Source organism: Kribbella antiqua (assembly GCF_004345665.1).
Lineage (GTDB): Bacteria > Actinomycetota > Actinomycetes > Propionibacteriales > Kribbellaceae > Kribbella > Kribbella antiqua.
Genome location: NZ_SLWR01000003.1, coordinates 227480 through 594475, shown reverse-complemented (window position 1 = coordinate 594475; position 366996 = coordinate 227480). Strand labels below are relative to the sequence as shown.

General features: G+C 67.8%; 376 protein-coding genes, 4 tRNA genes and 5 pseudogenes (1 of these 385 running past the window's edge). 130 read left to right on the top strand and 255 right to left on the bottom strand.

The features are described 5' to 3' along the window. Positions 1–347: 347 nt before the first annotated feature. The 12 genes and pseudogenes from EV646_RS12365 to EV646_RS12310 form a co-directional block, all read right to left on the bottom strand. The gene (locus tag EV646_RS12365) at positions 348–1637 is read right to left on the bottom strand and encodes a hypothetical protein (RefSeq protein ID WP_241995810.1); all 1290 of its coding nucleotides are present in this window, start codon (positions 1635–1637) and stop codon (positions 348–350) included. 35 nt (positions 1638–1672) lie between these two features. Beyond that, on the bottom strand, positions 1673–2644 hold the full coding sequence (locus EV646_RS12360; RefSeq protein WP_132147759.1) for an alpha-ketoacid dehydrogenase subunit beta: 972 nt from the start codon (positions 2642–2644) through the stop codon (positions 1673–1675). Next, a complete protein-coding gene (locus EV646_RS12355) occupies positions 2641–3591 on the bottom strand; it encodes a thiamine pyrophosphate-dependent dehydrogenase E1 component subunit alpha (RefSeq protein ID WP_132147757.1) in 951 nt (316 codons plus the stop codon). The genes EV646_RS12360 and EV646_RS12355 overlap by 4 nt, the downstream gene beginning before the upstream one ends. A gap of 2 nt (positions 3592–3593) precedes the next feature. After that, a pseudogene (locus tag EV646_RS12350) lies at positions 3594–4261 on the bottom strand (DUF3050 domain-containing protein). Between the two features lie 146 nt (positions 4262–4407). After that, positions 4408–5340 (bottom strand): phytanoyl-CoA dioxygenase family protein, encoded by a 933-nt coding sequence (locus EV646_RS12345; protein WP_132147755.1) that lies wholly within the window; start codon positions 5338–5340, stop codon positions 4408–4410. Continuing rightward, positions 5337–6404 carry a 4-hydroxyphenylpyruvate dioxygenase gene (gene hppD / locus EV646_RS12340; RefSeq protein ID WP_132147754.1) on the bottom strand — a complete coding sequence of 356 codons (1068 nt, stop codon included), beginning with the start codon at positions 6402–6404 and terminating at the stop codon, positions 5337–5339. Before hppD ends, EV646_RS12345 begins: the two co-directional genes overlap by 4 nt. After that, a complete protein-coding gene (locus EV646_RS12335) occupies positions 6404–7696 on the bottom strand; it encodes a beta-ketoacyl-[acyl-carrier-protein] synthase family protein (protein WP_132147752.1) in 1293 nt (430 codons plus the stop codon). The genes hppD and EV646_RS12335 overlap by 1 nt, the downstream gene beginning before the upstream one ends. After that, positions 7693–9282, bottom strand: coding sequence for a class I adenylate-forming enzyme family protein (locus EV646_RS12330; RefSeq protein WP_132147750.1), 1590 nt, complete (start codon positions 9280–9282; stop codon positions 7693–7695). Before EV646_RS12330 ends, EV646_RS12335 begins: the two co-directional genes overlap by 4 nt. Continuing rightward, the gene (locus EV646_RS12325) at positions 9279–9746 is read right to left on the bottom strand and encodes a hypothetical protein (RefSeq protein ID WP_132147748.1); all 468 of its coding nucleotides are present in this window, start codon (positions 9744–9746) and stop codon (positions 9279–9281) included. Before EV646_RS12325 ends, EV646_RS12330 begins: the two co-directional genes overlap by 4 nt. Continuing rightward, positions 9743–10747: a beta-ketoacyl synthase N-terminal-like domain-containing protein gene (locus tag EV646_RS12320; protein ID WP_132147746.1), complete on the bottom strand. Its 1005-nt coding sequence runs from the start codon at positions 10745–10747 to the stop codon at positions 9743–9745. Before EV646_RS12320 ends, EV646_RS12325 begins: the two co-directional genes overlap by 4 nt. Next, positions 10740–10970: a phosphopantetheine-binding protein gene (locus EV646_RS12315; protein ID WP_199236935.1), complete on the bottom strand. Its 231-nt coding sequence runs from the start codon at positions 10968–10970 to the stop codon at positions 10740–10742. The genes EV646_RS12320 and EV646_RS12315 overlap by 8 nt, the downstream gene beginning before the upstream one ends. Further along, positions 10970–11224, bottom strand: a complete 255-nt coding sequence (locus tag EV646_RS12310) for an acyl carrier protein (RefSeq protein WP_132147744.1) — start codon at positions 11222–11224, stop codon at positions 10970–10972. Before EV646_RS12310 ends, EV646_RS12315 begins: the two co-directional genes overlap by 1 nt. Positions 11225–11241: 17 nt before the next feature. Here EV646_RS12310 and EV646_RS12305 point away from each other — a divergent pair, with 17 nt between their 5' ends. Beyond that, positions 11242–11874, top strand: a complete 633-nt coding sequence (locus EV646_RS12305) for a 4'-phosphopantetheinyl transferase family protein (RefSeq protein WP_158290949.1) — start codon at positions 11242–11244, stop codon at positions 11872–11874. On the opposite strand, the gene EV646_RS12300 is transcribed toward EV646_RS12305, so the two are convergent. From EV646_RS12300 to EV646_RS12270, 7 genes are all read right to left on the bottom strand, one after another. Beyond that, positions 11805–13220, bottom strand: a complete 1416-nt coding sequence (locus EV646_RS12300) for a class I adenylate-forming enzyme family protein (protein ID WP_241995844.1) — start codon at positions 13218–13220, stop codon at positions 11805–11807. The genes EV646_RS12305 and EV646_RS12300 overlap by 70 nt on opposite strands. 315 nt (positions 13221–13535) lie before the next feature. Beyond that, complete coding sequence (gene murQ, locus EV646_RS12295; RefSeq protein ID WP_132147738.1) at positions 13536–14429, bottom strand: N-acetylmuramic acid 6-phosphate etherase; 894 nt, start codon at positions 14427–14429, stop codon at positions 13536–13538. Between the two features lie 60 nt (positions 14430–14489). Further along, positions 14490–15377, bottom strand: coding sequence for a MurR/RpiR family transcriptional regulator (locus tag EV646_RS12290; RefSeq protein WP_132147736.1), 888 nt, complete (start codon positions 15375–15377; stop codon positions 14490–14492). Between the two features lie 35 nt (positions 15378–15412). Then, positions 15413–17137: a serine hydrolase domain-containing protein gene (locus tag EV646_RS12285; protein WP_241995808.1), complete on the bottom strand. Its 1725-nt coding sequence runs from the start codon at positions 17135–17137 to the stop codon at positions 15413–15415. Then, on the bottom strand, positions 17134–18417 hold the full coding sequence (locus EV646_RS12280) for an exo-beta-N-acetylmuramidase NamZ family protein (RefSeq protein WP_132147733.1): 1284 nt from the start codon (positions 18415–18417) through the stop codon (positions 17134–17136). Before EV646_RS12280 ends, EV646_RS12285 begins: the two co-directional genes overlap by 4 nt. 1 nt (position 18418) lies before the next feature. Beyond that, the gene (locus tag EV646_RS12275; protein WP_132147730.1) at positions 18419–20221 is read right to left on the bottom strand and encodes a glycoside hydrolase family 3 protein; all 1803 of its coding nucleotides are present in this window, start codon (positions 20219–20221) and stop codon (positions 18419–18421) included. 114 nt (positions 20222–20335) lie between these two features. Beyond that, positions 20336–21349 (bottom strand): LacI family DNA-binding transcriptional regulator, encoded by a 1014-nt coding sequence (locus tag EV646_RS12270; protein WP_132147727.1) that lies wholly within the window; start codon positions 21347–21349, stop codon positions 20336–20338. A gap of 189 nt (positions 21350–21538) precedes the next feature. On the opposite strand from EV646_RS12270, the gene EV646_RS12265 reads away from it, so the two are divergent. Genes EV646_RS12265 through EV646_RS12245 form a run of 5 tightly spaced genes read left to right on the top strand, consistent with a single transcriptional unit; the run spans position 21539 to position 26448 of the window. After that, entirely contained in the window at positions 21539–22768 is a 1230-nt protein-coding gene (locus EV646_RS12265; protein WP_132147724.1) for an ABC transporter substrate-binding protein, read from the top strand. 5 nt (positions 22769–22773) lie between these two features. Beyond that, complete coding sequence (locus EV646_RS12260; RefSeq protein WP_132147721.1) at positions 22774–23724, top strand: carbohydrate ABC transporter permease; 951 nt, start codon at positions 22774–22776, stop codon at positions 23722–23724. 14 nt (positions 23725–23738) lie between these two features. Next, on the top strand, positions 23739–24554 hold the full coding sequence (locus EV646_RS12255; RefSeq protein ID WP_132147718.1) for a carbohydrate ABC transporter permease: 816 nt from the start codon (positions 23739–23741) through the stop codon (positions 24552–24554). Between the two features lie 18 nt (positions 24555–24572). Further along, a complete protein-coding gene (locus tag EV646_RS12250; RefSeq protein ID WP_132147715.1) occupies positions 24573–25364 on the top strand; it encodes a ThuA domain-containing protein in 792 nt (263 codons plus the stop codon). Next, a complete protein-coding gene (locus EV646_RS12245; RefSeq protein ID WP_132147712.1) occupies positions 25357–26448 on the top strand; it encodes a Gfo/Idh/MocA family protein in 1092 nt (363 codons plus the stop codon). Before EV646_RS12250 ends, EV646_RS12245 begins: the two co-directional genes overlap by 8 nt. 96 nt (positions 26449–26544) lie before the next feature. On the opposite strand, the gene glmM is transcribed toward EV646_RS12245, so the two are convergent. From glmM to rplM, 3 genes are read right to left on the bottom strand one after another with little or no spacing between them, the layout of a single operon-like run. Continuing rightward, the gene (gene glmM / locus EV646_RS12240; protein WP_132147709.1) at positions 26545–27891 is read right to left on the bottom strand and encodes a phosphoglucosamine mutase; all 1347 of its coding nucleotides are present in this window, start codon (positions 27889–27891) and stop codon (positions 26545–26547) included. Positions 27892–27898: 7 nt separating this feature from the next. Beyond that, positions 27899–28420 (bottom strand): 30S ribosomal protein S9, encoded by a 522-nt coding sequence (gene rpsI, locus EV646_RS12235; protein WP_132147706.1) that lies wholly within the window; start codon positions 28418–28420, stop codon positions 27899–27901. 35 nt (positions 28421–28455) lie between these two features. Beyond that, on the bottom strand, positions 28456–28899 hold the full coding sequence (gene rplM, locus EV646_RS12230; protein WP_132147703.1) for a 50S ribosomal protein L13: 444 nt from the start codon (positions 28897–28899) through the stop codon (positions 28456–28458). Positions 28900–29186: 287 nt separating this feature from the next. Between rplM and EV646_RS12225 the strand changes: the two genes are divergently transcribed. Beyond that, positions 29187–30473, top strand: a complete 1287-nt coding sequence (locus tag EV646_RS12225; protein ID WP_241995797.1) for a citrate synthase — start codon at positions 29187–29189, stop codon at positions 30471–30473. Between the two features lie 115 nt (positions 30474–30588). On the opposite strand, the gene EV646_RS12220 is transcribed toward EV646_RS12225, so the two are convergent. Continuing rightward, positions 30589–31044, bottom strand: coding sequence for a nuclear transport factor 2 family protein (locus EV646_RS12220; RefSeq protein ID WP_132147697.1), 456 nt, complete (start codon positions 31042–31044; stop codon positions 30589–30591). Between the two features lie 121 nt (positions 31045–31165). Between EV646_RS12220 and EV646_RS12215 the strand changes: the two genes are divergently transcribed. After that, positions 31166–31714 carry a TetR/AcrR family transcriptional regulator gene (locus EV646_RS12215; protein ID WP_241995793.1) on the top strand — a complete coding sequence of 183 codons (549 nt, stop codon included), beginning with the start codon at positions 31166–31168 and terminating at the stop codon, positions 31712–31714. 38 nt (positions 31715–31752) lie between these two features. Continuing rightward, positions 31753–32622 carry a glycoside hydrolase family 18 protein gene (locus EV646_RS12210; RefSeq protein ID WP_241995791.1) on the top strand — a complete coding sequence of 290 codons (870 nt, stop codon included), beginning with the start codon at positions 31753–31755 and terminating at the stop codon, positions 32620–32622. Here the strand turns inward: EV646_RS12210 and EV646_RS12205 are convergent. After that, positions 32619–34106: a hypothetical protein gene (locus EV646_RS12205; RefSeq protein ID WP_132147691.1), complete on the bottom strand. Its 1488-nt coding sequence runs from the start codon at positions 34104–34106 to the stop codon at positions 32619–32621. The genes EV646_RS12210 and EV646_RS12205 overlap by 4 nt on opposite strands. A gap of 40 nt (positions 34107–34146) precedes the next feature. Further along, positions 34147–35829, bottom strand: a complete 1683-nt coding sequence (locus tag EV646_RS12200) for an ABC-F family ATP-binding cassette domain-containing protein (protein ID WP_132147688.1) — start codon at positions 35827–35829, stop codon at positions 34147–34149. A gap of 73 nt (positions 35830–35902) precedes the next feature. Here EV646_RS12200 and EV646_RS12195 point away from each other — a divergent pair, with 73 nt between their 5' ends. Further along, positions 35903–36316: a hypothetical protein gene (locus EV646_RS12195; RefSeq protein ID WP_132147685.1), complete on the top strand. Its 414-nt coding sequence runs from the start codon at positions 35903–35905 to the stop codon at positions 36314–36316. Between the two features lie 40 nt (positions 36317–36356). On the opposite strand, the gene EV646_RS12190 is transcribed toward EV646_RS12195, so the two are convergent. Together EV646_RS12190 and EV646_RS12185 are read right to left on the bottom strand one after the other, a co-directional pair. Further along, on the bottom strand, positions 36357–37112 hold the full coding sequence (locus EV646_RS12190) for a hypothetical protein (protein WP_132147682.1): 756 nt from the start codon (positions 37110–37112) through the stop codon (positions 36357–36359). Beyond that, positions 37105–37626: a SigE family RNA polymerase sigma factor gene (locus tag EV646_RS12185; protein ID WP_241995789.1), complete on the bottom strand. Its 522-nt coding sequence runs from the start codon at positions 37624–37626 to the stop codon at positions 37105–37107. The genes EV646_RS12190 and EV646_RS12185 overlap by 8 nt, the downstream gene beginning before the upstream one ends. A gap of 98 nt (positions 37627–37724) precedes the next feature. Between EV646_RS12185 and EV646_RS12180 the strand changes: the two genes are divergently transcribed. Further along, positions 37725–39575 (top strand): hypothetical protein, encoded by a 1851-nt coding sequence (locus EV646_RS12180; protein WP_132147677.1) that lies wholly within the window; start codon positions 37725–37727, stop codon positions 39573–39575. Between the two features lie 3 nt (positions 39576–39578). On the opposite strand, the gene EV646_RS12175 is transcribed toward EV646_RS12180, so the two are convergent. The 10 genes from EV646_RS12175 to EV646_RS12130 all read right to left on the bottom strand — a co-directional run bounded on the left by EV646_RS12175 (position 39579) and on the right by EV646_RS12130 (position 45278). After that, entirely contained in the window at positions 39579–40175 is a 597-nt protein-coding gene (locus EV646_RS12175; protein WP_422386707.1) for a class I SAM-dependent methyltransferase, read from the bottom strand. Further along, positions 40168–40980, bottom strand: a complete 813-nt coding sequence (gene truA, locus EV646_RS12170; protein ID WP_132147671.1) for a tRNA pseudouridine(38-40) synthase TruA — start codon at positions 40978–40980, stop codon at positions 40168–40170. Before truA ends, EV646_RS12175 begins: the two co-directional genes overlap by 8 nt. Positions 40981–41045: 65 nt before the next feature. Then, positions 41046–41612, bottom strand: coding sequence for a 50S ribosomal protein L17 (gene rplQ, locus EV646_RS12165; protein ID WP_132147668.1), 567 nt, complete (start codon positions 41610–41612; stop codon positions 41046–41048). A 44-nt stretch (positions 41613–41656) separates the two neighbouring features. Continuing rightward, positions 41657–42682: a DNA-directed RNA polymerase subunit alpha gene (locus tag EV646_RS12160; RefSeq protein ID WP_132147665.1), complete on the bottom strand. Its 1026-nt coding sequence runs from the start codon at positions 42680–42682 to the stop codon at positions 41657–41659. A gap of 106 nt (positions 42683–42788) precedes the next feature. Next, a complete protein-coding gene (gene rpsD, locus EV646_RS12155) occupies positions 42789–43397 on the bottom strand; it encodes a 30S ribosomal protein S4 (protein WP_132147662.1) in 609 nt (202 codons plus the stop codon). 22 nt (positions 43398–43419) lie between these two features. Then, on the bottom strand, positions 43420–43827 hold the full coding sequence (gene rpsK, locus EV646_RS12150; RefSeq protein ID WP_012923659.1) for a 30S ribosomal protein S11: 408 nt from the start codon (positions 43825–43827) through the stop codon (positions 43420–43422). Between the two features lie 38 nt (positions 43828–43865). Then, positions 43866–44237, bottom strand: coding sequence for a 30S ribosomal protein S13 (rpsM, locus tag EV646_RS12145; protein ID WP_132147659.1), 372 nt, complete (start codon positions 44235–44237; stop codon positions 43866–43868). 180 nt (positions 44238–44417) lie between these two features. Further along, entirely contained in the window at positions 44418–44531 is a 114-nt protein-coding gene (rpmJ, locus tag EV646_RS12140; protein ID WP_008361054.1) for a 50S ribosomal protein L36, read from the bottom strand. A gap of 35 nt (positions 44532–44566) precedes the next feature. Further along, positions 44567–44788, bottom strand: coding sequence for a translation initiation factor IF-1 (infA, locus tag EV646_RS12135; protein WP_012923661.1), 222 nt, complete (start codon positions 44786–44788; stop codon positions 44567–44569). 160 nt (positions 44789–44948) lie between these two features. Further along, positions 44949–45278 carry a winged helix-turn-helix transcriptional regulator gene (locus EV646_RS12130; RefSeq protein ID WP_132147656.1) on the bottom strand — a complete coding sequence of 110 codons (330 nt, stop codon included), beginning with the start codon at positions 45276–45278 and terminating at the stop codon, positions 44949–44951. Positions 45279–45354: 76 nt separating this feature from the next. Between EV646_RS12130 and EV646_RS12125 the strand changes: the two genes are divergently transcribed. Next, the gene (locus EV646_RS12125; protein WP_132147653.1) at positions 45355–46215 is read left to right on the top strand and encodes an NAD(P)-dependent oxidoreductase; all 861 of its coding nucleotides are present in this window, start codon (positions 45355–45357) and stop codon (positions 46213–46215) included. On the opposite strand, the gene EV646_RS12120 is transcribed toward EV646_RS12125, so the two are convergent. The 45 genes and pseudogenes from EV646_RS12120 to EV646_RS11900 form a co-directional block, all read right to left on the bottom strand. Then, positions 46199–47011, bottom strand: a complete 813-nt coding sequence (locus EV646_RS12120) for a type III secretion system chaperone family protein (RefSeq protein ID WP_241995780.1) — start codon at positions 47009–47011, stop codon at positions 46199–46201. The two genes, EV646_RS12125 and EV646_RS12120, sit on opposite strands and share 17 nt — an antisense overlap. Then, on the bottom strand, positions 47008–47454 hold the full coding sequence (locus EV646_RS12115) for a DUF1707 SHOCT-like domain-containing protein (RefSeq protein ID WP_132147650.1): 447 nt from the start codon (positions 47452–47454) through the stop codon (positions 47008–47010). The genes EV646_RS12120 and EV646_RS12115 overlap by 4 nt, the downstream gene beginning before the upstream one ends. Positions 47455–47506: 52 nt before the next feature. Next, entirely contained in the window at positions 47507–48328 is an 822-nt protein-coding gene (gene map / locus EV646_RS12110; RefSeq protein WP_422386706.1) for a type I methionyl aminopeptidase, read from the bottom strand. 6 nt (positions 48329–48334) lie between these two features. Beyond that, entirely contained in the window at positions 48335–48907 is a 573-nt protein-coding gene (locus EV646_RS12105; protein WP_132147644.1) for an adenylate kinase, read from the bottom strand. Further along, on the bottom strand, positions 48907–50208 hold the full coding sequence (gene secY / locus EV646_RS12100; RefSeq protein WP_132147641.1) for a preprotein translocase subunit SecY: 1302 nt from the start codon (positions 50206–50208) through the stop codon (positions 48907–48909). Before secY ends, EV646_RS12105 begins: the two co-directional genes overlap by 1 nt. A gap of 135 nt (positions 50209–50343) precedes the next feature. Continuing rightward, complete coding sequence (gene rplO / locus EV646_RS12095) at positions 50344–50784, bottom strand: 50S ribosomal protein L15 (RefSeq protein ID WP_132147638.1); 441 nt, start codon at positions 50782–50784, stop codon at positions 50344–50346. A 1-nt stretch (position 50785) separates the two neighbouring features. Further along, positions 50786–50968 carry a 50S ribosomal protein L30 gene (rpmD, locus tag EV646_RS12090; protein WP_132147635.1) on the bottom strand — a complete coding sequence of 61 codons (183 nt, stop codon included), beginning with the start codon at positions 50966–50968 and terminating at the stop codon, positions 50786–50788. Further along, positions 50968–51567: a 30S ribosomal protein S5 gene (gene rpsE / locus EV646_RS12085; RefSeq protein WP_132147632.1), complete on the bottom strand. Its 600-nt coding sequence runs from the start codon at positions 51565–51567 to the stop codon at positions 50968–50970. Before rpsE ends, rpmD begins: the two co-directional genes overlap by 1 nt. Before the next feature lie 33 nt (positions 51568–51600). Next, positions 51601–51984: a 50S ribosomal protein L18 gene (gene rplR, locus EV646_RS12080; protein ID WP_132147629.1), complete on the bottom strand. Its 384-nt coding sequence runs from the start codon at positions 51982–51984 to the stop codon at positions 51601–51603. 2 nt (positions 51985–51986) lie between these two features. Further along, the gene (rplF, locus tag EV646_RS12075) at positions 51987–52529 is read right to left on the bottom strand and encodes a 50S ribosomal protein L6 (protein ID WP_132147626.1); all 543 of its coding nucleotides are present in this window, start codon (positions 52527–52529) and stop codon (positions 51987–51989) included. Between the two features lie 27 nt (positions 52530–52556). After that, entirely contained in the window at positions 52557–52964 is a 408-nt protein-coding gene (gene rpsH, locus EV646_RS12070; RefSeq protein ID WP_132147623.1) for a 30S ribosomal protein S8, read from the bottom strand. A 91-nt stretch (positions 52965–53055) separates the two neighbouring features. Then, on the bottom strand, positions 53056–53241 hold the full coding sequence (locus tag EV646_RS12065; RefSeq protein ID WP_012923674.1) for a type Z 30S ribosomal protein S14: 186 nt from the start codon (positions 53239–53241) through the stop codon (positions 53056–53058). A gap of 1 nt (position 53242) precedes the next feature. Beyond that, on the bottom strand, positions 53243–53815 hold the full coding sequence (gene rplE / locus EV646_RS12060; protein WP_132147620.1) for a 50S ribosomal protein L5: 573 nt from the start codon (positions 53813–53815) through the stop codon (positions 53243–53245). Beyond that, complete coding sequence (gene rplX / locus EV646_RS12055; RefSeq protein ID WP_132147617.1) at positions 53815–54201, bottom strand: 50S ribosomal protein L24; 387 nt, start codon at positions 54199–54201, stop codon at positions 53815–53817. The genes rplE and rplX overlap by 1 nt, the downstream gene beginning before the upstream one ends. Position 54202: 1 nt before the next feature. Beyond that, entirely contained in the window at positions 54203–54571 is a 369-nt protein-coding gene (gene rplN, locus EV646_RS12050; RefSeq protein ID WP_012923677.1) for a 50S ribosomal protein L14, read from the bottom strand. Positions 54572–54677: 106 nt separating this feature from the next. Next, a complete protein-coding gene (gene rpsQ, locus EV646_RS12045) occupies positions 54678–54950 on the bottom strand; it encodes a 30S ribosomal protein S17 (protein ID WP_479684488.1) in 273 nt (90 codons plus the stop codon). A 23-nt stretch (positions 54951–54973) separates the two neighbouring features. Continuing rightward, positions 54974–55276 (bottom strand): 50S ribosomal protein L29, encoded by a 303-nt coding sequence (gene rpmC / locus EV646_RS12040; RefSeq protein ID WP_132147611.1) that lies wholly within the window; start codon positions 55274–55276, stop codon positions 54974–54976. Then, entirely contained in the window at positions 55276–55695 is a 420-nt protein-coding gene (rplP, locus tag EV646_RS12035) for a 50S ribosomal protein L16 (protein WP_132147608.1), read from the bottom strand. The genes rpmC and rplP overlap by 1 nt, the downstream gene beginning before the upstream one ends. Before the next feature lie 3 nt (positions 55696–55698). Beyond that, entirely contained in the window at positions 55699–56553 is an 855-nt protein-coding gene (gene rpsC, locus EV646_RS12030; RefSeq protein WP_132147605.1) for a 30S ribosomal protein S3, read from the bottom strand. A 101-nt stretch (positions 56554–56654) separates the two neighbouring features. After that, a pseudogene (rplV, locus tag EV646_RS12025) lies at positions 56655–57131 on the bottom strand (50S ribosomal protein L22); the annotation flags it as partial. Positions 57132–57181: 50 nt separating this feature from the next. Further along, positions 57182–57463 carry a 30S ribosomal protein S19 gene (gene rpsS / locus EV646_RS12020; protein WP_131361012.1) on the bottom strand — a complete coding sequence of 94 codons (282 nt, stop codon included), beginning with the start codon at positions 57461–57463 and terminating at the stop codon, positions 57182–57184. Positions 57464–57479: 16 nt separating this feature from the next. Further along, complete coding sequence (gene rplB, locus EV646_RS12015) at positions 57480–58313, bottom strand: 50S ribosomal protein L2 (RefSeq protein WP_132147599.1); 834 nt, start codon at positions 58311–58313, stop codon at positions 57480–57482. After that, entirely contained in the window at positions 58313–58618 is a 306-nt protein-coding gene (rplW, locus tag EV646_RS12010) for a 50S ribosomal protein L23 (protein WP_132147597.1), read from the bottom strand. Before rplW ends, rplB begins: the two co-directional genes overlap by 1 nt. Further along, positions 58615–59307, bottom strand: coding sequence for a 50S ribosomal protein L4 (gene rplD / locus EV646_RS12005; protein WP_132147594.1), 693 nt, complete (start codon positions 59305–59307; stop codon positions 58615–58617). Before rplD ends, rplW begins: the two co-directional genes overlap by 4 nt. After that, complete coding sequence (rplC, locus tag EV646_RS12000; RefSeq protein ID WP_132147591.1) at positions 59304–59960, bottom strand: 50S ribosomal protein L3; 657 nt, start codon at positions 59958–59960, stop codon at positions 59304–59306. Before rplC ends, rplD begins: the two co-directional genes overlap by 4 nt. A 16-nt stretch (positions 59961–59976) precedes the next feature. Further along, on the bottom strand, positions 59977–60285 hold the full coding sequence (gene rpsJ, locus EV646_RS11995; protein WP_012923688.1) for a 30S ribosomal protein S10: 309 nt from the start codon (positions 60283–60285) through the stop codon (positions 59977–59979). Between the two features lie 351 nt (positions 60286–60636). Further along, positions 60637–61830 carry an elongation factor Tu gene (tuf, locus tag EV646_RS11990; protein ID WP_132147588.1) on the bottom strand — a complete coding sequence of 398 codons (1194 nt, stop codon included), beginning with the start codon at positions 61828–61830 and terminating at the stop codon, positions 60637–60639. 72 nt (positions 61831–61902) lie between these two features. Then, complete coding sequence (fusA, locus tag EV646_RS11985) at positions 61903–63963, bottom strand: elongation factor G (RefSeq protein ID WP_241995840.1); 2061 nt, start codon at positions 63961–63963, stop codon at positions 61903–61905. A gap of 122 nt (positions 63964–64085) precedes the next feature. Continuing rightward, on the bottom strand, positions 64086–64556 hold the full coding sequence (gene rpsG, locus EV646_RS11980; protein ID WP_132147581.1) for a 30S ribosomal protein S7: 471 nt from the start codon (positions 64554–64556) through the stop codon (positions 64086–64088). Then, complete coding sequence (rpsL, locus tag EV646_RS11975) at positions 64556–64930, bottom strand: 30S ribosomal protein S12 (protein ID WP_012923692.1); 375 nt, start codon at positions 64928–64930, stop codon at positions 64556–64558. Before rpsL ends, rpsG begins: the two co-directional genes overlap by 1 nt. A gap of 280 nt (positions 64931–65210) precedes the next feature. Then, positions 65211–65972, bottom strand: coding sequence for a maleylpyruvate isomerase N-terminal domain-containing protein (locus EV646_RS11970; protein ID WP_132147578.1), 762 nt, complete (start codon positions 65970–65972; stop codon positions 65211–65213). After that, positions 65965–67284 carry a nuclear transport factor 2 family protein gene (locus EV646_RS11965; protein ID WP_132147575.1) on the bottom strand — a complete coding sequence of 440 codons (1320 nt, stop codon included), beginning with the start codon at positions 67282–67284 and terminating at the stop codon, positions 65965–65967. The genes EV646_RS11970 and EV646_RS11965 overlap by 8 nt, the downstream gene beginning before the upstream one ends. A 208-nt stretch (positions 67285–67492) precedes the next feature. Continuing rightward, the gene (locus tag EV646_RS11960) at positions 67493–71353 is read right to left on the bottom strand and encodes a DNA-directed RNA polymerase subunit beta' (RefSeq protein WP_132147572.1); all 3861 of its coding nucleotides are present in this window, start codon (positions 71351–71353) and stop codon (positions 67493–67495) included. A 70-nt stretch (positions 71354–71423) separates the two neighbouring features. Beyond that, positions 71424–74906, bottom strand: coding sequence for a DNA-directed RNA polymerase subunit beta (gene rpoB, locus EV646_RS11955; protein ID WP_132147569.1), 3483 nt, complete (start codon positions 74904–74906; stop codon positions 71424–71426). Positions 74907–75171: 265 nt separating this feature from the next. Beyond that, positions 75172–75648 carry a hypothetical protein gene (locus tag EV646_RS11950; RefSeq protein WP_241995772.1) on the bottom strand — a complete coding sequence of 159 codons (477 nt, stop codon included), beginning with the start codon at positions 75646–75648 and terminating at the stop codon, positions 75172–75174. A gap of 233 nt (positions 75649–75881) precedes the next feature. Beyond that, complete coding sequence (locus EV646_RS11945; protein ID WP_132147563.1) at positions 75882–76373, bottom strand: hypothetical protein; 492 nt, start codon at positions 76371–76373, stop codon at positions 75882–75884. Next, entirely contained in the window at positions 76370–77662 is a 1293-nt protein-coding gene (locus EV646_RS11940; RefSeq protein WP_132147560.1) for an MCE family protein, read from the bottom strand. Before EV646_RS11940 ends, EV646_RS11945 begins: the two co-directional genes overlap by 4 nt. Continuing rightward, positions 77659–78876, bottom strand: a complete 1218-nt coding sequence (locus tag EV646_RS11935; protein WP_132147557.1) for an MCE family protein — start codon at positions 78874–78876, stop codon at positions 77659–77661. The genes EV646_RS11940 and EV646_RS11935 overlap by 4 nt, the downstream gene beginning before the upstream one ends. Then, complete coding sequence (locus EV646_RS11930) at positions 78873–80063, bottom strand: MCE family protein (protein WP_199236934.1); 1191 nt, start codon at positions 80061–80063, stop codon at positions 78873–78875. Before EV646_RS11930 ends, EV646_RS11935 begins: the two co-directional genes overlap by 4 nt. Then, entirely contained in the window at positions 80063–81073 is a 1011-nt protein-coding gene (locus EV646_RS11925) for an MCE family protein (protein WP_132147554.1), read from the bottom strand. Before EV646_RS11925 ends, EV646_RS11930 begins: the two co-directional genes overlap by 1 nt. Then, complete coding sequence (locus tag EV646_RS11920) at positions 81070–82101, bottom strand: MCE family protein (RefSeq protein WP_132147551.1); 1032 nt, start codon at positions 82099–82101, stop codon at positions 81070–81072. The genes EV646_RS11925 and EV646_RS11920 overlap by 4 nt, the downstream gene beginning before the upstream one ends. Then, positions 82098–83426 (bottom strand): MCE family protein, encoded by a 1329-nt coding sequence (locus tag EV646_RS11915; RefSeq protein ID WP_241995770.1) that lies wholly within the window; start codon positions 83424–83426, stop codon positions 82098–82100. Before EV646_RS11915 ends, EV646_RS11920 begins: the two co-directional genes overlap by 4 nt. A 4-nt stretch (positions 83427–83430) precedes the next feature. Further along, complete coding sequence (locus EV646_RS11910; protein WP_132147548.1) at positions 83431–84261, bottom strand: MlaE family ABC transporter permease; 831 nt, start codon at positions 84259–84261, stop codon at positions 83431–83433. A 5-nt stretch (positions 84262–84266) separates the two neighbouring features. Then, entirely contained in the window at positions 84267–85040 is a 774-nt protein-coding gene (locus tag EV646_RS11905) for an MlaE family ABC transporter permease (RefSeq protein WP_132147545.1), read from the bottom strand. After that, positions 85037–85984, bottom strand: a complete 948-nt coding sequence (locus EV646_RS11900; RefSeq protein ID WP_132147542.1) for an ABC transporter ATP-binding protein — start codon at positions 85982–85984, stop codon at positions 85037–85039. The genes EV646_RS11905 and EV646_RS11900 overlap by 4 nt, the downstream gene beginning before the upstream one ends. 378 nt (positions 85985–86362) lie before the next feature. On the opposite strand from EV646_RS11900, the gene EV646_RS11895 reads away from it, so the two are divergent. Further along, complete coding sequence (locus EV646_RS11895) at positions 86363–87826, top strand: PhoX family protein (protein ID WP_132147539.1); 1464 nt, start codon at positions 86363–86365, stop codon at positions 87824–87826. A gap of 117 nt (positions 87827–87943) precedes the next feature. On the opposite strand, the gene rplL is transcribed toward EV646_RS11895, so the two are convergent. The 4 genes from rplL to EV646_RS11875 form a co-directional block, all read right to left on the bottom strand. Continuing rightward, a complete protein-coding gene (gene rplL, locus EV646_RS11890) occupies positions 87944–88330 on the bottom strand; it encodes a 50S ribosomal protein L7/L12 (protein WP_132147536.1) in 387 nt (128 codons plus the stop codon). 67 nt (positions 88331–88397) lie between these two features. Beyond that, positions 88398–88985 carry a 50S ribosomal protein L10 gene (gene rplJ, locus EV646_RS11885; protein ID WP_132147533.1) on the bottom strand — a complete coding sequence of 196 codons (588 nt, stop codon included), beginning with the start codon at positions 88983–88985 and terminating at the stop codon, positions 88398–88400. Positions 88986–89211: 226 nt separating this feature from the next. After that, complete coding sequence (locus tag EV646_RS11880) at positions 89212–90405, bottom strand: MFS transporter (RefSeq protein ID WP_132147530.1); 1194 nt, start codon at positions 90403–90405, stop codon at positions 89212–89214. Next, positions 90405–91223: an IclR family transcriptional regulator gene (locus EV646_RS11875; protein ID WP_132147527.1), complete on the bottom strand. Its 819-nt coding sequence runs from the start codon at positions 91221–91223 to the stop codon at positions 90405–90407. The genes EV646_RS11880 and EV646_RS11875 overlap by 1 nt, the downstream gene beginning before the upstream one ends. A 28-nt stretch (positions 91224–91251) precedes the next feature. Here EV646_RS11875 and EV646_RS11870 point away from each other — a divergent pair, with 28 nt between their 5' ends. Further along, positions 91252–91878: an SMI1/KNR4 family protein gene (locus tag EV646_RS11870; protein WP_132147524.1), complete on the top strand. Its 627-nt coding sequence runs from the start codon at positions 91252–91254 to the stop codon at positions 91876–91878. Between the two features lie 213 nt (positions 91879–92091). Here the strand turns inward: EV646_RS11870 and EV646_RS11865 are convergent, their stop codons facing one another. Genes EV646_RS11865 through EV646_RS11855 form a run of 3 tightly spaced genes read right to left on the bottom strand, consistent with a single transcriptional unit; the run spans position 92092 to position 94231 of the window. Then, on the bottom strand, positions 92092–92496 hold the full coding sequence (locus tag EV646_RS11865; protein WP_132147521.1) for a RidA family protein: 405 nt from the start codon (positions 92494–92496) through the stop codon (positions 92092–92094). Between the two features lie 14 nt (positions 92497–92510). Then, a complete protein-coding gene (locus EV646_RS11860) occupies positions 92511–93245 on the bottom strand; it encodes an IclR family transcriptional regulator (RefSeq protein ID WP_132147518.1) in 735 nt (244 codons plus the stop codon). Next, a complete protein-coding gene (locus tag EV646_RS11855; RefSeq protein ID WP_132147515.1) occupies positions 93242–94231 on the bottom strand; it encodes a sugar kinase in 990 nt (329 codons plus the stop codon). The genes EV646_RS11860 and EV646_RS11855 overlap by 4 nt, the downstream gene beginning before the upstream one ends. Positions 94232–94392: 161 nt before the next feature. Here EV646_RS11855 and EV646_RS11850 point away from each other — a divergent pair, with 161 nt between their 5' ends. The 11 genes from EV646_RS11850 to EV646_RS11800 all read left to right on the top strand — a co-directional run bounded on the left by EV646_RS11850 (position 94393) and on the right by EV646_RS11800 (position 106415). Beyond that, positions 94393–95697, top strand: a complete 1305-nt coding sequence (locus EV646_RS11850; RefSeq protein WP_132147512.1) for a type III PLP-dependent enzyme domain-containing protein — start codon at positions 94393–94395, stop codon at positions 95695–95697. A gap of 1 nt (position 95698) precedes the next feature. Further along, positions 95699–97294: an N-acyl-D-amino-acid deacylase family protein gene (locus EV646_RS11845; RefSeq protein ID WP_132147509.1), complete on the top strand. Its 1596-nt coding sequence runs from the start codon at positions 95699–95701 to the stop codon at positions 97292–97294. Next, positions 97291–97929: a bifunctional 4-hydroxy-2-oxoglutarate aldolase/2-dehydro-3-deoxy-phosphogluconate aldolase gene (locus EV646_RS11840; RefSeq protein ID WP_132147506.1), complete on the top strand. Its 639-nt coding sequence runs from the start codon at positions 97291–97293 to the stop codon at positions 97927–97929. The genes EV646_RS11845 and EV646_RS11840 overlap by 4 nt, the downstream gene beginning before the upstream one ends. A gap of 136 nt (positions 97930–98065) precedes the next feature. Beyond that, a complete protein-coding gene (locus tag EV646_RS11835) occupies positions 98066–99379 on the top strand; it encodes an extracellular solute-binding protein (RefSeq protein WP_132147503.1) in 1314 nt (437 codons plus the stop codon). Next, positions 99376–100260, top strand: coding sequence for a carbohydrate ABC transporter permease (locus tag EV646_RS11830; RefSeq protein WP_132147500.1), 885 nt, complete (start codon positions 99376–99378; stop codon positions 100258–100260). The genes EV646_RS11835 and EV646_RS11830 overlap by 4 nt, the downstream gene beginning before the upstream one ends. Continuing rightward, on the top strand, positions 100257–101099 hold the full coding sequence (locus tag EV646_RS11825) for a carbohydrate ABC transporter permease (RefSeq protein WP_132147497.1): 843 nt from the start codon (positions 100257–100259) through the stop codon (positions 101097–101099). The genes EV646_RS11830 and EV646_RS11825 overlap by 4 nt, the downstream gene beginning before the upstream one ends. Further along, positions 101096–102226 carry an ABC transporter ATP-binding protein gene (locus EV646_RS11820; protein ID WP_132147494.1) on the top strand — a complete coding sequence of 377 codons (1131 nt, stop codon included), beginning with the start codon at positions 101096–101098 and terminating at the stop codon, positions 102224–102226. The genes EV646_RS11825 and EV646_RS11820 overlap by 4 nt, the downstream gene beginning before the upstream one ends. 17 nt (positions 102227–102243) lie before the next feature. Further along, the gene (locus EV646_RS11815; protein WP_158290948.1) at positions 102244–103029 is read left to right on the top strand and encodes a FadR/GntR family transcriptional regulator; all 786 of its coding nucleotides are present in this window, start codon (positions 102244–102246) and stop codon (positions 103027–103029) included. A 70-nt stretch (positions 103030–103099) separates the two neighbouring features. Beyond that, complete coding sequence (locus EV646_RS11810; RefSeq protein ID WP_132147488.1) at positions 103100–104284, top strand: mandelate racemase/muconate lactonizing enzyme family protein; 1185 nt, start codon at positions 103100–103102, stop codon at positions 104282–104284. Positions 104285–104367: 83 nt separating this feature from the next. After that, positions 104368–105288: a zinc-dependent alcohol dehydrogenase gene (locus EV646_RS11805; protein WP_158290947.1), complete on the top strand. Its 921-nt coding sequence runs from the start codon at positions 104368–104370 to the stop codon at positions 105286–105288. Positions 105289–105302: 14 nt separating this feature from the next. Continuing rightward, positions 105303–106415, top strand: a complete 1113-nt coding sequence (locus tag EV646_RS11800) for a cellulase-like family protein (RefSeq protein ID WP_132147481.1) — start codon at positions 105303–105305, stop codon at positions 106413–106415. A 34-nt stretch (positions 106416–106449) separates the two neighbouring features. Here the strand turns inward: EV646_RS11800 and EV646_RS11795 are convergent, their stop codons facing one another. The 4 genes from EV646_RS11795 to EV646_RS11780 form a co-directional block, all read right to left on the bottom strand. Beyond that, a complete protein-coding gene (locus EV646_RS11795) occupies positions 106450–107145 on the bottom strand; it encodes a DinB family protein (RefSeq protein WP_199236933.1) in 696 nt (231 codons plus the stop codon). Positions 107146–107216: 71 nt separating this feature from the next. Beyond that, the gene (locus EV646_RS11790; RefSeq protein ID WP_132147478.1) at positions 107217–107927 is read right to left on the bottom strand and encodes a DUF4097 family beta strand repeat-containing protein; all 711 of its coding nucleotides are present in this window, start codon (positions 107925–107927) and stop codon (positions 107217–107219) included. After that, positions 107927–108571 carry a response regulator transcription factor gene (locus EV646_RS11785; RefSeq protein ID WP_132147475.1) on the bottom strand — a complete coding sequence of 215 codons (645 nt, stop codon included), beginning with the start codon at positions 108569–108571 and terminating at the stop codon, positions 107927–107929. Before EV646_RS11785 ends, EV646_RS11790 begins: the two co-directional genes overlap by 1 nt. Before the next feature lie 115 nt (positions 108572–108686). Beyond that, on the bottom strand, positions 108687–109982 hold the full coding sequence (locus EV646_RS11780; RefSeq protein ID WP_132147471.1) for a sensor histidine kinase: 1296 nt from the start codon (positions 109980–109982) through the stop codon (positions 108687–108689). A gap of 165 nt (positions 109983–110147) precedes the next feature. Between EV646_RS11780 and EV646_RS11775 the strand changes: the two genes are divergently transcribed. Continuing rightward, on the top strand, positions 110148–110708 hold the full coding sequence (locus tag EV646_RS11775; RefSeq protein ID WP_132147468.1) for a hypothetical protein: 561 nt from the start codon (positions 110148–110150) through the stop codon (positions 110706–110708). Here the strand turns inward: EV646_RS11775 and srmL are convergent. After that, complete coding sequence (gene srmL, locus EV646_RS11770; protein WP_132147465.1) at positions 110698–111816, bottom strand: PheS-related mystery ligase SrmL; 1119 nt, start codon at positions 111814–111816, stop codon at positions 110698–110700. The genes EV646_RS11775 and srmL overlap by 11 nt on opposite strands. Positions 111817–112045: 229 nt before the next feature. Between srmL and EV646_RS40025 the strand changes: the two genes are divergently transcribed. The 3 genes and pseudogenes from EV646_RS40025 (at position 112046) to EV646_RS40015 (ending at position 113901) form a co-directional block, all read left to right on the top strand. After that, positions 112046–112783: a VOC family protein gene (locus EV646_RS40025; protein ID WP_132147462.1), complete on the top strand. Its 738-nt coding sequence runs from the start codon at positions 112046–112048 to the stop codon at positions 112781–112783. Between the two features lie 66 nt (positions 112784–112849). Continuing rightward, positions 112850–113365: pseudogene (locus EV646_RS40020) on the top strand (alpha-hydroxy-acid oxidizing protein); the annotation flags it as partial. Between the two features lie 128 nt (positions 113366–113493). Further along, positions 113494–113901 (top strand): alpha-hydroxy acid oxidase, encoded by a 408-nt coding sequence (locus EV646_RS40015; RefSeq protein WP_338419250.1) that lies wholly within the window; start codon positions 113494–113496, stop codon positions 113899–113901. Positions 113902–114001: 100 nt separating this feature from the next. Here EV646_RS40015 and rplA read toward each other — a convergent pair whose 3' ends face one another. From rplA to EV646_RS11735, 5 genes are all read right to left on the bottom strand, one after another. Next, positions 114002–114724 carry a 50S ribosomal protein L1 gene (gene rplA, locus EV646_RS11755; RefSeq protein WP_132147459.1) on the bottom strand — a complete coding sequence of 241 codons (723 nt, stop codon included), beginning with the start codon at positions 114722–114724 and terminating at the stop codon, positions 114002–114004. A gap of 125 nt (positions 114725–114849) precedes the next feature. Beyond that, on the bottom strand, positions 114850–115281 hold the full coding sequence (gene rplK, locus EV646_RS11750; protein WP_132147456.1) for a 50S ribosomal protein L11: 432 nt from the start codon (positions 115279–115281) through the stop codon (positions 114850–114852). A 12-nt stretch (positions 115282–115293) separates the two neighbouring features. Beyond that, on the bottom strand, positions 115294–116196 hold the full coding sequence (gene nusG / locus EV646_RS40010) for a transcription termination/antitermination protein NusG (protein WP_422386709.1): 903 nt from the start codon (positions 116194–116196) through the stop codon (positions 115294–115296). Between the two features lie 394 nt (positions 116197–116590). Beyond that, entirely contained in the window at positions 116591–116833 is a 243-nt protein-coding gene (gene secE / locus EV646_RS11740) for a preprotein translocase subunit SecE (protein WP_132147450.1), read from the bottom strand. 55 nt (positions 116834–116888) lie between these two features. Continuing rightward, positions 116889–116961 (bottom strand) — tRNA-Trp (locus tag EV646_RS11735). Between the two features lie 404 nt (positions 116962–117365). On the opposite strand from EV646_RS11735, the gene EV646_RS11730 reads away from it, so the two are divergent. From EV646_RS11730 to EV646_RS11715, 4 genes are all read left to right on the top strand, one after another. After that, entirely contained in the window at positions 117366–118559 is a 1194-nt protein-coding gene (locus tag EV646_RS11730; RefSeq protein WP_132147447.1) for a pyridoxal phosphate-dependent aminotransferase, read from the top strand. Positions 118560–118633: 74 nt separating this feature from the next. Further along, positions 118634–119668 carry an adenosine deaminase gene (locus tag EV646_RS11725; protein ID WP_132147444.1) on the top strand — a complete coding sequence of 345 codons (1035 nt, stop codon included), beginning with the start codon at positions 118634–118636 and terminating at the stop codon, positions 119666–119668. Continuing rightward, entirely contained in the window at positions 119665–120240 is a 576-nt protein-coding gene (locus tag EV646_RS11720; RefSeq protein WP_158290946.1) for a histidine phosphatase family protein, read from the top strand. Before EV646_RS11725 ends, EV646_RS11720 begins: the two co-directional genes overlap by 4 nt. Positions 120241–120303: 63 nt before the next feature. Next, positions 120304–121671, top strand: a complete 1368-nt coding sequence (locus EV646_RS11715) for a TrpB-like pyridoxal phosphate-dependent enzyme (protein WP_132147438.1) — start codon at positions 120304–120306, stop codon at positions 121669–121671. On the opposite strand, the gene EV646_RS11710 is transcribed toward EV646_RS11715, so the two are convergent. Further along, on the bottom strand, positions 121668–122171 hold the full coding sequence (locus tag EV646_RS11710; protein WP_132147435.1) for a hypothetical protein: 504 nt from the start codon (positions 122169–122171) through the stop codon (positions 121668–121670). The two genes, EV646_RS11715 and EV646_RS11710, sit on opposite strands and share 4 nt — an antisense overlap. Before the next feature lie 270 nt (positions 122172–122441). Here EV646_RS11710 and EV646_RS11705 point away from each other — a divergent pair, with 270 nt between their 5' ends. Both EV646_RS11705 and EV646_RS11700 read left to right on the top strand, forming a co-directional pair. Next, positions 122442–123758 (top strand): DUF4864 domain-containing protein, encoded by a 1317-nt coding sequence (locus EV646_RS11705; protein WP_241995766.1) that lies wholly within the window; start codon positions 122442–122444, stop codon positions 123756–123758. 10 nt (positions 123759–123768) lie between these two features. Then, positions 123769–124383, top strand: coding sequence for a 2'-5' RNA ligase family protein (locus EV646_RS11700; RefSeq protein WP_132147432.1), 615 nt, complete (start codon positions 123769–123771; stop codon positions 124381–124383). A 299-nt stretch (positions 124384–124682) separates the two neighbouring features. Here EV646_RS11700 and EV646_RS11695 read toward each other — a convergent pair whose 3' ends face one another. From EV646_RS11695 to EV646_RS11680, 4 genes are all read right to left on the bottom strand, one after another. After that, a complete protein-coding gene (locus EV646_RS11695; protein ID WP_132147429.1) occupies positions 124683–125555 on the bottom strand; it encodes a type IV toxin-antitoxin system AbiEi family antitoxin domain-containing protein in 873 nt (290 codons plus the stop codon). A 156-nt stretch (positions 125556–125711) separates the two neighbouring features. Beyond that, positions 125712–126737, bottom strand: coding sequence for a UDP-N-acetylmuramate dehydrogenase (locus tag EV646_RS11690; protein ID WP_241995764.1), 1026 nt, complete (start codon positions 126735–126737; stop codon positions 125712–125714). After that, positions 126734–127141 (bottom strand): MaoC family dehydratase, encoded by a 408-nt coding sequence (locus EV646_RS11685; RefSeq protein WP_132147426.1) that lies wholly within the window; start codon positions 127139–127141, stop codon positions 126734–126736. The genes EV646_RS11690 and EV646_RS11685 overlap by 4 nt, the downstream gene beginning before the upstream one ends. Beyond that, complete coding sequence (locus EV646_RS11680; RefSeq protein WP_132147423.1) at positions 127138–127560, bottom strand: FAS1-like dehydratase domain-containing protein; 423 nt, start codon at positions 127558–127560, stop codon at positions 127138–127140. Before EV646_RS11680 ends, EV646_RS11685 begins: the two co-directional genes overlap by 4 nt. Before the next feature lie 80 nt (positions 127561–127640). Between EV646_RS11680 and EV646_RS11675 the strand changes: the two genes are divergently transcribed. Continuing rightward, positions 127641–128387: a (2Fe-2S)-binding protein gene (locus tag EV646_RS11675; RefSeq protein WP_241995762.1), complete on the top strand. Its 747-nt coding sequence runs from the start codon at positions 127641–127643 to the stop codon at positions 128385–128387. 174 nt (positions 128388–128561) lie between these two features. Here the strand turns inward: EV646_RS11675 and rpmG are convergent, their stop codons facing one another. The 11 genes from rpmG to ssuE form a co-directional block, all read right to left on the bottom strand. Continuing rightward, entirely contained in the window at positions 128562–128729 is a 168-nt protein-coding gene (rpmG, locus tag EV646_RS11670; protein ID WP_132147420.1) for a 50S ribosomal protein L33, read from the bottom strand. 67 nt (positions 128730–128796) lie between these two features. Then, a tRNA-Met gene (locus tag EV646_RS11665) sits at positions 128797–128870 on the bottom strand. Positions 128871–128920: 50 nt separating this feature from the next. Continuing rightward, positions 128921–128993: transfer RNA gene (locus tag EV646_RS11660), tRNA-Thr, on the bottom strand. Positions 128994–129116: 123 nt separating this feature from the next. After that, complete coding sequence (locus EV646_RS11655; protein ID WP_132147417.1) at positions 129117–130058, bottom strand: NAD-dependent epimerase/dehydratase family protein; 942 nt, start codon at positions 130056–130058, stop codon at positions 129117–129119. Positions 130059–130106: 48 nt separating this feature from the next. Further along, a complete protein-coding gene (locus tag EV646_RS11650) occupies positions 130107–130304 on the bottom strand; it encodes a hypothetical protein (RefSeq protein ID WP_132147414.1) in 198 nt (65 codons plus the stop codon). Continuing rightward, complete coding sequence (locus EV646_RS11645; RefSeq protein ID WP_132147411.1) at positions 130301–131074, bottom strand: DUF1684 domain-containing protein; 774 nt, start codon at positions 131072–131074, stop codon at positions 130301–130303. The genes EV646_RS11650 and EV646_RS11645 overlap by 4 nt, the downstream gene beginning before the upstream one ends. Further along, complete coding sequence (locus tag EV646_RS11640; protein ID WP_132147408.1) at positions 131071–132174, bottom strand: LLM class flavin-dependent oxidoreductase; 1104 nt, start codon at positions 132172–132174, stop codon at positions 131071–131073. Before EV646_RS11640 ends, EV646_RS11645 begins: the two co-directional genes overlap by 4 nt. Continuing rightward, a complete protein-coding gene (locus EV646_RS11635) occupies positions 132164–134062 on the bottom strand; it encodes an FAD/NAD(P)-binding protein (RefSeq protein WP_132147405.1) in 1899 nt (632 codons plus the stop codon). Before EV646_RS11635 ends, EV646_RS11640 begins: the two co-directional genes overlap by 11 nt. Next, complete coding sequence (locus EV646_RS11630; protein WP_132147402.1) at positions 134059–135372, bottom strand: NtaA/DmoA family FMN-dependent monooxygenase; 1314 nt, start codon at positions 135370–135372, stop codon at positions 134059–134061. Before EV646_RS11630 ends, EV646_RS11635 begins: the two co-directional genes overlap by 4 nt. Further along, positions 135369–136517 carry an LLM class flavin-dependent oxidoreductase gene (locus EV646_RS11625; RefSeq protein ID WP_158290945.1) on the bottom strand — a complete coding sequence of 383 codons (1149 nt, stop codon included), beginning with the start codon at positions 136515–136517 and terminating at the stop codon, positions 135369–135371. The genes EV646_RS11630 and EV646_RS11625 overlap by 4 nt, the downstream gene beginning before the upstream one ends. Before the next feature lie 76 nt (positions 136518–136593). Continuing rightward, positions 136594–137649: an NADPH-dependent FMN reductase gene (ssuE, locus tag EV646_RS40600; protein WP_132147396.1), complete on the bottom strand. Its 1056-nt coding sequence runs from the start codon at positions 137647–137649 to the stop codon at positions 136594–136596. Here ssuE and EV646_RS11615 point away from each other — a divergent pair. Next, positions 137630–137872 (top strand): hypothetical protein, encoded by a 243-nt coding sequence (locus tag EV646_RS11615; RefSeq protein ID WP_132147393.1) that lies wholly within the window; start codon positions 137630–137632, stop codon positions 137870–137872. The genes ssuE and EV646_RS11615 overlap by 20 nt on opposite strands. Before the next feature lie 15 nt (positions 137873–137887). Here the strand turns inward: EV646_RS11615 and EV646_RS40935 are convergent, their stop codons facing one another. Beyond that, positions 137888–137968, bottom strand: a complete 81-nt coding sequence (locus EV646_RS40935) for a putative leader peptide (protein WP_422386708.1) — start codon at positions 137966–137968, stop codon at positions 137888–137890. Positions 137969–138378: 410 nt separating this feature from the next. Here EV646_RS40935 and EV646_RS11610 point away from each other — a divergent pair, with 410 nt between their 5' ends. Next, on the top strand, positions 138379–139218 hold the full coding sequence (locus EV646_RS11610; protein WP_132147390.1) for a M23 family metallopeptidase: 840 nt from the start codon (positions 138379–138381) through the stop codon (positions 139216–139218). Between the two features lie 47 nt (positions 139219–139265). Then, positions 139266–139658, top strand: coding sequence for a PPOX class F420-dependent oxidoreductase (locus EV646_RS11605; RefSeq protein ID WP_132147387.1), 393 nt, complete (start codon positions 139266–139268; stop codon positions 139656–139658). A 4-nt stretch (positions 139659–139662) separates the two neighbouring features. Here the strand turns inward: EV646_RS11605 and EV646_RS11600 are convergent, their stop codons facing one another. Together EV646_RS11600 and EV646_RS11595 are read right to left on the bottom strand one after the other, a co-directional pair. Then, a complete protein-coding gene (locus tag EV646_RS11600; protein WP_132147384.1) occupies positions 139663–140493 on the bottom strand; it encodes an alpha/beta fold hydrolase in 831 nt (276 codons plus the stop codon). Then, on the bottom strand, positions 140493–140984 hold the full coding sequence (locus tag EV646_RS11595; protein WP_132147381.1) for a GNAT family N-acetyltransferase: 492 nt from the start codon (positions 140982–140984) through the stop codon (positions 140493–140495). The genes EV646_RS11600 and EV646_RS11595 overlap by 1 nt, the downstream gene beginning before the upstream one ends. Before the next feature lie 75 nt (positions 140985–141059). Here EV646_RS11595 and EV646_RS11590 point away from each other — a divergent pair, with 75 nt between their 5' ends. Next, a complete protein-coding gene (locus tag EV646_RS11590) occupies positions 141060–141902 on the top strand; it encodes a WD40 repeat domain-containing protein (RefSeq protein WP_132147378.1) in 843 nt (280 codons plus the stop codon). 1 nt (position 141903) lies between these two features. Here EV646_RS11590 and EV646_RS11585 read toward each other — a convergent pair whose 3' ends face one another. Continuing rightward, positions 141904–142425, bottom strand: a complete 522-nt coding sequence (locus EV646_RS11585; RefSeq protein WP_132147375.1) for a GNAT family N-acetyltransferase — start codon at positions 142423–142425, stop codon at positions 141904–141906. 39 nt (positions 142426–142464) lie between these two features. On the opposite strand from EV646_RS11585, the gene EV646_RS11580 reads away from it, so the two are divergent. Then, positions 142465–143034, top strand: a complete 570-nt coding sequence (locus tag EV646_RS11580) for a helix-turn-helix domain-containing protein (protein ID WP_132147372.1) — start codon at positions 142465–142467, stop codon at positions 143032–143034. On the opposite strand, the gene EV646_RS11575 is transcribed toward EV646_RS11580, so the two are convergent. Both EV646_RS11575 and EV646_RS11570 read right to left on the bottom strand, forming a co-directional pair. Next, complete coding sequence (locus tag EV646_RS11575) at positions 143001–144545, bottom strand: FAD-dependent monooxygenase (RefSeq protein ID WP_132147369.1); 1545 nt, start codon at positions 144543–144545, stop codon at positions 143001–143003. The genes EV646_RS11580 and EV646_RS11575 overlap by 34 nt on opposite strands. A 69-nt stretch (positions 144546–144614) precedes the next feature. After that, the gene (locus EV646_RS11570) at positions 144615–145223 is read right to left on the bottom strand and encodes a TetR/AcrR family transcriptional regulator (RefSeq protein WP_132147366.1); all 609 of its coding nucleotides are present in this window, start codon (positions 145221–145223) and stop codon (positions 144615–144617) included. A gap of 131 nt (positions 145224–145354) precedes the next feature. Between EV646_RS11570 and EV646_RS11565 the strand changes: the two genes are divergently transcribed. Beyond that, on the top strand, positions 145355–146554 hold the full coding sequence (locus tag EV646_RS11565; RefSeq protein WP_132147363.1) for a TerC family protein: 1200 nt from the start codon (positions 145355–145357) through the stop codon (positions 146552–146554). A gap of 142 nt (positions 146555–146696) precedes the next feature. Here EV646_RS11565 and EV646_RS11560 read toward each other — a convergent pair whose 3' ends face one another. Next, a complete protein-coding gene (locus EV646_RS11560) occupies positions 146697–147857 on the bottom strand; it encodes a helix-turn-helix domain-containing protein (RefSeq protein WP_132147360.1) in 1161 nt (386 codons plus the stop codon). A 46-nt stretch (positions 147858–147903) separates the two neighbouring features. Between EV646_RS11560 and EV646_RS11555 the strand changes: the two genes are divergently transcribed. After that, positions 147904–148131, top strand: a complete 228-nt coding sequence (locus EV646_RS11555) for a hypothetical protein (RefSeq protein ID WP_132147357.1) — start codon at positions 147904–147906, stop codon at positions 148129–148131. 137 nt (positions 148132–148268) lie between these two features. Here EV646_RS11555 and EV646_RS11550 read toward each other — a convergent pair whose 3' ends face one another. The 5 genes from EV646_RS11550 to EV646_RS11530 all read right to left on the bottom strand — a co-directional run bounded on the left by EV646_RS11550 (position 148269) and on the right by EV646_RS11530 (position 153485). Continuing rightward, positions 148269–149183, bottom strand: coding sequence for a patatin-like phospholipase family protein (locus EV646_RS11550; protein ID WP_199236932.1), 915 nt, complete (start codon positions 149181–149183; stop codon positions 148269–148271). A gap of 96 nt (positions 149184–149279) precedes the next feature. Further along, on the bottom strand, positions 149280–150146 hold the full coding sequence (locus EV646_RS11545) for a phosphotransferase family protein (protein WP_199236931.1): 867 nt from the start codon (positions 150144–150146) through the stop codon (positions 149280–149282). Positions 150147–150326: 180 nt separating this feature from the next. After that, on the bottom strand, positions 150327–151157 hold the full coding sequence (locus EV646_RS11540; protein ID WP_132147351.1) for a carbohydrate ABC transporter permease: 831 nt from the start codon (positions 151155–151157) through the stop codon (positions 150327–150329). Positions 151158–151159: 2 nt separating this feature from the next. Next, positions 151160–152098, bottom strand: a complete 939-nt coding sequence (locus tag EV646_RS11535; RefSeq protein ID WP_132147349.1) for a carbohydrate ABC transporter permease — start codon at positions 152096–152098, stop codon at positions 151160–151162. Between the two features lie 76 nt (positions 152099–152174). Beyond that, the gene (locus EV646_RS11530) at positions 152175–153485 is read right to left on the bottom strand and encodes an extracellular solute-binding protein (RefSeq protein ID WP_132147346.1); all 1311 of its coding nucleotides are present in this window, start codon (positions 153483–153485) and stop codon (positions 152175–152177) included. Between the two features lie 49 nt (positions 153486–153534). Between EV646_RS11530 and EV646_RS40595 the strand changes: the two genes are divergently transcribed. Continuing rightward, complete coding sequence (locus tag EV646_RS40595; RefSeq protein ID WP_277875102.1) at positions 153535–153663, top strand: hypothetical protein; 129 nt, start codon at positions 153535–153537, stop codon at positions 153661–153663. A 26-nt stretch (positions 153664–153689) separates the two neighbouring features. On the opposite strand, the gene EV646_RS11525 is transcribed toward EV646_RS40595, so the two are convergent. Further along, positions 153690–155558: a glycoside hydrolase family 127 protein gene (locus tag EV646_RS11525; RefSeq protein ID WP_132147343.1), complete on the bottom strand. Its 1869-nt coding sequence runs from the start codon at positions 155556–155558 to the stop codon at positions 153690–153692. 177 nt (positions 155559–155735) lie between these two features. On the opposite strand from EV646_RS11525, the gene EV646_RS11520 reads away from it, so the two are divergent. Both EV646_RS11520 and EV646_RS11515 read left to right on the top strand, forming a co-directional pair. Continuing rightward, complete coding sequence (locus tag EV646_RS11520) at positions 155736–156734, top strand: LacI family DNA-binding transcriptional regulator (protein ID WP_132147340.1); 999 nt, start codon at positions 155736–155738, stop codon at positions 156732–156734. A 7-nt stretch (positions 156735–156741) separates the two neighbouring features. Then, a complete protein-coding gene (locus tag EV646_RS11515; protein WP_132147337.1) occupies positions 156742–157551 on the top strand; it encodes a TrmH family RNA methyltransferase in 810 nt (269 codons plus the stop codon). On the opposite strand, the gene EV646_RS11510 is transcribed toward EV646_RS11515, so the two are convergent. From EV646_RS11510 to EV646_RS11500, 3 genes are all read right to left on the bottom strand, one after another. Then, entirely contained in the window at positions 157533–158663 is a 1131-nt protein-coding gene (locus EV646_RS11510; protein ID WP_132147334.1) for a class I SAM-dependent methyltransferase, read from the bottom strand. The two genes, EV646_RS11515 and EV646_RS11510, sit on opposite strands and share 19 nt — an antisense overlap. Positions 158664–158743: 80 nt before the next feature. Continuing rightward, a complete protein-coding gene (locus EV646_RS11505; RefSeq protein ID WP_132147331.1) occupies positions 158744–161797 on the bottom strand; it encodes an ATP-binding protein in 3054 nt (1017 codons plus the stop codon). A 78-nt stretch (positions 161798–161875) separates the two neighbouring features. Beyond that, positions 161876–162670 carry a class I SAM-dependent methyltransferase gene (locus EV646_RS11500; RefSeq protein WP_132147328.1) on the bottom strand — a complete coding sequence of 265 codons (795 nt, stop codon included), beginning with the start codon at positions 162668–162670 and terminating at the stop codon, positions 161876–161878. A 162-nt stretch (positions 162671–162832) separates the two neighbouring features. Here EV646_RS11500 and EV646_RS11495 point away from each other — a divergent pair, with 162 nt between their 5' ends. Together EV646_RS11495 and EV646_RS11490 are read left to right on the top strand one after the other, a co-directional pair. Continuing rightward, a complete protein-coding gene (locus EV646_RS11495) occupies positions 162833–163129 on the top strand; it encodes a putative quinol monooxygenase (RefSeq protein WP_158290944.1) in 297 nt (98 codons plus the stop codon). Beyond that, entirely contained in the window at positions 163126–163890 is a 765-nt protein-coding gene (locus EV646_RS11490; RefSeq protein WP_132147322.1) for an isocitrate lyase/PEP mutase family protein, read from the top strand. Before EV646_RS11495 ends, EV646_RS11490 begins: the two co-directional genes overlap by 4 nt. Positions 163891–163911: 21 nt before the next feature. On the opposite strand, the gene EV646_RS11485 is transcribed toward EV646_RS11490, so the two are convergent. Further along, complete coding sequence (locus EV646_RS11485) at positions 163912–165177, bottom strand: AlkA N-terminal domain-containing protein (protein WP_132147319.1); 1266 nt, start codon at positions 165175–165177, stop codon at positions 163912–163914. 143 nt (positions 165178–165320) lie between these two features. Between EV646_RS11485 and EV646_RS11480 the strand changes: the two genes are divergently transcribed. After that, entirely contained in the window at positions 165321–165872 is a 552-nt protein-coding gene (locus EV646_RS11480) for a P-loop nucleotide/nucleoside kinase family protein (protein WP_241995759.1), read from the top strand. 81 nt (positions 165873–165953) lie between these two features. Here the strand turns inward: EV646_RS11480 and EV646_RS11475 are convergent, their stop codons facing one another. Beyond that, on the bottom strand, positions 165954–166838 hold the full coding sequence (locus EV646_RS11475) for an LLM class flavin-dependent oxidoreductase (protein ID WP_132147316.1): 885 nt from the start codon (positions 166836–166838) through the stop codon (positions 165954–165956). 94 nt (positions 166839–166932) lie between these two features. Here EV646_RS11475 and EV646_RS11470 point away from each other — a divergent pair, with 94 nt between their 5' ends. Beyond that, positions 166933–167358, top strand: a complete 426-nt coding sequence (locus tag EV646_RS11470) for a MarR family winged helix-turn-helix transcriptional regulator (RefSeq protein ID WP_132147314.1) — start codon at positions 166933–166935, stop codon at positions 167356–167358. A 3-nt stretch (positions 167359–167361) separates the two neighbouring features. Here the strand turns inward: EV646_RS11470 and EV646_RS11465 are convergent, their stop codons facing one another. From EV646_RS11465 to EV646_RS11455, 3 genes are all read right to left on the bottom strand, one after another. Beyond that, on the bottom strand, positions 167362–168948 hold the full coding sequence (locus EV646_RS11465; RefSeq protein ID WP_132147311.1) for a purple acid phosphatase family protein: 1587 nt from the start codon (positions 168946–168948) through the stop codon (positions 167362–167364). Between the two features lie 57 nt (positions 168949–169005). Next, positions 169006–170106, bottom strand: coding sequence for a hypothetical protein (locus EV646_RS11460; RefSeq protein ID WP_132147308.1), 1101 nt, complete (start codon positions 170104–170106; stop codon positions 169006–169008). 175 nt (positions 170107–170281) lie between these two features. After that, on the bottom strand, positions 170282–170947 hold the full coding sequence (locus EV646_RS11455; protein ID WP_132147306.1) for a hypothetical protein: 666 nt from the start codon (positions 170945–170947) through the stop codon (positions 170282–170284). A 168-nt stretch (positions 170948–171115) separates the two neighbouring features. Here EV646_RS11455 and EV646_RS11450 point away from each other — a divergent pair, with 168 nt between their 5' ends. Beyond that, the gene (locus EV646_RS11450; protein ID WP_132147303.1) at positions 171116–172273 is read left to right on the top strand and encodes a sensor histidine kinase; all 1158 of its coding nucleotides are present in this window, start codon (positions 171116–171118) and stop codon (positions 172271–172273) included. Next, a complete protein-coding gene (locus EV646_RS11445; protein WP_132147300.1) occupies positions 172270–172941 on the top strand; it encodes a response regulator in 672 nt (223 codons plus the stop codon). The genes EV646_RS11450 and EV646_RS11445 overlap by 4 nt, the downstream gene beginning before the upstream one ends. A gap of 75 nt (positions 172942–173016) precedes the next feature. Here the strand turns inward: EV646_RS11445 and EV646_RS11440 are convergent, their stop codons facing one another. Continuing rightward, entirely contained in the window at positions 173017–173502 is a 486-nt protein-coding gene (locus EV646_RS11440; RefSeq protein ID WP_132147297.1) for a carboxymuconolactone decarboxylase family protein, read from the bottom strand. A gap of 147 nt (positions 173503–173649) precedes the next feature. Here EV646_RS11440 and EV646_RS11435 point away from each other — a divergent pair, with 147 nt between their 5' ends. Then, positions 173650–174531 (top strand): RNA polymerase sigma-70 factor, encoded by an 882-nt coding sequence (locus EV646_RS11435; RefSeq protein WP_132147294.1) that lies wholly within the window; start codon positions 173650–173652, stop codon positions 174529–174531. On the opposite strand, the gene EV646_RS11430 is transcribed toward EV646_RS11435, so the two are convergent. Further along, a complete protein-coding gene (locus EV646_RS11430; protein ID WP_132147291.1) occupies positions 174521–175012 on the bottom strand; it encodes a hypothetical protein in 492 nt (163 codons plus the stop codon). The genes EV646_RS11435 and EV646_RS11430 overlap by 11 nt on opposite strands. Positions 175013–175105: 93 nt before the next feature. Between EV646_RS11430 and EV646_RS11425 the strand changes: the two genes are divergently transcribed. The 3 genes from EV646_RS11425 to EV646_RS11415 are packed head-to-tail and all read left to right on the top strand — an operon-like array spanning position 175106 to position 179256. Continuing rightward, positions 175106–175669 carry a GyrI-like domain-containing protein gene (locus EV646_RS11425; RefSeq protein ID WP_132147288.1) on the top strand — a complete coding sequence of 188 codons (564 nt, stop codon included), beginning with the start codon at positions 175106–175108 and terminating at the stop codon, positions 175667–175669. Between the two features lie 55 nt (positions 175670–175724). Beyond that, entirely contained in the window at positions 175725–176252 is a 528-nt protein-coding gene (locus tag EV646_RS11420; protein ID WP_132147285.1) for a hypothetical protein, read from the top strand. A gap of 55 nt (positions 176253–176307) precedes the next feature. Further along, positions 176308–179256 (top strand): hypothetical protein, encoded by a 2949-nt coding sequence (locus EV646_RS11415; protein WP_132147282.1) that lies wholly within the window; start codon positions 176308–176310, stop codon positions 179254–179256. A 94-nt stretch (positions 179257–179350) separates the two neighbouring features. Here the strand turns inward: EV646_RS11415 and EV646_RS11410 are convergent, their stop codons facing one another. Continuing rightward, entirely contained in the window at positions 179351–180055 is a 705-nt protein-coding gene (locus EV646_RS11410) for an SDR family NAD(P)-dependent oxidoreductase (RefSeq protein WP_199236930.1), read from the bottom strand. Between the two features lie 82 nt (positions 180056–180137). Here EV646_RS11410 and EV646_RS11405 point away from each other — a divergent pair, with 82 nt between their 5' ends. Beyond that, complete coding sequence (locus EV646_RS11405; protein WP_132147276.1) at positions 180138–180491, top strand: winged helix-turn-helix transcriptional regulator; 354 nt, start codon at positions 180138–180140, stop codon at positions 180489–180491. A gap of 64 nt (positions 180492–180555) precedes the next feature. Here EV646_RS11405 and EV646_RS11400 read toward each other — a convergent pair. After that, positions 180556–180641, bottom strand: a tRNA-Tyr gene (locus EV646_RS11400). An 82-nt stretch (positions 180642–180723) separates the two neighbouring features. Here EV646_RS11400 and EV646_RS11395 point away from each other — a divergent pair. Next, a complete protein-coding gene (locus EV646_RS11395) occupies positions 180724–181215 on the top strand; it encodes a YajQ family cyclic di-GMP-binding protein (protein WP_132147273.1) in 492 nt (163 codons plus the stop codon). On the opposite strand, the gene EV646_RS11390 is transcribed toward EV646_RS11395, so the two are convergent. Beyond that, the gene (locus EV646_RS11390; protein ID WP_132147270.1) at positions 181202–181660 is read right to left on the bottom strand and encodes a DUF6882 domain-containing protein; all 459 of its coding nucleotides are present in this window, start codon (positions 181658–181660) and stop codon (positions 181202–181204) included. The genes EV646_RS11395 and EV646_RS11390 overlap by 14 nt on opposite strands. A gap of 71 nt (positions 181661–181731) precedes the next feature. Between EV646_RS11390 and EV646_RS11385 the strand changes: the two genes are divergently transcribed. After that, a complete protein-coding gene (locus tag EV646_RS11385; protein WP_158290943.1) occupies positions 181732–182667 on the top strand; it encodes a phosphotransferase enzyme family protein in 936 nt (311 codons plus the stop codon). 23 nt (positions 182668–182690) lie between these two features. Here the strand turns inward: EV646_RS11385 and EV646_RS11380 are convergent, their stop codons facing one another. Next, positions 182691–183002, bottom strand: a complete 312-nt coding sequence (locus tag EV646_RS11380) for a hypothetical protein (RefSeq protein ID WP_132147264.1) — start codon at positions 183000–183002, stop codon at positions 182691–182693. Positions 183003–183142: 140 nt separating this feature from the next. On the opposite strand from EV646_RS11380, the gene EV646_RS39995 reads away from it, so the two are divergent. Then, entirely contained in the window at positions 183143–183889 is a 747-nt protein-coding gene (locus tag EV646_RS39995; RefSeq protein ID WP_241995758.1) for a helix-turn-helix transcriptional regulator, read from the top strand. On the opposite strand, the gene EV646_RS11370 is transcribed toward EV646_RS39995, so the two are convergent. Both EV646_RS11370 and EV646_RS11365 read right to left on the bottom strand, forming a co-directional pair. After that, the gene (locus EV646_RS11370) at positions 183886–184620 is read right to left on the bottom strand and encodes a hypothetical protein (protein WP_132147261.1); all 735 of its coding nucleotides are present in this window, start codon (positions 184618–184620) and stop codon (positions 183886–183888) included. The genes EV646_RS39995 and EV646_RS11370 overlap by 4 nt on opposite strands. A gap of 10 nt (positions 184621–184630) precedes the next feature. Then, a complete protein-coding gene (locus EV646_RS11365; protein WP_132147258.1) occupies positions 184631–185410 on the bottom strand; it encodes a helix-turn-helix domain-containing protein in 780 nt (259 codons plus the stop codon). A 143-nt stretch (positions 185411–185553) separates the two neighbouring features. Between EV646_RS11365 and EV646_RS11360 the strand changes: the two genes are divergently transcribed. Next, entirely contained in the window at positions 185554–186372 is an 819-nt protein-coding gene (locus EV646_RS11360; protein ID WP_241995756.1) for a phytanoyl-CoA dioxygenase family protein, read from the top strand. Beyond that, entirely contained in the window at positions 186369–186674 is a 306-nt protein-coding gene (locus tag EV646_RS11355) for a hypothetical protein (RefSeq protein ID WP_132147253.1), read from the top strand. The genes EV646_RS11360 and EV646_RS11355 overlap by 4 nt, the downstream gene beginning before the upstream one ends. Positions 186675–186718: 44 nt before the next feature. On the opposite strand, the gene EV646_RS11350 is transcribed toward EV646_RS11355, so the two are convergent. Beyond that, entirely contained in the window at positions 186719–187732 is a 1014-nt protein-coding gene (locus EV646_RS11350; RefSeq protein WP_132147250.1) for a lactonase family protein, read from the bottom strand. A gap of 67 nt (positions 187733–187799) precedes the next feature. Then, the gene (locus EV646_RS11345) at positions 187800–188741 is read right to left on the bottom strand and encodes an acyl-CoA desaturase (RefSeq protein WP_132147247.1); all 942 of its coding nucleotides are present in this window, start codon (positions 188739–188741) and stop codon (positions 187800–187802) included. 131 nt (positions 188742–188872) lie between these two features. On the opposite strand from EV646_RS11345, the gene EV646_RS11340 reads away from it, so the two are divergent. After that, a complete protein-coding gene (locus EV646_RS11340; protein ID WP_158290942.1) occupies positions 188873–189796 on the top strand; it encodes an arylamine N-acetyltransferase family protein in 924 nt (307 codons plus the stop codon). On the opposite strand, the gene EV646_RS11335 is transcribed toward EV646_RS11340, so the two are convergent. The 14 genes and pseudogenes from EV646_RS11335 to EV646_RS11270 all read right to left on the bottom strand — a co-directional run bounded on the left by EV646_RS11335 (position 189713) and on the right by EV646_RS11270 (position 201581). Further along, the gene (locus tag EV646_RS11335; RefSeq protein ID WP_132147241.1) at positions 189713–190105 is read right to left on the bottom strand and encodes a hypothetical protein; all 393 of its coding nucleotides are present in this window, start codon (positions 190103–190105) and stop codon (positions 189713–189715) included. The two genes, EV646_RS11340 and EV646_RS11335, sit on opposite strands and share 84 nt — an antisense overlap. Before the next feature lie 54 nt (positions 190106–190159). Beyond that, a complete protein-coding gene (locus EV646_RS11330; RefSeq protein ID WP_132147239.1) occupies positions 190160–191611 on the bottom strand; it encodes an NADH-quinone oxidoreductase subunit N in 1452 nt (483 codons plus the stop codon). Beyond that, positions 191608–193113, bottom strand: coding sequence for a complex I subunit 4 family protein (locus EV646_RS11325; RefSeq protein ID WP_132147236.1), 1506 nt, complete (start codon positions 193111–193113; stop codon positions 191608–191610). Before EV646_RS11325 ends, EV646_RS11330 begins: the two co-directional genes overlap by 4 nt. Continuing rightward, positions 193110–194873: an NADH-quinone oxidoreductase subunit 5 family protein gene (locus EV646_RS11320; protein ID WP_132147233.1), complete on the bottom strand. Its 1764-nt coding sequence runs from the start codon at positions 194871–194873 to the stop codon at positions 193110–193112. Before EV646_RS11320 ends, EV646_RS11325 begins: the two co-directional genes overlap by 4 nt. Next, a complete protein-coding gene (gene nuoK / locus EV646_RS11315) occupies positions 194870–195211 on the bottom strand; it encodes an NADH-quinone oxidoreductase subunit NuoK (protein ID WP_132147230.1) in 342 nt (113 codons plus the stop codon). The genes EV646_RS11320 and nuoK (EV646_RS11315) overlap by 4 nt, the downstream gene beginning before the upstream one ends. A 1-nt stretch (position 195212) precedes the next feature. Beyond that, positions 195213–195743 carry an NADH-quinone oxidoreductase subunit J family protein gene (locus EV646_RS11310; protein ID WP_132147227.1) on the bottom strand — a complete coding sequence of 177 codons (531 nt, stop codon included), beginning with the start codon at positions 195741–195743 and terminating at the stop codon, positions 195213–195215. Between the two features lie 137 nt (positions 195744–195880). Next, positions 195881–196108, bottom strand: a pseudogene (locus EV646_RS39990) (4Fe-4S binding protein); the annotation flags it as partial. A 200-nt stretch (positions 196109–196308) separates the two neighbouring features. Further along, a complete protein-coding gene (locus EV646_RS11300) occupies positions 196309–196695 on the bottom strand; it encodes a PIN domain-containing protein (RefSeq protein ID WP_132147221.1) in 387 nt (128 codons plus the stop codon). 3 nt (positions 196696–196698) lie between these two features. Next, entirely contained in the window at positions 196699–196992 is a 294-nt protein-coding gene (locus EV646_RS11295; protein WP_132147218.1) for a hypothetical protein, read from the bottom strand. 32 nt (positions 196993–197024) lie between these two features. Then, on the bottom strand, positions 197025–197777 hold the full coding sequence (locus EV646_RS11290) for a methylenetetrahydrofolate reductase (RefSeq protein WP_132147215.1): 753 nt from the start codon (positions 197775–197777) through the stop codon (positions 197025–197027). A 255-nt stretch (positions 197778–198032) separates the two neighbouring features. Next, positions 198033–199265, bottom strand: coding sequence for an RNA polymerase sigma factor (locus tag EV646_RS11285; protein WP_132147212.1), 1233 nt, complete (start codon positions 199263–199265; stop codon positions 198033–198035). Beyond that, on the bottom strand, positions 199262–199606 hold the full coding sequence (locus EV646_RS11280; RefSeq protein WP_132147209.1) for a YciI family protein: 345 nt from the start codon (positions 199604–199606) through the stop codon (positions 199262–199264). The genes EV646_RS11285 and EV646_RS11280 overlap by 4 nt, the downstream gene beginning before the upstream one ends. Positions 199607–199707: 101 nt before the next feature. Then, positions 199708–200928 (bottom strand): sensor histidine kinase, encoded by a 1221-nt coding sequence (locus EV646_RS11275; RefSeq protein WP_132147206.1) that lies wholly within the window; start codon positions 200926–200928, stop codon positions 199708–199710. After that, entirely contained in the window at positions 200925–201581 is a 657-nt protein-coding gene (locus tag EV646_RS11270; protein WP_132147203.1) for a response regulator, read from the bottom strand. The genes EV646_RS11275 and EV646_RS11270 overlap by 4 nt, the downstream gene beginning before the upstream one ends. A gap of 113 nt (positions 201582–201694) precedes the next feature. On the opposite strand from EV646_RS11270, the gene EV646_RS11265 reads away from it, so the two are divergent. Genes EV646_RS11265 through EV646_RS11250 form a run of 4 tightly spaced genes read left to right on the top strand, consistent with a single transcriptional unit; the run spans position 201695 to position 205153 of the window. Beyond that, positions 201695–202207 carry a DUF3558 domain-containing protein gene (locus tag EV646_RS11265; RefSeq protein WP_132147200.1) on the top strand — a complete coding sequence of 171 codons (513 nt, stop codon included), beginning with the start codon at positions 201695–201697 and terminating at the stop codon, positions 202205–202207. Continuing rightward, on the top strand, positions 202207–203259 hold the full coding sequence (locus EV646_RS11260; RefSeq protein WP_132147197.1) for a peptidoglycan-binding protein: 1053 nt from the start codon (positions 202207–202209) through the stop codon (positions 203257–203259). The genes EV646_RS11265 and EV646_RS11260 overlap by 1 nt, the downstream gene beginning before the upstream one ends. After that, positions 203256–203921, top strand: coding sequence for an ABC transporter ATP-binding protein (locus tag EV646_RS11255; RefSeq protein ID WP_132147194.1), 666 nt, complete (start codon positions 203256–203258; stop codon positions 203919–203921). Before EV646_RS11260 ends, EV646_RS11255 begins: the two co-directional genes overlap by 4 nt. Further along, positions 203918–205153 (top strand): ABC transporter permease, encoded by a 1236-nt coding sequence (locus EV646_RS11250; RefSeq protein ID WP_132147191.1) that lies wholly within the window; start codon positions 203918–203920, stop codon positions 205151–205153. Before EV646_RS11255 ends, EV646_RS11250 begins: the two co-directional genes overlap by 4 nt. A 168-nt stretch (positions 205154–205321) precedes the next feature. On the opposite strand, the gene EV646_RS11245 is transcribed toward EV646_RS11250, so the two are convergent. Continuing rightward, positions 205322–206269 carry a complex I subunit 1/NuoH family protein gene (locus EV646_RS11245; RefSeq protein WP_241995755.1) on the bottom strand — a complete coding sequence of 316 codons (948 nt, stop codon included), beginning with the start codon at positions 206267–206269 and terminating at the stop codon, positions 205322–205324. A 62-nt stretch (positions 206270–206331) separates the two neighbouring features. On the opposite strand from EV646_RS11245, the gene EV646_RS11240 reads away from it, so the two are divergent. Further along, the gene (locus EV646_RS11240) at positions 206332–207165 is read left to right on the top strand and encodes an SDR family oxidoreductase (RefSeq protein WP_132147186.1); all 834 of its coding nucleotides are present in this window, start codon (positions 206332–206334) and stop codon (positions 207163–207165) included. Here the strand turns inward: EV646_RS11240 and EV646_RS11235 are convergent. Genes EV646_RS11235 through EV646_RS11225 form a run of 3 tightly spaced genes read right to left on the bottom strand, consistent with a single transcriptional unit; the run spans position 207156 to position 209355 of the window. Further along, entirely contained in the window at positions 207156–207953 is a 798-nt protein-coding gene (locus EV646_RS11235; RefSeq protein ID WP_132147183.1) for an NADH-quinone oxidoreductase subunit C, read from the bottom strand. The genes EV646_RS11240 and EV646_RS11235 overlap by 10 nt on opposite strands. Next, positions 207950–208504 (bottom strand): NADH-quinone oxidoreductase subunit B, encoded by a 555-nt coding sequence (locus EV646_RS11230; protein ID WP_132147180.1) that lies wholly within the window; start codon positions 208502–208504, stop codon positions 207950–207952. The genes EV646_RS11235 and EV646_RS11230 overlap by 4 nt, the downstream gene beginning before the upstream one ends. 5 nt (positions 208505–208509) lie before the next feature. Further along, entirely contained in the window at positions 208510–209355 is an 846-nt protein-coding gene (locus tag EV646_RS11225; protein WP_132147177.1) for an alpha/beta fold hydrolase, read from the bottom strand. A gap of 85 nt (positions 209356–209440) precedes the next feature. On the opposite strand from EV646_RS11225, the gene EV646_RS11220 reads away from it, so the two are divergent. The 7 genes from EV646_RS11220 (at position 209441) to EV646_RS40585 (ending at position 216072) form a co-directional block, all read left to right on the top strand. Then, the gene (locus EV646_RS11220) at positions 209441–210898 is read left to right on the top strand and encodes a purine-cytosine permease family protein (protein ID WP_132147174.1); all 1458 of its coding nucleotides are present in this window, start codon (positions 209441–209443) and stop codon (positions 210896–210898) included. Then, positions 210898–211437 (top strand): cysteine hydrolase family protein, encoded by a 540-nt coding sequence (locus tag EV646_RS11215; RefSeq protein WP_132147171.1) that lies wholly within the window; start codon positions 210898–210900, stop codon positions 211435–211437. Before EV646_RS11220 ends, EV646_RS11215 begins: the two co-directional genes overlap by 1 nt. Before the next feature lie 7 nt (positions 211438–211444). Continuing rightward, positions 211445–212158, top strand: a complete 714-nt coding sequence (locus EV646_RS11210; protein WP_132147168.1) for a GntR family transcriptional regulator — start codon at positions 211445–211447, stop codon at positions 212156–212158. A 67-nt stretch (positions 212159–212225) separates the two neighbouring features. Next, positions 212226–212444 carry a hypothetical protein gene (locus EV646_RS11205; RefSeq protein ID WP_132147165.1) on the top strand — a complete coding sequence of 73 codons (219 nt, stop codon included), beginning with the start codon at positions 212226–212228 and terminating at the stop codon, positions 212442–212444. 287 nt (positions 212445–212731) lie between these two features. After that, entirely contained in the window at positions 212732–212866 is a 135-nt protein-coding gene (locus EV646_RS40590) for a hypothetical protein (RefSeq protein ID WP_277875100.1), read from the top strand. Positions 212867–212881: 15 nt separating this feature from the next. Continuing rightward, positions 212882–213043 (top strand): hypothetical protein, encoded by a 162-nt coding sequence (locus EV646_RS38835; protein ID WP_158290941.1) that lies wholly within the window; start codon positions 212882–212884, stop codon positions 213041–213043. A 113-nt stretch (positions 213044–213156) separates the two neighbouring features. Beyond that, complete coding sequence (locus tag EV646_RS40585) at positions 213157–216072, top strand: helix-turn-helix transcriptional regulator (RefSeq protein WP_132147162.1); 2916 nt, start codon at positions 213157–213159, stop codon at positions 216070–216072. A gap of 137 nt (positions 216073–216209) precedes the next feature. On the opposite strand, the gene EV646_RS11195 is transcribed toward EV646_RS40585, so the two are convergent. Further along, entirely contained in the window at positions 216210–216413 is a 204-nt protein-coding gene (locus EV646_RS11195) for a hypothetical protein (RefSeq protein WP_132147159.1), read from the bottom strand. Positions 216414–216594: 181 nt separating this feature from the next. After that, the gene (locus EV646_RS11190; protein WP_132147156.1) at positions 216595–217944 is read right to left on the bottom strand and encodes a serine hydrolase domain-containing protein; all 1350 of its coding nucleotides are present in this window, start codon (positions 217942–217944) and stop codon (positions 216595–216597) included. A gap of 74 nt (positions 217945–218018) precedes the next feature. On the opposite strand from EV646_RS11190, the gene EV646_RS11185 reads away from it, so the two are divergent. Beyond that, positions 218019–218915 carry an ornithine cyclodeaminase family protein gene (locus tag EV646_RS11185; protein ID WP_132147154.1) on the top strand — a complete coding sequence of 299 codons (897 nt, stop codon included), beginning with the start codon at positions 218019–218021 and terminating at the stop codon, positions 218913–218915. A 107-nt stretch (positions 218916–219022) separates the two neighbouring features. Here EV646_RS11185 and EV646_RS11180 read toward each other — a convergent pair whose 3' ends face one another. Both EV646_RS11180 and EV646_RS11175 read right to left on the bottom strand, forming a co-directional pair. After that, positions 219023–219379, bottom strand: coding sequence for an NADH-quinone oxidoreductase subunit A (locus EV646_RS11180; RefSeq protein ID WP_199236929.1), 357 nt, complete (start codon positions 219377–219379; stop codon positions 219023–219025). A 10-nt stretch (positions 219380–219389) separates the two neighbouring features. Continuing rightward, positions 219390–220193 (bottom strand): hypothetical protein, encoded by an 804-nt coding sequence (locus EV646_RS11175; protein ID WP_132147148.1) that lies wholly within the window; start codon positions 220191–220193, stop codon positions 219390–219392. Between the two features lie 273 nt (positions 220194–220466). Between EV646_RS11175 and EV646_RS11170 the strand changes: the two genes are divergently transcribed. Both EV646_RS11170 and EV646_RS11165 read left to right on the top strand, forming a co-directional pair. Further along, positions 220467–222440 carry a 2-oxoacid:acceptor oxidoreductase subunit alpha gene (locus tag EV646_RS11170; RefSeq protein WP_241995753.1) on the top strand — a complete coding sequence of 658 codons (1974 nt, stop codon included), beginning with the start codon at positions 220467–220469 and terminating at the stop codon, positions 222438–222440. Then, positions 222437–223516, top strand: a complete 1080-nt coding sequence (locus EV646_RS11165) for a 2-oxoacid:ferredoxin oxidoreductase subunit beta (protein ID WP_132147144.1) — start codon at positions 222437–222439, stop codon at positions 223514–223516. The genes EV646_RS11170 and EV646_RS11165 overlap by 4 nt, the downstream gene beginning before the upstream one ends. On the opposite strand, the gene EV646_RS11160 is transcribed toward EV646_RS11165, so the two are convergent. Together EV646_RS11160 and EV646_RS11155 are read right to left on the bottom strand one after the other, a co-directional pair. Continuing rightward, positions 223509–224156, bottom strand: coding sequence for an HAD family hydrolase (locus EV646_RS11160; protein WP_132147141.1), 648 nt, complete (start codon positions 224154–224156; stop codon positions 223509–223511). The two genes, EV646_RS11165 and EV646_RS11160, sit on opposite strands and share 8 nt — an antisense overlap. Next, on the bottom strand, positions 224153–225304 hold the full coding sequence (locus tag EV646_RS11155) for an alpha-hydroxy-acid oxidizing protein (RefSeq protein WP_132147138.1): 1152 nt from the start codon (positions 225302–225304) through the stop codon (positions 224153–224155). Before EV646_RS11155 ends, EV646_RS11160 begins: the two co-directional genes overlap by 4 nt. Positions 225305–225440: 136 nt before the next feature. Between EV646_RS11155 and EV646_RS11150 the strand changes: the two genes are divergently transcribed. From EV646_RS11150 to EV646_RS11140, 3 genes are all read left to right on the top strand, one after another. Continuing rightward, complete coding sequence (locus tag EV646_RS11150; protein WP_241995751.1) at positions 225441–226649, top strand: MFS transporter; 1209 nt, start codon at positions 225441–225443, stop codon at positions 226647–226649. Between the two features lie 8 nt (positions 226650–226657). Further along, complete coding sequence (locus EV646_RS11145; protein ID WP_132147132.1) at positions 226658–227905, top strand: DUF445 domain-containing protein; 1248 nt, start codon at positions 226658–226660, stop codon at positions 227903–227905. 144 nt (positions 227906–228049) lie between these two features. Further along, on the top strand, positions 228050–230839 hold the full coding sequence (locus tag EV646_RS11140) for a PQQ-dependent sugar dehydrogenase (RefSeq protein WP_132147129.1): 2790 nt from the start codon (positions 228050–228052) through the stop codon (positions 230837–230839). 228 nt (positions 230840–231067) lie between these two features. Here the strand turns inward: EV646_RS11140 and EV646_RS11135 are convergent, their stop codons facing one another. The 3 genes from EV646_RS11135 to EV646_RS11125 form a co-directional block, all read right to left on the bottom strand. Then, entirely contained in the window at positions 231068–232024 is a 957-nt protein-coding gene (locus EV646_RS11135; RefSeq protein ID WP_132147126.1) for a GlxA family transcriptional regulator, read from the bottom strand. Positions 232025–232033: 9 nt separating this feature from the next. Further along, the gene (locus tag EV646_RS11130; protein WP_132147123.1) at positions 232034–232774 is read right to left on the bottom strand and encodes a D-Ala-D-Ala carboxypeptidase family metallohydrolase; all 741 of its coding nucleotides are present in this window, start codon (positions 232772–232774) and stop codon (positions 232034–232036) included. Positions 232775–232890: 116 nt separating this feature from the next. Beyond that, positions 232891–233643 carry a sugar phosphate isomerase/epimerase family protein gene (locus EV646_RS11125; protein ID WP_132147120.1) on the bottom strand — a complete coding sequence of 251 codons (753 nt, stop codon included), beginning with the start codon at positions 233641–233643 and terminating at the stop codon, positions 232891–232893. Positions 233644–233786: 143 nt separating this feature from the next. On the opposite strand from EV646_RS11125, the gene rarD reads away from it, so the two are divergent. The 6 genes from rarD (at position 233787) to EV646_RS40580 (ending at position 240679) form a co-directional block, all read left to right on the top strand. Next, on the top strand, positions 233787–234704 hold the full coding sequence (gene rarD, locus EV646_RS11120) for an EamA family transporter RarD (protein WP_199236928.1): 918 nt from the start codon (positions 233787–233789) through the stop codon (positions 234702–234704). Between the two features lie 97 nt (positions 234705–234801). Beyond that, entirely contained in the window at positions 234802–236862 is a 2061-nt protein-coding gene (locus EV646_RS11115; protein WP_132147114.1) for a PhoX family protein, read from the top strand. Positions 236863–236943: 81 nt separating this feature from the next. Beyond that, a complete protein-coding gene (locus EV646_RS11110) occupies positions 236944–237426 on the top strand; it encodes an RrF2 family transcriptional regulator (protein WP_199236927.1) in 483 nt (160 codons plus the stop codon). A gap of 39 nt (positions 237427–237465) precedes the next feature. Next, positions 237466–238146, top strand: a complete 681-nt coding sequence (locus tag EV646_RS11105) for an MFS transporter (protein ID WP_132147111.1) — start codon at positions 237466–237468, stop codon at positions 238144–238146. A gap of 27 nt (positions 238147–238173) precedes the next feature. After that, a complete protein-coding gene (locus EV646_RS11100; RefSeq protein WP_132147108.1) occupies positions 238174–238629 on the top strand; it encodes a cupin domain-containing protein in 456 nt (151 codons plus the stop codon). Between the two features lie 118 nt (positions 238630–238747). Continuing rightward, a complete protein-coding gene (locus EV646_RS40580; protein WP_199236926.1) occupies positions 238748–240679 on the top strand; it encodes an HNH endonuclease signature motif containing protein in 1932 nt (643 codons plus the stop codon). A 242-nt stretch (positions 240680–240921) separates the two neighbouring features. Here the strand turns inward: EV646_RS40580 and EV646_RS11090 are convergent, their stop codons facing one another. From EV646_RS11090 to EV646_RS10995, 20 genes are all read right to left on the bottom strand, one after another. After that, the gene (locus EV646_RS11090; RefSeq protein ID WP_132147105.1) at positions 240922–243045 is read right to left on the bottom strand and encodes a bifunctional serine/threonine protein kinase/MFS transporter; all 2124 of its coding nucleotides are present in this window, start codon (positions 243043–243045) and stop codon (positions 240922–240924) included. Positions 243046–243140: 95 nt separating this feature from the next. After that, positions 243141–243767, bottom strand: a complete 627-nt coding sequence (locus tag EV646_RS11085; RefSeq protein WP_206752039.1) for an NPCBM/NEW2 domain-containing protein — start codon at positions 243765–243767, stop codon at positions 243141–243143. Positions 243768–243899: 132 nt separating this feature from the next. After that, entirely contained in the window at positions 243900–244421 is a 522-nt protein-coding gene (locus EV646_RS11080; protein WP_132147099.1) for a hypothetical protein, read from the bottom strand. A 110-nt stretch (positions 244422–244531) separates the two neighbouring features. Further along, positions 244532–245554 (bottom strand): polyprenyl synthetase family protein, encoded by a 1023-nt coding sequence (locus tag EV646_RS11075; protein WP_199236925.1) that lies wholly within the window; start codon positions 245552–245554, stop codon positions 244532–244534. Further along, positions 245551–247140, bottom strand: a complete 1590-nt coding sequence (nuoN, locus tag EV646_RS11070; protein ID WP_132147097.1) for an NADH-quinone oxidoreductase subunit NuoN — start codon at positions 247138–247140, stop codon at positions 245551–245553. The genes EV646_RS11075 and nuoN overlap by 4 nt, the downstream gene beginning before the upstream one ends. Then, positions 247137–248660 carry an NADH-quinone oxidoreductase subunit M gene (locus tag EV646_RS11065; protein ID WP_132147094.1) on the bottom strand — a complete coding sequence of 508 codons (1524 nt, stop codon included), beginning with the start codon at positions 248658–248660 and terminating at the stop codon, positions 247137–247139. The genes nuoN and EV646_RS11065 overlap by 4 nt, the downstream gene beginning before the upstream one ends. Beyond that, positions 248657–250528, bottom strand: a complete 1872-nt coding sequence (gene nuoL, locus EV646_RS11060; protein ID WP_132147091.1) for an NADH-quinone oxidoreductase subunit L — start codon at positions 250526–250528, stop codon at positions 248657–248659. Before nuoL ends, EV646_RS11065 begins: the two co-directional genes overlap by 4 nt. A 10-nt stretch (positions 250529–250538) precedes the next feature. Further along, positions 250539–250838: an NADH-quinone oxidoreductase subunit NuoK gene (nuoK, locus tag EV646_RS11055; RefSeq protein WP_130384807.1), complete on the bottom strand. Its 300-nt coding sequence runs from the start codon at positions 250836–250838 to the stop codon at positions 250539–250541. Next, positions 250835–251680 (bottom strand): NADH-quinone oxidoreductase subunit J, encoded by an 846-nt coding sequence (locus EV646_RS11050; RefSeq protein ID WP_132147088.1) that lies wholly within the window; start codon positions 251678–251680, stop codon positions 250835–250837. Before EV646_RS11050 ends, nuoK (EV646_RS11055) begins: the two co-directional genes overlap by 4 nt. After that, on the bottom strand, positions 251677–252228 hold the full coding sequence (gene nuoI, locus EV646_RS11045; protein ID WP_241995749.1) for an NADH-quinone oxidoreductase subunit NuoI: 552 nt from the start codon (positions 252226–252228) through the stop codon (positions 251677–251679). Before nuoI ends, EV646_RS11050 begins: the two co-directional genes overlap by 4 nt. Continuing rightward, positions 252221–253549, bottom strand: a complete 1329-nt coding sequence (gene nuoH, locus EV646_RS11040; RefSeq protein ID WP_132147082.1) for an NADH-quinone oxidoreductase subunit NuoH — start codon at positions 253547–253549, stop codon at positions 252221–252223. Before nuoH ends, nuoI begins: the two co-directional genes overlap by 8 nt. Beyond that, positions 253546–255975, bottom strand: coding sequence for an NADH-quinone oxidoreductase subunit G (locus EV646_RS11035; protein ID WP_132147079.1), 2430 nt, complete (start codon positions 255973–255975; stop codon positions 253546–253548). The genes nuoH and EV646_RS11035 overlap by 4 nt, the downstream gene beginning before the upstream one ends. Beyond that, the gene (gene nuoF / locus EV646_RS11030) at positions 255972–257273 is read right to left on the bottom strand and encodes an NADH-quinone oxidoreductase subunit NuoF (RefSeq protein WP_132147077.1); all 1302 of its coding nucleotides are present in this window, start codon (positions 257271–257273) and stop codon (positions 255972–255974) included. Before nuoF ends, EV646_RS11035 begins: the two co-directional genes overlap by 4 nt. Positions 257274–257275: 2 nt before the next feature. Beyond that, entirely contained in the window at positions 257276–258082 is an 807-nt protein-coding gene (gene nuoE / locus EV646_RS11025) for an NADH-quinone oxidoreductase subunit NuoE (protein WP_132147075.1), read from the bottom strand. Then, positions 258083–259420, bottom strand: a complete 1338-nt coding sequence (locus tag EV646_RS11020) for an NADH-quinone oxidoreductase subunit D (protein ID WP_132147072.1) — start codon at positions 259418–259420, stop codon at positions 258083–258085. It lies immediately after the preceding gene. Next, complete coding sequence (locus tag EV646_RS11015) at positions 259420–260127, bottom strand: NADH-quinone oxidoreductase subunit C (RefSeq protein WP_199236924.1); 708 nt, start codon at positions 260125–260127, stop codon at positions 259420–259422. The genes EV646_RS11020 and EV646_RS11015 overlap by 1 nt, the downstream gene beginning before the upstream one ends. Further along, a complete protein-coding gene (locus EV646_RS11010) occupies positions 260124–260678 on the bottom strand; it encodes a NuoB/complex I 20 kDa subunit family protein (protein ID WP_132147069.1) in 555 nt (184 codons plus the stop codon). The genes EV646_RS11015 and EV646_RS11010 overlap by 4 nt, the downstream gene beginning before the upstream one ends. A 3-nt stretch (positions 260679–260681) precedes the next feature. Continuing rightward, positions 260682–261041 carry an NADH-quinone oxidoreductase subunit A gene (locus tag EV646_RS11005; RefSeq protein WP_132147066.1) on the bottom strand — a complete coding sequence of 120 codons (360 nt, stop codon included), beginning with the start codon at positions 261039–261041 and terminating at the stop codon, positions 260682–260684. 126 nt (positions 261042–261167) lie between these two features. Next, complete coding sequence (locus tag EV646_RS11000; RefSeq protein WP_132147063.1) at positions 261168–262481, bottom strand: geranylgeranyl reductase family protein; 1314 nt, start codon at positions 262479–262481, stop codon at positions 261168–261170. Between the two features lie 188 nt (positions 262482–262669). Continuing rightward, the gene (locus EV646_RS10995; protein WP_132147060.1) at positions 262670–263368 is read right to left on the bottom strand and encodes a demethylmenaquinone methyltransferase; all 699 of its coding nucleotides are present in this window, start codon (positions 263366–263368) and stop codon (positions 262670–262672) included. 130 nt (positions 263369–263498) lie between these two features. Between EV646_RS10995 and EV646_RS10990 the strand changes: the two genes are divergently transcribed. Further along, positions 263499–264761: an isochorismate synthase gene (locus EV646_RS10990; protein ID WP_132147057.1), complete on the top strand. Its 1263-nt coding sequence runs from the start codon at positions 263499–263501 to the stop codon at positions 264759–264761. A gap of 3 nt (positions 264762–264764) precedes the next feature. Further along, positions 264765–265385 (top strand): MBL fold metallo-hydrolase, encoded by a 621-nt coding sequence (locus tag EV646_RS10985; protein WP_132147054.1) that lies wholly within the window; start codon positions 264765–264767, stop codon positions 265383–265385. A gap of 18 nt (positions 265386–265403) precedes the next feature. Here EV646_RS10985 and EV646_RS10980 read toward each other — a convergent pair whose 3' ends face one another. Then, complete coding sequence (locus EV646_RS10980; RefSeq protein ID WP_132147051.1) at positions 265404–266234, bottom strand: GNAT family N-acetyltransferase; 831 nt, start codon at positions 266232–266234, stop codon at positions 265404–265406. 113 nt (positions 266235–266347) lie between these two features. Between EV646_RS10980 and EV646_RS10975 the strand changes: the two genes are divergently transcribed. The 6 genes from EV646_RS10975 (at position 266348) to mptB (ending at position 272777) form a co-directional block, all read left to right on the top strand. After that, positions 266348–267925 carry a PASTA domain-containing protein gene (locus tag EV646_RS10975; protein WP_132147048.1) on the top strand — a complete coding sequence of 526 codons (1578 nt, stop codon included), beginning with the start codon at positions 266348–266350 and terminating at the stop codon, positions 267923–267925. 2 nt (positions 267926–267927) lie between these two features. After that, positions 267928–268557 carry a hypothetical protein gene (locus EV646_RS10970; RefSeq protein WP_132147045.1) on the top strand — a complete coding sequence of 210 codons (630 nt, stop codon included), beginning with the start codon at positions 267928–267930 and terminating at the stop codon, positions 268555–268557. 40 nt (positions 268558–268597) lie between these two features. Then, complete coding sequence (locus EV646_RS10965) at positions 268598–269221, top strand: helix-turn-helix transcriptional regulator (protein WP_132147042.1); 624 nt, start codon at positions 268598–268600, stop codon at positions 269219–269221. A 328-nt stretch (positions 269222–269549) separates the two neighbouring features. Continuing rightward, complete coding sequence (locus EV646_RS10960; protein ID WP_199236923.1) at positions 269550–270533, top strand: ATP-binding cassette domain-containing protein; 984 nt, start codon at positions 269550–269552, stop codon at positions 270531–270533. Further along, positions 270530–271294, top strand: a complete 765-nt coding sequence (locus EV646_RS10955) for an ABC transporter permease (protein WP_132147039.1) — start codon at positions 270530–270532, stop codon at positions 271292–271294. Before EV646_RS10960 ends, EV646_RS10955 begins: the two co-directional genes overlap by 4 nt. Positions 271295–271343: 49 nt before the next feature. Continuing rightward, complete coding sequence (gene mptB, locus EV646_RS10950; protein ID WP_132147036.1) at positions 271344–272777, top strand: polyprenol phosphomannose-dependent alpha 1,6 mannosyltransferase MptB; 1434 nt, start codon at positions 271344–271346, stop codon at positions 272775–272777. On the opposite strand, the gene menD is transcribed toward mptB, so the two are convergent. From menD to menE, 3 genes are read right to left on the bottom strand one after another with little or no spacing between them, the layout of a single operon-like run. Continuing rightward, positions 272764–274404, bottom strand: a complete 1641-nt coding sequence (gene menD, locus EV646_RS10945) for a 2-succinyl-5-enolpyruvyl-6-hydroxy-3-cyclohexene-1-carboxylic-acid synthase (RefSeq protein ID WP_132147034.1) — start codon at positions 274402–274404, stop codon at positions 272764–272766. The genes mptB and menD overlap by 14 nt on opposite strands. Further along, positions 274401–275336, bottom strand: coding sequence for an o-succinylbenzoate synthase (locus EV646_RS10940; protein WP_132147031.1), 936 nt, complete (start codon positions 275334–275336; stop codon positions 274401–274403). The genes menD and EV646_RS10940 overlap by 4 nt, the downstream gene beginning before the upstream one ends. After that, positions 275333–276424 carry an o-succinylbenzoate--CoA ligase gene (menE, locus tag EV646_RS10935; RefSeq protein ID WP_132147028.1) on the bottom strand — a complete coding sequence of 364 codons (1092 nt, stop codon included), beginning with the start codon at positions 276422–276424 and terminating at the stop codon, positions 275333–275335. The genes EV646_RS10940 and menE overlap by 4 nt, the downstream gene beginning before the upstream one ends. Positions 276425–276487: 63 nt before the next feature. On the opposite strand from menE, the gene EV646_RS10930 reads away from it, so the two are divergent. Continuing rightward, the gene (locus tag EV646_RS10930) at positions 276488–277360 is read left to right on the top strand and encodes a 1,4-dihydroxy-2-naphthoate polyprenyltransferase (protein WP_132147025.1); all 873 of its coding nucleotides are present in this window, start codon (positions 276488–276490) and stop codon (positions 277358–277360) included. A gap of 112 nt (positions 277361–277472) precedes the next feature. On the opposite strand, the gene EV646_RS10925 is transcribed toward EV646_RS10930, so the two are convergent. After that, positions 277473–278705 (bottom strand): serine hydrolase domain-containing protein, encoded by a 1233-nt coding sequence (locus EV646_RS10925; protein ID WP_199236922.1) that lies wholly within the window; start codon positions 278703–278705, stop codon positions 277473–277475. A gap of 311 nt (positions 278706–279016) precedes the next feature. Beyond that, positions 279017–280138: an L-cysteine desulfhydrase Cds1 gene (gene cds1, locus EV646_RS10920; protein WP_132147019.1), complete on the bottom strand. Its 1122-nt coding sequence runs from the start codon at positions 280136–280138 to the stop codon at positions 279017–279019. Between the two features lie 82 nt (positions 280139–280220). Between cds1 and EV646_RS10915 the strand changes: the two genes are divergently transcribed. Beyond that, positions 280221–280802, top strand: coding sequence for a hypothetical protein (locus EV646_RS10915; RefSeq protein ID WP_132147017.1), 582 nt, complete (start codon positions 280221–280223; stop codon positions 280800–280802). 97 nt (positions 280803–280899) lie between these two features. Here the strand turns inward: EV646_RS10915 and EV646_RS10910 are convergent, their stop codons facing one another. Further along, positions 280900–281688, bottom strand: a complete 789-nt coding sequence (locus EV646_RS10910; RefSeq protein WP_199236921.1) for an SLATT domain-containing protein — start codon at positions 281686–281688, stop codon at positions 280900–280902. Between the two features lie 139 nt (positions 281689–281827). Between EV646_RS10910 and EV646_RS10905 the strand changes: the two genes are divergently transcribed. Next, entirely contained in the window at positions 281828–282847 is a 1020-nt protein-coding gene (locus tag EV646_RS10905; protein ID WP_132147014.1) for a M48 family metallopeptidase, read from the top strand. 38 nt (positions 282848–282885) lie between these two features. Further along, positions 282886–283365, top strand: coding sequence for a GNAT family N-acetyltransferase (locus EV646_RS10900; RefSeq protein WP_132147011.1), 480 nt, complete (start codon positions 282886–282888; stop codon positions 283363–283365). Between the two features lie 59 nt (positions 283366–283424). Here EV646_RS10900 and EV646_RS10895 read toward each other — a convergent pair whose 3' ends face one another. From EV646_RS10895 to hemL, 9 genes are all read right to left on the bottom strand, one after another. Further along, entirely contained in the window at positions 283425–284999 is a 1575-nt protein-coding gene (locus EV646_RS10895) for an MFS transporter (protein ID WP_132147008.1), read from the bottom strand. A 53-nt stretch (positions 285000–285052) separates the two neighbouring features. After that, complete coding sequence (locus EV646_RS10890) at positions 285053–285649, bottom strand: TetR-like C-terminal domain-containing protein (protein ID WP_132147005.1); 597 nt, start codon at positions 285647–285649, stop codon at positions 285053–285055. A 392-nt stretch (positions 285650–286041) separates the two neighbouring features. Next, the gene (locus EV646_RS10885) at positions 286042–286293 is read right to left on the bottom strand and encodes a DUF4229 domain-containing protein (RefSeq protein WP_132147002.1); all 252 of its coding nucleotides are present in this window, start codon (positions 286291–286293) and stop codon (positions 286042–286044) included. Position 286294: 1 nt separating this feature from the next. Then, on the bottom strand, positions 286295–287440 hold the full coding sequence (gene ccsB, locus EV646_RS10880) for a c-type cytochrome biogenesis protein CcsB (RefSeq protein ID WP_132146999.1): 1146 nt from the start codon (positions 287438–287440) through the stop codon (positions 286295–286297). After that, positions 287437–289008, bottom strand: coding sequence for a cytochrome c biogenesis protein ResB (resB, locus tag EV646_RS10875; RefSeq protein ID WP_132146996.1), 1572 nt, complete (start codon positions 289006–289008; stop codon positions 287437–287439). The genes ccsB and resB overlap by 4 nt, the downstream gene beginning before the upstream one ends. 1 nt (position 289009) lies before the next feature. Further along, the gene (locus tag EV646_RS10870; protein ID WP_132146993.1) at positions 289010–289753 is read right to left on the bottom strand and encodes a cytochrome c biogenesis CcdA family protein; all 744 of its coding nucleotides are present in this window, start codon (positions 289751–289753) and stop codon (positions 289010–289012) included. Further along, the gene (locus EV646_RS10865) at positions 289753–290319 is read right to left on the bottom strand and encodes a TlpA family protein disulfide reductase (RefSeq protein ID WP_132146990.1); all 567 of its coding nucleotides are present in this window, start codon (positions 290317–290319) and stop codon (positions 289753–289755) included. The genes EV646_RS10870 and EV646_RS10865 overlap by 1 nt, the downstream gene beginning before the upstream one ends. Then, the gene (locus EV646_RS10860) at positions 290319–290984 is read right to left on the bottom strand and encodes a histidine phosphatase family protein (RefSeq protein ID WP_199236920.1); all 666 of its coding nucleotides are present in this window, start codon (positions 290982–290984) and stop codon (positions 290319–290321) included. Before EV646_RS10860 ends, EV646_RS10865 begins: the two co-directional genes overlap by 1 nt. Positions 290985–291001: 17 nt before the next feature. Next, on the bottom strand, positions 291002–292324 hold the full coding sequence (gene hemL / locus EV646_RS10855; protein ID WP_132146987.1) for a glutamate-1-semialdehyde 2,1-aminomutase: 1323 nt from the start codon (positions 292322–292324) through the stop codon (positions 291002–291004). Positions 292325–292577: 253 nt separating this feature from the next. Between hemL and EV646_RS10850 the strand changes: the two genes are divergently transcribed. Beyond that, on the top strand, positions 292578–293939 hold the full coding sequence (locus EV646_RS10850; protein ID WP_132146984.1) for a lytic transglycosylase domain-containing protein: 1362 nt from the start codon (positions 292578–292580) through the stop codon (positions 293937–293939). A gap of 129 nt (positions 293940–294068) precedes the next feature. On the opposite strand, the gene EV646_RS10845 is transcribed toward EV646_RS10850, so the two are convergent. Together EV646_RS10845 and EV646_RS10840 are read right to left on the bottom strand one after the other, a co-directional pair. Next, positions 294069–297767: a S8 family peptidase gene (locus EV646_RS10845; protein ID WP_132146981.1), complete on the bottom strand. Its 3699-nt coding sequence runs from the start codon at positions 297765–297767 to the stop codon at positions 294069–294071. A gap of 234 nt (positions 297768–298001) precedes the next feature. Then, a complete protein-coding gene (locus EV646_RS10840) occupies positions 298002–298964 on the bottom strand; it encodes a TIGR03560 family F420-dependent LLM class oxidoreductase (RefSeq protein WP_132146978.1) in 963 nt (320 codons plus the stop codon). A 125-nt stretch (positions 298965–299089) separates the two neighbouring features. Between EV646_RS10840 and EV646_RS10835 the strand changes: the two genes are divergently transcribed. Continuing rightward, positions 299090–299779: a hypothetical protein gene (locus EV646_RS10835; RefSeq protein WP_132146975.1), complete on the top strand. Its 690-nt coding sequence runs from the start codon at positions 299090–299092 to the stop codon at positions 299777–299779. Between the two features lie 7 nt (positions 299780–299786). Here EV646_RS10835 and EV646_RS10830 read toward each other — a convergent pair whose 3' ends face one another. Continuing rightward, entirely contained in the window at positions 299787–300713 is a 927-nt protein-coding gene (locus tag EV646_RS10830; RefSeq protein WP_132146971.1) for a GlxA family transcriptional regulator, read from the bottom strand. 7 nt (positions 300714–300720) lie between these two features. Continuing rightward, the gene (locus EV646_RS10825; protein WP_132146968.1) at positions 300721–301320 is read right to left on the bottom strand and encodes an isochorismatase family protein; all 600 of its coding nucleotides are present in this window, start codon (positions 301318–301320) and stop codon (positions 300721–300723) included. A 237-nt stretch (positions 301321–301557) separates the two neighbouring features. Between EV646_RS10825 and EV646_RS10820 the strand changes: the two genes are divergently transcribed. From EV646_RS10820 to EV646_RS10810, 3 genes are read left to right on the top strand one after another with little or no spacing between them, the layout of a single operon-like run. Next, complete coding sequence (locus EV646_RS10820) at positions 301558–302778, top strand: aldose epimerase family protein (protein ID WP_132146965.1); 1221 nt, start codon at positions 301558–301560, stop codon at positions 302776–302778. 5 nt (positions 302779–302783) lie between these two features. After that, on the top strand, positions 302784–303608 hold the full coding sequence (locus EV646_RS10815) for an aminoglycoside adenylyltransferase domain-containing protein (protein ID WP_132146962.1): 825 nt from the start codon (positions 302784–302786) through the stop codon (positions 303606–303608). A 49-nt stretch (positions 303609–303657) separates the two neighbouring features. Then, positions 303658–304383: a class I SAM-dependent methyltransferase gene (locus EV646_RS10810; RefSeq protein ID WP_132146959.1), complete on the top strand. Its 726-nt coding sequence runs from the start codon at positions 303658–303660 to the stop codon at positions 304381–304383. Between the two features lie 20 nt (positions 304384–304403). On the opposite strand, the gene EV646_RS10805 is transcribed toward EV646_RS10810, so the two are convergent. The 5 genes from EV646_RS10805 to EV646_RS10785 are packed head-to-tail and all read right to left on the bottom strand — an operon-like array spanning position 304404 to position 307746. Further along, positions 304404–304802: a VOC family protein gene (locus tag EV646_RS10805; RefSeq protein WP_132146956.1), complete on the bottom strand. Its 399-nt coding sequence runs from the start codon at positions 304800–304802 to the stop codon at positions 304404–304406. Between the two features lie 10 nt (positions 304803–304812). Continuing rightward, positions 304813–305256: a MaoC family dehydratase gene (locus EV646_RS10800; RefSeq protein ID WP_132146953.1), complete on the bottom strand. Its 444-nt coding sequence runs from the start codon at positions 305254–305256 to the stop codon at positions 304813–304815. Continuing rightward, entirely contained in the window at positions 305253–305996 is a 744-nt protein-coding gene (locus EV646_RS10795; RefSeq protein WP_132146950.1) for a PIG-L deacetylase family protein, read from the bottom strand. The genes EV646_RS10800 and EV646_RS10795 overlap by 4 nt, the downstream gene beginning before the upstream one ends. After that, a complete protein-coding gene (locus EV646_RS10790; RefSeq protein ID WP_132146947.1) occupies positions 305993–306550 on the bottom strand; it encodes an OsmC family protein in 558 nt (185 codons plus the stop codon). The genes EV646_RS10795 and EV646_RS10790 overlap by 4 nt, the downstream gene beginning before the upstream one ends. A 23-nt stretch (positions 306551–306573) precedes the next feature. Continuing rightward, complete coding sequence (locus EV646_RS10785; RefSeq protein WP_132146944.1) at positions 306574–307746, bottom strand: FAD-dependent oxidoreductase; 1173 nt, start codon at positions 307744–307746, stop codon at positions 306574–306576. Positions 307747–307853: 107 nt separating this feature from the next. Here EV646_RS10785 and EV646_RS10780 point away from each other — a divergent pair, with 107 nt between their 5' ends. Then, the gene (locus EV646_RS10780) at positions 307854–310424 is read left to right on the top strand and encodes an ATP-binding protein (RefSeq protein WP_132146941.1); all 2571 of its coding nucleotides are present in this window, start codon (positions 307854–307856) and stop codon (positions 310422–310424) included. 22 nt (positions 310425–310446) lie between these two features. Further along, positions 310447–311868 carry a serine hydrolase domain-containing protein gene (locus EV646_RS10775; RefSeq protein WP_199236919.1) on the top strand — a complete coding sequence of 474 codons (1422 nt, stop codon included), beginning with the start codon at positions 310447–310449 and terminating at the stop codon, positions 311866–311868. Positions 311869–311886: 18 nt separating this feature from the next. Here the strand turns inward: EV646_RS10775 and EV646_RS10770 are convergent, their stop codons facing one another. Beyond that, complete coding sequence (locus tag EV646_RS10770; protein ID WP_132146938.1) at positions 311887–312741, bottom strand: SDR family NAD(P)-dependent oxidoreductase; 855 nt, start codon at positions 312739–312741, stop codon at positions 311887–311889. Positions 312742–312817: 76 nt separating this feature from the next. Here EV646_RS10770 and EV646_RS10765 point away from each other — a divergent pair, with 76 nt between their 5' ends. Continuing rightward, a complete protein-coding gene (locus EV646_RS10765) occupies positions 312818–313384 on the top strand; it encodes a TetR/AcrR family transcriptional regulator (protein ID WP_132146935.1) in 567 nt (188 codons plus the stop codon). Here the strand turns inward: EV646_RS10765 and EV646_RS10760 are convergent. The 4 genes from EV646_RS10760 to EV646_RS10745 all read right to left on the bottom strand — a co-directional run bounded on the left by EV646_RS10760 (position 313363) and on the right by EV646_RS10745 (position 317488). Further along, positions 313363–314130, bottom strand: coding sequence for a hypothetical protein (locus EV646_RS10760; RefSeq protein WP_132146932.1), 768 nt, complete (start codon positions 314128–314130; stop codon positions 313363–313365). The genes EV646_RS10765 and EV646_RS10760 overlap by 22 nt on opposite strands. Further along, entirely contained in the window at positions 314127–314930 is an 804-nt protein-coding gene (locus EV646_RS10755; protein WP_132146929.1) for a CPBP family glutamic-type intramembrane protease, read from the bottom strand. The genes EV646_RS10760 and EV646_RS10755 overlap by 4 nt, the downstream gene beginning before the upstream one ends. 186 nt (positions 314931–315116) lie before the next feature. Then, a complete protein-coding gene (locus EV646_RS10750; RefSeq protein WP_132146926.1) occupies positions 315117–315761 on the bottom strand; it encodes a response regulator transcription factor in 645 nt (214 codons plus the stop codon). Continuing rightward, complete coding sequence (locus tag EV646_RS10745) at positions 315752–317488, bottom strand: sensor histidine kinase (protein ID WP_132146923.1); 1737 nt, start codon at positions 317486–317488, stop codon at positions 315752–315754. Before EV646_RS10745 ends, EV646_RS10750 begins: the two co-directional genes overlap by 10 nt. A 134-nt stretch (positions 317489–317622) precedes the next feature. Between EV646_RS10745 and EV646_RS10740 the strand changes: the two genes are divergently transcribed. Then, complete coding sequence (locus EV646_RS10740) at positions 317623–318843, top strand: cytochrome P450 (protein ID WP_132146920.1); 1221 nt, start codon at positions 317623–317625, stop codon at positions 318841–318843. 21 nt (positions 318844–318864) lie between these two features. Here EV646_RS10740 and EV646_RS10735 read toward each other — a convergent pair whose 3' ends face one another. Beyond that, complete coding sequence (locus EV646_RS10735) at positions 318865–320244, bottom strand: hypothetical protein (RefSeq protein ID WP_132146918.1); 1380 nt, start codon at positions 320242–320244, stop codon at positions 318865–318867. A 210-nt stretch (positions 320245–320454) separates the two neighbouring features. Between EV646_RS10735 and EV646_RS10730 the strand changes: the two genes are divergently transcribed. Further along, positions 320455–321363, top strand: coding sequence for a phosphotransferase enzyme family protein (locus EV646_RS10730; RefSeq protein WP_132146915.1), 909 nt, complete (start codon positions 320455–320457; stop codon positions 321361–321363). Positions 321364–321367: 4 nt separating this feature from the next. Here the strand turns inward: EV646_RS10730 and EV646_RS10725 are convergent, their stop codons facing one another. Beyond that, on the bottom strand, positions 321368–322129 hold the full coding sequence (locus EV646_RS10725; protein WP_132146912.1) for a polyphosphate polymerase domain-containing protein: 762 nt from the start codon (positions 322127–322129) through the stop codon (positions 321368–321370). A gap of 191 nt (positions 322130–322320) precedes the next feature. Between EV646_RS10725 and EV646_RS10720 the strand changes: the two are divergent. Together EV646_RS10720 and EV646_RS10715 are read left to right on the top strand one after the other, a co-directional pair. Next, positions 322321–322641 (top strand): annotated as a pseudogene (locus tag EV646_RS10720) (response regulator transcription factor); the annotation flags it as partial. A gap of 2 nt (positions 322642–322643) precedes the next feature. Continuing rightward, the gene (locus EV646_RS10715) at positions 322644–324083 is read left to right on the top strand and encodes a sensor histidine kinase (RefSeq protein ID WP_132146906.1); all 1440 of its coding nucleotides are present in this window, start codon (positions 322644–322646) and stop codon (positions 324081–324083) included. A 71-nt stretch (positions 324084–324154) separates the two neighbouring features. Here the strand turns inward: EV646_RS10715 and EV646_RS10710 are convergent, their stop codons facing one another. The 5 genes from EV646_RS10710 to EV646_RS10690 are packed head-to-tail and all read right to left on the bottom strand — an operon-like array spanning position 324155 to position 329335. Next, the gene (locus tag EV646_RS10710; RefSeq protein ID WP_132146903.1) at positions 324155–325069 is read right to left on the bottom strand and encodes a DUF6807 domain-containing protein; all 915 of its coding nucleotides are present in this window, start codon (positions 325067–325069) and stop codon (positions 324155–324157) included. After that, complete coding sequence (locus tag EV646_RS10705; RefSeq protein ID WP_132146900.1) at positions 325047–326189, bottom strand: Gfo/Idh/MocA family protein; 1143 nt, start codon at positions 326187–326189, stop codon at positions 325047–325049. Before EV646_RS10705 ends, EV646_RS10710 begins: the two co-directional genes overlap by 23 nt. Positions 326190–326196: 7 nt before the next feature. After that, on the bottom strand, positions 326197–327516 hold the full coding sequence (locus EV646_RS10700; RefSeq protein ID WP_241995747.1) for an ABC transporter substrate-binding protein: 1320 nt from the start codon (positions 327514–327516) through the stop codon (positions 326197–326199). A gap of 21 nt (positions 327517–327537) precedes the next feature. Then, positions 327538–328422: a carbohydrate ABC transporter permease gene (locus EV646_RS10695; RefSeq protein ID WP_132146897.1), complete on the bottom strand. Its 885-nt coding sequence runs from the start codon at positions 328420–328422 to the stop codon at positions 327538–327540. Continuing rightward, positions 328412–329335 (bottom strand): carbohydrate ABC transporter permease, encoded by a 924-nt coding sequence (locus tag EV646_RS10690; RefSeq protein ID WP_132146894.1) that lies wholly within the window; start codon positions 329333–329335, stop codon positions 328412–328414. Before EV646_RS10690 ends, EV646_RS10695 begins: the two co-directional genes overlap by 11 nt. 227 nt (positions 329336–329562) lie before the next feature. Between EV646_RS10690 and EV646_RS10685 the strand changes: the two genes are divergently transcribed. The 3 genes from EV646_RS10685 (at position 329563) to EV646_RS10675 (ending at position 332816) form a co-directional block, all read left to right on the top strand. Then, positions 329563–331323: a hypothetical protein gene (locus EV646_RS10685; RefSeq protein ID WP_132146891.1), complete on the top strand. Its 1761-nt coding sequence runs from the start codon at positions 329563–329565 to the stop codon at positions 331321–331323. Positions 331324–331387: 64 nt separating this feature from the next. After that, positions 331388–332227 (top strand): alpha/beta hydrolase, encoded by an 840-nt coding sequence (locus tag EV646_RS10680; protein ID WP_132146888.1) that lies wholly within the window; start codon positions 331388–331390, stop codon positions 332225–332227. Positions 332228–332291: 64 nt separating this feature from the next. Next, on the top strand, positions 332292–332816 hold the full coding sequence (locus tag EV646_RS10675) for a dihydrofolate reductase family protein (protein WP_132146885.1): 525 nt from the start codon (positions 332292–332294) through the stop codon (positions 332814–332816). 2 nt (positions 332817–332818) lie between these two features. On the opposite strand, the gene EV646_RS10670 is transcribed toward EV646_RS10675, so the two are convergent. From EV646_RS10670 to EV646_RS10665, 3 genes are all read right to left on the bottom strand, one after another. After that, positions 332819–333667: a hypothetical protein gene (locus EV646_RS10670; protein WP_132146882.1), complete on the bottom strand. Its 849-nt coding sequence runs from the start codon at positions 333665–333667 to the stop codon at positions 332819–332821. Further along, positions 333660–333833, bottom strand: coding sequence for a hypothetical protein (locus tag EV646_RS38830; protein WP_158290940.1), 174 nt, complete (start codon positions 333831–333833; stop codon positions 333660–333662). Before EV646_RS38830 ends, EV646_RS10670 begins: the two co-directional genes overlap by 8 nt. Positions 333834–333909: 76 nt before the next feature. Beyond that, complete coding sequence (locus EV646_RS10665; RefSeq protein ID WP_132146879.1) at positions 333910–334698, bottom strand: hypothetical protein; 789 nt, start codon at positions 334696–334698, stop codon at positions 333910–333912. On the opposite strand from EV646_RS10665, the gene EV646_RS40930 reads away from it, so the two are divergent. From EV646_RS40930 to EV646_RS10645, 4 genes are all read left to right on the top strand, one after another. Beyond that, a complete protein-coding gene (locus EV646_RS40930) occupies positions 334657–334992 on the top strand; it encodes a helix-turn-helix transcriptional regulator (RefSeq protein WP_132147799.1) in 336 nt (111 codons plus the stop codon). The two genes, EV646_RS10665 and EV646_RS40930, sit on opposite strands and share 42 nt — an antisense overlap. 80 nt (positions 334993–335072) lie before the next feature. Next, on the top strand, positions 335073–336065 hold the full coding sequence (locus tag EV646_RS10655) for an NADPH:quinone oxidoreductase family protein (protein ID WP_132146876.1): 993 nt from the start codon (positions 335073–335075) through the stop codon (positions 336063–336065). Positions 336066–336105: 40 nt separating this feature from the next. Further along, positions 336106–336447, top strand: coding sequence for an EthD family reductase (locus EV646_RS10650; RefSeq protein WP_199236918.1), 342 nt, complete (start codon positions 336106–336108; stop codon positions 336445–336447). Positions 336448–336499: 52 nt separating this feature from the next. After that, a complete protein-coding gene (locus EV646_RS10645) occupies positions 336500–337513 on the top strand; it encodes an RNA polymerase subunit sigma-70 (RefSeq protein WP_132146873.1) in 1014 nt (337 codons plus the stop codon). Here EV646_RS10645 and EV646_RS10640 read toward each other — a convergent pair. The 8 genes from EV646_RS10640 to EV646_RS10605 form a co-directional block, all read right to left on the bottom strand. Then, positions 337485–338066: a dihydrofolate reductase family protein gene (locus tag EV646_RS10640; RefSeq protein ID WP_132146870.1), complete on the bottom strand. Its 582-nt coding sequence runs from the start codon at positions 338064–338066 to the stop codon at positions 337485–337487. The genes EV646_RS10645 and EV646_RS10640 overlap by 29 nt on opposite strands. Positions 338067–338840: 774 nt before the next feature. Then, positions 338841–339827 carry a porphobilinogen synthase gene (hemB, locus tag EV646_RS10635; RefSeq protein ID WP_132146867.1) on the bottom strand — a complete coding sequence of 329 codons (987 nt, stop codon included), beginning with the start codon at positions 339825–339827 and terminating at the stop codon, positions 338841–338843. Between the two features lie 5 nt (positions 339828–339832). Next, positions 339833–341572: a bifunctional uroporphyrinogen-III C-methyltransferase/uroporphyrinogen-III synthase gene (locus tag EV646_RS10630; protein WP_241995746.1), complete on the bottom strand. Its 1740-nt coding sequence runs from the start codon at positions 341570–341572 to the stop codon at positions 339833–339835. Then, positions 341569–342450: a hydroxymethylbilane synthase gene (hemC, locus tag EV646_RS10625; RefSeq protein WP_132146864.1), complete on the bottom strand. Its 882-nt coding sequence runs from the start codon at positions 342448–342450 to the stop codon at positions 341569–341571. Before hemC ends, EV646_RS10630 begins: the two co-directional genes overlap by 4 nt. Then, on the bottom strand, positions 342447–343766 hold the full coding sequence (locus EV646_RS10620; protein WP_132146861.1) for a glutamyl-tRNA reductase: 1320 nt from the start codon (positions 343764–343766) through the stop codon (positions 342447–342449). Before EV646_RS10620 ends, hemC begins: the two co-directional genes overlap by 4 nt. After that, complete coding sequence (locus tag EV646_RS10615) at positions 343763–344518, bottom strand: redox-sensing transcriptional repressor Rex (protein WP_132146858.1); 756 nt, start codon at positions 344516–344518, stop codon at positions 343763–343765. Before EV646_RS10615 ends, EV646_RS10620 begins: the two co-directional genes overlap by 4 nt. A gap of 113 nt (positions 344519–344631) precedes the next feature. Continuing rightward, complete coding sequence (locus tag EV646_RS10610; protein ID WP_132146855.1) at positions 344632–344928, bottom strand: glutaredoxin family protein; 297 nt, start codon at positions 344926–344928, stop codon at positions 344632–344634. Next, positions 344925–346373 carry a class I adenylate-forming enzyme family protein gene (locus EV646_RS10605; protein WP_132146852.1) on the bottom strand — a complete coding sequence of 483 codons (1449 nt, stop codon included), beginning with the start codon at positions 346371–346373 and terminating at the stop codon, positions 344925–344927. The genes EV646_RS10610 and EV646_RS10605 overlap by 4 nt, the downstream gene beginning before the upstream one ends. A 123-nt stretch (positions 346374–346496) precedes the next feature. On the opposite strand from EV646_RS10605, the gene EV646_RS10600 reads away from it, so the two are divergent. The 3 genes from EV646_RS10600 (at position 346497) to EV646_RS10590 (ending at position 349262) form a co-directional block, all read left to right on the top strand. Continuing rightward, positions 346497–347378 carry an HAD family hydrolase gene (locus EV646_RS10600; RefSeq protein ID WP_132146849.1) on the top strand — a complete coding sequence of 294 codons (882 nt, stop codon included), beginning with the start codon at positions 346497–346499 and terminating at the stop codon, positions 347376–347378. A gap of 13 nt (positions 347379–347391) precedes the next feature. Then, positions 347392–347964, top strand: coding sequence for a sigma-70 family RNA polymerase sigma factor (locus EV646_RS10595; RefSeq protein ID WP_241995744.1), 573 nt, complete (start codon positions 347392–347394; stop codon positions 347962–347964). A gap of 188 nt (positions 347965–348152) precedes the next feature. Then, a complete protein-coding gene (locus EV646_RS10590; protein WP_241995742.1) occupies positions 348153–349262 on the top strand; it encodes a DUF5667 domain-containing protein in 1110 nt (369 codons plus the stop codon). Positions 349263–349468: 206 nt separating this feature from the next. Here EV646_RS10590 and EV646_RS10585 read toward each other — a convergent pair whose 3' ends face one another. The 3 genes from EV646_RS10585 to EV646_RS10575 form a co-directional block, all read right to left on the bottom strand. Then, complete coding sequence (locus EV646_RS10585) at positions 349469–350557, bottom strand: lysophospholipid acyltransferase family protein (RefSeq protein WP_132146843.1); 1089 nt, start codon at positions 350555–350557, stop codon at positions 349469–349471. Continuing rightward, positions 350550–351557, bottom strand: coding sequence for an NAD-dependent epimerase/dehydratase family protein (locus EV646_RS10580; RefSeq protein WP_479684487.1), 1008 nt, complete (start codon positions 351555–351557; stop codon positions 350550–350552). Before EV646_RS10580 ends, EV646_RS10585 begins: the two co-directional genes overlap by 8 nt. 67 nt (positions 351558–351624) lie before the next feature. Beyond that, positions 351625–351726 carry a 30S ribosomal protein bS22 gene (locus tag EV646_RS10575; protein ID WP_008356322.1) on the bottom strand — a complete coding sequence of 34 codons (102 nt, stop codon included), beginning with the start codon at positions 351724–351726 and terminating at the stop codon, positions 351625–351627. A gap of 111 nt (positions 351727–351837) precedes the next feature. Here EV646_RS10575 and EV646_RS10570 point away from each other — a divergent pair, with 111 nt between their 5' ends. Beyond that, complete coding sequence (locus EV646_RS10570) at positions 351838–352497, top strand: class I SAM-dependent methyltransferase (protein ID WP_132146839.1); 660 nt, start codon at positions 351838–351840, stop codon at positions 352495–352497. Here the strand turns inward: EV646_RS10570 and EV646_RS10565 are convergent. Next, positions 352494–352682: a hypothetical protein gene (locus EV646_RS10565; protein WP_132146836.1), complete on the bottom strand. Its 189-nt coding sequence runs from the start codon at positions 352680–352682 to the stop codon at positions 352494–352496. The two genes, EV646_RS10570 and EV646_RS10565, sit on opposite strands and share 4 nt — an antisense overlap. A 130-nt stretch (positions 352683–352812) precedes the next feature. Between EV646_RS10565 and EV646_RS10560 the strand changes: the two genes are divergently transcribed. Beyond that, positions 352813–353034 (top strand): hypothetical protein, encoded by a 222-nt coding sequence (locus EV646_RS10560; protein ID WP_132146833.1) that lies wholly within the window; start codon positions 352813–352815, stop codon positions 353032–353034. On the opposite strand, the gene EV646_RS10555 is transcribed toward EV646_RS10560, so the two are convergent. Beyond that, positions 353025–354869 carry an AfsR/SARP family transcriptional regulator gene (locus EV646_RS10555; RefSeq protein WP_132146830.1) on the bottom strand — a complete coding sequence of 615 codons (1845 nt, stop codon included), beginning with the start codon at positions 354867–354869 and terminating at the stop codon, positions 353025–353027. The genes EV646_RS10560 and EV646_RS10555 overlap by 10 nt on opposite strands. A 54-nt stretch (positions 354870–354923) precedes the next feature. Here EV646_RS10555 and EV646_RS10550 point away from each other — a divergent pair, with 54 nt between their 5' ends. Further along, positions 354924–355781: an alpha/beta fold hydrolase gene (locus EV646_RS10550; RefSeq protein ID WP_132146827.1), complete on the top strand. Its 858-nt coding sequence runs from the start codon at positions 354924–354926 to the stop codon at positions 355779–355781. Here the strand turns inward: EV646_RS10550 and EV646_RS10545 are convergent. Then, the gene (locus tag EV646_RS10545) at positions 355764–357020 is read right to left on the bottom strand and encodes an amidohydrolase family protein (RefSeq protein ID WP_132146824.1); all 1257 of its coding nucleotides are present in this window, start codon (positions 357018–357020) and stop codon (positions 355764–355766) included. The two genes, EV646_RS10550 and EV646_RS10545, sit on opposite strands and share 18 nt — an antisense overlap. Positions 357021–357081: 61 nt before the next feature. On the opposite strand from EV646_RS10545, the gene EV646_RS10540 reads away from it, so the two are divergent. Next, positions 357082–357612, top strand: coding sequence for a MarR family winged helix-turn-helix transcriptional regulator (locus tag EV646_RS10540; protein WP_241995740.1), 531 nt, complete (start codon positions 357082–357084; stop codon positions 357610–357612). A gap of 54 nt (positions 357613–357666) precedes the next feature. Here the strand turns inward: EV646_RS10540 and EV646_RS10535 are convergent, their stop codons facing one another. The 3 genes from EV646_RS10535 to EV646_RS10525 all read right to left on the bottom strand — a co-directional run bounded on the left by EV646_RS10535 (position 357667) and on the right by EV646_RS10525 (position 359692). Further along, positions 357667–357882, bottom strand: coding sequence for a helix-turn-helix domain-containing protein (locus tag EV646_RS10535; RefSeq protein ID WP_012923942.1), 216 nt, complete (start codon positions 357880–357882; stop codon positions 357667–357669). Positions 357883–358108: 226 nt separating this feature from the next. Further along, positions 358109–359284, bottom strand: a complete 1176-nt coding sequence (locus EV646_RS10530; RefSeq protein ID WP_132146821.1) for an acetoin utilization protein AcuC — start codon at positions 359282–359284, stop codon at positions 358109–358111. Positions 359285–359383: 99 nt separating this feature from the next. Next, on the bottom strand, positions 359384–359692 hold the full coding sequence (locus EV646_RS10525; protein ID WP_132146818.1) for a hypothetical protein: 309 nt from the start codon (positions 359690–359692) through the stop codon (positions 359384–359386). Positions 359693–359776: 84 nt separating this feature from the next. Between EV646_RS10525 and EV646_RS10520 the strand changes: the two genes are divergently transcribed. Then, positions 359777–360349 (top strand): TetR/AcrR family transcriptional regulator, encoded by a 573-nt coding sequence (locus EV646_RS10520; RefSeq protein ID WP_132146815.1) that lies wholly within the window; start codon positions 359777–359779, stop codon positions 360347–360349. Here the strand turns inward: EV646_RS10520 and EV646_RS10515 are convergent. Then, on the bottom strand, positions 360294–360737 hold the full coding sequence (locus EV646_RS10515; RefSeq protein ID WP_132146812.1) for a GNAT family N-acetyltransferase: 444 nt from the start codon (positions 360735–360737) through the stop codon (positions 360294–360296). The two genes, EV646_RS10520 and EV646_RS10515, sit on opposite strands and share 56 nt — an antisense overlap. Before the next feature lie 274 nt (positions 360738–361011). On the opposite strand from EV646_RS10515, the gene trpS reads away from it, so the two are divergent. Beyond that, positions 361012–361980 carry a tryptophan--tRNA ligase gene (gene trpS, locus EV646_RS10510; RefSeq protein WP_132146809.1) on the top strand — a complete coding sequence of 323 codons (969 nt, stop codon included), beginning with the start codon at positions 361012–361014 and terminating at the stop codon, positions 361978–361980. Then, positions 361977–362723 carry an endonuclease/exonuclease/phosphatase family protein gene (locus tag EV646_RS10505; RefSeq protein WP_132146806.1) on the top strand — a complete coding sequence of 249 codons (747 nt, stop codon included), beginning with the start codon at positions 361977–361979 and terminating at the stop codon, positions 362721–362723. Before trpS ends, EV646_RS10505 begins: the two co-directional genes overlap by 4 nt. Here EV646_RS10505 and EV646_RS10500 read toward each other — a convergent pair. Together EV646_RS10500 and EV646_RS10495 are read right to left on the bottom strand one after the other, a co-directional pair. After that, positions 362709–363611: a TIGR03560 family F420-dependent LLM class oxidoreductase gene (locus tag EV646_RS10500; RefSeq protein WP_132146803.1), complete on the bottom strand. Its 903-nt coding sequence runs from the start codon at positions 363609–363611 to the stop codon at positions 362709–362711. The genes EV646_RS10505 and EV646_RS10500 overlap by 15 nt on opposite strands. Before the next feature lie 4 nt (positions 363612–363615). Beyond that, a complete protein-coding gene (locus EV646_RS10495) occupies positions 363616–363972 on the bottom strand; it encodes a winged helix-turn-helix transcriptional regulator (RefSeq protein WP_132146800.1) in 357 nt (118 codons plus the stop codon). A 50-nt stretch (positions 363973–364022) separates the two neighbouring features. Between EV646_RS10495 and EV646_RS10490 the strand changes: the two genes are divergently transcribed. Further along, a complete protein-coding gene (locus EV646_RS10490) occupies positions 364023–364454 on the top strand; it encodes a TIGR03618 family F420-dependent PPOX class oxidoreductase (protein ID WP_132146797.1) in 432 nt (143 codons plus the stop codon). Here the strand turns inward: EV646_RS10490 and EV646_RS10485 are convergent. Further along, positions 364451–365158, bottom strand: a complete 708-nt coding sequence (locus tag EV646_RS10485; RefSeq protein WP_241995737.1) for a hypothetical protein — start codon at positions 365156–365158, stop codon at positions 364451–364453. The two genes, EV646_RS10490 and EV646_RS10485, sit on opposite strands and share 4 nt — an antisense overlap. 115 nt (positions 365159–365273) lie before the next feature. Between EV646_RS10485 and EV646_RS10480 the strand changes: the two genes are divergently transcribed. Next, on the top strand, positions 365274–366470 hold the full coding sequence (locus EV646_RS10480; protein WP_132146794.1) for an RNA-guided endonuclease InsQ/TnpB family protein: 1197 nt from the start codon (positions 365274–365276) through the stop codon (positions 366468–366470). 87 nt (positions 366471–366557) lie between these two features. Here EV646_RS10480 and proC read toward each other — a convergent pair whose 3' ends face one another. Further along, a protein-coding gene (gene proC, locus EV646_RS10475) for a pyrroline-5-carboxylate reductase (RefSeq protein WP_132146791.1) crosses the window boundary here: on the bottom strand, positions 366558–366996 show its 3' portion. Its footprint extends 365 nt past the window's final position; the window shows 439 of its 804 coding nt (coding positions 366–804); its start codon lies off the right edge, out of view — the gene reads right to left on this strand; the stop codon is at positions 366558–366560.

Below are 366996 nucleotides of genomic sequence, written 5' to 3'. Positions count from 1 at the left end.
GACACCGACGCGGCGCGGCGGAACCCCGGACACCGACGCGGCACGGCGGAACCCCGGACACCGACGCGGCACGGCGGAACCCCGGACACCGACGCAGCACGGCGGAACCCCGGACACCGACGCAGCACGGCGGAACCCCGGACACCGACGCAGCACGGCGGAACCCCGGACACCGACGCGGCACGGCGGAACCCCGGACACCGACGCAGCGCGGCGGAACCCCGGATACCGGTGCGCCGCCGTGTAGCGCGACGCGGCTGGTGAATGTGCGGCGCAGTCAGCGGGCGTCGCATGGCGCGGGTGTCCGATGCTGCGGGTGTCTCACGCGGACTGGGATGGCCGGTGGGTCAGGGACTGAGCAGGAGGCCGCTGGTGAGGGCGCCTTGGCCTACGTTGACTACTGGGCCGGCGCCGGGGACGGCGAAGCGGAGGTAGGCGCCGGATGGTGTGCCGCCGAAGAGGTACGGCGCGATGCAGAACGGCACGTCGGCCTCGCAAACGTCACCCGTGGCCATCTCGACGAACTGCATGGTGAGGCGGTCGACGGGGATGTAGGCCTGCAGGATGTGACCACCCTCGGCGATCGCGGCGTCGAGCGCGGCGAGCCAGGCTTCGGACGATACCTCGGGTCCGACGACGACGCCCACGCCGCCGTACGCTCCGGAGGGCTTCAGCACCAGCCGTTGCTGGTCGGCGATCGCGCGGTCGCGGAGGTCGGGCGACAGCACCTCGGTTCGTGGGACGTGTCGTCGTACGACGGCCGCGTCTTCAGCAGAAAGCGAATCCAGGTCGTCCCAGAGCCAGGCGAAGATCGCCTTGCTGGCCAGGAGCCAGCTGGCGGTGGGGGTGAACATGCGGACCGCGCCGGACCGCACGGCGGTCGCCAAGGCGTCGAGACCGGCGCTCGGTTTGGTGCCTTGCGGGACGAACATCCGCAGTACGGCATCGATCGGGCCGTCGTCAACGCAGAGTCGGCCGGCGTCGTCGAGGGTCAGCCACTCGACCGGAAAGACCCGCATGTCCAGGCCGAGCTGGCGGCCGCGATCGCTGAACGGCTCAAGCAGTTTGATCATCGCCAATCCGTCTTGTGAACCCGGGTAGGTTCCGCCGGTGGTGAAGATCATCGCGAGCCGGTCCTCGCCGGTCAGGTGCAAAGCCGCCCGTACTGCCTCGTAGCGCGCGTCGACCGCGGACGGCAGCGTCTGCAAGCCGATCGGTGACAGCACCGGGTCACCGTCGTACGCCGACAGAAAACGTTGCCCCACTCCGTCGGAGTCGTGGGCGCCACCCAAGGCGCTGTCGATGTTCGCCTCGACCACGTACGGCGTGCCGTCCGCCAGCAGGATGTCCGCCCGCACACCGCCGAGCAGCTCATCGCTCAGCGGCAGATCCTCGTCGAGCAGATCGATGTACCCGGTCGGCATCTCCAGCGCACGCCGCAACCCGCCCGCAGTCGTTGCCCGGCGCAAACATGCGGCCAGGATCAACCGGGCGACAGTCGCCGAGATGTCCGTCATCGAGCGATAAGCAGACGCCGTCATGATCGGTGGCCGCAGCGGCCGCCACTCCTTGTTGTGCGTGGCGACTCCGTCGTACACCTGCCGCCACGACTCCACTCCGCGCGCGAGTAACGCCATACGGACGGTCTCGGGAAAGGAAGGCCACAGATCCGTCATCGTTCCTCCAGTACGGCGTGAATCGCGGTGACCAACTGGTCTCGACCGGGCTGGACCGCGCGGTCCAGAGCCAGAGCGAAGGGCAGAACTGCTCCGTCCGGCCTGGTGACGCGGCGGGGTGGTGCGTCGAGGTCGAAGCGTTCGGCGGCGACCGCGAGAACCTCGGCCGCGAACCCGCTGGTCCGATTGGAATCGTCGATCACCACCAGCCGGCGGGTCTTCGCCACGGACTCCGCCAGACCGTCGACGTCCAGCGGATATACGGTCCGCGGATCGAAGACTTCGATCGAGATGCCAAGGCTCGACAGCTCGTCTGCGGCCGCGAGCGCATCATGGACCAGGTGGCCGAGGGCAACGACTGTCACGTCGGTCCCGGCCCTGGCGATCCGGCCGACGCCGAGAGGTACGGGCGCGAGAGTCGAGAAGTCGACATCGTCGCGGACACCGAGCGCCCCCGATGGCGCGAAGACGACGACCGGATCGTCATCCCGGATCGCTGACACGAGCAGGCCGTAGGCATCGGACGGTGTTGCCGGTACGACAGTCTTCACGCCGACATGAGCGAAGAGCGAGTAAGGGTGGTCTGAATGTTGTCCTGCCCAACCAGTGCGTGAGCCTGAGCCCGGGACGACGTACGTCACTGGGACCTTGCACTGGCCGCCGGTCATTAAGGAGAACTTGTGCGCCTGGTTGACGATTTGCTCGAAGACCAGGAACAGCAGCGACGGGATCTGGAACTCGATCACCGGTCGCAGGCCGGCCAGCGCGGCACCGGTGGCGAAGTTGGTGAACGCTTGCTCGGACAGCGGAGTGTCCAGGACCCGGTCCGAGCCGAAGCGTTCGTACAATCCGGCCGTGACGTTGGACGCCGCGGCCCGGATGTCCTCGCCGAGCAGGAACACCGATGGATCGACGGCCAGTTCGTCGCCGAGGGCGCGGTTGAGTGCCTTGAGATAGGACAGCTTCATCGCATCACCTCCGGGGACGCGTAAAGGTAGGCGAGCGCGGCGGCCGGGTCGGGATGGGCGCTGCCCAGCGCGATCCCGGCCGCCGCGTCGAGCAGGGCCTCGACTTCCGCATCCACGTCCGCCCGATCCACAGCGGTCAGCCGTGCGCCCTGGATCTCCACTGGGTCCCGCGACCGCCCAGCGGAGACTTCTTCGGTCGTGCGGTAGGTGAGCCTGGCCCGGTGTTCGAAGGTGTGGTGCGCGTCGAAGCGGTACGTCGTACATTCGAGGAACGTCGGGCCCTTGCCGGACCTTGCTCTGCCGACCGCGGATTTCGTTGCTGCCAGCACCTTTTCTGGGTCCTGGCCGTCGATGGTGAACCCCGGGATGCCGAAGGCCTGCGCCCGGGCGGTGACGCTGCCGGCAACGGCTGACTCCACTGGCATGGTGGTCGCGTAACCGTTGTTCTCGCAGACGAAGATCACCGGGACCTGCCAGAGCGCGGCGAGGTTGAATGCCTCCAGCAACATGCCTTCGTTCATCGCGCCGTCGCCGAAGAAGGTGGCCGCGACCGTGTCCCGGCCTTGCCGGCGAGCGGCCCAGGCGGCGCCGGTGGCGATCGAGCCCGCGGCGCCGACGATTGCGTTGGCGCCGAGGATGCCGAGGCTGAAGTCGGCCGCGTGCATGGAGCCGCCGCGGCCCTTGTTCAGGCCGGACTCCCGGCCCATCAGCTCAGCGAAGAGGCGGGCCGGATTCACGCCGCGGGCCAGCACATGGCCGTGGCCGCGGTGGGTGCTGGTGATGACGTCCGATGGGCCGAGCGCCGCGCAGACGCCGGCAGCAATCGCTTCCTGCCCGATGTAGGGGTGGATGCCGCCGTCGATCTCACCGGACCGGACGAAATCGATCGCGCGCTCCTCGAAGCGGCGGATCAGCCGCACGGTCCGGTAGAGATCTTGGCTCGTCATGGTCAGCCCAAGACCGCTGGCTGAAGCAGTACCGCGGCCAGGATCGCGTCCCAGAGCCGGGCGCGGGCGGCGAGGGCGTTGTTGATGGTGTCCGCGCAGGCCTCCCACTTGGCCGGGTCGTCACCGCAGAGATCGGTCACCATCTGCATCGCCATCGGCGTGTGCTGTTCGCCGTCCACCTCGATGTGCCGCTCGAGGTAGTCGACGAAGGTGTTGAGCTTGTTGGACCGCTCGTTCACCGCGACCACCTGGGTGAACATGTCCGGGATCAGGTCCTCCCGGCCGAACGCGAACGCGGCCGCCTGGCAGTGGATCGGCGCGTTCTCGATGATGTCCCAGGTCGTCCCGGCGAAGTCGATCGACGCCTGCGGCGCGCCGGCCGCGTGCAAGGACTCGACGACCGGCCGGCCATCGCGCAGCAGGTCGATCAAACCTGAGATGGCGCTGGTGTCCGCGCCGGCCTCCGTCATGCCGCTGACATAGAGCTCGAAGTGGCTGATGAACCCGTCACCCAGCTCGTCGCTCTCCTCGACCATCACGATGTCGTTGATCAGCCGGGGCTGCTGGTGTGCGCGGTCGGGATCCAGGGCACGGTGACGCAGGTGAGCTCGCGCTGGAGTGACTTCAGCAAGGACATGAAGTCCCACACCGCGAACACGTGGTGCTCCATGAAGGTGACGAGGGCCTCGTGCGTGTCCAGGTTGGCGTAGAGCGGGTGCTGCACGACCTTCTCGCGCGCCTCCGTGACCGCCTTCTCCAGCTGTTCAATGCCCGGGTGGGTCTGACCCCAGTCGTAACGTGACATGTGCTGTTCTCCTAGCGGTCGGCCCAGAGCGTTGGGCAGAAGTCGGGGTCGGCGTAGTCGGGCCGGCCGTCGGGCGTCCGCCGTACCAGGACGTCGTGGTTGTACGACGCCAGAGTCCCGTCGGACAGCGGGAACTTGCGGTACTGGTTGTCGCCGTCCTGCAGGTGCAGCGAGATCGCGCGGCGCGGGCCGTCGCTGAGGTTCGCGCCGCTGCCGTGGTAGGTGCGGCAGTGGTGGAAATTCATGTGGCCGCGCGGGATGGTGATCGGGATCTTGACCACCTCGGCGTCGTTGTAGGCAGCGTTTTCTACGAGCATCTGGTCCAGCTGCGAGCGATCGCGTTCGGCGAAGTGGCGGACGACCGTGTCGTCGGAGCCGATCTCCTGCCAGCGGTGACTGCCGTCGACCATGGTGATCGTTCCCATCTCCGGCGGGCAGTCGTGGAACGGGATGAACGCGGTCAGCATCCGGTCCGACGACGAGGACGACCAGTAGTGCTTGTCGAAGTGCCAGGGCACGATGTTCGACGGTTCACCGTGGATCGGCGGCTTGTAGATCAAGGTGGACTGGAAGATCCGGATCTCGTCAGTCTGCGCGAGCCGGGCCGCGACCGCGCCGATCAGCGGCTTGCGCAGGATCTTCGCCAGACCGTCATGCTCGTAGTGAACGTAGTCATTGTGCCGCTGGACGTCGCCCTTGGACGGATCCCAGTAGGCGAGCTTCGGTGGTGCCGTCGGCAACGTCCGGTCGCGTTCGCCGGCGTAGTAGCGCTCGCTGGCGTTGACGAGCTCCTCGGTCTCCTCGTCGGTGAGGAGTTTCTTCGACAGATACCAGCCGTGCTGGTTGTAGAAGGCAACATCCTCGTCGGTCGGGAGGAGTTCGATCTCTTCGGCTGACAGTTTGAAGGTCCTGTACTTTTTGATGCTCTCGCTGCGCTCGATCATGAGGCTCCTGCCAACTCGCGTTCCTTGGCTTCGTAGAGGGCCTTGATGTTGCCGCTGCCGAACGTCATCGCGCCCCGCCGTTCGATGATCTCCAGGAACAGCGTGCGGCGGACGTGCATCGACTCGGTGAAGATCTGCAGCAGCTGTCCCCAGTGGTCGCGGTCGACCAGGATGCCCAGCTCCTGCAGGTCCTCGATCGGGGTGTCGATCTCACCGACCCGGTCGGGCAGCGCCGTGTAGTACGTCGACGGCGTACCGAGGAAGTTGACGCCGCGGCCGGCCAGGGTGCCGACCGCCTCGACGATGTCGCTGGTGCGCAGGGCGATGTGCTGGACGCCGGCGCCCGCGTGCCAGCTGAGAAAGTCGTTGATCTGGCCCGGTCGCCGGTTCGGGTCCGGCTCGATCAGGGTGAAGGTGACGTGCTTGGACGGGCTCTGGACGACCTTCGAATCCATCCCCTGGCCGGCGACTTCGATGTACTCCTCGAAGATCCGCGGGAAGCCGAACACGTCCTCGTAGAACTTCGCGGTCGGCTCGAGGTCGCCGGACGGCACGCAGATCGCCAGGTGGTCGATTTCGCTGAACAGTTTCTCGTCCGGGCCCTTGGCCGGCTCAGCGATGTGGATCCGGCCGGGAAGGAACTCGTGCCGCGGTCCGTGCCGCTCGACCAGCCGATGGACAACGTCACCAAAGCCGGCCACCTCCGCGATCACCACGGTGGTGTCGCCACCCTCGTAGCGGGCCGGCGCCTGGAGTCCTTCGGCGCCTCGGGCAACCAATTCGCCGTACGCCGCCGTCGCGTCGTCGACCTCGAGTCCGACGATCGCGACGCCGTCACCGTGGCGCTGCACATACGCCGCAGCCGGGTGATCCGCGGCCAGGCCGGACGTCAGCACGATCTGTACGGCGTCCTCGCGCAACAGCAGCGATCGCTGATCCGGCAGGCCCGTCTCTGGTCCACCTTGACCGTGGATCTGCAGGCCGAATGCGTGTCCCAGATAGAACGCGGCCTGCCGAGCGTCGCCCACGTACAACTCCACGTGGTCGATCCCGTAGATCTCCATCACTCATTCACCTCACTGTTGATCTGTCGACGCTCCGGCGTACTGGCGGTGCCGAGGAGCAGGCTCACGTTCTGGCCGCCGAACCCGAACGAGTTCGACAGGGCGTAGTCCAGGCGCACCTCGCGCGGTTCCTTGCGGACGTGGTCCAGCGGGCAGGCCGGATCCGGATCGTCGAGGTGGTACGTCGGTGGCACCAGGCCGATGTTGACGGCGAGCGCGGTTGCCGCGGCTTCCACCACGCCTGAGGTGCCGAGCATGTGACCGGTCAGGGCTTTCGTTGAACTTACTGCGGGTGAGTTGTCGCCGAAGGCGAGACCGATGGCGACCGATTCGGCGACGTCGCCGAGCTTGGTGCTGGTGCCGTGGGCGTTCACGTAGCCAACGTTTGCTGGGTCGATTGCTTTGAAGGCCTTTCGCATGCACTCGGTGGCGCCGGTCCCGTCGGGTCGCGGTGCGGTCGGGTGGTGCGCGTCGGCGTTGACGCCGTACCCGGCGATGTCGGCGTACCCACGAGCCTGTCGCTTGGCGGCGTGGTCAACGCTTTCTAGGACGAGCAGTGCGGCACCTTCGCTGAGGACGAACCCGTTACGCCGCAGGTCGAACGGGCGACTCGCCTCGATCGGGTCGTCCCAGCCGCGTGCGAGCGCCCGGGCGTTGGCGAACGTTTCCGCAAACGTCGGGAACAGCGGCGCCTCGCTAGCACCGGCCAGTACGACGTCCACCTCGCCGGAGCGGATCAGGCGGACCGCGTCGGCGATCGCCTGCGCTCCCGAGGCGCACGCCGTACCGACTGAGGAGGTGTAGCCGCGCAGGCCGAAGCGGATCGCGACGCGGGCGGCGGGCATGTTCGGGAGGATGCCGGTGAGCAGGTACGGGCTGACCGCAGCGCGTCCTCGTTCGGCTCGGGCGAGGACTTGCTGTTCGAGGGTTGCCATGCCGCCGACGCCGCCGATGATGGCGCCGATGCGGTCGGGGTCGACGTTGTCGCCGATGATCAGGCCGGCGTCGGCGAGCGCTGCCTCGGCAGCGAGTTGGGCGAGGATGACGGTGCGGTCCATCACCTTGCCGTCGGGGCCGGAAGCGATCGTGCCGGGATCGATCGGCGGGAGGATGCCGGCGAGCTCGATGGAGTTTGCGATCGGATGGTCCGCGGGAGGTTTGACGATGCCCGATCGCCCCTGCAGCAAGGCATCCCAGACGGAATGGACGCTGAGGCCGACGGGGGTGAGCAACCCCATCCCGGTGATCGTCACCCCACCGGCCGAGCCAGTTGCGCGGGCGTCCGCGATCATGCGCGCGCACCCGTCAGGCGTGCTTCCCGGAGCGCGACTTTGCGGACCTTGCCGGTCACCGTGACGGGCACGTCGTCCTCGCCGACCACGCTGACCCTGCGGATGATCGCCGCCACCTCGTCGCCGACGGCCGCCTTCACAGCGGCGGTCCGGTCGGCCTCCGGTGCGTCCGCGGCCAGTTCCAGCAGGACGTCGGCGACGTATTCACCGTTCTCCTGAACGATGATCACCGTGCAGTCGACGACTTCGGGGAGAGCAGCGAGGATGCGTTCCTCGGACATCGAGGTGAAGAGTTGCGGGCCTTCGAAGCCGGCGACGGCGTCGGGGACGCGGTCGAGGTGGAAGTAGTGGCCGGTGACGTCGCGGTAGACCAGGTCGCCGGTGAGGAACCAGCCGTTGAGCCGGAAGCGGTACGTGTTCACCGAGTCGTTCCAGTAGCCGGGTGATACTGATGGCGACCGGAAGCCGAGGAGGCCGACCTTGCCGGATGGGAGTTCCTCGCCGGTGGAGCTGAGGACGGCGGCTTCGGCGAACTGGTACGGCTTGCCGATGCAGCGGCCGTAGTGGTCGCTTTCCATGGTGTGCGTGATGTGGAAGCCGTTGTGCCCCATCTCGCTGGAGCCGAGGCCGTCGACGAAATGCGATCCGCGGACCGTCGTACGCCCGTCCCGGGTGACGATCTCACGGGTGCCGACGGCAACGAGTTTGCGGATGTGCGGTTCGTGCGCACAGTCGCCGGTGTTGAACCACATCCGCACCGAGTCCAGATCGTGCTTGGCCAGGTCCTCGCGAGCCAGACCCGACCAGGTGACGGCGAATCCGTAGACGGCACGTGGCTTCCAGCGTTCGATCTGCCGCAGCACCGTCGGGGCGTCCTGGCTGGAGAGCAGCAGCATCTCGGCGCGGTTGCCGAGAACCTGGTTGACCATCAGGATCGTTGCGGTGTGCGGAATCGGGAGGGCGTTGAGGATCCTGTCAGTGCCCTGCGCCTGAGGCATGGTGAGCAGGTGTTTGAGTGCGGCGTACAGCGTGGTGTGGGTGTGCATAACGGCCTTGGGTACGCCGGTTGTGCCGCTGGTGTGCGTGATCGCGATCGGGTCGTCGCGGTGGTGGCGATAGTGCTCGGGCGCCTTGGCCGGATCGGTGCCGAGGTCTTTCGGTTCTGCCAGGACATCTGTGTGCAGCAGCGGCTTGTGCGCGGCATCCGCCAGTACGGCGGTCACGCGCAGGCGGCGGATGTACTCCTCCGCGATGGGTGGCGCCATCTTGCCGTTGAGCAGGGCGGGGATCGCACCGAGTCTTGTCAGGGCGAGGAAGCTGAGAACGATGTCCTTTGCCTCGGTGGCCCAGATGGCGACGACGTCGCGGCGACCGATGCCGCGCTCGTGCAACCACGCCGTACGGGCTTGGACGCGGTCGTCGAGTTCGCCGAGGGTCAGCGGGTGTTCGGCCGGATAGTGGTCGACCGCGGTGTCGAAGGTCAGGCCGGGACCGTCCGGATCGGCGCCATGGGCAAGCACCGTGGCGAGTACGTTGCCGGCTCCGATGTTCGGATCCGCGGCCAGTCGGGCTCTCAGGCTTTTCATGTCAGGTCTCCCCCACTTACCAACAGGGCGGCGGCTTGTACGCCGGTGATTTGCACGATCAGGACTTGGTCGGCGTCGCCGTCGCCGATCAGCAACGCGGCTTCGTCGAGGCCGCCGTCAGTCACAGCGACGACCGGGCCGCGGAGGTTCCACTTCGCGGCGATCAGGCCGGCGACGCTGTTCGGCACGGATTGGAAGAAGAACAACGGTCCTATCCGTTTGCCGTCGGCAACAGCTTGGCGAACGTGTGCTGCGCTGACGTGATCACCGCTGCTCTCGATCACGATCCCTGTCGCCTCGCTCGGCTGGTGATGCTGAAGGCAACGATCCGCGACGACCGCGGCCAGCGGATTGAACGTCGACAAGACAAACCCAGGCAGTGCCGGCACGACGTCGTCACCCGGCTCCGGCCAGTGAGCCTCGGCGAGCACGACAAGCTCGGGGGTTTCGACAAGCTGACTCATCCCGCACGCACCACCAGAGCCGTGTTCGCCCCGCCGAACGCCGAGTTCAATGTCATCCCGTACGGCGAACCCGCCGGCTGCGGCGCATCAAGAATCAGATCGAGCGCGCAGTCAGGATCAGGTGCCAGAAGCCCCGCATTGACAGGCAGTTTGCCGTCCCTCAGCGCCTGGACGGTCACCACGAGCTCGACGAGCCCCGAGGCTTCCAACGCATGCCCATGCACAGCCTTGGTCGAACTCACCGGCGGACTATTAGCGAACACTGCGTTGAGCGCCGCCGCCTCCGCCGCGTCGCTGTAGTTGGTGCCGGTGGCGTTGGCGTTGATGTAGGCGATGGCGTCGGGTGGGAGGTTGGCTTTCCTGAGAGCGGCTTGGATTGCGGTGGCCAGGCCGCGGCCGTCGGGGGCGGGTTGGCAGGGGTGGTGGGCGTCGCCGGCGCGGGCCCAGCCTGCTAGTTCGGCCAGGCCTTCGCCTGCTTGCAGGACTACCGCGGCTACACCGTCACCGAGGAGGGTGCCCCGGCGGTTGAGACTGAAGGGGCGGACGAAGCCGTCGTCGGACAGCGCGCGGCCGGCGTCGAAGAGGGCGTACTGGTGGGGCTCGACGAGGTAGCCGGCTGCGACGACGATGCGGTCGGCGCGACCGGTGCGGATCAGCGTTGCGGCGTCGGCGACCGCCGTACTGGCTGAGACGCAGGCGCTGGTGTAGACGCGGCGCTGGCCGAAGTCGCGGGAAGGGGCGGTGTGGAGGGCGAGCAAGAGAGGGGTCGTACTGCGGTCTACGCCTGCTTGACCGCAAGCGTTTGCTATCGCGAGATCCAGCTCCTCCTCGAGCGTGCCGACGTCAACTGCGGTTGCGGCGTGGTGGACACGGCGGTTGCCGGTGTCGAAGCGCTCGACCTCGGTGAAGGCCGCTGTACTCGCCAACTGCGCTTCGGGACCGCGGCCGAGTGCGGTCAGGATCGAGAGGCCGGTAATGGAAACCGGTCGGGGTTCAGACATGGCTGGTCAGCACCTCGGCCAGTACGGCGACGGCGTCGTCGACGGTGGCGATGCGTTCGAGCTGGTCGTCGGGGAGCTCGACGCCGTACCGCTGCTCGACCTGATGGACCAGCCAGGCCAGCTCCATCGAGTCGATCCGCTCGGCGCCGGGTGGGCGCTCGCCGAGACCGGCCAGCCAGTCGATGATCTCTGCCCGCCCGGGCGGGGGTGGCATCAGGGTCATCAGACCTGCTGTGCGACTCGGCCGGCTACCTCGGTGGTGAACTCGCCGACCGTCATCAGCGCGAGCTGCTCGGACTCGTCGTCGGAGAACCGGACGCCGAACCGGTCCTCGACCCGGACGGACAGGTCCGCGAGCGCGAGCGACTCCAGGTCGACGCCGGCCGGGCCGAGGGTGGTGTCGTCGTCGACGCCCTCGGTGTCGTAGTTCATGTCCTGCAGTTGCGCGATGACGAATGCGCGTACCTCGTCCTTCATCGGGTTACCTTCTTTCGGTGGACGGTCGGGTAAATCTGTGGGTGGCGCCGGCCGGCGAAGACCAGCGCGCGACAGCTCAAAACCTGTTGCTGGACCTCGCCGGCTTGCTGGTCAACCAGCCAGAGCTCCGGTACGAGCCGAGCGGCCGCCCGTACGTCGATGGGCTGGCGGTGAGCATCAGCCACAGCCGCGAGCTGGTCGCGGTGGCCGCTGCGCTCTCCGGGCCAGTGGGTGTCGACGTCGAGGACGTCTACCCGCGTGAGGTGAGCGCTCTGGCTCAGCGGTGGTTCGGCGCCGAGGAGCTTGCCTGGATGGCGGCGCAGCCCGACGAGCTGACGGCGTTCCTGCACCTGTGGGCGGCGAAAGAGGCGGTCGGCAAGGCACTCGGCTTCGGTCTGAGGAAAGGCGGGTTGCGGCGTCGCATGCCGCTGCCTGTTCCTCCGGGACAGGAGCAGAGTCTGGCTGCTGGACTTGTGCCCGCCGAGCCCACGCTTGCTGTCGTGCATGTGCCTGTCAGCGAGGGAGTCGTGCTTGCGGTTGCTCTGCCGGTTGGAGCCTCCGATGTGCTCCTGGTCGAGTTTCACGGCGCTGCCTTGCGGAGGACGGTCAAGTCGCGGACCAGTTTCCCGGTGGTTGTGCGGGGCAACTGATCGAGGATGTGCAGGGTCCGGGGACGCTTGTAGGCGGCCAGGCGCTGGGCCAGGTCGGCTTCCAGGTGGTCGCGGTCGCGGCGTTCCCGCAGTTGCACGTACGCGGTGATCGAGCCGTCGAAGACGACAACCGCGGCTTCGACCCCGCGGAGCGTGCCCAAGGTGTACTCGACCTCGGTCAGATCGACCTTCAACCCGCCCACCGACACCTGGGAGTCCAGGCGGCCTCTGATGGTGACGAGTCCGGTCGTCGGGTCGACCGCGCCGGCGTCGCGGGTGTGCAGCCAGCCATCGGACCAGCGAGCCGGATCAGAGAGCCCCAAGTACGGCGATTCCGGCCGCCGAACGTGGAGTTCGCCGTCGACCTCACGGACCTCGATGCCCGGGGCCGGCCGGATCGCGGGCCGGTGAACGCCTGCCAGGTCGGTGCCGATGACCCCGACCTCGGTCATGCCGTACATGTTCGCGAGCGGTACGCCGTACTTGATCTCGAACGACTGCGACACAGATGCCGGCACGAGCTCGCCGCCGGTCGTCATCCGCTTGAACTGCGGCAGGTTCGGCGGGCGCTGGACGGACGCGAGCAGCCCGATGTGGAACGGGACGCCGAGCACGGTCGCCGGGGTCCGCCCGGACGCGATTGCCTGGACAATCGCGTCACCGGTGAGGCGCGCCGGAGGGACCAGCTCGACGCCGGCGTGCAGGCCGTAGAGCAGCCCGCCCACCAGACCGAGCACGTGCACCATCGAAGGCAGCAGGATCAACCGCTCACCTCGCAGCGGTACGCCGTCGATCCGCGTGTACCGCAGCACTTCCTCGACCAGGTCCTCCGCGGTCCGGCCGATCACCTTCGACGGCCCGGTCGACCCCGAGCTCAGCTGTACGACGGCATGCGTCGTACCGGCGGGATGACCGGAGTAGCTCGCCACCGCGGTGTCGACCTCGAAGAAGGTACGCAGGCCGGCCGGGATCGGCCGCTCGGGCTCCACCACGACCTGCGGGACCAGTCGTTCGATCGCGCGCCGGACCTCGTATTCGGTCAGCCGGTGGTCCAGCAGGATCGCCTGACCGCCGCTGCGCCACACCGCCAGTAAATGTGTCACGAACGCCATTGATGGCGGTAGCCTCAATGCCGCGGCCCCACCGGGCCGCAAACCAGCTTCTGCCAGTTCGGATTGCCGATCGCGAACCAGCCGGCGCAGTTTCGCCCGGTCAATCGGAACCGAGGTCCCGTCCGCGGGCTGCGTCAATCGAAAGCAGATATCGTTGGCCGGACCGGCCAGCAGCACCTCGTCGACCCACTGGGCACCCTGGCTGATTCCAGGCACCACGACAGCACCGTCCATGGTCATCCGAACTCCAAAAACCGTTACAGACAAAGGATTCGAAGACCAGAACCCCCACCAAGGCCTGGCGATGACGCGACGATACGACACGATCACGCAACTGCGCTATGCACTGGAAGTAGTACTTCAATTACCGCCGGCGACGGCATTCTTCGTCGATTGAATACAAACCATGGAAACCGCTGTCAGTGGTTAGGAATTCAAACCCTCACAATACCCGGCGAAGGTTTGCCCGCAGTCCGCACAAAAGAAAACCCCCGGCATTCGGAATGCCGAGGCGGAAAAGAAGAGGTCAGGCCGTTGCATCCAAGGCCGTCAGGCCGGTGCACCCAAGGTTGTCAGGGCGGTCGCGACCCGGCCCTGCGCGGCCTCGAGGGCGGCTCGGGCCTCGGCGATCGGTGAACCGGTCAGCAGGTGAACCAGGGCCGGCTTCAGTTCGCCCTCGGCGGCGGCCAGGGCGGCTTCGCAGGAGTCGGCGTCGGCGCCGGTCGCCTCGGCCAGGATGCGGAGCATGCGGCCGCGCAGCTTCTTGTTGGTGGCGACCAGGTCGACCATCAGGTTGGACCAGGTGCGGCCGAGCTTGATCATCAGCGTCGTCGAGAACGCGTTGAGGATCATCTTCTGCGCCGTCCCGGCCTTCAGCCGGGTCGACCCGGCGATGACTTCGGGCCCGGTGTCCGCGGCGATCACGATGTCGGCGAGCGGGGCCAGCGGCGCGGCCGGGTTCGACGTCACCAGCACGGTGGTCGCGCCCGCCTTCCGAGCCGCCTTCAGCGCTCCGGCGACGTACGGCGTACTCCCGGAAGCGGCCAGGCCGATAACGATGTCCTGAGCGGTGACAGCGACGGCGTCGGCCGCGCCGCCGTCCTCGGAATCCTCGACGTTCTCGACCGCGCGGAGCAGCGCATCCATCCCGCCGGCGTGATGGGCGACCACCAGCCCCTCAGGCGCATGGAAGGTGGGCAGCAGCTCAGCCGCATCCAGTACGGCGAGGCGACCCGACGTACCGGCGCCGAAGTAGTGCACCCGGCCGCCGCCGCGGACCGCCTCGACGGCGGCATCCACGGCGCGGGCCAGCTCAGGGATCACCACGCCGACAGCACCGGCCACCCGAGCGTCCTCCGAGTTGACCATCTGGAGGATCTCGGCGGTGCCCACCGCATCAATGGCGAGCGTCCTGGGGTTGCGCTGCTCAGTCGGCGTGGTCACAGCTCCGATGTTAGTTTCCTACTGAAGGTTTTTCAATTCTGTTGATCCTTGACGGAAGGCTCATTCCGATCCCTTCAGCCGGTGCCCACGGACCGCGCTCGCAGTCTCCTCGAGCGCCTTGCGCGCATCCGGCAGCACCTGCTGAGCGACACCGATGAACAGGCAATCGATCACTGTCAGCTGCGCGATCCGGCTCGCCATGGCGCCGGACCGGTACGTCGTCTCGCGGGCCGCCGTGGTCAGCACCAGATCCGCCGTCCGGGCCAGGGGTGAACGGGGGAAGTTGGTCACCGCGACCGTGGTGGCGCCGTGCTTGGCGGCCTCCTCGAGCGCCTCGACGACCTCGACCGTCGTACCGGTGTGGGAGATGCCGATGGCAACATCACCCTCGCCGAGCAGGGCCGCACTGGTCAGCGCGATGTGCACGTCCGACCACGCGAAGGCGACCCGGCGGATCCGGTGCAACTTCTGCTGCAGGTCGAACGCCACGAAGGCGCTCGCGGCGAAGCCGTAGATGTCGACCCGTGACGCCTTGACGACCGTGTCGACAACCTTGGCCAGGGTGTCCACGTCCACCTGCTGGGCGGTCTCGCGGACCGCCCGCTCGTCGGCGAACGCCACCTTGCTGACCACATCGGCCAGGGAGTCACCCGGCTCGATGTCACCGCCGACCTCGGGCCGTACGCTCTCCCGCGCCGACTGGGCCGCCAGCTGCAGGCGGAGCTGCGGATAGCCGGGGACGCCGATCTGCTTGCAGAACCGGATGACTGTGGTCTCCGAGGTGGACGCCACATCGGCCAGTTCTGAGATCGTCATCGCCGCCACTCCGCCCGGGTCCGCGAGGACCGCGTTCGCCACCCGCTGCTCGGCCGGCGCCAGCGCGGGCATCACCGCGCGGACCCGGACCAGCAGCGGCCCCGTGGGTTCTGGAGAGGAAACTGAGTTCATGACAGCACGGTACGGCGACTATGCACGAAGTGGGGTCACCGACGCGAAAGTCTCCAACCTGTGGCCGTAAATGATTCCGGCGATCGTTCACCGTCGAGAAGAAGACCATCCTCACTCGTGATCTTCACACCGTCGACATACACCCCACGGCCCTGGTACAGCGGGTCGGACGTGTAGCGCCACCTGATCGTCTGGTCACCGGCGGCGAGATCGGCGAAGACCTGGTGCCAGTGCCGGTCGCCGGAACCGCTGATGGTCCCGTCGGTGTCGATCACGGATCCCCGGTCTAGAACGGTAAACGGCACCTTCGTCCAGGTCGTCCCGTCGGTCGACGACTCCAGATACAGCAAGTCGCTGTCCTCGGTGTCGACGAACAGGTCGAAGGTCAACTTAGCGCCCGTCGCGGGCGCCGCGACTCTTGTTGCGAGGGTGGTGGTTGTGCCATCCGTCGTACCGGAGAACCAGGCGTCCTTGCCGTGCCGCGGGCCGACGCCGAGGGCGAGCGCAAGGCCTTGGACGACGGCACGCCGGGCCGGGTTGTTGCTGCCCCAGTTGCGATTCGGGTGGACCCGGTTGGTGAGCAGGATCGCGAACGAGCGGGAGTCGAAATCGATCACTATCGACGTTCCGGTATAGCCCGTGTGACCCGCCGTCCGCGGACCCGACAGGCCGCTCATGTACCAGCGCTGGTTGAGCTCGAAGCCGAGGCCGTGGTCGTTGCCGGGGAAGGCCTGGTTGAAGTTCGTGATCATCGCGGTGACCGACGATTCCTTCAGGATCCGGGCGCCGCGGTAGCTGCCGCCGTTCAGGAACGTCTGGGCCAGGGTTGCCATGTCGTCGGCGGTGCTGAACACGCCGGCGTGACCGGCGACGCCATCCAGCGACCAGGCGTTCTCGTCGTGCACCGAGCCCCAGACCATGCCGCGCGGTGGCGAGGTCTGGTACTCCGTCGCGGCGATCCGTGGCTTCTTCTTGGCCTCCGGGTTGTAGCCGGTGTCCTTCATCTGCAGCGGTTTGGTGATGCCGTCGGCAACCAACTTGTCGAGCGTCTTGCCGGTCACCCGGTGCGCGACCTCGCCGAGGGAGATCAGATTCAGGTCGCTGTAGAGGTACTTCGTCCCGACCGGGCTGGTCGGGGTCGCGGTCAGCGCCATGTGGAGCCGGGACGCCGGGTCCGGCTGGGCGCTCCACAACGGCAGCCACGCGGGCAGACCGGTCGTGTGGGTCAACGCTTGCCGGATGGTGATCGATTGCTTCCCGTTCTCGGCGAACTCCGGGACGTACGTCGCGATCGGCGTGTCCAGCCCGACCTTGCCCTTTTCGGCCAGCTGCATCACCACGATCGAGGTGAACAGCTTGGAAACCGATGCCATGTCGAAGATGGTGTCGGTGCGCATTGGGATCTGCTGATCGGCCGGCAGCTCGGTTCCGTTGCCGTCGGCATACTTCAGCGCCATCCCGGTCGCCGTCTTCGTCACCACCTTGCCGTCATGGGCGAGCAGGGTGACCGCGCCGGCGTACAGCGGCTTCGCCGTACCGTTCGGGCGGGTCCATGCGTCAACCTGGGCCAGCGCGGCGTCGATCGGTGCGGGATCGAGACCGGCCTTCTCGGGGGTCGAGTCGCGTAACAGGGTCGTCTTCGGCGCGTACCCGTCGTACGGACGGTCGAACCGGCCGGATCTGTTGCCGTCGGCAACTGCAGGGGTCGTCATGGCGAGCATCACAGTGGAGACTATCGCGATTCCCAGGACTCGTTTCACCGATGAGCTCCCTTGTACAGCAGGTACTTCGCCCGCCGTGCGGTCCAGGCGTCGGTCTCCGGCTGCCAGGCCGCGACGATCTCCTCGGCCGTCGCACCGGCGGTGAGCATGGTGCGGAACCGGTCCGAACCGGTGAGCAGGTCGATCCACCGGCCGGGCGGATTCTCGGCCCGCCAGGCGAACTCCGGGTAGAGCTTGCGCGCTTCGACGATCATGTGTGTCGCCGCAGTGATCGCTTCCACCGCATGCGGGTCGGTGATCTGCACTTGGACGCCGCCGCAGAGAATGTTTGCGTTCTTGCTGATGAACGGCGTGAAGTACGCCTCGCGGAAGTCCACTCCCGGCAGGTTCTTCGCCTGCAACGCCTGCGCCCACCGATAGTCGACGTACGGCGCCCCGATCAGCTCGAACGGCCGCGTCGTGCCGCGGCCCTCGGACATGTTTGTCGCCTCGAACAGGCACATGCCCGGGTAGAGCAGCGCGGTGTCCGGCGTCGGCATGTTCGGGCTCGGCATCACCCAGGTCAGGCCGGTGTCGTCGTACAGCTGATCCCGCTTCCAGTTCTTCACCTGGATGACCTGCAGCTCCTTGAGCCGCGCGCCGTTCGCGTCGAGCGGGAGGTACTCGGCGTTGAACAGCCGGGCCAGCTCGCCGACCGTCATACCGTGCTGCTGGATGATCTCCTCCTTGCCCACGCCGGAGGTGTAACCGGGCTTGAGCATCGGACCCCGCGCGTACCCACCGACTGGATTGGGACGGTCGAGTACGACGAAGCGCGCGCCGGTGCGCACGGCCGCGATCATCGCCTCGTACATCGTCCAGATGTAGGTGTAGAACCGCGCACCGACGTCCTGGATGTCGAAGACAACGGTTTCTACGCCGGACTTGGTGTAGAGGTCGGCGAGTTTGGTCGCGGTCGCGCCATAGGCGTCGTACACCATGATCCCGGTGCGCGGGTCGATGTGGTCCTGCTCGGAACCGCCGGCCTGCGCCGTACCGCGGAAGCCGTGTTCGGGGCCGAAGACCGCGACGACGTTGACCTTCCCGGACGCGTGCATGGCGTCGACGATGTGGGTCAGGTCGGGCAGGATGCCGGTCGGGTTGCTGATCACGCCGACCTTCTGCCCGGACAGTGCCCGCCAGTCGTCGGCGGCCAGCACCTCTGCGCCAGTCATCGTTTTCCGTTGCGTCGTCGCTTGGGCGGCCTGGGCTGCTTGCAGGTCGATCAGCGGGGCTGCGGCGAGCGCGCCTGCGCCGGCAATGAGAGAACGTCGCTTCATATCAACTCAATCCGTGGCCGAAGGGGTAAAGGGGCTTCGCCGGGTTGCCGGCGACCGGGATGTCGACGGGCAGCTTGCCGGTCGGCGTGATCTCGCCGTACAGGACCTTGGCCAGCGACTCCATCGAGACCGCCGCGTAGCCGTAGGTGGCGAGGTACGTCGGCGCCTCGTCGAAGTACGCGATGTCATACGGGTCCCGGACCGCCACCACGATCACAGTCTTGCCGGTCGCGAGCAGGCCTTTCACCAGCTTCTGCTGCTTCGCCGCCTTGTCGGTGACGGTGGTGTCCCAGGCCTTCATCGTCGTGACCACCGTGACATCGTTCTGCTGCGCCTTCGCTATGGCGTCCGCGATGGCGGCGTCGGACGGTGCCGCACCGGTCTGGGCGACCGTCGTCGTGGCTCCGCGCTTCGCCAGGCTGTTGGCGAGGGATTGTGTTGTACTCACGCCCCAGCCGGTGACGAGGATCTTCCGGGGCTCGGCGCTCAGCGGCACGGTGCTGGTGTTGTTCTTCACCAGCGTGACGCTCTTGTCGACGATCTGCTGCGCGCTCGCGAGGCTGGCCGGCGTACCGACCGTGGTGGCGATCTTCGAGACGTCGACGAGCGGGTTGAACAGCACGCCGTTCTTCAGCTTCAGCAGCAGGATCCGCATCAGGCTCTCGTCGATCCGCCGCTCACTGATCCGGCCCGAGCGTACGGCGTCCAGGACCGCGTTGAACTGCAGATCCGGAGCCGGCGGCAGCAGCAGCTGGTCGGCGCCGGCCTCGATCGCGCGGACGGCCACCTCGGCATCGCCGTACTGCAGCCGCACCGCGGCCATCTCCAGCGCGTCGGTGATGATCAGGCCCTTGAAGCCGAGCTGGTTGCGCAGTACGCCGGTCAGGATCGGCTTGCTCAGCGTCGCCGGAACCCCGGTCGGGTCGAGCGACGGAACCACGATGTGCGCGGTCATGATCGAGTCGATGCCGGCCTTGATCGCGGCCTTGAACGGCGGCGCGTCGATCGTGTTCCACTCCGTGAGGGTGTGGTTGATCGTCGGCAGCGCGGTGTGGCTGTCGTCGCGGGTGTCGCCGTGGCCGGGGAAGTGCTTCGCGGTCGCCATGATGCCGGCGTCGCGCTGGTAGCCCTGGACCTGGGCGACCGTCATGTCGGCGACGAGCTGCGGGTTGGACGAGAACGACCGTACGCCGATGACCGGGTTGAGCGCGTTCACGTTGACGTCGGCGACCGGGGCGTAGTCCTGCCGGATGCCCATCGCCTTCAGCTCGCGGCCGGTGATGCCGGCGGCGGTCCGGGCGTCGGCCGTGTCGCGGGTCGCGCCGTGCGCCATGTTGCCGCCGAACTGCGTGGCGGGCGGGCCGATCCGGACCACGACGCCCTGCTCCTGGTCGGTCGCGATGGTCAGCGGTACGTGCAGGCCGGTGTTGACGGCGGCGGTTTGCAACTGGTTCGAGTACGTCGCCAGCTGGGTCGGGCTCTCCACGTTGCCGCGGGCATTGAAGTAGATCCACCCGCCCGGCTTGTACTTCGCGATCACCTCAGCCGGCGTGGCAACGCCGTACAGGCTGGTGTTGCGTGTGTCGGGCTTGTTCGCGTCCGGCCCGTAGGCGAACAGGACGAACATCTGCCCGACCTTCTCCTCCAGCGACATCCCACGGATCGACTGCGCGATCCGCGCGGTATCGGAGGCCTCGTCCGGCAGCTCGGGCGGCGGCGCGCTCTGAGCCGTGGACACCCCCACCCCGGCGAGCACTGTTGCGGTAGCGATCCCGACAAGACTCAATCGGCGCAAGGCGGACATGGCAGACCCCCTACAGGTAATTGAATTACAGGCGCTCCCCCGCGACGCGAAAGTTACCCACGACACCCGAAGGAATCAAGGGGAAGCCACTAACTGACGGTCTGTAGTCGGCGTTCAACTGGGGGGTGGGGCTGTGGTGGCGCCGGGGTGGAGTTTGGCGGGGACCAGTTGGGGTGGGAGGGGGTCGGCGCCTTCGAGTTGGCGGATGAGGGCTTCGGTGCCTAGCTGGCCGAGTTCGGGGCCGGGGGTGCGCATGATGGTGAGTTCGGGGTTGGTGAGGGCGGCCATTTCGGGGGCCATCAGCAACGGCAGGACCGAGATGTCCTCGGGGATTCGGCGGCCGAGGCGGTTCAGGCCGGAGACGGCGCCGAGGGCGGCGAACTCGTTGACTATCAGTACGGCGGTCGTCTCCGGGTGGTCGCGGACGAGCCGGGCCATGGCCTCCTGGCCGGCCAGCGTCGAGCCGGAGGACTCCATGACGACCGTTTCGATGCCGTACTGCGGAGCGATCCGGCGGTAAGCGGCTTCGGAGCGGACATAGGGGCCGTAGGTGCTGAACAGGGGATCGTTGAGGTTGCCCGAGATCAGCGCCAACCGCCGATGCCCAAGGCCGTACACGTACTCGACCGCGTCCTCGACCGTCTGGTCGAAGTCGATGTCGACATGCGACAGCCCCTCCAGTGCGCTAGTACGCCCGATCATCGCGAACGGCGTACCTGTCTCCCGAAGGACACTCACACGTGGATCGTCCAGCTGGACCTCCATCAGTACGACGCCATCGACCAGGCCCTGGCCTACCAGCTCAGTCAGCTCGCTGCCGTCGTTGCCGACCGGCCAAAGCACCAGGTGATAGTCCTGCTTGCGGGCCGCGTCGGCGGCGCTGGTGAAGAACTCCGCGGCCGAGAAGCCGAACTTGTGGTCCAGCGCCGGATACGCCATCGCGATGATGTGCGTACGGCGGCTGGCCAGCGCCCGGGCCACCACGTTCCGGCGGAAACCGAGCTCCGCCATCGCCTGCTCGATCTTCGCCCGGGTCGCCGCGGTCACCGGCTTGGTGTCGTTCAGCACGAAGGAGACGGTCGCGATCGACACGCCCGCGCGCTGCGCAACGTCCCGCATGGTCACCATCTGATCGGAACCTCCTTCGAGCTCTTGACAGCAGTGTGACGTAGGGAACATAGTCCTTGGACACCTCAGTTAAGCGGTTTACCGCCCAGCACACAAGAGAACAACCCCTCTCCGGTGGCCGTGGTTAAGCGTTTCGATCAGCGCATCCCCCTGTGCCACTCACCATTCCCACCGAAGGAGCGCAATGTCATGATCAGCAAGCGGATCGCCGCTGGGCTGGCGGGTGCGACGGCCCTGTCGCTCGTGCTGGCCGCCTGTGGCGACAACGGCGGCGGCTCGTCGTCCTCGTCCGGCACCACCGTCTCCAGCCTCTCCGTCCTGGACTACTACAACAACGACCCGGACAAGTCGCTGGTGCAGAAGGGGCTCGACTCCTGCGCGAGCCAACTGGGCATCACCATCAAACGGGAGACGGTGCCTGGTGACACCTTGATCCAGAAGGTGCTGCAGCAGGCGTCGTCGAAGACCCTGCCCGACGTGCTGATGCTGGACAACCCCGACGTACAGCAGATCGCCGCGACCGGCGCGTTGGCGCCCCTGAACGACATGGGTCTGAATGGGGACGGAGTCATCAAGGGCATGGTCGACGCGACGTCGTACGACGGCAAGCTCTACGGACTGGCGCCGGTGACGAACACGATCGCGCTGTTCTACAACAAGGACATGCTGGCCGAAGCCGGCGTGCAGCCGCCGAAGACCTGGGACGAGCTCAAGGCCGCGGCCAAGAAGCTCACCAAGCCTGGCCGCTACGGCATGGCATTCAACGCCAACGCGACGTACGAAGGCTCCTGGCAGTTCCTGCCGGCGATGTGGACCAACGGCGGTGACGAGACCGATCTGACCAGCCCGCAGGTAGCCGAAGCGCTGCAGCTGTGGGTCGACCTGGTGAAGTCGGGTTCGGCCTCCAAGAGCGTCATCAACTGGACCCAGGGCGACGTGAACGACCAGTTCATCGCGGGCAAGGCGGCGATGATGGTGAACGGCCCGTGGCAGATCCCGTCGCTGAACAAGAACCCGAAGGTCAAGTGGGACGTCGTCCAATTCCCGGTGAACAAGGTCGGCCAGACGCCGGTCGCCCCGCTCGGCGGTGAGGCCTGGACGGTCCCGCTGAACAAGGACCAGGCCAAGCAGCAGAAGGCCGCCGACTTCGTGAAGTGCCTGAACTCGGACGAGAACGAACTGGCCTGGGCGAAGGCCCGGTTCACCCTGCCGACCAAGACCGCGCTGCTCGACCAGTACGTCACGGAGGTCCCGTCGATGAAGGCCTTCGGTGAGCAGGTCGTGAACGCCCGGGCCCGGACCGGCAAGCTGGGCGACAAATGGCCGGAGGCCGCCAAGGTGATCTACCAGGCGATCCAGCTCGCGCTGACCGGTAAGGCCTCGGCCCAGGATGCCTTCAAGCAGGCTTCCGGCGGCTGATCGCGATGGCCCACGCAACGCTCACACCCACTTCGGAGGTGAAGGCGCCGGGACCTGCGCGTAGGTCCCGGCGCCACCGGGGTGAGAGCCTGACCAAGGTCCTGTTCGTGCTGCCGGCCGCGCTGGCGATGCTCGCGCTCTTCGGCTACCCAGTGGTGAAGAACCTGCTGATGAGCCTGCAGGACTACGGCCTGCGGACCTTCTTCACCGGGCAGGCGCCATGGGTCGGGTTGCAGAACTACACCGCGGTCGTGAAGGACAAGCTGTTCTCGGACGCGATGGTGAACACGGCGTTGTTCACCATCGGGTCGATCGTCTTCCAGTTCGCCATCGGACTGGGGCTGGCGTTGTTCTTCCACCGGCGCTTCCCGCTCAGCGGCGTACTGCGGTCACTGCTCCTGCTGCCGTGGCTGCTGCCGCTGATCGTGTCCAGCGCGACCTGGCGCTCGATCCTCGAGCAGGACAGCGGCATCCTGAACCGCACGCTGATGGGCTTGCACTTGGTCGACGATCCGGTGCCGTGGCTGAACTCGCCGTCGGTCGCGCTGATCGCGGTGATCGGGGTGAACATCTGGATCGGCATCCCGTTCAACGTCACGCTGCTGTACTCCGGCCTGGCCGAGATCCCGGACGAGTTGTACGAGGCCGGGCAGCTGGACGGCGCCACCGGCTGGCGCTCGTTCTGGTACATCACCTGGCCGAACCTGCGGGCGGTGGCGAGCGTGCTGCTGATGCTCGGCGTCGTCTACACGATCAAGGTGCTGGACATCATCCTCGGCTTGACCGGCGGCGGTCCGGCCAACGCGACGCAGACCCTGGCGACCCAGTCGTACGAGAAGTCCTTCATCGACTTCAAGTTCGGCCAGGGCGCCGCGCTGAGCAACATCCTGATCGCGATCTCGTTCCTGTTCGCGATCTTCTACCTGCGCAGCACCCGGCGCGCCATCGACGAATAGGAGGAGGTACGACGATGACCGATTCAACGATCCGTCGCGCGGTCTACACCGTGATCGGCGTACTGATCCTGGCCGTGATGCTGTTCCCGGTCTACTGGATGGTGAACGCGTCGCTGCAGCCGTCCGGCAACACCTTGACCGCCGGCTTCCTGCCGCTGCACCCGACCTTCGCCGGATACAAGCGGGCGCTCAGCGAGCAGGGCGACAACCTGGTCACCAGCATGATCATCGCGGCCGGCACTGTGGTGCTCAGCCTGGCGATCGCCACCCCGTGCGCCTATGCGCTCTCGCAGTTCCGGTCCCGCTGGGTGTCCGTCGGGCTGCTGGCGATCCTGATCTCGCAGATGATTCCGGGCATCGTGATCGCGAACGCGCTCTACACGGCGTACGAGCGGATCGGGCTGCTGAACTCGATTCCCGGGCTGATCGTGGCGAACTGCAGCAGCGGTATCCCGTTCGCGATCCTGATCCTGCGCTCGTTCATGCTCTCGCTGCCGCCGTCGCTGGTGGAGGCCGCGCGGGTGGACGGCGCCGGGCTGTTCCGCGCGTTCGTCGCGATTGTGCTGCCGATCAGCAAGAACTCCCTGATCACCGCGGGACTGTTCAGTTTCCTGTTCTCCTGGAGCGACTTCCTGTTCGCGCTCACGCTGACCACCAAGGGCGGCGTGCGGCCGGTGACGCTCGGGATCTACCAGTACCTCGGCACCCAGGTGCAGAACTGGAACGCGGTGATGGCGACCGCGGTGCTCTCGGCGATCCCGGCCATCGTGCTGCTGGTCGCCGCGCAGAAGTACATCGCCGCCGGTGCCATCGGCGGAGCCGTCAAATAACCCTTAAGGACAACAGATATGACCATTCGAGTACTCGTGTGGGGCGAGAACCGGCACGAGCAGGTCGAGCCGCATGTCGCCGAGATCTACCCCGACGGCATGCACTCGACCATCGCCGCCGGCATCAGCGAGAACCTGGGCGACAAGGCCTCGGTCAGTACGACGACCCTCGACGAACCGGAGCACGGCCTGACCGAGGAGGTGCTGGCCGAGACCGACGTACTGGTGTGGTGGGGTCACGCGGCACACGGTGAGGTCGAAGACAAGGTGGTCGACCGGGTGTACCAGCACGTTCTGTCGGGCATGGGCCTCGTCGTACTGCACTCCGGCCACTGGTCGAAGATCTTCGGCAAGCTGATGGGCACCAGCTGCACGCTGCGCTGGCGCAGTGAGCGGGACCGCGAGCTGGTGTGGACGGTCAACCCGACGCACCCGATCGCCCAGGGCGTGCCGCACCCGATCGTGATCGAGCAGCAGGAGATGTACGGCGAGTTCTTCGACATCCCGGTGCCGGACGAACTGATCTTCGTGTCGTCGTTCAGCGGCGGCGAGGTGTTCCGGTCCGGCTGCACGTTCCGGCGCGGGCACGGCAAGATCTTCTACTTCTCGCCGGGCGACCAGGACTACCCGGTCTACCACCACAAGGACGTCCGCAAGGTGATCGCGAACGGGGTCGACTGGGTCAACAGTGACCGGCCGGAGCGTGCGCTGCCGACGCTGCTGCGGTACGAGACCGGCGACTTCTTCAACGGTCACGGCTACACCGGCCCGATCGAGGCTGAGTCCGATCAGGAACGTGCTGATGCCTGAACCTTTGCGGCTGCTTCAGGTCGGCGCGGGCGGCATGGGCCGGGCCTGGCTTCGGACCATCTCGGCCAATCCTGACGTCATTCTGGCCGGCCTGGTGGATCTCGATGTCGAGGCCGCCCGCGCGGCTGCCGACGAGCACGGGTACGGCGACGTGCCGGTCGCTGCGTCGATCGACGAGTTGGGGGTCGACGCGGACGCGGTCATCGACGTCACCGTGCCGGTCGCGCATCCCAAGGTGAGCGTGGATGCCTTGCTGCGTGGGCTTCCTGTGCTCTGCGAGAAGCCGCTGGCCGAGACGGTCCGGGAGTGCCTGGCGATGGTGGCGGCGTCGGAGGTGAGCGGGAAGCTGCTGATGGTTTCGCAGTCCCGCCGCTACTTCCGCGCCGGTACGGCGTTCGGGCGGCAGATCGCCGAGCTCGGCACGATCGGGTCGTTGTCGTGCGAGTTCTTCAAGGCTCCGCACTTCAGCGGTTTCCGGGAGCGGATGGCCGAACCGTTGCTGGTCGACATGGCGATCCACCAGTTCGACCTGGCCCGCAAGCTGATCGGCTCCGAACCGGTGTCGGTGTACTGCGAGTCCTACAACCCGGACTGGAGCTGGTTCGACGGCAACGCCGCGGCAACCGCTCTGTTCAAGTTCGCGGACGGCACCCGCTTCTCCTTCACCGGCAGCTGGTGCGCGCCCGGCCTGGAAACCTCGTGGAACGGCCACTGGCGGGCCAGCACCTCCGGTGGTACGGCGACCTGGGACGGCGACGGCCTGCCGATCGCCGAACGCACTTCAGGCGAAGCGCTGCCGCCGGACGTGGTCGAGGACCCCGAGGAGATCGCCGGCTCCCTGGTCGAGTTCGTCGCCGCGGTCCGGTCGGCGACGATCCCGCAGTCCGAGGTCCATTCCAACGTCATCAGCCTCGCCATGGTCGAAGCCGCCGTACGCTCCGCGTCCCTTGGTACGCCGGTCAAGATCGCCGACGTCATCTCAGACGGCTACACCGAGGCCCTCTCCACCGTCCAGGATCCAACCCTCCACACAACCCTCAAGTCCTGGCCCAACGTGTTGAAGGTCGTCGGCCTGGAGTCCTGAGCTTCCGGGGGATCCGGACCCCGGAACCAGTACGCGCGGAGAAGCCCCGTGGTTGCGGCTTCTCCGCGCGTACTCATGTCTCGCGGTCTGCGAGGTTCAGAGCTTGAGGGAGTCCGCGACTACGGCTGCCAGGGAGTGGGCGACTTCGTGGGCGGTGTCGGAGGATTCGGCCTCGACCATGACGCGGACCAGAGGCTCCGTGCCGGAGGGCCGCAGGAGGACTCGGCCGGTGTCGCCGAGGCGCGCGGTGGCTTCGGCTACGGCGGCCTGTACGGCGGGATCGGTGCCGGCGCGGGACTTGTCGACGTCCTTGACGTTGACCAGGACCTGCGGCAGCCGGGTCATCGCGCCGGCCAGGTCGCTCAGGGTCTTGCCGGTCTGGGCGACCCGGGCGAGCAGCATGACTGCGGTCAGCGTGCCGTCACCGGTGGTGGCGTGGTCGGACAGGATCACGTGCCCGGACTGCTCACCGCCGAGCTTGTGACCGCCCGCTTTCATTGCCTCGAGCACGTACCGGTCGCCGACCTTCGTCTGCTCGACCGCGATCCGCTCCCGGACCATCGCCTGAACGAAGCCCAGGTTGCTCATCACGGTGGCGACGACGGTGTCGTTGGACAGCTTGCCGCTGTCGCGCATCGCCAGCGCCAGAATCGCGAGGATCTGGTCGCCGTCGACGAGCTCACCGTTGGCGTCGACCGCCAGGCAGCGGTCCGCGTCGCCGTCGAGCGCGATGCCCAGGTCGGCACGGTGGCCGATCACCTCGCGCTGCAGGCCCTCCAGATGGGTGGATCCGCAGTTGAGGTTGATGTTGAGCCCGTCCGGCGCGGCGGCGTACGTGATGACCTCGGCACCCAGGCGGCGCAGCGCCTCGGGAGCGGTCTGGAAGGCGGCACCGTTGGCGCAGTCGATCACGACCTTGAGCCCGTCGAACCTGTTCGGCGCGGACCGGACCAGGTGCGAGACGTATGTCTCGAAGCCCTTGCCGTCGTCGGACACGCGGCCGACGTCCGAGCCGGTCGGACGCTGCCATTCCTCGCCCATCCGGGCTTCGATGGCGTCCTCGATCACGTCGTCGAGCTTGATGCCGCCGCGGGCCAGGAACTTGATGCCGTTGTCCGGCATCGGGTTGTGGCTGGCGGACAGCATCACGCCGAGGTCGGAGCCGGTCGAGCCGGTCAGGTAGGCGACCGCAGGGGTCGGCAGGACACCGAGCCGTACGACGTCGACTCCGGCACTGGCCAGACCGGCCACCACGGCCGCTTCCAGGAACTCACCACTGGCGCGCGGATCCCGGCCCACAACGGCGCGTGGCCGGTGCCCTTCGAAGGCACCGGCCTCGCCGAGTACGTGAGCCGCCGCGACCGAGAGGTCGAGCGCCAGCTCCGCGGTCAGGTCCACGTTCGCCAGGCCACGGACTCCGTCCGTGCCGAACAAACGACCCATCAGGTGATCAGCGCTTGCTGTACTGCGGCGCCTTGCGGGCCTTCTTCAGACCGGCCTTCTTGCGCTCCTTGATCCGCGCGTCGCGGCTGAGCAGGCCAGCCTTCTTCAGACCGTCGCGGTTCGCCTCCCGGTCCGCCTCGTTGAGGCAGCGGGCCACACCCAGCTGCAGCGCACCGGCCTGGCCGGTGATGCCGCCGCCGTTGATCCGGGCGATCACGTCGTACGAGCCCTCCAGGCCCGCGACGACGAACGGCTCGTTCACGTGCTGCTGGTGGACCTTGTTCGGGAAGTAGACGTCAAGGTCCTTGCCGTTGATCTTCCACTGGCCACTGCCCGGGACGATCCGGACGCGGGCGACAGCCTCCTTGCGGCGGCCGGTGGCGCCGGCCGGGTTGATCACCGCGACCCGGCCCGTCTCGGCGCGCTGCTCCGGAGTCGGGTTCGTCTCGGAGGTGTAGGCGACCGGGCCCTCGCTGTCGATGGGGACCTCGGCGTCGAAGTCGTCGGTCTCGGTGGTGATGTCGCTCACGCTGGAAATCCTCGTTTACCTGGCTCGTCGATCGCTTACTGGGCGATCTGGGTGATCTCGAACGGCTTCGGCTGCTGGGCGGTGTGCGGGTGCTCCGGACCGGCGTACACCTTCAGCTTGGTGAGCAGCTTCCGGCTCAGGCGGTTCTTCGGCAGCATGCCCCAGACAGCCTTCTCGACGGCCTTGCGAGGGTCCTTCTCGAGGATCTCGCCGATCGGCGTGGCCGTCAGACCACCCGGGTGACCCGAGTGGCGGTACGCCAACTTGTCCGTCCGCTTGGTCCCGGACAGGGCGACCTTGGAGGCGTTGATGACGACGACGAAGTCGCCGCCGTCCACGTGCGGCGCGAACGTCGGCTTGTGCTTGCCGCGCAGCAGGGTGGCGATCTGGACGGCGAGCCGACCGAGCGTGACGTCGGTGGCGTCGATCACGTGCCACTCGCGGGTGACGTCAGCAGGCTTCGGGCTGTACGTGCGCACGGTCGTTGACCTTCGTTTCTGAGTTGACAAACTGGAGGTTGACAAAACTGGTACGTCGGCGAGCGGTCCGCCGACGGGGCTGGGACCTGGAACGCACAACAGCAGCCCAGAATACCGGCGTGGTCGGCCCCGGGTCAAAGCGAGCGAATCGCCGCCACGCACCCCGGCTTGGATGCGGCCCGGGACCGCACTAGTTTAGCGGTGAAGATTGCAGTCCGACCCGCGTCCCGCCGGCTGACCTAACCCTCACTCACCAGGCGATGACGCCAGCTTCCGAAGAGGGCATTGTGACCGAACAGTCGCTCACCGTCCGGGACAACCGGACCGGCAAGGACTTCGACCTTGCCATCACCGATGGCACCATCCGTGCCGCAGATCTCAAGAAGATCAGTGCAACCGACGGCGACGGTGGCCTGGCCACCTACGACCCCGGCTTCGTCAACACCGCCAGCTGCCGCTCCTCCGTCACCTTCATCGACGGCGACAAGGGCATCCTGGAGTACCGCGGCTACCCGATCGAGCAGCTCGCCGAGCAGTCGAACTACCTCGAGGTGGCCTACCTGCTGGTGAACGGCAAGCTGCCGAACAAGGCGGAGTACGAGGCCTGGGCGCACGACGTGACGTATCACACGTTCGTGCACGAGAACCTGAAGACCTTCATGCAGGGCTTCCGGTACGACGCGCACCCGATGGGCATGCTGGCGGCCTCGGTCGGCGCGCTGTCCACCTTCTACCCCGAGTCGCGCAACATCTTCGACGAGGAGTCCCGGGCGCTGCAGATCCGGCGGCTGATCGCGAAGATGCCGACGCTGGGCGCGTTCGCCTTCCGGCACGCCCAGGGCAAGCCGTACGTCTACCCGGACAACGAGCTCAGCTACACGGCGAACTTCCTGTCCATGCTGTTCAAGATGAGCGAGCCGAAGTACGCCGCCGACGACCGGCTGGTGCGGGCGCTCGAGATCCTGTTCATCCTGCACGCCGACCACGAGCAGAACGCCTCCACCAACGCGGTCCGGGCGATCGGCTCCACCCAGGTCGACCCGTACACGGCGGTGGCCGGCGGCGTCGGCGCACTCTTCGGCCCGCTGCACGGCGGCGCCAACGAGGCGGTCCTGAAGATGCTCCGCCGGGTCGGTTCGGTGGAGAACATCCCGTCGTTCATCGAGGGCGTGAAGAACGGCGAAGAGCGGCTGATGGGCTTCGGCCACCGGGTCTACAAGAACTACGACCCGCGGGCCAAGATCATCAAGCAGGCCGCCGACGACGTGTTCGAGGTGACCGGGATCAACCCGCTGCTGAAGATCGCCGTCGAACTGGAGAAGATCGCGCTGGAGGACGAGTACTTCGTCTCCCGCAAGCTCTACCCGAACGTCGACTTCTACTCCGGCCTGATCTACGAGGCACTGCAGTTCCCGCCGGAGATGTTCACCGTGCTGTTCGCCATCCCGCGCACCTCGGGCTGGCTGGCGCAGTGGCTGGAGATGCTCGGCGACGGCGACCAGAAGATCGCCCGGCCGAAGCAGATCTACACCGGCGAACGCGGCGTCCCGTACGTCCCCATGGGCGACCGCTGACCAACCTCCAGGAACGGCCCCTCGTCACCGAGGGGCCGTTTTTGCTGCCGTTGATTGGAGATGGCCCCGGGCGGGCTTGGTGCCTCGGTCCGGGGCCATCCGGCGCCGCTGCCGACTACGACGCGACCGGGGCGCTCGCCGGTTCCGTCAGCATGGTGACGAACTGGTCGACCATGCCGCGGGCGCGGATCATCGCTACGTGGTCGATGTAGTCGCGGGACTCCACGATCAGGCCGTCGCGGACCCGGAGGACGAAGACGCAGGGGGCGGTGAACGGCGCGCCGGTCGCGATCACAGTGCCCGCGTAGTCGAACTCGGCGACGATCACCTCCGGGTCGGCGGTCTGGTGGATCCGGATGTTCTCTGGCTGGAACTGGATCGTTCCGGCGACCCGCGGCGCGTTCAAGCCGAAGTGTTCGCGTAGCGCGTCCCGGGTCAGCAGCGGGTGATCGCCGTACGGGTTCATCGGGTGGCGTACGTCGGTCTGCTCGGCGTACAGCTCGGGCAACGCCTCGAAGTCGCGGTCGGCGACGCCGTGGACCAGCTTCAGGAAGACCTGCTCGGGAGTCATGGAGATACCCTTTCAAGATAAACGGAGTAGCGACTCCGAATATACGGAGTACCGACTTCGTTTACAACCCCCGGCCGGGCAGCGGCGTCTCCTAGGCTGAGAGGTGACGGAAGGGAGCAGGGTGCGAGCAGACGCGCGGGACAACCGGGCCCGGATCATGACCGCGGCGGACGAGGTGTTCGGGCGGTCGCCGGGCGCCTCCACCGACGACGTGGCGAAACTGGCCGGCGTCGGCATCGCGACCGTGTTCCGGCACTTCCCGACCAAGACCGACCTGCTCGAGGCAGTGCTGACGCAGCGGCTGGAGAAGCTGCGCGACCGGGCGATCGAGCTCGCGGACAGCGACGACGCGGGTGAGGCATTCTTCGGCTTCTTCACGCAGGTGGTGTCGGAGTCGGCTTCGAAGCTGGCGATCGCCGAGGCGTTGACCGCCGCCGGCTCGGCCGCGGGAGCCGACGCTCGCAACGCCGGGAGTGGGCTGCGGGAGTCGTTCGACGCTCTCCTCAGCCGCGCCCAGCGGACTGGCGCCGTACGGTCGGATGCCGGGTTTCCTGAGGTCTATGCGTTGCTGATCGGTGCGTCCCGCGGTGCGACCGCCACTGGGCTCGAGCCCGAGGTGCGGGACCGGATGCTCGGGCTGATCTACGACGGTCTGCGGCCCAAGGCGTGAGGCGGCGCTGGAGAACGTGGTCGCGCCGACGTCGAGTGGTGAGCGTGCTCGCGCTCGTCTTCATCCTGCTGGTGCCGGCACCACTCGGTGCCTACGCGGTCTACCTGCGAGTCCAGTACGCCGGTGAGCCGTCAGCCGAGGCCAGGACGCGGAACAACGACGCACTGTGGCTCGGCCATGCCTGGGTGGACGGACGCAAGACCGAGGCCGACGTAACAGCTCTGGCCGAGCAGCTGCAGGGCACTGGGATCCGGGACCTCTATGTGCACGCCGGTCCACTAGAGCACGACGGCACTCTGCCGTTGGCATCGGTGTCCCCGAAAGCTCGCTGGTTCACGACCGCCATGCGCGCCGCGGCTCCCGCCGTACAGGGCATCCACTTCGACTTCGAGCCGGTGCAGTCTGGTTCGAAGGGCTTCCTCGCCGTACTGGATCAGACGCATGAGCTCACCACCGCCCGTGGTGTACCGCTGTCCGTAGCGGCAGCGCAGATCGACCCGATCTTCCACGTCAACGTGCTCCCGCTGCTCCTGACCGGCGAGGGCAAGTGGTGGTCGCACGGCTACTTCGCCGAAGTCGCCCGCCGGGTCGAGCAGATCGCCGTGATGTCGTACGACACCGCCATGCCACTCCAGTCCCTGTACGGCGGCTATGTCGCGCAGCAAACGCAACTGGCGTTGGAAGCCACGCCTGCATCAACGGACCTCCTCATGGGCCTGCCGGCGTACTGGGAGAGCAACCCGTCCCACTGGGGCCATGCGGAGACGGTCGCCGCCGCAGTCCGCGGTGCACGCCTCGGGCTGGGCGCCTCCACTCGCAAGAACTTCGGCCTGGCCCTGTACATCGACTTCACCGCTACCCCCGAGAACTGGGCCGCTTACCGCGATGGTTGGTGCGTAGCGCCCTAAAGCAGTACGAGGAAGGCCACTGCACATGCCACGTAGTAGACAGCCTCGATCACCAACTGGGGTGTGAGTCGAGGGCCGGCAGCCGGTGCGTCGGTCTGCGCCCGCAACGCTTCGAAGACGGCGGCAACCTCGCCGGCCTGCCCTTTCGCCACGCCGCCGACGACCTGCGATCCCCCATCGGTCCTGAGCGTCACCCGGTCACCGTTGACCTCGATCGACTCAACGGCTTGCCAGCCCACGACTCGCTCCAGCGGACTGCGCCGAATCCGCAGCTCGGTAGCAGAGGCGACAACGGCGTAGAAGAGCTCCTCGGTCGTGAACCGAATGAGCAGCGCGCCCGCCACCACTGCGACGATCACAGGGAACCAGTCGCCCCAGCTGGTGAAGAGACCGACAGCAGCAGGCCCGGCCAGCAGAGCAGCGACCAGCACCGGGCGACACCACGCCTGGGCCGGTTCGATCGGCACGGACCACGGCAGCGTCGGAATCTCCCGCACGGGGTCGATGAGGCCCGCAGGGCGGCCAGCCATCTCGTGGACCTCGAGATCCAGCCTGTCGCCGGTCTCCACGCTCCACGGCGTACGACGTGGTGTGCGCAGCCCGGACACCGGACGGAGTGGCGTGTCGCCGATCAGGATCGTCGGCCAACTGCCCTCTGCGAGGTCGCCGACCAGCACTGCCTCACCGCGGTACTGCCGCAGCGTCCGGACCGAGTCGAGGCGCATCGAGGCCGTTAGGTCGTCCTCGGCTTCGTTCAGCAGGTCGATCGCGCTGGACAGCCGTTCGTCCGCCTCCCGGTCGTCCAACGCGACGCGAAGGAAGCCGAGCAGCACATCACCTTCGGTCGAGCGGATGGCGAAGCTGCCCGACGCATCCGGGTCGATCCGGACCGGCAGCCCTGCCTCCGTCCGAGATCGCCGTACGCGCGTCCTGCGGAGCTGGAGGTCGCGCAGTACGAACAGGATCGTCAGCAGCCACGCACCGCCGGCCACGGTGTACCACCCGGCAGCCAGTGCCGCTGCTCCGGCCAGCGCCAGCACACCCGCGATGACGAGCCGTGAGGTGACACCGACCCGCGCGGCGGCCGGGATCGCCACCTGTTGGGTGGGCAGGTTCACCGTCAGGGCTGACTGCCGGTGGCGGGTGTAGGTCAGCCAGGCCAGGAACAGCGCACACGCGCCGGCGTAGAGGCTCCAGGCAACCAGCGCCCCGACGGCGTCGCCGTAGTTCAGCTCGAACGCCAGGAACACCAGACCGGCGAAGGCGGCGAGCCTGGGCTGCCACCAGCACAGCACCAGCGACGCATAGCAAGCGACCATCGCGAGGGAACCGAGAACGCCGCACCGGTCGCCCGGTGTACACCGGCTGCCGTCCGACGACACCGTGACCACAACCGCGACGATCCAGCCGAGCGGCATCAGCCAGCGATAGAGCCAGCTGGGTACGACGGTGTTGGCCCAGCGGGTGGCCACGGCGTCTGTCATCACGAGTTCCCCCTCGCTTCAGGTGGGAGAACTCTAGGGCTTAGCGAGCGCGTTCTACACGACCTTCGTCCCACACCGGCTCGGCGGATTCGTAGACGGAGCCGTCGGCGCCGAAAACGAGGTAGCGGTCGAAGCCGCGAGCGAACCAGCGGTCGTGCGTCACCGCGAGCACCGTGCCGTCGAAGGAGTCCAGGCCCTCCTCCAGCGCCTCGGCCGACTCGACGTCGAGGTTGTCGGTGGGCTCGTCCAGCAGGAGCAAGGTCGCACCGGACAGCTCCAGCAAGAGGATCTGGAACCGCGCCTGCTGACCACCCGACAGGCTGTCGAAGGTCTGCTCGGCGGCGTGCGCCAGCTCGTACCGGTCCAGCTTGCGGGACGCCAGCTCCCGGCCCATGCCCTCCCGATGATCGTCACCCCGGTGCAAAATCTCCAGCAGGGTGCGACCGACCAGCTCCGGGTGCTCGTGCGTCTGCGCGAACCATCCCGGCCGTACGCGCGCACCGAGCTTGGCGTTGCCGGTGTGCGCGACCGGCGAGATCGGTACGTCCCCAACCGGCTGGTGCTCGACGTCGGGGTCGGAGCCGCCGTTGGCGAGCAGACGCAGGAAGTGCGACTTGCCGGAGCCGTTGGAGCCCAGTACGGCGACACGTTCGCCGTACCAGACCTCGAGGTCGAAGGGCTTCATCAGACCGGTCAGCTCGAGCCCGGTGCTCACCACTGCGCGTTTGCCGGTGCGACCGCCGGTGAGCCGCATGCTGACCTTCTGCTCGCGCGGGATCGCCTGCGGCGGCCCGGCCTCCTCGAACTTGCGCAGCCGGGTCTGCGCGGCCCGGTAGCGCGACGCCATGTCGGAGTTGTACGCCGCTTTCTGCTTGTACATCAGCATCTGCGCCCGCAGCTTGGCGTGCTCCTCGTCCCAGCGCTTGCGCAGCTCCTCGAACCGCTCGAACCGATGCTGCCTGGCCTCGTGGTACGTCTTGAAGCCGCCGCCGTGCGTCCACGCCGTATTGCCCGCCGCACCCAGCTCAACGGTGACGATGCGAGTGGCAGTGTTGGCGAGCAGCTCACGGTCGTGGCTGATGTAGAGCACGGTCTTCTGGGTGGCGTTGAGCTGCTCCTCCAGCCACCGCTTGCCCGGTACGTCGAGGTAGTTGTCCGGCTCGTCCAGCATCAGAACCTCGTCCGGGCCACGCAGCAGCGCTTCCAGGACCAGACGCTTCTGCTCGCCGCCGGACAGCGTCTTCACCTCACGCCAGCGGCAGCGGTCGAACGGCACGCCGAGCGCGGCCGTCGTACACACGTCCCAGAGGACCTCTGCGTCGTACCCGCCGACCTCGCCCCACTCGGCCACCGCGTGGGCGTACTTGAGCTGGGTCTTCTCGTCCTCGGACTCCATCATCGCCAGCTCGGCCTTGTCCAGCTTGGCCGCGGCGGTCTGGATCGCCTCCGGCGCGACGCCGAGCAGCAGGTCCCGGACGTTCGACGAGTCCCGGACCGAGCCGACGAACTGCCGCATCACGCCGAGCCCGCCGGATCGCGAGATGCTGCCGCTGTGCGGCTTCAGGTCACCCGCGATGATCCTGGTCAGCGTCGTCTTCCCGGACCCGTTCGCGCCGACCAGCGCCACCTTGGCGCCATCCCCGACCCGGAACGTGATGTCGTCCAGCAACACCCGCCCGTCCGGCAACTCGAACCCGACCCCGGCAACATCCACGTGACCCATGCGCCCCAGTCTGACCGCCCGGACCACCGGCTCGCGACCCGTTATCGACCCCAAGCGACGGCAGGATGACTCCGTGACCGGCGTGATCGTGAGGCTGGGACCGGAGATCACGCCGGGCAGCCGGGAGTACGCGTGGGTCGCGACCATCATCGACGCCAGGGAGCGCCGTACCGGCGAACTGTCGGGCTGGAACGGGCGACTGTACGAGCAACCGGACAGCAGGGCGATCCGCGACGTGAACCCGATCATCGTGGCCCAGGTCCGGGCCAGGCTGACCGAGCCGCTTCGGCACGAGCTGGCCCTGCTGTACGGCTACGAGGGACCTCGTCGGGCCGAACTCGGCAAAGTCCTGACGGACGACGAGCTCGCCGGAATCGGTCGCGAGAACGGCGATCGGGCGGGTCAGGGGCAGCGGCGGGTGGCGGCGCCGCAGCGAGTACGCCGGCAGTTGCAGGTCCGGCTGGGGCGGTGTCGGGCCAGGTGCTGAGGTTTCGCAGGCCGGAGCGGGGTTCGGTTGTGGAGTGAGGTCACCAGTCCTTGAGGGCGTTCAGGTAGGTGCCTTCGGTCGGGCGGACGCTGCCGACCATGAAGAGCTTCAGCGGTGCGGAGTAGAGGCCGAAGGTGCCGGAGCCGGTGAAGAAGCCGGCCGAGTCGCAGCCGTCGTACTGGACCCAGACCTCGCGGATGCCGGCCGCGGTGTCGAACCGCAGCACGATCGCCTCGGACGGCTGGGCCGCCTGGGGGGGGCACTTGAACACCGGCAACTCGGGGTTGCGCTCCGGCAGCACCTTGATCGCGTCGACGACCTGCTGCGCGACGGTGGCGTTGAAACGCTGCTGGCCAAGCAGCATGGTGGCGCCATTCGTGAGGCGATAGCGGCAGGCCTGCATCCCTTGCACCGGCGTCTGGACGTCCAGACCGGTGCCCGCCGGCAGTACGACGCCACCCTTGAGGATCGGGTGATCCGGTGGGCAGGCCACAACCAGCCCCTGTGTGGGCAGGATGTTGGGCTGGTGTGCTCCCTCTTTGCTGTCGCTGGAGCCCGCGCTCGAGCTCGTGGTGGACGGTGTCGGGCCAACAGCGTTCCACACCCCGCCGATGCCTACTACGACCAGCACGGCCGCAGCGGCCATGACCATCGTCTGCCGCCGCTTGCGGACCCGTCGGCGCGCTTCACTGGCCAGTCCGTTCGCTCGCAGCCCGATTGCGGCGTCCGCCTTGCCCTGGAAGGCAGAGGTGATCTTGGCGCCGAGCTCCTGCTCAGGCTCGTCGTGCTCAGGCATCCTCCGCTCCTTCCTTGCTCAGCGTGGTCTTCAGTGTTGCCAGGGCTCGGTGTACATGCGACCGGGCCGTCGCTTCCGCGCAGTGCAGCAGTGCACCGATTTCGGCGTACGAGAGCTCCTCGTAGAAGCGCAGTACAACGGCTGCCCGTTGTTTGTCGGGCAGTGTCGCGCACAGCGCCCAGACGGCGTCCGACTCGGCTCTGTCCGCGGCACCGTCCGGCGACGGCAGAGCGGTCCTGACCGGGTCGGCAGCCGGCGCCTCCCGTCGGCGGAAGCGACGCCACCAGGAGATGTGTGCATTCACCACCATCCGCTTCACGTACGCCTCGGGATCGTCGGCACGGCTCACCCGGCTCCAGCGGGCACAGGCTGTCGTCAGGGCGTCCTGAACCGCGTCCTCGGCCAAGGTGACGTCACCCGTGAGGACGTACGCGAAGCGCAGCAGCGCGTCCGCCTTCTCGGTCACCCAGAGCTCGAAGTCGATCTCGCCCGCGCGTGCCTCTGCTGCCGCCAAGGCTGCCTCCATACCCTCAGGACGGCCCCGCCGCCGGATCCGTTGCAGCCAGTTCACGCATCGCTGGTTGACACGGTGGACAAATACCATCACATCCCATGGACCGCGGAGTGCCACTGGACCGGCAAGAGAACCCCTGGCGAGTCATCGACAACCTCCACTACGCCCTGCGCGACCTGACGCCGTTCCCCAGCCAGTGGAACGAGCAGGTGAACGTGGAGCAGCATCCTGATGGGGTGACCTTCGAAGGGGCGGTGCACGACGACCGCTCGATGACGCTGAGCGGCGGCACGTACGCCTACCTCAGGGTGGCCTTCCAGGAGATGTACGTTCAGCGCGCCGCCACCGACCCTCGCCCTGATCGCGACGTGGTCAGGCGGGTCCGGAGCGCCGTGGGAGTCTTCGTCGACAACTACGTGGCGCTCTCTCAAGAGCCTGCGCCGGACGACGACGCCGCGACCAGCGCCTTGGATACCGGACTGCGGGCGAACACCACCGCGTTCTACGTCCCGAGGGTGATGGCCGACCTGCAGCTGGACCGGGGCTTTCCGGACATCCTGGACCTACCGGCCGAAGACGAGCACCCGCGGCTGCAGGGAGCCGTCGAAACCCTGTGCGAACAGGTCGGCGAAGCCGCCAGGATCGCGCCCGACGACCTGCGCGACCGGCTCCAGGCGACACCCCCGGCCGAGCGCTGGAACGAGCTGTCCGAGGTGCTCATCCAGCAACGACTCGGTGCGCGGCTCGATCGGGGCTACGGGTTCGCCGGCCGGGTCCTCCCCGAGGACGCCGCCCGCATCAAGGCTCTGCTGGTCAAGGATCTGAAGACCGGGTTCGAGGCCGTTGCCGCGAGCACCGAAGACTCCCGGAGCAACGGCCAGACGATCGCCGCGGAGGCAGTTGAGCGGGCGACCGAGCACCTCGACACCTTCGCCAACTCCGGCCCGAAGCCGGTCGAGCCGCCGCCGCACCGCAAGGAACCCGCGTACGCCGAGGTCTCGGCGATCGTGGAGCGGGTGCACCGCGATCTCGCCATCGGCCGCACCGGCGACCACCTGGCCTGGGTACTGACGCCCGGCCACGAGATCAACGGCTGGAACGGCTACCTGGAGGCGACGAACCGGGGTATCCGTGACCTCGGCGAGGCTCGGCCGGACGGCAGCCTGGCGTTCGACGTCCAGCGCGTGCTCGCGCCACTCGAGAAGGCGCACACGGCGCCGCGACCGCTCGATCCGGAACTCCGGGCCGACGTGCGCCAAGCCTTCGTCGTCGTCGCCCGCGAGGCTGCCCGCCTCTGCTCACCCAGCGATCCCGGCTCGCAGCACGATCCCGCAGCGCAGGCGATGGAGGATGCGCTCGTCAGGCGCTACGCCGAGGGGCAGGCCGACAGGCTGATGACCGACCTCGGGTACGGCACATCGGAAGCCCAACGCACCGTCGGGACCCCGGCGGACCGCACGGTGGCCGTACTCACGCAGTCGATCGGCCAAATCAGCCGGATGAGCGAGCAACAGGTCGTCTCTCAGCTGCTGACCACCGGACAAAGCGATCGGTTCGCCAAGGCGGTCGCGCTCGGCCTCGGCAAGGACACCCCGCGCGACGCGGCGGGGCAGCAGGACGTCCATGCTTTCCTGGTGCCCAAGGTTCAGGCTGCCTTCGCGCAGGTCGCCAGGCCGGAGAGCAGATTCGGCTTCCGCACCGGCAATCGCGGTGAGCGAGCCGAGAAGCTGTGTACCGACGCGGTCGCCGAGATCGCCCAGGCCAAGGACTACTACGCCTCGCTGCCCAAGGGCGGAGGCGGTGCGGATCTTCAGGACAAGTCCCAAGCGGCGGCGATGACCGGGCAGCCGGGGCCAGGATCGCATGCCGCGGCCGGTGCCGCCGCGGGCCCACCACTCCCGCCGGCCGCGATCGTGAGAGCCCCCGGCAATGAGCGCGACGGCCGCTGACATTCACCGGGTGACGTGTAGGACCCGGAATCCCTTGGCGCTCGCCTTCCGCGTGCAGGGGTAGCCCTGCTCGGTCAGCCAGCGTTGGAGGGAGTCGCCGCCCAGGTTCTTGCCGACGACGAACCAGGCCACGCCGCCGTCGGCGAGCCGGGCCAGCCAGTGCAGCAGCATCTTGTGCAGCTCTGGCTTGCCGATGTGGATCGCCGGGTTCGACCAGATCTCGTCGAACCGCACGTCATCCGGTACGCCGTCCGGGAGGACAGGGTGCACGCGATCAGCCACTCCGGCCTTGGCTGCGTTCTCCGCGGTCAACTCCAGCGCCCGCGTGTTCACGTCGACCGCCCACACCTGCGCCTCAGCGGCCTCGACAGCCAGTGCACACGCGATCGGCCCGTAGCCGGTCCCCAGGTCGAGGAACGTCCCGCCGCCGGTTGGCGGATCCACCTCCCGCAGTAATACCGCCGTACCGATGTCCAACCGGTCTCTGGAGAACACTCCGGTCGCAGTGGTGAAGGTGTACTCGCGTCCCCAGATCCGAGCCTCGACAGTACGGCGTACGTCCGCCGAACCCGGCTCCGCCGAGAAATAGTGATCAGCCACGCTGGTGTACCTCTCCCCTGACCTGCCTGGCCTGCAGGGCCCTGGCTGCCAGCTCATCGTCCGCCGGGTAACGCACTTCCTCCAGAGTCAGCCCGTGCGCTGGCAGAACCGACACCGCCGAGTCCCGCACCTTCCCAGCCAGTACGGCGGCCGGCCAGTCGACCTCACGCCGTCCGTCTCCCACCGGGATCATGGAACCCACCAGTGCCCGGACCATCGAGTGGCAGAAGGCATCAGCGATCACTGTGCCTTCCAGCAAGCCAGGAGCCGTCCGCCGCCACGAGTACTCCAGCAGCGCCCGCACTGTGCTGGCGCCCTCCCGCTTCTTGCAGAAGGCCGCGAAGTCGTGCTCGCCGAGCAGACCGGTCGCGGCCGCGTTCATCCGGTCCATGTCGAGCGGGCGGCCTACTCGCAGTACGTGCTGACGCAGCAGCGGGTCCCAGCCGGCCGGGTCGTCACAGAGCCTGTACACATAGCGACGAGCCAATGCGGAGAAGCGGGCGTCAAAGCCCTCTGGAGCCGCTCTCACGGCCGTGACAGCCACATCCTCAGGCAGGACGCCGTTCAGGCTCCTCAGAAGCCTCAGCGGCTCTACAGCGCCCTCGACGTCCACATGGGTGACCTGCCCACGCGCATGTACGCCGGTGTCCGTCCGGCCGGCACAGGTCACGGTCGGAGCTTCCGGCAGGCGCAGTACGACGCGGAGCATCTCCTCCAGCACGCCCTGCACGGTCCGGAGACCCTCCTGACGGGCCCAGCCGTGGAAGGCCGTTCCGTCGTACCTGAGGTCTATCCGCCAACGCACACGGCAATCTAACGCAACAGCGCCCCCTCACCGCGTGGTGAGGGGGCGCTGTGTGGCGACGGAGGTTACTTGTCCTCGGTCTTGGTGTCCTCGACGACGTCCTGGACCTTCTCGTCCTGCACGTCGGCGACAACGTCCTGGACCTTCTCGTCCTGCACGTCCTCGACCTTGGGCTCGTCCTCGACCTTGTCGCCGACCTTGTCCTCGGTCTTCGCCGCGGTCTTCTTGGCCGGGGCCTTCTTCGCGGTGGCCTTCTTCGCCTTCGGCGAGTCAGCCAGCGCCTCGACCAGCTCGATTTTCACCAGCGGCGCGTTGTCACCCTTGCGCGGGCCGAGCTTGGTGATCCGGGTGTAGCCGCCCGGACGGTCGGCGTACCGCTCGCCGATCTCGGTGAAGAGCACGTGCACGACGCTCTTGTCCTTGATCCGCTTCATCACCTGACGGCGCGAAGCCAGGTCACCGCGCTTGGCCTTGGTGATCAGCTGCTCCGCCAGCGGCTGCAGGCGCTTGGCCTTGGCCGCGGTGGTGGTGATGGCGCCGTGCTCGAACAGCGACGTCGCGAGGTTGCTGAGGATCAGCTTCTCGTGCGCCGGGCTGCCGCCCAGCCGGGCACCCTTGGTGGGGGTAGGCATCTCTTACTCCAGAAAGGATTTCAGGCCAACTGGCCCGGGTGGGTTCAGTACTGCTCGGTCTCGGCGAAGCTCTCGTCCTCGTCGTCGGCCTCGGTGCCGTAGGCCTCGGCGGCCGCACGGAGGTCGAAGCCAGGGGGCGAGTCCTTCAGCGACAGGCCCATCTCGGCCAGCTTCAGCTTGACCTCGTCGATCGACTTGGAGCCGAAGTTGCGGATGTCCAGCAGGTCCTGCTCGCTGCGCGAGATCAGCTCACCCACGGTGTGGATGCCCTCACGCTTGAGGCAGTTGTACGACCGGACGGTCAGCTGCAGGTCCTCGACCGGCAGCGCCAGGTCGGCGGCCATCTGCTCGTCCACCGGCGACGGGCCGATGTCGATGCCCTCGGCCTCGACGTTCAGCTCGCGGGCCAGGCCGAACAGCTCGACCAGGGTCTTACCGGCCGACGCGACCGCGTCCCGCGGCAGCATCGACGGCTTGGTCTCGACGTCGACCACGAGGCGGTCGAAGTCGGTGCGCTGCTCGACACGGGTCGCCTCGACCTTGTAGGTCACCTTGAGCACCGGCGAGTAGATCGAGTCGACCGGCATCCGGCCGATCTCGGCGTCGGCGGACTTGTTCTGGATCGCTGACACGTAGCCCCGGCCCCGCTCGACGACCAGCTCCATCTCGAGCCGGCCCTTCTCGTTCAGGGTCGCGATCTTCAGGTCCGGGTTGTGCACCTCGACACCGGCCGGGGGCGCGATGTCGGCGGCGGTGACGTCACCGGGGCCCTGCTTGCGCAGGTACATGGTGACCGGCTCGTCGTGCTCGGAGGAGACGACCAGGTCCTTCAGGTTCAGGATCAGCTGGGTGGCGTCTTCCTTGACCCCGGCCACGGTGGAGAACTCGTGCAGGACGCCGTCGACCTTGATGCTGGTCACGGCGGCACCCGGGATGGAGGACAGCAGGGTCCGGCGGATCGAGTTGCCGAGGGTGTAACCGAAGCCCGGCTCGAGCGGCTCGATCACGAACCGCGAGCGGTGCTCGTCGACGACCTCTTCGGTCAGGGTGGGGCGCTGGGCAATAAGCACTTCGTAACTTCCTTAGGGTTCCGCGACGACCACTATTTGAGGCCGCGAAGGGTGAAGCACCGACCAGGTCCGGCCGGCGGCCCGGAGGCCACCGACCGGTTCCGGATCAGTTCTTCGAGTAGAGCTCGACGATCAGGTGCTCGGCGACCTGGGTGTCGATCTGCTGCCGGGTCGGCAGCTGGTGGACGAGGATGCGCAGCCGCTCGGGCAGCACCTCGAGCCAGGCCGGGACGACGCGCTCGGCGTGCGTCTCCCGGGCGATGATGAACGGAGTCGTCTCGACCGACTTCGCCTTGACATCGATGATGTCGTGGGCGGCCACCCGGTACGACGGGATGTTCACCTTGATGCCGTTCACGGTGAAGTGACCGTGTACGACGAGCTGACGGGCCTGCCGCCGGGTCCGGGCCAGGCCGGCGCGGTAAACCACGTTGTCCAGCCGGGACTCCAGGATGATCAGCAGGTTGTCACCGGTCTTGCCGGAGCGCCGCGAGGCCTCCTCGTAGTACCGGCGGAACTGCTTCTCCAGAACGCCGTACGAGAAGCGGGCCTTCTGCTTCTCGCGCAGCTGGAGCAGGTACTCGCTCTCCTTCGGACGGCCGCGGCCGTGCATACCCGGCGGGTACGGACGGCGCTCGAACGCCTTGTCGCCACCGACGAGGTCGACCCCGAGACGGCGCGACTTCTTGGTCATGGGTCCGGTGTAACGGGCCATTGTTAGTGCTCCTCTCGGAAGATCAGACCCGGCGCCGCTTGGGCGGGCGGCAGCCGTTGTGGGCGGTCGGGGTGACGTCCTGGATGGTGCCGACCTCGAGGCCGACGGCACCCAGCGAACGGATCGCGGTCTCACGGCCGGAGCCGGGACCCTTCACGAACACGTCGATCTTGCGCATGCCGTGCTCCATCGCCCGGCGCCCGGCGGCCTCGGCGGCCATCTGCGCGGCGAACGGAGTGGACTTGCGCGAGCCCTTGAAGCCGACGGTGCCCGCGGAAGCCCACGAGATGACCGCGCCGGTCGGGTCGGTGATCGTCACGATCGTGTTGTTGAACGTGCTCTTGATGTGCGCGTGGCCGGCGGCCACGTTCTTCTTCTCCTTGCGGCGCACCTTCTTGGCGCCGGCCGCGGTGCGGCTCTTGGGAGGCATAGGTCAGTTACTCCTGGGGTCGACGGTCATCCGGGTCGTCACTTCTTCTTCTTGCCGGCGATCGCCTTACGACGACCCTTGCGGCTGCGGGCGTTGGTCCGCGTGCGCTGACCCCGCACCGGCAGGCCGCTGCGGTGGCGACGGCCCTGGTACGACCCGATCTCGATCTTGCGGCGGATGTCCGCGGTCACCTCGCGACGGAGGTCACCTTCGATCTTGTAGTTGCCTTCGATCCAGTCCCGGAGCTTCACCAGCTCCTCGTCGCCCAGCTCGTGGACGCGCTTGTCACCGGAGATCCCGGTGGCTTCGAGCGTCTGCAGGGCGCGAGTACGACCTACTCCGAAGATGTAGGTGAGAGCGACCTCGATGCGCTTGTCGCGCGGCAGGTCGACCCCTACGAGGCGTGCCATGTGGCGGTGTTCCTTTCGTCAGCAGAGGTGTGGTGGCGCGCCGCGTCCCTGCCCGCCTCGGTGAGATTGCCTTCACCGGCAGGGCCCCGGCCTCTGTTCCGGGGGCGATGTACAGCATTGGATGCTGTACCAGCGTGCGCGCTGTGGTGCGAAAGTGCGGGTGCTGCTCGAGTGGGGCGGTCAGCCCTGCCGCTGCTTGTGCCGCGGGTTCTCGCAGATCACCATGACCCGGCCGTGACGGCGGATCACCTTGCACTTGTCGCAGATCTTCTTGACGCTCGGATTGACCTTCATCGAGCTTCTTTCTTCGACAGGTGTTGGTGGTGGTCTTACTTGTACCGGTAGACGATGCGACCCCGGGTGAGGTCGTACGGCGACAGCTCCACGACGACCCGGTCCTCGGGGAGGATCCGGATGTAGTGCTGCCTCATCTTGCCGCTGATGTGCGCGAGCACCTTGTGCCCATTGGACAGCTCAACACGGAACATCGCGTTCGGCAGGGCCTCGACGATGGTGCCCTCGAGTTCGATGACTCCCTCTTTTTTGGGCATGTCCTCGCACTTCTGTAGACGACGAACTGTTTGATGGTCCTGTCCTTTGGTGCCCTCCTGACCGAGGGTCAGGCAGCCGCGGGCACGACGAGACAGAGGCTACAAAGAGCCAAGGAAAGAGTGTACGCCACTCCCCCAGGCGAAACCCAATCGAGACCGCTCAGCCGGCCCGCGACGCCTCCAGTACGGCGATATGCTCCGCTCCCCAGGCATCCAGCGGCGCCAACGCGACGTTGAGTGACTGCCCGAGCTCGGTCAGTGAGTATTCCACCTTCGGTGGCACCTGGTGGAAGACCTCGCGATGCACGATGTCGCGCGACTCCAGCTCGCGCAACTGCTGGATCAGCATCTTCTCCGTCACCCCGGCGATCTCTCGGCGCAACTCCCCGAACCGCATCGGGCCGTGGTGCAGCGCCCACAGGATCCGCGGCTTCCACTTCCCACCGATGACATCGGCGGCGGCGTCCAGTCCGCAGCTGTACGGAAGCATTACTTACCTTTCGGTCAGTACCTGACAAATTAGTGGGTACTTGTCCATCCTAAAGCGCGCAGCCAGGGTTGACGGCATGAAGACTCCTGTCACCGTCCTCGGCCTCGGCGCGATGGGCAGCGCCCTCGCCCGGGCCTTCCAGGCCGCCGGCCACCCGACCACCGTCTGGAACCGGACCCCTGGACGCGCCCCCGAACTCGAAGGCGTCACCCGCGCCGCCACGGCCCTGGAGGCCGTGAACGCCAGCCCGCTCGTAGTCGTCTGCCTGCTCGTCGACGCGACCGTCCGCAGTACGTTGAACGGCCTCGACCTGACCGGCCGCGCCGTCGTCAACCTGACCAACGGCACCCCGGCGCAGGCCCGGGACACCGCCGCGTGGGCAACCGCAGCCGGGGCGGAGTACCTGGACGGCGGCATCATGGCCGTTCCCGCGATGATCGGTGGCCCCGCCGCCTTCATCTTCTACAGCGGCTCCCCGGTCGCCTTCGAACGGCACCAGGCCGACCTCGCCGCGATGGCCCGGCCCGCGTACGTCGGCAGCGACCCAGGCCTGGCCGCGTTGCACGACATTGCCTTGCTGAGCGCCATGTACGGGATGTTCGGCGGCGCCCAACACGCACTGGCTCTGACCGGGAGCGAGAAGATCTCCCCGATACGGTTCACGGAGGACTTCCTGCTGCCCTGGCTGACAGCGATGCTCAGCAGCCTGCCGCGGATCGCCAAGGACCTCGAGGAAGGTCCCGAGCCGGGGGCGGCGGGCTCGAACCTGGCCATGCAGGCGGCCGCCTACGACAACCTGCTCGACACCTCGGTCGGCCAGGGCGTCGATCCCGCCCTGCTGACGCCAATGGGTGACTTGCTGCGGAAGGCGGTTGCAGCCGGCCACGGCGATGAGGACCTGGCGGCCGTCGTCGGGCTGCTCAGGACTGGTTCGTAGCCGCCCACTGCTCGCCCTCTCGCCAGATCTGCTCGGGCATGAGGTCGAGGAGGTCGCAGGCGGCATCCAGTTGGGCCAGGGCGGTGGTGGCGTCGCGGTAGGCGGGCAGGATCGCGACGAAGCGCCGCCCTTCGCAGCTGAAGCCGAAGGGCGGGACCTGACTCAGGGCCTCCACGGCGCGTGGATGCAGTACTGCCTCGGCGTGGTCCTCGCGGCCATTGAAGAGGCAGTACCGCCCGGGCAGGCCATCGATGGTCAGCTTGAGCGGTAGCAGGCTGGCCGCCGCGACCGGTGCGAGGGAGGCGGGCAGCACCTGCAGTGGCGGCAGTGGCCGGTCCACGTGCAGGTCCAGGAAGTCGAAGCCGAGGTCACGCCGCCGTACCTTGTGCCGGAACTTGCCGGTCCAGAACTCCCTGCCCCGGTGCCGGCCGCTGGTCACGTCGTACACCTCGGCGTTCGGGTCCTGGGCGAACGGCGGAAACGGCCAGCGCTCCAGCAGTTCCGGCTCGGACGCGCTGATCCGCCAGTCCAGCTGCCCGACCACTTCCGCCCAGGACTTCCGCCGCCGTACGTCGGCCAGCTTCATGGCAATGGTGAACGCCACCAGCACCAGGAACCAGCCCACCACGAACCAGCCGACCCAGCGTGGTTCCAGCAACAGCCCGGCGATGACGAGAGGAACTGCGACCGCGAACCAGATCACGTAGACCAGGGCGGACCCCTGCCGCAGCTGCCACGCCAGATCCGGCCGCAGACGCGGCGCGGCCACGCGGCGGCTGACCGAGGCCGCCGTCACCGCCGCTTTCCGAGACTGCCCAGGACGATCAGCGTCCACGGAATCAGCAACCAGACCGGCCAGAAGTGCGGCCAGTTACCGCCATGGGCGATACCGATGACAGCCCAGATCACCACGTTGATCACGACCACGCCGGTGAAGCCGCCAGCCGCTTGCCAAGGCCGCTCCGGGTCCTTGTTGCGATGCCGCTCCGGGAAGTCACCCGGTGCCGGGGACGGCTTGCTGTCCCGCACCACAGCCGGAGTCTGGTACGTCTGGGCCGGTGGCAGGTCGTGCACCAGCGGCTCGAGTTCGCCGTACGTCTGGACGGAGTAGAGCCGGTCGAGGCGGGAGGTGAACTCGGGTTGGTCCAGCCGCCCGTCCGCGAACGCGTCCCGCAGCCGGCCGGCGATCTTGTCGCGGTCGGCTTCGGTGAAACGCTGATACGGCTGGTACTGAGGCATAGCTCAAGTGTGCCTCAGCACAAGGGCCGTGGCGTCCCCCAACGGGTGGACGCTAGTCGCTCAGAGCTCCGCACTTGACGCCGAGCTTGGACAATTCGGCCTCGCCGCCGTCGAGGGCGGTCAGCACCCACGGACCCTCCGGGGTCAGCGTGAAGCTGTGCTCGGTGTGCGCGGCGGCCAGGCCGTCGTTGGTGACGACCGTCCAGTCGTCCTCGAGCGTGTGGTTGTCCTGCTTGCCGAGCGTGAGCATCGGTTCGACCGCGAGTGCCAGTCCCTCGACCAGCTTCGGTCCGCGGCCCGGTCGGCCGAAGTTCGGCACGTTCGGCGGCTGGTGCATCGCCGACCCGATCCCGTGCCCGACGAAGTCCTCCACGATCCCGTACGACGAATTCGCGCGTACGTGCCGCTCGATCGCGGCCGAGATGTCGCTCAGCCGGCCACCCAGCCTGGCCGCGGCGAACCCGTGCCACATCGACTCTGCGCAGATCCGGGCCAGGTCGAGCAGCTCCGGATCCACCTCGCCGACGGCCACCGTGATCGCGGCGTCGCCGTGCCAGCCGTCGACGATCGCACCACAGTCGATGGAGATCAGATCGCCGTCCTCGAGCACCCGGCTACCGGGGATGCCGTGCACGATCTCGTCGTTCACCGACGCGCAGATCGAACCGGTGAAGCCGTGGTAGCCCTTGAACGACGGGATGGCGCCGGAGGAGCGGATGTTGTCCTCGGCGATCGCGTCCAGCTCGCCGGTGCTGATACCGGCCCGGACCTCACCGCGGAGCAGTTCCAGCGTGCGGCCGACGACCAGGCCGGCCGCACGCATGGAGAGGATCTGCTCGCGGGTCTTGATCTCGATCCCGCGGTCTCGGAACATCACGAGCTACTCAGTGACGGTTTTGAGGGCGGCGAGCACCCGCTCGCTGACCTCGTCGATCTCGCCGACGCCGTCCACCTCGACCAGCAGGCCGCGCTGCGCGTAGACCCGCAGCAGCGGCTTGGTTTCGGCGGTGTAGACGTCCTGCCGGTGCCGGACGACCTCTTCGGAGTCGTCCGACCGGCCCTCGACGTGCGCCCGCTTGAGCATCCGCGCCACCAGTACGTCGGTGTCGGCGATCAGCGCCACCACCGCGTCCAGCTTGTGGCCGTGCTCGGCCAGGATGTCGTCCAGCGTGCCCACCTGGGCCAGCGTCCGCGGATAGCCGTCGAGCAGGAACCCGTCGCCGGCGTCCGCCTCGGACAGCCGGTCCCGGACCATCGCGTTGGTGACCTCGTCCGGGACATAGTCGCCGGCGTCCATGTACCGCTTGGCCTCCAGGCCCAGCGGCGTCTCGTCCTTCACGTTCGCACGGAAGATGTCGCCGGTGGACACGGCCGGGATATTCAGGCGTTCCGCAAGCACCTTTGCCTGCGTGCCCTTGCCCGCCCCGGGCGGACCCATCAGCAACATTCTCATCAGCGCAAGAACCCTTCGTAGTTACGCTGCTGCAACTGGCTCTCGATCTGCTTCACAGTGTCCAGTCCGACACCGACCATGATCAGGATCGACGTACCACCGAACGGGAAGTTCTGGTTCGCGTTCAGCAGCACCAAGGCGACCAGCGGGATCATCGAGATCAACGCGAGGTAGATCGCACCCGGCAGCGTGATGCGGGACAGGACGTACGCCAGATACTCCTCCGTCGGCCGGCCGGCCCGGATGCCCGGGATGAACCCGCCGTACTTCTTCATGTTGTCCGCGACTTCCTTCGGGTTGAAGGTAATCGAGACGTAGAAGTACGTGAAGAAGATGATCAGAGCGACGTACGTCACCATGTAGATCGGGTGGTCGCCCTTGACCAGGTTTCCTTGAATCCAGTTCGCCCAGCCCTCGCCCTGCTTGAACTGGCTGACCAGCACCGGCAGGTAGAGCAGGCTGGAGGCGAAGATGACCGGGATGACGCCGGCCTGGTTGACCTTCAGCGGGATGTACGTCGACGTACCGCCGAACATCTTCCGGCCGACCATCCGCTTGGCGTACTGCACCGGGATCCGGCGTTGCGCCTGTTCGATGAAGATGACCGCGGCCATGATCACCAGGCCGATCGCGACCACCACCACGAAGGTGGCGATGCCCTTCTCCTTGCGGATGTTCCACAGCTGCGAGGGGAAGGTGGCGACGATCTGGGTGAAGATCAGGATCGACATGCCGTTGCCGACACCCCGGTCGGTGATCAGCTCGCCCAGCCACATGATGACGCCGGTACCGGCGGTCATGGTCAGCACCATGACGACGACCGTGAACCAGTCGTCGCGGTGCAGCAGCGGCTCCTGGCAGCCCTGGAACAGCCGGCCCGGGGTGCGGGCCAGGGCCACGAACGCGGTGGCCTGCAGGATCGCCAGGCCGACGGTCAGGAACCGGGTGTACTGGGTGATCTTGGCCTGTCCCGCCTGGCCCTCCTTCTTCAGCGACTCCAGCCGCGGGATCACCACGGTGAGCAGCTGCAGGATGATGCTGGCGGTGATGTACGGCATGATGCCGAGCGCGAAGATCGCGAGCTGCAGCAGCGCACCGCCGGAGAACAGGTTGATCAGGTTGTAGAGGTTCGCGTTCGCGCCGCCCTGGGCCGCCTTCAGACAGGTGTCCAGCGACTTGACGTTGACGCCCGGCGCGGGGACGACAGAACCGATCCGGAAGATCACGACGATAAAGAGCACGAACAAGATCTTCCGGCGCAGGTCCGGAGTCTTGAACGCGTTGGCAAAGGCGCCTAACACCCTGTCCTCCCACAAGTTTCCTCTGCCCGGTCAGGGCAGGGGCCTAGCAAAGCAGCCGGGCAAGAGACGAACCAGGGCTCGTCCGAACTCCAGCGCACGATATCAAGCGCCGGCTCGCACGAGCCCTGGACCTCGTCACACCTCGGTGGTGGTCCCCCCGGCCGCCTGGATCTTCTCCTGGGCGGACTTGGAGAACTTGTGCACCGAAACCTGCAGCGCCACGGTCAGCTCGCCGTCACCCAGCACCTTGACCGGCTGACCACTGCGAACCGCGCCCTTGGCGACCAGGTCGGCCACGCCGACCTCACCGCCCTCGGGAAACAGTTGTCCGAGCTTGTCCAGGTTAACGACCTGGAACTCCACCCGGTTCCTGCTCTTGAAGCCCTTCAGCTTCGGCAGCCGCATGTGCAGCGGCATCTGCCCACCCTCGAACCACTCGGGGATGTTGTTGCGCGCCTTGCTGCCCTTGGTACCGCGGCCGGCCGTCTTGCCCTTGCTGCCCTCACCACGACCCACGCGGGTCTTGGCGGTCTTGGCACCGGGCGCCGGACGCAGGTGGTGAACCTTCAGCGCCATGTCAGTCGACCTCCTCGACGGTGATGAGGTGGCGAACCGCACGGACCATGCCGCGGACCTCGGGCTTGTCCTCGTGGACGGCGGTGTCGCCGATCCGCTTGACGCCCAGAGTGCGCAGCGTGTCCCGCTGGTTCTGCTTGCCACCGATACCGGAACGGACCTGAGTCACCTTCAGGCGTGCCATCAGGAGGCCACCTCCGCCCGCGCCTTCAGCAGCGCCGCCGGGGCGACGTGCTCGACCGGCAGGCCACGACGCGCGGCCACGGCCTCCGGGGTCTCCAGGCTGCGCAGCGCCTCCACCGTGGCGTGCACCACGTTGATGGCGTTCGCCGATCCCAGCGACTTGCTCAGGACGTCGTGGATCCCGGCGCACTCCAGTACGGCGCGCGCCGAACCACCCGCGATGACACCGGTACCGGGAGCGGCCGGGCGCAGCAGCACCACGCCGGCGGCCTTCTCACCCTGGACCGGGTGCGGGATGGTGCCCTGGATCCTCGGCACCTTGAAGAATGCCTTCTTGGCCTCCTCGACACCCTTGGCGATCGCCGCGGGCACCTCCTTGGCCTTGCCGTAACCCACACCGACGGTGCCTTCACCGTCGCCGACGACCACGAGGGCGGTGAAGCTGAAGCGACGACCACCCTTCACGACCTTGGCGACACGGTTGATGGCTACCACGCGCTCGATGTAGGCGGTCTTGTCAGCTGCCTGACCGCGACCACCGTCGCGACCACGGCGCTCACCACCGGCGCCGCCTCCGCGACGCTGCTGGCCTCCGCTCATTTCGAACTACCTTCTTCCTTGTATGTCGCCATGTCAGAACCCGAGGCCGCCCTCGCGGGCGGCGTCGGCCAGGGCCGCGATGCGGCCGTGGTACTTGTTCCCGGCCCGGTCGAAGACGACCGAGTCGATGCCGGCGGCCTTGGCCCGGTCGGCGATCAGGCCGCCGACGGTCTTGGCCTTGTCGGTCTTGTTCGCCTCCGCGCCACGCAGGTCGGCCTCCATGGTGGAGGCGGACGCCAGCGTCTTGCCGGCCACGTCGTCGATGACCTGCACGAACAGGTGCTTGGACGACTTGGTGACCACCAGCCGCGGCCGGTCGGCCGTGCCGTTGATCTTCTTCCGGACCCGGATCTGGCGACGCAGCCGGGAGGCCGTCTTCTTGGCGGAGTGCTTGTGCGGACGCAGTCCGATCGCCATGGTTACTTACCAGCCTTTCCGACCTTGCGGCGCACCTGCTCGCCGGCGTACCGCACACCCTTGCCCTTGTACGGCTCGGGCTTGCGCAGCTTGCGGATGTTGGCGGCAACCTCGCCGACGGACTGCTTGTCGATTCCCTGCACCGAGAACCGGGTCGGCGCCTCCACCGCGAACGTGATGCCTTCCGGCGCGTCCACCGTGATGGTGTGGCTGTACCCGAGCGAGAACTCCAGCTGGGTCGGTCCCTTGGCCAGGACGCGGTACCCGACGCCGACGATCTCGAGCTTCTTCTCGTAGCCGTCCGTCACGCCGGTCACCAGGTTGGCGATCAGGGTGCGGGACAGGCCGTGCAGTTCCTTGCTCTTGCGCTGGTCGTCGGGGCGGGTGACGGCGATGGTGCCGTCCTCCTCCCGGTTGACCGCGATGGGCTCAGCCACGACGTGCGAGAGCTGACCCTTGGGACCCTTCACGGTGACCGTCTGGCCGTCGATCGTGACGTCGACGCCGGACGGGACCGAGATCGGGAGCTTACCGATGCGAGACATGAGAGTGGTCCTCCTTCCGGTTCTTCGTCACCAGACGTAGGCGAGGACTTCCCCGCCGACGCCCTTGTTCTTGGCCTGGCGGTCCGTCAGCAGCCCCTGGGACGTCGAGATGATCGCGACGCCCAGGCCACCGAGAACCTTGGGCAGGTTGGTCGACTTCGCGTAGACCCGCAGGCCCGGCTTGCTGATCCGGCGGACGCCCGCAATGGAGCGCTCCCGGCTCGGGCCGAACTTGAGGTCGACGACCAGGGTCTTGCCGACGGCCCCCTCCTTGGGGTCCTCCACCTTGTAGGAGGAGATGTAGCCCTCCTGCTGGAGGATGTCGGCGATGCCCTGCTTGATCTTGCTGTACGGCATCGAGGTCGACTCGTGGTACGCCTGGTTGGCGTTGCGCAGACGCGTCAGCATGTCTGCGATCGGGTCGGTCATCGTCATGGCCTGGGGCCTCTTTCCCGCCGTGGTTTCGCCGGCCGGCGACCTACGGTGACTAGATGGTGAATGGAGAAAAGATCGGGGGTGGAGACGGTCACCAGCTGGACTTGGTCACACCGGGCAGCTCGCCCCGGTGCGCCATCTCCCGCAGGCAGATCCGGCACAGGCCGAACTTGCGGAAGACCGCCTTCGGCCGGCCGCAGCGCTGGCAGCGGGTGTAACCGCGCACCGCGAACTTCGGCTTCCGGGCCTGCTTGACCTTGAGTGCTGTCTTCGCCACGTCAGTTCTCCTTGAACGGGAAACCGAGCTGCCGCAGCAGGGCCCGGCCCTCGTCGTCGTTCTTCGCGGTGGTCACCACGGTGATGTCCATACCCCGGACCCGGTCGATCCGGTCCTGGTTGATCTCGTGGAACATCACCTGCTCGGTCAGGCCGAAGGTGTAGTTCCCGGTGCCGTCGAACTGCTTCGGCGACAGACCGCGGAAGTCACGGATCCGCGGCAGCGCGAGCGCCAGCAGCCGGTCCAGGAACTCCCACATCCGGTCGCCGCGGAGCGTCACGTGCGCGCCGATCGGCATTCCCTCACGCAGCTTGAACTGCGCGATCGACTTACGGGCCTTGGTGACCTGCGGCTTCTGGCCGGTGATCGCGGCCAGGTCCTTCACCGCGCCGTCGATCAGCTTGGAGTCGCGAGCCGCCTCGCCGACACCCATGTTCACCACGATCTTGGTGAGGCCGGGCACCTGCATGACGTTCTCGAACTGGAACTGCTCCTGCAGCTTGCCGACGATCTCCTCGCGGTACTTCGTCTTCAGCCGCGGCTGGACCTTGGTCTCGCTCACTGCGGTGGTCATCAGATCTCCTCGCCGGTACGCCGCGCGATCCGGACGCTCCGGAAACCGGTGTACGTCGAGCCGTCGGGGCGCCGCTTCTGCACCTCGACGCGGTTGTAGCCGACGCGGGTGGTCACCTTCTGCTTCTTGCCGTCCTTCTCGACCTCGACCAGAAGCATCACGTTCGAGACGTGGATCGGGGCTTCCTGGGTGACGATGCCACCCGTCGTGCCGCCGCGCTGGGCCTGCTGCACCTTGGTGTGCTTCTTGACCCGGTTCACGCCCTCGACGATGACCTTCTCGGCGTCGGGCAGGACCTGGATGATCTTGCCCTCGAGGCCCTTGGACTTACCGGCGATCACGCGGACCTGATCGCCCTTCTTCACGTGCAGCTTCTTCTGCGCCATCTCAGAGCACCTCCGGGGCGAGCGAGATGATCTTCATGAAGCGCTTCTCCCGCAGCTCCCGGCCGACCGGCCCGAAGATACGGGTGCCACGCGGCTCGCCGTCGGCCTTCAGGATGACGGCGGCGTTCTCGTCGAACCGGATGTAGGAGCCGTCCGGACGCCGGCGCTCCTTCACGGTCCGTACGACGACCGCCTTGACGACGTCACCCTTCTTCACACCACCGCCGGGGATCGCGTCCTTGACGGTGGCGACGATCGTGTCTCCGACACCGGCGTAGCGCCGACCGGAGCCACCGAGCACGCGGATGCAAAGGATCTCCTTGGCACCCGTGTTGTCGGCGACCTTCAGTCGCGACTCCTGCTGGATCATCTGTTGATCTCCTGGTTGTCTCGCTGGTTCTCACTCACGTGAGCCTTGCGGAACGAATAAATTTCGATTGGTTGCCGGTCCTGCGCTGGACGCACCTGGCCGGGAACTACTTGGCCTTCTCGAGGATCTCCACGACGCGCCAGCGCTTGGTCGCCGACAGCGGCCGGGTCTCCATCAGGAGGACGCGGTCGCCGATACCGGCGGCGTTCTGCTCGTCGTGCGCCTTGAGCTTGCTGGTGCGCCGGATGACCTTGCCGTACAGCGCGTGCTTGACCCGGTCCTCGACCTGCACCACGACGGTCTTGTCCATCTTGTCGCTCAGCACCAGGCCCTCACGGGTCTTCCGGCGGCCTCGCGCCTCGGTGGTGGTCGTGCTCACGGTCTCGTCCTTCGCGTTCTCGGTCATGCCTTGCTCCCGGCCTTCTCGGTCTCGTCCGCGGTCTCGGCCTCGTCAGCCGGTACGGCGTCCTCGGCGGCGGCCGGCGCCGCGTCGACCTCATCGGTGATGCCGAGCGCCCGCTCGGTCAGCACCGTGTAGATGCGGGCGATGTCCTTGCGGACGGCGCGCAGCCGGCCGTGGGACTCCAGCTGACCCGTGGCAGCCTGGAACCGGAGGTTGAACAGCTCCTCCTTGGCTTCGCCGAGCTTGCTCAGCAGCTCGTCCCGGCCCAGGTTCCGCAGCTCGGCGGCGGTCAGGGTAGCCATCAGTTCTCACCTGCCTCTCGGGTGATGAAGCGGCACTTCATCGGCAACTTGTGAATCGCGCGGCGCATGGCCTCGCGAGCGATCTCCTCCGGCACACCGGACAGCTCGAACATGACCCGGCCGGCCTTGACGTTGGCGATCCACCACTCCGGCGAACCCTTACCGGAACCCATCCGGGTCTCGGCCGGCTTCTTGGTCAGCGGGCGGTCGGGGTAGATGTTGATCCACACCTTGCCGCCACGCTTGATGTGCCGGGTCATCGCGATACGCGCGGACTCGATCTGCCGGTTGGTGACGTAGTGGCTCTCCAGCGCCTGGATGCCGAAGTCACCGAAGGCCAGCGTGGTACCGCCCTTGGCAGCGCCGGAGCGCTTCGGGTGGTGCTGCTTGCGGTGCTTGACCTTGCGGGGGATGAGCATCGGTCAGCTCTCCGTTCCGGTCGTCTCGGCGGGCTTGTCGGCAGCCGGCGCGGTTGCCTCGGCGGCCGGAGCCGCGGAGCGCGCCTCGTTGCGGCCGCCGCGGTCTCCACCACGGCCGCCGCGGTCACCGCGGTCACGGTCGCCACCACGGCCACCGCGGTCGTCGCGGCGAGCCGGACGGCGCTGCTGGGTCGCGGCCCGAGCGGCGGCCTGAGCCTCGCGCTCGGCCCGGGAGCCGGCCACGTCACCCTTGTAGATCCAGACCTTCACGCCGATCCGGCCGAAGGTCGTACGGGCCTCGTAGAAGCCGTAGTCGATGTCCGCGCGGAGCGTGTGCAGCGGCACCCGGCCCTCGCGGTAGAACTCCGACCGCGACATCTCGGCGCCACCGAGCCGGCCGGAGCACTGGATCCGGATGCCCAGGGCGCCGCCACGCATGGTGGTCTGCATCGCCTTGCGCATCGCGCGGCGGAACGCCACGCGACCGGACAGCTGCTCGGCCACGCCCTGCGCGACGAGCTGGGCGTCGACCTCGGAGTTCTTCACCTCGAGGATGTTCAGCTGCACCTGCTTGCCGGTGAGCTCCTCCAGGCTGCCCCGGATCCGGTCCGCCTCGGCGCCGCGGCGGCCGATGACGATGCCCGGACGGGCGGTGTGGATGTCGACGCGGACGCGGTCACGGGTGCGCTCGATCTCCACGCGGGAGATGCCGGCGCGCTCCATGCCCTTGCTCAGCAGGCGGCGGATCTTGACGTCCTCGCCCACGTAGTCCTTGTACAGCTTGTCGGCGTACCAGCGGCTCTTGTGGTCGGTGCTGATGCCGAGACGGAACCCGTGCGGGTTTACCTTCTGGCCCACAGTCAGGACTCCTTCTTCTCAGCGGTTGCCTTCTTGGCGGCCGGCTTCTTCGCGGTCGCCTTCTTGGCCGGCTTGTCGGCGGTCTCGGCCTGGTCGGCCGCGGCCTTCTTGGCCGGGGCCTTCTTGGCCGCGTCCGCCTTCTTGGCGGACTTCTTCGCCGGAGCCTTCGCGACCGGCTCCTCCTCGACCCGCGGGGTGACCACGACGGTGATGTGGCTGGTCCGCTTGTCGATCCGGGTGGCCCGGCCCTGGGCACGCGGGCGGTGACGCTTCAGCGTCGGTCCCTCGTCCACCAGGACCTTGGTCACGACCAGGTCGGCCCGGCTCAGGTGCTCGGTGCCCTCGGCGTTCGCCGCGGCGCTGTCGACGACCTTGTACACGGTCGCGGCAGCGGCCTGCGGGGCGAACTTCAGAGTGGCGAGTGCGTCGTCGACGCCCAGACCGCGCACCAGGTCGCCCACGCGGCGCGCCTTCATCGGCGTCACGCGGACGAAGCGCGCGACCGCGAAGGCCCCGGGCTCGTCGCCCAGCAGGCTCTCGCGACGGGCACTGACGGCCCTACGCTCTTGAACGCTCATGATGTTCGAATCTCTCCGTAGGTTGCTATCGCTTCGTCACTGACACGAGGTCAGCGACGCCGTGACTTTCGGTCGTCCTTCTCGTGACCCTTGAACGTCCGAGTCGGGGCGAACTCGCCGAGCTTGTGCCCGACCATCGCGTCCGTCACGAACACCGGCACGTGCTTGCGGCCGTCGTGCACCGCCAGCGTGTGGCCGATCATGTCCGGCACGATCATCGATCGGCGGGACCAGGTCTTGATGACGTTCTTGGTGCCCTTCTCGTTCTGCACCTCCACCTTCTTCATCAGGTGGTGGTCGACGAACGGGCCCTTCTTCAGGCTGCGTGGCATCTGGCCGGCTCCCTAATCAACGCTTCTTGCCGGCCTTGCGGCGCCGGACGATCAAACGGTCGCTTTCCTTGCGGGTGCGGGTCCGCCCCTCGGGCTTGCCCCACGGGGACACCGGGTGGCGACCACCCGAGGTCTTACCCTCACCACCACCGTGCGGGTGGTCGACCGGGTTCATCGCGACACCACGGACGGTCGGGCGCTTGCCCTTCCAGCGCATCCGGCCCGCCTTGCCCCAGTTGATGTTCGACTGCTCGCCGTTGCCGACCTCACCGAGGGTGGCGCGGCAGCGCACGTCGACCATCCGGACCTCGCCGGACGGCATCCGCAGGGTGGCCATCCGGCCTTCCTTCGCGACCAGCTGGATGCTGGCACCGGCCGAGCGGCCCATCTTGGCGCCGCCGCCCGGGCGCAGCTCGACGGCGTGCACCGTGGAGCCGACCGGGATGTTGCGCAGCGGCAGGTTGTTGCCGATCTTGATGTCGGCGGCCGGGCCGTTCTCGACGATCGTGCCCTGCTTCAGGTTCGACGGGGCGAGGATGTAGCGCTTCTCGCCGTCGACGTAGTGCAGCAGCGCGATCCGCGCGGTGCGGTTCGGGTCGTACTCGATGTGCGCGACCTTGGCCGGCACACCGTCCTTGTCGTACCGCTTGAAGTCGATCAGCCGGTACGCCCGCTTGTGACCGCCGCCCTGGTGCCGGGTGGTGATCTTGCCGGAGTTGTTCCGGCCGCCCTTCTTGGGCAGCGGCCGCAGCAGCGACTTCTCGGGGGTCGAACGGGTGAGCTCGACGAAGTCGGCCACGCTCGAGCCACGGCGGCCCGGCGTCGTCGGCTTGTATTTGCGGATACCCATTACGACTGGCCTCCGAAGATGTCGATGCGGTCGTCACCCTTGAGGGTCACGATCGCCCGCTTGGTGTCCGGGCGCTTGCCCCAGCCGGACCGGGTCCGGCGGCGCTTGCCCTTGCGGTTGATGGTGTTCACGTCGCTGACCTTGACCTTGAAGACCTTCTCGACCGCGAGCTTGATCTCGGTCTTGTTGGCGTTCGGGTCCACCTCGAACGTGTACTTCTGCTCGTCCAGCAGGCCGTAGCTCTTCTCGCTCACGACCGGCCGGAGCAGCACGTCCCGGGGGTCCTTGTTGACTCCGTGGCTCATGCTTCTACCTCCTCGGCCTCAGTCGACGTGGCGACGGCCTTGATGGACTTGCCCTTCGGGGCGCCGGCAACGAACGCGTCCAGCGCGGGCTTGGTGAAGACCACCGAGTCGCTGACGAGTACGTCGTAGGCGTTCAGCTGGTCGGCGGCGATCAGGTGCACGTGCTGCACGTTCCGCAGGCTCAGCCAGGTGAGCTCGTCGGCGCGCTCGACGACGACCAGCACCTTGCCCGGCTCGGCGGCCTCGGCCAGCACGTTCAGCGCGGCCTTGGTGGAGGGCTTGTCGCCGTCCACGAACTTCTCGACCACGCTGACCCGGCCGTCGCGGGCCCGGTCCGAGAGCGCACCGCGGAGCGCGGCGGCGATCATCTTCTTCGGGGTCCGCTGGCTGTAGTCGCGCGGCACCGGGCCGTGGACGACGCCACCACCGGTGAACTGCGGCGCGCGGGTCGAACCCTGACGGGCGCGACCGGTGCCCTTCTGCCGGTACGGCTTGGCGCCACCGCCGGAGACCTCGCCCCGGGTCTTCGCCTTGTGCGTACCCTGGCGGGCCGCGGCCAGCTGGGCCACCACGACCTGGTGGATCAGCGGGATGTTGACCTGGACGTCGAACAGCTCGGCCGGAAGCTCGGCGGAGCCCTTCTTGCTGACCTTGTCGCCCAACACGGCGACGACGTCGACGGTGCTCACTTGGCAGCTCCCTTCGCGGCGTTGCGGATCAGCACGAGGCCGCCCTTGGGGCCGGGGACGGCGCCCTTGAGCAGGATCAGGCCACGGTCGGCATCCACCGCGTGCACGGTGATGTTCTGCGTGGTGACCTGCTCGTTGCCCATCCGGCCGGCCATCCGCAGGCCCTTGAAAACCCGGCCCGGGGTGGCGCAGCCGCCGATCGAACCCGGCGAGCGGTGCTTCTTGTGCACACCGTGGGTGGCGCGCAGACCACCGAAGCCGTGCCGCTTCATCACACCGGCGAAGCCCTTGCCCTTGCTGGTGGCGGAGACGTCCACGGCCTCACCGGCGGCGAAGGCCTCGGCCTTGATCTCCTGGCCCAGCGTGTACTCGCTCGCGTCGGCGGTCCGCAGCTCGAGCAGGTGGCGGCGAGGAGTCACGCCGGCCTTCTCGAAGTGGCCGCGCATCGGCGAGTTCACCTTGCGGGGGTCGATGTCGCCGAAGGCGATCTGGACGCCGTCGTACCCGTGGCTGGCCGAGGTACGCACCTCGGTCACCACGCACGGGCCGGCCTGGATCACGGTGACGGGGACGACGCGATTGTTCTCGTCCCAGGTCTGGGTCATGCCGAGCTTGGTGCCCAGCAGACCGCGCGTGTTCTTGACAGTGCTCATTGGCTGTTCGCGTCCCTCAGAGCTTGATCTCGATGTCGACGCCGGCCGGCAGGTCGAGCCGCATCAGCGAGTCGACGGTCTTCGGCGTGGGGTCGATGATGTCGATGAGCCGCTTGTGGGTGCGCATCTCGAAGTGCTCGCGGCTGTCCTTGTACTTGTGCGGCGAGCGGATGACGCAGAACACGTTCTTTTCCGTCGGCAACGGCACCGGGCCAGCAACCTTCGCACCAGTACGCGTCACCGTGTCGACAATCTTGCGCGCCGAGCTGTCGATGACCTCGTGGTCGTAGGCCTTCAGCCGGATGCGGATCTTCTGTCCCGCCATCGCTTCGCTTTGTCCTTCTCTATCGTCTTCGTTGCGTTGCTCCGACCCCCGCGGTCGGGTGTGTCGCGGACGCGGAACGCGCGCGACTCACCGCTTCATCGACCTGGATTGGTGATCGGGGCCCGGTCTCGGACCGGAACCTCGGCATGGTCTCCGGTCCGGCGCACCAGCCAGACCAGATGGTCTGGGGCGCGCCCCGGCGGCCTCGCCTGAGCAACCTGAATATTGTGCCAGAGATCGGCGCCGGAACGCCAATCGGGTGGCTTCACGCCTGATCCGGGCCCACCTGAGCTCCGGATCCGGCGCAAAGCAGAGGTCCGCGCGGGGAGAGCCCGCGCGGACCTCGTGTGATCACTTGACGATCTTGGTGACCCGGCCGGCGCCGACGGTGCGGCCACCTTCCCGGATCGCGAACTTCAGGCCCTCTTCCATGGCGATCGGCTGGATCAGCTCGACCGACATGTCGGTGTTGTCGCCCGGCATGACCATCTCGGTGCCCTCGGGCAGCGTGACGACGCCGGTGACGTCCGTGGTGCGGAAGTAGAACTGCGGCCGGTAGTTCTGGAAGAACGGCGTGTGACGGCCGCCCTCCTCCTTCGACAGGATGTAGACCGAGGCGTCGAAGTTGGTGTGCGGGGTCGTGGTGCCCGGCTTGATGACGACCATGCCGCGCTCGACGTCCTCGCGCTTGGTGCCACGAAGCAGCAGACCGACGTTCTCACCGGCCTGGCCCTCGTCCAGCAGCTTCCGGAACATCTCGATACCGGTGACCGTGGTGGTCTGCTTCTCCGGACGGATGCCGACGATGTCGACGGTCTCGTTGACCTTGATGACACCGCGCTCGATCCGGCCGGTGATGACGGTGCCGCGACCCGTGATGGTGAAGACGTCCTCCACCGGCATCAGGAACGGCTTGTCGATCTCGCGCTCCGGCTGCGGGATGTACTCGTCGACCGCGTTCATCAGCTCGATGATCGACTCGCCCCACTTGGCGTCGCCCTGCAGCGCCGGGTGAGCGGCGACGCGGACGATCGGCGCGTTGTCGCCGTCGAACTCCTGCTCCGAGAGCAGCTCCCGGACCTCGAGCTCGACGAGCTCCAGGATCTCCTCGTCGTCGACCATGTCACACTTGTTCAGCGCCACGACCATGGCCGGCACGCCGACCTGGCGGGCGAGCAGCACGTGCTCACGCGTCTGCGGCATCGGACCGTCGGTGGCGGCGACGACCAGGATCGCGCCGTCCATCTGCGCCGCACCGGTGATCATGTTCTTGATGTAGTCCGCGTGACCCGGGCAGTCGACGTGGGCGTAGTGCCGGGCCTCGGTCTGGTACTCGACGTGCGCGATGGAGATGGTGATACCGCGCTGGCGCTCTTCCGGCGCCTTGTCGATCTGATCGAAGGCCGATGCCTCGTTGAGCGTCGGGTACTTGTCGTGCAGCACCTTGGTGATCGCCGCGGTAAGAGTGGTCTTACCGTGGTCGATGTGACCGATGGTGCCGATGTTGACGTGCGGCTTAGTCCGCTCGAACTTCGCCTTCGCCACTGGGGCCCTCCTAGATAAATTGACTACGCCGTACGCCGACGCGCTTGGGGTGTGGTGGTCAGGAGCGAGAGACTACTCGCCCCGGGCCTTCTTGATGATCTCTTCCGCCACGTTCTTCGGAACCTCGGCGTAGGAATCGAACTGCATCGAGTACGACGCGCGGCCCTGCGTCTTGGAACGCAGGTCACCGACGTACCCGAACATCTCCGACAACGGCACCAGGGCCTTCACGACCCGGCTGCCACCGGGGCCTTCGTCCATCGACTGGATCTGGCCGCGGCGAGAGTTGAGGTCGCCGATCACTTCGCCCATGTAGTCCTCGGGCGTGGTGACCTCGACCGCGAACATCGGCTCCAGGATGACCGGCCCGGCCTTGCGGGCGGCCTCCTTGAACGCCATCGAGCCGGCGATCTTGAACGCGAGCTCGGAGGAGTCGACGTCGTGGTACGCGCCGTCCTGCAGCGTGACCTTGACGTCCACCATCGGGTAGCCGGCCAGTACGCCGAACTCCATCGCCTCCTGGCAGCCCTCGTCCACCGACGGGATGTACTCCCGCGGGATGCGGCCACCGGTGACGGCGTTGACGAACTCGTAGCCGCCCTCGCCGCCGGCCTCCACCGAAGTCGGCTCGATGTCGATGATCACGCGACCGAACTGACCCGAACCACCGGTCTGCTTCTTGTGCGTGTAGTCGACCTTCTCGACCTTCTTGGTGATGGTCTCGCGGTAGGCGACCTGCGGCTTGCCGACGTTCGCCTCGACCCGGAACTCGCGCTTCATCCGGTCGACCAGCACCTCGAGGTGCAGCTCGCCCATACCGGCGATGATGGTCTGGCCGGTGTCCTCGTCGGTCCGGACCTGGAAGGTCGGGTCCTCCTCGGCCAGCCGCTGGATCGCGACGCCCAGCTTCTCCTGGTCGGCCTTCGACTTGGGCTCGATGGCGACCGAGATGACCGGGGCCGGGAACTGCATCGACTCCAGTACGACGGGGTTCGACGGGTCGGCCAGGGTCTCACCGGTGGTGGTGTCCTTCAGGCCCATCACGGCGACGATGTGGCCGGCGCCGATCGACGCGATCTCCTCACGCTTGTTCGCGTGCATGCGGTAGATCTTGCCGATCCGCTCCTTGCGGCCCTTGGTCGGGTTCAGCACCTGGGTGCCGGTCTCCAGCTTGCCGGAGTACACCCGGATGAAGGTCAGCTTGCCCAGGTGCGGGTCGGCCGCGATCTTGAACGCCAGCGCCGAGAACGGCTCGCTGTCGTCAGGCTTGCGCAGTACGACCTTCTCCGCGTCCTTGACGTCGTGGCCCTCGATGGCCGGGACGTCGATCGGGCTCGGCAGGTAGGCGTTGACCGCGTCGAGCAGCGGCTGGACGCCCTTGTTCTTGAACGCCGTGCCGGTCAGGACCGGGGTCAGCTTGCTGGCCAGGGTGGCCCGGCGGATGGCGGCGACCAGCTGCTCCTGGGTCGGCTCATCGCCCTCCAGGTACAGCTCCATGATCTCGTCGTCGGCCTCGGCGACGGTCTCGATCAGCTTGTCGCGCCACTCGGCGGCGAGGTCGGTGTGGCTGGCCGGGATCTCCTCGACCGTGTAGTCCTCACCGATCTTGGTCTCACCGCGCCAGGTCAGCGCACGCATCCCGACCAGGTCGACGACGCCGATGAAGTCGGACTCGGCGCCGATCGGCAGCTGCATGACCAGCGGCACCGCGGCGAGGCGGTCCTTGATCATGTCGACGCAGCGCATGAACTCCGCACCGGTCCGGTCCAGCTTGTTGACGAAGCAGATCCGCGGTACGCCGTACCGGTCCGCCTGCCGCCACACGGTCTCGGACTGCGGCTCCACACCCGCGACACCGTCGAACACCGCGACGGCACCGTCGAGCACGCGCAGCGAGCGCTCCACCTCGACGGTGAAGTCGACGTGGCCCGGGGTGTCGATGATGTTGATGGTGTGGTCTTTCCAGGTGCAGGTCGTCGCGGCCGACGTGATCGTGATGCCGCGCTCCTGCTCCTGCTCCATCCAGTCCATCGTGGCGGCGCCCTCGTGGACCTCACCGATCTTGTAGGTGATACCGGTGTAGAAGAGGATCCGCTCGGTCGTCGTCGTCTTGCCGGCGTCGATATGGGCCATGATCCCGATGTTGCGGACCTTGGCCAGGTCGGTGGTGATTTGTACGGCCACCTCGGTGGTCTACCTCTCGATTCTGTACTGCGTCAAAGGGGTGAGCGCTGGGGTCCGGATCGGACCCCGGATCACCAGCGGTAGTGGGCGAAAGCCTTGTTGGCTTCGGCCATCTTGTGCGTGTCCTCGCGGCGCTTGACCGAGGCACCCAGGCCGTTGGAGGCGTCCAGGATCTCGTTCATCAGGCGCTCGGACATGGTCTTCTCGCGACGGGCGCGGGAGTACGTCGTCAGCCAGCGCAGCGCGAGCGTGGTGGAGCGGCCCGGCTTCACCTCGATCGGCACCTGGTAGGTGGCGCCACCGACCCGGCGGCTCTTCACCTCGATGCTCGGCTTCACGTTGTCGAGCGCACGCTTCAGCGTGATGACCGGGTCGGTGCCGGTCTTCGCGCGGGTGCCCTCGAGCGCCGTGTAGACGATGCTCTGCGCGATCTGCTTCTTGCCGTCCACCAGGATCTTGGAGATCAACTGGGTGACCAGCGGCGAACTGTAGACCGGGTCGATGATGACCGGGCGCTTCGGGGCGGGGCCCTTGCGCGGCATTAGCTCTTCTCCTTCTTCGCGCCGTAACGGCTGCGGGCCTGCTTCCGGTTCTTCACACCCTGGGTGTCGAGCGAACCGCGGATGATCTTGTACCGGACACCCGGAAGGTCCTTCACACGACCGCCACGCACGAGCACGATCGAGTGCTCCTGCAGGTTGTGGCCGACGCCGGGAATGTACGCGGTGACCTCGATGCCGCTGGTCAGGCGGACACGCGCAACCTTGCGAAGGGCCGAGTTCGGCTTCTTCGGCGTAGTGGTGTAGACGCGCGTGCACACACCGCGACGCTGAGGGGAACCCTTCAGGGCGGGCGTCTTGTTCTTGGACACCTTGTCCTGGCGGCCCTTGCGGACCAGCTGCTGAATGGTGGGCACCGCGTAGGTCTCTTTCTGTCGTCCGGCTTTCTTCTGCTGCTTCTCGCCTGACCCCCGCGGTCGGGTGTGTCGCGTGCGCACGGGGATACCGAAAGCCGTAATCTTCCAGACTGTCGGCAGGACTCCCGTGCCACGCGCGCAGACCCGGTTCGACGAGGGGCACGCATGACGGCCCAGGATGACCCGGGCACGATCGTTAAGACTAGCGTCTGCCTCAAGCACGGTCAAAATGAGTAACCGACCGGTACTGAGACCCTTCCGCTGACCCAGTCTACAGGGTTCAAGGGGCGGCTGTTCCGGCCAGAAAAGCGGCTGCAACAGCAGGGTCTCCCTCGACCGCCGGAACGCTTGGCGGCAAGCGTTTCCAGAGGCATAGGTCGAGCTCGGCTGCGGTGCCCGAGACGACCGCTTCGCCGGCTGCCTTGCCGCGTTCCACCTGCGGCCCAATCCCGTTGGATACAGCCCCTTCCGGCGCAGGCGTCACCGTCCATTCATCGCCGGTGTCGGTTGCCCGTACGCCGATCTGCCGGGTGACCGCCGGCGCGAACCCGCGGGCCAGCATCCGCGCCAGGAACACCCCGAACACCTCGTCCACCCCGTCGGCCGCGATCGCCGGAGGTATCACCTCAAGACCAGTGGCGCCCAGGTCGCCGGCCTGAACCGCGTCCACAAGGTGGATCGCCGTCTCATGCAGGCGGCGGCGCGACCAGAATCCCGCTCGCTGGTCGACCGGCGCGAAGTTCCAGCACGGCTCGTCCGGGTCGACGGCCCGGATCGCCGCGGTCAGTGCGGCGGTCGTGCCGGCATACCAGTCGGCCCACGAGATCGTCGTACGCAGGACCTCGGGGACCTTCTGGGCGGCGCCGCTGAGCAGGATGGATGCGGCCCAGCGCTGGCCGGCGCCGATGTGCAGCGCCAGATCGGCCAGTGTCCAGCCGGGGCAGCCGGGCACCGCGGCGCCCGGATCCACCCGGTCGAGGACGGCCGCGAACTCCGCGGCCGTCCGTTCGAACTCGGCCAGATAGTCGATTCCGTCAGACACGGAACTGGACTTCGGCGATCAGGCCTTCGGTGACGCGGTAGAGGGCGAGCATCGGGACCATTTGGTCGGTGTCGTAGGCCTGGATGTGCTCGACCACCCACTCGCCGAGCATCAGCTTCTGCACCACCTCGGTCTTGCACTGGCCGGCGTCGAACCGGGACCGGTAGTACTCGCGCAGGAACCGGCGGCCCTTCAGCTCGGTCCCGTCGGCCATTTCGATTCGGGCGGTCGGTGAGTACATCGCGAGGAACGCCTCGAGGTCGTGGGCGGCGTACGCGGCGTGCTCCCGGGCCACCACACGCGCGGCCGGGGTGTCAGCGGTAGCAGCCGCGACCGTGGCGGCCCCAACGCTGGCAAGCGGCGTTACAGCCGCAGTGGCGGTGGGCGTAGGAGCAGGAGTCGGTGTAGGAGTGGGCTCTGGGGTCGGAGTGGCAGTGGTAGTCGGAGCGGCCGGCACCTGCTGACTGGCGGGTTCAGCAGGTGCTTTCGCGGCAGGTCTGGCGGCAGCAGGCTTGGCGGCAGCCGCCGTACGGCGGGTGGACGGCTTGGCGGCCGGCGGTGGGACCAGCAGCTTGCCCTTGTCGTCGGGGTCTTCGCCCAGGTGGGCTATCGCCCAGTCCAGGGCCTTGGTGACGGCGGCGCGTGATTCTTCGGTGTGGTCGAGCATGTCGAACCCGTGGTGCCCTTTCGGTACGTCGATGATGTCCAGCGCGGTACCACCGGCGGAGACGAACTCCGCGACCGGTCCGGCGAGCTCCGGGCGCTCCAGCCCGGCTCTCGTCAGCAGTACCGGCAGATCCTTGTGTTTGCCGATCACTTCGGCGGCATTGACCAGTTCGTCGACACCGGGCGGGGTGGCGAGCAGCGGATAGGTCAGGGCGACGCAGCGCAGCCAGTCGGGGCGGCTGTCCAGCCACTCCCCCGCCAGCAGACCGGCGCCGGAGAAGAACCACAGAGCGACCCGATCCGGGTCGACCCGCGGATCGGACCGCAGTACGCCGACAGCCGCCTCCACCTGGTCCGCGGCGGTGACCAGTTGGTCGAGGCCGTGGATCAGGCTGTGGTCGACGACAGCGGCGGTCAGTCCGCGCCGCGCGACGGCGGACGCGTAGCCCTGGTAGACCGGCCAGTCCCGAGGCGTCGCCTCGAGCTCGGCCGGCCCTGGACCCCCGTGCACAAAGAGAATCGCAGCTGTCCGGGCCGTGCCGCCCGGACGGTAGAAGTCGATCTCACCGACCCTGTCCACCTGCACGCTGTCGCCGTCCAGAACCTCGAGGACGAAAGGCCGCAGAGAGGCCGGAAGATCCGTCATGAAGCAATCTTGGCCTATCCCCCGGACACTTTCACCCGCCACCCCGCGTGTACTCCACACTCCGCTCCGCAATCCCCCTCGGTACGCCGAAATCCCACGTCCACCAAGCGTTTGACGCACCCCAGTCGTAAGCACCCAGGCCCCGCCAAAACGCCGCGAGGGCGGCACCCCCGGAGTGGGGAGTGCCGCCCTCGGCGGGTGACTCTAATCAGTTCTGGTAGGAACCGAGGTCGAAGTCGTCGAGCGGGACCGACTGGCCGGTGGACGGGCCGAAGTCGTAGTCGTACGACTCGTAGCCGACCATCGAGTACATCGCGGCCTTCGCCTCCTCGGTGGGCTCCACCCGGATGTTGCGGTACCGGTCCATGCCCGTACCGGCCGGGATCAGCTTGCCGATGATGACGTTCTCCTTCAGACCGACCAGCGAGTCGGACTTGCCGTGGATCGCGGCCTCGGTGAGGACGCGGGTCGTCTCCTGGAAGGAGGCGGCCGACAGCCACGACTCGGTCGCCAGCGAGGCCTTGGTGATACCCATCAGCACCGGACGACCCGAGGCCGGCGTACCGCCCTCGGCGACCACCCGGCGGTTCTCCGCCTCGAAGGTGATCCGGTCCGCGAGCTCACCCGGCAGCAGCTGGGCGTCGCCCGACTCGATCACCGTGACCCGGCGCAGCATCTGCCGGACGATGATCTCGATGTGCTTGTCGTGGATGGCCACACCCTGCGACCGGTACACCTCCTGGACCTCGTCCACCAGGTGCTCCTGCGCCTTGCGCACACCGAGGATCCGCAGTACCTCCTGCGGGTCCGGCGTACCCTGCGTCAGCTGCTGACCGACCTCGACGTGCTGACCTTCCTCGATCAGCAGGCGGCCACGCTTCGACACCGGGTAGGCGACCTCCTCGGAACCGTCGTCCGGGGTGAGCACCAGCTTCCGGGTCTTGTCGGTGTCCTCGATCGAGATCCGGCCCGCGGCCTCCGAGATCGGCGCCTTGCCCTTGGGCTGGCGGGCCTCGAAGAGCTCGACCACACGCGGCAGACCGTGGGTGATGTCATCACCCGCGACACCACCGGTGTGGAAGGTCCGCATCGTCAGCTGCGTACCCGGCTCACCGATGGACTGGGCCGCGATGATGCCGACCGCCTCGCCGATGTCGACCGGCTTGCCGGTCGCCAGCGAACGGCCGTAGCACTTCGCGCAGGTACCGGTCTTGGCGTCACAGGTCAGCACGGAGCGGACCTTGACCTCCTCGATCCCGGCCTCGACCAGCTTGGCGATCGAGACGTCGCCCAGGTCGCTGCCGGCCTCCAGTACGACGGTGCCGGACGCATCCACCACGTCGGTCGCCAGCGTCCGTGCGTACGCGCTGGTCTCGACGTTCTCGGCGTGCACGACCTTGCCGTCCGGACCCGGCTCGCCGATCTTCTTCGGCAGGCCGCGCTCGGTACCGCAGTCCTCCTCGCGGATGATCACGTCCTGCGAGACGTCCACCAGACGACGGGTCAGGTACCCCGAGTCGGCGGTCCGCAGCGCGGTGTCGGCCAGACCCTTCCGGGCACCGTGGGTGGCGATGAAGTACTCGACCACCGACAGACCCTCGCGGAAGTTGGACTTGATCGGCCGGGCGATGATCTCACCCTTCGGGTTGGCCACCAGACCACGCATACCGGCGATCTGCCGGATCTGCATCATGTTGCCTCGGGCACCCGAGTGGACCATCATCCAGATCGGGTTGGCCTTCTCGAAGTTCTCCTCCATCGCCTTGCCGACCTCGGCGTTGGCGCCGGTCCAGATCTCGATCAGCTCCTGGCGCCGCTCGGACGAGGTGATCAGGCCTCGCTCGAACTGCTTCTGGACCTTCTCGGCCTGCGACTCGTACCGGGCCATGATCTCCGGCTTGGACGGCGGCGTGCTGAAGTCGTCGATCGACACGGTCACGCCGGACCGGGTGGCCCAGCGGAAACCGAGGTCCTTCAGCGCGTCCAGGCAGTTGGCCACCTGGACCTTGGAGTACCGCTCGGCCAGGTCGTTGACGATCCCGCCCAGCTGCTTCTTGCCGACCTCGACGTCGACGAACGGGTAGTCCGCCGGCAGTGCCTCGTTGAACAGCGCGCGACCCAGCGTGGTCTCCAGCGAGAACCCGCCGTCCTCCCGCGCCACCGCACCAGCCGGTACGGCGGCCTCGTCCAGGCGCAGCGTGATCTTCGCCTGCAGCGACAGCTCGTTGCGGTCGAACGCCATCAGCGCCTCGGCCACCGAGCTGAACGCCCGGCCCTCGCCGAGAGCACCTTCCTTCAGCATGGTCAGGAAGTAGATGCCGATGATCATGTCCTGCGTCGGCATCGTGACCGGACGGCCGTCGGCCGGCTTCAGGATGTTGTTCGTCGACAGCATCAGGATCCGGGCCTCGGCCTGCGCCTCGGCCGACAGCGGCAGGTGCACCGCCATCTGGTCACCGTCGAAGTCCGCGTTGAACGCGGAGCAGACGAGCGGGTGGATCTGGATCGCCTTGCCCTCGATCAGCTGCGGCTCGAACGCCTGGATGCCGAGCCGGTGCAGCGTAGGCGCACGGTTCAGCAGTACCGGGTGCTCGGTGATGACCTCTTCCAGCACGTCCCAGACCTGGGCGCGCTGGCGCTCCACCATCCGCTTGGCGGACTTGATGTTCTGAGCGTGGTTGAGGTCGACCAGCCGCTTCATCACGAAAGGCTTGAACAGCTCCAGCGCCATCGCCTTCGGCAGACCGCACTGGTGCAGCTTCAGCTGCGGGCCGACGACGATCACCGAACGACCGGAGTAGTCGACGCGCTTACCGAGCAGGTTCTGCCGGAAGCGGCCCTGCTTGCCCTTGAGCATGTCGGACAGCGACTTCAGCGGCCGGTTGCCCGGGCCGGTGACCGGACGGCCGCGGCGGCCGTTGTCGAACAGCGCGTCGACGGCCTCCTGCAGCATCCGCTTCTCGTTGTTGACGATGATCTCCGGCGCGCCCAGGTCGAGCAGCCGCTTGAGCCGGTTGTTCCGGTTGATCACCCGGCGGTACAGGTCGTTCAGGTCCGAGGTGGCGAACCGGCCACCGTCGAGCTGAACCATCGGCCGCAGGTCCGGCGGGATCACCGGCACGCAGTCGAGCACCATGCCCATCGGGCTGTTGTTGGTGGCCAGGAACGCGGTGACGACCTTGAGCCGCTTCAGGGCGCGGGTCTTGCGCTGGCCCTTGCCGGTCTTGATCGTCTCGCGCAGGTTGTCCGCCTCGGCCTTCAGGTCGAAGGTCTCCAGCCGGCGCTGGATCGCGGCGGCACCCATGGCGCCCTCGAAGTACTTGCCGAACCGCTCCTTCATGGCGCGGTAGAGGATCTCGTCGCCCTCCAGGTCCTGGACCTTCAGGTTCTTGAACCGGGTCCAGACCTCGTCGAGGCGGTCGATCTCGCGCTGCGCCCGGTCGCGCAGCTGCTTGACCTCACGCTCGGCGCCTTCCTTGACCTTGCGCCGTACGTCGGCCTTGGCGCCCTCGGCCTCGAGCTGCGCCAGGTCCTCCTCGAGCTTCTTCATCCGCGTCTCGATGTCGTTGTCGCGCCGGTTCTCGAGCTGCTTGCGCTCGACGTCGGTCCGGCCCTCCAGCGACGAGAGGTCGCGGTGCCGCGCCTCCTCGTCGACGTCGGTGATCATGTACGCCGCGAAGTAGATGACCTTCTCCAGGTCCTTCGGGGCGAGGTCGAGCAGGTAGCCGAGTCGCGACGGGACACCCTTGAAGTACCAGATGTGGGTGACCGGCGCGGCCAGTTCGATGTGGCCCATCCGCTCGCGGCGCACCTTGGAGCGGGTGACCTCGACGCCACACCGCTCGCAGATGATGCCCTTGAAGCGAACGCGCTTGTACTTACCGCAGTAGCACTCCCAGTCCCGGGTGGGACCGAAGATCTTCTCGCAGAAGAGGCCGTCCCGCTCGGGCTTGAGGGTCCGGTAGTTGATCGTCTCGGGCTTCTTGACCTCGCCGTGCGACCACTGGCGGATCTCATCCGCGGTCGCCAGGCCGATCCGAAGCTCGTCGAAGAAGTTCACGTCGAGCACGATGTGTTATCTCCCGATGTTAAAAGTTGGTCTGAGTTGAGTTGGTTGTTGATCTCAAGCGGCAACCCGCTCAGACCTCCTCGACGCTGTTCGGCTCGCGCCGGGACAGGTCGATCCCCAGTTCCTCCGCCGCGCGGAAGACGTCCTCCTCGCTGTCGCGCATCTCGACCCGGCTTCCGTCGGACGAGAGCACTTCCACGTTCAGACACAGGGACTGCATTTCCTTGACCAGAACCTTGAAGGACTCCGGGATACCCGGCTCCGGAATGTTCTCGCCCTTGACGATCGCTTCGTACACCTTGACCCGGCCGACCACGTCGTCCGACTTGATCGTCAGCAGTTCCTGCAGCGCGAAGGCGGCACCGTAGGCCTCCAGGGCCCACACCTCCATCTCGCCGAACCGCTGACCACCGAACTGCGCCTTACCACCCAGCGGCTGCTGGGTGATCATCGAGTACGGACCGGTCGAGCGCGCGTGGATCTTGTCGTCGACCAGGTGGTGCAGCTTCAGCATGTACATGTAGCCGACGCCGACCGGCTCCGGGAACGGCTCACCCGAACGGCCGTCGAACAGCCGGGCCTTGCCGGAGCTGTCGACCATCCGGACGCCGTCGCGGTTCGGCAGCGTGGAGCCGAGCAGGCCGGTGACCTCCTCCTCCTTGGCGCCGTCGAAGACCGGGGTGGCGACGTTCGTCATCGGAGCCGCGGAGCCGGCGCCGATCTTGATCAGCCGCTGGGCCCACTCCTCCTGGTTCTCCGGGTCGATCTCCCAGCCGCGGCTGGCGATCCAGCCGAGATGGGTCTCGAGCACCTGGCCGACGTTCATCCGGCCGGGCACGCCCAGCGGGTTCAGGATGATGTCGACCTGGGTGCCGTCCTCCAGGAACGGCATGTCCTCGACCGGCAGGATCTTCGAGATGACGCCCTTGTTGCCGTGGCGTCCGGCCAGCTTGTCGCCGACCGAGATCTTGCGCTTCTGGGCGACGTACACGCGGACCAGCTGGTTCACGCCCGGCGGCAGCTCGTCGCCGTTGTCGCGGTCGAAGACGCGGACACCGATGACGGTGCCCTCCTCGCCGTGCGGCACCTTCAGCGAGGTGTCGCGGACCTCACGGGCCTTCTCACCGAAGATCGCGCGCAGCAGCCGCTCCTCCGGGGTCAGCTCGGTCTCGCCCTTCGGGGTGACCTTGCCGACCAGGATGTCGCCGGTGGTGACCTCGGCGCCGATCCGGATGATGCCGCGCTCGTCCAGGTCGGCCAGCATCTCGTCGGAGACGTTCGGGATGTCCCGGGTGATCTCCTCCGGGCCCAGCTTGGTGTCGCGAGCGTCGACCTCGTGCTCCTCGATGTGGATCGAGGTCAGCAGGTCCTGCTGTACGACGCGCTGGGACAGGATGATCGCGTCTTCGTAGTTGTGGCCTTCCCACGGCATGAACGCGACCAGCATGTTCCGGCCGAGCGCCATCTCGCCCTCGTCGGTGCACGGGCCGTCGGCCAGCGGCGAGCCGATCTCGACCCGCTGCCCGGCGTCGACCAGCGGGCGCTGGTTGATGCAGGTGCCCTGGTTCGAGCGGCGGAACTTCGCCAGCCGGTAGGTCTGGTACGTGCCGTCGTCGGCGGCGACCTCGATCAGGTCGGCCGAGACCTCCTTGACCACACCGGCCTTGTCGGCCACCACCACGTCACCGGCGTCGACCGCACCGCGGAACTCCATCCCGGTGCCGACCAGCGGCGCGTCCGCGGTGATCAGCGGAACCGCCTGGCGCTGCATGTTGGAGCCCATCAGCGCGCGGTTGGCGTCGTCGTGCTCGAGGAACGGGATCATCGCGGTCGCCACCGACACCATCTGGCGCGGCGAGACGTCCATGTAGTCCACGTCCTCGGTCAGCACGAGCTCGACCTCACCGTGGCGCCGGCGGACCAGCACCCGGTCCTCGGCGAACCGGTCGTCATCGGTCAGCGCGGCGTTCGCCTGCGCGATGACGAACCGGTCCTCCTCGTCCGCGGTCAGGTAGTCGACCTGGTCGGTCACCTGGCCGTCGACGACCTTGCGGTACGGCGTCTCGACGAAGCCGAACGGGTTCACCCGGCCGTACGTCGCGAGCGAGCCGATCAGGCCGATGTTCGGGCCTTCCGGGGTCTCGATCGGGCACATCCGGCCGTAGTGGGACGGGTGCACGTCGCGGACCTCGAAGCCGGCCCGCTCCCGGCTCAGACCACCCGGGCCGAGCGCCGACAGGCGGCGCTTGTGGGTCAGACCCGCGATCGGGTTGGTCTGGTCCATGAACTGCGACAGCTGGGAGGTGCCGAAGAACTCCTTCAGCGCCGCCACCACCGGGCGGATGTTGATCAGGGTCTGCGGCGTGATCGCCTCGACGTCCTGGGTCGTCATCCGCTCCCGGACCACCCGCTCCATCCGGGCCAGGCCGGTGCGCAGCTGGTTCTGGATCAGTTCGCCGACGGTGCGCAGCCGGCGGTTGCCGAAGTGGTCGATGTCGTCTTCCTCGACCACGACCTCACCGGTCGGCGCGGGCAGCTCGGTCTTGCCCTCGTGCAGGGCGACCAGGTACTTGATCGTGGCGACGATGTCGTCGATCGTCAGCACCGCGGTGTCGTGCGCCTCGTCCCGGCCGAGCTTCTTGTTGATCTTGTACCGGCCGACCTTCGCCAGGTCGTAGCGCTTGCCGTTGAAGTAGTAGTTGTCCAGCAGCGCCTGCGCGGCCTCCCGCGTCGGCGGCTCGCCCGGCCGCAGCTTGCGGTAGATGTCCAGCAGCGCGTCGTCCTGCCCGGAGGTGTGGTCCTTCTCCAGGGTGAGCCGGATCGACTCGTAGTCGCCGAACTCCTCGAGGATCTGCGCGTCGGTCCAGCCGAGCGCCTTCAGCAGCACGGTGACGTTCTGCTTGCGCTTGCGGTCCAGGCGGACACCGACCATGTCGCGCTTGTCCACCTCGAACTCCAGCCACGCGCCGCGCGACGGGATGATCTTGGCGGTGAAGATGTCCTTGTCCGACGTCTTGTCCGGTGTGCGCTCGAAGTACACACCAGGCGACCGGACCAGCTGGGACACGACGACTCGCTCGGTCCCGTTGATGACGAAGGTGCCCTTGCGCGTCATCAGCGGGAAGTCGCCCATGAAGACGGTCTGGCTCTTGATCTCACCGGTTTCGTTGTTCATGAACTCGGCGGTGACGAACAGCGGCGCGGAGTAGGTGACGTCCCGCTCCTTGCACTCGTCGACCGTGTTCTTCGGAGGCTCGAAGCGGTGGTCGCGGAACGACAGCGACATGGTGCCGCTGAAGTCCTCGATCGGGGAGATCTCCTCGAAGATCTCTTCCAGGCCGCTGGGGCCGGACAGGTCCGACCGCCCCTCGGCCTCGGCGGCGGCCACCCGGGCCTGCCACGTTTCGTTGCCGACCAGCCAGTCGAAACTGTCCACCTGCAGCGCAAGCAGATCCGGAACCTCGAGCGGTTCGGAAATCTTGGCGAAGGAGATGCGGCGGGAGCCGGAAACGTCGGAAATGCTGTCGGACTGGGGGTTGCGCGAGGCGACCAAGGGGCGTCCTTCCACGGGCTCGCAAAGAATCACTTCGGTGCTGGGAGCGCACGCCGAACCGCCCTAGTCAAGTCGAGACCCGAGCCAGGGTGGAGGTTAAAGGCAGCGCAAAGCAATAGGTTACCTGATCAGGGCAAGCCTGTCCAATGGGGTCCGACAGTCTGCCGTCAGACCACCCTCTCCGTCAAGGACCGACCCGGGATCTCCAGTGGGTAGACCACCCACGAGCCTCCCGGCGCCCTCCTGGTGCGGAGTCACAAAGAGACTACAGTCCGGCGATCTCCTGGACCAGCCATTGATCGCCGTTTCGGACCATCACGAACCGGGTCCGGTTCAGGTCCACCCGGGGCTTACCCTGCGTGATCGTGCTGGTGGTGGTCTGGTTCACGAAGATGATCAGGGTGACCCGGTCGGCGTCGCCGTCGCGGACCCCGACCTCGCGAACGTCGGCCTTGACCGTCGCCTTGGTCTTGGTGGCGAGCTCACCAGCCACCTTGGCGGTGTCGTCGAACTTCTTGGCGAACTCCGGGGTCATCGTCGCGCGCGCCGCGGCGAAGCTTTTGTCCAGGTCACGATAGTCGTAGCTGAGCGCGGTCTCGGCCGCTTTCCGCCCGGCCGCGGCGGCCTGGTCCCGGGCGTCCTCGGCCTGCTTGCCCTGCCACGCCTTGATCCCGAGCACCACCGCGACGGTCAGCACCAGGACCAGGGCGATGCCGAGCGCCGCCGAGAGGACGGCACCCACCTTCGACCGAGTTCCGTCACTTTCCGTAGTCAACGAGGTGGTGAACGAGGGCTCTTGAATGGCCTCGGAAGGCTCCGATGTGGCCGGGGTCACGTCCTCCGCCACCGTCTCCGGAGCCTCGGAGGCAGCTTCCGGAGCCTCGGGCGCCTCTTCTGGAGTGGTTTCTGTTTCAGGACTCAGGCTTGTACGGCGCTGGCCGGCGATGCGCGGGCGGTTGCGGGAGCGGTCCGGCATCAGCCCACCACCTGGAGGTCGGCGGTCAGCCAGCGGTCCTTCTCCCGGACCATGTCCAGCTTGATCCGGTACCGGCGCTCGACGCCGTCGGTGGAAGCGGTGTTGGTCACGACCGCGTTCACGATCACCAGCACCTGGGCGGAGTCCTTGTCGTTCGAGACCACCGCGGCCTCCTTCACGTCGCCCTTGGAGGTCGCCTTGTTGGTCTGTACTTCGGTCTTCACCGCGGCGATCCCGGCCTGGAACTCGTCCTTGAACTGCCCGGTCGAGTCGTCCAGCACCCGCTTCGAGTCGGCGTCCCAGGTCTTGTAGTCGTACGTCGTGAAGTCCAGCGCGAGCTGCCGGGCCGCCTTCATCGCGCCCTCCCGCTCGGTCTTCTCCGCGCTCTGCTTCTGCAGTGCGACCACCGACAGGGTGACGCCGGCCAGCGCGATGACGAGCAGCACGCTGAGCGCCCATGCCAGCACCAGCTGGCCTCGCTTGAACTTCACTTGCCGCTCACCGGTCCGAGGATGAGGGCCTTCCAGGAGTCGCTGCCGAGGTAATCGGCCTGCCCGCCGGTCGAGCCGAGGACGATCTCCGGCATTCCGCCGGAGCCGCCCGCGTCGCCGGTGGCCGGGTCGTAGCCGATGCCGTAGCCCGTGCGGTTCAGGTCCTCGCGGGTCGACGGGCTCGGCGCGTTCTGGGAGCCCCGGACGTTGACGCCGGTCGACGGATTCGCCGTACAGGACGCCTTGGTGTTGGCCTGCTTCTGCGAGGTGTCCTGCGGTACGACGTGATCGGTGCCGCCGTAGCCGGCCCGGCAGGAGGGCGGGTCGAAGCCGAGCACCAGGCCGAAGTGCGCGTCGTAGTGCCCGGTGCCCGCGTCCTTGGCCGGGACGATGTAGCCGCCCATGACCACCTTCGGGTACACCACCAGCAGCTGCTCGACGGCATCCAGCCGAACCGCGGTGATTTGGCTCATCGTCAGCAGGTTACCGAGCAGCACCGCGATGTCCGCACGGTTCTCCTGGATCAACGCGGTCACCTGCTCCGACGCGGCCGAGCCCTGGTCGATCACCTGGCGGATGTTCGCGTCCGAGGCGACCAGGGTGTCGGACAGCAGCGCGAGGTTCTTCGCCCAGGTCTGGATCGCGTCGCCGCTGGCCACCTGGGTGGCGAGCACGGTGTCGCCGTCGTTGATCAGCTTGATCGTCTGCAGGATGTTCGCGTCCGCGTCGTCGATCAGCTTGCCGGAGCTGTCGATGATCCGCTGCAGGTCGGTGCCCTTACCCTTCAGCGCGGTCCCCAGCTCCCGGATGGTCGTCCGGAGGCTTTCCTTGTCGACGGAGTTGACCAGTTGGTCGAGGTTCAGCAGCAGCTCGGTGGTGTCGATCGGGATAGCGGTGTCCTGACGGGCGATCTTCGAGTTGTCCTTCAGGTACGGGCCGCTGTCGCGCCGGGGCTGCAGGTCGACGTACTGCTCGCCGATCGCCGACCGGTTCGCGACCACGGCGAGCAGGTCGTTCGGGACCTTCACGCTCTTGTTGATCTCGAGGTTCACGTCGACGCCGTCGGGCAGCAGCTTGAGGTCGCCGACCTTGCCGACCGGCTGGCCGCGATACGTCACCTCGGCACCGCTGAAGATGCCGCCGGACTCGGCGAAGCTGGCGCTGACCGTGTACGTCTTCTTGAGGAAGAGCCGGTCGATTTGGGCGTACTTGCCACCGACGTAGGCCATGCCGACGACGGTGATCAGGACGAACACCATCAGCTGGATCCGGACCGCTCTGGTGATCACTGGGCCACCCCCGGCATCAGCACCTTGGCCAGTTCGGGGTCGAACCCGGACCGGTTGAGCTTCGGCGTACAGACCGGCAGGCCGAGGATCGTCGTACAGGTCGTCGCAGTGCCGGTCGGGACCGGCAAAGACGGCAGGCCGTTGGTGGTCGGGTTGTGCAGCGGGATGCTCAGCCGGTTCGTCGGCAGCGCGGTCGGGCCGACTGTCGGCAGGTTCAGGCCGAGGATGCCCTTCAGCGCCTTCTGGGTGTTCACGTCGAGGGTGATGCCCAGGTTGACGAAGTCACCCTTGGCCGCGATGCCGGCGTTGGTCGGGAACGGGTAGGTCAGCAGCAGCTCGAGCGACTTCGGCAGGTCCGCGCCGGCCTCGGCCAGCTTGGTCAGGATCGGATAGAGCGAGTTCAGGTTCGCCACCAGATCCTTCTGGGACGACGTGATCACCCGGGTCGCGGTGTTGCCGAGGGTCGCCAGCGCCTGCAGCGTCTTGACCAGCGCGGCCCGCTGCTTGTCCAGTGTCGCGATGGACTTCGGCAGTGAGTCGATCGCGGTCGCCAGGGTCGCCTTCTGCGCGTTGAGCTTCTTCGCGAGCTGATCGACGGCCTTGATCGCGGTGACGATCTGCTGCTTGTTCTTGTCCAGGGTGCCGACGAAGATGTTCAGCTGGTCGAGCACGCTGCGGATGGCCGGCTCGTTGCCGGTCAGCGCCTTGTTCAGCTCCTGGGTGATGATCTGCAACTGGGCCACGCCGCCGCCGTTCAGCAGCAGCGACAACGCGGACAGGACTTCCTCGACCTCGACGTTGCTGGTGGTCCGCGACAGCGGGATGACCTCGCCGTTCTCGAGCCTGCCGCGCGGCTTCTCCAGCCCGGTCGGCGGCGCGAGGGACACGAACTTCTCCCCCAGCAGGCTGGTCTGGCGGATCGTCGCCCGGGCGTTGTCCGGCAGGTCCAGGCTCTTCGGCAGCCGGATCCGTACCTTGGCGACGTACCCGTCCAGCCACACCTTCTCGACCGTGCCGACGGTGACGTCGTCCACCTTCACCGACGACTTCGGCACCAGGTCCAGTACGTCGGCGAACTCGACCGTGACCGTGTACGACGGCCCCTTGATCTTCGCGCCACCCGGCAACGGCAGCGAGTACACGCTGAAGTCGCACCCGGTCAGCAACATCGCCATCCCGAGCATTCCCGCGACAAATCCAGTGCGGCGCTTCATCGGACCAGGCCTCCGAGTGTCGGGTCCACCGGGTCCGGGCTCGACAGCTTCGGCTGCGGCGCGGGAGCCCACGGCGTACCAGCGGGGCCGCCGCTGGCCGGAGCGCTGCCGGTGAGTTCACTCAGCAGCGGCAGCTTCGGCAGGGCGTCGAAGACCGGCTTCAGCGCGGAGCAGGTCGACATCGGCTGGTTCGCCTGCAGCAACAGCGAGCAGATGAACGCGGCCGGGTCGTCCAGTTGCGCCAGGTTGACCCGCTGGTCCAGCGTTCCGAACTGCGGGTTGTAGATGCGGGCCAGGTTGCCCAGGCCGAGCGGAGCCGTATCGAGGACCTGAGCGATCGCGGCCTTCTCCTTGACCAGGATCTGCGACAGGGCCGTCGCGCTGGAGACTGTGGTCTTCAGCGTGGCGCGGTTGTCCTTCACGAAGGTGGCGACCTCACCGAGGGCCGTGGCCAGCAGGGACAGCGCGGCGGACAGGTCCTTGCGCTCGCCGGCCAGCGTGGTCGACGTGGCGGCGAAGTTGGTGTTGAACTGCCGGACCAGCTGGTCGTTCGCGGCCAGCGCGGATACGAACGTCTGCAACTGCCGGATCGTCTGGAACAGGCTCTGTGAGTTGCCCGCCAGCGTGCCGGTCAGCTTCGAGACATCGGTGATGGTCTGGTTCAGCTTGGCGCCCTGGCCGTTCAGGTTCGCCGCCGAGACGTCCAGCAGCCGCGACAACGCGCCCTGGTCGTTCGCGCCCTTCGGCCCGAGCGCAACGGACAGGTCGTTCAGGCTCTGGTAGATCTGGTCCAGCTCCAGCGGTACGGCGGTCCGGTCGACCGGGATCTCGGCACCGTTCGCCATCACCTCGCCCTTGGTGTACACCGGCGTGAGCTGGACGTAGCGGTCGGCAACGATCGACGGAGCCGCGATCACCGCCTTGGCGCCGGCCGGCACCTTGTGCTTGGCCTCCCACCAGAACTTCACCCGCACGGTCCGGCCGGCCGGGGTGATGCTCTCCACCTCACCGACCTTGACGCCGAGGATCCGTACGTCGGAGCCGGGGTAGACCGCGACCGCCCGCGGGAAGTACGCCGTGGCGTGCACCCGCTCGGGCTTCGGCCACAGCGTCACCACGCTGACCGCGATGATCACCACGACCACCCCCATCGCCACCAGCCGGGAGAACGACGCAATCCGGGTCATCAGCCACCTCCCAGGATCGAAGGCAGCCCGGGAATCGGGACTTGTGGTGCCGGGATCTCAGGCACCGGGACCAGGTTCTGCACGTACGAGTCGAACCACGGACCAGTGCCGAGCGTGTTGGTGAAGAGCTTGACGAACGGTGCCAGGTTGCGAATGGTCCCGTCCAATGCGTTCTGGTTCTTCAGCAGCACCGCGAGTACGGCGTTGACCTTCTGCAGCGTCGGGCCAAGATCCTTGCGGTTCTCCCGGACCAGCGCGGTGATCTGGGCGGACAGCTTCTGCGTCGACACCAGCAGCTGGTGGATCAGCGCCCGTCGCGCCTGTACCGCCTGGAAGACGGTGTTGCCGTCCTTCATCAGCTTGATCAGCTGCTGGTTGCGGTCGGCAAGGACCTTGGTGACCACATTGGAGTGCTGCAGCAACAGCTTCAGCTGCTCGTCCCGCTTCGCCACGTTCCGGGACAGCCGGGACAGTCCGGTCAGCGACGCCTGCACCTCTTCCGGGGTGTTCTTGAACGTCGCCGACAGCGTGTCCAGCGCCCGGGCCAGCTGCGCGGTGTCGATCCGCTCGGTCGTGTTGGCGAGATCGGTGAACGCGTCCACTACGTCGTACGCCGAAACCGTCCGGTCCAGCGGGATCTCGGAGCCGGCCTTGAGCTGACCGGAGCCGGCCGGGTTCAGCTTCAGGTACTTCTGGCCGAGCAGCGTCTTGATCTTCATCTCGGCACCGGTCTGGTCACCGAGCTTCACGCCCTTGTCCACCACGAAGTCGACCCGGACGTGGCTGCCTTCCAGCTCGACCTTCTTGACCTGGCCGATCCGGACGCCGGCCACCCGGACCTCGTCATTCGGCTTCAGCCCGGCCGCCTCGGAGAACTCCGCCGCGTACTTCGTCCCGCCGCCGATCAGCGGCAGGTCCTGCGCCTTGAACGCGGCCAGCATGATCAGCCCGAGCACCGTCAGCCCGATGACGCCGACGGTCACCTGATTCTGCTCCCGGAAGGGCTTCACTTCTGGCACCTCGCGGAGTTGTTGTCGTAGGCAACCGGGATGCGGGTCCCCAGCGGCAGCGTGACGTTGCCGTCGAAGTTGCACATGTAGAAGTTGAAGAAGGAGCCGTACGACGCCGTCCGGGTCATCGAGTTCAGCTTGGTCGGCATGTTCTGCAGCGTCTTCACCCAGATCGACTGGGTGTCGTCGAGGGTGCTCGCGGTGATGCGGAGCTTGTCCAGGTCCGCCTTGATCGGCACCCGGGTCTGCTGCAGCAGGCCTGCCGTCTTGGTGTTCAGCGAGTTGATCGAGCCGACCGAGTTCAGGATCGGGGTGATGTCCTTGCTCAGCCCGGTGATGAACTGCTGCAGGTTGACCAGCAACTGGGAGAAGTTCTGCTGCCGCTGGGAGACGATCTGCAGGGTCGAGGTCAGGTTGGTGATCAGGTCGCCGATCACCTGATCCGCGTCCGCCAGCGTGGTGGTCAGCGACGCCGTCTTGGCCAGCAGCGACTCGATCGTGCCGCCTTCGCCCTGCAGCACCTTGATCACCTCGAACGCGAACTGGTTCACGTCCGCCGGGGTCAGCGCGGTGAACAGCGGCTTGAACCCGTTGAACAGCACGGACAGGTCCAGCGCCGGCGTCGTCCGCTCCTTCGGGATGACGCCGTTCTTCTTCAGCCGCTCGCCACCGCCGACGCCGTCGGTGAGGGCGATGTAGCGGTTGCCGACCAGGTTGCGGTACCGCAGCGTCGCGTGCGTCGAGGTGTCGACGATCTGGTCGGAGTCGACGCTGAACGTCACCATCGCCAGGGTGTTCTGATACAGCGCGATCTTGTCCACCTGGCCGACCTTGACGCCGGCGATCCGGATGTCGTCACCCTTGTTCAGCCCGACCGCGTCGGTGAACACCGCCCGGTACTTCGTGGTCTGGTTGAAGCTGATGTTGCCGATCGTCACCGCAAGCAGCGCGGTCGCGACGGTGGTGACCACAATGAAGATCCCCAGCCGCACGGTGTCGAACGCCGTCTTCTTGTCGAGCAGCTTCACTTCATATTCACCTGCCCTCCGCGCATCAGGGGGCCGACCAGCAGGGTGGTCAGGTCCGGTACGTCGCCTGCCGCAACGCCCATCTCGGGTCCGACGACGGAGTCGATCACCTTCTGCTCGGCCGGGGAGCCGACACCCTGGGTGTCCATATCGAATCCCGGCATCGCGCGGTTCAACTGCAGGTTCAGCGGGAAGCGCTGGTTCTTGTTGTGGTCACCGATCACGCCGTCGTCGGCGACGTCGTACGGTCCCGGGTTCGCCTGTGTGTACGGCCCCGGGTTCGCGCCCGGCTTGCTGTAGTTCTTCCCGACGCAGACCGGACCACTGTGGTCCTTGTACACCGGCTTCTCGTTCGGCTCGTACGGCGTCGGCTGGTTGGTGATCAGCTCGAGGTTGATGTTCAGCTGCCCGTTCCGGAACACGTCGTTGAAGATCGGCGCCGTGTCGGCCAGCACCTTGAGGAAGCACGGGTACTCCGGCGAGTACTCCTCAAGCAGGTCCAGCACCGGCCGGCTCACCTCGCCGAGGCGGATCACCCGGTCCTCGTTCTGCTGCAGGAAGGTGTTCGTCGTACCGGACATCGTCTGGACATCGACGAAGAACTTCTGCAGCTGCACCTGCTTCTCCACCACCGTGTTGCCGGTGATGGTCAGGTTGCGCAGCGCCCGGACCAGGTCCGGCGTCGCGTCGGTGTAGATCTGGGAGACCTTGGTCAGCTTGGTCAGCGCGTCCATCAGCTTGGGGACGTTCGGGTTCAGCTTCTTCAGGTACTCGTCCAGCTGGGTCAGCGTGCCGGCGATCTCGGCGCCGCGGCCTTCCAGCGCGGTGGCCAGGGTGTTCAGCGTCGCGTTCAGATCGGCCGGGTCGACCGCCTGCAGCAACGGCAGCGCGTCGTTCAGCACCTTCTCGATCTCGATGCCGACGGCCGTCTTGTCCCGGGCGATCACGTCGCCGGCCTTGATGTGGCGTCCCGCCGATCCCTTCGGCGGGACCAGGGCGACGTACTTCTCACCGAACAGCGTCTTCGGCAGGATCCGGGCGCTGACCGCGCTGGAGATCTCGTTGATCTGATCCGGCTTGAGGGCCAGCTCGACGGTGGCCTCGTCGCCGTCGGTGGACACCTGGCGGACCTCGCCGACGATGATGCCGCGCAGCTTCACGTCGGCGCCCTTGTTCAGCTGCAGGCCGATGTGGCTGGTCTTCAGCTCGACGTCGACGGTCTTGGTGAAGACCTTGGCGTAGAAGGCGTACGTCAGCCAGAGCATGAAGCAGAGCACGCCGATGAAGGCGATGCCGAGGACCTTGTGCGGCATGGACTTGGTCATGACCTCACCCCGCCAGCCTGACCGTGGTCGTCGTACCCCAGATCGCCATCGACAGCAGCAGGTCGACGACGTTGATGACGACGATGGACGTCCGGACCGCGCGGCCGACGGCGACACCGACGCCGGCCGGGCCACCGCTGGCGTGGTAGCCGTGGTAGCAGTGCACCAGGATCACCAGTACGGCGAACACCAGCACCTTGCCGAAGGACCACAGCACGTCACCTGGCGGCAAGAACTTGTGGAAGTAGTCGTCGTACGTGCCCGTGCTCTGCCCGTAGAACGTGGTCACAGTCAGCCGGGTGGCGAAGTACGACGCGAGCAGGCCGACGACGTACAGCGGGATCACCGCGACCATCCCGGCGATGATCCGGGTGGTGACCAGGAACGGCAGCGACGGGATCGCCATCACCTCGAGCGCGTCGATCTCCTCGCTGATCCGCATCGCGCCGAGCTGAGCAGTGAAGCCGCAGCCGACGGTCGCGGCCAGCGCGATCCCGGCGATCAGCGGGCCGATCTCGCGGGTGTTGATGTACGCCGACACGAACCCGGCGAAGGCCGACGTCCCGAGCTGGTTCAGCGCCGAGTAGCCCTGCAGGCCGACCTCGGTGCCGGTGAAGAAGGCCAGGAAGGTGATCACGCCGACGGTGCCGCCGATCACCGCGAGCGCGCCGGTGCCGAGCGTCACCTCGGCCAGCAGCCGGATGATCTCCTTGCGGTACCGGGTGATCGACTTGCCGGACCAGGCCAGCGCCTTGAGGTAGAACGCCAGTTGCTCGCCCAGCCGGTCGAGCGAGCTGAGCGGTTTGCGGAGCAGCTGAAGGGCCGACTGTGACATGACAATCAGGCCCCCTTCGGCGGGACGAGCTGGAAGTAGATCGCCGTCATCGAGAAGTTGGCGACGAACAGCAGCATGAAGGTGATGACGACGGACTGGTTCACCGCGTCGCCGACGCCCTTCGGCCCACCGCCCGCGTTCATCCCCTTGTACGACGCCACGACTGCGGCGAGGAAGCCGAACACCAGGGCCTTCACCTGGCCCTGCCACAGGTCGGGAAGCTGAGCCAGCGCGGTGAACGAGGCGATATAACTGCCTGGCGTTCCGCCTTGCAGTACGACGTTGAAGACGTAGCCGCCCATCACACCGACCACGCTGACGAAACCGTTCAGGAAGAACGCCACCAGCATCGTCGCCAGCACCCGCGGCACCACCAGCCGCTGGATCGGGTCGATGCCGAGCACCATCATCGCGTCCAGTTCCTCGCGGATCTTGCGCGCGCCCAGATCCGCGCAGATCGCCGAGCCACCAGCCCCGGCGATCAGCAGGGCGGTCGCGATCGGCGACGCCTCCCGGACCACCGCGAGTACGGCGGCCGATCCGGTGAATGCCTGGGCACCGAACTGCTTGATCAGCCCGCCCACCTGCAGCGCGATGACCGCACCGAACGGGATGGCGACCAGCGCGGTCGGGATGATCGTCACGCTGGCGACGAACCAGGCCTGTTGCAGGAACTCCTTCAACTGGAACGGCCGCCGGACCGAGGCCCGGGCGGTGTCGAGGGCGAAGGAGAAGAGTGAGCCGGCGTGCTTCAGCGGGGCGGTCGCGCTAGCGGTCACGAAACCCCCACCACATCAGGGGCGAACGAACCTGGCGGCGGGGTGACGCCGTTCTCCCGGCACCACTCACCAGGTGGGCGCTGGGTCGGCCGGATCACACCGCTGCTCGGCAGCTGCTGCACCGGGATCGGCGGCAGCGGCGGCAGTTCCTGGTCGGCCTCGCGGGCGAGCTCGTCGGCGTCCTTCTCCTCGGACATGCCGATCGGGCCGACCCGCTGCGCGTTCAGGAACTGGCGGACCACCGGCTCCTCGCTGGACAGCAGCATCTCCCGGGGCCCGAACATGGCCAGGTGCCGGTGGTACAGCAGCCCGATGTTGTCCGGCACGGTCCGGGCCGTGTTGATGTCGTGGGTGACGATCAGGCAGGTCGCCTGGGTCATCTCGTTCAGGTCGATGATGAGCTGGTTCAGGAACGCCGTACGGACCGGGTCCAGACCGGAGTCGGGCTCGTCGAAGAGCAGGATCTCGGGCTCCAGCACCAGCGCGCGGGCCAGCCCGGCCCGCTTGCGCATACCGCCGGAGATCTCGCCGGGCAGCTTCCTCTCCGCGCCGACCAGGCCGACCATCTCCATCTTCTCCATCACGATGGAGCGGATCTCGGCCTCGGACTTCTTGGTGTGCTCACGCAGCGGGAAGGCCACGTTGTCGTAGAGATTCATCGAGCCGAACATCGCGCCGTCCTGGAACAGCACCCCGAACAGCTTGCGGATGTCGTAGAGCTCGCGCTCCGAACAGGTGGCGATGTCGGTGCCCTCGATGTGCACGTGGCCCTTGTCCGGCTTGAGCAGACCGATCAGCGTCTTCAGGAAGACGGACTTGCCGGTGCCGGACGGGCCGAGCATCACGCAGATCTCGCCGGCCGGCAGGGTCAGGGACACGTCGCCCCAGATGAGCTGGCTACCGAAGGACTTGGTGAGACCTTCGACGCGGACTTCTACGCCCACCTGGCCCTCCTGATCGGTTCTGCCTCACGGGATGTCTGTCCTGCCCCCGAACCGACGACGTTCTGCCGGGTCCAACGAGGGGCGGTTGCCTAGGTTACGCACGAGTACGGTTTTGTGTAACCCCTGCGTGTCAAGCGACGGTGACCAATGCGTCACGCTCCGGTCACGCCGATCACGGTGTGCTGACCGGCCCGCGGCTCCGGGTGATCCTAGCGGCAGCCCAGGTCCGGCTCTCGCGGCCCCACCGGAGACCACCGCGAAACTGGTATCGCAGCGCAAACGACTCGACACACAACGCGACCAAACGATCCGAGGACTGTCCGAAGCGGGGTCCGAAAGTTAGCGTCAGGAAGGGGAAAAACCTGGAGGTGGGGACCCATGAGCATCGAACGACGGACATTCCTCAGAGGCAGCATGGCCGTCGCCGGCGGTGTCCTCGCCGGCGGGCCGTTCCAGGGATTCGTTGCCCAGCAGGCGATCGCGGATCGCAACGGAAGCGCACCGTTCCGGGAACTGCGGCCGATCCCGGATCAGCGCGACGGAAAAGTCCGGCTGCATCTGCCGGAAGGCTTCTCCTACCGCTCCTTCCATGACACCGAATTCCCGGTCGTCCTGAACGACGGCACCCGGCTGCCCGGGCGGCACGACGGCATGGGCGCGTTCCCGCTGGGCAACGGCAATGTGCTGCTCGTCCGCAACCACGAGCTCAACAACCCCGGTGCTCCGTTCGGACCAGGTACGCCGTACGACGCCATGGCTCAAGGCGGGACGACGACTGTCGAGGTGACGCGGTTCGGCGAGGTGGTCGGTGCCTTCACCAGCCTGAACGGCACGATGATGAACTGCAGCGGCGGAATCATGCCGTGGGGCAGCTGGATCACCTGTGAGGAAACGGTGAACGGGCCGGATGTCGGACCCGACTTCACAGGGGTTTCCAACGTCGCGCTGACCCAGCGGCACGGCTTCACCTTCGAAGTCCCGGCCGGTGGTCAATCGAACCGGCAGCCGATCACCCAGGCCGGCCGCTTCGCGCACGAGGCCGTCTCCTTCGATCCGGTCGACGGCATTCTCTATCTGACCGAGGACAACTTCGCTTTCCCGTCCGGCTTCTACCGCTACCGTCCGGCCACGAACCCGCTGCAGTCCGGCCGGCTCGACAACAACGGCCGCCTGCAGATGCTCGCCGTACCGGGTCGTCCGAACCTGAACCTGGCCGCCGAACAGCCGTTGCGGGCGACGTACGACGTGGAGTGGGTCGACATCGACGATCCCGCGCCGTCATTCCCTTACACACCAGGGCAGACCGCGCCGACGACGAACGACCAGGCGCTGGTGTACGTCGGCAACCAGGGCCGCGCGCAGGGAGCGGCGTACTTCTCCCGGCTCGAGGGTCAGGTGTACGACGACAACGTCGTGTACTTCTGCTCGACACAGGGCGGCGGCGCGGCGGAGACGGGGCCGGATCCCGCCACCGGTTACGGCAACGGCTTCGGCCAGATCTGGGCGTATCACACGCGGGCTGAGAAGTTGCAGCTGCTCTATCAGTCGCCGAGCCGGTCGACGCTGGACTTCCCGGACAACGTGACGACCAGCAAGCGCGGGACTCTGGTGCTCTGCGAGGACAACGTCCAGGACAACTACCTGCGCGGGCTCTCGCGTGGCGGGCAGCTTTGGGACATCGCCCTGAACCGGCTCACCAGCGGCACCGGTGCGCCCCGGTTCGACGACGAGTTCGCGGGGTCGACGTTCAGCCCGGACGGCCACACGTTGTTCGTCAACATCCAGGCCAGCCGCGGCATGAGCTTCGCCATCTGGGGCCCATGGCAGCTGATCGGGGTCTGACGGGCGAGGACGAGGCGCGCCGACCTGGGTTTGGGTGCTTCGGAACGTGACGAAGGGCGGCCCTGGGTAGGACCGCCCTTCGGCGTACTGCTGGTTGTGCGGTCGAAACCGCACGGGTCACTTCAGCGTGACGGTGGCGCCGGCGCCCTCGAGGGCCTCCTTGGCCTTCTCCGCGGCAGCCTTGTCGACCTTCTCCAGGATCGCCTTCGGAGCGGACTCGACGAGGTCCTTGGCCTCCTTCAGACCAAGGCTGGTGAGACCGCGCACCTCCTTGATGACCTGGATCTTCTTTTCGCCGGCGCTCTCGAGAACGACGTCGAACTCGTCCTGCTCGGCGGCCTCCTCGGCCGGGGCAGCGCCCGCGGCCGGAGCGGCGGCAACGGCGACCGGGGCGGCGGCGGTGACGCCGAACTCCTCCTCGAACGCCTTAACGAACTCCGACAGCTCCAGCAGGGTCAGTTCCTTGAACTGGCCGAGCAGCTCTTCGGTGCTGAGCTTCGCCATGGTGGCGGTCCTTCCTTAATGGTGGTGCTTGGTGATCACTGATGGGGTGTTACGGGTGAGATCGGCCTCAGCTCTCGGCTGGGGTCTCCTCGGTGCTCGCCTCGGCAGGTGCCTCGACCGCCGCAGCCTCGGGGCCAGCCCCTTCGGCCTTTTTGTCTTGCAACGCCGCGAACAGGCGCGCGGCCTGCGACAGCGGAGCAGCGAACAGCGACACCGCTTGCTGCGGAGCCGCCTTCATCGCACCTGCGAGCTTCGCGAGGAGGACCTCACGCGACTCCAGGTCAGCGAGTTTGTTGATCTCGTCAGAGCCGAGTGCCTTGCCATCCAGCACTCCACCCTTGATGACGAGCAGGGGATTCGCCTTGGCGAAGTCACGCAGACCCTTGGCCGCGACCACCGGGTCGCCCTTGATAAAGGCGATCGCCGACGGACCCTCGAGCAGCGAGTCGAACGACTCGACACCCGCATCCTTGGCCGCGATCTTGGTCAGCGTGTTCTTCACCACGGCGTAGTTCACGTCGTCACCGAGCGTAGTGCGCAGTTGCCGCAGCTGCGCCACGGTGAGTCCGCGGTACTCGGTCAGCACGGCGCCGTTCGAGCTACGGAACTCGTCCGTCAGCTCCGCGACAGCGGCTGCCTTGTCCGGCCTCGCCATGGGGTCTCCTTCTCTTGGCTTCCTCGCCGCAGACCCCTGGACAAAAGGAAACGCCCCTGCGCAGGCGCAAGGGCGTGAACATTCGTATTACTGTCACACTGTCCAAGTCACCTACGCGGGCCGCCCACCTGAGGTGGGACCTTCAGTCACTCGAGAGTGACGACCAGCGGTCTTCGGCAGCAATCAGTGTGCCTGATCTTGACGCGGGAACCAAATCGGGTCCCGCTCAGGCCGTCTGGTCCCGGACCGGATGCGGTGGGATCCAGCGTTGCATGGCGGTCGCGGCGGCCCACCCGGTGCCCGCCATGATCACGATCGCCGGCGCCAGCCCGAGTACGGCGGTCGCCCCGGCCAGCAACAACGGCCCGGCACCATTGCCGGTGTCGGCGAACAACCTGAACGCACCGAGGAACTGCGCCCGACCGATGGGCGGCGACGCGTCGGCACCGAGCGTCATGATCACGCCCGCGCCCAACCCGTTGCCGACCCCCATCAGAAGAGCGACCGCGGTGAGCGTGGCAGTGGTGTGAGTAAGAGGCAGCAGCAGGTGCGCCAGCCCGAGGACGAACATCGACGGTACGGCGACCCACTTGCGCCCGAGCCGGTCCATCACCGAACCGGCCGGATAGAAGAGCAGCATGTCCACCGCGCCGGACAACCCGAAGATGATGCTGGTGGTCAGCGGATCGAGCCCGATGTGCTGCGCCCACAGGGGGATCACGACCTGGCGCGACGCCCGGACCGCCCCGACCAGGAGCGCCCCGACACCGAGCGTCCGCAGCACCGGGAGGTGGTCCCGGATCACGCCCCACGTCGACTGCGCCGCAACCGGCCGGCTTCCGCGCGTACGTCGTACGGACTCGATGTCGGGCAGGCTCAGGAGTACGGCGCACGCCAGGACCGCGGCGACCAAGTGGACCCAGTAGGCGCCGTCGGTGCCGAGGAACTTCATCGCGAACGCGCCGAGGAACGGGCCGATGAAGGACCCGATCCGCTGGACACCGCCGAGCGTCGACAAAGCGCGAGCCCGCAATTCGAGCGGGACCGCCTCGCTCAGGTACGCCTGGCGAGCCAGGCCCCAGACCGCTCCGGCCAGACCGGTAGCGCCGATCGCGATCGCGAGGCCCCACACTGTCGGGACGGCCAGGCAGGCGACCAAGGCCAGCGTGACCAGCACGGTCGCGAGGAGCATGGCCCGGCGTTCACCGATCTTGTTGGTGAGGGCGCCGGCCGGGATGTCGCCGATGACCTGGCCGAGGCCGGCGGACGCGACGACCAGTCCGGCGCCCGCGACCGAAGCACCGAGATGCGTGGCGGACAGGGCGACGACCGGCGCGATCGCGCCTTGGCCGATGCCGTACAGCAGCGCGGGTAAATAGACAGACGGAGCGATCCGCCAGAGGCTTGCGGCGCCGGCCATCAGCGGCTCCCCGCTCGCGTCAGACAGAGGTCGCGATCAGCCTGGGTCGCCCCCAGCAACTCCGACACCGACCACGCCGCCGGGACGATCAGTTCGCCGAGCTCCTCCAACCGCTCCGCAGGCATCCGCAGCTCCGGTCCGGAGATCGACAAACAGCCGACGACCTGACCGGAGAAGTCGAAGACCGGCGCCGCGACCGACCTGATTCCCGAGGTGCGCTCCGACATCGACCTGGCGAAGCCTTTCGCCCGGATCTCGGCAAGCTGAGCCGCGAGTACGACGGGATCGGTGATCGTCTGCGGCAGCACCCGCGGGAGCGGAGCGGCCAGCACCTCCGCCTGCCGTTCGGACGGCGAGAACGCGAGCAGCACCTTGCCTGGAGCTCCAAGCGGCAAGGGCACCGGGATGCCGAACTCCGTGTAGGTACGCCGCAGCTGATGCCGACTCTCGACCTGATCCAGTACGACGCGTTGTCCGCTCGGCAGCAACTCGTGCACCGCCGCGGTCTCCTCGCTCTCATCGCGAAGCGCACGCAAGACCGGCATCGCGGCGTCGCGCAGGCCGGTCGGAACCCCGCCGCTGTGCGCCAACTGGACGACCAGCGGACCGATCGCGTAGCGGCGGTGTGCGGTCTGGCGGATCAGTCCGTTTTCCTGCATCGCCAGCAGGAGTCGATGCACGGTGCTGGTGGACAGCCCGGTGGCGCGGGCCAGGTCGCTGATGCCGAGGTCGGAGGTGCGGGCGTCGAAGCACCGCAGGATCGCCACGGCCCGGTCGATCGACTGCACCGACCCACGGCGGACCTCGTGTTCCTGCATGGCAGAAGATTATCCCACCATGCGGGAAATGGAACGGGTTCTCGCTGAGCCTGGGCCGTGCCAGGGTCGGCACGTGACCATCACCGAGTCGTGGGCGTGGATCGACCGCTGGTTGTCTCAGCACGCCCCAACGACGTACGCCGTACTCGCGCCACCCGCCACCGACGCCGAGTTATCCGCGGCCCAGCAGGTGGTCGAGTTCCCGCCCGAGCTGATCGAGTCCCTGCGCTGCCACAACGGCCTCACCACCTGGGCCAACCTCCTCCCCGAAGCCCAACCCTCCAGCTGCGCCGAAATCGCCGCCAACTGGCAACTCCGCATGGACCTGGCCGAGGAATACGACAGCTTCGCGGCCGGCTACTGGCACCCCACCTGGATCCCCTGGGCCGACTCCGACGGCGACCTCCAGGTCATAGACCTCCACCGAGCCCGTCTAGGCATGGCCTACCACGACGGCACCGGCGACTTCACGAACGCCTACCCCAGCCTCGCGTCCTACCTGGAGTCAGTTGTCGAGTCCCTCCACACCGGAACAGGCATCAACAACTGGTACCCCTACCTCACCCCCCACCACGAACTCTGGTGGGACCAAGGCCCAGACAGACAGTTCGTCAACAACGAACCCCTTGTCCGGGTTCCCACCAGCGCCCAGTAAGCGTCCGGCCGACCTCGACTGCGTGCTTTCCGGAAGATAAATGCCATCAGACGCAAACTAGTTTCCGAAGACGCGCCTCCCGCTCAGCGCGTGTACGGATCGTCCAGAGCCTGGTCGGCAAGGGCATCCTGCTCGGCGCGGAACACCGCGCGCTGCCTGGCATGTTGCCGGCGCTCTGGCGAGAGCGGGCCTGGGGCGTGGGGTTGACTGCGGTCAGCTGAGGACGGCGACGGCGTCTATTTCTACGAGCATGTCTTCTCGGGGGAGGCCGGTGAAGACGGTGGTGCGGGAGGGGAGGACGCCGCTGGGGGTGCGGGTGGAGAGGAAGGCGGCGTAGGCGTCGTTCATGGTGGTGAAGTGGTCGCGGGTGGTGAGGTAGACGCGCATCATGACGACGTCGTCGAAGGTGGCGCCGCCGGCGGTGAGGACCGCTTCGATGTTCTGCAGGACGCGGGTGGTCTGGCCCGACACGTCGCCGGTGAAGACGAACTCGCCGGTGGCGGGGTCGACCGAGCCCTGGCCGGACACCTGCAGGATGTTGCCCTTGCGCACTCCCTGCGAGTACACCGGCATCGGGGCGGGTGCGTCAGTGGTGAAGACGGCGGTCTTGTCGGACATCAGGTCAAACCCTCTCAGTTGTAGTCGGCACTGATCGCCTTCGTGGTGGCGAGCAGGTCGGGCAGGAGTTCCAGTACCTGGTCATAGTTCAGCAGGAGGTCGGGCACCGAGATCGAGACGGCCCCGACGACGCGACCATCATGGTCGGTGACGGGCGCACCGATGCAGTTGATGAACGCCTCGTGCTCAGCCCGGTCGGCTGCCCACCCCTGCGCCCGTACGACGTCCAGCTCCGCCCGCAGCTCCTCCGGCCCACTGATCGTGTGGCGCGTATAGGAGTGGTAGTCGAGCATCCCCATCAGCGTCTCCTGCTGTCGCAACGGCTGAGCCGCCAGCAGCACCTTGCCGACGGCCGTACAGTGCAGAGCCGCCGGTACGCCGACCCGCGAGTACATCCGCACCGACTGCACGCTGTCGAGCTTGTCGATGTAGATGGCCTCCCCGTTCTCCCACACGGCGAGGTGGACGGTCTGCCCGGTCTTCAGGTTCAGCTGCCGCAGATGCGGTGACGCGACTTCCCGTACGACGTGCTGTTCGCGGGCCGCATCAGCCAGCGCGAACAGCCGCGACCCCAGCCGGTAGCGGTACGACTCGTCCCGCCGTACGAACCGATCTGCCTCCATGGTCCGCAGCAGCCGCAGCACGGTCGTCTTGTGTACGTCGAGCTCCGCCGCAAGCTCGTCCAGCGACCTGTCACCCTCGCCAAGGCTGGCCAGGATCTGCAGCGCTCTCGCGAGGCTCTGGCTCATGGCACCTTCACACCAGCCCACTCTTCGTCAGAGCAGCTCAGTAGTGCCTGACGGACAGCAGGGTCCAGCGGCGCCGCATGGTCCTCAGGAACAGCCAGTACGGCGGCAGCGCTCAGGTGCCCGAGCCGCAACCGCTGCGCCACCGGCAGCCCCTGCAACGTCCCAGCCAGGTAGCCGGCCGCGAAGGCGTCACCAGCGCCTACAGGCTCGACCACGTCGACAGTGACCGCAGGGACTTCGGTACGACGCCCATCCGGCTCCAGCACCAGTGCACTGTGCGAATCGTTCTTCACTACCAGCGTCGGCCGCGCACCAAGGAGTTCACGCAGCTCAGCAGGGTCATTGGTACCCGCAAACACGAGCGCCTCATCCGCACCGATCAGTACGACGTCAGCCGCGCGCAGCAACCGCCACAGCGGCGCAGGGTCCTGGTCACGCCACAGAGCCGGCCGCCAGTTGAGGTCCACGCTCAACATGAAGCCGTACCGATCGCGAAGCTCAGCCAGCCTCTCGAGCATCGCGGCAGCGGTCGAGGAGATCGCCACGGTGATGCCGGTGGTGTGCACGAGCTCAGCACTCGCGAGGCGTTCCCACACCTCCGGTCGATCCAGGAAGGTCGGATCCATCGCGGCGGCGGCCGAGCTCGAGCGGTAGTAATACATCCGCGAGTGTCCGTCGATGGTGTGCTTCACGTACAACGCGGTCGGCCGGTCAGGATCCTTCTCCACCCCGCCGACCTCGACACCCCGCGCCTGCAGGTCGCGCACCACGTGCCGCCCGAAGCCGTCGTCGCCCAGCCGCGAGATCCAGCCCGTCGAGACGCCCAACGCAGCCAACCCACCGGCCACGTTGCACTCGGCCCCACCCACCGACCGCCGGAACGACTCCACATCCTCCAGCGGCACCCCGGACTCCCCGGCGAGCATGACCATCGCCTCGCCCAGACAGATCGCCCGCGGAAGCGTCTCAGGGAGCGGGTCGGGCATCGGCACTCCTTGGGGCGCGAGTGATGGGATGGCTGTACTTATGGGACGGAAGGACGCACGGCGTCCGTTGACGCGGGTTCCGGCGTGATGCTACAACCGTGGAGTCAGAATGCGCAACGCGCGTTGCGTATTTTGCAATCTCAGCCGAGCAGAGGATCAGAATGCCAGCCTCGTACGACGCCGACGCCATCGCCGCTCTCGCCGATCAGCACGTGAGCTGGCAGGACAAGGCCTTGCCGCCCGCGTTCTGGGGCCGGACCGTCGCCGACGTACTGGCGGACAAGCCGCGGCTCTCGCAGCTGCCCACTCCATTGATGACCCTGTCCGCGCCCGGCCTGCGGCACAACGTCGACACCCTCGCCCGCTGGTGCTCCACCCACGGCCTCGACCTCGCACCGCACGGCAAGACCACGATGGCGCCCGCGCTCTGGGCGATGCAGCTCGACGCCGGCTCCTGGGCGATCACCCTGGCGAACGGCTTCCAGCTCGGCGTCGCCCGCGCGTACGGCGTCAACCGGGTGCTGATCGCCAACGCGATCGTCTCCCCACTGCAACTGCGCTGGATCGCCGATGAGCTTGCGGCCCACCCGGGGTTCGAGGTCCTGGTCTGGGCCGACTCGGTCCGGACCGTCGAGATCATGGAGGCGGCCAGGGCGGCGTACGTCGGACCCGACGCACGTCCCCTCGACGTACTGGTGGAGGTCGGTGGAGTCGGCGGCCGGACCGGCGCCCGGGATGCCGAGACCGCGCTGGCCGTCGCCGAGGCGATCGCCACAGCCTCGACCCTGCGCCTCGCGGGCGTCGCGGGGTATGAAGGTGCCGTCAGCAAGGATGTCGACGAGCCCGGCCTCGAGAAGGTGCGCTCGTACCTCCGCGAGCTGGCCGATCTCCACAACCGCCTACAGCCTCTGTACGACCCGGACGTCGTACCGGTGGTGAGTGCGGGCGGAAGCGAGTACTTCGAACTGGTCGCCGAGGTGCTGGCTCCACTCGCCAAGGAAGGCGCGCGCGTGGTGCTGCGGTCTGGTGCCTACATCGCGCACGACGACGGCCTCTACCGCCGGGTGTCACCGCTCGGCGAGACCCCGCGAACGGACGGCGGCCAGCTCGTGTCGGCCATGCACGGCTGGGTCCGGATCACCTCGCAACCCGAACCAGGGCTGGCCATCTTCGACGCCGGCCGCCGCGACCTGCCCTTCGACCAGGACCTCCCCGAGCCGCAGCTGATCCGCCCACGCGCGAACGGCGAGCCGGTCCTGAAAGCCGACGGCATGACCGTCACCAAGCTGAACGACCAGCACGGATACCTCGAGTTCAACAGCACACCGGTCGTGATCGGCGACGAGCTACGCATCGGCTTGTCCCATCCGTGTACGGCGTTCGACAAGTGGGGGCTGATCCCGGTCGTGGACGACCCGGACGCAGCTGACCCCGTCGTCGTCGACCTGGTCAGGACCTTCTTCTGACATGGCTGACCTGTTGATCAAGGGCGCCACCGTTCTGGACGGGACCGGCGCTCCCGGGGTCCGCGCCGATGTCGTGGTCGACGCCGGCCGGATCGTGGCTGTCGGCAACGACCAACCCGCGCGACGGACGATCGATGCCGACGGACTGGTGTTGTCACCCGGCTTCATCGACATGCACGCGCACTCCGATCTGCAGATCCTGGCGAACCCCGACCACACGGCAAAGGTCAGCCAGGGCGTCACACTGGAGGTGCTCGGCCAGGACGGGCTGTCGTTCGCGCCGATCGACGACCCGACCCGGGCGGCCTTGCGCCGCCAGATCGCCGGCTGGAACGGCGAGCCGGACGACTTCGCCTTCACCTGGTCCACGGTCGGCGAGTACCTCGATCGGCTCGACCAGGGCATCGCATGCAACGCGTCGTACCTCGTCCCGCAAGGTACTCTGCGGATGATGGTCGTCGGCACCGAGAACCGCCCGGCAACACCTGCCGAGCTCGGCGAGATGAAGCGGTTGCTCGCCGAAGGCCTCCAGCAGGGCGCGGTCGGGATGAGCAGCGGACTCACCTACACCCCCGGCATGTTCGCCACCACCGACGAACTGGTCGAGCTGTGCACGATCGTCGCCGAGTACGGCGGCTACTACAGCCCACACCAACGCTCGTACGGCGAGGGCGCGCTCGACGCGTACGGCGAAATGGTCGAGGTGGCCCGCAGATCCGGCTGCGCCCTGCACCTCACCCACGCGGTGATGAACTTCGAGCCGAACAAGGGCCGCGGCGCCGAGCTCGTCGCGATGATCGACAAGGCGCTTGCCAACGGCATCGACATCACCACCGACACCTATCCGTACTTGCCGGGGGCAACCACACTCGCGGCGATCCTGCCGAGCTGGACGGCCGAAGGCGGACCGGACGCCCAGCTCACCAGACTGGCAGACCCTGCCACCCGGCAGCGGATCGCCTTTGAAATGGAGCAGCTCGGGTCCGATGGTTGCCACGGCTGCGTAACGGACTGGAACACCATCGAGATCGGTGGTGTACGGAACGTTGCGCTGAACGATGCCGTCGGCAACACCATCGCCGGCATCGCAACCCGAACGAACCAGTCGCCCGCAGAGGTCTTCTTCGACCTGTTGATCCAGGACAACCTGGCGACGTCGATCCTGCAGCACGTCGGGCACGAGGAGAACGTGCAGACGATCATGCGGCATCAGAGCCACACGGGCGGCTCCGACGCGATCCTCGTCGGCGGCAAGCCGCACCCGCGCGCGTGGGGGACGTTCCCGCGCTATCTCGGCCGCTACGTCCGGGAACTCGGCGTACTCGAGCTGGCCGACTGCATCCACCACCTCACCGGCCGGCCCGCACGGCGGCTGCGGCTGACGGACCGTGGGCTCGTCCGCGAGGGGTACCACGCCGATCTCGTGTTGTTCGATCCCGCGACCGTCCGCGACACCGCGACCTTCGACAACCCGCGTCAGCAGGCTGAGGGCATTCCGTACGTCTTCGTCAACGGCGTACCCGTCATCGACGACGGCCGCCGTACTGACGCTCTACCCGGCGGTGCTGTCCGTCGTACTTCGAAAGGAACTTCATGAGCACCACCCTGGAGCTGCTCCGCGCCGATCGCGTCCTGACCGTCGTACGGGCGCCGGAGATCAGCGACGCCCGGGACCTGTGTGCGGCGTTGGTTGCCGGCGGCATTCATGTGGTGGAGCTGACGTTCACCACGCCCGATCTTCCCAAGCATCTGGAGCGGGCCGCGGCCACGGCCGATGAGACCGGTGCAGTGGTCGGCGCCGGCACCGTGCAGACCGGGACGCAGGCTTTGCAGGCGGTCGAGGCCGGCGCCCAGTTCCTGGTCACGCCCGGCCAGGGTCCGGAGGCAGCCGCGATCGTCGAGGCCGGTCGCGCCGCGAACATCCCGGTCGTGCTCGGCGCTTTCACCCCGTCCGAGGTGATGAACGCGCTGGCCCTCGGGTCGACGGCGGTGAAGATCTTCCCGGCACACCAGCTCGGCCCGAAGTACTTCAAGGACCTCAACGGCCCCTTCCCCGGCGTCCCGCTGATCCCCTCCGGCGGCGTCAACGCCGGCAACGCCCGCGACTTCCTCGACGCCGGCGCCCTGGCCGTCTCCGCCGGCACCGACGTCGTCTCCCCCACCGATGTCGCCGCCGCGAACTGGTCAACCATCACGAGCAAGGCCCAAGCTTTCCGCGCCGCCCTTCAGTAACTCAGCCCCTCCAGCCCGCACTGCGAAATCTCGCAGTGCGGGCTTTCTGTGCTCTTGACACACCACTCACCGGAGGAGTTTGATCTGCGGAAAGACCGGTCAGACCAGTAGGGCCGGTCAGTCCCGAGGAGTGGCGATGGAACGGTTGTCTCGGCGGACGGTGTTGAAGACTGGCCTCGGACTGGGTGCGGCCGCCGGGCTGTCGCCCTTCCTGCAGGGCTGCGGCGACAACGGGGAATCCGGCAGCGACGACAACTCCGGTACGCCGCAGGGCACAGTGAAGGTGTGGATGCACCAGGAGGATCTGTTCAACCAGGTGTTCCAGTCGGCGGTCGCGGACTACCGCAAGCAGTTCCCGAACGTCACCATCGAGCCGCTCCAGATCCCGCTCCCCCAGCTGGACACCAAGCTGCAGACCGCGCTGATCGGCGACCAGGCGCCGGACATCGTCAAGACCGGCGGCTGGACGCTCGCCAACTACATCCGCAAGCGCCAGCTCGAGCCGGTAAGCCTCCCCGCCGTCGGCGCCAAGTCGTACGACGAGTTCGCCGACCGCTACCAGGAGAACGCCCTGTCCTCGCTGACCTTCGACGAGAGGGTGTACGGCGTCCCGATCGACTTCAACACGACGTACCTCTTCTATCGCCGCGACCGGTTCGCGCAGGCCGGGCTGGACCCGGACAAGCCGCCGACGACCTGGGAGCAAGTCGCCGAGTACAGCAAGAAGCTGACCACAACCGGTGCCGGCGGCAAGAAGATCGGCTGGCAATGGTTCTACACGACTCCGATCTGGAGCGAGCTGGAACTGACACCGCTGGTCCGCGGTCTCGGCGGCCGGATCCTCAGCGAGGACGGCTCGAGCTCGTCGCTCAGCAGCCCGGAAGGCATCAAAGCCCTCGAGTACGTCGCCTCGGTCGGTGACCCCAAGCTCAGCAACAAGAACGACGTGTACGGCATGTTCGCCGACGGTGTCGCCGCGATGCAGCTGTCCGGGGTGTTCTCGGTGTCGCTGACGCACAGCTTCAACTCGAAGGCCGTGTTCGGCGACACCTTCGACTGCGCGCCGGTGCCGCAGTGGGCGAGCGCCAAGGAGAAGACCGCCAGCGGCTACACCTGGGCGTGGACGGTGCCGGCGAAGGCGAAGAACAAGTTCACCGCCTGGCACTTCATCAACTTCCTGCAGGACCGCAAGGTCACCGACGCGTCGCTGAAGACGGCCGGCCTGATCGTCCCGACCAAGGACTGGCAGAAGGAGCCGGTTGCCAAGGGCAAGGAGTTCCAGATCCTCTCCGACCAGGTCTCGTACGCCGACTTCGGCACCCCGGTCCCGGCCTGGAACGAGATGGCCCAGGCCCTGACCGACGCCATCGCAGCGGTAGCCAACGGCAAGAAGCCCGCCGACAAGGCAGCCAAGGACTTCGACGACGCGATGAAAGGCGTGCTGGGTTGAGCACCGCGATCCGGGTTGCCGGCGCCAGTCGGCAGCGACGGGCCGGTATCGGTCTGGCGACACCCGCGGCGTTGTTCTTCCTCATCTTCTGGGTGGTGCCGTTCGGGTACTCCGTCTACCTGAGCTTCACCAGCTACGACCTGGCCTCCGCGCCGGAGTGGATCGGACTGGACAACTACCGGCGGATGCTCGAGGCCCCACAGTTCTGGCACTCGATCCGCGTCACCCTGGTGTACGTCGGCGGCGCCGTCGTACCGACGATGGTCCTCGCGCTCCTACTGGCGATCCCGCTCAGCCGCCCTGGCCGGGCCCGCGCCGTACTGCGGTCGCTCATCTTCATCCCGGCCGCGATCCCGCTCTTCGCCGCCAGCATGATCTGGCGGGTCATCTACAGCACCGGGGGCCTCGCGGACCGGATCGGCGAGCACACGTTCGGCGTCCAGGGCTGGCTGACCGACCCGGACGTCGCGATGTGGTCCGTCTTGGTGATGGTGATCTGGAAGTACCTCGGGCTATACGTCATTCTGTTCGTCGCCGGGCTGCAGGCTCTGCCGCAGAACGTGTACGAAGCCGCCGCCATCGACGGGTCGCGCGCCGTACGCACCTTCTTTCTGGTGACGTTGCCTCAGTTGAAGCGGACGCTGCTCTTCGTCCTCGTCATCGCGGTGACCGGCGCGTTCAACTCGTTCGCGCCGGCGTACCTGCTCACGCAGGGCGGGCCGGCCCGGGCGACCGAGGTGTTCCCGCTGTATCTGTACAACAACGCGTTCTCCTTCTCCCGGATGGGTTTCGCGGCCGCGCTCGCGTTGCTGCTGCTCGTCGTACTGCTCGCGTTGTCCATCGCGCAGTTCCGGCTGATCCGCGACGAGGAGGACCGATGAACGGCCGCGCCCGCCGGGATCTGACCCGCCGACGGCTCGCGCAGACAGCGTCGTACGCCGTCCTGACGGTCGTGACGCTGATCATGCTGCTGCCGATCTACGCGGCGATCACGATCGCATCAGCGCGGACCGACGAGGACATCGACGGACTGAGCTTCCACGGTTTCCACCTGTTCGGGAATCTCGCGGATTTGTTTGCCGACGGCACCTTCCCGCGGTATCTGCTGAACAGCATCATCGTCGCCGGCGTCGCCGCCGTGCTGGATGTCGCGATCTCCGCCGCGGCCGGGTACGCCTTGGCACGACTGTCGTTCCCTGGGCGGCGCGTGCTGTTCGCGACGGTCGTGGCGACGTTGTCGCTGTCGCCGGCGGTGGTGATCGTGCCGACGTACGTGATGATGCGGTGGGTCGGCTGGCTGGACAGCTACCAGGGGCTGATCCTGCCGGGCGCGGTGAGTGCGTTCGGGGTGTTCCTGGTGCGGCAGTTCGCGCTCGGGATCCCGCCGCAGTTGTTGCATGCGGCCCGTATCGACGGTGCCGGTGAGTGGCGGATCTTCACCCGTCTCGCCGTACCGCTGCTGCGGCCGGCACTGCTCACGCTGTTTCTGCTCAGCTTCCTGGCGCAGTGGGACAACCTGATCTGGCCGTTGATCGTGGCAAACAACCCGGACCTCTGGACGCTGCCGGTCGGCCTGGCCGGCTTCGAGGGCGAGCACGGAACGAACTTCCACCTGTTGCTCACCGCAACCTTGGTCTCGATCGTACCGCCGCTGCTCATCCTGGCCGCACTTCAGCGGTACTACGTATCCGGCCTCACCCTGGGAGGGGTCAAGAAATGACCACCGGTATCAGCGTCCGTGGCGTCCGCAAGCGGTACGGCGACACCGTGGTGCTCGACGACCTCGACCTGGAGGTCGGCGCGGGCGAATTCCTCGCGGTCGTGGGTCCGTCGGGCTGCGGCAAGTCCACCCTGATGCGGATCGTGGCGGGGATCGAACCGTTGACCGCGGGCAGTGTCGTGATCGGCGGCGAAGACGTTACCTACGCGCATCCTGGAGATCGCGGGATAGGGATGGTTTTCCAGGACTACGCCCTCTATCCGCACCTGAACGTCGAAGGCAACCTCGCCTTCGGGCTGCGGGCCCATCGAGTGGACAAGGCAGAGGTACGACGCCGAGTCGCGGCAACAGCCCGGCAGATCGGACTCACCGAGCACCTGGCGAAGAAGCCGGGGCAGTTGTCGGGTGGACAGCGGCAGCGGGTCGCCCTGGGCCGGGCGATGATCCGGGAGCCACGGGCCTATCTGATGGACGAGCCGCTGTCCAACCTGGACGCGGCGCTGCGGGTGCAGATGCGCGCCGAGCTGATCGAGTTCCACCAGCGGGTCGCCGGGACTGTGCTTTATGTGACCCACGACCAGGTCGAGGCGATGACGATGGGCGACCGCGTCGCGGTGATGAACGGCGGCCGCTTCGAACAAATCGCGGATCCGACCACGATCTACGAGCAGCCGGCCACCCTCTTTGTCGCCGGCTTCCTGGGCAGCCCCCGGATGAACTTCCTCGACGCGGTGACGGGGGTGGAGGGCGATTCGGTCCGGGTGACAGCCGGGCCGCTGTCCTGGACCGTCCCGGCCGGTCAACTCGACGGGCCGCTTCCCGAATCCGTGGTGGTCGGGTTCCGCCCGGAAACGGTCCTCCCCTCGGGGTCGGTGCTCCCCGGCTCCGCGGCGGGCCAGGCGGCGACCTTCGCCGGGGATGTCGCACTGCGCGAGTACTTGGGGAACGAGGCGATCCTGCACTTGGACGTCGACGGTCACCGGATCGTCAGTCGGCTCCCGGCTCGGGTGGCGCAGGACGCCGTACCGTTCGCTGTGGATGCCACCGACCTGCACCTGTTCGACCCGGCCGGGCCGGCGCTGTGGCATGGCAGTGCGCTCCGGGCGTTGACGGGGCTTCGGCAATGACGGATAGGCTCGGGAACGTGGCAGAGCCGACGGACATCCCCATGACCGCAGCCCAGCTCGCGGAGCGGCTGGAGGGTGCGATCGTGGCGCAGGTCTGGAAGCCGGGCGCCAAGCTGGAGTCGGAGCGGCAGCTCGCCGAGCGGTACCGGATCGGCCGGCCGGCGGTCCGGGAGACGTTGCGGCGACTGCAGGAGCGCGGGCTGATCGTCGTCCAGCCCGGGCGCGGAAGCTTCGTCCGCGAGCTGCACGCCACCCACGGGACGGCCTCGGCCGAGCTGATGACGCGGCGCGGGCAGATCACCGCGCGGCAGCTGGCCCGGGCGCGGCAGATGCTTGAGAGCGAGTCGGCCGCACTCGCCGCGGAGAACCGGACCGACGAGGAGCTGGAGCGGATGCGCCGGCTGCTGGCCTCGTTCGACGCGGCGTCGGATGTCACCGTGATGGCCGAGTTCGACCTGGCCTTCCACGAGGCGATCATGGTTGCCTCCGGCAACGTGGTGCTGCAGATCATGTTCGGCTCGATCCGGAACCTGACCCACGGGATCATGCTGCGCAGCCTGACCGACCGGCGGGTCCGCGACGCCGGTGCGCCGATCCACCACACGGTGTTCGACGCGATCGAGGCGCGCGATCCGGACCGGGCCCGGGCCGCGATGCTCGAACACCTGCACCTGGCCGAAACCCACTACGGCACCGACATCGACCAGCCCCTCGCCGATGTCCTGCGCCGCCGCGCCGACCACTTGCCCGAAGTCGCCGACGCCCTCCTGAACGCCAGTACGTCGGTCGAAAACACCGACTGAGCACCGAGAACCCTCTGACCGGAAGTTGATCACCATCCTGGTCAGACCGGACTGACCGAAGGAGCAGAACGTGAAGGTGACAGCGGTCGAGACCATCCGTCCCCGGCTCCAGGCCAACCTGTGCTTCGTGCGGTTGCACACCGACGACGGGCTGACCGGGCTCGGCGAGTCCTTCTTCGGCGCGCGTACGGTCGAGAGCTACATCCACGAGACCGTCGCCCCACTCCTGCTCGGCCTGGATGACCCTTCCCCGCAAGCCGTCGCGACGATGCTCACGCCGTACGTCGGTTATCAGGGCGGCGGCGCCGAGCAACGCGGCAACGGCGCGATCGATGTCGCCCTCTGGGACCTCGTCGGCAAGCAGACAGGTCTCCCGCTGGCGCGCCTGCTCGGTGGCCCGGTGCGCGACCGGATCCCGACGTACAACACCTGCGCCGGCGTTCGCTACGTCAGTACGACGACCAGTCAGAACTCGGCCAACTGGGGGCTCCCCACCTCAGGCGGCGCGTATGAGGATCTCTACGCGTTCCTGCACGAGCCCGCCCGACTCGCGCGCGAGCTGTGGGACGAGGGCATCCGCGGGATGAAGATCTGGCCGTTCGACGAGGCGGCTGAGGCGAGCAACGGCACCGACATCCCGGAACGCGCACTCGCCGCCGGGCTGGACATCGTGGCGGCGATCCGCGCTGAGGTCGGGTTCGAGATGAACCTGATGATCGAGCTGCACGGGCTCTGGACCCGCACGGCCGCGGCCAAGATCGCCCGTGCGCTGACCGAGTATCGCCCGTACTGGATCGAGGATCCGCTCCGTCCGGATGCCGTCGATGCGCTGGGGTCGCTGCGCGCCGAGATCGACGTACCGATCGCTACCGGTGAGACATGCATCGGCCGCCGTGGCTTCCTCCCGCTGTTCCAGCGCGGCGCCGTCGACATCGCCACCCTCGACATCGGCTGGACGGGCGGCATCACCGAGGCGGTCAAGATCGCATCCCTCGCCGACGCCTACACAGTCCCGATCGCGCCGCACGACTGCACCGGCCCGGTCTCCCTCGCGGTCGCCACCCACGTCGTCTGCAGCCAACCCAACGGCTTGGTCCAGGAAACCGCTCGGTCCTTCATCCGCACTTGGTACGCCGATCTGGTCGAAGGCCTCCCTTCGATGCCGCCGGGCGAGATCGTCCTGCCGACCACGCCCGGCCATGGCATCACCCTGCGGGACGATCTCGGCGCCGCCGTCCAGAGCTCACGCCTATGAACAACCCAGCGGCTATGGCATCCACGACCATGCGGGCTGCGCGGTGGTATGGGCGGCGGGATCTGCGGGTGGAGGAGGTTGCGGTGCCTGTTCCTGCGGCGGGGCAGGTGCTTGTCGAGGTGGAGCGGGTGGGGTTGTGCGGTACAGATCTCGAGGAGTACCTGGATGGGCCGATCGACGCGCGCCCGCCGGTGATCCTCGGGCACGAAATCATCGGCCGCGTCGCGGAGTGCCCGGGTGGTGAGCTCGCCGTCGGCACGCGCGTCGTACCGGATGTGGTCGCCGGGTGTGGGACTTGCTGGTGGTGCTTGCGGCATCAACCTGGGCTTTGCCCTCAGCTAGCCGTGCTTGGTTTGCAGCGGGACGGCGGCCTGGCGGAGTACATGTTGGCCGAGGCAACAACCTGCGTCGTGATCCCGGATGACCTATCTCCGAACGTCGCTGTCTTCGCCGAGCCCGCGGCCGTCGCCGTACGCGCGCTGCGCAAAGCAGGCGACCTCACCGGCGCCCGCATCGCCGTGGTCGGTCTCGGCACCATCGGCAACCTCGTTGTCCAGTTGGCTGCCGCCAGCGGCGCAGTCGAAGTCCACGGCATCGATCCTTCCCCGGACCGCCGGGCTCTGGCCGCCCGCGCGAACTTCGTCACTGCTCCCGGCTTGGTTGGGCAGTACGACGTGGTCGTCGAATGTGCGGGTACTCAGGCCGCCGTCACCTCCGCTCTTGAGCTGACTCGGCCGGGCGGGACTGTCGTGCTGGTGGGGACGGGTGCGGAACAGCTGCAGTTCCCGGTCCGGGACGTCGTACTGCGAGAGAAGCGGATCCTGGGATCCGCCGCGCATGTGTGGGACGAGGACGTCGCGGCCGCGGTCGCGCTGCTCGCCCGTGAGGTGCTCGAACCGAAACCGCTTGTCAGCAAGGTCATCGACCTCGACAGCGTCGTCGCTGAAGGTCTGGATGCGCTCGCGTCCGATCCTGAGCTACTCAAGATCATCGTCGCCCCCTAGAAAGGCCCTGTGTCATGAGACTGACCGATCTCACGCACCCGCTCGCCATCACGATGTGGGACTTCTCCTGGCTCGAGCGCCGCTGGATCGGCGGCGGATTCGAGGACTGGGGCCGCGCACTGGACGAGCTCCGCGAGCGCGGATACGACGCCGTACGCATCGATGCCTTCCCACACTTGCTCGCCACTGACCCCGACCGCGAGTGGGACCTGGTCCCGGTGTGGACCGAGCACGACTGGGGTGCGCCGGCACCGGTCCGGGTCCAGTCGATCCGCTCCGCGCTGATCGAGTTCATCGGCGCGTGCCGAGATCGCGACCTCAAGGTCGGCCTTTCATCCTGGTATCGCGAGGACACCGCCGATGTCCGGATGCGCTACAACACACCGATGTTGCAGGCCGACTGTTGGATCGCCACACTCGACACCATCGTCGGCGCCGGCCTCGGCGACCAGATCCTGTATGTCGACCTCGCCAACGAGTGGCCGATCTCTCTGTTCAATCCCTTCGCCTACTCCGACGGTGTGGCGGCGGAAACGGTCTCCCGGGCGGCCCTCGGACCGTGGATGGACGAAGCGATTGGCGCCGTACGGTCGAAGCACCCCGACTTCGACTACTGCTTCTCCTTCGCCACCGAGCTGACCACGCTCGCGGAGCAGGACCTCAAGTCCTTCGACCTGCTGGAGCCGCATCTCTGGATGACGACGCTGGAGACGAGCGACTTCTACGACCGCATCGGCTACGACCTCGCCTCGAGCCACAACGACCGCAACTCCTACCTCCAACTCCAGCACGCTTCGGCCGAGTACAACCGCGATCCATCGCATTGGCAACAGGCCCTTGCCGACAGCATCCACCACACCGCCGCCTGGTCCCGCGACACCGGCGTCCCGCTCATCACCACCGAGTGCTGGTCCATCGTCAACTGGAAGGACTGGCCCGGCCTCGACTGGACCTGGGTCAAAGACCTCGGCCTGTTCGGCGTCCAGGTGGCCGCACAAACCGGCCGCTGGTCAGCCATCGCCTCCAGCAACTTCTGCGCCCCCCAATTCCGCGGCATGTGGTCCGACGTCACCTGGCACCAGCAAGTCACCGAGGTCATCCACCAAGCCGCCCTCCCGACGACCTGACGTAGCCGGCCCTACTCAGCGTCCTGTGCCTCGATCAGGTCGAGGTCGCGGACGCAGAAGCCGTGGTGCTCGAAGGTCTCGTTGAGCACCGTGCCGAGGCACTGCCGCACCGAGCGGCCCCGGGCGTACGGCGGCCAGACATCGTCGTCGGCACCGGCGCTCGCGCTGCGAGCTGCTCCACGGTGACCTCGTCGAGCCAGGCCTCGAGCTCGGCGGTCTGTGCGTCACGCACGCTCACGATCTCGTCGAGGGCCGGATCGAGCGAGAGGTCAAGCCTGTGCGCTCCACGGTAGGGCTCGACGGTCGTCCCGATGCCCATCGGCGTGAACAACTCCGTCGAGCCCAGGCAGCAGCGGCGGAACCACGAGTCGTGGACGAAGACCAGGTGGCGCATCGTCTGCACCGCCGACCACTCGTCGTTCACGCTGCGGCGCTCGATGCCGGGCGTACGGCGGATTCGCTCGATCGTGGCGGCCCAGCCGGCATGGAGCTGACGCGATGCCTCGCGCAGATCGGCAGGGTCCTCGGAGCGGATCAGCACCCGCACCGGATGACGCCGGTCGAGCTCTGCCTCGACGTACTCGGTGACCTCGACACCGTTCACCACGAGGTTGGTGATGAGCCCATCGATCACGGCATCCTGCATGACGACGCCGATCAGGCGTGCCCCGGTCAGATCGCACTCGCGGAACTCCGCACCGTGCAGATCCTCGTCCACATACCGCGTCATACTCCGCATACTAGGTCCGAGCACCGACAAGCCAGCCTCCGGCTTGATTCACTGAAGTAGGTGAGATCACCTCAGTGGACGGTAATGCTGCCGTTTCTTGTTCTCAGGTGGAGGTGGCGTGAGGCGGACGGGTCGGTGGGGATCTCCAGGTCGGTGGAGCCTTGGGTAGCGACGGCATCGAGGGCGTACCGCGCGGATTGGGGAACCTGGACCGTCAGCGACCCGTCGGTGGAACTGGCCGTGACCTGGTCGGGTGCGTCGGCGAAGAAGAGGGTGATCGAGCCTCGACGACAGTTCACCGCGACCTGTTTGCTGCGCAGTTGCGCCATATCGACCGAGCCGTCAGACGTGTCCACCGTCAGCGGCCCGGTTGTGCCCACAACATCGATCGACGCGTGTTCTGTCTTGACCCGCACGGGAATACCGCCCGGCACGGCGACCGCGACATCCGCTTCACAGTGAATGTCAGAGCAGAACACCCGCACCTCCAATTGCCCACCGATCGTCGACACGTCCACCGTCGGCTGGGCAACGGCGTACGAACCACCGGCATCCACATGCACCCGATCGTCCATGCTCGCCCGCACGTTGACCGGAACATCCGACACAACGCTCACGCCCTGCGCCGCCGGTGCAAAGGTCTGCGAGTAGTTGTACTCGATGTGGCCCCGGATCGACCCCACCGCGACCGCCGCACCACCGGCAACCAAGAGCAGCAACGGCACCAGTCCGATCACCAGCATCCGCCGCTGCGCGGTCGTCAGCCCCGTCCTGAAAGCCATCAGAACCCCAGGAACTTCAGCACAGCCAGCACTCGACGATGCTCGCCTTCCGCCGGCGGCAGCTTGAACTTCAGAAAGATGCTGCTGATGTGCTTCTCCACCGCGCCGGCGCCGATCACCAACGTCTTCGCGATCCCCGTGTTCGACTTGCCCTCCGCCATCGCCCGCAGCACGTCCAGCTCCCGAGGACTCAGCGCGGCGAGCAGGTCCTCCCGCCGCGATCGCACCAGCAGTTGCGAGATCACCTCCGGATCCAGCGCGGCACCGCCGCCCGCAACCCGGCGCAGCCCTTCGATGAACTCATCCACATCCGCAACCCGGTCCTTGAGCAGGTACCCGACCCCGCCAGGGTTGTTGCCGATCAACTCGCTCGCATACCGTTCCTCGACGTACTGAGACAGCACCAGTACGCCGGTCCGCGGCCACTGCTCGCGAATCACGAGCGCAGCCCGCAATCCTTCGTCGGTAAACGTCGGCGGCATCCGTACGTCGACCACACACACGTCCGGCTGATGCTCACCCACCGCCTTCAGCAAATCGTCCCCGTCCCCAACTGCAGCAACAACCGTGCAGTCCTCCTCCTCGAGCAGCCGCACAATGCCCTCACGCAGCAGCACCGAGTCCTCAGCAATCACCACCCGCACGGCTGCACCTCTTTCTCGAATCCACAAACGATCACGCACTCAGCAACGACCCGCCGCACAACACCTCCGCGACCACCACCCCACGACCGCGGCACCTCCCCAAGCCCAACACCACTCACGCGCTGCCTCGCGGCCCGCCGCATGGGACTTCCGCGGTCAGCAAGGTGGGGCCACCCGGTGGACTGGTCACCCTGAGCCGCCCGTCCACACCAGCCACCCGGTCGGACAAGCCTCGCAACCCACTGCCGAGGGCGGGATCCGCGCCTCCCTGCCCGTCGTCCTCCACCTCAACCCGCAGCACGTCGCCGTACCGCCGGATCCGGACCTCGGCCTGGGCTGCGGCCGCATGCTTGGCCACGTTCGTCAGGGCTTCCGTGACGACGAAGTAGGCGATCGACTCGATCGTCAGCGAGGGCCGCTGCTCCACGTCGACAGTCACCCGAACCGGCACCGGAGACCGGGCCGCCACCGCCGAGATCGCCGCATCGAGACCGCGGTCCGTCAGCACCGGCGGATGCAGTCCTCGCGTCAGATCCCGGATGTCGGCGATCGCTTGCAACGCCTCGCCATGCGCTTCGTCGAGCAGCGTCCGGACCGCTGGGTCTTTGTCACCAAGCCGGTTCTTCGCCCGGCCGAGCGTCATCGCCAGGGAGACGAGCCGCTGCTGGGCACCGTCGTGCAGGTCGCGCTCCATCCGTCTCCGCTCGCCCTCAACCGAGTCGACCACCTGCTGCCGGCTCGTCACCAGCTGAGTGACCCGCTCTGCCAGCGCGCCCTTCTCCGACCGGCCTAGCAACGCCTGCGCCAGCTTCCCGTCCAGCGCGGACAGCGTGCGCATCAACCACGGCGACACCACCAGCAGGAAGACGAGGCCGATCACCGCAGCCACACAGGCCCTGGTCATCGTGTCGATCACGAACGGCCCGAGCTCGGCCTGTCCCGCAGCGAACTTCGAGTAGTACAGCGGAAGCCCGATCAGCACCGGCGGCACCGACCACGCGACGACAATGGCGACGATCCATGTCATTGCCATCGGCAACAGGAGTTCGTAGTACAGGAGCTGTCGCCACAGTCCATGGTCGAACAGCGCCGCCCGGGCATCCCTGATCCGCGAGCCGGTCGGTGGTGGCGGTGGCAGCGGCAGTATCAGCTGACCGCGCGTGATCCACGCCCGCGCCCGCTCCCACCCGGCCACGGCGTACACGCACCTGTTGGCCCAGACCGTCAGCGGGAGACCGACGTACGCAAGCGGGAAGCCCACGATGACAACCGCGACCGCGAGCAGCACCAGCACACCGGACGTGAATACGACGACCGCGTCACCGAGCAGGTGGATCGTGGCCAGCCAGAGATACGGCGACCGCCAGAGTCGCCATGGCGCCCGGGGAACCGGGCTTGCAACGCTGCTCATCGAGCCACCTCCCTGGGTGCGTCTTGGCTGCAGGCAACAAACCTACGTGGCCCGTGCCGGCGCCGACATGAGGCCATCCACCGATCTCACCGGGGGTTATCCCCACCCCCGATTCGTGGGCTGGCCGGACTGCGCCGGGCGTCCGCAGCCGGAATGCTCGAGGACGTGAAGACAGCCGCCGAGTACGGCGGTCCGGTGAGTGGAGGCGGCATGGCTGGGAATGCGAGCAGTGGCTTGGTCGACAGGCTCGACGGTGGGCTCGGCGACGCGATCGACGACCGCGTGGCCGAGGTCCTCGACGACTACATCGCGGAGGGACGGCTTGACGGCAGGATCCGTCCACGTCGCTCGCCCGCGGGATTCGCCACAATTGTTGCCGGAGGCGTGGCAGCCGTGCTTCTCCCCTGGTGCCTGATCCTGGCGGCCACCCTGCCAGGCACCTATCAGGCCAGCCACTGGAAACTCGCGTGGGTCGGCTTGGACTGTGCGACGGCGGTGGCCGCCGGCCTCACGGCGTACTTTCTCCACACCCGCAACAGCCGCGCCATCTTGACGGCAATGGCGGCCGGGACGCTGCTGCTCGCCGACGCCTGGTTCGACGTCAGCACAGCAGCGCCCGGCTTCGACCACACGCTCTCGATCGCGGAGGCACTCCTCCTGGAACTGCCTCTCGCCCTATGCGCCTTCCTCCTCGCCTCGCGTGAGCTGAGGAGGGCTAGCCGATGAGCTCGAGTACAGACCCTTGATGCAACGCCCGGTAGACCTTGTCGCGTAACGCGTTCGCCTCTGCGTCGGTGAGGGTCCGGTCAACCGGCCTGAGGACCAGCCTGACCAGCAGGTTTCGCTGACCCGGCGTGAGCTGGAGGCGATCACGAGCGGCCGGCGGCAGGTCGACGTACGGCGTCTCGCCGAGGACCTCGAGGGATTCCGCCGCGTCGGCGTCGGGTCCGAGTGCGTCGCGGACCTTGTCGCCGAGCACCTCCGGTGAGACGTCAGCCGAGGCGTCGACGACAACCGAAAGGTCTCGGCGGACTGGCGGCATCGCGGATACCGGCTTGTACGGCGAGAGGTCCAGCATCTGCTCGGCCACGCGTGGATCGGTTGACCGAAGCAACCGGATGTCGCGGATGCCCTTGCGGAGCATCAGCAGCCGGTCGAGGCCGGGCCCCATAGCCAGGCCGGTCCAGCTGGGGTCGAGACCGGCTCGGCGGAGGACATGCGGCGCAGCGACACCACACTCGCCGATCTCGATCCACTGGTCGTCGAGGAGTACGTCGATCTGACGGCCGCGCGTCGTGTACGGGTGGACCGCCGGGACCGTCCGGTACGTCTGACCTGGCAGGACCGTGTCGACCAGCCGGGCGATCATCTCCTCGAGCTCAGGCTCGCCGAGGGTCACGTTTCGGCTGATCCGCCAGAGGTCGAGCTGGTGCGGCGTACCGGTGTGCTGCCAGTCGACGGAGTCCCGGCGGTAACAGATACCCGCGCAGATCATCAGTACATCGGACGAGTCGGAGCCGGCCAGCTCGCGCAGCGCCGGCGGGATCATCGCCGACGTGTGACTTCGCAGGACTTCACCTTCCGACGCGTAGCGCGTGTACCGGGCCTCGCGGGTGACCGCGTCTCCCGCGTACCCGAGGTTGTCGTAGTTGTCGGCGAGCGTGACCACGGGATGATCGCGCCTGGTCCAGATCTCCGTGTACGGCCAAGCACGGCCGAGCGCCGTACGGATGGAATCGACGATCAGCTGGATCGCGTGCGGTCCTTCGGCGGGATCGGTGAGGTCGCGCAGGGACAGGGCAGCGTGCAGTTCTTCAAGGCTGAGGACGGACATGATTTCTCTCCAAGGTGACGGCTTCGACGGGGAAACACCCCGGTCGGCCACGGTCACCTCAGGAGAGAGCGCAGCAGCAGCTCACCCCGTCGGCACCGTCGTGCCGGCCGGGGCGAAGAAATCGCCGCCCATACTGCGTCATACCAGCCAATATACCTACCAAGTCCACCAAATTCGGCCCTGCCGGGGACGGGCGGTTCCTGATCCTGGCGGGCATAGGATCGGCGGCATGGCGACGCGACTTGTCCAGATTGCGATGAAGGCTCGGGATGACTCCGCACTCGGCCGGTTCTGGGCGGAGGCGCTCGGCTGGGGTGTGGACAGCGAAGGACCTGGCGTGACCAACCTCGAACCTGAGGACTTCACCTATCCCGACCCCGTCGCCGTCTGCGTCGACATCATTGCCGTTCCGGACCCCAAGACGGTGAAGAACCGCGTGCACGTCGATCTCGCCACCACCTCTGCGGCTCATCAGGCGGAGCTGGTCGCGCGCCTCCAGGATCTCGGCGCGACGCCCGTCGACGTGGGCCAGGGCGACGTGCCGTGGACGGTCCTCGCCGATCCGGAGGGCAACGAGTTCTGCGTGTTGGAGCCTCGATCGATCTACCGGGATACCGGGCCGATGGCCGCGGTGGTGGTCGACTGCGCGGATCCGCGAGCCATGGCCCGGTTCTGGGGCGAGGCGATGGACTGGACTGTGCACGAGGTCACCGACGAGCATGCGGTGCTCCGCTCCGCCAAGGGTGTCGGCCCGTATCTCGAGTTCCTTCGCACGCCCGACCCGAAGACCGGCTGGAACCGCGTCCACCTCGACCTCCGGCCGTATCCCGGCGACGATCACCCCGCGGAGGTGGCCCGGCTGCGGGCCCTCGGCGCTACCGACATCGACGTCGGCCAGGGCGATGTGCCGTGGACGGTCCTGGCCGACCCAGAGGGCAACGAGTTCTGCGTCCTAACCCCGCTCTGACGCCGGGCTCCGCGAGCTCCGCATCGGCCGCGATCGTCTGCGCGTGGGCTCCGGCGGGATGCGACGATGGGGCGCATGCGATGGATCGACACGCTTGAAGCCGCGGCCGCCGAGAAGCTGCCTGAAGCTGTGCATCGGTACTTTCGGCAGGGGTCGGCCGGCGGGGTCAGCGTGGGCGAGGCTGTTGCTGCCTGGTCGGCGTACCGGTTCCGTCCACGGGTGCTGAATGACGTCTCCGCGGTGGACATGAGTACGACTGTCCTCGGTACGGCGGTTGACGTGCCGGTGCTGGTGGCGCCGTCAACCATGCACCGGATGGCCGATCCCGGTGGTGAGGCTGCGATGGCGAAGGGCGTGGCCGCGGCGAACTCCTTGATTGGCATCTCCAGCAACGCCGGTACGACCTTCGCCGACATCGATGCGACCGGTGCGCAGTGGTGGTTGCAGATCTACATCGTGCGGAACCGCGAGATCACCAAGCGGATGCTGGATGCCGCCGTCGAGGGCGGCGCGCGGGCTGTCGTGTTGACCGTCGACACTCCGGTGGTGGGCCGGAAGGAAGACACCGGGCAGACGGTGTGGGACCTGGAGCAGCCGGGACAGTGGTTGGCGAACCTGCCGGAAGGTGAATGGGTCGACGAGGACTTGGCGAAGGCGGATGACCTGAGTCCGGATGTGATCGGTTGGCTGGCCGAGCGGACGGGCTGCCCGTGGTGGTCAAGGGCGTGCTGCGCAGCGACGACGCGAAGCGGTGTGCGGACGCAGGTGCTGCCGGAGTCATCGTGTCGAACCACGGCGGCCGTCAGCTCGACGGTTCCATTCCCACGGCGCAGGCGTTGCCGGAGGTCGCGGAGGCGCTCGCGGGAACGAGCACCGAGGTGTACGTCGACGGGGGCATCCGCCGCGGGGAACACATCCTGACCGCACTGGCGTTGGGCGCCCGAGCCGTCTTCGTCGGCCGGCCGGCACTCTGGGCTCTGACCGTCGGCAGCAGCGAGGGCGTCGCTCGCCTCATCACCGACCTCGGTGATGAACTCGACCACTGCCTCCGCCTGGTCGGCTGCCCCCACCCCGAAGACCTGACCCCCGACCTCATCACCCACCGCTTCACCGACTGAGCGCGATTAGCAGGGGCGGGCCCACCCAGGCTGACCTGACAAAGCGCAAACGGAAGGGCCCCGGTCCGAAGACCAGGGCCCCTGCGTGTGCTTGTCCGACTCAGGCGTCGGCCGACTCCTCGAGGAGGTTGCGGGTCAGGTTGGGGTCAACCTGGACGCCCGGACCCATCGTGGTCGAGAAGACGGTCTTCTTGATGTACCGGCCCTTCGAGCTGGCGGGCTTCAGCCGCAGAATCTCCTCCAGCGCGGCGCTGTAGTTCTCCACCAGCTGGGCCTCGTCGAACGACGCCTTGCCGATGATGAAGTGCAGGTTCGCGTGCCGGTCGACCCGGAACTCGATCTTGCCGCCCTTGATGTCGGTCACGGCCTTCGTGACGTCCGGGGTGACCGTGCCGGTCTTCGGGTTCGGCATCAGACCGCGCGGGCCGAGGACGCGGCCGAGGCGGCCGACCTTGCCCATCAGGTCGGGGGTGGCGACGACGGCGTCGAAGTCGAGCCAGCCGTCGGTCACCTTCTTGATCATGTCGTCGTCGCCGACGAAGTCGGCGCCGGCGGCCTTCGCGGCCTCGGCCTTCTCACCGGTGGCGAAGACGAGGACCCGTGCCGTCTTGCCGGTGCCGTGCGGAAGGTTGACGGTGCCGCGCACCATCTGGTCGGCCTTGCGGGGGTCGACCCCGAGCCGCATCGCGACGTCCACGGTGGAGTTGAACTTCTTGCCGCCGGCGGCCTCCTTGGCCAGCCGGATCGCCTCGAGCGGCGTGTACAGGTGGTCGAAGTCAATCTTCTCCGCGATCGTGCGGTAAGCCTTGCTGCGCTGTGCCATGGGTGTTCCTCTCTGGGGTGTGGTCTCCGGGCGGCGCTTTCGCCCTGCCACTACTGCGTGAAGTTGTTGCCGGTACGGCGATCAGCCGGTCACCCCGGCCTACGTCGTACCGCTGAAGGCTGGACTCAGCCGTCGATCGTGACGCCCATCGAGCGCGCGGTGCCCTCGATGATCTTCATTGCGGCGTCGATGTCGCGGGCGTTCAGGTCCGGCATCTTGGTGGTGGCGATCTCGCGGACCTGGTCCTTGGTGATCTTGCCGACCTTGTCGCGCTGCGGGACGGCCGAGCCCTTCTGCAGACCGGCGGCCTTCTTGATCATCTCCGGCGCCGGCGGCGTCTTGGTGACGAAGGTGAAGGAGCGGTCTTCGTAGATGGTGATCTCGACCGGAATCACGTTGCCGCGCATGGACTCCGTCTGGGCGTTGTACGCCTTGCAGAACTCCATGATGTTGACGCCGTGCGGACCGAGCGCGGTACCGACCGGCGGTGCCGGCGTTGCGGCACCGGCCTGGAGCTGCACCTTGACCAGGGCAGCGATTTTCTTCTTCGGAGGCATTCTTTCGGGTCCTTAGACTTTCTGGATCTGGCTGAAGCTGAGTTCCACCGGGGTCTCCCGGCCGAAGATCTCGACCAGCGCCTTGATCCGCTGGGCGTCGGCGTTGATCTCCGTGATCGTGGCGTGCAGGGTCGCGAACGGCCCGTCGACCACCATGACCGAGTCGCCCACACCGAAGTCGGCGACCTCGACCTTCTTCTTGGCCGCGGTCTTGGCGGGTGCGGCGCCGGCTTCGGCAGCCGCCGCCTCGGCCGCCGCCACGACGGCCGGAGCGAGCATCTTCTCCACCTCTTCGAGGCTGAGCGGGACGGGCTTCTGGCTGTTCCCGACGAAGCCGGTCACCGACGGCGTGTGCCGCACGGTCGACCAGGACTCGTCGGTCAGGTCCATCCGGACCAGCACGTAGCCGGGGAGGACGGTGCGCTTGACCATCCGGCGCTGCCCGTTCTTGATCTCGGCGACCTCCTCGGTCGGCACGATGATCTCGAAGATGTAGTCCTCCATGTTCAGGGAGTTGATCCGGTTCTCCAGGTTGCCCTTGACCCGGTTCTCCATCCCTGAATACGTGTGGACGACGTACCAGTCGCCGATCTGCGAACGCAGCCGGGAGCGCAGCTCCTCCAGCGGGTCGCCCGGCTCCTCTTCCTCGTCCTCGTCGGCGGCCTGCGCCTCGGCGGCAGCGGCCGCGGCGGCGAAGGCGTCCATGTCGGCGTCGTCGTCCGCCTCGTCCTCGTCGTCGGTCGCCGTACCGGAGTCCGCGCTGGAGAAGACGAGCTCGTCGGCGTCCGCCGCTTCCTCGGTGACGTCGTCGCTCGCCGTCTCGGCGGTCTCGGCGGCCAGTTCGTCGGCGGCTTCATCGACGTCGGCCGCGGTCACGACCTCGTCGTCCTCCGCGGCGTCGGCGGCGGCGACCACTACGACCGGCTCGTCGTCGGAGTCGTCCTCGTCGGCGGGACCTTCCTCGGCCTCGTCGTCGGCGGAGTACTCCTCGGCTTCGTCCAGTTCGTCGTCGTCGATCTCGACCTCATCGTCAGCGTCGACGTCCACGAACGGGTCGTCGTCATCGTCCTCGTCGTCACCGAACAGGTCGTCGTCATCGTCGTCGGTGTCGTCCAGATCGAGGTCGAGGTCCAGGTCGATCTCGTCGTCGGAGTCAGCGGATACGTCGAACTCGTCCTCGTAGTCGAGGATCTCGTCGTCGCGCTCGGACACGTTGTACTCCGTCATCTGTGCATCGGGTCTTGTCTCTGCTTCGGGTCGGGCCGCGGCCCGGGACCCCCGGCTCGGCGTTCGTGGGCGGCTACGAACCTCAGCCGAAGATCTTGAACATCGCCCAGCCGAAGGCGAGGTCGAGGACCGAGACGATCGTGATGACGAACACCACGAAGGTCAGGACCACCACGAAGTAGGTGGAGAGCTGCTTGCGAGTCGGCCAGACGACCTTGCGGAGCTCGGCAACCACCTGGCGGTAGAAGCGCAGCAGGCGATTGCCCTGCTTGCCTTCCGCAGGCTTGCCGGCGCCGGACGGTGCCGGGGTGCGCGTCTCCGTCACGACCAACCTCTTTCGCTAGCGGCGGCCTGACCGGCCCTGCGCCGGTCAGGATTTGCAGGGCACGAGGGACTTGAACCCCCAACCTTCGGTTTTGGAGACCGATGCTCTGCCAGTTGAGCTAGTGCCCTCTGCAATCCTCCGGACGCCGCGCGGGACCTGATCTCGGGCATGCCGGATCAGGGCCACCAACGCCCGGACTAGAAGAGTGTACGGGGTCGGAGCCACCTGGTCGAACTGAGGTTCCCACCGCGCACGACCCGAACCGGGCGCCGCACCGCGACCAGAACCATACAGCCTCCACGGGATCCCAACGGACCACACCCCCCGCGTGTTCCCCGCCCCACGCTCCCCACCCGCCCCACTCCGCCTGTGCCCTGGATCACGTCCGCGGACCGCCAGGCCATCACAACTGCCGCCCGCGGGCGGCGCTCCCGCCTGGACCCGTCCGGATCGCGTGATTGTGATGGCCTGGCGGTCCGCCACCACGATCCCCGGGTGTGCCGCCGGAGCCCGCAGTGCCAGGATGGGCACCATGGGTTCCAGGGTTTCGGCACGGATCGGTGCCATCAGTGAGTCGGCGACACTGGCGGTCGACAGCAAGGCGAAGGCGCTCAAGGCGGCCGGGCGGCCGGTGATCGGGTTCGGCGCGGGTGAGCCAGACTTCCCGACGCCCGACTACATCGTCGAGGCCGCGGTCGAGGCGGCCCGCGATCCGAAGAACCACCGGTACAGCCCGGCCGGCGGTCTCCCGGAGCTGAAGCAGGCGATTGTCGACAAGACCAAGCGCGACTCCGGCTACGAGGTCGAGCCGGCTCAGGTGCTCGTCACCAACGGCGGCAAGCACGCGGTCTACAACGCGTTCGCGACGCTCCTCGACCCTGGTGACGAGGTGCTGCTGCCGGCGCCGTACTGGACGACGTACCCCGAGGCCATCCAACTGGCCGGCGGTGTGCCGGTCGAGGTACTCGCGGACGAGACGCAGAACTACCTGGTCACCGTCGAGCAGCTGGAGGCGGCCCGGACCGAGAAGACCAAGGCCCTGCTGTTCTGCTCCCCGTCGAACCCGACCGGCGCGGTCGACAGCCCGGAGGCGGTCGAGGCGATCGGCCGCTGGGCGCTGGAGCACGACATCTGGGTGGTCACCGACGAGATCTACGAGCACCTGACGTACGGCGACACCACCTCGACGTCGATCCCGGTCGCCGTACCGGAGCTGGCCGACAGGACAGTCGTACTGAACGGTGTCGCGAAGACGTACGCGATGACCGGCTGGCGGGTCGGCTGGATGATCGGCCCGAAGGACGTGATCAAGGCCGCCACCAACCTGCAGTCGCACCAGACCTCGAACGTCTGCAACATCGCCCAGCGGGCCGCGATCGCCGCGCTGACCGGCGACCTGAGCGCGGTCGACGAGATGAAGAAGGCGTTCGACCGGCGGCGGCAGACGATGGTGAAGCTGCTGAACGAGATCCCCGGCATCGAGTGCCCGGAGCCGACCGGCGCGTTCTACGCGTACCCGTCGGTCAAGGGCGTGCTCGGCAAGGAGATCAACGGGCGTACGCCGGCCTCGTCGGCGGAGCTGGCCGAGATCATCCTGGACGAGGCAGAGGTCGCGGTTGTGCCCGGCGAGGCGTTCGGCGCACCCGGCTATCTGCGGCTGTCCTACGCGCTCGGCGACGCCGACCTGGCCGAAGGCGTCGGCCGCATCGCCAAGCTGCTGAGCTGAGAGTGCCTTGAGCCCGCCCAGTTGCTGGGCGGGCTCGGTTTTCTGGACGGGCGATCTGCCGGTAACCTTCTGTAATGACGCATCGGGACCTGCGGGTGCTGCCGAAGGCGCATCTGCATCTGCATTTCTCCGGCTCGATGCGGCATCTGACGCTGGTCGAGCTGGCCGACAAGCACGGTGTCCGGCTGCCGGACGCGCTGCGCACCGACTGGCCGCCGGACCTGTCCGCGGCGGACGAGCGCGGCTGGTTCCGGTTCCAGCGGCTCTACGACATCGCCCGCTCGGTGCTGCGCACGGAGGACGACGTACGACGTCTGGTCCGGGAGGCGGCCGAGGACGACAGCGCTGACGGGTCGCGCTGGCTGGAGATCCAGGTGGACCCGTCCGGGTACGCGAACCGCTTCCATGGCATCACCGAGTTCACCGACCTCGTGCTGGACGCCGCACGGGATGCGGCAGCCTCCACCGGCATCGCTGTGCAGGTCGTGATCGCGGCTAACCGCACCAGGCACCCTCTGGACGCACGGACCCTCGCCCGGCTGGCAGCGCAGTACGTCGGCCGTGGCGTGGTCGGGTTCGGCCTGTCGAACGACGAGCGCCGCGGTACGACGTCCGAGTTCGCTGCCGCCTTCCGGATCGCCCGCAACGCCGGACTGCTCGCCGTACCGCACGGTGGTGAGCTCTGTGGTCCAGCAACCGTCCGCACCTGCCTGGACGAGCTGGGCGCCGGTCGGATCGGTCATGGGGTGCGCTCTGTCGAAGACCCGGAGCTGCTGAAGCGCGTGGTCGACGCACAGGTCGCCCTGGAGGTCTGCCCGGCCTCCAACGTGTCGCTTGGCGTCTACCACCGCGCTGAGGACGTCCCACTCCGCCAGCTCTACGAGGCCGGCGCCCGAATCGCCCTTGGCGCGGACGACCCTCTGCTCTTCGGCTCCCGTCTGGCCGAGCAATACGAGACAGCCCGCTCGGTCCACAACTTCACCGACACCGAACTGGCGGACTTGGCTCGCGCCTCGGTACTCGCGTCCACCGCGCCAGACGACGTACAGAAGAATCTGCTGGCTGAAATCGACGACTGGCTCGGCGTCACCGCTCCCGCCATGGCGTGACAGTGATCTACCTGGCGCGGCACGGCCAGACGGAGTGGAATGTGGACGGCCGCAGGCAGGGGCGGCTCGACTCACCTCTCACACCAGCCGGGCTTGCACAGGTACGTCGCAACGCCGAGCTGCTGAGCCAGCAGGACGTCGACGCTATCTACGTCAGTCCGCTCGGACGGGCACGTGCCACCGCGGAGGTGTTCGCGAAAGCACTCCGGCTGCCCGTGCACGTACTCGACGAGCTCGCCGAGGTGGATCACGGCGCGTGGTCCGGGCTCACCACCCTGGAGATCGAGGCCGGTTGGCCCGGGCAACTGTCGATCAGACGCGCCAACAAGTACGACTACCGCTTCCCGGGTGGCGAGAGCTACGCGGATGCCGAGGTACGGGCTGGGCGGGCGCTGGCGGAGGTCGGTCGACGTGGAGCACGCCGGCCGTTGCTGGTATCGCACGAGATGATCGGGCGGATGCTGTTGAAGCGGTTGGGCGTGCCGGACGCGCTGGAGCTCAGCCAGCCGTCCGAGGTGGTCTACCGGGTGGGTTCCGGCGGTCGGATCGATGGGCTGACGTGGGCAGAATAAGTGCGCACTCAGTTCCGGTTCAGGGCATTGTCCGGGGTGTCGGGCGGGCCGTACGTTTCATGCATGACGACCAAGATCCTGCTGCCAGAGGATGAGCTGCCGACGCGTTGGTACAACGTGTTGCATGACCTGCCGACGCCTCCGCCGGCGGTGTTGCATCCAGGGACTGGGCAACCAGTGGGGCCGGACGACCTTGCGCCACTGTTCCCGATGGACCTGATCCTGCAGGAGGTTTCGCAGGACCAGTACGTCGACATCCCAGGCGAGGTGCTCGACGTGTACCGGTTGTGGCGGCCCAGCCCGCTCTACCGGGCGCACCGGCTGGAGAAGGCGCTCGACACCCCAGCGCGGATCTACTACAAGTACGAAGGCGTCTCCCCGGCCGGCTCGCACAAGCCGAACACCGCAGTGCCGCAGGCCTACTACAACGCCAAGTCAGGGGTCCGGAAGCTCACCACCGAGACCGGTGCCGGCCAGTGGGGCACGGCGCTGGCCTTTGCCTGCGCGCAGTTCGGCCTCGAGTGCGAGGTGTGGCAGGTGCGGGCGTCGTACGACCAGAAGCCGTACCGCCGGACGATGATGGAGGTGTTCGGCGCGACCGTGCACCCGAGTCCATCGGAGCTCACCGCGGCCGGCCGCAAGATCCTCGCCGAGGACCCGGACTCAACCGGTTCGCTGGGTATCGCGATCAGCGAGGCGGTCGAGGCCGCCGTACAAGACGAGAACGTGCACTACGCGCTCGGCTCGGTGCTCAACCACGTGTTGCTGCACCAGACGATCATCGGCGAGGAGGCGCTCATCCAGCTCGCCATGGTCGGCGAGACACCGGACCTGCTCGTCGGCTGCACCGGCGGCGGTTCGAACTTCGGCGGGCTCGCGTTCCCCTTCCTGCGGGAGAAGTGGGCCGGGCGGATGTCTCCCGTCGTACGCGCGGTCGAGCCGGCCGCGTGCCCTTCGCTGACGCAGGGGACGTACGCGTACGACTTCGGCGACACCATCGGGATGACACCGCTGATGAAGATGCACACTCTCGGGCATGACTTCGTGCCGGACCCGATCCACGCCGGCGGGCTGCGGTACCACGGGATGAGCCCGCTGATCAGCCACCTCTACGAGACCGGCGAGATCGAGGCCGTCGCCAAGCAGCAGTCGGAGTGCTTCGCGGCCGGCGTGCAGTTCGCCCGCACGGAAGGCATCGTGCCGGCGCCAGAGCCAACGCATGCGCTGGCCGCGGCGATCGAGGAAGCCCAACGCTGCAAGGAATCCGGCGAGGAGAAGGTCATCCTCACCGCCCTCTGCGGTCACGGCCACCTCGACCTGGCCGCGTACGACGCCTACCTGACCGGCGCCATCACCGACCGCTCCTGGGACGACGCCGACATCCAGTCCGCCGTCGCCCAAGCCTTGAGCCACCTGCCAGCGCTCAGCTAGCCGCCGCGCTTCCACCAGGGCTTGGGTCGCTTGCCGACCGCGGCAAGCCAGTCCTCCGGGATGGCCCAGCCCCTGGCCTGGAGTGCGTCGAAGTACTGCGCTTTCAGGCTCTCCGGCAGCCAGTACGTCGCAGTGCGAGGTGCTGCAGCCTCGAAGTACGTCGTACGCCGGCCAATACTCCACACCGTCGCCAGATTGGAGCAGTACGCCAGCCGTACGTAGTCCCAGCGCTGCTGCTCGTCCGCGAGGTCGAAGGCGTGCTCGGCGACCTGGAGCAGCCCACGCTTCGCAGGAGGCTCGATCCCGTCGATCAGCCCCTGCACCAACGGGCGATCGTCGGTGAGCTCGTCGGGCAGCCGCAGGCCGATCGGGTCGAGCACCGCAGCACCCACCCGCGGCCCCGCTACCTCCAGGAACACCTCCAGCAGCGCAAGCCCCTCCTCAGCCCGTTCGAAGCGCGCAAGCTCCGCCCGCAACGTCGTCACTGGTTCCTCGGCCACCCTAGGACCTTAGTGCCGGCAGGCCGCCTCGGGCAGTTGATCTGCCCCGGTCTGCCCCGCGATGCCCCGGGTTGCCCCGCCTGCTCACGCTCAGCTAACGCTCTTTGACCCAAAATCTGCCCGGCGCAGTGGCCACAGGGCCGTGCGGAAGCCCTTAACCAGCGTGGAATTCGGGGCATCGCGGGGCATTCCGGGGCAGCCTGGGGCAGATCGTCCACAGGCCCGGTTTTCCTGGTCGCACAGGGTGTTCGGGCACCTACAGTTACCGCCATGCCAGAGCCCAACGAACTGCTGCGAGCCGCGCGGGAACAGACCCCGTCGCGGCGCGCTCCTGGTGAGCAGATGTCCCGGGCCGAACTCGCGGAGGCGGTCTGCACCTGGCTGTGGGAGACGACCGAGACGAAGTACGAACTCGACGGGCACTACATCGCCAAGCTCGAACGTGGTGCCGTCCGCTGGCCGGGGGCGGCGTACCGATCCGGCCTGCGCTACGTCCTGAACGTCGCCGACGACAGCGACCTGGGTTTCGTCCCCCCGGGGGGCCTGGGCGTCGCCGACCCCGAGCCAGGCGTCAGCTCCGTGATCGGCCTCGAGGACGATCTGGTGCAGGCCGGTGACGAGTCAGTCGCGCTGCTCGCCCTCGCCGAGGAGTCGAACGTCGGCGACCTGACCGTCGAGCAGCTGCACGCCGACATCCTGCGGATCACCCAGAACTACCTGCGGACACCGACCAAGCCGCTGTTCGTTCGCGGCCGCGCGGTCCGCGATCGCGCCTTCCGCCTGCTCACCGGCCGCCAGCCGCCCGCCCAGACCCGCGACCTGTACGCCGCGGCCGGCTGGGCGTTGACGCTGCTCGCCTGGATTTCGGTCGATCTCGGCCGCCCGGACATCGCCGAGAGCCACACCCGGACGGCCTGGGCGTGCTCCGACGCCGCCGACCGCGACGACCTCCGTGCGTGGGTGCGCGCCACGCAGCACACGGCCGCGTTCTGGCAGGACGACTTCGCGCGGGCGGCGTCGTACGCGCAAGACGGTCTCCAGTACGCGACGGGCAGCTCGGCGCTCTTCCTGGCCAGCGTGGCCGCGGTCGACCTGGCCCGGTCGGGGCGTCATCACGAGGCCCGCGAGGCGCTGACGATCGCCAAGCGCACCACGGTCCGTACGGACGTTCCCGAGCTCGGCGGCCCGTTCCTTTGTACGCCGGAACGCGCCGAAGGCATCTGGTCGGACGCACACCTGGCGCTGGGCGAGGCCAAGCACACGCTCGACCACGCGGATCGTGGCATCGCGCTGTTCGAGGCAGCGCCGCATGTGGTTCGCAACTTCGGCTCGGAGCGCATGGTCCGGCTACAACAGGCGAAGGCGCACCTGCAGCTAGGCGACCTGGACGGCGCGACCGAGGCGGTGTCGGTCGTCCTCAGCACACCTGTCGAGTATCGCGTTCGCCCGTTGATCCATCGCATCAGCGAAGTCGCCGCGCTCACCCGCCTCAGCCGGCACGCGACCGACCCCAAGGCTCGCGCGCTGCACGACGCGATCCGTGTCTTCACTCGTCACCCCGCCAGCAGGGCGACACCGAGCAAGTGAGGAGTACTTGATGTTCGACGAAGTCCGCGACCACTGGTACTGGCGGCCTGGCTGGCGCGCCGGTCGTTCCTTCTACACCTGGCACATCACCTTCGATGGCCGTCCCGAGATCGCCGCGCTCCATGCGTCGTACGCCGATCTCGTCAACGACCTGCCCGGATTCACGCCAGTACCGCTGGAATGGCTGCACCTCACCCTGCAGGGGGTCGGCTTCACCGACCGCGTACCCGACGCGGACCTTGCCGACATCGTCGAAGCCACCCGCTCCCGCGTCATCACCCTGGACTCCTTCCCGGTCACGATCGGCCCGGCCGTCCTCGACCCCGAAACCATCAAACTCCCGGTCCGCCCCGCCGAACCACTCCAGCACCTCCGCGACCTCACCCGCGCCGCCATCACCGACGTCTGGGGCGACGACGCCGTACCGGAACTCCCCGAGCTCAACCCCCACATAACCCTTGCCTACAGCAACCAAACGGCCCCAGCCGCTCCCCTGACCGCCCGCCTCGCAGCCCATCCACCCCACGCCACCGCCCTCTCCATCACCTCCCTGACCCTCCTGTCCCTAACCCAAACCAACCACCTCTACCACTGGACTCCGCAGATCAACGTCACCCTGAAATAGTTCCCGGACACGCAGAACCCGGCTCACCAACCGTCCGGATGGCTGCCGGGTCCACTTCCCGCAAGCTATTGCCCTGGGCAACAACAACCATACCCATCCGCAGGCGCGCGTGCCACCGGTCGAGCTGTCTTACCTCCAGCCCCGCAGTCAGCCGCCGTACGCGCGGATCGAGACGACGTGGGCTCTGGGGGTGCCGTTGGATCTTTTTCCGGATCGCGTACCGACGAACGGGTAGTGGTCAGGTGCACAGCGCCATCGGTGCCGTAACCACGGTGGACTGGATGATCGGCCGAGCCCTACTACCCGTTCCTCGGTTCGCCGACCCGTTGCGCAACCGCACGCTGGACAGTCGCGATCACCCAGTCCGGATCACCCAGCACCTGCTGATAGGTGAACCTCAGGACGAGCCAACCGTCCGCAACGAGTTCGTCGTACCGGCGGCAGTCGGCGGCGAAGTCCCCGGCCGAGCCGTGGAACTCGTAGCCCTCAGCCTCCAAGGCCACCCGCGCCCGCCGATGTCCCAGGTCGACCCGCACCCGCAAGCCGCCTAGTTCGACCAGGACCTGCGGCTCGAATCCATCGATACCGGCCGACACCAGCAGGCTACGCAGCATCGACTCGAGAAAGCTCTCGGATCCGCCGTTGGCAGCCGCCGCGACCTGGATAGCGTTCGGCCTTCCCGGCCCTCGCATCGCGATCGCCGCAGCCTGCAGTTCCTCATGAGTCAGCCGACCTCGGCAGAGCGCCGCGTCGGCCACCGCGAGCGCCTCACCGAACGGAAGGATCCGCGCGCAGTCCGGGACAGTTCGCAGCAACGAGGTCCTGCGCCGGCGCAGGTCAGCCGACGCGGTGGTACCCCAGTGCAAGACCGCGGGTGGTCCGGCTCGGGCGTTGCGGCTCATCGGCAAGATGATGTGCGGCTTCGGCGGCGCGACGAGCAGCGGCAACTGCCAGCGGGCGGCCGCTGACGTATGCGAGACGACCCCGTCGTAGGCGATTGCCGCGGCCAGATCGGTCGCGAGGCCAGGGATCCCGTAGAACCCGCGCGTGAGCCGCTCGACGTCGCCGTTCCGGACCGCCGCCGCCAGCGCCCGCCGGGACGTCGCCCGAACCAAGTCGGCGGAAGTTGCCCAGCCGCCTTGCCGGATCAACACTTCCACAACGGACGCCACCCCACGATGCTGCCCGAGTGCGGGAGTTTCCCGCCGGAGTTATCCACAGCGGACCGAAGAACGGGTAGCGGTCCCGCTCGGCACCTCCGAATACGCCTGGCGTTGCGCCGCGAAGTCAGTGTGCGAGAACTACTACCCGTTCTTCGGTACGGGTGTTCAGAGGGTGCAGTTCACCAGGACGGGTTCGTTGGTGAGGGTGATGCCGAAGGCCTGGTGGACCTGGGCGCGGACGTGGGCCGCGAGGGCGAGGAGTTCCTTCGCGGTGGCGCCGCCGCGGTTGGTGAGGGCGAGCGTGTGCTTGGTGGACACGGCCGCGGCCCCGATCGCGTAGCCCTTGGTGACGCCGGCGTGCTCGATCAGCCAGGCCGCGCTCGTCTTCACCCGACCGTCGGGCTGCGGCCACTGTGGCGCACCCGCCGGTACGTCGGCCGCCGCGTCGAGGATCGGGTTGGTGAAGAACGACCCGGCACTCCACGTGTCGTGGTCGGCCTCGTCCAGCACCATGCCCTTGCCACGACGGAGCCCAAGGACAGCCGCGCGTACGTCGGTCATCGGCGCGCGGGAGCCTGGATCGACATCCAGCACGCGAGCGAGTTCGGCGTACCCGACCGGTGCGGACAGGTCGCCGAGCTTCAACTGGAAGGCGACCTCGAGTACGACGTACCGCGAGGGGTCGGCCTTGAAGCGGGAATGCCGGTAGCTGAAGCCGCAGTCGGCGGCGAAGATCGTCCGGACCTTGTTGTCGATCCGGTCCCAGACGCGGACGGAGGCGATCGTCTCCGCGACCTCGTGACCGTAGGCGCCGACGTTCTGGACCGGGGTGGATCCGGTGAGGCCCGGGATGCCGGACATCGACTCCAGGCCGCTCCACTCCTCGGCGATCGCGCGCTGGACCACCGCGTCCCAGTCCTCGCCCGCCTGGATGTGGACCATCGCGCCGGAGCACATGTCCGCGTCGACCCGGATCCCGGTGGTGGCGACCTTGATCACGGTGCCGCGGAACCCGTCGTCCCCGATCACGACGTTGCTGCCGCCGGACAGCAGCAGCACCGGCTCACCGGAAGCGTCAGCGTCCCGTACCGCTGTGATCAGGTCGTCCTCGGTGGTCACCTCGACCAGCTTGTCGGCCGGACCACCGATGCGCAGGGTGGTCAGGTCGGCCAGGCGCACGTGCGTCTTCACTGGACGCGCACGACCGCCCTGGCCCGGCCGAGGACCTTCTCCTCGCCGGCGATCGCGGTGATGTCGATCTCGGCCAGCCCGTCAGCGACCTTGTCGACCTTCGCGGAGAAGGTCACGCTCGCGCCCTTGTCATCGTCCGGGACCACGACCGGCTTGGTGAACCGTACGCCGTACTCGACCAGGTCGGCCGGGTCGTCGAGCCAGTCGGTGACGACGCGGACGGCCGATGCCATGGTGAGCATGCCGTGCGCGATCACGCCGGGCAGGCCGAGCGCGGCCGCCATCCGGTCGCTCCAGTGGATCGGGTTGAAGTCACCGCTCGCACCGGCGTACCGGACCAGGTCCTCACGGCGGAGCGTGACAGTCAGCGGGGGCAGCTCAAGACCTATCTCTGCGCTTTTCATGCGGAAGCCCGGTTGTGCGAGATGGTGGAGGTCGAGGTGGCGATCAGCTCGCCGTCGACGGTGCTGAGGGCGGTCTCGTACATGATCACCTCGACGTCACCGGCCTTGCGCACGGTGGTGATGGTCGCGGTCGCGGCAATGTCGTCGCCGGCCTTGATCGGGCGGGTGTAGGTGAACTTCTGCGCGCCGTGCACGATCCGGTCCAGCCGCAGGCCGAGTTCCTCGTCCTCCAGTAGCTGGTCCAGCGCCCGGCTGCCGAGCATGAAGGCGAATGTCGGCGGTGCGATCGCGTCGTCGCCGCGGTACGCCGGGTTGGGATCGCCGATCGCGTCGGCGAACTCCCGGATCTTCTCCCGGCCGACCTGGTAGGACTCGGCGGCCGCGTAACTCCGGCCGACCATCGTGGCGTCGATCGTCATATCCCCAAACCCTACTGGCAGACTGGTACGCCGAGTGCCGCCACCCACTCCGTGTGAGACCCGACTGGGGAAGGTTGAACGTGACGGCAGTGACGGCGCTGGCCAGGTATGCGCCTCGGTACAAGCTCGAGATCGGCGAGCCGACGGGCTCCGAGTGGCTCCGCGTGGACCGGATCCTGGAGCCGGACGGCCCCGAGCTGACCGAGCTCCTCAAGCGCGACAACGACGCCAGCGGACACCGGAGTGCCCACGCGAACGCGCTCAGCTTCATGTCGTTCTACGCCGGCCGGGCGCCTGCGACCGCCCTGCTCCTCTGGGCGCTGGACGGTCGGGTCCTCGACATCCGCCCGCACAACCTCTGGGTCCGGCCCCACGACGGTCACGGCCTGGCTGCGGTCGCCGTACGCTCAGCCAGCTTCCTGCCGGGCAGTCTCCAGGCCCTGTACGACGTGGTGCTGCGGCAGCACCTGCTGCCGCTGTCCGAGGAACTGCACCGGCGGACGAGGGCAGGGCTTCGCCAGGTGTACGGCGGGGTGGCAGCCGGGTGCGCCATGGGTTTCTGCGCCGCGACGCGCGAGACCGTCACGGTGGAGCCGGAGTACCTGCTCGAGCGGTGGCGGACGTTCGTGGCGAAGGCGCCTGGTGGGCTGGCCCGGCTCGGTGAGGTGGAGATCGCCGCCGGGAAGCTCGTCTACCTCCGCAACACCTGCTGCCTCTACTACACGAGTGAGGCCGGCACGGGCACGCTCTGCGGCTCCTGCTGCCTGACTCCACGTGACCAGCGCCTCACCGCCTACGAAGGCGGCCGCCCGATCCTGACGGTCTAGAACACAGCGAAAGGCCGCTCTAGCGTGCCGGAGCGGCCTCGCGAAAGCTGGTGGAGAAGCTGGGTCAGCGGGTTTCGCGGTGCAACCGCACCCCTCCGCGAGCTTGCTCGCGCACAACGAAAGGCCGCCCCGGGGTGCCGGAGCGGCCTCGCGAAAACTGGTGAAGAAGCTGCGTCAGCGGGTTTCGCGGTGGTCAGTGTGGTCGTTGCACTTGAAGCAGTACTTCTTCAGCTCAAGACGATCCGGGTCGTTACGCCGGTTCTTCTTGGTGATGTAGTTGCGCTCCTTGCACACGGTGCACGCCAGCGTGATCTTCGGGCGGATGTCCGTTGACTTGGCCACTGCTGCCTCTTCTTGTCAGGAGTGCGCAACTGAGGTGATCGCACTCTCGAGATACTGCGTTGGTAGGTAGCGGGGGCGGGAGTCGAACCCGCGACACCACGATTATGAGCCGTGTGCTCTAACCACCTGAGCTACCCCGCCGGGAGAGTCCGCCACCCCACCCGGTGGACCGGGTGAAGTGCCGTGCTCAGAGCCCCTTTACGGAATCGAACCGTAGACCTTCTCCTTACCATGGAGACGCTCTGCCGACTGAGCTAAAGGGGCGGGCCGAGGAGAGAGATTACACGGTCCGCCGCCCCGATGTGAAATCGAGTCAGGCGCACCCTGCGAGCCCCTCAGTCCGACCCGGAAAGCATACCGGTTCTGGAGAGTGCCTCTAACCACTTTTCACCCCAGTACGGCGTCATCCGCGGAAAAGTCGGCCGAAGCGTCGGCAGGCGGGTTGGCCAGGTCCCACTGCACCGACCGCCGCAGCGTCTCGGCAGGGTCGACCGGCGCCCAGCCGAGCACGGTCCGCGCCTTCCAGGAGTCCATCAGCAGGTGCTGATCCACGGCGCCAGTCAGCGCCAGATCAGGCGGCAGCAGGTCGTCCCGCACCCGCACCAACTCCACCTCCGACGCACCGGCCGCAGCTAGGATCTGCTCAGCGAACAGCCGGTACGGCGCTGTGACCGGCTCCACCACGTTGAAGGCCCCTGGGTAGTTCCCGGCCAGCGCCAACGACACCGCCGCGGCGACATCACCGACGTACACCCGGCTGAACAGGAACTGCCCCGACCCGATCGGGATCCGCGACCGCCCAGCCCGCACCCGGCGCAGGATGAACTCGAACCGCCGCTGGTAGTCGTGCTCGCCGTACACCGCCCCCAGCCGCAGCACCGTCGCACCCCGCGGCAGGTACCGCTCCTCCACCTCCAAGTTCTCGTACTCACGCCCGTCCACGAACCGCCGCTCCCGCAGCGGCGACTCCTCGGCCAGCGGCAGCCCGTCGCTGGTCCAGTCGAAGCGCAGACCGTCGTACGCGCGATAGACGTCACCGCTGGAGATCGCCACCAGCTTCACGCCCGGCCCGACGGCTCCCAGCGCCGCGTCGGCTGCCACGGCGTTCATCCCGGAGATGTCGACCAGCGCGTCAGGCCCAAACGGCTCCAGGGCAGCGGCCAGGGCCGGACCGTCGTGCCGGTCCACATGGGCATGCGCGACAGCAGGCAGGCCTGCCGGCTCGTGGTCACCGCGGTGCACGACCAACAGCTCGTGCCCCTCCGCTGCCAGCCGCTCCACCACTGCCCGGCCGATGAACCGGGTCCCACCGAGGATCACTATCCGCATGGCCCCAGTCCTACCGGCTCGCCCAGCCCCCGGCGAAGCAGGTCTGCGTTAAGCAGACGACCAGACCCGGCTCGGGTACGACGACCGCAGTACCGGCATGACCTCTGTGACGAACGTCTCCACCGATGCGCGGTTCTCGTCCTCCGGGAGACCGGCCACCTCCAGGGAGATACCGGACAGCTCGTGCTGCACCCCGCTGATCGGGCCCGGCGAGTTGTCGATCAGCGTGTCGGTACAGAACTTCACAGCGGCTTCTTCTCGCCGGCAGTCACTGGCAGCCCCAGCCTGTTGCCCGGCACCGGCGCTGGGCAGGTCCCGTACGCCGTGAAGGCGTACGGCAGGTTGATAGTCCGATTGAAGTCGATCAGCACCGACTGGTCCCGCTCCACCACCTCAGTGGTCACCGAACGCCACGGAGCCGTCTCCTCCCCGTTCGTCTTGTCGTGGAAGGACAGCGTGAGCCGCCCACCACCCGCAGCCGTCGCCACCAGCTCGTACACCGAGTCACCCAGCGGTATGTGGACCGTCCCAACCGCAGTGACGTGCTGCCGCAGGTCCTCGCGAGCAGTAGCCACCTCCACCCGCTCCGGCGTCACATAGGGCGTGTAGTACCCCTTCACCACCCACTCCGGGTCCACCGCGTACGTCGGCACTCCGGTGAACTCACGCCGCGTCGCAGCCCGCGGGTCCCGCTGACGTACGGCGTACCGTCCGCCGCGCAGCACCAGCTCGGCCAGGCGGTCGCCGTACAACAGCCAACTGAGCGAACCCGCCTCCGCCACCGAAGCAGACGTCGTACCGTGCACCGGCTCACCGCTGAGAGTCAGTTCGCCCGCGGCCGTGACGTGAGCCCGTTCGTCGTCGGCCCACCACTTTCCTGGCAGCCCTTGCAACGAAGAAGGTGCCGCAGGCAACCAGTCGAAGCCGACGATGGTCAGCCAGCCGTAGTCCGAGCGCAGGTCGCGGTCGCGGAGATCACGCCACGTCTGCCAGTCCTGCTCGACGATGATGGTCATGAGGCGAGAGCTTTCTGTTCGCGGTGCGCTACTTCGGAGCGGACCAGGGGGATGACGTGGCGGCCGAAGTCGATCGCGTCGTCGTAGATGTCGTAACCGCGGGCGGAGAAGATCCGGATCCCTAGGTCGTAGTAATCGAGCAGCGCGGCCGCGACGGTGTCCGGCGTGCCGACCAGCGCGGTCGAGTTGCCACCGCCACCGGTCAGCCCGGTCGGCGCGGTCCAGAGCGCCCGGTCGTGCCGCTCGCCCTCCGAGACCGCCTTGAGCAACCGTTGCGAGCCGGCGTTCTCCGGCGTCTTTGCCCGAAGGCGGGTGCTCAAAGCGATTCCACTGTCCTTCACGGACTTGATCCGGCCGAGGATGCTCTCCGCCTTCTCCCAGGCCAATTCCTCGGTCGGCGCGATGATCGGCCGGAAAGCGATCTGGATCGTCGGCCGGTCCGAACGGCCGGCGCGGACAGCCTCCGCGTCGATGGTCGCGATCTGCTCGCGGGTTCCGGCGAGCGGCTCGCCCCACAGCGCGTAGATGTCCGCCTCCGCCGCACCGACGGCGTACGCCGCGGCCGACGAACCGCCGAAGGAGATCCGCGGCCTGGGCTGCTGCAGCGGCTTGATGTCCGCCAGGAACTGCTCGAACCGGTAGTGCTCGCCGCTGAAGTCGAATCGCTCGTCCGACGTCCACGCCTGCTTGAGGAACTGGATGAACTCCCGCGTCCGCCCGTACCGGTCGTCCTTGGCCAGGAAGTCGCCCTCCGCCGCCTGATCCGCGTTCGTACCGCCGGTGATCACGTGCACCTCGAACCGGCCGCCGCTGATGTGATCCAGCGTCGCGAACGTTTTCGCAGTGAGCGTCGGGGAGGCGACATTCGGCCGGTGCGCGACCACCAGGTTTATCCGCTCGGTCCGGCCCGCGACGTACGCCGCGACCTGGGACGGGTCGGGCGAGCCCGAGTGATAGGCGAACAGGATCCGGTCCCACCCGTTGTCCTCATGGGCACGGGCCAGGCGTGAGGTGTACTCCAGGTCCAGCGGGCCGCCGGTTCGCGGTGTGACCTCGCTGGCCGGGTTGGTTCCGGCGATTCCCAGGAACTCAACTGGCATGACGTTCTTCCTTCCGTACGGTGGGAGCGAGAAGCCTCAATAGGTGCCTGGCCACGGCGTCGTTCTGCCGGAAGCCGGGACCGTTGAAATGCGGGCGGGAGAAACCCGACGAGCCGGCCGAGCCGGACACCGACGGCCCGAGCAGGAACAGCGCCGGATGCACGGATCCGTCAGCCCGGATCGCACGACACTGCGAGTCCGCCTTCAGTTGTCCGCCACCGAGACTCCTCCCGTCGGCCGCGAACAGTTCGTCAGCGGCAAGTACGCCGGACTCCAGCAACCCGCGCAGCAGCGGATCGGTCGCCGCCAGTACGTCGGGACGCGGCAGCCTGGCCTCGACGAAGGCCCGGGCCCGAATCTCCCCGGGAACTCCGGAGCTCTGGGCAACAAACTCCCCGTTGTCGATGGCAACCGATAGGTCCGGCCCGGCGAACCGGACGATCCCGGCGCGATACAGGGCGAGCAGTTCCTCCAGCCGGCGCGGCGGCGGACCACTGGCAACGAACGAGAAGAAGCCGTGCCACTCGGTCTCCACATGCCGGACCCGATCCTCATCCGACAGCCGGCCGGCCGTGATCGCCTGCGACAGCACGCTGTAGACGCTCAGCAACGCATTGAAGACCGCCAGATCAGCGGAGTACTGAGGGTCCGCTCGCCGCAGCAGATCGTTCTCGATCAACTCGACCAGGAACCGCTCGAACCGCTCCCGATCCCCGAAGAACCGCCCGTCCAACGGCCGATCCACCTCGGCCTTGACAAACCGGTCCTCGACAGATGGCACCGCCGCCGACACCGCGGCAACGAATTCCGGGGACGACGGCAACGACCGGTCCAGCACTTCGAAGAACTGTTTCCACGACCACCGGGTTCGCTCGGGGTGCCCACTGAACAGCTGCTGGTAGTGGGCGAACGTCAGCTCCTTCTCGATCAACGGCGCCAACTGCGTCTGGAAGTCGAGCACTCCCTCACCCAACTCGTCCAACGCGGCCGTCGTGAGATAGCGCGTCGGCACCGGCTTCGTTCCGGCGACGGTGTAGCCGAGTTTCGCGTGATACGGCACGCCTCGGCGCGAACCGACGTACAGGATGGGCTCGTCGCCGGACGGGCGATAGCTGAGCAGGCCGTCGCATTCGTCGTACCAGCCGCCGCGGCCCTCCGTGAGTAGGACCATCAGGTCGATGAACGCCTGTCCGAAGCCGCGGACGATCACGTCCTCACCAGCCCGAAGACCACTGAGGTCGACGTCGGCCGTGTAACCGGGTGGGATGTAGGTCAGTCCAAGAGCCGATGCCTGCGCGGCCCAGGCGGCTTCGGATGCCGTCGGCAACCGGTCGAGGTAGCCGAGGGCAAGCACCACGACATCCGCCTGGATCTCTTTGCCTGAGGCAAGCACCACGCGATGGTCGCTGGTCAGCTCGACCGCGCGTTCGAGATGGGTCGTGACGGTCGCGGGCAGATCGCGCTGGACGCGTTCCCAGACCCAGGCGAGGTACTCGGCCTGCAGCAGCCGCGGCGGGAAGTCCATCGGTCCGGCCGGCTCCAGACCGGCTCGCTCGAGGATGACCGCACCTTCGCCGACCACCCAGGTCGCCAGGTCCGGACCCGGCGCGATCGGCCCCTCGCACTCGACCGAATCGTCGGTGAAGATCGTGATGTCCGACGTCATCGAGTTCATCCACAGCAGCCGCGACTGTTCCCGCCGCCAGATCCGCCCACCGCCCGCCGGATACGGATCCACGACATGAACCTCGACCGCGCGCTCCCCCAGCAACTCCGGAGCACTCGCCGCGAACCGCTCGAGCAACCCGACCGTGCGAGGTCCCCCACCGACGAAGACGATCGTCGCGGGTGGCTCCTGCCAGGACCGCCGGAGATCAGTCACACTCACGTGTTCAACCCGAGGTGCGAGCGGAGCGTCGTACCGGAGTATTCGGAGCGGAAGACGCCGCGCTCGCGGAGAAACGGGACGACTCGGTCGACGAAATCGTCCAACCCGCCCGGAGTGAGATGCGGGACCAGGACGAAGCCGTCGGCGGCGTCTTCCTGGACGTGGCGGTTGACCGCCGCGGCGACCGTCTCCGGCGAACCGATGAAGGTCTGCCGGTTCTGCTGGTTGATCACGGTCTCCCGCAGCGACCAGCCATGAGCCTCCGCCTGAGCCCGCCACTCCGCCACGATCGGCGCCGGGTCGTTGTAGCCCACACGCCCTTGCGTCACAGAAGACCCGACGACCGGATCCTCGGCCGGCAAGGGACCATCCGGGTCGTACGACGACAAGTCGCGACCCCAGAGCAACTCCGCCAGTACGATCGCGGTCGGCCCGGACACCTGCTGCTCGCGAATGTGCCGCGCCTTCTCGTCCGCCTCCGCATCGGTGTCGGCGACCACGACCGTCACGGCCGGCATGATCTTCAGCGACGCCTCGGACCGCCCGTACCGGGCCAGCCGCGACTTCACGTCCTTGTAGAAGGTCTGCCCGGCCTCGAACGTCCCATGCCTGCTGAAGATGACGTCGGCACTCGAGGCGGCGAACTCCCGGCCCTGATCGCTGTCACCGGCCTGGATGACAACCGGCCGTCCTTGCGGCGACGGCGGCAGACCGAACCGTCCATGGATGGTGAAGTGGGCGCCTTCGTCCGCGAAGGCCCCAGCGCCCTCACGGGCGAAGACGCCCGCCGCCTGGGCCAGGACCAAATCGTCCTCAGTCCAGGAGTCCCAGAGCTTCCGGACGATCCGCAGCGACTCCTGCGCCCGGACGTACCGATCCGCCTTGTCCAGATAGCCACCGCGACGGAAGTTCTCGCCGGTGAACGCGTCCCACGACGTCACCACGTTCCAGGCTGCGCGCCCGCCGGACAGGTGGTCCAAGGTGGCCAGCCGCTTCGCCAGCTCGTACGGCTCGTTGAAGGTCGAGTTGACCGTTGCCGCCAGGCCGAGATGGGTCGTCACTGCGGCCAGCGCGCTGAGCACCGTCAGCGATTCCGGCCGCCCGACGACGTCCAGGTCGTGGAACTTCCCCTTCACCTCGCGCAACCGCAGTCCCTCGGCGAGGAAGAAGAAGTCGAAGGTTCCGCGCTCGGCAGTCTCGGCCAGGCGCTGGAACGACGCGAAGTCGATCTGCGACCCCGATTCCGGATCCGACCACACCGTCGTGTTGTTGACCCCCGGGAAGTGCGCGGCCAGATGGATCTGCTTCATCGTTCGCTCCCCACCGCATATCTGTTGTCCGGCCGCCGCAACCCGAGCCGGTTCCGCAACGTCGTCGCCCGATCCACCGCCGGACCGACGAGTTTCTTTGCCCGCAGCAACGGAATCAGCCGCTCCGCGATCACCGGTACGTCGACCTCCAACGAAGCCGGCCGCAAATGCACCCCATCCACCCCCGCCTCAGCCCAGTCGCTAATCAACTCCGCCAGCCGCTCAACACCCCCGACGAAGTCGAAATCTCCGCCGACCGAGGGCCCACCGGGCGCTGCCCCGTCCGCGCCTGCAGCGGGCACCCCCTCCGCGCGCCGCGCGGCGGCCGCCGCGTCGTCGTCGAGCAGCACACTCACCGACACGAGCACGCGCGGCGACGCTCCGCTGGAGCGCTCGGCGGCAGCTCGCACCGCAGCCACCCGATCCCCGAGCTCTGCGATCCCTGGCAACAGCACCAACTCTGCGTCGGCCGCCGCTTCAAGCGCCTCCGGGGTGTTCACCAGTACTGCGGTGATCGGATGCCCTTGCGGCGGTCGCGGAACGATCGACGGACCCTTGATGCTGAAGTTCGGGCTCTCGTAGTCGACGTAATGGATCCGGTCCCGGTCGACGAACCGGCCGGTCGCGGCGTCCCGGATGATCGCGTCGTCCTCCCACGAATCCCACAGCCGCCTGCTGACATCGACGACGTACCGGGCCTCCCGCCAGGTGTCGGCGGCAGGCGCCGGCTCGCGACGGCCGATCACCGCGGCCGCCTCGGCGGAAGACGACACCTCCGCGATCCAGCCGCCGCGGCCCTGAGACACGTAATCGAGCGTCGCCACCGACGCCTGCACGTGGAACGGCTCGGTGTGGGTGACGGTGATCGTCGGCAACAACCCGATGCTCTTGGTGGATGGCGCAATGCGTGCAGCCAGGCCGAGTGCGTCGAGGCGCACGCTCACCCGCTCCGGATCATCCGCCGGTGCCTCCAGCGCGTCGGCGAAGGTCGCGATGTCGATCCCGGCCGCCTCGGCCCGCTGTACGGCGCGGAGCGCAAGCTCACCGGTGAGGATCGCAGCCGGGTCGACCTCCACGCCACGCCAAGCAGCCGGATGCCCTCCTGCACCATCGATCTCGATCGCCGTAATCAACCGCTTGCTCATGGGCGTCCTCGCTTCGCTCCGGGCGCCCATGAGGCTCGTAGGGCGCTGTGCTCGATGATTCGCTCGCTGCGCTCGCTCATGACGCCACCTTCAAAGCGACAGACAGCTCTTTGGTGAAGGGCAGCGGCCCAATCGATTCCGGATCCGCGTCGACGTCGAATTGCGGCTCGAAACCGACCGCCAGATACAGCGCCGCCGCCTCCGGCTGCCTCGGTCCTGTGGTCAGGTAGAGCCTCCGGTAGCCGAGATCGATCGCAGCCGCCTCGAGCTCGGCTAGCACGCGACGACCCAAGCCCTGACGCCGGTGCACATGCGAGGTCCACATCCGCTTCACCTCGGCCGTCTGGTCGTCGTACCGGCGAATGGCGCCGCCGGCAACGGTCTCTCCGCCGTGCCGCAGCAACACGAAGGCTCCGCCGCGCTCGGCGTGGAAATCGGACGCGGGAACCTCGGTGAGCTGCGTGTTCTGGTTGGTGAGGCCGTAGCGCGTGCTGTATTCAACGACCAGATCGGCGAGCAGCGGCGCCGCCTCGGGATCCTCCGGACGGGCGCGAACCGCTTCCACTGCGGCGATCTGGACCGGCGCGCTCTCCACCGGTTGATTGCCTTCGACGGTCGCGAGGAACGCCTCGGTCACCTGGTAGACCGGCACTGATGCCGCCGGGTCCAGTAGCAGACCGCCTCCGTCGTACAGGCGAATGTGGGACGACAGCACGAACCAGCCCTGACCGATCGCGCCCGCACCGAGGCTGGTGAGCACCGGGCGAAGTGCGTAGTCGATGGCGAGAACGTGCGCCGGTGTGCCGCCGGTTGCCAGCGGCAACACCGTCTTGCCCTTCAGGGCGTACTGCGGCAACAGATCGAGGAACACCTTGAGAAGACCGGAGTACGCCGCTTTGTAGACCGGCGTGGTGACGACGACCGCGTCAGCGGCCTCCAGCACCTCGACGGCCGAGGCGATCCCGGGATCGTCCGCCCGGCCGCGCAGCAACGGCTCGGTCGACAGGTCGCGCAGCACGATCGGCGTGACCTCGTGACCGTGGCTGATCAGGCGCTTGGTGACATAGTCCAGCACCGCGTCGGTGCGGGACGGGTGGGACGGACTGCTCGAAATGGTCGCGATCGTTGCCATGGGCGTCCTCCTACTTCTGCTTGTCCTTGGGCTGCCGGACAGCCGCATCGTCGCGATCACCGCACCGAGCGCGAACCCGAGCACGGTGCCGTACGGCACATTGGTGAGTGAGGTCACGGTCTTCTCCCGGGCGCGGGCAGGCTTCGCGGGCGCTCGGGCTCCGCGGATGCGGGCACGGCGCGACAGACGTCCCTGCTACGGGACGCCGTACGTGAGGTGGTGAGTCAGCGAGTGCTGATCAGTGTCGACAGAGGGCGCTGGACACCCGGAGAAGGTCGATGTGGAGGCGGTAGTACGGCAGTGCGCGCGTCACCTGCATCCTCCTTTGTCGCACCTGTTCCTGATCGATGGTTCCAGTATGGGTCGCGATGGAAAGATCAGTAACTTGGTAGACAAACCTCTCAAAATGTGGACGGCTTATACCGGTCCAGCAGGTCTGCTCGGCGCCATCCGCGACGTGATCCGCGTCACGCCTTCAAACGCTTGTAAGGCAGGCGGGTTCACGCCTGAGCGTCTACGTGGGGGCAGGAAACCCTCACGATCCGTGTGCGATTTTGTTGATCTGGGCGCAATCCGCGTTTGAGGGCTTCGTGACCTCCTCGTTATGGTCGATGACGCCACTGCAGCCCCTCGCGGTGGCAGCCCCTCCTGGAAGGCCCCTCCGTGTCCTCTCACCCTGACGTGCCGGCAAGCGAACGGCCGGCACAACGTCCGGCTGCGCTGCGTCGGGTGGCCAAGCATCGCGCCTCCCGCCGAAGTCTGCGAAGTCTTGGCCGTCGTACCCAGCTGATCGGCCTCACCGCCGCTCTGGCCGCTGCGGCCGGCACCACCGCCGTCGGACTCACCTCCTCCGCCACCGGCTCCTCGACCACCGCGACCGAGCTGAGTGCTGCCCAGGCCAACGCCCTGTCCGCGGCCCGGGTCGATCGACGGGACCTCGCCTCGCGCGACACGTCCCGGGTCGACCTCGGTCTCGCGGCCACCAAGAAGCTGCAGGCCGAGCAGGCCGCGCAGGCTCGGGCGGCGAAACTGGCCGCCAACGCGACCTTGACCCAGCGCCGGGCCCTCGCGCTCGCCGCGGCGAAGCAGGCGGCTGCGAAGAAGGCCGCCGCGCAGGCACGCGCCCTGGCCGCGGCGAAGGCTGCCGCGATCGCCAAGGCCAAGGCCGCGCCGAAGGTCGTCCTGCCGACGACCGGCTACCACCTGACCGCCCGGTTCGGCCAGGCCGGCGGCCGCTGGGCCAGGAACCACACCGGCCTCGACTTCGCCGCTCCCATCGGTACGCCGGTTCGTTCGGTGATGGCGGGCGAGGTCATCCAGGCCGACTACGAAGGCGCGTACGGACGCCAGGTGAAGGTCCGCCACGCCGACGGCACGGTCACGTCGTACAGCCACATGTCCGAGTTCGACGTCTCGGTCGGCGACACCGTGGCCGCCGGCGACCAGGTCGGCGCGATCGGCGTCACCGGCAACACCACCGGCCCCCACCTCCACTTCGAGGTCCTCCCGGACGGCGACACCCCGGTTGACCCCGAGCCCTGGCTCCGCGAGCACGGCGTCAACCCGTAACGAACGAGGCTTGACCTCGACTGTTGTTGAGGTTGCAGGCTGTGCGGATGAGTATCTTCACCGCATCCGAGCTCGCCTACCTGGCCGAGCAGAAGCTGGGCCGGCTCGCCACGAAGGTGCCCGACGGCACTGTGCAGAACAACCCCGTCGGGTTCTTCGTGAAGGCGGCAGAGGGCTACGTCGACATCGGCGGACACGGCCTGGGCGGCAGCCGGAAGTTCCGGAACATTCAGGCCGATCCGCACGTGAGCCTGGTGGTTGACGACCTCTCCACCGAGCACGGCTGGCAGGTCCGCGGCGTCGAGATCCGCGGCCGCGCCGAGGCGATCGTCGACGTCGACCCGCCCATGCCAGGCTTCAGCCGCGAAATCATCCGCATCCACCCCGAGCGCATCCTCAGCTGGGGCCTGGACGGAAGCAGCAGACGCAACGTGGCATAGCCCGCTACCTGAGGAACGCCAGCACAGTGTCGAGGAAGCCCTGAGGGTCGTCCAGCCAGGGATGGTGGGCGACGCCGGGTAGAACGGTGAACTGAGCGTTGGGGAAGAGGCCGGCGAATTCTTCGGCGGCAATCGTGTCAGTACCCCAGTCGAGAGCCCCGGCCAGGATCAAGGCCGGGGCTTCGAGCTTTGTCAGAGCTGCTCGGGTGGCCGCCGGGTCGAAGGCGTCGCGTGAGTTGAAGCTGCCGAGCGCTTCGTAGTTGGCGAGGGTGTCTTCGAAGGCCTGGTGGGCTTTGGCGTCGGCGTCCCAGCGGGCGTACGACATCGGGTTGAGGGCTTGCCAGTCTGCGCCCTCCCCGGTCTGGATCGCTTCGAACGCGGCGGAGACCTCGGGGTACCACGGCTCGTCCTTGCGCCGTTCCAGGACCTGGCGGCGACGGTCGGCGGTCACGTCGATGCCGACGGACCTGGTGCCAGGGGTTGCGAGCACCAGCTTGGCGATCCGCTCTGGGTGCTCGGCGGCGTACCGGGTGACCAGGCTCGCGCCGGCGGAGTGGCCGAGCAGCGTGAGCTTCTCGAGTCCGAGGTGTTCGCGCAGCGCTTCGACGTCGCTGACCTGCCGATCGCATCGCCAGTTCTGCGGATCGCCGGGCCCGTCGGACTCACCCGTCCCGCGCAGATCCAGCAGGACCAGCTGCCGATGCGCCGATAAACCACCCAGGTCCCCGAGGTAAGCACTCGCGAGCATGCCACCTGGCACGCACACCAGTGGCTCACCTTCGCCCAGCAGGTGGTAAGTCAGCTCGACCCCATCTGGGGCAGCAAATCGTGCCATCAGAGCATCTTCGCCATGTCGACGGCGTCTATGAAGGTGCCTTCGATGAGGAATTCGTTGGGGTGGATGCCCTCGACGACGTAGCCGTGGCGTTCGTAGAGGCGGCGGGCGGTGGTGTTGGTGCCGTGGACGTGGAGGCTGATCTTGCGGGCGCCGCGGCGCTTGCCCTCCGCGGCGGCCGCTTCGAGCAGCGTGCTGGCCACGCCGATGCCGCGGTGTGCGTGGGCGACCGCGAGACCGTTGATGGTGAGTACGCCGTCGCCCTCGGGGAACGGGTACTTGTCCTGTAACCGCAGATAGCCGACGACCTCACCGTCGTACTCGGCGACCAGATGCGCCTCCGGTCCGCTGCGGGCGAAGAAGCTGTCCCGGATGGCCTCCTGGTACGACGGGAACCCGGAGGTGGCGTCCCAGGAAGTCTGGTCGATCTCGAGCAGGGCGGCATCGTCGCTCTCGACCGCACGACGAATGCTCAGGCGGATGTCGGTCACTCCCCAATCCTCACCCGCGATCAAGGCCATCGTTGCCTCGGGGGATGGTCTGATGGATGGCTAGCATGGCGCGCCGTGTCAGACCATCGTTTGATCGCCAGCAGCCCGATTCCGTCCGAGCGGCCGATCCGCGATTTCGCGCTGACCGTCGTACGGGACCGGCAGGTTCTGGTCTGCGCCGATTGGGCCAACGCGGTCTGGGTGTGGGACATCGCGCAGGACCTCTGGACGGAACAGCCGCTCGCCGGCGTCGAGCTCCCTGACTTCGGCCACGTGGCAGTCGATGTCGTCGGTGAACGAGTCCTCTTCGCCGCTGGCGGGGAGCACCAAGACCCGGCTCTGTGGGATCTGCTGACCGGCGAATTGCTCAGTCGATCCACCCAGACCTGCGTGCATTCCATGGCCCTGACCCAAGTGCATGGTCAGGCTGTGATCGTGGCAGGTGTGGTGGCGCAACTCGATGAGAGACCGGTTGTGGTCTCGAGCGGTGCAGACACTGTGCTGGTGTCGGATCTCGCACAGGGTGAGCTCATCTACGAGCTTCCGTGCGACGGAGCGAGCGGCCCAGTGGCACTGTCCGAGGTGGCCGGCCGTCCAGTGGTACTCGCGGCAACCTTGGATGGCGACGTACGAGCGTGGGCCGACGGCAGCTCGATAGGTCAGCCACTCACCGGCCACGAGAAGCCCGTTTCCGCACTGACCACGATGACGATGGGAGGTCGCGCCTTCGCGGTCTCCGGTGGCGAGGACGGGACCGCGCGAGTCTGGGATCTCGTCCGGCAAGAGCAGTTCGGCGACCCTCTGATTGGGCATCAAGGCGAGATCTGGACTGTCGGAGTGACGACCCTCGACGACCACCGCGTCGTACTCACCGCCGGCCGCGACGGCGTCGTCCGCGTGTGGGACCCGATCGCCTAGATCAGCTCGGCTCCTCCGGCGGATCCGGGAGTACGGCGAGGGGCCGTTGACGCCAGTGCACGTCGTGCCAGGCGTCGAGCTTCCAGCCGATCCGGCGGTAGGTGCCGATCTCCTCGAAGCCCAAGGCCGTGTGGAGACCGACGCTGGCGTCATTCGGCAGGGTCATGCCGGCGATCGCCGTACGGAAGCCGCGCTCGATCAACCGGTCGAAGAGGGCTTCGTACAGCGCGCGTCCGCCACCGGTACGGCGCCGTCCCAGCTCGAGGTAGACGCTCACCTCGCAGGACCAGCGGTACGCCGCTCGTGGCTTCATCGGACCCGCATACGCGTAGCCGACCACGCGCCCTTCGTCCTCGAGCACCATCCAGGCGTGGGTCGCCTGGGCGTCGGCGATCCGCTGAGCCATCTCGGCGGCGGACGGCGGGTCGATCTCGAAGGTGATCGCCGTTCCGGTGACATAGGGCGCGTAGATCGCGGCGCAGGCCTCGCCGTCGAGCGGGGAGGCGTCTCTGACTTTTGCCATGCCACGATAGTAGCCATACCTGCTGCTATAGTGGCAAGCGTGTTGGATCAATTGTCGGCCTCGCTGGCAGCGACGCTGCAGGCCGCCCGGACCGCCCAGGACCTGTCCGTGAACGCGCTGGCCGAGTTGTCCGGGGTGTCTCGGGCGATGATCGGCAAGATCGAGCGTGGCGAGGCGCAACCGACCGCGGTCCTGCTCGGCCGGCTCTCGGCTGCCCTCGGCATGACCTTGTCTGAGCTGGTCGCCCGCGCGGAGAACACCGGTGACCTCCTCCGCCGCCAGGCCGATCAGCCGGTTTGGACAGATCCGGCCACCGGCTATTGGCGCCGGGCCGTCTCGCCGGCGGCGACCGACAGTCCGTTGGAGTTGGTTGAGGTCGAACTTCCGCCCGGAGCATCGATCTCCTACCCTGCCGACGCCTACGCGTTCAAACGCCAGCAGCTGCTCTGGATCCTCGAGGGCCACCTGCGCTTTCACGAGGGTTCGGTGATCCACGATCTGTTGAGCGGCGACTGCCTCCAGCTCGGCCCGCCGTCTCCGACCACGTTCCACAACCCCGGCGACGGCCCGTGCCGCTACCTGGCCGCGTTGGTCAAGTCCCGTCCTTGACGTACGCCGAACCACGCCGCCAGCGCGGTTCGTAGACCTTCGAGCTCCTCCGCAGCATCGCGCTCCACGGCCCAGGCGACGTAGCCGTCCGGCCTGATCAGCAAGGCGATCGGGCCATGCTCGCAGCGCCCGATCTCCACATGGACCCGGTCAGTCACAACCTCGGCCGCGAACACCGCGCCCTCCGTGAAGTCGAGCAGCAGGGGGCGAGCGGTCTTGGTCAGCTCCGCCAGCCGGACTGTCCTGCCGTTCTGCCGGATGGTCAGGTCAGGCGCCCACCGGCCGATCAACGGATGCGGCCCGTCGTAGTAGCGGATGTCGGCGCCGGTGATGAGGTCGGCGACGTGCTGAACATTCCGCGGCTCCGCCAGCAACTCGGCGAACAACTCGCGGAGCGCCGTAACTTCGTTGCCTGGAGCAATCAAGGCGGATTGAGCCTGGGTCTGCATCACGACCCGCTGCCCGACCGGCCGCCGCTCGGACTCGTAGGTGTCGAGCAGTCCTTCCGGCGCCCAGCCCTGCAGCTCGGCGGCGAGCTTCCAGCCGAGGTTGACGGCATCCTGCAGCCCCAGGTTCAGCCCGGGTCCGCCGAGCGCGGAGTGAACATGCGCGGCATCCCCGACCAGCAACACCCGACCCTCCCGGAAGCGATCGGCCAGCCGGCTGTTGCCGCCGGTCGAGCGACGCAGCAGATGCGGTCCATCACCGTCGGGCGGAGTCAGCGGAAGGTGAACGCCCAGCACCCGATCGACACTGTCCTGGAGTTCGCCGAAGGACATCGGCTCATCGGGCGGCGCATCCCACTCGCCCGTGCCGACCATTGGGATCCGATTCGGTAAGTGCGCGTAGAAGAACAATCCCCGCTCCGTACGGTGATGCATGGCCGGCGGGATCACGCCGTACGACGGTATCGACAGTCCGCCGGTGGCGGGGTCGACGTACTCGGGCGGTACGGACGCGTTCGCCGTACGGTGGACGCTGGCGTCGTTGGTGACGCCGGGGAAGTCGATGCCGGCGAGTTTGCGGGTCAGGCTGCGGCCGCCGTCGGCGCCGACGAGGTAGCGGGTCTTTTGTTGATACACGCCATCCGGGCCGGAGATGTCGACGGCGACGGAGTCGGCATCCTGGGAGAAGCCGATTAGTTCGTGGCCGCGGCGGATCTCGGCGCCGAGTTCGAGTGCGCGTTCCTGGAGCACTTCCTCGATCCGGCGTTGCGGGACCGGGAGGATGTAGACCGGATTGTTCTCGAGCGCGGCGAGGTGGAGCGGCATCGCGCCGTACATGAAACGCGGCTGAGGTTTTGGTGGGTCCGTCGTACCGCTGAGGCGTTCGTACAGGCCGCGGCGGTCGAGCATTCGGACGACTTGGCCGACGAGGCCGTTGGCTTTTGGTTCCTCGCTGGGAGCGGACAGCCGCTCCAGCACGATCGGCCGGATGCCGGACAGCAGCAGCTCGGTGGCGAGCATGAGACCGTTCGGGCCAGCTCCGGCGATGACGACTTCGGCATCCATAAGACCTGTCCAATCGAAAGTGGGCGTGACGCAGCGCCCCGGGCGGTGCCGGGGTGTCTGCATTTGGCTCTAGTTGGGTTCGGGGAGGCCGGCGGCGATCTGGTCGAGGGCGTCGGACAGCAGGTCGGCCATCGGCCGTGGTGGGTCAGCGCGGAGCCACTCGGCCGTCGCCACTGCCAGCGCGGACCCGACGACTTCGGCGACGAGCCGGGGGTACAGCCCTTGCGTCCCGGTCCGGTCCGCGATCGCGGCGGCCAGTTCGTCACTGGCTGCCGCGTGAGCTCTGGCCAGTTCGCCCTGCAACGACGGCTCGGTCACCATCAGCCTTACCCCCGCCAGCCACTGATCATCCGGCGGCTGCACCCCGCCGTGACCCTGCTCGCCGAGCGCGAACCCAGCTTCGATCGCCGCCCGGAGCGCCACCCACAGCGGCTCATCCGCGGGCCGGGCGCGTAACTCGTCGGCGATCCGCAGCGTGCGATCGACATGCCGGGCCGCGATCGCCTCACCCTTACTGGAGAAGTAGTTGCGGAACGTCCGGAGCGAGACGCCGGCCTCTGCGGCGATGTCCTCGATCCGCACGTTGTCCAGACCGTGCTTGACCGCGAGCCGGACCGCCGCCCAGCTCAGCGCGATCCGGGTCTCCTGCTTCTTCCGCTCCCGCAGCCCTTGGGTCATGCCGTCGACGGTAGCAAATCTTGCCTAAAGAGCAAAGATGCCTTTTAGGCAAGTTTTGCTTTTGGTGGCTCGGCGGGAGGGCGGCGTGGTTGGGTTGTCGGAGCTTTGCCTCGCGCGATCGGAGTCTTGAGATGACCTTGGTGTGGATTCTGACGCTGGCCCTGATTCTCGGGCTGCTCGCGTTCGACTACTTCTTCCATGTCCGGTCCGCGCATGTGCCGACGTTGCGGGAGGCCTCGATCTGGTCCGCGCTGTACGTCGGGATCGCGCTGCTGTTCGGCGTACTGACGCTGATTTTCGGCGGTGCGGCGATGGGCTCGGAGTACTTCGCCGGGTACATCACCGAGAAGGCGCTGTCGGTCGACAACCTGTTCGTGTTCCTGATCATCATGACCAGCTTCCGGGTGCCGCGGGAGAACCAGCAGAAGGTGCTGCTCGTCGGCATCGTCGTCTCGCTGATCGCCCGGGCCGGGTTCATCTTCCTCGGCTCGGCCCTGCTGAACACGTTCTCATGGGTCTTCTACCTGTTCGGCATCGCGCTGCTGCTCACGGCCGGGAACATGCTCAAGCCGCAGACCGAGGAGTCGCACTCGGCGCAGAACATCGTGGTCCGGCTGGCCCGGCGGCTGTTCCGGACCGCTGAGGACTTCGACGGCGACCGGCTCTTCACTGTCGTCGACGGACGCCGGCTGATGACGCCGATGGTGCTGGTGATGATCGCCATCGGCGGTACCGACCTGATGTTCGCGCTGGACTCGATCCCGGCGATCTTCGGCCTGACCCAGAACGTGTTCGTCGTGTTCACCGCGACCGCGTTCAGCCTGCTCGGCCTGCGGCAGCTGTACTTCCTGCTCGACGGGCTGCTGGACCGGCTCATCTACCTGTCCTTCGGGCTGGCCGCGATCCTCGCCTTCATCGGCGCGAAGCTGATCCTGCACGCACTGCACGAGAACAACCTGCCGTTCGTCAATGGCGGCGACCACGTCGAGGTGGTCGAGATCAGCACCGGCCTGTCCCTGGTGGTCATCCTCGTCGTCCTGCTGATCACGATCCTCGCGTCCCTGTTCAGTACGCGCGGCCGCACGCAGACCGCGATGGCGAACATCCGCCGCGACGCCGCCGCCTACCTCGACTCCGAGTACACCGCCGACGCCGGCGAACGCGAACGCATCTTCCGCCGACTCCTGGAAGCCCGCGACCACATCATCGCGCTCGGCCCCGACGCCCGGCAGCAGGTCAAGAACGAAGCCGACCTGATGGAACTCTGCCGAGCCGCCGCCGCCAGCCACGCCGCCGCCCACCCCGCCCACGAAATCCGCCCCAGCCTGTAATCCCTCCCACGCGCCACCACGCCCGCTCGTCCCTCGCGTGCTCGCGGAACAGTCAGGACAGCAGCGACGGGGGCATCCCTAGGCGTACGGCAGCAGTTGGTCGTTCAGGCGAGTTCGCTCCCGTCGCCGATGTAGACACTGTTCAGACGGCGTGTAGCGTCTCTTCGAATTCGGTCACGAGGCCTTCGCCCGGGAAACGGTGCTGGAGCTCCCGGTCCAGTTCGCTCGCCACCATCAGCAGGTGGAGTTTGCTTTGGCGGCCGTTCTTGAGTCCGGTCTTGCCGTGGTCGACGGCCTGTTCCAGGTCGCCTGCGCGCCCCGCCATGATGCCGAGGGTGATCCGGGATTCGGCGATCCGCATCGGGCTGAGTTCGGTACCGTCCGGGGACGTGTTGTCGTTGATGACCGTGGCGGCGTACTGCGTTGCGAGTTCGTCGTCTCCGGCGATCCGGTGCACGTCCATCGCGTAGTAGTCCCACTTCGCGGGGTCGACCTTGAAATGGTTGTCCGGGCGATCTGGGTACGGCAACAGGTCGAGCATCTCTTTGCCTTGGGCAAGCAACGTGCTCAGGCCGGCTTCACCGAGCCGGGCTCTCGCCTTGGCTTCCTGGGCGATCAACTGGACATGGACGCTGGAGGTCTGGGCAACCGCCTGACCGCGTTGAGCGGCTTCGACGGCCTGACGGAACCGGCCCTGCGTCAACGCGAACCATGCCGTCATCTCGTGTCCCCAGCCGGCGATCTCGGGATGTCCGGCTTCCAGGCCGAGCTGTAAAGCCGCCGTACGTGTGGATTCGGCCGCCGAACGCAGACCCAGGTCGTATTCCACGCATCCGGCCAGCAGCGCGAGCCAGCCGCCGGCCACCAGCAGTTCCCGGTGCGCCTTCAGACCAACCGGACGCCGCAGCAATCCGCCGACGTGTTGCAGCCAGTCGTGGGCTTCCCGCCGAAGGTCGAGAGCATCGCGGTAGTTGTACTGGCAGCAGAGTTCTTCAATGGTCGACTGCAATGCATCCAGAGTCTGCGCGCTAGTGTCGCTGGCCTGCATCCGCTGGACCAGTTCGGCGGTCTGCCACGGCAGCCGGTCGAGCCGGGCGGTCACATCGTCCCGGGCGGCGGCGATCAGCTCCCCCTTGGCCCTGAGCGCCTCATCGCAGCACCGGGCCAGATCGTCAGTCGGTTGTTTGCGGCCGTTCTCGATGTTCGACAGGTACGACCGACTGAAGTGCGTAGCCTTGGCAAGATCAGCCAGGGACCATCCTCGGTGGTCCCGGTACTCCTGAAGGCGCCGCCCAAAGCTCACGCGCCCCAGTGTCACCCATGCCGTTGTATCCCTGCATCCCGAACAGGTGGGATACGCGGGAATCGTCGATCCGGACAGCGGACTAGGCCAAGCTTTCGGCACGAACACCGAGACACCGACCAGCCCAACCGGCGACCGGGCCTGGCCCGAACTGAGGGCCTCGCGGACCGAACCCTGCGACGGTTCCAACCCGGACACCGGGCAGCCGTGCGTACTTGGCTGGCACAGCGGCTACCACCGCGAAGCATCCGGCCAGGAGTGGCTGGACTCCTGATCCGCAGGGGCGCGCGTGCAGAGCCCTGACCTCCGCGCGCATCCCTGCCACCACCCACGCCGGTCGGCGAGATTGGCCCGCGACCACCCCCGATCAGGTCACCGGGCAGCCATGCAAACCGGCGCTGGGCGGTGGCGTCATCGCCAGAGGAGTGTCAAATGGCGCGCTTCCTGTTTGCCTTGGGTGCGGCCGGCGTGGGCGGAGGGGATGCGGGTCGCGGGGTCCATCTGGTTGGTGCCCATTGCGGTTCGGGAGTCGGCGTCCGGTGTGATCACCTCGACGTGGCTGCCTTGGTTGCGCAGGGCATCGACCTGGCTTGGCAGGTCCGCGCCCGGAAATCTGCGCAGGCCCTCGAACTGGCCTTCCGGTAGTGGCCCGCTGCGTCCGCCGAACGGCGAGAGTACGACGACGTTCGCGTACCCCGTGGCAAGGTCGGCGTTTTCGGCGGAGCGCACGCCACCGTTGATGTATCGCGTGCCGTTGATGCTGTGTGTGGGGCCTGCACCGGGCAGAGCGGTGCTCGCGATGACCGCGTCCACCAGGTCGACGCCGGAATCGCGGTCGAATGCAGCCAACTCGCCCGTACGCGCGTCGAGAGCCACCAGAATCATCGGTCGCTCCGGCCAGACATGTCGAGGCAACCTGGCGGCGACCATTGCGCGCCGCTGTTCCGCCGCCTCGGGCCCGAATGTGGAGTCGCTCTCCAACCCGAACGCGCCCATCGCACGTTGCAGATCGGCTGCCGAGGTCGCGGCGGCGCCGATGGCACGCATCCGCTCGAACACCGCGGCCATCGCCGGTGACGGCGGCCGTTCTCGCTTCTGCCCGACCGGTTGAACCGGCTCGGACAGCACCGAGGCCAACAGTTCGGCAGGCGGTATACCGCTGCGCACCCAGGCTGCCACGGTGGCACCGGACGAAGTGCCGACCATCAGATCGGCGGCCTCTGTCAGATCGAGCCCAGCTTCGGCCAGGCCCGCGATGACACCGATCGCCCACGCGTTTCCGGCAGCCCCACCAGCACCGACTACCAGAGCAAGGTTGCGGTCCACTTGCGGGTACGACGTACGCCGTACCGAGTCAAGCGGGGATCGGGCTTCGCCCCCGGTCGACGGGAGCGATTCGTGAAACCGCGACATTTCTTGGTCCTACGGACCATCCAGTCGGCTGGCCATCATGTCGAGTGTCGGCCAAGGAGGACCCTCGCGCAGTGAGCGCAGGAGTTCGTCTCCGAATCGCCTCCCGTTCGGAAACTGGTCGCCAACGTCCCAACGCCACGCTGCGACCATCGCGAGAACTAGCTGCCGGCACTCGTCCAGCAGTCCTTGGTCAACGCCCTGGTAGTGCTCGCAGACCGCCTCGGGAACATGGGCGAGATCGAACTCGACGGGTCCACGGCAGCACGTCTCGAAGTCGATGAACAACGGGCCGTTCTTCGTGCTGAGCACATTGCCTGGATGCGGCTCGCCGTGGAGCAGCTGCTCCTCGGCGCCGCGGTCGTCGATCGCCGGTCGCAGGCTTCCTAGTCTGCTGCTGAGGAACACGCGGTCTGCGTCGGCAAGCTCCGGCGAGAGATCCGGGTTGGCAACGATTTCTTCTGCCTCCGCGATTCGATCCGTGAACCGTGGGCTCGCCACATCAACCTTGCGCATGCCGGCGTGCAGCTGCTCCAGCGCCTTGGCGTAGTCGGCTGGTGAGACGTGAGGTGTCACGGGCTCGTAGTAGATCCACAGCGTCACTGCGAAGCCATCGCGCGCGTACACAAGCGGGTCCACTCGAGGTTCCAAGGCGCCCACCGGTGATCCGACCTCGGCGAGCCGTTGAGCGAGCTCGACTTCGAACTGTGCAACCTCTTTCCCCAAAGGGGCGACCCGGGCAAACACCTCGCATGGCGTCAGCCGCAGCGCCAGCTTGTTCGAGTTGTGGAGAACGATTGCGTCGGTGGCCGGCAGGTCGAGCGATGCGGCGACCGAAGTCGCAGCCGCGATCGCACGCGTGACGTCAGACATCTCCATGACGGGCCACGCTACATTCGCGATCGTGTTCTGTCCCTTGTATTAGCCGGGGCTGCGGTCTCGCCCACCGGTCGGTGACCCCGCTGGCACAACTCCACGATCTCGGCCTGACGACCACCTTCGTTCAAGTGCCGGCGATCGCCCCCAACCACGCCCCGGCGGGCGTGTGGGAAGGAGTGATCAGCCTTTGACGGCTCCTGAGGCTAGGCCGGTTACGTAGAAGCGTTGGAGGCCGACGTACAGGACTACGCAGGGGATCATTGCGATGACTGAGCCGGCGACGAGCGAGCCGAAGTTGACTTCGCCGTAGGCGCCGGCTTGGACGTTTACCAGGGCTACCGGGAGGGTGTAGAGCTCGTCCTTGGTCAGGAAGGTCAGGGCGCCGAGGAACTCGGTCCAGGCTGTGAGGAATGCATACAAAGCGACCGTCGCGGCGCCTGGGGTGACCAGGGGGCGTAAGACCGAGCCGATCATTCGTAGGGTGCCGCAGCCGTCGACGTGGGCCGAGTCCTCGAGTTCGACCGGGACCGATGCGAAGGAGTTCCGCATCACGAACACGCCGAACGGCAGGTTGACCGTGGTGTAGAACAGCACCAGTCCGAACAAGCTGTCGGTCAGCCGCAGGACGTTCATCTCCAGGTAGAGCGGCGTGAGGATCGCCTGGAACGGGATCATCATCGATACCACCACCAGCGCGAACAGCAGCGGCCCGCTCCGGAACCGGAACCTGGCGAACCCGTACCCGGCCAGGGTCGCAAGTCCGGCGGTCAGTGCGGCGGTGCTCAGGGCAACGACCAGACTGTTGCCGACGGCCCGGATCAGGTTGCCCGGTCCCTCGATCAGGGTCCGGAAGTTGTCCCAGGTCAGGTGGAAGAAGGTCGCCCGGTCCGGTGCCGCGACGATCACGTCGTTCGGCTGCACCGACCGGAACAGTGCCCACAGCAACGGTACGGCGAAGACCAGGAAGGCACCGCCACCGCCGACGACATACAGGATGTTCTTGAGCCTCATCGTCAGTCCCTCTCCCGGAGCAGCCAGAACTGGGCCGCGGTGACCAGCCCGACCACGACGACCAGCACGATCGAGAGCGCGGTCGCGGCGCCGAGCTGCAGCTGGACGAACGCGCGGTTGTAGATGTACTGGACGACCGTGGTGGTGTCCGTACCCGGACCGCCGCGGGTCAGGATGTAGAACTGGGTGAACGCGAGCAGCGAGCCGACCACCGAGATGATCACCGACATCGCGATCGTCGGGCGCAGCACGGGAATGGTGATCTCCCATTCCTGCCGCCACCAGCCGGCCCCGTCCAGTTCGGACGACTCGTAGTACTCGCGGGGGATCGCCTGCATGCCGGCCATCAGCAGCATCATGGTCAGGCCGGAGACACCCCAGATCACCAGCACGCAGATCAGGCCGGTGGCGAGCGGCCCGTCCACCAGCCAGGCCGTCGTACCGTCGGTGATACCGAGCCGGCGGAGGATGATGTTGATCGCGCCACTGTCGGGTTGGGCTTCGAGCACGGTGACGAAGCTCAGCGTCGACAGGCCGACCACGAACGGCAGGAAGAAGACCGTTCGCAACAGCGTGGAGCCGCGTCGCTTGCGTCGTACCAAGACTGCCAGGGTGTAGCCGAGCACCAGGATCGGCACGGTCACGATGACTGTGTAGAGCAGGGTGTAGAGGACCGACTTCGCGAACGCCGCGTCGGAGACGATCGCGGTGTAGTTCTTGAGCCCGGTGAACTTGACCGTTCCGATCAGCGGCCAGTTGGTCAGCGAGATCACCAGCGCGAAGCCGAGTGGAACGAGTACGAAAACGGCGACGAAGAGCACGGCCGGCGTCACCAGTAGCAGGCCGGTGCGAGGTGGATGCGTCAATGAAGTACGACGCGTGGACCCAGTCGGAGCCTTCTTGACGGCAGCGGGTCGGCTCTGAACCGATGTCAGACTCATCGTCGTCCTCACTTCGCTCCGGGCGCCGATGAGGCACAAGGTACACAGCGCTTGATGATGAACTCGCTTCGCTCGTTCATGCTTGCCCCTGGGAGAGGATGCGGTCGTAGTTGTGCTGAGCTTGCTTCATGGCGGCCTCCAGCTCGCCGTCGAACACGGCCCGGCGAAACATCTCGAGCCATGGACCGTCCGGCTGGTTGTAGAGCAGGTTGTAGGACAGCGTGGTCGGCGCGTAGCCCTCCGAGATGTTTTCCAGCGGCAGCGTCGCGAGCGGGAACTTCTTGCCGAATTCCGTTGTCGCCGCGTCCGACCGGACCGGCGTGTAGCCACCGGCCGGCAGGTCGATCTGCTGCGGCAGGTCGAGCGCGAACTTCACGAACTCCCATGCGCCGGAGGCATTGCGAGCGCCGCGCGGGATGCACATGTTGTCACCGCCGTCGAAGAACGCTGCACCACCATTCGGGCCGGACAGCAGCTTGGGCGCGAGCTTCTGGTGGAACGCGTCATCGGACGGTGACACCACGACGGCGTAGTTGGACGGGAAGATGCCGATCTTGCCGGCCCGGAAGTCACTCCCCCAGCGGGACGCGTCGTCGGAGAAGCATGCCCGCGGCACCAATCCGTCCACCCACAGCTGCCGGTGCAACTCCAGCATCTGGGTCACCACGTCGTTTCCGACGATGTTCCCGGACTGTTCGCCGACCGTGCCTTTGATCAGATCCGTGTCCGCGGCCCAGACCATCGGCTGTACGACGAACCCGAGGGCGCCTGGGCTGTTCCCCGGAAAGCTCCACGCGTAGATGTCGTCGCCCAGCTTGCGCAGCTTTCGCGCCGCAGCCAGCAGGTTGTCGAAGGAGGTGACCGCCTCGTCCGGGTCGACCTCGGCCCGGTCGCACAGCTCGGTGTTGAACCAGAACATCGAGTTGTCGGCCAGGTACGGTACGCCGTACACCCGGTCCTGCTTGGTTGCCAGCCGCAAATGTCCCGGGCTGAGTTTGTCCCGGAAGTCCAGCGCCTGCAGCGGATCCGTGAGGTCGGTGAAGGCATCCCGGTAGATGAACAACATCGAGTTGATGTCGTCGATGTCGACCAGGTCCGGAACACTCCGGCCGCGGATCGCGGTCGCCAGCTTGGTCACATACTGCGCGTCCAGGACCGGCGTCAGCTCGACCGTGAGCCGATCCTGGGACGCGTTGAACTTCTTCACCAGATCGGTCAGACCGGTCTGGGTCGCCGCCCGGCACCACACCTGCACGGTGCCGGTGGCGTCCTGCCCGAACCCGGCCGCCTGGACGTCGGGTGCGGGCAGAACCGAACTGCAGCCCGGTACGGCGGCGGCCGCCGAAGCAGCCGCCGTCAAACCGAGGAACTTCCTTCGCGTGAGCATGCGAACCTCCGCCTCACTCGGGAGAGTCTGTGGGCCTAGGGTGTGGCTGATGGTCCCGCGCCGTAGCGAGCAGGTGCTCGGTGCGGTGCATCGGCGTGCTGGAGCCAAGGTCTCGATGCGGAGCATCGTGGCCTTTGCTCCAGTGCGGCGAGGTGCCGTGCCGAGTGCCGCGCAGTAGGCGGGGGACCATCAGCCACACCCTCGTCAGCCGCGCGGGAGCCAGACGCGCATCGCACCGATCTCGCGATTCGCCCAGGCGTAGTAAGGAACCGCAACCACATCGACCTCGTCACCGACCGAGTCCGCAGCATCGGATGTGAACGGCCAGCCGCCTTGGTGACCGGTTCCGATCCGTCCCCGCGTCTGCAGCACCGTCACGCCATCGAGCAAACCGCCATCATGCGATGCGGCAACTGCTGCCTCTGGCAACAGATGCAGATCGTCGACGTTCGCCTGCTGATCGACCTGCTCGACCGCGTAGACGAGCGGACCGCGTTCCAGCGCGACACAACCGCGGACGGCGTCGATCCGCGGGTCGGCGGCAACAACACGCGTTGCCATCGGCAACTGCAGGTCGATGACGTCGGCCTCGACGCGCGCATAGGTGCCGGCCGCAACAGCCGAGCCGTTGACTGTTGCGCCGTCCGCCCAAGCCGGGATGCGGAGCTCCACCGCGACGGAACCATCCACGGTGATCCGCACAGCACCGTCCCACGGGTACGCCGTCTCCACGGTCAAGGTGGCGTCGCCCACGGTCAGCGTGCCGGCGGCGTACTGATGGATCTGTACGGCACCGTCGCTGCTGCTGGCGAGGTATCCGTCCAGGCTGGCGAGCGTGCGCATGATGTTCGGCGGGCAGCACGCACAGTCGAACCACCCGCGCCGGCCGTGGGCCGGGCTGCGGTTGTTGTCGGCGTGCGCGGCGCCACGCAGCTGCAGCGGGTTGACGTAGAAGTACTCGGTCCCCTTCAGCGAGACCCCGGCGAGGAAGCCGTTGTAGAGCATCCGCTCGATGGCATCCGCGTAGAAGGCCTCACCGGTCGCGAGCAGCATCCGCCAAGCCCACTGGATCCCGCCGATCGCGGCACAGGTTTCGGCGTACGCACGGTCCGGCGGCAGCTCGTACTCGTCACCGAACGCCTCGCCCTCCCAGCGCGCACCAAGCCCACCGGTGATGTAGGTCTTCGTCGACCACATGTCGGCGAACTGGCCCTTCAGCGCCTCGAGCAACTTGGCGTCACCGGTCTCCAGCGCGACGTCCGTGGCGCCGGCCGCAAGGTAGACCGCGCGTACGGCGTGACCCTCGACGGTGGTCGCCTCGCGGATGGGGACACGGTCGGAGAAGTACGTCGGCTCGTGGCCGTGCTCCTTGATGATCCCGTGGCCGCGGGCGTCGACGAACCACTTGGCGAGGTCGAGGTAGGCCGCCGTACCGGTTTCTCGATACAGCTCGACCAGGGCCATCTCGATGACCGGGTGGCCGTCGATGTCGACCGTCTTGCCTTCTCCTTCGCCGAAGGTCGCGACCAGGTGATCGGCGACCTTGACGGCGACGTCGAGGAGTTCGCGGTCTCCAGTGCAGCGGACCTGGGCGACCGCGGCCTGGATCAGGTGTCCGGCGCAGTAGTGCTCGTGGCTCCAGACGAGTTGCTTGTAGCGGCCCTCGTCGCCGTACCGGAGCTGGACGACCGAGTCGAGGTAGCCGTCGTCCCGCTGTGCGGCGGCGACGATCGCGGTGAGCTCGCGCTGGCGCTTGAGCAGGTCCTCGCTCGGGTTGCGGCCATACTCCCACGCGGCAGCCTCGAGCCACTTGAAGACGTCGGAGTCGGCGAACACGGGGCCGATCGCCTCGCCCTCGCCGATGCCGGCCGCGAGCCGGAGGTTCTGCAGGTTGCCGGCCGTCTCGAGCTGGTCCTGGCCGCTGGGGATCGCGCTGTCGCCGTTGCGGAGCTGGCGCGGCGCCCAGAAGCCGCCGGTGATCTTGGCCTGCGCGAGGCCGACGGGGAGCCAGCGGCCTTTCGCACTGGCCGCTGGGCTGCGGGAGGTGGTGACTGCTTCCGGGGTAGCGCTCATAAGGGCGTGACTCCTGAGGAAGGTGAGGAAGGATGCGTTGCGGAAAATTCAGAACACGTTTTCCTTGACGAAGTTAGAGACGGTTCGGGCTTTGGTCAACCCCTGGATGCTGGCGAAAGCCGGTGAGTCGGCGAGTTGTGCTGTACTGTTGCCGGAAAGTTCGGAAAGGAGTTGCCGATGGCGTCGCGTGGACCTTCGCTGCCCCGGATCACGGATGTGGCCGCTTTGGCGGGCGTCTCCACGAGTACGGCGTCCAAGGCCCTGAACGACACCGGCCAGCTCCGGGAGGAGACTCGCGAGCGAGTACGACGGGCCGCGGAGCAACTCGGGTTCACCCCGGACAGCCGCGGCCGGGCGCTGTCGTCGGGGCGCAGCTTCACGGTCGGGCTGATCACCACCGACAGCTCCGGGCGATTCAGCATCCCGATCATGCTCGGCGCGGAGGATGCGCTCAGCGCGGGCGAGATGGCGCTGGTGCTGTGCGACACGCGGGACGATCCGTTGCGCGAGCAGCACTACCTGCGGTCACTGGTGTCGCGGCGCGTCGACGGGATCATCGTGACCGGGCGACGGACCGAGCCGCGGGCGCCGATCGACGTACCGATTCCGGTGGTCTATGCGTTCAGCCCGTCGACAGACCCGGCCGATACGTCCGTAGTCGTGGACGATCACGGCGGTGCCGCGTCGACTGTGCAGCATCTGCTCAGCCTCGGGCGGCGGCGGGTCGCGCACATCACCGGGCCGGCGTCGCATCAGAGCGCGCGGGCCCGGGCCACCGCGACTGTGGAGACGGCCGGCGACGCGTTCGTCGGCGAGCCGATGCACGGCGAGTGGAGCGAGCGCTGGGGGCGGCACGCGGTCGACGTACTGCTGCGGTCGTCCGACGACGTCGACGCGATCTCGTGCGGCTCCGACCAGATCGCGCGCGGCGTCTGCGACCGCCTCCGCGAGCTCGGGCGCTCGGTCCCCGACGACATCGCCGTCACCGGCTACGACAACTGGACCGTCATGGCCACGGCCAGCCGGCCACCCCTCACCACTGTCGACCTCGAGCTCGAGGAACTAGGCCGCCGTACCGCCAACCTCCTCCTCGACGCCATCGCCGGTTCCCCCCACCCCGGCCTCCTCCACATGCCCACCCGCCTGGTCACCCGAGAGTCCACCCTCGGCACGTGAGAGGCTCGTGACCGTGCAACGGATCTCGGCTCGGAACGCGCGGTTTCAGGTGTGGCAGTCGTATCTGACCAACCGGAACAAACGGCAGCGGGCGGGTGAGTTCCTGGTGCAGGGGGTGCGGCCGATTTCGGTTGCCGTGGACAACGGATGGCCGGTACGGACAGTGATCCACGACGCCGCGCGGCCGTTGTCGCGGTGGGCTCAGGAGTTGTATCAGCGGTTGCCGGGGGTCGAGCGGGTGGCGATGGAACCGGAGTTGCTGGCCGAGCTCGGTGAGAAGGATGCCGAGGTCGTGGCGGTCGTGGAGATGCCGCCGGACGACCTGGATCGGATCGAGGTCGGACCGGACTTTCTCGGGGTGGTCTTCGACCGGCCGACCGGACCCGGGAACATCGGGTCGATCATCCGATCCGCGGATGCGTTCGGCGCGGATGGCGTGATCGTCACCGGGCATGCCGCCGACGTCTACGACCCCAAGGCGGTGCGGGCGACGACAGGCTCGCTCTTCGCGCTGCCCGCCGTACGGGTTCCGTCGCATCGTGAGGTGATCGAGTGGGTACGACGATCCGCCGTACCGATCGTTGTCGTTGGCACCGATGAGCACGGCGACGTGGACGTGTTCGACTTCGACCTCACCCAGCCCGTGCTGCTGCTGGTCGGCAACGAGACCAACGGGCTCAGCGCGGCCTGGAAGGAAGCCGCCGACGCCTTGGTGCGCATCCCGATCACGGGATCGGCGAGTTCGCTCAACGCAGCCAATGCGGCGACGGCTGTCCTGTACGAGGTGGCGCGGCAGCGTCAGCCCTCGAGTCGGTAGAACCGCCAGAACGGGTGCTCGATCGGGAGGATCTCGACGGTCGTGAAGCCGGCGGCTTCGGCTAGTTGGCGCATGACGGCGGGCCTGATCGCCAGCGGTCCTACCACCTCGGAGCCGGCGTCGGGGCGGCCTTGCGGTACGCACCAGACTGTCCCGGCCGCGGCCATGAACCGCTCGACCTCGTCACCAGGAGCAGTGAAGTGCTCCGCGACGTTCTCCTCCATGACGATGACCGAGCCACCGGGCGCCAGCGCACGACGGGCGGCCTCGAGCGCTGCCACCGGATGCGGCAGGTCGTGCAGGCACTCGAAGAAGACCGCCAAGTCGTATCCGTCCCGGGGCAGCGGCTGCGTGATGTCGGCGACCTCGAGGTCGACCTGGCCCGCCACACCGCGCTCGGCGACGTACCGGCGACCGCGTGCGATCGACTCCTCGTCCAGGTCATATCCGTCGACGCGGATGTGTGGGAACGCCTCCGCGAGCCGGATCGACGACCAGCCCACGCCGGCGCCCAGGTCCGCGACGCGTGCCGGGTGACTGGTGTCCGCGAGGCGGGCCTGGATGTCCGGGACTTGCGGCAGCCACTCGTCGATCAGCGAGTTCTCGTACGCGGGCCGGTTCAAGGCCTCCTGCGCGGTGACCGCCTCAGCGCCGTACGCGGAGTAGGGCACACCCTCGCCGGTATGGAACGCAGCCACCAGAGACGGAAACGCTCGGCCGACCGCAGGCGGGAGGTAGGCAAGGCCGCCCACATAGAACGGGCTGACCTCGTCGACAAGCGTCTCGCGCACGCCTTCGGCCAGGCTGAACACCGCGGACGACGGATCGTCGCCGTTGGCGGTCAACAGGCCAGCGACAGCCTGCTGGGCCAGCCACTCCCGGACATAGCGGGCATCGTGCCCGGTCCGCTCTGCCAATTCGGCGGGCGTCGCCGACCCGTCCTCAGACAGTGACCGGTACAGCCCGAGCTCGATGCCGAAGTAGACGTTGAACAACTCCGCAGCGTCTAGGGCCTGACCGAACAAGCGGCCACACAGCTCCTCGGCCGCGGACGGGCTGGGGGTGGTCTCCTCGGCCGCGGCCGGCTGGACCTGATCCTGCAACGTGCTCATGGTGTCCTCCTGGATGCTCCGCGGCGCCCAGTGCGTCGCGTCTACCAGGGAGGCGCCAGGTCGGACCTGGCGATGCCACGTCAGCCGTGCCAGGTAACGGCTTCCTCTGGGCGGTAGACACAGAACCGTCCGGTGGAGACGGCCAGCTCGAGGTGGCGAGCCAGCTGTGGATGGACCTCACGGATTGCTTTGATCGCCGTCGCGATGCGCATGGCGACGGCTTTGCGAGCCCGCTCGGCCGGATCTCCCGTCGTACGGGCGCGACCGCCCAGCCCGTACGCCGCCGCCAGCTCGTGGACCAGGAAGTCCCGCTCCTCGGTGAGCGTGCTGGCCAGCTCGTCGTCCGCCTCGGCGATGTCGGTTTCGAGCTCGGTCAGCCGGCGCTTGTAGGCAGCCCGGGCCTCGCCGTCGAGGACCGGCCCTGTGTCACCACCGAGCGCCGCTCGCGGCGGACCGCCGGCAGCCGCGACCAGGTCGAGCACATGAACCGGCTCGCCGGGCCGGGCCAGCAGCGCGGACAGGTCGTGCATCCCCTTGGAGTCCGGGACGGTGACCTCGCCATCCCGCCAGCGGAGGTGCCAGGTCCTGCCGTCCTTCTTGAACAAGCCCTCGATGGCGGTGGATGCTCTGGCAGGAGTGCCTTCGATCGCGGCCAGGTCCTGCTCAGCCTTGACGAGCCAGGGCGCCGCGCCGGACTCGCGGTACTTCTCAACAGCCCCTCCCAGCAGACGCCGAGCCACGTGAGTACGGCCGAGGAACGCCGCCAACCGCCCGAGCAGATGCGCCGTCACCCCGATCACACCGCCGCCGATGCCGTCGATCACCCACAAGTCCTCGTACGGCGCCAGCCGGCGCGCCACCTCTTCGGCCACATCGGCACGGGAGAGAGCGATGGCCGCATCGCCGGCGTGCCACATCCCCTCGAGCCACTCGCAGTCATCGGCCACCGCATCCAGGCCCCGGCCCACCAGCCGGTCGAAGTAAGGCCCGGCCTTGTCGAGTTGTCCGGCCGCGGCGTAGTAGCTGGCCGCCATGGCCAGCGCGACGGGTGGCTCGTGCACAGACTTGACGGCCGCCTCCACCTCAGCCGCGAAGCTCGCTGGGATCACACCCGTCGTCCGGTGAGTCCACATGTGGAGGGTGAAGACCATCATCCACGCGTTGGTACTGCCGGCGCGCTTGCCGATCGCTTCGGCCTCATCGGCGTACCGGACGGCCGCTTCGAAGTCGCCAGACATCAACGCCCGCGTGCCACGCCACAACGGGACGTACCAGGAGTACAGCGGCAGCATCAGTCGCTCCGACGTCCGCGCGAACGCCTCGATCTCCGCATCGACCGCCGGCCAGTCGCCGCGTTCCATCAGCGCCACTACCCGCAGCCGGCGCGCCAGCAACTGACACGGCGAATCGTGGCCGCGTTCGGCGACCCCGAGCATGCGGCTGGCCGCGGCAAACCTCTCGTCGACCTGGCCCGGCCCGGCCATCGTGTCGCAGTACGCCGCCAGCGCACCCGACTGGACACACGCATCGTCCAGTCGACCGGCCATCTCGACGGCGGACTGGGCGAGCTGGACCCGCTCGCCCTCCCGATCCGACCCAGCGTAGGCAAGCGAGAGCCGCCCCATCACCGCCGCACGCAAGCCGCCGTCCCGCTGCGGGAGCTCGACCAGAGCTTCCTCGAGCAGCTGTGTCTGCAGCTCGTCGTACAAGGGGACCTCGAAGCCGCCCAGGCCGGTGCCCATGCCGAGCGCGGCCATGGCCAAGTGGCTGGCCCGGCCGGACTCCCGGGCCAGCTCGGCGGTCTGGGCGAACGTCTGCCGGGACCCCTCGAGGTCGCCCGCGAACATCTGTGACTCGCCCAGCTCGAGCATCACCTTCGTACGCTCGATCTCCTTGCCACGCAGGGCAATCCGGTAGGCGCCGACCGCCTGCTCATACCCCATCCGCGACCGGGCGGTTCGCGCCGCCCGCAGCGCCCACTCCGCCGCCCGCTCGGCCGCGTCGGGACCGAAGGCAGCGGACCAGTGCCGGGCGACCTCGCCCGCTTCGGCATCTCCGGTCTCGAGTTGCTCGGCCAGCGCGCGATGGAGGGCAGCCCGCCGCGCCGTACCGAGCGAGGCCTCCAGCACCTCCCGGACCAGGGCGTGGGTGAACCAGATCCGCCCCTCGACCGGCGGGCCGGTGAGCAACCGGGCCCTGACCGCCTCCTCGAGGAGATCGAGAACAACGTCAGCAGGGTTGTCGGTGACGGCCATGATCAGAGCCACCTCGGCGCCATCGCCTGCCACCGCCGCGACCTCCAGGATCCGCTGGCAGTCCTGGCTCACCCGCGCGATCCGGCGGGCCAGCACCTCGCGGACGCCTTCGGGCACGCCGGTCGTCGCCGGCCGGGCGGCGAGCAGCCGGGACACCTCACGCACGAAGAACGGGTTTCCGCCCGTGCGGCCGTGGACCATCGCGGCCATCTCGTCGGCCGCTGTACTGCCCAGGACGCCCGTCACCAGCTCCGCGACCTCGTCGACCTCGAGCCCTTCGAGACGAATTCGCTGTACGGCGGTCGGCAGCGCCCGTACGGCGGTCAGCACCTCGTCGCCGGTCTCGAGCGGTTCGTCGCGACAGGTGGCGACCAAGAGCACGGGGAGGCCGGGCAGCGCGTCGATGACAGTTCGAAGCAGCAACAGCGATGCGCCGTCGGCCCAATGTAGGTCTTCGACAATGAGCAGGACCGGGCGGTCGATCTCCCGCAACGCATCGATCACCGAAACAAAAAGCCTCGCGCGAGCGCCGGCGTCGCCACGTAGCAACCCCGGCCCATCCAACCCGCCCGCGCGAGAACCGGCGGCTTGATCGGTGGCGAGCCGGTGCTGCGGCGCGAGGTCTCGCAGGATGGTTCGCCACGGCCAGAACGGCGGCATCTCGGTGGCCGAGCACCAGCCCCAGGCGACGGTCACACCAGCTGCAGCGGCGCGATCCGCGAACGTCTCGGCCAGCGTGGTCTTGCCCATGCCCGGCTCGCCAAGGATGACCGCGGACCGACCCCGGCCCTCGATGGCGGCCGCCAGTAGGCCGTCGAGCTCGGCCAGCGGCCTGGCGCGGCCCACCATCGCGGGCCTGCGCGCGTCCAGTCCCTCCATACGACGCCTCCCAACCTCATGCTAAGCAGCAGAGGTTGGGAGGTCAGCCGTTCGAGTGAAGCCGTCCGCGGCCCGTAATCAGGCGGTGCAGAGCAGCTCGCCGTGGAGGATCGAGATCCAGCCGTCCGGGCGGGCGGCCCAGGTGCGCCAGGCGGCCGAGATGCGCTCGAGTGTCTCCTCCGGTACGCCGGCGGCGCGCGCCTGATCAGCCATCGCCGACTGCAGGACGCGGTCGGCCCACATGCCGCCCCACCACGCACGGTCGTCCTCGTTTGTGAACGCCCAGTTACTCGCGGTCGCCGCGATCTTCTCGAAGCCTGCTTCAAGCGCCCAGGACAGTAGCCGCCGGCCGGCATCCGGCTCGCCCTGATTGGCGCGCGCCATCCGCTGGTAGAGGTCCATCCACTCAGCCAGCTCTGGCAACTCGGGATACCAAGTGAAGCCGTGGTAGTCGGAGTCGCGGACGGCAACGATCCCGCCAGGCTTGCAGACCCGGCGCATCTCCCGCAGCGCCTGCACCGGATCCGCCACATGCTGGAGGACCTGGTGGGCGTGGACGACGTCGTACGTGTCATCGGGAAGGTCCAGCTTGTGTACGTCGCCGACGACGAACTCCACGCCGATGTCGAGCTTGGCGAACGTCGCCTTCGTGATGTCGAGGGCGGCTTCGGTCGCTTCCAGGGCGGTGGTTTGGCCGGGTTCGACGAGGCGGGCCAGGTCGGCGGTGATGGTGCCGGGGCCGGAGCCGACGTCGAGCAGCGACATGCCGGGACGGAGATGCGGAAGGAGGTAGCCGGCCGAGTTCTCCGCGGTGCGCCAGGCGTGCGAGCGCAGTACCGATTCGTGGTGGCCGTGCGTGTAGACATTGCTCATCGAAGGCTCCTTTGCCATGCGCTCCACGCTAGTACAGAGTCTTGTTTTTTGAGACATATCATCTCGAATATCGAGACAGCGAAGATGACCGGATATGGCCAGACCCAGGGTGCCGGCGCGGGCGAGAGTTGAGGCACTTGCTCAAACCTCAGGAGGATCGAAGTGCTGGCAAAGGTGTTCCCCATCAAGCTGAAGGACGGCAACCAGGCGGCAGCCGAGGAGATCGTGCAGGCATTCGCGCCGCAGGGGCCGGGAGCCGAGGACGGGACGTTGTCGTTCCGCGTCTACCGGGATCCGGCGAACCCCGACTACCTGCTGTTCGTCGAGCATTTCGCGGACCAGGCGGCGTACGACGCGCACACCGGGTCGGCGGCGTACCGGGAACTGATCGCGGGTCAGTTCGCCGAGCTCATCGTCGAGTTCGTCGAGATCGACCACGAACTGGTGGTCAGCCTGTGAGCCTGTTCCGGGAGTTGCATGCGAACCCGCCGTTGGTGTTACCCAACGCGTGGGATGCCGGGTCGGCGCGGGCGATCGAAGCAGCCGGGGCTCACGCAATTGCGACGACGAGCGCCGGGGTGTCATGGGCTGCCGGTGTCGCGGACGCGGGCGGTTTGAACCGTACGACGGCCGTCGCGGCGGTGCGGGCGATTGTCGCGGTGGTCTCGGTGCCGGTGACGGCAGACATCGAGTCCGGGTACGACGATGTGTCGTTGACAGTTGCCGAGGTCATCGAAGCGGGTGCCGTCGGCATCAATCTCGAAGACAGCGCGGCCGGAGCTTTGATCGATCCCGCCTTACATGCTTCACGTATCGCGACTGCGCGGGAGGTGGCGGTTGCCGCTGGCATCGATCTGGTGATCAACGCGCGTACAGACACCTACTTGTTCGGCGACGGCTCCGGCACCATCGACCGGGCAAAGCTGTACGCCGAAGCGGGTGCGGACGTCCTCTTCGTACCGGGCGTCGTCGACGCGCCGACGATCCGGCGGCTGGTCGAGGAGTCACCACTCCCACTCAACGTGATGGTGGGTCCCGGAGCGCCGACCGTCCCCAAGCTCACCGAACTCGGCGTGACAAGAATCAGCGTCGGCCCCGCCATCACTGCAGGTGCATACGGCCTAGCCGCAGCCGCCGCGCAAGAACTCCTCACCACCGGCACTTACAAAGTGCTCACCACCGCAGCCGAGTTCGGAAAACACAACAACCTGCTCCGCTGATGCCGGGAGCCGCCGCCACGCTCAGGTGGCGGGGGCTCCTCGTGCGACCATGATGTGCATCGCTGCCAACGAGCGCCATGGACGCAGGTCTTCGGCCGCACCGTCGAGCGGCCAGGCATCGCGCGCACCCAGCCGCATCGCGACATGATGTGCAGCCTTGCGGCTCACTCCGGGAACTGCTTCCAGTGAACGGATCAGCGTGTCGTCGCCCACGTCCAACTTGATGTTGCCTTGAGCAACTGCTTGAGCTAGCGGGCCGACCAGTTCGGCCGCGGCCAGCACCTCGGCGGAGGGGAAGGCGTGGGTGAGTCCGTGGCCGAGGCCGGGGACCGGGACGCCGTACGTCGTGACGAGTTTGTGGAGTACATCGTGATCTCGGACGACCGCTTGTACGGCGACCTCGAACGGGCCCCACGCGCCCAGCACCCGGATCCCGGGGCGTTCAGCAATCAGTGGGCCGATCGTCGGGTCCTCCGCGAGCAATGTGCGGGCGAGCAGCGGCTCGGACTGCAGACCGACGAGAGCCGCGGCGCGTTCGGCGACGTGGATCACGCCTTCCCAATAAGGAAGATGGGCCGTCAGCAACAAGTGATCAGGTCCGCCAGGGCCGATCTCGAGTAGGCCAGGGTCGCCGTCGAGTGAGATCGTCCGGCGATAGATGCCGTCCTCGACCGACTCCACCCCGGGGATCGCGTGGTCCGCAAGGAAGCCCGCCATCGCGTCCCAGTCGTACGGCGGGTTGTACGGCAACCGGAGCACCAGACCGCCATCCGCGACGAGCCGGTCCGTCCGGCGCCGGCGATCCCGCAACTCCCGTGGTGTCGCCCGGAAGACCTCGCGGATGGCGCGGTTGAATTGCCGCAGACTGCCGAACCCCGACGCGAACGCGACGTCCGCGATGCCGAGGTCGGTGTCGTCCAGCAACCGACGGGCGAAGTGCGCCCGCCGCGACCGCGCGAACTGGTCCGGTGTGACACCGAGGTGCTCCTGGAACATCCGCCTCAGATGCCGTGCCGAGAGGCCCAAACGCGCACCGAGCGCGGCCTCACCCGACTCGTCCAGCACCCCGGCGATGATCAGCTGCACCGCCCGGCAGACGAGCTCGGGTGCGTCATCGGCGATCGTCCCCGCCACTCGGTACGGCCGGCAACGCAGGCAGGCCCGGTACCCGGCGGCTTCCGCGGCCGCGGCCAGCTCGAACGTCCGTACGTTCTCGGCCAACGGCTTGGCGCCACAACCCGGGCGGCAGTAGATCCCCGTCGTACGGACCGCTGAATAGGTCGTCACTAGTCCACCCTCGCCCCCAGACCGCACCCGCTCCAGCCATATCCGGACACACTAACCACGCGCACCGACAGTTCCCGGAGGCGACTGAACGTGGGTCTTACGTTTGGTGGCGGGAGAGGTTGGCGGGTGGCTAGGGTGCGGCGGTGCAGTCGAGGCCGATGGTGGTTGTGGTGAGTGGCCCGCCGGGGACCGGGAAGACGACCCTGGCGCACCGGGTGGCGGCCGCGATCGGGTGTCCGGCGATCTGCCGTGACGAGATCAAGGAGGGGATGGCGCACGCGACGCCCGGGTTCGTGCCGGGGCCGGCCGATCCGCTGACGATGCGGACGCTGTCGACGTTCTTCGATGTGATCGGTCTGCTGGTCGGCCGCGGTACGACGATCGTCGCCGAGGCCGCGTTCCAGGACCGGATCTGGAGCCCCGGTCTGACGCCGTTGCTTGCCCGTGCCGACCTCCGGATCCTCTACTGCACGACCGCGGCCGACGTCGCCCTCAACCGCATCAACGCCCGCACCACCGACAACCCGAACCGCGGAGCGCACGAGGACGCCCAGATCCCCGACGACGCCCGCCTCCGCACCCACACCGCCTTCGAACCCATCACCCTCCCCGCCCCCACCCTCACCATCGACACCTCCAACGGCTACAACCCACCCCTCCCCGAAATCCTCGCCTTCCTGTCCCGCGGAACCTAAGGACAGGAGGTAGTCGCCCGCCTCCGCGTGCGCCCCTGCGAAACAAGCCCGTTTCGGGGACTACCTCCTGTCCTTCGGTCCCTAACCGACCGCCGCTCGCACCGCCGGCGCGATCTCCTGACCCCAGCGGGCCAGCTGAACGTCGTACGCGTCGGGGCCGGTCGGGAACAGCGTGAAGCCGGCGGCGCCGTGGTTGAGGACGGCGTCAGTGAGTTCCTCGATCCACTGGGCCGGGGATCCGCCGATCCACCGCCCGTCCTCGTCGCGAGTACGACGTACTGGAGATGCCGTGATCGCGCCCGGGAAGTTGTAGATCGTCGCGACATCGGAAGGCTTGCGGCCGACTGAGAGCGCTGCCTCGTCGATGATCGGGCGGGACCAGCGGTAGCGCTCGCTGAGCCAGTCGGCAGCGCGACCCGGGATCCACCCGTCCGCCTGCCGACCAGTCGCGGCGAGCGACTTGGGTCCGTTGGAGCCCGTCCAGATCAGCGGCGCCGCGACCTTCGCCGGCGCGAGGTCGCCGATCGGGTAGTGCTTGGTCGGTTCCGGGTGACCGCCGTCGGACATCGCGCGGACCAGCTTCATCGCCTCTTCGAACGCCTCGACCGCGTCGGCCGGCCGCAGCTCCGGCACGCCCATCGTCGTGATCCGGTCCCACGCTCCCCCGGCGCCCAGGCCGAGGACGAACCGTCCGCCCGACAGCGCCGACAGCGAGGACGCCGTACGTGCGAGGACCGGAGCCGGGCGCAACGGCAGGTTGGTCACGTTGACGAACGCGGAGAGGCGCTCGGTGCGGCCGAGGAGATAGCCGATCCCGGCGTATCCGTCCAGCAGATCCGCGACGTAGGGGTGGTCGGACAGGCTGACATGGTCGAGCCCGTCCCGGTCGGCCTGCTCGGCGAGCCGCAGGATCTTGGGTACGTCGCGGACCTTGTCCGGTGAGCCATATCCGAACCGCACGTTCATCTCTGCCTCCTTGGCAATGCTTCGTAGGCCTAAATAGTAGCCCTACGAAGTATCAACCCTGCAAACTATCCGTACTGCGGACTACAGTGGAGGCATGGCGACGAAGACAGCGGTGGATGCGGATCTGGCCGGTGCTCTCGTCCAGACGATGCACGTCCTGCAGGACCTGTACGCCGAGACGAGCCGGCCGCTCGGCCTCACCCCGCAGCAGGCCCACCTGCTCTGCGTGCTCCTGGGCGGACCGCTCGGCATGACAGAGCTCAGCCGCATCCTGAGCATCGAACGGTCCAGCCTGACGAGCATGGTCGATCGCCTCGAGCGCCGCGACCTGGTCGCCCGCATCCCCGACCCCAAGGATCGCCGCGCCTGCCAGATCGAGCTCACCACCGCAGGGCTGCAGCAGGCACATGAAGCCCACGACGCTTTCACCCAGCGCATCGAGGCCCTGACTGCCGACCTGAGCTCGACTGCCCGTCGTACCCTCGCCACGACCCTGACCGGAATCGTGGCCCGCGCCTGAAACTCAGTCGTTGCGCGGGCGGGTGAGGGTGAAGGATTCGAAGACGGACAGCTCGCCGGCGGGGCCGAGCACGTCGTAGTAGGTGACGTGCATGGTGGTTGAGCCGCCGCGGGTGCCGGGGTCCACGGTGAAGGCGGCGAAGCCGTACGGATGCGCCGCGTTCCGGGCGGCCGACCAGGGTGCGTCCTCTCGGACGTAGACCGGCGGACGCTTGCCGGTGACCGAGTCAGGTGCGCCGACCGCGGTGATCACCCGGCAGGCAGGCGGGTTGAAGAGCACCCCGTTGGATCCGACCGACGTACCGCCACCGCCGATGACCATGTGCACGGTGCCCTTCGAAGTGTCGGCGACGGACGCGTTGGTCGATGCCGGGATCGGCGTTAGCGTCTGGTTCCGCTGCTGTCCGCGGATCGGGTGCGACCGCTCGTAGTGGTGTTCGTGGCCGCAGACCACCAGGTCCACGCCGTACTCGTCGAACAGCGGCACCCATTCCTGGCGGATGCCCAGATCGGCGCCGTTGGCCTGGTCGGCGCTGCTGACGACGACCTGGTGCATGCACACGACGATCCAGTCGATGTCACGGCTCGCTCGGGTGGCCTTGAGCTCGCGCTCCAGCCATTCCTTCTGCGCACCCTGGGAGTAGCCGCGGATGTAGCTGTTGCCGCCGTCCTGGTAGCAGACGTCGTCGTTGGCCAGGCTGATCACGCGGACCGATCCGACCGTGAACGCGTACCAAAGTCCGCGCGTGACGTCGGTCTGCCCCTGCTGCCGTGGCAGGGCGAAGTACGTCTGGTAGGCCTCGTAGCCGATCGGGCCGTTGCCCAGTTCGTTCTCGTGATTGCCCGCCGCCGGCATCCACGGGCGGTTCCGCGCGCTGCGGGTGTTGTTCTCCCAGAAGTCGTTCCAGGTACGAACGCGATCCTCGGACAGGTTGGCGTAGCAGAGATCCCCGTTGAAGAGGTGGAACAGCGGACGTACCCGCTCGACCCCGGCGGTGACATCTCCGGCAGCCGGCGAACCCAGGTTGTCGTTGACGTACGGCGGGTTGGCGATCGACGTACCCGGCGGCGGAACATAGCGCTTCCCGAGCGTGGGCGTGCCCTGATCGCCGAAGCTCGTGAAGGTGAACTTCGCCCGCCCCTTCGGAGCGGTGTGAAAGGTGCCGAACTCAGCGTCTGCTCCCTCATGTACGGCGGCGTAGACGTACTCGGTGCCGGGGCGCAGCCAGCCGGCCTTGGCGTGGTGGACGTAGACCACCTGGCCGGACTTGGCGTCGGTGTAGCTGCTGGTGACAGCGGCAGCCGTCCGCTCGAAGTTCCCGTCCGGACCACCGAGCAGCACCCGAGGACGTCGTACGGGTTGGCGGGTGTGCCATGACACCACGAGCTCGGTCGATGGGTCTGCCCCGAACTGCAGATGCAGGCCGCCGACCCGCGGAGTAGTGATGGGGTCGGCGGCCGGCTCCGCGTGCGTCACCGGCGCGGCTTCCGCCGTACCGGTGAGCACTGCTCCACCTGCCGCTACGCCCGCGGTCGCGAAGAACCCGCGACGTGAAAACCGCGCCTCGAACAACTCTTTGTCATCGGTCACACCACCACGCTGATCCTCGCGGGTGGACCGCCCGGTGAACCTGAGGCGAAGGTCCTGCTAGGACTTCGCGGCCAGATAGAGGCGCAGGATCGAGTCGTAGTCGACGACTTCGGCGGCTGCTTGCTTGAGCTCGTCTGGGGCGACGGGTTGCTGGGTGCTGATGATCAGGACCTTGCGCGGGTCGCTGATGTCCACGTCGTACTTCGTCTTGGCGAAGGCACGGTTCTCGGCGGACTTGAAGTAGTCCTCGTACCGGGCGAGCTGGGCGGCGCCGTCGGCGACGGGGCTCTTGAAGGATCGCCGGTGCTTCCTGCTCTCGAGGAGCGGGAGCTGGAGATCGCCGACGATGTGGCTGCCGTCGGCGCGCTCGAGGATGAAGTCGGGTGTCAGCTCGGCGCCTTCCGACTCGAGGGACGGACGGCGGATCAGCCGGGTCGCGTCGAACGCCGACAGCAGGATGCTCTCGTGGTCCTCGAGGAACTGGTCGACGCCCTGCAGGCCGTGCGCCAGATACGTGCTGGCGAAGCCGGCCGGCTTCAGGTCGGAACCCAGCGGCGCGGTCAGAGTGCCGACCGGATCGAGATGAGGCGCCGCCGAGATGTAGTTCTGCAGGAAGTTGAGGTACTGCTCGGCCGGCTCGGACCGGTGGATCGCGAGGGCGAAGAACGTCCAGTGCACCCGGACCGACGAGTCCGCCGTGTGCACGAGCAGGACCCGGTCGAAGGTCGAGTAGTTCCCCGGCGCGAACTGCAGCAGCTGGTCGCCAGGTCCGACGTACTCGCCCCCGATGATGTTCTCCGCCGCCGGGAAGCTCGAGGTGAGCGTACGGCGGCCGGACTCGGTCGCGATGGTCGCGTCCTTGAACAGGTTCTCCCCCGGCAGCGTCACGACCGCGGATGGCGCGGCGGCGTCGAGGCCGAAGTACTGCTCGATGCTGTCCGCCTTCTGCCGCCGCACCTCGAGGGAGCGGTACTCGCGGCTCACGCCGACCAGCTCCACGATGTTCCAGTCGGGGGTCTCGGTCAGCACCATCATCCGGGGGTACAGCAGCTCGCCGGGCAACTCGCCCCCGTGGCTGCCGGGCAGATGCTCACTCACACTCCGCAGGTGATCGCCCCAGAACTGACTGTTCACCTTGACGAACTCGGTGGGTTTCATCGCCCGCTCTCCTCAATCGGCCAACCTCGGTCGTAAACAACCAACTCCCAGCCGTCCCACCCCTATTCCCCACCCCTCGCACTACTCCTGCAAGGTCACCCTCCAGCCAGCCGTCGAGCCCGCGCAGACATGACCGTCTCTCCGAGAGGTTCGGCGGACGACAGCGCCCGGATCGCTATCGTGCGCCCCCGGGGACAGGAGCGGCAACGGCCTGCCACTCCTCGTCGGAGACGCGGAGCATCCTCGTGCCTGACAGAGCGACGCCTGCGCCCGCGATGGTCCAGAGCACCACATCGCCCGCCGTCCCGCCCAGCGGAACGAACTCGCTGAGGAAGCCTGCAGTCACGAGTGCCGGGGTTGCTTTCGGCGCCCATCCTTCGCGCCGGAGCGCGAAGGACAGCATCACGACCCCCACGCCGCCGAGCAGCAGGAGCGGCATCGCCACCGGGAACACGTGCGCCGCGATGCGTTCCACGACCGGCACCAGCTCGGCGCGGTGGCCATCCTGTGGCAGGCCGAGCAGCACCAGGAACAGGGTCGCCATCACGGCGTGGCCCAGAGCCCCGAGGAGCGCCAGGACGCCACCCAGGTGCCCGAGCCTCGCTCCGCGTGACCGGAGCACTTGCACGCTGCCGGCGACTGCGACCGCCCAGAACAGCACGCCGGGTCCACCGATCGCGACGGAGGTCCCGATCCGGACGGCGTGCGCCGCCGCGGCGTCGTACACGTCGGTAGCACGCTCACCGATTACCGGCTGGACGACTGCGGCGCCGAGCATGGACAGGGGCCAAAGGATGAGGGACAGGCCGGTGGCGGTGCGGTGGACCTTGCTGACGTTCATGGCTTCTCCTGGTCGCGTGTGCGGTGGCGGTGGATGTGTCAGTGACGCTAGGGAGTAAGGCCGACTCCGGGCGTCTGCTCCGGCGCTCGATTCGGTGGTCAGGAGGAGGACCCGGTGTCTGTCTCAAGGCAGTCGCGGCAGTGGTCTGCGGCCACCTATCGTGAGCAGATGATGACCTTTGCCGGCGCTTCCGCGGACGCTCGCGTGGATGCCACACCCCGGGTGGTCAGCCGCTGGGTGGATATCGCGCTGGCCGCGCCGCTCACGGCCGGATCTCAGATCGCGGCGTGGAGCGGAACCTTCCGCGGCCCGGTGGGTGTCAATGCGCTGCTCGCCCTCGCCATGACGGTCCCGCTGTTCTGGCGCAGGTCGCGGCCGCTTCCCGTGCTCTCGATCGTGGTCGCGGTGGTCGGGATCCAGGCGCTCGTGTTCGGAGCCACGGAGACCGCTGCGGTGCTGCTTCCGCTGCTGGCCGCCGTTTACTCGGCGGCAGCGTACGGCGGACCCGCGTACGTGGTGGCGTCGATCGCGCTGCTCGGCATAGTGGTGCACGACCTGCGCGACCCGCTCGTGGACTCCCCGTCGCAGGCGTGGTTCTCACCGCTGGTCACGACGGCCGTCTTCGCCGTCGGCCGGGTGGTGCATTCCCGACGGTGCCAGGCAGAGGAGGCCGTCGCCCGGGCTGCGGTCGCCGAGCGCGACCGGGAGCAGGCGATTGCCGACGCGGTCGAGTCCGAGCAGCGCCGCCTCGGGCGCGAGGTGCACGATGTGGTCGCCCACAGCATCAGCGTGATGGCGCTGCATGCCGGCGCAGCAGAGCAGGTGCTGGACCGCTCACCCGAGCGTGCCCGTGAGGCACTGCGCCTGATCCAGCGCACGGGCCACGACGCGGCCCGCGAGATGGGCAGACTGCTGTCCCACGAAGACGGCGAATCGCGCGAGCCGCTGCCGTCAATGAGCGCGGTGCCGGAACTGCTCGGCCGGGTCAGGGCGGCCGGCCTGGACGTCGACATGATTGTCGAGGGCGCTCGCCGGGACATGACGCCTGCCCTGGACCTGTCCCTGTTCCGTATCGTGCAGGAGGGACTGACCAACGCCCTCAAGCACGCACCGTCAGCCCGCACCACGGTGCGCGTGCGCTATGACAAGGACGCGGTTTCCGTGGAGGTGCTCAGCGAGGGACCAACCGCGAGGCACGAGAACGGCAGCGCAGGACGGGGTCTCCGCGGCATCGCCGAGCGGGTCGACGCTGTGGGCGGCCGTCTCGAGGCCGGCCCCCACGCTCCCTCGGGCTGGCGGCTCGCCGCCGTCGTGCCGGCCCCATGAACTCGATCCGGATCCTCGTCGCCGATGACCAGCCGGTCGTGCGAAGCGGCCTCCGAATGATCCTCGAGGGCCACCAGGATCTCGCTCTGGTCGCCGAGGCCGGCGATGGGAGGGCTGCCGTGCGGCTTGCGCAAGAGCACGCCCCAGACGTGGTGCTCATGGACATCCGAATGCCGGGTTTGGACGGCATTGCCGCCACCCGCGCACTGGCTGAGTCCGGCTCCGACTCACGGGTGCTGGTGCTGACGACATACGACCCCGACGAGTACGTCTACGAGGCGCTCGCCGCCGGCGCCTCCGGATTCTTGCTCAAGACCGACAGTCCGCAGCGGCTCCTGGAGGGGATTCGGGCCGTATATGCGGGCGAGTCACTGTTCACGCCGACTGTGACCCGGCGGCTTGTGGAGAGATACGTCGAGACGCCACCACCTCGCGACCCACGAGAAGCGGTGCCGCTGCTCACCCAGCGGGAGATCGACGTACTGCTTGCCGTGGCAGAAGGGTTGTCCAACGCCGAGATCGCCGGACGTCTCTACATCGGCGAGGGCACGGTCAAGACGCACGTCGCGCGCATCCTCGCCAAACACCGTCTGCGAGACCGCGTCCAGGCAGTGGTGCTGGCCTACGAGACGGGGCTGGTGCGCCCGAGAGGCGAACCTCCTGGCTGAAGCGATCCTGACAGACTAGAGGGCCTCGCCCCCGACCCGCATACCCACAGGTCGGGGGCTGGTTTCGGCGGCCGGTCAGTTGACGAAGTCGGCGAACATGCCGGGTTGGTAGGAACCGCCCGGCGTACGCACGATCACGTTCATCCGGTTGGCGGCGTTGATCAGCGCGACCTGGGCGATCAGCGCGGCGATCTGGTCGTCGTCGTAGTGCTTGCGCACCTGGGCCCAGGTCTCGTCGGACACACCCTGGTGGTGGTCGGCGAGCCGGGTGCCCTCCTCGGCGAGCGCCAGCGCGGCCCGCTCCGGCTCGGTGAACACGGTCGCCTCACGCCAGACCGCGACCAGGTTGAGCCGGACCGCGGTCTCACCGGCGGCCGTGGCGTCCTTGGTGTGCATGTCGGTGCAGAAGGCGCAGCCGTTGATCTGGCTGACGCGCAAGTTCACCAGTTCCTTCGTGGTCTTCGGCAGCGTCGACTGCCCGAGCATCACGTCGAGGCCGGCGAAACGCTTGCCGAACTTCAGCGCGAACGGGTTGTCGAGCATGTTGAATCGGGATTCCATCGCTTTGTCCTCACTCGTGTCGTCGTACTGACGACCACAAGATGCCGGCGAGCCGAGTTCTGTGACACCGCGGTGAGGTGACGTAGGCCACTGTCACAAGGCGCCTTCGGCCGGTGTCTTGTGCGTGTGACAGAGTCTGGAGAGATCATGACGGATCCCGCCACCGAGGCTTTCGTTGCCCATCGCAACCTGCTGTTCACGGTCGCCTACGAGATGCTGGGCTCGGCCGCGGACGCGGAGGACGTGCTGCAGGAGACCTGGCTGCGCTGGGTGACCGTCGACCTCGCGTCCGTCCAGGATCAGCGCGCGTACCTGGTCCGGATCACCACCCGCCAGGCGCTCAACCGGCTGCGCACGCTCGGCCGGCGCCGCGAGTCGTATGTCGGACCCTGGTTGCCCGAGCCACTGCTCACCGCACCCGACGTGGCCGAGGACGTCGAACTGGCCGACAGCGTCTCGATGGCGATGCTGCTGGTGCTGGAAACGCTCAAGCCGACCGAGCGGGCGGTCTTCGTACTGCGCGAGGTGTTCGACCTCGAGTACGACGAGATCGCCGAAGCCGTCGACAAGACCCCGGCCGCGGTTCGCCAGATCGCCCATCGGGCCCGGGCGCACGTCGCCGAGCGCCGGCCACGCGGAGCCGTCTCCCCGGCCGAGACCCGCGGCGCGGTCGACGCGTTCCAGCGAGCGGTCGAAACCGGCGACCTGCAGGACCTGCTCGCCATCCTCGCCCCGGACGTCGTCCTCCTCGGCGACGGCGGCGGTGTCAAGCAGGCAGTGCCGTACCCCATCGTCGGCGCCGACAAGGTGTCGCGCCTGCTCGCCATCGGCCTTCCCAGACTCCACAGCCAGGCTTCGGTCGAACCGGCTCAGATCAACGGCTCCCCGGCCCTCGTCGTACGCATCGACGGCGAGATCGACAACGTCGTGGCCCTCCGTATCGACTCAGGCCTGATCACCGGTCTCTACATCGTCCGCAACCCGGAGAAGCTCTCCCGCGTCGAGCAGGAGACCGCCGTCAGCCGCTGACGATCGTGTCGTCGACCACGGAAAAGGTCATCACGACCTGACCGTCCGTCCGGGTCAGGAATCGGATGGGCGCACCGGGCAGGTCCTTCGCGAACCAGAAGACCTGCTCGGTCGTGCCATCCCGCACTGTGTACCGCAGGCAATCGAATACCCCGATCGCGGTGTCGATCCGCTCAGACTCGATCGTCGTACGGTCGGCCGGGAACGACGCGTGAGCCTGCAACTCACCCCACGTCTCCCGCTCGGCCTCAGGTTGCCCGAGCGGAGACCCGTCCAGCGCCACCCGCGTCCGCTCTATCACCGCGCCGGCTTCGTCACATTCGACGTACCGGCTGATCCGGACAAACGCCTCCTCCCCGACGTCGACCCGAAGCCGGGTGGTCCGTCCCTCCGGACACCCAGCCCGAATCTCCTCAGCCGTAAACGGCGTAGCCGCCCGCCCAACCCCAAGCACCCGTGGATCCTCACTCCCATCCACCATCGCCCCTCCTCCACCAGACTCTCTCGCAGTGTCGCAGGTGAACCGCTACCAGCTCTCAGCTCACCAAGCCTTGCCTCCCGGGGGTTGTCCTCTGTGGACTACCTTGAGGCTGCCCCTGGGGCAGGCCCCATCCTGGGAGGCCGGAAGACTGAGGAGGCCCAGATGGATCTACTCGAACCGCCTCGCGTTGTCGAGCGGCCGCAGCGGGACTATCTCGGCATCCGCGTTGTCACCCCCTTCCGCGGCATGTTGAGCACCCGGAATGAACTGATCAGCGAGCTCAGCGCCTGGCTCCTGCGGCAGAACATCGATGACGTCGGCCCGTTCTTCCTGCGCCTGCATGTGATCGACATGAGCGGCCCGATGGACTTGGAGGTGGGCGTCGTCACGCCGGGCCCGCTCGCCGGTGATGCTCGCGTGCGACCGGCCGTGCTCCCGGCCGGCCGCTATGCGACGCTGACCTACCGCAACCACTCCCTCCGCGCGAACCGTGCCCTGATCGAGTGGGCCGCCGCACAAGACATCGCCTTCGACCGAAGCGACGTTGCCGAAGGCGACCTTTTCGCCTGCAGGTACGAGGCATTCCGCACCGATCCCCGCACGGAACCACGGAAAACGAAGTGGGAAGTCGAACTCAACATCCGCATCGTAGGCTGACGCCGACAGGCTGACCGTCCAGGCTCACCGCCGCGGGCTTGGGGAGGATGTGCATATGAACGAGGACGAGGACTTCCTGGCTGAGCAGGCGGAGGTCAGGGCAGCCGAGGCCGAAGGCGAACGCATCCGGAAGGAATTCGAGGACGCTGCCGCCGACCCGGCGGCCCACCTGGAATGGATCCGTCAGTCCAATCTGATCTACGGCGGACTGGCAGGCGCCGGTCTGGTGGTCGTGCAACCATTCCTGACCGTTGACTCACTCAACCTGTCGGCACTGGTGTGTGTCATCGCGATCGCCATCTCGATCCCGTTGCTCGCCGCGTTGCTGGTGCTGAATCGGCAGGAGGAGTTTCGGCGCCGGGCGAGCAAGTCGTGGCTGGTCAGCGTGGCCAAGTCGCTCGCCCAAGGCTCGGCGTTCGTCGGCATCACGGCGGCCTTCTGGCACATGTCCACTGTCGCGGGGATCGTGTTCCTGGTCGTGGGGTGCTTCGCGGTGGGAGTGCACTCGTCGGGCTACATGCATCTGGAGTACGACTCGAAGTTCCGCTCTCGATTCCGCCCCAGCAAGACACCCGAGGCGTAGCACCCTAGTTAGGTTAGGCTGCGCTAATACTGCCTGGCCTGGCTGGAGGTGATTCGTGGGGGACGCGCGTTTTCTGGCCGGTTGGGTGAGGGTGAGCGCGGAGTCCGGCCGGCTGCTGGAGGATCCAGATCAGCTGGCTGTCGACGTCGCCCACGTGCGGCACGAAGGCAACGGCGTGTACCTGGTCACCACCGGTACGGGCGAGATGTTCCGGCTGATCAAGCGCGTCGGGCCGCTCGATCCCGGCAGGAAGCTCGAGTACGCCGTCCACGTCGACGACGGGGATCCCTCGCACAACGGTGAGTTCGACGGCGCGCCCTGGTACGACGGCGATTTCGACGACGTGCCGACGGTCGAACTCACGCTCTCCGATCGGCTGTCGGAGGATGATGTCGCGCCGGCGCTCGCGAGGGTCCTGGCCGAGTCGACGGCTGTGCTCCGTGGTGCTGGTGACCCGCGTGACATTGACGGTGTTTTCGTGCCCGGCGTTACGCCTGATGGTGTCTTCCGGCCCGGCGGTACGCCTGACGTTGACGCCGTACAGCGGCCTGTGGACGCCGGTCACCGCGCTGAGTTGCGGCAACGCGGGCTGCTGGAAAGGCGGCTGGGCGACGAGCTCGCCGGTAGGTTCCGGGCCAGAGGCACCGTACGCCGGGCCGCCGTACGCAAGGAGATCCGGAAGCTCGCCCTCACCATGGGCGTGGCCGATGGACAGCCGAACGCCAAGCTGCTCCGTACGCTCCTGACCGAGGACGAGCGGGCGATCCTCGACCGCGCCAAGGACCGCGCCCGGCCGTTGGAGGAGCGCGTCGATCAGCCGGGGTATCTCGCGAAGGCGGTCGGCAGCTCGGGGGTTTCCTCGGTGGTGATCGGCGCGGCTGCGGCGGCGTTCACCGGAAACCCGCTCGTCGGTGTCGGCATCGCGGTCCCGACGATTGTCAACGCGGCTGTCGGCTCATTCACCGAGCGGCGTCTGGACCGGAAGAAGGCGACCGGCCGGAAGCCGGCGTACAACGCCGACCGGCAGCAGCGCGAGTACGACTATCCTGGTCTGCTCGCGCTTCTCGACGGGCCGGAGCGGGTCCGTCCGCCGGTCAAGAAGATGCCGAGGGCAACGGCTTGGCGCAACTATCTGATCCGGCACAGCATTCCGACGCTGGCCACGGCAGCGGTTGCGGGCGCGCTGACGCCGTTCGGGGTGCCGGCGTTGTCGACGGCTCTGGTCATCGCCTCGTCGGCCCTCGCCAAGTCGCTCGCGGAACGCCTGGTAGATATGAAGAAGCTGGAGTTCCGGCTTCGTCGGATCGACGCGGCCGAGCGGGACCGGCTGTCCGACCCCACTCTATATGTCAACCAGCTGGTCACCGAGTTCTCCGAGCTGCAGGCGCGGCTCGACCGCGTGGTCGCCCGGCAGGGGACGGAGGCTGCTGCTGCTTCGGACGTGCCGGGGGCTCCGCCGTACACGGTCAGCCTGTCCGCCCAGCTGATCGAGAACGTCTCGGGCGCCGCGCGCCGCGCGTTCGTCGGCGGCAACCGCGGCCAGACGGTCGATGTCGACCCGACGGCGCTCGCCCGGCACGTCAGCGCGCAGATGGAGAGCCTGATGAGCGCGGTCGGTCCCGGGCTCCTCGGCGCGGTGACCGGTGCAATGGGTGACCAGTACTTCCTGAACCGCGATGAAGCCGGCCGGGACGCCTCGAAGCTGTGGTCGCGCGGCCACCAGGAGGCCGCCCAGGCGGAGGCGCTCGCCGGGATTCTGGAGCCGCGGCTGCGCGCGTTCCGGGAACTGACCGAGCGGTTGGAGGAGTTGACCGGCGTACCTCCGGACCTGTCCGACCGGGGTCTGCCGGTGGTGACCGAGCCGCCGGCTGGTCCTCGTCCGTCGGCGCGGGCACCGTGGTCGGCGTACGCCGTCCAGGTCGCCGCGGGCTCGCTCGGCGGAGTGGCCGGTGTGGTCGGACTCGACCAGCTCTTCGACGTACCGGATCTCGCGGTCGTCCTGACCGCTGCCGGCGCGACGGGGTCGATGGCCGCGACCCCGGTCGCGCGCTCGTTGTTCCGTCGTCGCGAGCTCCTGGTCCACGAAGGCCTGGAGACGAACAAAGCGGTCAGGTCGGTCAACCAGTCCGAGCTCCTCGAGCAGCGGGCGATCACGCGCTACCTGATGACCCAGCTGTCGATGCGGGCCGAGGCGATCGCCCGTCGTACCGCATCGCCTCGCGTGACGCTGGCGCCTTTGGAGGCGTCGCCGTACTACACGGACCATGTCCGAGCCGCCGTACGGCGGGCAGAGCTCGACAACGTCCCGTCGGGCCAACCGGAAACCCCCTTCGACACCGACGCCCGTACCGACCGGGTGCAAACCCTCGAACGCATCGACCACTGGGCCGCCGAGGCCGACCGACTCGAGGCGCTAGGCGTCTCGGGCGCAAACGCACACGAGAAGGTCCGACTCGCAATCGCCCGCTACGAGTCAATTGCCGACAGCAACGGCACGCGCCACCGCTTCCCAGACCTAGCCACCGTCAACCGAGCCGACGGCCGCCGAGTCACCGGCGGCGCGACTTCGCAGATCCGCTCCGGCGTACACCAAGCCGTACGCCGCCTGGTCGCAGAACCAAGCGGCAAGCCCTTCCTAGCCGAACGCCTGATCACCCTCGAACACCTCTCCCGCCTAGCAGACGCCCTCGACCACCACGCGACCCACGGAACGGACGACTCGCGCGCACACTTCCAGCAACAGTTCGACCAGACCCTCGCGAAGGCGAACCAACTGTGGCGCGAGGCCGGCACACCCAACGGCCTGGTCCTCCCCGCCCTGTCCGAGACCGAGCAGACTGGCGGGCCTGAACAGCCTGGCCCGGACAACGAACTGAAGAGGCTCCGACAGCTGATCGACTCGCCACGAGCCAACATCCGCCGTACCGAAGACAACGCCGGAGCCCGCCGCACAGAAGGCGGCGCCGGCCTCCGCCGCACGAACGACGGCGACCGCGGCCGGTAATGCTGACGTCGGAACCGGGGAGCAGCACGCACCGAATCCGGCAGGTAACACTCCCCAGTCCGGCTTTGCGATCATCGGCCGGCAGGACTGGGCATCAGGCGGATTTGTGGCGGGCGCCGCCTTCGATGTGGATCGTCTCGCCGGAGATGAAGCCCGCTCGGAGGAGCCACATCACCGTGTCGACGACGTCCTCGGTCTCGCCGTGGCGTCCGACGAAGGTGCCGGCCGCGCTCTTGCTCAGCAGCCCGGCCTTGTTGTCACCAAGGCGATCCCATGCGCCCGAGTCCACAACGCCAGGCGAGACGGCGTTGACCCGCACCGGAGCGAGATCCGCCGCCAGGTGGCGCGCCGCGTACTCGACCGCACCGTTCGTGATCCCCTTGACCAGCGAGCCCGGCCCAGGCCGCCAGCCGACGACGCCGGAGAACATCACCATCGACCCGGTCGGCCGCAGTACCGAGGCGAAGTGCTTGGCGACCAGCATGGGGCCGATCACCTTCGCCGTGAACGCACCCAGCAGCTTGTCGCGATCCAGCTCGGTCGCGCGAACGTCGTGCGGCGCCGAACCGGTCGTCACGAGGTGATCGATCCCATCCTTCAGCCGCTCCGCCGCAGCCGCGATCGTCGCCTCATCCTGCAGATCGACCCGCACCGCGGTGGCGCCGATCTCGCGGGCCAGCACGTCGGCCGCTACCAGATCACGCGCACCGACAACTACGTCGTACCCGTCCTTCACCGCACGCCGCGCCACGGCCGCGCCGAGCGCCCGCGCACCGCCGATGATCAGGATCCGCTCCATGCGTCTCACTCCTTCTCGTAGGATCGAGAGCCACGGTATGGATTTGATACCGGTACCTTCAACGGAACTGGGAGCAGCCCCCATGGGCAAGGCGTACAACGTGATGGCAGCGACCTGCCCGAGCCGCACCGTGCTGCACCGCATCGGAGCCCGCTGGACCGTGTTCGTCGTCAACGCCCTGGACGACGGACCTCGCCGCTTCACCGAACTGAAGGCGCACATCCAGGGCATCACCCCCAAGGTCCTGACCGAAACCCTGCGTTCCCTGGAAGCCGACGGCCTGATCAGCCGGCACGAGTACGACGAGAACCCGCCGCGCGTCGAGTACGCCCTGACACCCCTGGGCCGCTCCCTGCTCATCCCACTCCGCGCCGTACGCCTCTGGGCCGAACAACACGTCCCCGAAATCGAGGCAGCCCGAGCCCGTCGACCCTAGCCAGCCGGCCACAGCAAGAGAGCCCCTGATCTACGTTTCCGCAGCTCAGAGGCTCTTTTCGTGCTGGTGGCGGGTGCAGGGTTCGAACCTGCGTAGGCATACGCCGACAGATTTACAGTCTGCTCCCTTTGGCCGCTCGGGCAACCCGCCAGGGTGCTGCCGGTTCGTGAACCGGCGTGGGAGACGATACAACAGAGAGTGCCCCTGACAGCAAATCGGAAAGGAACTGCCCATGGCTTCGGAGTCCTCCTTCGACATCGTGAACAAGGTCGATCGCCAGGAGGTGGACAACGCCGTGAACCAGGCGGCGAAGGAGATCAGCCAGCGGTTCGACTTCAAGAACGTGGACGCGGGCATCAAATGGTCCGGCGAGAACATCGACCTGCAGGCGAACACCGAGGAGCGGGTGAACGCCGTCCTGGACGTGTTCAAGGACAAGCTGGTCAAGCGGCAGATCTCGCTCAAAGGGCTGGAGGCGGAGGAGCCGAAGCTGTCCGGCAAGGTGTACAAGATCACTGCCTCGATCAGCGCCGGCATCACCCAGGAGAACGCGAAGAAGCTGTCCAAGCTGATCCGCGACGAGGGCCCCAAGGGCGTCAAGGCGCAGATCCAGGGCGAGGAACTGCGGGTGTCCAGCAAGAGCCGCGACGACCTGCAGGCGGTCCAGGCACTCATCAAAGGCCAGGACCTCGACTTCGCGGTCCAGTTCGTCAACTACCGGTGAGGTCGTGCAGCAGGAAGTGAAGCTGCATGTCGCCTGACTGGTCCGTCCAGAGGGCGTCTGCGTCCAGTACGGCGGCTGACACCACCCGGGCCTCTTTCACCAGGTCCGGGTGGTGGTTGAACCCTGGCCAGGGCAACACCGGGAAGCCGTGCTTCTCGCCGTACTCGCGGACCAGGTGCGTGTCACCGGCGGCAGCAGCGGGTAGCGAGTCGTTGGCCCACGACCAGAGCCAGGACGACTCCGCCAGGCTGACTGTGCCGATCAGGGTGAGCCTGGCAGTCCAGACGACCGTACCGGCGCGTGACCACGTGATTGCGGCCTGCTTGAGGTCCCAGTGGTACTGCACGTCTTCGCCGAGCAGCTCGACCAGCCGCTGCTGACGGGGTGCGGCACGCGTCAGCGCCTCTTGTACGACGTGCTCCCAGGCACTGTGATCGTGGTCCATCCGACGGATCGTGTCAGCTGCCAGGGCCAAATGCCGTCGCCAGCACGGGCTGCAGCGGGCATGCTGGCGGCGTGCAGAAGCTGCGGCGGTGGATCCTCGAGGACTTCGGGCTGGATGTGGCCGAACTCTCACCGGTGGCGCACGGAGCCGATGTGGCGGCGCAGGTCTGGAAGGCGGTCACCACGACGAACACGTACGCCGTGAAGTGGAGTGGCGCCGGCACGAACACAGGTCACCAGGTGGCGGCATACCTGGCCGATCTCGGTCTCCCCGGGATCCCTGAGCTGATCCGGACCATGGACGGCGGACTCTGGACCTTCCACGGCAAGAAGCGCCTCACCATCACCCCGTGGATCGACGGCGTACGCGCGGCCGAGACAGGCCTGACCACCGAGCAGTGGACCGAGTACGGCGTACTCCTCCGGCGGGTGCACTCCGCGGAACTACCCGAACGGCTGCGGGCAGCGCTCCCCCGGCACAGCCCGATCGACGCCAAGGTCCCGGCGATCGCCGAGAAGCTCCAGACGAGGCTCACGACGCAGGCGCCTGAGGACGAGGTCGAAGAGGAACTGGCGGCGGTCTGGAAGCAGTACGAGGCGACAATCACCCACTTGATGACTGCCCGCCCTCCCGAGCCAGCGGGACCCAGAGTGGTCTGCCACGCCGACCCGCACCTCGGCAACGTCCTCGTCGACGAGCATCTCCACCTCATCGACTGGGACGACGTCGTACTCGCGCCCCGCGAACAAGACCTGATGTTCATGCTCGGCGGCATGGGCGACGTCGGCCCAACCACCCCCGAGCACCTCGCAGCCTTCCTGACCGGCTACGGCGAGCACCCCCTCGACCAGGACGCCATCCGCTATTACCGCCACGTCAGAGCCTTCGAGGACGTAGTCATGTGGTCCCACCAAGCCCTAACCGGCCCAGACCGCGAGTACGCCCTCACCGTCACCAAAGGCATCCTCAGCCACGGCCTAGCCGCCCTGAGCGTCGCTGCCACCTGAACGGCGGCAGCGACGCCAGCCGGCTAGCGGTAGTGCTCAGCCACCCAGTTGGTGACGTTGGTGCCCAGGTGTGTCGCGATCCGGGGCATCCGGCGCCCGACGATCGCACCGGCGACAGCCGCGGCGATCGCAGCCAGCAGCATCAGCCCGATCACCTGCACCAGCGACAGTCCGGACTCGACCACGACCGTCGGCGGAGGCGGAGCGTCGTACACGGCTCTAGGTCCGGAGTCTGGATCCCCTGGTGGGAGCATGGCGTGCGCCGTACCGGACAGTGCGACGACGGTGACCAGCAGCGCGGCCAGTAGACCGGCCAGGCGAGACAGCGGTTTCATGAGGTTCCTCCCCTTCGTGGAACGGCCCTGTGCCGTCCCAGTAGCAACCGTCGCCGCAGTGCACGCCGTACAGCCATACGACGTTCGACGTATTCGCTGACCGCCTGAGCAGGCTTAACCTGTGCTGGGGAGGGTTCGCCATGGTGGAGCAGTTGACTGTCACCGAACGGGACCTGCGCCGGATGCTCGACGTCATCGACCTGGGGAGGCAGGCAGGGCCGGACGAGGTGTTTCCGCGCGAGCTGATGCATGCGCTCGCGGAGCTGATTCCCGCCGACGACGTGACGTTCCAGATCAGCCGCCCGCTGGATCGGGAGTTCGTCGCGGCCGAGGAAGTAACCGAGCAGCCGGTCGATCCCGGCGAGGGCTGGGAAGACGTGTTCTGGCGCTCGTACTGGGATGACGAGGTTTGCAGCCGGCCGCAGCGCACCGGCGACTACGACACGATCTGGAAGGTGTCGGACTACCGGTCCGTCCGCCAGTTGCACGGGTCGCCCATCGGTGAGTGGTTCCGGCTGTTCGGCACCCGCAGCGAGATCATCGTCCCGTTCCCCGTCCGTGGTGCCGAGGACCGTCGGCTGATGCTGTTCCGGGCCACCGGCCGCGACTTCACCGAACGCGAGCGGCTGCTGCTCCGAATGCTCCGGCCGCACTTCATCGAGATCCTCCGCGACCTCGAACGCCGCCGCGCCGGCATCCCGGAGCTGACCAGCCGTCAGCTGGAGCTGCTCCGGCTCGTCGCCGACGGGCACAGCAACACCCAGATCGCGCACCGGCTGTTCGTTGCCGAGGGCACCGTTCGCAAGCACCTGGAGAACATCTACGAACGCCTCGGCGTCACCAGCCGCACCGCCGCCGTCGCAACCGCGTTCTCGCTCACGGCCTAGGCGTGCCGCATCCAGACGTTGGGTTCGCGATAGATGCCGGTGTCCGCGGTGCGGTCGATCTGCAGCAGCGCCAGACCGTCGGGAATGACGTAGGAACCCGAGGCTGGGAAGAGCATGCCGGTCCACTTCTCCCACTCTGCGACCGAGCCTGTCATCGTCTGCGAGACGGGAGCCGGCGCGAGCAGCGTTGCCCCGAGCCGAACGTGCGTACGTAGCCAGGGGTCGAGAGGTAGACCATCAGAACGGGTCCAGCTCATAAACGAACCGATGTCGGTCAGCGGATACCGCGACTTCAAGGTGGGCCGCACCGGCGCGATCATGCGGTCGAGTCCAGCAGCCGCAGCCCGCTCCCGGACAGCCGTGATCACCCGGCCGGCATGGCCCTGCCCTTGCTCATCCGACCGTACGGCGGCCGCCATCAGCACGAACGTGTTCGGTACGACGCCCTCCTCGTACGATGTGACCGCACGACCCAGCGAGCCCGTGAACCCCCCAGGCAGGTCCTCGACCGTCCCGTCCCACGCGATCGGCACACCCCAGCACCCCGCGATCAGCCGCCGTTCCTCCGTGACCAGGTAGAACTCCCAGTCCAGGAAGAACTCCCGTCGGCGATCCCGGAAGACCTTCACCCCGGCGTCGTGAAAGATGAACTCGGGCCACTCCTCGGCAAACCGCTTGCCGGCCTCTTCATCCAACTCGGGCGCCTGGGCAATCGGGATCAGCTCGTACATGCGCCGCACGCTATCCCGCGGCAGTGCCGGCGGCCACCGCGTTTCGGACTGCCCGGGGAGAAGCGCCTAGTTCGCGGCGGCAGGACTTGTTGAAGGCCTGGAGGTCCGGGATGCCGACCGAGGCGGCGACGGCCGGGATCGAGAGGGTCGAGGCGACGAGGAGGTGGCGAGCTCGGTTCAAACGGCGCCGGCGGATGTAAGCGATGACCGTTTGACCTGTCTCGGCGTGGAAGAGCCTGGTCAGGTGGTTGTGGGAAACCCCGGCCATGCGGGCGAGCGCGGGGACCGTGAGCGGCTGAGCGAGGTTGGCCTCCACGTAGGCGATGACCGCCGCCACCGCGGAGTGCTGTGGGGTAGCTTCGGGCGATCTCAACGAGGCGATCCGCCACAAGGCCGTCCACACCTCGGCCGTCACTTGAGCCGACCCCGACGGCGACGCCTCCAGCGCCGACCGCAGCAGGCCCGACAGCACCGGAGCGGCCGCACCAGCATCCTGTACGACGGGAACGTACGACGGCTCGCCGACAACGCGCGGCCGGAAGTGCGCGTACAGGTGCTCAGACCGGCCGCGGTAGTCGAACTCCACCTGCACACCGGCCGGCGTGAGTGACACGTACCCGGGCGCGACCGAGTACGTCGTACCGGCGACGGTGAGGTCGGCGGAGTAGCTGTAGAGGTGCAGCTGCCACAGGTCGGGCAGGCGGAAGACGTCGCGCAGACTCCGCACGCCGTGGATGCCCGCGCCGACGTTGACCACCTCGGGCGGTGATGCCAGGTGCAACGACAGCATGATGAGAAATTACCACTAGTGGTGAACTCTGCCCACGCGAAGGAAGGGCTCAGGAACCTAGCCTGGTCGAGTAGTTACCACTACCCCGAGAGGCAAACCTCATGCCGCACCCGCATCGTAAGAACCTCCTCACCTCGGTTCAGATGGCGCGCTTCGTGGCCACTGGGTCGTTCCGGATGGACGCCGTCGTACCGGACGACATGAACCAGCAGGCGATCGACGTGCTGAAGGCCGGCATCCCCGGCGTCCCGTACGGCACCCCGCTGTCGGAGGCGTTCGTGGACACCGAGTTCGTCCAGCGCCTGGTCGAGCTGCCGGAGGTGGCCGGCGCGATCCACAGCCTGGTCGGGCCGGAGCCGCTGGTCGACCACCACGCCGTACACATCCGCAAGGCCAACGACGGTGAGGCGCAGGACCTGCACGGTGACGCCATCATCGACGTACGCCCGGACGCGTTCGACGTGCAGCTCATGTACTACCCGCAGGACGTGACGCTGGAGATGGGCGGGACGCTCAGCGTGCCCGGCAGCCACCTGCGCAGGACCAACGAGACGGACACCGGCCGGTACCAGAACCTGCTCGGCCAGACCCGGCTGGTCTGCCCGGCCGGCACCGTGGTGTTCCTGCACCACGGCATCTGGCACGGCGGCCGCCGCAACGACAGCGACATCGACCGCTACATGTTCAAGATCCGCTTCAACCCCACCGTTCGCCAGGTCCGGCTGTGGAACCTCGACGACCTGTACGACGAAGAGGTGGCGCGCGAGCTCGACCAGACGTTCCCCTGGTACGAGAACGCCACCGGCCGGCTGGAGAAGTACAACCGGATCAAGCTGTGGCAGGCCCTCACCGGCGACGACACCTACGACCCGGAGTACTGGGTCACCCGCGTGTCCAACCGCCCGCAGCGCGTCGTCGCCCAGCGCAGCCAGAACCCGCATGCCAAGAAGGAGATCGCATGACCGCCACCGCACCCATCGACGCCGGCCAGCAGACCGTCCGCCAGCAGGTGCTGGTGCTCTACCTGGCCTCGTCGGCTCTCGACGCCCGCGTGGTCGGCTGGTCGACGTACGACGGAACCGGCACGACGACGCCGACGACGGGCGACAGCGACGTCCCGCCGTACGCAACCGGACTGGACGCATTGAAGGACGGCTGGCGCCTCTTCCAGGCCGCCCAACTCCTGCCACCCCAGCCGGGCCACGAGTACGACGTCTCGTTCCTCAAGCACGAGTTCTTCTTCGAGAAGCTCGTCACGCTGTAAATAGCTCGGGGCGGCCGGGCACCTGTTGCCCGGCCGCCGCGGTGCTAGACGGGCAGGATGCAGACGGGCTTCGGCCAGGTGATTGGGGTGCCGTCGGGGCTGAGGGTGCCGTCGGTGATGGTGAAGGTGGCGATCGTGTCGGAGCGTTCGTTGGCGGCGTAGAGGCGGGTGCCGTCGTTGCTGAAGGCAAGGTGCCGGGGCCAGTCGCCGCCGGAGCTGATTGTCTGGACGAGGTCGACCGAGAGGCCGTCCGCGGCGACGGCGAGGACCGCGATGGTGTTGTCGCCGCGGTTCGAGCCGTAGAGGTGGCGGCCGTCGTACGAGATGAGGAGCTCGGCGGGGAAGTTCTCGCCGGGTGAGTCCGCCGGCCGGGTCGACACGGTCTGCACGACCTGCAGCTTCCCGTCGGCGTAGCTGCAGACGCTCAGGGTGGAGTCGAGCTCGTTGATCACGTACGCCGCGATCGCCAGCGGGTGGAACACCAGGTGCCGCGGTCCCGCGCCTGGGTGGATGCGGAGCCGGTCGACCTCTTCCAGCCGGCCGTCGTCGGTCAGCGTCGACACGTAGACCGTGTCCGAGCCGAGGTCGACGTCGAACGTGTAGGCGCCACTGTGGTCGAAGACGACCTGGTGGGCGTGCGGACCTTCCTGGCGTTCCTTGTTCGGGCCGGTGCCCTCGCGCTGGAGGATCTGGGTCGCCGTACCGAGCGAACCGTCGTCGCCGATCGGGTGGATCGCGACCGAGCCGGAGCTGTAGTTGGCCGACAGCAGGTACTTGCCGGACGGGTCGATCGCCAGGTGACACGGGTGCGCGCCGTTGGTCGGCTGGTCGTTCAGGAACTCCAGCGCGCCGTCCGCCTGGATCGCGAACGCGCTGACCCGGCCCTCCTCCAGCTCGTTCGTGGCATAGAGGAAACGCCCGTCCGCGGACCTGACCAGGAAGGACGGATCGGCCGACATCACCGCCAGCTCGACCCCCTCCACCGGCCCGAACCCGATCCCGTCCCCGCCACCCGGCTGACTGGTGTAGCTCCCGACATAGATCCGCTCAGAAGTCATGCCTCCTACCCTGCCAGTTCACGGCCCTGGCAGCACCGGCCCGTCCACATAGTCAACGCGAATCAGGTCAGGCGGCGGGCGCGCGCTTCCGCTCGAGGCGTCCCCGGTCCGGCCACTTGACGTCGTACGCCCAGCCAAGCCGTTCGAAGGTCTTGATGTACCAGGCGTTGATGTCGATCTGTCCCTTGAGCACACCGTGGCGTGCGCAGGTTGGGTCGGAGTGATGGAGGTTGTGCCATGACTCGCCTTGACTCAGGATGGCGAGCCACCAGACGTTTCCGGACCGGTCGCGGGCTTCGAAGGGCTTCCGGCCGGTGACATGACAAATGGAGTTGATCGAGAACGTGACGTGATGCATCAGCGCGATCCGGACCAGAGTGCCCCAGAAAAATCCGGTGGCAGCACGGAACCATGACATGTCCCACAGCCCACCGATGACCGCAGGTGCCAGCAGAGTGACCACTGCCAGCCCGCGGAAGTGCCTCGAAATCGAGACCAGGTCGCGGTCCTTCAGGAGGTCCGGCGCGTAGTGCTTCGGATCAGCGCGATCCTCGCCCCAGAGCACCCACCCGACATGGGCGAAGATGAAGCCCTTCGTCACCGCCCAAGCGTTGGTGCCGTAGCGCCAGGGCGAGTGCGGGTCGCCGTCGCGGTCGGAGAACTTGTGGTGTTTGCGGTGGTCGGCGACCCAGCGGATGACCGGTCCTTCCAGCGCCAGGCTGCCGGCGATGGCGAGTGCGATCTTGAGGCCACGCTTGCTCTTGAAGGAGCCGTGGGTGAAGCACCGGTGGTAGCCGACGCCGATGCCGGTCGCGGTGATCGCGTAGAACACCACCAGCAGCACGATGTCGTGCCAGCCGATCCAGCCGCCCCAGGCGAAGAAGATCCCCGGCAGGAGCGCGAGAGTCGGTACGACGATGAACACCCAGATCAGCCCACGCTCGAGCCTGCCGCCAACCGGCTGGAATTCGCCCGGAGGCGCTGTGTCGGATTGTGGTGTTGTCGCCATCGTCCACTCCTAGATGTTGGCCCCCCTCGGACCGACACCCGGCACCGTACCCAGCAGGTTCCCCAATCCACGGCCAACTACTCACAGCACCCAGCCAGCGCGAGACGAGTTCGGTCAACTACCCTCGGCGAGTGGACATTGAGGCGTTTCTGCGGCGGATCGGGGTCGGCGAGTACGACGGACCGCCTCGGCTGGAGGGGTTGTCGCAGCTGCATGCGGCGTACGTCGACACCGTGCCGTACGAGACGGTTCAGTACCAGTTCGGGCAAGGCGGGCCGCTCGAGCCGGAGGCGGCGGCGAAGCGGATCATCGCGCGGGAGGCCGGTGGTTACTGCTTCCAGCTCAACGGCAGCTTCGCGCTGCTCCTCACCGAGCTTGGCTACCACGTGAAGATGCACCGAGGCGGCGTACAGACCCCAAACCACCCGGGCGACGTCGACGCCAGTCACATGGTGCTCACCGTCAGCGGCCTGGTCGAGGATCCGGAGCGCGAGTGGCTGGTCGACGTAGGTCTCGGCGACGGTCTGGTGACGCCGATGCCGTTGGAGCCTGGCAGTGCGCACCAGGAGCCGTTCGACCTGCGCTTGCGGCCCTCCGAGAAGGTGGATGGCTGGCGCGTGGACTTCGATCCGCGCAGCTCCCTGGTCGGCATGGACTTCGAGTCCGCACCTGTCGGACTGGATGCCTTCGCGGCGCAGCACGCCCGACTGTCGGTCGATCCCGGCCTGCCCTTCGTCGGCTTGGCCTGCGCGTTCCGCCGGAAGGCGGCGAGTGTCGTCGTACTGCGTTCTGTCGGTCTGATGGAGACCTTCGCCGACCGGGTCGACAACAGCATCATCGAAACCCCGGCCGACTACTTCGCGACCTTGGCCGACGTCTTCCAGCTACCGCTCGCGCACCTGGACGCCACCCACCGCGACCAACTCTGGCGCCGCGTGTGGTCGCAGTACGAGGCCTTCCTTGCCCGGCAGTCAGCCTTTACCGCTGCTCAGGACGATGACGGCAGTGGTGCCGGCGGCCCCCTTCAGGGAAAGGCTGTAGGTCGTACCGTCTGAGCCGCCCCAACCGGTGCCTCCGGAGCCGCTGACGCCGACCTTGAAGCCGTCGGCGCCGCGCTCGGCGAGCTGAACGTACCCGTCCGCAACGGTCGCGTCGACCTGCTTCCCGCCGATGGTGAGCGTCGCCGACTTCTCGATCAGGACCTCGCAGTTGCCGTCGTCGCAGGCCGCATAGTTCTTCCCGTCCGCCGCTGTGAGGGACGGAGTCTCGGACGACGAGTCACCTCCGGCAGGTGTGTCCGTGCCGGACGAGCACGCACGGAGGGCAAGCACCAGCGTCAACCCAAGAAGTCCGCGTTTGATCACCCGTCAGACGCTAGACCGCCGCCGTCAACACGCCCGGCAACTGGCCCGAAGATGTCAGGTGGCGAGGGCGAACATCGTGCTGGGAAGGACCGAGAGTACGGCGGCTGTCGCGGCGCAGAGCGAGATCATCGCGACGGCCGGCGACTCGATGTCGACCGAGAACGGGTCGTCGGCGGGGAGGCGGAAGAGTTCGGCGACCCAGCGGAGGTAGACCGCGAGGCCGATCATCACGTTCACCGCCATCACGATCGCGAGCCAGCCGAGATGCGCGTCGATGACGGCCTGGAACGCGGCGAACTTGGTGAACAACCCGGCCAGCCCAGGCGGGAGACCGGCCAGCACGACGAGGAAGAAGATCAACGCGGCCGCCAGCCCGGGCTCGGACCGGACCATCCCGCGGTAGTCCGTCAGCAACCCAGCCGGCCGATGCCGCTGCACCACCGCGACCGAGCCGAAGGCGCCGAGCGTCACCACGACGTACGCCGCCAGATACCCCACCACGGCCTGTGCATCGCCAACAGCCAGCGGCGCCAGCAGGAACCCAACCTGACCGATCGACGACCATGCCAGCAGCCGCACGGCCTCCTGCTGCCGCAGCGCGGCCAGGTTGCCGACCGTCATTGTCACTGCCGCGAGTACGGCGACCACCGTCCGCAGCTCTGACCCGTCAGCAGCAACGCCCGCCGTCACCAGCACGAGCAGACCGGCGACACCGGCTGACTTCGACACCACCGCGAGGAACGCCGTTACCTCGACCGGCGCACCGACGTACGTGTCCGGGAGCCAGGCGTGGAACGGGACCGCCGCGATCTTGAACGCGAACCCGACGATCACGAACAAGCCGGCCGCGAACGCGACCCGGCGCAGGTCGGGATCGATCCCCGGCAGCCGGTTCGCGATCGTCGACAGGTACAGCGAGCCGGTCACGCCGTACAGGTAGGAAATGCCGAACAGCATCACCGCGGTCGACAGGACGGACACCAGGAACGCCTTCAGCGCGCCCTCGGAGCCGCGGCGGTCCCGGCGCAGGGCGACCATCGCGAAGCTCGGCAGCGACACGACCTCGAGCCCGATCACCATCGTCGCGAGATCCCGCGCTCCGGCGAGCACGGTCGCGCCGACCAGCGCGCTGAGCAGCAGGAAGTGGTACTCGCCGATCGGCACGTCGGCCGCCAGCAGCCGGTATGCCGACAGTCCGACGACTCCGAGGCCGCCGATGAGCAGCACCGCCCACAACCCAGCCGTCAACGGCTCGAACACCAGACTGCACTCAGCCGGCCCCTCAACCGCCGGCCGGCAAAAGGCAGGCTTGAAGCCACCCCGCTGCGCCCAAACGAACACCAGCCCGAACAGGATCGCCGCACTGGTCAGCAGCGTCACGACAGCATGCCGCAGCTCCCGCGACCCGCTCTTCCAGAAGCCGTCCACAAGCAGCACGACGACAGCCCCCACCGCCAGCACCAACGGTACGGCGATCGCCTGCCAGTCCGTCCAGGTCAGCGTCATAAGTTGCCCCACTGGTGCAGTAGGAGCCCGGGCCAGACGCCGAGCAGGACGGTGAGGGCGATCAAAGGGGCCCAGGTGGCTAGTTCGATGCGGCTCAGGTCGACGGCGAAGGCCGCGGGTAGGTGGTCGGCCGGGTCACCTTGGCAGAGGTTCCGGACCAGGCGGAGGAAGTACGCCGCGGTGAGGACGGTGCCGAGTCCGGCGAGGACCATGAAGACCAGATAGGTTGCCCGCGGCAATGCATCGGCAGGGTTGTAGGCGCCGAGCAGGACCAGCATCTCCCCCCAGAACCCGGCCAGCCCCGGTAACCCGAGCGACGCCAGGGAGGCAAACGTCAGCAGCGCGGCGATGCGTGGCAACCGCGCGTACAGGGCCCGGCCGATCTCGCGCAGGTCGCTGGTGTCGTGCCGGTCCTTGATCGCTCCGGCCAAGAAGAACAGCAGGCCGGTGATGATCCCGTGCGCGATGTTCGCGAACAGCGCGCCGCGCAGTCCGGCCGGCGACAGCGTCGCGATGCCGAGTCCGATGAACCCCATGTGACCGACGCTCGAGTACGCGATCAGCCGCTTCACATCCGTCTGCGCAAGACACGCCAGCGACCCAGCGATGATCGCGACGGTCGAGAAGCCGGCCAGGTACGGCGCGATCGTCACGGTCGCGTCCGGGAGCACCGGGACCAGGATCCGGATCAGGCCGTAGGTACCGAGCTTCAGCAGAACGCCGGCCAGCAGAACCGAGCCGACGGTCGGTGCCTTCGCATGCGCATCCGGCAACCAGATGTGCAGCGGCCAGAGCGGAACCTTCACCGCCATGCCGACCGCGATCAGGATCGCCGCGGCCAACGCGACGCCGTGTCCGCCGAGCACCGGCGAGTTGGTCAGCTGAACGATGTCGAAAGTGCCGGCCTTGCGATGCACCAACAGGAAGCCCAGCAGCATCAACGCTGAGCCGAGCACCGTCATCAGTACGAACGTCGTCGCAGCACGCCGGCGCCCGGCCGGGTCGTGGTCGTCACCCCAGATGTCGATGACCAGCCACATCGGGATCAGCACGATCTCGAAGCAGACGAAGAACAGCACCAGGTCCATCGCCGAGAACGTGCCGATCACGCCGGCCTCGATCACCAGCAGCAACGCGATCAGCGACCGGGTCCGGCCGATCCGCGGCGTGATCCTCACCGAGTACAGGCAGCACAGGAACACCAGCAGCGCGGTCAGCACGATCAGCGGCATCGAGATCGAATCCACCGCCACGTGGAACCGCACGTCGAGCGAAGGAATCCACGGTACGTCGGTGACGGCCCGCAGCGGACGGTCCTGCAACGTGGTGTACGACGCCCAAGCCCCGCGCGGCCAGAGCAGTAGCGACCCGATCAGGACGACGCCGGACACCACCGAGCCGTAGAGCGCCGCAAGCCGATCGGCGATCGCCACCGGCACCGCCCACAGCGCGGCCGCCGCAAGAATGGGCAGCGCAAGAATCCCCAGCAAGATCGCATTCACGAGCTGATCACCCCAGCCACCACCGCGAGCGCGACCACGCCCACCACCGCCGCCGTCAGGTAGGTCTGCACGTTCCCGGTCTGCAGTCGCCGGAAGCCTTGTGACGCAAGCGTCCCCGCCCGTCCCGCGGCGCGCACGTACGCACCGATCACGTCCTGATCCCCACCGACCGCCAGCCGCGCGAACCACCGCACCGGTACGACGAACAGGCCGTGGTAGGCAGTGTCGACGCCGAACTCACGCTCCAGCACGACCGGCCGTGGATCCGCGCCCCGCGACCACAACGAGTACGCCGGAAGCGCACCGAGCAACGCGAGTACGGTCGTCACCAGCGCGAGGACCCAGTTGAGCTGGACGCCATCGGCGTACCCGAGACCGATCGACGCGACCGCGAGCAGGACGAGCGGCGCCAGCATGATCCAGGGCGCGTCGCGGAGCTTGGACGTGTCGGGCTCCTCGAGGTCGGCCATCGGGTCGTCGTCCTCGAAGGCACCGAGCGCGCCCGCGAGGGCAGGCGACCGGAAGAAGACCCACAGCCACAACCGCATGCAGTAGAACGCGGTCAGCACCACGGTCACACACACCGACACCAGCACGATCCATCCAACGACCGAACCGTCCCGCGCGTGATGCCAGGCCGCCTCGACCACGGTGTCCTTGGAGAAGAACCCCGCGAACCCCGGTACGCCGGCCAGCGCGGCCAGCCCGACTGTCATCGTCGCGAAGGTGACAGGCAACGCCTTCCGCAACCGCCCGCGTCGCGTGTATCGCCGCAGTACGACGAACGCCGCGCTCCCGACCTGATGGAGCAGAACACCAGCGCAGAGGAACAGCAGTCCCTTGAAGGCAGCGTGCGTGACGAGGTGGAAAAGCGCGGCGTGCCGGCCATCCGCCGTACCCAAGGAGAGGCCGGAGAACATGATCGCCAGCTGGCTGACGGTTGACCACGCCAGGACTCGCTTCACCTCGACCGCGGCCATCGCACACAGCGCGGAGAACAGCATGGTCACCGACGCGACGATGGCCAGCACCGTCATGATGGTGTCGGAGGCGGAGAAAACGTCGTACAGGCGGGCGATTAGGAAGACGCCGGCGGCAACCATGGTCGCCGCGTGGATGAGCGCGCTGACCGGGCTCGGGCCGGGCATCGCGTCCGGAAGCCAGGTCTGCAAGGGCACCTGAGCCGACTTACCGACCACGCCGACCAGGAGCAGCAGCGTCCCGGTGGTCAGGACGCCTGGCGAGATCTGCGCCGGGTCGAGCTCGGAGATGCGGAAGGTGCCCGCGCCGACGCCGAGCACGAAGATGCCGAACAGGAAGCCGACATCCGCGAGCCGGGTCATCAGGAACGCCTTGACCGCGCCGGACCGGGCGTCGCGACGCTCCCAGTAGTGACCGATCAGCAGATACGAGCAGGCGCCCATCACCTCCCAGCCGATCAGCAACAGAAACAGGCTGTCCGCGATCACGACCGTCACCATCGCGGCAGTGAAGAGCGTGACGAGAGCGTGGTACGACGCCGGGCGTTGGTGCAGGTAGCCGAGGGAGTAGACCTGGACGCAGGTCGCGATCACGCCGACCACCGCGAGCAGCAGGACGGTCAGGTCGTCGGTGCGGACGCCGAAGCCGATCGTGAGGTCGCCGACCGGCGAGTTCATGAACGAGGTCTGCGCCGGGTCCGTGCCGTACAGCAGGCCCGCGGTAAGGACGACGAGCAGGGAGAAGCCGACACCGGTCACCCGCCAGGCGGTCGCGATCACGTCGCCGCCCCCTTCTCCTGCTGGACCGCGTCGACCTCGACCAGGTCGCGGGCCGAGTCGGCGTCGACATGACCGTGGCCGCGGAAGAGCAGCAGCACGATCGCGAGGCCGAGCCCGATCTCGGCCGCTGCCAAGGTGATCACGAAGACCGCCAGCGTCTGGCCGGTGGCGAGGCCGTCGAGCCGCCAGGCGTCGAAGGCGACGAGGTTGAGGTTCACCGCGTTCAGCATCAGCTCGAAGGACATCAGCATCGTGATCGCGTTGCGGCGCGCGAGGACGCCGTACACGCCGATGCAGAACAGCACGACGGCCAGCAGCAGTGGCACGATCAGCGGCATGTCAGTCCTCCTTCTCCGAGGACGACAGCTTGTCAGAGCGCTCCGACAATTTCCTTTGAGACAAGGCGATTGCGCCGATCAGGGCCGCCAGCAGGAGCACCGAGAGGACTTCGAACGGCAGCACCCAGACCTTGAAGATCTCCGTGCCGACGTCGGTTGCGGAGCCATGTGTGACCGGCTTGACCTTCTCGTTGCCGAAGGCAAGCACCACCCCGGCGCCGAGGATCAGCGCGAGTACGGCGGCGACCACAGCGGCGAACGGACTTCGGCCAGTGGTCAATCCAGGCAGCGGATTCATCGGGGCCTTCGTCAGCATCAGTGCGAAAAGCACCAGTACGACGATCGCGCCGACGTACACCAGGATCTGGACCAGCGCGACGAACTCGGCGTGCAGCGCGCCGAAGCAGCCGGCGACGGCGCCGAGGGCAACGACCAGCCAGAGCGCCGCGTGCACGATCCGGCGGGAGGTGACGACGAGGACGGAGGCGAGCACCGCCACCGCACCGGCGACGGAGAAGAGAGCTGTTGTCACGCCTCGTCCTCCGAAGCCGTGACGGCTGGGCCGGGATCGATCGGTTGCGGCGCCGGGACCGTCCACATCCAGTCGCGGAGGCGGTCCTTCTCGTGGGTGAGGTTGCGGATGTCGGTCTCGGCGTACTCGAACTCCGGCGACCAGAACAGCGCGTCGAACGGGCAGGCCTCGATGCAGATCCCGCAGTACATGCACAGGCTGAAGTCGATCGCGAACCGGTCCAGCACGTTCCGGCTGCGCTCGCGGGCCTGCTCACCGACCGACGGCGCGGTCTCGGTGTGCGAGTCGATGTAGATGCACCAGCTCGGGCACTCCCGGGCGCACAGCATGCAGGAGGTGCAGTTCTCCTCCAGCAGCGCGATCACGCCCCGGCTCCGCGGCGGCAGCTCCGGCTGGACATCGGGGTACTGTTCGGTGACGGACCGGCGGGCCAGTGTCTTCGCGGTGACCTTCAGCCCCTCGATCAACCCCTTGCCAGGTACGCCCACGCCCTCCTCCTCCGTCAATAGACCCCTGCTACCAGGACACTAGTCGCTCCCGGCCCATTCCGGAGCAGACGCGTCGATCAGACGCTGCGGATGGTGACGCCGGCAGCGTTGGCTGCCAGGGCGGTGATATCGACCGTGTCGCCCGTGATGACGACACCTTCGGGTTCGGCAGCCGCAACCACGATGGCGTCGACGGCCGACCCGCGTCCAGCCCCTGTGCGCAGCTTCGCCGCGCGACGCGCTTGCGGCTCACTCGGGCTCGCAGTGATATCGCAGACTTTCAGGAACCTGTTCGTCTTCGCATCCTTCTCGGGGTGGCCGGTGAGGCACTCCACGAGGACAGCCGACGGTACGACAGGTGGCCACAGATCTTCGATGGTGAGGATCGCGATGAGGGCCTTCGCCCGACCCGAGCCCTCTGCGAAGTAGCTGACCGCACCGCTGTCCAGGACAGCCTCGCGCATCGCTCAGCTCGCCTTCCGGGTGTGATGGTCCTGTGGCTTTTGATCGTGCTCTTCTGCAGGGGGGCGCAGTTGAGCCTTGATCCCGGCAACGAAGTCCTCGGCCCACGCGAGATCCTCCGGCGACGGCTCTCCGGTCTCGGCGATCAGCTCGGCAAGGTATTCGTTAGCTGCATCGATCAGCTCCTGCCTGCGGATCTCGGCGCGGACCGCCGCCTGAAGAAGTTCCGAGGCGCGCAGTTTGCGGCTCTTGACCTCGGCGTACAGGTCGTCGGGGAGGTAGATCTGCATCCGGGGCATGCGCCTAACTATACACACATCCCCAGATGCTTTCAGAGTTCGCGTTCGAGGCGGGCGGCGACCTGGCGGTAGCGGCTGACCGGGATGAGGTGGACGCCGTCGAAGGCGCCGGAGTCGCGGATCCTCAGGATGAGGTCGCAGGCGTGGTCGACGCCGGCGTCTCGGTCTTGGTCGACGGCCTCGATGAGCGCCGAAGGGATGTTGAGCTGGGGCAGGGCGGCCAGGTTGTGGGCCATCTTCGAGCTCGCGAGCACCATCACACCGGCGTACACCGGAATGTCGAGGGTGACGGAGTCGCGCCAGCGGAGGAGTTCGTCGAGGTCGTAGCTGACCTGCACATACAGGAAGTCGGCCTCGGCCTTCCACCGCGGCACCGGCCGCAGTCGCGTGGCCGCGCCGACCTGGAACGGGTTGCAGCCCGGGTACGACGTCGCGCGCGCCTGCTCGATCATCGTGCGAACCGTGAGCTGGCTCGTCCGCGCGCCCTCGGCCGGATCGTCGCCGTGCACGAACAGGAACTGTTCGACGCCGTACGCCGCCGCCGTGAGCAGGTCGCGCTTGAAGCCGAGCAGGTTGCGGTCCCGCGAGTTCAGGCAGGCGATGCCGCGCGAGCCCATCGCCTGGACCTCGTTCGCCACCGCCACACTCGACACGGTCGCCCGCCCGATGTGGTTGTCCGGGATCAGGAACGCGTCCGCGATCGGGCTCATCACCCCGATCTGGTGCCGCACCTTCTTCAGTTCCGGCCGCGTCGGCGGCTCCACTTCACACACCAGCTCGAACATGCCCCGACCCTACTGATTCCGGCGCCGCGCCGATCCGGTTTTCCACATGCTGTCGGCCCACCTACCGTCAGAGCATGGGGAACTCTCGACCGCTGGCGGGTGCCTTCATCGGCGCTGTCGTGATGGTTCTCGCCAACGTCGCGTTCGCCTGGTTCGCGACCGGTCCCGAGCACACCGAGTGGACCGAGCCGGCGATCTTCATGGCCCCTTTCGCCGCCATCTTCGGCGCCTTGGCCGGTGCGATCGTCGCCGCCCTCACCCGTCCGCCGGCCGGTCCCCACGATCGCGACCGGGGCCGAGAGCGGCGAGGCGGCCTTCGAGGAACTCTCGCTCGGCGGCGTTCGCGGTGAGGGTCCAAGCAGTGTTATAGGCGGCCCGCGCTTCGTCGAACCGATCGAGCCGCGTCAGCAGGTCGGCGCGGATCGCGTGGAAGAGGTAGTAGGAGCCGAGATCGAGGTCGTCGATCAACTCCAACGCGGCAGCCGGGCCTTCTACTTCGGCGAGCGCGACGGCTCTGTTCAGCGCGACAACGGGAGTCGGCTCGAGGCTGAGCAGGTGGTCGTAGAGCCGCAGGATCTGTCTCCAGTCAGTCCCTGCGGCATCCGTGTGTACGGCGTTGATCGCGGCCTGGAGCTGGTACGGACCAGGCTGGTTGCGGCGGAGGCAACGTCGTACCAGGTCGTGGCCTTCTTCAATCAATGCGCGATCCCACAGTGATCGGTCCTGGTCGGCCAGCCGGACCAGGGAACCGGCTGAATCCATCCGCGCCGGCCGGCGGGACTGCTGGAGAAGCATCAGGGCGAGGAGGCCGGCGGCTTCGGGTTCGTCGGGCATCAGCTCGACCAGCAGCCGGCCGAGGCGGATCGCCTCGACGCACAGGTCGTCGCGCACCAGGGTTTCACCGGACGAGGCGGCGTACCCCTCGTTGAAGATGAGGTAGACGACGGCCAGTACGCCGCGGACGCGCTCGGGCAGGTCGGCCTCGTACGGGACGCGGTACGGGATCCCGGCCGCGCGGATCTTCGCCTTGGCACGGACAAGCCGCTGGGCCATCGTCGGCTCGGGGACGAGGAAGGCGTGCGCGATCTCGGCGGTGGTGAGACCGCCGAGCATCCTCAATGTCAGGGCGACGCGCACGTTCAGCGCCAGCGCGGGGTGGCAGCAGGTGAAGATCAGCCGGAGGCGGTCGTCCTGCACGACGCCCTCCTCCACTGGTTCGTCCTGCGCGTGCAGCAGCGCGGCCTGCGCGTGCTTGTCCTCGCGCTTTTCCTCGCGCCGCAATCGGTCGATGGCACGGTTGCGGGCGGTCGTGATGATCCACCCGGCCGGACTCGGCGGCACCCCTGAACCCGGCCACTTCTCCACCGCCGCCGCAAACGCGTCCTGTACGGCGTCCTCCGCGATCTCCAGGTCCCCGAACACCCGCGCCAGTACGGCGACCGCCCGCCCATGCTCAGCCCGGAAGACCGCGGCGATGTCAGCTGTCACGACACGAACGGGCGGACCTCGACCGACAGGTTCTTGAGCACCAGGGCCAGCCGGCGAGCCCAGCTCAAGGCCGCGTCGAGGTCCTCCACCTCGATGACAGTGAAGCCGCCCAGGTGCTCCTTGCCCTCGGTGAACGGGCCGTCGGTGACGAGCACCTCGCCACCTGTTGCCTTCAGCACCGTCGCGGTCTCCGGCGGGTGCAGTCCAGCGGCGAACACCCAGACCCCGGCCGCCTGCATCTCCTCGTTCAGCGCATTCAGCTCCCGCATGATCGGCTCCAGAAACTCCGCGTCGGGCACCGGCCCGTCAGGCTGGTAGATGCTGAGCAGGTACTGATTCATCACGACCTCCAGGTGAGTGCTGTCACCTCCTACACGATCGCACCCACCCCGGATCGACACCTTCAGGCGTTGTCGAGCCGCTCCATCACCTCGGCGTCCAGCTACAGCGGACTCGAAGTCAAGGGGAGGGAGACGGTGATGTGCAGGCCGCCGCCTTCGCGGGGTGTGGCGGTGACCGTGCCATTGTGGGCTTCGGCGACCGAGCGGACGATCGACAGGCCGAGGCCGGCGCCCTTGCCGCCGACGAGGCGTTCGGCGCCCAGGCGGTAGAAGGGCTTGAAGAGGGATTCGACTTCGTACGGCGGGATGTCCGGGCCGGTGTTCGTTACGACGACCTCCGCGCGATCTCCCACCGTCTTGCTCACCACCCGCACCCACCCTTTGGCGACGTTGTGCCGGATTCCGTTGTCCACCAGGTTGTGGACCAGGCGTTCCAGTAGTAGGGCGTCACCCTGGGTCGGGGCCTCGCCTGGGCCGCGGATGACCTCGACGCCGGCGCTCGCGGCCTCACCCGAGAGTTGCGCGGCGACGTGGTCGACGACGTCGCCGAGGTTTACCGGGTAAACCGTTGTGAGTTGTTTCTCCGAGTCGGCCAGGATCAGCAGGCCGTCGATCAGCTGCTCGTGCCGGGCGTTGATCGTGAGCAGGCTCTCGCCCAGCTCCTTCACGTCGTTGGAGGCAGTACGGCGATGCATCGCCACCTCGACCAGCGCACGGCCGAGCGTGAGCGGCGTACGCAACTCGTGGGAGGCGTTGGCAACGAACCGGCGCTGACCGTCGAACGAGTGATCCAACCGCTCGACCATGGTGTCGAAGGCGTCGGCCAGGTTCTTCACCTCGTCCTCAGGGCCGCGCAGAGCGATCCGCTCGTGCAGCGCCGCTGGAGACGCAGCAATACGGCGTGCTGTATCGGTGACTCGGTGCAGAGGCGCCAGCACCCGTCCGGCGACCAGCCAGCCGAAGCCGGCCGCCAGCCCGCCAACCACCAGCAACGCGATGCTGCCCTGCGTGAGCAGCGACTTGATGGCGGCCTGCCGGACCTGCTCCCGCTGCTCCTGGATGACTCGCTCGGCGTCCGCACCGGTCAGAGTGTCGCCGTCCTTGTTCAATACGAACAACTGGTTCGGCACCTTCGGCGCCGGTGTGGTCGCGCCCGGCGTACTCGGTGGGTTGAGGTAGGTGCCCTGCACCAGCACCCGGTAGCCACCGGTGAGGTTCTGGCTGAACAGCACGTAGGTGACACCAAGCAGCAGCACCCCCGCAAGCATGAACAGACCGCCGTAGATCAGCGTCAGCCGTCCTCGCAGAGTCAGCCGCCTCATGGGATGCGGTAGCCGACGCCGGTGACGGTCTCGACCAGCCCTGGCTCTCCCAGCTTCCGGCGTAGCTTCAGGATGGTCAGCCGGACCGCCCCGGTGAACGGATCCACGTGCTCGTCCCATGCCTTCTCCAGCAGTTGTTCGGCCGACACCGTCGCGCCGTCGGCCCGCAGTAGCTCGGCCAGTACGGCGAACTCCTTCTTCGACAGCGGCACGTACCGACCGTCGCGAAATACCTCATGCCGGGCCGGGTCCAGCGTGACCCCCGCACGACGCAGTACAGGCGGATCAGCGGGCCGGCTCCGGCGTCCGAGCGCCAGTACGCGCGCAGCCAGCTCGGCAAAGGCGAAGGGCTTGGTCAGGTAGTCGTCAGCGCCCAAGCCAAGTCCCTCCACTCGGTCGGTGACTGCAGCCGCGGCAGTCAGCATCAGCACGCGAGTAGTCGACCCGGACTCCACCAGCCGCCTGCACACCTCGTCACCGTGTACGACGGGGATGTCGCGGTCCAGCACCAGTACGTCGTACTCGTTGACTGTCAGCCGTTCCAGCGCGGCGCCGCCGTCACCGGCGACGTCCACGGCGTGAGAGTCGTCGCGCAACCACTCCGCGATCGCTGCCGCCAGCAACGGTTCGTCTTCGACCACAAGCACCCGCACGCACCCCATGATCCCCGACGCCGATGTTTCCTCCGTGTTATCGCGGCTGGAAACGGTGTGGAAACGGGCCCTGGCCAAGGCTTGCCATCTGTTCCGACCAAAGGAGACAAGCGATGCGCAAGACCACTCTGGCCGCGGCGATGCTGGCGACCGCCGTACTACTGCTCACCGGCTGCGGCTCGGCGGACCCGGGAACCCAGGTCGCCTCGGGCACCGACGGCGTACAGAGCACCACGCCGACCAGTGCGACGCCGAGCCTCAGCAGGGACGAGATGGCGATCAAGTTCACCCAGTGCCTGCGCGAGCAGGGCCTGAATGTGCCGGACCCCGAGCCGGGCAAGGGCCCGATGCTCAGGTTCGACAAGGGCTCGGGCGTGACCCCGGAGAAGGTGGAGGCGGCGATGGAGGCCTGCCGCGAGTACAACCCGCAGGCAGAGGGCAGCCCGGACCCGCAGCAGGAGGAGAACGGGCGCAAGTACGCCGAGTGCATGCGCAAGAACGGCGTGGAGAAGTTCCCCGACCCGAAGCCGGGTCAGCGCGGCATCATGATCGGCCCGGAGGTCGGTGACGACCCCGACTTCCAGACAGCGCAGCAAGCCTGCCAGTCCATCCTGGCGGGTAAGTGATGCGCAAAGCACTGACCGCGGTGGTCGTCCTGGCCGCCGGAGGGGCAGCGAGCGCCTTCCTGGTGAACCGGAGCGACACCAGCCAGGCAGCAGACCAGACTGCGGCCGCACTACCCGTCAACACGGCCAAGGTCGCCAAGCAGACCCTGAGGGACACCGAGACCGCAGACGGCGAACTCGGCTTCGGTACGACGTCCACAGCGGTCAACCGCACCGCCGGGACCATCACCGGCCTCCCCGACAGCGGACAGGAACTCGGGCGAGGCCAAACCCTCTACAGCGTCGACAACAAGCCCACAACGCTCCTGTACGGCGCTCTGCCGGCGTACAGGCGGCTTGCGGTCGGCAGTGAAGGGCAGGACGTCAAGCAACTCGAGCAGAACCTCAAAGCCCTGGGCTACACCGGCTTCACCGTCGACGACGAGTACACCGACGCCACAGCCGAGGCGGTCGAGGAGTGGCAGGAGGACCGCGGCCTGGACGAGACAGGCGTCGTCGAGCTCGGCAGCGTCCTCTTCGCCTCCGGCCGTATCCGGGTGGACAGCGTGGCGGCGCAGGAGGGCGCGCCGATCGGCCCGAACCAGAACGTCCTCACCTACACCGGCACGAAGAAGGCCGTCACGGTCCAGCTCGACGCGACGGACCAGCGGCTGGCGAAGCTGAACGCGAAGGTGGAGGTCACCCTGCCGGACGGCGCGACGGTGGCCGGCCGGGTCGAGAAGGTGTCGACGGTGATCATTCCGGCCGAGAGCCCGGAAAAGGACCCGGAGACGAAAGTCAAGGTGATCGTTGCCATCGACAACCAGAAGGCGGTCGCCTCCTGGGCGCTGGCGGCGGTCGACGTCACGTTCACCGCGTCCGAGCGGAAGAACGTGCTGACCGTGCCGGTCTCCGCGCTGGTCGCCTTGCGGGAGGGTGGATTCGGCGTCGAAGTTACCGACGGTAAGTCCTCGCACTACGTGCCGGTCAAGACCGGGCTGTTCGCCAGCGGTCAGGTCGAGATCAGCGGTACCGGTATCAAGGCCGGCACCGCAGTGGGGATCCCCAAGTGATCGAGCTGAGCGAGGTGACCAAGGTGTATCCGGGCGGCGTGACGGCGCTCGGCGGAGTCAGCCTGCGGATCGACCGCGGCGAGCTGGTCGCGATCGTCGGGCCGTCCGGCTCGGGCAAATCGACCATGCTCAACGTCCTCGGAACACTCGACCGACCGACCGCGGGCACGGTCCGGATCGACCGGTACGACGTCGCGCGGCTATCCGACGCAGGGCTGTCCGCGATGCGCGCCAGCCGGATCGGGTTCGTGTTCCAGCAGTTCCATCTGGCGTCCGGCGTACGGGCGCTGGACAACGTGGCGGACGGGCTCCTCTACTCCGGGCTCCGGTTGGGGCAGCGGCGCAAGCGGGCCGCGGCCGCGTTGGAGCGGGTCGGGCTCGGGCACCGGATGGACCACGAACCGCATGAGCTCTCCGGCGGTGAGCGCCAGCGGGTCGCGGTCGCCCGTGCTGTCGCGGGCGAGCCCGCCGTACTGCTGGCCGACGAACCGACCGGGGCGCTCGACTCCGCGTCGGGCGCGGGAGTGATGCAGTTGCTGCGCGACCTGCATTCGGCCGGTACGACGGTGGTCGTCATCACGCACGACCGAGACATCGCCGCGTCGCTCCCCCGCCAGGTCCGGATGCGCGACGGCCGGATCGTCGAGGAGGTGCGCGCATGAACCGGCCGGTGCAGCTGAGTCGCGGCCGGGCGGCCGCCGAGTTGAAACCAGCCCGGCTCTGGCCGCGGGACGTCGTACGAGTGGGTGCAGTTGGATTGCGGACCCGGCCGATGCGGGCCTTCCTGTCCGCACTCGGGATCGCGACCGGCATCGCCGCGATGGTCGCGGTCGTCGGCATCTCGTCGTCGTCCCGCGCCGAACTGGACGGCCAACTCGATGCCCTAGGCACCAATCTGTTGACCGTTGCCCCAGGCACCCGGCTCACCGGCGAGCAGGCCCAGCTGCCCCTCACCGCGGAGGCAATGGTCGGCCGGATCGGTCCGGTACGCGCGCAATCCGCGGTCGGCCGGGTGGACGACGCCCAGGTCTACCGCACCAACAAGATCCCGGTCGTCGAGACCAACGGGATCAGCGCGTACGCCGCCCGGCCCAACCTGCTCGACACCGTCGGCGCGACGGTCCGCAGCGGCAAGTGGCTCGACGCGGCGACCGGTCGCTATCCGGCGACCGTGCTCGGTGCGAGTGCGGCCGAACGACTCGGGATCACCAAGGCGAGCCCGGATGCGCAGGTGCTGATCGGGAACAAGTGGTTCACGGTCCTCGGCATCCTCGAGCCGGCCGCGCTGGCGCCCGAGCTGGACAGCGCCGCACTGATGGGCTGGCCGGCCGCCGAAACCACCTTGGATTTCGACAACCATCCGACCACCATCTACACCAGGTCGGACGACGCACAGGTGGAGGCGGTCCGATCGGTGCTCGGGGCAACCGCCAACCCGGAGGCGCCGAACGAGGTCGAGGTATCGCGGCCGTCCGACGCGCTCGCCGCCAAGCAGGCAGCGGGTGAGGCGTTCACCGGGTTGCTACTCGGGCTGGGTGCGGTGGCGCTGCTGGTCGGCGGGGTCGGCGTCGCCAACATCATGGTGATCTCGGTCCTCGAACGGCGGGCGGAGATCGGGTTGCGCCGCTCGCTCGGAGCTACTCGCGGTCAGATCCGAACCCAGTTCCTGACCGAGTCGTTGCTGTTGTCGGCGCTCGGCGGCGTCGGCGGCGCGGTCCTCGGATCCGCCGTCACCGCAGCCTATGCGTCGTACCAGGGCTGGCTGCTGGTGATCCCGGTCTGGGCGCTGGCCGGCGGCGTCGTGGCCACGCTGATCATCGGCGGCCTCGCCGGCCTCTACCCGGCCATCCGCGCCTCCCGCCTCTCCCCCACGGAGGCTCTCGCAACTCCATAGCCCACCCGCCCCCCGCGTCATTTGATGGGTTCACCCGCCAAATTGCGGGTTCCCCCACGGTATTTCGTGGGCGAACCCACAAGGTGGTGGGTGAACCCACCAAACGCGGGAGGGCAGTGGGCGAGCACACTGCCAGGCACAAGTGCTGCCGGGCGTGTCCTGAACCGGCTAGAAGATCGTGACCCCGATGCCGGTGAGGGCTAGTTGGAGGAGTGCGACCGGGACCAGGCCTTGCCAGGCGAGCTTTTGCAGCTGGTCGGCGCGCATGCGCGGGAACGAGACCCGCACCCAGATCACCACGACCGACACCAGCGCTACCTTCAGGATCGACCAGATCCAGCCGATCGAGTCCGGCCCCGGACCGCTCCAGCCGCCGAGGAACAGCACCGTCGTCAGTCCCGCGAGTACGACGATTCCGGCGTACTCGGCGAGCAGGAACATCGCGAACCGGAGGCCGGTGTACTCGGTGTACGGGCCGAAGATGACCTCGGAGTCCGCGACCGGCATGTCGAACGGCGGCCGCTGGAGCTCGGCCAGCCCGGCGATGAAGAACACGCTCAGGCCGGGCAGCTGCCAGAGCAGCCACCAGGGGTTCCAGGCTTCGGCGATTCCGCTCAGGCTCAGCGAGCCCGCCGCGACCGCGACGCTCGCGGCGGAAAGCACGAACGGCAGCTCGTAGCTCATCAGCTGCGCCGCGACCCGGAGCCCGCCGAGCAGGCTGTACTTGTTGCCGCTCCCCCAGCCCGCCATCAGCGAACCGAGCACGCCGACGCTCATCACCGCGAGTACGAAGAACAGGCCGGAGTCGAGGTCCGCGCCGACGATGCCGGGCGCCAGCGGGATCGCGGCCATCGCGGCCAGGTACGGCAGGATCGCGACGATCGGCGCCCACTCGAACACCCGCCGATCCGCGGCCGCCGGGACCACGCTCTCCTTCTGCACGAACTTGACCCCGTCGGCGACCAACTGCGCCCAGCCGTGGAACGCACCGGCGTACATCGGGCCGAGCCGTGACTGCATGTGCGCCATCACCTTGTGCTCGGCTTGACCGACCAGCAAGGGCGCCACCAGGAAGGCGACCACGACGCCCACCACCCGCACCACGAACTCCAGCATGATCGTCACCCTACCGACTCCGGCTTGACCTCAACCAACGTTGAGGGCGGACGGTGGGTCGCATGGAGAACACCACTGTCCTTGTCACCGGAGCCACCGGCCGCGTCGGCCGGCACGTCGTCGCGGGCCTGCGAGCCGCGGGCGCCACAGTCCGCGCCTTGGTCCGTACGCCGTCCGCCGCCGACCTGCCCGCTGACGTCGAGTTGATCGAGGGCGACATCTACGACCCGAACGCCGTACGCCGAGCAGCAGCCGATGCGGATGCCGCCTTCCTGCTGTGGCCGTCGTTCAGCTCGTCAGGGGCGGCGGCCATTGTCGGTGAGTTGCCGCGGCGGGTGGTCTATTTGTCGGCGCTGACCGCGTCGGCCGGCGGGGTCTGGGGCGAGGTCGAGCAGTTGCTGGCCGAGGCCGGGAAGGACTGGACGTTCCTGAGGCCCGGCGGCTTCGCGGTGAACGCCCAGGCGTGGGCCGCCGAGTTCCGCGCCGGAGACGTCGTACGGCTGCCGTTCCCGCAGGCGAGCCGATCCCTCATCCACGAACGCGACATCGCCGCCGTCGCCGTACTCACCTTGCTGGACGACAAACACATCGGCCAGACCTACGACCTCACCGGCCCCGAGTCCCTCACCCAAGCCGACCAGGTCCGCACCATCGCCCAAGCAGTCAGCAAGCAGATCCGAATCGAGGAACTGGACGCCGCCGCAGCCCGCCAGTCAATGCTCGACCTAGGCGCAGACCCAACCCTCGCCGACTCCTCCGTCGCCTACTGGGCCTCCCTCGTCAACAACCCCGAACCCGTCACCACCACAGTCCCCACCCTCACCGGCCGCCCGGCTCTCACCTTCGCCGCCTGGGCCAAAGAACACGCCGACGAGTTCCACCCAACTCACTCCTGAGGCGGCTCGGCCGGAGGCTGCGGCTCGGCGGGTGGCGCGGGCTCGGTGGGTGGTTTTGGCTCGGGCGGTGGCGCGGCTTCGGCTGCGGGGTCGGTAGGTGCGGGTGCCGGTTCGGTTTGTTTGCGGGTACGGCGTTCTGCGCCGCCGGCTCGGCGGGGTCGTGCAGGGGTTGACGCCGCCTGGGCGGGGGCGAGGGGGTCCGGGTCGGGCGAGCCGGGTGGGCGAGGGCCCCAGGAGTCGGGGTCGGGGACGCCGGGTGGGAGGGTGCGGCGGCGGCTGGGGGCGCCGGCGGGAGCGTGGTCCGACTCGCCGGGTTCTTTGGCGCCGGGCCAGGGTTTGGCGACTCGGGAGGCGAGGACGAATTCTTTGCGGAGGGGGTTGCCTTCGAAGCCGTCAGGGAGCAGGAGCGGGATCAGGTTCGGATGGCCGGAGAAGGTGATGCCGAACATCTCGAACGTCTCGCGCTCGTGCCAGTTCGCACCGGCGTACAGGTCCGACAACGACGGCAGCTCCGGCTTGTCGCGCGGCACCAGCGTGCGGACGAGCAGGTGCTCGACGTGCGAACCGCCCCAGAAGTCGGCGAGATGCGACACCACCCGGAACCCGTCGGTGAGCTCGTCGCTCGCGGTCAGGAAGTCGAAGAACGTCAGCCCGACCGCGTCCCGCAGCAGCTCGTGCGTCGCCAGCCAAGCCGACGCCGGTACGTCGACCGCCGCCGGACCGAAGCTGTCCACCTGCGTCGCGGCGATCCCGGCGCCGGTCAGCGCCGCGAGCGCGTCGTTGATCACTGCGGCGTCACCAGGCCGCGGGTGAGTGCGGCCGCGGACGGTTCGTCGTACCGGCTCGTCATGTTCTCGCCGGCGATCTTCTCCTGCAGCTTGAGGATGCCCTGCAGCAACGCCTCCGGCCGCGGCGGGCAGCCGGGCACGTAGACGTCGACCGGGATGATCTGGTCGACGCCTTTCGTCACGCAGTACGAGTCCCAGTACGGGCCGCCCGAGTTCGAGCAGGAGCCGAACGAGATGACGTACTTCGGCTCCGGCATCTGGTCGTAGAGCCGCTTGATCGCCGGCGCCATCTTGTCCGTCACGGTGCCGGACACGACCATCAGGTCGGCCTGCCGCGGCCCGGGCGCGAACGGGATGACACCGAGCCGGATGAAGTCGTGCCGGCCCATCGACGCGGCGATGAACTCGATCGCGCAGCAGGCCAGGCCGAAGTTGAACACCCAGAGCGAGTACTTGCGGCCCCAGTTCAGCAGGTACCGGACCGGCTCGGGCGCGAGCTTGGCCAGCGCACCCACATCCGGCCGCACACTCGGCATCCCCAGCTCGGTCATGCTCGTTAGCCTAGTCCGACAATCTCCTCGGCGAGGATTTCCGGGTACTCGAGCGGCGCGTAATGCCCCACCCCGTCAACCAGCCGAAGCCGTACGTCGCTGAAGAAGTCGTCGAGCCGATCCGACCACGCCCGCGGGAACAGCGGATCGAACTCGGGCCACAGCACCACCGTCGGTACGGCGATCCGGTCGTACGACGCCGGCGCGGACTCGGCCGCCGACACCGCGACCGCACCGGCACCCGCCCGGTACCAGTTGATCGACGCGGTGAACGCGCCCGGCGCCGAGTAGACCTCGACGAGGTGATCCAGCTCCGGCTCGAAGCCCGGCCCGGACCAGTGCGTCCAGAAGTGTCGCAGGTAGGAGCGGACCGCGTCGGGTTTCCCGTCGATCAGTTCCTCGATCACCGGCAGCCGATGGAACGCCTGGTACCAGAACTCCGCCTGCGCATGCTCGGAGAACACCCGCTTCCCGATCCCCGGCAGCGGCGGCGCGATCACCAGACCGTCGATCAGGTCCGGCCGGGTTCGCGCAATCCCCTGCGCGATCCGGCTGCCGATGTCGTAGCCCGCGAGTACCGGACGCTCCAGCCCGAGCTCCTCGATCAGTCCCAGCACGCTCCGGCTCTGAGCGTCGACGCCGTACTGCGCGGGGTCCGCCGACTGCCGGTGCGATCCACCGAAGCCACGCAGGTCGGGCACCACCACCTCGAACCCGCGCTCGGCCAGCAGTGGTGCGAGCCGCCGGTAGTCGGTCCGGTCGCCCGGCCACCCGTGCAGGAGCACCACCGCAGGACCTTCACCGGTCCTGTCGTACACCAGCCTGAACCCATCCACGGCACTCGAAAGCATGGCGCCCATTCTTGACCACTCATGGGCCTCGGCATACCGTCGTGAGTGGACAGGACTGGACAGGTTCATTCGGGTTGGAGACGGCATGGCCGATCAGCTTGAGGTATGGGGGCCGGAGTCCCGGGCGCTCGCGGTGGAGAGCAACGGGCTGAACGTGATCGCGGACGCGGAGCGGAAGGGCCGGCCCAGCCAGTTGTTCTGGCCGTGGTTCGGGGCGAACGTCTCGGTCCTCGGCCTGAGCTACGGCGCGTTCGCGCTCGGCTTCGGCATCTCGTTCTGGCAGGCGTTGATCGCCGGGCTGATCGGTGTCGTGTTCTCGTTCCTGCTCTGCGGTCTGGTCGCGCTGGCCGGCAAGCGCGGTTCGGCGCCGACGATGGTGCTGAGCCGGGCAGCGTTCGGTGTCCGGGGCAACAAACTGCCGTCGCTGGTGTCGTGGGTGCTGACCGTCGGCTGGGAGACGGTGCTGACGATCCTGGCGACGCTGGCGACCGCGGCGGTGTTCGATCGGCTCGGCTGGGGTGGCGGCGATGTGACGAAGGTGGTCGCGCTGGTCGTGGTCGGCGTACTGATCGTTGCCTGCGGCGTCCTCGGGTTCGACCTGATCATGCGGGCCCAGGCGATCATCACGGTCGTCACCGGTGTGCTGACCGTCGTCTACATCGTCCTGGTGGCCGACCGAATCCACTGGAGCACGGTGTCGGCGCTGCCGGGCGGCTCGACCCAGCAGGTGATCGGCACGCTCGTGTTCCTGATGACGGGCTTCGGCCTCGGCTGGGTCAACGTCGCGGCGGACTACTCGCGCTACCTCCCACGCCAGTCGTCCAGCTCCGGTGTCGTTGGCTGGACGACGTTCGGCGCGTCCCTCGCACCCGTCGTACTGCTCTTCTTCGGCCTGCTGTTGGCCGGCTCGTCGGAGGATCTCAGCAAGGCCATCGGCGGTGACCCGATCGGCGCGCTGGCGGCGGCGTTGCCGACCTGGTTCCTGGTGCCGTTCGTGATCGTCGCCGTGCTCGGACTGGTCGGCGGCGCCGTACTCGACATCTACTCGTCCGGCCTTGCCCTGCTGTCGCTCGGCCTGCCGGTCAAACGGTTCGTTGCCGCGTTCATCGATGGCGTCGTGATGATCGCGGGCACCATCTACGTGGTCTTCTACGGCGGCGAGTTCCTCACGCAGTTCCAGGGCTTCCTGATCACGCTCGGCGTCCCGATCGCGGCCTGGTGCGGCATCATGCTGGCCGACATCGCGACCCGGCGGCGCAACTACGCCGAGGCCGATCTCTACGACCCGCGCGGCCGGTACGGCGATGTGCGCTGGCTGCCGGTACTCACGATGCTCGTTGCCACCGGCATCGGTTGGGGCCTGGTCACGAACACCCTCGCGTCCTGGCTGACCTGGCAGGGCTACTTGCTGGGGCCGCTCGGCCTCGGCGGCAAGGACGGCGCCTGGGCCTACGCGAACCTCGGCATTCTCGTCGCGCTGGTGGCCGGGTTCGTCGTACAGCTGGCTGGTGGCGCGTCCGCAGTACGGAAGCAGGAGGTGTGATGGCACCCGTACTCGCGTTGATCGACTTGCAGCGGATCTTCGCCAACCCGGGCTCGGGCTGGGCGGCGCCGGACTTCCAGCGGGTGATCAAACCGACCAAGGAATTGATCGAGATCCTCTCGCCGCAGGTCGTGTTCACAAGGTTCGTGGCGCCGGCCGAGCCGGTCGGCGCGTGGAAGACCTACTACGAGCAGTATCCGTTCGCGCTGCAGCCACCGGACGCGGACGACTACCAGCTCGTCGACGAGTTCAAGGGCGCTCCAACGCTGGACAAGACGACCTTCGGCGCTTGGGGTTCCGAGCTGGCCGGCAAGGTCGGGATCGGCGGACACCTGGTGCTGGCCGGCGTGACCACGGATTGCTGCGTGATCTCCACCGCGTTGGCCGCGGTCGATGCCGGGATCTACGTTCAGGTGGTCGAGGACGCATGCACCGGCTCGGACGAGGCCAGTCACCGGAAGGCGATCGACATCATGCGGCTGTACTCGCCGATGCTGGAGGTCGTCACGGTCGACCAGATCCGCGAGCTGAACCAGTGAGCCGCCGATGCCCGAGATCTCACTGAAGCACGAACGCATCGCGGCGGTCCTGGCCCGGGAAATCCGTTCCGGCCTCGTACGGCGCGGCGCGCAACTGCCGGGTGAGGTCGAACTGGCCAAGCGCTTCGCGGTCAGCCGCAACACGGTCCGCTCCGCACTCGCCGTACTGTCCGAGGACGGTCTGATCACCACCCGCACCGGCAAGGGATCGTTCGTCCTGTACGACGGCCGGCCGCTCGACAGCCGGCTCGGCTGGACCCACGCACTGGCCGAGCAGGGTGTCGAGACGCGGATGCGGACGCTGAAGATCGCGCTGGAGCAGGACTCCGCACTCGCCGATCGGCTTGGGCTCGAATCGCCGGACGTGATCGTCATCGAACGGGTGCGGCAGCTCGCGGACGGCGCGGCGATCTCCCTCGAACGCAGCCGGATCCCCGCCCTGGATTCGCTCCGCGACCTGCCCGAGCGCGGACTCGAGAACGGCTCGATCACAAGGACTCTGCACAGCGCCGGGTTGCACGTCCATCACTGCGAGCAACACCTCCGCGGCCGTCCGCTGGATGCGGGCGAGGCCGAGCTGCTGAGGCGTCCGGAAGGCACTTGGTTCCTGCACACCCGGCGGACCAGCTGGACCGCGGACGACCGCTTCGCCGAGCAGGCCGAAGACCTCCTGGACCCCGACCACTTCGAACTCAGCCTCACGTACGGCTCGATGCCCTAGGCAACCGTCTGCCCACCCGGGGTGACGGGGTAAGGGGGTGGGGGTGGCGGCATAGGGAGTTGTGCTGATGTGGGCGGGCTCCTCAGGCGAGCACTGTCATCTCATCGACAAGCTCCCGGAGGAGATCATGTTCATCTACTCAACCGCCTCCGTCCAGGCTGAGATCAAGTACCGCCAGGACCGCATCAAGCGCGACTTCCAGCGCCCGCTGTGGTTCCAGCGCAAGCCCAAGCGGGAGGCTCCCGAGCCTTGCGCCCCTGAGCTCCGCGCTCGTCCCGCGATGTGAGTGCCAGAGCACCACCCGACCCCCACCCCCGGCGCGGCCGGCTCACCCTCCGAGCCGGCCGCGCCTCCGTCTTTCCGGACCACCGCGGCGCCGGCTGCCCAGACCACCTCGCCGGCTTCCCGGACCACCGGGCGCCGACTACCTAGCGGCGTACCGGACCCCCTTAGGACCAGCTGAGGCCACCTAGGGAGCAGGGATAGGGAGGACTTCCGATGTGCGGGGCTACCTCAGACGAGCAGATTGATGGATGTCGGCAGGGAGCCGGCACCAACCAGGAGGAAACCGAAATGTTCACCACCACTGAGGCAGTCAAGGCAGAGGTCGACTACCGCAGGGAGCGCCTCAGCCGTGACTTCCGCCGGCCCACCCGGAGCACCGGAACCCGCCGGCACCTCGTCCACCTGTTCGGCCGGAAAGCCTGAGGGGAGGCAGACACCATGTTCATGACACCAGACTCGATCAAGGCGGAGACCGCCTACCGGCAGGAGCGGATCAAGCGCGAGTACCGCGCCAAGCCGCGCCAGGAGCAGGCGGAGCGGGCCCCCAAGCCTGAACCGCGGCACGCTCGCCGGGCCCTCCGACCCACCACCGCAGCATGACCACCGAAACCGCCGTTCCTGTACCGATAGCACCGGTCAGGAACGGCGTTTTCATTGCCGCCGGCGACCGCCGGGCGGGATGCCGTCGATTTGTGTCGGCGCCAGGGGCGAAGATGGACGACGTGCCCTGGACTTCGACACCTCTCGTCGGCCGCTCGACCGAGATGGCCGCCCTGCTCAGCGCCGTCGACGACGCCAAAACGCGTCGCGCCGGCGCCGTACTGCTGTCCGGTGACGCCGGCGTCGGCAAGACCCGGTTGCTGGACGAGGTGGCGACCGGCGCGCACGAGCGCGGATTCGGCGTGCTGGTCGGTCACTGCAGCAACTTCGGCGACGCCGGCCTGCCGTACCTGGCGTTCTCCGAGATCTTCGGCCGGCTGGCCGGCGACCGGCCCGATCTGGTCGAGAGCGTCCTGACCAACTTCCCGGCGATCGGCCGCCTGCTGCCGACGCACCGCCTGATCGGCGCCCAGCCCGTGCCGCAGGACGGTCAGCTCGACCGGGCCGCCCTGTTCGACGCCGTGCTCGGGGCGTTCACCGCGCTGTCGACCAGCGAGCCGTTGCTGGTGATCATCGAGGACGCCCACTGGGCCGACGACTCGACCCGGGACCTGATCGGTTTCCTGATCACCCGGCTCACCTCGCAGCGCCTCACCCTGATCGTCTCCTACCGCAGCGACGACCTGCACCGGCGGCATCCGCTCCGCCGCCCAATCGCCGAGTGGTCCCGCAACCCGCGCGTACGAAGGGTGAACCTGCTCCCCCTGGACGCCGACGAGTCCCGCGTCCTGCTGAACTCCCTGCTCACCGAGCCGCTGCCGGAGACCGAAGTACGGCGCATCCTCGAGCGCGCAGGCGGCAACGCATTCTTCACCGAGGAGCTGGTCGCCGCGGCCTCGATGGGCGACGGCGACGCCGTACCGCCGGATCTGGCCGATCTGCTGCTGGTCCGGCTCGATCCACTGTCGGACGAGGCCCGGCAGGTCGCCCGCGTGATCGCGGTCGCGGGCCGGCGCGTCCCGCACGACCTGCTCACCGCCGTCGCCGGGCTGCCCGACCGCGAGCTCGACGACGCTCTGCGCGAGCTCATCGACGCCCACATCATCGACGTACCGACCAGCGATCGGTACTACTTCCGCCACGCGCTGCTGGCCGAGGCCGTGTACGACGATCTGCTGCCGGGCGAGCGAGTTCGTCAGCACGCGGCGTACGTGCAGGCGCTGAAGGACCAGACGGTCGCCGGTACGGCGGCTGAGCTCGCCGGGCACGCCACGCGATCGCACAACCTGCCCGAGGCGTTCGAGGCGCGAGTGCGGGCCGGCGAGGAAGCGATCTCGGTCGCGGCGCCGCAGGAGGCGCTGAAGCACTACGAGCTGGCCCTGGAGCTGTTCCCGAACCGGTCGGCCGAGAGCGCTATCGACAAGACCTGGCTGATCGTCCAGACCGCGACCGCGGCCACGCTGTCGTCCCAGCACCTGCGGGCGGTCAAGATCCTCCGCAAGGCACTGGCCGAGCTGCCGCCGGACGCGCCCAAGAAGGAGCGAGCGCAGCTGCTGCTGCCGCTGGCCGATATCGCCCTGGTCATCGACCAGGACAAAGAGGCGAGCGAGGCGATCACGCAAGCGCTCAAACTGGTCAACGACGAACCGGCCAGCGTCTTCAAGGCGCACGTCGCCTCGCTGTACGCGCGAGTGTCCGACGCGATCGGTCGCCCGATGGAGGCGGAGCGCTGGGCGCACAAGGCGCTGGAGATCGCCCGCGAGGCCGGGCAGGAGTCTGCGGCAGGCGACGCCGGAATCACGCTGGCTCAGCTCCGCCGCCGGGCCGGTGACCCGGAGACCGCGGCGAAGCAGCTGGAGGAGGCCGCCGTACGGGCGCAGTTGACCGGAGATCCAGCTGCGGAGGTGCGGAGCCGGTTCTTGCTCGGGTCGACGCACTACGAGCAGGGGGATCTGGTCAACGCAAAGTCGGCGCTGGCTTTTGCCACCAAGCGGGCGGGCGAGCTGGGGCGGCAGTGGGCGGCGTATGGCTTCGACTCGCGGCGGATGCTCGCGTTGACGCAGTTCATCCTCGGTGAGTGGGACGAAGCCGCCGCGACTGCCCGGACGGACTCGATGACCCCCGCGGCTGCCGCGGCGGCGCTGAAGGCGGTCGAGTTCGCCGTACGGAGTGGGCGGGGTGACACCGCGGTCGCGGAGGAGCTGGAGCGGCTGCGCAAGTGGTGGGACCTCGACATCATGCTGCCGATCATCGGGCTGCAGCCGGCGGTGGACGCCTATCGGCAGCTGGATCAGCCGGCCGAGGCCGAGAAGCTGCTGGCCGATGTGTCGGCGTTGTGTGCGGATGTTTTCCAGACTGAATGGTTCATGGCGCGGGTTCGGTTCTCGGCGCTGGGGATGCAGGTGCTGTGTCACCGGGCGGTGGGTGAGCCGTCCGCGGCTTCAGAGCTGCTCGCTCGGGGCGCTGAGCTGCTCGCGGCTGGGCAGGCGACGGCAGAGAAGGGTCTGCCGCCTGGGCGGTTGATGGGCGTCGAGGGTCTCGCCTGGCTGGCGCGGCTGGAGGCGGAGTGGGAGCGGCTCCGGTGGCTGGTCGGCATCGATCCGCCGACGCCGGAGGAGCACGTGGCGACGTGGGAGCGGACGGTCGACGCTTTTGGCTACGGCTACCTGTTCGAGCAGGCGTGGTCGCGGGTGCGGTTGTCCGCTGCGCTGCGGGCGGCGGGGCGGGTCGCGGAGGCCAACGAGCAAGCCGCTCTTGCCGCAGAGGTTGGCCGGGAGCTGGCGTCGAAGCCGCTGCTTGACGAGAGCGGCGGGGTCGAGAGCGGTGGTGGCGCGGGGAGCCTGACGTCTCGCGAGACCGAGGTGTTGCGGCTGCTTGCCGAGGGCCGGACCAACCGGCAGCTTGCTCGGGAGCTGTACATCAGCGAGAAGACGGTCAGCGTCCACGTCTCCAACATCCTGGCCAAACTCGGCGTCCGCTCCCGCACCGAAGCCGCCGCCGTGGCCCGTCGCGACGGCCTGTTGGATTAGCCGGCCTGCTGGGGTAGACCGGCTGCTGGGGGTAGACGGGCTGCTGGGGGTAGACGGCTGCTGGAGGTAGACAGAGCGGCGCCCCGGCGCGGGTGGGGGCCGCAGCCGGGGCGGGTACTGGATGGTTCTGGTGAGGGTCAGCCGTGGCTACGCCGAGGTTGTTCTGGTTCTTCCTCGCGGCGGGCCCGGGCCCGGGCCAGGTCGTCCGAGGAGGGCTCAGGTGCGCGGTCGAGGTGGGCGATGTCGTCGAAGACGTGCTGGGCGTGGCGCATCCGCCACACCGCGAAGGCGGTCAGCACGACGGCGATCAGCGCGAGCACTACCCAGAGTTGCCACGCCATTGCCTCACCACCCTGCATTCAGACGCTTCCCCCGTGTAATCAAGATAGCCCGGTTCTCACCGCTTGGCGACAGCTTGTACGCAATCCGTAATCCAGACAAGCGTATGCATCACTTTTGTTGCCAAGTGCAAACACAAAGGGTGACCAGGCAACAAGCCGTCACACTCAGCGGGAGTGACTGTCAGTCACCGCGCGGCGTGAGCCGACCACCCCGGAAAAGATACGTCGCGTGTCCATCGACCGGTTCCCGGAACGCCAGCACCTCATGTACGCCGTGCTCGGGCTCGGCCGCGATCAGCTTCGACTCGTCCAGCGGCACCAACCGGGTCCGGCGGGACTCCGGCATCAGCAGCTTGGCCGCCTCACTCACCGGCTCGTCCAGCACCCAGAACTCCCCGTCCTCCAGACTCACGGTCGCGCGCCACAGCACTCCGGCGTACACACCGGTGACCAGCTCGGCGGAGATCTCGACAGGCTCCGAGGGCGGCACCGGTCGCGCGGGCAGCTCGATCCCGGTGGTCTCGCGAAGCACGTGCCCGACGAGTTCGTCGTACAGCGCGGGAGTGTCGCCGCCGTTGGTGAGCAGCGCGATGACGACACCGCGGGACGGGTCCATCCGGAAGTACGCCGACTGCCCCATCGTCCCGCCGTCGTGACCGTAGAGCGGCCCGCCCTCGACCTCGAAGATCACCCAGCCGACTCCCCAGCGCTCGGCGAACGCGCCGGTCTGCGGTGGGTCGACCTGCGGCTGCCACAGCTCGTCGACCATGGCCCGCTCGAGCAACGCGCCATCCAGATGCGCGCGGCCGAACGTGATCAGGTCCTCGGCACTCATCGCCAGCAGCGACCCGGCCGGCGCCATCCCGTGCACGAGGCTCCACACCGAGGCAGCCTCCAGCGGCGCACCTGGGGTCGGCGAGATGTGCCCGACCGCCGCGCGATAGAGCAGCGCCTCGTCCGGAATCGTGGCGACGTGCTCCAGCTCCAGCGGTACGGCGATGTGCTCACGCAGCAACTGGTGATACGGCTTCCCCCGCAGCACCTCCACGATCCGGCCGAGCACGACGAAGCCGGCGTTGTTGTAGGAGAACCCCGCCCCCGGCGGAACCTCCTGCGCCAGTCCCGGTACGACGTCGCGGACGAACAGCTCGACACCGTCGTCACCACGCGAGGTCGGCGTGAACGCGTCGCCGGAGAACCCGCTGGTGTGGGTCAGCAACTGCCGCGGGGTGATGGCTGCCGCAGCCGCCTCGTCGACCAGCTTGAAGTCGGGCAGGTACGCACGGACCGGCCGGTCGAGGTCGAGCTTGCCCTCGGCAACCAGTTGCATGATGAGCGTGGTGGTCCAGAGCTTGGTGATCGAGCCGACCTGGAAGACGGAGTCGGTGGTTGCCTCCACCCCCGTGTTCAGGCTGAGGATCCCGGCCGCGGCCCGGCTGACCTCGACGTCGGCGAAGACCGCGATCGATGCGGCCGGTACGTCGTACTTGCGGATCAGGCGGCCGAGGTTCTCGTCGAGCCAGCTCTGCATGTCAGCTCCTCACTGTGCATCGGAGCCAGTCTTGCATTCAGTAGGCTCGGCGGCATGCCTGCCGGGAGCCGCTCGTGAAGGTCCTGTCCGCCGCCGATGTCCGTCGTGCTGTGCCCATGAGTACGGCGATCGACGCCGTCCGGGAGGCGTTCCGCGAGCTGGCGGCCGGGAAGTTCGTGCTTCCGCCGCGCCAGATCTTCGGCAACGGCTCGGTGCTGGTGATGTCGGCGTACCACACCCCGACCGGGACCGCCGTGGTGAAGAAGATCGGCATCGCACTGGACCAGGTGCCGGCGATCCGGGCCACCGTGATCTGGACCGGCGGCGGCGACCAGCTCGTCGCGGACGGCGGCTCGATCACGACCCTGCGGACCGGCGCGGTGGTCGGCGTCGCCACCGACCTGCTCGCCCCGGCTGACGCATCCCGGCTCACCGTGATCGGGACCGGCGCTCAGGCGCCCGACCAGGTCCGCGCGGTTCTCGCCGTACGACGGATCGCCGACGTCACCATCACCGGTCGCAACGCCGACCGCGCCGCGGCGTTGAGCACAGCGCTGGCCGGCGAGTTCCCGGAGGTGAAGTTCACCCCGAGCACGTCGATCGAGGACTCGCTCGACGCCGACGTCATCTGCTGCGCGACTTCGTCCGCCACGCCGCTCTTCGACGTTGGCGCGCTCCCCGACCGAGTCCACGTCAACGCCATCGGCGCCTTCCGCCCGACCATGCGCGAACTCCCCCGCAACCTCCTCGCCAGCGCCTCCGTCGTGCTGGTCGACCAGATCGAAGCCGCCCTGGAAGAGTCCGGCGAAATCATCGACGCCATCGACTCCGGCGCCCTCAAAACCACCGACCTGCTGGAACTCGGCCAAGCCCTCTCAGCACCCCCGCAGACGAGCGGCCGCACAGTCTTCAAGTCGGTCGGAATCGGCCCCCAGGACTGGGCCATAGCCGCCGCCCTCGCCCGCGCCTAGCCCGCTCCCCTTTGGTGGGTTCACCCATCAAACGGTGGGTTCCCGGCCCGCAGGCCGTGGGGGAACCCACAAGCTGATGGGTGAACCCACCAAATGCGAGGGCTGGGTCAGGTCCAGCGGAGGACGTCTTTGCGCCAGGCGTAGAGGAGGCCTACGGCGACGAAGGCGAGGAAGACGAACATTTCGATGAGGGTGGCGAAGCCGAGGGCCGCGAAGATGGTGGCCCAGGGGAAGAGGTAGATCGCGTCGACGGCGAAGATCACGTAGAGGTAGGCGAACAGGTAGTAGCGGATGTGGACCTGCGCCCAGCCTTCGCCGACCGGGTCGACGCCGGACTCGTAGGTCTTGAGCTTGCCCTCGGTCGGGTACGTGACGGTCAGCGCCTTGTTCAGCGCGAAGGCACCGATGAGTCCGAGCAGCCCCAGTACGACGACCGCCGCGACGACTCCGTAGCTCTCCGACACGAACAACAGCTTAGTTCGTGCAGAGCATCATGGAGTCGACGGCGACGTAGGGGCCGTAGCCGGATTTGATGTCGGCGAGCTGCAAGCGCAACCGGCTGACGCCGAGGATCTTGTGGTTGAGCCAGGTCTCGGTCTCCTGCGCCATCCGCACCGACGCCAGCGTCGTACGCCCGTCGTGCAGTGAGAGCCGCACGGTCCCGTCGGTCAGGTTGCCGAACCAGTTCCGCACCCAGCTGCAGCCGGTCGCATCGACGTCGACCCAGACGAACCCGCCCTTGTTCGCCAGCAGATCCGCCTCGGCCCGCCGCGGCCCTTCACTGGGCGGAATCACGTTGACCTGCGGCGCGCCCTTCCCACCCGTCGCCAGCACACCTCTCTTGAAGATCCCTCGCCACACGAAATGCTTGAAGCTGATCCCCGGCGAGGCAGCACTCGCGTACGGCGCCTGTGCGGCGACGGCGATCCGATACGTCCGGATCGACCCCGGCTGCCGGGTGGTGATCGTCACGCTGGTCCCGGACGACGAGCCGTGGCCGACCTCCTGCCACCGCTTCGCCGACGAGTTCCACTGCTGCAGCGCGATCCGGGTCCCCGTTCGCGGCGCCGGCGACAATGTCCCGGCCACCGTGATCACGCCCTTGGTGTAGTCCGTGGTGCGGATGCTCGCGATCTTCGCCGTACGCACGGGAACCGCGGCCGAGGCGCGAGTCGCCGTACTGCGACTGAGACTCAGCGCAGTGTCCGCCGGCGCGATCGGAGCGGCACACGCGGTGAGCGTGAAAACAGTCAGCAGTCCGGCAACCGCACGGAACATGGTGGAACTCCCCGAAGTGATCACAGTGTGATGAAGACACCCTGCCGGTTCGGACTCCGTATCGCAAGCGAGCCCTTGCGGACTGTGACATCGGCAGATTTCGTCCTAGCCGACGAATCTCACTCCCTAACACCGTGTCCCAGGCTGTGGACCAGCGGGGCTTCCGCATGGTTCCGTACTAAGGGCGAACTAATATTGGGGTTATCGCCCTGACATGGGGGGATCGACGTGCCGTCCACGAAGCGGCAGGCCGACCCAAGCTTCGACTTGGAGATGAACAGAACAGTGACCATCGAGGTCAAGCAGCTCGACCGCGTGGTGATCCGCTTCGCCGGCGACTCCGGCGACGGGATGCAGCTCACGGGGGACAGGTTCACAGCGGAAACGGCTTCGTTCGGCAATGACCTGTCGACGTTGCCCAACTTCCCCGCGGAGATCCGGGCACCAGCCGGAACCCTGCCGGGTGTGTCGTCGTTCCAGCTCCACTTCGCCGACCACGACATCCTGACGCCTGGTGATGCGCCCGATGTGCTGATCGCGATGAACCCGGCCGCACTCAAGGCGAACCTGGGCGACGTTCCGCGCGGCGCCACTCTGATCGTCGACACCGCGGACTTCACCGCCCGCAACCTGAAGCGGGTCGGGTACGACGAGAACCCGCTGGAGACCGGTGAACTCGACGGCTACCACGTGGTCCCGCTGAACCTGACCGCGATGACGGTCGAGTCGGTCAAGGAGTTCGGGCTGACCCGCAAGGACGCGTCCAGGGCGAAGAACATGTACGCGCTCGGCCTGGTGTCGTGGCTGTTCCAGCGGCCGGTCGACACCACGATCACGTTCCTGGAGACCAAGTTCGCCTCCAAGCCGGACATCCGCGACGCCAACATCGCGGCCTTCCGGGCGGGCTACAACTTCGGCGAGACGGCCGAGGAGTTCTCGGTCCGGTACGAGGTGAAGCCGGCGGTCATGCCGACCGGCACGTACCGGAACATCTCCGGCAACCTCGCGCTGGCGTACGGCCTGGTCACGGGCGCGCAGCGGGCCGGCCTGCCGCTGGTCCTCGGCGCGTACCCGATCACCCCGGCCTCCGACGTACTGCACGAGCTGTCCAAGCTCAAGCGGTTCAACGTCACCACCATCCAGGCGGAGGACGAGATCGCCGGCGTCGGAGCGGCCCTGGGCGCGTCCTTCGGCGGTGCGCTTGGCGTGACCACGTCGTCCGGCCCGGGCATCAGCCTGAAGTCCGAGACGATCGGCCTCGGCGTGATGCTCGAGCTGCCGCTGGTCGTCTGCGACATCCAGCGCGCCGGGCCCTCGACCGGTATGCCGACCAAGACCGAGCAGGCCGACCTGCTGCAGGTGATGTTCGGCCGCAACGGTGAGGCCCCGCTGCCGGTGCTCGCGGCCCAGTCCCCCGCGGACTGCTTCGCGATCGCGGTCGAGGCGGCGCGGATCGCCGTCACCTACCGCACGCCGGTGGTCGTGCTGTCCGACGGCTACCTGGCAAACGGCTCCGAGCCGTGGAAGATCCCGGTGATCGAGGAGCTGCCGACGATCGACCCGAACTTCACGCTCGAGCCGAACGCGACCAACGACAAGGGCGAGCCGACGTACCTCCCCTACCTCCGCGACCCGGAGACCCTGGCTCGTGCCTGGGCGATCCCGGGTACGGCGGGCCTGGACCACCGCATCGGCGGTCTGGAGAAGGAGGACAAGACCGGCAACATCTCCTACGACCCGGCCAACCACGACCTGATGATCCGGACCCGGCAGGCCAAGGTGGACGGTATCGCCGTCGACCCGATCACGGTCGACGATCCGGACGGTACGGCGAAGGTGCTGGTGCTCGGCTGGGGATCGACGTACGGGCCGATCGGGGCCGCTGTCCGCCGGGTCCGCAAGGTCGGCGGCAAGATCGCGCAGGCGCACCTGCGGCACCTGAACCCGCTCCCGCCGAACCTCGGCGACATCCTGAAGAGCTACGAGAAGGTCCTGGTCCCGGAGATGAACCTGGGCCAGCTGGCGCTGCTGCTGCGGTCGAAGTACCTGGTCGACGTGGTCTCGTACGCGCAGGTCCGCGGCATGCCGCTGGGCGCGGCCGAGCTGGCCGGGGTGATCGGCAACCTGGTCGAGGAGACCGAGGGCATCGACGACGACGCCCGCCACCTGGGGCTGGCCGCGGCCAGCCTGAAGCACGGTGAAGCCGCACTGAGCGACGAGCTGCACCAGTCGGAGGGAGCACGATGAGCACGGTCGAGCTCGGCATGCCGAGCCTGCCGAACGGTCTGCGCGGCGTCCCTGCCGCGACCGAGCCGCAGAACCGCAAGGAGTACGTGTCGGACCAGGAGGTCCGCTGGTGCCCGGGCTGCGGGGACTACGCCGTACTGGCCGCGTTCCAGGGGTTCCTGCCGGAGCTCGGGATCAAGCGCGAGAACGTCGCGATGGTCTCCGGCATCGGCTGCTCGTCCCGGTTCCCGTACTACCTGTCGACGTACGGCATGCACTCGATCCACGGGCGCGCGCCGGCGATCGCGACCGGCCTCGCGGTGTCCCGGCCGGACCTGAGCGTCTGGGTGGTGACCGGTGACGGCGACGCGCTGTCGATCGGCGGCAACCACCTGATCCACACGCTGCGGCGGAACGTGAACATGAAGATCCTGCTGTTCAACAACCGGATCTACGGCCTGACGAAGGGTCAGTACTCGCCGACCTCCGAGCCGGGCAAGGTGACCAAGTCGACGCCGATGGGCTCGGTGGACAACCCGTTCAACCCGGTCTCGCTGGCGCTCGGCGCGGAAGCGACGTTCGTGGCCAGGACGGTCGACTCCGACCGCAAGCACCTGACGTCGGTGCTGCGCGAAGCCGCGGAACACCGGGGTACGGCGTTCGTGGAGATCTACCAGAACTGCCCGATCTTCAACGACAACGCGTTCGAGGCGTTCAAGGACCCGGAGACCCGGGACGACGCGATCATCCCGCTAGTGCACGGTGAGCCGATCCGCTTCGGCAAGGAAGGCCGGCTCGGCGTGGTTCGCGACGGGTTCGCCTCGCTGGCCGTTCGCGAAGTGGCTGACCTACCGAACGGCGAGGCCGACCTGGTCGTCCACGACGCGCACACCGACGACCCGGCGTACGCGTTCGCACTGTCCCGGCTGACCGACGCCGGCGTCCTGCACCGCGCCCCGATCGGCGTCTTCCGCTCGGTCGAGCGGCCGGCGTACGACGACCTGGTCCGTCAGCAGATCACGACGGCGCAGGAAGCCCAGGGCACCGGCGACCTCCAGTCCCTGGTCACCGGCACCGACACCTGGACGGTCAACTGATCAATTCGAGCAGGGTGATGCCGGCGGCCCGGTCAAGGTGGTGAGCAGTCAGCCCCGCCTTCCGGGCCGCCAGCACGTCCAGCTCGAGGTTGTCGCCGATCATGACCGTGTACGACGGCTCGACACCTAACGCTTGGCAGGTCATCAGGTAGGCCGCGCTGTCGGGCTTGCTGACGCTTAACGACTCCGACGTACAGACGACGTCGACCAGGTCGGCTAGCCCGATCGCGGCCAGCTTGGCGTTCTGCTGCGTCGTACTCCCGTTGGTCAGCACGCCGATCCGCCAACCGTTGCTGCGGGCAACTTCCAGGGCCGGTCGCGCGTCCGGGAAAGCGGCCCAGCTCGCCTCGTAGTGCTGGAGGAACCCGGCGAAGATCGTGTCCAGCTCGGCATCGGTCGACGGCACGGGGTGGTCGATCAACGGCAGGAACTCGCGCAACCGCCCGCGTCGCTGCCCTTGATGGGTCAGGACCCCGGCCAGCCACTGGTTGAAGTTGCGGTCCTCGATTTCGAACCACTGCGCGAGCAGTTCGTCGGACAGCGTGCCACCCAGCGATGGCACCCAGCCGTGCAGCGCCGTGATCACCGACGCGGTGTGGTCGAAGAGGGTGTTGTCCAGATCGAAGATGACTGCTTTCACGCACGCACCACCGAGTCGCGGTTCAGCTCGCGGTGGTTCGCGTACCCGGACAGCGCCAGCGTGAGATCGAGCTCGGCCAGGAAGCACCGCAGCACGTGCTCCACGCCCGCCTGCCCAGCCAGCGCGAGGCCGTAGAGCAACGGCCGACCCAGCAGCACCGCCTTGGCTCCCAATGCGAGTGCCTTTGCCGCGTCAGCGCCCGTACGTACGCCGGAGTCGAACAGCACGGTCAGTTGCTCACCAACCGCATCCGCGATGGCCGGCAGTGCGTCCAGCGACGCGATCGCGCCGTCCACCTGGCGGCCGCCGTGGTTCGAGACCACGATGCCGTTCACGCCGTGCTCGGCGGCGAGCTTCGCGTCGTCGACGGCGGTGATTCCCTTGAGGACGATCGGCCCGTCCCAGTTGTCGCGGAGGAAGGAGAGCTCGTCCCAGCTCAGGCCCACGTTGGGGAACATCTGCGCCCAGTGCATCACCGCGGCGGCCGGGTCCTCCGCGACCGGCTTCGCCAGCTTCGCCTGGAAGGCCGGGTCGCTGAAGTAGTTCGCCAGCCCGTCTCCCTTGAGGAACGGCAGGAAGCCGCGATCCAGGTCGGCCGGCCGGTAGCCGATCGTTCCGGTGTCGAGGGTGACGACCAGAACGCCGTACCCGCTGGCCTTTGCACGTTGGAGGAAGCTGAGGCAGACGTCGCGGTCGGTCGGCCAGTAGAGCTGATACCACTTGCTGGCGCACTCGATCTGCTCGAACGCGTGGCTCGCCTGCGTCGAGTGCGTGTAGGTCAGGCCGAGCGCGTCGGCGGCCCGCGCGGTCGCCAGCTCGCCGTCGGGATGCGCCAGTGTCTGTACGCCGATCGGCGCGATCAGCACCGGCGCCGGCATCGCCGTACCGAGGATCGTGCAGGACAGATCCCGCTCGGTGCTGCCGCGCATCATCCGGGGTACCAGGCGCCATCGATCAAAGGCTGCCAGGTTCGCCCGGGCGGTCGCGCCGCTGCCCGCGCTCGGCACGATGTACCCCATCGCCTCCGCCGACAACGTCCCCGCCGCCTGCGCCTCCAACCGCCCCAGATCCGTCGTGATCTCCGGCCGCACCCCCTGCAACATCCCCTGCAGGTAAATCTGCAACTGGTAGTCCCCAAAGTTGGCCATCCCGGATCCTTACACGGGGCCGAACCGCCAGGCCATCACAACCGAGCCAAGCGCGGGCACCGGCGCTCATGGCCGGCAGCGAGCGCCACTTGTGATGGCCTGGCGGTCCGCATCGCGGCCTCTGCGACAATCAGGCGTGACAACTTCGGTAACTCCTGACACGACCGCCCGGCATGTCGGGCTGGCGCTGTTCGCGCTGGCGACCGGCGGATTCGCGATCGGGACCACCGAGTTCGTCACGATGGGCCTGCTGCCGCAGATCGCGGACGGGGTGGGCATCTCGATCCCGACCGCTGGTCATGTCGTCTCGGCGTACGCGATCGGGGTCGTCGTCGGTGCCCCGGTGATCGCGGCGCTGGGAGCGCGGACCGGGCGGAAGCGGCTGCTGCTGGGGCTGATGGCGGTGTTCGTGCTCGGCAACGTGCTCTCGGCCGTTGCCTCCAGCTACGAATTCCTGATGGCCGCCCGGTTCCTGACCGGCGTGCCGCACGGCGCGTTCTTCGGGATCGGCGCGGTCGTCGGCGCCTCGATGGTGCCGGCCAGCCGGCGGGCCTGGGCGGTCTCGATGAGCATGGTCGGTCTGCCGGTCGCCAACGTCATCGGCGTACCGCTGACCACGCTGATGGGGCAGAAACTCGGCTGGCAGGCACCGTTCCTCGCGGTCGGCGGGCTCGGGCTCCTCACCCTCGTCGCGGTCTGGTTCTGGGTCACGCCGCAGCCGGTCGGCAGTGACGTCAACGTCCGCAGTGAGCTAAGCGCGCTGGCCCGGCCGCAGGTATGGATGGCGCTGCTGGTCGGCATGGTCGGCTTCGGCGGGATGTTCGCTACGTACTCCTACATCACGCCGACGATGACGGAACTGGCCGGTTTCTCCGAGGCCGCGGTCACCATCGTCCTGGCCGTGTACGGCGTCGGCATGACCTGCGGCACCGTGATCGGCGGCCGCCTCGCCGACCGCAATCTGATGGCCAGCCTGTACAGCGGCCTGATCGCCGTGATGGTGGTGCTCGGTACGTTCGGCTGGCTCGCGCAGACCAAGCCGACCGCGTTCGTCGGAGTGTTCGCGATGGGGTTCTCGGCGAGCATCCTGGTCCCGGCGCTGCAGACCCGCCTGATGGACGTCGCACACGAAGGCCAGTCGCTGGCCGCGTCCCTCAACCATTCGACCCTGAACATCGCGAACGCGCTCGGCGCCTGGCTCGGCAGCGTCGTACTGGCCGCCGGCTACGGCTACGAATGGCCCAGCCGAGCCGGTGCCGCACTCGCGGCGGCCGGTCTGATCCTCGCCCTGGTTTCCGGCTTGATGGATCACCAGACACGACCTCATCACCGCCGACTTGGTTAGATCGGTGTATGGCGACAATGACGTTGGGTGCCGCTGACGTCGTACGGCGGCGTGGGCTGCGGCAGATGCGGATGGTGGCGCTGTCGTTGCTTGGGCTGGCGGCGGTGATCTATGTGGCCACGCTGCACCGCGACGGCGGCTGGGGATATCTGAACGCGGCGGCCGAGGCGGCGATGGTGGGTGCGCTGGCGGACTGGTTCGCCGTCACCGCGCTGTTCCGCCACCCGTTGGGATTGCCGATCCCGCACACGGCGATCGTGCCGACACGGAAGGACAGTCTGGCCGAGAGCCTGGAGCAGTTCGTCACCGAGAACTTCCTGTCCAAGGAGGTGGTGGCGGAGAAGATGCGCACCGCCGAGGTGAGCCGCCGGGCCGGTGAGTGGCTTGCCGCCGGCAACCACGCCGAGCGGATCGTGGCCGAGGGCGCCCGGACCATCGGCGCGGCACTGCCCAGGCTCGGCGACGAGGACGTGACCGCCTTCGTGCAGGGGTCGTTGCTGCCGCGGTTCGTCCGGGAGCCGCTGAGCCCGATCGCCGGGCACTTCCTCCAGTCGGTGGTCGACGACGGCGCCCACCACGCGTTGTTCGATCTGCTGATGGTCGAGGCGCACGACTGGCTGCGCGACAACCGGGAGATCCTGACCGAGGTCGTCGGTCCGCGGGCGCCGCGCTGGTCGCCGCAGTGGGTCGACCGGCTGGTGATCGACCGGATTCATCGCGAGGCGCTGGCCTGGCTGGCCGACGTACGGGACAACCAGTCGCATGCGGCCCGGCAGGCGGTCGACCGGCTGCTCAGCCAGCTCGCCGACGACCTGCAGAACGATCCGGAGATGATGGCGCGGTTCGAGACGTTCAAGGGCCGGATGCTGACGCACCCAGACATGGGATCCAGCCTGACCGCCGTGTGGGACGCCGTACGCAAAGCACTCATCGAGTCGATCAACGATCCGTCGAGCACCTTGCGAGTACGCGCGACCACAGCGCTACAGGATCTCGGTAAGCGGCTGCAGAACGACGACGAGCTGAGGACGAAGGTGGACGTCCGCGCCGCCGAGGCGGTCGGCTATGTCATCCGCACCTACGGCAACGAGATCGTCTCTGTGATCTCTGACACCATCGAACGCTGGGACGGCCGCGAAGCCGCCGCCCGGATCGAACTCCACGTCGGCCGCGACCTCCAGTTCATCCGCATCAACGGCACGGTGGTCGGCGCCCTGGTCGGCCTCATCATCCACACCCTCAGCCAGCTGCTCTGACCCGTTCGGGCAAAAGACTGGCGCGGCGGCGCTCGGCCATGAGAGCGTAACCATCGCCCCCCACAATCAAATCGCAACATTCGCCGCGTCACCTGCATCTAAGCGGGTGACGCTGTTCCGCCTGGGGTAAGTGGGGATATTGGTATGAGATTCACTTGGCTGCGCTCTGGCGCGCCTGCGACCAGTCGACGAGTGCGGCCGAGGACAATGATCGCGGCGCTGATCGCACCAGTGCTGCTGGTGACCGTGGTCCAGGCGACCAGTCAGGATTCCGCCGACGCCGCGGTGTCGATTCCGACCGGCTTCACGCCGGTACCGATCCCGACCGGTCAGCCCGAAGGCAATCTGACGAACTTCGAGTTCCTGCCCGACGACCGGGTGCTGACTCTTGGCCGGGACGGCCAGGTCACGGTCGTTTCGAACGACGCGCCGCCGAGAACGGTCACCACGATCCCCAACGCCGCACACACCGGGGACCTCGGTGCGCTCGGCCTCACGCTGGCGCCGGACTACGCCACCACGGGGAAGCTCTACGTCCTGTACGCGCGCGACACCGCGGACGGTCGCGTCCTCCGGGTCTCCCGCTGGACGGCCGAACCGGCGGCCGACCCGACCTCGCTGACCGGCGAGGAGGTCCTCCTCGAGACACCGCTGCTGACGAGCATCTACCACGGCGGCGGAACCGTCCTGGTCGCACCGGACGGCAAGCTCCTGGTCAGCATCGGCGACAACGCCGCGCCGATGACGTCGGCGAACCCCGAGGCCATGCGAGCCCAGAACCTCGACGTCCCGTTCGGCAAGGTCCTGCGGATCGATCCGGCCACCGGCGCCGGTGTAGCCGGCAACCCCTACTTCAACGCGGCCTCCCCGTCGTCGTGGCGGAGCAAGGTGTACGCCTACGGTCTCCGCAACCCGTTCCGGATGTCGGTCGACCCGACGAACGGTCGCGTGATCGTGGGAGACGTCGGCTGGAGCTCGTACGAGGAGCTCAACTCGTTGACCGCGGGCGCCAACTACGGCTGGCCGTGCTACGAAGGTGTGGCCAAGCAGGCGAAGTACTCGGCCACGGCAGCATGCGGACCGATCTATACGCAGTCGGTCACGGCACCGCTGTACTACTACTCGCGGGCCGGCATTCAGGGCTCGATCACCGGTGGCACCTGGTACACCGGTACGTCGTACCCAGCGGCGTACCAGGGCGCGTACTTCTTCTCCGACTACTCGCAGCAGAAGCTCTGGACGATGATGATCGATGCCCAGGGCAAGGTGACGCGCGCGCCGGAGACCTCGGGTTTCGCCACCGGCATCGGCGGCCCGGTCGCGATGAAGACCGGTCCGAACGGCGACATCTATTTCGCGGACATCATTTCCGGCAATCTGATCCGGCTGCGCTACTCGGCCGGCAACCGCGCACCGATCGCCCAGGCCGCCACGACCGTGGACCCGGCGACCCTGACCGTCAGCTTCGACGCCTCGACGTCGTACGACCTGGACGGCGACAACCTCACCTACGCATGGGACTTCGGGGACGGTTCGCAAGGTACGGGCGCCGTGGTGACGCACACCTATGCGGCTGCCGGGAAGGTCACTGCGAAGCTCACGGTCACGGATTCGTTGGGACTCACGGCGACGAAGGACATTGTCGTCGTGCCGAACAACCATCCGCCGGACCTCACGCTGAACGGGCCTGACAAGAAGTACGCCGTTGGTGACACGGTCTCGCTGAGTGCTTCGGCGACTGATGCCGAGGACGGTCCGCTCCAGGTGTCCTGGCGGACGGATCTGATTCACTGCGCCCCCGATGGTGGGTGCCATCAGCATCCGGGGCAGACCAGCACTGGAGCGACGTACTCCGATCTGTTTGATGACCACGGTGACATGACCACCATGCAGGTGACGGCCTGGGCGACGGACTCGGACGGGACGGTCACGCAGCAGGTGTACAAGGCGGAACCGGACCTGCGCACGCTGACCGTGGTGGCTCCGGTCCCGGTGCTCATCAACGGTGACCAGCGGGTCAGCGTGAAGGTGACCGTGGGCTCCCACAACGAGCTGGCGCCGCCCGCCATGTCCGGGACCCAGGTGTTCACCAACTGGTCCGATGGTGGGATGCGGACGCGGTCGCTGACGATGCCTGCGAGTGATGTGATCCTGACCGCGAACTACGCCAAGTTCGTGCCCGGCCGGTACGCCGACTACAACGGTGACGGCCGTACCGATCTCCAGGTCTTCCAGCCCGGCACGACCACCTGGCTGGACCGCAACTTCCACACCCTTCAGCACGGTGCGGCCACCGACATCCAGGTCCCGGCCGACATCAACTCGGACGGACGAACCGACATCGTGAGCTGGCGGCCTTCGGACGGTGTCTGGCGAGCACGTGGGTTCGCCGAGGCGCAGTGGGGCGCGAATGGGGACATGCCGGTTCCGGGCGACTATAGCGTCGACGGTCGTACGGATCTCGCGGTCTGGCGGCCAAGCACCGGCGACTGGCTGGTGCGGAACGTCATGACGGTGCGGTGGGGCCAGAAGGGCGACATCCCGGTGCCTGGCGACTACAACGGCGACGGCAAGCTGGAAACCGCCGTGTTCCGTCCGTCGACGGGAATGTGGTGGATCCGCGGCAAGTCAGCAATCCACTGGGGCGAACCCGGGGACATTCCGGTCGCGGGTGACTTCATCGGCGACAAGAAGACCGAACTCGCGATCTGGCGTCCGGCAACTGGGACCTGGTGGATCAACGGCCGCACCGCCCAGCGCTGGGGCGAGACCGGCGACATCCCGCTCACCGGTGACTTCACCGGCGACGGCAAGACAGACCTCGCCATCTGGCGCCCCTCAACCGCCACCTGGTGGATCAACGGCCAGCCCGCCGTCCAATGGGGAACTCCCACCGACAAGCCGATCCCCCGCCCCCTCGGCTCTCTCAAGTAACACGTGTTCTGAGGTTGCGGGCTTCGGCGTCGGCGCGGGTCATCGTGAGACCGGCTTGGGGTTGTCACCGTAGCGGTTGGGGGTTGGGGTGCCGTTGAACACGGCGTACTTCTTGAGGGCAGTGATGAACCACGTCATGCCCTGATCGTGCGGAGTGACGTCGGCAACCAGATCCGGAAGGACGTGATCGCGTCCGGATCTGTGGGGAAACCTGCCGGATTCCTGGGGTCAGGCCGGCGCGCGGCGGTACTTCGACGGAGGTACGCCGTACCGGTCGAGGAACGCCTGGCGGAGGGACTCGGTCGACCCGAAGCCGCATTGCCGGGCGACCGCGCCGAGGGGCAGCTCGGTCGACATCACCAGGTGTGCGGCGGCTTCGGTCCGGACGCCGCGGACGTACTGCGCCGGCGTCTGCTCGACGTGGGTCAGGAAGAGCCGCGACAGATGCCTCTCGCTGACACCGGCGAAGCGGGCCAGCACCGGCGTGCTGAGGTCGCTGTTCAGGTGGCTCACGATGTGGTCGCGAAGACGTCGTACGAGGAGATCGCCGCTCAACCGGGTCGCCACGAACATGCTCATCTGGGACTGCCCACCCGGCCGCTGCAGGTACGCGACCGTGCCCATCGCGACGCCGCGGGCCAACGCCTCGCCGTGGTCCTCCTCGATGAAGGACAAAGTGAGGTCGAGAGCACTCGTCACCCCACCCGACGTCGCCACCTGCCCGTCGCGGATGTAGATCGGGTCGGCGTCGACCTGTACGTCGGGGTAGCTCTCGGCGAGCTTGTCGGCGTACATCCAATGCGTGGTGGCCCGGCGACCAGTGAGCAGACCCGCTTCGGCGAGCACCGTCGCGCCCGTACAGGCCGATGACACCCGGCGGGCGAGCGCGGCCAGGCGTCGTACGTGACCCACCAAGCGAGGGTCCGACGCCGCCTCCTCGTGGCCGAGCCCTCCGGACACCATCAAGGTGTCGAAAGGCTCGTTGAACCGCTCGAGGGCCTCGTCCGCCTGCAGCTGGATACCCGAGTCACAGGTGATGCTGCGCCGGCCCAGCGTCAAAAGCATTGCCCGGTACGGCGGACTGGCCCCGATCCGGTTCGCGATGTCGAGACACGACGTCACACAGGCGATGTCCAGCAGCTCGACACCGTCGTACGCCACCACGGCGACCAGACGTTCGTCCATCCGCTCACGCTAGATCCCGCAGTTCGGGGCGTCCCAGACGTTGCTGCTGCGGATATCCACGTGCGTGTGGTCGTTGTGCCCTGGGTAACCGGGCCCGAAGATGCCGCCGAAGCCGTGGTTGCGGGCTTGTTTGGCGAGGGTGCAGAGGGAGTGGACGCCGACCAGGTCGGCCGCGCGGCCGTACAGATGCTGGCTGTTGCTCGCACCGCCGACCGAGTTGTTGCACGCGGTGCTGCGGAATCCGCTGGTGATGTTCAGCGGCTGGTCGCCGAGCGCGTGCCGCATCGCCTCGAGCTGCCACATGGTCTGCAACGCGTTCGCCTTCGTCGCCGCCTCCGACAGCGGACCGCCGTCGTACCCGGAACCACCGCAGCCGTCGTCCAGCTCGGAGTAGGTGAAATGGATCGGCGTGCAGTCGTCGTCCTGCAGCGCGTAGATCTTGCTGAATGTCGCCGGCCCGGCGATCCCGTCCGAGCCCAGCCCGTACGCCGACTGGAACCGCTGTACCGCGGCCTTGGTCGCCGGGCCGAAGGCGCCGTCGGTCGCCAGATGCCCGCCGTACCCGGGGTAGCCCGCGACGCGGATCTGCAGCTGGCGCACGTCCTCGCCGCTGGCTCCTTCGCTGAGCGTGCGACCCCAGGTGTAGCAGCCGTCGGCATGCGCCTCGGTCGCGGTCAGGACCTGGCTGGTGGTGAGCGTGGCGGCGAACAGCAGGAGTACGGCGAGAAGCCGGGGAATCGACCTGATCATGGATACCTCCGGGGCGGTGAAGGAACCTGTCACCGGCCAGCATCGCGTCACAATCCGCCCGTTGGCCAGTACTCAGCGAAACTTTCCGCCAACGCCAGGCAACCAGCTCCGACTATTCAGACCCAGCTGTGCAGGTCCGCTGCGTCTTTGGCCAACTGTTCCGGCGAGTCATCGGCGACGAACTCCAGCAGGGCGTTGATCTCCCGGGGTTCGGCGGCGAGCCGTTCCAGGACCCGGCGCCAGAGCGACTCGCGAGCTGCCAGCGGGAGGCGGGTGCTGGAGGGCCACCAGGAGAAGACGTGGACCGTGCTCAGCCACGGCATCAGGGCCTCGAGTTGCCCCAGGCACTCGGCGTCCCCGACGTCGACCGGCGGCTGCCAGTAGGTCTTGAGGTTCGGGGCGCCGACGTCGAGCAGCAGGGTGATGGTCGAGTCGACCTCGTCGGTGAGCGTGTTGCGGTGGAACTCCATCGCGATCTCGATATCCGACCCGGCCGCCATCTCCGCAAGCTCCGCGAGACCGCGGGTCACCGCCATCCGGTCGCCCACCCCCGCTTGCGCCGTACCGACGTTGCCTGCCCAGACGCGAATCCTCGGCGCACCGAGCGCGGCGGCCGTGGCGACGGCCGAGCGCATCTCCTCGCGGTCGACGCTGCCGGCCCGCAAATAGGAGCCGTACGCCGCTATCGCCAGCCCACGCTCCTCCGACAACGCCTTGACCCGCCGCGCGACCGGCAGATTCCCGAGCGGGACATGGACGTCGCCACCCCACTCGATCGTCCCCAGCCCAGCCCTGGCCGCCACGTCCACCACCTCATCGGCCGTCAACTGGCGGAACGTCACCGAGACCAGACCGGTCCTCACACCCACGCGAGCCTCCTCGTGTCCACCCCTCCATCCAACCGCATCACACCAGCCCACCAACTGGTGCAGCCGCCAGTGGACGCCGGCCCGTCTCACGTCATGAGCAAAGTGGTTGGATGCCACTGTCCGTCGGGCTTAGGGTGTGGGTTGTGCCAGAACAGCGGAGAGGGTTCGCCTACGGCCTCGCCGCGTATCTGATCTGGGGCCTGTTTCCGCTCTACTGGAAGCTGCTGGAGTACTCCGGTTCGATCGAGGTACTCGCGCATCGGGTGGTCTGGTCGATGGCCACGATCGCGTTGCTGGTCGTCGTACTGCGGAAGTTCGGCACGGTGAAGGCAGTACTGCGGGAGCCGCGGCGGCGGTGGCGGTTGATGGCGGCCGCCGTACTCATCTCGGTGAACTGGGGCACCTACATCTGGGGTGTGCACAACAACCGGGTGGTCGAGACGTCGCTCGGCTACTTCATCACTCCGCTGTTCACCGTGTTGCTCGGCGTCCTGGTCCTCAAGGAGCGGCTGCGAACGTTGCAGTGGACCGCGCTCGCGATCGCCTTCGGCGCGGTGATCGGATTGACCATCGAGAATGGGCGGCCGCCCTGGGTGGCACTCGTCCTGACTTTCTCGTTCGGGCTGTACGGGCTGGCGAAGAAGCAGGCCGGCGCCGGGGCGATCGAGGGGATGGCGATCGAGACCGCTACCGTCGCCCCGGTCGCACTTGCGGCGATCGTCGTACTGGGATTGCAGGGACAGTCGACGGTCGCAGATCACGGCGCCGGCTACCTGGCCGTGGTGATGCTGGCTGGGCCGATCACGTCGCTTCCGCTGGTGCTGTTCGGCGCGGCCTCGACGCGGGTGTCGATGACGACGCTCGGCCTGCTGAACTACATCACGCCGAGCATGCAGTTCGCGCTCGCCGTACTGCTGTTCCACGAGGCGATGTCGCCGATGCGGTGGGCCGGCTTCGGGCTGGTGTGGTTCGCTCTGGCAATCTTCACCTGGGACAGCATGATGCAGCGGCGCCGGATCCAGTCGCTCGCGCGGACCGCGGTCACTGCCTCCGCAGCGTGACTGCTCCATTCCTCCTTGCTACTTAGGGCAACCTAAGCCTCACGACGTTCACCTGACCTTCACTCAGTTACCGCCTGACCTCCCTAGGGTCCCGAGCGTGACCAAGTTCCTGCCGCTGATCAGTCAGATCGGCACCCGCCACGGATCCCGTAGTTTCCGCACTTGCGAGCTGAAGTGCGCCAACCAGTGTGACCACCCGGAGCCGAACACCTCCGGCAACGAGCACATCCAGACGGTGATGCGGTCCGCGTTCTCGCGCCGCAACGTGCTGAAGGTCGGCGCCGCTGGTGTCGCCGCCGCCGGTGTCGCATCGCTCGCGGCCAACCTGCCGGCCGCCGCCGACCAGCCGGTCTCCGGTTCCGCCGCCGGCAACGGCGACTTCCCCGGCTTCGACCGGCACGGTGCGCTGACGCACAGCGTCGTACCGCCGAACCGCAAGGACGACATCGTCATCCCGGCCGGCTACGAGCAGGGAGTCATCATCAAGTGGGGCGACCCGGTCGTGCCGGGTGCGCCGAAGTTCGACCCGTACAAGCAGACGCCCGAGGCGCAGGCCAAGCAGTTCGGGTACAACAACGACTACACGATGATCGTGCCGCTCCGCGACGACCGGAAGGCGCTGCTCGTCTGCAACCACGAGTACACCGACGAGAACCTGATGTTCCCGACCGGCAAGTACGACGCCGCCACGATCGCCCGGATCGGTCTGGCGGCCCACGGTCTGACCGTCGTACAGATCGAGCGGGTCGGTCGCAAGGGCCAGTGGGTCCGGGACAAGGACCTGTCCCGCTACAACCGCCGGATCACCGCCACCACCAAGTTCGAGGTGACCGGACCGGCCGCCGCCGACAGCCGCGTCGGAAAGGTTGCCTTCGGCACCTTCGGCAACTGCGCCGGCGGCGTCACGCCTTGGGGCACCATCCTGTCCGGCGAGGAGAACTTCAACGGCTACTACGACGTGACCGGCACGGTCCCGGCGGAGTACGTCGACAGCTACAAGCGGTACGGCGTCCCGACCACGGTGACCAAGTCCGCCCGCCAGTGGAGCACCGTCGACGCGCGGTTCGACCTGACCAAGACCCCGACCGAGGTGTTCCGGTCCGGCTGGGTGGTCGAGGTGGACCCCTACGACCCGAAGGCGGCGCCGAAGAAGCGCACCATGCTCGGCCGGCTCAAGCACGAGGGCGCGACCACCACGATCACCGCCGACGGGCGGATCGCGGTGTACCTCGGCGACGACGAGAAGGGCGAGTACATCTACAAGTTCGTCTCGGCCGGCAAGTACGACGCGAAGAACCGGAAGAACAACTTCGGCCTACTGGACGAGGGCACCCTGTACGTCGCCAAGTTCACCGGTGACGGCGCCGAGGACGGCCTTTACGACGGCATCGGGCAGTGGATCCCGCTGACCACGGACAAGAAGTCGTTCATCGACGGCATGTCCGTACAGGAAGTGCTGATCAACACCCGGGTCGCCGGCGACAAGGCCGGGGCGACGCGGATGGACCGCCCCGAGGACGTCGAGCGCAACCCGGTGAACGGCCGGATCTACGCGGCGCTGACGAACAACGACAAGCGCGGCAGCACCTTCGCCGTCGACGAGGCGAACCCGCTGGCGAAGTCGCACACCCGCGACACCCTGGACAGCCCGCTGATCGAGAAGGCCGGCAACCGGAACGGGTACATCCTCGAGATCAGCGAGGAGGGCGACGACGCGGCCAAGACCGGCTTCTACTGGACCCTGTTCCTGGTCTGCGGTGACCCGACCGCCCAGGAGACGTACTTCGGTGGGTTCGACAAGACCAAGGTGAGCCCGATCTCCTGCCCGGACAACGTCAGCTTCGACGGCTCCGGCAACCTGTGGATCTCCACCGACGGCAACGTGCTCGGCTCCAACGACGGCATCTTCACCGTCCCGGTGGCCGGCCCGAACCGCGGCCAGGTCAAGCAGTTCCTGTCCGTGCCGTTCGGCTCCGAGGCCTGCGGCCCGCTGGTCTCCGAGGACGACAAGACCGCGTTCGTCGCCGTCCAGCACCCGGGCGAGACCGACGACGCCACCTTCGAGAAGCCGACCTCCACCTGGCCGCACACGGACAACTTCCCCCGTCCGGCCATCGCCTGCGTCTGGCGCAAGGACGGCGCCCGCGTCGGTAGCTGAGGTTCTCTTCGGGAGGCCCGGCGGCGGCTTGCTGCCGGGCCTCTTGACTCCTGCTATTCAGGACATCTAATATCCAGAACCATGAAGATGAACGAAGGCGTCGAGTGGGCGATGCACAGCTGCGTGAACCTCAGCTGGCTGCCCGGCGAGGCGGTCACCGCCAAACGACTCGCCGCCTTCTACGACCTCCCCACGGCGTACCTGAACAAACAGCTCCAGGCGCTCACCCGGGCCGGCATCCTCTCCTCGACCTCGGGACCGAAGGGCGGCTTCCAGCTCGCGCGGGATCCGCGCAACATCACGTTGCTGGACATCCTGACCGCGATCGACGGCGCCGACGACGCCTTCCGCTGCACCCAGATCCTGAAGGCCGGGCCGGGCGCGGACCCGAAGGCCGACTACCGCGAGGTCTGCCTGGTCTCCCAGGCGATGCGGGCGGCCGAGCTCAACTACCGCCGCGAACTCGCCGGCCAGACCATCGCCGACATCGTCACCCGCGTCGAGGCCCAATCCCCCGCGGCCCCGGAGAACACCCGCACCTGGTTCGCCAACCTCAAATCCTGAGGCTCCCCCGGCCGTCCTTTTCCCAGGAGTTGATTCTGGATGTCTAATATCCTGAATAAGCCGCCTATTCTCGCGTTGCTCGCGTTCGCACAGCTGATCATCGCGCTGCCATTGGGATTGCTGAAGGTGCGGAACCTGCGCACCGGCGTGCTGGTGATCACCATGTTCGCCGCGACGCTCGGCCCGCTGCTGTACTTGGAGACCGTCTACTTCCAGGACGTGCACGGTTACAGCGCCCTCGAGACCGGGCTCGCGTATCTCGTTCCCACCGTCGCGATCTTCGTCGGCGCCAACCTGGGCGGCCGGCTGGCGACCCGATTCGGCTTGCACCGCATCCTCGCCGTCAGCTTCGCCGTAGCCGGAGCCGGCACCGCGTTCCTCGGCCTGCTGCTTTCGATCTCGGCGTCGTACGCCGTACTCGTGCCGGCACTGCTGATCCTGGGCCTCGGCCAGGGCAGCGCCTTCACCACGATGTACGCCGCTGCGTCGACAGCTGTAGCGGCCGAATACCAAGGCATCGGGTCCGGGACGGCTTCGACCGGCCAGCAGCTCGGCAACGCCGTCGGGCTCGCCGTACTCGTTGCTATCGCCAACCAAAGCAGCACCCCCGTGCAGGGTCTGCGAACCGCTGTTCTGCTCAGCGCGGTCGGCGTGTTTGCCACTGCCGTTCTCGCGCTCACCGGCCGGCGTCGCGTCCAAGCTCTTGCCCTCAGCAACTGAAATCCCAGCCACAGAAGGAGCATCAACATGACCGTTCTGATCCGCGCCGCCGAGGCCGAGGTTCTGTCCGCGAGCGGTGTCACGCTGTTCGCCGACGTCCCGGACACCAACGGCCACCTCACCAGCCACCGGTCGATCTTCAAGCCCGGCAAGGAAGGCGCTCCCCCGCACCAGCACAAGGAAGCCTCGGAACTCTTCTTCGTCCTGGCCGGCTCGCTCCGCGTCCTGACCGGTGACGACATCATCGTGCTAGGGCAGGGCGACTTCCTCGTCGTACCGCCGAACACCCCGCACGCCTTCGAGGCCGCCGGCACCGAGGACACCGAAGTCCTCTTCGTCCTCACCCACGCCAAGCCCCGCTTCGAGTACTACCGCCTGCTCGAACGCGCGTACCGCGGTGAGGTCGACTTCGCGGAGCTCGCTGCAACCAGCGACCTCTACGACAACCACTACGTCGAGAGCACCGCCTGGTCTCGACGCTGACTACCCGTTTTCGGCGTCGTCGCGGTGTGAGATTTGTTCCTGTGGACAGCCTGAATCCTCTTGTTTTGCAGGGGATTCCGGCTTGGGAACTGTCGGTGGTGATGCCTAGAGTGGCGGCATGGAGATCCTCGGCGAACGGCCCGCCTGGTCGATGAACGACAGCGAGAAGCTGTCGCGCCTCGACGCGACCGTCGCCGTGATCGGTGGGCTGACGACCTACTACCTGCAGCTGATCGCCGACCTCGACGCCTCCGGATACGCCAAGGAGATCGGCGCCGGCGACACCGCCCGCTTCCTGTCCGAGCGCTACCTCATCGACGCCGCGGTAGCCCGTCGCGACCTGCGCCTGGCCAACGCCCTCCCCAAGTACGACGCCGTCTCCGCCGCCCTCCCCGGCCCCGCGGCCCCATTCCCGGACACCACGGCCCACGCAGCCGCCGACACCGATCATTCCGGCGCCGATCATTCCAGCGCCGGCCCCGGTGCCGATGACTCTGATGCCGATGACTCTGATGCCGACGACTCTGATGCCGACGACTCTCGTGCCGACGTCCCGGGTACCGACGACCCGGGTGCCGACGACCCGGGTGCCGACGACTCTGGTGCTGATGGCAACGAATCCGGCTCCGATCCGGTGCGGCCGATCAACCCCGCACAAGCCAACGCCATCGTGTCCGCTCTCGAAAAGGTCCCCAACACCGTCCCCGCCGAAGACCTCCGAGCCGCCGAAGAACAGCTGATCATCCTCGCCCGCACCTTCACCCCCGGCCAACTCCGCGACGCCGGCGCCCGGATGCGCAAGATCCTCGACACCGACGGCCCCGAACCTGACGAGAACCGCGCCTACAACCGGGAGTCCCTGACCATGCAGCCCGCGGACAACGGCGTGAAGTTCCGCGGCTACCTCGCCAACGACAACGCCGAGCTCTTCCGCACGTTGATCCACGCCAACGCCAAACCCCACAAAACCATCGACGGCGCCCTGGACCCCCGCCCCCGCGACAAACGCCAAGCCGACGCCCTCACCACCCTCCTCAACACCGCCGCCGCCGTAACCCTCACCACTTCGGCCCAGGGCGACCGCAGCACCACCCCCACTCCGCGGAACGACGAGCAACGTCCCAATGGCTCGACGCAAGACACCAACCTCCGTGCTGCCGCCTGGCCCCCGGACGACGACCACCAGACCAGCACGTCCGCGACAAGCCGGTCCCCTCGCTCCAATCCGAGCACCGCCACAAGCTCCCACGGCACCAGTAGCCGTGACACTCTCGACCCCAACCCCACCACTGCCACCGACGCCGACCGCACCACTGCCACCGATCCCAACCCCACCAGCTCCGGCACCGCCGCCGTCGGCTCCACCGCCACCGCCACCGGCCCCAGCGGCTCCTACATCCCCGGGCACGGGCCGAAGGCGCATCTGACCATCACCATCGACTACCACGCTCTCAAGACCGCGACCGCCGACGCGCTCGGTAGCACCGTCTTCGGTGAAGACTTGTCAGCCGCCGCCGTACGCCGCCTTGCCTGTGATGCGCAGGTGATTCCGGTGGTCCTCGGCTCGAAGTCCCAGCCACTGGACGTCGGGACCACCAAGCGCCTCGTCACCGCACCCATGCGGCTGGCCCTCAACGCCCGGGATCGCGGTTGCGTCGTCTGCGGCGCACCCCCGATCCAATGCGAAGCGCACCACCTCGTCCACTGGATCGACGGCGGCGAAACGCGCGTCGACAACCTCGTCCTGCTCTGCAAGCGCCACCACCTCGACCTCCACTCCGGCCACTGGCACATCCACATCACCGCGGGCATCGTCCACGTCACCCGCCCGGGCTGGACGAATCCCGCGCCGACACCTCTCGGCAAATACAAACCGCCCAGCTACATCCCCCACACCGCCCAGCCCGCAGGTGAAGACCCGCCGGGAGGACCCGTCACGCCCATTCCCTTCCCCTCACCAAACGAACCAACAGCGTGGCCGCCAGACGACACCTCCGCCCAACCGACCCCGTGGACGGACACACCACACATCCCCCGTCGTTCCGCCTGACCTCAGCAGCCACCGGCGCGACCACAGTCCTGGCAGGAGGAGACCACACCTGTCGCGGAGGACCTCGCCCGGGCCGGTTCGCCGCCTTCTTCCGCAGAATCGCGACGGGTCGGGGTTGTTGTAACGCGGCGCGTACTGCACCGCGTACGGCATGAGCCGGCTAGCTGTGATGTCCAGGGACGTTGGTCAGTCGGGTGAACGGTGGGTGGTCGGCCTCCCCGCGGTAGCTCAGCGAGCGTGGACTAGCGGCGCGGCTTCTGGCTCTCGATTTCACGCACCAGCTCGGCGGCCAGCGCCTCAACTTGGTCCGCATCGGGTTCGCCACCAAGAGCTTCGCCCCGCTCGAAGTCCACCTCCAGTACGAGGTTGTCGATCCGGACCTCGACGGCGATGCCGAGAGTGTTGTCCTTAGAGGTGATCATGCCATCGTACGAGCGTCGGATTGCTTCGTCGCCGAGTTGCAGGGGGACGATGGTCTTCCCATCCCGTTCCGCCATGTCCCGCCCGTACTGAAGATGTCCGGCCGCGCGCGAGTTGGCGTACGTGTTGACGATGATCCTGAGCTCGGCGCTGTTGTCGCCGTCGTCACCAATCAGCGTCCAGTGGCATCTGGCGTGGTCGGCGTTGGAGTACGCGTCCACCGCCGGCGGGTCGGTGATGAACTTCGCGACGCTGTCCTGCGACAGCGCGTCCACCGAGCAGATATCCGGCGCGGATGTGAAGTCGTCCAGGCTGTCGACGTAGTGCACGGTGGCCTGGACGCCGACGACGACCGGGAGGACGAGTGCGACCGCTGCAGTGGTGGCCGGCGCCCACCGCTTCGGCCTGCCGGAGATCGACGCGGCACGTACGGCAGGTATGCCCAGCAGCGCGGCCACAACCACGACGATCCCGGCGCCGGCGAGGGTCATGATGACGTAGTTGCCGCCGACCGCATCCGTCGCTCTGAGCCAGAAGTACACGCCCGCAACAGCACCGCCGAGCAGGAGTCCGGCAAAACCCGAAGCCCGATAGGCGGTGGTCGCCCGGTCGAGCCTCGCCGCCGGTACGACGCGCTGCCGCAGGGAACGGGACAACCGGAGCCAGGCCGCGAACATCACCAGCGCGACCCCGGCGAGAATGACAGCGACCGGCGAACTCGTCCCCGCCAGGAGGCCGATCGCGCCGAGCGACTCGCCCATCAGCAACGCACTCCCGGTCAGCGCCGCGGGGACGCCGATCCACTGTGCAAGGCGAGGGGCCAGCAAGGCACCGAGCCCGCCGCCGAGCGCGAACGCCACCATCAGTCCGGCGAAGAGTCCCACCGGCATCCCGTCGGTGAGGCCGTAGCCGATGAGAGCTACCAGCGCCCCGGCCGCACTGTTCAGCGCCGCTACTTGCCAGGTGAGCGCACGCACGACCGGCTGGCTCGGGACCGGAGATCCCGGCTCGGAGCCCCGGTCGACCAGGGTGCTTCCGTCGTGCAGCACCTTGGTCGATCCGCCGAACTTCTCGGTCGGCTTGTCCGCGTCGGCGAGCTGGACGGTCGGATTCTCGAAGGTCGGATAACCGTCGGCAATGGCAACCAATTGAGGCTTGGCCGTCTCTGCATCCAGGCGCTGCGCAGGGTCTCGTTCCATCAAGCCGGCGATGACCGGCGCGAGCGGACCGGCATGCTTCGGTGGTGCAGGATCGCGGGTCAGGACGGCCGCGATCATCGCGGGCAGGTCGTCGTGGTCGTACGCGTGCTGTCCCTCGACGGCGTAGTACAGAGTCGCACCGAGCGCCCACAGATCTGCCGGCGGTCCGTGATCGCCACTGGAAAGCCGCTCCGGTGCGATGTAGCCGAGGGTGCCGGTCACGATGCCGGTGCCGGTCAGGGTGCGGGTGGCGCCGGCGACCGAGGCGATGCCGAAGTCGGTCAGCATCCAGTTGCCGTCGGAGCCCTGCATCACGTTCTGCGGCTTCACATCCCGATGCAGCACACCTTTGGCATGGGCGGCCGCAAGCGCGTCGACTAGACGCGCGCCGAGCTCGGCCGCGCGGCGCGGGCTCAACGGCCCGTTGGTGCGGATCGCCTGATCAAGCGACCGGCCAGGGAGCAGACGCATCACGATCCACGGCGCGCCGTCCTCATCCAGTACGTCGTGGATCGTGACGATGCCCGGGTGGTCGAGCCCGGCGGCGGCACGCGCCTCCCGCCGCGCCCGCTCCTGCAGCTTGTCGCGCTCCTCCGGGCTCAGTCCCTCCGGAATCCGCAACTCCTTCACCGCGACCTCGCGATGCAGGGCGTTGTCGAACGCCTTCCAGACCGTCCCCATCCCACCAACGCCGATGGGCGGCTCACTCAACACATACCGGCCCTCGGCCAAGGTGCGCTCACTCACCCACCAGACCCTAGCCGCGCCCGGTACCACAACCACCTGCTAAGTCACCGAAAGGTCACAAAGAGCACGCCTCCGACCAAGAGCAACTCCGGTCTTCAGCTCGCGTAGAGTCGAGGATCTCCCCAGGCGGCGGCGCCGGCTTGGGTGCAGTTCTTGCCCGCGACGACGACCGCTTCGAGTTCTATCGCATCGGCATGGTTGAGCGGGACCTTCAGCTCACGGGCCTGGTACTTGCCGAGGACAACGGGTTCGGTCGCGGTTCGGCTCGTGCCGTCGGTGACGTATGCCGTGAACTTCACCTTCAGAGTGGCGTCCTGCCCACGATCGATCAGGCCGATCACAGCACTGAACTGTGTGTACCGACGGGACAGGTCCCAGGTCGCCGACGCCTTCTGCGAGCAGCTGCCGAGCCATCGATAGAGCCCGTCGCCGAACCGCCGTCCATGGATCGCGAAGCTGCCTTTGGTGAAGGTGCCATCGATCGGAGACTGCTCGGCCAAACTGTCCCCCGCACCGTCGACCGGAGAGGTCGTCGTCCCCACCTCAGTGGTCGACGGCGACTGCGTGACCGTCGTGGTCACCGTCGGACCGGGCACCGTCGCGACCACCGTCACCGTAGGGATGGGGACTATCGCCTCGAGCTTGCCCTGCTTGGCTGCCCAGACGGTCGCCCCCGCACCGATCAACGCGCTGATGATCGCGGCGACGATCCCCACCAGCATCGGATGTTCGAGCCTGCGCGCACCCCCGCGCGCGGTAGTCCTTGCCATGTTCCCCCCACAGAAACAACCCGGGCACCACCCGGCAGCCCGTTGGCGAACACCTTGACGGGTTTCCCCAGTGAGTACAAGGGGTCACTCACGACGCTTCGTCCTTGAGCAGTAGGTGTCAGGTGAACGTGACGTAGAGACCGGCTGCGGCGAGGAGGGTGTCGAGTACGACGCAGAACTCGGCCATTGAGAGTACGACGACGCGCTCGGTGCGGTGGTCGTAGATGTCCCAGCCGGCGTGGACGAGGAGTCGGCGGCTACGAGCAAGCCGGCCAAGGTTTTGCTGACGTCGGCTGCGATGAGGGCAACCGAAGCCAGCGCCACCATGGCGGCCGTCTGCAGAGGGCGGGCGGCCCCAGGGCGGGCGGCGCCGCGGATTACGCCGTACACGACGAGGGCCAGGGCGATGGCGAGCATCACCCAGGTTGCGTTGATGCCGTCCACGTTCGAGCCGAGGCCGACCGCGACGAAGCTGACGGCGAAGACCGGCCACGCTGCCGTACGACGTTGCAGCGCGGCTGACCCGAGGTAGACAAAGGCGGATGCGGTCACGATCGACCCGGCCTCAGCACCGCCGGCGATCCCCACCGCAACAAACGCGGCCATCTCCGCACCCGCGACTGACGGCCACCGCCGTACGATCCAAGGCCGCTGCTTTCCCACCGACTCTGCAGCGCTCACGCCGACAGCGCATCACGCAGGTCTTTCAAAAGCTTTCAGACTGAGCGGGTGGCTACCAGGTCGCAGAGGGAGTCGAGGGCGTCGCGGGCTGAGCCTTCGGGGAGGGCGGAGAGGAGTTTGCGGGCGTCGGTGGCCCGACGGCGTACGTCGTCCTCGGCCTGGCGGAAGGCGGGGTGTGCGCGGAGCAGCTCGAGGGTTTCGGCCAAGCGAGCGTCGTCGGACAGATCGGAGTCGAGCAGCTCGAGCAACCGGGCATCCGTTGGATTGGACGGATCGGCCTGGGCGCGGAAGATCAGCACCGGCAGGGTGGGGACACCTTCGCGGAGGTCGGTGCCGGGAGTCTTGCCGGACTGGCCGGACTCCGAGGCGATGTCGAGGATGTCGTCGGCCAACTGGAACGCGACGCCGATCTCCTCGCCAAAGGCTCGCAGCGACTCCTGGATCTCTTCAGATGCACCGGCGTACCGGGCACCGAAAAAAGCGGAGGTGGCGATCAGCGAGCCGGTCTTGTCCGCGACCACGGACAGGTAGTGCGCCAGCGGATCCTGGCCATCGGCAACACCAAGCGTCTCGCGGATCTGGCCCTCGACCAGCCGGCCGAAGGTACGGGCCTGAATGCGCACCGCCTCCGGACCGAGGTCGGCGACCAGGTCCGACGCCCGGGCGAACAGCCAGTCGCCGGACAGGATGGCCACCGAGTTGTCCCAGGCCGCGTTCGCGGTGGCCGAGCCGCGCCGGAGCGCGGCCTCGTCCATCACGTCGTCGTGGTGCAACGTCGCGACGTGCGTCAGCTCGACCACGACGGCCGCCTTGATCACGTCCGAGTCGGCCGGCGACGTACCGAACTCGGCCGCCAGCAGCACCAGCAGCGGCCGGAACCGCTTGCCGCCGGCAACCATCACGTGCTGCGCGGCCGCCGTCACGAACGGCGCCTCCGACTGGGTCGCGTCGCGCAACGCGACCTCGACGGATTCCAGCCCAGCACGAACCCGGGATTCGAGCGCCTCGTCGGCGAACGCGAATCCCAGGCTCTCGGCCGGCAGCGGGGTCGGACTCAACGGATGAACTCACCCGCTCGGGCCGCCAGGTCGAGCACCGGCCCGGGAACCAGACCGAGAACCACCGTGGCGGCGAGACCAAGTGCGACCGCGCTCGTGGTCTGCCAGCCGGGCAGCGCCACGTCCGGCGAGTCCGCCGGCAGGTCGGAGAAGAACATCAGCACGATCACCCGGATGTAGAAGAACGCGGCGACCAGGCTGGACAGCACAGCGACCACGACCAGAGGCCACGCGCCACCGGTCCAGGCCGCGCTGAAGACCGCCCACTTGCCGGTGAAGCCCGCGGTCAGCGGGATCCCGGCGAAGGAGAGCAGGAAGAAGGCGAAGATGCCGGCCAGCAGCGGCGACTTCTTGCCCAGTCCGGCCCACCGGGACAGGTGCGTCGCCTCGCCGCCCGCGTCGCGGACGAGCGTGACGACCGCGAAGGCGCCGATGGTCGGGAAGCCGTACGAGACCAGGTAGAACAGCACCGCCTGGGTCGAGGTGATCCCGTTGTGTACGCCGTTCGCGGCCTGCGCGACCCCGACGAACGCGGTCAGCAGGAAACCCGCGTGCGCGATCGACGAGTAGGCGAGCATCCGCTTCACGTCGGTCTGGGTGATCGCGACGATCGAGCCGACCACCATGGTCAGGATGGCGACGATCCACATCATCGGCGCCCAGTCCCAGCGGGACCCGCCGAGTGCGACGTAGAAGACCCGCATGAGCCCGATGAACGCGGCGATCTTGGTGCAGGCCGCCATGAACCCGGTGACCGGCGTCGGCGCACCCTGGTACACGTCCGGCGTCCAGGAGTGGAACGGTACGGCGCCGACCTTGAACAGCAGGCCGACCCCCAGCAGACCGGTTCCGGCCAGCAGCAGCGCCTCGCCGCCGGTGTCCGACGCGAGTACGTCGGAGATGCCGCCGAGCGACATCGTCCCGGCGTACCCGTAGAGCAGCGCGATGCCGAAGAGCAGGAACGCCGACGCGAACGCACCGAGCAGGAAGTACTTCATCGCGGCTTCCTGCGAGATCAGCCGCCGGCGCCGGGCCAGACCGCAGAGCAGGTACAGCGGCAGCGAGAACACCTCGAGCGCGACGAACAGCACCAGCAGGTCGTTGGCCGACGCGAACAGCATCATGCCGCCGACCGCGAACAGCGTCAGCGGGAACACCTCGGTGTGCTCGACCTTGGCCGCGGTGCCCTCTCGCTCGGCCTCGGACCCCGGTACGGCGGCCGCCTGGCCGGCAAAGGCGGACAGCCCGCCGTCGACCGAGCGCTCGGCGAACAGCAGCACGCTGATCAGCGTCAGCGCCAGCAGGATGATCCAGGTGAACAGCGCCGGGCCGTCGACCGAGATCGCGCCCTGCGCGGCGATCAGCTCCTTCTTCTCGCTCATCAGCATCGCGGTCAGTACGCCGGCCACGATGACGGACACCGCCGTGATCGCCAGCTGCACCATGTGCCGCAGCGGCCGCGGCAGGAACGCCTCGGCGACCACACCGACACAGGCCGCGCCGAACACGACGAGCAGCGGGGCGAGTTCGCCGTACTCGATCTTCGGCGCGGTGAAGTCCGCCAGCGGCAGAATCTGCGCGATCACTTCTGTCCCTCCGTCACGGGGATCTCCGGAGCCTTGTCAGTGACACCCACGCGCTGCATCGTCGACTCCACCGCGGGCTTGATGATGTCCACCACCGGCTTCGGGAAGATCCCCAGGCCGATGATCAGAACGGCGAGCGGCGCGATCGCGGCCACCTCACGCACGTTCAGGTCCTTCAGCTTGTCGATCCCGTCCCGGACCGGCCCGGTCATCAGGCGTTGGTACATGATCAGGATGTAGAGCGCGGCCAGCACGATACCGACCACCGCGATCACCGCGAGCACCTTGTGCCGGCTGAAGGTGCCGGCCAGCACCATGAACTCGGAGATGAACGGCGACAGGCCGGGCAGCGCCAGGCTGGACAGGCCGGCGAACAGGAACGTACCGGCAAGCACTGGCGCCACCTTCTCGACACCGCCGTAGTCGGCGATCCGCGCGGACCCGCGCCGGGAGATCAGGTACCCGGCGACCAGGAACAGCGCGGCAGTGGAGAGGCCGTGGTTGAACATGTACAGCGTCGACCCGGTCAGGCCCTGCGACGTCAGCGCGAAGATGCCCATCACGATGAAGCCGAAGTGCGAGATCGAGGTGTACGCGATCAGCCGCTTGATGTCGGTCTGGCCGATCGCGACCAGAGCGCCGTACAGGACCGAGATCAGGGCCAGCACCAAGACGACCGGCGTGGCCCACTCGGACGCGTTCGGGAACAGGCCCAGGCAGAACCGGATCATCCCGAAGGTGCCGATCTTGTCCAGGATGCCGACCAGCAGCACCGAGGTGCCCGGCGTCGCCTCAGCGGCGGCGTCCGGCAGCCAGGTGTGGAACGGCACCATCGGCGCCTTCACCGCGAAGGCGAAGAAGAAGCCGAGGAACAGCCACCGCTCGGTGTTCTGGCTGATGTCCAGCTTGACCAGGTCACTCAGCAGGTACGACGGGTCGCCGGCGCGGGCGGACAGGACGTACAGCCCGACCACCGAGGCCAGCATCAGCAGACCGCCGAGCAGCGAGTAGAGCAGGAACTTCACCGCGGCGTACGAGCGCTGCGCACCGCCGAAGCCACCGATCAGGAAGTACATCGGGATCAGCGTGGCCTCGAACAGGACGTAGAACAGGAACACGTCGGTGGCGGCGAACACGCCGATCGACAGCGCCTCGAGGCCGAGGATCCAGGCGAAGAAGGACTTCTCCGACCAGCGGCCGTTCTGCGCGTCGTTCCAGGAGGCGACGATCACGATCGGCGTGAGCAGCGCGGTCAGCACCACCAGTACGACGCCGACGCCGTCCAGGCCGAGCGCGTAGTGCGCACCGAAGGCTTCGATCCAGGTGTGCGACTCGGCGTAATCCGCGGCGCCGTTCTGCTGGTACCCGATCGCGATGACCGCGGCGAGCACCAGAGTGACGAGCGAGAACCCGAGCGCGACCTGCTTGGACAGCAGCGCCTTCGCCTTGGGCACCAGCATCGTCGCGATGGCCCCGACGAACGGCAGGAGCAGTAACAGGGTCAGCCAACCGATGTTCACGACAACCTCACCGCGAGGAGGGCGACGACCACGAATGCGGCGCCGAAGACCATGCTGAGTGCGTAGGAGCGAACGAAGCCCGTCTGGAACCGGCGGAGCCGGCCGGACAGCCCGCCGAACAGTGCGGCCAGCCCGTTCACCAGGCCGTCCACACCACGGTTGTCCAGCCAGACCAGCGTTCGGGTGAGGTACTGGCCCGGGCGCATCAGGACCGCCTCGTTCAGCGCGTCGCCGTACAGGTCACGACGGGCGAAGGTGGTGGCCGGCGAGACCTTGACCGGCGCCTCGCGCGGGATGTCCCGGCGGTACATCAGCACGGAGATCACGATGCCGACGGCAACCACCGCGAGGGTGATCAGCGTCATCACCGCCGCGCTGACCGGCGGGTGGTGCTCCTCTACGCCGACCACCGGCTCCAGCCAGTTCACGATCCAGTGCCCGGCGAAGTACAGCGCGCCGCCGGCCAGCGAGAGAGCGGCCAGGATGATCAGCGGCCACGTCATCACCGCGGGCGACTCGTGCGGGTGCACGTCGTCGGCCCAGCGCTTCTTGCCGAAGAACGTCATCAGCATCACCCGGGTCATGTAGAACGCGGTGATGCCGGCGCCGAGCAGGGCGCACAACCCGATCACCGTGTTGTCCGCGAACGCGGCCTCGATGATCTTGTCCTTGCTGAAGAAGCCGGCGAACGGCGGGATGCCGAGGATGGCCAGGTAGCCGAACGCGAAGGTGACGAAGGTGATCTTCATCGGCGTCCGCAGGGCGCCGTAGTGGCGCATGTTCACGTCGTCGTTCACGCCGTGCATCACCGAGCCGGCGCCGAGGAACATGTTCGCCTTGAAGAAGCCGTGGGTGAGCAGGTGGAAGATCGCGAACACGTACCCGGCCGGGCCGAGGCCGGCGGCGAGCATCATGTAGCCGATCTGGCTCATGGTCGAACCGGCCAGCGCCTTCTTGATGTCGTCCTTGGCGCAACCGATGATGGCACCGGCCAGCGCGGTCACCGTACCGACGATCACCACCGCGGTCGAGGCCGCGTCGGTCTGCTCGTAGATCGCGTGCGAGCGGGTCACCAGGTAGACGCCCGCGGTGACCATGGTCGCCGCGTGGATCAGCGCCGACACCGGGGTCGGGCCCTCCATCGCGTCCAGCAGCCAGGACTGCAGCGGCACCTGCGCGGACTTACCGCAGGCGGCCAGCAGCAGCATCAGGCCGAGCAGCGTGGCCCAGGTGGACGAGACGTGCTCGGCGCCGGCGTTCACTCCTGCGAAGGCGGACGTGCCGAACAGTGCCCACATGCTCATCACCGCAAGGGACAGTCCGATGTCACCGACCCGGTTCACCACGAACGCCTTCTTCGCGGCGACCGCGGCCGAGTCCTTGTGCTGCCAGAACCCGATCAGCAGGTACGACGCCAGGCCGACACCCTCCCAGCCGACGAACACCAGCAGGTAGTCGGCCGCGAGTACCAGCAAGAGCATCGCCGCGATGAACAGGTTCAGGTAGCCGAAGAACCGGCGGCGGCGCGGATCGTGTGCCATGTAGCCGATCGAGTAGATGTGGATCAGCGAACCCACACCGGTGATCAGCAGCACGAACAGGATCGACAGCGGGTCGATCAGCAGGGTGAAGTCCACCTTGATACTGCCGACCGAGAACCACTCGAACAGCCGGACCGTCTCGGATCGCTCCTCCGTCGCTTTGCCCATCATCTGGACGAACAGGACGACGCCGAACGCGAAGGAGATCAGCGGCGCCAGCGTGCCGAGCAGGTGACCCCACGCGTTGGTGGCCTTGCCACCGAGCAGCAGGATCGCCGCGGACACGGCCGGGACTGCCACCAGCAGCCACGTCAGCTCATGACTCATCGGTGATACCTCAGTACTTGAGCAGGTTGGCGTCGTCGACCGAGGCCGAGCGACGGGTGCGGAAGATGGCCATGATGATCGCCAGCCCGATGACCACCTCGGCCGCGGCCACCACCATCACGAAGAAGGCGGCGATCTGGCCGTCGAGGTTGCCGTGCTGACGGGCGAAGCTGACGAACGCGAGGTTGGTCGCGTTCAGCATCAGCTCGACACACATGAAGACGACGATGGCGTTACGCCGCACCAGCACACCCAATGCACCGATGCTGAAGAGAATCGCCGCGAGCACGATGTACGGCTCGGTTGTCACAGCTTGTCTCCTTCGCCATACCCGGAGAGATCCGTGCTCTCAGGCTCGGACGGGACCTTGTCGCCGGGGTCGCCTTCGCTGATCTCGCGAACCGTCTCGAGCTCCGCGCGCTCCTCGGCTTCGGGGAACACGGTGCCACGAGCCTGCAGCACCCGCGAAACCGAGGTCGGTGCGATCGAACCGTCCGGCAGCAGCGCGGGCGTGTCGACCGCGTTGTGCCGGGCCAGTACGCCGGGAGTCGGCAGCGGACCCGGGTGGACGCCGGACTCGGCGTACTTGCGGATGCGCTCCTCGGCGAACTCGCGCTGCGTCTTCTTCTTGGTCAGCCGCTCGCGGTGCGCCAGCATCATTGCGCCGAGTGCCGCGGTGATCAGCAGCGCCGAGGTCACCTCGAAGGCGAACACGTACTTGCCGAACAGCAGCTGCGCGATCCCCTTCGGGTTCCCGTCCGGCTGGGCGTCACCCAGGCCGACCGGGTCGCCGTACACCGCGTTGCCGATGGCCGAGATCAGCAGGATCGCGATCCCGAGGAAGCCCACGCCGGCAAGCAGCCGCTGACCGCGAATCGTCTCCACCAGGGAGTCGGACGCGTCCACACCGACCAGCATCAGCACGAACAGGAACAGCATCAGGATCGCGCCGGTGTAGACGATGATCTGAACGGCGAACAGGAACGGCGCGTCCTGAGCGGCGTACTGGACGGCCAGGCAGACCATCACCGTCGCCAGCAGCAGCGCCGAGTGCACCGCCTTGCGGACCAGCACCATCGCGATCGCGGCCAGCACCATGATCGGCGCCAGCATCCAGAACGCGACCTGCGATCCGGTCACCAGGCCGATCATTTGCCGTCACCACCCTCGGCGGGTACGGCGGCCGCGCCGGTGAGCCCGAGGTAGTAGTCCTTCTCGGTGGTGCCGAGCTGCATCTCGTGCGGCGGCTCCTGCATGCCCGGCAGCAGCGGCGCCAGCAGGTCCTTCTTCTCGTAGATGAGGGACTCGCGGGTGGTGTCGGCCAGCTCGTACTCGTTCGTCATCGTGAGCGCCCGGGTCGGGCAGGCCTCGATGCACAGACCGCAGAGGATGCAGCGCAGGTAGTTGATCTGGTAGACGCGGCCGTAGCGCTCACCGGGCGACATGCGGCCGCCCTCTGTGTTGTCGGCGCCTTCGACATAGATCGCGTCCGCCGGGCAGGCCCACGCGCAGAGCTCGCAGCCGATGCACTTCTCCAGACCGTCCGGCCAGCGGTTCAGCTGGTGCCTGCCGTGGAAGCGTGGCGCGGTCGGCTTCTTCTCGAACGGGTACTGCTCGGTGAACACCTTGCGGAACATCGTCCGGAAGGTGACCCCGAACCCGGCTACCGGGTCCCAGAGGGACTCTTTGACACTAGCCACGGCTGCCTTCCTTGCTACGGGTGTCAGTCTCGCTTCGGCTCGGCGTGTGAACGAGCGGTGGTGGCACCGGGAAGCCGCCGGCGAAGGCGTCGAAGTCCTTCGCCCGGTCCTCCTCGGTCGTCTTCTCTGGCTTGGGCTTCTGCGGGATGAACATGGTCACGATCGCGATCAGCAGGACCACCCCCGCGGCCACCAGCAACGTCGTACGGCTGAAAGTGGTCTCCCGGCCGACCGCGCGGACGGTGGCGACCAGCAGGATCCAGCCCAGCGAGACCGGGATCAGGATCTTCCAGCCCAGCTTCATGAACTGGTCGTAGCGCAGTCGCGGCAGCGTTCCGCGCAGCCAGATGTAGAAGAAGATGAAGCACATCAGCTTGCCGACGAACCACAGCACCGGCCAGTAGCCGGAGTTCGCGCCGTCCCACAGCGAGATCGGCCACGGCGCCCGGTACCCGCCGAGGAACAGCGTGGTGGCCAGCGCCGACACGGTCGCCATGTTGATGTACTCGGCCAGGAAGAACATCGCGTACTTCATCGACGAGTACTCGGTCAGGAAGCCGGCCACCAGCTCGCCTTCGGCCTCCGGCAGGTCGAACGGCGCCCGGTTCGTCTCGCCGATCATCGAGATCACGTAGATCACGAACGACGGGAACAGCAGGAACGCGTACCAGCCCGGGATCGGGATGTCCGCGCCGAACAGGCTGATCGACTGGTGCGAACCCTGCGCCGCGACGATCTCCGAGGTGGAGAGCGAGCCGGCGAACAGGAACACCGTCACCAGCGCCAGGCCCATCGCGACCTCGTAGGAGATCATCTGCGCGCTGGACCGCAGGCCACCGAGCAGCGAGTACGTCGAGTTGGACGACCAGCCGCCGAGCACGATGCCGTAGATGCCGATCGAGGCGACCGCCATCACGTACAGCACCGAGACTGGGATGTCGGTGATCTGCAGCCGGGTGTAGGTGTCGGTGAACGGGATCTTCACCGTCGGCCCGAACGGGATCACCGCGAAGGTCAGGAAGGCCGGGATCGACACGATCACCGGCGCGGCGATGAAGACGACCTTGTCGACGCCCTTCGGCATCAGGTCTTCCTTGAACATCAGCTTCATACCGTCGGCCAGCGACTGCAGCAGACCCTGCGGTCCGTGCACGTTCGGGCCGATCCGGTGCTGCATCCGGGCCACCACCCGGCGCTCCCACCAGATGTTGAACAGTGTCAGCACGACCAGGAAGACGAAGACCAGCAGCACCTTCAGGCCGATGACCCACCACGGGTCGTGCCCGAAGCCGGCATCCGGTGTCGCGAGCGGGATGTTCATGCGTTCCCTCCGGCGATCGTCACGATCGAGCCATGGTCTGCGTGCAGCGACCGGCGTACGTGCGAGTCGGCCGAGTTGGTCGGCAGCCACACCACGTTGTCGGTCATCGGGGTGATCACGACCGGCAGCCGGATCGAGCCCGCGTCGGTGCTGATCACCAGCTCGTCGCCATCGGCGACACCGACCCGGTGCGCGGTGGTGAGCGAGATCCGGGCGACCGGCTTCCGCGCGGTGGCGCTCAGGTGCGGCTCACCGTCGTTCGCGCGGCTGTCGTCGATCAGCATCCGCCAGGTCGCGAGCCGGGTCGAGTCGAACGCGCCGAGCGCCGGGCCGGCCTTGTACGTCGGCTCCTGCGCCCGCTCGCCGTCCCAGCGGCCGAGCTCGTCGTACTCCTTCTTCGCGCCGGCCGGAGTGCTGAACCCGAGGGGCAGGCCCATCTCCTGCGCCAGCGCGGCCAGCGCCCGGACATCGGGCATCGCGGCCGGAACCTTCAGTACGACGGGGAACGGCCGCTCGCGACCCTCCCAGTTGACGAAGGTGCCGTCCTTCTCCGCCGGCGGAACCACCGGGAAGACGACGTCGGCATGCTCGGTCACCTGCGAGTTGCGAACCTCGAAGCTGACCACGAACGGCGCTGCCTCGAGCGCGGCCAGGGCCGCCGCCGGGTCCGGCAGGTCGTCGATCTCGACACCCGCGACCACCAGCGCCTGCAGGGATCCCGCACTCGCGATGATCTCGGTGAGGTCCTTGCCGACCGAGGCCGGCAGGTTCTCCACACCCCACGCGGCCTGCATGTCGACCCGGGCCTGCGGGTCCGTCACCAGTCGGCCACCGGGCAGCAGCCCCGGCAGGCAGCCGGCTTCGAGCGCACCGCGGTCACCCGCACGACGCGGGATCCACGCCAGCTGAGCACCCGTGTCGAGGGCGAGCCGCAGCGCGGTCGAGTAGCCACCCGGCACAGCTGCCAGCCGCTCACCCAGGACGATGATCGAGTCGGACCCCAGCGAACCCAGCGCCGCGGCCCCGGCCTCACCGGCGTTCCCGAGATCACTCAGTACGGCGGCCTCGGTGCCCGGCGAGGCGTGCACGACGACACCGTCCAGCTTCTCGATGCCGCGGGACGCGTACGCCGCGACCGTGAACACCTTGGTCCCGTGCGCGCGGACGCCCTTGCGCAGGCGCAGGAACACCGACGGCGCCTCCTCCTCGGGCTCGAACCCGACGAGCAGCACCGATCCGGCCTTCTCCAGGTCGGAGAACGTCGTACTCAGGCCGGTCCCGGCCACCGCGGCGGCGAGGAAGTCGGCCTCCTCGCCGGAGTGCGGGCGGGCCCGGAAATCGATGTCGTTGGTGCCGAGGGCGACCCGCGCGAACTTCGAGTAGGCGTAGGAGTCCTCGAGCGTCAGCCGCCCGCCGGTCAACACCGCCGCGTTGCCGCGGGCCGCGGTCAGCTTCTCCGCGGCGAAAGTCAGCGCCTCCGGCCAGGACGCCGGCCGCAGCTCGCCGTCCTCACGGATCAGCGGGTGGGTCAGCCGGTCACCGGTGGACGCGTAGTTGAACGCGAACCGGTCCTTGTCGGAGATCCACTCCTCGTTGACCTCGGCGTCGTCACCGGCCAGCCGGCGCATCACCTTGCCGCGCCGGTAGTCGACCCGGATCGCCGCACCGGAGGAGTCGTGCTCCGCCACCGACGGAACCGATACCAGGTCGAACGGCCGGGACCGGAACCGGTACGCCGCACTCGTCAGCGCACCCACCGGGCAGATCTGGATGGTGTTGCCGGAGAAGTAGCTCTCGAACGGCTCCTTCTCGTAGATGCCGACCTGCTGCAGCGCACCCCGCTCGACCAGCGCGATGAACGGGTCGCCGGCGATCTGCTCGGAGAACCGGGTGCAGCGGGCGCAGAGCACGCAGCGCTCGCGGTCCAGCAGCACCTCGGCCGAGATGTTGATCGGCTTCGGGTAGGTCCGCTTGATCTCGGTGAACCGGGTCTCGCCGCGGCCGTTGGTCATCGCCTGGTTCTGCAGCGGGCACTCGCCGCCCTTGTCGCAGACCGGGCAGTCCAGCGGGTGGTTGATCAGCAGGAACTCCATGTTCCCGTGCTGCGCCTTGTCCGCGACGGGGGACGTCACCTGGGTGCGGATCACCATGCCGTCGGCAACCGTCAGCGTGCAGGACGCCTGCGGCTTCGGCATGCCGCGACCGTTGCCCGCGTCAACGACCTCGACCAGGCACTGGCGGCAGGCGCCGACCGGGTCGAGCAGCGGGTGGTCGCAGAACCGCGGGATCTGGATGCCGATCTGCTCGGCCGCCCGGATCGCCAGGCTGTTCTTCGGAACCTTCACCTCGATGTCGTCGATGGTGACCGTCACCAGATCGGTGCGTTCCACCTCGGCACCGGCCGGCGGGTTCGCTTGGATCGTCATGCGCTTGCTCCAGCGGTAGCGAAGACAGTGCTTGCCATCGGGTCGAACGGGCAGCCGCCGTTCTCGAAGTGCGCCAGGTACTCGTCCTTGAAGTACTGGATCGAGCTGGTGATCGGGCTGGTCGCACCGTCACCGAGCGCGCAGAAGGACCGGCCGAGGATGTTCTCGCACAGGTCCAGCAGGGTGTCGAGGTCCTCCTCGGTGCCCTTGCCGTGCTCCAGCCGCTCCAGGATCTGCACCAGCCACCACGTGCCCTCACGGCACGGCGTGCACTTGCCACAGGACTCGTGCTTGTAGAACTCGGTCCAGCGCAGTACGGCGCGAACCACACAGGTGGTCTCGTCGAAGATCTGCAGCGCCTTCGTGCCCAGCATCGAGCCGACCGAACCGACACCCTCGTAGTCCAGCGGTACGTCGAGGTGGTCGGCAGTCAGCAGCGGCGTCGACGAACCACCCGGCGTCCAGAACTTCAGCTCGTGTCCTTCGCGGACGCCGCCGGCCAGGTCGAGCAGCTGCCGCAGCGTGATACCCAGCGGCGCCTCGTACTGACCCGGCCGGGCGACGTGCCCGGACAGCGAGTACAGCGTCATCCCCTTGGATTTCTCGGTGCCCATCGAGGAGAACCAGTCGGCGCCGTTCTTGATGATGGCGGGAACGGACGCGATCGACTCGACGTTGTTGATCACAGTGGGGCAGCCGTACAGACCGGCCACGGCCGGGAAGGGAGGACGCAGCCGGGGTTGACCGCGACGGCCTTCCAGCGAGTCGAGCAGCGCCGTCTCCTCGCCGCAGATGTACGCACCGGCGCCGGCATGCACGACCACGTCCAGGTCGTAGCCGCTGCCGAGGATGTTCTGGCCGATGAAACCGGCGGCCTTGGCCTCCTCGACCGCCTGCTGCAGCCGGCGGATCACGTGCAGCACCTCACCGCGGACATAGATGAACGCGACCGAGGCGCGGATCGCGTACGACGCGATGACGACGCCCTCGACCAGCGTGTGCGGCGAGGCGAGCATCAGCGGGATGTCCTTGCAGGTGCCCGGCTCGGACTCGTCCGCGTTCACCACCAGGTACTTCGGCTTCGGGTTGTCCTGCGGGATGAACGACCACTTCATCCCGGTCGGGAAGCCCGCGCCGCCACGGCCGCGCAGCCCCGAGTCCTTGACGGCGGTGACCACGTCGGCCGGCTGCATCCGCAGCGCCGTACGGAGTGCGTCGTACCCGCCCTGTCGCTGGTACGACGCCAGCTGCCAGGAGCGGATCTGGTCCCAGTTGTCGGACAGCACCGGGGTCAACATGGTCAGTCCTCCTTCCTGGTGTCGTCGGTGTGGACGGCCTGCGACTCACGGCCAGGCTGGTCTTCCGGCCGCGGACCCGGTACGCCGTCCAGCGCCGGAGCGGAGCCCTGTCGCCCGGCCGGGGCCGTCCAGTTGCGCTCCCGGGCCAGCCGCAGACCGGCCAGCGTCGCCTTGCCACCGGTCGGTCCCTCGTCGGCGCGCCCGTCGGGGAACCCGGCCAGCACCCGCTCGGCTTCCTTCCAGGTGCAGATCGTCGCACCGCGCGGCGACTTCACCTCGGTGCCCTCACGCAGGTCGTCGACCAGCTGGGTCGCCGACTCCGGGGTCATGTCGTCGAAGAACTCCCAGTTCACCATCATCACCGGCGCGTAGTCGCAGGCGGCGTTGCACTCGATGTGCTCGAGGGTGATCTTGCCGTCCTCGGTGGTCTCGTCGTTGCCGACGTCGAGGTGATCCTTCAGCCGCTCGAAGATCAGGTCGCCGCCCATGACGGCGCACAGCGTGTTGGTGCAGACCCCGACGTGGTAGGCGCCGACCGGGCGGCGCTTGTACATCGTGTAGAAGGTCGCCACCGCCGACACCTCGGCACCGGTCAGCCCGAGCACGTCGGCGCACGCCTCGATGCCCTCCGGGGTGACCCGGCCCTCGACCGACTGCACCAGGTGCAGCATCGGCAGCAGTGCGGACCGGGCGACCGGGTAGCGGGCCGCGATCTCGCGCATCTCCGCGATCGTGGTGTCGGTGATCTTCGAGTCACCGGTGCTGTAGGGCACCGGCACGTCGGTCGCTGTCGCGTGGTTCTCGGCCATCTATCGGTCCACTCCACCCATCACCGGGTCAAGGCTGGCGACGGCGACGATCACGTCGGCGACCTGGCCGCCCTCGCACATGATCGGCATCGCCTGCAGGTTTGCGAAGGACGGGTCACGGAAGTGCGCCCGGTACGGCTTGGTGCCGCCGTCGGAGACGAGGTGACAGCCCAGCTCGCCGCGCGGCGACTCGATCGCCACGTACGCCTGGCCGGCCGGCACCCGGAAGCCCTCGGTGACCAGCTTGAAGTGATGGATCAGCGCTTCCATCGACTCGCCCATGATGTGCTTGATGTGGTCGAGCGAGTTGCCCATCCCGTCGGTGCCGACGGCCAGCTGGCTCGGCCAGCCGATCTTCTTGTCGGCGATCATCACCGGCTCACCCTCCAGCTTGGCCAGCCGGTCGGCGCACTGCTCGACGATCTTCAGCGACTCGTGCATCTCCTGCAGCCGGACCCGGAACCGCCCGTACGAGTCCGCCGAGTCCCAGGTCGGTACGTCGAAGTCGTACGTCTCGTAGCCGCAGTACGGCTGGGTCTTGCGCAGGTCCAGCGGGTAGCCGGTCGACCGCACCGTCGGGCCGGAGATACCGAGCGCCATGCAGCCGGCCAGATCCAGGTGGCCGACGTTCTGCAGCCGGGCCTTGAAGATCGGGTTGGCGTTGCACAGCTCGGCGTACTCGGGCAGGTGCTTGTTCATCCAGGTGATGTACTCGCGGATCTTGTCCAGCGCACCCGGCGGCAGGTCCTGCGCGACACCGCCCGGCCGGACGAACGCGTGGTTCATCCGCAGGCCGGTGATCAGCTCGAACAGGTCGAGCGTCATCTCCCGCTCGCGGAAGCCGATCGTCATCACCGTCAGCGCGCCGATCTCCATACCGCCGGTGGCGATACAGACCAGGTGGCTGCTGATCCGGTTGAGCTCCATCAGGAGCACCCGCATCACGTTGGCCTTCTCCGGGACCTGGTCCTCGATCCCGAGCAGCCGCTCGACCGCGAGACAGTACGCCGTCTCGTTGTAGAACGGCGACAGGTAGTCCATCCGGGTGCAGAACGTGACGCCCTGCGTCCAGGAGCGGAACTCCATGTTCTTCTCGATGCCGGTGTGCAGGTAGCCGATGCCGCAGCGGGCCTCGGTCACCGTCTCGCCCTCGATCTCGAGGATCAGCCGCAGTACGCCGTGCGTGGACGGGTGCTGCGGGCCCATGTTGACGACGATCCGCTCTTCGGGCTCCTCGCCGAGGCCGGCCACGACCGAGTCCCAGTCCTGGCCGGTGACGGTGAAGACCTTGCCCTCGGTGGTTTCGCGAGTGGTCGCGTACGGGTCAGTTGTGGTCATCAGTTGTACGACCTCCGCGTGTCGGGCGGTGGGATGACGGCGCCCTTGTACTCGACGTCGATACCGCCGAGCGGGTAGTCCTTGCGCTGCGGGTGACCCGGCCAGTCGTCCGGCATCTGGATCCGGGTCAGCGCCGGGTGACCGTCGAAGATGATGCCGAAGAAGTCCCAGGTCTCCCGCTCGTGCCAGTCGTTGGCCGGGTAGACCGAGACGATCGAGGGGATGTGCGGGTCGGCGTCGGGGACCGACACCTCTAGCCGGATCCGCCGGTTGTGCGTGAGCGACAGCAGGTGGTAGACCGCGTGCAGCTCGCGATCGGTCTCGTTCGGGTAGTGCACCCCGCTGACGCCGGAGCAGAATTCGAACCGCAGCGCCTCGTCGTCGCGCAGGTGCTTGCACACCTCGACCAGCCGCTCGCGGGCGATGTGCAGAGTCAGCTCGTTCCGGTCGACCACGACCTTCTCGATCGCACCGTCGCCGACCAGGCCCTCGAGCCGCTCGGTCGCGCCGTCGAACCAGGAGCCGTACGGCTTCGGCGTACCGCCGGGCAACGCGACCTGGCGGCGCAGGCCGCCGAAGCCGGAGGTGTCACCGGTGCCGCGGACACCGAACATGCCCTGCCGCTGGTCCACCACCTCGGCCGCCGGGGTCTGAGCGTCACCGGCCGCCGACGTCGCCGGCAGGTTCTCGGGTTGCGTGTCGCTCACCGGAGAAGACCCTTCATCTCGATGGTCGGCGACGCCGCGAGTGCGGCCGCCTCCCGCTCCTGCAGCTCCGCCCGCTTGTGCGCGCCGAGCTTGCTGTGCTGGATGTGGTCGTGCAGCTTGAGGAACGCGTCCAGCAGCATCTCCGGCCGCGGCGGGCAGCCGGGCAGGTACATGTCGACCGGGACCACGTGGTCCACGCCCTGCACGATCGCGTAGTTGTTGAACATGCCGCCCGACGACGCGCAGACACCCATCGCGAGCACCCACTTCGGGTTCGGCATCTGGTCGTAGATCTGGCGCAGTACCGGGGCCATCTTCTGGCTCACCCGGCCGGCCACGATCATCAGGTCGGCCTGCCGGGGCGACGCCCGGAAGACCTCCATGCCGAACCGGGCGGCGTCGTACCGCGGCGCGCCGGTGGTCATCATCTCGATCGCGCAGCAGGCCAGCCCGAAGGTTGCCGGCCACAACGACGCCTTCCGCATGTACCCGGACAGGCCCTCGATGGTCGTCAGCAGCACGCCGGCCGGGAGCTGTTCCTCAACACCCATAAGTCAGTCCCACTCCAGTCCGCCGCGGCGCCACACATAGGCGTACGCGACGAAGACGGTGACGATGAAGATGACCATCTCGATCAGCCCGAACAGCGCCATCTGGTCGAAGGCGACCGCCCACGGGTAGAGGAAGATGATCTCGATGTCGAACACGATGAAGAGCATCGCGGTGATGTAGTACTTCACCGGGAACCGCCCGCCGCCGACCGGTTGCGGGGTCGGCTCGATCCCGCACTCGTAGGAGTCGAGCTTGGCCCGGTTGTAGCGCTTGGGTCCGACCAGCGCGCTCGTCACCAAGGTGCCCGCCACGAAGATCGCCGCGAGCACACCGAGAACGAGGATCGGTACGTAAGGGTGCATCGGGTTCCTGCTCCCTCCTTCAGCCGGTGGTCTGTCTGGGTCTGTTTCCGGTCAGCTGTGTTACAGGCACTGCTACCAGCACTGTGTTATCAGTACCGCTGTGGCTCAGCTCACTCGCCCCGCCGCTCAGGCGGCCGGGGCGACCTTCGTGAGCCCGTTGATGATCTTGTCCATCACGTCGCCGTCGCGCGGGTCGGTGAGGTTGGCCAGCAACTTCAGGGTGAACTTCATCAAGGTGGTGCGCGGCAGACCGTACTTGGTGCACAGCCGCATCACCTCCGGATTTCCGATCAGCTTCACGAAGATCCGGCCGAGCGTGTAGTAGCCGCCGTACTCCTGCTTCAGCGCCTTCGGGTACGCCGTCAACGCGCGCTCCCGCTGATTCGGCTGCCGGCGCAGGGCCTGGGCGGCGACCTCGGCGGCGAACGCCCCGGACTCCATCGCGTACGGGATGCCTTCGCCGTTGAACGGGTTGACCATGCCGCCGGCGTCGCCGAGCAGCATCAGGCCGCGGGTGTAGTGCGGCTGCCGGTTGAAGCCCATCGGCAACGCGGCGCCGCGGATCGGGATGGTCTGGAACTCGTCGCGGAACTGCCACTCCTCCGGCGTGTTCTTCAGCCACTGCTTCAGCAGGTCGGCGTAGTCGACCTTGCCGAAGGCGTCGGAGGTGTTCAGGATGCCGAGGCCGACGTTGACGGTGCCGTCGCCCATCCCGAAGATCCAGCCGTAGCCGGGCAGCAGGTTGCGCTGGCCCGGGTTCTGCGGGTCGTCGGCCCACAGCTCCAGCCACGACTCGAGGTAGTCGTCGTCGTGCCGGGGGCTGGTGAAGTAAGTGCGTACGGCGACACCCATCGGGCGGTCGTCGCGCTTGTGCAGACCCATCGCGATGCTGAGCCGGGACGAGTTGCCGTCGGCCGCCATCACCAGTGGCGCCCGGAACTCGACGTCGGCGCCGGCCCGCCGGCCGTTGTCGTCGACCGGCTTCGCGGTGACGCCGACGATGAAGCCCTTGTCGTCCAGGATCGGGCCGGACACGTTGGTCCGTTCGCGCAGCCGCGCCCCGGCCTTGACCGCCTGCCGGGCGAGCATGTCGTCGAAGTCCATCCGGTTCCGGGTCAGGCCGTAGTTCGGGTGGCTGGACAGGTCCGGCCAGTCGAGCTGCAGGACGTGCCCGGCACCCTGGATGCGCAGACCGTAGTTGCGGATCCAGCCGGCCTCTTCGGAGATGTCGATGCCCATGTTGATCAGCTGCTTGGTGCCGCGCGGGGTGAGCCCGTCGCCGCACACCTTCTCGCGGGGGAAGGCGGTCTTCTCCAGCAGCAGGACGTCGAGGCCGGCGTTGGCCAGGTGGTAGGCGGCGGCCGAGCCTGCGGGTCCGGCACCGACGACGATCACATCAGCGGTCTCCGCCTGCTGCCCGCTCGGCACGCTCTGGCTCATCTCGATTCCCGGCCTGGAAGGTTCATCTGGGCGTATGTGCGCTCGTACTGTGACTTAGTGCTGCGTGACTTAGTGAAGGGATTCACGAAGCCCCGACACCCGACAGTCTAGGACTGCCTGACTCGGACACGAAACCGGCCTGCTTTCCCTTGCCTGCAAGCGATTTACGCGCGATTTTTCTTGCGTAATTAAGCGGGCTTGACCGCGCGGTGGATGGCGACCAGGCCGCCGGTGAGGTTGCGCCACTGCACGCGGGTCCAGCCGGAGGCTTCGATGGTGCGCGCGAGTGGCTCCTGGGCCGGCCAGGCGCGGGTCGACTCGGCCAGGTACTCGTACGCTTCCGGGTTCGTCGACACCGCCTTCGCCACTACCGGCACCGCCCGCATCATGTACTCCAGGTACACGATCCGGAACGGCTTCCAGGTCGGGTGCGACTGCTCCAGTACGACGAGCCGCCCGCCCGGCCGGGTCACCCGCAGCATCTCCCGCAGCGCGACGGTGACGTCGTTGACGTTGCGCAGCGCCCACGAGATCGTCACCACGTCGAAGGTGTCGTCGGCGAACGGAAGCTGCAAGGCGTCCCCGGCGATCAGGTCCAGCTCCGGGTAGCGCCGCTTGCCGACCCGCAGCATCCCGACCGAGAAGTCGCAGGACACCACCTCGGCGCCGGCCTCCCGCAGCTTGATACTCGACGCACCGGTGCCGGCCGCCAGGTCGAGGATCTTCATCCCCTTCCGCGGCGCGACCTCCTTGAACGTCTCCGGCCGCCAGTACAGCTTCTCCAGCCCCATCGTGGCCACCGCGTTCGTCCGGTCGTACCCCTCGGCCACGTTGTCGAACATGGCCGCCACGGCATGCGGGTCTTTGCTCAGATCTGCGCGGGTCACCTGTCTAGTTCATCACGGGTAGAGCGGGCTCCGAAATTCGCTGGACATGGGGCGGGCATACGCTTGCGTTTTGTGAGTGCATCTCTAGCCATCGTGATCCGGGGGCGGGGCGCGAGCGAGGAGTGGTGCGGTGAGCTTGTCTGAGCCGGTTCGGAGCCAGGCTCCCCATCTGGTGATCCGGAGCCAGCGGATCGACGGAGTCTCCGCCCAGCTGATGGACCATCTGCCCACCGAGGGCGGCCTGGCCTGGGTACGACGTGGCGACGGTCACGTCGGCTGGGGTGTCGCCGCCCGGCTCGATGTTGCCGGTAGCAACCGCTTCCGGGACGCGGTGTCCTGGTGGCAGGAGCTGGTCGGGGCCGCGGTGGTTCGCGACGAGGTCGGCGTACCAGGCTCCGGACTGGTCTGCTTCGGATCGTTCGGGTTCACCGACGACGATCCGGGTGAGCTCGTCGTACCCGAGGTGATCGTCGGCCGCCGCGGCGGGACGACCTGGGTGACCACGATCTCGCCGGCTTCGTCCCTGGCCGCACCGCCGGAGCTCGTCATCCATCAGCCCGACCCGGTGCACGACGTGGCGTTCGCGGACGGTGCCCGGTCCGGCACCGACTGGTCGAGCATCGTCGCCGACGCTATCGAGCGGATCACCAGCGGTGAGCTGGACAAGGTGGTGCTCGCCCGCGACCTGATCGCGATCGCCGAGCAGCCGATCGACCTGCGCTGGCCGTTGCGGCGGCTCGCGGCGGCGTACCCGAACTGCTGGACGTTCTCCGTCGACGGCCTGATCGGCGCCACCCCCGAGCTCCTGGTCCGGCGCGAGAAGGGCCTGATCACGTCCCGTGTGCTGGCCGGCACGATCCGTCGTACCGGCGATGACGCCCACGACCTCGCGCTGGCCGCGTCGCTGGCCCGGTCGAGCAAGGACTTGGAGGAGCACGAGTTCGCAGTCCGCTCGGTCGCCGACGCATTGAAGCCGCACTGCAAGTCGATGAACGTCCCGGAGACCCCGTTCGTGCTGCACCTGCCGAACGTGATGCACCTCGCCTCCGACGTCGCCGGTGTCGCCGCGAACGGAGCCTCCGCACTCGGCCTCGCCGCCGCGCTGCATCCGTCGGCGGCAGTCTGCGGTACGCCGACAGACGTCGCGCGCGACCTGATCGGGGAGATCGAGGGGATGAAGCGCGGCCGGTTCAGCGGACCGGTCGGCTGGATGGACGCGGCCGGCGACGGCGAGTGGTGTATCGCGCTGCGCTGCGGCCAGGCCGACCCGGACGACCCGCGGCGGATGCGGATCTTCGCCGGCGCGGGCATCGTGGCCGGCTCCGATCCGGTCGCCGAGCTGGCCGAGACGAACGCCAAGCTGGTTCCGATGAGAGATGCGTTGGGAGACTGAATCGTGAAGCTCACCAAGTTCGCGCACGCCTGCGTCCGGCTGGAGAAGGACGGCAAGGTACTGCTGGTCGACCCGGGAACGTTCAGCGAGGACGCGGTCTTCGAACGCGCCGACGCGATCCTGGTCACCCACGAGCACCCGGACCACCTGGACGTCGCCCGCATCTCAGCCCTGGACGCGCCGGTCTACACCAACGCCGGCGTCGCCGCGCAGCTCTCCGATCTGGGCGACCGGGTGACGGTCATCGCCGACGGCCAATCCTTCGACGCGTCCGGTTTCGCAGTACGTGCCTACGGCAAGGACCACGCGATCATCCTCCCGGAGCTCGGCGTCCCCTGCGAAAACGTCGGCTACCTGATCGACGACGCCGTCTACCACCCGGGCGACTCCTTCACCCAGCCCGACCGCGCCGTCCACACCAACCTGGTCCCGATCTCCGGCCCGTGGTTCTCGCTGCCGCCGGCCATCGAGTACGCCCGCGCCATCAAGTCGGAGCAAACTGTGGGCATCCACGACGCCCTCCTCAGCCCCATCGGCCTCGGCATGCAGAAGCGCTGGCTGAGCGAAGCAGGCGGCCGCCCGTACGTCGGCCTGGCCCCGGGCGAGTCGACCGACATCCCGTGACGGACCGCGCCGGGGTATTCAGGTGGTGAAGACCCGGTCGACGAAGTCGGCGACGGGGCGGTAGCCGGCCTGGTAGTAGATCTTGTTGGACGTCGGGTTCGCCAGGTCGGTGAACAGGCAGGCTTGGTTGCCTTGCGCAAGGATCTCACCGGAGACGTGTGCGGTCAGGGCGCCGGCGTAGCCGTGCCGACGGTGCTCGGGAGGGGTGTAGACCGGACCCACCCGGCACACACCGAAGATCGGCAGGTGGTACCCGACCATGCTGACCGGTTCGCCGCCGGCCTCCCAGATCCACATCCGCTCCTCGCGCAGGTGACTCTCGGCCCAGTCGAGGTCGGGGCCATTGAGCTCCGCGAACCCGTCGGCCGACCAATTCGCAACCAGCTCGACCTCCGACGGCTTCATCAGCCGGGCGTGGCCGTCGGCGGCGGCCAGCAGAGTCAGGTCCTCAAGCCGGTGCAGTCGGGAGGCTCGCCCCTCGGTCACGGTGACTCCCCGCGCCGCGGCCCAGGCTTCGGCGAAGCACCGAGTGGCTTCACTGACGCCGGCGACCCCGCCCGGCTCCGGAACGAGCTCGAGGTACGCCGTCGCGACCACGTCGGCGAGGTCCGTCCGGAGAGCGCCGAGGTACACCGGCCGGTTCGGCGTACGCATCGCCGCGCCGATAAGGGCACCGCTCTCGTCGTGGACGGAGACGAAGTACGACGGCTCGGCTTCCGCGCGACAGCTGCCGACGGCGCGCTCATGCACATTGCTCAGGATGATCGTGTGCAGCACCGGATCCTGTTGCAGAAAAGGAAAAACGCTCGCCTCGAACGCCTTCGCATCACTCGTCACCCGCACATCCATGCCACCGGAGATTACGCCTGAACCCGTGACCACGTCGCGCGGATTTACCCCACGGGCGCCGCAATTTCGCCGCAGCAGGTATCAGCGCGCGGGCGGTGGGGGTCCGTTTCAGTATGGGTGGATTTCGTTGGCGATGGGCCGCGCTCGTGTTGGCCGGCGTACTCGCGCTGGCAGGTGCTGGATCCGCGCGCGCTGTCACCGACGACGCGGCGGCGCTGACGCTCGAACCGCTCAGCGGTTCACCGGGCACCGAGGTCGTCGTCACTGGCGGCGGGTTCGATCGGTGCGCGCCGACCGTCGTCCGGGTGAACGCGCTGAACCGCCAAGCAGTCGCCAACACGGCGCAGATCTTGTGGTCAGGCACCGAGGTTGCCACCGCGACGGTTGGGTCCAACGGATCGATCATGTCGTCGTTCAGGGTTCCCGGGGACGCGAAGCCTGCTAGGTACACGGTCGAGGCACACTGCACGGACATCCCGGACGTGGCCTACACCGAAGAGTTCGAAGTCACCCGGACGTTGGTTCCGGTGCCGGATCTGATCGGCATGCATCGCGATGAGGCCGGGGAAGAGCTGATCCGGGAAGGGCTGGTGCTCGGTCAGGTCACTGGCGATGGCGAGACCGTGCAGCGCCAGAAGCCGGGCGTCGGGACCACGGCCGAGGCCGGCAGCGCGGTCGACATCCATCTGGGCACCCTGCCGCGGCCGACCGTCGTACCGAACATCGTCCGGCTCACGCGGGCCCAGGCCATTGCCGCCTTGGCTGCCGCGGAGCTTCGGCTCGGCCGGGTTTCCGGGCGTGGCGACGTCGTACGGAGTCAGGATCCCAAGGCCGGCGAGACGGTGAGCCGCGACAGTGCAGTCGACATCACGGTCGGCTCGGCGACGCGGTTGGTCGTCGTGCCGCGAGTGATCAGGAGGACTACCGAGGCCGCCGCCGAAATCCTCCGCGACCGCGGGCTGGTGCTGGGCCCGGTGGACGGCGACGGAGAGCGGATCCGCGACCAGTTCCCCGAGCCCGGGACCAAGGTTCCCGTTGGCAGCGCGGTCAGCGTGACAACCGAGCGAGACAAGGTTGCGCCGGTGCTGGTGCAGGTTCCGAACGTGGTCGGGCGCACGGTAAATGTCGCTCGCCCAGCGTTGACGGGTGCAGGTTTGGTGCTTGGCGGTCAGCCGGCCGGCGATCGTACGGTCGCAAGTCAGAAACCGGCAGCGGGCACGTTCGTGAAACCCCGCAGCGTGGTGACCGTGACTCTCGTCGCACTCCCGATGGTCCAGGTGCCGGACCTTGTCGGGCACGGCGCGGATCGAGCTCGGACGGCCTTGTCCGACCTGGGGTTGGTGTTCGACGGCGGCTCGGCCAGCGACCGCGACATCGTGAGCCAGCAGCCTGCGGCCGGCACGCTCGTCCCGGTGGGAACCACGGTCACCGTGACGTTCGATCAGCCGTCGTCAGCGTGGGCGGCCGTGGTTGTGCTGGGGGCGCTGCTGCTGGGCGTCGGCGCCGCCATCTATCGCGTAGTGCGACTACGGCTCGACCAGAGTTTTGTTCGCAACAAGGTCAAGGTCGTCGTACGGCAGACTGCGCTGCGCGGTCCGAGGATCACGGAATCGAACCGATCGCCCGCGATGCCGGTCGTACGGATTGAGCCGCACGCCGACGCCGGCACGCACACCCTCGAGGAAGTCTGAACATGACCGTTCCAACTCTGATCGACGATCCGATCGTCCAGGCGCCGTTGAGCGCCGACGCGCTCCTGTTCGGCTCCGCGGCCGAGACGGTCGAAGCCCTGGGTGCCGCGCTCGACGAGCTCGGCAGCACCCGGACCGCGCTGCGCTCGGTACGCCGGCTGTCGGCATCGTCGATCGCGGTCGTCGACCATGAGATCGGCACCATCACCGACGGCCTGCTGAATCTGGATCTCGGCGACGTCCTGCTGTCGGCCTGGCAGAAGTACGCGAAGCTCACCGACGCGGCGCGCCGTACTCTGGCCGTCAGTGGCAGCGAGGAGATCGTTCCGCTCGCGGCGCACACCGTCAGGTCGACGTACTCACCACATGTCGACCTCGTCGCCAACGGGGTGCGGATCCATTCCTTCAAGTTCGAACTCGAGATCGTCTTCGAGCTGACCGCACTGCAGGCCATCGTCAGAGCTGGCACTCTGACCGCGCTGCGCGGCGGCGAGTGCGTCGTCACGGCATCCCTGTCCCTCGACGACGTACAACTGGCCAAGAGGGACCGCTCAGTCGACCTGGAGCTCATGGTCCGTCTGCACCCACCCCGCCCACTGATCACCAGTTCTGTGGCCGCATCGGTGACCTGATGAAGGTGCCGGCCTCTGGTCAGACTCATACACTGCGAGCATGTCCACCACGCGGTTGCTGCTGCTCGGGGTCGTGCGGATCTTCCAGCCGGCGTACGGCTATCAGCTGCGCCGCGAGCTGCTCACCTGGGACGTGCAGCAGTGGGCGAACATCAACCCGGGCTCGATCTACACCGGCCTGCGCACGCTGGCCAAACACGGGTACCTGCAGGAGCTCGAGGAGGGCGACAGGCCCGGGCGTACGTCGTACAAGCTGACGGCCGACGGCGAGACGGAGTACTTCACGCTGCTGCGGGAACTGCTGTGGAACGTGGACAGCTTCCACCCGGACCGGATGCAGGCCGCGCTGAGCTTCCTGTGGTCGCTGCGGCGGGACGAGGTGCTGGCCGCGCTCGAGGCGCGCATCGTGAAACTCGAGCAGCAGCAGAAGGCGGAGCCGTTCGCGGAGCGGCAGGTCCTGGAGGACCCGGGGACGCCGAACCACGTCGTCGAGATGTTCCGGATCGTCGACGCCCGCGCCACCGGCGAGCTCGAGTGGACCCGTGCCTTCCACCAGCGCGTCACCGACGGCGCCTACTCCTTCGCCGGCGAACCCGCCGACTGGCAGCCCTACCCCGGCATGGTCACCCACTGGGGCGAAATCCCGAACCCACCCACCAACTAACCGCAGGCCCCTCTCACGACTCTCCTCCGTCCTCACCATCAGCCGCCTCCACACCCCCAGCACTCCTCGCCTGCAGCCCTCGCCACGACCTCCCGCCCATGCCCGAGCGCCGGCCCCAGGGCGGCCAATAGCGGGTTATGTGCTCGATAGCGGGATACTTCGCGCCATCGGTCAAACATGCCGCCATCGGCCGCAGCCGCAGAATTCACCCAGGCGCGGGACCACCCGGGTGAGCTACCCGCACACGCCCACCAGCGCCGCGGCGCCTGCACCCCACCTCAACTAATCAACATTGACTATTCAAGGTTGATCACTCAGACTTGACGGCATGATGATCGAAGCTCGCGGACTTGTTCGCACCTTCAAGACCAAGCGAGGGTCGGTACCAGCCGTGCAGGGGGTCGACCTCCAGGTCGCCGACGGGGAGATCGTCGGCTTCCTCGGTCCGAACGGCGCCGGCAAGACCACGACGATGCGAATGCTCGCCACCCTGATCACGCCGACCAGCGGCACCGCGACCGTGGCCGGCTGCGACCTGGCCAAGGACCCGGTCGGCGTCCGCCGCGGCATCGGCTACGTGCCGCAGGGCGGCTCGACCCTGCCGGAGGCGATCGCCGGTGACGAAGTCGTCGACCATGCCCGGCTGTACGGCGTACCGAAGCGGAAGGCGATCGCGGACGGGCAGCGGCTGTTCGAGGAACTCGACCTGTCCGGCCTCTGGCAGCGACAGTGCAAGACCCTGTCCGGCGGCCAGCGGCGCCGGCTGGACATCGTGATGGGGCTGGTCCACGACCCGAAGCTGATCTTCCTGGACGAGCCGACCACCGGGCTCGACCCACAGGCCCGGGCGAACCTGTGGGAGCACATCCGGCAGCTGCGGCGCCGCGGTGCCACCATCTTCCTCACCACCCACTACCTGGACGAGGCGGACGCGCTCTGCGACCGGATCCTGGTCATCGACCACGGCAAGATCGTTGCCTCCGGCACCCCCGAGGAGCTGAAGCAGCAGGTCTCTGGCGACGCGGTCCGGATCGATCTCGCCGATGCCGGCCAGGCGCCCGCGGTGAGCAAGATCGTGCAGGAACTGGACGGCGCGGCCGAGATCGAGACCGACGGTGACGTGGTCGGTTTCCGGATCCCGCGCGGCGGTTCGGTGCTGCCGCTGCTGCTCCGCCAGATCGATGCCCAGGGCATCGAACTGCACGGCGTCGAGGTGCACCGCCCGACGCTGGACGACGTGTTCCTGACCGTGACCGGCCGGTCCCTGCGCGACGACTCCGGTACGACGACGAAAGAGGAGGCCGCGGCATGACCGTGCTCCGCGAAACGTGGATCGTTTTCCACCGCTCCATGCGGCTGACGGTGCGCAATCCGATGTGGTCGGTCCTGATGCTCAGCCAGCCGTTGCTGTACCTGTTCCTGTTCGGCCCGCTGCTGAAGCCGATCACCGCGCAGATCAGCCAGGGCGCGACCACGAACGCCTACCAGGTGTTCATTCCCGGCCTGATCGTGCAGCTCGGCATGTTCGGCGCGATGTTCGTCGGCTTCGGCCTGATCGCGGAGTACCGGGCTGGCGTGATCGAGGCCGACCGCGTCACCCCGGCGTCCCGGATCGCTTTGATGGCCGGCCGAGTACTGCGGGATGTCGTCGTACTGATCGTGCAGTCGGTGGTGTTGCTGGTCGCCGCGTTGCCGCTGGGCCTGCGGGCACCGTGGAGCGGCGTACTGCTGTCACTGGTGATCGTCGCCCTGCTGGGTGCGACCTTCGCGTCGCTGTCGTACTCGGTCGCGCTGATCACCAAGAGCGAGGACGCGCTGGCGCCGCTGCTCAACGGGATCGCGATGCCGTTGCTGCTGCTGTCCGGCATCCTGCTCCCGATGCAGATCGGCCCGACGTGGTTGCAGCGGCTGTCCGACATCAGCCCGCTGAAGCACGTGGTGACCGGCGTACGGGCGTTGTTCCGCGGCGACATCGCCACTAGCGCCTCGCTGTGGGGGCTGTTCTGGGTGGTCCTGCTGACGGTCATCGGCCTGGCCGCCGGCGCCCGTACGTTCCGGAAGGAATCCGCTTGAGCTACCGGGTGTTCATCGGGGAGTCGCCCGGCCGGGTTAGCCTCCGGCCATGCGCTCGCCGATCGTCCGTGGGGTGGTCGGCTCCGTCGTAGTCGCCCTGGCGAGCCTGGTGACCTCGGTGGTCCCGCCCTCCTCATGGGTGGCGTCGTTCCCGCTGCGTGACTCATTGCCAGGCCGCATGGTCGGGCTCACGTTCATGGTCGCCGGACTCGGGCTGATGGCCTGGGCCTGGCTGTCCGTGGGCCGTCAGGTCATAGCGGGACTACGACCACCAGTGCTGCGCATGGCAGCGTGCTGGAGCGCACCTCTGCTCCTCATACCGCCACTATTCAGCCGCGATGCCTGGAGCTATGCCGCGCAGGGAGCGCTCGTTGCCGAAGGCTTCAACCCGTACGACGTAGGCCCCGGCGTTCTGTCGGGCCACATCGTCGAGGCGGTCGACCCGATGTGGATGGCGACCCCAGCGCCGTACGGACCCCTGCCTCTCGCGTACGGCGGTCTGGTCGCGCGGCTGACGATGGACCCCTACCTGCTGATGCTGGCGCACCGGCTGCTCGCCGTCCTGGGCATTGTGCTGATCGCCTGGGCCGTGCCGCGGCTTGCGACGGCATGCCGGGTCGATCCGGTGTTCGCCAGCTGGCTGGTCGTCGCCAACCCGGTGTTGATCACTCATGGCATCGGTGCGGCGCACAACGACGTACTGATGCTGGGGCTGGCTTGTAGCGCGTTTGCCCTTGCACTGACGGGTCGCTGGGGTACTGCGGCGGTTGTCGCGGGCGCTGCGGCTGCGGTGAAGCTGCCCGGTGGTCTGGTGGTCATCGCCATCGCTGCGGTGATGAGCCCGTTGGCTGGGCGTGCACTGCGCTTTGCCAGTCTTGCGATCGCGGGAGCGGTCTCCGTACTCACGCTGGTCACCATCGGCGAGCTGACCGGCGTGGGCTCCGGCTGGATGGGCGCACTCGACGTACCAGGGCTGGTCCGCTCACCGTTCTCTATCGCGAACCTGCTCGGTATGGCGGCTACCGGCGTACTGGAGTGGCTTGGCGAGGACAACGCCGCTTCGCAGGCGCTGCAGGTGGTCCGGCTGGTCGGCATGCTCGTCGCGGTCGGGCTGATCGCCGTACTGAGCCTCCGCTCGTCCATTCACCACGCAGCCCGAGCGGTCGGCATCGCTCTGCTCGCCGTCGTCCTTCTAGGGCCCAGCGCGCACGACTGGTACTTCCTGTGGTGCCTGCCGTTCCTGGCCGTCGCACGGCCCGGCCGCCAGCTCACCACCACCATCACCGCAGTCAGCCTCATCCTCACCATCGCAGCGCCCCTCAACTCCTCACTCCGTGGCGCCACCATCCCCATCCTCACCACCACAGCGTTGGCGATCGCGACTATCGCCCCGCTGCTCAACCACCTGCGCACCCTGCATCCGGCGCGACGGTTGAGGGTGACCGACGCTGTTGAGGCCCCGGCTCGGGTTACGGCTGGGTGAGAGCGGCCACGAGCGCCTCGTTCAGTGGGCGGTGAGTGGTGCGTGAGATGCGGGCTTCGATGACGTCGATGCCGGCGACGGTGGGGGTCAGGGCGGCACGGAGGGCTTCGGGGGTTTCGGCCAGGTGGTACGGCGTGCTGGTGGCGGCGCAGAGGGCTTCGAGGTTGGTGTGGTGGGGTGTGCCGAAGATGCGCTCGAAGTGGGTGGCGTGGGTGGGGTCGCCTTGTTCGAGGGTGGAGAAGATGCCGCCACCGTTGTCGTTGACGACGACGATGCGCAGGTCCGGGCGAGGCTCGTCGGGCCCGATGACGAGGCCGTTGCTGTCGTGCAGGAAGGCGAGATCACCGATCAGCGCGTACGTCGGACCGCCGTTGGCCAGGGCAGCTCCGACAGCGGTGGAGATGGTCCCGTCGATGCCGGCCAGCCCGCGGTTGGCGACCGTACGGATGGGGACGGCCGGGGCGAGGTCGAGGTCGCGGATCGGGTTGGAGGAGGCGACGACGAGCATGCCGTCGGCGCCGGCGGCTTCACCGACGATGGCGGCGATCCCCGGGCCGTTCATGCCGTCGGCGAGGACCTTGTCGATCGCGGGCCGGGCCAGTTGGTCGGCGTGCTGCCAGCGTTCGAGCCAGTCGGTGGTGTCGGCGGCCGAGACCTCGAGCCCGGTCACCACCGCCGACGCCCGGCGTGCGGCATCCGGCCAAAGACCGGTCGGTGACACCACGATCACCTCGACGTCGGGCCGCGCCAGCAGTTTGGCGATTGGCCGCGACAACGTCGGATGCCCGAACACCAGCACCCGTTCGATCTCGCCGGCCAGAGAGCTTGCCTGAAGCAACAACCGGTACGCCGAGACGACCGCCGGTCCGGTCCGCGCCCGGCTCGACGGCTCGGCGAACAACGGCCACTGGCCGGCCTCTGCGGCCAAACGCGCGGCCTGCGACGCACCATCCCCCGCGACGACGACAGTCTTCGGCCCAGGCTGGACGGCCGACGGCTGCCCGGCTGCCGCGTGCACAGCAGTCCATGGCCCAGTACTGCGACCGGATAGCGGCTCCGGCCACTCCGGTCCATCAGTAGGCACCAATGGCTCGGCCAACGGGCAGTTGAGGTGCACCGGTCCCGGATCGGCTGACCGGGCGCCTACTGCGTTGGCCACGGCCCGTGCGACCTGTGAGCGCCAGTACGCCACCTGGCCGACCTCGCGCACCGGCGTGCCCATCTCGTGGAACTGGCGCACTGCAGACCCGAACACCTTCAGCTGGTCCGTCGTCTGGTTGGCCCCGCTCCCCCGCAAGGCCGGCGGCCGGTCCGCGCTCAGCACGATCAACGGCAGCCCACTGTGCGAGGCCTCCAGTACGGCCGGGTGCAGGTTCGCGACTGCGGTGCCGGACGTCGTCACGACCGGCACGGGCAGTCCAGTCCCTCGGATCAGCCCGATCGCCAGGAACCCCGCCGTACGCTCGTCGATCCGCACGTGCAGCCGCAGTCGTCCTTCACGGTCCGCAGCAGCCAGTGCCAAGGCCAGCGGCGCACTGCGCGAGCCGGGCGCCACCACGGCCTCCCGGACGCCGCAGCGGATCAGCTCGTCGACCACCACAGTGGCGAACGCCGTCGACGGGTTCATCCCGCACTCTCCTTCAGCACTCGGGCCATCCGCTCTTCCCACACAGCACTCCTGGCCGCATCCGCACGGCACGCTTCCAACAGCGCAGGGTCCGGCTGCACGCGCTTCACGGGCAGTACGCCGTCCACGGGCAGCAACGGCTCCGCAACGACCTCCTGCGTAAACATCGACACCGTCGCGAGCCCACACGCGTAAGGCAGCTCCGGCAACGCAGCAGCAAGCGCAACCCCAGCAGCGATCCCTATAGAGGTCTCCAGCGCCGAAGACACCACTACCGGCAGTCCGAGCTGCTCAGCGATGTCCAAGCACGCCCGTACGCCGCCAATGGGCTGCACCTTCAGTACGGCGATGTCCGCGGCCTCGAGCTCCTTCACCCGCAAGGGGTCCTCAGCCCGGCGTATCGACTCATCTGCCGCCACCGGTACTTCTGTACGTCGACGTACAGCGGCCAGGTCCTCCACGGCAGCACATGGCTGCTCGACGTACTCCAGGTCGAATCTGTCCAGCTGCTTCAGCGATCGGACGGCCTCGTCCACCGACCAGCCACCGTTGGCGTCGATGCGCACCCGCCCCGACGCCCCGATTGCGTCCCGCACGGCCTCCACTCGGGCTAGGTCATCGTTTAGCGTCTGGCCGCGCTCAGCCACCTTTACCTTGGCCGTGCTGCAGCCAGAACGCCGTACAATCTCCGCCGCCGTGAGGGGGTCCACCGCCGGCACAGTGCAGTTCACCGGTACGACGTCCCGCACCGGCGCCGGCCAGCCGTCGACAGCCGCCTCCTGCGCGGCCCGGAGCCAGGCGACACAGGTGGCGTCGTCGTAGTCCAGGAACGGGCTCCACTCGGCCCACCCCGCAGGACCCTCGAACAGCATGCCCTCGCGCACTGTGATCCCGCGGAACTTGTTCTTCAAGCCGATGGAGTAGGTGATCACCGCACGCCCTCCAGCAACCGCTGCCGGTCGATCTTGCCCGAGGCAAGCATCGGCAGCGCGTCGAGCCGCACCACGTCGCGCGGTGCCCAGGTCCGCGGCAGCGCCTCCGCCACGAAGTCGCGCAGCTCGTCGCGCCCCGGCTCCCCCACGACAAAGGCGACCACTCGCGTGCCCCACTCCTCGTCCGGCACTCCGAGCACCACAGCGTCCTTGACTCGCGGATGCTCCAGCAGTCGCGACTGTACGGACGGCAGCGTGACATTCACCCCGCCGGAGATGACCACGTCGTCGACCCGGCCGACTACCTCAAGCCGGCCGCCTGTTAGGTGTCCCCGGTCCTGCGTCCGGAACCAGCCGTCCTGCAGCACCTCCGCCGTCAGCTCCGGCCGCAGCCGGTAGCCGGAGAACAGCGTGGTGCCCTTGATCAGGATCCGCCCGTCGTCGAGCGCGATCGACGTACCGTCGAGTGGCTCGCCGGCGTACACGCAGCCACTGCCGGTCTCTGTCATCCCGTACGCCGGGATCGCGGTGACCCCCGCTGCGGCCGCGCGCTCCTTCAACGGTGCCGGCGTGGCGGCGCCACCGATGACGATGGCGTCGAACGAGCGCAGTGCGTCGAGGTCCGTCTCGAGGTAGCGAGCGAGTTGGGTCGGCACCATGGCGGTGTAGCGGCGTACTCCCGTCATGGAGGCAGCCGCTTCGGTGAAGCTCTCTTGGAGGATCACAGGCTCCAGACCGGCCAGCACTGACCGTGTGAGGATCTGCAGCCCACCCACGTAGTACGGCTTCATTGGAAGCAGCCATTGGCCCGGTCCGCCCAGCCGGTCGTGGGTGGCTTTCGCAGACGCGAGCAGCGCCTCCCGCGACAGCAGTACGCCCTTTGGCTCGCCCGACGACCCGGATGTGGTCAGCACTACAGCACAGTCGTCTTCCAGCGGCTGGTCGGGCGCAGCCGCCTGCTTCACCCGGGCCGCCGCTGCCTGATCAGTCGGCACCGGCGCGAACGGCGTACCACTGCCATCCAGTACGGCGGTGAGCGCGGACAGCACGGCATCCGGCGTACCAGGGACCAGGCGCAAGGTAGACATGTCACTCCGAGCGTACGGCCCTCGCTGCGGGCCCCTGCCGGGTGGCTGACACAATCGACGGTCATGGCCACCCCTGCCCAGTGGATCGAAGGCGCGCGCCCACGCACGCTGCCCGCCGCGATCTCCCCTGTCCTCGTCGGAACCGGCGCGGCCGCGTACCTGGACGGCTTCGTCTGGTGGAAGGCGCTGCTCGCCCTGGGCGTCGCACTGGCCCTGCAGATCGGGGTCAACTACGCCAACGACTACAGCGACGGCATCCGCGGTACGGACGAGAACCGGGTCGGCCCACTGCGTCTGGTCGGCTCCAAGGTCGCCACTCCGGGACAGGTGAAGACCGCAGCCTTTACCTGCTTCGGTGTGGGCGCCGTGCTCGGGGTGATCCTCTGCGCGACCTCCAACTGGTGGCTGCTGGTCGTAGGAGCGGCGTCACTCGTCGGGGCGTGGTTCTACACAGGCGGCAAGCGCCCGTACGGCTACCGCGCGCTGGGTGAGGTCAGCGTCTTCCTGTTCTTCGGCCTGGTCGCCGTACTCGGCACCACCTACGTCCAGGCGTCGGAGCTGAACTGGACCGCCGTCGCCGGCGCAGTCTCCATCGGCTCCATCGCCTGCGCCCTACTGGTCGCCAACAACCTCCGCGACATCCCCACCGACACGGTGAGTGGGAAGCGCACGCTAGCCGTCGTACTGGGCGCTGCCCGGTCGAGGCAGCTCTACGCCGCCCTGATCGCCCTAGCCTTCATCCTCGCCGCCATCTCCGCCATCGCCACCCCCTGGACCCTCCTCGCCTTCATCGCCGTCCCCCTGGCGATCAAGTCCACCCGCGTAGTCCTCAGCGACGCCGTAGGCCCCGCCCTCATCCCAGTCCTCAAAGCCACCGGCCAAACCGAACTCCTCTACGCCCTCGGCCTGGCAATAGGCCTAACCCTCGGCAGCTAGACCTCCCCGCGCGCTCCGGCGGTTGCCGGAACTTTACTGCCACGGAGCGCAAACTTTGTTCCGGAAAGGCTTGGGCCGCCCGAGGGGCTCGGGCGGCCTGCCTGGTGCGGGGTTAGTTGTCGACGGCCTGGTAGAGGGTGGTCCAGAAGTCGTGCATGAGGTGGATTGAGTAGGGGGCGGAGGCGCCGACCTGGGTGAGGAGGATGCCGGTGAGCTGGTTGGTGGGGTCGGCGTACGTCGAGGTGCCGCTGCCGCCGTCCCAGCCGAACTGGCCGATGGGCGCGTAGTCACCGCGGTACGTGCGTACCGCCATACCGAAGCCCCAACCGCCGTGCTGTCCTTGGCCGAACGACACGTGGACGGCGTCGCGGGCGAGGGCGGTCCGAGCGGCGGTCTGCTCCGGTGTGAGGCGGTTGGTGGTCATCAGCTCGACGGCGGGCCGGGACAGGATCCGCTCGTTGCCGTGCATTCCGCCGTTCAGCAGCATTCGGAAGTACGCGTGGTAGTCGTCGGCCGTGGAGACCAACCCGCCACCGCCGCCCTGGAACGGTGGAGGGCTGCTCCACCGGCCGCCCTTGGCCTCGTCCCACACCAGGAACTCTCCGGTCGCCGGGTCGGGGGCGTAGAGGGTCGGCATCCGGTCGACCTGGTCCTCGGGCACGTGGAAGCCGGTGTCCTTCATGCCCAGCGGCTCGAAGATGCGTTCCCGCAGGAACGACTCGAACGACTGGCCCGTGACCCTGGCGACGAGTACGCCGACCAGGTCGCTGCTGATCTGGTACTGCCAGCGCTCTCCGGGCTGGTGCATCAACGGGAGCGTTCCGAGGCGGCGCATCCACTCGTCCGGTTCGGGCATCGGCACTGGCAGGTTGGGCGTCAGCCCCTGCTCGAAGATCGCGCCCATGATCGGCGTACCCAGCACCGTCATATCCATGCCGAGCCCGAACGTGGAGGTCAGCACGTCCCGCACGGTGATCGGCCGCCGCGCCGGCTCGGTGTCGTCCAGCGGGCCATCGATGCGCTTCAGCACCTGGCGGTTGGCGAGTTCCGGCAGCCACTGCTCGACCGAGTCATCCAGCCGCAGCCTGCACTCGTCGAGCAACACCATCGCCGCCGCAATCGAGACCGGCTTGGACGTCGAGGCCATCCGGAAGATCGTGTCCCGGCTCATCGCCGCGCCACCGTCGTACTGCATCGTCCCGATCGCCTCGACGTGCGTCTCCCCGCCCAGGTCAACCAAGGCAACAACCCCAGGAATCTTCCCAGCCTCAACGTGCCGCTCCAGCACGTCCCGCACCCGGCCCATCCCCGCCGCCGAGAAGCCGCCGCTACCAGTCCCCATCATGAATCTCCTCACATCAGTGCTCGATCTCGCGCACCGCTGAACCGTTGATGTCCCCCACCATCGCCAACCGCTCTGACACCGACCTGACGCCGTCCTGACGCCGCAGCCGACGGCCGGCGTGAGCGCAGGTAGGCCCGCGACGGCGGCGCCGGCCGTCGTACTCGGTGCAGTTCGGTCGCGGCAGCTTTCCGGTACAAAGTTCGCGCTCGGTGGCAGCTAACTTCCGGAAAGGGCGAGCACGCGGCGAAGGAGCTCGCAGACCGCGGGCGATGAGCCCAGCGGCTGCGCAGTACGCGTGGGAGAGAAACTCCTCAGGTGTTGGGTTCGGACCAGCGGCCTGTTGTGGCGAAGGTTTCCAGGGTGGTTGTGTAGGGGGCTATGTCTATGCCGCTGGTGCGGAGCCAGGCGTCGTCGTAATAGGTGTTGCTGTAGCGATCGCCGCTGTCGCACAGCAGGGTGACGATGCTGCCGCGGACGCCAGTACGGCGCATTTCGGCGGCCAGCCGGAGCGAGCCCCAGAGGTTGGTGCCGGTGGAGCCGCCGACCAGGCGGCCGGTGACGCGGGAGCAGAAGCGCATGGCGGCGATGGAGGCGGCGTCGGGGACCGAGATCATGCGGTCGACCACGCCGAGGACGAAGGACGGCTCGACGCGGGGGCGGCCGATGCCTTCGATGCGGGAGGGACGGCCAGTGGAGTAGTCGTCGTCGCCGGCCTCGAAGGCGGGGAAGAACGCCGAGTTCTCCGGGTCGACCACCGCGATGTTGGTGTCGTAGCGCTGGTAGCGGACGTAGCGGCCGATGGTGGCTGAGGTGCCGCCGGTGCCGGCGCCGACCACGATCCAGGTCGGTACCGGGTGCTCTTCGAGACTCAGCTGGCCGAAGATCGACTCGGCGATGTTGTTGTTGCCGCGCCAGTCGGTGGCCCGTTCGGCGTACGTGAACTGGTCCATGTAGTGGCCGCCGGTCTCCTCGGCCAGCCGCTTCGCCTCGCCGTAGATCTGGCCGGACCGCTCGACGAAGTGGCAGCGGCCGCCGTAGAACTCGATCAGCTCGACCTTCTCCCGGCTGGTCGACGCCGGCATCACCGCGATGAACGGCAGGCCGAGCAGGCGGGCGAAGTACGCCTCGCTGACCGCGGTCGAACCACTGGACGCCTCGATCACCGTGGTGCCCTCGCGGATCCAGCCGTTGCAGAGCGCGTAGAGGAACAGCGAGCGGGCCAGCCGGTGCTTGAGCGAGCCGGTCGGGTGCACGGACTCGTCCTTCAGGTACAGGTCCACGCCGAGGACGGCCGGCATCGGGAACACGTGCAGATGGGTGTCCGCGCTCCGGTTCGCGTCGGCGTCGACGATCCGGATCGCCTCCGACACCCACGCGCGCGCCTTGTCGTCGCGCCGATCGACTTCACGACACACCCCGTCAACCTCACTCATGCGGGCCAGAGTAGGTGGTACTGGGCTGGTTTGAGTATTCCTACGCTCTGTCACCAGCTTCGCGGCCGGAACGATGAGACGCATGATCCCCCTCGGCTTCGAGATCGGACTCACCGACATCGCGACGCTGGCAGGCTTCTTGTTCTTCGGCAGCCTTGCCATCGGCCTGCCCGCGACCGTCACCCTGGCGGTGATCGGCTATCGCCGCGACCTCAATCGGCCGCTCTGGAACGCCTTCCGGTACTGGCTGCTCGGAAACGCTCTCACCATCCCGGCGATGGGAGGTCTCGCCATCTTCCTCCACCTCGGCATGTTCGCCTTTCCGCTCGCCTGGGCGCCCGCCCTGATCCTCGCCTGGCACCTCAACCGCGAGGACCGCGCCAAGGTGGCGCCTCATGGCCGCCCCAACCCCTGGATTCGTCCGGACGACTCCGGCGCCGGGGCTCAGCCGCCGTACGCCGGAAGCCCACAGCAGCCGGACTACGTCCAGACAGGCATCGCCGGAGGCTGGCTCGGCCCGGGCTGGGTACAGCCCGATGCAGCCGACGTACGGCGGAACACGGCACAACCCGGCTGGGCCGAACCAGCCTGGGACGAGCTGACCGAAGCTCAGCCAAGTTGGGTACTGCCGATTCGGCCGGCTCACAGGCCCGGACGGGGTTAGCCGGGCCGAGCAGGCAGCCCCGGCCCGAGCCCGATCCGGCCCGAACGAGGGGATGGACCGGACCAGGTTTACCGGGTTGGGGCTGTCTGGGTGGGTCTCAGCTTTCGTTCCGCTCAGGCGGTTGGTCGATGTTCTGCTCCCGCTTACGTTGCTCGGCGCGCAGGCGTTCGACCTCCTCCACCAATTCGACCAGCGCTTCCTGCTCCGACCGCCCTTTGTACCGCCCGATCCCGAGATCGAAACAGTTCCGCTCGTACTCGATCGCGTCGGCCGTCTGCTGCAGATAGAAACTACGGTCGCGGAACTTGAAGTATCCGGTGAAGCCGGCAGCGATACCCACCGCAAATGTCGTCCCCACACTCGCCCACCGCAGAGTCTCCTCGGCCAGCGCCAGGCTGGTGATCGAGGTGGCAGCCAGCGACCCGACAATGATGACGGCCTGGAGGTAGTTGTTGGTCCGCCGATAACGCGCGGCACCCTTTCGCAGCGCGTCGAGCTCAGACTTGATCTCTTCACGATAGGTGTATTGCCGAAGCTTCGGCTGGTGCGACTGCGCCGCGAGCAGGTGTGCCTTTCGCTCACGCTCGACCGTGAGTTTGAGGTCGATATCGTCGGGACTCTCAGCGCCCTCCATCTTTGATATCCCATAAAACACCACACCGAGTACCGTCACCGCGATGACGACACCGAGCGGGGTGGCAATCAGCTTCTTGCCGATACCGAAGTTCGGAGATATGTACAGCGCATACGCTCCGAACAGAAGAACAGGCAGCACCAGGAGCGCGATGCGCAGCAGACGCCGCGCGGTTCGGGCCACCCGCAGGTCTCGCTCCAGCTGCAGCAGCGTGCGATTGATCTCCAGCAGTTCCTCGGCACGGCTCGCCACGCATTCTCCTCCGCCTCGGCATCGATCTGCCGACCGGTCACGGTAGCTGCTCTGCCGCAGGTGTTGCATCTCCGCTCGAGCGTGGCGACCCCGCGGGCGAGCTAGGTTGGGTGGACATGGTGTCTAGGCAGGGGGAGCGATGAGCGAGCACGACGAGCGGCCGACGCGGCAGCGGGCGACGTTGACGGATATCAGTTCGCGGGCGTGGGAGCACCCGGCGGACCGCGGTGCCCTGGTGGCGCTGCGGCAGCTGAAGGGCTTCGACTTCGTCCTGCGCAAGCTGTCCGGGCTGATCAACGAGCGCGCCTTCCGGCTGCAGTTCCTCGGCTCGGCGATCCGGGTCGACGAGCGCCAGTTCCCCACCGTGCACCGGCTGTACACCGAGGCCGGTACGACGCTCGACGTACGCCAGCTGCCTGAGCTGTACGTCACCAACAGCCCGATCTGGAACGCCGTCACCATCGGCATGGACAAGCCCTTCATCGTCGTCAACAGCGCCCTGCTGCAGGGCCTGGACGAGGAGGAGATCCGGTTCATCCTCGGTCACGAGCTCGGCCACGCGCAGAGTGGGCACGCGCTCTACCAGTCGCTGCTGTTCTGGCTGATGCGGCTCACCGGCGCGGTGAACTGGATGCCGATCGGTGCCCTCGGCATCCGCGCGATCATCGCCGCCCTGCACGAGTGGTCCCGCAAGGCCGAGCTATCTGGTGACCGGGCCGGGCTGCTCGCCGTACAGGACCCGGCCGTCGCGCTGCGGGTGCAGATGAAGCTGGCCAGCGGCGGACAGCTCGCTGAGCTCGACACCACCGCGTTCCTGGCGCAGGGGACGGAGTACGAGAGCGCGGGCGACCTGCGCGACAGCGTGCTGAAACTGCTGCTCCTCGAGGCCCAGACCCACCCGCTGGCCGTCATTCGGGCGCATGAGTTGCGGCGTTGGGTCGACGAGGGCGACTACACCGCCATCGTTTCCGGGACCTACCCGAAGCGTCAGCACGACAGCAGCGCGTCGATGTCGCAGGAGGCGAAGAACGCGGCCAAGTCGTACACCGACGCGTTCAACCGCTCCCAGGACCCGCTGGCCAAGCTTCTCCGCGAGATGGGCGACGGCCTCGGCGGCGTCCGCGACTGGGTCTCCTCCAGGTTCCCGCCGCGAAACTGAGTGGCGTCAACGCACCACAACGACGGATCCTGTCGTCCGTGATCGAACTACGTGACATCGGCGCAGACGACTGGAAGCTCTGGCGCGAACTACGGCTCGCGGCGCTCGAGGAAGCGCCGTATGCCTTCGGCTCGACCCTCGAGGACTGGGCCGACGCATCCGAGCAGCGCTGGCGCGACCGGCTCAACACGCCCGGCGCCTTCCAGGTGATCGCGCACCTCGACGGTACGCCGGCCGGCATGGCAGGCGGGCTGCCAATGGATGGCGCCGCGGAACTGGTCGGGATGTGGATCGCCCCCACCGGCCGCGGCCGCGGCGTCGGAGACGCACTCATCCAAGCCGTCGAGAATTGGGCCCGAGGCAACGACATACGCACGCTGAACCTGTCGGTTGCGGTCGGCAATGAACCGGCGCACAAGCTCTACCTGCGCAACGGTTTCGCCGACACCGAGGAAGTCGAGTGGGACGACAAGAACGGCGTACTCCACCCGCTCATCAGAATGCGCAAACAGCTCTAGAAAAGACGAAGGGCTCGCTTCCCCCTCCCGGGAAGCGAGCCCTTCGAGCTAGCAGGCGATCAGCCCACGTGTACGGCGTTCTGGCCGTCGGTGGCCAGGTCCTTGTGCTTGATCGACAGGCCGACCAGGGTGATCACGGCCGCGCCCAGCGCCAGGAACGCGGACCAGATGAACGCGCGAGTGAACCCGTGCGTTGTCGCCAGCGCGGTGAACTGACCCTCCAACTGCTTGAGCTGCTCCGGCGACTGCCCGGACTCGGCCGCCTTCTGCAGGCCCGGGGCGAGCTCGGTGAACTTGTCCTTGATCGCGTTGGTGGAGATTGTGCCCAGCAGCGCCAGGCCGACCGCACCACCGATCTGCTGGACCGTGTTCAGTACCGCGGAACCGACACCGGAGTCCTCGGCCGCGACGCCGCTGACCGCGGTCAGCGTGAGCGGCACGAAGATCAGGCCCATCCCGAACGACAGCACCAGGATGTACGGCAGCAGATGAGTCCAGTACGTCGAGTCGACCTCGAGCCGGCTGAACCCGAACATCCCGGCCGCTACCAGCACGCCACCGGCACCGGAGATCCAGCGCGGGTCGATCCGGGCCACCAAGGTCGACGCGACCTGCGCTGCGACCACGATGCCGAAGCTGAACGGCAGGAAGGCGAGACCGGTCTCGATCGCGCTGTAGCCCATGATGCTCTGCACGAAGATGCCCAGGAAGTAGAACATCGAGAACATCGCCGCACCGACGACGAGCATGACGAAGAAGCTGACCCCTCGGGTCCGGTTCGCAAGGATCCGGAACGGCATCAGCGCGTGCCGCGACCGGGCCTCGATGCCGAGGAAGATCGCGATCAGCGCCAGGCCGCCGAAGATGAACGCCAGCGTGACCGGGTCACCCCAGCCCTCCTGCGCCGCGTGCGTCAGGCCGTAGACCAGACCCGTCAGGCCCGCCGTACCGGTGATCGCGCCAGGCAGGTCGAACTTGCCGGTCTGCCGGGCCGACTCACCCAGGAAGCGGAACGCCAGTACGGCGACGATCAGGCCGATCGGGGTGTTGATGAAGAACGTCCAGCGCCAGTCCGCCTCGGTCAGCGCGCCACCGAGGATCAGGCCGATGGCGGCACCGGCACCCGACATGGCGGCGTACACGGCCATCGCGCGGTTGCGCTCCTTGCCGGCCGGGAAGGTGGTGGTGATCAGCGCGAGCGCGTTCGGCGAGGCCGCGGCGGCCGCGACACCCTGCAGGATCCGGCTGGCCAGCAGGATCTCCTCGCTCTGGGCGATACCGCCGATGAACGACGCCAGACCGAACAGGACGACGCCGAAGATGAACACCTTGCGGCGGCCGAGGATGTCACCGATCCGGCCGCCGAGCAGCAGCAGACCGCCGAACGCGAGCGCGTAGGCGTTCACCACCCACGGCAGCGAGGCGTTGCTGAAGCCGAGCTCATCCTTGATGTGCGGCAGGGCGATGTTGACGATGGTGCCGTCCAGCACCACCATCAGCTGCGCCATGCAGATCAGCGCGAGCGCGATGCCGAGGTTGCGGTGGCCATGGCCACCGCCGTTGGCAGCCGGCTCGGTCACCTGGTCGATCGGCCGGTCTTCCGGCGGATCGGCCTTGACGACGTTTTCGGACATGCTTGGTATTCCCCTCACTTACTGTGCTTGTGGACTGGCCGGCCCCTCACCGGTCAGCTCGCCTGCGACCCCCGCGCCGCAGGCAGGATCACGTTGTCGATCACTCGGAGGATCAGTTCGTCGGTCGGCTCGACCCCGAGGATGAACGCGTGGTGGATGATCACCGCGGGCAGCGTCGTCGCCAGCAGCTCGACATCGACGCCCGGCGCGATCTCACCCCGCCGTACGGCGCGGGCGTAGACCTCGTTCACCAGCGCGAACCGCGGCGCCAGGAAACGCTCCTGGACAGCCTTCTGCAGGTCGGCGTCCCGGTGCAGCGCGGTGAGCAGACCGGCCATCACCGACATCGGCAGCTCCTCCTTGAAGCCGCCGTCGCCGCACGACATCGAGATCAGGTCACCACGCAGGCTGCCGGTGTCGACGTCCTCCGGCATCGGGCAGCGCTTGGCCCGGGTGACCGCGTCGACGACCAGGTCGGCCTTGGTCTGCCAGCGTCGGTACAGCGTCGCCTTGCTGGCCTTGGCGGCCGTCGCCACCGCGTCCATGGTCAGCCGGTCGTAGCCCAGCTCGGCCACCAGCGCGACGGTCGCGTCGAGGATCTCCTCCTCGCGACCACCCTCGACCCGTGGACGGTGCCGTGTCTCGACCATGATCACCCTGTGTCAACAACTCGTAGCTGATAGAACGAAACGGTTTCGTTTCATCAACCACCATACGACTCATGTGAAGGAACGCACAAAGCATTTTCCGCTGATCTCAAACGTGGCCTGCGTCACTCTCCGTACCAGTCATCCACTGGTACGGCGCTCGCACGCGGCAAACCGGCGCTGGCGCGGGCACTGGCCGACACCGGCTGGACCGCCGTACTTGCCCGAACGATCTAACCCAGCACCCAGCCCAGGCGCCTCAACGCCCGACCTCATTTGGTGGGTTCACCCATCAACTTGTGGGTTCCCCGGCCGTATTCCGGCGGGGAACCCATCACTTGGTGGGTGAACCCATCAAGTGGTGCCGGCGGGAGGTGGTGGGGTGGTGGGGTGGGTCAGTCGTCGTCTTCGGCGGTGCGGGATTGCTCGATGCGGTGGGCGATCTTCTCCGCGCGGGTATTGATCTTGCCGGCCAGGCGGTCGCGGGCGGCGCGGAGGACGAAGATCGACAGGATCGACGACACGATCAGGGCGAGCAGGAGCAGCGGGAACAGGGTCAGCCAGTTGTTGAGGGCGAACCACAGCACGGCGAAGCAGACGCCGAACAGCGCCGCCCGCAAGCCGGTGTAGATGGCGAACTCCTTCATCTCAGACCCCAGCGTAGGAGTGCAGGCCGGAGACCAACAGGTTCACGCCGACGAAGTTGAAGATGAAGACGAACCAGCCGACGATCGCGATCGTGGCGGCCCGGCGACCCCGCCAGCCCGCTGTCGCCCGGGCGTGCAGGTAGGCGGCGTACACGACCCAGGTCACCAGCGACCAGACCTCCTTGGGGTCCCAGCCCCAGTAGCGGCCCCAGGCGTACTCCGCCCAGATCGGACCGGCCACCAGTACGCCGAAAGTCCACAGCGGGAAGGCGAAGGCCAGTACCTTGTACGCCGTACCGTCCATCGCCTCGGCACTCGGGAGCCGACGCAGCGACGCCGACATGGTGCCACCGGCGAGCACCCGGCGCTCGGCACGCGCCTTGACGAGGTAGAGCACCGAGACCAGGCCGCCGACGGTGAACGCACCACCGGAGATCGCGGCGGCGGAGACGTGGATGACAAGCCAGTACGAGTGCAGCGCGGGCACCAGTGGACCTGCCGGCGTGTAGAGCGCGAGAGAAGCCAGGCCCAGTACGGCGGCCACGACAAGCGTCACGCCGAGACCCAGCCACTGCAGCTTGTACCGCTGCACGAAGACCAGGTAGACGATCGCCACCGCCAGCGACGCCGTGATGGAGAACTCATACATATTCCCCCACGGCACCCGCCCAGCAGCCAGACCGCGGGTCACCACACCGCCCAGGTGCAGGACAAACGCCAACCAGGTCAGCAACAAACCAACCCGGCTAGCTGCCTCCATCCGCTCGGAGCCGGCGCCGGAGGTGGAGGAGGCCGAGCCGGCCGAAGCCGAGTCGCCGGCGCTAGCCGCGCCGGCCGGCGCGGCAGCAGTCGAGCCCGCCGACCCGGCTGAGCCGGAACCGGGGGACGTCGAGCCGAGCGTGGTGGAACCGGCGACCGCCGGGGTCGAGCCGACCAACGCTGCCGAGGTCGAGCCGCCGGAGACGCCCGAGGTGGCCGAGCCGGAGGCGACCAGGGCGTCGGCCTTGCTGTCTGCCTTGGCCGCGTTCGCCACCGCGGTGCGGCCGAGTGACCACTCCAGCGCGTGGGCGGCCATGGCCAGGAAGTAGATGACGGTGGCGGTGGGGATCAGCAGGTTGGAGACGTGTGCGTAGGTCTCCGGGCTCATGATGTCTCCTGCGTGCTCGATCGATCTGGTTTGAGGGCCTCACCGATGGCCTGGAGTTCGTCGCCGAGGCCGCGCTCGGGTCCGCGGTCCAGGCCCGCGACCTCGACCACGGTACGCCCGTCCTCGGTCCGGACTCGCACCCAGGTACGGCGTGGGTGCACGAACAGCGAGCCCATCAGCCCCAGGATCGCCAGCAGGATGCCCGCCAGCGCCAGGTCCGTCCCGGGAGTGTGGCTGACCTGCAGCTTCACCCACCGGCTGTAGCCGTCGAAGGTGATCGACCCCGCCTTGTCCGGCAGATTGATGCTCTGCCCCGGCGCGAGCTGGAACCGCCACTTGTCGCCGTTCTGCTCGAACTGCGTCAGCTTCGACTTGTCCAGCTGGTACACCGACTGCGGTTTGCCGTCCTCCGCCGACGGACGGCCGTAGTACCCGGTCATCACCAGCGCAGGGTTCAGATCGTCGGGGAAGACAGAGACCGGGCCGCGCTGGTCGATCACCGCGGTCGGCAGGAAGAACCCCTCGAAGCCGAGCTGCAGCGGCCGGGCGTCCGGCGCCTTGATCACCCCGAACGACGAGAAGTTGCTGTCCTGCGGCAGGAACGGCGCCGGCCCGGAGAACGCGACCTGCCCGTTGCCATCGCGAACCGTCACCCGCGGCGCGTAGCCGTGGCCGAGCAGATACACACTGCTGCCGTCGAGCTTGAGCGGATGGTTCACCCGCAGGTCGTACGACTTCTCCGGCGAGTCCGGCGTCTCCTGGTAGCTCAGCGAAGCGTTGAACTCCCGCGCCGCACCCCGCTGCGGCCCGTCTTCCTGGAACTTCACGTCGAAGTCCTTCACCGTCAGCGTGAACGGCGGCAGATCGTCCTCGTTGAAGATCCGGCCCGGGGCGAAGTCGTCGTACTGCGCCAGGGAGTTGGAGAAACCGTTGCCCACGACAACCAGCACGGTGCCGCGGTAGCCGAACAGCGAGCCCAAGGCGACGCCGATCAGCGCCAGGATCAGGGAGAAGTGGAACAACAGGTTGCCGGCCTCGCGCAGGTAACCACGCTCCGCGGCGACCGCGCCGTCGTACGACTCCACCCGAAAGCGGCGCTTGCGAAGCTCGCCCCGCGCAGCCTCCAGTACGGCGTCGTCGGCCGAGTCGACCGTGAAACGCTGGTAGCCGGGCAGCCGGTTCAGGTTGCGCGGCGGCTTCGGCGGCCGGGCCCGGACGGCCTTCAGGTAGACGCCGAGCCGCGGCACGACGCAGCCGATCAGCGAGATGAACAGCAGCAGGTAGATCGCCGAGAACCAGGCCGACTTGTAGACGTCGAACAGCCCGAGCTTGTCGTAGATCGGCCCGAGCTTCGGATGCGCCGTGAGGAAGTCCGACACCTTGATCGGGTCGATCGAAGTCTGCGGGATCAGTGACCCCGGTACGGCGCCCAGTGCCAGCAGGAACAGCAGCACCAGCGCGGTCTTCATCGAGGTCAGCTGCCGCCAGATCCAGCGCAGCCACCCGACGAAACCCAAGGCGGGCGGCGGTTCGGCAGGTGCGGCGACGTGGTCCTTGACCGCGGTCATGTCACACCGCCGATCCGAAGTTGCTGACCCACTGCCGCAGATCGGCGGTCATCGAATCCCACACTCCTGTCAGCAGTAGCAGCCCCACCGCGATCATCAGTACGCCGCCGATCCGGATCACCAGCACCTGGTGCCGCCGGACCCACGCCACCGCGCCCAGCATCCGCCGGAACGCCAGCGCCGCGACGATGAACGGAATGCCCAGCCCGAGACTGAACACCAGCGCCAGCGTCGCACCCCGCCCGGTGCTGCCCTCAGTGGTGGCCAGCGTCATCACGGTCCCGAGCGTCGGCCCGATACACGGTGTCCAGCCGAATCCGAACAGTACGCCGAGCAACGGCGCGGCCGCGATTCCGACAGCCGGCACCCGGTGCACCCGGAGATCCTTCTGCAGGAACCCGAACCCGCCGAGAAAGACCAGTCCCAGTACGACGGTCAGCGCGCCGAGCACCCGCGTGATCGCCGTCTGGTGCTCGATCAGTGCGTTGCCGACGGCACCGAAGACGACGCCGGTGAGGATGAAGACGGCCGAGAACCCGGCGACGAACAGCCCGGTCCCGGCGAGCATCCGGCCGCGGCGATGAGACCCAAGCTCGGCCGCGGACAGCCCGGTGACATACGAAAGGTAGCCGGGCAGTAGCGGTACGACGCAGGGCGAGAAGAACGAGATCGCACCGGCCAGCACCGCGATCGGCAGTGCCACCAGCATCGAGCCCGTCATCGACTGGGCGAACCAATCACCCATCAGCTAGCCGCGTCTTTCACCATTCCTAGAAGCGTCTGCTTCGTGACCTCACCAATCACCCGCGAAGCGACCTTGCCGTTCTTGTCGATTACCAGTGTGCTCGGGATCGCCGCCGCGCTGATCTGCCCGCGGAATCCGAGCAGCAGCCGGCCGTTCGGGTCGTAGATGCTCGGATACGTCACGCCGAACTCCTGGACGAACTTGCGGGCCGGCGCCTTGTCCAGATCGCGGGTGTTCAGCCCGATGAACTGCACCGACGGGCCGAGCTCCTTCGCCGCCGCGACCAGATCGGGCGCTTCCTTCCGGCAGGGCGAGCACCACGAGCCCCAGACGTTCAGTACGACGACCTTGCCCTTCTGGTCGGCCAGGCTCCAGGTCTTGTCGTCGAGCGTCGTACCGGTCAGCGCTGGAGCCTGCTCGCGGTCGGCAGCGGCGAAGACGGACACGTTGCCCGAGCCGCTGACGAACCCGGTCTGCCCCTGCCGATTCTGCGCCGACTGCTGCCCCGAGCTGCAGCCCGCGACCAGGAGCCCAGCTGCGACGACAAGCGCCGTACGACGAAACATCAGGCCCCGCCCACGAACTTCTTCGGGTTCTTGACCGGCAGCAGATCCTTCGCCGGTTCCGCATAGCCCACAGACATGATCGTTTCGCCGTGGAAGGTGAACGAGGTCAGGCTGGCCAGGCTGCACTGCCGCTTGCGCGGGTCGTGCCACAGGCGGCGATTCTCGATCGCGGACCGGACGATCCAGATCGGCAACTGGTGCGACACGATGAGCGCCTCGTGCCCGGCCGCCTTCTGCTGGGCCGTCTCGATCGCGTCCCTCATCCGTCGGACGATCTGCTGGTACGGCTCGCCCCAGGACGGCTTGATCGGGTTCCGCAGCAGCCACCACGCGCTCGGGTTGCGCAGCGCGCCGTCGCCGACGCCGAACTTCTTGCCCTCGAACAGGTTCGCCGCCTCGATCACCCGCTCGTCGAGGTCCGGCGTCAGCCCGAACGTCTTGGCGATCGGCTCCATCGTCTCCTGGGCGCGCTCCAGCGGGGAGCTGACCAGGTGCACGATGTCGCGGCCGGCCACATGCTCGGCCACGCGCTCGGCCATCTTGCGGCCGAGCTCGGACAGGTGGAAATCGGGGATCCGGCCGTAGAGCACGCCGGTCGGGTTGTGCACCTCGCCGTGACGCATCAGGTGCACGACCGTCGTTTCGGTCACCGCTGCCCTTTCCATCAGTTCAGTACGGCCCTTCAGTTCTGTACTGCGGCTGCCGCGCGGGCAGCCGGGGCGAGGGCCGACTCCAACGAAGCCAGCGCGTCGTCGTCGATCGCACTGCTCACGAACCAGGCCTCGAACGCGCTCGGCGGCAGGTAGACGCCGGCGTCCAGCATGGCATGGAAGAACGCCGCGAACCGGGGCAGCACCTGAGCACTGGCACCGGTGAAGTCCCGGATCTCGGCAGGTCCCTCCGAGGACTCCACGAAGAAAACACTGAAGAGGTTCCCGGCCGCCTGAATGACGTGCGGCACACCTTCCTTGTCCAGCGCGGTGCTGACGAGCCGCTGGATTGTGGCCGAAGTCTCGTCGAGCTTGGCGTAGACCTCGTCGGTCGCCAGCCGCAGTGTCGTCAGACCGGCCGCGGTCGCCACCGGGTTCCCGGACAGCGTGCCCGCCTGGTAGACCGAGCCCTCCGGCGCGAGGTGGGACATGATCTCGGCCCGGCCGCCGAACGCGGCCGCCGGGAACCCACCACCCATCACCTTGCCGAACGTCATCAGATCAGGCTGTACGCCGTCGACGCCGTACCAACCGGAGCGGGTGATCCGGAAGCCGGTCATCACCTCGTCGGAGATGAACAGCGCGCCGTTGTCCTTGCACGTCTTGGCCAGGAAGGCGTTGAAGTTGTCCCGCGGCGGTACGACGCCCATGTTGCCGGGCGAGGCCTCGGTGATGACAGCCGCGATCTGGTCGCCGTACTCGGCGAAGGCGGCGGTGATCGCGGCCTGGTCGTTGTACGGCAGCACGATCGTGTCCGCGGTGGTGGCCTCGGTGACACCCGGCGTGCCGGGGATTCCCAGCGTCAGTACGCCGGAACCCGCCTGAGCCAGGAGCGCGTCGACATGGCCGTGGTAGCAGCCGGCGAACTTGATGATCTTCGCGCGGCCGGTGTATCCGCGGGCCAGCCGGAGCGCGGACATGGTCGCCTCGGTCCCGGACGAGACCAGCCGGACCTTGTCCACCGGCGTCCGGGCGACGATCTCCTCACCGAGCAGCACCTCGTTCTCGGTCGGAGTCCCGTACGACGTACCGCGGGAGACCGCGGCCTGGACGGCGGCGACCACCTCCGGGTGCGCGTGGCCGAGCAGCATCGGACCCCAGGAGCAGACCAGGTCGAGGTAGCTGTTCCCGTCGACATCGGTGATGTGACATCGGTCACCCGATGCCATGAAACGCGGCACGCCGCCGACGGCGCGGAAGGCCCGCACGGGAGAGTTGACCCCGCCCGGGGTGACTGCGGAAGCCCTGTCGAAGAGCGCGGCGGACTGTTCTGTGTGGTCGGGCACGGCCGCCATTCTCCCCGACAGACCAGCGGGCCAGATGGGCGGGCAGCACCAATTGCCCTCGACTCGGCCCGCCGGGGGCTTCACTTGTGTGAAGTTACGGGCCAGTATGGGTACCCGGTGACCGCTCGTACACGGTCTCGTCCGGCGCGTAACCCACGCACGGGGCGGGCGTTAGACCAATGACGACGGCGACCGACAAGACGCAATGACGTGTCCGCAGCGTGGGGCTGGGCAGGTCGATGAGTCACGGAGGGGATCATCGATGGCGAAGGGCAAGCGCCGCGCCACGGGTAGCGGGTGGCGTCAGGTGGCGCCGCTCATCCCGCTGGCGTTGTTCGCGAGCGCATTCACCGTCAGTGCCACGGATGATCCGGCGGTCGCCACGGCATCGCTGGAGCAGGGTCTGTCCGGCAGGGACCCGGTCGTCGTGCCGAAGCAGCCGATCGCGGAGCCGGCCAACGTGCCGGTGCCCGGTGTGGTCGGCCACGGCGTCGATCCGGGCGAGCAGCCGACCCAGGTGGTCTCCGGCCTGTCCCGCAACGGCATTCCGACCGCGGCTCTGAAGGCGTACTCACGGGCTCAGCAGGTGATGGCGCAGGTCGACCCGGCGTGCAACCTGCCGTGGACGCTGGTGGCCGCGATCGGCCGCGTCGAGTCGAACCACGGCCGCTTCGGCGGTAACTCGCTCAACTCCCAGGGCGTCGCGGTACCGGGCATCTTCGGCCCGCGACTGGACGGCGTGAACACGGCGCGGATCACCGACACGGACGCGGGTGCGTTCGACGGTGATGGCGCGTTCGACCGCGCGGTCGGCCCGATGCAGTTCATCCCCGGCACCTGGCGGGCGATGGGCGTGGACGGCGATGGCGACGGCGTGCGGAACCCGCAGGACATCGACGACGCGGCCATGTCGACCGCGGTGTACCTGTGCTCGGGCAAGACCAACCTGTCCAAGGCGAGCGACCTCAACGCGGCCGTGCTGCGCTACAACCACTCCCAGCAGTACGCCGACCTGGTGCTGAGCATCGCCAGGGCGTACGCGGGCGGCAGCTGGATCGCTGTCGGCAACGGGACCACCGGCGACGGCGTCGACCGGCCCGGCGATCAGGTCGGCGACCCGACCATCGACGCCCCGGCCGACAACAACCTGCCGCAGGCGGTGGACCAGCCGACCTACCCGGGTGCGGCGAAGCCGACGCAGTCGACGACAGAGCAGAGCAGCGGCAAGCCGTCGAGCAGCCCGACCAAGACACCGCCGTCGAGCAAGCCGACGACGAACAAGCCGGGCACCAGCGACCCGTCGACGAACGACCCGACCACGTCGACTCCCAAGCCACCGACGACGACCACTCCGACCGCCGACCCGGTGGCCAAGCTGCAGACCACGGCCGGCCTCATCGTCGGTACGGTCGGCAGCACTCTGACCGAGCTGAAGACGGCCACGACGTACTGTCAGTCGGAGCTGGCGAAGGTGACCATCACCAAGCCGACGCAGGACCAGCTGCAGAAGTGCGTGACGGCGTACCAGACCGGCGGCACGAAGGCCGTCGACCAGGTGATCCGGAACCTGCTGTCCGCGCTCGGGCTGCTCGGTGTTCTCGGTGGAGGCATCCTCGGGAGCTGATTTCCACAGACCGGCGCGCCTGCCCCCACCCCTCCCTTGGCGCGCCCCTGGCGACGCCACGGAGCACATCCCCCCGGCTTCGTGGCGTCGCCCCATTTTTAACGTTCATCCAGCACAGCAACGTTCATTTCATTTGGTGGCCCAGGCCCGCTCGATGGTCTGGCTGATCTTGTTTCCAACCAGATCCGTCGCCGTCACCCGAATGCTCGCGTACGACGCCCCAGCCGGAGCAGCAGGAATTCGCGCCGCCCTCACTGACCCTGGCGTGAGCTGGAGCCGCTGCCACGTCGTACCGTCGTACGAGATCTCCGCTGTTGTGCGGAAGACGCCCAGCCCACGGGCACCCGGCTGGTACCCGGGCTTGAGCTGGAGCCAGCCGTCGGCCAGCGTGTAGTCGACCTGGACCAGCGGGAGCACGGACCGCCCGCGCGCCGGCTTGGACAGGAAGTGCCACTCGGTGTGGGTCACGGTCGAGGTGGCCTTCCAGCTCTTCGGACCACGCTTCTGTTCCAGCGTCAGGTCGTACCAGGCAGCCTGAGCCGGTACGGCGAACTGCGCGACGGACCAGTTCTTGCTGCCGAGCTCCACACCGTTGCTGCTCAGCTTCATGCTCGTCACGTCGCCGCGGTCACCCCAGCCGTAGACGACGCCGTCACCACTCACGTACTGTGGAATCGCGATCCGCAGCGCGTTCTCGAACCGAGCGGCCGGCAGCCCCTGCGTCTCGTTGCCGACGGCGTTGTCCGGGGTCGCCGGACGCATCAGCGACTCCCACCAGCCGCGGGTCACCTTCTCGCCTGCGCGGTAGGTCCGGGAGGTCGTGTACTCGTAGCCGGACTCGTTCCACTCCCCTGCCGCGGTCTTCTCGTCCCAGGAGACGCCGTTAAGGTCGCTGACCAGGTAGTCCGTGCGCGTGACCGGACCGTTGACATTGCGGCTGGCAGTCAGTCCGGTCGACAGCCCGGGCAGATGAGCGATCCGCTGGTCGGTGTGCAGGTACCACGCGTCGTTGCGCTGGTAGTCCGTGGTGACAACCGCCGGTCGCATCCGCGCTACGTCATACGTGAGCGCGCCCTTCACCACAGACGGACCGACAGCCACGTCGTAGCGGTAAGTGCTGTCCCGTACTCCGCTGAGCTGCAGCGACACCGGCCCCTTGGCCAGCAGGTCGAGCAACTGCTTCCCCTGCTCGGCACGCAGAAGGTAGAACGGGATGCCCTGCTCGGAGCCGGTCGACCAGAACCCGGGCTTCTCGTTGTACATGAAGACAGCTTTGGCCCCGGCATCCTTGGCCGCCTTGACCTGCTTGGTGGTCTGGCTCAAGGACACCCAGCGGACCAGCGCCACCTTGTCCTTGGCCCCGGCCAGCTGAGCCGCCGTACCGTCACCGCCGTTGTAGAGCGGCAGCGTGTCGTTCCCGACGTAGTCGGTCCGGTACGACGCTCCGTACGGCGTCGGCAGGCGGAAGCTGCTGCCCACGCCGGCGACGTCGACAGTCAGCTTGGGCTGCGCGAGATCCCAGCGCTGCACGACCTGGAAAGTGCCGTTGGCAACCTTTCCGAAGTCCTGCACATAGACGCCGTTGGCAACCCGGTCGCCGTGGTAGAACCAGCCGGACACCGCGTCGCGGTCGCCGACCTTGCGGTGCCACGCGATGCCGACGCTCTCCGCATCGGCAGGCTGCGGGGTCTTCACCGTGACCTTGTTCGCCTTGCGGGCGTCGAAGGTGAAGGTGCGGTCGCTGTCGATCCACTCGTCCGGATCACCGAGCAAGGTGATCGAGTTCGTCCAGTTGGCTTCGTCGCCACCCATCGCGTACGCCATCACGCTGTAGCGCCCGGTCGGCACCTCGAGGGTCTGGCTGCCGGTCTGGTCGAAGGCGACCGCAGTGACGTCACCGGTGTCCTGGTTCCACAGTTGAACGCCGCTCGAACCGCCCTTGGTCGTGGCCGGCTGACCATCGCGGCCGATCGCCTTCACGGTCACCTGGTTCAGCCGGCCGCCGGCCGCAAAGCCGAGACCGGTCCGGTACGACTGGTTGCCGCTGCGGGCGGTGAGGACGCCGGAGTACTTGGCCGGCTGGGTCTTAGCCAGGTCGAGGGTGACGGTCGCGGACGCCGTACCGCCGGCTGGGATCGTCACCTTCGCCGGGCTGACGGTCAAAGCGGCTGCGATCTTGCCGGGTGACTGAGCTGCGATGGACAGGTTGAGGGTGAGCGGCTTGGTGGAGTTGTTGCGGTAGGCAACCTTGCGGGTGACCGGCGCGGGGGCGGTGCCGGTCCAGGAGACATCGCCGAAGAACAGGTTCGCGGTGTCCGGCAGAACCTTCGGGTCGAGCGCCTTCGGGATGTCGATCCGGCCGAGGCCTTGCTCATTCGGGGTCGCATCCTTGGCCGGTACGGCGGTCGCGGCCAGAGCGGCCTTCAGTTGCTGGCCGGTCCAGTCCGGGTGGCGCTGGGCCAGGATCGCGGCGGCGCCGGCGACGTGCGGGGTCGCCATCGACGTGCCGCTCATCGCTGTGTAGTACTGGCCGAGCACGTGGCCCTGCTCGGTCCCGGCTGCGCGGGCGGCGGCAATCTCGACACCCGGCGCGGTCACCTCGGGCTTCATCGCGCCGTCGCCGAGACGTGGGCCGCGGCTGGAGAACGACGCCAGCTCGTCGTCGCGGTCGACCGCACCGACCGTCAGCGCCTCGGCCGCCGTACCGGGAGAACCAACGGTTTCCTCGGCGCCGGAGTTGCCGGCGGCGATGACGAACAGGGCGCCGCTGGACTTGGAGAGCTGGTTGACCGCTTCGCTCATCGGGTCGGTGCCGTCGGACGGCCAGCCGCCCAGGCTCATGCTGATCACCTTGGCGCCCTGCTGGACGGCCCACTCCATGCCGGCGATCGCCTCGGAGTCGAAGCCGCCGCCGCTGTTGTCGAGCACCTTGCCGATCAGCAGTTCGGCGCCGGGAGCGACACCCTTGCGCTTGCCGGCGGACGCCGTACCGAGACCGGCGACGATCGACGCGGTGTGAGTGCCGTGGCCGTGCAGGTCCTGGACGGCTTCGTCGGGGATGAAGCTCTCGGACGCTGCGACCTGCTTGGCGAGGTCCGGGTGGTTGGCGTCGTACCCGGTGTCGAGGACGGCGACCTTCACGCCCTTGCCGTCGTACCCTGCCTGCCAGGCGGTCTGGGCACCGATCTGTTTCGTGGACTGGTCGAGGGTCGCGTGAGTGCGGCCGTCGAGCCAGATCTTGTTGACGCTTGTGCTTTTGAAGGTCTTCGGACCGCTGATGCTGTCCCAGAAGGTCTTCGCGTCGGCCTTCTGCACGGTGACCGCCGTACTGCCGACGCTGGGGAGAGTACGGCGGAGGGTCGCGGCCTGCGGGGTTGAGGGGGCGTTGCGCAGGGTCGACGGCGCGGAGAGGAGGAGAGGCAGCCGGTCGCTGCTCGCGTCGTCGTACCCCTGCGCAACGAGGTCGGTCAGATTGAAGAGCCGGTTGTCGAGGCGGCCCTCGGACAGCAACGGGTAGGCGGCAGCCGGGACCAGGCTGAGATCGCCGTCGAAGCTGCCGACGTAGTAGGGCTCGTCGCTGGTCAGCCGGGCCGAGGTCTGGCCGTTGGAGCTGGTGGTCAGCTCGGCGATGTCGCCGGTGACCAGGGTGATCCGGTGCGTACTCGCGCCCGGCGTCGGCTGCCCGGCACTGCCGGCGCCGGCGCCATCGGCCGAGGTGGTGGCGCCGGCCGGGGTGGTGGCGTGTGCGACGGTGGTCGCCAGCAGCAGGGAACTGGCGACCACCGTCGCGATCAGGCTCGTCGTGAACCGTGACGATCGGGTAGTCACAGGGGGAAACCTCCCGATGCCCCGACCCACGCGAGGCCATCCTCGGGAGCCTTACAGTTGCCGATGGCCCCGGTCCACCACTCCCCCTGACGTACACCCGCCATGACCGATTCTGGTCACCCTCATTTGATGGGTCCACCAGCCAAATGAGGGGTTCCCCGCCCGTATGCGGACGGGGAACCCCTCATCTGCTGGGTGAACCCACCAAACGGGGTCGCGCCGGTGCCGGGATGGTCAGGCGAAGCGCTTGGCTACCTGCTCTACGCGGTCTACCAGGTCGAGGTCGTAGGCGACGCCGGGGACGTAGAAGATGACGTAGTCGGCGCCGGCCTCGAGGGCGGCTTCGACCTTGTTGGCGATCTCGTCCTCGGTGGCGATGAAGTTGTCGCGGTCGAACTTCTCCCGGTTCATCGGGCCGAGCGCCTTCTCGGTCGCGCGCTGCGGGTCGTCACCCTTGTCGATCGGGAACACGTTGAAGTTGGTCGACTTGATGATCTCGTCGTAGTCGCGGCCGACCTTGTCGCAGTGCCCGCGCAGGATCGCCAGCTTCTCCTTGATCACCTCGGGGTTGCCGCCGCCGATGTTGGCCGCGTCGCCGTACTGCGCGACCAGCTTCAGCGTCACCTTCGGACCGCCGCCGCCGATCCACAGGCTCGGGTGCGGCTTGCGCACACCCTTCGGCTCGTTGATCGGCGCGTCGATCGAGTAGTACTTGCCGTTGTAGACCGGCTTGTCCTCGGTCCACATCTTCACGATGATCTCGGTCGCCTCGCGGAAGGCCGCCATCCGCTCCGGCACCTCGGTCCAGTCGTAGCCGTACGCCTTCCACTCGTGCTCGTACCAGCCGGCGCCGATCCCGGCGTACAGGCGGCCGTGGCTGGCGACGTCGACGGTGGACGCGATCTTCGCGTAGAGCGAGGGGTTCCGGTAGCCGTTGCAGCCGACCATCTGGCCGATGTTCACTCGCTCGGTGTCACGCGCCAGCGCGGCGGTCGCGGACCAGCACTCGAAGGTGGTGTTGTCACTGGGCTCCGGCACGGTGTGGAAGTGGTCGAACAGCCAGATCGAGTCCCAGGACTGGTCGTCGGCCCGCTTGGCGACGGCGGTCATCGCCTCCCACTGCTCCACCGGATCGGCGATCTCCGCCAGATCCATCTTCCAGCCCTGCGGAACGAAAATCCCGAAACGTGTAGTCATGCTGCCATCCTTTCCGGCCGCACCTGTCACGGTCCATCACTCTGGCTACTGAATTCGTTCTCAATCAGACCACTCGAACTTCTGAATCCCGTCGTACGTCGTACGCCCTGTACCCCGGGAGGACCATGAGCAAGTTCGACCAGCTCTTCAACGCCGCCGCACCACTCATCGCGAGCGGAGACCACCAGCGCGACGAACCCCCACGCGAGGGCGGCCGCTGGCCCGTCAGCGTCGTACTGCGTCCTCCGCCGGACAGCGACCTCAGCCACCGTCTCGACGCTGTGACCGCGGAAGCGGCAGAGCTCGCAGGCACCGGCCACTGGCACACCGGGCAAGCGGGCTCCGCCCACCTCACCGTGCGAGCGCTGGAGACCTACCGCGCACACGTCGGTCCCTCGGACCCCGCGATCCAGCGCTACCAGTCAGCCCTACGCCGAGCGGCCACCGCGGCCGGCCCGGCCCGGATCCGGGTGGCCGGACTGACCCTCACGCCCGGCACTGTGATGGCTTGCGCCGTACCGCTCGACTCGCAGGCCGATCTGTTCATGGACCGCCTCGCCGCCGAGCTCGGTCCCGACGCGTGGCACGAGTTGCCTGACGGCCGCCGCGACATCTGGTACCTGAACCTGATCCACTTCACCACCGACATCGCCAAGCCGGCGGCTCTGGTCGACTGGGTCGCCGCGCACCGATCGACGTATCTCGGCGAGGCAACCATCCCTGTCGCCGAACTCGTCCGCTTCCACCACACCCCGACTCCACCGCGGCCCTACATGCGTCCGGAGGTACTCGCCCGGGCGTCGCTCAGACGGTGACCTAGGCCTACCCCGCGACGGGTTCCGTCGCGCGGGAGCGGAGCCGGCGGAGCATGCGGGGGTCTTCGAAGCCGACGGCGCGGGCTGCGGATTCGACGGTGGCGCCGTGGCCGATGAGGTGTTCGGCGCGTTCGAGGCGGAGCAGTTGCTGGTAGCGGAGTGGGGTGAGGCCGGTGGCGTTCGTGAAGATGCGGGTCAGGGTGCGTTCGCTGACACCGATCTCGGCCGCCAGCTCGGTGAGCGGCAGGCGTTGCGCATAGCGGGCATCGATGACGTCCTGCACCCGATGGGCCAGGTCGCTGAGGTGACCGCGGTGCCGGAGCATCACGCTCTCCTGCAGTTCGTCGCCGTTGCGTCGCGCGTACACCACCATCTCCCGCGCGACCCGGGCCGCCGCCTCGGCGCCACGCTCGATGGCGACCAGATGCAGCGCGAGATCTATCCCGCTCGCGATCCCGGCTGAGGTGATCACGCGATCGTCGACGACGTACAGGACGTCCCGCACGATCGTCCCATTCGGATACCGCGCGGCCAGCTCATCGGTCAGATCGTGGTGCGTCGTGTACCGCCGCCCGTCGAGCAACCCGGCCGCCCCGAGCGCGTCCGCCCCGGAACACACGCTCGCCACCGTGCCGCCACCCGCATGGTGACTCCGCAACCGCTGCTTGGTCTCCGGCCCGATCGGCGGCACGGGCGACAATCGCGGCGACCTCCAGCCCGGTACGACGATCAGGTCATCCGGGCCGAGGTCGGGCCACTCCAGCTGCGCCTTCACCGGCACACCCTGCGCGGTGACGATCTCCTCGACCTCGGCCACATAGCTCAGCCGATAGCCGTATCCGAAGTCATTCGCGGTCGCGAAGACCTGCGCCGGCCCGGCCAGATCCAGCAGGTGCAGTTTCGGCACCAGCAGGAACACGACGTCGGTAGGCATGATCCGGTCAGGATGACACGAGTACGCCGGCTTGTTCGTCGAGGGTCCGGATGGTGGCGAACCGGCCGGCCAGCGCGTACTCGGTCCGCTCGGTGACGAGCTCCGGCGACAGCGTCCGCGGGTCGGCCAGGATCTCCTCGAGGGTCGCGTCCGCGGGCATCGTCCAGTGCGGCAGCGGGGTCGTCGCGGTCGCCTCGGTGACGAACACGACGTCGTACCCGAAGTCCGAGGCGACCCTGGTCGTGGTCTCGCAGCACTGCTCGGTGCGGATGCCGCTGACAACGACCTCGCTGATTCCGTGCTGAGTCAGCAGCTGCTGCAGATTCGTTGTGGTAAAGGCATTGTGGGACGTCTTGGTCAGCACCGGCTCGCCGTCGGCCGGTTCGAGTCCCTCGATGAAGCGGACGTGACCATTCACCGGATCGAAGGCACCGCCAGTGCCCGGCTCGGTGTGCAGCACCCAGACGACCAGGTCACCCTTCGCCCGGGCGGCCTGGACCAAACGGTCGACACGTGAAGCGATGTCGGGGTGGTTCACGGCCTTCCAGTTCGGGCGGACCCGGAAGGATTCCTGGACGTCGACGACGAGAAGTGCGGTTCGGCTCATGTGCTCAATGCTGGCGGCGGAGCGCCGTACCGGAAAGGCATGATCGGGGCCGGGGGCGGACCGATCTGGTCACGGAGACGGCCGCCTTTCGACCAGCATGCAGTCATCGGACGAATTCAAACGGTTACGAACTATTCCAAACGTCGGACAGTCGTGCGTAGAGTGCCCGGGTCGGTGCGTGAGAACGCTCTCGCTCTCCGTGACACCGACGTCAGTCGACTCAGTGAGGGGAATGCGATGACTGATCACCTGCCCCGCCGCCAGGTCCTGCGGACGGCCGGCGCCCTCGGGCTCGGTGCCGCCGCCGCGGGCGCGCTCGGCGGCACCGCCCAGGCCACTTCGGCCACTGGTACGCCGGATAGGTTGACCGCCATGGGTGCACACCACGGCAAACTCGAGATCCGCAAGGACCCGTTCGGTACGACGGCCGACGGCGTCAAGGTGGACGTCTACACGTTCACCAACGGCCGCGTCACCATCTCGATGCTGACCTGGGGCGCGACCATCCAGCGGGTCGAGACGCCGGACCGGCGCGGCCGGACGAAGAACATCAGCCTCGGGTTCGACAACCTGCCGGACTACGCGACACTCAGCCCGTACTTCGGATCCACCATCGGCCGGTACGGCAACCGGATCGCCAAGGGCCGCTTCACCTTGGACGGTACGACGTACCAGATCCCGGTCAACAACGGTGAGAACGCGCTGCACGGCGGCACGATCGGCTTCGACAAGAGGGTGTGGACGGCGAAGGTCGTCGAGACCGAGAAGAAGATCGGCGTCGCCTTCAGCTATGTCAGCCCGGACGGCGAGATGGGCTTCCCGGGTGAGCTGACCACGACCGTGACGTACACGCTGGACCGGCGCGACAACCTGCGGATCGATTATCACGCGACCGTGGCCGGTAAGGCGACCATCGTGAACCTGACCAACCACGTCTACCTCAACCTGGCCGGCGAGGGCAGCGGCCCGATCGACGGTCACGTGCTGCAGCTCGACGCGCCGTCGTACACACCGGTCGACGCCGGCCTGATCCCGACCGGCGAGATCGCGCCGACGGCCGGGACGCCGTTCGACTTCAGCAAGCCGACCGCGATCGGCAAACGGCTCCGGGACGACCACCCCCAACTGGTGGTCGGGCGTGGGTACGACCACAACTTCGTCCTCGGCGGTACGCCGGACGACGACGGACTGCGGTGGGCCGCCCGCTTCTGGGAGCCCGAGGACGGGCGGACCGTCACCGTGCTCACCACCGAGCCGGGCGCGCAGTTCTACAGCGGCAACTTCCTCGACGGGACGTTCCAGGGCATCGGTAACAAGTCGTACCGCCAGGGCGACGCCTTCGCCTTCGAGACCCAGCACTTCCCGGACTCCCCCAACCACCCGAACTTCCCGTCCACGGTCCTCCGCCCGGGCCAGACCTACACCTCCACGACGATCTACAGCTTCGGCACGAAGTAGGTGGTATGACGCCCGCGCATCCAGCCGACCGCCCGCAGTCGTGGGACGACTGCGACGAGGATCTCCGTGCCTACATCCTCGGGTCGCTGGATGCGATGGGACTTGATGCCGTCGGCATCTATCTGCACGGATCGCTCGCGATGCGCTGCTTCTACCGGGCGAAGAGCGATGTCGATGTGTTGGTGGTGGTGCCGGAGACCCTCAGCGAAGCCGAGCGCGCCCATGCCGCCCGCGCACTCGCCCGGCGGTCGCTCGACCGGCCGATGCTGGGTGACTTCGAACTGTCGGCCCTCACCGTCGCGCAAGCGGCACAGCACCAGCACCCGCGGCCTTTCGAGGTCCACTACTCGGCCGCTTGGACGACTGACATCCTGACCGACCGCGTCGACTACACCGCCCAGCGCTCCGACCCGGACCTCGCCGCGCACATCACGGTAGTGCACAAACGTGGTGCCGTCGTGAGTGGACCACCACCGGCCGAGCTGTTCGCGGAAGTACCTCATGCCGACTACCTCGCCGCGATCACGGCCGACCTGCACGAGGTCCTCTCCGGCCACACGCTGCTGTCAACGCCGTACTACGGCGTACTCAACGCCTGCCGAGTCCTGGCAACCGTCAAACAGGGCTCCGGCACAATCCTCAGCAAGGAGGAAGGCGCTGTCTGGGCACTCGACTGCCTGCCGACCACCCACGCACCCCTCATCCAACAGGCCCTCACCTGTTATCGCAGCGCCCGCCCCGTGACCGCCCAGAACCGGGAAACCGACGGCCACGCCTGGGACGAAGACGCCTTGCTGCGATTCCGCGACGCCGTACTCGCGCAGCTTTAGCTGCTAGCAGACGAGGAAACATTGGTGGTGCGGCTGCCGTTCGACGTACATGACCATCACGAGTGCATACGACGAAGTGGCGGACGTCTACCACGAGACCGTTGATCCCGACGGCGTCGGGCTGGAGGATCAGACGTTCGATGAACTGGTGGGTGAGGTGCGTGGTCTGCGCGTGGCTGCGGTTGCGTGTGGGCAGGGGCGGGATGCGCGACGACTGGCTGATCTTGGTGCTGACGTGGTTGGGATCGATGCTTCGGAGGCGATGCTGGGCCACGCCCGGAGGCTCGAGCAGGAGGCGCCGCGCGGTATCGAGTACGTTCACGACGACGCCCAGGAGCTCCGTCGGATCGACGACGCCTCGTTCGATGCGGTGGTGTGCCATATGGCGTTGATGGACATTCCCGAACTAGAGCCGGCGGTGCGGTCGATTGCCCGGATTCTCAAGCCTGGTGGGTGGTTCGCGGCGTCGATCGTGCATCCGTGCTACAAGACCCCCGCTGACGGGGAGTTGATCGACCACGTCGACGGCTCGACTCGGCGCATCACCGGTCGTTACTTCGAGGAGGGGCCGTACGACAGCAAGACGCGGTGGGCGATCCTGCCTCGGGTCGCCTATCACCGGATGCTGTCGACCTATATCAACACCTTGGTGGCTGCAGGTCTGCCCGTCGTACGGATGGTCGAACCGGTCGGCGAGCGGCCGGTCTGGCAGTCCGTGCCTGGTCTGCTCTACTTCCGCTGCCAAAAGAGCGAGGTGGTCCCACCCCCTCTGTAGGGACCACCTCGCTTCGGTGGTTACGCCGCCGGGGCGGCGAAGAATTCCAGCGCTACGCCGTCGGGGTCCTTGAAGGACAGGCCGGAGCCGTAGTGGGCGTCGACGATGCCGCCGTGCTTGATGCCCAGTTCGTCCAGGCGGTTCTGCCAGGTCTCGAGTTCGGCGCGGTCGATGCAGGTGAAGGCGACGTGGTCCAGGCCCGCGATGCGCGCGTCGAACTCACTGGACCAGTTGCCGTCCGGGAAGTAGTGCAGACCGAACAGCTGGCCGCCGTCGATGGCGTAGACCACGTGCCTGAAAGGCCCGGTGTCTTCGTCCAGCACAGGTTCGGCTGCGAACAGTTGCGTGTACCACGGGACACTGACCGCAAGATCGGTCACCGTCACGGCCACGTGGGTGATGCCCGGAAATGTCGTCATGGCGACTCCTTCAGTGTTGTGCTTGCCCCGATGCGGTCGCATCGAGGTCGCTACCGGATCCGAGCGGCACGCGGTACACGTGCGCATCACCGTCGAGTACGACAACGCCGTCGCCGTTGGTGATCGTCGTACGGATCCGGAAAACCGGTTTGGTGGCGTGGACCTCCAGCACCTCGACCTCGGCGGTGATCTCGTCGCCGGGCCGGACCGGTGCCAGGAAGTTCCAGGCCACTCGGAGGAACACGCTGCCGGGACCGGGCACGTCCTCGGCGACGACCGCGTTGAGCAGGCCGGACGTCACGCCGCCCTGGACGATCAGCCCGCCGAAGCGGGTGGCCGCGGCCAGTTCCTCGTTGTAGTGCAGGGGATTGCGGTCCCCGGTCAGTTCGGTGAACAGCTCGATGTCGCGCTGCGACACCACCCGGGTTCTCCGGGCGATGCTCCCCGGCTTCATCGGACGCAGTCCGCGAGGGCCGGCGAGGCGGCGACGAAGGCCTCGATCGACCACCAGCGCCGGAAGGCTTCCGGTCCGACCTCGGTGAGCAGGCCGGTCGTCTGCGAGACGTGGGCGCGCAGAGCCGCGATCTTCCGATCCAGCTGAGTCCCGGTCAGTACAACGTGTACGGCGAGCTCGTCGTCGGCCGTGACCGGTCGATCATCCGACATCCAGATCCCGAGCCGCTCGCTGACCTCGCCCCACTCCGCGTAATAGCGCGGAGTCAGCGTCGCGTACAGCAACCGCGCGCGAGCGCCGGACGCCTGCCAAGCAGCGGTCGTCCAGGCCGACACGGCCTGATGATCGGAGTGACCTGTCACGCCGTCCGGCCCGAAGGTCAGGATGGTGTCCGGTTCCACTTCCTCGATCAGCCCGGCAACCGCCGCCTCCCCGTCGGTGGCGTCAGCACAGAAGCCGTCTCGATACCCGAGCCACCGGTGCTCCCGTACGCCGACGCCCTCGAGGCTTACCCGCATTTCCTCTCGCCGGGTGGCCGCGAGTTCCTCGGGCGACACCGGATCCGGCGAACCCAGTTCGCCGTACGTCGCGGTGGCCACGACGACTCGATGACCCGCGTCGCTCAGGGCGGCCATCAGGCCGGCGGACAGGAAGGCTTCGTCGTCCGGATGGGCCCAGACGCCGAGGACGGTCCCCAGGTCCTCGGCGACCGGGCGGGTCCTCTGTGCTGGGACAGTCATTCGGTTTCTACCTCGATTCTGACCGGAACCTGGTTGGTGATGACGTCGTAGACGGCCGAGCGGGCCTGGGACTGGGCGACGAGCGCACGCAGCTTCTCGGACGGGGCGTCGCCCTTGACGGTGAACTTCACCGTGATGTTCTGGTAGCCGTTGCGGACCTCGGGGTCGAGCCCGAGGATGCCGTTCAGGTCGATGTCGCCGTACACGGTCGAGTGCACTTCGGTGAGCCGGATGCCGCGGGCGGCGGCGATGTTGGCGAGCCCGGCGGTCAGGCAGGCGGCGAGCGCGTGCAGCATGTACTCGACCGGGGTCGGCCCGTTGTCCTGGCCGACCAGCACCGCCGGGTGGTCGGCATCGAAGTGGAAGCTGCGCTCGTGGGTGCGCTCTTCGCCGACACCGAAGTACCCGTGGATCGTGCTGCGGCTGTGGGTGCCGCTGAGCCACTGGTTGCCGGCGCGGAACTGGAACTGGGCGGCCTCGGGCGCGCCCTTGACCGCGTCGAGGGTGGCGAACAGGGTGGCGGTGTCGACGCCGTTGGTGGCGATGGTGGTCATAGTCGTTCTCCTTGTGCGTTGGGTTAGACAGCGATGGGTTCTGGAGACGCCAGCTCGGTGGCTTCGGCGTCGAGAGCACGAGCGAGTTGCTTCTGCAGTACGACGAACTCCTGCACGCCCGGGTACTGAGCGAGCGCGATGGTCAGCTCGAAGACCTCCCGCAGGGCCCGGTCGCGCCGGCGCTGGTAGCCGGCCAGCGCGGCGTCCGGGTCGACGCCCAGGAGCGCCTCGTGTAGCGCGTCAGCCAGCAGCTCGGCATCGCGGTACGCGTCGGACAGGCCGTGCCCGGTGACCGGGTCCTTGTGGTAGCCGGCGTCGCCGACCAGTGCCCAGCCGGGGCCGTGCGACCGGCGGATTTGGTTCGGCGCCCGCATCATGCCGGTGACCGGCGAGACCAGGCGGCCTGCGCGGAGGCGTTCGGCCAACTCGGGCGCCGTGCGCCGCAGGTAGTTGGTGAACGCCTCCGCGCGGGTCGTCGCCGTACGGCGGAACGCGTGCGCATCAGCGGTGGGGCCGCAGATCCAGATGCACGCTTGGCCGTGGTGGGTGGGGAACACTCCGCTGAGTGCCCGGTCGGCGACGACCAACTCGATTCCGTTCCAGGGCAGGCCGTCGAAGTACGCGTACTGCCCGGAACTCGAGGCACCCCGGCCCTCGATGATCCCGGCGCCCACCTCGCGAGCGATCCGGGAGCCGAGGCCATCCGCTCCGATCACGAAGCGCGCCGACAGCTCGATCGGCGCGCCGGACTCGTCGTGGCCGTACACGCCGGCGGCCCGGCCGTTCTGATCGAAGCGCACGCCGTCGACGGTGACGCCGTACCGCACCGAAGCTCCCGCGTCGGCCGCGGCGCCGGCCACGATCGTGTCGAGGATGTACCGGCGTGGCGCCACGAGCAGGTCGACCCCGGCGCTGTCCTTCACCGGACGGGTGATCGACTCGCCCGCCGCGGTGAACGTGACCTGCCGGATGGCCGGCGCGCCGCTGTCCAGCACAGCGTCGAGCAATCCCCAGCGGTTCAGCTGTACGACGCCCGGACGGGCGAGCTGATGCGTGGACACGGTGTCGCTCGGAAAGGTGTCCCGGTCGACCACGACGACGTCGTGTCCGTGCCTGGCGAGCAGGAGCGCGGTCGCGGCTCCGGCGGCTCGCGCACCGACGATGACGACGTCGTGGCGGTGATGGATTGACTGCATGCATCGTTTGTAGGTGCGGACAGCACTCCGCCGGATCCGTCGTACCTACGTAGATCGGTTGACTGACCTACGTAGTTCACGAGGTAATCGGGTGGGGGGTGGGACGGATGCTGGAGCGTGAGCGTGAGTTGGCCGAGCTCGCTGCCGCGGCCGAGGAGGCACGGGCGGGCGACGGTTCGGTCGTGCTCATCGCCGGTGAGGCCGGGATCGGCAAGTCGAGTCTGGTGCACGCGCTGAAGTCGGTCCTGCCGTCCGAGACCCGGCTGCTGGTCGGCTACTGCGACGACCTCGCCACGCCGCGGGTGCTGGGCCCGCTGCGCGACCTGATCGGCAGCGTTGGCGGTGTGCTCACTCGAGCGCTCGAGTCAGGCGACCGCAACGCGGTGAGCGACGCCCTCCGCGCGGAGCTCGACCGGCCGGACGAGCCGACCGTCCTCGTCGTCGAGGACCTGCATTGGGCCGACGAGGCAACCCTAGACGTACTGCGTTTCCTCGTACGGCGGATTGCCAGCCTGCCCGCCGTACTCGTTCTGTCGTACCGGGACGTCGAGATCACCAGAGACCACCCGCTCCAGCATCTGCTCGGGTTGGCGTCGAGCACGCCGCGACTCCGCCGGCTGCGGCCGGCCCGGCTGTCAGCTTCAGCCGTACGGCGGCTGGGCGCGCACACCGGCATGGACGCGGACCGCGTCTTCGCAGTCACCGCGGGCAACCCGTTCTTCGTCACCGAGATCTTCGCGTCCGGCGACCTGGACGGCGTGCCGCCAACCGTCGCCGAAGCGGTCGCGGCACGGCTGGCGGACCTCGACGCGTCGACGCGTGACGCGCTGGAACAGCTGGCGGTGATTCCGTCGACCGCCGAGCGCTGGCTGGTCGAAGCCGTCGTACCTGATGGGCTCGCCTCGCTCGCGGCAGCCGAGCGGATCGGCGTACTGGTGGTTTCGCCGTCCGGCGTCTCGTTCACGCATGAGCTCGCCCGCCGCGCCGTCACGGACTCGATGCCGGCCGCGCGCCGGGTGGCCTGCAACCAGGCCGTACTCGCGGCGCTGCTCGAGCGCCGGGCAGATGTCGACCTGTCCCGCATCGTCCACCACGCGGCCCAAGCCGGCGCAGGAGAGGTGATCGTCGAGCACGGCCCGGCCGCGGCGCGGGAGGCATCGGCCGCTGGTTCGCATCGCGAGGCGGTGGCGCACTATCGGCTGGTGCTCGACCACCGGGACATGTTCTCGACGTCCGAACAGGCGGATCTGTACGACGGCTACGCGGTCGAGTGCTACACGGCCGGATCGGCGGCGCTCGCCGTAAGTGCTGAGGAAGAAGCGGTCGCGTTACGGCGGTCACTGGGCGATCGGATTGCGCTGGGACTCAGTCTGCGCTGGTTGTCCCGGATGCATTGGTGGGCGGGTGATCGCCCGCGGGCCGAGATCAGCAGTGACCAGGCGATCGAGGTGCTCGAGGGTGCGGGTGACGAATCCGCGCTGGCGTTTGCCCTGAGCAACAGATCGCAGCTGTACATGCTGTCCGGGCATCGCGACGAATGCGTCGCCGTCGGAATGCGGGCCGTCTCGATGGCCCGCGAGCTCGGCGACGCCGGCTTGTTGTCCCACGCGCTCAACAACGTCGGCGTGGCGCTCTGGGAGGACGGCCTGCCGGAGGGCCAGGCACTGCTGGAGGAAAGCCTGAACGTCGCGCTCGACGCCGGTGAGATCGAGCATGCGTGCCGCGCGTACGTGAACCTCTGCTGGCAGTTGGCGGATCTGTCCCGGCTCAGCGAGGCGGAGCACCTGCTCGAGGACGCCATCGAGTTGGCCGACGAGGCGGAGTTCCACGGGTTCCGCCGGTACCTGCAGGTCACCCGCGGCATGGTGTACCTCGCGCTCGGCCGGTGGGACGAGGCGGAGCGGGAGGCGTTGTCGATCAACGACGCCGAGCTGATCAGACGGTGCCCGGCGTTGGTGGTCGCCGGCCTGGTTCGGACCCGGCGCGGCCAGGACGGCGAGGAGATGCTCAACGAAGCCTGGGACATCGCGCAACGACTCGGCGAGGCGCAACGCACCGGTCCGGCCGGTGCCGCCTTGCTCGAGGCGGCCTGGTTGCGCGGCGATCTCCCGGCAGTCGCTGCCCGCATGTTGCCGTCGTACGACGATGTGAAGCAACACGGGCGCGTCAGTCAGGCGGCTGCGTTCGGGTACTGGCTGCGGCTCGCGGGCCACGACCTGCCAGACGACGGGTTCGATCAGCCCTACACGCTCTTGGGCCGGGGACAGTGGCGGCAGGCGGCAGACGCTTGGCAGAGCGCCGGCTGCCCTTACGAGTACGCGCTTGCGCTCTCGCACAGCAGCAACGCTGCCGACCTGCTGGCTGCGCTCAACACCCTCGACAGCTTGGGCGCGGAGCCGCTGGCCCGGAAGGTACGAGTCCAGCTTCGGGAACTCGGAGTATCCCGGATCCCGCGCGGCCGCGTGCAGGCGACCCGCGAGAATCCCGCCGGCCTCACCGAGCGCCAAACCGACGTCATCCGCCTGCTGGCCGAGGGCCTGACCAACGCCGAGATCGCCGCGCGCCTGGTGCTGTCCGTCCGTACGGTCGACACCCACGTCGCCGCGATCCTTACCAAGCTCGACGCCAAAACCCGCCGCGCCGCCGCAACCAACGCAAAATCCCTCGGCCTACTGTGACCGCGCCAGCTAGGGTGCCTGGATGCGCCCCCTACTGCCGCGATCGGCACCGACCGCCTCGGGGATGTCGTCCCGCGCGATTGCCAAGCTGCTGGACCGGCTCGAGGAGCAGTCCGTCGAATGTCACTCGCTCATGGTCGTACGCCGTGGTCACGTCGTCGCCGAAGGCTGGTGGGCGCCGTACTCGGCCGAACGCCCGCATCTGCTCTATTCGCTGACCAAATCGTTCACCTCGGTCGCCGTGGGGCTCACGATCGCGGACGGGCTGCTCTCGCTGGACGATCGGGTGGTGGATGTGTTGCCCGACCACGTTCCGGCCGGCCTCTCGGAGCAGGGACGCCGCGTCACCGTTCACCACCTGCTGTCCATGACGGCCGGGCACGGCACGGACAGCCTCACCGAGGCGTGGCAGCTGGAACCGGACGACCTGGTGAAGGGCTTCCTGCGCGTACCGTTCACTGAACCTGAAGGAACCCGGCACACCTACGACAATGCGACCACCTTCATCCTGGCCCGGATGGTGGAACGGGTCACGGGCCGCAGTCTCCCCGAACTGCTCGACGAGCGCCTCTTCACGCCGATGGGCATCGACCATGCCGAATGGGACCGGGTGGCGAGCGGTGCCGCCTTCGGATTCCACGGGCTGCACCTCACGACCGAGGCCGTCGCCGCCTTCGGTGAACCGCTGCTGCGTGGAGGCGTCTGGGGCGACCGGCAGCTCATCCCGCGCGACTGGGTGGAGCTCGCGACCAGACGGCACATCGCTACCCTGCAACTCGAGGACGACTCGGCCAACCCCGACTTTCTTTACGGGTACGGCTACCAGTTCTGGATGTCGCGTAACGGATACTTCGGAAACGGTGCCTTCGGCCAGCAATGCCTGGTCGTCCCGTCCCACGATCTCGTGGTCGTCGTGACCGCCGCCGTCAATGAGGAACACGCACTGCCCAGCGTCTTTTGGGACTGCCTGCTGCCCGGCCTCGATGACGCGGGAAGCGCCCAGGACGACGAGATCCTTGCCGAGCGGCTGCGGCGGCTGTCACTCGCACCGGTGCCGGGTTCGGCCGCCCCGCAGCGTTCCGTCAAGGCGAGACTCGAGGCTTCCGCCGAGGATTCGCCTCTGCCCGACGGAACCACGGTGATCGTCGATCCCGTGGACGGTGGATGGCTGCTGCGATTCGGGTCGTCCCTCGACATCGAGGCCGGCCACGGCGAATGGCGGGAAAGTTCGCCGCTCGGCCGCCCTGTCGTCGCGACTGGCGCCTGGCAGGGCAACTCGTTCGTCGCCGATCTTTACGTCATCACCACCCCGCACCGGGTCCGGTTGGTGGTCGACGCCGACGCGGGGACAGCGGTGGCGACGTGGAACATCGTGCCCCTGACCGGCCCCAGTCTGACGTTGCATGTGCGGTCGCCGCTGATGACACGGCCCGACGTCGCGTAGGTGATTAGGAGGGCACCGTCACCGCGTCGTGATGGGGAGGCCGACGAGGCGGGCGGATTCTTCCCAGAGGCGGTCGCAGCGGGACTCGTCGGTGGTGTGGGGGGCGGTGGGGACGGCCTTGCGCTTGACGAAGAACTTGCCGGTGGTGGCCGCGACCTCGGCGGAGGTGGCGAGCCAGGCGGGAGTGTCGGCGCCGACCTCGGGGCCGGGGCGGAACTGGTCGAGGATGCGGGCGCTGACCTTCAGCAGTCCGCGGGCTTCGCGGCCGAGGCCGGTGTCGCGGATGATGCCGGGGTGGGCGCCGTTCACGGTGATGGCGGTGCCGGCCAATCGACGTGCCAGGGCGTAGACGAACATCGCGTTCATGTTCTTGGTACGCCCGTACGCCGCGAACGGGCGGAAGCTCGGGACCGGGCCGAGACCGTCGCGGCTGTCCAGGCGGTCGAGGTCGACCGGCACCCGCGACAACGCGGTCGGTGACGCACCCACGACGATGAAGCGCGCGGGGTGATCGGTTTCGGCGAGCGTGCGGAACAGCAAGTACGGCGCCAGGTGGTTCGTCGCGAGGGTACGTTGGAGGCCTTCGGAGGTGACCGCGTCGATCGGTGCGACCACCGCTGCGTTGCTGATGGCAACATCCGGCGGTTCCTCGGCCAGCCGGTCCGCGAGGCGTCGTACGTCGGCCATCAGCTCCAGGTCGGCGACTTCCAGTTGGAGATCCGCGCCTGGTACGGCGGCCTCGATCCGGCGGGCCGCGTTCGTCAAACGTTCGTGGTTGCGGCCGACCAGGGTGGTCGTCGTCCCTTCTCTGACCAGCCTTTCCGCGATGGCCGCGCCGATGCCGCCGCTCGCGCCGGTGATCACTGCTTTCATGTCGGCTCCTTCTAGGTTGACGTTGTCAACCATAGGCAGATCAGGTTGACAGCGTCAACCTAGCTACTATCGCGGGATGGGGACGCGGGACGACCTGATCGAGGTGGCTACCGGACTGCTGGATGCCGGCGGCGTCGCGGCCGTGACGCTGCGGGAGGTCGGGCGACTCGCAGGGGTGTCGCACAATGCGCCGTACAAACACTTCGCCGACAAGCAGGCGTTGCTGGCGGCGGTCGCGGCGCGGGATCTCGCGCGGCACACCGAACTGATCCAGCAAGCCGTACGGCGGAAGCGGTCCGCCAAGTCGGCCTTGAGTGAGGCGATGGGGCGCTACATCGCCTGGGCCCTCGAATATCCGGAGCGCTTCCGCCTCGTCTTCGGTCGCTGGACGGCCGAGTCCCCCGAGCTCACCGCCTCAGCCGAGGCAGCCCAGGCGGGCTTGATCGGGCTGGTCGAAGCCGCCCAGGCGGCCGGTGCACTCCCCGCAGGTGATCCGGTCCGCCTTGCCTCCCTGGTCCGCTCGGTCGCCCACGGCGCCGCCGATCTCGCCGCCACCGGCCACCTCTCCGAGACGGGCAAAGGTCACGCCAGTCCGCAGCAGTTGGTCGACGACCTACTCGCTTACCTCCAATCTGCTTCCTGATCACCGCGACGACGTCCGGGCGCTGATCGGCGGGTGGCGAAGGCCGCGACGATCATCGCGGTGCCGATGGTCAGCAGCACGCCACTGCCGATGAGTGCGCCGATGGAGATGGCCCGGATGGCCGGCAAGGTGGCGCCAACGCTCAGGTCGACGTCCACGCCCGGCGACCCGTCGGCGTTCATGACCACCACGGCCCAGTCGCCTTCGGTGGCCTTCCAGTTCAGGGTCCGCGAGCCGTCACCGGCGTCGGAGGCGACCCAGAAGGACTGAGTGGCCGGGAGCGCGGCAGGGCGGCCGCCCGACCGTCTCGTGGTGGTGAGCTTGAAGGGATCGACATCGAGGTCCGTGACCTCCTGGTGGCCGATGTCGGCGAGGTACGTCGCCACCTGATCCGCCGGGCCGATACCGATGAAGACCGGCACGCCGGCGTTCATCGACTTGAGCTGGATCCGGACGTCGCCCAGGAGATCGTGTGCGTACACGGCGTCGGGCCCAGTGCCATCGACGTCGAGCGACGGCACGGACACCGCGAACGTGGTGGTGCTGACACGCTCGGGCCCGGCGCTGAAGTACCCGTCGCCATCGCGTTGCTGGTGGGCCCACAGCCCGATCCCGCCGATGGCGAGCAGGATCATGCCGCACAGGGCGAACAGGGCGCCCGCGATGACCAGCAGCGTGCGCCAGCCGTTCCAGGTACGACGAGCCGGCGCAGGGGCCGGGGTCGATGGGATCGGTGTGGTGGTCATGAGACTGCCTCCGTGGCTTTGGCCGGATGCCGGCCGGGGTCGGTGCTGAGAGTTGGTGCAGGACTGGTCCAGAAGCGGCGGCTGCCGATGAGCAGGCCGATGGCGACCGCCCACCACACCGCGACGTACAGCCAGGTCTCCCGGGTCAGGTCGGCGCCTGCCGGCCAGAGGTCGCTGGTGTTGATGCTGCCTTCGGTGGCGTGCGCGATCAGGGTGATGAGCACGCTGCCGGCCGCGTGGTTGAACAGCCACGCGTACCAGAAGGTGACGCCGACCGTGGTCAGCGCTTCGAAGGGCTGAAGCCCGAACGAGGAGATGAAGAACAGCGGTGCGTGCCAGCCGGTGATCGCCACTGCCAGGATGGCGGTCGCCGCGAGCGGAGTGCGCTTCGACTGGAGCTTCGACTGTGCGTAGCCGCGGAAGCTCGGTTCCTCGCTGAACGGGCCACCGGTCGGGTCGACCATGATCATGCCGATGACGACCGCCAGGCCGTACCAGGGCGTCAACTGGCCCATGCTCGGTGCTGGTGCGCCCAGTGCCCGGTTGATCGACATCGTCACGAAGTGCACGAGAAGCGGTACGGCGACCGCGACGACGTACCAGATCCACCGGACTCGCCAGCGGATCAGCCGGGCGCCGAGGGCCCGGAGGCCGGCGAGACCCTCAGTCAGGAAGACAACGATGAGGGCGGCGACCAGGGCCCCAGGGGCATAGAAGCTCCCGAAGGGGACGCCGGACCAGGCCAGCGCATAGGCCAGGACGAAGAACGTGACCATGGGGTGATTGCGTACGAATGTCATGCCGGATCTCCTGGTGGATGAGTGGTGCCCGGGCCGGCCGGAATCGCCGGGCGGGTCCTGGATGACTCGGGTAGTGAACACGGTTCCTCCATCGGCTTGGTCTACGTCGAGACTCGCGCCGCTGGGCGCGTTCGGCAGACCGGGCAGCCGGTGGAAGGGAGGTTCGGGTTTCTGGTGTCCGGGAGGTCAGGCGCGTAGGAAGAGCAGCACGGCGAGCACCCGGCGGGACTCGCTGCGGGTGGACGGGATGCCGAGCTTGGTGAAGATGCCGGAGACGTACTTCTCCGCGGCGCGCAAGGTGATCACCAGTTCGTCGGCGATCCCCTGGTTGGAGGCCCCGGTCGCCATCAGTTCCAGCACCTGACGCTCGCGTGGGGTCAGCACGGCCAGCGGGTCGTCATTGCGCCGTCGCTTCAGCAGCGTGGAGACGATCTTCGGATCGACGGCCGAGCCGCCCCCGGCTACCCGCCGTACGGCGCCGGTGAAGTCCTCGACGTCGCTGATCCGGTCCTTGAGCAAGTAGCCCACGCCCTCGGCTGATTCCGACAGCAGCTGCATCGCCAGGCCGAGCTCGAGGTACTGCGACAGCACCAGCACCCCGACCCCTGGATGTTGCTCGCGGATCCGCAGGGCGGCGCGCATGCCTTCGTCGTTATGGGTCGGCGGTAGCCGGATGTCGAGGATCGCCACCTCCGGCGGAAAGCTGCGGACGAACCGCAGCAGGTCGTCGGCGTTGTCGTACGACGCGACCACGTCGAGGCCGGCATCGCCGAGGATCCGGGTGAGTCCCTCGCGCAGCAGCAGGCTGTCCTCGGCGATCGCTACTCGCATGGGATCTCCGCCTCGAGCCGGGTTCCACCGCCGGCGGGACTCCAGATGCGCAGCCGGCCGCCGATCGCCTCGACCCGGTCGGCGAGACCACGAAGGCCCGACCCGTGCTCTGTGTCCGCCCCGCCGATGCCGTCGTCGACGACCTCGACGACGACCTGGTCCGCAGACCGGACGACACGTACGACGGCGGAGCTGGCATGCGCATGTTTGCCGATGTTGGTGAGGCTCTCGCTGACCACGTAGTACGCCGCGACCTCGATGTGCTCGGGCAGCCGCCCGCCGACCGCCACCTCCAGCTCCACTGGAAGGGCAGCCTGCGCCGCCAGCGACTCCAGTGCGACAACCAGCCCGTGTCCGGTCAGTACGGCGGGATGGATACCGCGGGCCACATCACGCAGCTCGTCCAGCGACGCCGTCACCTCCCGCTTCGCCCGCACCAGCCGCGCCTTGGTCTCGGCATCGTCCGCCGGCTTGCTCGCGATCAGTCCGAGTTCGAGCGCCAGGGCGACCAGGCGCTGCTGTGCGCCGTCGTGCAGATTGCGTTCGAGGCGCTTCCGCTCTGTCTGGCCAGCTTCAACGATGCGCGCGCGTGACCCTTGCAGCTCGTGCAGACGAGCCCGCAACTCCGCCTGCAGCCTGCTGTTCTCCAAGGCGATGCCGGCCACGGCGGCGATGGCATCGAGCAGCTCGTGCTCGTCCTCGAGCGACCGATCGAACTCGAGAGCTACAAGGGGCTCGTGATCGCGCTGGATCACTCGGGTCGCCCGCCCCTCGCCGCTGCCGGGCAAGGCGACCGGATGCCCTTCCCCGTCGGCCCAGCTGCCGTACTGCGGGAGCCAGTAGGCGAGGGTCAGCGAGGGATCGTGCAGGGCACGCGCCAGCGGCTCACGCAGGTCGCTGGTCGGGTGCTCCCGGAGCTCGACCAGCAGTGCACCGACATCGGTACGTGCGAGCCGGGCATTCAGCAGGCCCAGCAGGAATGCGACCGGCGCGAGCCCGAGTGCCGCGAACGCGACGTGCCGGACTGTCTCGACGTGCTGCCAGCCCCGCAGACCTGCGATGTACAGGACTGCCAGCATGACCAGGGCCAGTCCGAAGGTGTCCACGAGCAGCGCCACTGGGCGTCGACGCGCCCGCCCACCGGCCGGCCGTCGTACCAGCAGGAGGACGGCGGCGGTCAGCAGCAGAGCGCTCATGGTGATCAGCTCGACCTGCTCGATCCGGCTCGCGATCGCCGGCTGCGCCGCGACGGCGAACGGGCTGTCCGGATCGAGACCGAGCAGAATCTTCGCGAGCTGCAGTACGACGGCGGTCGCGTAGGCGCTGACGACGACCACCCGGCGCAGGCGTCCCTCGACGCGGCCGGTGGGATATGCCAGGAACACGTGCACGAACATCGCCGCCGGTGCCAGGTCGAGCAGGTGGCCGATGGCGAAGAGGGCGGGCACTGTCGACCACTGCAAGGCGGTCAGAGCCATCACGAAGCCGGTCGTGATCATCAGCGGACCGAGCCGGCTGGCCGGCCGGCGCCACCAGGCCAGGGTCCCGCTGATCAGGTACGGGACCGTGATCCAGTTGAAGAGCAAGGCCTGCAGGCCCGGCCGGACGAGTTCGTCTCCGGCCATCGCGAGGGTGATCGACGCCACCAGCGTGCCGAAACCTGTCACCACGGTCGCCCACAGTGCCCACGGCCCCGGGCCGCGAGCCGGTCCGACCGCCGAGGACATCCTCGCCACCACCGTCACCACCCCTTCCGGCCAGCCTGCGCCCGTTCCCCGCTTCCGGCAATGCCCGGTCGCCTCGGTTCTCGACGCGCTGACACACGAGCGAAGGGTTACCTAACTCGCTTAGGGTCGGGACCATGTCGGTGCTGCAGATTCCGTTTGAAGACGCGTTTCGGTTCGATCCGTCGCCAACGTTCGCCGAGCTGAGGGAAAACCAGCCGGTGGCGCGGGTGCGGACGTTGGCCGGCGCCGAGGTCTGGCTGGTTACCCGGTACGACGACGTGCGGATGGTGCTGGCGGATCCGCGGTTCTCGCGGGCTGCAGTGGTCAAGCAAGGTGCGCCTCGGGTCGCGCTCGCCAAGCCGATGCCGAACAGCTTGACGACGACGGACCCGCCGGAGCACACCCGGTTGCGGAAGCTGGTGACGCCGACGTTCGCGCATCGGCGGATCGAGCGGACCCGGCCCTGGGTGGCGGAGCTGTCCGCGCAGTTGGCCGAGGATGTGGCGAGAGCCGGCGACGGCGCCGACATCCGGCAGCTGGTCGCGTTGCCGCTGCCGATCCAGGTGATCTGCCAGCTGCTCGGCGTCCCGTACGAGGACCGCGAACGGTTCCGTGAGTGGACCGAGCTCGGCTACAGCATGAAGATGGCGGAGAAGGACCTGGTCGAGGACGCGATGACCAACCTGACCGCGTACATCGAGAACCTCGTCACCAAGAAGCTGGCGAACACCGACCAGCCGGCCGAGGACCTGCTGGACGAACTCGTCCGCGCCCGCGAGGAGGGCGACCGGCTGAGCCAGGACGAGCTGATCGCATTCGGGGTGAACCTGCTGGTCGCCGGCCACGAGACCTCGGCGAACCAGATCTCGAGCTGCGTCGCGACGCTGCTGCGCTGGCCGGAGAACTGGGCCAAGCTGGTCGCGGATCCGTCATTGGTGCCGTCGGCAATCGAAGAGCTGCTGCGGTTCAACCGCTTCAGCGAGGTCGGCCAGTTGCGGGTCGCGGTCGAGGACGTCGAACTGCACGGCGTACAGATCAAGGCCGGTGAAGGCGTGATGGCCGCGCTCAACTCGGCCAACCGGGATCCCCGCGCGTACGACGAACCCGACGAACTGCGGCTGGACCGGCAGGACAACAAGCACCTGTCGTTCGGCTTCGGCCCGCACTTCTGCCTGGGCGCGCAGTTGGCCCGGATCGAACTGCAGGAGTCGTTGCTGGCGCTCGTACGACGATTCCCGCGGATGAGCCTGGCGAAGCCGGCGGCGGAACTCGAGTGGCGCCGCGTCCTGGTCAGCGGCCTCGCCGAACTGCCGGTGAACCTCGGCCTCGAAGGCCTCGAAGGCCTCGAAGGCTGAGCTCCACCGGCAGTCGAGCGATCAGTTCTGCGACGCGAACACGGACCCGTGCTCAGCCTCGTACTGCTCGATGAACCTGCTGGCCATCGGCTCGCTGCACGCGATCGCATCGGCCAGATTCTTCGCGGAGAGCTCACGCCCGGCGGGCCAGTCAGCCAGCAGACCCCACGCCCGCTGACGCTTCACCTCCAGCGGACTCCGTTCCGCTTCGTCCTCCGCGGACTTCACCTCGACGACCACCGGCTCCGGGTCCGGCAGGACCGGCTCGACCTTCGGTGTCGTGATCAGCGCCGGCGGCTCGGCGTCGGTCACGGTCGCGAAGGGGGATGGCGGCTGTGGCTTCTGGACCACCGGCTCGGCCTTCGACGGCGGCACGATCGGCCTCAGCTTCCCATTGACGACGTGCTGCGGCTCGCTCTCGTCCTCGACGACGACCGCCTCGGCGACCGGCTCGTCGCTGTCGGGCTGCTGGTCGACGATTGCCATCAGCTCGCCGGTCCAGGCGTCCTCGTCGCGCAGTGACATCCCGGTGCCGTCCGCACGCAGCGGCCGCGGCTGCCCGCCCTCGAGCACCCACACGGCGGCGGGTACGGCGGGACGGTCCTCCGGCTCCGGCGGCGGGGAGATCGCCTTGGTCAGCTTGTTGGTGATGACCTCGTAGTTGATCCGCTCCTCGAGCATCCCGGCCAGCCGGTCCGGATCGTACGTCGTCTCGGCGATCTTCGCCAGCCGCTCGTCCTGGTGCTCGGACCGGATGTACTCGGCAACGGTTCCGGCGATCGCCTCGCGGCGGCTCCGGTTCCGGATCTGGTGCTGCGCCGCACGCAGGCTCTCGTAGAGGCCGTAGCCGTGCTCGATCGCCAGCGACCTGGCCAGCCAGGTGACCCTCGGCTCACGGATCCACTGGATCACGCCGTACACCGGACCGGTCTCGCGCATCTGGCCCGCGCGGCGTAGCGCGTCGCGGCGCCGGGCCGAGCTGTGGATCAGCCAGAGCACGTAGGCAAACGCGGACAGGCCGCCGAAGCCGAAGGCGAGGAACCGCTCCTCCGGCCGCCAGTGACCGACGACGTTGAAGACCACCGCGACGAGTGCCGCGAAGAACGACATCGCACGGTAGGCGTAGGCCTGCTCGCCCTTGCGCCGGCGCAGGTCGGCGAGCGCGGCGGTGGCGACACCACCGAGCTCGAGCACGGCCACCGCCGGGGTGACGAGGACGATCTTGAGGAAGGTCGAGAACCCTTCCTCCGGCCATGGGATGTGGGTGACGCCGGCCCAGACCTGACCGACGAGGGCCGCGGCGGCCGCGGTGGCGTAGAAGGCGTAGGCGACCTTGTCCGCACCGGTGAGCGGTACGTTCGCCAGTTCGCCAGGACTGGTGCTGGTGTTGTGCTCCTGCAAGACGTGGTCTCCTGACCGGTTTGGGCTCTCCGGCAGTTTCGTCGGTAAATGGTCGTACGGCGGCCCCTCCCCCACAAAGGGCACAGCTCCCGGAAGGGCGCTGCAAGAGGCTACCTGTTTCCGGCCCCAAGAGGGGAGGCGAATCCGGAAACGTCTCGAACCTCCCCACTTCGGCCCGGCTTCACACCTCCGAGTTTTAACCTCGTCTTTGTGCTTCCGACGCTGCGCTCACTCCCCGCCCCCGAGGCACTGGCGACGTACCTGGGCAAACGCTACGGCATCCCCTTCACCGGATGCACGCTGCTCCGCTCCTTGGTGAACGACGTCTATCTGGTGGCGGCGAAGGACGCCCGTTACGTCCTCAAGCTCTACCGGTACGGCGGACGGCAACCGGACGAAGTCCGTTGGGAGACAGGGCTTTCGGCCCATCTCGTCGCCCATGGACTGCTGACACCAGCCGTTCATCCGCTGCCCGATGGCGACCCGGCCGGCAGCCTCGACGCACCTGAGGGACCCCGCGCGTTCGTGCTCCAGGAATTCCTCGATGGTGCCAAGCCGCCGTACGAGGAGGGGCTGTATCGGGAGTTCGGCGGACTGGTTGCCCGGTTCCACGAAATCGCCGACTCGTATGTGCCTGAATTTCCCCGTCGTGGCACCAACCTGCCATACAGTCTCGACGAACTCCGCCCGCACCTTGCTCCCGCGGAGGAAAACCTGCTCCGGTCTCTCGACGCGGCTGTACGGAACAACCTCGCGCAGTACCATCTCACCCGCGGCATCTGCCATGGCGACGTATCCCTCGACAACCTCCTGGTCAGCAACACCGGCCTCACCTTGTACGACTTCGACCTCGCCGGGCCCGGATACCTTGCCGCCGACTTCACCGGCGTCGCCACCACGCCGTACTGGAACGCCTTCAAGACCGGCTACACCTCCCGCCGGACGATCTCCGCCGACGACGAAGCCGCGATCCCCTACCTTCGCGTCGTCGCCCGTCTCTCCAATCTCGGCTTCCACCTCCTCGACAAGCCGACCTTCCGCGGCACCGAGTCACGCGGCGAGGGCTGGGCCGAGCGCGAGTTCACCGCTCTGCGCGAAGCCGCGGACGAAATTCTCTGACGTGTCAGGAAAAATCCAAGTGGCGTAGGCGATGCCACTTGTTGCCGGGGAGCTCCGGCCAGAGCAGCGACAGGCCGGTGCCGTACTTCGACAGCCGGACCGGGCGATGGCCGAGCGACCAGAGCGCGCGGTCCAGATCGGTGTCGGCCCCGGGAGTCGTCTTGGTCTCGAGCACCAGATAGTCGCCGACCCACAGGCGACCGGACGCAGCCTCCCAGCGCAGGTCGCGGTCGACTGTGACGCGTGACCCCGATGCGGGAAGCAGCAAGGTCGTCCGGTCGTACGACGTACGCAGCGTCGGACTCAGACTCGACGTGTCGACGTCGACTGACGCTTCCTTGAGCTGCCGGTCAGCAAACGAGCGCGCCGCAGCGGTCACTGTCTCGTGGTGTTCCAAGGAGTAGGGAAGCCGGTGCTTGACCGTGATGCCGCGCCGGCCTTTGGTCTTCACTTCGAACCAGCACTCACCGGTATCGGCGTACACCCGGGTGCGCAGCTTGAACCGCCGTCGCCGCCCCTGCGCAGTCGCCAGATAACTCGTGAGCTGAGGCGTGTCGAAGTACGTCGACTCGTAGCCGAACCGCCGGCGTCCACCAATCTCCAGCACCCGCGCCTCGCGATCCACCGCATCCAGGATCGACTCCAGCTCCTCCACCGGTACGACGTACTTGCGCTCGGTGCGGGTCTGCAGACCCGACCGATCGTCGAGCTCGTCCAATCCGATCGGCGCGAAGACGGCAAACGAATCTTCAGTGATCACTTTCATCGGGCAGACCTCCGGGCTCGGCTGAAGTAACCACAGTGCTGGCCCAACCTGTGACGACGCTGTGTGCAGCCGGGGAAGGTGGTGAGAGGTGACGCATTCACAGCAAGCACCCAGGAATCCCGCAGGTGGCGGTAGGCATCGGCGCACATCCTGAAGTCATGACGCCGAACACCAACCTCGCCACCGTGCTGCCCGAGGTGCCGATCCTGTTCCTCACCGCGCGGGACTCGGTCGAGGATCGGGTGGCCGGGCTGACCGCCGGTGGTGACGACTATGTGACCAAGCCGTTCAGCCTCGAGGAAGTGGTGGCCCGGATCCGGCTGCAGCTGCGGCGCACCGCCGTACTGAGCAAGGGGCAGATCCTGGACCGGGTCTGGCACTACAACTTCGGCGGTCAGGCCAACATCGTCGAGCTGTACATCTCCTACCTGCGCCGCAAGATCGACGCCGGCCGGCCGCCGATGATCCACACCCTGTGCCGCGCCGGATACGTGCTCAAGCCGGCGAGCTGATCATGCGCCGTTTCCTGCCGACCTCGCTGACCGCGCGGGTGGCCACCGCAGTGGTGTTGCTGATGGCAACGGTCAGCATCCTGATCAGTGGGCTGACGACGGCGGCGATCAGCTCCTACCTGACCAAGCAGCTCGACGAGAAGGTGGCCGCGTCGAGCGGCCGGGCGATCGGCGCACTCAACAAGAACGGCCCGAAGCCGCCGGACATCGACAACCCGCACGGTCAGGACGCGGGCACCGTCACCGCCTACATCTCCGATTCAAGTGCCAACGGCAACGTCATCACCTCCGACGGCGACCTCGCCGGCCTCTCGACCGAGGTGATCGCCGTACTCTCGGACGTGCCGGCCAACAGCGCGAACAGCACCGTCGACCTGGCCGGACTCGGTCAGTACCGCGTGCACGCCGTGCAGATCGGCGACACCACAGTCATCACCGGACTCCCGACCAAGGACATCGACAACACCGTGACCAGCCTGGTCGGTTGGGAGGTGCTGTTCGGTGGGTTCGGTGTCGTCGCCGCCGGCGGTGTCGCGGTGTTCGTCGTACGACGTCAGATGCGGCCGCTGCGCCAAGTTGCGCTGACTGCTCGCGAGGTGGCGGCGATTCCACTGGCGACCGGCGAGATCGGAGTGACCGCGCGAGTCCCGGACGAGCTGACCGACGCGCGTACCGAAGTCGGCCAAGTGGCGCTCGCGTTGAACACCTTGCTGGGGCACATGGAGCGGGCGCTGGATGCGCGGCATCGGAGTGAGTTGCAGGTCCGGCAGTTCGTCGCCGATGCCTCGCATGAGCTGCGTACGCCGCTCACCACGATCCATGGCTATGCGCAGCTCAGTCTCCGTAACCCGGAACACCTCCCGCAGGCCATGGGCAAGGTGATGGTCGAAGCCACCCGGATGGCCTCGCTGGTCGAGGACCTCCTGTTGCTGGCCCGGCTCGACGCGGGCCGACCGCTGGACCTGAGACCCGTCGACCTGACGCGGCTGGCGCTGGACTCGGTGACCGACGCGCGAATCGTCGGGCCCGACCACCACTGGGCAGTGAACCTACCGGCGCAGCCCGTGGTCGTCACGGCCGACGAGCAGCGGCTCCACCAGGTCGTCACCAACCTGCTCAGCAACGCCCGTCGGCACACGCCTGCCGGGACCACCGTCACGGTCGGCCTGACCACCGACGACCGTCACTCGGCCGTCCTCACCATTCACGACAACGGCCCCGGCATCTCACCCGACCTGCAGCCCAACGTCTTCAAGCGCTTCACCCGCGCCGACACCTCCCGCACCCGCGACTCCGGCGGCTCCGGCCTAGGCCTCTCCCTCGCCCAATCCATCACCGAAGCCCACGGCGGCGCAGTCTCCGTGCGATCCCGCCCCGGCGACACGTGCTTCATCGTCGCGCTGCCGAGGGCGACGACCGAACCGCCAGCCCATCACAATTGAGCTCCACCCCCGCTCGCCGCGCTCAGCGCCTCGCCCGAGTGCGGATTGTGATGGCCTGGCGGTCCGCAACCTCACCCAGCCGCGAGGGCCTTCTGGGCCTGGGCTGCAAGGGCGGCGGCGCGTTGGTCGTCTGAGGCTCCGTCGGCGACCAGGACGGCGTACCGGAAGCGGAGCGTGGAGCCGGACTCGAAGGGGAGTTCTTCGGAGAAGAAGGGGGCCGGGCAGACGGCGGCGAAGTCTTCGGAGCGGACGAACCACTCGGGTGGGTGGCGGACGTTGTCGGCGGCGTCGGCGATGATGATCGACGAGGCGCGGTCGTTGTTGTCGTGCTTGCCGGAGAAGCCCATCCACGCGGCGCGCTGTCCCCGGAGCTCGTCACCGCCCTTGCCCTGCGGCGCCAGCACGGTCCCGTTGGTGAACGACCGCGGCCCGCGCCAGAACAGACCACCGTACCCGGCATTCGCGCGTCCGGCCGTCGTCGGGCTGCCGATCTGGATCGTCTCGCCGGACACGTTCGTCATCGCCGTCTCGTAGACCAGCACCCAGCCTTCGTCCGCGAACCGCGTCGTCAGCGACCGCGACTCGTCGACCACATGCGCACCCGCCTGCGTCCGCCAGGACAGGTGATGAGCGAACCGGACCAGATCGTCGGACACGTCCAGCGCGTCGATCCGGTCATGGTTCATCGAGCCGTTGTTGTCGAGTTGCTGGTAGCCGGCATCCTTGGAGAACGTCGGCCCGCCCCAGAAGTTCTCGTGCCCGAAGTGCGGCAGCGACCAGGTGATGCCCTTGTGCCAGACGTGGTCGTGCGGCCGGAACACACTGACCAGGTCACCGGCGAGCGTCCGGATCGGGTGGAAGAACGGCCGCGGCGACTCCAGTTGCGGATCGGTCGCCTGGTAGACGTAGGTGAACAGCTCGCCGTCGCCCGCCGTGACCTGGATCGAGCGGCCGACGGCATGGTTACAGCCGAGGTTCTGCGTCAATCGTCTTCTCCTGTTGAGTCCAGGGCGCGCCGAGCTCGCTGAACAACGCGAGTTCGTCCGACGCACGATCGATCCACTTCTCCACGTCGAGCACGATCGGGTGCCGCTCGAGCCCGTCGCCTTCCCAGCGAACGCACTCGGCGGGAATCCGGGCCGGATCCTCAGCGACCCGTACGGCCTCGACGACCTTCGTGAATCCACCCGTCGCCGACAGCGGCACAGACAGCGGTACGGCCGGATCCGCGCGATGGTCGAGCAGGTTCTCCAGCAGGTCGTCGCGCTCGAACTTCCGCACCGTGCCGTCGTCGAACTCGAGCGTGTCCGAGGCGTACCGCAGTACGGCACGCCCCTCGGAGCCGTGCACGATCACCCGCGGTTCCAGATGCTCCGAAGCGCACAACGTGACCGCGATCAGGATCGGCGTACCGCGACCGGTGACGAGCCGGACCGTCGAGGTGTCGTCGGACTCGATCGGATTCGCCCGATACAGCTCGGTTTCCACCGACCGTACATCGTCGAGGCCCTGCGACCCGTCCAGCAGCAACGCGGCCGCGGTCGAATGCGCCAGCGGGTTCGTCACCGCACCGTCGACCACCGCGATCCCATCGAGCGTACGGCGACCAGCCCACCGCGCGCGCTGGAAGTACTGGGCCTTCCGCACCCACTTGCCGACCGCGCTGATCCCGCGGATCTCACCGAACCGCCCGTCGGCCACCATCGACGCCAACGTCAGAGTGGCCTTCGACGCCTGCGCCTGGAAACCGACCTGGCAAGCCCGCCCGGTCTCCGAGATCACCGCCGACAACGCTTCGAACTCCGCCAGCGACGCCGTCGGCGGCTTCTCCAGCAGTACGTCGACACCCGCGCGCATCGCCAGTTCGGCCAGCGGCAGATGGGTCTGGATCGGCGTACTGATGATCACCACGTCGATCTCGGTTGCCTTGAGCAACTCTTCCAGGCCGGCGAAGACCTGGACATCGTCGGGCAGGTTCTCGGCGGGCCGCGGATCGGCGACGGCGACCAGCCGGGCGCGGCCGGTCTCGGCCAGCCGCGCCACGTTCCGGACATGTGAGGCCCCGTGGCCGTGGACACCTACCACGGCCACGCCAGGCGTCGTCATCGGCAACTTACTTGAGCTCCCCGTTGACCTCGTCGATGAATCCCTGCGCCGCCTTGTCCGGCGCCTGCCGGCCGAACAGCACCTCGGTGGTGTAGCGCTGGATGATCTTCTCCACCTGACCGCCACCCACCGGCGGCGCCGGCGACGGTTCGCCGAGTTCCTTGCCGATGTCCTGGATGAACTTCGCCGACGCGGCGTCAGCCGGCTGCAGCTTGGGCTGGACCTCCGCGCGGATCTCGGTGTTCGGCGGCACGCCCCGCTCGGCCAGCAGGATGTTGCCGGCGGTGGTGCTGTTGGACAGATAGTTCACGAACTCGGCGGCTTCCTTCTGGTGCTTCGACCGCGACGAGATCGACCAGAACATGGAGCCCTTGTAGTAGGAGCCGTTCGCGCTCGACTTGCCCTCGACGCTGGGGATGCGGAGCAGCTTGAGCTGCGTGCCGGCCGCCTTGCTCAAGGCGTTCAGCTGGTTGCTCCAGACGAAGCTCATCGCCGTCTTCCCGGTCGCCATCGCGGACTGGTCGAGCGACGCGTTGATGTCCTGCGAGATGAACTCCGCCGATGGAATCGCCTTGGCGTCCTTCATCTTCAGCAGGTTCTGGTAGAACGCGGTCACCTGGCCGGCCGAGACGCCGAGCTTGCCGTCCTTGGTCCACAGCGACTCGCCGTGCTGGCGGGCCCACAGGTTCAGCGCTGCCTCGTTCGTGCCGGGCGCGCCGGAGCCCCAGCCCTTGCCGGCCAGCTTGGTGGTGAGCTCCGCGGCGATCCGGGTGTAGTCGTCCCAGGTCCAGGTGGTGTCGTCCGGGAGAGCCACGCCGGCGGCCTTGAAGACCGTCGGGTTGGCGACGATCGCGAACGAGTTGATGCCCGCGTTCAGTCCGTACAGGCCACCGTCGAACTCACCAGCGCTGAGGGTGTCCGGTTCGAACTTGCTCGTGTCCAGGCCGTCGGCCTTCTTCAGATCCAGCAGTGCACCGCGGTCGGCGTACTCACGCAGATACTTCTCGTCCATCTGGATGATGTCCGGTGCGTCGTTCGCGGCGACCGTGGTGGCGAGTTTGTCCCAGTAGCCGGACCAGTCGCCGAACTCACCCTTGATCGTCACGTTCGGGTGGTCTTTCTGGTAGGCGTCGATCGCCTGCTGGGTCAGCTTGGTGCGGGTGTCGCCACCCCACCAGGTGAACCGGAGCGTGACCTTGCCGTCAGCGGATCCGCTGTTGCCACCGGAGTCGCCGCCACACGCACTGGCGGCCAGCAGAGTGGTTGCGATCGCGACGGCGGCCAGTGCGCGCAAGCGCCGGCCGGTGGGAGGGATGAGCGGCCTCATGATGTGTGCACCTTTCAGGGATTACTTGATGCCGGTGGTGGCGATGCCCTTGATCAGGAACCGCTGGCCGAGCAGGAAGGCTAGGAAAATCGGGACAAGAGAGATGACGGACATGGCGAACATCGAGCCCCAGGAGGATTCCGCGGTCGCGTCGACGAACGACCGAAGCGCCACCGGCACGGTGTACATCTTCGGGTCGGTCAGGTAGATCAGCTGGCTGAAGAAGTCGTTCCAGGTCCAGATGAAGGTGAAGATCGTCGTGGTGGCCAGCGCCGGAACCATGAGCGGGAGGATCACCCGCAGGAAGATCCCGGCCCGGCCGCAGCCGTCGATCCGGGCCGCCTCGTCCAGCTCCCGCGGGATACCGCGGATGAACTGCACCATCAAGAAGACGAAGAACGCGTCGGTGGCCAGCCACTTCGGGATGATCAGCGGCAGGAACGTGTTGATCCAGCCCAGCTGCGAGAACAGGATGTACTGCGGCACGATCACCACGTGGATCGGCAGCATGATGCTCAGCAGCATGATCGCGAACCAGAACTTCTTCCCGACGAACTCCAGCCGGGCGAACGCGTACGCCGCCATCGAGCAGCTCACCAGGTTGCCCAGGACCGCGCCGAACACGACCGCCGCGGAGTTCAGCAGGTAGCGGGTGAACGGTTCGGTCAGCGCGTTCCAGCCGAGCCGGTAGTTCTCGATCCGCAGGTCCTTCACCAGGATGCCGGGCTCGCGGAAGATCTCGTTGCCGGGCCGCAGTGAGCTGACCACCATCCAGATCACCGGATAGAGCATCACCAGGGCGGCGGACGCCAGGGCGAGGTGGATCAGCAGCGGCCGGATCCGGGCCCAGGTGAGGCCGGTGGACCGGCGCGCGGCCACGGTGCTTCGGATCGTCTCAGTCGTCATAGAACACCCAGTACTTCGAGGCGAAGAAGTTCGCCGCGGTGAAGACCCCGATGATCACGAGCAGGAACCACGCCATCGCCGATGCGTAGCCCATGTCGAAATTGCCGAAGCCCCGGTCGTAGAGGTAGAGCGTGAAGAACATGGTCGAGTCCGACGGCCCGCCGGTTCCCCCGGAGACGACGAACGCCTGGGTGAACGACTGGAACGCGTGGATGATCTGCAGCACCAGGTTGAAGAAGATGATCGGGGTGAGCAGCGGCAGCGTGATGCGGAAGAACCGGCCGAAGACGCCGGCGCCGTCCACCGACGCGGCCTCGTAGTACATCGCCGGGATCTGCCGCAGGCCGGCCAGGAAGATCACCATCGGCGACCCGAACGTCCACACGTTCAGCACCACCAGCGTGCCGAGCGCCGTACTCGGGTCGGAGATCCAGCCCTTGCCGTCGATCCCGACCAGACTCAGAACCTGATTGAGCAGGCCCTCGGTGCCGAACACCTGGCGCCACAGGATCGCGATCGCGACACTCGAGCCGAGCAGCGACGGCAGGTAGAAGACCGATCGGTAGAACGCCATCCCCCGGACGCCACGGTCCAGTACGACGGCCAGCAGCAGGGCGACCGCGAGTTGCAGCGGCACCGATACGAACACATAGGTGAACGTGACCCGCAGCGAGTTGTGCAGCCGCTCGTCGGACAGCATCCGGGTGAAGTTCTCGAACCCGATCCACTCCGGTGCCTGGATCAGGTTGTAGTCCGTGAAGGCCAGATACAGCGAGGCCAGCATCGGCCCGATGGTGATGAGAAACAGCCCGAGAAGCCACGGCGAGAGAAACAGGTAGGCGGCCAGATTGTCCTTTTTCTGACCCGCGGGTTTCTTCTGCCGGAGCGAGCCGAGCTCGCCCAGCGCACTCACAATTACTTACCTCCGGAAACCTCGCCGGTCGCGGAAAGCGCTTGCCTTGGCCGGTCAAGTTAGTCCAGGAAACCGGTTCACACAAGAGGTGAGGATCACTTGCCGCGACCAGATGCGGACAGCTGCGAAGTATTGACAGGACAAAGGTCGGACGAGACAGTACTGGGCATTTGGCAACCGCTTGCCGATCTCCGTCGCGGTGATCCCCTGTCAACTTGGAGGCTTCGATGCAGCGTCGTACGTTCCTGGCCGGCTCTTTGACCACGCTGACGATCGGCGCCCTCTACCCGGCCACCGCGGCCGGAGCGACCGATGCTGGACTAGCTGCTGTGGACGAAGACTTCCTGGCCGTACTGACCAAGGCCAACCAGACGCAGATCCCGCTCGTGCTGAGCACTCTCCAGAACCCCTCCGACAGTGTCCGGAACGTCGCGCGCAAAGCCCGGCGGCTCGTGTCCGGCTACGTCTGGGGCAAGTCGTCGTACTACCACGACGCCTCGCTGCTCGCGCCGCTGCAGTGGCTGGTCGAGCAGCTCGCGGCGCGGCAGCACGAGGACGGCCTGTACGACGTGGGCAACCTGCACTCGCCGCCGGACAGTTCGTTCGCGATCCAGGACGTCTGCATGATCTACGGCCTGCTCGACGCCGACGACCAGGCGGCGACACTGCCGCAGCGGGCGATTCTGGAGAAGGTGCTGAAGAAGGCGGGGCCGGCGCTGGCGGGCGGCGGGGTACACACGCCCAACCACCGCTGGGAGATCTCCGCCGCGCTGGCGCGTACGCACCACCTGTTCCCGGATCGCCGGTACGCCGCCCGGATCGACGACTGGCTCGACGAAGGCATCGACGCGACTCCCGACGGCATCTACAGCGAGCGGAGTTCGACGTACGCCTCGGAGGTCACGAACCACTGCCTGGTGACCGTCGCCTGGTTGCGCGACAAACCCGAGCTGCTCGAGTACGTCGAGCGCAACCTCGACGCGACGCTGTACTTCATCGAGCCGAACGGCGAGGTCGACACGGTCGCGTCGCGGCGGCAGGACCAGAACCGGATCCGCGAGGTCTGGTGGTATCTCACCCAGTTCCGCGAGCTCGCCCTGCACACCGGCGACGGACGCTTCTCGACTGTTGCCAAGAGCATCGAACAGCGCGGGACCGGTGAGCTTGGCGACTTCCTGGCCGAGGTGCTGGAACGGCCGGAGATCGCGGCGGTGCTGCCGGCCGCACAACCCGCGCCGACCGACTTCGTCCAGCACTTCCCGTCGCAGGCCTCGGCCCGGATCCGGCACGGCGCCCGTACGGCGTCGGTCTTCGGCGGCACCGACTTCCACGACATCCCGGTGATCTCGTCCGGGCTGTCCACGAACCCGACGTTCTTCAAGCTCCGGAACGGCGCCGCGATCCTGGACTCGGTGCGGCTGTCGCCGGTGTTCTTCAGCACCGGGCACTTCCGAGCCGACGGGATGCGCCGGGTGGGGCCGAACACGTACAAGTTGTCTCAGGAAGTAAAGGTGCCGTACCACCTGCCGCTGCCGAAACGGTACCGGCGTTCCGACGGCCTGTACGCGCTCACCTTGGACGGCCGGTTCTACGCCTCGATGGACTTTCCGCACCGGCCGAAGCAGTACCGCACGCTGCGGACCGACGTCACGATCGTTGAACTCGGCAACGGCTGGGACCTGTCCTTCGAGTTCGACGGCGACGAGACGTCGTACGCGATCGAGCTGTGCTTCCGTACCGGCGGGACACTGGCCGGCGTCGACGCACTGGATGCCTCCGGCAACTACCAGCTGTCGTCCGGCACCGGTTCCTACACCGTCGGCTCCGATCGCATCTCGTTCGGGCCGGGCAACGGGGCGACCCGGGTCGGCATGGATCCGGGCGAGCGGTACACCTACCTCGGCGGCAGCCTCACCCCGGACGGCCAGCGCGTCTACCTCACCGGCCGCACCCCGGGCCGCCAGGTTCTGCAGTTGCGTACGTCTTAGTTGGTGACTTCCCCGGGGTGCTCCAGTTATATGAGTGGAACAGACCACTTCATAGGGGGCGGGTATGGCGACGGCGCGCGAGCTGGGCGAGGTCGAGAAGGCGAACGCGTCGGGATTGCCGCCGGTGGTGTTCGTGCACGGGTTGTGGCTGCTGGCCGGGAGTTGGGCGCCGTGGCGGGAGATGTTCGAGGCGGCCGGGTTCGCCACGATCGCGCCGGGTTGGCCGGACGACCCCGAGACGGTCGCCGAGGGCCGGGCGAATCCTCGGTTGTTCGCCGGGAAATCGGTCGGCGCGGTCACGTCGCACTACGCGGAGCTGATCGGACGGCTGAAGCGTAAGCCGGCGATCGTCGGGCATTCGTTCGGCGGGCTGATCACGCAGAAGCTCGCCGGGATGGGGCTGGCCACGGTGTCGGTGCCGATCGATCCGGCGCCGGGGCGCGGGGTGCTGCCGTTGCCGCTGTCCGCGCTCAAGGCGTCGTTCCCGGTACTGAGCAACCCGGCCAACCGGTCCAAGGCGGTGATGCTGACGTACGGGCAATTCCGGTTCGCGTTCGCGAACGCCGTACCGGAGGGTGAGGCGCGGAAGCTGTACGACGAGTTCCCGGTGCCGGCGCCGGGTCTGCCACTGTTCCAGGCCGCGGTCGCGAATCTCAACCCGGGCAGCCAGACGCGGGTGAACCGGGCGAACCCGGACCGCGGACCGATGAAGTTCCTGTCCGGGCAGCGGGACAACACGGTGCCCTGGGCCATCACCAACGCGTCGTACAAGAAGCAGCGCGACCACGAGTCGGTGACCGAGATCGAGGAGCTCCCCGGCCGCGGCCACTCGCTGGTCTTCGACTCCGGCTGGGAGCAGGTCGCCGAGACCGCCCTGGTGTTCGTCCAGGACCACCACGGCTGAGCCCACCGGTGGGCCGTTGGGTGCGCGTGGAAAAATGGTGTCCCAAGCACAGACGGGGAGAGAAGTGAGTTTCCACGCGGCCGTTTTCATCGCCACCAGCCTCGACGGTTACATCGCGAGGCCGGACGGGTCCATCGACTGGCTCACCGAGCGCGGCGAACTGGCGGGCGACACCGGGTACGACGAGTTCATGGCGTCGGTCGACACCGTCGTACTGGGTCGCAACACCTACGAGAAGGTGCTCAGCTTCGGCTTCTGGCCGTACGACGGCAAGCAGGTCGAGGTGCTCAGTACGACGCTGGACGCGGACGCCGACGAGCGGATCATCGTCCACCGCACCCTGGACGGCCTGGTCGAAACGCTGAACGACCGCGGCGCCAAGCGCGTCTACGCCGACGGCGGCCGCGTCATCCAGACCTTCCTCCGCGCCGGCCTGCTGAACGAGCTCACCATCACCACCGCGCCGGTGCTACTGGGCGCCGGCATCCCGCTCTTCGGCGACCTGGACCAGGACGTCGCCCTCACCCACAACGCCACCCGAACCCTCAAAGCCGGCTTCACCCAATCCGACTACACCATCCACCGCTGAGGTCAGCGGTCGAGACCGTTGTTGCGTGCCTGCTCGGGCGCGAGGGCTCTCCCGATGCGCGAGTTCTTGTCCGCCGAACCAGGAGCTGTCTGGGCGGACGTCGAGGTCGGGTTCGCGGCCGCGCGGAAGGCGATCTCCAGTTCGTTGGCGCCTTGCGAAGCCTCACCGGCCAGATCGTCGGAGTAGTAGACAGCCTTGAGCCCACCGTGGAGATCCTCGACATCGCTCCCGACCACGGTAGCGACCGTGTCGATCAGCGACCCGGTGGTCGTCGGGTTCGTGAACTCGAGGGAGTGGCTCCGCAGGTGGTCCAGGTTCGAGCGAATGAACGCGAGCTGCGCCCTGGTGTTCTCGATGGTTTCAACCGCGGCGTTGAAAGCGTTGCCGAGCGTCGTCAGCCGTGCCCGCAGTTGGGCCGTCGTCGTCACCGGCTGGCCGGGGTCCTCCGGCTGGACCTCCGTGGCGGCCTGCTCAGTTGGCAGCGCGTCGATCTTGTCGAGGGATTCGCCGGCCACGCTGAAGGCCTTGGCAGCCCTCCCCAGCTTCTCCTGAACCTCGGCAACATCCTTTTGCGCTTCCACGAGCTGTTGGTTGATCTTGTCCGCGGCTCGCTGCGCTGCGAACAGGTGTTCGCGCGGACGCTTGGACTCGCGCATGTAATCGGCCTGCCTCGGCAGTTCCGCGATGTCGTCTTCGACAACCCAGAGCCGCTTCTCGGCAGCTTCCGCGGCAGCCGCCGCGATCGCCAGCTCACTGCGCACCTTCGCCACCGCGTTGGCAGCAGTATCGGCCAGGTTCGCCGCCTGCTGCCGGACCTGCTCCTTGGTCAGCTCCGGTGCCGGCTCACTCACTTGCTGCCTCACGGCTGAGGGCGTCGTCAGCGGCCAGGGCGGCGCGGATGCCATCTGCTACCCCGCGGAGCTCATCGCGGGCCGCACGGATGTCGCTCTGTACGGCGCGCAAAGCCTCAACCTCGTCCGGCTGCTCCGGCCCCCCGCTCGACGGCTGCTCCTGCACGGCGCCACTTCCTTTCGCTCAACGAACAGTCAGTCCACGACTGTAACCGCCCGCGGCCTTCGTCTCGCGCTGTCGGCTAGCGGTCGCGGCTGCTGCCTTGCGTTCGGCCGTCGGCGCGACGCCTCTGGTCCTCTCCGGACGCGGCGGCCCGGGTGCGGCGGCCGGCCGGGTCAGGCGGGTTCAGCCCGGCCCGGACCGCGCGGCCCAGAGCGCTGGCGTCCTTGGCCGCGTGGTATGCGCTCTGGCTGGCTTCGTCGAAGCCGGCGCCGAGATCGTCCACCCCGCCCGATACCGCGGCCACCTCGAGATTCATCGCGGCACTGGCGTCGTCGATCAGCGTCGCGGTCGCCGACCGATCGTCCACCCTCACCGGCAGCTGGAGCACCGGCACAAGGTGCGTGTCGGCATTCGTGAACCGCTTGGTGGTCTGCTGAAGGCGTTGGGTCGCGGTGTTGATCGCTTCCTCGAAGAGGTCCAGCTGCCGACGCAGTTGTTGCGCAGCCGCCACCGCGGGTCCTTCCTTACCGCCGGGCAACTTCTCGAGCTCGTCGACGTACACGCGGGCACTCGCGATCGTCAAGGCACCCTGCGTCAGGTGCTCGTGTATCACGTCGATCTTGTCGCGTACGTCTCCGAAGTGGACCTGGACGCCCCGGGCGAACTCGGGCACATTCGGCAGGTCACGCCGCCTCGTCTCATCCGACCGGATCTGGCCCGCGAGCCCCGTCAGGCCGACGATGCCCTCGTCCACCTTCGCGAGCTCGTCCTCCAGCTCATAGGCGGCGTCTGCTGCCATGGTCAAGTGGGTCCGCGCGACCGCTAGCTGAGTGAAGGTCTCGGTCGTCAGCTCTTCTCGGGTGCTCACCGCGCGAGCGTAACCCGCTCCGGGGCGCACATCAGGGTCTGCGACGACGGTGGTGAAGAGCTCGGCATCTCCCCGTCCGCCCTCCGCGCCTGCTTCACCCGCCTCCGCGGCACCAGCCCCCGTACGTCCCTCCAGAACGTCCGCCTCCGCCACGCCCTCGCCCACATCCGCAACTCCACGCTCCCCCTCCAAGCAATCGCAGACCTCACCGGCTACGACTCGGTCAGCCACCTGAGCCGGCACATCAAATCCGCAACCGGTGCTGCGCCGGGAGCCCTCCGCGCCATTGAATGAGCCGATTCCTTTTGGTGGTGGCCGGGATCTACATGGTGGGAGGCGCGGCCTCCCTTATGTACGCCAACAAGGAGAGACCCGTGAACATCCCCGCGACCATGCGAGCGCTGGAGCAGACTTCCCTGAGCGGCCCGCAGGATATGCGCCTGATCACCGACGCACTGGTGCCGAGCCCTGGTCCGGGCGAGGTCCTGATCCGCGTCACGTCCGCCGGAGTCAACTTCGCCGACATCTCGAAGGCCCGTGGCACGTTCCTGGACGGCCCGCAGCCGCCGTACCTCGCCGGTTTCGAGGCCGCCGGCGAGATCGTCGCGGTGGGCGAGTCCGTGACCGGGCCGCTGCCGGGGGCCAGGGTCGTCGGCGTCGGAACCGGTGCTTTCGCCGAGTACATGGTGCTGCCCGCGGCCGCGGCGATGCCGCTGCCCGTCGGCTGGACGGAGCAGCAGGCGCTCGGCCTGGTCGTGAACTGGCCCACCGCGCTGGCCGCCCTCAAACCTCTTGGCGGCATCACCGCAGGCGAGACCGTACTGATCCACGCCGCGGCGGGCGCGACCGGCCAGGCTGCGGTCACGATGGCCAAGCATTACGGTGCGACAGTCATCGCCACCGCCTCGCCGGGCAAGCACGAGACAGTACGCGCGCTGGGCGCCGACCACGTCCTGGACTCCGTCGACGGAGACCTGGTCGCCGACGTACTGCGGCTGACCGGCGGCGCCGGCGCAGATCTGGTGCTGGAGTCGGCCGGCGGCGCCACCCTAGACGCCAGCCTGGCCGCGGCCAAGCGGGTGACCGGCCGGGTGATCGTGTACGGCGTAGCGGGCGGCGAAGCGTCACTTACCAACTGGGAGCTGGTGTACAAGCACCAAGTCCACATCATCGGCTTCAACCTCGGCGTCCTGATCCAGGCCGCACCCCAGATCTTCGGCCAGGTCATGGGTGAACTGTCCGCACTCATCACTGCCGGCGTACTCAAACCCGGCCGGCCCACCACGTACGACCTGGCCGACGGCCCGAAAACCCTGACAGAGCTGGAATCCAGGACCACCACCGGCAAACTGGCCCTACTGCCCTGACGCCGCACACCGGAGGTTTCCACGACAGGAGTTGAACCCGATGACCACAACCGCATACCCGGCCGCCAAGCAGGTGGCCCGATTCGTCGTGATGTACGACGCCCCTTCCGACGTCGACGCCTTCGAACGTCACTACAACGACGTCCACATCCCGTTGGCCAAACAGTATCCCGGCCTGCGTCGGTACACGCGCAGTCACGAGCCGGCAGCCGTGATCGGCGAGCCGTGCTACCTGGTCGTCATGCTGGACTGGGACGACATGGCTGCGCTGGAAGCGGCGCTCGGGTCCGAGGTCGGGCGGCGCATCGGCGAGGACGCCGCGGCGAACCTGGCCCGCTACGCGACCTTCCGCGGCATGGTCCTGCAGCTCGACGAGGTCTGATGGCATCGAAACCTGGACCACGCCCAGACGTTCGCAGCATTAGGCTCGCGGCGTGACATCGCAGCCGCGGGAGGCATTGGATCACGACCGGTTCACGGCTGAGACCGGTCGGTTTCAGCGGGAGCTCTTGGCGCACTGTTACCGGATGGTCGGTTCGGCGCACGACGCCGAGGACTTGGTCCAGGAGACCTATCTGCGGGCGTGGCGCGCGTACGCCGGATTCGAGGGCCGGGCATCGATTCGGTCCTGGCTCTACAAGATCGCCACCAATGTCTGTCTCAGGGCGTTGGAGCCGCGCCGGATCCGGGTGCTCCCCTCGGGCCTGGCCGGCTCGTACGACGGACCTGATCGCCCGCCGAGTCTGGTCGCGCCGGGCGAGGTCTCGTGGTTGGAACCGTTGCCGAACGCATGGATCGCCCAGCCTGCCGATGATCCGGCGGCGGTGGTCGTCGCACGCGAGTCGCTACGGCTGGCCCTCATCGCCAGCCTGCAGCACCTGCCGGCCCGTCAACGGGCGATCCTCATTCTGCGCGACGTACTCGCGTTCTCCGCGGCCGAGACCGCGGAGATCCTCGACACCACGATCGCAGCGGTCAAGAGCGGCCTGCAGCGCGCCCGCGCCCGGCTGGACGAACTGGAGCTGGAGCCCACGGAGCTGCTCGAACCGACCGACCAGCGGGCACGCGCCCTGCTCGACGGTTACATCGCAGCGTTCGAGCGCTCCGATGCCAGCCTCCTGGAACAGGTACTGCGCGCCGACGCCACGCTGGAGGCAACGCCGTTCCGCGACTGGCAGTCGGGCCGGGCCATGTGCATCCACGTCCTCGGCGCGTACGTGCTGGGCACACCAGGCGACTGGCGAATGATCGCCACCACCGCCAACGGTCAACCCGCGGCCGTCGTCTACCACCGGGCCACGGATGGCACGCTCCGGGCGGACGGCGTGGTGGTGCTGACCCCCACCGCCACCGGCATCTCCCGCATCATCAAGTTCCACGACCCCGCCCTGGTCGCGACATTCGGCTTCCCGGACGTCCTCAGACATGCAGGGTGGGACGGTAAATGAGTTCCTGAATGTGACCGTCGAGCGTCCGGGTCTCGATCAGCTCGAGGTCGAAGTCAGCCGCCCCCTGGAAGATCGGGTCCACCCCGGTCTGACCGGTGATCACCGGAAAGACCGTCACCTGGACGCGATCGACCAGACCGGCAGCCATCAGCGCCCGGTTCATCGACAGGCTCCCGTTCGACCGCAACGGTACGTCGGACTCCTCCTTGAGCCGGGCCACCACGTCGACCGCGTCGCCGCTCGCAAGGGTCGCGTTCGGCCAGTCGAGCGGTCCTTCGAGTGTCCTCGACACCACGGTCGTCGGCAGGCGCATCATCCGGGTATTCACCGGGTCGTCCACCGTCGACTCCTCGACACTCGGTCCCAGCACCTGCACGAACTGCCGATAGGTGTTCCCCCCGAGCACCATCCGCTGCTCCCCGCCGTACAACTCAAGCCGCCGCTCGAGAAACTCCGGCCCCTGCTTCCCCCAATACCCGCCCCAGTCACCCCCGTCATACGACCCAAATCCGTCAAGACTGCAAAACACATCAAAGGTATAAACAGCGCTCACGACGCCCTCCTCAAAGTCCGGTTCTCACCCCTGCAACGAACACCTTCACCCCAATCCGACACCCACCCCCAGACTTCTTCCCGCGGACTCTCCCGTACGCCGGTTGCGTCCTGGATGATGAGCGCGTGCGCGCGTACCTGTCCGACCCGCGTAGGTCGGTGCAAGCCCTGATCACCGGCGTACCGTTCGGCATCGCGATGGGCCTGTCGGCCAAGCTCGACGGCGCGGCCTGGGCTGGAGCCGGCTTCATTCCAACTCCAAACCACAGAAACCCGCACCGACGGCAAACGCCCCCACGCCGCCCTCCTCGCCCGCCGCGTATCGCCTGGCCCACTTAGCAAGCCTGGGTAGCAGCACGGCCGCGACGTAATCGTCGTACCCGACGCTTCGCCGAGCCGCCGAAGCCTCGCCGAGTCGTGGAAGTGTGCTCCCGACTCGCCGAATCCTCAGCCAAAATCCACGACTCGATGAGCACCCTCCCGATGGTTCCGCTATCCGGCGCCAAACTCACCAACCGTCCGATTTCAGGACCCGCACGACCGTCAGCCCGACCCGATATCGGGTTATGTCACCGACAGCCCCTTCATTTGCCGCTAGCCGTCAAACAACCCGTTATCGGGCCGGCCAGTGTCCGAAAGTCGGCGGCGGCAAAGGCATCCACGACGACGCCGTTTCCAGGCTGGCGGTTGGCATGGAGTTCTCGTGGGCGGCAGCACGGAAGAGCAGGCCTGGCGAGGGCGACGGAGGAGCCGCTACTAGCACGCGTGGGGAGGTCTACCGGTGGTTGAGGAGGTGGACTGCGTCTGTGGCCCAGTAGGTGAGGATTGTGTCGGCGCCGGCTCGGCGGATGGAGGTGAGCGTTTCGAGGATGGCGCGGTCGCGGTCGATCCAGCCGTTGGCGGCGGCGGCTTCGACCATGGCGTATTCGCCGGAGATGTTGTACGCGGCAACGGGTACGTTCACGTGGTCGCGGACCTGGCGGATGATGTCGAGATAGGCCAGTGCGGGCTTGACCATGACGATGTCAGCGCCTTCGGCGATGTCGAGGTCGACCTCGCGGATGGCGTCGCGGGCGTTGGCGTTGTCCTGCTGGTAGGTCTTGCGGTCGCCGGTCAGCGACGAGCCGACGGCCTCACGGAAGGGTCCGAAGAAGGCGGATGCGTACTTCACCGCATAGGCCAGGATGACTGTGTCGATGAAACCGGCCGCGTCCAGCGCCGTACGTACAACGCCGACCTGGCCATCCATCATCCCGGACGGCCCGACGACGTGCGCGCCCGCCGAGGCCTGCGCGACACCCATCTCCGCATAGATCGCAAGCGTCGCGTCGTTGTCCACCCGGCCGGAAGAGTCCAGTACGCCGCAATGCCCGTGCGACGTGAATTCGTCCAGGCAAAGGTCGGACATCACCAGCAGCGCGTCGCCGGCCTCGGACACCGCGTCCCGGATCGCGACATTCAAAATCCCATCAGGGTCCAAAGCACCGGACCCCATCGCGTCCTTCTCAGCAGGTACGCCGAACAGCATGACGCCACCGAGACCCAGCTGTGCCGCCTCGACGATCGCCTTCCGGGCGGTGTCGCGGGTGTGCTGTACGACGCCCGGCATCGACTTGATCGCGATCGGCTCGCTGGCGTATTCCCGGATGAACATCGGCAGGATCAGCTGCCGCGGTTCCAGCGTGGTCTCAGCGACCAGCCTGCGAATCGCCGCGGACGACCTGAGCCGCCGCGGCCTGACCTCCGGGAAACCACCAGACAACAGAATCAGCTCTTCCGACGGGAGCCCGAGCGCCGCTCGGACGGGCGGGTGACCGGTTCACCGGCCTCGACCATGGTGTCACGCCGGTCGGCGCCGAATCGAGCGAGTGCGTCGGCCAGTTCCTCCGCGGACGGCGATTCGGCCATCGCGTCGACCCGCAGCCCGTGCTCCTCGGCCGTCTTCAGCGTGGCCGGGCCGATCACCGCGATCACCGTCGACGCGTGCGGCTTGCCGGCGATGCCGACCAGGTTCCGCACCGTCGAGGACGAGGTGAACACGACCGCGTCGAACTTGCCCGACTTGATCGCCTCGCGGGTCGGCGCCGGCGGCGGGGCGGCCCGCACGGTCCGGTACGCCGTGACGTCGTCGACCTCCCAGCCGAGATCGGTGAGCCCGGCAACGAGCGTCTCGGTGGCGATGTCGGCACGCGGCAGGAACACCCGGTTGATCGGGTCCAGCAGTTCGTCGTACGGCGGCCAGTCCTCGACCAGCCCGGCGGCGGACTGCTCACCGGACGGGATCAGGTCCGGACGGATGCCCCAGGCACCGATCGCCTCGGCGGTCTTGTCGCCGACCGCCGCGATCTTCAGCCCGGAGAACGCCCGCGCGTCCAGCCCGTACTCGTCGAACTTCTCCCGGACCGCCTTCACCGCGTTGACCGAGGTGAACGCGACCCACTCGTACCGGCCCTCGACCAGGCCGCGGATCGCCTTGTCCATCTGCTGCGGGTTGCGTGGCGGCTCGACCGAGATCGTCGGCACCTCTTCCGGCATCGCGCCGTACCGCCGGAGTCGGTCCATCAGCGGGCCGGCCTGATCCTTGGTGCGCGGCACCAGGATCCGCCAGCCGAACAGCGGCTTGGTCTCGAACCAGGACAGCGACTCGCGCTGCTCGACCACCGCGCCGACCACGATGACGGCCTCGCCGGTCACCTTCGCGGTGCGCAGGTCAGTGACGATGGTCTCCAGCGTGCCGACCACGCTCGTCTGCGCGGTCGTCGTACCACCGACCGTCAGGGCGACCGGGGTCGAAGCGTCGAAGCCGGCCTCGACCAGAGCCGCGACGGTGTCCTTCAACACCTCCACAGCGTTCAGCAGTACGAGCGTCTGCTTCGGGTGCAGCCGGGTCAGGTCGAGCTTGGCCTCGGCCAGGTCGATGACGGTGACCTCCCGGTCGCCCTTCATCGTCAGCGGGATCCCGGCGTACGTCGGTACGGCGCTGACCTCGCTGACACCCGGGATGACGTTGAACCCGATGCCGGCCTTCTTGCAGGCGGCTGCTTCCTCGGCGCCGCTGGAGAAGGTGAACGGGTCGCCGGTCAGCAGGCGTACCACGTTCGCCGCGGACTTCGCCGTCTTCACCACCAGCCGTGCCCGGGCGGCGACCTTCAACGCCCGGCTGCCCTCGGCGCCGGAGCCGTCGATCACCTCGACACCCGGCTTGCAGTACGCCAGGAAGGCGTCGTGCTCAGGGCCCTCGACCACGACGGCGTCGGCGTTCGCCAGTACGTCGCGGCCGGCCAGAGTCAGCAGGGCCGGGTCACCCGGGCCGACGCCGACGAATGTGACATGGCCGAGTGGTCTGGTCTGCTTGACCGTGCTGGTGGTGGCGATCTTCGCCGGCACCTTCTGAGCTGTGGATGCCGCGGTGGCGGCTGTCTTCGCGCTGCTCACGTCTGCCTTCGCCCTCGTCCTCGTCCTGCTTGTCTTCTTGGCCGTCGTCGTCGTACCCCGTGCCGCTGTCATATTCGCTCCAGCAACTCGTTCGCCAGCGCCCGGCCGAGTGCTACCGGGTCGTCGACGGACCCGTTCGCGGAGAGCCGTCGTACGCCGTCGTCCTGGCCGAGCGCGCCCCGCAGCCACAGCTCGGGACCGTCCTCACCTTCGACCACCTCGGCGAGCGCGCCGACCGGAGCCGTGCACCCTGCCTCGAGAGTGGCAAGCAGTTGCCGTTCCGCCGTCACCGCCGCACGCGTGGCCGGGTCGTCCAGCGGCGCCAGGGCGGCCAGTACCTCGGTGTCGTCCGCGCGGCACTCGATGCCCAGGGCACCTTGTCCCGGCGCGGGCAGGACCTGGATCGGATCCAGCGTCTCGGTCACCTCGGCGAGCCGTCCCAACCGGGACAACCCTGCCCTCGCGAGCACCACCGCGTCCAATTTGCCATCGGCCACCATCGCGATCCTGGTGTCCACGTTGCCGCGGATCCCGGTGCATTCAAGGCCGAGCCCGAGCGCGTCCAGCTGCGCGACCCGGCGCGCCGCACCGGTGCCGACCAGGGCGCCGGCCGGCAGCTCACCGAGGGTGAGACCGTCGCGGGCGACGAGGACGTCGCGCGGGTCCTCGCGGAGCGGGATGGCCCCGAGCTTCAGACCGTCGATCGGTGCGGTCGGAAGATCCTTCAGCGAGTGCACGGCGATGTCGATTTCTCCTGCCAGCAAGGCGTCGCGCAGCGCGCTGACGAAGATGCCGGTACCACCGATCTGCTCCACCGGCGCCCTGTTGATGTCACCGGTGGTGGTGATCAGAACGAGCTCGACCTCATGTCCGAGGCCGCGGAGCTCATCGGCCACGAGAGTCGACTGCGCGGTCGCGAGTGCGGACCGCCGGGTGCCCAGCCTGATCATGCGCGACCACCTTCAACCTTGGAGTCGGCACTGGTCTTACTGGTCTCCTCCGGCGTCTTGGCGGCGGTGACAGCATCGACGGTCGCCGGGTCGAGGGCGAACAGCGCGCGCAGGGCATCGGCGTACGTCGGTCCGCCGGGATCCGCAGCGAGTTCCTTCACGCGCACGGTCGGGTTGTGCAGCACCTTGTCCACCACCCGGCGAATGGTCCGGGCGACCTCGTTCCGCTGGGTCTCGTCCAGGCCGGGCAGCTTGCGGTCCAGCCGGGCCAGCTCGGAGTCGACCAGCTCGCTCGCCATCGCCCGCAGCGCGACCACGGTCGGCGCGACGGAGGCGGCCCGGCGAGTCGCTTCGAACGAACCCGTCTCCTCGCCGACGATCCGCCGTACTTCTTCGATGTCGTCCTCGCTGCCGCCCGCCGTACCGGCCAGGTCGGCGAGCGTCACCAGCGTCACGCCGGGGATGCGCGCGGCCTCGGGCGCGACGTCCCGCGGCAGTGCGACGTCCAGGACGCCGTACGGCCGCCCGTCCGTCGCGTTCCGGATCATCTCTTCGGTCAGTACGACGCCACGCGCGCCGGTGCACGACACGACGAGATCGGCCTCGGCCAGCGCGTCGGGCACGGCCGCCAGCTGGATCGCCGTACCGCCGACCCTCTCGGCCAGCGCCACCGCGCGGTCATAGTTGCGGTTGGCAATGGTCACGCTCGAAGCCCCGCCGTTGAGCAGGGTCTGCGCGGCCAGCGAAGCCATCGAGCCGGCGCCGACGATCAGCGTGCGACGGCCTGCGAACCCGCCGACCGCCTCGAGTCCGGCCGACACGACCGAACGCCCGGCGGAGTCGATACCGGTCTCGGTCCGAGCTCGCTTGCCGACCCGCAACGCCTGCTGGAACAGGGCATTGAGGTCGGTCTCGATCGTCTCCAGGTCCTGGCCGATGCGCAGCGATTCCTTCACCTGGCCGAGGATCTGGCTCTCGCCGACGACCATCGAGTCCAGCCCGACGGCAACCTGGAACAGGTGCGCGACGGCGCCTTCCTCGAAGTGCACGTAGAGGTGCTCCGCGAGATCCAGCAGCGGTACGCCGGTGATGTCGGACAGGATCGCGGTGACCTCGTCCATGCCGGCGTGGAAGCGGTCGACGGTCGCATAGACCTCGGTCCGGTTGCAGGTCGCGAGTACGGCGGACTCCGCGACAGCCGGAGTGTGTTTGACGGCCAGCGCCAGCTTGGTCGCCGCGTCCGCGTCCAGCGCGACTCGCTCGAGAACGTTGATATCCGCACTGCGGTGGCTGATGCCGACGACCAAATAGCTCATGCCCCGACACCTCCCCCGACGCTCGGGAGATCGGTGAGACCGTTCATCGCTGGTAGCTCGGGCACCTGGGGGAGCGCCGCCTCTCCGGACTTTCGTTGTTCGTGGTACGCCAGGATCTGCAACTCGATCGAGAGGTCCACCTTGCGGATGTCGACGCCGTCGGGCACGGACAGCACCACCGGCGCGAAGTTCAGGATGCTGGTCACCCCGGCGGCGACGAGCCGGTCGCACACCTCCTGGGCCGGACCGGCGGGAGTGGTGATGACACCGATCGAGACCCGGTCGGCCTTGACGATGGCCTCCAGCTCGGCGAAGTCGCGGACCTCCATGTCGCCGATCCGCTCGCCGACCAGGTTCGGGTCCGCGTCCAGCAGGGCGACGATGCGGAAACCGCGGGTACCGAAGCCGGAGTAGTTCGCCAGCGCGTGGCCCAGATTTCCGATTCCGACGATGACGACGGCCCAGTCCTGGGTGACGCCGATCTCGCGGGCGATCTGGTAGCGCAGATACTCGACGTCGTACCCCACGCCGCGGGTGCCGTAGGAGCCCAGGTAGGAGAGGTCCTTGCGGAGCTTGGCCGAGTTCACGCCGGCCGCGGTCGCCAGATCCTCGCTCGACGCAGTGGCGATGCCACTGTCCGACAGCGCGGTCAGGGCCCGCAGGTACACCGGCAAGCGCGCGACAGTCGCCTCGGGAATGCCGCGTTCGGTTCTCGTCGGCGGGCCGGGGCGACGGCTGCTGGCACGCGTCACAATTCTCCTGGGAACGGTTAGTTCGGGCCGCGGTCTGACGGCCGGCGGCCGTTCCTTACTCTAGGAGCTTGTGAACGTGAGAACAAAATCGGCGAAGCCCGGCGTGACCGTGGTCACTGCCCGCGCCGCCGCCTGAGCCGTTCCATCAGGCCCGGCCGGGCCTCGTCGGCCTGGGTGCCCATCAGTGCCGTCCGCAGCCGGACCGGGTCGACCCGCCAGAAGTCGTGCTGCTTGCCGTCGACGAACGTGACCGGGATCTGATCGCCGTACTCCGAGAAGAGCGCCTGGTCCTGGGTGATGTCGACCTCGGTCCATTCCTCGCCGAGTTCGGCACAGACTTTCACCACGATCGCGCGGGCGTCCTCACAGAGATGACAGCCGGGCTTGGTGTAGAGGGTGACTCTGCTCATCGGTCCGCTTCCCGCAGGCGACCCTTGGCGACCTTCCCGGTGACCGAGTGCGGCAGGTGGTCCACCACCTCGATCTCCACCGGGCACTTGAACCGCGCCAGCCGCGTCCCGGCGTACTCACGGACCGCCGCCGGATCCACCGTCGCGCCAGTTTCCGGTACGACGAACGCCTTCACCGCCTCGCCGGTCTCCTCGGAAGGTACGCCGATCACGGCGGCCTCCCGGACACCGTCGACCGCGACCAGAACCTCCTCGACCTCGCTCGGGAACACGTTGAACCCGGACACGATGATCAGCTCGCGCAACCGGTCGACCAGGAACAGCTCCCCGTCGGCGTCCAGATAGCCGACGTCACCGGTCCGGTACCACCCGTCCTGGTCCGGTCCGTCCACGCCGTCCGGCCAGTAGCCGGAGAACAAGTTCCGGCCGCGGATCAGGATCTCGCCGGGGTCGTCGCCCTCGACGTCTTCGCCTTGTTCGTCGGCGATCCGGAGCTCGACGTTCGGCAGCGGGCGGCCGACCGAGCCCGGCTCGGGGTCGGTCTCGCCGAGGGTCGTGGTGACTCCTGGGGACGCTTCGGTCAGGCCGTACCCTTGGTGGACGAAAAGCCCGGTCTCCCGCTCGAACCGGTCTGCCAGCGCTCGATCCAGAGTCGACGCTCCGGTGAGTACGACCTTGACCGTTCGCAGCGCCTCGCGGAGATCGGACCGGGCCAGGAGTGCCTGCAGTGCGGGCGGAGCCAGCGGCAGCCGCGTCACGCCGTACTTGCCGATCAGGTCGAGGGTGTGGGTCGAGTCGAACCGCTCATCGACGATCAGGGCCGCGCCGGTCGCGACGGTCCAGCCGAGTACGGCGTTCAGTCCGAACGCGTGGAACATCGGCAGCACGCCGAGGACGACGTCGTCGGGGCCCATCCGGTCCTCGCCGAGGGCGGAGAGATTCTTCACGTTCGCGGCGAGCGCCCGGTGGGTGAGCATCGCGGCCCGCGGCGCACCGCTGGTGCCGGAGGTGTAGAGGAGGACGGCGAGCGCCTCCGGGTCGGTCTGCGGAAGTAACGGAGCGTCACCCTGGAGCTCGCCGGCGCGGACCGTCCGGAGGCCTTCGATCTTGCTCGCGAGGTCGCCGCCGGCGACCGCGAGCCGGGCTCCGGAGTGCGCCACGACAGTGTCGATCTCGGACTTGGTGAGACCTGTGTTCAGCGGTACGGCGACCAGGCCGGCGCGAAGAATCCCAAGGTAGGACGTGACGAACTCAACGCTGTTGGCGAGCAGCAGGATCACCCGGTAACCGGGCACCAGACCGGCGGCGGAGAACCCCTGCGCGGCCTTGTCGACGGCCTCGTCGAGCTCGCTCCAGGTCAGCCGCCGGTCGCCGTCGACCAGCGCGAGACGTTCGCCGTGACGTTGCGCTGTGTCACGAAGAATGTCTGCGAAATTGAAGTTCACCAGGTGAGTCTGTCATGTCGGCCATAGCACGGCTTGCCGGGCTTGGGTCGTTTCGTCCATCGCAGGATTCGGTGACGCGGAGTAGGCGACAGGCTGGGGTTCTGTGCCCTAGGGTCCTCTGTCATGGTTGGGGGTTCGTCGCGGGATCTTCGGGCGAGGTCGGTACTGGCGGGGGAAGCCAGTGCGGCGGCGGCCGAGGTCGAGGCTGCGCTGGAGACACCGCCGGTGCGGGACGCGGCCGCGTTCTTCGACGTCGACAACACGATGCTGCAGGGCGCCTCGATGTTCCATCTGGCCCGCGGGCTGTACCGGCGAAAGTTCTTCACGACCGGCGAGATCGCGCGGAAAGCCTTTGCACAGTTGAGGTTCCGGCTCCAGGGTGAAACACCCGATTCGGTCGCCAAGGCCCGGTCGAGCGCGCTCTCGTTCATCGCCGGCCACCGCGTGGCCGAGGTGCAGATCCTGGTCGAGGAGATCTTCGACGAGCTGATGGCCGACCGGATCTGGCCCGGTACGCGCGCTCTCGCCCAGCAGCACCTGGACGCGGGCGAGCGAGTGTGGCTGGTGACGGCCGCTCCGGTGGAGGTCGCGAAGCTGCTCGCCAGGCGGCTCGGACTGACCGGCGCGCTCGGAACGGTTGCAGCGGAGCGTGACGGGATATATACAGGTGAACTCGTGGGCGACATCCTGCATGGCCCGGCCAAGGCGGAGGCCGTCCGCGCGCTTGCGGCGCACGAGGGGCTGAACCTGGCCTCCTGTGCGGCGTACTCGGACTCGGTGAACGACTTGCCGATGCTCGAGCTGGTGGGGAATCCATGCGCGATCAACCCCGACAGCAGGCTGCGCCGCCACGCGGAAGTAGCCGGCTGGCGCATTCGTGACTATCGGACCGGACGGAAGGCGGCACGCCTCGGGCTGTTGACAGCGGGTGCTTCAGGCGTAACGCTCGGTGCTGTCTCAGCCGCTGTGGCGATTCGCGGATGTGTCAGAAGACGTGTCAGTTGAACGGGGAGAAATCTTGACGACGCCGGAGCCAAGCCCGGACGGGATGAGACGTGCGGAGCTCGTCGATCGCGCCCAGGCCGGGGACGTCGGTGCCTTCGGTGAGCTGTACGACGAGTATTCGCTCACCGTCTATCGCTACATCTACGCGCGGGTGTCGTCGTCGGCACTCGCCGAGGACCTGACCAGCGAGACGTTCGTCCGGGCGCTGCGCGCGCTGGACTCGTTCCGCTGGCAGGGCCGGGACTTCGGCGCCTGGCTGGTGACGATCGCCCGGAACCTCATCACCGACCACTACAAGTCCGGAAGGGTCCGGCTCGAGGTGGTCACGGACGAGATCGAGACCCACGACCGGCAGACCGAGGGACCGGAGGTCGACGTACTGGCCGCCGCCACCGCCGAGGTGCTGCGGGACGCGGTCGCGGCCTTGCCCGACGAGCAACGCGACTGCCTGACGATGCGATTTTTCGCCGGCTTGTCGATCGCGGAAACGGCCAGGGCGCTGGAGAAGTCAGAGGGCGCCGTCAAGCAACTGCAACTGAGGGCCGTCCGGCACTTGGCGAAGGTTATCCCCAAGGACTTGAGGTGAGGAGGATGACAACGCATGTCTTCCGTAACCCGTCAGGGAGTTTCTTCGTTTTGCCTGGTGAGGACCTGTCGGTGACCCCGACTGGCCATTGAGGAGAACGAGAACTCATGAGTGACCTACACAGGGCTCGAGCGCGCGCGGAGACCTTCGCGCACGCCGTCGATCACGGGCCCCGTCACTCTTCGCGATTGAGCGACGACCCAGAGCTTCTGGAGGCTGTGGAACTGGTCGGGCGGCTGAGGACCGCCGGAGCAGTGGCACCGCGTCCGGAGTTCAGAGCCGAGCTGAGGCACCGCCTGCTTGAGCAGGCGGCGGCCCGCGCGGCAACGACTCCGACCGTAGTGCGCAGCACTCCCGACCTCTCGGACGACCCGCCAGCCCGCGAGGACGTCGACGCGTCCGTGACAGATATCCGCCATCGTCACGGCCGGCGCATCCGGCTCGTGGCCAGTACCGCCGCGCTGGTGCTGCTCGGAGGTGGCATCGGTTCTGCCGCCGCCGCGCAGCAGGCGATGCCCGGCGACACGCTGTACGGGATGAAGCGCAGCATCGAGAACGTCTCCACCAACGTCAGCGTCGGGGACGACTCCCGGGGCCGGCGCGATCTCGAACATGCGATGACCCGGCTGTCCGAGGTCCGCGCACTCGCCGAGAACGGCGGCGACGTGACCACCATCAACGCGACGCTGGACGACTTCTCCAGCCAGGCACGCAAGGGCGTGTCCCGGCTGGTCGCGTCGTACCAGCAGGACGGTGACACCAGCTCGATCGCGGCGATCACGCAGTTCATCACGAACGCCCGCCAGGCTCTTGGTGAGCTCGCGCCGAAGCTGCCGCCCGAATCCCTGAAGTCCGGGGTGGAGGCGCTGGCGACGATCGAGCAACTTGCCCAGCACACCACCGTCGCCTGCCCGAAGTGTGAGCAGCCGAAGCCGGCCAAGGGCAGCGGTCAGCCGGCGGTGAACACCCCGGGCAGTGAGCCGACCGACCCGAGCAACGGGCCGACCACGGCTCCGACCACCAAGCCGAGCAAAGGCGCGAGCACCAAGCCGGGCAGTACGCCGACGAAGGCGCCGAACACGACGATCGTGGAGGAGTCCAACACTCCCCCGCCGAGTCTGAAGACGCCGCCGAACCAGTCGTCGTCGAACCCGACGACGACCCCGACGGTCGTTCCGACGTTGGCAACCCCAGGCACCCCTTCGTGGCCCTGGCCGTTCCCGTCCCTGAGCGTCCCGACCACCCCCATCATCAACCTCCCCGGCATCATCACCACCCTCCTTCCACCCTGGAAGTAGGCCCAGACACCAAGAAGCCCGGCGCACCCGCGCCGGGCTTCTTGCTTCTCCACCATTTGGCTGGCTAACCCATGAGCTTGTGGGTTCCCCACCTGCATGCCAGCGGGGAACCCACCACCCGACGGGTTGACCCATCGGATGGCGGGCGGAGGTGGGTCAGCGGAAGGTGGTCGGAGCCGGGTCAGCCGAAGGTGGTCGGAGCCGGGTCAGAAGAAGACTGAGCGGCGTTGCATGAGGAGGGCGTACAGGGTCTGCTGGATGGTTTCGCGGACCTGGTCGGTGACGTTGAAGACGAGCATCGGGTCGTCGGCGGCGCCGTCGGCGAAGTCGTCGGTGCGGATGGGTTCGCCGAACTCGATCAGCCACTTCGACGGCAGCGGGATCAGCCCCAGCGGCCCGAGCAGCGGGAAGAACGGGGTGATCGGGATGTACGGCACGCCCAGCAGCCGCGCCAGCGACGCGATGTTTCCGACCAGCGGATAGATCTCCTCCGCGCCCACGATCGAGCACGGCACGATCGGCACCCCGGTCCGCATCGCGGCGCTGACGAACCCACCGCGCCCGAATCGCTGCAGCTTGTACCGCTCGCTGAACGGCTTCCCGATCCCTTTGAACCCCTCCGGCCACACTCCGACCAGGTCACCACGGCCCAGCAGCCGCTCGGCATCGTCGTTGCTCGCCAGCGTCGCCCCGCCCTTGCGGGCCAGCTCACCCACGAACGGCGTCTGGAACACCAGGTCGGCCGCGAGCGTACGCAGCGGCCGATGCGCGTGGTCCGCGACGATCAACTGCGTGACGAGACCGTCCAGCGGCATCGTCCCGGAGTGGTTCGCGACGATCAGCGCGCCGCCGTCGGACGGGATGTTCTCCACCCCACGCACCTCGACGCGGAACCACTTCTCCGCCAACGGGCGCAGCACCGGCAGCAACACCTGGTCGGTCAAGTCCGCGTCATACCCGAACTCGTCGACCTCGTAGTTCCCGCTCAACCGCCGCCGCAGGAACGCCAGCCACTCCGCGACCCGCCGCTCCCCGTCCTCGCCGAACAGTTCGCGCACGACCCGCTCGAGCCCCGCGAAGTCGAGACCGGGAGGAGCCTCGGTGACCGGGGCATCCTCGACGTCCTCGACAACACCGACCGGCTCGGCAGGCATGTCTGTGCTGCTCGCAGGCTTCTTCCGCTTCGAAGAGGATCCGGCGAGGGCGCGGGCTGCCGCGGACGGCGTCGTACGACGGCCGCTGCCACGCCCCGGGCGGCCACCTGAACCGATCGGAATCACCTCGGCATCAGCCACGCAGGGCTCCCAGTCCGGCGGCGAGCAACGACGAGGCCTTGGTGACCGCGCCCGGCCCGAGCGAGTTGCGGAAGTCGTCGAACGCGGCCGCCGTCGTGTACTCCGGCTCGAAGCCGAACTCGGTCCGCATCCGCGTCGTGTCCACCGCCCGCCCGTACGTCAGGAAGGTGATCTGGTCCGGCGAGAAGTCCGCCAGCCGAGCCCGCCGTACGACGGCCGCCGTGCTGGCCGCGGTGAACGACGGCACCCGCAGCGTCGGCCGGCCGAGCCGGCGGATCGCCTGGGACAGCGAGAGGATTCCGTCACCGGCGAGGTTGAAGGTCCCGGGGAGGTCGTTGACGGTGGCGTGGTGGATCGCCGCGACGCCGTCGTCCTCGTGCAGGAACTGGAGGCGGGCGTCGTAGCCGAAGACTGTCGGTACGACGGGCATCGCGAAGTAGCGGGTGATCGGGGAGTTTGTCTTGGGACCGATCCAGTTCGCCATCCGCAGCGTGCTGACGCAGACGTCGGGCCGGCGCCGCGCGAAGCCGCGCACGTAGCCCTCGACCTCGACCGCGTCCTTGCTCAGCCCGGTCTGATGGATCGCCCGCGGCGCCATCTCCTCGGTGAACATGGCCGGGTCGCGCGGACCAGCGCCGTACACGGTGGTCGACGATTTCACCACCAGCTTGGCCACGCCGGGCGCCTTCTGGCAGGCGGCGAGCAGCTGCATGGTGCCGATGACGTTGATCTCCTTCATCGACGACCGGCCGCCGGCGCTGCCTGGCGTCGCCACCACACCGGTGTGTACGACGGTGTCGACACCCTCGGCGGCGATCACCTTGGCGATCACGGGGTTGCGGATGTCGGCCCGGACGAACCGGACCCGGCCCAGCTCGGCGCGTGGTGGTACCACGTCGATGCCGAGCACGGTGCCGATCGACGGGTCGTCGGCCAGCCTGCGGGCACAGCGAGCACCGGCGTCTCGCGAGACGCCGGTCACCATTACCACCTGTGCCACGAGTGACCCCCAGCCAGACAGCAACCCCATACGTCGCCGCGCCGGACCGCCGGCGCGGCGGGAATGCTTACTTGCCGAGCTTGCGGCGCTGCACCCGCGTCTTCTTCAGCAGCTTGCGGTGCTTCTTCTTCGCCATCCGCTTACGGCGCTTCTTGATAACCGAACCCACAGTGGACCTTCCAAACCTAAAGAGAACGTCGGCAAAGCTTACCCGTAGAGCGCTTGCTCAACCTAAAGCGGGCGGATGGGTAGGCTGGAGGCTCGACCTGGGGAGGCTCGGATGAAGGCTCGGTACGACGGTCTGGCCGATTGGTACGAGGCCCGGTTCGTAGCCGGCCGGGAGCCCCATCAGCCGGGACTGCTCGACCTGCTCGGCACCGGATCCGGCCCCTGCCTGGACATCGGCTGCGGCACCGGGCGCAACTTCGAGACCATTCGGGCGACCGGCCGCACTGTCGTCGGGCTGGATTACTCGGCTGACCAGCTCCAGATGGCCCGGAGCCGCACCGACGGCCCGCTGATGCGCGCCGACGCCGCCGTACTGCCGTTCGCCGACGAGTCCTTCGACACCGTGACGGTGATGTGGATCTCCACCGACGTGGACGACTTCGGCAAGGTCCTCCGCGAGGCGACGCGCGTCCTGCGTCCAGGCGGTCTGCTGGTGGCGTACGGCGTACATCCCTGCTTCAACGGCCCGCATGTCGTCTGGGAGGAGAACGGCAGCAGGCTGATCCATCCGAACTACCGCACACCGGGATGGCACGAGGAGTCGCCCTGGTGGGGTGAGGATGGGATCCGCCGGCGCGTCGGGATGCGCCATGCGCCGCTCGCGGAGTACCTGAATGCCTTCCTCGCCACTGATCTGACCGTCGAACGTTTCGAGGAACCTGGCGGGGGCGATGTGCCTCATACCCTCGCGGTTCGCGCGCGGCGGGGTTAGGCGGCCTTGCGGACCGGGATCTGGACGATCGGGTCGGTCAGTACGGCCAGGTGCGGGCCGATGACCGTAGTGGTCTTCTCGCCCGACGTGGTGGTCGCGTAGGCCGCCGGGGTGAAGGCGACGGCGGCGAAGCCCAGGCTGACAATGGTGCCAGCGGCAACGGTCTTGACGATCTTCGTACGCATCAGGATCTCCCTGGAAGTCTGGCACCGGGCTCGTTCCCGGCGATGACTCAATCCTGACCGCGCGCACTGCAACCGCTCTGTGAACAACCTGGGAGCTTCCTGTGAGCGTCAGGCCGCGTACGATCGTCGAATGGCGTATGTGCTGTTTCTCGGCGGACTGGTGGTCGTGCTCGCAGGGCTGACCTGGTTCGCCTCGTGGGCCAAGGGGCGCGGGCACGGCTCGGCCCTTGCCGGCGCGATCGCAGCCCACGACGAGGCCTACCGCACGACCGCTCACCAGTCGCACCACGAGCTGCGTATCGCCGCCGACCGCAAGTCCGAAACTGGCTCACCCGACGACCTTCAGAGGTAGTCCGCGACAGCCCCGAGGCTGAGGAGACCGCTGCCGGCTGCCAGCTCTGCAGCAGCAGGGGTCAGTGCTGCACGCGCCCGCTCCAGCTGCTGCTCGTCACCAAGCTCTCTGGCCGCATGGGCTGTCAGACACCACAGAGCTTCGAGCAGCAGACCGGGCTCCGGCTCCGGCGCCTTCTGCAGCGCTGCAAGGGCTTCAGTACGGCGCTCCTGCGACAGCAGCACCAGCGGTCGCACCCACGGTTCGTAAGGGCCGTAGTCGACATCAGGGACAGGCGCCGCGTGCCGCAACCGCAAGCAGGCAAGCGCTAATGGAAGCAGGCCCACGGAGAGCCCAGGCATGCCAGCACCATCCAGCAAGGCAGCAGCCTCGCAGTACGCAGCCTCTGTATCGAGACGCATCGCGCGATACCACCCGGTGAAGACAGCGACCAGTGGGAGCTCGTGACGCGCAGCCAACGCGTCAGCAGCAGCTGCGGCGTCGTCGGCTGTGCGGAAGTCGTTGAGAGCACTGAGGGACTGCAGCCGGACCAGGTGCCCCAGCACCTCATAGGTGACGAGCCCGTGGCGTTGAGACAGCGCGACAAGCTCGGCGCCGATGGCATCGCGTTGCGGTGCAAGGCCAGCGCGACGGCAGCTCTGCATGAAGACGCCGTTGAGAGCGAACGCCAGCAGACCGGGATCGTCGAGCCCACGCGCGATCTCCTCCGCCTCGCGCGCCGCCTCCGCAGCACGAGGAGCCCGAGAACCACGCGATTCCAGCGCTATCGTCGCCAGCAGCCGAGCACGGGTCGCCGGGTGCTGTTGCCTCGGCAGCGCTCGCTCCGCTGCGGCCACGATCGCTGCCGCCTGCGCGTCATCGTCCGAGCGCGTCCAGATCGCCGGTACGTCGTACGCGCCGATGACTCTGGCAGTCAGGTCGGCATCGCCGAGCTCCTCGGCCGCAGTGACAGCTGCGAGCCGGTGGCGACGCGCCTCCTCGAGCCCACCGCCTCCCGTCACCGCCAGGCTGCGCAGTAGTCCTACCGTCGACTCCAACCTTGCTCTGGGCCCGACACGGCCGTACGCCGCCGTCGCGGCCTCCCACACAGATACAGCTTCGAGGTGGTCGGCCTGGTTGAGGATGTCGGTCTCCAGGCGGCTCAGCGCCGTAGTGGGATCGATGCCGAGCTGGTCGACCAGCAGGGAGCGTGCACGGCGTAGTACGGCCAGAGCATCGCCCTGCTGACCAGTCCGGTAGAGCGCGAGGGCCAGCAAGCGCCACCCCTCCTCACGCCAGGGATGCTCAGTCACATGCGCGTCCAGCTCCGGTACGGCCTCGCCCGCCAGGCCCAGCGCCAGTTGAGCTTCCGCCTGCCGCTCCACAGCTCGCAGCCGCAGCTCAGTGAGTCGCGAGCGTTCCGCCTGCGCCCACCCCTCCTCAGCGAAGTCGGCGTACGCCGGACCACGCCACAACGCCAGAGCCTTCGCCAGTTGCGACAACAGCTCACCAGGCGGCAACGCCGCACCCACAGCATCCTCGAACCGCCAAGCATCGACAGCATCCGTCCGCAAGGCGTATCCAGGCCCTTCGGTCACCAGCAACCGCGCCGGAGTCCGCGGCGCCCGCTCTGGTTCCAGCGCCCGCCGCAGCGAAGCCACAAACGTCCGTACGGCGCTCAGCGCACCATCCGGCGGGTCGAGCCACAGGTCGTCGACCAACCGCGCCGCAGGTACGACGCGCCCCCGCGCAACAATCAGCCGCCCCAGCACAGCCCGGTGCCGCGGCCCCTTCAGGCCAACCGGCTGGCCGGCAGCATCCCAGGCCACCACCGGGCCGAGCACCCCGAACTCCACTCGGCCACGCTAACGCTCATCCATCGCTCATTCGCGACTGGGACGCTGAAGATCATGAACATCAACGGCTTCGATTCCCACCGTGTCGCCGGCGCAGGCGTGACGCTCAATGTCGCGGTCGGCGGCTCCGGCACTCCGGTCGTGCTGCTGCACGGATTCCCGCAGACCCACCTGATGTGGCGCCACGTCGCGACCGACCTCGCCGCCGACCACACCGTCATCTGCCCGGACCTCCGCGGCTACGGCGCCAGCGACAAACCATCCGACGGCTACTCGAAGCGGGAGATGGCGGCGGACATCGTCGAGGTTGCCCGCAACCTTGGGCACACAAAGTTCGCCCTGGCCGGTCACGACCGCGGTGCGCTGGTGGCCTTCAGAGCGGGGCTCGACCACCCGGATGTCATCACGCACCTGATGTGCCTCGACGTCCTCCCGACCCTCGACATGTGGGACGTGATGCACGGTACGAGCGCCGCGGTCGGCTTCCACCTCTACTTGATGGCCCAACCTCCTGGCCTGCCCGAGGAGCTGATCACCGCCAGCGCGGACACGTTCTTCGACCACTTCCTTACATCCTGGGCGAAAGAAAGCAACGCGATCCCCGCTGAAGTACGCGCGGCCTACCTGGACGCCTGCCGCGCCGCGGTGCCGTCGATCGTCGCCGACTACCGAGCCTCCGCCACGATCGACGTCACCCACGACGCAGAAGATCGGGCCGCCGGCAACACCTTGCGGATGCCGCTCACAGTGATCCAGCAGGACTGGGGCGCCGCGCTCGGCTTCGACGCCGCAGCCCTCTGGCGAGCCTGGTCTTCCGACCTCCACCACCAGACCACCACCGCCGGTCACTTCATGGCCGAGGAATCCCCCGCGGAGATCACCACAGCCATCCGATCACTGCTGAAGCGTTAGATAGGCCGCCGACTCGGTCAACGCATCCACCGCAGCCGGAAGGGAAGCAGACACCAGCGAACCATCCCGCTTGACCGCCGTACCGGAGACCAAGACTGTATCCACGTTCCCCGGGTGCGCGGCGGTAACGACAGTCGCGATCGGATCATGCAGTCCGCCGACCAGATTGATGTCCGTACGGCGAAGCAGCACGACGTCGGCCTTGTTGCCGATAGCAAACGATCCGACGTCGGTCAGGCCGAGCGCGCGAGCGCCTTCCAGCGTGGCGATCCGCAGTACGTCGGCTGCCGTGAACGTCTTGTAGCCAAGGGCAAGGAGTGCGTGCATCGCGGAGAACATGTCGCCGGACCCGCTCGTCACCACGTCGATCCCCAAGCCGAAGTTGACCCCGATCGCGTGCAGCCGGCCGGCCAGCTGATCACCCATCTCCATCCGCGCTTCGACGGACGGCGTGACCGAGACAGCCGCACCCGACTCCGCGATCAGCTTGAACTCGGAGTCGGGCAGGTTGTTGCCGTGCACGTACAACGTGTTCGGCCGCAACAGCCCCGCATCCCGCAGCCGCGTGATCGGATCGACGGACACCGCACTGCTGCTGATATGGACAGCCACCGGCACACCGAGTGAGTCGGCCAGGTCCCAGTCCGCACGGACGACCTCGAACGGCGCATACGACGGACCGATTGCAGCCACCGCCATCGTGATCCGCTCCGACGAGCGATCCATGATGCGCCGCATGCCGTCCGGGTCGACCGGCTGACCGCTCAGCGGCGACGGCCCGTAGCCGAAGACGGCACGGATTCCGCTGCTGCGCAAGGCATCCAGTGCCGCGTCGGCATGCTCCTGCGACGACTGCACGTGCAGATAGTCCTGCACCGTGGTGATCCCGGCATTCAGGCATTCGAGCGCGCCGACAAGGTTGCCCGCAGCAACATCCTCGGCGCGGAAACGCGAACCGTACTTTCCGATCACCTGCTCGAGGTAGACCCCCAGATCCGCATCGACCGTGCTGCCGCGCAAGGCCGTCTGCCACAGATGCCGATGCGTGTCCACGAACCCCGGCAGCACGATCCGCTCCGTCGCGTCGACGACCTCGACATCGGCCGCCTCGGCATCCGCGATCAGGTCCGGCCCGACCGCCGCGATCCGCCCGTCCTCGATCAGTACGTCGGTCTCCGGGCGAGCCACGACCTCAGGCTCGGTGTCGATGACCACGCCACCCCGCAACAACCTGCGCATGTAGACTCCTCAGAAGAAAGCTTTCTTAAAAGCTATCACCAAAGCCTCTTAGACTGTCAACGTGGAAAGCGAAGGTGATCCGGTCGACCGGTTGATCGCCGCGTGGGAGCGGGAGCTGCCGGCGGTGCTGTATCCGACGAGTGAGCTGACCAAGCGGATCATGCTGCTCTCGGGCGAGCTGAACGAGGCGACCCGGCTGGTGTTGCGCGATCTCGGGCTCACCACGGCGGAGTTCGACGTGATCGTCACGCTCCGGCGGTCAGGAGCGCCGTACCGGCAGAAGCCGTCGGATCTGAGCCGGAGCCTGCTGCTGTCCTCCGGCGGCACCAGCAATGTGACGAATCAGCTGGTCCGCCGCGGCCTCGTCGTCCGCGAACCGGACCCGGACGACGGTCGTGGCACCCAGATCCGCCTCACCGACGAAGGCGTCGCCCTGGCCGAAAAGGCCGTCGCGGCCAGCGCCGCCGCCCACGACGAACTGTGGACCGACGTCCCACCCGAAACCCTCAAAGCAGCCGCCGAGGCCCTCCGCGCCCTCTCCACCCCTGGCCGCCAAGCCACCCGCCCCCGCCACACCCAGTCTCGAAGTTGAGCAGACAGCGAAGCGGCCGGGTCCTAGGGAGGATCCGGCCGCTCGCGGTTGTGGTTATCCGGCTTGAAAGAAGGCGCCCTTGAGGTAGTCATGCACGGCGTCCTCGGAGACCCGGAACGAACGTCCCACCCGGACGGCGGGCAGCTCACCGGAGTGCACCAAGCGGTACACAGTCATCTTGGACACGCGCATGGCCGTGGCGACCTCCGCCACGGTCAGGAACTTCACCTCGGCGAGCGGCTGCTCACCACCGGACTTCTTTGATGCCATTTGCGCACCGCACTTCCAGCACGGATCGTGCGCCGGCTTCCCCTCCGGCACCTCCGCCCGTGCATACAAAGAGCGTAGTGGCTGTTGGTACGAATGGGAAAGAGGGTGTCTTGTGTGACTAGCGTCCCGCGCCGGATGGCCTCTGAGTGACTGCGGCGTCCAGGTGCGTGCATCGGGGTGCTTGCATGGGCGTCGCAGGCGCCAGAGGACATCCGGCGCGGGACGCTTAATACGACGGGTCGAGACCGAGCAGCGGGAAGCTGATGTCGCGGGTGGCTTTGATGGAGCGGTCGAGCCAGGTGTCGGGGTTGTAGCCGGTCGACCAGTCCGTGTACGCGGCGTCCCGGCCGTCCGTCATCCGCATCGGCGCAACCCGCGCGAACCGGATCTTGACGTCCTCACGCCACGACTCCGGCACCAGCGTCTGTGGGTCGATCGGATTGCCGGCGACGATCGCGAGCAGGTGGCTCCAGGCCCGCGGTACGACGTCGATGATCGCGTAGCCGCCGCCACCGGTCGCAATCCATTTCCCGCCCGCGACCTCGTGCGCGAGATCGTGCAGCGCCAGGTACGCCGCGCGCTGCCCGTCGACGGATTTCGTCAAGTGGGCCAGGGGATCCTCGACGTGCGAGTCACACCCGTGCTGCGTGACCAGCACCGACGGGCCGAACGCTTTCACCACGTCCGGCACGATCGCGTGGAACGCCCGCAACCAGCCGGCGTCGCCCGTCCCCGGCGGCAGCGGGATGTTGACCGCCGTACCTTCGGCATCCGGCCCACCGGTCTCCCCCGCGCTCCCGGTGCCGGGGAACAGTGTGGTCGGCGACTCGTGCAGGCTGACGGTCAGCACTCGAGGGTCGTTGTAGAACACCGCCTGTACGCCGTCACCGTGGTGCACGTCGACATCGACGTACGCGACCTTCTCGGCGCCGTGATCGAGCAGCCACTGGATCGCGATGGCGGGATCGTTGTAGACACAGAAGCCGCTGGCCCGGTCCGGCATCGCGTGGTGCAGGCCGCCGGCGATGTTCGCGGCGTGCAGTACGTCGCCCTCCCACACCGCGCGGGCCGCCTCGACCGAGGCGCCGACCACCCGCGCGGACGCCTCATGCATCCGCGCGAAACAGTAGGTGTCCTCAGTTCCGAGCCCATGCAGCGGATCCGGTACGTCGGGATCGTCTCCGGCCCGCTTGACCGCGGCGATGTATTCGTCGGTGTGCACGGTCCCGATCACCGCATCAACGGCGATCGAGGACGGCACAACCTTCAGTTCGTCGAGTACGCCGAGCGCCCGGGCAAGCCGCACCGTCAGATCCACCCGCACCGGACTCATCGGATGCCCATGACCGAAGTCGTACGCCGTCAGACTGTCGTCGAAGACCAGCATCGCCTCACCGCTCATCCGCGTCCTCGCTTCGCTCCGGGCGCGGCTGAGCGCTTCGCCGCACTGTGCTTGACGATGAACTCGCTCCGCTCGTTCATGCACCCGACCCTAGCCGTGTTAGCGCGGCATTGGCTTTCCGAACCTGGCATTCAGACGGTAAGCGCCACGCTGGGCGTGAAAGACAGCCATGACCAGCACGCCGGCCGCTGCCGCGATCAGGGCAGCCCTCGAATGCTCGCCGACGTGGGCTGCCGCGGTCAGCAGACCGGCGATGACGAAGGCGGCCCAGCCGCCGATCGCGTTGGCGGTCGCAGAGTTTCCGGTCAGGTTCGGGTACTCGCGGGCGGTGATGCCCCGGATGAAATGCGGGATGCCGTTGGCGCCCATCAGCCCGGCGAGGAAGGTCAGCACGATCGTCTGGGTCATGGCTCGCTCCATTTCAGTCTACGTGTGTTGACTGAAATGTAGCCCGGCGACCGGCATTGAGTCAACGGACGTAGACTGAACGGCATGACTCGTGCGGAGCAGCGGCAGCGGACGGAGCAGCGGATCGTGGCGGCGGCGCGGCAGCTGTTCGGCGAGCAGGGGTACGAGCGGACGACGATCCGCGCGATCGCCGCGGCGGCGGACAGCGATGCGGGCCTGGTGATGCGGTACTTCGGCTCCAAGGAGAAGCTCTTCGCCCAGGCGGCCGCGATCCCGAGCGACGGCCCGATCGAGGGGTCGCCGGGCGAGATCGCCGGACAACTGACGTCGGCGCTGTCGGCGAAGCTGGCGGATGAGCCGACGGCGGCGCTGGCCGCGTTGCGGGCGATGTTCAGCCATCCCGAAGCGGCTGCGGAGGTACGCGCGGCGATGACGGCTCAGCAGCGGCAGGTCGCCGACCAGTTGACGGGCGAGGACGCCGTACGGCGCGCTGGGGTGATCGGTGCGTTGACACTCGGGCTGGTCATCGGGCGTCATCTCGTGCGCCTGGACGGGCTGGATGCATCACCGGACGAGCTCACCGAGCTGGTGGAACCTTTGATCAGAGATCTTTGCGGAGCAGATGGTTCGAGTGACCGGGCGGGTAGTCGTGCTTGACGCCGTACTCGATGTAGCCGGCCTCGAGGTAGAACTCCAACGCCTGGAAGTCGAAGGTGTTCAGGTCGGACCAGCGGCAGCCGCGGCGACGACCCTCCGCTTCGATCGCGGCCAGCAACGCCGACCCGATGCCGCGCCCACGGCAGCTCGGATCCACCCACATCGTGTCGACGGTGAGCCAGTGCCAGACGCGTTCGACCCGGCCCGCGCAGCCGCCGATCAGCGCGCCGGTGTCATCGGTTGCGAACACGTGCACCGGCTCGGATTTCAGGTTCTCCGGCCTGAACCGCTCCCGCACGACGGCCGACTGTTCCTTGTTGAACTCGACGAGCCGGTCGGTGAGCTCATCCTCCAGGCCCTCGTCGACCCCCACCTGTAGCCGCCACATGACTTCAATTTAGAGCGGTGGGCGCGGGCACCCCTCCAGGCCGCGCCAACCGCATCTGCAGACGTTTCATCGCCCGATGACCACTTGGCGTTACAGAAACTTCCGGAGAGTTACAGCCGCTCCATGGAGTACCCTGGGAATGTGAACGCGAATCTGCAGCTGTGGTGGGCCGTCTAGGGCGGCTCCGCGTTCACGCGCATCCATGAGGCCGCCTCGCCGAGGCGGCCTTTTTGATGCCCTCGGTGGGGCTTTCACACACCGAAAGGGCACAACCATGACCTCGCTTTCTGGACTTACCCCGTCCGGCCGGCTGACGCTGGGCAACCACCTGGGCGCCTTGCGCCGGTTCACCGACCCGGACGGGTACTACTTCGTCGCGAATCTGCACGCGATGACGACCAAACACGACCCACGCCGGCTCGCCGCCCTCACCCGGGAATTCGCGACGCTGATGCTCGCGGCCGGCATTCCGCCAGGCACCGTGTTCGTCCAGTCCGACGTACCGGCGCATGCACAACTCGCCTACCTGCTGGAGTGCACGTCGTACGTCGGGGAGCTGTCCCGGATGATCCAGTACAAGGAGAAGGGCCGGGGCAGACCGATGACCCGCGCCTCGCTGTTCACCTACCCGTGCCTGATGGCCGCGGACATCCTGCTGTACGGCGCCGAGCGGGTGCCCGTCGGCGGTGACCAGGACCAGCACGTCGAGCTGGCCCGCGACATCGCGATCCGGTTCAACCGTGAGTACGGCGACACGTTCGTCGTACCGGAACTCGCCAAAGCCGCGCTCGCGATGCGGATCAAGGACCTGGCCAACCCGACCGCGAAGATGAGCAAGTCCGACGCCGACGACGCGGTCGGGACGATCCGGCTGCTCGATCCGCCGGACGTGATCCGGCGGCAGATCATGCGCGCGGTGACGGACTCCGGGAACGAGGTCCGGCACGACGAGGCGGCAAAGCCCGGTGTCACCAACCTGCTGGAGATCCTGGCCGCGTGCACCGATGGCGACCCGGTCGAGCTGGCGAAGTCGTATTCGTCGTACGGCGAACTCAAGCAGGACGTCGCGGACGCGGTGCTGGCGGTGATCGAACCACTGCAGAAGGAGTACGCGCGGCTCGCGACCGACCCCGGCGCAATCGACCAACTGCTGGCGCAGGGCCGCGACCGGGCGATCGAAGCAAGCCAGCCGACCCTCGACGCGGCGGTGCGCGCAATGGGTTTGGCAGGATCGGCACCATGAAGATTCGCGCCGCCACGTTCAACATCCGCAACTCCTCCGCGCCGGACGGCGACAACGCCTGGCCGGTACGGCGGAACGCGACGGTGGCGGCGATCGAAGAGCTGGACGCTGATGTGGTCGGGCTGCAGGAAGTGTTGCCCGACCAGCTCGAGTACCTGCGATGGCGCTTTCCGCGGCACGAGATCGCCGGCGTGGGCCGGGACGACGGGATGAGTGCGGGTGAGCACTCCGTCGTCCTGGTCCGGCCGGGCGACTGGCGGATGGAGAAGCACGAGACCCGCTGGCTGTCCGACGATCCGGACAGGCCGGGCTCCGTCGGCTGGGACGCCGACCTGACCCGGATCGCGACACTGGTGTGGTTGCGGCACGTGAACGGTACGACGATCGGCGTCGCGAACACGCACTACGACCACGCCGGGCTGATGGCGCAGCTCGAGTCGTCCCGGCTGCTGGCTCGGTGGACGTCCGGTGAACTGCCCTGGATCGTGATGGGCGATCTCAACGCGACACCGGATTCGCCTCCGCTGAAGGCGTTGATCGAGGCCGGACTCCGGTACGCCGTACCGGCCGAGGCCGGTGGCAGTTGGCACGACTTCACCGGTGCCACCGACGACGAGCGGATCGACCACATCCTCGTTACCAAGAGTTGGAAGGTGCTTGAGGCAACGGTCTCGCATTTCCGCCCGGGCGGCCGGTTGCCGAGCGACCACTGGCCGGTGGTCGCGACCCTAGAACTTGGCTAGCACTTCTTCCCGCAGACGCTCGAGCGCATCGAAGCGCCGGTTGCCGGAGCCGAGGAAGTGGTCGGGAACGAGGAGCTCGTCGATCCCGGCGGCCGGGTACTGCGCGACCGTGTCGAGGACCTCCTGCGCCGACCCCATGATCACGTGCGCCCCGCGACCCTCGAGCCGCTCCTTCCGCTCGATCGCCTCGGTGTCACCCGGTACGACGACCTCGAGGAACGTCTGCGCGGATCGCCGTACTGTTCCCGGGTCGCGGCCGATCTTCTCGCAGTGCTTGGCGAAAACCTCACCCTTGTGCGCGGCGAGATCCGGCTTGCCCCAGTGGTTCCACTCGTCGGCGTACTTGGCAACGATGCCGAGGGCAACTTTCTCGCCGGCGGCGCCGATCAGGATGGGAAGATTGGCCGGCTTCGGCTCCAGCGGGGCGCCGGCGAGCTGGTAGTAGGTGCCGTCGAAAGTCGCCCGCTCTTCGGTGAGCAGCCCCTTGATGACCTGGCACGCCTCCTCGAACCGCGCCAGCCGCTCACGCACCGGCGGCAGCTCGATGCCGTAGACCTCGTGCTCGTTCACCTGCCAGCCGGCGCCGATACCGAGGACGAAACGGCCGTCGCTTACCTGGTCGATCGTCGCCGCCTGGTTCGCGACGACGGCGGGATGACGGTAGGTGTTGCCCAGCACCATCGAACCGATCCGCACTCGCTCGGTCCGGGCCGCCAGGCCGGCAAGCAGCGCGAGACATTCGTTGACGGGGACGGACAGGTCGTCGCTGTTCTGCATGAAATGGTCGGCTATCCAGACGCCGTGCCACCCGGTGCGTTCGGCGTACTCGGCTCCTTCGAGCACTTCCTGCCAGGTCCGGGAGGCGGCGGGCCACAAAGAAAAGTCCATGACGTCATCCTCCCTCCTGGGCGGCGAGCACCGCTTCGCCGTTCTCCTCGGCCCACATCGTGAGCATCCGGACCGGACCCATCAGGGTCCGGCCGAGGTCGGTCAGCTCGTACTCGACGCGGGGTGGGACGCCGCCGAAGTCCTGCCGGTCGACCAGCCCGTTCGCCTGCAGCCGGCGCAGGGTCTGGGTGAGCACCTTCTTCGAGATGCCGCCGATCAAGGTGATCAGCTCCGAGTGCCGTCGCGGGCCGTCGTTCAGTCCCCACAACACCACCACGGCCCACTTGTCCGCGATCACCTCGACGGCCAGCCGCGCTGGGCAGTCGGCCAGAAACACGTTCCCCGGATCCAATCCGTCCACGGCGGTCAGGGTACCCAGAGGTTCCCACGGCGGTGCCTACCGTCTGCTGCATGAACGCTCTTCCGGAAAGCACCCACCGGCTCTTCACCGAGCCCAAGGACGTCACCGTCATCACGCTCGATCCCGACGGCTCACCCCAGGCGTCGATGGTCTGGGCCGAACGCGACGGCGACCAGCTCCTGATCGGAATCGAACCAAAGCACCGAAAAACCAGAAACCTGCAACGCGATCCGCGCGTCACCCTGGTCGTCCAGGACGACCGCCGCAGCCCTCGCGGCCTCACGCAGTACCTGGTCATCCGCGGCACAGCCACACTCGAAGGCCCAGGAATCCCGCAGGAGTACAAGGCCCTGATGGACAAACAATCCCTGCGCTACCTGGGCAAACCGGACTTTCCGTACGGCGACGGTGTCTTCGCGAACCACATGATCGCCCGCATCACGGTCGACCGGGTGCTGGGTGAAGGGCCGTGGACCGCCTAGACCACGATGTGCCAGCGCACGAGGAAGGCGCCGATCGAGAGGACTAGGTAGGTGAAGACGAGGAGGGTGCCGATGCCGGGGCGGGGGCGGTGGCGGCGGGCGGGATGGGAGGCCGACTGCTGCCGGAGGGCTTCCATGACGGCGGCTACCTCGGCGGTGCGGTCCTTGGGGATACCGTTGATCTCGCTCTCGTCCTCGCCGCGGACCAGTACGACATTGTCGTCGCCCACCTCGATGCGGTCGACGTCCTGCCAGGCAAGGCTGCGGATCAGCATGCTGGTGCGGGCACGGAGGGCAGTCGCGGTTAGCTCGACGCGGTAGAGGACCACGCCGCCGGCGACGCGGACAACCGAGGCGCCGATGATCACGAGCAGCGCGACGGCGAGCATGTCGCGGGCACCCATCCAGAGCCAGGAGTTCAGCGCCGGTACGGCGACGAACGGGATGACGAAGAGCACCCACGCCCACCACGGCGCCGGATCCAACGGCACCCGCCACGGCAACTCCGGCACCGGCCCAGCAACCGGCGCCACAGCGTCTTCGCCGGAGTCGGTGATCGTGGACTGCTCGAGCTGCTGCGGCTCGGGATCGACAGGGCGACCTTGGTGTTGGGCAGATGGCCCGTAGGAGTCGTGCGCGGGCGCGACAGGGCGGGACGGGTCGGACGCGCGCGTGGCGGCCGGATCCACCGAACGATTACCCATAAGCGGGACAATAGTCGACTGATCGGATCGGCCGCGTCGAAACCCCGTCCTTTCAGGCGCGGCGGCACCTTTTCGCGGTTCGAGACTGTCGGTGGCGACTGATTAGGTACGTGGCATGTCCAGGTTCCGGCTGTACCCGACGCCCACGCAGCATGCTGCGTTGCTGGAGCAGTGCGGACATGCCCGGTACGTGTGGAACCTTGCGCTTGAACAGTGGTCGATGTGGACCCGCGACAGGGCACCGACCCCAGGCTTCACCGAACAGTGCCGCCAGTTGACCGAGGCGCGAGCCGCGTCCGACTGGCTGCGGGTTGGGTCCCAGACCGTGCAACAGCAGGCGTTGCGGGACTTCGCCCAGGCCGTCAGAAACTTCTACACAGGCACCCACCGGCGGCCGACGTGGCGTAAGGCAGGTGTGCACGAGGGGTTCCGCATCGTTGGTGCCCAGGCGTCCCGGATCGTCAAGCTGAACCGGAGGTGGGCCAAGGTCCTCGTCCCCAAGGTCGGCTGGGTACGCCTCCGGCTGTCCCGTGCCGTACCGAATTCGAAGTCGTACCGCGTCACCTGTGACCGTGGGGGTCGCTGGCACCTCGCCTTCGCCGCCGTGCCGCCGCCGATCCCCGCGCCGGGAACAGGTGAGGTCGTCGGGGTGGACCGCGGCATCACCGTCTCGGCGGCCCTGTCGACCGGAGAATTGCTGGCCTGTCCAGGATTGTCGGAGACCGAACACGCACGGCTGAAGCGCCTGCAGCGCCAACTAGCCCGCTCTCGACGCTGCTCGAACCGGCATGAGCGGGTGCAGGCAGCGATCGCCAGGCTGCATGCACGAGTAGCCGACCGGCGTAAGCACTGGGTGGAGGAGACCAGCACCGACTTGGCGCGGCGGTTCGACGTCATCCGGGTGGAAGACCTGCGCATCCCTCAGATGACCAGGCGCCCCAAGCCGAAACTCGATCCCGAACGACCGGGCAATTACCGGCCGAATCGTCGCCGCGCCAAGGCCGGACTCAACCGGGGCATCTTGGCCCACGGCTGGGGACTGCTCGTCCAGCGCCTGGAGGACAAGGCGCCGGGACGGGTCGAGAGAGTCAAACCTGCGTACACGTCGCAGACCTGTGCAGTCTGCCAGCATTGCGCGCCGGAGAACCGCAAGAGCCAAGCGGTCTTCCGATGCGTGGCTTGCGGACACCAGGCCAACGCGGACGTGAACGCAGCCATCAACATCGCGGCCGGACAGGCCGTCAGCGCACGCCGAGAGACGCCACCAGGGGTCTCACCGAAGCGTGAACCTCAACTCACTACCTCCGCGTAGTAGTTGGAATCTCCGCCACTTACGGCCGGGAGGACGTCAAGGCAGGAAGCTGCGGCGATAACCATAACTGTGACCGCGCCGCAGGTGTTACTCGGCGGCGAGGGCGCGGGAGCGGTTGCGGGCGGCCTCGATCGCCGACAGGAACGCGGCACGGACCTTGTGGTCTTCCAGCTCGCGGATGGCGGCGGCCGTCGTACCGCCGGGAGAGGTCACGCGCTCACGCAGCACGGTCGGGTGTTCACCTGTCTCCCGCAGCAGCTTGGCCGAGCCGACGACGGTCTGTACGACGAGCTCCGTGGCGGTGCTGCGCGGGAGACCCATGTGGACGCCGGCTTCGATCATCGACTCGACCACGAAGAAGATGTACGCCGGGCCGGAGCCGGAGATCGCGGTGACAGCGTCCTGCTGCTTCTCCGGGACGCGGATCACCCGGCCGGTCGCCGCCAGCAGGCTCTCCGCCAGCTCCAGGTGGCTCTCGTCGCAGTGGGCTCCGCGGGAGATGGCAGCCATACCCTCATCGACCAGA

Excerpts from the sequence above, each read along its gene's own strand:
- EV646_RS12365 (WP_241995810.1), bottom strand. The coding sequence starts at position 1,637 with ATGGCGTTACTCGCGCGCGGAGTGGAGTCGTGGCGGCAGGTGTACGAC.
- EV646_RS12360 (WP_132147759.1), bottom strand. The coding sequence starts at position 2,644 with ATGAAGCTGTCCTATCTCAAGGCACTCAACCGCGCCCTCGGCGACGAA.
- EV646_RS12355 (WP_132147757.1), bottom strand. The coding sequence starts at position 3,591 with ATGACGAGCCAAGATCTCTACCGGACCGTGCGGCTGATCCGCCGCTTC.
- EV646_RS12345 (WP_132147755.1), bottom strand. The coding sequence starts at position 5,340 with ATGATCGAGCGCAGCGAGAGCATCAAAAAGTACAGGACCTTCAAACTG.
- hppD (WP_132147754.1), bottom strand. The coding sequence starts at position 6,404 with ATGGAGATCTACGGGATCGACCACGTGGAGTTGTACGTGGGCGACGCT.
- EV646_RS12335 (WP_132147752.1), bottom strand. The coding sequence starts at position 7,696 with ATGATCGCGGACGCCCGCGCAACTGGCTCGGCCGGTGGGGTGACGATC.
- EV646_RS12330 (WP_132147750.1), bottom strand. The coding sequence starts at position 9,282 with ATGAAAAGCCTGAGAGCCCGACTGGCCGCGGATCCGAACATCGGAGCC.
- EV646_RS12325 (WP_132147748.1), bottom strand. The coding sequence starts at position 9,746 with ATGAGTCAGCTTGTCGAAACCCCCGAGCTTGTCGTGCTCGCCGAGGCT.
- EV646_RS12320 (WP_132147746.1), bottom strand. The coding sequence starts at position 10,747 with ATGTCTGAACCCCGACCGGTTTCCATTACCGGCCTCTCGATCCTGACC.
- EV646_RS12315 (WP_199236935.1), bottom strand. The coding sequence starts at position 10,970 with ATGACCCTGATGCCACCCCCGCCCGGGCGGGCAGAGATCATCGACTGG.
- EV646_RS12310 (WP_132147744.1), bottom strand. The coding sequence starts at position 11,224 with ATGAAGGACGAGGTACGCGCATTCGTCATCGCGCAACTGCAGGACATG.
- EV646_RS12300 (WP_241995844.1), bottom strand. The coding sequence starts at position 13,220 with ATGGACGGTGCTGTCGTGGTGCCTGGAATCAGCCAGGGTGCCCAGTGG.
- EV646_RS12290 (WP_132147736.1), bottom strand. The coding sequence starts at position 15,377 with ATGAACTCAGTTTCCTCTCCAGAACCCACGGGGCCGCTGCTGGTCCGG.
- EV646_RS12280 (WP_132147733.1), bottom strand. The coding sequence starts at position 18,417 with ATGAAGCGACGTTCTCTCATTGCCGGCGCAGGCGCGCTCGCCGCAGCC.
- EV646_RS12275 (WP_132147730.1), bottom strand. The coding sequence starts at position 20,221 with ATGTCCGCCTTGCGCCGATTGAGTCTTGTCGGGATCGCTACCGCAACA.
- EV646_RS12270 (WP_132147727.1), bottom strand. The coding sequence starts at position 21,349 with ATGGTGACCATGCGGGACGTTGCGCAGCGCGCGGGCGTGTCGATCGCG.
- EV646_RS12265 (WP_132147724.1), top strand. The coding sequence starts at position 21,539 with ATGATCAGCAAGCGGATCGCCGCTGGGCTGGCGGGTGCGACGGCCCTG.
- EV646_RS12260 (WP_132147721.1), top strand. The coding sequence starts at position 22,774 with ATGGCCCACGCAACGCTCACACCCACTTCGGAGGTGAAGGCGCCGGGA.
- EV646_RS12255 (WP_132147718.1), top strand. The coding sequence starts at position 23,739 with ATGACCGATTCAACGATCCGTCGCGCGGTCTACACCGTGATCGGCGTA.
- EV646_RS12250 (WP_132147715.1), top strand. The coding sequence starts at position 24,573 with ATGACCATTCGAGTACTCGTGTGGGGCGAGAACCGGCACGAGCAGGTC.
- EV646_RS12245 (WP_132147712.1), top strand. The coding sequence starts at position 25,357 with ATGCCTGAACCTTTGCGGCTGCTTCAGGTCGGCGCGGGCGGCATGGGC.
- glmM (WP_132147709.1), bottom strand. The coding sequence starts at position 27,891 with ATGGGTCGTTTGTTCGGCACGGACGGAGTCCGTGGCCTGGCGAACGTG.
- EV646_RS12220 (WP_132147697.1), bottom strand. The coding sequence starts at position 31,044 with ATGACTCCCGAGCAGGTCTTCCTGAAGCTGGTCCACGGCGTCGCCGAC.
- EV646_RS12205 (WP_132147691.1), bottom strand. The coding sequence starts at position 34,106 with ATGACAGACGCCGTGGCCACCCGCTGGGCCAACACCGTCGTACCCAGC.
- EV646_RS12200 (WP_132147688.1), bottom strand. The coding sequence starts at position 35,829 with ATGGGTCACGTGGATGTTGCCGGGGTCGGGTTCGAGTTGCCGGACGGG.
- EV646_RS12190 (WP_132147682.1), bottom strand. The coding sequence starts at position 37,112 with ATGCCTGAGCACGACGAGCCTGAGCAGGAGCTCGGCGCCAAGATCACC.
- EV646_RS12180 (WP_132147677.1), top strand. The coding sequence starts at position 37,725 with ATGGACCGCGGAGTGCCACTGGACCGGCAAGAGAACCCCTGGCGAGTC.
- rplQ (WP_132147668.1), bottom strand. The coding sequence starts at position 41,612 with ATGCCTACCCCCACCAAGGGTGCCCGGCTGGGCGGCAGCCCGGCGCAC.
- rpsD (WP_132147662.1), bottom strand. The coding sequence starts at position 43,397 with ATGGCCCGTTACACCGGACCCATGACCAAGAAGTCGCGCCGTCTCGGG.
- rpsK (WP_012923659.1), bottom strand. The coding sequence starts at position 43,827 with ATGCCTCCCAAGAGCCGCACCGCGGCCGGCGCCAAGAAGGTGCGCCGC.
- rpsM (WP_132147659.1), bottom strand. The coding sequence starts at position 44,237 with ATGGCACGCCTCGTAGGGGTCGACCTGCCGCGCGACAAGCGCATCGAG.
- rpmJ (WP_008361054.1), bottom strand. The coding sequence starts at position 44,531 with ATGAAGGTCAATCCGAGCGTCAAGAAGATCTGCGACAAGTGCAAGGTG.
- infA (WP_012923661.1), bottom strand. The coding sequence starts at position 44,788 with ATGCCCAAAAAAGAGGGAGTCATCGAACTCGAGGGCACCATCGTCGAG.
- EV646_RS12130 (WP_132147656.1), bottom strand. The coding sequence starts at position 45,278 with ATGCTTCCGTACAGCTGCGGACTGGACGCCGCCGCCGATGTCATCGGT.
- EV646_RS12125 (WP_132147653.1), top strand. The coding sequence starts at position 45,355 with ATGAAGACTCCTGTCACCGTCCTCGGCCTCGGCGCGATGGGCAGCGCC.
- EV646_RS12115 (WP_132147650.1), bottom strand. The coding sequence starts at position 47,454 with ATGCCTCAGTACCAGCCGTATCAGCGTTTCACCGAAGCCGACCGCGAC.
- map (WP_422386706.1), bottom strand. The coding sequence starts at position 48,328 with ATGTTCCGAGACCGCGGGATCGAGATCAAGACCCGCGAGCAGATCCTC.
- EV646_RS12105 (WP_132147644.1), bottom strand. The coding sequence starts at position 48,907 with ATGAGAATGTTGCTGATGGGTCCGCCCGGGGCGGGCAAGGGCACGCAG.
- rplO (WP_132147638.1), bottom strand. The coding sequence starts at position 50,784 with ATGGCGCTGAAGGTTCACCACCTGCGTCCGGCGCCCGGTGCCAAGACC.
- rpmD (WP_132147635.1), bottom strand. The coding sequence starts at position 50,968 with ATGGCACGCCTGAAGGTGACTCAGGTCCGTTCCGGTATCGGTGGCAAG.
- rpsE (WP_132147632.1), bottom strand. The coding sequence starts at position 51,567 with ATGAGCGGAGGCCAGCAGCGTCGCGGAGGCGGCGCCGGTGGTGAGCGC.
- rplR (WP_132147629.1), bottom strand. The coding sequence starts at position 51,984 with ATGGCGATCGGACTGCGTCCGCACAAGCACTCCGCCAAGAAGACGGCC.
- rplF (WP_132147626.1), bottom strand. The coding sequence starts at position 52,529 with ATGTCTCGCATCGGTAAGCTCCCGATCTCGGTCCCGTCCGGCGTCGAC.
- rpsH (WP_132147623.1), bottom strand. The coding sequence starts at position 52,964 with ATGACGATGACCGACCCGATCGCAGACATGCTGACGCGTCTGCGCAAC.
- rplE (WP_132147620.1), bottom strand. The coding sequence starts at position 53,815 with ATGACCACCGCAGTGAGCGAGACCAAGGTCCAGCCGCGGCTGAAGACG.
- rplX (WP_132147617.1), bottom strand. The coding sequence starts at position 54,201 with ATGGCGCAGAAGAAGCTGCACGTGAAGAAGGGCGATCAGGTCCGCGTG.
- rplN (WP_012923677.1), bottom strand. The coding sequence starts at position 54,571 with ATGATCCAGCAGGAGTCGCGACTGAAGGTCGCCGACAACACGGGTGCC.
- rpmC (WP_132147611.1), bottom strand. The coding sequence starts at position 55,276 with ATGGCTACCCTGACCGCCGCCGAGCTGCGGAACCTGGGCCGGGACGAG.
- rplP (WP_132147608.1), bottom strand. The coding sequence starts at position 55,695 with ATGCTCATCCCCCGCAAGGTCAAGCACCGCAAGCAGCACCACCCGAAG.
- rpsS (WP_131361012.1), bottom strand. The coding sequence starts at position 57,463 with ATGCCACGCAGCCTGAAGAAGGGCCCGTTCGTCGACCACCACCTGATG.
- rplB (WP_132147599.1), bottom strand. The coding sequence starts at position 58,313 with ATGGGTATCCGCAAATACAAGCCGACGACGCCGGGCCGCCGTGGCTCG.
- rplW (WP_132147597.1), bottom strand. The coding sequence starts at position 58,618 with ATGAGCCACGGAGTCAACAAGGACCCCCGGGACGTGCTGCTCCGGCCG.
- rplC (WP_132147591.1), bottom strand. The coding sequence starts at position 59,960 with ATGAGCACTGTCAAGAACACGCGCGGTCTGCTGGGCACCAAGCTCGGC.
- rpsJ (WP_012923688.1), bottom strand. The coding sequence starts at position 60,285 with ATGGCGGGACAGAAGATCCGCATCCGGCTGAAGGCCTACGACCACGAG.
- fusA (WP_241995840.1), bottom strand. The coding sequence starts at position 63,963 with ATGGCCCATATCGACGCCGGCAAGACGACGACGACCGAGCGGATCCTC.
- rpsG (WP_132147581.1), bottom strand. The coding sequence starts at position 64,556 with ATGCCGCGCAAGGGCCCCGCCCCGAAGCGCCCGGTCATCATCGACCCG.
- EV646_RS11965 (WP_132147575.1), bottom strand. The coding sequence starts at position 67,284 with ATGACGGATCTTCCGGCCTCTCTGCGGCCTTTCGTCCTCGAGGTTCTG.
- EV646_RS11935 (WP_132147557.1), bottom strand. The coding sequence starts at position 78,876 with ATGAAGCGCCGCACTGGATTTGTCGCGGGAATGCTCGGGATGGCGATG.
- EV646_RS11930 (WP_199236934.1), bottom strand. The coding sequence starts at position 80,063 with ATGACCCGGATTGCGTCGTTCTCCCGGCTGGTGGCGATGGGGGTGGTC.
- EV646_RS11915 (WP_241995770.1), bottom strand. The coding sequence starts at position 83,426 with ATGACCAAGTCCATGCCGCACAAGGTCCTCGGCATCGCCTTCATCGGC.
- EV646_RS11910 (WP_132147548.1), bottom strand. The coding sequence starts at position 84,261 with ATGTCACAGTCGGCCCTTCAGCTGCTCCGCAAACCGCTCAGCTCGCTC.
- EV646_RS11895 (WP_132147539.1), top strand. The coding sequence starts at position 86,363 with ATGAGCATCGAACGACGGACATTCCTCAGAGGCAGCATGGCCGTCGCC.
- rplL (WP_132147536.1), bottom strand. The coding sequence starts at position 88,330 with ATGGCGAAGCTCAGCACCGAAGAGCTGCTCGGCCAGTTCAAGGAACTG.
- rplJ (WP_132147533.1), bottom strand. The coding sequence starts at position 88,985 with ATGGCGAGGCCGGACAAGGCAGCCGCTGTCGCGGAGCTGACGGACGAG.
- EV646_RS11880 (WP_132147530.1), bottom strand. The coding sequence starts at position 90,405 with ATGGCCGGCGCCGCAAGCCTCTGGCGGATCGCTCCGTCTGTCTATTTA.
- EV646_RS11875 (WP_132147527.1), bottom strand. The coding sequence starts at position 91,223 with ATGCAGGAACACGAGGTCCGCCGTGGGTCGGTGCAGTCGATCGACCGG.
- EV646_RS11870 (WP_132147524.1), top strand. The coding sequence starts at position 91,252 with ATGGAACGGGTTCTCGCTGAGCCTGGGCCGTGCCAGGGTCGGCACGTG.
- EV646_RS11865 (WP_132147521.1), bottom strand. The coding sequence starts at position 92,496 with ATGTCCGACAAGACCGCCGTCTTCACCACTGACGCACCCGCCCCGATG.
- EV646_RS11860 (WP_132147518.1), bottom strand. The coding sequence starts at position 93,245 with ATGAGCCAGAGCCTCGCGAGAGCGCTGCAGATCCTGGCCAGCCTTGGC.
- EV646_RS11855 (WP_132147515.1), bottom strand. The coding sequence starts at position 94,231 with ATGCCCGACCCGCTCCCTGAGACGCTTCCGCGGGCGATCTGTCTGGGC.
- EV646_RS11850 (WP_132147512.1), top strand. The coding sequence starts at position 94,393 with ATGCCAGCCTCGTACGACGCCGACGCCATCGCCGCTCTCGCCGATCAG.
- EV646_RS11845 (WP_132147509.1), top strand. The coding sequence starts at position 95,699 with ATGGCTGACCTGTTGATCAAGGGCGCCACCGTTCTGGACGGGACCGGC.
- EV646_RS11840 (WP_132147506.1), top strand. The coding sequence starts at position 97,291 with ATGAGCACCACCCTGGAGCTGCTCCGCGCCGATCGCGTCCTGACCGTC.
- EV646_RS11835 (WP_132147503.1), top strand. The coding sequence starts at position 98,066 with ATGGAACGGTTGTCTCGGCGGACGGTGTTGAAGACTGGCCTCGGACTG.
- EV646_RS11825 (WP_132147497.1), top strand. The coding sequence starts at position 100,257 with ATGAACGGCCGCGCCCGCCGGGATCTGACCCGCCGACGGCTCGCGCAG.
- EV646_RS11820 (WP_132147494.1), top strand. The coding sequence starts at position 101,096 with ATGACCACCGGTATCAGCGTCCGTGGCGTCCGCAAGCGGTACGGCGAC.
- EV646_RS11800 (WP_132147481.1), top strand. The coding sequence starts at position 105,303 with ATGAGACTGACCGATCTCACGCACCCGCTCGCCATCACGATGTGGGAC.
- EV646_RS11795 (WP_199236933.1), bottom strand. The coding sequence starts at position 107,145 with ATGACGCGGTATGTGGACGAGGATCTGCACGGTGCGGAGTTCCGCGAG.
- EV646_RS11790 (WP_132147478.1), bottom strand. The coding sequence starts at position 107,927 with ATGGCTTTCAGGACGGGGCTGACGACCGCGCAGCGGCGGATGCTGGTG.
- EV646_RS11780 (WP_132147471.1), bottom strand. The coding sequence starts at position 109,982 with ATGAGCAGCGTTGCAAGCCCGGTTCCCCGGGCGCCATGGCGACTCTGG.
- srmL (WP_132147465.1), bottom strand. The coding sequence starts at position 111,816 with ATGTCCGTCCTCAGCCTTGAAGAACTGCACGCTGCCCTGTCCCTGCGC.
- EV646_RS40025 (WP_132147462.1), top strand. The coding sequence starts at position 112,046 with ATGGCGACGCGACTTGTCCAGATTGCGATGAAGGCTCGGGATGACTCC.
- rplA (WP_132147459.1), bottom strand. The coding sequence starts at position 114,724 with ATGGCACAGCGCAGCAAGGCTTACCGCACGATCGCGGAGAAGATTGAC.
- rplK (WP_132147456.1), bottom strand. The coding sequence starts at position 115,281 with ATGCCTCCGAAGAAGAAAATCGCTGCCCTGGTCAAGGTGCAGCTCCAG.
- EV646_RS11730 (WP_132147447.1), top strand. The coding sequence starts at position 117,366 with ATGGGTTCCAGGGTTTCGGCACGGATCGGTGCCATCAGTGAGTCGGCG.
- EV646_RS11725 (WP_132147444.1), top strand. The coding sequence starts at position 118,634 with ATGACGCATCGGGACCTGCGGGTGCTGCCGAAGGCGCATCTGCATCTG.
- EV646_RS11715 (WP_132147438.1), top strand. The coding sequence starts at position 120,304 with ATGACGACCAAGATCCTGCTGCCAGAGGATGAGCTGCCGACGCGTTGG.
- EV646_RS11705 (WP_241995766.1), top strand. The coding sequence starts at position 122,442 with ATGCCAGAGCCCAACGAACTGCTGCGAGCCGCGCGGGAACAGACCCCG.
- EV646_RS11700 (WP_132147432.1), top strand. The coding sequence starts at position 123,769 with ATGTTCGACGAAGTCCGCGACCACTGGTACTGGCGGCCTGGCTGGCGC.
- EV646_RS11685 (WP_132147426.1), bottom strand. The coding sequence starts at position 127,141 with ATGAAAAGCGCAGAGATAGGTCTTGAGCTGCCCCCGCTGACTGTCACG.
- EV646_RS11680 (WP_132147423.1), bottom strand. The coding sequence starts at position 127,560 with ATGACGATCGACGCCACGATGGTCGGCCGGAGTTACGCGGCCGCCGAG.
- EV646_RS11655 (WP_132147417.1), bottom strand. The coding sequence starts at position 130,058 with ATGCGGATAGTGATCCTCGGTGGGACCCGGTTCATCGGCCGGGCAGTG.
- EV646_RS11645 (WP_132147411.1), bottom strand. The coding sequence starts at position 131,074 with ATGACCATCATCGTCGAGCAGGACTGGCAGACGTGGCGTGATCTCCGC.
- EV646_RS11640 (WP_132147408.1), bottom strand. The coding sequence starts at position 132,174 with ATGCCAGTTGAGTTCCTGGGAATCGCCGGAACCAACCCGGCCAGCGAG.
- EV646_RS11630 (WP_132147402.1), bottom strand. The coding sequence starts at position 135,372 with ATGAAGCAGATCCATCTGGCCGCGCACTTCCCGGGGGTCAACAACACG.
- EV646_RS11625 (WP_158290945.1), bottom strand. The coding sequence starts at position 136,517 with ATGAGCAAGCGGTTGATTACGGCGATCGAGATCGATGGTGCAGGAGGG.
- EV646_RS11615 (WP_132147393.1), top strand. The coding sequence starts at position 137,630 with ATGGTCGCGATCGTTGCCATGGGCGTCCTCCTACTTCTGCTTGTCCTT.
- ssuE (WP_132147396.1), bottom strand. The coding sequence starts at position 137,649 with ATGGCAACGATCGCGACCATTTCGAGCAGTCCGTCCCACCCGTCCCGC.
- EV646_RS40935 (WP_422386708.1), bottom strand. The coding sequence starts at position 137,968 with ATGCAGGTGACGCGCGCACTGCCGTACTACCGCCTCCACATCGACCTT.
- EV646_RS11605 (WP_132147387.1), top strand. The coding sequence starts at position 139,266 with ATGAGTATCTTCACCGCATCCGAGCTCGCCTACCTGGCCGAGCAGAAG.
- EV646_RS11600 (WP_132147384.1), bottom strand. The coding sequence starts at position 140,493 with ATGGCACGATTTGCTGCCCCAGATGGGGTCGAGCTGACTTACCACCTG.
- EV646_RS11585 (WP_132147375.1), bottom strand. The coding sequence starts at position 142,425 with ATGGCAAAAGTCAGAGACGCCTCCCCGCTCGACGGCGAGGCCTGCGCC.
- EV646_RS11575 (WP_132147369.1), bottom strand. The coding sequence starts at position 144,545 with ATGGATGCCGAAGTCGTCATCGCCGGAGCTGGCCCGAACGGTCTCATG.
- EV646_RS11570 (WP_132147366.1), bottom strand. The coding sequence starts at position 145,223 with ATGACCCAAGGGCTGCGGGAGCGGAAGAAGCAGGAGACCCGGATCGCG.
- EV646_RS11565 (WP_132147363.1), top strand. The coding sequence starts at position 145,355 with ATGACCTTGGTGTGGATTCTGACGCTGGCCCTGATTCTCGGGCTGCTC.
- EV646_RS11545 (WP_199236931.1), bottom strand. The coding sequence starts at position 150,146 with ATGGAGATGTCTGACGTCACGCGTGCGATCGCGGCTGCGACTTCGGTC.
- EV646_RS11540 (WP_132147351.1), bottom strand. The coding sequence starts at position 151,157 with ATGAGGCTCAAGAACATCCTGTATGTCGTCGGCGGTGGCGGTGCCTTC.
- EV646_RS11535 (WP_132147349.1), bottom strand. The coding sequence starts at position 152,098 with ATGAGTCTGACATCGGTTCAGAGCCGACCCGCTGCCGTCAAGAAGGCT.
- EV646_RS11530 (WP_132147346.1), bottom strand. The coding sequence starts at position 153,485 with ATGCTCACGCGAAGGAAGTTCCTCGGTTTGACGGCGGCTGCTTCGGCG.
- EV646_RS40595 (WP_277875102.1), top strand. The coding sequence starts at position 153,535 with ATGGTCCCGCGCCGTAGCGAGCAGGTGCTCGGTGCGGTGCATCGGCGT.
- EV646_RS11525 (WP_132147343.1), bottom strand. The coding sequence starts at position 155,558 with ATGAGCGCTACCCCGGAAGCAGTCACCACCTCCCGCAGCCCAGCGGCC.
- EV646_RS11520 (WP_132147340.1), top strand. The coding sequence starts at position 155,736 with ATGGCGTCGCGTGGACCTTCGCTGCCCCGGATCACGGATGTGGCCGCT.
- EV646_RS11510 (WP_132147334.1), bottom strand. The coding sequence starts at position 158,663 with ATGAGCACGTTGCAGGATCAGGTCCAGCCGGCCGCGGCCGAGGAGACC.
- EV646_RS11505 (WP_132147331.1), bottom strand. The coding sequence starts at position 161,797 with ATGGAGGGACTGGACGCGCGCAGGCCCGCGATGGTGGGCCGCGCCAGG.
- EV646_RS11500 (WP_132147328.1), bottom strand. The coding sequence starts at position 162,670 with ATGAGCAATGTCTACACGCACGGCCACCACGAATCGGTACTGCGCTCG.
- EV646_RS11475 (WP_132147316.1), bottom strand. The coding sequence starts at position 166,838 with ATGAACGTGCGGTTCGGATATGGCTCACCGGACAAGGTCCGCGACGTA.
- EV646_RS11470 (WP_132147314.1), top strand. The coding sequence starts at position 166,933 with ATGGCGACGAAGACAGCGGTGGATGCGGATCTGGCCGGTGCTCTCGTC.
- EV646_RS11460 (WP_132147308.1), bottom strand. The coding sequence starts at position 170,106 with ATGAAACCCACCGAGTTCGTCAAGGTGAACAGTCAGTTCTGGGGCGAT.
- EV646_RS11455 (WP_132147306.1), bottom strand. The coding sequence starts at position 170,947 with ATGAACGTCAGCAAGGTCCACCGCACCGCCACCGGCCTGTCCCTCATC.
- EV646_RS11450 (WP_132147303.1), top strand. The coding sequence starts at position 171,116 with ATGATGACCTTTGCCGGCGCTTCCGCGGACGCTCGCGTGGATGCCACA.
- EV646_RS11445 (WP_132147300.1), top strand. The coding sequence starts at position 172,270 with ATGAACTCGATCCGGATCCTCGTCGCCGATGACCAGCCGGTCGTGCGA.
- EV646_RS11440 (WP_132147297.1), bottom strand. The coding sequence starts at position 173,502 with ATGGAATCCCGATTCAACATGCTCGACAACCCGTTCGCGCTGAAGTTC.
- EV646_RS11435 (WP_132147294.1), top strand. The coding sequence starts at position 173,650 with ATGACGGATCCCGCCACCGAGGCTTTCGTTGCCCATCGCAACCTGCTG.
- EV646_RS11430 (WP_132147291.1), bottom strand. The coding sequence starts at position 175,012 with ATGGTGGATGGGAGTGAGGATCCACGGGTGCTTGGGGTTGGGCGGGCG.
- EV646_RS11420 (WP_132147285.1), top strand. The coding sequence starts at position 175,725 with ATGAACGAGGACGAGGACTTCCTGGCTGAGCAGGCGGAGGTCAGGGCA.
- EV646_RS11410 (WP_199236930.1), bottom strand. The coding sequence starts at position 180,055 with ATGGAGCGGATCCTGATCATCGGCGGTGCGCGGGCGCTCGGCGCGGCC.
- EV646_RS11405 (WP_132147276.1), top strand. The coding sequence starts at position 180,138 with ATGGGCAAGGCGTACAACGTGATGGCAGCGACCTGCCCGAGCCGCACC.
- EV646_RS11395 (WP_132147273.1), top strand. The coding sequence starts at position 180,724 with ATGGCTTCGGAGTCCTCCTTCGACATCGTGAACAAGGTCGATCGCCAG.
- EV646_RS11390 (WP_132147270.1), bottom strand. The coding sequence starts at position 181,660 with ATGGACCACGATCACAGTGCCTGGGAGCACGTCGTACAAGAGGCGCTG.
- EV646_RS11380 (WP_132147264.1), bottom strand. The coding sequence starts at position 183,002 with ATGAAACCGCTGTCTCGCCTGGCCGGTCTACTGGCCGCGCTGCTGGTC.
- EV646_RS39995 (WP_241995758.1), top strand. The coding sequence starts at position 183,143 with ATGGTGGAGCAGTTGACTGTCACCGAACGGGACCTGCGCCGGATGCTC.
- EV646_RS11370 (WP_132147261.1), bottom strand. The coding sequence starts at position 184,620 with ATGTACGAGCTGATCCCGATTGCCCAGGCGCCCGAGTTGGATGAAGAG.
- EV646_RS11365 (WP_132147258.1), bottom strand. The coding sequence starts at position 185,410 with ATGCTGTCGTTGCACCTGGCATCACCGCCCGAGGTGGTCAACGTCGGC.
- EV646_RS11360 (WP_241995756.1), top strand. The coding sequence starts at position 185,554 with ATGGCGCGCTTCGTGGCCACTGGGTCGTTCCGGATGGACGCCGTCGTA.
- EV646_RS11355 (WP_132147253.1), top strand. The coding sequence starts at position 186,369 with ATGACCGCCACCGCACCCATCGACGCCGGCCAGCAGACCGTCCGCCAG.
- EV646_RS11350 (WP_132147250.1), bottom strand. The coding sequence starts at position 187,732 with ATGACTTCTGAGCGGATCTATGTCGGGAGCTACACCAGTCAGCCGGGT.
- EV646_RS11345 (WP_132147247.1), bottom strand. The coding sequence starts at position 188,741 with ATGGCGACAACACCACAATCCGACACAGCGCCTCCGGGCGAATTCCAG.
- EV646_RS11330 (WP_132147239.1), bottom strand. The coding sequence starts at position 191,611 with ATGACGCTGACCTGGACGGACTGGCAGGCGATCGCCGTACCGTTGGTG.
- nuoK (WP_132147230.1), bottom strand. The coding sequence starts at position 195,211 with ATGCCGCTGATCGTGCCACTGCTGCTGGCCGTCGTGCTGTTCTGCATC.
- EV646_RS11300 (WP_132147221.1), bottom strand. The coding sequence starts at position 196,695 with ATGCGCGAGGCTGTCCTGGACAGCGGTGCGGTCAGCTACTTCGCAGAG.
- EV646_RS11295 (WP_132147218.1), bottom strand. The coding sequence starts at position 196,992 with ATGCCCCGGATGCAGATCTACCTCCCCGACGACCTGTACGCCGAGGTC.
- EV646_RS11290 (WP_132147215.1), bottom strand. The coding sequence starts at position 197,777 with ATGTTCGAGCTGGTGTGTGAAGTGGAGCCGCCGACGCGGCCGGAACTG.
- EV646_RS11280 (WP_132147209.1), bottom strand. The coding sequence starts at position 199,606 with ATGAATCAGTACCTGCTCAGCATCTACCAGCCTGACGGGCCGGTGCCC.
- EV646_RS11275 (WP_132147206.1), bottom strand. The coding sequence starts at position 200,928 with ATGAGGCGGCTGACTCTGCGAGGACGGCTGACGCTGATCTACGGCGGT.
- EV646_RS11265 (WP_132147200.1), top strand. The coding sequence starts at position 201,695 with ATGCGCAAGACCACTCTGGCCGCGGCGATGCTGGCGACCGCCGTACTA.
- EV646_RS11260 (WP_132147197.1), top strand. The coding sequence starts at position 202,207 with ATGCGCAAAGCACTGACCGCGGTGGTCGTCCTGGCCGCCGGAGGGGCA.
- EV646_RS11250 (WP_132147191.1), top strand. The coding sequence starts at position 203,918 with ATGAACCGGCCGGTGCAGCTGAGTCGCGGCCGGGCGGCCGCCGAGTTG.
- EV646_RS11245 (WP_241995755.1), bottom strand. The coding sequence starts at position 206,269 with ATGCTGGAGTTCGTGGTGCGGGTGGTGGGCGTCGTGGTCGCCTTCCTG.
- EV646_RS11240 (WP_132147186.1), top strand. The coding sequence starts at position 206,332 with ATGGAGAACACCACTGTCCTTGTCACCGGAGCCACCGGCCGCGTCGGC.
- EV646_RS11230 (WP_132147180.1), bottom strand. The coding sequence starts at position 208,504 with ATGACCGAGCTGGGGATGCCGAGTGTGCGGCCGGATGTGGGTGCGCTG.
- EV646_RS11225 (WP_132147177.1), bottom strand. The coding sequence starts at position 209,355 with ATGCTTTCGAGTGCCGTGGATGGGTTCAGGCTGGTGTACGACAGGACC.
- EV646_RS11220 (WP_132147174.1), top strand. The coding sequence starts at position 209,441 with ATGGCCGATCAGCTTGAGGTATGGGGGCCGGAGTCCCGGGCGCTCGCG.
- EV646_RS11215 (WP_132147171.1), top strand. The coding sequence starts at position 210,898 with ATGGCACCCGTACTCGCGTTGATCGACTTGCAGCGGATCTTCGCCAAC.
- EV646_RS11210 (WP_132147168.1), top strand. The coding sequence starts at position 211,445 with ATGCCCGAGATCTCACTGAAGCACGAACGCATCGCGGCGGTCCTGGCC.
- EV646_RS11205 (WP_132147165.1), top strand. The coding sequence starts at position 212,226 with ATGTGGGCGGGCTCCTCAGGCGAGCACTGTCATCTCATCGACAAGCTC.
- EV646_RS40590 (WP_277875100.1), top strand. The coding sequence starts at position 212,732 with ATGTTCACCACCACTGAGGCAGTCAAGGCAGAGGTCGACTACCGCAGG.
- EV646_RS38835 (WP_158290941.1), top strand. The coding sequence starts at position 212,882 with ATGTTCATGACACCAGACTCGATCAAGGCGGAGACCGCCTACCGGCAG.
- EV646_RS40585 (WP_132147162.1), top strand. The coding sequence starts at position 213,157 with ATGGACGACGTGCCCTGGACTTCGACACCTCTCGTCGGCCGCTCGACC.
- EV646_RS11195 (WP_132147159.1), bottom strand. The coding sequence starts at position 216,413 with ATGGCGTGGCAACTCTGGGTAGTGCTCGCGCTGATCGCCGTCGTGCTG.
- EV646_RS11190 (WP_132147156.1), bottom strand. The coding sequence starts at position 217,944 with ATGCAGAGCTGGCTCGACGAGAACCTCGGCCGCCTGATCCGCAAGTAC.
- EV646_RS11175 (WP_132147148.1), bottom strand. The coding sequence starts at position 220,193 with ATGTTCCGTGCGGTTGCCGGACTGCTGACTGTTTTCACGCTCACCGCG.
- EV646_RS11170 (WP_241995753.1), top strand. The coding sequence starts at position 220,467 with ATGAACAGAACAGTGACCATCGAGGTCAAGCAGCTCGACCGCGTGGTG.
- EV646_RS11165 (WP_132147144.1), top strand. The coding sequence starts at position 222,437 with ATGAGCACGGTCGAGCTCGGCATGCCGAGCCTGCCGAACGGTCTGCGC.
- EV646_RS11155 (WP_132147138.1), bottom strand. The coding sequence starts at position 225,304 with ATGGCCAACTTTGGGGACTACCAGTTGCAGATTTACCTGCAGGGGATG.
- EV646_RS11145 (WP_132147132.1), top strand. The coding sequence starts at position 226,658 with ATGGCGACAATGACGTTGGGTGCCGCTGACGTCGTACGGCGGCGTGGG.
- EV646_RS11140 (WP_132147129.1), top strand. The coding sequence starts at position 228,050 with ATGAGATTCACTTGGCTGCGCTCTGGCGCGCCTGCGACCAGTCGACGA.
- EV646_RS11135 (WP_132147126.1), bottom strand. The coding sequence starts at position 232,024 with ATGGACGAACGTCTGGTCGCCGTGGTGGCGTACGACGGTGTCGAGCTG.
- EV646_RS11130 (WP_132147123.1), bottom strand. The coding sequence starts at position 232,774 with ATGATCAGGTCGATTCCCCGGCTTCTCGCCGTACTCCTGCTGTTCGCC.
- EV646_RS11110 (WP_199236927.1), top strand. The coding sequence starts at position 236,944 with ATGAAGATGAACGAAGGCGTCGAGTGGGCGATGCACAGCTGCGTGAAC.
- EV646_RS11105 (WP_132147111.1), top strand. The coding sequence starts at position 237,466 with ATGTCTAATATCCTGAATAAGCCGCCTATTCTCGCGTTGCTCGCGTTC.
- EV646_RS11100 (WP_132147108.1), top strand. The coding sequence starts at position 238,174 with ATGACCGTTCTGATCCGCGCCGCCGAGGCCGAGGTTCTGTCCGCGAGC.
- EV646_RS40580 (WP_199236926.1), top strand. The coding sequence starts at position 238,748 with ATGGAGATCCTCGGCGAACGGCCCGCCTGGTCGATGAACGACAGCGAG.
- EV646_RS11085 (WP_206752039.1), bottom strand. The coding sequence starts at position 243,767 with ATGCTGGTGGGGATCGTCGCCGCGATCATCAGCGCGTTGATCGGTGCG.
- EV646_RS11080 (WP_132147099.1), bottom strand. The coding sequence starts at position 244,421 with ATGGCCGCGTTTGTTGCGGTGGGGATCGCCGGCGGTGCTGAGGCCGGG.
- nuoL (WP_132147091.1), bottom strand. The coding sequence starts at position 250,528 with ATGAGTCATGAGCTGACGTGGCTGCTGGTGGCAGTCCCGGCCGTGTCC.
- EV646_RS11050 (WP_132147088.1), bottom strand. The coding sequence starts at position 251,680 with ATGATCGGCCTGGTGACCGGATCGCAGGTCGCGTTCTGGATGCTGGCG.
- nuoH (WP_132147082.1), bottom strand. The coding sequence starts at position 253,549 with ATGAACATCCCGCTCGCGACACCGGATGCCGGCTTCGGGCACGACCCG.
- EV646_RS11035 (WP_132147079.1), bottom strand. The coding sequence starts at position 255,975 with ATGACGATCCAAGCGAACCCGCCGGCCGGTGCCGAGGTGGAACGCACC.
- nuoF (WP_132147077.1), bottom strand. The coding sequence starts at position 257,273 with ATGTTGACCCCGGTGCTGTCCGACAACTGGGACCAGATCCGCTCCTGG.
- nuoE (WP_132147075.1), bottom strand. The coding sequence starts at position 258,082 with ATGGCCGAGAACCACGCGACAGCGACCGACGTGCCGGTGCCCTACAGC.
- EV646_RS11020 (WP_132147072.1), bottom strand. The coding sequence starts at position 259,420 with ATGACCACAACTGACCCGTACGCGACCACTCGCGAAACCACCGAGGGC.
- EV646_RS11010 (WP_132147069.1), bottom strand. The coding sequence starts at position 260,678 with ATGGGTGTTGAGGAACAGCTCCCGGCCGGCGTGCTGCTGACGACCATC.
- EV646_RS11005 (WP_132147066.1), bottom strand. The coding sequence starts at position 261,041 with ATGCACCCTTACGTACCGATCCTCGTTCTCGGTGTGCTCGCGGCGATC.
- EV646_RS11000 (WP_132147063.1), bottom strand. The coding sequence starts at position 262,481 with ATGAGCCAGAGCGTGCCGAGCGGGCAGCAGGCGGAGACCGCTGATGTG.
- EV646_RS10980 (WP_132147051.1), bottom strand. The coding sequence starts at position 266,234 with ATGGATGTGCGGGTGACGAGTGATGCGAAGGCGTTCGAGGCGAGCGTT.
- EV646_RS10975 (WP_132147048.1), top strand. The coding sequence starts at position 266,348 with ATGGGTGGATTTCGTTGGCGATGGGCCGCGCTCGTGTTGGCCGGCGTA.
- EV646_RS10970 (WP_132147045.1), top strand. The coding sequence starts at position 267,928 with ATGACCGTTCCAACTCTGATCGACGATCCGATCGTCCAGGCGCCGTTG.
- EV646_RS10965 (WP_132147042.1), top strand. The coding sequence starts at position 268,598 with ATGTCCACCACGCGGTTGCTGCTGCTCGGGGTCGTGCGGATCTTCCAG.
- EV646_RS10960 (WP_199236923.1), top strand. The coding sequence starts at position 269,550 with ATGATGATCGAAGCTCGCGGACTTGTTCGCACCTTCAAGACCAAGCGA.
- EV646_RS10955 (WP_132147039.1), top strand. The coding sequence starts at position 270,530 with ATGACCGTGCTCCGCGAAACGTGGATCGTTTTCCACCGCTCCATGCGG.
- mptB (WP_132147036.1), top strand. The coding sequence starts at position 271,344 with ATGCGCTCGCCGATCGTCCGTGGGGTGGTCGGCTCCGTCGTAGTCGCC.
- menD (WP_132147034.1), bottom strand. The coding sequence starts at position 274,404 with ATGAACCCGTCGACGGCGTTCGCCACTGTGGTGGTCGACGAGCTGATC.
- menE (WP_132147028.1), bottom strand. The coding sequence starts at position 276,424 with ATGTCTACCTTGCGCCTGGTCCCTGGTACGCCGGATGCCGTGCTGTCC.
- EV646_RS10930 (WP_132147025.1), top strand. The coding sequence starts at position 276,488 with ATGGCCACCCCTGCCCAGTGGATCGAAGGCGCGCGCCCACGCACGCTG.
- EV646_RS10925 (WP_199236922.1), bottom strand. The coding sequence starts at position 278,705 with ATGATGGGGACTGGTAGCGGCGGCTTCTCGGCGGCGGGGATGGGCCGG.
- cds1 (WP_132147019.1), bottom strand. The coding sequence starts at position 280,138 with ATGAGTGAGGTTGACGGGGTGTGTCGTGAAGTCGATCGGCGCGACGAC.
- EV646_RS10915 (WP_132147017.1), top strand. The coding sequence starts at position 280,221 with ATGATCCCCCTCGGCTTCGAGATCGGACTCACCGACATCGCGACGCTG.
- EV646_RS10905 (WP_132147014.1), top strand. The coding sequence starts at position 281,828 with ATGAGCGAGCACGACGAGCGGCCGACGCGGCAGCGGGCGACGTTGACG.
- EV646_RS10895 (WP_132147008.1), bottom strand. The coding sequence starts at position 284,999 with ATGTCCGAAAACGTCGTCAAGGCCGATCCGCCGGAAGACCGGCCGATC.
- EV646_RS10890 (WP_132147005.1), bottom strand. The coding sequence starts at position 285,649 with ATGGTCGAGACACGGCACCGTCCACGGGTCGAGGGTGGTCGCGAGGAG.
- EV646_RS10885 (WP_132147002.1), bottom strand. The coding sequence starts at position 286,293 with ATGAAGGAGTTCGCCATCTACACCGGCTTGCGGGCGGCGCTGTTCGGC.
- ccsB (WP_132146999.1), bottom strand. The coding sequence starts at position 287,440 with ATGAGCCCGGAGACCTACGCACACGTCTCCAACCTGCTGATCCCCACC.
- resB (WP_132146996.1), bottom strand. The coding sequence starts at position 289,008 with ATGACCGCGGTCAAGGACCACGTCGCCGCACCTGCCGAACCGCCGCCC.
- EV646_RS10870 (WP_132146993.1), bottom strand. The coding sequence starts at position 289,753 with ATGGGTGATTGGTTCGCCCAGTCGATGACGGGCTCGATGCTGGTGGCA.
- EV646_RS10865 (WP_132146990.1), bottom strand. The coding sequence starts at position 290,319 with ATGTTTCGTCGTACGGCGCTTGTCGTCGCAGCTGGGCTCCTGGTCGCG.
- EV646_RS10860 (WP_199236920.1), bottom strand. The coding sequence starts at position 290,984 with ATGGAAAGGGCAGCGGTGACCGAAACGACGGTCGTGCACCTGATGCGT.
- hemL (WP_132146987.1), bottom strand. The coding sequence starts at position 292,324 with ATGGCGGCCGTGCCCGACCACACAGAACAGTCCGCCGCGCTCTTCGAC.
- EV646_RS10850 (WP_132146984.1), top strand. The coding sequence starts at position 292,578 with ATGGCGAAGGGCAAGCGCCGCGCCACGGGTAGCGGGTGGCGTCAGGTG.
- EV646_RS10840 (WP_132146978.1), bottom strand. The coding sequence starts at position 298,964 with ATGACTACACGTTTCGGGATTTTCGTTCCGCAGGGCTGGAAGATGGAT.
- EV646_RS10835 (WP_132146975.1), top strand. The coding sequence starts at position 299,090 with ATGAGCAAGTTCGACCAGCTCTTCAACGCCGCCGCACCACTCATCGCG.
- EV646_RS10830 (WP_132146971.1), bottom strand. The coding sequence starts at position 300,713 with ATGCCTACCGACGTCGTGTTCCTGCTGGTGCCGAAACTGCACCTGCTG.
- EV646_RS10825 (WP_132146968.1), bottom strand. The coding sequence starts at position 301,320 with ATGAGCCGAACCGCACTTCTCGTCGTCGACGTCCAGGAATCCTTCCGG.
- EV646_RS10820 (WP_132146965.1), top strand. The coding sequence starts at position 301,558 with ATGACTGATCACCTGCCCCGCCGCCAGGTCCTGCGGACGGCCGGCGCC.
- EV646_RS10815 (WP_132146962.1), top strand. The coding sequence starts at position 302,784 with ATGACGCCCGCGCATCCAGCCGACCGCCCGCAGTCGTGGGACGACTGC.
- EV646_RS10810 (WP_132146959.1), top strand. The coding sequence starts at position 303,658 with ATGACCATCACGAGTGCATACGACGAAGTGGCGGACGTCTACCACGAG.
- EV646_RS10805 (WP_132146956.1), bottom strand. The coding sequence starts at position 304,802 with ATGACGACATTTCCGGGCATCACCCACGTGGCCGTGACGGTGACCGAT.
- EV646_RS10800 (WP_132146953.1), bottom strand. The coding sequence starts at position 305,256 with ATGAAGCCGGGGAGCATCGCCCGGAGAACCCGGGTGGTGTCGCAGCGC.
- EV646_RS10795 (WP_132146950.1), bottom strand. The coding sequence starts at position 305,996 with ATGACTGTCCCAGCACAGAGGACCCGCCCGGTCGCCGAGGACCTGGGG.
- EV646_RS10790 (WP_132146947.1), bottom strand. The coding sequence starts at position 306,550 with ATGACCACCATCGCCACCAACGGCGTCGACACCGCCACCCTGTTCGCC.
- EV646_RS10785 (WP_132146944.1), bottom strand. The coding sequence starts at position 307,746 with ATGCAGTCAATCCATCACCGCCACGACGTCGTCATCGTCGGTGCGCGA.
- EV646_RS10780 (WP_132146941.1), top strand. The coding sequence starts at position 307,854 with ATGCTGGAGCGTGAGCGTGAGTTGGCCGAGCTCGCTGCCGCGGCCGAG.
- EV646_RS10775 (WP_199236919.1), top strand. The coding sequence starts at position 310,447 with ATGCGCCCCCTACTGCCGCGATCGGCACCGACCGCCTCGGGGATGTCG.
- EV646_RS10770 (WP_132146938.1), bottom strand. The coding sequence starts at position 312,741 with ATGAAAGCAGTGATCACCGGCGCGAGCGGCGGCATCGGCGCGGCCATC.
- EV646_RS10765 (WP_132146935.1), top strand. The coding sequence starts at position 312,818 with ATGGGGACGCGGGACGACCTGATCGAGGTGGCTACCGGACTGCTGGAT.
- EV646_RS10760 (WP_132146932.1), bottom strand. The coding sequence starts at position 314,130 with ATGACCACCACACCGATCCCATCGACCCCGGCCCCTGCGCCGGCTCGT.
- EV646_RS10755 (WP_132146929.1), bottom strand. The coding sequence starts at position 314,930 with ATGACATTCGTACGCAATCACCCCATGGTCACGTTCTTCGTCCTGGCC.
- EV646_RS10750 (WP_132146926.1), bottom strand. The coding sequence starts at position 315,761 with ATGCGAGTAGCGATCGCCGAGGACAGCCTGCTGCTGCGCGAGGGACTC.
- EV646_RS10745 (WP_132146923.1), bottom strand. The coding sequence starts at position 317,488 with ATGTCCTCGGCGGTCGGACCGGCTCGCGGCCCGGGGCCGTGGGCACTG.
- EV646_RS10740 (WP_132146920.1), top strand. The coding sequence starts at position 317,623 with ATGTCGGTGCTGCAGATTCCGTTTGAAGACGCGTTTCGGTTCGATCCG.
- EV646_RS10725 (WP_132146912.1), bottom strand. The coding sequence starts at position 322,129 with ATGAAAGTGATCACTGAAGATTCGTTTGCCGTCTTCGCGCCGATCGGA.
- EV646_RS10715 (WP_132146906.1), top strand. The coding sequence starts at position 322,644 with ATGCGCCGTTTCCTGCCGACCTCGCTGACCGCGCGGGTGGCCACCGCA.
- EV646_RS10705 (WP_132146900.1), bottom strand. The coding sequence starts at position 326,189 with ATGACGACGCCTGGCGTGGCCGTGGTAGGTGTCCACGGCCACGGGGCC.
- EV646_RS10700 (WP_241995747.1), bottom strand. The coding sequence starts at position 327,516 with ATGAGGCCGCTCATCCCTCCCACCGGCCGGCGCTTGCGCGCACTGGCC.
- EV646_RS10695 (WP_132146897.1), bottom strand. The coding sequence starts at position 328,422 with ATGACGACTGAGACGATCCGAAGCACCGTGGCCGCGCGCCGGTCCACC.
- EV646_RS10685 (WP_132146891.1), top strand. The coding sequence starts at position 329,563 with ATGCAGCGTCGTACGTTCCTGGCCGGCTCTTTGACCACGCTGACGATC.
- EV646_RS10680 (WP_132146888.1), top strand. The coding sequence starts at position 331,388 with ATGGCGACGGCGCGCGAGCTGGGCGAGGTCGAGAAGGCGAACGCGTCG.
- EV646_RS10650 (WP_199236918.1), top strand. The coding sequence starts at position 336,106 with ATGACCACAACCGCATACCCGGCCGCCAAGCAGGTGGCCCGATTCGTC.
- EV646_RS10630 (WP_241995746.1), bottom strand. The coding sequence starts at position 341,572 with ATGACAGCGGCACGGGGTACGACGACGACGGCCAAGAAGACAAGCAGG.
- hemC (WP_132146864.1), bottom strand. The coding sequence starts at position 342,450 with ATGATCAGGCTGGGCACCCGGCGGTCCGCACTCGCGACCGCGCAGTCG.
- EV646_RS10620 (WP_132146861.1), bottom strand. The coding sequence starts at position 343,766 with ATGAGCTATTTGGTCGTCGGCATCAGCCACCGCAGTGCGGATATCAAC.
- EV646_RS10610 (WP_132146855.1), bottom strand. The coding sequence starts at position 344,928 with ATGAGCAGAGTCACCCTCTACACCAAGCCCGGCTGTCATCTCTGTGAG.
- EV646_RS10600 (WP_132146849.1), top strand. The coding sequence starts at position 346,497 with ATGGTTGGGGGTTCGTCGCGGGATCTTCGGGCGAGGTCGGTACTGGCG.
- EV646_RS10570 (WP_132146839.1), top strand. The coding sequence starts at position 351,838 with ATGAAGGCTCGGTACGACGGTCTGGCCGATTGGTACGAGGCCCGGTTC.
- EV646_RS10565 (WP_132146836.1), bottom strand. The coding sequence starts at position 352,682 with ATGCGTACGAAGATCGTCAAGACCGTTGCCGCTGGCACCATTGTCAGC.
- EV646_RS10560 (WP_132146833.1), top strand. The coding sequence starts at position 352,813 with ATGGCGTATGTGCTGTTTCTCGGCGGACTGGTGGTCGTGCTCGCAGGG.
- EV646_RS10550 (WP_132146827.1), top strand. The coding sequence starts at position 354,924 with ATGAACATCAACGGCTTCGATTCCCACCGTGTCGCCGGCGCAGGCGTG.
- EV646_RS10545 (WP_132146824.1), bottom strand. The coding sequence starts at position 357,020 with ATGCGCAGGTTGTTGCGGGGTGGCGTGGTCATCGACACCGAGCCTGAG.
- EV646_RS10535 (WP_012923942.1), bottom strand. The coding sequence starts at position 357,882 with ATGGCATCAAAGAAGTCCGGTGGTGAGCAGCCGCTCGCCGAGGTGAAG.
- EV646_RS10530 (WP_132146821.1), bottom strand. The coding sequence starts at position 359,284 with ATGAGCGGTGAGGCGATGCTGGTCTTCGACGACAGTCTGACGGCGTAC.
- EV646_RS10525 (WP_132146818.1), bottom strand. The coding sequence starts at position 359,692 with ATGACCCAGACGATCGTGCTGACCTTCCTCGCCGGGCTGATGGGCGCC.
- EV646_RS10520 (WP_132146815.1), top strand. The coding sequence starts at position 359,777 with ATGACTCGTGCGGAGCAGCGGCAGCGGACGGAGCAGCGGATCGTGGCG.
- EV646_RS10515 (WP_132146812.1), bottom strand. The coding sequence starts at position 360,737 with ATGTGGCGGCTACAGGTGGGGGTCGACGAGGGCCTGGAGGATGAGCTC.
- trpS (WP_132146809.1), top strand. The coding sequence starts at position 361,012 with ATGACCTCGCTTTCTGGACTTACCCCGTCCGGCCGGCTGACGCTGGGC.
- EV646_RS10505 (WP_132146806.1), top strand. The coding sequence starts at position 361,977 with ATGAAGATTCGCGCCGCCACGTTCAACATCCGCAACTCCTCCGCGCCG.
- EV646_RS10500 (WP_132146803.1), bottom strand. The coding sequence starts at position 363,611 with ATGGACTTTTCTTTGTGGCCCGCCGCCTCCCGGACCTGGCAGGAAGTG.
- EV646_RS10490 (WP_132146797.1), top strand. The coding sequence starts at position 364,023 with ATGAACGCTCTTCCGGAAAGCACCCACCGGCTCTTCACCGAGCCCAAG.
- EV646_RS10485 (WP_241995737.1), bottom strand. The coding sequence starts at position 365,158 with ATGGGTAATCGTTCGGTGGATCCGGCCGCCACGCGCGCGTCCGACCCG.
- EV646_RS10480 (WP_132146794.1), top strand. The coding sequence starts at position 365,274 with ATGTCCAGGTTCCGGCTGTACCCGACGCCCACGCAGCATGCTGCGTTG.